This window comes from Brevundimonas naejangsanensis (genome assembly GCF_003627995.1).
GTDB lineage: Bacteria > Pseudomonadota > Alphaproteobacteria > Caulobacterales > Caulobacteraceae > Brevundimonas > Brevundimonas naejangsanensis_B.
Map to the genome: position 1 here is coordinate 851,921 of NZ_CP032707.1, position 435,580 is coordinate 1,287,500.

402 protein-coding genes, 2 tRNA genes and 4 pseudogenes (1 of these 408 only partly in view) are annotated in these 435,580 nt (G+C 70.1%); 177 read left to right on the plus strand and 231 right to left on the minus strand.

Annotated elements, in window-relative coordinates:
- On the plus strand, positions 1–1,935 hold the 3' portion of the coding sequence (locus D8I30_RS04045) for a 3-hydroxyacyl-CoA dehydrogenase NAD-binding domain-containing protein (RefSeq protein ID WP_121483379.1). 258 nt of this gene lie to the left of the window's left edge; the window shows 1,935 of its 2,193 coding nt (coding positions 259–2,193); its start codon lies off the left edge, out of view; its stop codon occupies positions 1,933–1,935.
- Between the two features lie 266 nt (positions 1,936–2,201).
- Here D8I30_RS04045 and D8I30_RS04050 read toward each other — a convergent pair whose 3' ends face one another.
- From D8I30_RS04050 to D8I30_RS15100, 5 genes and pseudogenes are all read right to left on the minus strand, one after another.
- Positions 2,202–3,017 carry a TIGR02186 family protein gene (locus tag D8I30_RS04050; protein ID WP_121481600.1) on the minus strand — a complete coding sequence of 272 codons (816 nt, stop codon included), beginning with the start codon at positions 3,015–3,017 and terminating at the stop codon, positions 2,202–2,204.
- Entirely contained in the window at positions 3,017–3,940 is a 924-nt protein-coding gene (locus D8I30_RS04055) for a sulfite exporter TauE/SafE family protein (RefSeq protein WP_121481601.1), read from the minus strand. The genes D8I30_RS04050 and D8I30_RS04055 overlap by 1 nt, the downstream gene beginning before the upstream one ends.
- 117 nt (positions 3,941–4,057) lie before the next feature.
- A complete protein-coding gene (locus D8I30_RS14555) occupies positions 4,058–4,375 on the minus strand; it encodes a tetratricopeptide repeat protein (RefSeq protein ID WP_205570744.1) in 318 nt (105 codons plus the stop codon).
- A complete protein-coding gene (locus tag D8I30_RS14560; protein WP_205570745.1) occupies positions 4,300–4,815 on the minus strand; it encodes a hypothetical protein in 516 nt (171 codons plus the stop codon). The genes D8I30_RS14555 and D8I30_RS14560 overlap by 76 nt, the downstream gene beginning before the upstream one ends.
- A 1,921-nt stretch (positions 4,816–6,736) precedes the next feature.
- Positions 6,737–6,854 (minus strand): annotated as a pseudogene (locus tag D8I30_RS15100) (hypothetical protein); the annotation flags it as partial.
- A gap of 222 nt (positions 6,855–7,076) precedes the next feature.
- Here D8I30_RS15100 and D8I30_RS04065 point away from each other — a divergent pair.
- Positions 7,077–7,295 carry a hypothetical protein gene (locus D8I30_RS04065; protein WP_121481602.1) on the plus strand — a complete coding sequence of 73 codons (219 nt, stop codon included), beginning with the start codon at positions 7,077–7,079 and terminating at the stop codon, positions 7,293–7,295.
- Positions 7,296–7,390: 95 nt separating this feature from the next.
- Here the strand turns inward: D8I30_RS04065 and argF are convergent, their stop codons facing one another.
- The 4 genes from argF to D8I30_RS04085 form a co-directional block, all read right to left on the minus strand.
- Positions 7,391–8,308 carry an ornithine carbamoyltransferase gene (gene argF / locus D8I30_RS04070; RefSeq protein WP_121481603.1) on the minus strand — a complete coding sequence of 306 codons (918 nt, stop codon included), beginning with the start codon at positions 8,306–8,308 and terminating at the stop codon, positions 7,391–7,393.
- Between the two features lie 170 nt (positions 8,309–8,478).
- A complete protein-coding gene (locus tag D8I30_RS04075) occupies positions 8,479–9,654 on the minus strand; it encodes an aspartate aminotransferase family protein (RefSeq protein WP_121483380.1) in 1,176 nt (391 codons plus the stop codon).
- Between the two features lie 135 nt (positions 9,655–9,789).
- Positions 9,790–10,698 carry a M28 family metallopeptidase gene (locus D8I30_RS04080; protein ID WP_121481604.1) on the minus strand — a complete coding sequence of 303 codons (909 nt, stop codon included), beginning with the start codon at positions 10,696–10,698 and terminating at the stop codon, positions 9,790–9,792.
- Positions 10,699–10,735: 37 nt separating this feature from the next.
- A complete protein-coding gene (locus tag D8I30_RS04085) occupies positions 10,736–11,572 on the minus strand; it encodes an ABC transporter permease (RefSeq protein ID WP_121481605.1) in 837 nt (278 codons plus the stop codon).
- A 234-nt stretch (positions 11,573–11,806) separates the two neighbouring features.
- On the opposite strand from D8I30_RS04085, the gene D8I30_RS04090 reads away from it, so the two are divergent.
- Positions 11,807–12,343, plus strand: a complete 537-nt coding sequence (locus D8I30_RS04090) for a GcrA family cell cycle regulator (protein WP_121481606.1) — start codon at positions 11,807–11,809, stop codon at positions 12,341–12,343.
- A 292-nt stretch (positions 12,344–12,635) separates the two neighbouring features.
- Here D8I30_RS04090 and apaG read toward each other — a convergent pair whose 3' ends face one another.
- Positions 12,636–13,043, minus strand: coding sequence for a Co2+/Mg2+ efflux protein ApaG (gene apaG, locus D8I30_RS04095; RefSeq protein WP_121481607.1), 408 nt, complete (start codon positions 13,041–13,043; stop codon positions 12,636–12,638).
- A gap of 105 nt (positions 13,044–13,148) precedes the next feature.
- On the opposite strand from apaG, the gene D8I30_RS04100 reads away from it, so the two are divergent.
- The gene (locus D8I30_RS04100) at positions 13,149–14,186 is read left to right on the plus strand and encodes a 2'-deoxycytidine 5'-triphosphate deaminase (protein WP_121481608.1); all 1,038 of its coding nucleotides are present in this window, start codon (positions 13,149–13,151) and stop codon (positions 14,184–14,186) included.
- A 213-nt stretch (positions 14,187–14,399) separates the two neighbouring features.
- Here the strand turns inward: D8I30_RS04100 and D8I30_RS04105 are convergent, their stop codons facing one another.
- Both D8I30_RS04105 and D8I30_RS04110 read right to left on the minus strand, forming a co-directional pair.
- A complete protein-coding gene (locus D8I30_RS04105) occupies positions 14,400–15,704 on the minus strand; it encodes an MFS transporter (RefSeq protein WP_240387320.1) in 1,305 nt (434 codons plus the stop codon).
- Complete coding sequence (locus D8I30_RS04110) at positions 15,701–16,177, minus strand: cupin domain-containing protein (RefSeq protein ID WP_121481609.1); 477 nt, start codon at positions 16,175–16,177, stop codon at positions 15,701–15,703. The genes D8I30_RS04105 and D8I30_RS04110 overlap by 4 nt, the downstream gene beginning before the upstream one ends.
- A gap of 48 nt (positions 16,178–16,225) precedes the next feature.
- Between D8I30_RS04110 and dapE the strand changes: the two genes are divergently transcribed.
- Positions 16,226–17,413, plus strand: coding sequence for a succinyl-diaminopimelate desuccinylase (gene dapE, locus D8I30_RS04115; protein ID WP_121481610.1), 1,188 nt, complete (start codon positions 16,226–16,228; stop codon positions 17,411–17,413).
- A gap of 27 nt (positions 17,414–17,440) precedes the next feature.
- On the opposite strand, the gene uraH is transcribed toward dapE, so the two are convergent.
- From uraH to D8I30_RS04130, 3 genes are all read right to left on the minus strand, one after another.
- A complete protein-coding gene (gene uraH, locus D8I30_RS04120; RefSeq protein ID WP_121481611.1) occupies positions 17,441–17,842 on the minus strand; it encodes a hydroxyisourate hydrolase in 402 nt (133 codons plus the stop codon).
- A gap of 99 nt (positions 17,843–17,941) precedes the next feature.
- A complete protein-coding gene (locus tag D8I30_RS04125) occupies positions 17,942–18,157 on the minus strand; it encodes a hypothetical protein (RefSeq protein WP_121481612.1) in 216 nt (71 codons plus the stop codon).
- Position 18,158: 1 nt separating this feature from the next.
- Entirely contained in the window at positions 18,159–18,500 is a 342-nt protein-coding gene (locus tag D8I30_RS04130) for a RidA family protein (RefSeq protein ID WP_121481613.1), read from the minus strand.
- 121 nt (positions 18,501–18,621) lie between these two features.
- Here D8I30_RS04130 and D8I30_RS04135 point away from each other — a divergent pair, with 121 nt between their 5' ends.
- Complete coding sequence (locus D8I30_RS04135) at positions 18,622–19,056, plus strand: SRPBCC domain-containing protein (RefSeq protein WP_121481614.1); 435 nt, start codon at positions 18,622–18,624, stop codon at positions 19,054–19,056.
- 43 nt (positions 19,057–19,099) lie between these two features.
- Here D8I30_RS04135 and D8I30_RS04140 read toward each other — a convergent pair whose 3' ends face one another.
- The 9 genes from D8I30_RS04140 to D8I30_RS04180 all read right to left on the minus strand — a co-directional run bounded on the left by D8I30_RS04140 (position 19,100) and on the right by D8I30_RS04180 (position 28,408).
- Positions 19,100–20,083, minus strand: a complete 984-nt coding sequence (locus D8I30_RS04140) for a type II secretion system F family protein (RefSeq protein ID WP_240387321.1) — start codon at positions 20,081–20,083, stop codon at positions 19,100–19,102.
- Positions 20,084–20,111: 28 nt separating this feature from the next.
- On the minus strand, positions 20,112–21,095 hold the full coding sequence (locus D8I30_RS04145; protein WP_121481616.1) for a type II secretion system F family protein: 984 nt from the start codon (positions 21,093–21,095) through the stop codon (positions 20,112–20,114).
- 5 nt (positions 21,096–21,100) lie between these two features.
- On the minus strand, positions 21,101–22,678 hold the full coding sequence (locus tag D8I30_RS04150; RefSeq protein ID WP_121481617.1) for a CpaF family protein: 1,578 nt from the start codon (positions 22,676–22,678) through the stop codon (positions 21,101–21,103).
- Positions 22,679–22,682: 4 nt separating this feature from the next.
- Positions 22,683–24,281, minus strand: a complete 1,599-nt coding sequence (locus D8I30_RS04155; protein ID WP_121483382.1) for an AAA family ATPase — start codon at positions 24,279–24,281, stop codon at positions 22,683–22,685.
- Positions 24,282–24,286: 5 nt separating this feature from the next.
- A complete protein-coding gene (locus D8I30_RS04160; RefSeq protein ID WP_121481618.1) occupies positions 24,287–24,967 on the minus strand; it encodes a CpaD family pilus assembly protein in 681 nt (226 codons plus the stop codon).
- 5 nt (positions 24,968–24,972) lie between these two features.
- On the minus strand, positions 24,973–26,517 hold the full coding sequence (locus D8I30_RS04165; protein ID WP_430805150.1) for a type II and III secretion system protein family protein: 1,545 nt from the start codon (positions 26,515–26,517) through the stop codon (positions 24,973–24,975).
- Positions 26,518–26,528: 11 nt separating this feature from the next.
- Positions 26,529–27,479, minus strand: a complete 951-nt coding sequence (gene cpaB, locus D8I30_RS04170) for a Flp pilus assembly protein CpaB (protein ID WP_121481620.1) — start codon at positions 27,477–27,479, stop codon at positions 26,529–26,531.
- A 120-nt stretch (positions 27,480–27,599) separates the two neighbouring features.
- Positions 27,600–28,112, minus strand: a complete 513-nt coding sequence (locus D8I30_RS04175; RefSeq protein WP_121481621.1) for an A24 family peptidase — start codon at positions 28,110–28,112, stop codon at positions 27,600–27,602.
- A 134-nt stretch (positions 28,113–28,246) separates the two neighbouring features.
- Positions 28,247–28,408, minus strand: a complete 162-nt coding sequence (locus tag D8I30_RS04180) for a Flp family type IVb pilin (RefSeq protein WP_121481622.1) — start codon at positions 28,406–28,408, stop codon at positions 28,247–28,249.
- Between the two features lie 285 nt (positions 28,409–28,693).
- Here D8I30_RS04180 and D8I30_RS04185 point away from each other — a divergent pair, with 285 nt between their 5' ends.
- From D8I30_RS04185 to D8I30_RS04195, 3 genes are read left to right on the plus strand one after another with little or no spacing between them, the layout of a single operon-like run.
- Positions 28,694–29,089 carry a pilus assembly protein N-terminal domain-containing protein gene (locus D8I30_RS04185; protein ID WP_121481623.1) on the plus strand — a complete coding sequence of 132 codons (396 nt, stop codon included), beginning with the start codon at positions 28,694–28,696 and terminating at the stop codon, positions 29,087–29,089.
- A 5-nt stretch (positions 29,090–29,094) separates the two neighbouring features.
- The gene (locus tag D8I30_RS04190; protein WP_121481624.1) at positions 29,095–29,616 is read left to right on the plus strand and encodes a TadE/TadG family type IV pilus assembly protein; all 522 of its coding nucleotides are present in this window, start codon (positions 29,095–29,097) and stop codon (positions 29,614–29,616) included.
- Complete coding sequence (locus D8I30_RS04195; RefSeq protein WP_121481625.1) at positions 29,613–30,176, plus strand: TadE/TadG family type IV pilus assembly protein; 564 nt, start codon at positions 29,613–29,615, stop codon at positions 30,174–30,176. Before D8I30_RS04190 ends, D8I30_RS04195 begins: the two co-directional genes overlap by 4 nt.
- A gap of 10 nt (positions 30,177–30,186) precedes the next feature.
- On the opposite strand, the gene D8I30_RS04200 is transcribed toward D8I30_RS04195, so the two are convergent.
- The 4 genes from D8I30_RS04200 to D8I30_RS04215 form a co-directional block, all read right to left on the minus strand.
- Positions 30,187–31,521, minus strand: a complete 1,335-nt coding sequence (locus tag D8I30_RS04200; RefSeq protein WP_121481626.1) for an anthranilate synthase component I family protein — start codon at positions 31,519–31,521, stop codon at positions 30,187–30,189.
- Positions 31,522–31,564: 43 nt separating this feature from the next.
- Positions 31,565–31,882, minus strand: coding sequence for a winged helix-turn-helix domain-containing protein (locus D8I30_RS04205; protein ID WP_121481627.1), 318 nt, complete (start codon positions 31,880–31,882; stop codon positions 31,565–31,567).
- Positions 31,883–31,884: 2 nt separating this feature from the next.
- On the minus strand, positions 31,885–32,511 hold the full coding sequence (locus D8I30_RS04210; protein ID WP_121481628.1) for a hypothetical protein: 627 nt from the start codon (positions 32,509–32,511) through the stop codon (positions 31,885–31,887).
- Between the two features lie 154 nt (positions 32,512–32,665).
- Complete coding sequence (locus tag D8I30_RS04215) at positions 32,666–34,111, minus strand: AMP nucleosidase (RefSeq protein ID WP_121481629.1); 1,446 nt, start codon at positions 34,109–34,111, stop codon at positions 32,666–32,668.
- A gap of 110 nt (positions 34,112–34,221) precedes the next feature.
- Here D8I30_RS04215 and D8I30_RS04220 point away from each other — a divergent pair, with 110 nt between their 5' ends.
- Positions 34,222–34,752, plus strand: a complete 531-nt coding sequence (locus tag D8I30_RS04220; protein WP_121481630.1) for an SRPBCC family protein — start codon at positions 34,222–34,224, stop codon at positions 34,750–34,752.
- 4 nt (positions 34,753–34,756) lie between these two features.
- On the opposite strand, the gene D8I30_RS04225 is transcribed toward D8I30_RS04220, so the two are convergent.
- Positions 34,757–35,404, minus strand: coding sequence for an alpha/beta hydrolase fold domain-containing protein (locus D8I30_RS04225; protein ID WP_121481631.1), 648 nt, complete (start codon positions 35,402–35,404; stop codon positions 34,757–34,759).
- Positions 35,405–35,602: 198 nt separating this feature from the next.
- Positions 35,603–37,732: an alpha/beta hydrolase family protein gene (locus tag D8I30_RS04230; protein ID WP_121481632.1), complete on the minus strand. Its 2,130-nt coding sequence runs from the start codon at positions 37,730–37,732 to the stop codon at positions 35,603–35,605.
- Positions 37,733–37,885: 153 nt separating this feature from the next.
- Here D8I30_RS04230 and D8I30_RS04235 point away from each other — a divergent pair, with 153 nt between their 5' ends.
- The 7 genes from D8I30_RS04235 to trxA (D8I30_RS04265) all read left to right on the plus strand — a co-directional run bounded on the left by D8I30_RS04235 (position 37,886) and on the right by trxA (D8I30_RS04265) (position 47,989).
- Positions 37,886–38,722 carry a 1-acyl-sn-glycerol-3-phosphate acyltransferase gene (locus tag D8I30_RS04235; protein WP_121483383.1) on the plus strand — a complete coding sequence of 279 codons (837 nt, stop codon included), beginning with the start codon at positions 37,886–37,888 and terminating at the stop codon, positions 38,720–38,722.
- On the plus strand, positions 38,719–39,180 hold the full coding sequence (gene tsaE, locus D8I30_RS04240) for a tRNA (adenosine(37)-N6)-threonylcarbamoyltransferase complex ATPase subunit type 1 TsaE (RefSeq protein WP_121481633.1): 462 nt from the start codon (positions 38,719–38,721) through the stop codon (positions 39,178–39,180). The genes D8I30_RS04235 and tsaE overlap by 4 nt, the downstream gene beginning before the upstream one ends.
- Positions 39,173–40,261 carry an N-acetylmuramate/N-acetylglucosamine kinase AmgK gene (gene amgK / locus D8I30_RS04245; RefSeq protein ID WP_121481634.1) on the plus strand — a complete coding sequence of 363 codons (1,089 nt, stop codon included), beginning with the start codon at positions 39,173–39,175 and terminating at the stop codon, positions 40,259–40,261. Before tsaE ends, amgK begins: the two co-directional genes overlap by 8 nt.
- The gene (gene murU, locus D8I30_RS04250) at positions 40,258–40,971 is read left to right on the plus strand and encodes an N-acetylmuramate alpha-1-phosphate uridylyltransferase MurU (RefSeq protein ID WP_162938802.1); all 714 of its coding nucleotides are present in this window, start codon (positions 40,258–40,260) and stop codon (positions 40,969–40,971) included. Before amgK ends, murU begins: the two co-directional genes overlap by 4 nt.
- Positions 40,972–40,973: 2 nt before the next feature.
- Positions 40,974–44,048 (plus strand): double-strand break repair protein AddB, encoded by a 3,075-nt coding sequence (gene addB, locus D8I30_RS04255; protein WP_121481635.1) that lies wholly within the window; start codon positions 40,974–40,976, stop codon positions 44,046–44,048.
- Positions 44,045–47,485: a double-strand break repair helicase AddA gene (gene addA, locus D8I30_RS04260; RefSeq protein ID WP_121481636.1), complete on the plus strand. Its 3,441-nt coding sequence runs from the start codon at positions 44,045–44,047 to the stop codon at positions 47,483–47,485. The genes addB and addA overlap by 4 nt, the downstream gene beginning before the upstream one ends.
- A 171-nt stretch (positions 47,486–47,656) precedes the next feature.
- The gene (gene trxA, locus D8I30_RS04265; protein WP_121481637.1) at positions 47,657–47,989 is read left to right on the plus strand and encodes a thioredoxin; all 333 of its coding nucleotides are present in this window, start codon (positions 47,657–47,659) and stop codon (positions 47,987–47,989) included.
- 282 nt (positions 47,990–48,271) lie between these two features.
- Here trxA (D8I30_RS04265) and D8I30_RS04270 read toward each other — a convergent pair whose 3' ends face one another.
- From D8I30_RS04270 to D8I30_RS04305, 8 genes are all read right to left on the minus strand, one after another.
- Positions 48,272–49,558, minus strand: a complete 1,287-nt coding sequence (locus tag D8I30_RS04270) for a bifunctional folylpolyglutamate synthase/dihydrofolate synthase (RefSeq protein ID WP_121481638.1) — start codon at positions 49,556–49,558, stop codon at positions 48,272–48,274.
- A 10-nt stretch (positions 49,559–49,568) separates the two neighbouring features.
- Complete coding sequence (locus tag D8I30_RS04275; protein WP_121481639.1) at positions 49,569–50,468, minus strand: acetyl-CoA carboxylase carboxyltransferase subunit beta; 900 nt, start codon at positions 50,466–50,468, stop codon at positions 49,569–49,571.
- Between the two features lie 10 nt (positions 50,469–50,478).
- Positions 50,479–51,321, minus strand: coding sequence for a tryptophan synthase subunit alpha (trpA, locus tag D8I30_RS04280; RefSeq protein ID WP_121481640.1), 843 nt, complete (start codon positions 51,319–51,321; stop codon positions 50,479–50,481).
- Positions 51,318–51,797: a hypothetical protein gene (locus tag D8I30_RS04285; RefSeq protein ID WP_121481641.1), complete on the minus strand. Its 480-nt coding sequence runs from the start codon at positions 51,795–51,797 to the stop codon at positions 51,318–51,320. The genes trpA and D8I30_RS04285 overlap by 4 nt, the downstream gene beginning before the upstream one ends.
- Positions 51,797–53,011: a tryptophan synthase subunit beta gene (gene trpB / locus D8I30_RS04290; RefSeq protein ID WP_162938915.1), complete on the minus strand. Its 1,215-nt coding sequence runs from the start codon at positions 53,009–53,011 to the stop codon at positions 51,797–51,799. The genes D8I30_RS04285 and trpB overlap by 1 nt, the downstream gene beginning before the upstream one ends.
- 44 nt (positions 53,012–53,055) lie before the next feature.
- The gene (locus D8I30_RS04295; protein ID WP_121481643.1) at positions 53,056–53,694 is read right to left on the minus strand and encodes a phosphoribosylanthranilate isomerase; all 639 of its coding nucleotides are present in this window, start codon (positions 53,692–53,694) and stop codon (positions 53,056–53,058) included.
- 222 nt (positions 53,695–53,916) lie between these two features.
- Positions 53,917–54,654 carry a pseudouridine synthase gene (locus D8I30_RS04300; RefSeq protein WP_240387322.1) on the minus strand — a complete coding sequence of 246 codons (738 nt, stop codon included), beginning with the start codon at positions 54,652–54,654 and terminating at the stop codon, positions 53,917–53,919.
- The gene (locus D8I30_RS04305; protein ID WP_121481644.1) at positions 54,654–55,553 is read right to left on the minus strand and encodes a class I SAM-dependent methyltransferase; all 900 of its coding nucleotides are present in this window, start codon (positions 55,551–55,553) and stop codon (positions 54,654–54,656) included. Before D8I30_RS04305 ends, D8I30_RS04300 begins: the two co-directional genes overlap by 1 nt.
- A 280-nt stretch (positions 55,554–55,833) precedes the next feature.
- Here D8I30_RS04305 and recQ point away from each other — a divergent pair, with 280 nt between their 5' ends.
- The gene (gene recQ / locus D8I30_RS04310; protein ID WP_121481645.1) at positions 55,834–57,705 is read left to right on the plus strand and encodes a DNA helicase RecQ; all 1,872 of its coding nucleotides are present in this window, start codon (positions 55,834–55,836) and stop codon (positions 57,703–57,705) included.
- On the opposite strand, the gene D8I30_RS04315 is transcribed toward recQ, so the two are convergent.
- The gene (locus D8I30_RS04315; protein ID WP_162938803.1) at positions 57,660–59,018 is read right to left on the minus strand and encodes a hypothetical protein; all 1,359 of its coding nucleotides are present in this window, start codon (positions 59,016–59,018) and stop codon (positions 57,660–57,662) included. The genes recQ and D8I30_RS04315 overlap by 46 nt on opposite strands.
- 68 nt (positions 59,019–59,086) lie before the next feature.
- Entirely contained in the window at positions 59,087–60,058 is a 972-nt protein-coding gene (locus D8I30_RS04320; protein ID WP_121481647.1) for an alpha/beta fold hydrolase, read from the minus strand.
- 113 nt (positions 60,059–60,171) lie between these two features.
- Here D8I30_RS04320 and D8I30_RS04325 point away from each other — a divergent pair, with 113 nt between their 5' ends.
- The 3 genes from D8I30_RS04325 to D8I30_RS04335 all read left to right on the plus strand — a co-directional run bounded on the left by D8I30_RS04325 (position 60,172) and on the right by D8I30_RS04335 (position 62,999).
- The gene (locus D8I30_RS04325) at positions 60,172–60,612 is read left to right on the plus strand and encodes a hypothetical protein (protein WP_121481648.1); all 441 of its coding nucleotides are present in this window, start codon (positions 60,172–60,174) and stop codon (positions 60,610–60,612) included.
- A 184-nt stretch (positions 60,613–60,796) separates the two neighbouring features.
- Positions 60,797–62,140, plus strand: coding sequence for a diguanylate cyclase (locus tag D8I30_RS04330; protein ID WP_121481649.1), 1,344 nt, complete (start codon positions 60,797–60,799; stop codon positions 62,138–62,140).
- A 211-nt stretch (positions 62,141–62,351) separates the two neighbouring features.
- Positions 62,352–62,999: a hypothetical protein gene (locus D8I30_RS04335; RefSeq protein WP_121481650.1), complete on the plus strand. Its 648-nt coding sequence runs from the start codon at positions 62,352–62,354 to the stop codon at positions 62,997–62,999.
- Here the strand turns inward: D8I30_RS04335 and D8I30_RS14345 are convergent.
- The 4 genes from D8I30_RS14345 to D8I30_RS04350 all read right to left on the minus strand — a co-directional run bounded on the left by D8I30_RS14345 (position 62,928) and on the right by D8I30_RS04350 (position 68,799).
- On the minus strand, positions 62,928–63,752 hold the full coding sequence (locus D8I30_RS14345; RefSeq protein ID WP_162938804.1) for a hypothetical protein: 825 nt from the start codon (positions 63,750–63,752) through the stop codon (positions 62,928–62,930). The genes D8I30_RS04335 and D8I30_RS14345 overlap by 72 nt on opposite strands.
- A 453-nt stretch (positions 63,753–64,205) precedes the next feature.
- Positions 64,206–66,191 (minus strand): AAA family ATPase, encoded by a 1,986-nt coding sequence (locus D8I30_RS04340; protein WP_121483386.1) that lies wholly within the window; start codon positions 66,189–66,191, stop codon positions 64,206–64,208.
- Between the two features lie 356 nt (positions 66,192–66,547).
- Positions 66,548–67,063, minus strand: a complete 516-nt coding sequence (locus D8I30_RS04345) for a Mov34/MPN/PAD-1 family protein (protein WP_121481651.1) — start codon at positions 67,061–67,063, stop codon at positions 66,548–66,550.
- Positions 67,060–68,799 (minus strand): HesA/MoeB/ThiF family protein, encoded by a 1,740-nt coding sequence (locus D8I30_RS04350; RefSeq protein ID WP_162938805.1) that lies wholly within the window; start codon positions 68,797–68,799, stop codon positions 67,060–67,062. Before D8I30_RS04350 ends, D8I30_RS04345 begins: the two co-directional genes overlap by 4 nt.
- 398 nt (positions 68,800–69,197) lie before the next feature.
- Between D8I30_RS04350 and D8I30_RS04355 the strand changes: the two genes are divergently transcribed.
- From D8I30_RS04355 to D8I30_RS04365, 3 genes are read left to right on the plus strand one after another with little or no spacing between them, the layout of a single operon-like run.
- Complete coding sequence (locus tag D8I30_RS04355; RefSeq protein WP_121481653.1) at positions 69,198–69,536, plus strand: helix-turn-helix transcriptional regulator; 339 nt, start codon at positions 69,198–69,200, stop codon at positions 69,534–69,536.
- A complete protein-coding gene (locus D8I30_RS04360; protein ID WP_121481654.1) occupies positions 69,533–70,051 on the plus strand; it encodes an ImmA/IrrE family metallo-endopeptidase in 519 nt (172 codons plus the stop codon). The genes D8I30_RS04355 and D8I30_RS04360 overlap by 4 nt, the downstream gene beginning before the upstream one ends.
- A gap of 9 nt (positions 70,052–70,060) precedes the next feature.
- Positions 70,061–71,464, plus strand: coding sequence for an exonuclease domain-containing protein (locus D8I30_RS04365; protein ID WP_121481655.1), 1,404 nt, complete (start codon positions 70,061–70,063; stop codon positions 71,462–71,464).
- A 245-nt stretch (positions 71,465–71,709) separates the two neighbouring features.
- On the opposite strand, the gene gyrB is transcribed toward D8I30_RS04365, so the two are convergent.
- From gyrB to mutM, 8 genes are all read right to left on the minus strand, one after another.
- Entirely contained in the window at positions 71,710–74,139 is a 2,430-nt protein-coding gene (gyrB, locus tag D8I30_RS04370; protein WP_121481656.1) for a DNA topoisomerase (ATP-hydrolyzing) subunit B, read from the minus strand.
- Positions 74,140–74,444: 305 nt separating this feature from the next.
- A complete protein-coding gene (recF, locus tag D8I30_RS04375) occupies positions 74,445–75,572 on the minus strand; it encodes a DNA replication/repair protein RecF (RefSeq protein WP_121481657.1) in 1,128 nt (375 codons plus the stop codon).
- Between the two features lie 184 nt (positions 75,573–75,756).
- A complete protein-coding gene (locus D8I30_RS04380) occupies positions 75,757–76,014 on the minus strand; it encodes a GIY-YIG nuclease family protein (RefSeq protein WP_430805151.1) in 258 nt (85 codons plus the stop codon).
- 69 nt (positions 76,015–76,083) lie between these two features.
- Positions 76,084–77,202 (minus strand): DNA polymerase III subunit beta, encoded by a 1,119-nt coding sequence (gene dnaN / locus D8I30_RS04385; protein WP_121481658.1) that lies wholly within the window; start codon positions 77,200–77,202, stop codon positions 76,084–76,086.
- 314 nt (positions 77,203–77,516) lie between these two features.
- Complete coding sequence (gene dnaA / locus D8I30_RS04390; protein WP_240387323.1) at positions 77,517–78,959, minus strand: chromosomal replication initiator protein DnaA; 1,443 nt, start codon at positions 78,957–78,959, stop codon at positions 77,517–77,519.
- Between the two features lie 504 nt (positions 78,960–79,463).
- Complete coding sequence (gene rpsT, locus D8I30_RS04395) at positions 79,464–79,733, minus strand: 30S ribosomal protein S20 (RefSeq protein ID WP_121481659.1); 270 nt, start codon at positions 79,731–79,733, stop codon at positions 79,464–79,466.
- Positions 79,734–79,898: 165 nt separating this feature from the next.
- On the minus strand, positions 79,899–80,684 hold the full coding sequence (locus tag D8I30_RS04400) for an enoyl-CoA hydratase (RefSeq protein WP_121481660.1): 786 nt from the start codon (positions 80,682–80,684) through the stop codon (positions 79,899–79,901).
- Positions 80,685–80,752: 68 nt separating this feature from the next.
- Positions 80,753–81,616 carry a bifunctional DNA-formamidopyrimidine glycosylase/DNA-(apurinic or apyrimidinic site) lyase gene (gene mutM / locus D8I30_RS04405; RefSeq protein ID WP_121483388.1) on the minus strand — a complete coding sequence of 288 codons (864 nt, stop codon included), beginning with the start codon at positions 81,614–81,616 and terminating at the stop codon, positions 80,753–80,755.
- Between the two features lie 1,153 nt (positions 81,617–82,769).
- Here mutM and D8I30_RS04410 point away from each other — a divergent pair.
- Positions 82,770–84,818: an OPT family oligopeptide transporter gene (locus D8I30_RS04410; protein ID WP_121481661.1), complete on the plus strand. Its 2,049-nt coding sequence runs from the start codon at positions 82,770–82,772 to the stop codon at positions 84,816–84,818.
- Between the two features lie 150 nt (positions 84,819–84,968).
- Here the strand turns inward: D8I30_RS04410 and D8I30_RS04415 are convergent, their stop codons facing one another.
- Entirely contained in the window at positions 84,969–85,841 is an 873-nt protein-coding gene (locus D8I30_RS04415; protein ID WP_121481662.1) for a LysR family transcriptional regulator, read from the minus strand.
- Positions 85,842–85,922: 81 nt separating this feature from the next.
- Between D8I30_RS04415 and D8I30_RS04420 the strand changes: the two genes are divergently transcribed.
- Complete coding sequence (locus D8I30_RS04420; RefSeq protein ID WP_121481663.1) at positions 85,923–86,969, plus strand: YeiH family protein; 1,047 nt, start codon at positions 85,923–85,925, stop codon at positions 86,967–86,969.
- A 147-nt stretch (positions 86,970–87,116) separates the two neighbouring features.
- Entirely contained in the window at positions 87,117–88,949 is a 1,833-nt protein-coding gene (gene typA, locus D8I30_RS04425; protein WP_121481664.1) for a translational GTPase TypA, read from the plus strand.
- 125 nt (positions 88,950–89,074) lie between these two features.
- Here the strand turns inward: typA and D8I30_RS04430 are convergent, their stop codons facing one another.
- Positions 89,075–90,697: a phosphatidylglycerol lysyltransferase domain-containing protein gene (locus tag D8I30_RS04430; protein WP_240387324.1), complete on the minus strand. Its 1,623-nt coding sequence runs from the start codon at positions 90,695–90,697 to the stop codon at positions 89,075–89,077.
- A 130-nt stretch (positions 90,698–90,827) separates the two neighbouring features.
- Here D8I30_RS04430 and D8I30_RS04435 point away from each other — a divergent pair, with 130 nt between their 5' ends.
- Positions 90,828–91,247 (plus strand): superoxide dismutase, encoded by a 420-nt coding sequence (locus tag D8I30_RS04435; protein WP_121481665.1) that lies wholly within the window; start codon positions 90,828–90,830, stop codon positions 91,245–91,247.
- A 68-nt stretch (positions 91,248–91,315) separates the two neighbouring features.
- Here D8I30_RS04435 and D8I30_RS04440 read toward each other — a convergent pair whose 3' ends face one another.
- Positions 91,316–91,573, minus strand: a complete 258-nt coding sequence (locus D8I30_RS04440) for a GlsB/YeaQ/YmgE family stress response membrane protein (RefSeq protein WP_121481666.1) — start codon at positions 91,571–91,573, stop codon at positions 91,316–91,318.
- Between the two features lie 177 nt (positions 91,574–91,750).
- On the opposite strand from D8I30_RS04440, the gene D8I30_RS04445 reads away from it, so the two are divergent.
- Both D8I30_RS04445 and hisN read left to right on the plus strand, forming a co-directional pair.
- Positions 91,751–92,128: a helix-turn-helix domain-containing protein gene (locus D8I30_RS04445; protein WP_121481667.1), complete on the plus strand. Its 378-nt coding sequence runs from the start codon at positions 91,751–91,753 to the stop codon at positions 92,126–92,128.
- Between the two features lie 50 nt (positions 92,129–92,178).
- Positions 92,179–92,970 (plus strand): histidinol-phosphatase, encoded by a 792-nt coding sequence (gene hisN, locus D8I30_RS04450; protein ID WP_121483389.1) that lies wholly within the window; start codon positions 92,179–92,181, stop codon positions 92,968–92,970.
- A gap of 4 nt (positions 92,971–92,974) precedes the next feature.
- Here hisN and D8I30_RS04455 read toward each other — a convergent pair whose 3' ends face one another.
- The 3 genes from D8I30_RS04455 to D8I30_RS04465 all read right to left on the minus strand — a co-directional run bounded on the left by D8I30_RS04455 (position 92,975) and on the right by D8I30_RS04465 (position 95,797).
- Complete coding sequence (locus D8I30_RS04455) at positions 92,975–94,006, minus strand: alpha/beta fold hydrolase (RefSeq protein ID WP_121481668.1); 1,032 nt, start codon at positions 94,004–94,006, stop codon at positions 92,975–92,977.
- Positions 94,003–94,908: a class I SAM-dependent methyltransferase gene (locus D8I30_RS04460; protein ID WP_121481669.1), complete on the minus strand. Its 906-nt coding sequence runs from the start codon at positions 94,906–94,908 to the stop codon at positions 94,003–94,005. Before D8I30_RS04460 ends, D8I30_RS04455 begins: the two co-directional genes overlap by 4 nt.
- An 85-nt stretch (positions 94,909–94,993) precedes the next feature.
- A complete protein-coding gene (locus D8I30_RS04465; RefSeq protein ID WP_121481670.1) occupies positions 94,994–95,797 on the minus strand; it encodes a class I SAM-dependent methyltransferase in 804 nt (267 codons plus the stop codon).
- Positions 95,798–96,058: 261 nt separating this feature from the next.
- Between D8I30_RS04465 and D8I30_RS04470 the strand changes: the two genes are divergently transcribed.
- Complete coding sequence (locus D8I30_RS04470; RefSeq protein ID WP_121481671.1) at positions 96,059–96,538, plus strand: Hsp20 family protein; 480 nt, start codon at positions 96,059–96,061, stop codon at positions 96,536–96,538.
- Positions 96,539–96,641: 103 nt separating this feature from the next.
- Here D8I30_RS04470 and D8I30_RS04475 read toward each other — a convergent pair whose 3' ends face one another.
- The 3 genes from D8I30_RS04475 to gpmA are packed head-to-tail and all read right to left on the minus strand — an operon-like array spanning position 96,642 to position 99,324.
- Positions 96,642–97,913 (minus strand): pentapeptide repeat-containing protein, encoded by a 1,272-nt coding sequence (locus tag D8I30_RS04475; protein ID WP_121481672.1) that lies wholly within the window; start codon positions 97,911–97,913, stop codon positions 96,642–96,644.
- Between the two features lie 59 nt (positions 97,914–97,972).
- A complete protein-coding gene (locus tag D8I30_RS04480) occupies positions 97,973–98,602 on the minus strand; it encodes a bifunctional diaminohydroxyphosphoribosylaminopyrimidine deaminase/5-amino-6-(5-phosphoribosylamino)uracil reductase RibD (RefSeq protein WP_121481673.1) in 630 nt (209 codons plus the stop codon).
- Positions 98,599–99,324, minus strand: coding sequence for a 2,3-diphosphoglycerate-dependent phosphoglycerate mutase (gpmA, locus tag D8I30_RS04485; RefSeq protein WP_121481674.1), 726 nt, complete (start codon positions 99,322–99,324; stop codon positions 98,599–98,601). The genes D8I30_RS04480 and gpmA overlap by 4 nt, the downstream gene beginning before the upstream one ends.
- 206 nt (positions 99,325–99,530) lie before the next feature.
- Here gpmA and D8I30_RS04490 point away from each other — a divergent pair, with 206 nt between their 5' ends.
- From D8I30_RS04490 to D8I30_RS04500, 3 genes are all read left to right on the plus strand, one after another.
- Positions 99,531–101,030: a phosphomannomutase/phosphoglucomutase gene (locus D8I30_RS04490; RefSeq protein WP_121481675.1), complete on the plus strand. Its 1,500-nt coding sequence runs from the start codon at positions 99,531–99,533 to the stop codon at positions 101,028–101,030.
- Positions 101,031–101,203: 173 nt separating this feature from the next.
- Positions 101,204–102,514: an FAD/NAD(P)-binding protein gene (locus tag D8I30_RS04495; RefSeq protein ID WP_121481676.1), complete on the plus strand. Its 1,311-nt coding sequence runs from the start codon at positions 101,204–101,206 to the stop codon at positions 102,512–102,514.
- Between the two features lie 119 nt (positions 102,515–102,633).
- Positions 102,634–103,920 (plus strand): cystathionine gamma-synthase family protein, encoded by a 1,287-nt coding sequence (locus D8I30_RS04500; protein WP_121481677.1) that lies wholly within the window; start codon positions 102,634–102,636, stop codon positions 103,918–103,920.
- Positions 103,921–103,939: 19 nt separating this feature from the next.
- On the opposite strand, the gene glmM is transcribed toward D8I30_RS04500, so the two are convergent.
- Positions 103,940–105,289, minus strand: coding sequence for a phosphoglucosamine mutase (glmM, locus tag D8I30_RS04505; protein ID WP_121481678.1), 1,350 nt, complete (start codon positions 105,287–105,289; stop codon positions 103,940–103,942).
- Between the two features lie 184 nt (positions 105,290–105,473).
- Here glmM and glmS point away from each other — a divergent pair, with 184 nt between their 5' ends.
- The 5 genes from glmS to D8I30_RS04530 all read left to right on the plus strand — a co-directional run bounded on the left by glmS (position 105,474) and on the right by D8I30_RS04530 (position 111,168).
- On the plus strand, positions 105,474–107,288 hold the full coding sequence (gene glmS / locus D8I30_RS04510; protein ID WP_121481679.1) for a glutamine--fructose-6-phosphate transaminase (isomerizing): 1,815 nt from the start codon (positions 105,474–105,476) through the stop codon (positions 107,286–107,288).
- Positions 107,289–107,536: 248 nt separating this feature from the next.
- Entirely contained in the window at positions 107,537–108,415 is an 879-nt protein-coding gene (gene galU, locus D8I30_RS04515; RefSeq protein ID WP_121481680.1) for a UTP--glucose-1-phosphate uridylyltransferase GalU, read from the plus strand.
- 169 nt (positions 108,416–108,584) lie between these two features.
- Positions 108,585–108,929 carry a UrcA family protein gene (locus D8I30_RS04520; RefSeq protein WP_121481681.1) on the plus strand — a complete coding sequence of 115 codons (345 nt, stop codon included), beginning with the start codon at positions 108,585–108,587 and terminating at the stop codon, positions 108,927–108,929.
- 107 nt (positions 108,930–109,036) lie between these two features.
- Positions 109,037–110,275 carry an NAD-dependent epimerase/dehydratase family protein gene (locus D8I30_RS04525; RefSeq protein WP_121481682.1) on the plus strand — a complete coding sequence of 413 codons (1,239 nt, stop codon included), beginning with the start codon at positions 109,037–109,039 and terminating at the stop codon, positions 110,273–110,275.
- A gap of 14 nt (positions 110,276–110,289) precedes the next feature.
- Positions 110,290–111,168 (plus strand): SDR family NAD(P)-dependent oxidoreductase, encoded by an 879-nt coding sequence (locus D8I30_RS04530; RefSeq protein WP_121481683.1) that lies wholly within the window; start codon positions 110,290–110,292, stop codon positions 111,166–111,168.
- Positions 111,169–111,302: 134 nt separating this feature from the next.
- Here D8I30_RS04530 and D8I30_RS04535 read toward each other — a convergent pair whose 3' ends face one another.
- The 11 genes from D8I30_RS04535 to D8I30_RS04585 all read right to left on the minus strand — a co-directional run bounded on the left by D8I30_RS04535 (position 111,303) and on the right by D8I30_RS04585 (position 120,065).
- The gene (locus D8I30_RS04535; protein ID WP_121481684.1) at positions 111,303–111,923 is read right to left on the minus strand and encodes a DUF1134 domain-containing protein; all 621 of its coding nucleotides are present in this window, start codon (positions 111,921–111,923) and stop codon (positions 111,303–111,305) included.
- Positions 111,924–112,133: 210 nt separating this feature from the next.
- Entirely contained in the window at positions 112,134–112,685 is a 552-nt protein-coding gene (locus D8I30_RS04540) for a TIGR00645 family protein (protein ID WP_121481685.1), read from the minus strand.
- Positions 112,686–112,687: 2 nt separating this feature from the next.
- Positions 112,688–115,081 (minus strand): phenylalanine--tRNA ligase subunit beta, encoded by a 2,394-nt coding sequence (gene pheT / locus D8I30_RS04545; RefSeq protein ID WP_121481686.1) that lies wholly within the window; start codon positions 115,079–115,081, stop codon positions 112,688–112,690.
- Positions 115,078–115,476, minus strand: a complete 399-nt coding sequence (locus D8I30_RS04550; protein ID WP_121481687.1) for a pentapeptide repeat-containing protein — start codon at positions 115,474–115,476, stop codon at positions 115,078–115,080. The genes pheT and D8I30_RS04550 overlap by 4 nt, the downstream gene beginning before the upstream one ends.
- 53 nt (positions 115,477–115,529) lie before the next feature.
- A complete protein-coding gene (locus tag D8I30_RS04555; protein WP_121481688.1) occupies positions 115,530–115,940 on the minus strand; it encodes a hypothetical protein in 411 nt (136 codons plus the stop codon).
- Between the two features lie 17 nt (positions 115,941–115,957).
- The gene (gene pheS, locus D8I30_RS04560; RefSeq protein ID WP_121481689.1) at positions 115,958–117,034 is read right to left on the minus strand and encodes a phenylalanine--tRNA ligase subunit alpha; all 1,077 of its coding nucleotides are present in this window, start codon (positions 117,032–117,034) and stop codon (positions 115,958–115,960) included.
- Between the two features lie 71 nt (positions 117,035–117,105).
- Complete coding sequence (locus D8I30_RS04565; protein WP_121481690.1) at positions 117,106–117,309, minus strand: dodecin family protein; 204 nt, start codon at positions 117,307–117,309, stop codon at positions 117,106–117,108.
- Between the two features lie 262 nt (positions 117,310–117,571).
- Positions 117,572–117,925 carry a 50S ribosomal protein L20 gene (gene rplT, locus D8I30_RS04570; RefSeq protein WP_003166434.1) on the minus strand — a complete coding sequence of 118 codons (354 nt, stop codon included), beginning with the start codon at positions 117,923–117,925 and terminating at the stop codon, positions 117,572–117,574.
- A 112-nt stretch (positions 117,926–118,037) separates the two neighbouring features.
- On the minus strand, positions 118,038–118,235 hold the full coding sequence (rpmI, locus tag D8I30_RS04575) for a 50S ribosomal protein L35 (RefSeq protein ID WP_003166435.1): 198 nt from the start codon (positions 118,233–118,235) through the stop codon (positions 118,038–118,040).
- Between the two features lie 217 nt (positions 118,236–118,452).
- Positions 118,453–118,974, minus strand: coding sequence for a translation initiation factor IF-3 (gene infC / locus D8I30_RS04580; RefSeq protein ID WP_121481691.1), 522 nt, complete (start codon positions 118,972–118,974; stop codon positions 118,453–118,455).
- A 122-nt stretch (positions 118,975–119,096) separates the two neighbouring features.
- On the minus strand, positions 119,097–120,065 hold the full coding sequence (locus tag D8I30_RS04585; protein WP_121481692.1) for a glycosyltransferase family 9 protein: 969 nt from the start codon (positions 120,063–120,065) through the stop codon (positions 119,097–119,099).
- 82 nt (positions 120,066–120,147) lie between these two features.
- Between D8I30_RS04585 and D8I30_RS04590 the strand changes: the two genes are divergently transcribed.
- Positions 120,148–120,900: an alpha/beta fold hydrolase gene (locus tag D8I30_RS04590; RefSeq protein WP_121481693.1), complete on the plus strand. Its 753-nt coding sequence runs from the start codon at positions 120,148–120,150 to the stop codon at positions 120,898–120,900.
- 38 nt (positions 120,901–120,938) lie between these two features.
- Here the strand turns inward: D8I30_RS04590 and hslU are convergent, their stop codons facing one another.
- From hslU to hslV, 3 genes are all read right to left on the minus strand, one after another.
- On the minus strand, positions 120,939–122,240 hold the full coding sequence (hslU, locus tag D8I30_RS04595; RefSeq protein ID WP_121481694.1) for an ATP-dependent protease ATPase subunit HslU: 1,302 nt from the start codon (positions 122,238–122,240) through the stop codon (positions 120,939–120,941).
- Positions 122,241–122,259: 19 nt separating this feature from the next.
- Positions 122,260–123,153, minus strand: coding sequence for a DUF4440 domain-containing protein (locus D8I30_RS04600; RefSeq protein WP_121481695.1), 894 nt, complete (start codon positions 123,151–123,153; stop codon positions 122,260–122,262).
- Positions 123,154–123,303: 150 nt separating this feature from the next.
- Positions 123,304–123,927: an ATP-dependent protease subunit HslV gene (gene hslV / locus D8I30_RS04605; RefSeq protein ID WP_430805152.1), complete on the minus strand. Its 624-nt coding sequence runs from the start codon at positions 123,925–123,927 to the stop codon at positions 123,304–123,306.
- A 97-nt stretch (positions 123,928–124,024) separates the two neighbouring features.
- On the opposite strand from hslV, the gene D8I30_RS04610 reads away from it, so the two are divergent.
- The gene (locus D8I30_RS04610; RefSeq protein ID WP_121481697.1) at positions 124,025–124,435 is read left to right on the plus strand and encodes a BLUF domain-containing protein; all 411 of its coding nucleotides are present in this window, start codon (positions 124,025–124,027) and stop codon (positions 124,433–124,435) included.
- 45 nt (positions 124,436–124,480) lie between these two features.
- A complete protein-coding gene (locus D8I30_RS04615; protein ID WP_121481698.1) occupies positions 124,481–125,263 on the plus strand; it encodes a HesA/MoeB/ThiF family protein in 783 nt (260 codons plus the stop codon).
- Here the strand turns inward: D8I30_RS04615 and D8I30_RS04620 are convergent.
- Positions 125,260–127,188, minus strand: a complete 1,929-nt coding sequence (locus D8I30_RS04620; protein ID WP_162938806.1) for an alpha/beta hydrolase family protein — start codon at positions 127,186–127,188, stop codon at positions 125,260–125,262. The two genes, D8I30_RS04615 and D8I30_RS04620, sit on opposite strands and share 4 nt — an antisense overlap.
- A gap of 168 nt (positions 127,189–127,356) precedes the next feature.
- Positions 127,357–128,343 carry a 2-hydroxyacid dehydrogenase gene (locus D8I30_RS04625; RefSeq protein ID WP_121481700.1) on the minus strand — a complete coding sequence of 329 codons (987 nt, stop codon included), beginning with the start codon at positions 128,341–128,343 and terminating at the stop codon, positions 127,357–127,359.
- Between the two features lie 52 nt (positions 128,344–128,395).
- Here D8I30_RS04625 and D8I30_RS04630 point away from each other — a divergent pair, with 52 nt between their 5' ends.
- The 3 genes from D8I30_RS04630 to fabB all read left to right on the plus strand — a co-directional run bounded on the left by D8I30_RS04630 (position 128,396) and on the right by fabB (position 130,880).
- Positions 128,396–128,968, plus strand: a complete 573-nt coding sequence (locus tag D8I30_RS04630; protein ID WP_240387325.1) for an SH3 domain-containing protein — start codon at positions 128,396–128,398, stop codon at positions 128,966–128,968.
- A gap of 79 nt (positions 128,969–129,047) precedes the next feature.
- The gene (gene fabA / locus D8I30_RS04635) at positions 129,048–129,587 is read left to right on the plus strand and encodes a 3-hydroxyacyl-[acyl-carrier-protein] dehydratase FabA (RefSeq protein WP_121481701.1); all 540 of its coding nucleotides are present in this window, start codon (positions 129,048–129,050) and stop codon (positions 129,585–129,587) included.
- A 63-nt stretch (positions 129,588–129,650) separates the two neighbouring features.
- Complete coding sequence (gene fabB, locus D8I30_RS04640; protein WP_121481702.1) at positions 129,651–130,880, plus strand: beta-ketoacyl-ACP synthase I; 1,230 nt, start codon at positions 129,651–129,653, stop codon at positions 130,878–130,880.
- A gap of 380 nt (positions 130,881–131,260) precedes the next feature.
- Here the strand turns inward: fabB and D8I30_RS04645 are convergent, their stop codons facing one another.
- The 3 genes from D8I30_RS04645 to D8I30_RS04655 all read right to left on the minus strand — a co-directional run bounded on the left by D8I30_RS04645 (position 131,261) and on the right by D8I30_RS04655 (position 135,095).
- Positions 131,261–132,589: a trypsin-like peptidase domain-containing protein gene (locus tag D8I30_RS04645; protein WP_121481703.1), complete on the minus strand. Its 1,329-nt coding sequence runs from the start codon at positions 132,587–132,589 to the stop codon at positions 131,261–131,263.
- Between the two features lie 119 nt (positions 132,590–132,708).
- A complete protein-coding gene (locus D8I30_RS04650; RefSeq protein WP_162938807.1) occupies positions 132,709–133,824 on the minus strand; it encodes a serine hydrolase domain-containing protein in 1,116 nt (371 codons plus the stop codon).
- 80 nt (positions 133,825–133,904) lie between these two features.
- Positions 133,905–135,095, minus strand: coding sequence for an acyl-CoA dehydrogenase (locus D8I30_RS04655; protein ID WP_121481705.1), 1,191 nt, complete (start codon positions 135,093–135,095; stop codon positions 133,905–133,907).
- 154 nt (positions 135,096–135,249) lie between these two features.
- Between D8I30_RS04655 and D8I30_RS04660 the strand changes: the two genes are divergently transcribed.
- Positions 135,250–135,516: a DUF6356 family protein gene (locus tag D8I30_RS04660; RefSeq protein ID WP_121481706.1), complete on the plus strand. Its 267-nt coding sequence runs from the start codon at positions 135,250–135,252 to the stop codon at positions 135,514–135,516.
- Between the two features lie 9 nt (positions 135,517–135,525).
- On the opposite strand, the gene D8I30_RS04665 is transcribed toward D8I30_RS04660, so the two are convergent.
- The 7 genes from D8I30_RS04665 to D8I30_RS04695 form a co-directional block, all read right to left on the minus strand.
- Positions 135,526–135,960: a hypothetical protein gene (locus tag D8I30_RS04665; RefSeq protein WP_121481707.1), complete on the minus strand. Its 435-nt coding sequence runs from the start codon at positions 135,958–135,960 to the stop codon at positions 135,526–135,528.
- 99 nt (positions 135,961–136,059) lie between these two features.
- A complete protein-coding gene (odhB, locus tag D8I30_RS04670; RefSeq protein ID WP_121481708.1) occupies positions 136,060–137,526 on the minus strand; it encodes a 2-oxoglutarate dehydrogenase complex dihydrolipoyllysine-residue succinyltransferase in 1,467 nt (488 codons plus the stop codon).
- A 55-nt stretch (positions 137,527–137,581) separates the two neighbouring features.
- Positions 137,582–140,602, minus strand: a complete 3,021-nt coding sequence (locus tag D8I30_RS04675; protein WP_121481709.1) for a 2-oxoglutarate dehydrogenase E1 component — start codon at positions 140,600–140,602, stop codon at positions 137,582–137,584.
- Between the two features lie 348 nt (positions 140,603–140,950).
- Entirely contained in the window at positions 140,951–141,853 is a 903-nt protein-coding gene (gene sucD / locus D8I30_RS04680) for a succinate--CoA ligase subunit alpha (RefSeq protein WP_121481710.1), read from the minus strand.
- 56 nt (positions 141,854–141,909) lie between these two features.
- Positions 141,910–143,100 (minus strand): ADP-forming succinate--CoA ligase subunit beta, encoded by a 1,191-nt coding sequence (gene sucC / locus D8I30_RS04685; protein WP_121481711.1) that lies wholly within the window; start codon positions 143,098–143,100, stop codon positions 141,910–141,912.
- A 146-nt stretch (positions 143,101–143,246) separates the two neighbouring features.
- Entirely contained in the window at positions 143,247–144,641 is a 1,395-nt protein-coding gene (locus D8I30_RS04690; protein ID WP_121481712.1) for a spinster family MFS transporter, read from the minus strand.
- A 134-nt stretch (positions 144,642–144,775) separates the two neighbouring features.
- Positions 144,776–146,989: a TonB-dependent receptor gene (locus D8I30_RS04695; RefSeq protein ID WP_121481713.1), complete on the minus strand. Its 2,214-nt coding sequence runs from the start codon at positions 146,987–146,989 to the stop codon at positions 144,776–144,778.
- 176 nt (positions 146,990–147,165) lie between these two features.
- Between D8I30_RS04695 and D8I30_RS04700 the strand changes: the two genes are divergently transcribed.
- Positions 147,166–147,906, plus strand: coding sequence for a TetR/AcrR family transcriptional regulator (locus tag D8I30_RS04700; RefSeq protein WP_121481714.1), 741 nt, complete (start codon positions 147,166–147,168; stop codon positions 147,904–147,906).
- Positions 147,906–148,673: a LytTR family DNA-binding domain-containing protein gene (locus D8I30_RS04705; protein WP_121481715.1), complete on the plus strand. Its 768-nt coding sequence runs from the start codon at positions 147,906–147,908 to the stop codon at positions 148,671–148,673. The genes D8I30_RS04700 and D8I30_RS04705 overlap by 1 nt, the downstream gene beginning before the upstream one ends.
- Positions 148,674–149,020: 347 nt before the next feature.
- On the opposite strand, the gene D8I30_RS04710 is transcribed toward D8I30_RS04705, so the two are convergent.
- Both D8I30_RS04710 and D8I30_RS04715 read right to left on the minus strand, forming a co-directional pair.
- Positions 149,021–150,472, minus strand: a complete 1,452-nt coding sequence (locus D8I30_RS04710) for a carotenoid oxygenase family protein (RefSeq protein WP_121481716.1) — start codon at positions 150,470–150,472, stop codon at positions 149,021–149,023.
- Positions 150,473–150,488: 16 nt separating this feature from the next.
- Positions 150,489–150,911 carry a DUF2141 domain-containing protein gene (locus D8I30_RS04715; RefSeq protein WP_240387326.1) on the minus strand — a complete coding sequence of 141 codons (423 nt, stop codon included), beginning with the start codon at positions 150,909–150,911 and terminating at the stop codon, positions 150,489–150,491.
- A 203-nt stretch (positions 150,912–151,114) separates the two neighbouring features.
- Here D8I30_RS04715 and rpe point away from each other — a divergent pair, with 203 nt between their 5' ends.
- Positions 151,115–151,795: a ribulose-phosphate 3-epimerase gene (gene rpe / locus D8I30_RS04720; protein ID WP_121481717.1), complete on the plus strand. Its 681-nt coding sequence runs from the start codon at positions 151,115–151,117 to the stop codon at positions 151,793–151,795.
- On the plus strand, positions 151,792–153,606 hold the full coding sequence (locus D8I30_RS04725) for a heparinase II/III family protein (RefSeq protein ID WP_121481718.1): 1,815 nt from the start codon (positions 151,792–151,794) through the stop codon (positions 153,604–153,606). The genes rpe and D8I30_RS04725 overlap by 4 nt, the downstream gene beginning before the upstream one ends.
- A 215-nt stretch (positions 153,607–153,821) precedes the next feature.
- Here D8I30_RS04725 and D8I30_RS14685 read toward each other — a convergent pair whose 3' ends face one another.
- Positions 153,822–153,986, minus strand: a complete 165-nt coding sequence (locus D8I30_RS14685) for a GIY-YIG nuclease family protein (protein WP_240387327.1) — start codon at positions 153,984–153,986, stop codon at positions 153,822–153,824.
- A gap of 232 nt (positions 153,987–154,218) precedes the next feature.
- On the opposite strand from D8I30_RS14685, the gene purH reads away from it, so the two are divergent.
- Both purH and D8I30_RS04740 read left to right on the plus strand, forming a co-directional pair.
- A complete protein-coding gene (purH, locus tag D8I30_RS04735; RefSeq protein WP_121481719.1) occupies positions 154,219–155,823 on the plus strand; it encodes a bifunctional phosphoribosylaminoimidazolecarboxamide formyltransferase/IMP cyclohydrolase in 1,605 nt (534 codons plus the stop codon).
- A 400-nt stretch (positions 155,824–156,223) separates the two neighbouring features.
- On the plus strand, positions 156,224–156,931 hold the full coding sequence (locus D8I30_RS04740; protein WP_240387328.1) for a dienelactone hydrolase family protein: 708 nt from the start codon (positions 156,224–156,226) through the stop codon (positions 156,929–156,931).
- A 15-nt stretch (positions 156,932–156,946) separates the two neighbouring features.
- On the opposite strand, the gene D8I30_RS04745 is transcribed toward D8I30_RS04740, so the two are convergent.
- The 9 genes from D8I30_RS04745 to D8I30_RS04785 all read right to left on the minus strand — a co-directional run bounded on the left by D8I30_RS04745 (position 156,947) and on the right by D8I30_RS04785 (position 169,065).
- Positions 156,947–157,411, minus strand: coding sequence for an OsmC family protein (locus D8I30_RS04745; protein WP_121481720.1), 465 nt, complete (start codon positions 157,409–157,411; stop codon positions 156,947–156,949).
- 37 nt (positions 157,412–157,448) lie between these two features.
- Positions 157,449–158,132, minus strand: a complete 684-nt coding sequence (locus D8I30_RS04750) for a GNAT family N-acetyltransferase (protein WP_240387329.1) — start codon at positions 158,130–158,132, stop codon at positions 157,449–157,451.
- Between the two features lie 72 nt (positions 158,133–158,204).
- Positions 158,205–159,242, minus strand: a complete 1,038-nt coding sequence (trpS, locus tag D8I30_RS04755; protein ID WP_121481721.1) for a tryptophan--tRNA ligase — start codon at positions 159,240–159,242, stop codon at positions 158,205–158,207.
- 173 nt (positions 159,243–159,415) lie between these two features.
- Positions 159,416–161,113, minus strand: a complete 1,698-nt coding sequence (murJ, locus tag D8I30_RS04760) for a murein biosynthesis integral membrane protein MurJ (RefSeq protein WP_121481722.1) — start codon at positions 161,111–161,113, stop codon at positions 159,416–159,418.
- Between the two features lie 30 nt (positions 161,114–161,143).
- On the minus strand, positions 161,144–163,846 hold the full coding sequence (glnD, locus tag D8I30_RS04765; RefSeq protein ID WP_240387330.1) for a [protein-PII] uridylyltransferase: 2,703 nt from the start codon (positions 163,844–163,846) through the stop codon (positions 161,144–161,146).
- Between the two features lie 169 nt (positions 163,847–164,015).
- Positions 164,016–166,709: a DNA mismatch repair protein MutS gene (gene mutS, locus D8I30_RS04770; RefSeq protein ID WP_121481723.1), complete on the minus strand. Its 2,694-nt coding sequence runs from the start codon at positions 166,707–166,709 to the stop codon at positions 164,016–164,018.
- Positions 166,710–166,815: 106 nt separating this feature from the next.
- A complete protein-coding gene (locus tag D8I30_RS04775) occupies positions 166,816–167,715 on the minus strand; it encodes an aldo/keto reductase (protein WP_240387331.1) in 900 nt (299 codons plus the stop codon).
- A gap of 67 nt (positions 167,716–167,782) precedes the next feature.
- Positions 167,783–168,415, minus strand: coding sequence for a maleylacetoacetate isomerase (gene maiA / locus D8I30_RS04780; RefSeq protein ID WP_121481725.1), 633 nt, complete (start codon positions 168,413–168,415; stop codon positions 167,783–167,785).
- Positions 168,412–169,065, minus strand: coding sequence for a fumarylacetoacetate hydrolase family protein (locus tag D8I30_RS04785; protein WP_121481726.1), 654 nt, complete (start codon positions 169,063–169,065; stop codon positions 168,412–168,414). The genes maiA and D8I30_RS04785 overlap by 4 nt, the downstream gene beginning before the upstream one ends.
- A 148-nt stretch (positions 169,066–169,213) precedes the next feature.
- Between D8I30_RS04785 and D8I30_RS04790 the strand changes: the two genes are divergently transcribed.
- The 3 genes from D8I30_RS04790 (at position 169,214) to D8I30_RS04800 (ending at position 170,241) form a co-directional block, all read left to right on the plus strand.
- Positions 169,214–169,558 (plus strand): glycine zipper domain-containing protein, encoded by a 345-nt coding sequence (locus D8I30_RS04790; RefSeq protein WP_121481727.1) that lies wholly within the window; start codon positions 169,214–169,216, stop codon positions 169,556–169,558.
- Positions 169,559–169,587: 29 nt separating this feature from the next.
- Positions 169,588–169,947 (plus strand): hypothetical protein, encoded by a 360-nt coding sequence (locus D8I30_RS04795; RefSeq protein WP_240387332.1) that lies wholly within the window; start codon positions 169,588–169,590, stop codon positions 169,945–169,947.
- A 114-nt stretch (positions 169,948–170,061) separates the two neighbouring features.
- Positions 170,062–170,241: a DUF1328 domain-containing protein gene (locus D8I30_RS04800; RefSeq protein WP_121481729.1), complete on the plus strand. Its 180-nt coding sequence runs from the start codon at positions 170,062–170,064 to the stop codon at positions 170,239–170,241.
- Positions 170,242–170,322: 81 nt separating this feature from the next.
- Here D8I30_RS04800 and D8I30_RS04805 read toward each other — a convergent pair whose 3' ends face one another.
- Positions 170,323–171,120 carry a metallophosphoesterase family protein gene (locus D8I30_RS04805; protein ID WP_121481730.1) on the minus strand — a complete coding sequence of 266 codons (798 nt, stop codon included), beginning with the start codon at positions 171,118–171,120 and terminating at the stop codon, positions 170,323–170,325.
- Positions 171,120–172,076: a diacylglycerol/lipid kinase family protein gene (locus D8I30_RS04810; RefSeq protein ID WP_121481731.1), complete on the minus strand. Its 957-nt coding sequence runs from the start codon at positions 172,074–172,076 to the stop codon at positions 171,120–171,122. Before D8I30_RS04810 ends, D8I30_RS04805 begins: the two co-directional genes overlap by 1 nt.
- Before the next feature lie 147 nt (positions 172,077–172,223).
- Here D8I30_RS04810 and D8I30_RS04815 point away from each other — a divergent pair, with 147 nt between their 5' ends.
- The 3 genes from D8I30_RS04815 (at position 172,224) to D8I30_RS04825 (ending at position 175,661) form a co-directional block, all read left to right on the plus strand.
- Positions 172,224–172,568, plus strand: coding sequence for a YMGG-like glycine zipper-containing protein (locus tag D8I30_RS04815; RefSeq protein WP_121481732.1), 345 nt, complete (start codon positions 172,224–172,226; stop codon positions 172,566–172,568).
- 381 nt (positions 172,569–172,949) lie between these two features.
- On the plus strand, positions 172,950–174,968 hold the full coding sequence (locus D8I30_RS04820) for a protein-disulfide reductase DsbD family protein (RefSeq protein ID WP_240387369.1): 2,019 nt from the start codon (positions 172,950–172,952) through the stop codon (positions 174,966–174,968).
- A 24-nt stretch (positions 174,969–174,992) separates the two neighbouring features.
- Positions 174,993–175,661: a thioredoxin family protein gene (locus tag D8I30_RS04825; RefSeq protein ID WP_121481733.1), complete on the plus strand. Its 669-nt coding sequence runs from the start codon at positions 174,993–174,995 to the stop codon at positions 175,659–175,661.
- Positions 175,662–175,871: 210 nt separating this feature from the next.
- On the opposite strand, the gene D8I30_RS04830 is transcribed toward D8I30_RS04825, so the two are convergent.
- On the minus strand, positions 175,872–176,348 hold the full coding sequence (locus D8I30_RS04830) for a hypothetical protein (protein WP_121481734.1): 477 nt from the start codon (positions 176,346–176,348) through the stop codon (positions 175,872–175,874).
- A gap of 146 nt (positions 176,349–176,494) precedes the next feature.
- Here D8I30_RS04830 and pgi point away from each other — a divergent pair, with 146 nt between their 5' ends.
- A complete protein-coding gene (gene pgi, locus D8I30_RS04835; protein WP_121481735.1) occupies positions 176,495–178,099 on the plus strand; it encodes a glucose-6-phosphate isomerase in 1,605 nt (534 codons plus the stop codon).
- Positions 178,096–178,551, plus strand: coding sequence for a DUF4260 domain-containing protein (locus D8I30_RS04840; protein ID WP_205570748.1), 456 nt, complete (start codon positions 178,096–178,098; stop codon positions 178,549–178,551). Before pgi ends, D8I30_RS04840 begins: the two co-directional genes overlap by 4 nt.
- On the opposite strand, the gene D8I30_RS04845 is transcribed toward D8I30_RS04840, so the two are convergent.
- A complete protein-coding gene (locus D8I30_RS04845) occupies positions 178,533–178,976 on the minus strand; it encodes a hypothetical protein (RefSeq protein WP_121481736.1) in 444 nt (147 codons plus the stop codon). The two genes, D8I30_RS04840 and D8I30_RS04845, sit on opposite strands and share 19 nt — an antisense overlap.
- Before the next feature lie 238 nt (positions 178,977–179,214).
- On the opposite strand from D8I30_RS04845, the gene groES reads away from it, so the two are divergent.
- Positions 179,215–179,502, plus strand: a complete 288-nt coding sequence (gene groES / locus D8I30_RS04850) for a co-chaperone GroES (RefSeq protein ID WP_003167913.1) — start codon at positions 179,215–179,217, stop codon at positions 179,500–179,502.
- Positions 179,503–179,559: 57 nt separating this feature from the next.
- Positions 179,560–181,203: a chaperonin GroEL gene (gene groL, locus D8I30_RS04855; RefSeq protein ID WP_121481737.1), complete on the plus strand. Its 1,644-nt coding sequence runs from the start codon at positions 179,560–179,562 to the stop codon at positions 181,201–181,203.
- 215 nt (positions 181,204–181,418) lie between these two features.
- On the opposite strand, the gene D8I30_RS04860 is transcribed toward groL, so the two are convergent.
- Positions 181,419–182,363, minus strand: a complete 945-nt coding sequence (locus tag D8I30_RS04860; RefSeq protein WP_121481738.1) for a LysR substrate-binding domain-containing protein — start codon at positions 182,361–182,363, stop codon at positions 181,419–181,421.
- A gap of 86 nt (positions 182,364–182,449) precedes the next feature.
- Between D8I30_RS04860 and D8I30_RS14350 the strand changes: the two genes are divergently transcribed.
- Both D8I30_RS14350 and D8I30_RS04865 read left to right on the plus strand, forming a co-directional pair.
- Positions 182,450–182,602, plus strand: a complete 153-nt coding sequence (locus D8I30_RS14350; RefSeq protein WP_162938808.1) for a hypothetical protein — start codon at positions 182,450–182,452, stop codon at positions 182,600–182,602.
- A 151-nt stretch (positions 182,603–182,753) separates the two neighbouring features.
- Positions 182,754–184,397 (plus strand): leucyl aminopeptidase, encoded by a 1,644-nt coding sequence (locus tag D8I30_RS04865; protein ID WP_121481739.1) that lies wholly within the window; start codon positions 182,754–182,756, stop codon positions 184,395–184,397.
- 57 nt (positions 184,398–184,454) lie between these two features.
- On the opposite strand, the gene greA is transcribed toward D8I30_RS04865, so the two are convergent.
- Complete coding sequence (gene greA, locus D8I30_RS04870) at positions 184,455–184,937, minus strand: transcription elongation factor GreA (RefSeq protein ID WP_121481740.1); 483 nt, start codon at positions 184,935–184,937, stop codon at positions 184,455–184,457.
- Between the two features lie 49 nt (positions 184,938–184,986).
- Here greA and D8I30_RS04875 point away from each other — a divergent pair, with 49 nt between their 5' ends.
- From D8I30_RS04875 to D8I30_RS04885, 3 genes are all read left to right on the plus strand, one after another.
- Complete coding sequence (locus D8I30_RS04875) at positions 184,987–186,201, plus strand: NAD(P)/FAD-dependent oxidoreductase (protein ID WP_121481741.1); 1,215 nt, start codon at positions 184,987–184,989, stop codon at positions 186,199–186,201.
- A gap of 69 nt (positions 186,202–186,270) precedes the next feature.
- Positions 186,271–187,932: a M28 family metallopeptidase gene (locus D8I30_RS04880; RefSeq protein ID WP_240387333.1), complete on the plus strand. Its 1,662-nt coding sequence runs from the start codon at positions 186,271–186,273 to the stop codon at positions 187,930–187,932.
- Between the two features lie 157 nt (positions 187,933–188,089).
- Positions 188,090–189,235, plus strand: a complete 1,146-nt coding sequence (locus D8I30_RS04885) for a serine hydrolase domain-containing protein (RefSeq protein ID WP_121483396.1) — start codon at positions 188,090–188,092, stop codon at positions 189,233–189,235.
- On the opposite strand, the gene D8I30_RS04890 is transcribed toward D8I30_RS04885, so the two are convergent.
- The 3 genes from D8I30_RS04890 to D8I30_RS04900 form a co-directional block, all read right to left on the minus strand.
- Positions 189,232–189,798 (minus strand): DUF4440 domain-containing protein, encoded by a 567-nt coding sequence (locus tag D8I30_RS04890; RefSeq protein WP_162938809.1) that lies wholly within the window; start codon positions 189,796–189,798, stop codon positions 189,232–189,234. The genes D8I30_RS04885 and D8I30_RS04890 overlap by 4 nt on opposite strands.
- Before the next feature lie 33 nt (positions 189,799–189,831).
- Entirely contained in the window at positions 189,832–190,836 is a 1,005-nt protein-coding gene (gene rarD / locus D8I30_RS04895; RefSeq protein WP_121481743.1) for an EamA family transporter RarD, read from the minus strand.
- A 125-nt stretch (positions 190,837–190,961) separates the two neighbouring features.
- Positions 190,962–192,008: an aspartate-semialdehyde dehydrogenase gene (locus D8I30_RS04900; protein ID WP_121481744.1), complete on the minus strand. Its 1,047-nt coding sequence runs from the start codon at positions 192,006–192,008 to the stop codon at positions 190,962–190,964.
- A gap of 149 nt (positions 192,009–192,157) precedes the next feature.
- Between D8I30_RS04900 and zapE the strand changes: the two genes are divergently transcribed.
- Positions 192,158–193,270, plus strand: coding sequence for a cell division protein ZapE (zapE, locus tag D8I30_RS04905; RefSeq protein ID WP_121481745.1), 1,113 nt, complete (start codon positions 192,158–192,160; stop codon positions 193,268–193,270).
- Positions 193,271–193,573: 303 nt separating this feature from the next.
- Here the strand turns inward: zapE and mdh are convergent, their stop codons facing one another.
- Positions 193,574–194,536, minus strand: a complete 963-nt coding sequence (gene mdh, locus D8I30_RS04910; RefSeq protein ID WP_121481746.1) for a malate dehydrogenase — start codon at positions 194,534–194,536, stop codon at positions 193,574–193,576.
- A gap of 127 nt (positions 194,537–194,663) precedes the next feature.
- On the opposite strand from mdh, the gene D8I30_RS04915 reads away from it, so the two are divergent.
- The 8 genes from D8I30_RS04915 (at position 194,664) to D8I30_RS04950 (ending at position 200,650) form a co-directional block, all read left to right on the plus strand.
- Positions 194,664–195,428: an EcsC family protein gene (locus tag D8I30_RS04915; RefSeq protein WP_240387334.1), complete on the plus strand. Its 765-nt coding sequence runs from the start codon at positions 194,664–194,666 to the stop codon at positions 195,426–195,428.
- Complete coding sequence (locus tag D8I30_RS04920) at positions 195,425–195,838, plus strand: HIT domain-containing protein (RefSeq protein ID WP_121481747.1); 414 nt, start codon at positions 195,425–195,427, stop codon at positions 195,836–195,838. The genes D8I30_RS04915 and D8I30_RS04920 overlap by 4 nt, the downstream gene beginning before the upstream one ends.
- Positions 195,839–195,967: 129 nt before the next feature.
- Complete coding sequence (gene sdhC, locus D8I30_RS04925) at positions 195,968–196,429, plus strand: succinate dehydrogenase, cytochrome b556 subunit (RefSeq protein WP_240387335.1); 462 nt, start codon at positions 195,968–195,970, stop codon at positions 196,427–196,429.
- Positions 196,426–196,821 carry a succinate dehydrogenase, hydrophobic membrane anchor protein gene (locus D8I30_RS04930; protein WP_121481749.1) on the plus strand — a complete coding sequence of 132 codons (396 nt, stop codon included), beginning with the start codon at positions 196,426–196,428 and terminating at the stop codon, positions 196,819–196,821. The genes sdhC and D8I30_RS04930 overlap by 4 nt, the downstream gene beginning before the upstream one ends.
- A 7-nt stretch (positions 196,822–196,828) precedes the next feature.
- The gene (gene sdhA / locus D8I30_RS04935; RefSeq protein WP_121481750.1) at positions 196,829–198,613 is read left to right on the plus strand and encodes a succinate dehydrogenase flavoprotein subunit; all 1,785 of its coding nucleotides are present in this window, start codon (positions 196,829–196,831) and stop codon (positions 198,611–198,613) included.
- Between the two features lie 12 nt (positions 198,614–198,625).
- The gene (locus tag D8I30_RS04940) at positions 198,626–199,423 is read left to right on the plus strand and encodes a succinate dehydrogenase iron-sulfur subunit (RefSeq protein WP_121481751.1); all 798 of its coding nucleotides are present in this window, start codon (positions 198,626–198,628) and stop codon (positions 199,421–199,423) included.
- A 113-nt stretch (positions 199,424–199,536) separates the two neighbouring features.
- Positions 199,537–199,857 carry a 2Fe-2S iron-sulfur cluster-binding protein gene (locus tag D8I30_RS04945; RefSeq protein ID WP_121481752.1) on the plus strand — a complete coding sequence of 107 codons (321 nt, stop codon included), beginning with the start codon at positions 199,537–199,539 and terminating at the stop codon, positions 199,855–199,857.
- A 1-nt stretch (position 199,858) separates the two neighbouring features.
- Positions 199,859–200,650, plus strand: coding sequence for a kinase (locus D8I30_RS04950; RefSeq protein WP_121481753.1), 792 nt, complete (start codon positions 199,859–199,861; stop codon positions 200,648–200,650).
- Positions 200,651–200,665: 15 nt separating this feature from the next.
- Here the strand turns inward: D8I30_RS04950 and D8I30_RS04955 are convergent, their stop codons facing one another.
- Together D8I30_RS04955 and D8I30_RS04960 are read right to left on the minus strand one after the other, a co-directional pair.
- Positions 200,666–201,520, minus strand: coding sequence for an HAD family hydrolase (locus D8I30_RS04955; protein WP_121481754.1), 855 nt, complete (start codon positions 201,518–201,520; stop codon positions 200,666–200,668).
- A gap of 104 nt (positions 201,521–201,624) precedes the next feature.
- The gene (locus tag D8I30_RS04960) at positions 201,625–203,961 is read right to left on the minus strand and encodes an ATP-binding protein (protein WP_121481755.1); all 2,337 of its coding nucleotides are present in this window, start codon (positions 203,959–203,961) and stop codon (positions 201,625–201,627) included.
- A 160-nt stretch (positions 203,962–204,121) separates the two neighbouring features.
- On the opposite strand from D8I30_RS04960, the gene D8I30_RS04965 reads away from it, so the two are divergent.
- Positions 204,122–204,532 (plus strand): metallopeptidase family protein, encoded by a 411-nt coding sequence (locus D8I30_RS04965; RefSeq protein ID WP_121481756.1) that lies wholly within the window; start codon positions 204,122–204,124, stop codon positions 204,530–204,532.
- 2 nt (positions 204,533–204,534) lie between these two features.
- Here D8I30_RS04965 and D8I30_RS04970 read toward each other — a convergent pair whose 3' ends face one another.
- The 6 genes from D8I30_RS04970 to D8I30_RS04995 all read right to left on the minus strand — a co-directional run bounded on the left by D8I30_RS04970 (position 204,535) and on the right by D8I30_RS04995 (position 214,534).
- A complete protein-coding gene (locus D8I30_RS04970) occupies positions 204,535–205,929 on the minus strand; it encodes an RsmB/NOP family class I SAM-dependent RNA methyltransferase (protein WP_121481757.1) in 1,395 nt (464 codons plus the stop codon).
- A complete protein-coding gene (locus tag D8I30_RS04975; protein WP_121481758.1) occupies positions 205,926–207,905 on the minus strand; it encodes a potassium transporter Kup in 1,980 nt (659 codons plus the stop codon). The genes D8I30_RS04970 and D8I30_RS04975 overlap by 4 nt, the downstream gene beginning before the upstream one ends.
- A 71-nt stretch (positions 207,906–207,976) precedes the next feature.
- Positions 207,977–208,762: a DUF1223 domain-containing protein gene (locus tag D8I30_RS04980; RefSeq protein WP_121481759.1), complete on the minus strand. Its 786-nt coding sequence runs from the start codon at positions 208,760–208,762 to the stop codon at positions 207,977–207,979.
- Positions 208,763–209,083: 321 nt separating this feature from the next.
- Positions 209,084–211,285 carry a prolyl oligopeptidase family serine peptidase gene (locus D8I30_RS04985; RefSeq protein ID WP_121481760.1) on the minus strand — a complete coding sequence of 734 codons (2,202 nt, stop codon included), beginning with the start codon at positions 211,283–211,285 and terminating at the stop codon, positions 209,084–209,086.
- Between the two features lie 132 nt (positions 211,286–211,417).
- Positions 211,418–213,586, minus strand: a complete 2,169-nt coding sequence (locus tag D8I30_RS04990) for a prolyl oligopeptidase family serine peptidase (protein WP_121481761.1) — start codon at positions 213,584–213,586, stop codon at positions 211,418–211,420.
- A gap of 129 nt (positions 213,587–213,715) precedes the next feature.
- The gene (locus D8I30_RS04995; RefSeq protein WP_240387336.1) at positions 213,716–214,534 is read right to left on the minus strand and encodes a potassium channel family protein; all 819 of its coding nucleotides are present in this window, start codon (positions 214,532–214,534) and stop codon (positions 213,716–213,718) included.
- A gap of 32 nt (positions 214,535–214,566) precedes the next feature.
- Between D8I30_RS04995 and dapF the strand changes: the two genes are divergently transcribed.
- Both dapF and D8I30_RS05005 read left to right on the plus strand, forming a co-directional pair.
- Positions 214,567–215,484, plus strand: coding sequence for a diaminopimelate epimerase (gene dapF / locus D8I30_RS05000; protein ID WP_240387337.1), 918 nt, complete (start codon positions 214,567–214,569; stop codon positions 215,482–215,484).
- Positions 215,485–215,558: 74 nt separating this feature from the next.
- Positions 215,559–217,837, plus strand: a pseudogene (locus D8I30_RS05005) (NADP-dependent malic enzyme).
- A gap of 64 nt (positions 217,838–217,901) precedes the next feature.
- On the opposite strand, the gene D8I30_RS14690 reads toward D8I30_RS05005, so the two are convergent.
- From D8I30_RS14690 to rdgB, 11 genes are all read right to left on the minus strand, one after another.
- Complete coding sequence (locus tag D8I30_RS14690) at positions 217,902–218,114, minus strand: hypothetical protein (RefSeq protein ID WP_240387338.1); 213 nt, start codon at positions 218,112–218,114, stop codon at positions 217,902–217,904.
- Positions 218,066–218,560, minus strand: a complete 495-nt coding sequence (locus D8I30_RS14695) for a hypothetical protein (RefSeq protein WP_240387339.1) — start codon at positions 218,558–218,560, stop codon at positions 218,066–218,068. Before D8I30_RS14695 ends, D8I30_RS14690 begins: the two co-directional genes overlap by 49 nt.
- Positions 218,557–219,579 (minus strand): MFS transporter, encoded by a 1,023-nt coding sequence (locus tag D8I30_RS14700; RefSeq protein WP_240387340.1) that lies wholly within the window; start codon positions 219,577–219,579, stop codon positions 218,557–218,559. The genes D8I30_RS14695 and D8I30_RS14700 overlap by 4 nt, the downstream gene beginning before the upstream one ends.
- Before the next feature lie 53 nt (positions 219,580–219,632).
- On the minus strand, positions 219,633–221,210 hold the full coding sequence (locus D8I30_RS05015) for a response regulator (protein WP_121481763.1): 1,578 nt from the start codon (positions 221,208–221,210) through the stop codon (positions 219,633–219,635).
- A 23-nt stretch (positions 221,211–221,233) separates the two neighbouring features.
- The gene (locus D8I30_RS05020) at positions 221,234–222,844 is read right to left on the minus strand and encodes a YifB family Mg chelatase-like AAA ATPase (RefSeq protein ID WP_121481764.1); all 1,611 of its coding nucleotides are present in this window, start codon (positions 222,842–222,844) and stop codon (positions 221,234–221,236) included.
- An 87-nt stretch (positions 222,845–222,931) separates the two neighbouring features.
- Positions 222,932–223,879, minus strand: a complete 948-nt coding sequence (gene gshB / locus D8I30_RS05025) for a glutathione synthase (protein ID WP_121481765.1) — start codon at positions 223,877–223,879, stop codon at positions 222,932–222,934.
- Positions 223,880–223,997: 118 nt separating this feature from the next.
- Positions 223,998–224,810 carry a SirB1 family protein gene (locus tag D8I30_RS05030; protein WP_121481766.1) on the minus strand — a complete coding sequence of 271 codons (813 nt, stop codon included), beginning with the start codon at positions 224,808–224,810 and terminating at the stop codon, positions 223,998–224,000.
- A complete protein-coding gene (locus D8I30_RS05035; protein WP_121481767.1) occupies positions 224,807–225,235 on the minus strand; it encodes a YraN family protein in 429 nt (142 codons plus the stop codon). Before D8I30_RS05035 ends, D8I30_RS05030 begins: the two co-directional genes overlap by 4 nt.
- Positions 225,232–226,104, minus strand: coding sequence for a 16S rRNA (cytidine(1402)-2'-O)-methyltransferase (rsmI, locus tag D8I30_RS05040; protein ID WP_121481768.1), 873 nt, complete (start codon positions 226,102–226,104; stop codon positions 225,232–225,234). The genes D8I30_RS05035 and rsmI overlap by 4 nt, the downstream gene beginning before the upstream one ends.
- A gap of 33 nt (positions 226,105–226,137) precedes the next feature.
- Entirely contained in the window at positions 226,138–227,280 is a 1,143-nt protein-coding gene (gene hemW / locus D8I30_RS05045) for a radical SAM family heme chaperone HemW (RefSeq protein ID WP_121483399.1), read from the minus strand.
- A gap of 118 nt (positions 227,281–227,398) precedes the next feature.
- A complete protein-coding gene (gene rdgB, locus D8I30_RS05050; RefSeq protein ID WP_121481769.1) occupies positions 227,399–228,001 on the minus strand; it encodes an RdgB/HAM1 family non-canonical purine NTP pyrophosphatase in 603 nt (200 codons plus the stop codon).
- Between the two features lie 441 nt (positions 228,002–228,442).
- On the opposite strand from rdgB, the gene D8I30_RS05055 reads away from it, so the two are divergent.
- The 3 genes from D8I30_RS05055 to D8I30_RS05065 are packed head-to-tail and all read left to right on the plus strand — an operon-like array spanning position 228,443 to position 229,964.
- Entirely contained in the window at positions 228,443–229,075 is a 633-nt protein-coding gene (locus D8I30_RS05055) for a DUF2975 domain-containing protein (RefSeq protein WP_240387342.1), read from the plus strand.
- A 23-nt stretch (positions 229,076–229,098) separates the two neighbouring features.
- A complete protein-coding gene (locus D8I30_RS05060) occupies positions 229,099–229,329 on the plus strand; it encodes a helix-turn-helix domain-containing protein (RefSeq protein WP_121481770.1) in 231 nt (76 codons plus the stop codon).
- A gap of 2 nt (positions 229,330–229,331) precedes the next feature.
- Entirely contained in the window at positions 229,332–229,964 is a 633-nt protein-coding gene (locus tag D8I30_RS05065) for a Smr/MutS family protein (RefSeq protein WP_121481771.1), read from the plus strand.
- A gap of 173 nt (positions 229,965–230,137) precedes the next feature.
- Here D8I30_RS05065 and ccmB read toward each other — a convergent pair whose 3' ends face one another.
- Together ccmB and ccmA are read right to left on the minus strand one after the other, a co-directional pair.
- Positions 230,138–230,803, minus strand: a complete 666-nt coding sequence (gene ccmB, locus D8I30_RS05070) for a heme exporter protein CcmB (protein WP_121481772.1) — start codon at positions 230,801–230,803, stop codon at positions 230,138–230,140.
- Entirely contained in the window at positions 230,800–231,420 is a 621-nt protein-coding gene (ccmA, locus tag D8I30_RS05075) for a heme ABC exporter ATP-binding protein CcmA (protein WP_121481773.1), read from the minus strand. Before ccmA ends, ccmB begins: the two co-directional genes overlap by 4 nt.
- 186 nt (positions 231,421–231,606) lie before the next feature.
- Between ccmA and acnA the strand changes: the two genes are divergently transcribed.
- Complete coding sequence (acnA, locus tag D8I30_RS05080) at positions 231,607–234,312, plus strand: aconitate hydratase AcnA (RefSeq protein WP_121481774.1); 2,706 nt, start codon at positions 231,607–231,609, stop codon at positions 234,310–234,312.
- A gap of 266 nt (positions 234,313–234,578) precedes the next feature.
- On the opposite strand, the gene D8I30_RS05085 is transcribed toward acnA, so the two are convergent.
- Complete coding sequence (locus tag D8I30_RS05085) at positions 234,579–235,472, minus strand: hydrogen peroxide-inducible genes activator (RefSeq protein WP_121481775.1); 894 nt, start codon at positions 235,470–235,472, stop codon at positions 234,579–234,581.
- 241 nt (positions 235,473–235,713) lie between these two features.
- Here D8I30_RS05085 and D8I30_RS05090 point away from each other — a divergent pair, with 241 nt between their 5' ends.
- Together D8I30_RS05090 and D8I30_RS05095 are read left to right on the plus strand one after the other, a co-directional pair.
- On the plus strand, positions 235,714–236,268 hold the full coding sequence (locus D8I30_RS05090; RefSeq protein WP_121481776.1) for a peroxiredoxin: 555 nt from the start codon (positions 235,714–235,716) through the stop codon (positions 236,266–236,268).
- 181 nt (positions 236,269–236,449) lie between these two features.
- A complete protein-coding gene (locus D8I30_RS05095; RefSeq protein ID WP_121481777.1) occupies positions 236,450–236,983 on the plus strand; it encodes a carboxymuconolactone decarboxylase family protein in 534 nt (177 codons plus the stop codon).
- An 89-nt stretch (positions 236,984–237,072) separates the two neighbouring features.
- Here the strand turns inward: D8I30_RS05095 and D8I30_RS05100 are convergent, their stop codons facing one another.
- From D8I30_RS05100 to D8I30_RS05165, 14 genes are all read right to left on the minus strand, one after another.
- The gene (locus tag D8I30_RS05100; protein WP_240387343.1) at positions 237,073–237,462 is read right to left on the minus strand and encodes a helix-turn-helix domain-containing protein; all 390 of its coding nucleotides are present in this window, start codon (positions 237,460–237,462) and stop codon (positions 237,073–237,075) included.
- A gap of 137 nt (positions 237,463–237,599) precedes the next feature.
- Positions 237,600–239,189, minus strand: coding sequence for an apolipoprotein N-acyltransferase (gene lnt / locus D8I30_RS05105; RefSeq protein ID WP_121481779.1), 1,590 nt, complete (start codon positions 239,187–239,189; stop codon positions 237,600–237,602).
- Positions 239,186–239,641, minus strand: coding sequence for an rRNA maturation RNase YbeY (gene ybeY, locus D8I30_RS05110; RefSeq protein ID WP_121481780.1), 456 nt, complete (start codon positions 239,639–239,641; stop codon positions 239,186–239,188). Before ybeY ends, lnt begins: the two co-directional genes overlap by 4 nt.
- Positions 239,638–240,648 (minus strand): PhoH family protein, encoded by a 1,011-nt coding sequence (locus D8I30_RS05115; RefSeq protein ID WP_121481781.1) that lies wholly within the window; start codon positions 240,646–240,648, stop codon positions 239,638–239,640. The genes ybeY and D8I30_RS05115 overlap by 4 nt, the downstream gene beginning before the upstream one ends.
- Positions 240,649–240,804: 156 nt before the next feature.
- A complete protein-coding gene (gene miaB / locus D8I30_RS05120; protein WP_121481782.1) occupies positions 240,805–242,208 on the minus strand; it encodes a tRNA (N6-isopentenyl adenosine(37)-C2)-methylthiotransferase MiaB in 1,404 nt (467 codons plus the stop codon).
- A gap of 64 nt (positions 242,209–242,272) precedes the next feature.
- Positions 242,273–242,743 (minus strand): Fur family transcriptional regulator, encoded by a 471-nt coding sequence (locus tag D8I30_RS05125; RefSeq protein ID WP_025976463.1) that lies wholly within the window; start codon positions 242,741–242,743, stop codon positions 242,273–242,275.
- A gap of 36 nt (positions 242,744–242,779) precedes the next feature.
- Positions 242,780–243,214: a ribosomal protein S18-alanine N-acetyltransferase gene (rimI, locus tag D8I30_RS05130; protein WP_121481783.1), complete on the minus strand. Its 435-nt coding sequence runs from the start codon at positions 243,212–243,214 to the stop codon at positions 242,780–242,782.
- A complete protein-coding gene (gene tsaB, locus D8I30_RS05135; protein ID WP_121481784.1) occupies positions 243,211–243,918 on the minus strand; it encodes a tRNA (adenosine(37)-N6)-threonylcarbamoyltransferase complex dimerization subunit type 1 TsaB in 708 nt (235 codons plus the stop codon). Before tsaB ends, rimI begins: the two co-directional genes overlap by 4 nt.
- A 61-nt stretch (positions 243,919–243,979) precedes the next feature.
- Positions 243,980–244,348 carry a helix-turn-helix domain-containing protein gene (locus tag D8I30_RS05140; protein WP_121483401.1) on the minus strand — a complete coding sequence of 123 codons (369 nt, stop codon included), beginning with the start codon at positions 244,346–244,348 and terminating at the stop codon, positions 243,980–243,982.
- A 61-nt stretch (positions 244,349–244,409) separates the two neighbouring features.
- Positions 244,410–245,000 (minus strand): helix-turn-helix transcriptional regulator, encoded by a 591-nt coding sequence (locus tag D8I30_RS05145; protein WP_240387344.1) that lies wholly within the window; start codon positions 244,998–245,000, stop codon positions 244,410–244,412.
- Positions 245,001–245,098: 98 nt separating this feature from the next.
- Complete coding sequence (locus D8I30_RS05150) at positions 245,099–245,656, minus strand: NifU family protein (RefSeq protein ID WP_121481785.1); 558 nt, start codon at positions 245,654–245,656, stop codon at positions 245,099–245,101.
- A 114-nt stretch (positions 245,657–245,770) separates the two neighbouring features.
- A complete protein-coding gene (locus D8I30_RS05155; protein ID WP_121481786.1) occupies positions 245,771–246,238 on the minus strand; it encodes a universal stress protein in 468 nt (155 codons plus the stop codon).
- 208 nt (positions 246,239–246,446) lie between these two features.
- Positions 246,447–251,309 carry an NAD-glutamate dehydrogenase gene (locus tag D8I30_RS05160; RefSeq protein WP_121481787.1) on the minus strand — a complete coding sequence of 1,621 codons (4,863 nt, stop codon included), beginning with the start codon at positions 251,307–251,309 and terminating at the stop codon, positions 246,447–246,449.
- 429 nt (positions 251,310–251,738) lie between these two features.
- On the minus strand, positions 251,739–252,884 hold the full coding sequence (locus D8I30_RS05165) for an AI-2E family transporter (protein WP_121481788.1): 1,146 nt from the start codon (positions 252,882–252,884) through the stop codon (positions 251,739–251,741).
- Between the two features lie 115 nt (positions 252,885–252,999).
- Between D8I30_RS05165 and D8I30_RS05170 the strand changes: the two genes are divergently transcribed.
- Positions 253,000–254,511, plus strand: coding sequence for a helicase HerA-like domain-containing protein (locus tag D8I30_RS05170; protein WP_121481789.1), 1,512 nt, complete (start codon positions 253,000–253,002; stop codon positions 254,509–254,511).
- Positions 254,512–254,728: 217 nt separating this feature from the next.
- On the opposite strand, the gene D8I30_RS05175 is transcribed toward D8I30_RS05170, so the two are convergent.
- Together D8I30_RS05175 and timA are read right to left on the minus strand one after the other, a co-directional pair.
- Entirely contained in the window at positions 254,729–255,874 is a 1,146-nt protein-coding gene (locus D8I30_RS05175) for an MltA domain-containing protein (RefSeq protein ID WP_121481790.1), read from the minus strand.
- Complete coding sequence (timA, locus tag D8I30_RS05180) at positions 255,874–256,488, minus strand: TIM44-related membrane protein TimA (protein ID WP_121483403.1); 615 nt, start codon at positions 256,486–256,488, stop codon at positions 255,874–255,876. The genes D8I30_RS05175 and timA overlap by 1 nt, the downstream gene beginning before the upstream one ends.
- A gap of 249 nt (positions 256,489–256,737) precedes the next feature.
- Between timA and secB the strand changes: the two genes are divergently transcribed.
- Positions 256,738–257,262, plus strand: a complete 525-nt coding sequence (gene secB / locus D8I30_RS05185; protein WP_121481791.1) for a protein-export chaperone SecB — start codon at positions 256,738–256,740, stop codon at positions 257,260–257,262.
- A gap of 107 nt (positions 257,263–257,369) precedes the next feature.
- Here the strand turns inward: secB and dnaQ are convergent, their stop codons facing one another.
- The 5 genes from dnaQ to D8I30_RS05210 are packed head-to-tail and all read right to left on the minus strand — an operon-like array spanning position 257,370 to position 261,046.
- Entirely contained in the window at positions 257,370–258,095 is a 726-nt protein-coding gene (gene dnaQ / locus D8I30_RS05190) for a DNA polymerase III subunit epsilon (RefSeq protein WP_121481792.1), read from the minus strand.
- Between the two features lie 5 nt (positions 258,096–258,100).
- On the minus strand, positions 258,101–258,742 hold the full coding sequence (gene coaE / locus D8I30_RS05195; protein WP_121481793.1) for a dephospho-CoA kinase: 642 nt from the start codon (positions 258,740–258,742) through the stop codon (positions 258,101–258,103).
- The gene (gene aroE, locus D8I30_RS05200) at positions 258,739–259,584 is read right to left on the minus strand and encodes a shikimate dehydrogenase (RefSeq protein ID WP_121481794.1); all 846 of its coding nucleotides are present in this window, start codon (positions 259,582–259,584) and stop codon (positions 258,739–258,741) included. The genes coaE and aroE overlap by 4 nt, the downstream gene beginning before the upstream one ends.
- Complete coding sequence (locus D8I30_RS05205; RefSeq protein WP_121481795.1) at positions 259,581–260,180, minus strand: Maf family protein; 600 nt, start codon at positions 260,178–260,180, stop codon at positions 259,581–259,583. The genes aroE and D8I30_RS05205 overlap by 4 nt, the downstream gene beginning before the upstream one ends.
- Complete coding sequence (locus D8I30_RS05210; RefSeq protein WP_121481796.1) at positions 260,177–261,046, minus strand: pyruvate, water dikinase regulatory protein; 870 nt, start codon at positions 261,044–261,046, stop codon at positions 260,177–260,179. Before D8I30_RS05210 ends, D8I30_RS05205 begins: the two co-directional genes overlap by 4 nt.
- 484 nt (positions 261,047–261,530) lie before the next feature.
- Between D8I30_RS05210 and hemE the strand changes: the two genes are divergently transcribed.
- From hemE to D8I30_RS05265, 11 genes are all read left to right on the plus strand, one after another.
- Positions 261,531–262,565: a uroporphyrinogen decarboxylase gene (gene hemE, locus D8I30_RS05215; RefSeq protein ID WP_121481797.1), complete on the plus strand. Its 1,035-nt coding sequence runs from the start codon at positions 261,531–261,533 to the stop codon at positions 262,563–262,565.
- The gene (gene hemH, locus D8I30_RS05220; protein WP_121481798.1) at positions 262,562–263,641 is read left to right on the plus strand and encodes a ferrochelatase; all 1,080 of its coding nucleotides are present in this window, start codon (positions 262,562–262,564) and stop codon (positions 263,639–263,641) included. Before hemE ends, hemH begins: the two co-directional genes overlap by 4 nt.
- A 10-nt stretch (positions 263,642–263,651) precedes the next feature.
- On the plus strand, positions 263,652–264,119 hold the full coding sequence (locus tag D8I30_RS05225; RefSeq protein ID WP_121481799.1) for a CopD family protein: 468 nt from the start codon (positions 263,652–263,654) through the stop codon (positions 264,117–264,119).
- A gap of 250 nt (positions 264,120–264,369) precedes the next feature.
- Entirely contained in the window at positions 264,370–265,866 is a 1,497-nt protein-coding gene (gene rho / locus D8I30_RS05230) for a transcription termination factor Rho (RefSeq protein ID WP_025976428.1), read from the plus strand.
- A gap of 126 nt (positions 265,867–265,992) precedes the next feature.
- On the plus strand, positions 265,993–266,232 hold the full coding sequence (locus D8I30_RS05235; protein WP_121481800.1) for a DUF6489 family protein: 240 nt from the start codon (positions 265,993–265,995) through the stop codon (positions 266,230–266,232).
- A 136-nt stretch (positions 266,233–266,368) separates the two neighbouring features.
- Positions 266,369–267,682, plus strand: coding sequence for a tRNA uridine-5-carboxymethylaminomethyl(34) synthesis GTPase MnmE (gene mnmE / locus D8I30_RS05240; protein ID WP_121481801.1), 1,314 nt, complete (start codon positions 266,369–266,371; stop codon positions 267,680–267,682).
- Positions 267,683–267,764: 82 nt separating this feature from the next.
- The gene (gene mnmG / locus D8I30_RS05245; protein WP_205570749.1) at positions 267,765–269,660 is read left to right on the plus strand and encodes a tRNA uridine-5-carboxymethylaminomethyl(34) synthesis enzyme MnmG; all 1,896 of its coding nucleotides are present in this window, start codon (positions 267,765–267,767) and stop codon (positions 269,658–269,660) included.
- Positions 269,660–270,280, plus strand: coding sequence for a 16S rRNA (guanine(527)-N(7))-methyltransferase RsmG (gene rsmG / locus D8I30_RS05250; protein ID WP_121481803.1), 621 nt, complete (start codon positions 269,660–269,662; stop codon positions 270,278–270,280). The genes mnmG and rsmG overlap by 1 nt, the downstream gene beginning before the upstream one ends.
- Positions 270,270–271,091: a ParA family protein gene (locus D8I30_RS05255; protein WP_121481804.1), complete on the plus strand. Its 822-nt coding sequence runs from the start codon at positions 270,270–270,272 to the stop codon at positions 271,089–271,091. The genes rsmG and D8I30_RS05255 overlap by 11 nt, the downstream gene beginning before the upstream one ends.
- A gap of 30 nt (positions 271,092–271,121) precedes the next feature.
- Positions 271,122–272,009 carry a ParB/RepB/Spo0J family partition protein gene (locus tag D8I30_RS05260; protein ID WP_121481805.1) on the plus strand — a complete coding sequence of 296 codons (888 nt, stop codon included), beginning with the start codon at positions 271,122–271,124 and terminating at the stop codon, positions 272,007–272,009.
- Positions 272,010–272,045: 36 nt separating this feature from the next.
- Positions 272,046–272,237 (plus strand): hypothetical protein, encoded by a 192-nt coding sequence (locus tag D8I30_RS05265; RefSeq protein WP_121481806.1) that lies wholly within the window; start codon positions 272,046–272,048, stop codon positions 272,235–272,237.
- Positions 272,238–272,407: 170 nt separating this feature from the next.
- On the opposite strand, the gene holA is transcribed toward D8I30_RS05265, so the two are convergent.
- The 4 genes from holA to D8I30_RS05285 all read right to left on the minus strand — a co-directional run bounded on the left by holA (position 272,408) and on the right by D8I30_RS05285 (position 277,097).
- The gene (gene holA, locus D8I30_RS05270) at positions 272,408–273,460 is read right to left on the minus strand and encodes a DNA polymerase III subunit delta (RefSeq protein ID WP_121481807.1); all 1,053 of its coding nucleotides are present in this window, start codon (positions 273,458–273,460) and stop codon (positions 272,408–272,410) included.
- Positions 273,461–273,470: 10 nt separating this feature from the next.
- A complete protein-coding gene (gene lptE / locus D8I30_RS05275; RefSeq protein ID WP_121481808.1) occupies positions 273,471–273,953 on the minus strand; it encodes an LPS assembly lipoprotein LptE in 483 nt (160 codons plus the stop codon).
- Complete coding sequence (gene leuS, locus D8I30_RS05280; RefSeq protein ID WP_121481809.1) at positions 273,953–276,532, minus strand: leucine--tRNA ligase; 2,580 nt, start codon at positions 276,530–276,532, stop codon at positions 273,953–273,955. Before leuS ends, lptE begins: the two co-directional genes overlap by 1 nt.
- 115 nt (positions 276,533–276,647) lie before the next feature.
- A complete protein-coding gene (locus tag D8I30_RS05285) occupies positions 276,648–277,097 on the minus strand; it encodes a DUF3576 domain-containing protein (RefSeq protein ID WP_121481810.1) in 450 nt (149 codons plus the stop codon).
- Positions 277,098–277,434: 337 nt separating this feature from the next.
- On the opposite strand from D8I30_RS05285, the gene D8I30_RS05290 reads away from it, so the two are divergent.
- Entirely contained in the window at positions 277,435–277,833 is a 399-nt protein-coding gene (locus D8I30_RS05290) for an NtrZ family periplasmic regulatory protein (RefSeq protein ID WP_121483404.1), read from the plus strand.
- Positions 277,834–277,991: 158 nt separating this feature from the next.
- Here the strand turns inward: D8I30_RS05290 and D8I30_RS05295 are convergent, their stop codons facing one another.
- Positions 277,992–278,654: a thiamine phosphate synthase gene (locus D8I30_RS05295; RefSeq protein WP_121481811.1), complete on the minus strand. Its 663-nt coding sequence runs from the start codon at positions 278,652–278,654 to the stop codon at positions 277,992–277,994.
- Between D8I30_RS05295 and D8I30_RS05300 the strand changes: the two genes are divergently transcribed.
- The 4 genes from D8I30_RS05300 to D8I30_RS14920 all read left to right on the plus strand — a co-directional run bounded on the left by D8I30_RS05300 (position 278,653) and on the right by D8I30_RS14920 (position 281,294).
- Positions 278,653–279,375 (plus strand): YggS family pyridoxal phosphate-dependent enzyme, encoded by a 723-nt coding sequence (locus tag D8I30_RS05300; RefSeq protein WP_121481812.1) that lies wholly within the window; start codon positions 278,653–278,655, stop codon positions 279,373–279,375. The genes D8I30_RS05295 and D8I30_RS05300 overlap by 2 nt on opposite strands.
- Before the next feature lie 63 nt (positions 279,376–279,438).
- Positions 279,439–280,125: a response regulator transcription factor gene (locus tag D8I30_RS05305; RefSeq protein ID WP_121481813.1), complete on the plus strand. Its 687-nt coding sequence runs from the start codon at positions 279,439–279,441 to the stop codon at positions 280,123–280,125.
- Between the two features lie 18 nt (positions 280,126–280,143).
- Positions 280,144–281,070 carry a transcriptional regulator GcvA gene (gene gcvA, locus D8I30_RS05310; RefSeq protein ID WP_121481814.1) on the plus strand — a complete coding sequence of 309 codons (927 nt, stop codon included), beginning with the start codon at positions 280,144–280,146 and terminating at the stop codon, positions 281,068–281,070.
- 101 nt (positions 281,071–281,171) lie between these two features.
- The gene (locus D8I30_RS14920) at positions 281,172–281,294 is read left to right on the plus strand and encodes a hypothetical protein (protein ID WP_276118871.1); all 123 of its coding nucleotides are present in this window, start codon (positions 281,172–281,174) and stop codon (positions 281,292–281,294) included.
- Between the two features lie 58 nt (positions 281,295–281,352).
- Here D8I30_RS14920 and xth read toward each other — a convergent pair whose 3' ends face one another.
- From xth to D8I30_RS05325, 3 genes are all read right to left on the minus strand, one after another.
- On the minus strand, positions 281,353–282,150 hold the full coding sequence (gene xth / locus D8I30_RS05315; protein ID WP_121481815.1) for an exodeoxyribonuclease III: 798 nt from the start codon (positions 282,148–282,150) through the stop codon (positions 281,353–281,355).
- A gap of 219 nt (positions 282,151–282,369) precedes the next feature.
- Positions 282,370–283,005: a LolA family protein gene (locus D8I30_RS05320; RefSeq protein WP_121481816.1), complete on the minus strand. Its 636-nt coding sequence runs from the start codon at positions 283,003–283,005 to the stop codon at positions 282,370–282,372.
- Between the two features lie 368 nt (positions 283,006–283,373).
- Positions 283,374–285,878 (minus strand): FtsK/SpoIIIE family DNA translocase, encoded by a 2,505-nt coding sequence (locus D8I30_RS05325; RefSeq protein ID WP_121481817.1) that lies wholly within the window; start codon positions 285,876–285,878, stop codon positions 283,374–283,376.
- A gap of 307 nt (positions 285,879–286,185) precedes the next feature.
- Between D8I30_RS05325 and D8I30_RS05330 the strand changes: the two genes are divergently transcribed.
- Entirely contained in the window at positions 286,186–287,436 is a 1,251-nt protein-coding gene (locus D8I30_RS05330) for a UbiH/UbiF/VisC/COQ6 family ubiquinone biosynthesis hydroxylase (RefSeq protein WP_121481818.1), read from the plus strand.
- A 183-nt stretch (positions 287,437–287,619) separates the two neighbouring features.
- On the opposite strand, the gene D8I30_RS05335 is transcribed toward D8I30_RS05330, so the two are convergent.
- The 6 genes from D8I30_RS05335 to D8I30_RS05355 form a co-directional block, all read right to left on the minus strand.
- Positions 287,620–287,814 carry a Trm112 family protein gene (locus tag D8I30_RS05335; RefSeq protein WP_121481819.1) on the minus strand — a complete coding sequence of 65 codons (195 nt, stop codon included), beginning with the start codon at positions 287,812–287,814 and terminating at the stop codon, positions 287,620–287,622.
- Between the two features lie 155 nt (positions 287,815–287,969).
- Positions 287,970–288,629, minus strand: coding sequence for an LON peptidase substrate-binding domain-containing protein (locus tag D8I30_RS05340; RefSeq protein WP_121481820.1), 660 nt, complete (start codon positions 288,627–288,629; stop codon positions 287,970–287,972).
- Between the two features lie 10 nt (positions 288,630–288,639).
- Complete coding sequence (trxA, locus tag D8I30_RS05345) at positions 288,640–289,539, minus strand: thioredoxin (protein WP_121481821.1); 900 nt, start codon at positions 289,537–289,539, stop codon at positions 288,640–288,642.
- A 377-nt stretch (positions 289,540–289,916) separates the two neighbouring features.
- A complete protein-coding gene (locus tag D8I30_RS05350) occupies positions 289,917–291,692 on the minus strand; it encodes a tetratricopeptide repeat protein (protein ID WP_121481822.1) in 1,776 nt (591 codons plus the stop codon).
- 199 nt (positions 291,693–291,891) lie between these two features.
- On the minus strand, positions 291,892–292,254 hold the full coding sequence (locus D8I30_RS14355) for a hypothetical protein (RefSeq protein WP_162938810.1): 363 nt from the start codon (positions 292,252–292,254) through the stop codon (positions 291,892–291,894).
- A gap of 611 nt (positions 292,255–292,865) precedes the next feature.
- Positions 292,866–293,399, minus strand: a complete 534-nt coding sequence (locus D8I30_RS05355) for a prolyl-tRNA synthetase associated domain-containing protein (RefSeq protein ID WP_121481823.1) — start codon at positions 293,397–293,399, stop codon at positions 292,866–292,868.
- Between the two features lie 93 nt (positions 293,400–293,492).
- On the opposite strand from D8I30_RS05355, the gene D8I30_RS05360 reads away from it, so the two are divergent.
- Positions 293,493–294,233 (plus strand): DUF6065 family protein, encoded by a 741-nt coding sequence (locus tag D8I30_RS05360; RefSeq protein WP_121481824.1) that lies wholly within the window; start codon positions 293,493–293,495, stop codon positions 294,231–294,233.
- Positions 294,234–294,333: 100 nt separating this feature from the next.
- Here the strand turns inward: D8I30_RS05360 and D8I30_RS05365 are convergent, their stop codons facing one another.
- The 5 genes from D8I30_RS05365 to metK all read right to left on the minus strand — a co-directional run bounded on the left by D8I30_RS05365 (position 294,334) and on the right by metK (position 298,999).
- On the minus strand, positions 294,334–294,888 hold the full coding sequence (locus D8I30_RS05365; protein ID WP_121483405.1) for a CC0125/CC1285 family lipoprotein: 555 nt from the start codon (positions 294,886–294,888) through the stop codon (positions 294,334–294,336).
- 77 nt (positions 294,889–294,965) lie between these two features.
- Positions 294,966–295,598, minus strand: coding sequence for a LysE family translocator (locus D8I30_RS05370; RefSeq protein ID WP_121481825.1), 633 nt, complete (start codon positions 295,596–295,598; stop codon positions 294,966–294,968).
- Between the two features lie 124 nt (positions 295,599–295,722).
- Complete coding sequence (locus D8I30_RS05375; RefSeq protein WP_121481826.1) at positions 295,723–296,178, minus strand: translation initiation factor IF-2; 456 nt, start codon at positions 296,176–296,178, stop codon at positions 295,723–295,725.
- A gap of 202 nt (positions 296,179–296,380) precedes the next feature.
- The gene (locus D8I30_RS05380) at positions 296,381–297,610 is read right to left on the minus strand and encodes an argininosuccinate synthase (protein ID WP_121481827.1); all 1,230 of its coding nucleotides are present in this window, start codon (positions 297,608–297,610) and stop codon (positions 296,381–296,383) included.
- A gap of 189 nt (positions 297,611–297,799) precedes the next feature.
- Positions 297,800–298,999: a methionine adenosyltransferase gene (gene metK / locus D8I30_RS05385; protein ID WP_121483406.1), complete on the minus strand. Its 1,200-nt coding sequence runs from the start codon at positions 298,997–298,999 to the stop codon at positions 297,800–297,802.
- Positions 299,000–299,243: 244 nt separating this feature from the next.
- On the opposite strand from metK, the gene D8I30_RS05390 reads away from it, so the two are divergent.
- On the plus strand, positions 299,244–300,506 hold the full coding sequence (locus tag D8I30_RS05390) for a Glu/Leu/Phe/Val family dehydrogenase (RefSeq protein WP_121481828.1): 1,263 nt from the start codon (positions 299,244–299,246) through the stop codon (positions 300,504–300,506).
- Between the two features lie 92 nt (positions 300,507–300,598).
- Complete coding sequence (locus D8I30_RS05395) at positions 300,599–300,823, plus strand: oxidoreductase (RefSeq protein WP_121481829.1); 225 nt, start codon at positions 300,599–300,601, stop codon at positions 300,821–300,823.
- A 216-nt stretch (positions 300,824–301,039) separates the two neighbouring features.
- On the opposite strand, the gene D8I30_RS05400 is transcribed toward D8I30_RS05395, so the two are convergent.
- The 3 genes from D8I30_RS05400 to hemC form a co-directional block, all read right to left on the minus strand.
- Positions 301,040–301,115: transfer RNA gene (locus D8I30_RS05400), tRNA-Thr, on the minus strand.
- A gap of 44 nt (positions 301,116–301,159) precedes the next feature.
- Positions 301,160–301,855 (minus strand): uroporphyrinogen-III synthase, encoded by a 696-nt coding sequence (locus tag D8I30_RS05405; RefSeq protein WP_121481830.1) that lies wholly within the window; start codon positions 301,853–301,855, stop codon positions 301,160–301,162.
- Between the two features lie 4 nt (positions 301,856–301,859).
- Positions 301,860–302,804, minus strand: a complete 945-nt coding sequence (gene hemC / locus D8I30_RS05410) for a hydroxymethylbilane synthase (RefSeq protein ID WP_162938812.1) — start codon at positions 302,802–302,804, stop codon at positions 301,860–301,862.
- Positions 302,805–302,850: 46 nt separating this feature from the next.
- Between hemC and tsaD the strand changes: the two genes are divergently transcribed.
- From tsaD to D8I30_RS05425, 3 genes are read left to right on the plus strand one after another with little or no spacing between them, the layout of a single operon-like run.
- On the plus strand, positions 302,851–303,987 hold the full coding sequence (tsaD, locus tag D8I30_RS05415; RefSeq protein WP_121481831.1) for a tRNA (adenosine(37)-N6)-threonylcarbamoyltransferase complex transferase subunit TsaD: 1,137 nt from the start codon (positions 302,851–302,853) through the stop codon (positions 303,985–303,987).
- Between the two features lie 40 nt (positions 303,988–304,027).
- On the plus strand, positions 304,028–305,026 hold the full coding sequence (locus tag D8I30_RS05420) for an NAD(P)H-dependent glycerol-3-phosphate dehydrogenase (RefSeq protein WP_121481832.1): 999 nt from the start codon (positions 304,028–304,030) through the stop codon (positions 305,024–305,026).
- Entirely contained in the window at positions 305,026–305,409 is a 384-nt protein-coding gene (locus D8I30_RS05425; RefSeq protein WP_121481833.1) for a Rieske (2Fe-2S) protein, read from the plus strand. The genes D8I30_RS05420 and D8I30_RS05425 overlap by 1 nt, the downstream gene beginning before the upstream one ends.
- 42 nt (positions 305,410–305,451) lie before the next feature.
- Here D8I30_RS05425 and D8I30_RS14360 read toward each other — a convergent pair whose 3' ends face one another.
- From D8I30_RS14360 to D8I30_RS05450, 6 genes are all read right to left on the minus strand, one after another.
- Entirely contained in the window at positions 305,452–305,619 is a 168-nt protein-coding gene (locus D8I30_RS14360) for a hypothetical protein (RefSeq protein WP_162938813.1), read from the minus strand.
- A gap of 76 nt (positions 305,620–305,695) precedes the next feature.
- Entirely contained in the window at positions 305,696–306,169 is a 474-nt protein-coding gene (locus D8I30_RS05430) for a phasin family protein (protein WP_121481834.1), read from the minus strand.
- Between the two features lie 20 nt (positions 306,170–306,189).
- Positions 306,190–306,969 (minus strand): creatininase family protein, encoded by a 780-nt coding sequence (locus tag D8I30_RS05435; RefSeq protein ID WP_121481835.1) that lies wholly within the window; start codon positions 306,967–306,969, stop codon positions 306,190–306,192.
- Between the two features lie 108 nt (positions 306,970–307,077).
- Positions 307,078–307,677 (minus strand): TetR/AcrR family transcriptional regulator, encoded by a 600-nt coding sequence (locus D8I30_RS05440; RefSeq protein WP_121481836.1) that lies wholly within the window; start codon positions 307,675–307,677, stop codon positions 307,078–307,080.
- Positions 307,677–309,275, minus strand: coding sequence for a DHA2 family efflux MFS transporter permease subunit (locus tag D8I30_RS05445; RefSeq protein WP_121481837.1), 1,599 nt, complete (start codon positions 309,273–309,275; stop codon positions 307,677–307,679). The genes D8I30_RS05440 and D8I30_RS05445 overlap by 1 nt, the downstream gene beginning before the upstream one ends.
- Entirely contained in the window at positions 309,272–310,378 is a 1,107-nt protein-coding gene (locus D8I30_RS05450) for an HlyD family secretion protein (RefSeq protein WP_121481838.1), read from the minus strand. The genes D8I30_RS05445 and D8I30_RS05450 overlap by 4 nt, the downstream gene beginning before the upstream one ends.
- A gap of 137 nt (positions 310,379–310,515) precedes the next feature.
- Between D8I30_RS05450 and nth the strand changes: the two genes are divergently transcribed.
- The gene (nth, locus tag D8I30_RS05455) at positions 310,516–311,280 is read left to right on the plus strand and encodes an endonuclease III (RefSeq protein ID WP_121481839.1); all 765 of its coding nucleotides are present in this window, start codon (positions 310,516–310,518) and stop codon (positions 311,278–311,280) included.
- A 187-nt stretch (positions 311,281–311,467) separates the two neighbouring features.
- Here nth and D8I30_RS05460 read toward each other — a convergent pair whose 3' ends face one another.
- Positions 311,468–312,358 carry an ATP-grasp domain-containing protein gene (locus D8I30_RS05460; protein WP_121481840.1) on the minus strand — a complete coding sequence of 297 codons (891 nt, stop codon included), beginning with the start codon at positions 312,356–312,358 and terminating at the stop codon, positions 311,468–311,470.
- Positions 312,359–312,480: 122 nt separating this feature from the next.
- Between D8I30_RS05460 and D8I30_RS05465 the strand changes: the two are divergent.
- From D8I30_RS05465 to D8I30_RS05485, 5 genes and pseudogenes are all read left to right on the plus strand, one after another.
- A pseudogene (locus tag D8I30_RS05465) lies at positions 312,481–313,502 on the plus strand (adenosine kinase).
- A 235-nt stretch (positions 313,503–313,737) separates the two neighbouring features.
- Positions 313,738–314,457, plus strand: a complete 720-nt coding sequence (locus tag D8I30_RS05470) for a heme ABC transporter permease (RefSeq protein WP_121481841.1) — start codon at positions 313,738–313,740, stop codon at positions 314,455–314,457.
- Positions 314,458–314,471: 14 nt separating this feature from the next.
- Positions 314,472–314,624 (plus strand): heme exporter protein CcmD, encoded by a 153-nt coding sequence (ccmD, locus tag D8I30_RS05475; protein WP_121481842.1) that lies wholly within the window; start codon positions 314,472–314,474, stop codon positions 314,622–314,624.
- Complete coding sequence (locus D8I30_RS05480; RefSeq protein WP_121481843.1) at positions 314,621–315,184, plus strand: DsbE family thiol:disulfide interchange protein; 564 nt, start codon at positions 314,621–314,623, stop codon at positions 315,182–315,184. Before ccmD ends, D8I30_RS05480 begins: the two co-directional genes overlap by 4 nt.
- A gap of 69 nt (positions 315,185–315,253) precedes the next feature.
- On the plus strand, positions 315,254–315,487 hold the full coding sequence (locus tag D8I30_RS05485; protein WP_121481844.1) for a hypothetical protein: 234 nt from the start codon (positions 315,254–315,256) through the stop codon (positions 315,485–315,487).
- A 60-nt stretch (positions 315,488–315,547) separates the two neighbouring features.
- Here the strand turns inward: D8I30_RS05485 and D8I30_RS05490 are convergent, their stop codons facing one another.
- The 3 genes from D8I30_RS05490 to ftsY form a co-directional block, all read right to left on the minus strand.
- On the minus strand, positions 315,548–316,222 hold the full coding sequence (locus D8I30_RS05490) for a MarR family winged helix-turn-helix transcriptional regulator (protein ID WP_121481845.1): 675 nt from the start codon (positions 316,220–316,222) through the stop codon (positions 315,548–315,550).
- Between the two features lie 348 nt (positions 316,223–316,570).
- Complete coding sequence (locus D8I30_RS05495) at positions 316,571–317,215, minus strand: inner membrane-spanning protein YciB (protein WP_121481846.1); 645 nt, start codon at positions 317,213–317,215, stop codon at positions 316,571–316,573.
- Between the two features lie 6 nt (positions 317,216–317,221).
- Complete coding sequence (gene ftsY, locus D8I30_RS05500; protein ID WP_121481847.1) at positions 317,222–318,157, minus strand: signal recognition particle-docking protein FtsY; 936 nt, start codon at positions 318,155–318,157, stop codon at positions 317,222–317,224.
- 163 nt (positions 318,158–318,320) lie between these two features.
- Between ftsY and D8I30_RS05505 the strand changes: the two genes are divergently transcribed.
- Both D8I30_RS05505 and D8I30_RS05510 read left to right on the plus strand, forming a co-directional pair.
- The gene (locus D8I30_RS05505; protein WP_121481848.1) at positions 318,321–320,366 is read left to right on the plus strand and encodes an NAD(+) synthase; all 2,046 of its coding nucleotides are present in this window, start codon (positions 318,321–318,323) and stop codon (positions 320,364–320,366) included.
- A 99-nt stretch (positions 320,367–320,465) separates the two neighbouring features.
- A complete protein-coding gene (locus D8I30_RS05510) occupies positions 320,466–320,690 on the plus strand; it encodes an alkylphosphonate utilization protein (RefSeq protein ID WP_121481849.1) in 225 nt (74 codons plus the stop codon).
- Between the two features lie 158 nt (positions 320,691–320,848).
- Here the strand turns inward: D8I30_RS05510 and D8I30_RS05515 are convergent, their stop codons facing one another.
- From D8I30_RS05515 to D8I30_RS05525, 3 genes are all read right to left on the minus strand, one after another.
- On the minus strand, positions 320,849–321,718 hold the full coding sequence (locus tag D8I30_RS05515; RefSeq protein ID WP_121481850.1) for an alpha/beta fold hydrolase: 870 nt from the start codon (positions 321,716–321,718) through the stop codon (positions 320,849–320,851).
- Positions 321,719–321,785: 67 nt separating this feature from the next.
- Positions 321,786–322,298, minus strand: a complete 513-nt coding sequence (locus D8I30_RS05520; RefSeq protein WP_121481851.1) for a D-glycero-alpha-D-manno-heptose-1,7-bisphosphate 7-phosphatase — start codon at positions 322,296–322,298, stop codon at positions 321,786–321,788.
- Positions 322,295–323,401, minus strand: coding sequence for an AGE family epimerase/isomerase (locus D8I30_RS05525; protein ID WP_121481852.1), 1,107 nt, complete (start codon positions 323,399–323,401; stop codon positions 322,295–322,297). The genes D8I30_RS05520 and D8I30_RS05525 overlap by 4 nt, the downstream gene beginning before the upstream one ends.
- A gap of 202 nt (positions 323,402–323,603) precedes the next feature.
- On the opposite strand from D8I30_RS05525, the gene D8I30_RS05530 reads away from it, so the two are divergent.
- Both D8I30_RS05530 and D8I30_RS05535 read left to right on the plus strand, forming a co-directional pair.
- On the plus strand, positions 323,604–324,764 hold the full coding sequence (locus tag D8I30_RS05530) for a DegT/DnrJ/EryC1/StrS family aminotransferase (RefSeq protein ID WP_121481853.1): 1,161 nt from the start codon (positions 323,604–323,606) through the stop codon (positions 324,762–324,764).
- 123 nt (positions 324,765–324,887) lie between these two features.
- Positions 324,888–325,817 carry a Gfo/Idh/MocA family protein gene (locus D8I30_RS05535; protein WP_121481854.1) on the plus strand — a complete coding sequence of 310 codons (930 nt, stop codon included), beginning with the start codon at positions 324,888–324,890 and terminating at the stop codon, positions 325,815–325,817.
- Between the two features lie 116 nt (positions 325,818–325,933).
- Here the strand turns inward: D8I30_RS05535 and D8I30_RS05540 are convergent, their stop codons facing one another.
- Positions 325,934–326,389, minus strand: coding sequence for a MaoC family dehydratase (locus tag D8I30_RS05540; protein ID WP_121481855.1), 456 nt, complete (start codon positions 326,387–326,389; stop codon positions 325,934–325,936).
- Between the two features lie 140 nt (positions 326,390–326,529).
- Positions 326,530–327,504, minus strand: coding sequence for a threonine ammonia-lyase (locus D8I30_RS05545; protein ID WP_121481856.1), 975 nt, complete (start codon positions 327,502–327,504; stop codon positions 326,530–326,532).
- Positions 327,505–327,549: 45 nt separating this feature from the next.
- Here D8I30_RS05545 and glpK point away from each other — a divergent pair, with 45 nt between their 5' ends.
- The 4 genes from glpK to D8I30_RS05565 all read left to right on the plus strand — a co-directional run bounded on the left by glpK (position 327,550) and on the right by D8I30_RS05565 (position 331,550).
- Positions 327,550–329,097 carry a glycerol kinase GlpK gene (glpK, locus tag D8I30_RS05550; RefSeq protein ID WP_240387345.1) on the plus strand — a complete coding sequence of 516 codons (1,548 nt, stop codon included), beginning with the start codon at positions 327,550–327,552 and terminating at the stop codon, positions 329,095–329,097.
- Positions 329,094–330,167: a phosphotransferase family protein gene (locus D8I30_RS05555; protein ID WP_121481857.1), complete on the plus strand. Its 1,074-nt coding sequence runs from the start codon at positions 329,094–329,096 to the stop codon at positions 330,165–330,167. The genes glpK and D8I30_RS05555 overlap by 4 nt, the downstream gene beginning before the upstream one ends.
- A gap of 89 nt (positions 330,168–330,256) precedes the next feature.
- A complete protein-coding gene (locus D8I30_RS05560; protein WP_121481858.1) occupies positions 330,257–330,733 on the plus strand; it encodes an Rrf2 family transcriptional regulator in 477 nt (158 codons plus the stop codon).
- A gap of 10 nt (positions 330,734–330,743) precedes the next feature.
- Complete coding sequence (locus D8I30_RS05565) at positions 330,744–331,550, plus strand: SDR family NAD(P)-dependent oxidoreductase (RefSeq protein WP_121481859.1); 807 nt, start codon at positions 330,744–330,746, stop codon at positions 331,548–331,550.
- 116 nt (positions 331,551–331,666) lie between these two features.
- Here the strand turns inward: D8I30_RS05565 and D8I30_RS05570 are convergent, their stop codons facing one another.
- Positions 331,667–332,365, minus strand: coding sequence for a MarC family protein (locus tag D8I30_RS05570; RefSeq protein WP_121481860.1), 699 nt, complete (start codon positions 332,363–332,365; stop codon positions 331,667–331,669).
- Positions 332,366–332,461: 96 nt separating this feature from the next.
- On the opposite strand from D8I30_RS05570, the gene pyrF reads away from it, so the two are divergent.
- A complete protein-coding gene (gene pyrF, locus D8I30_RS05575) occupies positions 332,462–333,196 on the plus strand; it encodes an orotidine-5'-phosphate decarboxylase (RefSeq protein ID WP_121481861.1) in 735 nt (244 codons plus the stop codon).
- A gap of 107 nt (positions 333,197–333,303) precedes the next feature.
- Here pyrF and D8I30_RS05580 read toward each other — a convergent pair whose 3' ends face one another.
- Both D8I30_RS05580 and D8I30_RS05585 read right to left on the minus strand, forming a co-directional pair.
- Positions 333,304–333,918, minus strand: coding sequence for a hypothetical protein (locus D8I30_RS05580; RefSeq protein ID WP_121481862.1), 615 nt, complete (start codon positions 333,916–333,918; stop codon positions 333,304–333,306).
- A 106-nt stretch (positions 333,919–334,024) separates the two neighbouring features.
- The gene (locus D8I30_RS05585) at positions 334,025–334,207 is read right to left on the minus strand and encodes a DUF1674 domain-containing protein (protein ID WP_121481863.1); all 183 of its coding nucleotides are present in this window, start codon (positions 334,205–334,207) and stop codon (positions 334,025–334,027) included.
- Positions 334,208–334,375: 168 nt separating this feature from the next.
- Here D8I30_RS05585 and htpX point away from each other — a divergent pair, with 168 nt between their 5' ends.
- The 12 genes from htpX to pnp all read left to right on the plus strand — a co-directional run bounded on the left by htpX (position 334,376) and on the right by pnp (position 348,102).
- Positions 334,376–335,356, plus strand: a complete 981-nt coding sequence (gene htpX / locus D8I30_RS05590) for a zinc metalloprotease HtpX (RefSeq protein ID WP_121481864.1) — start codon at positions 334,376–334,378, stop codon at positions 335,354–335,356.
- A gap of 45 nt (positions 335,357–335,401) precedes the next feature.
- Positions 335,402–336,133, plus strand: a complete 732-nt coding sequence (gene trmB, locus D8I30_RS05595) for a tRNA (guanosine(46)-N7)-methyltransferase TrmB (RefSeq protein ID WP_121481865.1) — start codon at positions 335,402–335,404, stop codon at positions 336,131–336,133.
- A gap of 149 nt (positions 336,134–336,282) precedes the next feature.
- Complete coding sequence (rimP, locus tag D8I30_RS05600; RefSeq protein ID WP_121481866.1) at positions 336,283–336,888, plus strand: ribosome maturation factor RimP; 606 nt, start codon at positions 336,283–336,285, stop codon at positions 336,886–336,888.
- Entirely contained in the window at positions 336,888–338,624 is a 1,737-nt protein-coding gene (nusA, locus tag D8I30_RS05605; RefSeq protein WP_121481867.1) for a transcription termination factor NusA, read from the plus strand. Before rimP ends, nusA begins: the two co-directional genes overlap by 1 nt.
- An 18-nt stretch (positions 338,625–338,642) precedes the next feature.
- Entirely contained in the window at positions 338,643–339,317 is a 675-nt protein-coding gene (locus D8I30_RS05610) for an RNA-binding protein (protein ID WP_121481868.1), read from the plus strand.
- Positions 339,318–339,427: 110 nt separating this feature from the next.
- Positions 339,428–342,412 (plus strand): translation initiation factor IF-2, encoded by a 2,985-nt coding sequence (gene infB, locus D8I30_RS05615; RefSeq protein WP_121481869.1) that lies wholly within the window; start codon positions 339,428–339,430, stop codon positions 342,410–342,412.
- Between the two features lie 165 nt (positions 342,413–342,577).
- Positions 342,578–343,108 carry a hypothetical protein gene (locus D8I30_RS05620; RefSeq protein ID WP_121483409.1) on the plus strand — a complete coding sequence of 177 codons (531 nt, stop codon included), beginning with the start codon at positions 342,578–342,580 and terminating at the stop codon, positions 343,106–343,108.
- Positions 343,109–343,115: 7 nt separating this feature from the next.
- A complete protein-coding gene (locus D8I30_RS05625) occupies positions 343,116–343,973 on the plus strand; it encodes a DUF2459 domain-containing protein (RefSeq protein WP_162938814.1) in 858 nt (285 codons plus the stop codon).
- Entirely contained in the window at positions 343,895–344,386 is a 492-nt protein-coding gene (rbfA, locus tag D8I30_RS05630; protein ID WP_121481871.1) for a 30S ribosome-binding factor RbfA, read from the plus strand. Before D8I30_RS05625 ends, rbfA begins: the two co-directional genes overlap by 79 nt.
- Positions 344,387–344,389: 3 nt before the next feature.
- Positions 344,390–345,322 (plus strand): tRNA pseudouridine(55) synthase TruB, encoded by a 933-nt coding sequence (gene truB / locus D8I30_RS05635; protein WP_121481872.1) that lies wholly within the window; start codon positions 344,390–344,392, stop codon positions 345,320–345,322.
- A gap of 12 nt (positions 345,323–345,334) precedes the next feature.
- Positions 345,335–345,604: a 30S ribosomal protein S15 gene (rpsO, locus tag D8I30_RS05640; RefSeq protein ID WP_121481873.1), complete on the plus strand. Its 270-nt coding sequence runs from the start codon at positions 345,335–345,337 to the stop codon at positions 345,602–345,604.
- A 263-nt stretch (positions 345,605–345,867) separates the two neighbouring features.
- Complete coding sequence (pnp, locus tag D8I30_RS05645; RefSeq protein WP_121481874.1) at positions 345,868–348,102, plus strand: polyribonucleotide nucleotidyltransferase; 2,235 nt, start codon at positions 345,868–345,870, stop codon at positions 348,100–348,102.
- Between the two features lie 234 nt (positions 348,103–348,336).
- Here the strand turns inward: pnp and D8I30_RS14570 are convergent, their stop codons facing one another.
- Positions 348,337–348,804, minus strand: a complete 468-nt coding sequence (locus D8I30_RS14570; RefSeq protein ID WP_205570751.1) for a hypothetical protein — start codon at positions 348,802–348,804, stop codon at positions 348,337–348,339.
- A 70-nt stretch (positions 348,805–348,874) separates the two neighbouring features.
- Positions 348,875–349,600 (minus strand): ribonuclease PH, encoded by a 726-nt coding sequence (gene rph / locus D8I30_RS05655; protein WP_121481875.1) that lies wholly within the window; start codon positions 349,598–349,600, stop codon positions 348,875–348,877.
- A gap of 118 nt (positions 349,601–349,718) precedes the next feature.
- On the opposite strand from rph, the gene hrcA reads away from it, so the two are divergent.
- Positions 349,719–350,801 carry a heat-inducible transcriptional repressor HrcA gene (hrcA, locus tag D8I30_RS05660; RefSeq protein ID WP_121483410.1) on the plus strand — a complete coding sequence of 361 codons (1,083 nt, stop codon included), beginning with the start codon at positions 349,719–349,721 and terminating at the stop codon, positions 350,799–350,801.
- A complete protein-coding gene (grpE, locus tag D8I30_RS05665) occupies positions 350,798–351,424 on the plus strand; it encodes a nucleotide exchange factor GrpE (RefSeq protein WP_121481876.1) in 627 nt (208 codons plus the stop codon). The genes hrcA and grpE overlap by 4 nt, the downstream gene beginning before the upstream one ends.
- 229 nt (positions 351,425–351,653) lie before the next feature.
- Here the strand turns inward: grpE and D8I30_RS05670 are convergent, their stop codons facing one another.
- Together D8I30_RS05670 and D8I30_RS05675 are read right to left on the minus strand one after the other, a co-directional pair.
- Positions 351,654–352,574 carry a dienelactone hydrolase family protein gene (locus tag D8I30_RS05670; protein WP_121481877.1) on the minus strand — a complete coding sequence of 307 codons (921 nt, stop codon included), beginning with the start codon at positions 352,572–352,574 and terminating at the stop codon, positions 351,654–351,656.
- A 75-nt stretch (positions 352,575–352,649) separates the two neighbouring features.
- A complete protein-coding gene (locus tag D8I30_RS05675) occupies positions 352,650–353,273 on the minus strand; it encodes an alpha-ketoglutarate-dependent dioxygenase AlkB (protein WP_121481878.1) in 624 nt (207 codons plus the stop codon).
- Positions 353,274–353,557: 284 nt separating this feature from the next.
- On the opposite strand from D8I30_RS05675, the gene dnaK reads away from it, so the two are divergent.
- From dnaK to dapB, 3 genes are all read left to right on the plus strand, one after another.
- A complete protein-coding gene (dnaK, locus tag D8I30_RS05680; RefSeq protein ID WP_121481879.1) occupies positions 353,558–355,462 on the plus strand; it encodes a molecular chaperone DnaK in 1,905 nt (634 codons plus the stop codon).
- Between the two features lie 179 nt (positions 355,463–355,641).
- Positions 355,642–356,847 carry a molecular chaperone DnaJ gene (gene dnaJ, locus D8I30_RS05685; protein ID WP_121481880.1) on the plus strand — a complete coding sequence of 402 codons (1,206 nt, stop codon included), beginning with the start codon at positions 355,642–355,644 and terminating at the stop codon, positions 356,845–356,847.
- A complete protein-coding gene (dapB, locus tag D8I30_RS05690) occupies positions 356,844–357,593 on the plus strand; it encodes a 4-hydroxy-tetrahydrodipicolinate reductase (protein ID WP_121481881.1) in 750 nt (249 codons plus the stop codon). The genes dnaJ and dapB overlap by 4 nt, the downstream gene beginning before the upstream one ends.
- An 87-nt stretch (positions 357,594–357,680) precedes the next feature.
- On the opposite strand, the gene dut is transcribed toward dapB, so the two are convergent.
- Positions 357,681–358,130 (minus strand): dUTP diphosphatase, encoded by a 450-nt coding sequence (dut, locus tag D8I30_RS05695; RefSeq protein WP_121481882.1) that lies wholly within the window; start codon positions 358,128–358,130, stop codon positions 357,681–357,683.
- Positions 358,131–358,141: 11 nt separating this feature from the next.
- Entirely contained in the window at positions 358,142–359,380 is a 1,239-nt protein-coding gene (gene coaBC / locus D8I30_RS05700) for a bifunctional phosphopantothenoylcysteine decarboxylase/phosphopantothenate--cysteine ligase CoaBC (protein ID WP_121481883.1), read from the minus strand.
- Between the two features lie 123 nt (positions 359,381–359,503).
- Between coaBC and D8I30_RS05705 the strand changes: the two genes are divergently transcribed.
- Positions 359,504–360,007, plus strand: a complete 504-nt coding sequence (locus D8I30_RS05705; RefSeq protein WP_121481884.1) for an S-type pyocin family protein — start codon at positions 359,504–359,506, stop codon at positions 360,005–360,007.
- Positions 360,008–360,190: 183 nt separating this feature from the next.
- Here D8I30_RS05705 and D8I30_RS05710 read toward each other — a convergent pair whose 3' ends face one another.
- Complete coding sequence (locus D8I30_RS05710; RefSeq protein WP_121481885.1) at positions 360,191–361,054, minus strand: glutamate racemase; 864 nt, start codon at positions 361,052–361,054, stop codon at positions 360,191–360,193.
- A 124-nt stretch (positions 361,055–361,178) separates the two neighbouring features.
- On the opposite strand from D8I30_RS05710, the gene D8I30_RS05715 reads away from it, so the two are divergent.
- Positions 361,179–363,350, plus strand: coding sequence for a M3 family metallopeptidase (locus D8I30_RS05715; RefSeq protein ID WP_121481886.1), 2,172 nt, complete (start codon positions 361,179–361,181; stop codon positions 363,348–363,350).
- A 195-nt stretch (positions 363,351–363,545) separates the two neighbouring features.
- Positions 363,546–364,511 carry a magnesium and cobalt transport protein CorA gene (locus tag D8I30_RS05720; RefSeq protein WP_121481887.1) on the plus strand — a complete coding sequence of 322 codons (966 nt, stop codon included), beginning with the start codon at positions 363,546–363,548 and terminating at the stop codon, positions 364,509–364,511.
- On the opposite strand, the gene ppc is transcribed toward D8I30_RS05720, so the two are convergent.
- Positions 364,512–367,217 carry a phosphoenolpyruvate carboxylase gene (ppc, locus tag D8I30_RS05725; protein WP_121481888.1) on the minus strand — a complete coding sequence of 902 codons (2,706 nt, stop codon included), beginning with the start codon at positions 367,215–367,217 and terminating at the stop codon, positions 364,512–364,514.
- A 472-nt stretch (positions 367,218–367,689) separates the two neighbouring features.
- Here ppc and ffh point away from each other — a divergent pair, with 472 nt between their 5' ends.
- The 4 genes from ffh to D8I30_RS05745 all read left to right on the plus strand — a co-directional run bounded on the left by ffh (position 367,690) and on the right by D8I30_RS05745 (position 371,184).
- The gene (gene ffh, locus D8I30_RS05730) at positions 367,690–369,222 is read left to right on the plus strand and encodes a signal recognition particle protein (protein WP_121481889.1); all 1,533 of its coding nucleotides are present in this window, start codon (positions 367,690–367,692) and stop codon (positions 369,220–369,222) included.
- 24 nt (positions 369,223–369,246) lie between these two features.
- On the plus strand, positions 369,247–369,759 hold the full coding sequence (rpsP, locus tag D8I30_RS05735; RefSeq protein WP_121481890.1) for a 30S ribosomal protein S16: 513 nt from the start codon (positions 369,247–369,249) through the stop codon (positions 369,757–369,759).
- A gap of 109 nt (positions 369,760–369,868) precedes the next feature.
- Positions 369,869–370,396, plus strand: a complete 528-nt coding sequence (gene rimM / locus D8I30_RS05740) for a ribosome maturation factor RimM (RefSeq protein ID WP_121481891.1) — start codon at positions 369,869–369,871, stop codon at positions 370,394–370,396.
- 68 nt (positions 370,397–370,464) lie between these two features.
- Positions 370,465–371,184, plus strand: coding sequence for a glutathione S-transferase N-terminal domain-containing protein (locus tag D8I30_RS05745; protein WP_121481892.1), 720 nt, complete (start codon positions 370,465–370,467; stop codon positions 371,182–371,184).
- A gap of 42 nt (positions 371,185–371,226) precedes the next feature.
- On the opposite strand, the gene D8I30_RS05750 is transcribed toward D8I30_RS05745, so the two are convergent.
- From D8I30_RS05750 to D8I30_RS05760, 3 genes are all read right to left on the minus strand, one after another.
- Entirely contained in the window at positions 371,227–371,400 is a 174-nt protein-coding gene (locus D8I30_RS05750) for a YegP family protein (RefSeq protein ID WP_121481893.1), read from the minus strand.
- A 103-nt stretch (positions 371,401–371,503) separates the two neighbouring features.
- Positions 371,504–372,676, minus strand: coding sequence for a benzoate/H(+) symporter BenE family transporter (locus D8I30_RS05755; RefSeq protein ID WP_121481894.1), 1,173 nt, complete (start codon positions 372,674–372,676; stop codon positions 371,504–371,506).
- A gap of 267 nt (positions 372,677–372,943) precedes the next feature.
- Entirely contained in the window at positions 372,944–373,741 is a 798-nt protein-coding gene (locus D8I30_RS05760; protein ID WP_162938918.1) for an enoyl-ACP reductase FabI, read from the minus strand.
- 137 nt (positions 373,742–373,878) lie between these two features.
- Here D8I30_RS05760 and D8I30_RS05765 point away from each other — a divergent pair, with 137 nt between their 5' ends.
- A complete protein-coding gene (locus D8I30_RS05765) occupies positions 373,879–374,220 on the plus strand; it encodes a DUF2794 domain-containing protein (RefSeq protein WP_121481896.1) in 342 nt (113 codons plus the stop codon).
- Positions 374,221–374,513: 293 nt separating this feature from the next.
- Here D8I30_RS05765 and D8I30_RS05770 read toward each other — a convergent pair whose 3' ends face one another.
- Positions 374,514–375,263, minus strand: coding sequence for a Bax inhibitor-1/YccA family protein (locus D8I30_RS05770; RefSeq protein WP_121481897.1), 750 nt, complete (start codon positions 375,261–375,263; stop codon positions 374,514–374,516).
- Positions 375,264–375,388: 125 nt separating this feature from the next.
- On the opposite strand from D8I30_RS05770, the gene thpR reads away from it, so the two are divergent.
- The 3 genes and pseudogenes from thpR (at position 375,389) to mmcB (ending at position 377,110) form a co-directional block, all read left to right on the plus strand.
- Complete coding sequence (thpR, locus tag D8I30_RS05775; RefSeq protein ID WP_121481898.1) at positions 375,389–375,928, plus strand: RNA 2',3'-cyclic phosphodiesterase; 540 nt, start codon at positions 375,389–375,391, stop codon at positions 375,926–375,928.
- The gene (locus D8I30_RS05780; protein ID WP_121481899.1) at positions 375,925–376,494 is read left to right on the plus strand and encodes a GNAT family N-acetyltransferase; all 570 of its coding nucleotides are present in this window, start codon (positions 375,925–375,927) and stop codon (positions 376,492–376,494) included. Before thpR ends, D8I30_RS05780 begins: the two co-directional genes overlap by 4 nt.
- A gap of 170 nt (positions 376,495–376,664) precedes the next feature.
- A pseudogene (mmcB, locus tag D8I30_RS05785) lies at positions 376,665–377,110 on the plus strand (DNA repair putative endonuclease MmcB).
- An 87-nt stretch (positions 377,111–377,197) separates the two neighbouring features.
- Here mmcB and D8I30_RS05790 read toward each other — a convergent pair.
- Complete coding sequence (locus D8I30_RS05790; protein WP_121481900.1) at positions 377,198–377,776, minus strand: ActR/PrrA/RegA family redox response regulator transcription factor; 579 nt, start codon at positions 377,774–377,776, stop codon at positions 377,198–377,200.
- A gap of 69 nt (positions 377,777–377,845) precedes the next feature.
- On the minus strand, positions 377,846–379,342 hold the full coding sequence (locus D8I30_RS05795; protein WP_240387346.1) for an ActS/PrrB/RegB family redox-sensitive histidine kinase: 1,497 nt from the start codon (positions 379,340–379,342) through the stop codon (positions 377,846–377,848).
- Between the two features lie 68 nt (positions 379,343–379,410).
- Between D8I30_RS05795 and D8I30_RS05800 the strand changes: the two genes are divergently transcribed.
- From D8I30_RS05800 to D8I30_RS05810, 3 genes are all read left to right on the plus strand, one after another.
- Complete coding sequence (locus D8I30_RS05800; RefSeq protein ID WP_121481901.1) at positions 379,411–380,043, plus strand: SCO family protein; 633 nt, start codon at positions 379,411–379,413, stop codon at positions 380,041–380,043.
- A 96-nt stretch (positions 380,044–380,139) separates the two neighbouring features.
- On the plus strand, positions 380,140–381,420 hold the full coding sequence (locus D8I30_RS05805; protein ID WP_121483412.1) for a polyhydroxyalkanoate depolymerase: 1,281 nt from the start codon (positions 380,140–380,142) through the stop codon (positions 381,418–381,420).
- Entirely contained in the window at positions 381,386–382,099 is a 714-nt protein-coding gene (locus tag D8I30_RS05810) for a M48 family metallopeptidase (RefSeq protein WP_121481902.1), read from the plus strand. The genes D8I30_RS05805 and D8I30_RS05810 overlap by 35 nt, the downstream gene beginning before the upstream one ends.
- A gap of 187 nt (positions 382,100–382,286) precedes the next feature.
- Here D8I30_RS05810 and D8I30_RS05815 read toward each other — a convergent pair whose 3' ends face one another.
- Both D8I30_RS05815 and D8I30_RS05820 read right to left on the minus strand, forming a co-directional pair.
- A complete protein-coding gene (locus D8I30_RS05815) occupies positions 382,287–384,326 on the minus strand; it encodes a transglycosylase domain-containing protein (protein WP_121481903.1) in 2,040 nt (679 codons plus the stop codon).
- A gap of 84 nt (positions 384,327–384,410) precedes the next feature.
- Positions 384,411–385,349: an alpha/beta fold hydrolase gene (locus D8I30_RS05820; protein WP_121481904.1), complete on the minus strand. Its 939-nt coding sequence runs from the start codon at positions 385,347–385,349 to the stop codon at positions 384,411–384,413.
- Positions 385,350–385,469: 120 nt separating this feature from the next.
- On the opposite strand from D8I30_RS05820, the gene D8I30_RS05825 reads away from it, so the two are divergent.
- The gene (locus D8I30_RS05825) at positions 385,470–386,612 is read left to right on the plus strand and encodes an aromatic ring-hydroxylating oxygenase subunit alpha (RefSeq protein WP_121481905.1); all 1,143 of its coding nucleotides are present in this window, start codon (positions 385,470–385,472) and stop codon (positions 386,610–386,612) included.
- Positions 386,613–386,769: 157 nt separating this feature from the next.
- On the opposite strand, the gene D8I30_RS05830 is transcribed toward D8I30_RS05825, so the two are convergent.
- Positions 386,770–387,645, minus strand: coding sequence for a Ku protein (locus tag D8I30_RS05830; RefSeq protein ID WP_121481906.1), 876 nt, complete (start codon positions 387,643–387,645; stop codon positions 386,770–386,772).
- 104 nt (positions 387,646–387,749) lie between these two features.
- On the opposite strand from D8I30_RS05830, the gene D8I30_RS05835 reads away from it, so the two are divergent.
- Entirely contained in the window at positions 387,750–388,400 is a 651-nt protein-coding gene (locus tag D8I30_RS05835) for a DUF1345 domain-containing protein (protein ID WP_121481907.1), read from the plus strand.
- Here D8I30_RS05835 and D8I30_RS14365 read toward each other — a convergent pair.
- Positions 388,387–388,539 carry a hypothetical protein gene (locus D8I30_RS14365; RefSeq protein ID WP_162938815.1) on the minus strand — a complete coding sequence of 51 codons (153 nt, stop codon included), beginning with the start codon at positions 388,537–388,539 and terminating at the stop codon, positions 388,387–388,389. The two genes, D8I30_RS05835 and D8I30_RS14365, sit on opposite strands and share 14 nt — an antisense overlap.
- A 152-nt stretch (positions 388,540–388,691) precedes the next feature.
- Between D8I30_RS14365 and D8I30_RS05840 the strand changes: the two genes are divergently transcribed.
- Entirely contained in the window at positions 388,692–390,170 is a 1,479-nt protein-coding gene (locus D8I30_RS05840) for a DEAD/DEAH box helicase (RefSeq protein ID WP_121483413.1), read from the plus strand.
- A gap of 198 nt (positions 390,171–390,368) precedes the next feature.
- On the opposite strand, the gene D8I30_RS05845 is transcribed toward D8I30_RS05840, so the two are convergent.
- Both D8I30_RS05845 and D8I30_RS05850 read right to left on the minus strand, forming a co-directional pair.
- Positions 390,369–391,655, minus strand: a complete 1,287-nt coding sequence (locus tag D8I30_RS05845) for an OmpP1/FadL family transporter (RefSeq protein ID WP_240387347.1) — start codon at positions 391,653–391,655, stop codon at positions 390,369–390,371.
- A 185-nt stretch (positions 391,656–391,840) separates the two neighbouring features.
- A complete protein-coding gene (locus tag D8I30_RS05850; RefSeq protein WP_121481909.1) occupies positions 391,841–392,638 on the minus strand; it encodes a competence/damage-inducible protein A in 798 nt (265 codons plus the stop codon).
- A gap of 150 nt (positions 392,639–392,788) precedes the next feature.
- Here D8I30_RS05850 and map point away from each other — a divergent pair, with 150 nt between their 5' ends.
- The 5 genes from map to D8I30_RS05875 all read left to right on the plus strand — a co-directional run bounded on the left by map (position 392,789) and on the right by D8I30_RS05875 (position 396,131).
- Positions 392,789–393,610 (plus strand): type I methionyl aminopeptidase, encoded by an 822-nt coding sequence (map, locus tag D8I30_RS05855; protein WP_121481910.1) that lies wholly within the window; start codon positions 392,789–392,791, stop codon positions 393,608–393,610.
- 26 nt (positions 393,611–393,636) lie between these two features.
- Positions 393,637–394,368, plus strand: coding sequence for a RadC family protein (radC, locus tag D8I30_RS05860; protein WP_121481911.1), 732 nt, complete (start codon positions 393,637–393,639; stop codon positions 394,366–394,368).
- Positions 394,365–394,883, plus strand: a complete 519-nt coding sequence (locus D8I30_RS05865) for a GNAT family N-acetyltransferase (RefSeq protein WP_121481912.1) — start codon at positions 394,365–394,367, stop codon at positions 394,881–394,883. Before radC ends, D8I30_RS05865 begins: the two co-directional genes overlap by 4 nt.
- Positions 394,884–394,979: 96 nt before the next feature.
- Positions 394,980–395,222 carry a BolA family protein gene (locus tag D8I30_RS05870; protein ID WP_121481913.1) on the plus strand — a complete coding sequence of 81 codons (243 nt, stop codon included), beginning with the start codon at positions 394,980–394,982 and terminating at the stop codon, positions 395,220–395,222.
- 3 nt (positions 395,223–395,225) lie between these two features.
- On the plus strand, positions 395,226–396,131 hold the full coding sequence (locus D8I30_RS05875) for an oxidoreductase (RefSeq protein ID WP_121481914.1): 906 nt from the start codon (positions 395,226–395,228) through the stop codon (positions 396,129–396,131).
- A gap of 10 nt (positions 396,132–396,141) precedes the next feature.
- Here the strand turns inward: D8I30_RS05875 and cysQ are convergent, their stop codons facing one another.
- Positions 396,142–396,951 (minus strand): 3'(2'),5'-bisphosphate nucleotidase CysQ, encoded by an 810-nt coding sequence (cysQ, locus tag D8I30_RS05880; protein WP_121481915.1) that lies wholly within the window; start codon positions 396,949–396,951, stop codon positions 396,142–396,144.
- An 86-nt stretch (positions 396,952–397,037) separates the two neighbouring features.
- Here cysQ and chpT point away from each other — a divergent pair, with 86 nt between their 5' ends.
- From chpT to D8I30_RS05905, 5 genes are all read left to right on the plus strand, one after another.
- Positions 397,038–397,736, plus strand: a complete 699-nt coding sequence (gene chpT, locus D8I30_RS05885) for a histidine phosphotransferase ChpT (RefSeq protein WP_121483414.1) — start codon at positions 397,038–397,040, stop codon at positions 397,734–397,736.
- Between the two features lie 62 nt (positions 397,737–397,798).
- The gene (locus tag D8I30_RS05890) at positions 397,799–398,182 is read left to right on the plus strand and encodes a response regulator (protein WP_121481916.1); all 384 of its coding nucleotides are present in this window, start codon (positions 397,799–397,801) and stop codon (positions 398,180–398,182) included.
- Positions 398,179–398,994 carry a CheR family methyltransferase gene (locus tag D8I30_RS05895; protein WP_121481917.1) on the plus strand — a complete coding sequence of 272 codons (816 nt, stop codon included), beginning with the start codon at positions 398,179–398,181 and terminating at the stop codon, positions 398,992–398,994. Before D8I30_RS05890 ends, D8I30_RS05895 begins: the two co-directional genes overlap by 4 nt.
- A gap of 61 nt (positions 398,995–399,055) precedes the next feature.
- Positions 399,056–400,942 carry a M20/M25/M40 family metallo-hydrolase gene (locus tag D8I30_RS05900; protein ID WP_121481918.1) on the plus strand — a complete coding sequence of 629 codons (1,887 nt, stop codon included), beginning with the start codon at positions 399,056–399,058 and terminating at the stop codon, positions 400,940–400,942.
- A gap of 48 nt (positions 400,943–400,990) precedes the next feature.
- Positions 400,991–402,010 carry an NAD-dependent epimerase/dehydratase family protein gene (locus D8I30_RS05905; RefSeq protein WP_121481919.1) on the plus strand — a complete coding sequence of 340 codons (1,020 nt, stop codon included), beginning with the start codon at positions 400,991–400,993 and terminating at the stop codon, positions 402,008–402,010.
- 58 nt (positions 402,011–402,068) lie between these two features.
- Here the strand turns inward: D8I30_RS05905 and D8I30_RS05910 are convergent.
- Positions 402,069–402,144: transfer RNA gene (locus D8I30_RS05910), tRNA-Ala, on the minus strand.
- 122 nt (positions 402,145–402,266) lie between these two features.
- Between D8I30_RS05910 and D8I30_RS05915 the strand changes: the two genes are divergently transcribed.
- The 5 genes from D8I30_RS05915 (at position 402,267) to hisS (ending at position 406,963) form a co-directional block, all read left to right on the plus strand.
- Positions 402,267–402,572, plus strand: coding sequence for a YggT family protein (locus tag D8I30_RS05915; protein WP_121481920.1), 306 nt, complete (start codon positions 402,267–402,269; stop codon positions 402,570–402,572).
- Between the two features lie 134 nt (positions 402,573–402,706).
- On the plus strand, positions 402,707–403,585 hold the full coding sequence (locus D8I30_RS05920) for a 3-hydroxybutyryl-CoA dehydrogenase (RefSeq protein WP_121481921.1): 879 nt from the start codon (positions 402,707–402,709) through the stop codon (positions 403,583–403,585).
- A complete protein-coding gene (locus D8I30_RS05925) occupies positions 403,585–404,151 on the plus strand; it encodes a hypothetical protein (protein WP_121481922.1) in 567 nt (188 codons plus the stop codon). The genes D8I30_RS05920 and D8I30_RS05925 overlap by 1 nt, the downstream gene beginning before the upstream one ends.
- 61 nt (positions 404,152–404,212) lie before the next feature.
- Positions 404,213–405,433, plus strand: a complete 1,221-nt coding sequence (locus tag D8I30_RS05930; protein WP_121481923.1) for a DUF418 domain-containing protein — start codon at positions 404,213–404,215, stop codon at positions 405,431–405,433.
- 57 nt (positions 405,434–405,490) lie between these two features.
- Positions 405,491–406,963: a histidine--tRNA ligase gene (gene hisS, locus D8I30_RS05935; protein ID WP_121481924.1), complete on the plus strand. Its 1,473-nt coding sequence runs from the start codon at positions 405,491–405,493 to the stop codon at positions 406,961–406,963.
- 480 nt (positions 406,964–407,443) lie between these two features.
- On the opposite strand, the gene D8I30_RS05940 is transcribed toward hisS, so the two are convergent.
- Positions 407,444–409,570, minus strand: coding sequence for a M13 family metallopeptidase (locus tag D8I30_RS05940; protein WP_121481925.1), 2,127 nt, complete (start codon positions 409,568–409,570; stop codon positions 407,444–407,446).
- 418 nt (positions 409,571–409,988) lie between these two features.
- Here D8I30_RS05940 and D8I30_RS05945 point away from each other — a divergent pair, with 418 nt between their 5' ends.
- Entirely contained in the window at positions 409,989–410,645 is a 657-nt protein-coding gene (locus D8I30_RS05945) for a TetR/AcrR family transcriptional regulator (protein WP_121481926.1), read from the plus strand.
- A gap of 56 nt (positions 410,646–410,701) precedes the next feature.
- On the opposite strand, the gene ligD is transcribed toward D8I30_RS05945, so the two are convergent.
- On the minus strand, positions 410,702–413,275 hold the full coding sequence (gene ligD, locus D8I30_RS05950) for a DNA ligase D (RefSeq protein ID WP_121481927.1): 2,574 nt from the start codon (positions 413,273–413,275) through the stop codon (positions 410,702–410,704).
- 124 nt (positions 413,276–413,399) lie between these two features.
- On the opposite strand from ligD, the gene D8I30_RS05955 reads away from it, so the two are divergent.
- Positions 413,400–415,841, plus strand: a complete 2,442-nt coding sequence (locus D8I30_RS05955; RefSeq protein WP_121481928.1) for a membrane-bound PQQ-dependent dehydrogenase, glucose/quinate/shikimate family — start codon at positions 413,400–413,402, stop codon at positions 415,839–415,841.
- Positions 415,842–416,012: 171 nt separating this feature from the next.
- Here D8I30_RS05955 and D8I30_RS05960 read toward each other — a convergent pair whose 3' ends face one another.
- The 5 genes from D8I30_RS05960 to D8I30_RS05980 form a co-directional block, all read right to left on the minus strand.
- On the minus strand, positions 416,013–417,275 hold the full coding sequence (locus tag D8I30_RS05960; RefSeq protein WP_121481929.1) for a glutamate-5-semialdehyde dehydrogenase: 1,263 nt from the start codon (positions 417,273–417,275) through the stop codon (positions 416,013–416,015).
- Positions 417,272–418,405 (minus strand): glutamate 5-kinase, encoded by a 1,134-nt coding sequence (gene proB, locus D8I30_RS05965; RefSeq protein WP_121481930.1) that lies wholly within the window; start codon positions 418,403–418,405, stop codon positions 417,272–417,274. The genes D8I30_RS05960 and proB overlap by 4 nt, the downstream gene beginning before the upstream one ends.
- A 226-nt stretch (positions 418,406–418,631) precedes the next feature.
- Entirely contained in the window at positions 418,632–420,071 is a 1,440-nt protein-coding gene (locus tag D8I30_RS05970) for an efflux transporter outer membrane subunit (RefSeq protein WP_121481931.1), read from the minus strand.
- 1 nt (position 420,072) lies between these two features.
- Positions 420,073–423,342 carry an efflux RND transporter permease subunit gene (locus D8I30_RS05975; protein WP_121481932.1) on the minus strand — a complete coding sequence of 1,090 codons (3,270 nt, stop codon included), beginning with the start codon at positions 423,340–423,342 and terminating at the stop codon, positions 420,073–420,075.
- A 30-nt stretch (positions 423,343–423,372) separates the two neighbouring features.
- A complete protein-coding gene (locus D8I30_RS05980) occupies positions 423,373–424,560 on the minus strand; it encodes an efflux RND transporter periplasmic adaptor subunit (RefSeq protein WP_121481933.1) in 1,188 nt (395 codons plus the stop codon).
- A gap of 163 nt (positions 424,561–424,723) precedes the next feature.
- On the opposite strand from D8I30_RS05980, the gene D8I30_RS05985 reads away from it, so the two are divergent.
- Entirely contained in the window at positions 424,724–425,317 is a 594-nt protein-coding gene (locus D8I30_RS05985) for a TetR/AcrR family transcriptional regulator (RefSeq protein WP_121481934.1), read from the plus strand.
- 60 nt (positions 425,318–425,377) lie between these two features.
- On the opposite strand, the gene leuB is transcribed toward D8I30_RS05985, so the two are convergent.
- The 9 genes from leuB to D8I30_RS06030 are packed head-to-tail and all read right to left on the minus strand — an operon-like array spanning position 425,378 to position 435,441.
- Complete coding sequence (leuB, locus tag D8I30_RS05990; protein ID WP_121481935.1) at positions 425,378–426,496, minus strand: 3-isopropylmalate dehydrogenase; 1,119 nt, start codon at positions 426,494–426,496, stop codon at positions 425,378–425,380.
- Positions 426,496–427,098, minus strand: a complete 603-nt coding sequence (gene leuD / locus D8I30_RS05995) for a 3-isopropylmalate dehydratase small subunit (RefSeq protein ID WP_121481936.1) — start codon at positions 427,096–427,098, stop codon at positions 426,496–426,498. The genes leuB and leuD overlap by 1 nt, the downstream gene beginning before the upstream one ends.
- Positions 427,091–428,503 carry a 3-isopropylmalate dehydratase large subunit gene (gene leuC, locus D8I30_RS06000; protein WP_121481937.1) on the minus strand — a complete coding sequence of 471 codons (1,413 nt, stop codon included), beginning with the start codon at positions 428,501–428,503 and terminating at the stop codon, positions 427,091–427,093. Before leuC ends, leuD begins: the two co-directional genes overlap by 8 nt.
- Positions 428,490–429,464, minus strand: a complete 975-nt coding sequence (locus tag D8I30_RS06005; protein ID WP_121481938.1) for a branched-chain amino acid transaminase — start codon at positions 429,462–429,464, stop codon at positions 428,490–428,492. The genes leuC and D8I30_RS06005 overlap by 14 nt, the downstream gene beginning before the upstream one ends.
- Positions 429,448–430,686 carry a 2-isopropylmalate synthase gene (locus D8I30_RS06010; RefSeq protein ID WP_121481939.1) on the minus strand — a complete coding sequence of 413 codons (1,239 nt, stop codon included), beginning with the start codon at positions 430,684–430,686 and terminating at the stop codon, positions 429,448–429,450. The genes D8I30_RS06005 and D8I30_RS06010 overlap by 17 nt, the downstream gene beginning before the upstream one ends.
- Entirely contained in the window at positions 430,686–430,937 is a 252-nt protein-coding gene (locus D8I30_RS06015) for an ACT domain-containing protein (protein WP_025976572.1), read from the minus strand. The genes D8I30_RS06010 and D8I30_RS06015 overlap by 1 nt, the downstream gene beginning before the upstream one ends.
- A 2-nt stretch (positions 430,938–430,939) precedes the next feature.
- Positions 430,940–432,646 (minus strand): acetolactate synthase 2 catalytic subunit, encoded by a 1,707-nt coding sequence (gene ilvG, locus D8I30_RS06020; RefSeq protein WP_121481940.1) that lies wholly within the window; start codon positions 432,644–432,646, stop codon positions 430,940–430,942.
- Positions 432,647–432,675: 29 nt separating this feature from the next.
- Positions 432,676–433,689, minus strand: coding sequence for a ketol-acid reductoisomerase (gene ilvC / locus D8I30_RS06025; RefSeq protein ID WP_121481941.1), 1,014 nt, complete (start codon positions 433,687–433,689; stop codon positions 432,676–432,678).
- Positions 433,690–433,692: 3 nt separating this feature from the next.
- Entirely contained in the window at positions 433,693–435,441 is a 1,749-nt protein-coding gene (locus D8I30_RS06030; protein WP_121481942.1) for a dihydroxy-acid dehydratase, read from the minus strand.
- Positions 435,442–435,580: the final 139 nt, after the last annotated feature.

A 435,580-nucleotide genomic window follows, 5' to 3' on the forward strand; every position in this document is an offset into this window, starting at 1 on the left:
GACACCGGCTGGGCGCTGAACGGCGCCTTCCGCGCGCTGGAGACCTCGGGCAAGCCGGTGGCGGCGGCCATCAACGGCCTGGCGCTGGGCGGCGGGCTGGAGTTCACCCTGGCCTGCCACTATCGCGTCGTCGAGAACGACCCGAAGATCCAGCTGGGCCTGCCCGAGATCAAGGTCGGCCTCTTCCCCGGCGGCGGCGGCACCCAGCGCCTGACGCGCCTGATCGGGGTGCAGAACGCCCTGATGCAGATGGCCGAGGGCAAGTCCTGGCGTCCGAACGACGCCAAGGGCGCCGGCGTCGTCCATGAGGTCGTCGAAAAGGGCCAGTCGGTCGAAGCCGCCAAGGCCTGGATCAAAAACGGCGGCAAGGCCGTCCAGCCGTGGGACGATCCCAAGTTCAAGATCCCCGGCGGCGGCCCCTACCACCCGGCGGGCGCACAGGTCTTCATCATGGGCAACGCCATCCTGCGCAAGCAGTCCTACGGCAACTACCCGGCCGTGCTGAACATGATGAAGGCCGTCTATGAGGGCGTGCAGGTCCCCATCGAGGCGGGCCTGCGCATCGAGACGCGCTACTTCATCAAGACCCTGATGACGCCCCAGGCCCAGGCCATGATCCGCAGCCTGTTCCTGTCCAAGCAGGAACTGGACAAGGGCGCCGTGCGCCCGGCAGGCGTGCCCAAGTCCGACCCCAAGAAAGTCAGCGTTCTTGGCGCCGGCATGATGGGCGCAGGCATCGCCTATGTTCAGGTCATGGCTGGCATCAAAACCGTGCTGATCGACCAGACGCAGGAAGCCGCCGACAAGGGCAAGGCCCACGTCGAGGAGCTGCTGAAGAAGCGCCTGTCGCGCGGTCAGATGACGCAGGAGAAGTTCGACGCCACCGTGGCCCTGGTGACGGCGACGACGGACTATGACCTGATCAAGGGCTCGGACCTGGTCATCGAGGCCGTGTTCGAGAACCGCGAGATCAAGGCCGACGTCACCAAGCGCGCCGAGGCCCAGCTGGCCGAGGGCGCCGTGTTCGGCTCCAACACCTCGACCCTGCCGATCACCGGCCTGGCCGAGGCCAGCGTGCGGCCGGAAGACTTCATCGGCATCCACTTCTTCTCGCCCGTCGACAAGATGATGCTGGTCGAGATCATCATGGGCGAAAAGACCGGCGACGCGGCCCTGGCCAAGGCGCTGGACTATGTCCTGAAGATCAGGAAGACGCCGATCGTCGTCAACGACAGCCGCGGCTTCTACACCTCGCGCTGCTTCTCCACCTTCCTGATGGAAGGCATGGCCATGCTGGAAGAGGGCTATTCGCCCGTGCTGATCGACAACGTCGGCCGCATGACCGGTATGCCGCGCGGCCCGCTGGAGATGCACGACGACGTGGCGCTCGACCTGTCGTACAAGATCGCCAAGCAGACCCGCGAGGATCTGGGCGACAAGTACGTCCCCAACGAGGGCGAGCAGATCGTCGCCACCATGGTCGAGCAGGGCCGTTTCGGCCGCAAGAACGGCAAGGGCTTCTACGACTACGACAGCAAGCCCAAGGTCATCTGGCCTGGCCTCTACGACCTGGCCCCGACCACCAAGGGCGCCGAGTTCGGCGAGACGCCTGAGGCCTTCGCCGCCATCGAGGAGATGAAGACCCGCCTGCTGTACCGCCAGGCGGTCGAGGTGGCCCGTTGCTGGGAAGAAGGCGTCATCGACGACCCGCGCGAGGGCGACCTGGGCGCCATCCTCGGCTGGGGCTTCGCACCCTGGACCGGCGGCCCCATCACCTTCATGGACCAGACCGGCCTGAAGACCTTCGTGGCCAAGGCCGACGAACTGGCCGCCAAATACGGCGACCGCTTCAAGGTCCCGCAGCTTCTGCGCGACATGGCCGCCAAGGACGAGACCTTCTACGGCCGCTTCGCGCCGCAGACGAAGGCGGCCTGAGGCTCAGCTTCAGACTGAAACGCAAAGGGCGGCCTTCGCGGGCCGCCCTTTTTGTTGGCGCTCCTCAAGCCCTCCCCCTCGATGGGGGAGGGTTGGGTGGGGGTGCAGGCAAGCCGTCCAAGGGGGGAGCCCCGGAGACGCCACCGCCTCGCGCGCCCTACCGGCGCCGTCGCGCGCGCACCCCCATCCCCACCCTTCCCCCATCGAGGGGGAAGGGAGATGCGTCGCTCAAGCAGCGAGCCGCCGCGCGGCGAGCGATAGCGACACTACCGACTCCTGAACACCCGCGACGCCGCATAACCCGTCATCGCCGCCAGCAGCACGCACAGCACGCCGTAGCTCCACGGGCGACGGTGGGCGAACTCATAGATGTCGCGCTCCAGCCCCACCTTCTCGACCGTCAGCGTCAGGTTGGACACCGACACCGGCGCCCCCTCCTGGAACAGCCAGACCTCGGCGTAATACTTTCCGGTCGGCGCCACCGCGGGCAGTTTGACCTCGGCGCGGAACAGGCCGCGATCGACGAACTCCACCCCCTTGGGATCGGTGTCGTAGAGCGCCGCCGCCTCCTTCAGGCGGATCACGGCGCGGCGCCAGTCCAGATAGTCCTCGCCCAGACGGCTGATGACCACGTCGCGCACGCCGTATCGGGTGACGGTACGCGCCTCCTCCGGCGCATCGATGCGCAGGTGATCGACCCCCACGCCCAAGCGGCGCAACTGGCCGAAGTCGGCGATATCGCTGAGCGGCCGCGTCGAGGCGGTCATGTAGAAGCCGGGCGCACCCTCGAACAGCACCGGGCGGCTGTTCAGCCAGACGCCCATGTTACGCGTCTTCTTGACCAGGCGGACCGGGGCGTCGGGCCCGCGCACCACCACCACCACATCGGCGGGCGTGTCGCTGGGATTGAACACCGCGCCGTAGAGGACGATGGACGCCCCCCGGAAGCCGGAATCGACGTCCACCCGCGCGTCGGTCAGGGCGGCGGCGACGCGCACCTCCTCGGTCGTGGCGGCCGAGCGTTCAATGACGATTTCCGGCGCGCTCTGGGGCGGCGGCTCGGGCGGCAGGACCTGGAACATCAGTCCGCCACTCCCGGCGCCAGCAGGAACAGGTCGCTGGGCCGAACGAACAGCTCCAGCCCCATCTGGATGCCGACCAACAGGACGATCAGCCCCAGGGCCGCGCGCATCTCTTCCGCCCGGAAGCGGCCCGACAGCTTGGCCCCGTATTGCGCCCCCACCACCCCGCCCAGCAGCAGGATGGTCGACAGGACGATGTCCACCGTCTGGTTGCGCCCGGCCTGCAGCACGGTGGTGATGGCCGTGGTGATGATGATCTGGAACAGGCTGGTGCCCACCACCACGCTGGCCCTCATGCGCAGCACATAGAGCATGGCCGGCACCAGGATGAAGCCGCCGCCCACCCCCATGATGGCCGACAGGACGCCCGCGAACACGCCCAGGCCGAACGGCGGAATGGCGCTGATGTAGAGGCCCGAGCGGGGGAAACGCATCCTGAACGGCAGGCCGTACAGCCACATGGGGCGACGGCGCTCCTTGCGCGGCGGAGTCTCGCCTCGGACCCGGTGCAGGATCTGCGTTAGGCTCTCGTACAGCATCATGCCGCCGATGGAGCCGAGGAAGAGCAGATAGGACAGGGCAACCACCAGGTCGGCCTGGCCCAGCAGGCGCAGGTAGCGGAACAGCTCTACCCCCGCGAAGGCGCCCAGCGCCCCGCCCACGGCCATGATGCCGCCGATGCGATAATCGACCGCCTTCATGCCCGAATAGCGGATCACGCCCGAGGTCGAGGAGGCGACGACGTGGCTGGCCTGGCTGGCCACCGCCACCGTCGGCGGAATCCCCAGGAAGACCAGGACCGGGGCCATCAGGAAGCCGCCGCCGATGCCGAACAGGCCGGACACAAAGCCGACCAGCGCCCCCAGCATGACCAGGAGCGGCCAGTTCACCGAGACTTCGGCGATGGGCAGGTAGATATCCACGGCACGCGCCTTCGGCTGGAAGGACAGGCAATCGGCGCCGGAAAGGCGACTAGGCTTCCGGTCTTAGCGAGCCCTGCGGCGAACCGCCACCCCCGGTCCGCAGGCGCGCTCGACCGATCAGGTGATCGGCTCGGCGGTGAAGGCGTCGGCGGCCTCGCGCGCCGTGCGCCGCTCGGCGGCCGACAGGCCGGGAGTCAGTCGCTGCACCGCGGCCAGGGCCTGCTGATCGCCGCGCCGCGCCGCGATCATGTACCATTTGAAGGCCTCGACCCGGTTCGGCGCCACGCCCTCGTCGCCCTTCTCCAGCAGCTGGGCCACGTTGTACTGGCTGTCCACCAGGCCCGCGCCGGCCGCCCGGGTCAGCCAGGCCAGGGCCTCGACGCGGTTCCGCGCCCCGCCGACCCCGTCATACAGCTGCATGGCGTGGAAATGCATGGCGCGCGGCTCGCCGGCCTCGGCGGCGCGGCGGGCCCAGGCGCGCGCCTCGGCGTCATCCGCCGCCTGGCCCGCCCCCCGTCCTGATACAGGACCGCCAGCCGCAGCTGCGCCGGGGCGTAGCCCAGGTTGGCCGCGCGGATCAGGGGCTCCAGCCCGCTGTCGTCGCCGTTGTCGAGCATCTGCGCCGCGCGGGCGAACAGGGCCGCCCCTTCGGTCGCCGCGACGTCGGGCGAGGGCACGGCGTCCGTCGGCGCTCCGTCCAGGGCCAGGGCGGCGATCGGGGTCCCCGCGTCGCCCGACGCCGCTTCCTCGGCCTGCGGCGCGAGGGCGAAACCGCCCGGCAGGGTCAGGCCCGCGTCGCCCGCCACCTGCAGGCTGGCGTAGCCGCCGCCGACGATCAGCGCCGCCACGGCCGAGGCGCCCAGGGCCTTGCGCATGGTCGAGCCCTGACGGCCCGCCTGCCGGTCCAGCCGCTCCTGCAGCTTGGACTTGCCGCCGCGCTTGGCCAGGCCGAAGGCCGGGCGAGACGCCGCCTCGCCCTCGGGGGCCATGGCCGCACGGGCGGCCTCCAGCACGTCGCGGGTCGAGGCGCCGCCCGCCGCCGCCTCGGCGCCGGGGGCGATGAATTCCAGTTCGGCCGAGAAGCCGTCGTCGTCTGACGCCGGCGTCGGTTCGTCGACCTCGGGCGCGGGCCCCGCGCCGGCTTCGGCCGTCGCCACCGCCGCCAGGATGTCGCTGACGTCCGCCCCCCGAACAGGTCGTCGTCCGCGTCCGACGCCGTGATCGTCGTCGTCGGCGGGGCCCAGGCCTCGGCCGCGACCCGGCCGAAGGGCGCGCCCGTCGTCGGCCCCTCGCCTTCCAGCAGTTCGGCGTCCAGAGGATCGATGAAGTCGCCTTCAGCGCGCGCCTCGGCCTGCGAAGGGAAGGGCTCGGCGGCCAAGGCGCCGGCCAGGGGGACGCCGGCCAGGGGATCGCTGGACCAGGGCTCGACCGGATCGGCGAAGGCGGCGGCGCGCCAGTCGCCGCCCGCGCCCTCGGCCGGGGTCCAGGGCGCCACGTCGAGCTCGTCGTGCGGCGGAAGGCGACGCGCGACGCGATCGCCGCGCTGCTCCATGCTGTCGCGGGCCTCGGCCAGAAGCCGCGCCGTGCGTTCCTCGCTCTGGCGCATCCGTTCGGCCAGGTCGCCCGAGGCGCGCTCGTGGCGCTGCTGAATCTTGTCGGTGCTTTCCGACAGGCGGCGGCCGATGTCGTCCAGGGCCTGGGCCGAGCGGCGCTCCGACTGGGCGATGCGTTCGCTGAGCCGGTCCGAGATGCGGGTGATCTCGCCGCCCAGCCGCTCCAGCGCCAGGGCGTGCTGGTCGTCGGCGCGGGTCAGGCGCTGATCCACCGTCTCGGCGTGACGGGCCAGGTCGCGTTCCAGCTTCTGCTCCAGCGCGACGAGGCGCGCGTCGCCGACGCCCCCGGCCTCGACCTTCTCGACCCGGCCGTTCAGATTCTGGGCGATGCGCAGGATTTCACGCCCCATGCCCTCGACCGCGGCGGCCGAGCGCTGCTCGGCGGCGCGCGCCTGGTCCCCGATGGCCGCCAGGGCCCGCTCGATGCGGTCGACGCGGCCTTCGGTCTCGACCGTGTCGAGGCGGCGCATCAGTTCGACGCGGCTGGTCTCGACCTGGCGGGTCAGGCTCTCGGCCAGTTGCTCGAACCGCGAGGCCTCGCGAGGCTGATCCTGCTGCAGGCGGCCCTCGGCGTCGCGCATGCGCTGGTCCAGGGCCGCGAAGGACCGCTCCAGCCCATGCAGGGCCTCGGACGTGCGGGCCTGGGCCTCGTCCAGCCGCTGGCCGACCTGGGCCAGGCGATCCATGCCCGCGCCCGCGCCGACGTTTTGCTCGATCGTCTCGATCCTGTCGCGCAGGTCGCTGACGCCCGCCCGCTGGCGCTCGTCCAACTCGTAAAGCCGGGTGGAGATGGCGGTCAGGGCCGCGTCCAGCTTGTCCAGTCCGTCGCGAGAGCTGGCGTCCTGTTCCAGGCGGCGCAGGCGGCGGTGCCCCTCGCGCACCTCTTCGGCGATGTCGTCGAGGCGTCGCGCCTGGGCCGCGTCGGCCTTGTCCTGCGCCTCCAGCCGGCGCACCAGGCCGGCAACGGCCTGGTCGATGCCCTGGATGGCCACGGTCGAGCGGCGTTCGGCCGCCTCCAGCCGCTCGGCGATCACCTCCAGCGAGGCGCCCCTGCGTCCCAGGTCCGGCTCGGCATAGGCGTCGTCCAGGCGGCGGGCGCGGCTGCGGCGGTCATAGGGATCGGGAATGGGCGAGCGGCGCGGCAGGGTGGCGACCCCGTCCTCGTCCTCGTCGGGCTCGTCCATGATCATGGAGTTCAGCCATTCGCCCAGGGTCATGCCCGAACGGCGCGCCAAGTCCTTGGCGATCTCGCGCGCCTTGGGATCAATGCCTTTCACGCTCCACGGCGCCGCTGCGGTCACTGATTCGCCTCCCGACCCATGACGCGAACGGTATCCTTCCAGATAGAGCGTGTAAACGTGTCGTTAACCGCAAGATGTGGCGCCTGAACCCTATCTGCGACCCGGCGCTGATGCGCCCGCCATGGTTAATGCCATGTTTAGCTTAACCGCTCAGCAAGAATTGCGACGGCGCGGACCTCGCCCGCTTGCATCGCCTCGCCGGGCGCCCCAACTGGCGCCGTCATGGACGCTGTGCTGACCCTGACCCTGCTGATCGTCTCGATCGCCGTCGTCGTCTTGTCCGGCTGGCGCGGATCGCGGCCGCCCGACCTCACGCGCGGCCCGCGCATGGTCCCGTGGCGCTTCCTCATGCTGGCGTTCGCCGCCCTGGCCTTCCTGCTGCTGATCCACCTGATGGCGGAAGTCAGCGGGCGGCCGCTGCCGTCGGCCCCGCCCTTCTAGGCAGGGCCGCCAAGGCGGCTTGAGCCGTTAGGGCGAGGACAATGGCCCTCAAGCAGCGCGAAGCGCGTTAGGGCCGCTCACAAAGCAGGCGCGTTTCACTCGCCCGCGAAGCACCAGGCCAGGACCGCCTTCTGGGCGTGCAGGCGGTTCTCGGCCTCGTCCCAGATCAGCGACTGCGGGCCGTCGATGACCGCGTCCGTCACCTCTTCGCCGCGGTGGGCCGGCAGGCAGTGCAGGAAGACCGCGTCGTCGGCCGCCTCGGCCATCAGGGCCTCGTCGACGCTGTAGGGTTCGAAGGCGGCCAGACGGGCCTCATAATCCTGATCGCCCATCGACACCCAGGTGTCGGTGACGACGACGTCGGCGCCCTTGACCGCCTCGCGCGGGTCGCTGGTCAGGGTGACGTGGGCGCCGCCCTTCTCCAGGTCGCGCAGATCGGGGTGGTATTCCGCCGGGCAGGCGACGCGCAGGTGGAAGCCGAACTTGGGCGCGGCGTGCATGAAGCTGTGGCAGACGTTGTTGCCGTCGCCGATCCAGGCGATCGTCTTGCCCTCGATGGGGCCGCGATGCTCCTCGATGGTCATCAGGTCGGCGAGGATCTGGCACGGGTGGCTGCGGTCGGTCAGGCCGTTGACGACGGGAACGGTCGAGACGCGAGCGAAGCGCTCGACGTCCTCATGGTCGTTGGCGCGGATCATCACGGCGTCGACCATGCGCGACAGGACGCGGGCCGTGTCCTCGACCGGCTCGCCCCGACCCAGCTGCATGTCCGAGGCGGTGGCGATGATGGAATCCCCGCCCAGCTGGCGGATGGCGGCGTCGAAGCTGAAGCGGGTGCGGGTCGAGTTCTTCTCGAAGATCATGGCGAGGACGCGGTCCTTGCCCGGCGCGTCGGCGTCGGGACGGCCCTGCGGCCAGCCCTTTCGCGCGCGCTTGCGGGCGTGGGCGTCGTCCAGGATGGCGCGCAGATCGGCGGCGTCCAGCCGGTGGATGTCGAGGAAGTGACGGACCATGGCAGACCCTCTCCCTCCCCTTCATGGGGAGGGTGGTCCCGCAGGGACCGGGTGGGGACGGCCTTACGGAAACCCTAGAACAAGGGAACAGCGTCCCCACCCGGCCTCGCCCCCAACTCAAGTCGATGGGGGGCTCGGCCCCCTCCCCATCAAGGGGAGGGAGAAAGCACTTACGCGGCCATCTTGGCGCGGGCGACCTCGCAGGCCGTTTCGAACTTCTCGACGGCCTCGCGGGCCTCGTCGAGGGTGATGTTCAGCGGCGGCAGGATGCGGACCAGGTTGTCGCCGCCGCCGGCGACCAGCAGCCTGGCCTCGTCGCGGGCCCAGCCCATGAAGTCGCGGTTGTTGGGGACCAGCTTGACGCCCAGCAGCAGCCCCTTGCCGCGCACCTCGACGATCACGTCAGGGAAGCGTTCGGCCAGGCCGTGCAGCTGCTGCTTCAGATAGCCGGCGATCTCGTTGACGTTGGCCAGGACCGCGTCCGACGACACCTCGTCGAAGGCGGCCTTGCCGACGGCCATGGCCAGGGGGTTGCCGCCGAAGGTCGAGCCGTGCACGCCGACCGTCATGCCCTTGGCCGCCTCGGCGGTCGCTAGGCAGGCGCCGACGGGGAAGCCGCCGCCCAGGGCCTTGGCGATGGCCATGATGTCCGGCGTCATGCCGGCCCATTCGTGGGCCCAAAGCTTGCCGGTCCGGCCCATGCCGCACTGGACCTCGTCGAAGATGATCAGCACGCCGTACTGGTCGGCCATCTCGCGCATCCAGCGCAGGTCGGCGTCCGGCGTGGCGCGGCAGCCGCCCTCGCCCTGCACCGGCTCCAGGATGATCGCCGCCGTGGTCGGGTTCTCGAAGGCCGCCGTCAGGGCCTCCTTGTCGCCCCACACCAGCTGATGGAAGCCTTCCATCTTGGGCCCGAAGCCCTCGGTGTAGCTGGGGTTGGCGGCGGCGTTGATGGCGCCGTAGGTGCGACCGTGGAAGGAGCCGTCGAAGCCGTAGATGTCGATGCGCTCGGGCTGGCCGTTGGCGACGTGGAATTTACGCGCCGTCTTCAGGGCGCACTCCACGGCCTCGGTGCCGGAGTTGGTGAAGAAGACCACGTCGGCGAAGGACTTGGCGCACAGGTCGTCGGCCAGGGCGTCCTGACCGGGAATCTTGAAGATGTTGGAGACGTGCCACAGCTTCTCGGCCTGGTCCTTGACCGCCTGCACCAGCTTGGGGTGGGCGTGGCCCAGGGCGTTGGTCGAGATGCCCGAGACGCAGTCGAGGTACTCCGTGCCATCCTTGGCCCACAGGCGGACGCCCTGGCCGCGCTCCACTTCCAGCGGCGCGCGATTATAGACACCCATCAGATGACCGGACACTTGGCAGACTCCATAAAGCGAGACGGCCCCGACGCATCCGCGACGGGACCGCTTTGGAAAAGGGCGACGAACTTGTCGGGCGCTATTCCGGCTTAGTCAACACCGCAGGCGCGGCCTTTTTCACCGCAGTCCCGCATCCAGTTTCTCGATCAGGGCGGCGTAGGTCGCGCCCGCCGCCGCGATGGTCGCGCCTTCGACCTGATCCACCGCGTCGTCCGCCGAATGGATCAGGCGGAAGACCTTGGGCGTGAAGCCTTCGGCCAGGCCGTTGTCATCGCCGCCGTTGAAGGCCAGCCACATCTGATGGGCGCCGATCTCGTCCTGGAAGCCCAGGGACACCACCGGCGCGCCCGCCGCCGAGAAGGCGCGGTCGTCCGACGGCGGATAGACGGGGAAGCCGACGCACTGCATGGCCCGCTCGGCGCACAGTTCCTGCACCGCGCGGGTGACGAAGGCCGACTGCGGCCCGTTGTTCTGGCCATACATCATCGTGTCGCCGTAGGCCGCGACGTCCGAATTCACCACGGCCGCCACATCAGCGATGCCGTGCGCCTCGATCCATTTGCGCGCGCCGACCAGGCCGAGTTCCTCCTGATCGAAGAAGATGACGCGGACGCGGTGCGTCAGCGGCCTGCCGCGGAGCGCCTTGGCCGCCTCAATCACGGCCACCACCGAACCGGCGTTGTCGACCACGCCCTGCGACAGGGTCCCGTCGCGCAAGCGCACCGCGTCGTAGTGGGCGGTCAGCAGAATCTCCTTCGCCCCGTCACCGATGGTGACGACGACGTTGGAGCCCTGCAGCGGCGTCGCGCGCCCGCCGCCCGCGAAGGTCTCGACCGAGGGCTCGAAGCCGGCGGCCCGCAACTGGCCCAGCAGGACGTTGAGCCGCTCGGCGTTGGACGGCTGGGCGTAGGCGGCGATCTGGGCCTTCAGCGCCCCCTCCGGCGAGACGGCGTCCTGCGCCGCAGCGGACGTGGACAACAGAGCGCCGACGACGACGGCGGACGCGAGAACGGATCGAAGCAGCATGCAGGACCTCCCCAGGCAGGCCTGCAGACCTAAAGGCTCAGCTCTTCAGGCGCCAGCCCGAACGGAACACCAGCCAGCAGGCCGCGCCCATAACCACGGTCAGCACGGCGCTCATCACCACGCCGACCATCAGGCTGCCCTCGGCGTGGCCGATGAAGCCCGCCCGGAAGCCGTCGATCAGGTAGAAGAAGGGGTTGAAGCGGCTGATGCCGGCGAAGGGCTGGGGCAGGCTGTCGATCAGGTAGAAGGTGCCCGACAGAAAGGTCATCGGCATGACCACGAAGTTCTGCACCGCCGACAGATGGTCGAACTTCTCGGACCACAGGCCCGCCAGCACCCCGACCATGCCCATCAGCAGCGAGGCGATCAGGCCGAACCAGACGATCAGGGCGACGTTGGCCAGGCCCAGCCTGGCGAACGGCATGACGCACAGGGCCGTCACCAGACCGACCGCCACCCCGCGCGTCGCCGCGCCCAGGGTGAAGCCGATGGTCAGCTCCAGCGGGCTGAGCGGCGGAGTCAGGAAGTCGGTCGCCGTGCCCATGATCTTGGCCTGGATCAGGCTGGAGGAGGCGTTGGCGAAGGCGTTCTGCAGGATGGCCATCATGATCAGGCCGGGCGCCACGAACTCGGCGAAGGGGGTGCCGTGCAGCGGCGGCCGCGCGCCCTTCAGCGCCACCACGAAGACCATCATGTAGAGCAGGGTCGTCACCACCGGGGCCGCGACCGTCTGGGCCCCCACCTTCCAGAAGCGGCGCACCTCCTTGAGATACAGGGTGCGCAGGCCGACCCAGTTCATCCCGTCGTAGCGACGGGGCTGGGGCAGGCCGTGAGGGCGGGACGAGGCGTCGGAACCGGCGATCGGGTGCGTCATGCCGCCTCAGATGCGACAGCCAAGCCGGTTTCGCAAGGCGTCCCCCTGTGGATGACCGCCGAGAAATTGAGTCAAATCGGGACATTAACCATACTAGATGTTGTTTCTGTGGACAGGTGAACTCCTACATATTGCGTGTTTTAAGGGGTGATTTACGATTAGAAGCGTGATTAGGGACCGAAATTCGGACTCCGGCACAAGATATTGAATCCGACTTCTCCGCAGGAGGGCGACATGAACCCAGGCTGGACCGAAGACCGCGTCGGCGCGCTCAAGAAGCTGTGGCTGGAAGGCCAGTCAGCGAGCCAGATCGCCAAGGCCCTGGGCGGCGGCGTGACGCGCAACGCCGTGATCGGCAAGGTGCACCGCCTGGGCCTGTCGGGCCGGGCAGCCCCGTCGCAGCCCGCGCGCACCACCTTCCGCCCGGCCCGTCCGCGCGCCGCCGCCCCGGCCGCGCCGGTGCAGGCCCCGTCAGCCCCGCGCCGCCTCGAGGCCGCAGCCCCGCGCCCCGTCGTCGCCGCGCCCGCGCCGCAGGCTCCGAGCCCCGCGCCGGAGCTGCCCGGCACCGCCACCGTGCTGACGCTCGGCGCCCACATGTGCAAATGGCCGATCGGCGACCCCTCGACCCGCGACTTCAGCTTCTGCGGCCGCCGCGCCTCGGAAGGCGTCTATTGCGTCGAGCACGCCCGCGTCGCCTACCAGCCCCAGGTCCGCAAGGGCGCCAAGGACGGCGCCTCCGAGCTGGCCCGCAGCCTGCGCCGGTACATCTAAGCCTGCTGACGCTCGCGACGCGGTCGCTCGCTGCCTGAGCAGACGTGACCGCTATCGCTCGCCGCGCGGCGGCTCGCTGCTTGAGCAGAAGAGCCGCCGCGTCGCCGTCCGTTGCGGCGGCCCCGCCCTCGCCCTCGCCCTCGGCGAGGGCTTTTTTGTTGGCCCTATCGCGCTTCGCGCTGCTTGAGGGCTGGAATGTCCGCCCCCTTCGTCACCCTCGGGCTTGCCCCGAGGATCGAGCGCCGGCCCCGCCACCTCCCCATGCAATGGGGAGGAAAGACTTCCACCGCCCCTAGTTCAGCACCCGCCGGGCGTTCGGCACGTCCAGGCTGAAGGCCGGGATGGCGGCCTCGAACATCCGTCCCTCGGCGTCCTGCATGAAATAGGCCCCCACCATCGAGCCGGAGGGCGTCGCCAGCGGGCAGCCCGAGGCGTAGGCGTAGCTGTCGCCGGGCTCGATCACCGGCTGTTCGCCGACCACGCCGGGGCCGCGCACCTCCTCGACCCGGCCGAACGCGTCGGTGATGGTCCAGCGCCGGGCCACCAGTTGCACCGGCCCGCCCGTCAGGTTGACGATCTCGATCTGATAGGCCCAGACCCAGCGGCTCTCGTCGGGATCCGACTGGCCCGCCAGATAGGAGGGGCGGACGCGGACGACGACGCCTTCGGTTTCGGCGGAGTAGGCAGGACCGGAGTGCATGCGCTATATGCATCCCGCCGTGCGCGGGGTTCAAGCCGCCCGTCGTCGCAACCGTCGCAATCCGACGGGAGACAGGCGGAAAAATCCGTGTGAGAACAGGACGGCATGACCAGCTTTCAGATTCCCGCCCGCTCCGGCATCCTTCCCTTCCAGGGCATCGAGACCCTGATCGCGGCGGGCGCCATAGCCGCCGACACCCCCTTCGATCCCGATCAGGTGCAACCGGCCAGCCTGGACCTGCGCCTGTCGGACCAGGCCTGGCGCGTGCGCGCCTCCTTCCTGCCCGGCCGCCGCAAGGTCGAGGAACGCATCGCCGACGTCGCCATGCACGCCATCGACCTGCCCGCGGGCGGCTATGTGATGGAGAAGGGCTGCGTCTATATCGCCCGCCTGCAGGAGCGGCTGTCCCTGCCCAAGGGGCTGAACGCCCGCGCCAACCCCAAGAGCTCGACCGGCCGCGTCGACGTCTTCGTGCGTCTGCTGACCGACCAGGGCGCCAGCTTCGACGATGTGGACGAGGGCTATGACGGCCCCCTCTACCTCGAGATCGCGCCCCAGACCTTCTCCATCCTGGTCAAGCCGGGGACCCGGCTGAACCAGCTGCGCCTCAAGGCCGGCGAGCCAGCCAAGCTGGAGACCCGCAGCGTCGGCGTCGACCTGCGCGCGGGCGAGCACGGCATCGTCGGCTATCGCGGCCGCCGCCACGCCGGGGTGGTCGACATGGACCACATCGACGGCCACGACCCGCGCGACTTCTGGGAGCCGCTGACCCTGCGTCGCGGCGAGCTGCTGCTGGACCCGGGCGAGTTTTACATCCTGGCCTCGTCGGACGATGTGGAGATTCCCGTCGACCAGGCCGCCGAGATGACCCCGATCGACCCCTCGGTCGGCGAGTTCCGCGTCCACTACGCCGGCTTCTTCGACCCGGGCTTCGGCACGGACGAGGCGCACGGCGCCGGCTCCAAGGGCGTGCTGGAGGTCCGCACCCACGACACCCCCTTCCTGCTGGAGCACGGCCAGACCGTGGCCCGCCTCGTCTATGAGCCGCTGACGGAACGCCCGGCCCGCCTCTACGGCGAGGGCGGCAGCCACTATCAGAGCCAGGGGCTGAAGCTGTCGAAACACTTCCGCCCCTGGGGCTAAGACCCTTCTCCCCTTGTGGGAGAAGGTGGGCGCCGAAGGCGCTCGGATGAGGGGTGCGAGCGCCGCGGTCGGCTGATCGCGGCGCTTCTCTTTTGCGCCTGAGCAACCCAGGCAGCGCCGTCCCCCTCATCCGTCATGCTGCGCATGGCACCTTCTCCCACAAGGGGAGAAGGATCATCGTTGTGCGCTAACGCCTTCGGCTGCTTGAACGCATCAGGTCAGCCTGCTCGCCTTCCTCAGGCTCGGGAACATCCGCGCCCAGGCGCCGGTGGCCGCCAGCGCCCCGACCCCGCCGAACACCGCCGCGCCGATCGGGCCGAGCAGGCGCACCATGACGCCCGAATAGGCCTCGCCCAGTTCATTGGAGGCGCCGATGAACAGCATGGACACCGACGACACCCGCCCGCGCATGTGGTCCGGCGTGGCCAGCTGGATCAGGGTCTGGCGGATGTTGACGCTGATCATGTCCGCCGCCCCGCCCAGGAACAGCACCAGGCCCGACAGCCAGACGCTCTTGGACAGGCCGAAGACCAGGGTGCAGATCCCGAACACGGCCACGGCCGCGAACATCCAGCGCCCGCCGTGGCGGCGGATCGGAAAGCGGCTGAGATAGAGGGCCATGGCCAGGGCCCCGACCCCGAAGGCCGCGCGCAGCAGGCCGAAGCCCTGCGGCCCGACGTGCAGGATGTCGCGTGCGAAGATGGGCGTCAGCAGCGCCACCCCGGCCAGCAACACCACCACCAGGTCCAGGGAGATGGCGCCCAGCACGATCTTGGTCTTACAGACGTAGGCCAGGCCTTCCTTGACCAGGTCCAGCGGCCCGACGCCGGTCTCGACGAACTTCGGCTTGCCCCTGGTGCGGATCAGCAGGAAGCAGGCGATGGCCACGAAGAAGAGCCCCATGGCCGAGGCGTAGGCCCAGGGCACGGCGAAACCGACGATGACGCCGCCGAGCGCCGGTCCGGCGATGGCCCCGGTCTGGAAGGCGATGGACTGGGCGGCGATGGCCGGCGGCAGGGCCTTGCGCCCCACCACCATCGGCAGGAAGGCCTGGCTGGCCGGGGCCAGGAAGGCGCGCGCCGCGCCGAACACGGCGGCCACGGCCAGCAGCCCCCACAGCGGCGGCGCCCCGTTCAGCGCCATCAGCAGGAAGGCCAGGGCGCACAGGCTCTCGACCACGATGGACAGGGTCACGGTGTGCTTGCGGTCGCGCCGGTCGGCCATGGCCCCGGCGGGCAGGGTGAAGGCCAGCAGCGGCAGGAACTGGCACAGCCCCACCAGTCCCAGATAGAGGCTGGCCTCGGCGATCGGATGATCGCGCCGGGCGATCTCATAGACCTGCCACAACAGGGCCGAGGACTGGACCTGGATGCCCAGGACCGCGGCCACCCGGCCCAGCCACAGCAGGCGGAAGTCGCGGATGGCCCAGGGGCTCGACGGCCCGCCGTCATGGGCTTCGGGCGGCGTCGGCGGCTGCGGCGCAACGGTCGGGGCGGAATCGATACTGTCGGTGGTCACGTTCGGCGGGGCGTCTTCGGATAGGGGGTTCCGTCGCGGTGGAAATAGCGGTCGGCCCCGGCGGGGAGGGTCATGTCGATATCGGGATAGTCGGCGGCGTCCTCAGACGGACGGCGCGACCCGACCTCCAGCAGCACCGCCTCGCGGCCACTGCGGTTCTCGATCTTGTGGCCGTCGGGGACGCCCGCCTTGAAGCCGGCGCAGTCGCCGGCGCGCAGGATCGTCTCGCCCTCCTCCTCGACCAGGACCACCTCGCCCTCGATCACCCAGACGAACTCGTCTTCCGCGCTGTGCCAGTGACGCTGGCTGGACCAGGCCCCGGCGGGCAGGCGCAGCAGATTGACCCCGAACTGGTCCAGGCCGCCCGCATCGCCCAGACGCCAGCGGCGACGCGGCTTGCACGGCCCGGCGAATTCCTCGGGATAGCCGGTTCCATGGCCGGTCGGGGCGGTGTCGATGTCGATCTTCGGCACGGTTTCGGGCCTTCTCGCGGGTGCGCGATATGCCTAAAGCATAGCGACATGAGCGCCGCATCACATTCCGTCATCGATCCTGTCGAACTGACCCGCGACCTGATCCGCATTCCCTCCGTCACCCCCGCCGACGAAGGGGCGATGGACGTGCTGGAACGGACGTTGACCGGCCTGGGCTTCGCCTGCCGCCGCATGGTGTTCGAGGGGCCGACCGGGGTCGGCCATGACGCCCGCATCGAGAACCTCTACGCCCGGCGCGGCACGGCCTCGCCCAACCTCTGCTTCGCCGGCCACACCGACGTGGTGCCGACCGGCGACGTGGCCGCCTGGAGCGCCGCCCCGTTCGAGGGCGAGACCCGCGACGGCGTCCTCTACGGCCGCGGCGCCGTGGACATGAAGGGCGGCATCGCCGCCTGGGTCGCCGCCGTCTCGCGCATTCTCGCGGAAGGCGACGTGCCCGGCTCCCTGTCCTTCCTGATCACCGGCGACGAGGAAGGCCCGGCCCTGCACGGGACCAAGCGGGTGGTCCAGACCCTGGCCGCCGAGGGCGAGGTCATCGACGCCTGCGTGGTCGGCGAGCCGTCTTCGGCCCATCACCTGGGCGACATGATCAAGGTCGGGCGACGCGGCTCGCTGAACACCTGGATCACGGTGCATGGGAAACAGGGCCACGTCGCCTATCCCGACCGCGCCGCCAATCCGGCCCCGGTCATCGCCAAGCTGCTGGCCCGCCTCGACGCCCATGTCCTGGACTACGGCTACCCCGAGTTTCCGCCGTCGAACCTGGAGATCACCACCATCGACGTGGGCAATCCGGCGACCAACATCATCCCGGCCGAGGCCAGGGCGCGGCTCAACATCCGCTTCAACCCGACCCACACCGGCGACGGCCTGATCGACTGGCTGAACCGTGAGGCGGGCGCCGTTCAGGCCGAAACCGGCCTGCGGATCGAGCTGGAGCATATGTGCTCGGGCGAGGCATTTCTGACCGAGCCGGGCGTCTTCGTCACGGCGGTGCAGGATGCGGTGGAGGCGACGCTGGGCCGCCGCCCTGAGGCCTCGACCACCGGCGGCACCTCGGACGCGCGGTTCATCCGCGCCCTGTGCCCGGTGCTGGAGCTGGGCCTGGTCGGCCAAACCATGCACCAGGTGGACGAGCGCGTGCCCGAAGCCGAGCTGCGCGCCCTGACCGACGCCTATCAGGCGGTCATCCGCACGGTGTTCGAACGCCTCTGACCGAGGCGTCCGAACACGGTCACGGCCTTAGTTGCCGCGATAGGTGCTGTAGCCGTAGGGGCTGACCACCACCGGCACGTGATAGTGGACGCTGGGATCGACCACCTGGAAGACCACGTCGATCTCGGGGAAGAAGGGCGGCGTCGTCGGCTCGCCGTAACGCGACATGTCGAACACCAGGCGATAGGTCGCCGCCTCGGTCCTGATCGCGTCGCCGAACGAGCGGACGCGGCCGTTCTCGTCGGTGCGGCTGGTCGCCAGATCGCGCCACTGGCCGTCGGCCGACTTGATTTGCAGGGTAACCGGGACGTCACGGCCGCCGACGCCGCGCGCCAGGTCCAGCACGTGGGTCGAGATGGTCTCGGCTGCGGCGGGGAAGGCGCAGGCGGACAGGGCGGCGGCCGCCACGGCGAGGGTGCGAAGGTTCATCGAACGATCTCCTGAAAGTGAAATGCAGTAGCGCCGCCTTATTCGCGCGAAAGACGGCCACGGATGGGGCGCGCCCCACATTTCGTCAGTCTGTGAAGATCAGGCTTCGCCCGCCGCCTCCAGCCGCGCGATGCGGCGGTCCATGTCGGCGACCTGGTCCTTGAGCCGCTGCTTCTCGGAGGCCATGTCGACGGGCGTGCCGTCCTCATAGGTCAGTTGGGCGCCCTTCTCGATCAGGTCGAGACGATACAGGGCCGTGACGCGGGTCGCCTTGAACCGCTCCAGCTCGCCTTCCTTGGAAATGACGCGGGCCATGTCAGCGCGCCGCCACGACGATGACCTCGACCCGGTAGTCGGGCGTGGCCAGCTTCGCCTCGCAGGTGGCGCGGGCGGGCGGATGGGCCGGGTCGATCCAGGCGTCCCACACGGCGTTCATGGCCTCGAATTCGGCGATGTCGGCCAGCCAGACCTGGGCCGACAGGATCTTCGACTTGTCGCTGCCGCACTCGGCCAGCAGGACCTCGATCTCGGCCAGGGCGGTGCGCGTCTGGGCGGCGACGTCCTCGCCCGGCTCGCCGACCTGGCCAGCCAGATAGATGGTCTCGCCGTGGATCACGGCCTGGCTCATGCGGCGGTCGGGCTGGATGCGGGTGATCATGGCGGCTCCTTGGACTGGCGGCGGACTTAACGCGGCGACGCGGCCGCTCCAAGGGCAAACGCCGCACGGCCGCCGCCGCGACGTCTTCCTAAACGCAAAAAGCCGTGTCACAGGAAGCGCCATGGAAACGACCCGCATCGAGAACCGCATCGGCGTGCGCGCCTCGGCCGACCGCATCTGGGAGGTGCTGGCGGACCTGGGCGGCTGGAGCCGCTGGAACCCGCACGAGACCCAGGTGGAGGGCGCCCTGTCCTTCGGCGCCGCCATCACCCTGACCGAGGCCATCCCCGACCTGGGCGAACGCCGGGTCGAGGCGCGGCTGGGCGACTGGCAGCCCCTGTCGCAACTGATCTGGACCGAGCGCCGCGGCTTCCTGTTCAACGCCGTGCGCTACTATGAGATCGAGCAGCTGGAGCCCGGCAGTTGCATCGTCGCCAACGGCATGATCTTCACCGGCCTGCGCGGCGAACTGTTCCACGACAAGCACCGCGCCCGCATCCGCCCCGCCTATGAGGCCATCAACGCCGCCCTGAAGCAGGTCGCCGAAGAGGGCTGAGCAAACCCTCGCCCGATGGGAGAGGAAGGCCCTGAGCCGGCCTTCACCCGCCCTTGGTCATGTCCTGGATGTTGATGATGGCCGGGCCCAGGATGACCACGAACAGCACCGGCAGGAAGAACAGGATCATCGGCACGGTCAGCTTGGCCGGCAGGGCGGCCGCCTTCTTCTCGGCGGCGGCCAGGCGCAGGTCGCGGTTCTCCTTGGCCATGACGCGCAGGGCGGCGCCCAGGGGGGTGCCGTAGGTCTCGGCCTGGGTCATGGCCGTGGCCACGGCCTTGATGCCGGGATGCTGGGTGCGCTTGGCCATGCCCTCATAGGCCAGCCGACGATCGGGCAGATAGCTGAGCTCGGCCGACAGCAAGGACAGTTCCTCGGCCAGTTCGATCGACTGGCCGCCGACCTCCTGACTGACCTTCTGGATCGCCGCCTCGATCGACATGCCGGATTCCACGCAGATCAGCAGCAGATCGAGCGAGTCGGGGAAGGCGGCCACGATCGACTGGCGTCGCTTGTCGATCAGGTTCTTCAGATAGATGTTCGGCGCATAGAAGCCGACCCCCGCCGCCCCCACCACCAGGGCGATCTGGGTGGTCATGGGCAGGTCGGACTTCAGGATGCCGAAGAGATAGACAGCCGTCAGCGCCATCAGGATGAAGGGCGTGGCGAAGCGGAAGAAGTAGAAGGTGTTCAGCGGCCCCGGCCCGCGGAACCCGGCCTGGGCCATGTTCTCCGCCACCTTGGGGTCTTCTAGCAGCTTCATCAGGTTCAGCCGCTCGACGACGCGGCGGCGATAGCTGTCGTCGGTGTGGCGCAGGCTGGCGCCCTCGCCGCCCGGCGCGCCCCCGCGCATGGCCTGACGCGAGCGCCGGCGCAGCTCCTCGCGGCGCTGGGCCACGGCCTTCATCCGCTTGTCCAGCCGCGCCCCGCCGCCGACGAAGGAGGACAGCAGGGTCAGGACGCTGGCGAAGACGGCCACGCCCACGCCGATGCTCAGCAGGTTCTGCGGGTCGGTGATGAAACGCATGAAGCCGTTCACGGTCGTCGGCCCTTCCTCAGAACTTGAAGGAGATCATGCGCTTCATCACGAAGACGCCGAGCGCCATCCAGACGCCCGAGACCATCAGCATGACCTGGCCGCGCATATCGGTGAACATCAGCATCATGTAGCTGGGGCTGGACAGCAAGACGAGGATCATCACCGTCGGCGGCAGGGCCGCGATGATGCCCGCCGAGGCCACGGCCTCGGACGACAGGGCCTTGATCTTCTCGACCATCATCCGCCGGGCGCGCAGCACCGAGGTCAGGTTGCCGAGGGCCTCGGCCAGGTTGCCGCCGGACTTCTGCTGGATGGCGATGACGATGGCGAAGAATTTCAGCTCCGGCGTCGGCATGCGCTCGTACATCTTCTCCAGGGCCTGGGCGAGCGTCAGCCCCACCCCCAGGCCCTCAACCAGCAGGCGGAACTCCCCGGCCAGGGGCTCGGGGCTCTCGCGGGCGATGATCTTGAAGCAGTCGTGCACCGGCAGGCCGGTCTTGATGCCGCGCACCAGGATGTCGACGGAATCGGCGAAGGCCAGGGAGAATTTCTTCATCCGCGCCTTGGCCTTGAAACTGACGATCCAGCGCGGCAGGCCCAGGCCCGCGGCCACGCCGACGCCCAGAACCAGGACGATGTTGGCCCCCAGGACGAAGGCCAGCAGCGCCCCGACCAGGCCCGAGACCGCGCTGATGATGACGAAGGTCCGCACCGACAGGCCCAGCCCCGCCTGCTTCAGGCGGGCGCTCATGGTCATGCGCGCCTTGCGCTCGCGCCGATCGACCTCCTGAAGCTGCAGCAGGATCTGCTTGCGCCGGGCCTCTGGCGTATTGGCCGCGGCCGCGCGCTTGGCCGCCGCGGCCGTTTCCGTCGCCGCACCGCCCAGGGTCTTGGCCCGCTTGACCGCCTGGCCCGAAGAGTCGTCGCCGCCGACCAGCACCCAGCCCACGCCGCCGATGGTGATGAAGGCGAGAACCGCCGCCAGGATGGGAAGCAGCATCCGCCCTACTCCGCCGCGTCCAGGGCCTCGGCCAGTTCCCGCTCCAGCCCATAGTAGCGGGCGCGGTCCCAGAAGCGCGGGCGGGCGATGCCGGTCGAACGGTGGCGGCCGGTGATCTTGCCGTGCGCGTCCTCGCCGGTGATGTCGTAGACGAACAGGTCCTGGGTGACGATGACGTCGCCCTCCAGCCCCACGACCTCGGTGATGTGTGTGATGCGGCGGCTGCCGTCGCGCAGACGGGCGGCCTGGACGATGACGTCGACCGAGCCGACGATCATCTCGCGGATGGTCTTGGACGGCAGGCCGTAGCCGCCCATGGTGATCATGGACTCCAGACGACTGATCGCCTCGCGCGGGCTGTTGGCGTGCAGCGTGCCCATCGAGCCGTCGTGGCCCGTGTTCATGGCCTGCAGCAGGTCGAAGGCCTCGGGGCCGCGCACCTCGCCGACGATGATGCGTTCGGGGCGCATCCGCAGGCAGTTCTTCACCAGGTCGCGCATGGTGATCTGGCCCTGGCCCTCCAGGTTCGGCGGGCGGGTTTCGAGCCTGACCACGTGCGGCTGCTGCAGCTGCAGCTCGGCGGCGTCCTCGCAGGTGATGACGCGCTCGGTCGGGTCGATGAAGGCGGTCAGGGTGTTCAGCAGGGTCGTCTTGCCCGAGCCGGTGCCGCCCGAGATGACGAGGTTGCAGCGCGCCGCGCCGATGACCCCCAGGACGCGCGCCCCTTCCGGACTGATGGAGTTGAACTCCACCAGGTTGCGCATCGTCAGCTTGTCCTTCTTGAACTTCCGGATCGTCAGCGTCGGGCCGTCGATGGCCAGGGGCGGGGCGATGACGTTGACGCGGCTGCCGTCGGGCAGGCGGGCGTCGCAGATGGGGCTGGCCTCGTCGACGCGGCGGCCCACCTGGGACACGATCCGCTGGCAGATGTTCATCAGCTGGCCGTTGTCGCGGAAACGGACGTTGGTCAGCTGCACCTTGCCGCCGACCTCGATGAACACCCGACCCGCGCCGTTGACCATGATGTCGGCGATGTCGTCGCGCGCCAGCAGCGGCTCCAGCGGCCCATAGCCGAGGACGTCGTTGAGGATGTCCTGAACCAGGTTCTCCTGCTCGGCCACCGACATGGAGACGTTCTTGATCGCCACCAGTTCGGAGACGATGTCGCGGATCTCCTCCGACGCCGCCTTCTGGTCCAGCTGCGCCAGCTGGGCCAGGTCGATGGTGTTCATCAGGGCGTTGAAGATGGTGGTCTTGGTCGCGTGGTAATAGTCGCTCTGCTCGCGCACGATCTCGGCGACGGCCTGGGCCTTCTTCAGTTGCTCCAGGCCGGGCGTGGCGCGCGGGCCGGCGCCCGAACCGCCCGCCGAGGGCGACGGCTCGGCCGGGCGTCCGATCAGGCCGTCCAGCGCGTCCAGCCGGTCGCTGCGCGGCGCGGCGGCGGGCGCCGCCAGAGGGTCGAGGTCTTCGGCCGAGAAGCCGTCCACCGGCTCGGGCGCGCGGCGCGCGGCCGGCTCCGGCGCCGGGGCCGGCCGGGGCGCGGCGGGGGCCAGGCCCGGTTGCGCTGTCCGCTTGCCGAACACGGCCTCAGCGCTTCTTGCTGAACAGGGAGGCGAACAGGGAGGCGCCCCCGGCGGCCTTGGCGGGCGCGGCCCTGACGCGGCCCGGGGCCGCGGGCATTTCGCGACGCGAGACGATCTGGGCCAGGGTCTCGAAGGCCTCGGCCGCCTTGGTCTTGGCCGCCGAATCCAGCACCATCTGGCCGTTGTTGGCCGCCACGCCGAACACCTTGGCGTCGAAGGGGATGCTGAGGCTGGGATGGACCCCCAGGGCCGCGCCGAAGTCCTTGGCCGGGATCTCGGGCCGTCCGGGCACGCCCACCTGGTTCAGCACCAGTCGCGGCGGGGCGTCGTTGGGGCGGCCCTGCTTGATCAGGTCGATCATGTTCTTGGCGTTGCGCAGCGAAGCCAGGTCCGGCGTCGCCACCACCACCACCTCGTCGGCCGCGATCAGCGCCCGGCGCATCCAGCCCGACCACAGGTGTGGCAGGTCCAGGACCACGAAGGGCGCGGTGGCGCGGATGCGGCTAGTGACCTCCTCGAAGGCCTCGGCGCCGATGTCCCAGTCGGTCTCGAGGCTGGCGGGGGCGGCGAACAGGCTCAGCTTGTCGGTGCAGCGGACCATCATCCGGTCCAGCAGGGTGGCGTCCAGACGGTCGGGCTGGCTCAGGGCGTCGGCCACCCCGCCCAGGGGGTCCTGGTTGAAGTCCAGCCCGGCGGTGCCGAACGGCAGGTCGTAGTCGACGATGACGGTGTTGACGCCGATCCGCTCGCTCATCGCATAGGCGGTGTTGTGGGCCACGGCCGAGGCCCCGGCCCCGCCCCGCGCGCCGACGAAGGCGATGGTGCGTCCGACGAAGGGCTGGGCCGGGTCGGCGAACAGGCCGCCGATGGCCGCGATCAGCTGCAACGGCTGGACCGGCGCCACCAGGTATTCGCTGACGCCCCGCCGCATCAGCTCACGGAAAAGCAGGATGTCATTGGTCGCGCCGATGATGACCACCTTGGTCCCCGCGTCGCAGACCTCGGCCAGCTGGTCGATCTCCCACAGGAGATGCTGCGGGTCCTTCAGGCTCTCGACGACGATCAGGGGCGGCGTCGGCTCGGACTGATAGGCCTCGATCGCGGCCTGCACCCCGCCCAGACGGATCTGGGTGGTGGCCCGGGCCATGCGCCGGTCCTGGCCGGCCCGCTCTGCGGCGGCGGCCGTGTCCTGGCGCTCGGCGAAGACATGGACGCCGATGCGCGGGATCGACACCTCCAGCGACGCCGGGCCGGCCAGGGACAGGCCGGACGGCGCCGCCGACACCGGGGCCGCGAAGGACGCCGCGACCTCGACCGGCGCCAGATCGATCACCGGCGGCGCGGCCTCGACAACCATCGGGGCGGAGCTCGGCGCGTCCAGCGGGGCGGCGTTGATCGCCGTCTCGGTCTCGGCCAGCAGGCGTCCGACCGGATCATAGGGGGCGGCCGGACGATCCTCCGTCACCTCCTCCAGGGCGGGGGGCGCCGGGTCCACGGCCGCGGGCGCGGCGGGCGCGGCGGCCGGCTGAAGGTCGAGGAACTCGTCCTCCAGGTCGAAACCGTCCAGGACGTCGAAATCCTGAGTGGAATAGGGTTTGGACATGATCGTCATTCCACGGCCCGCGAAATTCGCGTCTGCGTCAGCAGGGCCTCACGCTGGGCGGCCGTCTGCTCGCCCGATCGATAGGCGTCGAACACCACCGACCGGCGCCCCGCGTCGGCCGGAGCCAGGGCGCGCGGCGCGACGATGTCGCGCGGGTCGGCGATCTGGGCGGCCAGGTTGGCGGTGACGGCGCAGCCGAAGTTGGCGGACGACTGATTGTCGCCGGTGCGGCTCAGATTGCCCCATTGGGTCCCGCACTGGGGCACGACGGCGCGCACGGTCTCGAAGCCCGCCAGCACCGGCGCCCGGGGGGCGGGGGCCGCATAGCCGGTCATCCGGATGCGGTCGGCGGGCACGCCCGCCGCCTCCAGCGCCGCCTTGACGCCCCAGGCCGCGCGGGCGGCTGCGGGGTCGTCGCCGGCCGGCGCCTCGACCACCAGGGCCGGGGCCCCTTCCAGGGCGAAACGCGCGGCCAGGGCGTCCAGGGCCGCGCGCTGATTGGCCGACAGGCCGGTTTCGTGCACCGCCAGGGCGATGCGGTCCAGGCCGGGCTCGACCTCGAGGACGAAGCGCGACGCCGGGGTCAGCGGCGGCTCGCCGCCCAGGCTGGCCGGGCCGCCGGCGCAGGCCGACAGCGTCAGGCTCAGTCCCAGGACGGCGGCGGAGAGGGATGCGGTGCGGATCATGGCGCTCACTCGATCACATAGCCGACGGGGCCCCGCCATCCGGCGCCCGGCTGGGCGGTCGGGGCGGGCGATCCATAGACCTGGTTCAGCTGGCCGAAGAAGATGGTCTCGGCGTCCTGGGCGATGCGCAGCCCGTCGGCGGGCGTCTGCATCCGGCCCGGCGAGGTCGGGGTGACGATGTAGGGCTCGACGATGACCACCAGCTCGGTCTCGCCCATCAGATAGTCGCGCGAGCGGAACAGCTGGCCCAGCACCGGCAGATTGGTCATGCCGGGCAGGGAGTCGATCGCCTGGCGCGTCGATTCCTGCAACAGGCCGGCGATCATCATCGATCCGCCCGAGGGCAGTTCGATGGTGTTCTCGCTGCGCCGCACCGTCAGGCCGGGCAGGGAGATGGAGGCCGGGGTGCCCGCGCCGATGGTCAGGCCGCCCTGGGGCGTCAGCTCGGACACCTCGACCTTGACCTGCAGGCTGATGCGGCCCTCGGACAGGACCACCGGCCGGAACGCCAGGGCCACGCCGTAGGGCTTGTATTCGACCGAGATCTGGCCGTCGCGGTCGCGCCCCGTGGGCACGGGGAACTCGCCCCCGGCCAGGAAGCTGGCGGCCTCGCCGTTGACCGACGTCAGGTTGGGTTCGGCCAGCATCCGCACCAGGCCGACGCGCTCGAAGGCCTTGAGCAGGGCCTCGCCCTTGTTCAGCCCGTCGGAGCCGGGACCGGTGCCGGGCTGGGCCGTGTCCCAGTTGGACGGGTCGCCGGGGCGGCCGTCGACGGTGACGGGGCACAGGGCGTCCTGCGGCCAGCCGGCGCCGCACGGGACCTGCATCTGGAAATTCTTGGTGGTGTCGCGGGCGACGCCGCCGCTGATCCCGCCCAGCAGGGCGCCGTTGACGCCCCAGGTGGCGGCGTTGCCCAGCAGCCATTGGGTGTCGCCGACCCGGCCGATCACCGCCTGGGTGTCGAAGCCCAGCTGCTTGATGGCGCTGCGCTGCACCTCGACCACGCGGACCTTCAGTGTCACCTGGTCCGAGCCGGCGACGGCGATCATGTTCATGACCTTCTCGGGGGCGCTGACGAAGGCGCGGGCCACCTGGGCGGCGCGGTCGGCCTCGGCCGGGCTGGCGGCCACGCCGGTCAGGATGATGCTGTCGTTGACTGCCTCGGCGCGCACGGTCGAGCCGGGAACGACCCGGCTCAGCGTGTCCTGCAGGGCGCTGACGCCCGCGTCGACGCGGACCCGAAGCGTCAGAATGGTGCGCCCGGCGGCGTCCAGGAAGACGGCGTCCGTCTCGCCGCCCGCCATGCCGACCATGGTGATCCGCCGCGGCGAATGCAGCACGGCCTCGGCCACGGTGGGGTTGGAGATGATGACGTCGCGCGCATCGGCCGGCAGGTCGACGGCGAAGGAGGTCCCGCGCGGAAGGTTGACCATCTGGGGCGCCGCGCCCGCGGCGACGGCCGTGCGGGTCTGAGCCCGCGCCGCGTCCAGCGATGCGGAGCCGCCCAGGGCGATCAGGGCGGCGCAGGCGGCGACGACGAAACGATTCATGCCTGAAATCCTCATGGAACCGCCACCGCCTCGGCCTGACCCTCGCGATAGACGCGCACCACGCCGCCTCCGCCCGCCGCGCCCGTCGCCCCGCCGCCGCGTCGGACGGCGCCGGGCACATGGCCCGACGGTCCGGCCGTGTCGGCGTAGGAGCGCAGCACCAGGGACAGCTCGCCCTCGGACTTGGCCAGGGCCAGGACCTCGGCGTCGCGGCCGGTCAGCTCCAGGGTCGCGGTGGCGCCGACCACGGCCTTCTCGTCCTGGGCCGCGCGGGTGCTCTGGTCGATGGCCAGGACCTTGACGTTGCGCATCACGGTGGCGGCGGCGAACTTCGTTCCGCCCTCGTCGCCCGAGGCGGACTTGATCTCGCGCGTCAGCAGGACGTCGACCCGGTCGCCCGGCAGGATGAAGCCGCCGGCGGCGGTCTCGACGGTCACGCGAATGGCCATGGCCCGCATGCCGGGCTCCAGATAGGCGGCCATGTAGCCGCTGTCCCCGGCGCGCACGATCTTGCGCGCCACCAGGGGCTCCCCGGCCAGGATGGGTTCGCGCACCACGGCGCCGACGTAGTCGGCCTTGGCGCCCGGCGCATTGAGGACCGCGACGGCCTTCATGGCCCGGTCCACGGCGCCCGCCTTGGCGTCCGTGGGCTGGGCGTCGGCAGACTTGCCGCCCTCAGCGGCGGCCTCGGCCTTGGGCGGGGTCGCGCCGTCGGTGATGAAGAGGGGGTTGAGCTCGTCGACCGGCCAGTCCTTCCAGCTCAGGTCCGCGTCGGCCAGGCGACGCCCGGGCTCTAGGTCGCGCGCGGCGACCAGAACCTTGGCCATGGGGCGCGTCTCGACGGCGGCGGCCGCAGTCGCGCCGGGCTGCCCCGACGGCGAGCCCATGGCGCGCACGACCAGGGCCAGGCCGATGGCGGCGAGGGCGGCGATGCAGATGACGGCGATCTTGGCGGGCTTCATCGACGATCTCCGGCAGAGACGACCGACGCCGATCCGGCTGCCCGTCCCCTGCCGTTAAGAATTATGGGGGAGCGAGGTTAACGCGTCCCTAAGCGGGACACGGCCTTCTGCAGCGACGTTTCAGCCCGCAACGAAGACCGCCATCAGCGGGCTGGACGGGTAGGCCAGCAAGGCCCCGACGGCGATGGCGACGCCGTAGGGAATGTCGCCCTTGGGTTGCATCAGCCGCATGACCCAGCCGGGGCCGGTCTGGGCGAGGAGCGGCAGACGGCTGCGCGCGGCCATCAGCAGCAGGCAGAAGCCGCCGCCCGCCAGGGCCGTATAGAGGAGGAAGGGCAGACCGCCCGAGACGCCCATCCACAGCACCGAGGCGGCCAGAAGCTTGGCGTCGCCGCCGCCGATCCAGTTCAGGGCGAACATCCCGGCGCCCACGGCCAAGGCGGCGACCGCCAGCCCGACCGAAGCCCCGACCATGGAGAGCGGCAGGCCCAGCGCCAGAGCCGCCGGAAAGAAGCCGAGGATAAGCAGACCCGAAATCCAGTTCGGAATCTTCATCGTCGTCAGATCATGAAGCGCCGCCACGATGGCCAGCACGGGCAGGACGGCGAGCGGGACGATCGAAAGTTCGGTCATGACGCCATTGCAGGACAGACGACTTAAGATCAGGTTTCCAGTCGGCTGCGCTCAAGCTTCCGCCCTGCGCCTCAATTGAAATCGGCCGGTGCGTCGCCGCACCGGCCGATCCTCAAGCGTTACACGCCTGACTATTACATGCCTTGTTCGATGGTCTCGAAGGTGCCCTTGAGCTTGTCGCCCAGAGCGCCGACAGCGACGATGATGACGACGGCGATCAGGGCGGCGATCAGGCCGTATTCGATGGCCGTGGCGCCGGATTCGTCTTTGGCGAAGCGCGTGATGAAGTTACGCATGATGTGTCTTCCTTCTGTTGTAAGCGAGCAACTGGTCCACCATTCAGGGCCACCGGCTTTGCCCGCTTGACCCCCGTTTGCATGGGGACGATGCGGCGAAGTCCATTAAGGGCGAGTAAAGCCCAAAACGGCGGGGCAAAAAATTGATGGTTACTTCTACGTTTACTACGATGAAGACTTCCGTGGACGCGGCTCGGTGGAATTTCAGGTTTTCTTGACCTTTCGGCCTCAGGTTCGGGTTCGGCGCTCGCGCGCGCCTGTTCTGAACGCCCACGGAGGCCTCGCATGCGCCAGACCGCTCTCTTCTCCGCCGGACTCGTCGCGGCCCTGGCGCTCGGGCTCGCCGCGCCCGCCCTGGCCCAGGAGCGCCCCCTGGACGTGCAGATCGACCAGGCGACGCGGGTGCAGCTGCGCGCCCCGGCGAGTTCGGTGATCGTCGCCAATCCGCGCATCGCCGACGTCACCGTGACGGACGCCCACACCCTGTTCATCACCGGCAAGAGCTATGGCGTCACCCAGGTCATCGCCGTCGACGCCCTGGGCCGCCCCCTGTTCCAGCGCCAGGTGGTGGTCGGCCCCGGTTCGACCGGATCGGTTCGCGTCTGGCGCGGCGGAGACGCGACCGAGGTCGCCTGCGGAACCCGCTGCGCCCCCGCCGCGCGTCCCGCCACGGCGCCCTGATCGCCATGCGCGGGGGCCTGGACCTGAAGCGCCGCCGCCGCGAGGGCTCCACCGCGGTGGAGTTCGCCATGGTGGCCCTGCCCTTCTTCCTGCTGCTGTTCGGCATCCTGGAGATCGGCCTGCTGCTGCTGGTCGACGCCCTGGCCGAGACCGCCGTTTCCGACGCCGGACGCCAGGTCCGCACCGGCCAGGCCCAGGAGCTGAAGCTCAAGCCCGAGGACATCAAGGCGCGGTTGTGCGCCAATATGAGCGTCTTCGCGGCCGACTGCCCCAACCGCGCCTTCATCGACATCCGCGTGGTCGACGACTTCTCCGACCCGGTGGCGCCCGATCCCCTGGCGTCCGGCCTGTTCGATCCGTCGGTGCTTCGCTATCAGCCCGGCGGGCCCGGCGACCGGGTGCTGGTCCGCGTCTGGTACGAACAGCCCATCATCACCCCCTTCATCGCCCAGGCCCTGTCGCGCACCACCGACCATCGGGTGATGCTGACCACCACCCTGGCCTTCCGCAACGAGCCCTATCAATGAGGCGCCCCGCCCTCTTCGGTCTCCTGGGCCGGCTGGCCGGCGACCGACGCGGCGTCTCGGCGGTCGAGTTCGCCCTGCTCGCGCCGGTGATGATCCTGATCTATTTCGGCCTGGTCGAGTTCTGCCAGGGCTATATGGCCGAGCGCCGGTCCGGCCACGCCGCCTCCGTGGTGGCCGACCTGGTGGCCCAGTCGGGCGGGACCTCGCGCCTGGACCTGGACCGCACCTTCGCGGTGGGCGACACCATCATGCGCCCCTTCTCGGCCGCGCCCCTGTCCATCCGGGTGTCCAGCGTCACCGTGGACGCGCGCGGCGTGGCCACCGTCCAGTGGAGCCGCGCCAACGACCGCAACCTGACCCGCCGCGCCCCGCTCTCTGTGGTGGCCGACCTGCCCCCGGGCCTGATCTCGACGGGCGAGACCCTGATCCTGGGCGAGACCGAATACGCCTATCGATCCATCTTCGCCCAGGCCCTTCCCAGGAGCGTCACCTTCCGGCGCAGCTATTACCTGCGCCCGCGCACCACCGACCGGATCGCCTGCGCAGACTGCCCCGCCTGACCCCGACGCCCTAGCCGACCAGCGCCTCCTTCAGCGCGCGGATCTTGGCCTCGGTCTCCAGCCGCTCGGCGCGCGGATCGCTGTCGGCGACGATCCCCGCCCCGGCCAGGGCGCGCCAGCGCCAGCCGGCCGCCTCCCGCTCGAACGCCGCCGTGCGGATCAGGACCGAGGCCGTCAGCCGCGCCTCGCCGCCCAGGTCCAGTCCGAACAGTGAGCCGCACCACGGCCCGCGCGGCGGCTCGTGCCCCGCGATCACCTTCATAGCCTGATGCTTGGGCGCGCCGGTAATCGAGCCGGGCGGAAAGGCGGCCTCCAGAACCTCGGCCGGGCCCACGCCCTCGGCCGCCTGGGCCGTGATCGTCGAGACCAGGTGATGCACCGTCGGATGGCTCTCCAGTTCGAACAGCCGTTCGACCCGGACCGAGCCCGGCCGCGCCGCCCGCGCCAGGTCGTTGCGCATCAGGTCGACGATCATCAGGTTCTCGGCCCGGTCCTTGGCGCTGGCGGCCAGTTCCGCCGCCAGGGCGGCGTCGCGCGCCGGGTCGGGGTCGCGCGGACGGGTGCCCTTGATCGGCCGGGTCTCGATGCGGCCGCTGTGGCCGCCGAAAGTCAGGAACAGTTCGGGCGAGTTGGACACCAGCGCCCGCATCCCCAGCCGCCAGAAGGCGCCGTAGGCCGCGCCCCGTCCCGCGGACAGCCGCAGGAAGACCTCGAAGGGGTCACGCCCCGGATCCAGCCGCCCGGCCCAGGCCCGGGCGATGTTGGCCTGGAACAGCTCCCCCGCCCCGATGCGGGCGACCACGTCGGCCACCGCCGCCTCATAGGCCGCGCCCGAGCCCTCCTCGTCCGCGCGGACCGAGGGCGGCGAGGGACTCCCGGCCGAGACCGCCTCGTCCAGCCAGGCCGCCGCCCGCTCGGCCTGGAAGCGCGCCGCCTCGGCGTCCGCTCCCCGCCCGATCGCTCGCACGCGCCGCGCGCGATGGTCGAACGCCAGCAGGGCCGGGTAGCGGGCCAGCATCAGGTCGGGCCAGCCGCCGCCCCGCTCGCCCGTCGCCGGCCGCGCTCCGGCGTCATAGCTCATCAGGCCGACGACCCCGCCGCCCGCATAGGCCGGATCGCGCAACAGGGCGAAGGGCGCCGCGTCATCCGCCCGGCCGACGAAGACCCGATCCGGCTCGCAGGCCACGAAGGACCAGCGCCCGCCGTGCGCCGTCGGATCGCCCGCCCCGGCCAGCAGGGCCAGGGCCCCCTCGCGCCGGTTCAGCCCGGCCGCCATCGCCAGGGGCTCGCGCCAGGGATGCGTCTCGACGTGGATGACCGGAAGGGCCGAAAGGCGGTCGCTCATGACCGCCTTTCATAGACTGTTCGGCGGCTGGCGCCAGCCGCGCCTAGCGGACGGCGACGAGGGCCGACATGGCGTCCAGATAGGCGAGGAAGGCGTCGCGGCCGCCCTCGGTCATGCTGGCCCGGGTCAGGGGCTTGCGGCCCTGGAAGGTCTTGGACACGGCGACGAAGCCCGCCTCCTCCAGCTTGCGCAGATGCACCGACAGATTGCCGTCCGTGGTCTGCAGTCGGGCCTTCAGCTCGTTGAAGTCGGCGCTGTCCACCCCCGACAGATAGGCCATGATCCCCAGCCGCACCCGGCCGTGGATGACCTCGTCGATGCGGCCGATGTCGAAGGTTTCGCCTTGCGAGGTCCCGGCCATGCTCAGATCACCTCGGCCGGTTCCTGGCGCACCAGGACCAGGCCGGGAACCAGGGCGAACAGGACCAGGCCCGCCGCATAGCCCAGCCACATCAAGGGGCTCCCGGTCAGGAAGGCGATCAGCGGAGCGGCGATCCAGCTGCCAACCGCCAGGCGCCACTGCCACCTCTGGCCGCTCATGGTCGCCGAGACCGCCCAGCCCGCGCCGTAGAGGGCGAAGATCAGCGACGGGAAGATCAGGAAGACGTCGCCCCGGCGCGTCGTCCAGGCGATGACGACCATCGACAGGAACAGGACGAAGGTCGCCAGCCCCACCCCCATCCAGCCGGCCCCGCCCGCCCGGTTGACCAGGGAATGGGCGCCGGGCTTGGTCTTGTCCTTCCGGATGCAGACCATCAAGGCGGCGAAGAAGACGGCCATCGCCACGCCCCACAGGACGACGAAGCCCCAGCCGCCGATCATCACCACCCCCGCGGCGGCCGCGTAGTGAACCAGGGCGGCCAAGCCGAACACCAGGCCGGCGGCGACCAGGATGCGCCCGCCCAGCAGCGGCGCGCGCCGCCCTTCCTGGGCCAGGGCCTTCATATAGGCGATGTCGTCGTGAACGGATTGAACCTGGTCGCGGGTCATGGCGTCTCTCCCTGCCTGTTGGGGAGAAGATGATCCAAGAACTTTATGTTGTAAAGTTCTTTCTCAAAGACGCCCGCGACGCCCCTCCCTCCCCGCGACGGGGAGGGAGGGGCGTCGCGTTTGCGCTCAAGCAGCGCGCGACCGCGCCCTCTTCTTACCGGAACGGCGGCTCGTCAAAGGCGCGCAGCTTGCGCGAGTGCAACCGCGTGCCCTCGGCGCGCAGCAGCTCCACGGCCTGGATGCCGATCTGCAGGTGCTCGGAGATCGAGCCCTCGTAGAAGCGGTTGGCCTGGCCCGGCAGCTTGATCTCGCCGTGCAGCGGCTTGTCCGACACGCACAGCAGCGTCCCGTAGGGCACGCGGAAGCGATAGCCCTGGGCGGCGATGGTGGCGCTTTCCATGTCGATGGCGACGGCGCGGCTCTGGTTGAAGCGCAGGGCCGATTTGGAATAGCGCAGCTCCCAGTTGCGGTCGTCGGTGGTGACGACGGTGCCGGTGCGCAGGCGCTTCTTGACCTCTTCGCCCGGCGCGCCCGAGACCAGCTTGGTCGCATCGTAAAGGGCGCGCTGCACCTCGGCGATGTTGGGGATCGGAATGTCGGCGGGCAGGACGGCGTCCAGCACGTGGTCGTCGCGCAGATAGGCGTGGGCCAGGACGTAGTCGCCGATGGTCTGGCTGCCGCGCAGGCCGCCGCAGTGGCCGATCATCATCCAGGCGTGCGGACGCATGACCGCCAGGTGGTCGCAGATGGTCTTGGCGTTGGACGGGCCGACGCCGATGTTGACCAGGGTGATGCCCTGCCCATCCGGCCGCGTCAGGTGATAGGCGGGCATCTGATGCTTGCGCCAGGCGGCGTCCATGATGGCCGCCTCGGGGTCGTCGGTGGCGCGCGTCACCGCCACGCCCCCGGCGCAGGACAGGCTCTCATAGGGGCTGTCGGGATCGGCGATCTGGGCCGTGGCCCAGCGCACGAACTCGTCGACGTAGCGGTTGTAGTTGGTGAAGAGGATGAAGCTCTGCACGTCCTCGACCGGGGTGCCGGTGTAGTGCCGCAGCCGCGCCAGGGAGAAGTCGGTGCGCAGGGCGTCGAACTGGGCCAGGGGATGTTCCTCGCCCGGCTCCCACAGGCCGTCGGAGACCTCGTCGCCGATGTGGGCCAGTTCTGTGGTCGGGAACCAGCGGGCGATGGCCGCCGTCATGGTGCGGTCCAGCACCACGTCCGAGCCGTCCAGCACATAGGGGAAGGGGATTTCCTGGTCCGACGGCTCGACCGCGAACTCGGCGCCGTATTCGGCGGCCAGCAGGGTCAGCTGGTCCAGCAGATAGGTGCGGAACAGGTCGGGCCGGGTGATGGTCGTGGAATAGACGCCGGGCCAGGACAGGCGGCCGTAGGCGCGGGTCTCGAGGTTCTGCGGACGCTCGCCGTGCCAGGTCACCGTCAGGCGGGGATAGGCGAACAGGCCCGCCGCCCGGGCCTCGGGTTCGGCGCGCTCGCCGGTCGCCAGGAAGACCTTCACGGCCTGGCGCAGGTTGGCGACGGATTGGTTGTAGAGGGTTTCGAGGCGGTCCAGCGCCGCCTGGGGGGTCATCTTGTCTGTCATGGCTTCCTCTAGCGGAAAACCGTCACCTTGGCGAGACGGGGGAAACACGCCGATACGACAGTTGACCGGACGCCCCGCCGCGCGCTTCCTCGTCCGGCTGGAGGATTCCCATGGTTCGACATCTGTTTCCGCTCGCCGTCGCGGCCGCCCTGCTGGCCGGGATCGCGCCCGCCTCGGCCGAGGTGAAGTCGGCCGCGCCGCACGGCTTCGAGGTCGGCGGGACGGTCGCCATCGCCGCCCCGCCCGCCCGCGTCTGGGCCGTGCTGACCGCGCCCGACGCCTGGTGGAGCCGCGACCACCGCTGGTTCAAGGGCTCGACCCTGTCGCTGGACCTGTCGCCCGGCGGCTGCTGGTGCGAGCGGGCGGCGGACGGCCGCGTCTCGCGCCACCTGGAGACGGCCCTGGTCGAGCCGGGCACGAAACTGGTGTTGCAGGGCGGCCTCGGCCCGCTGCAGGGCCAGGGGGCGGCGGGCGGCCTGTCCTTCACCCTGAAGCCCGAGGGCGAGGGCGCGACCCTGACCTGGACCTATGTGGTCGGCGGCTATGCGAGCGGCGGGCTCGAGGCCTGGGCCGCCCCGGTCGACGGCGTGCTGTCGGCCCAGCTGGCCAATCTGAAGACCCGGGCCGAGGCCGGGGACTGAGGCCCTACCCCAGCGCCCCGCGCAGGAAGGCGACCGCTCCGGCCATGTCCCCCGCCGCCCCGCGCCAGGTCGCCGCCGCGTCCTTGGCCCCGCCATAGGCCGAGGGATCGGTGAAGGTCGCGTCCGGCCGTTCGGGCGCGCCCAGGGCCGCCGCCGCGCGCACGGCGCCGGGCGCTCCGGCCGCCGCCAGATAGCGCCGGTCCAGCGCCAGCATCAGGGCCGCGCGCCCGCCCTCGCCCTGGCCCAGCACGCCGATGCGCCGCGCGTCGCCGCCGAGATCCTCGGCCCGCCGCCCCGCCCAGGCGACGGCCGCCGCCGTATCGGCGATGAAGGCGGGATAGGGGCTGCCCGGCGCCGCCCGCCGGTCGGCCAGGATCACGACGAAACCGCCCTCGGCCAGGTCGCGCGCCGCCCGCTCTTCCGCCGCATCGGGCGCGCCATGAGGCAGCAGGACCAGGATCGGGAGGCGGTGCGCCCGCGCCGGGCGATGGAGGCTGAGCGACTGACGCGGATCCGCTCCATAGGCCGCGCGCGCCGTGCGCCAGCCGGGCGGCCCCAGCGGCGCGGGCGTCACCCCCGGCCCCGCCAGCGGGGCGCAGGCGGCCGCCGCCGCGGTCGCCAGCAGCGGCGCCAGAAGCCCTCGTCGCGTCATGCTCGCCCCTTCGCCCCTTGCCCTCAGTTCAAGCTCCCTTCCCCCTCGATGGGGGAAGGGCCGGGGATGGGGGTGCGCGCGAGAGATCGTCAGGCTGAAACGCAGGAGACGCGACGGCGTCTCCGCAGGCCAAAGCCGAAGCCGCCAGCCCTCACCCCCACCCAACCCTCCCCCATCGAGGGGGAGGGTTCCGGCCTTTTACCTGGCCAGATGCTTGTCCAGCCAGCCGAACACCTCATTGTGCCATTGCAGGCTGTTGGCCGGCTTCAGCACCCAGTGGTTCTCATTGGGGAAGAAGACCAGGCGGCTGTCGATGCCGCGCCGCTGCAGGGCGGTGAAGGTCGACAGGCTCTGCGCGGTGGGGATGCGGAAGTCGAGGTCGCCCTGGATCACCAGCATGGGATCGCGCCAGTTCTGCACGTGGTTGGCCGGGTTGAACTTCTGATAGCCCTCCGGGTTTTCCCACGGCGTGCCGCCGTATTCCCACTCGGTGAACCACAGCTCCTCGGTCGAATAGCCCATGCCGAAGGTGTCGAAGACGCCGTCGTGGTTGACCAGGCATTTGAACTCGCCCGTCCAGTTGCCGGCGATCCAGTTGATCATGTAGCCGCCGTAGGAGGCGCCCAGGGCGCAGGCGTTGTCGCCGTCCAGGAAGTCATACTTCGACTGGGCGAAGGCCCAGCCCTTCTGCAGGTCTTCCAGCGGGCGGTCGCCCCAGTGCTGGCTGATGGAATCGGTGAAGTCCTGGCCGTAGCCGGTCGAGCCGTGGAAATCGATCATCACCACCGCATAGCCCGCGCCCGCATAGGTCTCGGGGTTCCAGCGATAGGACCAGGAGTTGCCGAACGAGCCCTGCGGCCCGCCGTGGATCAGGAAGGCGACCGGATACTTCTGACCCTCGACATAGTTCGCCGGCTTGATGACGTAGCCGTGCACCGTCTCGTCGTTCCAGCCGGAGAAGCTGAACTGCTCGAACTGGCCGAAGGCCTTGTTCGCCAGCTGCGGGTTCACATTGGTCAGGCGACGCGGCATCTCGCGGCCGCGCCAGGTCTTGAAGTAGAGGTCGGCGGGCGAGGTCAGGGTGTCCAGGGCATAGACGAAGCCCGCGGGCGTCTGGGCGAAGGCGCCGACGTGGCCTTCGCCGGTCAGCGGCATGACCACGCCGTTGCGCGCATCGATGGCGAACAGCCTGGTCTGGCCGACGTCGCCGGCGGTGACGTACAGGGTCTTGCCGTCCTTGGACCACTGCAGGCTGTCGGCCGAGCGATCCCAGTTGGCCGCGATCTGGCGCGTCTGGCCGGTGGCTGTGTCGCGCAGGAAGATCGAATACTTGTCCGCCTCGAAGCCCGGACGGGCCATGGCGCGGTAGGCCAGGGTCTGGCCGTCGGGCGAGAAGACCGGGCCGGTGTCCCAGGCCGGGTTGGCCTCGGTCAGATTGGTCAGTTGGCCCGGCGCGTCGACCGCCACCTGATAGAGGTCGAAGTTCGTGCTCCACGGCTCGCTGTTCCCGGCCTGGCGGGCCGAGAAGACCAGCGACCGGCCATCAGGGGCGAAGGTGAACTCGCTCTCATCGCCGAACGGCTTGGAGGGGGTGTCGCCGTCAAAGCCCTTCGTCACCCAGACGGGATCGCCGCCCGCCTTGCCGTCGGCGCCGATCGCCTGGACGAAGAGGTGGTTCTGGGTGTGGTCGTTCCACGCATCCCAATGGCGCACGAACATGCGGTCATAGACCTGGCCGGTCGACTTCTTCTCGCCCTCGACCTTGCCGCGCGCCACCGAGGCGTTCAGGTCGGCGGCGTCCGGATAGACGGCCAGCGACACGGCCACCGCGTCGCCCGCGGCGTTGACGCGATAGGCGTTGACGTCGGTCGGCAGGGCCGTGACCTGCGTCGCCGTCGCGCCCTTGTCGGCCGAGACCCAGACCTGGCTCGACCCCGAACGGCTCGACAGGAAATACAGCTTGCCGTCGGCGCCCCAGCGGGCGGTGTTGGCGCCGCCTTCGGAGATGGCCAGCTTCTGCGCCTCGCCCTCGCCCTTCAGGCTCAGGAGGTAGAGGGCGCTGGAGCGACGGTTGGCCGCCACGTCGGTCTGGGTCAGGGCATAGACCACCCACTCCCCGTCCGGCGACGCCTGGGGATCGCCCAGCCGGTTGGCCGAGATCATGTCCTGATAGGTGAAGGCCGGACGCGCCGTCTGACGCGCATCCGGGCGCGCGGCCTGCGTCGCCGCCGCCGGAGCGGCGGGCGCCTCGGCCAGGGCCGGCAAGGCCGTGGCGGTCAGCAGGGCGACGGCGCTGAGGCCGGACAGGAGATGGGGCAGGCGGCGCATTCAGGCGCTCCTCGTGGGATTTCGATCAGGCCGAAGGCCTAACATCGCCGCGCGCCGCCCGCAAAGTCTCCGTTGGACGTCGCCGTGCAGTTCCGCCGCCGCCGCCTCGCCAAGCCGCTTGCCCGATCCCGCCGCCTCGGCGACAAGCAGGCGATGACTTCGTCTCCCCACATCGTGGACACGCTGATCGCCGAGCGCGCGCCCCGGCTGACGGGATCGGTCGCCTGGCCCCTGGCCCGGCCCGCTCTCTACGGCCTGCTCGACTACGCCAAGGCGCGGCGCATGGCCGACGCCATCGGCCCCATGGCCGGACGCCAGGCGCTGGACCATGTCTCCGACCTGCTGGAGCTGGCGGTGCGGACCCAGGCGCTGGAGCGGCTGCCCGTCTCGGGCCGCTGCCTGGTCATCTGCAACCACCCGACCGGCATCGCCGACGGCCTGGCGGTCCACGACGCCCTGCGCACGGTGCGCGACGACCTGATCTACTTCGCCAACGCCGACGCCCTCCGGGTCTCGCCCCGCCTGTCGGAGACCGTCATTCCCGTCGAATGGGTCACGGCCAAACGCACGCGCGAGAAGACCCGCGCCACCCTTCAGGCCGCCAAGGAGGCGTTCGAGGCCGAACGCTGCGTCGTCATGTTCCCGGCCGGACGCCTCGCCCGCGTCGGCGCCGACGGCCGGCTGACCGATCCCGAATGGGCCGCCACCGCCGCCTCCCTGGCCCGCAAATACGAAGCGCCGGTCATTCCGATCCATGTCGCCGGTCCGACCAGCCGCCTGTTCCACCTGTTCGACAAGGTGTCCCAGGAGCTGCGCGACATCACCCTCTTCCACGAACTGCTGAACAAGAAGGGCCGCGCCTTCGACCTGACCGTCGGCCGCCCCATCCCGCCGCTGGCTCTGGACGTCGACGCCCAGGCCGCCACCCTGAAACTCAAGATCTTCATCGAGCGGACCCTGGCCGCCGATCCCGACGCGACCTTCGCATGACGACCTTTTCCCTCCCCGACGCCGAGGCCACCACCCGCCTCGGCGAAGCGATCGCTCCCCTGCTGGCGCCGGGCGAAGCCGTCCTGCTCTACGGCCCCTTGGGCATGGGCAAGTCGACGCTGGCGCGCGGCCTGATCCGCGCCCTGACGCGCCCGGACGAGGACGTGCCGTCGCCGACCTTCACCCTGGTCCAGTTCTACGAGAGCGACCCGCCCATCGCCCATTTCGACCTCTATCGCCTGACCCGCCCCGAGGAAGCCTTCGAGGTCGGCCTCGACGAGGCGCTGGACGAGGGCTGCGCCCTGATCGAATGGCCCGAACGCCTGGGCGAGAATCCCAGCCATATGCTCGGGCCCGACCGGCTGACGATCACCATCGCCGAAGACGGCGAGGGCCGCCTTGCGACCGTATCTGGCGCAGGCGCGTGGGAAGCGAAACTGAAGGAACTCCATGTCTGACCGCGAAGCCCTCCGTCTCGATTTCCTGCGCTCGGCCGGTCTGGCCGAAGCCGTCCGCGCGCCCCTGCCCGGCGACGCCTCGACGCGCCGTTACGAGCGGCTGACCACGGCCTCGGGCGCCACCCTGATGCTGATGGATCAGGCCCCCGCCGCCGAGAGCCGGCCCTGCGATCCCTCGTGGACGCCGGAACAGCGCCACGCCCACGGCTGGAACGCCGTCGCCCGCCTGTCGGCCGGCCGCATCGAGGCCTTCGCCGCCGTCGCCGCCCACCTGAAATCGCTAGGCCTGTCGGCGCCAGAGATCGTCGCCGTCGACGCCCCCAACGGCCTGGCCGTGATCGAGGATTTCGGCGACACCCTGTTCGCCCGCGTCATCGAGGCCGGCGCCGATCCCGCCCCCCTCTATCGCGCCGCCGTCGAGGCTTTGGCTATCCTGCACGCCGCCCCGACGCCCGAGGTCCTGAGCGGCCCGGCGGGCGACTGGCCCCTGCTGACCTACGACCAGACCGCCCTGCAGGGCGGCGTCGACCTGTTCGTCGATTGGCTGCCCAAGCTGATCCCCGCCCTCAGCTTCGATGACGACGCCATCGCCGAATGGCGCGCGGCCTGGGCCCCGATCACGGCGGCGGGCGAGGCGGGCGCCAGCGTCATGGCCCACCGCGACTATCACGCCGAGAACCTGATCCGGCTGGACGGCCGGACCGGCGCCGCCTCGGTCGGGATGATCGACTTCCAGGACGCGGTGAAAGCCCCTCCGTCGTGGGATCTGCACTCCCTGCTGCAGGACGCCCGCCGCGACGTGGCGCCCGAACTGGAAGCGCTCGCTCTCGACCACTACTTCGCCCTCCGCCCCGAGACCGACCGCGAGGCCTTCATGGCCGCCTACGCCGGTCTGGCCGCCCTGAACGAGGCGCGCATCCTGGGGATCTTCGCCCGCCTGATCGCCCGCGACGGTAAGCCCCGCTACGCCGCCTTCATGCCGCGCATGTGGGCGCACCTGAACGCCAATCTGAAGGCGCCGGGCCTCGAAGCCGTCGCCGCCTGGATGGACCGCCACGTGCCAGAGGATCTACGTCGATGACCGCCCCCACCACCGCCATGGTTCTCGCCGCCGGGCTCGGCACGCGGATGCGCCCCCTGACCAACGACGGGCCCAAGGCGCTGGTCGAGGTCGGCGGCAAGGCGCTGATCGACCATGTTCTCGACCGGCTGGCCGAGGCGGGCGTGACCGACGCCGTGGTCAACGTCCACTGGTTCGCTGACCGGCTGGAAAGCCATCTGGCCGCCCGCACGCGCCCTTCCATCACCATCTCCGACGAGCGCGCCGAACTGCTGGAGACCGGCGGCGGGCTTAAGAAGGCCCGGCCCCTGCTCGGCGACGATCCGGTCTTCGTGGCCAATATCGACAGCGTATGGATCGACCGGGGCGACGCGCTGGGCGACCTCATCCGCCTGTGGGACCCCGCGCGCATGGACGCCGCCCTGCTGCTGGCCCGACGTGAAGGCTCCATCGGCTTCGAGGGCGGCGGCGACTTCTTCTTGGCCAATGACGGCGCCCTGACCTTCCGGGGCGAGGCGGCCAGCGCGCCCTACGCCTATATGGGCGTCCACATCACCCGCCCCGATTACGCCGACCATGGCCCCGACGGCCCCTTCTCCCTCAGCCCCCTGTGGCGCGCCTCCGCCGCCGAGGGACGACTGTTCGGCTGCGTGCTGGACGGCGACTGGATGCACGTCGGCGACCCGCAGGCGCGCGATGAAGCCGAGGCCCGGCTGAAGGCGGAGACCTGACCATGACGGGGGGGCGCTTCGATCCATTCGCCGGAAGCGGGCCGCGCTGGCGCGCCGTGCCCGCCTGGCGGCCCTTCCTCGAAGACCTCGCCGCCGGGGTGCTGGACTGGCTGGGCGACGCCCCGCCCGAGGCCCTGACCGACGCCACCATCCTGCTGCCCAACCGCCGCGCCGCCCGCGCCTTCTCCTTCGCGCTCGGCAAGCTGGCGGGCGAGCGCCCCGTCCTGCTGCCTCAGGTGCGGCCGCTCGGCGATCTGGAAGAGGACGAGTCCCCCTTCGCCCCCGGCGAACTGGGCCTCGACCTGCCGCCCGCGATCGCCCCCCTGACGCGCCGCTTCGAGATGGCGCGGATGATCGCCGAAGACTTTCAGCCGGGGATGAAGCCCCTGCGCGCGCTCGAAATGGCCGATGCGCTCGGCGCCTTCCTCGATTCCTGCCAGCTGGAGGAAGTCTCCGACCTGTCGCGCGTCGCCACCCTGGCCGAACAGGACCTGGCCGAGCACTGGCGCGAGAGCGCGCGCTTCCTCGGCCTCGCTGTCGAGGCCTGGCCCAAGCGGCTGGAGGCGCTGGGCCTGGTCGATCCGGCCTGGCGCCGCGCGACCCTGCTGCGCCGTCTGGCTGAGGCGTGGGACGCCCGCCCGCCGCAAGCCCCCGTCATCGCCGCCGGGTCCACCGGCACCGTGCCCGCCGCCGCCGATGTGCTGAAGGCCGTGGCGAAAGCGCCGCAGGGCGTGGTCGTCCTGCCCGGCCTCGACCTCGATCTGGCCGCCGACGCCTGGGACCGCATCGACGACCAGCATCCGCAGGCCGCGCTGAAGGCCCTGCTGACCCGCGCCGAGATCGCGCGCGAGGCCGTCCAGCCGTGGTTCCAACCGGCGCTCGAGCCTTCCGTCGAAGCGCGCGGCCTAGCCCGCCAACGCCTGGTCAACGAAGCCCTGCGCCCCGCAGACGCCACCGACGACTGGCGGGCCGAGATCAAGCGCCTGCGCGCCCGCTCGGCCGAAGCCGGCCGCGCCGCCGACCCCATCGCCGAGGGCCTGTCGGGCCTGACCGTCCTGTCCGCCCGCGCCGAGGAGGAGGCGGCGACCGCCGTCGCCCTGATGATGCGCGAGAGCCTGGAACAGCGCGGCCCCGACGGCCGCCCGATCACCTGCGCCCTGGTGACGCCGGACCTGCAGCTGTCGCGCCGGGTCGAGGCGCGGCTGGCGCGCTGGGGCATCGTCCCGGACTCCTCCACCGGCCAGCCGCTGTCGCGGATGACGGCGGGCGTGCTGGTCGACCTCGGCGCCCGCTTCCTGGCCGAGCCGCTGAAGCCGCAGACCCTGCTGGCCCTGCTGAAACACCCGCTGGTCCGCCTCGATCTGGGCGAGACGACGCTCACCGACGCCGCCGAGGCGCTGGAGGAGCACGCCCTGCGCGGCCCGCGCCCTCGCCGCTGGTCCCAACTTCACGAACGCCTGCTGAAGGCGGCCCAGCCCCGGCGCGGCGGCCTGCCGTTGGCCGACTGGAAGCTGGCCCGGTTGAAGGGCGCGCAGGCCCTCGCCGACCGGCTGGAGGCTCTGGCGACCGCCCGCCCCTGTCCGCCGGACGAGGCGGCCCGCACCCTGGCCGCCCTGATCGAAACCCTGGCGGGTCAGAACGCCTGGGCCGGGCCGGACGGCGAGGCGGCGGCCTCTCTGCTGTCGGCCCTGATCGAGGGCGGCGGTCCGCTGGGCCAGACCTCGCCCGCCGAGTTCGCCGACCTGATCGCCGCCTTGTTGGTCGAGACCACGGTGCGCACCGGCGGCGCCACCCATCCGTCGCTTCGCATCCTGGGCGCCATCGAGGCGCGGCTGGCGCGGGCCGACCGCATGATCCTGGCCGGGCTGGAGGAGGGCGTCTGGCCCAACGCCGCCCCGGTCGATCCCTTCCTGTCGCGGCCGATGCGCGCCGCCCTGCCCCTGCCCGCGCCCGAGCGGCGTCTGGGCCAGACGGCGCAGGACTTCGTCCAGGCCGCCTGCGCCGACGAGGCGATCCTGGTCCACTGCGAACGGCGCGGCGGCCAGCCCGCCGTGCGATCGCGCTGGCTGTGGCGGCTGGAGATGCTGACGCGCGGCGCCAACGCCTCGGACACCCCCGTCAAGCTCAGCGCCCCCGCGGGCGTCGCCAACTGGACCCGCGCCCTCGACGCCCCGCTGCCCGGCCCGGCCCGTCTGGCCCCGCGCCCCGCGCCCACGCCCCCGGTCGAGCGCCGCCCGCGCAGCCTCTATGTCACCGGCGTCGAGCGCTGGGTCCGCGACCCCTACGCCCTCTACGCCCGTCGCATCCTCAACCTCGAACCGATGGAGCGCCCCGGCGCCTCGGCCGAGGCCCTGGCGCGCGGCAACGCCGTGCACAAGGCCATCGAGCGCCTGACGGAGGACTGGCCTGACTGGCTGCCCGACGATCTCGACGCGGTGATCGAGCGCCTGCTGCTTGAGGAGCTGGGCGCCCACGGCTTCGAGGACGCCGCCATGGCCCGCGAGGCGCCGCTGGCGAAAAACGCCGCCCGCTGGCTGGCCGGGTTCGAGACCGAGCGCCGCGCGCGCGGCGTGGCCCTGTTGATCGAGCAGCAGGGCGCCCTGACCTTTGACGCGCCGGGCGGCCCCTTCACGCTCAAGGCCTACGCCGACCGCATCGAGGTCGGCGCCCTGTCGGCCGCCGTCATGGACTTCAAGACCGGCCAGGTCCCCACCGCCAAGCAGATCAAGGCGGGCTTCGCCCCCCAGCTGACCCTGACCGGCGCCATCCTGGCCGCCGGCGGCTTCGAAAAGACCAACGGCCCCGTGCCGCCGGAGGAGCTGACCTACGTCCGCGTCGTCGGCCGCAAGAAGGCGGGCGAAGTCGCCGTGCGCGCCGCCGGGCCGGAGGCGCAGATCCTGTCCGACGCCGCGCTGCAAGGCCTGATGGCCCGCGTCGCCGAGTTCGACCGGCCGGAGACGCCCTACCTCTCCTGGGCGGCGCCGCATCTGATGGGCAGCTACAGCCCCTACAACCTGCTGGCCCGCGTCTGGGAATGGCACGTCATCGGCGGCGCCGAGGAAGGAGAGGCGGAATGAACCTCCACGTCCGGCCCGAAGACGCCCTCAATCCCCAGACCCGCGCCGCCGACCCGGCCCGCTCGGTCTTCGTCACCGCCAACGCCGGATCGGGCAAGACCACCACCCTGGTCAGCCGGGTGGCGCGCCTGCTGCTGGGCGGCGCCGCGCCCTCGGCCATCCTGTGCGTGACCTACACCAAGGCCGCCGCCGCCGAGATGCAGGCCCGCCTGTTCGAGACGCTCGGCAAATGGGCCGTCATGGACGACGGCGAACTGTCGGCCGAACTGGCGAGACTGGACGACAGCGACGCCGCCGCCCTCAACCCCGCCCGCCTGTCCGAGGCGCGGCGCCTGTTCGCCCGCGCCCTCGAGACGCCCGGCGGGCTGAAGATCCAGACCATCCACGCCTTCTGCGAAAAGCTGCTGCGCCGCTTCCCCATCGAGGCAGGGGTGTCGCCGCGCTTCACCGTGCTGGAGAACGAGGCGGCGATCGCCCTGTCCCACGCCGCGCGCGAAGACCTGGCCCGCGCCGCCCTCAATGACGCCGAGGGGCCGGTCGGCCAGGCCTACAGCCACTTCGCGGTCGAGCTGGACTGGGGCCGCTTCCAGGATCTGCTGGCCTTGATCGAGAGCCGGCGCGCCGAGCTGACCGACTATGTCGCCCGCGTCGCCGACGGCCGCGCGCCTGGCCCCCATGTCCTGACCGGGGCCGATCCGCAAAAGACGCCCGAGGACATCGAGGCCGACTTCCTGCGCTGGCTCAATCCTGCCGACTGGGCCGCTTGCGCCGACGGCCTGGCGACCAGCGGCAAGAACGACCAGAAGATGGCTCAGCGCATGCGCGACGCCATGCCGCCCGACACGACCCTGGCGGCGATGAAGGACATCTTCTTCGACTCCAAGGGCGTCGCCCGCGAGAAGTTCGGGGCCAAGGCCGCGCCGGCTTCGTCCACGACCTATCTGGCGAATGTGCAGTTGAAATACCTGGCGGCGCTCGACCGCCAACGCGCAGCCAAGGTCGCCGACGACACTATCAAGCTGCTGACCCTCGCCAACGCCCACGCCGCCCTCTACGAGGCGGCCAAGACGGCGCACGGCGCGCTCGACTTCTCGGATCTGGTGGCGCGGACGGTCGAGTTGCTAACGGTCCGCTCGACCGCCGCCTGGGTGCTGTACAAGCTGGACGGCGGCGTCGACCACGTCCTGATCGACGAGGCCCAGGACACCGCCCCCGAACAGTGGGCCATCATGCGCGCCCTGACCGGCGAGTTCTTCACCGTCGAGGGCACCGACCGCACCGTCTTCGCCGTCGGCGACGAGAAGCAGTCGATCTACTCCTTCCAGGGCGCCCGGCCCGAGCGGCTGCGGCAGGAATCCCAGGTCTACAGCAGCCTGATCACCGGAGCGGGCGGGGCCTTCGAAGGCGTCGAACTGGCCAAGTCGTATCGTTCAACCGAAGCCGTCCTCAATTTCGTCGATGCGGTGTTCGACACTCCTGAACGGACCTGTGCGCTGGTCGGCGAAGACGTCGCGGGCTTCCCGCCCCATATCGCCTCCCGCACCGGCCAACCCGGCGCCGTCGAGCTGTGGCCCCTGTTCGTGGACGAGGCCCCGCCGGAGCGCGACGCCTGGACCGATCCCGTCGATCAGGAAGGAACCGCCAGCGCTCGCAAGCGCATGGCCCAGACCCTGGCGAACGAGATCATCCGCCAGGTCGTGACCGGCGCCGTCGTCTTCGACAAGGGCGGCGCCGCGCGCCCCTGCAGCTACGGCGACTTCCTGATCCTGGTCCGCCGCCGCGACGCGACGTTTGAAGAGATCATCCGCGCCCTGAAGGCGGCGGGCGCGCCGGTGGCGGGCGCCGACCGGCTGAAGCTGTCGCAGCACATCGTCTTCGACGACCTGAAGGCGCTGGCCCGTTTCGCCCTCTTCCCCGGCGACGACCTGACCCTGGCCGAGGTGCTGCGCGGCCCCTTCTGCGACGTGGACGAGGACAGCCTGTTCGACCTGGCTGGGCTCAAAGACCGCAAGGGCCTGTGGCGCGAACTAAAGCGCCGGGCGGACGAGCGGCCCGAGTGGGGCCGGGCGCTGGACCTGCTGCGCGCGGCGCGCGGCGCCCGCGACCTCGATCCCTTCGGCTTCTTCTCCAGACTGCTGAACCGGGTGGACGCGACAGGCCAGTCCGGCCGCGCCCGCATCCTGACCCGTCTGGGCCGCGAGGCCGAGGAAGCCATCGACGAGACCCTCAATCAGGTGCTGGCCGCCGAGGGGCGCGGCGGGACCGACCTGGAGACCTGTCTCGCCCTGCTCGAAGCCGCCGATGTCGAGGTGAAGCGCGAACTGGAGGGTCCGCGCGGAGAGGTCCGCGTCATGACCGTCCACGGCGCCAAGGGGCTGGAGGCGCCGGTCGTCATCCTGCCCGACACCACGATGAAGGCGAAGGCGCAGGGGCCGTCCCTGATGCCCGTGCCGCTGGAGGACGGCGCCGAGGCCTGGCTGATGTGCCCCGGCTCGTCCAAGGAGGACTGCCCCGCCTCAGCCGACGCCCGCGCGGCGCGCGAGGCGCGGGTCGGCGATGAATCCCTGCGCCTGCTCTACGTCGCCCTGACCCGCGCGCGCGACCGGGTGATCGTCATGGGACGCGGCTCGAAACGCGCGCCCGAGGCCGGGGACTGGTGGTCGGTGATCGAAGAGACCTTCGACCGGCTGGGCGATCAGGTGCGCGAGCTGGACGGCGGCGTCCGCCGCTACGGCGCCGATCCAGGCAGCCTGCCCGCCGCCGTCGCCGCCGCCGAGATGCGCGCGGAGGCCCCCGCCTGGACGCGGACCAACCCGCCGCGCGACGCCGCCGCCCGCTTCGCCTCACCGTCGCAGATGCAGGAGCAGAAGCGCATCCCCGCCCCGTCCCCGCTGGCGCGCGGCGAAGGCCCCGGCGCGGGCCTCGGCCGGTTCCGGCGCGGCGACCTGATCCACCGCCTGCTGGAGCGCCTGCCCGACCTGCCGTCTCTCGACCGCCCCGACGCCGCGCACCGGATGCTGGCGCGCGAACGCGACCTGAGCGAGGACCAGCGCGTCGAGATGATCGCCGCCGCCTTCGGCGTGCTGGACGACGCCCGCTTCGCCCCCGTCTTCGGCCCCGGCAGCCGCGCCGAGGTCGCCCTGACCGGGACCGCGCCCGACCTGCCTTCTGGCGTGTCGATCTCGGGCCGCATCGATCGGCTGGTGGTCACGCCACAACGCGTACTAGTGGTGGACTTCAAGTCCAACCGCCCGGCCCCGGACCGGGTCGAGGACGCCGATCCCGCCTATGTGCTGCAGATGGCCATCTACGCCGCCGTTCTGCGCCGCCTCTATCCCGACCGCGCGGTCGAGGCGGCCCTGGTCTGGACCGACGGGCCCAAGCTGATGGCGGTTCCGCAGGGGCTGATGGACGCCGCTCTCGAAAATGCGCGTTGATTTGTCGGGGATTCGCACCCACATCTGCGACTGAACGCCGGGGTCCCGGCGCGCAATCCATTCCGCGCTCATGCAGCAAGCCGCCGCGCGGCGAGCGATAGCGCACCAACAAGGCGCTCAAGCAGCGAGGCCCCGCGGGCCGAGCGTTAGCGCCCTTAAGGAGAGCCATTCATGGCGACCGTGAAAGTCACCGACGACAGCTTCGACGCCGACGTCCTGAAAGCCTCGACCCCCGTCCTGGTGGACTTCTGGGCCGAGTGGTGCGGCCCCTGCAAGCAGATCGGCCCGGCGCTGGAGCAGATTTCGGACGAGCTGGCCGGCAAGGTGACCATCGCCAAGGTCAACATCGACGACAGCCCCATGGTCCCGTCCAAGATGGGCGTGAAGGGCATCCCGACCCTGATGCTGTTCAAGGACGGCCAGATGACCTCGATGAAGGTCGGCGCCATGCCCAAGGGCAAGATCGTCGAATGGCTGGCCGAAGCCGGCGTGAAGGCGGACTGACACACGCACGACTTTTCCCTCCCCGTCCCGGGGAGGGTGGCTGAGCCCTCCGACTTGATCGGGGGGCGAGGCCGGGTGGGGGCGGCGCCGCTGACGGGGCGCCGCCTTTTCCATGCCCGCTCTCCCAAAGCCCTCCCCCTCGATGGGGGAGGGTTGGGCGGGGTGGAGGCAGATCGTTGCAGGTGAAGGCGCGGGAGACGCAGCGTCTCGTGCGCCCGCCTCCCCGCGTCGCGAATACACCCCCATCCCCAGCCCTTCCCCCATCGAGGGGGAAGGGAGCAATTATTGCGGCCAGGTCTCCCGGCTGGCGCCCAGCACCTCGCCCGCCAGATACAGCGAGCCGCAGATAACCACCCGGCCGGCGCCCAGGGCCAGGGCGCGGTCGAGCGCGGCGTCCACCGATCCCGCCGCCAGGGCGCCGAAGCCGCGCCCTTGCGCCACGGCCGCCAAGGCCTCCGGTTCGGCGGCGGCGCCGTCGAAGCCGACGGTGAAGACCTGGGCATCGATCCCTTTCAGCGCCTCGAAGAAGCCGCCCGCGTCCTTGTTGGCCAGCATGCCGACGATCAGGGCGACGGGGCGCGGCGCGCGCGTCTGGCGGTCGGCCAGGGCGCGGGCCAGGGCGCGCGCGGCGTGCGGGTTGTGCCCGCCGTCCAGCCACAGTTCGGCGTCCGCCTTCTGGGCCTTGTCGGCGTAGGGACCGTTGGTGAGCCGCTGCATCCGCGCGGGCCAGCGGACGGCCTTCAGCCCCTCGGCGATGGCGCTCGCGGGCAGGTCCAGCTCCAGCGCCGCGGCGACGGCCACGCCTGCGTTGTCGAATTGGTGCGCGCCGGACAGGGCGGGCGCGGGCAGGTCGAGGAAGCGCTCCTGATCCTGATAGGCCAGGCCGTCGCGCTCGGCCCAGGCGTCGAAGTCGACGCCCATGACGGTCAGGGGCGAGCCGACCTCGGCGGCGCGGCGCGCGATCACCGCCATGGCCGCCTCGGACTGACGCGCCACGACGCCGCGCGCCCCGGCCTTAAGGATGCCCGCCTTCTCGGCGGCGACCGCTTCGATCTTGGTCCCGAGGAATTCGGCGTGGTCCAGGTCGACCGGGGTGATGACGCTGAGCAGGGGCCGGGCGATGACGTTGGTGGCGTCCAGCGATCCGCCGAGGCCGACCTCGACGACAGCCAGGTCGGCGGGCGTCTCGCTCATGGCCAGGAAACCCGCCGCCGTGGTGCTCTCGAACACCGTGGCCTGGCCGCCCGTCTCGGCCATGGCCGCCTCGACCCGGTCGAGGATGGCGTTCAGCGCCTCGTCCTCGATCAGCTTGCCGGCCAGGCGGATACGCTCGTTGAACCGCACCAGATGCGGCGAGGTGTAGGCGTGGACGCGCAGGCCCGCCGCTTCCGCGATGGCCCGGATCAGGGCGACGGTCGAGCCCTTGCCGTTGGTGCCCGCGACATGGACCACCGGCGGCAGCCTGTCCTGCGGATTGCCGAGCGCGGCGCACAGCGCCCGCATCCGGTCCAGCGACAGGTCGATGCGCTGGGGATGCCGGGCGCGCAGGCGTTCCGAGATCGGGTCCATCAGGGCCGGCTTACGCCGCCTTCTGCTTCTGGGCCGCGCCGCTCATCAGCATGGACAGGATCAGGCCCAGCGTCCTCGGCAGGTCGCCGCGCGACACCACCTTGTCGACCATGCCCTTGTCCTTGAGGTATTCGGCGCGCTGGAAGCCCGGCGGCAGTTTCTCGCGGATGGTGGTCTCGATCACGCGCGGACCGGCGAAGCCGATCAGGGCGCCCGGCTCGGCCAGGTGGACATCGCCCAGCATGGCGTAGGAGGCCGTGACCCCGCCCGTGGTCGGGTCGGTCAGCACCACGACGTAGGGCAGCTTGGCCGCCTTCACTTCCTGGACGGCCAGGGTGGTGCGCGCCATCTGCATCAGGCTGAGGGCGCCTTCCTGCATCCGCGCCCCGCCGGCGGCGGTGTAGCAGACGAAGGGCACGTTGCGCTTCACCGCCTCGCGCGCGGCGGCGATGAAGGCCTCGCCCGCCGCCATGCCCAGCGACCCGCCCATGAAGGTGAAGTCCTGGACGATGACCACGGCGGGCGCGCCGCCGATGCGGCCATAGCCGATGGCCATGGTGTCCTTGCGGCCGGCCGCCTTGCGCGCCGCCGACAGACGGTCGCGATAGGGCTTGCCGTCCGAGAATTTCAGCGGATCTTCCGGCACGTCCGGCGTGTCGATGGCTTCATACAGGCCGTCGTCGAAGGTGGCCTTCAGACGCGTCGGGGCGTTGATCCGCATGTGACGACCCGACGGCGTGACCCACAGGGCCGCCTCCAGGTCCGAGCGGAACAGCATCTCGCCCGTGTCGGGATCCTTGACCCACAGATTGTCCGGGGTGTCGCGCGGGCTGACGATCTTGCGCACGCCGGGCGCGAAACGCGACAGCCAGCCGCCGCGAGCCTTGTTCTCGGGATTCTTATCGACCATGGGCGGGCCTTTAAACGGTTTCCGTCACGGAAGCACTAGTGCGGGCGCCATGAACCGCATCGGCCAGGGCCTTGACCTTGGCCAGAACGCGGGGCGCGGCCGGTTCGTTCGCCTCGAGCGCCGCCGCCACCTCGTCGACGAAAACCGAGCCGGCCACCACGGCGTCGGCGACGCGGGCGATCTCGGCGGCGCGCTCGGGCGTCCGGACGCCGAAGCCGACGGCGACGGGCAGGTTCGCGGCGCGGCGCACGCGTTCGACGGCGGGCGCCACCTCGGCGGCGACCGCCTCCTTCACCCCGGTCACCCCGGCGACCGAGACGTAATAGACGAAGCCCGAGGTGCCCTCGGCGATGACCTTCAGCCGGTCGTCGTCCGAGGTCGGCGTGGCCAGGCGGATCAGGGAGACCTCGGCCGCGTCCAGGGCGGCGGCCAGCGGCGCCGCCTCTTCCGGCGGGCAGTCGACGACGATGATGCCGTCCACCCCGGCCTCGGCCGCATCGCGGGCGAAGACCTCATAGCCGTAGGATTCCACCGGGTTCAGATAGCCCATCAGGATCAGCGGCGTGTCCTGATCGCCCTTGCGGAAGTCAGCCACCAGATCGAGCGTGCCGCGCAGGGTCATCCCCGCCTTCAGTCCGCGCAGGGCGGCGCGCTGGATCGGCGGCCCCTCGGCCATCGGGTCCGAGAAGGCCAGGCCCAGTTCGATCAGGTCGGCGCCGGCGGCAGGCAGACCCTTGAGGATCTCCAGCGCCTCAGCGCGGCTGGGATCGCCGGTCATGACATAGGGCACGAAGCCCGCCCGACCCTCGGCCTTCAGCTTGGCGAAGCGGGCGTCGATACGCGCGGTCGTCATTGCGGCTGGGTTCCCGCGGCAGGGGCCGCCGTGCAGACGTCGCCCGGAATGGCGGCGAAACCCAGATAGCCCGGGGCCGTCGCCTCGGCGGGCTTGGTCTCGTCGTAGAAGGCGACCATCTGCAGGCCGTCGCAGCCGCCGCCCTCGCGGCGGCGCACGAAGATGACGCGGTTGTCGTCGCCGTCCGCCGCCAGCCAGTTCAGCGAGGCCAGGTGTTCGCTATAGGCGTCGGCCAGGGCGCCGATCTGGTCCAGTTGCGCCGTCACGCAGAAGGCGGGGCTGCGCAGCAGGCCGCCGCAGTCGGCCGCCTCGGTCGCCGGAGGCAGGACCGGCATTCCTGTCGCCGCCGGGCCGGGCGGGACGGTCGGCGCCGTCTGCACTGGCGCCTGCTGGGCGGGCGCAGCGGTGTTCTGGGCCAGGGTCAGGGTCGGCGAGACGGCCGCCGCGATGGCGGCGATCAACAGGGTCTTCATCATCACAACTCCACGCCCAGGTGTTGAGCCACGGTGTTTATATCCTTGTCGCCGCGCCCCGACAGGACCACCACCAGATCGCCGTCCTTGCCGATCTGCCTGGCGACCTCGCCCGCGCGCGCCAGGGCGTGCGAGGACTCCAGCGCCGGGATGATGCCTTCCAGCTTGCACAGCGCCTGGAAGGCCTCCAGCGCTTCGTCGTCGGTCGCCGACAGATATTCGGCCCGGCCCAGGTCGTGCAGCCAGGCGTGCTCCGGCCCGATGCCCGGATAGTCGAGGCCCGCCGAGATGGAGTGCCCCTCCAGGATCTGACCGTCGGCGTCCTGCAGCAGATAGGTGCGGTTGCCGTGCAGCACGCCCGAGCGCCCGCCCTTCAGGCTGGCGGCGTGGTCGGGGGTGTCCAGGCCGTGGCCCGCCGCCTCGACCCCGATCAGGCGCACGCCCTCGTCGGCGACGAAGGGGTGCATGGCGCCGATGGCGTTCGATCCGCCGCCGATGCAGGCCATGACGGCGTCGGGCAGGCGGCCGATCCGCGCCTGGCTCTGGGCCTTAATCTCCCTGCCGATCACCGACTGGAAGTCGCGCACCATGGCCGGATAGGGGGCCGGGCCCGCCGCCGTGCCGATGATGTAATAGGTGTCGGCGACATTGGTGACCCAGTCGCGCATCGCCTCGTTCATGGCGTCCTTCAGCGTCGCCGCCCCCGCCGTCACCGCCGAGACCTCGGCGCCCAGCAGCTTCATGCGGAAGACGTTCGGCTGCTGCCGGGCCACGTCGACGGCGCCCATGTAGACGGTGCAGGGCAGGCCGAAGCGGGCGCACACCGTGGCCGAGGCGACCCCGTGCTGACCGGCGCCGGTCTCGGCGATGATGCGCGTCTTGCCCATGCGGCGGGCCAGCAGGATCTGGCCCATGCAGTTGTTGATCTTGTGCGCGCCGGTGTGGTTCAGATCCTCGCGCTTCAGCCAGATCTTGGCGCCGCCGAAATGCTCGGTCAGCCGCTCGGCGAAATAGAGCGGGCTGGCGCGGCCGACGTAATGCTCCAGATAGCCGTCCAGTTCGGCCTGGAAGCTCGGGTCCGCCTTCGCCGCCTTATAGGCCGCCTCCAGTTCGTGGATCAGCGGCATCAGGGTCTCGGGCACGAAGCGGCCGCCGTAGGGGCCGAAGCGCCCCTCGGCGTCGGGCCAGGCATAGGAGTTCGACAGGGAAGCGTTCACGTTATCGGGCACAACGACAGTCTTCAGGGAGGAAGGCGACGAAATCAGGACCGGGATACGGCCTCGAGGAAGGCGTGGATCAGGTCAGGGTCCTTAACACCCGGCGCGCTTTCGACGCCAGAGGAGACATCGACCATCGGTGCCCCTGAAATCCGCACCGCTTCGGTGAGATTTTCCGGCGACAGCCCGCCCGCGAGGAACCAGTTTGCCGGAAGCGCCCGGTTCTGCATCAGCCGCCAGTCGAACGAGGCCCCCACTCCGCCGGGCAGATCGGAGCCTTTCGGCGGCTTGGCGTCGAACAGCAGATGATCGGCGACGCCGGTCCAATCGGCGACGCTGGCGAAGTCCGCTTCGTCCCGGATCGGCAGGGCCTTGATGATCCCCGCTCCTGTCAGCCGCCGCGCCTGCGCCGCGCGCTGCGGCGTCTCATGACCGTGCAGTTGGATCAAGTCGGGCCGCAGGATCAGGGCGACCTCGGTCAACAGGACGTCGTCAGGATCGACCAGGACGGCGACGATCTTGGCGCGCCCTCGCGCCCGGTCGAACAGGGTGGCGGCGTGCAGCGGCGGGATGTGACGCGGGCTCTTCGGAAACACCACCGCTCCGACGAAGGCCGCCCCACCGTCGAGCGCCGCATCCAGCGTATCCGGCGTCGTCAGGCCGCAGATCTTGGTCAGGGTCATGAAAGGCAGGTGCGCGACTGCTGGCGGTAGGTCAAGCGCCGCCCTTCCCTCCTTTTCTTTCGTCATCCTCCGGCAAGCCGCGCAGCGGCGCAGACCGGGGGACCCAGCGGCGCGCGTGCGCGCGAAAGACGCGGGCGTGGCGCTTGCCGCAAAGATCGCCTTCGGCGCCGCTGGGTCCCCCGGTCGTCGCTACGCTCCGCCGGAGGATGACGAAATGAAGGTTCAGGCGAAGATCGACGCGATCTCGTCCTCGCTCAGCAGCCGCCACGCGCCCGGCGCCAGGTCGTCCGGCAACGCCAGCCCGCCCAACCGCTCGCGGTGCAGGGCCTCGACGTGGTTGCCGACCGCCGCGAACATGCGGCGCACCTGATGATAGCGCCCTTCGGTCACCGTCAGCAGGGCCTCGGTCGGCGACACCACCTCCAGCACGGCGGGCGCCAGGGGCTTGTCCTCGCCCTCCAGCACCAGTTCGCCCGAGGCGAACAGCGCCCCCTCCGTCCCGTTCAGCGGCCGCGCCAGCGTCGCGCGATAGACCTTGGCCACCTGACGCTTGGGGCTGATCACCCGGTGAAGCAGGTCGCCATCGTCGGTCAGCAGCAGCAGGCCGCTGGTCTGCTTGTCCAGCCGCCCGATGGTCGAGATCGCCGGGTCGCGCCGCCGCCAGCGGTCGGGCAGGACGTCATAGACCAGCGCCCCGTCCTCCTTGTGCGAGCAGGTCATGCCCAGCGGTTTGTTCAACAGGATGACGAGGCCAGGCACGGGATCCAGCGGCTCGCCGTCGATCTCCATGCGGCTCGGCAGGTCGGGCGTCACGGGGATGCGCTTCGACACGTCGGTCAGGTCGGCGCCGTCCAGCACGATCCCGCCCGCCTTGCCCAGGCGCGCCATCTCGGCCCGCGAGCCGTAGCCCATGGAGCCCAGCAGCTTGTCCACGCGGGACGTCGGAATCTTGCCCGCCACTATTTCACCGCCTCGAAAATCTTGTAGCCGCCCTGGTCGACGACCATCCGCACCCGCTTGAAGGCGGCGTCCAGTTCGGCCTCATAGGGCAGGTGGCGGTTGGCGACGATCCAGGCGGTCCCGCCCTTCCTCAGCATCTCGGCCGCCTTGCGGATGAAGTTCTGGCCCAGGCGCCGGTCCTCGGCGCCGCCGTCGTGGAAGGGCGGGTTGGAGACGATGAAATCCAGATCGCCCGCCCCGTCCAGCGTCCGCACGTCGGCCCAGTCGAAGCTCGCGCGCGCATCCTCGACGTTGCGCTTCGCCGCCTCCACCGCCCGCCGGTCGATGTCGATCAGCCGCAGAGCCGTCACGGCGGGCGACCGCAGCACCACCGTCGACAGCGCCCCGAAGCCGCAGCCCAGATCGGCGCCCGCCCCCTTCAGCGGCGGCAGCACCTGAGCCAGCAGCGCCGTGCCCGGATCGATCCGGTCCCAGGCGAAGACGCCCGGCTGCGACCAGGCCTCCAGCCCCGGAACCACGCGCGGCGCGCCCGCCTCGACAGCGGCGTCCAGCCCCTCGACCGCCTCGGGGCGGATGACGATGCAGCGGCGATGATGGGCCTTGGCCGTCTCGATGACCTCAAGGCCAAAGGCCTTCAGCTCCTTGCCCAGCCGCGAGCCGCCCTTGTCCTTGGGCGCCATGACGTCCAGCCGCCCGCCGGGCTTCAGCGCCTGGAGCGCCAGGGCCAATGTATAGCGCCGCTCCACCGCGCCCGGCGGGGCGTAGAGCATGACGCCGTCGACCGAACCGGGCGCGACCGTCTCCAGCGCCGTCGAGCCGGGGATCAGGGGCGAGGTCTGGGTCGCCGTCGCAGGCGGATCGAACACCGCGGGCGGGCGGCCGTAGAGAAGCGTGGTCATGAGCTGCCCATTATCCCTTCTCCCCTTGCGGGAGAAGGCGCTCAAGCAGCCGAAGGCGTTAGCGCGCCCAAACCCTTCTCCCCTTGTGGGAGAAGGTGGCTGGCGCAGCCAGACGGATGAGTGGTCTCTCGCCCCTTAAAGACAGCCGCTGCATCCTGCGTCCTGAAACCCCTCATCCGAGCGCCTTCGGCGCCCACCTTCTCCCACAAGGGCAGAAGGACGCGGTTGGAGAAGGGATCACATCGTGACACCCCCGGCCGAATGCGGCACAACGGCCGCCATGTTCGACGTCCCTCCGCCCGCAGACTTCTCGCCCACCCTGGACGAGGCGCGGACCCTGCTGGAGCGGGTGTGGGGCCATGCCGATTTTCGCGGGCTGCAGGCCTCGGTGATCCAGGAAGTCCTGGCCGGCCGCGACGTCCTGGCCGTGCTGCCGACCGGCGGCGGTAAGAGCGTCTGCTATCAGGTGCCGGCCATATTGCGCCCCGGCGTGGGCCTGGTCGTCTCGCCGCTGATCGCCCTGATGACGGACCAGGTCGAGGCGCTGAAGCAGCAGGGCGTGGCCGCCGCCCGGCTGGATTCCGGCCTGACCATGGACGAGCGTTCGGCCGTCTGGCGCGCGGCGCGCTCGGGCGAGCTGGACCTGCTCTACGTCTCGCCCGAAGGCCTGGCCTCGGGCGCCATGCTGGAGCGTCTGGCCGAACTGCCGATCAGCCTGATCGCCATCGACGAGGCGCACTGCGTCAGCCAGTGGGGCCACGACTTCCGCCCCGACTACCGCACCCTGGGCCGCCTGGCCGAGATCTTCCCCCGCGTGCCGCGCATCGCCGTCACCGCCACCGCCGACGCCCGCACGCGCGACGACATCCTCGCCTCGCTGAAGCTGGGCGAGGCCCGCGTCTTCGTCGACAGCTTCGCCCGCCCGAACCTGCAGCTGACCGCAGAGCGCAAGGTCAACGGCTCGCGCGCCCGCACCGACGCGCGCGTGGTCGAACTGGTGCGCGAGCGGCGCGGCCGGTCGGGCGTGGTCTATTGCGGCAGCCGCGACGGCTGCGAGCGGGTGGCCGACGCGCTGCGCGACGCCGGGACCAACGCCATCGCCTATCACGCCGGCTTCGACGCCCGCGAGCGCGACCGGCGGCTGGAGCGCTTTCTGGCCGAGGACGGCGCCGTCATGGTCGCCACCATCGCCTTCGGCATGGGGGTGGACAAGCCGGACGTGCGCTTCGTCATCCACGCCGACCCGCCCGGTTCGCTGGAAGCCTATTGGCAGGAAATCGGCCGCGCCGGGCGCGACGGCGAACCGGCCGAGGGCGTCACCCTGTACGGCCCCTCGGACATCGCCTGGTCCCTGCGCCGGCTCGACGGCCGGCCGATGGCCGAGGAGGTCAAGCAGGTCCAGACCCGCAAGGTGCGTCAGCTGTTCGCCATGCTGGACGGCGCGACCTGCCGGCCTCAGGCCGTGCGCCGCTATTTCGGCGAACAGGACGCACAGCCCTGCGGCGTCTGCGACGTCTGCGGCGACCCGCCCGCCACCTTCGACGCCCTGGTCCCGGCGCAGAAGGCCCTGGCGGCGGTGCAGCGCCTGGGCGAGCGCTTCGGCCGGACCCGCGTGATCGACCACCTCATGGGCCGGACCAAGGACGTCCAGCCGTGGGAGGCGGGCCTGTCCACCTGGGGCGTCGGCGCCGACCTGTCTTTGATCGGCTGGCGCGACGTGATCGACCACCTGATGTTCGAGGGCCTGCTGGTCGAGGATCCCAACGAGGGCAAGCCCCTGATCCGCCTGGGCGACCCCCAGGCCGTGCGCGCCGTCTATCGCGGCGAGCGCGAGGTGCGGGTCAAGGAGCCGCCGACGCGCGCCGTCGCCCTGGACAAGCCGCGCCGCAACGCCGGGCGCAACCTGGCGGTCGAGGGTCTGGACGCCGACGTGCGCGCCCGTTTCGAGGCCCTGCGCGCCTGGCGCCGCGACCGCGCGGTCGAGCAGCGCGTGCCGCCCTACGTCATCTTCCAGGACAAGACCCTGGTCGAGATCGCCCTGCAGGAGCCGCGCGGCCTGGACCAGCTGGCGGTCATCCCCGGTGTCGGCGCGGGCAAGCTGGAGCGCTACGGCGCGGGCGTGCTGGCGGCGCTGGAAGCGGCGTCGGGCTGAGCCGTCTGGCGCGCCAGGACGGCCGGGTCGTCGCCCAGCCCCGGCGCGACCTGCACCGGCCAGCGGCACGCCGTCGCCGGGCCCGGCCCTTGAACCACGGTGGACAGCGCCTCCAGCGCGCCGCTCAGGCGGCGCGCGACGTGATCGCGCACCATGGCCTCGGACGGCCGGTCCGTGAAATAGGTCAGGGTCGAGCGGCCGTCGCAGCGGTATTCATCGAGGAACCACGCCGTCTTCCCGTTCACGAAGCCGTCGCGCCGCGTCAGCCAGATTCCGCGCAACGCCGCCCGGTCGTCATCCGGCGCCACAAGCGCGACCATCTCGGCCTCCAGCCCCGGAAGCAGCTGGCCCTGGCGCTCAAACAGGGTCGCCGTTCCGCCCTGGACGGGGAAGGTCTCGATCAATCGGGTCTCCGGTTCGGCCCGCAGCGCGTCCAGCGAGGCGCCCACCAGCAGATCCCGTTCCCGGCGATAGGCGTACCAGTCCTCGCGCATCGCGTGGGCGGCGATGACGACCTCGCTGGCGAAGGCGCCGATCGGGGCGGGGGCCGGGCGCTCGACCGGAGCCATCACCGCCAGGGCCTGGTCAGGTTCGGCCGCGTCGAGATGCAGCTGCGCCCGCATGACGCGCGCATGCCAGGAGCGTTGTCCGTCGCCGCACAGGGCGATGACCCGTTCGCTGGCCGCCGCCGCCCCGTCGCGGTCGCCGGCCCCCATGCGGAAGGCGGCGTCGGCCCAGAGGGCTTCGGTGGCGCCGCAGTCGCTCACCGTGGCTGGATCGACGCGGACGCCGGCCGCGAGAAATCCGCGCATCATCTCTTCGCGAACGGCGGCCCCGGCGGGCAGCAGATCGATATAGGCCGCGGGCGAGCCGCAGACGGCGCCCCCCAGCGCCGGCTCGCCGAGCAGGAGCATGGCGCCGCACGCGTCCATGCGACGGGCCTCCGCGTCGCTGACGCCATAGGAACTGATCGGAACCATGGTGGTCGTGCCGGGGCTGCCCTTCGCGCCCGGCACATAGATCGGCGTCATCTGCGTGCGGGTTTCGCCGGCGCGCGCCCGCAAGGCCTCAGCGCCCAGGGCGTCGCGTTCGACCCCGCGCAACCCGCCCTGCATGAGGAAGGACAGGGCGTACTGAGCCTCCCGGTCGCCGCTGTCGCTGCGCTGGCGCAGACTCTCCACCGGCTCGGCGAAGGCCAGCTTCAGCGGCGCGTTCCGGGCGATGGGATCGACCGCCGTCGTGCAGGCGGCCAAACTCGCCCCCGCCAAGAGAACCGCCGCCAGGGCTCCCGCCGTCTTTCCGAAACCAAGCATCGTCGCCCCCACAAGATGGGAAGGCAGATGGCAAATTCAGATACCGACGTCCAGCCAGGGAAGGCCCCTCACCGCAGAAAACGCTCGACCGCCTGCTGGAACGAACGCGGCTGGTCGATCATGACCATGTGCTCGGCCCCCTCGATCCGCTCGAAGGTCGCGGGACGGGGCAGGGAGCGGTAGCCGGCGCGGAACAGCTCGTCGACCTGGCTGCGCGGGTTGCGGTCGTCGGGGCTCCAGCCATAGACGACGGTGACGGGCGCCGCGATCAGCGGCAGGCGCGCCCGCAGGTCGGTGGTCATGACCTCATACAGCCCCTGGGCCAGGACGCGTCGGTCGCCGCCCTGCCAACCCAGGCCGTCGAACAGGCTGTCGGCGGCGCCGCCCAGCTCCAGCCCCATGGACGTGGCCTGGGTCCTGAGCGCCTGGTCGCCCAGCAGCATCAAGGCCTGATAGGCGAGGCGCGCCAGGGGCTCGACGTCGGCGGCGGTCGAGCCGGGGCTGATCAGGGAGGGGAAGAAGGGCGAGGCGTCCACCACCATGACCCGCCCGACCCGGTCGCCCGCGTCGGCGGCGACCCGCAGGGCCACCTGCCCGCCCATGGAGTGGCCGATCAGCGCGGGCCGCTGCAGACCCTGCTCCTCGATGTAGCGGCGGATCTCGGCGGCGGTCGGCGCCCCGACCAGGCCTTCGGCGTTGGCCCCCGCCGCCGTGTCGCCGAAACCGCGCACCGTCACCAGATGCACCCGATAGCGGTCCTCCAGCCCCGCCGCCGCGCGCGCCCAGACCGCCGAGGTCGACGCCAGGCCGGGGATCAGCACCACGTCGGGACCCTCGCCGCGCGCCCGGCCCCGGGCCTCGACTAGGATGCGCGACGACTGGAACGGCGCAGGGGCGTAGGCCGCGGCGGCGGGGGCCTGGCCCGCGGCCAGGGCTTCGGTCCCGCCGGCCAGAACCCCGACCAGGACCCCGGCCAGGACCCCGGCCGCGACGACGGCGAAGACAACGGGCAGCGCAGCGAGGCGAGACGAAGAAGGCATGGCGCCAGCCTGCCCGCTGATCGCGGCGAAACCTCGTCCGCGCCCCCTTATGGTTCAGTCATTGAATTTTTGCCGCAAAAGGAGTGAAATCCGGCCACTCTGGGGAGGATGCGATGAAGCAAACCGTCATCACCATTGCCGCCGTTCTGAGCCTGGCCGCATCGCCGGTCCTGGCCGAGAATTGGCACGTCGTCTCGCGTAGTTCGGCCACCGTCTTCATGCTGGACGTGGATTCCATCACCGAGGCGGGCGACGCCAGGACCGCCGTCCTGGCCCGCGTTCCGTCGGCAGGCCCGTCCGCCGACCTGTCCTACTCGGCGGGCGAGATCACCATTCGCTGCGCCGCCAACCAGTCCAAGCCGGGGGTGGAGATCCTCTATGGGCCGGACGGCGCCGAACAGGAGCGCATCGACGACGGCTACGATTTCGACGCGATCGCCAAGAACTCGCTGGATGCCTATGTGAAGTCCATGCTCTGCGACGGCGACCGCGGCACGACGACCCATCCGTCCATCCGCGCCTTCATTGAGGCCGGACGACCGCAGCCGCGCTGATTTCCGCGCCGCTGTGAGCGGCGACGACGGGCTCCCCCTTGCCCGCAAAGGTCGGGCCGTCTATCGGCCGGGATCCGAGGCGCGCGCCTCGGACCCCGGCGGCCCTCGCCCCTGCCCCCGCCCAGGCGGGGCGGCGGCGCGCGAGCGGCCGGGCGAGTCTTGTGAACAGTCCAGAGTCCCCGCCTTGCCCCACCTGACCTCGGCCGTCGCCACGCCGTCCCGCGCTCCCGAGATCCAGCTCGACCCACAAGGCATGGAGCGCCTGCGCGGCCTGGTCCGTGATCACGCCGACGCCCTGGTGAAGGCCTTCTACGACGTCCTGCTCGAGGACCGCGAGGCCCAGGGCTTTCTGCATCATTCGATCGTGCAGGAGCGTCTCAGCCCGTCGCTTCGGACCTGGCTGATCGACCTGTTCGCGCCCGGCCTGGACGTCGAGGGCAAGAGCTTCATCGCCCGCCAGACCAAGATCGGCGAGGTCCACGCCCGCATCAAGATTCCCATGCACCTGGTCATGGCCGGCGCCGCCGTGCTGAAGGGGCGGATCGCCGACCTTCTGGCCGACGACGAGGCCCGCTTCGACCAGCTGCGCCTGGTCGGCGAACGCATCGACGCGGCCCTCCTGCTGATGAGCCAGTCCTATGTGAAGGGCACGATGAACCGGGCGCGGATGGACGAGGCCTACCGCCTCTTCTCCCTGGACCAGGACATCCATTTCGAGCGCGAGAGCCAGCGCGCCAGCCTGATGGAATGGAGCCAGAAGACCCTGTTCCGCATCCTGGGCGCCGGTCCGAACGAGGCGACCTCCGCCCTGGGCCGCTCGCCCTTCGGCCTGTGGATCCGCCACCGCGCCGACTTCCTGTTCGAGGCCTCGCCCCATCTGGAGCGGCTGAATCAGGCGATCGACCGCATCGACGAGGACCTTCTTCCGCGCATCGACGCAGGCGACCGCGCCGAGTCCCTCACGGCCCTGCAGGCCGGGGTCGAGGAGATCGCCTTCCTGCTCAATGAGATGTTCCAGGGCCTGGCGGGTCTGGAGGGCGGCCGCGATCCGCTGACGCGCACGCTGAACCGACGCTTCCTCTCCTCCATCCTCAGCCGCGAGATCGGCTTCGCCAACGCCAATCAGACGCCCCTGTCGGTGCTGCTGCTGGACGTCGACCACTTCAAGCGCATCAATGACGAGCACGGCCATCCGGCCGGGGACGAGGTGCTGCGCCAGGTGGCCGAAGCCGTCACCGAGAACGTGCGCCCCAGCGACTTCGTCTTCCGCTACGGCGGCGAGGAGTTCCTGATCGTCCTGGTCGAGACCACCCTGCAGCAGGCGGTGGCCGTGGCCGAGCGCACGCGCCAGGCGCTGGAAGCGCGCGACATCAAGATCGGCGGGGCCGAACGCCTGCGCGTCACCGCCTCCATCGGCGCGGCCGAGCACGGCGGACACCCCGACGAGAACTATCTGATCAAGACCGCCGACGAGGCCCTGTATCGGGCCAAGCAGGCGGGCCGCAACCGCGTCGAACAGAACGGCTGAGGCGCCCGCCCCGGGACCTGACCGGGCGAAGGCCTTTCGCGCCTTCGAAAAACAGGGTTGGAAATGCCGCCCTCGGGGGACGGCATGGCGGAATTCGACGCGCTCTTCGCATTCTACGCGCTGCTGCTGAGGCTGGCGGTGGCCAACGTCACGACGGCCTTCGCCGAGATGTATCGCGCGCGGCCGCATCACCATCGGATGGACCACGCCGATGCTCGGCGTCGTGGTCCTCTTGTCGGCCTGCCAGCAGTGGCTGTCCCTCTTCAACGCCCAGGCCGACATGAAGCTGGGGCCGAGTGAAATTCTCGCCTGTCTGGCGACGGCCCTGCCCTATATCTTCATCAGTCAGGTGCTCCGCGCCTGCCACGAAGAAGGCGTTTCGCTCGAAGCCTATTACCCCCGGCACAGGCCCGCGCTGGCCGGCGCCCTGCTGATCCCGGTGATCACCAGTTTCGGGGTCAACATCTTCTATGCGGTGACGCTGCACGAAGCGGTCGTGCCGACGGTGGTCGGCCTTCTGGCCTACCACGGCGTGCGCTTCAGCTGCATCCTGCCCATGCTGATCTGGCCGGCGGTCGCCGTTCAGCGCACCGCCCTGGCCGTTCTGATCGCGCACACAGTGCTGTTGATGTGGTCCGAGTCAGCAGACCTGAGACTGCGGACGTTGTTCCGACTCAGTTTTTCATGGCCAGGAGTCACGCAGCTTAGACTTCGGCGCCACCTAGGATGCGACTGGTTACATCTGACGTCACATCTGATGAGACTCGGCTCAGCTGTCGGGCCATGTTCAGAATGGCAAGCTGGCAGATTTAGGCTCGGGCTCCTGCTGATCCCCGCCAAAGCCCAGGATGTCGGTTAAATCCAACTCGGCTCGCCGCCACAATGCCTGGCTCGGCGCTTTGCCGGGGATAATCGGGATCGCGCCCCTTAGCTTCAGCGTCTTGAGCAGAGCATTCTCAGAGATTCCCAACTCCGAACTGAGTTTTGGAGTGTAGCCGTATTCGTCTGCAAATCGTCGGACCTCGCCAGCGTACACTGCGATGATGCTGCCCTTCGCACTCACCTGGGCCGCTGACAGCAATCCTCTTTCGATAGCAGCCCGTAGGCTGGCTGCGTTCGTGCCGAGGAAGTTGAGCGCGACACGAGTCACCACAGCCGAGCCTTCAGGTTCATTCTCGGACAGGGTCAGGTCCATGTAATCCGGCTTTGGAGCGTTGTGACGGCGGCCGTGTCGATTTCTCAAGCTGCATTCGAAATCGATCTTCTCAATGTCGATTCTTCGCCAGCAGAACTGATATCGCGCTGAGCTGTGACCTTCCAGAATGGGCGTGGCGCCGGTTGCGAGAATACGCCGGGTTATGGAAATCGCGCTGAGGCCGTAACGCCGCGAGATAGCCGTGCTGGATATATATTGTTTGTCGAAAAGTTCGGCAGACGCCCGCGATACTCCTCGCAAATGACCTGCGCCCGTCAATCCACCAGGCACCAAAAACCCCGCTCTCGCCAGCAGGCTTAGAGTGGTGCGATTGATGTGCATCGATCGCTGAAGTTGTACCAGGGAGACGTCATCGGGACCGATTGTGGGGCCGGTTCTCGTATTGATTAAACGCATCCGCCCCCCTTTCGCCGGCTGACAGAGCCGCCCGCTGGCGGAGAGCCACTGCGATGAAAAGTCCACCTCCTCGACTTCTGCTTTCAGCCAAACGGCTGAAACCTTGTCTTTGGAGCTCGAAGGTGAGAGGGGCGAAAATCCTAGCTGCTTGAGCCGGCGGCTAACTGCAGCCCCACTAAGACCCAGCGGAGCCCCGATGCGACCGGATGTCGTCAATCCTCCTTCCCACTTCTCAACATCCTCCTCTCCGACCGCTATGAGGTTTCCCCTCCGCCATTTCGCGCGAAGGCCCACTTCTCTGACGAATGTCACGAGGGTTGGGCTCGCCTCAGCAGCCGCGCACTCTTCAGAAGCAGCTTCTTCAGGTTTCCTATCAGTCCCTGAGAGAGGTAGAAAAAGCGGAACGCGATATCGTCATCTTCAATATCGAAATCGAACGGGACGGGCGAAAGGTCACGGAACTTGGCAAGCAAGCCAATGAAATTGGCTTGCCCTTCCAAGTCGTCTTGTCCGTCTTTGTCGATCCAGCGGTAACCGGACAAGCGAACGTGGCGATATTGGCTGCGAGAGGTCGGTGCAAAGCCAGCCATCCGCCAACGCCCGAAGAACGGAAGGCTCCGACGGATCTGCCTGGCTTGCGAGGATGTTTGCCAACGTCTGTGGCTCGGCGGCCAAGGCGTCCCAAAGCATCGCGGACGCTGCTCGTGAAAGCTGCGGAGAATGCTGATGCCGAAGCAGCCGATCGACGTTAGCTTTCAGCGGCTGATGCATGAGGTGCCGCTCTGTCACGACAGCGTATGTATAGCCCAGACCGGATATGGCAGACGCAATGAACGGCCATCGTGCTTCATTCTTTGGAGCACGGGCGTCTCGCTCCCATTTCACCTCAATGAATTCGGCGTGCGTTTCCCTCTCCACGAAGAGATCGGGGGTGTGGCTGCGAAGTTTCCCGTCACCGTCCGTGTAGACGATGCGAATCGGCTGCTCGCCGAGTTCCACTCCCGGCGTAATCACGCGCAACAGTCTCTTCAGCCTCGGCACCCCCAACGACCTGTTCGCGTCGATGGGATCCTTGTCCGTAAGCACCACGAACGGAATCTGGAGACCGTTCGCACCGAGCAATTTGACGTAAGGCGCGAAGTTCACACCCCCGACAGAGCAGACCGTCACGCCGAGTTCATCAAGCGACATGCCTAGGACGTCCGCGAAGGCCGGGACGAGAAAACGTTCCGCATCGCCCTCGACTAGGATAACGCCCCGAGAGAAGAAGATCTCGCCGCGGGTGACATCGATGTAGCGCTGGAGGTCAGCCACATCCTCGATGGTGAGCGGCGTCGTAGCAGCGGCGACACCGGTCGTCGCGCCAACTTCCTCATCATGTCGCAGCAACACGATCGAGCGGAGCGGCGCTACGCTCGCGATATGCGGCGAGTGGGTGGTGAGAACGGTCGATTGCGCCCTCGGTCCGTCCGCGCCACGCGGCTGGGTCCCAAGGAAATGGCGATAGATCAGGCGCTGCAGATGAGGATGGAGGTGCGCTTCGGGCTCCTCGACCGCGAAGAAGGTGTGGTCGCGTTCTCCATCGGCAACGAGACGATCGAGCTCCAAGCTCTTCAGCGCTAGGAAGATCAGATTAGCGCTGCCGACGCTGGCGTCGCTGATCCCGCGTGTCCCTCCGTCGATAAGAAGGCGGAGCCCGCGCAGAAGAGCGTCAAGCCGAGTCGGCGTGAGGCCGAGCGAAAGCGGCACCGTATGCTGGGTGCCCACCATCGCCTCCAAACGCGTGGCGATCCGGTTCGCGACCGCCTGTATTTCCGGACGGCTCGTGAGCTCCGACTGGGCGTCGTCAATCTCCGTCTGAATTTCGTCCCGATCGTCATCGCTGAGCGTCTCGGCGAGTTCCTCGATCAAGGGGCGTAGCGGAGAATGTCTCCAGGAGGCGAGTTCTTTCTCCGCATCACGGAGGGCACCCTGGACATCCAGCGGCGTCATCCGGCGCATATCTGAACCGATGTCATTTTCCGGATCGACACCCCCGAAGATCACATATTCGTAGTCGGCCATCGAGGTCGGCGGGCCTCCGAGATCGGGCTTCGGCCGGTATCGGTAGGTGACGCGCCCTACGAACGGAGGTCCAACATCGACGACGCAGTCCGCGAGGTGTCGCAACAGGCGCGCATTCTCCGCTCGCTCGGTGAACTCGAGGCTGACCTCGACGACGCTGCCGAGCTTATCGTCCCCCAGGCCGTCCCAGAAATGTTCCAGCCCCAGCCTGCGGTCACGCTCGGACAGGCTCGGATCCAGCACCAGTTGGATCGCGCGGAGGAAGTTGCTCTTGCCGACCTTGTTTTCCCCGACGATCACCATGTCTTCGCCGGTCCGGATATCGAGCGTTTGAAAGTTCGCGAAATTCCGGATCACCACTCGTGAAATGTGCATGCGCCCCGCCCGGGGCTTGAGCCGCCCCACCATTATGGCTTGGCACCCATCTCTGATCTGCGACTGCCAAGAAGAAAAAATGTTCTCTTAGAGGTAGCACGCCAAATTGCTGGCGCCGACCATGAAGACTTTTAGCAAAACCCCTTTCGCCAATGACGACGTTGGTCAGAGCCACCATTCACAGGCGCGAGCCACGTTTAACGCCCGGGCCTTGAAGGCCTGCACTTCGGCATGAAGCAAAGCATGGTCTGTTGACCGCATCTGGCTCTTCCGCGAGGCTACAAAACGCTGCGCGTTCAGCCTGCCGGAGGGCTTGCGGCAATGCGGCTGAGTTCGTCGCGCGGTGATGCGGATATCTACTCGATGTTAGAAACGCCGATCATGGGCATCCAATCAGGCGATCCTGGTGCGGGGTCGAAGATGACGAGGTCGCAGTCCTCAGCTGCGGGGCGGTCCCACCATTTCCCGCGTGGCTGCCGCCAAGCAGCTAGCGTCCAGCTCTGCTCCCCCGTCGGCGCGGCGATCGCCATGACGGCGTCCATTATCCGTCGGCCAAGCTTCTGCAGGGTCGTACGGTCCAAGGCGCTGAGCTCGGCGGCACCGTCCGGATGGGTGTGCCAATCCCCAAGATAGTCCAAGCCTCCCCCCGTACTGGCGAAGGCTTGGTCGATCTGAGTCAGTTGCCAGGCGTGGTCGGGCAGGAACATATGGCGGCCATGCAGCGCGAGGGGCCCGGGGCCGACGACGGCCGCAACGACGCGATCCGGACCTTTGCGCCAGCCGAGCAGCACGCCTCCTGTCTCCAGGGGGGCATACTGTTCCGCCAGCCTAATGATCTCCTCGAGCGCCGGGCGAGAAATCCAGAGCTTCATTGCCTATTGCACCAGCAGCGCGGATGCGGCGTCAGGTCATGAGTCGTCCAGCAAGGCGTGACGCGGCCCCCGCCCGCTTCCACTAGGTTCACGACCGCGAGCCCTAGCCGGCTCCTCGGGTAAAGACTCGGGACCAAGACGCCGAGCGCCGTCCGGACCATTTCCATCGAAACTTCCTGCAGGTCGAAGGCGCCGCCCGTGAAGGTCGGCTGATTGCAGCCGACCGGCACCAAAACTCCGGAGGGATCGACGAAAGGCTCGGGCAAGGTCTTGTCCCACCAGTGCTCGGCAAGGCAAACGCGGCAGCCGGGCCTATCGGGCGTGAATTGGGCCACCGCGCCGCCCGCAGCTCCTTCAGTAGCGTGGCCAAGGATGTAGGGCTTGCCTTGTTTGCGGCAGAAGTCTTCCAGGAACAGCTGGCATTCGTCGGAGGCCGTGGCGTCGACGACGAGATCTGCCTCACGCACTCTCTCCCGCAACCATTCGAGCGGATGGATGCCCAGCCCAATGGCATGTTCAACCGTGTTTACGGCCACGCCCACCTTGGCGAAATGGGCCACGACGTGGCTGAGGGGATAGTGACGCGCCGCAAAGTCAGCCAGGGCGTGCGCTTTGGGGCGGCCCCAGTATTCCCGCCCGAGAGCCCAGCGGACGCTGTTGCCAGGCTCGACGGTATCGCCATCGACGACGTCGAGTCGCCCAAGCCCCGCACGCACCAGTTCCAGACCGACGAAGCTGCCGACGGCGCCTGCCCCCACGAGCAGGACGCGCTTGTCTTGCAGGCCCGCAGACACCGGCGCGCGGGCCAGAAGATCGGGCGCGATGCGGCGCCCGCTCACAAGGGCGAGCTGGTTTTGAGGCGAGCGGTAGAGAAACAGGCATCCCAGCCCTTCGCGGCCGTATTCAACCTCGTCGTCGAAAAGGATGACCGTCAGCTCGGGACCCGTCTGCGCGCTCCGGGAGTCCCGTGAAGCGGATTTTCGCCCAACTCCATCCTGCGCGATGATCGCCTCGGCCTGCGCCGCCAGACGAGCGAGGTCCGAAGTCGCTTCGGGCTTCATCCGCACCCAGCGGCCCGCGACGGTTTGGATAGGCGTCCGCTCCTCCCAGGGCTTGAACGGAGCAGCCAGCCAGAGGCCCTGGGTCGGCTTCAGCGTCCGGAGGACAATTTCAACTCCGCCGGCCAGCCGGTTGCGGACGGTGAAGGTGGCGGGCCCCCAGCGCCCTGATGGCGCGCGCAGATTGGCGTCATACAGGGCGATGGAATTCGCGTCGCACAGGTGATCGAAATAGCTCGTCAGCGGATCGGCAGCGTGTTCTTCGAGGTCCGCCGCCTCATTCAACCGGCCCTCGTCGTGCGCGCGGGCAGCCTCGATGGCCTTGGGAAGCTGAGCCGCGATAAGGTCGGCGGCTTTCTCTCCGGGGCGCCATTGGCCAGCCTCCTGTGTCAGCAAACAAAGCGTGCCACTGAATGGATCCTGGTGCCTAGACAGCGTCAGATCGGACGTCCCCACGGACGGGCGTCCGTAAGGATGAGTAGGACAGTAGCCGACTCTCAAACCGAGAGGCCCGGCCTGGGTCGGCCATTGCACCTCGACAATCAGGGAGCCGTTCGTCGAAGAAACGACGACAGCCTCCGCGCCGTAAATCTTGAAGGCGTCGAGCTCGGCCTGGAGCAGGGCAGGAAAGCGATGCCACCAGTCGAGTTCGCTCCCACGCTGCGCCGAGCCGTCCATCTCAGCCCACCGGCCGATGCGAGGGCGGATGACTGGGAACCGGCGGACCGTCGGGACGCCCGGGGGTGTGGCTGGGCGGACCGGGCGGAACATCCGGATGCTGCGGGTGGTCGGGGCGACCCGGAGCGCCCGGGTTGTCGGGACGCCCAGGGTTGTCAGGACGCCCAGGATTGTCGGGGCGATCAGGCTTGTTGTTCGGCATGGCTTCCTCGTTCGGCCGATGGTGGGATCGGACTTCGCCAGAGGCTCGCATCCGAGCTCGAACTCACAGGAAGATCGAGCGTGGCCATTAATTCACGAGAATCTGAATGACGTCAATACAAACTTCATGATGTTTGTGATAATAGCATCATGTTTGCCGCATTGACACTTCTGACGACGCAACCCAAACAACAGCCATGATCCCAGATCCCCGCTACCAGCAGTTCGGCGAAGCGATGAAGGTTCGCCGGCAACAACTGGGAACAACCCAGGCCGAACTGGCTGCGCGTGTGGGGCTGTCCCGCGCCTCGATCGCCAATATCGAAAGAGGTCGGCAGAGCGTTCTTCTTCATCATGCCTGCGACATCGCCGCAGCCTTGAAGCTGGACCATGTCACGGATCTAATGCCGTCGCGCTCGTCGCTTTCGCTGGAGAACGAGGCACTCGCTCTGTCCGATGACGTGAGCGCTGCTGCCAAGGCGCAGATCTCGGGCATAATTGCCGCGGCTATGGCTGCAGCTCGGCCTCGGTCATGAAACGCGCCGACACCGCCAGGGCCCGCGCTCATGCACGGGACATACTTACCGATGCGGGTGTTCGCGCAGCCCCGGTTCCGGTCGAAAAGATCATTCGCGCTCGAGGCATAGTGGTGCAGCACGCGCCCCTCGCGGACGATCTTTCCGGCATGGCCTATATCCGCGAGGGCATCGGGATCGTCGGTGTTAATGCTCTGCACCATCCCAACCGGCAGAGGTTCACGCTCGCGCACGAGTTCGCTCACCATGAATTGCACGCTGACATTCTGAAGGCCGAGGTGCACGTCGACCGCGGCTTCAGAGTTCTCAAGCGCGACCAACTGGCCTCTGAGGGCGTCGACTGGCGTGAAATCGAAGCCAACGCCTTTGCGGCCGAGCTTTTGATGCCGCAGTTCCTTCTGGACACAATGATGGACGTCGGCGGCTTCGATTTGGAGGACGATGAACGGGTCGAGGCGCTGGCGCGGCGGTTTCGGGTGAGCGCCTCGGCGCTGCGTTTCCGCCTCCTCGCCTGAGCGTCCACGATGGGCTTCGTCTTCTACGACACCGAGACGACGGGCCTGAGGAAGGGTTTCGACCAGATCGTTCAATTCGCGGCAATCCACGTCGACGCCAATCTAAATGAGCTTGACCGGTTCGACTTGCGCTGCCGATTGCAGCCGCATGTCGTCCCGCACCCTCAGGCCCTGCTGTCGAATCGGTTGTCGATCGAGCGCCTCACCGACGCCGGCCTTCCTTCCCACTACGAGATGGTGCGGGAGATACGCTGGCGGTTGTCGCAGTGGGGGCCGTCGATCTTCATCGGCTACAATTCGATCCGGTTCGACGAGGAGATGCTCCGGCACGCCCTCTTTCAGTGCCTGTTTCCGGCATATCTCACCTCGACTCCGGGCTGCGGGCGTGCCGACGCCATGCATATCGTATTGGCCGCCTGCGCCGAGGCCGAGCCGTGCCTGGCCCTGCCCCTGGACGCCAACGGGCGCAGAACCTTCAAGCTGGACGCTGTTGCCAGAGCCAATGGGCTGGACCAGGGGCCAGCTCATGACGCCATGGCCGATACGCGGACCACGCTCGATCTCTGCCGACGCGTGGCCTCTCAAGCACAAGAGGTCTGGAGCCGGTTCGTCCGCACGAGCAACAAAGCTGCGGTCGCGGACATGGTCGCATCGGAAGCAGTGTTTATCCTCACGGAGTTCCGCCGCTTCGAGGCGTCGCATCGGCTCGTCTCATGCCTGGGCACCGAAACCGGCAATCCCAATGGCCGGCTTTGCTGGGACCTAGCGATAAATCCCGCTGAAGCGGCCGCCTTATCGGATGAAGCGCTCACAGCGCTGGTCGCTGATCCGGCCGGCCCGCTGCGTCGCCTTCGGATCAATGCGGCGCCCGCCTTGACCATGGCGTGGGACGCACCTTCGGAATGGCCTCTTGGCGAGACCGGCGAGGCCGAGGCACGAGCGGCTTGGTTGGCGAGCCATTCAAACTTCGGAGCGAGGATCGCTCAAATCCAGGCGGAACGATGGACGGATCGGGTACCGCCATCGCATGTCGAACTTCGGCTCTACGAGGACGGCTTTCCGGGAGGCGATGATGAAGCTCTGATGGCGGCCTTCCACAACGCATCCAAAAAGGATCGCCGGATTATTATCGATCGCTTCGGCGACGTTCGCTTGAAGACCTTCGCTCGCCGGCTGCTCCATATGGAACACCGTTCGGCTTTTACGGAGGCAGAACGACGTGCGGCCGATCTCGATCTGGCCGCGCGGTTGCTAGAGGATCGAAGCGGACCGTTGACGTTGCCGGGGGCCCGGATGGCGATCGACGATCTGGTCGCGTCCGGCGAACTCGACGTCGATGGCATCTTGGCTGGATACAGGGCATGGCTCGACGCGCGCATAGCGAAGGCACGAGCCTTCACGGCAGGCGTCTGATCGAGACGTCTCATTGAGCTCGTCACGGCTACGACGGCTGTGGTCGCACCATGATTAGCGAGGTGTCGTGTCTCTGGAGGGGGTCTTTGAGTCCGCTCATGGTGCCCCTTACCGGCGCTGATTTCATGGGGGAGCGTCGTCTCGGACACACGCCCAGGGAGCCAGTCCGTCCGCTGTGACTTCAGTCTCATCTATTGTGGCCCGGGTCTCATCTGCAGTGACCCGGACCAATGTTCTAGCGCCGATCAGGCGTCGACCGCGGCGTCCAGGGCGTTTTCCTGGATGAACTCGCGGCGGGGCTCGACCACATCGCCCATCAGCTTGGCGAACAGGTCGTCGGCGTCGTCGCCGTGCTCGACCTTGACCTGCAGCAGGGTGCGGGCGTTGGCGTCCAGCGTCGTCTCCCACAGCTGTTCCGGGTTCATCTCGCCCAGACCCTTGTAGCGCTGAATGGCGATGCCCTTCTTGCCCGCGTCCAGCACGGCCGCCAGCAGGTCCAGCGGGCCGCGGATGGTCGTGGTCTTGTCCTTGCGGCGATAGACGGCCGGGCTCGAGAACAGGCCGTCGAAGGCGACGGCGCGTTCGGCCAGGCGACGGGCGTCCAGCGAGCGGCCCAACACCTCGTCCAGCACGATGGTCTCGCTGACGGCGCGGCGCACGCGGCTGAAGGCCACCCCGCCTTGGGCGGCCAGCTCGCCGCTCCACGGACCGTCGCCTTCCTCCGCGTAGAGGTTCAGCCGCTCGGCCGCGCGCGCGGCGCGCTCGGCCAGCTCGCCGGCGGCCTCGCTGAACAGGCCCGCCAGGGCGCCCTGTTCGATGGCGAAGGCGGGGGCGCGGGCCGCCAGGCGGTCGACCAGGGCCTTGAAGGCCTTGGCCTCGCGGACCAGTTCCTGCAGGTCCATGCCGGCGCGCACCTCGCCCGAGGCCAGCTCCAGCGTCGCCTCGGCGCTGCCTTCCTCGATCAGATAGGCGTCCATCTCCGCCTGATCCTTGACGTAGCGGTGCTGCTTGCCCTTGGACACCTTATAGAGCGGCGGCTGGGCGATATAGACGTGGCCGCGTTCGATCAGCTCCGGCATCTGACGATAGAAGAAGGTCAGCAGCAGGGTGCGGATGTGGGCGCCGTCGACGTCGGCGTCGGCCATCAGGATGATCTTGTGATAGCGCAGCTTGTCGGCGTCGAAGTCGTCGCGGCCGATGCCGGTGCCCAGCGCCAGGATCAGGGTGCCGATGGTCTCCGACGACAGCATCCGGTCGAAGCGGGCGCGCTCGACGTTCAGGATCTTGCCGCGCAGGGGCAGGACGGCCTGGTTCTCGCGGTTGCGCGCCTGCTTGGCCGAGCCGCCGGCCGAGTCGCCCTCGACGATGAACAGTTCGGACTTGGCCGGATCGCGCTCCTGGCAGTCGGCCAGCTTGCCGGGCAGGGAGGAGATCTCCAGCGCCGACTTGCGCCGGGTCAGGTCGCGCGCCTTGCGGGCGGCCTCGCGGGCCGAGGCGGCCTCGATGATCTTGGAGACGACCAGCTTGGCCTCGACCGGATGCTCCTCGAACCAGGTCGACAGGCCTTCGGAGCACAGGCTCTCGACGGCCGGGCGCACCTCGGAGGAGACCAGCTTGTCCTTGGTCTGGCTGGAGAATTTCGGATCCGGCACCTTGACCGACAGGACGCAGGTCAGGCCCTCGCGGGCGTCCTCGCCCGAGACGGAGACCTTCTCCTTCTTGGCGAGCCCTGAGCTTTCGATATAGGCGCCCATGACGCGGGTCAGGCTGGCGCGGAAGGCCGACAGGTGGGTGCCGCCGTCCCTCTGGTTGATGTTGTTGGTGAAGCACAACATCGTCTCGTGGTAGGAATCGTTCCACCACAGGGCGAGATCCAGCTCGATCCCGTCCTTCTTGCCGCGAATGACGATGACGTCCTTGAGGATCGGCGTCTTGGACTTGTCCAGGTGGCGCACGAAGGCTTCGACCCCGCCCTCGTAGTGCAGCAGGATCTCGACCGGCTCCGGCCCGCGCTTGTCGCTCAGCTTGATGACCACGCCCGAGTTCAGGAAGGCCATCTCGCGCAGGCGGTGCTCCAGCGTCTTCAGGTCGAAGTCGATGTGGCTGAAGGTGTCGATCGACGGATAGAAGGTGACCTCGGTGCCGGTCAGCAGCCGGCCCTTGTCCTCGCGCATCGGCGCGTCGCCGATGACGGCGAGCGAGCGCACGGTCTCGCCGCGCTCGAAGCGGACGCTGTGCTTCTTGCCGTCGCGATAGATGACCAGCTCCAGCCAGTCCGACAGGGCGTTGACCACGGACACGCCCACGCCGTGCAGGCCGCCCGACACCTTGTAGGAGTTCTGGTCGAACTTACCGCCGGCGTGCAGCTGGGTCATGATGACCTCGGCGGCGGAGATGCCCTCTTCGGCATGGATGGCGGTCGGGATGCCGCGGCCGTTGTCGGTGACGGTGACCGAGCCGTCCTCGTTCAGGGTGACCGTCACCAGGTCGGCGTGGCCGGCCAGGGCCTCGTCGATGGCGTTGTCCACCACCTCATAGACCATGTGGTGCAGGCCCGAGCCGTCGTCCGTGTCGCCGATATACATGCCGGGGCGCTTGCGCACCGCGTCCAGGCCTTTGAGAACCTTGATGGAATCGGCGCCGTACTCGGGCGAGGGAGCAGTCTGTTCGGTCATGAAAACGTCGGCTCAGGGTCCGCGAAACGGACGGGGAAGAGGCGGCGGTTCGACCGCCTGTCTCGAGACGCAATTCAGCACGTCCCGACAGCTTCGATATATAGGAAATTCGACGGGAAAAGCGAGCCTTTAAGCCCCTCTCCCTCCCCGTCCCGGGGAGGGTGGTCGACGCGCAGCGGAGACCGGGTGGGGAGGGCCAGGCGATCCTGGCCTCGACGCTCGAATAGCCTTGCCGCCCCCACCCGGCTTCGGCCTGGCGGCCTCAGCCACCCTCCCCGGGACGGGGAGGGAGAAGGCGACGCGCTTCAGGAAGACAGCCCCCCGCCCTCCACGGCCACGAACTGCGCCCGTCCCTCCAGCGCCGCGAACAGCCCCCGCTCCGTCCCGGTCATGAAGGCCTGCAGACCCAGGGCCTCGATCTCGTCGAACAGGGCGGCGCGGCGGGCGGCGTCCAGGTGCGCGGGCGCCTCGTCCAGCAGCAGGACCGGCTGCGCCGGCTGATCGGCCAGGCGCGCCACCTGGGCCAGGATCAGGTTCAGCACCAGGGCCTTCTGCTCGCCCGACGAGCCCTCCGCCGCCGGACGGTTCTTCTCGCGGTGCAGCGCCGTCAGGTCCGAGCGGTGCGGGCCGAACAGGCTGCGCCCGGCCGCCGCGTCGCGGGCGCGGGCGCGCATCAGGCCTTCGCCCAGCGCCTCGACGATGTCGGCCTCGTCGGCGCCGGTCGCCGCCATCTCTTCGGCCGGACCGGTCAGACCCAGGTCGGCTTGGGGGAAGGGGCGGTCGGCGCGGGCGTCGATGCCGGCCTGGAGCTCTTTCAGCGCGGCGGCGCGGGCCACGGCCGCGCGCGCGCCGCTTTCGGCCAGCCGCGCCTCCAGGGCGTCCAGCCACAGAGGATCGGCCGGACGCGTCTCGTCGGTCAGCAGCCGCAACCGCTCGCGCAGGGCCTTCTCATAGGTGGAGACGACGGCGGCGTGGTCGGGATGGGCGGCGAAGACCAGGCGGTCGAAGAAGCGCAGCCGCTCGGCGCGGGCGTCCGAGAACAGCCGGTCCTGCTCGGGCGTGGCCCAGACGGGGCGCAGATAGTCCAGCAGCCGCCCGGGCGGCGCCGTCTCCCCGTCGATGCGCACGATGCGCCGCGCCGACGGCCCCATGGCCTGCACCCCCGTGCCCAGGCGCACCTCATCGCCGTCCGCCCCCCGCAGCGTCGCCGCCACGGCCCAGGGCCGCCCGACCGCCTCGCCCGGCTCGCGCCGCCCCATCTCGGCCGCCGTCGCCCCGCGCAGCCCCTTGCCGGGGGTCAGCAGGCTGATCGCCTCCAGCAGGTTGGTCTTCCCCGCCCCGTTCGGCCCGTGCAGCACCACGGCCCCGCCGGAGACCGGCAGGCTGGCGCTCGCATAGGAACGGAAATCAGTGAGGGCGAGGGAGGTGATCATGCGACGATCAGCCGATACACCGATTTGGCGGGCAGAGCCCCCTAACAAACCGCTCACCCCGGCGGACGCCGGGGTCCAGCAAGAGCCACGCCTTCACGCTTGAAGCCAAAGGACTGGATCCCGGCGTCCGCCGGGATGAGCGGAGTATGGGGTCAGCCCTCGTCAAAGCAATGTGGGCAACAGATCATCCCAGCCGGGGTTCATCCGCTCGATCAGGTCGAGCTTCCATTCGCGCCGCCATTCCTTGGCGTTCACGACGAAAAGCCTCGTCACGCGTCCCGTGGAGTTCGTACCAGACCAGGCAGGAAACCCCATATCTAGCCGTGAACCCGCCGCGCAGCTTCTCGCGATGCTCGACGACCCGCTTCAGCAGGTCGTCGGTCGAGCCGGTATACAGGACGCCGTTACGCCGGCCGGCCAGGATGTAGGTGTAGAAAAACATCCAACTCCCCGGCGCGGCTCTCACTGGACCCCGGCGTCCGCCGGGGTGAGCGGTCGTTTCTAAGCCGCCCTACACCCGCAACGGCATCAGCACGTACTGGACGCCCACGTCGGCCGGGTCGAGCACCAGGGTCGGGCTGGCCGGGTCGGCGAACTTGAAGCAGGCGGTCTCGCCGGTGATCTGGCCGGCGACGTCCAGCAGGTAGCGGGCGTTGAAGCCGATCTCGAACGGCTCGTCGGAATAGCCGATCTCGACCTCTTCCTCGGCCTGGCCGGCCTCCATGTTGCGGACGGTCAGCTTCACCCGGTCGTTGTCGAAGGCCAGCTTCACCGAGCGGCTCTTCTCGGCCGAGATGGTGGCCACGCGGTCGACGGCCTTGGCGAACAGGCTGTTGTCGATGTCGGCCTGCTTGTCGTTGCCGCGCGGGATGACGCGCAGATAGTCGGGGAAGGCGCCGTCGATGACCTTGGAGGTCAGGCTGGCCTGGCCGAACTCGAAGCGGATCTTCTGCGGGCTGACCTGGACCTCGACCGGGCCGTTGCCGTCGTCCAGCAGGCGACGGACCTGGTCCACCGTCTTGCGCGGCACGATGACGCCGGGGCCGCCCGCCGCGCCTTCCGGCGCCGGGGTCTCGGCCAGGGCCAGGCGGTGGCCGTCGGTGGCCACGGCGCGCAGCAGCGGAATGCCGCCCTCGGCCACGGTGTGCAGATAGAGGCCGTTCAGATAGTAGCGCGTCTCCTCGGTCGAGACGGCGAAGCGCGTCTTGTCGATCAGCCGCGCCAGGTCTTCCTTGGGCAGGGTGAAGCGCGCGCCCGTCGTGTCCGTCGACATGACCGGGAAGTCGCCCGCCGGCAGCACCGGCAGGTTGAAGCGCGAGCGGCCCGCCGCCACCACCAGGCGCGGATCATCGCCCGAATAGGTCAGGCTGACCTCGGCGCCGTCCGGCAGCTTGCGGACGATCTCGTACAGGGTGTGGGCCGGGGCGGTGATCTGGCCCTCGACGTTCACCTGGGCCTCGGCCTCGTCGACCATCTCCATGTCCAGGTCGGTGGCGGCGAACGACAGGCGGTCGCGCCCGGCGCTCAGCAGCACGTTGGACAGGATCGGAATGGTGTTGCGACGCTCGACCACGCTCTGGACGTGCCCCAAGGCCCGAAGAAGCGCGGAACGTTCGATGGTCAGCTGCATGTGGTCTCGCCCGGTCGCGACCCCGCCGAAGCGGCGTCGCCGTAAATATGGGCAGGAACACTAGCGCATTGAGCGCAAGGGGCAACGGGCAGCAGCGCTTGCCCCCCGTCTGCCCCCGATTTCCACAGGCCCCATCCTCTTCCGTCATTCTCCGGCAAGCCGCGGAGCGGCGCAGACCGGGGAACCCAGCAGCGCCTGTAGGGCGAAAGATGCACGCGCGGCGCTTGCGGCCGAGATCGCCTTTCGGCGCCGCTGGGCCCTCCGGTCAAGCCGGAGGATGACGAGGGGGAAGGGACTGAGGATGGCCGCGCGGCTTAGCCGCGCAGCTTGCGCGTCAGAGCCTCGACGTCGCGGGCGATCTGGTCGTCCTTGGGCATCAGCTCCTCGATCTTGCGGACCCCGTGAAGCACGGTGGTGTGGTCGCGCCCGCCGAAGCGGCGGCCGATGTCGGGATAGGAGCGGGTGGTGTGCTGCTTGCACAGATACATGGCGATCTGGCGCGGGCGGGCGATGGCGCGGGTGCGGCGCTCGCTCAGCAGGTCGGCCTGCTTGAGGTTGAAGTGTTCGGCCACCGTCTTCTGGATCTCGTCGACGGTGATGCGGCGCTCCGGCCCCGTGCGCAGGGCGGCGCCCAGCAGGGTCTGGACCTCGTCGACCGTCAGGGCCGACAGGCGGCTTCCGGCGACGGCGGCAAGGGTGTTCACGGCGCCTTCCAGCTCGCGCATCGAGCCGGGGGTGCGGTCGATCAGATGCTCCAGCACCTCGGCGCGCGCCTCGCCCGAGACGACGCCCAGCTGGGCCAGGGCGTTGAGGCGCGACTGGGCCACCGCGACCTTGAGACTGCGGTCCGCCGCCTCGACCGGGCAGGTCAGGCCCGCGGCCAGGTGGCTGCGCAGGCGCGGCTCGACGTCGGTCAGGGCCATGGGGGCGCGGTCAGCCGACAGGACGATGCGCTTTCCGTCCTCGATCAGGGCCGTGAGCGTGTTGAGCAGCTCTTCCTGGGTCGAGGTCTTGCCGCCGACGAACTGGACGTCGTCCAGCAGCAGCATGTCGGCCGAGCGCAGGCTCTCCTTGAAGGCGGCGGTCGAGCGGTCCTGCATGGCGCGCACGAAGGTCGACAGGAAGCGTTCGGCGGTCAGATAGACCACCTTGGCGTCCGGGCGCAGGCGCTGCGCCTCCCAGGCGATGGCGTTCAGCAGGTGGGTCTTGCCGTAGCCGTAGGGGCCGCAGAAGAAGACCGGGTTGAAATGGCCGTCGGCCCAGCTGGCGACCTGTTTGGCGATGGCCAGGGCGAAGGCGTTGCCGTGCCCCTCGACGAAGCTGTCGAAGGTCAGGCGCTCCTGCAGGCCGGCGGCGCGCACGGCGCGGGCGCCGTCGGTCGCGGGGGCGAAGGCCGGAGCGGAGAAGGCGGGGGCCGCCGCGGCGGCCGGCGCCGGGGCGCTGATCGAGGCCAGGCGCGGCGCCTCGCGCGAGGCGGCCGCCGGCGGGACCGAGCCCATCTCGGCGCGGCAGCGCACCTCCAGGCGGCGGGCCAGGCCGTCCAGGCCCAGCCACAGCTCGTTCATGCGCCGCAGGGCGTTCTTGCGCACCCAGTCGCGGGCGTAGGCCGTGGGCGTGACCAGGATCAGATTGCCCTGGGAATCCACGCGCACGGCCGAGGGGGCGATGTAGGAGCTGTAGGGCCCGTCGCCGATCTCGGTCTTCAGGCGGCCAGCCGCCTCGGTCCAGATACGGTTCGGATCCGTCATGCCCGCCATTACCGCGCCCCCGATCATCTCGAACACCCGCCTCGAATAGTTATCACCGACGAACGCCCTTCGAGCGGCCAGGTCCGGGGACGACTTCTCTCGTCTCGCGAAGCCAGGCTTCGCAAGCGGGGTCGTACTCACAGACAGACATCTCGCGCCAAGGGAAATCGTTGATTTCCCTCGTCTTCATCCTCGAGGGACGGAAGTGCGTTACCCCTTCAACTTACCCCCCGAACGGCGGAGATCAACGCTGATTCGAGTCGAGATTCGCACTTAAATTGATTGACTCCGGCAAACCCCGGCAACGCTTGAGAAAATGGCGATTTCGCCTCATTTCGGAACCGGAATCGTCAAGCTTGACTTAGCGCCGGACAGCAAGACGGCGAGGGAGCTTGCGCTTCCTCGCCGTTGAAATTCTTGCAACTTCTTACGAAACGCCCGTTACGGGCCTTTCGCAGCCGCCGAATGACGCCGTTTGACGAAACCGTGAGATTCCGTCCGAGCGCGCCTTAATCAGGCGGCCGACAGCTTCTTCAGCTGGGCGGCCAGACGGCTGACCTTGCGCGAGCCAGTGTTCTTGTGGACCACGCCCTTGGACACGGCGCGCATCAGTTCCGACTGGGCGGTGATGAAGGCGGCCTTGGCGACTTCGACGTCGCCGCCCGTCAGGGCTTCCTGGAACTTGCGCAGGTAGGTGCGCACGCGGGTGCGGCGGGCCTTGTTCACTTCGGTCCGCGCTTCGATCTTGCGGATCGCCTTGCGGGCGCCTGCATTGTTGGCCATCGGGTAAAACCTTCGAACGAAAACGCCGCAGACCCACGTCCACGGCGAGAAAATCTCAAGAGCGCGCGGCTATAGCCGATCGCCTCCGGCCGGTCAACGCGATCCGGCTGGAATTGAGTCGGGGCCGGGGTTTGCGCCCCATGTGATCCGGCCCCGACAGAGATTTCACCGGCCGGTGAAGGCGGGCTTCCGCTTCTCGACGAAGGCGGCCATGCCCTCCTTCTGGTCGTCGAAGGCGAACAGGGAGTGGAACAGGCGGCGCTCGAACACCACCCCTTGCGCCAGGGTCGTCTCGAAGGCGGCGTTGACCAGCTCCTTGTTGGCCATGACGGCCAGGATCGACTGGCCGGCGATCTTGGCGGCGGCGGCGCGCGCCTCGTCCAGCAGGGCGTCGGCCGCCACCACGCGCGACACCAGGCCCGACCGCTCGGCCTCGGCCGCGTCCATCATCCGGCCGGTCAGGCACATGTCCATCGCCTTGGCCTTGCCCACGGCGCGGGTCAGGCGCTGCGAGCCGCCGATGCCGGGCGCCACGCCCAGGTTGATCTCGGGCTGGCCGAACCTGGCCGTCTCCGAGGCGATGATGAAGTCGCACAGCATGGCCAGTTCGCAGCCGCCGCCGAGGGCATAGCCCGACACCGCCGCGATGATCGGCTTGCGGAAGTTCGCCACCCGGTCGTGGGCGCGGGCGAAGAAGTTGCCGCGATACATGTCGGCGTAGGCCTGGTCCGCCATCTCCTTGATGTCGGCGCCGGCGGCGAAGGCCTTGGCCGAGCCGGTCAGAACCACGCAGCGCACGCCGTCGTCGTCGGCCACGCTCTCCAGGAAGTCGCCCAGTTCGCCCGTCAGCGTCGTGTTCAGGGCGTTCAGCGCCTCGGGCCGGTTCAGGGTCACGACCGCATAGCCGTCGGCGTGGCGTTCGATCAGCAGGGTGGAATAGGCGTCGGCCATCGGGCGCTCCTCTCAAGCTCGTTGGCACGGCTTTACCAACCCGCTCGGCGTAGCGGAAGCCGCGCGGTCTAGCGCTTCTGGCAGACCGGACAGAAGAAGGTCGAGCGCCCGCCCTGGACGATGCGCTTGATGACCCCGCCGCAGCCCTCGGTGCGACACGGCGCGCCCTCGCGGCCATAGACGTCGAAGCGATGCTGGAAATAGCCCTGGCCGCCCTCGACGTTGGCGAAGTCCTTGAGCGTCGAGCCGCCCGCCGCGATGGCGTCGGCCAGGACGTTGCGGACCTCGACCGCCAGCCGCTCCAGCCGGGGCCGGCTGACCTTGCCCGCCGCCGTCAGGGGCGAGATGCGCGCGCGATACAGCGCCTCGCACACATAGATATTGCCCAGCCCCGCCACGATCCTCTGGTCCAGCAGGCTGACCTTGATGTTCTGCGCCTTGCCCGCGAAGGCCTCGGCCAGGTGGGCGCCCGAGAAGGCGTTGCCGAGCGGCTCCGGCCCCAGGGCGGAAAACCAGGCGTGCCCTTCCACCGCCTCGGTCGGGATCAGACCCATGAAGCCGAAGCGCCGCGCGTCGGCGTAGCCCAGCCGCGTCAGCGCCCCGCCCCGGTCGGCGGTCAGGCTCATATGCTCGTGCTTGTCGGCGACGGGGGCATCCGTCGCGAACGCGCCCGGAGCGACACCCTCCAGGGTGAAGCGGCCGGTCATGCCCAGGTGCGTCACCCAGGTCTCGCCGGTCGACAGCGGGAACAGCAGATACTTGGCCCGCCGGTCGAGCCGCAGCACCGTCGCCCCGTTCAGCCGCTCGACGAACCGCTCGGGAAAGGGAAAGCGCAGATCCGGCCGGTTCTGCCGCGCCGCGCTCAGGCGCGCGCCTTCCAGCACAGGCTCCAGGCCGCGACGGACGGTTTCGACTTCGGGCAGTTCAGGCATGACGGACATCTAGTCCTTCTCCCCCCAACCGAAAAGCGCGGCCCCATCATCCTTCTCCCCTTGCGGGAGAAGGTGGCCGAGCGGAGCGAGGTCGGATGAGGGGTCACGCTTCAGCGGCCAAAGCCATGACTTCAAGGCGAGGCAAGACCCCTCATCCGTCTGCCTTCGGCAGCCACCTTCTCCCGCAAGGGGAGAAGGAAAAGGCGCGCTCCATCGCATCAACCCACCTCAATCCCTGCCAACGCAAGGGATCGCTCCGCCGCCAGCCCCCATCAGCCCGCCGCACCCGCCGCCCATGCCACGCTTCCCCTGTCCCGTCGCAAGGGAGGGCTCGCTCGGCCGGCGAACCGAAGCGGCGGCGGGAGCGGAGAGAACGGGGGTCTTGTCGGATCGCTTCGTCCTCCCTCGCGCGCACCGGACAAGGGCGGGAGCCCAGCGGAAGGCGGCGGCGGATCGGACGAGCGGTTCTCCACGCGACGTCTCAGGACGAAGCGTGAAATGCTCTCAAGCAGCGCGAACGCGCGGTAGAGCACGAGAAGACAAGACGCCGATGGGGCCTAGCGACGGGGCGTTCGACCCGTCCGCCAGAGAGGTCCCGGCCGGGGTCGCGGGGGTTACGCGGACCGTTCCAGGACTGCACGCCGGTGCAGCCTGCCCGTCATGGGCGCCGGGAGTAGCCGCGAACAACGGCGCCTGCCCCGAGCTCATGAACAACTCTTCGCGCGGGGCGTCGGCCTTCGTCGAAACGGTAAAACTCATCTTCTCCGGGCGAAGACCCGGCGCCCCGCCTAGCTCTCTCGACCTGCCGCGCCTGCGCGGCGGGGTGAGGCCGTATGACTCGTCACCCCGGCCAACGAGCGCAGCGAGGCCGAGCCGGGGCCGCGGTCTCGCGCGGCGGGCGCCTGTGTTCCTTCTCCCCTTGCGGGTGGAGGAAGCTCGCACTGCGAGCTGACGACGGGTGGCGACCGAAGGTCGACGGATGAGGGGTCTCGCGAGGCTGGAAGAACAGAGCCCAGCCCTTCTGTTCAGCAACCCCTCATCCGGCCTCGCTGCGCTCGGCCACCTTCTCCCGCAAGGGGAGAAGGAAGCCCCGCCCCGTTGTCACGGCTCCGCTTTCAGGCTTACCTCGGCGCGACAACCGAAAGAGCCCCGCATGAGCCATACCCCCGCCGGAACCGGCAAACGCATCGAACTGACCCTGCGCGCCCTGATCCTGGGCTGTCTGCTGGCGGCGGTCTTCACGGCGGCCAACACCTATCTGGGGCTGAAGGTCGGCCTGACCTTCGCCTCGGCCATTCCGGCGGCGGTCATCTCCATGGCCCTGCTGCGGGCGTTCCGGGGCTCGACCATCTGGGAGAACATGACCGTCCAGACCGTCGCCTCGGTCGGCGGGGCCATGAGCTCGATCATCTTCGTCCTGCCCGGCCTGGTCATGATCGGCTGGTGGATGAACTTCCCCTTCTGGGAGTCGGTGATGATCTGCATCCTCGGCGGGGTGCTGGGGGTGACCTTCTCCATTCCGCTGCGCCGCACCCTGGTGGTCCAGGGCGGCCTGCCCTACCCCGAGGGCGTCGCCGCCGCCGAGGTGCTCAAGGTCGGCTCGCCCGGCGCCGAGCAGACCGAGGAGGCCGTGCGCGAGAACCGCTCCGGCCTGTTCGTGGTCATCGGCGGGGCGATCGCCTCGGCCTTCTTCGCCTTCCTGGCCGCCGCCCGCGTCTTCGCCGCCGAGACCACGGCCTTCCTGCGCCTTCCGGCCGCGCTCGGCGGCGGGGCCACCGGCGTCGGCTTCTCCATGCAGTTCGCCCTGCTGGGCGCCGGCCACCTGATCGGCCTGGCGGTCGGCCTGACCCAGCTGTTCGGCCTGGTCCTGGCCTGGCTGATCTTCGTCCCCATCCTGACCTCGCCCGAGTTCGCCGCCTGGGCCGCCGCCCACGGCGTGCCCTCCATCGCCGCGACCGTCCCGGCCGAGGCCGGGGCCGAGGGCCTGGCCATGACCGTCTGGGCCAAGGAAGTCCGCTTCATCGGCGCCGGCGTCATCGGCGTGGCCGCCCTGTGGACCCTGGCCAAGCTGGCCAGGCCCCTGGTGGCGGGCCTGGCCTCGGCCGTCGCCGCCCAGTCGCGCCGCGCCCACGGCGAGACGCTGGAGCTGACCGAACAGGACATTCCGATCAAGATCGTCGGCCTGCTGTCGGTCGCCGCCCTGGTCGGCATCGCCGTCCTGCTGGCCCTCTTCGCCCAGGGCACGGCCCTGGCCGGATCGGCCCCGCTGCTGGTGATCGGCGGCCTGGTCTATGTCGTGGTCATCGGCTTCGCCGTCGCCGCCATCTGCGGCTACATGGCCGGCCTGATCGGCTCGTCGAACAGCCCGGTGTCGGGCGTCGGCATCCTGGCCATCATCATCGCCTCCCTGCTGATGCTGGGCGTCCTGGCGATCGCGGGCGTGCCCGCCGATCCGTCGGTCGTCGCCTTCGCCCTGATCGTCACCGCCGTGGTCTTCGCCGTGGCGGTCATCGCCAACGACAACCTGCAGGACCTCAAGACCGGCCAACTGGTCGAAGCCACGCCCTGGCGCCAACAGACGGCCCTGCTGGTCGGCGTCGTCGCCGGCGCCCTGGTCATCCCCTTCGTGCTGGACATGATGAACCAGGCCTTCGGTTTCGAGGGCGGCCCGCCCGCCATCGTCCAGGGCTCCCAGACCCTGGCCGCGCCCCAGGCGACCCTGATCTCGGCCCTGGCCAAGGGGGTCATCAGCGGCGACCTGCGCTGGGACCTGATCGGCATCGGCGCCGTGGTCGGCGTCGGGGTCATCATCCTGGACGTGATCCTGCGCCGCACGACGGCCGACAAGATCAAGCTGCCGCCCCTGGCCGCGGGCATCGGCGTCTATCTGCCCGCCGCCGTCACCACCATGCTGGTGGTCGGCGCCGTCTGCGGCTGGATCTACGACCGGGCGGTCAAGTCGACCCGCTACGCCGACGTGGCCCGCCGCATGGGCGTGCTGCTGGCCTCCGGCCTGATCGTGGGCGAGAGCCTGTTCGGCGTCTTCACCGCCGCCGTCATCGTCAGCACCAAGAATGAAGCGCCCTTCGCCCTGCTGCCCGCGGACACCGTCTGGCCGGCCATGATAGCGGGCCTCGTCGCCTTCGTCGGCCTGACCTTCGCCCTCTACGCCTGGGTGCGCGGCCGCTCGGCCAAGGTCTGACGGCCGCCCCCCTTCGTCACCCTCGGGCTTGACCCGAGGGTCGGGGGTTGCGGCGCGCTCGACCTGTTGAACGACGCATCGCCGGTTGGGCTCGATCCTCGGGTCAAGCCCGAGGATGACGGAGATCGAGAGGGCGGGTGCAAAGCGGCTTTAGAGCGCCGAGGCGAAGGCCTCCGCCGCCCGGCTGGCGCTGCGTTCGCGGTGGCGCAGCCGGTAGAAGGGCCGCTCGGGCAGGTCGAGCGGCAGACGGACCAGCCGCCCCGCCTCGATCAGGGGCCGGGCGGCCAGCTCCGAGACGGCGGTGACCAGGCCGCCGGCGGCGACCGCCGTCAGGATCGCCTCGTTCGAGGGCAGGACCAGCGCCGTCCTCAGGTCTGACGCTCGCATCCCGCGCGGCAGGGCCGCCTCGAACTCGCTGCGGGTGCCCGAGCCGGCTTCGCGCAGGGCCCAGTCCAGCGCCTTCAGCTCAGCCGCGCCGAGCGCTTCGGTCCGCCTCGCCAGCGGATGGCTCGGCGCCGCCACCACGATCAGCCGGTCGGCGCCGATGCGGGTCCGCTCCAGCCGGGGCGCGTCCTCGGCCCCCTCGATCAGGCCCAGCTCCGCCTCGCCCGCCAGCACCGCCTCGACCACCTGGCGGCTGTTGCCGATCGACAGGCGCAGGTCGATCTCGGGATGGCTCTGGGCGAAGGCGGCCATGCGCGGCGGCAGCCAGTAGGCGGCGATGGTCTGGCTAGCGAACAGTCGCACCGAGCCGCGCTTCAGCCCTGCCAGCTCGTCCAGCAGCCGCTCAGCCGCCTCGGCCCGCGCCAGCACCGCCCTGGCCTCTGGCAGGAAGGCCGTCCCCGCCGCATTCAAGGCCAGGCCCCGCCCGACCCGGTCGAACAGCCGCGCCCCGTGCCGCGTCTCCAGGGCGTTGACCGCCGCGCTGACCGCCGACTGGGTCAGATGCAGCGCCTCGGCCGCGCGGGTCATGTGCAGACGCTCGGCCACGGCGACGAAGATGCGGAGTTGCTCCAGGGTCATGGGACACTGATCAATTATATCGATCGTTAAGTCCACAACTACGCGTTGGATCGATCAGAGGCCGGAGCGGATAAAGCCCGCATGACCGCCGTCCTCCACGCCGCCGCTTCTGATCGTCGCCTCTCGGGCCTGGCGCGCCTGCTGCCGGGCGTCGCCCTGTCCGCCGGCGTGGGCGCCGTCGCCTACGCCCTGCAGATCGTCGAGACCCGGCTGTTCCAGCATCCGTGGATCGAAGGTCTGGTCCTGGCCATCCTGATCGGGGCCGGGCTGCGTCTGGTCTGGACGCCGTCGTCGGTATGGGCGCCGGGGATCAAGTTCAGCGCCAAGACCCTGCTGGAGGTCGCCGTCGCGCTTCTGGGCGCCACCGTCTCGGGGGCGGCGGTCGTGGCCCTGGGCCCCTGGCTGCTGCTGGCCATCATCGGCGTGGTCGTCCTGGCCATCGTCGGCGGCTACGCCCTGGGCCGGGCCTTCGGCCTGCCGCCCGCCATGGCCCTGCTGGTCGCCTGCGGCAACGCCATCTGCGGCAACTCGGCCATCGCCGCCATCGCCCCCGTCATCGAGGCCGAGGGCGAGGACGTGGCCGCGGCCATCGGCTTCACCGCCGTCCTGGGCATCGCCGTGGTGCTGCTGGTCCCCGCCGTGGGGGCGCTGCTGGGCTATGACGCCACGCGGGTCGGGGTGTTGGCGGGCCTGACCGTCTACGCCGTGCCCCAGGTGCTGGCCGCAGCCGCCCCCGCGGGCCTGGCCGCCGTCCAGACGGGCGCCGTGGTCAAGCTGGTGCGCGTGCTGATGCTGGGCCCCGTCTGCCTGATCCTGGGCCTCCTGCGCTCGGGCAAGGCCGAGGCCGGGCGAGGGCCGAAGCTGCAGCAGATGGCCCCCTGGTTCATCCTGGTCTTCCTGGCCCTGATGGCGACGCGGTCGCTGGGCTGGCTGCCGGAATCCGTGCTGCCGACGCTTCAGACCTCGGTCTCGGCCCTGACCCTGATCGCCATGGCGGCCCTGGGGCTGATGGTCGATCCGCGTGCGGTGGTCCGGGCCGGGCCGCGCGTGGCCGCCGTCGCCGCCCTGTCGGCCCTGCTGATCGGAGCGCTGGCCCTGGGGGTGATCGCCTTCCTGCCGCTGGGCTGACTTGAGGCGGCTGAACGCCGATCACGCACCGGACTGGCGTTTTGGCCCGCATCCCTGTAAGAGGCGCGCCGAACCCTTCCCTTCTCTGCAATCTTCTTGCAGCGGCGCGGCCCATCCGTGACCGAACACAGTCCGCCCGAGCCCGACATGAACCTTCGTAACGTCGCTATCATCGCCCACGTCGACCACGGCAAGACGACCATGGTTGACGCCCTGCTGGCCCAGTCGGGCCTGTTCCGCGCCAATGAGGCCACGACCGAGCGCGTCATGGACTCCGGCGATCAGGAGCGCGAGCGCGGGATCACCATCCTGGCCAAATGCACGTCGATCCAGTGGAACGGCAAGGCGGGCGAGACGCGCATCAACATCATCGACACGCCGGGTCACGCCGACTTCGGCGGCGAGGTCGAGCGCATCCTGGGCATGGTGGACGGCTGCGTCCTGCTGGTCGACGCCGAGGAAGGCGTCATGCCGCAGACCAAGTTCGTGCTGACCAAGGCGCTGAAGATGGGCCTGCGTCCCATCCTGTGCATCAACAAGGTCGACCGCGCGCACGCCGACCCGGACCGGGTGCTGAACGAGACCTTCGACCTGTTCGCGGCCCTGGGCGCCACGGACGAGCAACTGGACTTCCCGGTCATCTACGCCTCGGGCCGTTCGGGCTGGGCGACGCTGGACCTGGCCCAGCCGAGCGACAACCTGCACCCGCTGTACGACCTGATCGTCGAGCACGTCCCGGCTCCCGAGGCCCAGGCGCGCGTCAACGAGCCGTTCAAGATCCTGAACGTCCTGATCGAAAGCGACCCCTTCCTGGGCCGCCTGCTGACCGGCCGGATCCACTCGGGCAAGGCGGTTCCCGGCATGGCCATCAAGGCCCTGTCGCGCGACGGCAAGACCATCGAACAGGGCCGCATCACCAAGGTGCTGGCCTTCCGCGGCCTGAAGCGCCAGCCGATCGACGAGGGCGTCGAGGCGGGCGACATCGTCGCCATCGCCGGCATGTCCAAGGCCACCGTGGCCGACACCCTGTGCGCGCTGGAAGTGAACGAAGCGCTGGACGCCCTGCCGATCGATCCGCCGACCATCTCCATGACCGTGGGCGTGAACGACAGCCCCCTGGCCGGTCGCGAAGGCGACAAGGTGCAGTCGCGCGTCATCCGCGACCGCCTGCTGAAGGAAGCCGAGGCCAACGTCGCCATCCGCATCACCCAGACGCCGGACTCCGACGCCTATGAAGTCGCCGGCCGCGGCGAACTGCAGCTGGGCGTGCTGATCGAGAACATGCGCCGCGAAGGCTTCGAACTGTCGATCAGCCGGCCGCGCGTGGTCTACCAGACCGGTGAGAACGGCGAGCGCATGGAGCCGATCGAAGACGTCGTCATCGACGTGGACGACGAGTTCTCGGGCGTGGTCATCGAGAAGCTGTCGGCCCGCAAGGCCGAGCTGACCGACATGGGGCCCTCGGGCGCCGGCAAGACCCGCATCCAGCTGAAGTGCCCGTCGCGCTCGCTGATCGGCTATCAGGGCGAGTTCCTGACCGACACCCGCGGCTCGGGCGTGCTGAACCGCGTCTTCTCCCACTATGAGCCGCACAAGGGCGCCATCGAAGGCCGTCTGAAGGGCGTGCTGGTGTCGAACTCGGACGGCGACACGGCGGCCTTCGCCCTGTGGAACCTGGAAGACCGCGGCGTCATGTTCGTCGGCGCCGGCGAGAAGACCTATCAGGGCATGATCATCGGCGAGAACAGCCGCTCCGACGACCTGGACGTCAACCCGATCAAGGGCAAGCAGCTGACCAACGTCCGCGCCTCGGGCAAGGACGAGGCCGTGCGCCTGACCCCGCCGCGCAAGATGAGCCTGGAGCAGGCCATCGCCTATATCGAGGAAGACGAACTGGTCGAGGTCACGCCCAAGTCGATCCGCCTGCGCAAGGAGGTGCTGAACCCCTCCTTCCGCAAGAAGCGCGTCCGCGCCGACTGATCGCGGCGCCTCGCTGAAACGAAGAAGGCGGCTCGCAAGGGCCGCCTTTTTTGCATCCCTCTCCCGATGGGAGAGGGTTTGTCTTCATCGCCTCAGCCCCAGCAGCCCCGGCCAGCCGCCGCTGGTCAGTAGGGCCACGTCCAGCAGGGCCAGGGCCAGGGGGTGCTGGCCGGGGCGGCGATGAATTTCGGCCGCCAGGCCGGGCCGAACTTGGCCTTGTAGGCGCGCAGCCCCTGGAAGCCGTAGACCGCCCCGCCCTCCTCAAACACCAGGGCCCCGACGCGGGCGAAGACGGGCGCCATGCGGCGGTCCTCCAGGCCCGACAGGGGCGCCATGCCCAGATCCAGCCGCTCCAAGCCCTGTTCGCGCGCCCACTGGGCCGTGCGGGTGAACAGATAGTCCATCGCCCCGTGCGGCCCCGCCGGATCGTGCCGCATCAGGTCGATCATCGCCTCGCGCCCGCTCGCGTCGACCAGCAGATTGGCGAAGGCGACGATGCGCCCCTCGACGCGCGCCGTCGCCAGGGGCGAGTCGTCCAGATAGGCGATGTCGAACCGCCCCAGGGAGAAGGCCTTCTCGGCCCCGTTATGGTGATCCAGCCAGGCGTCCGAGACGGACCGCAGCTCGGCCTCCAGCGGTCGGGCGGCGCCGGGCGGCAGGACCTCGAAGCGCGTCCCCTCGCGCTCGGCCCGGTTCACGGCCGTGCGCAGGCTCTGCTTGCCCTTGCCCTCGGTCGAGAAGCGGGCGGCGTCGATGACCGCCGCCTCCCCGACCTTGCGAACCGCCAGGCCCAGGGTCGCCAGCTCCGCCAGCATCCCTTCGCCGACCGAGTAGAAGACCGCCGCCCCGCCGTAGCTGTCGGCCATCTCGGCGAAGGTCCACAGCAGGGGCAGCCGTTCGGCCGCCAGTCCGGCCGGCTCGCCCATGGCAATCCAGCGGCGGCCGCGCACGCGGTAGGCGATGAAGCTCCGCCCCGAGGGGCTGAACAGCAGGGCCTTGTCGCCCAGCAGGGCCAGGCGCGCCTCGGGCGTCGCCGTCTCGGCCTCGGCCAGGGCCTGGCGCGCGCGCTCGACCTCGGTCAGCGTGGCGGGGCCGTGGCTGCGCGCGCCGGGCGCGGCCAGCAGGGAGCGGATCGCCACCGCCAGGGTCAGTATGGCCAGGATCGCCCCGGCCCTGAGGAAGCCCGAGGCCTGTTTGTCGGTCAGGAAGGTCCACCACAGCTCGTCGGCGTAGGCCGTGTCGCGATAGGTGAAGAAGCCCAGCCACAGCATGGCCGCCACCGCCGCCGCCAGCATCAGCAGCCAGCCGGGGCGCAGCGGCTCGCCCAGGCGAGAGCGGCGGTTGAAGGCGGCGCGGCAAGGGGCCAGCAGGGCCGCCGCCGCCAGCAGTTCGACCGCCACGTCCCAGGCCAGCCCCTTCAGCAGGGAGAAGACGGCCCCCATCATCAGGGCCGCCAGTGCGGCGTAATAGGCCCCCCTGCGTCGCCGCCACAGCCCAGCCGACACCAGCAGCAGCAGGAAGCCGGTGATGCTGGCGGCGAAATGCGACAGGTCGATCAGCAGGGGCGGCGAGAAGCGGCCCAGGGCCTGCAGCCGTTCGCCGAAGGCCGGGGTCGCCGCCGAGGCCAGCATCAGCCCGCCCAGGCCGGCGGTGGCGACGGCGAAGACCTGGGGCGTCAGTTCGAAGGCCAGTCCCGCCAGGCGGGTCAGGATGCGGCCCGGGCCGCGCGGTGCTGCGCCAGAGGTCATGCGTCTTTCATAGAGCGGGATTTTTCCATTTGCGGCTCAGAAAAGGTCATTTCAGGGCGAACGAAACCATGAAGGCTCACAGTGGTTCATTTTTTCGCGAGCGCCAGCCTCGCCCAACCGGAGTGTTTCCATGAACCGCAAGACCGCCCTGCTGACCGGCATCGCCGGCGCCTTCCTCATCGCCGCGCCTGCGCTCGCCCAGGACGCCACGACGCCGCAGACGCCCGAACCGGCTTCCGCTGAGGCGGCTGCGGCTCAACCCCAGAGTCTGACCCTGAGCCCCGGCGCGACCGTCAAGAGCGCCGACGGCTCCGAGATCGGCAAGCTGGTCGGCGTCCAGAACGGCGCCGGCGGCCAGGAGCTGACGGTGCGCACCGCCGATGGCCAAGTCCACCCGGCGCCCCTGGCCGGCATCCGTCAGGACGGCGCCGACATCGTCATCAACGCCACCCTGGCCGACGTTGAGGCCGCCGCCCCCATCGCCTCCCCGAACGCGGCCCAGCCGACCCCGGACGCCGAGCCCGCGCCCCCGGCCGACGCGCCGCACTGATGTATCGGCTCCGATAAGGAAGGGGCGGCCCGTCGGGCCGCCCCTTTTTCATGCGCGACGATCAGTCGTCAGGCCCGTCGCTTGACCAGGCCCAACAGGAACAGCAGCACCACGGCGCCGATGGTGGCGACGATGACGCCCACGATCCAGTTGCCCGCGGCGTCCACGCCCAGAAGATTGTTGGCCAGGAAGCCGCCGATCAGGGCGCCGGCGACGCCGACGACCAGATTGGTCAGCAGGCCGTGATCCCGCTTCATGATCTTCTCGGCCAGCCATCCGGCGACGATGCCGATGATGATCCAGGCGATGAATCCAAATCCGTCCATGTGTCGTCCTTCCTTAAACTGTCTGCCTTGGCCGTTAATGCGCGGGTCCGCCTCGGGTTGCGCCGCGCGCCCCGCTCGCGGACTTCACCTCTCAGGCGAAACCGGCACGGCGCTTGCGACGAACCGACCTGCCCGTGCCGATCCGGCACAGGCCGAGGGAGAGACAGGAGCGTCTTCATGCCCGCCGAGATCGACCTTCACCTGGGCCGCCGTCTGCGCCGCCGCCGCCGCCTGCTGGGCCTAACCCAGCAGCAGCTGGGCGACCGCGTCGGCATCCGTTTCCAGCAGATCCAGAAATACGAGTGCGGGGCCAACCGCATCTCGGCCGCCCGGCTGTGGGAGCTGGCCGAGGCTCTGCAGACGCCGGTCAGCTACTTCTACGACGGCGCCGGCGAAGGCCCTGTAGTCGCGCCGGTCGAAGGGGTCGAGGCCGGCCTGTCGGGGGCGTTGAAGGGCGAGGAGACCCTGGACCTGATCCGCACCTACAGCCGACTGGGCGAACATCCGCGCCGACGCCTGCTGGACCTGGCCCGCTCCCTGGCCGAAGCCGCCTGATCCTCGTCCCGCCTATCGCGCCGGGGGCCCGGCGGTGTATGGCCGGGGCCATGACCGAGCTGGAATCCTTCGCTGTCGAACTCTCGCGTGAGGCGGCGCGCGCCGCCCTGCCCTTTTTTCGCGGCGACTTCGCCCAAGAGGACAAGGGCGGGCCGGGGGCCTTCGACCCCGTCACCGAGGCCGACCGCGCGGCCGAGGCGGCCGTCCGCCGCCTGATCGCCGCCCGCTATCCCGAGCACGGCGTCATCGGCGAGGAATACGGCGAGGACCGCCCCGACGCCGAGCGGGTCTGGGTGCTGGACCCGATCGACGGCACCCGCGCCTTCATCGCGGGCCTGCCCCTGTGGACCACCCTGGTCGCCCTGCGCCGGGAGGGCGCGCCGGTGATCGGCGCCGTCGGCCAGCCCTATCTGGGCGAGGTCTTCCTGGGCGGTCCCTCGGGCGCGCGCCTGCTGAAGGACGGCGCCGAGACCCCGCTCAGGACCCGCGTCTGCCCCGACCTTGCCCAGGCCCTGATCGCCACCACCGATCCCGAGATTTTCGTCGGGGCGGACCGCGCCGCCTGGGACCGTCTGCGCGGCGCCGCGCGCCTGGCCCGACTGGGCTGCGACGCCTACGCCTACGCCATGGTCGCGGCCGGGCGCATCGACCTGGTGGCCGAAAGCGAGCTGAAGGTCTGGGACTGGTCGGCGCTGAAGCCTGTGGTCGAGGCGGCGGGCGGCCGTTTCACCGACTGGCGGGGCGAGGCGCCGCACGCGGGGGACGGTCGCGTCCTGGCCGTCGGCGACCCGCGCCTGACGGCCCAGGCCCTGCCCCTGCTCGCCGCCGCCGTCGCCGCCTGACGGCTCAGAGCAGCTCGACGGTCCGCGCGGCCGGGGAGGGCGAGGCCGTCCCGGCCGACGGCGCCACATAGTCAGCCAGGGCGTCGAACTCGTGCAGGAAGACGCCGCGCAGCGCGTCGACCTCCATGATCACCTCATGCCTGGCCGTCGGGACCTCGACGTAGCGGCCTCGACCCAGGCGGCGGGCGGCCCAGCGGTTGGTCTGTTTCCAGACCTTGTCGTCCTCGCCCGCCTGAACGACGCAGACGGGAATCTTCACCGCCTTCAGCGCGCGCGGCTTCAGCGCCCGCTCGCCCGCGTCGAGGCCGAAAGCCAGCCAGCCCCAGGTCGGCCCGCCGATGGCCAGGTGCGGGCAGGCGTAGAGCTGCTGACGCCACAGGTCGTAGCGCGCCCGATCCGAGGTCAGGGCGTCCTTCTCGAAGCTGTGGTCAAAGGGGTCGTCCGCGTCGTCCAGGACATAATCCCCCGCCTTGCCGTGCCGCAGGGCCCAGCGCACCGCCAGCTTGACCGACCACATCGACCGCTTGCCGGTCTTGATCCTGAGCATGGGACTGGACAGCAGGGCGCCGGAAAAGCGGCTTTCGCCGCCTTCCAGGGTCAGCAGGTTGAGGCAGCCGCCCATGGAATGGCCGACCATGATCCAGGGCTTGGGCGCGCGCGCCTCATAGGCGTCCAGCAGGCGAGCGTAGTCGTCCAGGAACTCCTCGACGGCGCGGGCGTGGCCGCGCAGCCGGTCGGGCAGCAGCCGCGCCGACAGGCCCTGGCCGCGCCAGTCGTGAGCCAGGACGCAGAAGCCGCGCGCCAGGAAGTTGCCGATGACCTCGAAATACTTCTCGATCGGCTCGGTGCGGCCGGTGCTCAGCACCACGGTGCCGCGCGGCGTCGGGGCCTGCAGGGTCGAGGGTCTCCAGAAGGCGGCGCGCAGGCGCAGGCCTCCGGCCCCGCGGAACCAGTCGCCCTCGCCCCCCGGCGGCGAGGCGGCGCCGGGAACCCCCATCAGCGGGGCATGGGCGGCGAAGGCGGCGGTACGGGTCACTCGGGCTTCCTGAACTTCAGCGTCATGCGGTCGCTTTCGCCGATCGCATCATATTTGGTCCGGTCGAACTCGGGATTGGCCGGCTCGCCGAGCGGCGCCGTCAGGCGGCGCGGCGGCAGGGTCTCGACCCCGAAGGGGTGGTCCTTGGTGTCGGCGGGGTTGGCGTTGATCTCGGACGCCTCGACGAAGACGAAGCCGGCCTCCTCGGCCAGTTGCTTGACGAAAGCCTCCTGGACGTAGCCGTTGGCCGCCGCCGGGTCCTGGTCCTCGTCGGGCTGCAGCCGGTGTTGCTCGACCCCCAGAACGCCGCCCGGGCGCAGGGCGGCGAAGGCGTCGGCGAAAGCCTTCTCCGCGATGCCCGCCGCCATCCAGGCGTGGATGTAGCGCATGAACAGCACCATGTCGGCCGTGCCCGCCGGCGCCACCGGCGGCGAGCCGGGACCGAAGGCGGTGAATTGGACCGGGCCGTACAGCTTCTTGTCGGCCAGGATGCGGGCCTTCAGCGCATTGTTGATGGCCACCTGGGCCGGATCGGCGTGCGGCCCCTCGACGAAGCCCGCCAGATAGAGGGTCCCGCCGCCCCTGTTCAGATAGGGCGCCAGGATCTCGGCGTACCAGCCGCTGCCGGGCCAGAAGTCGACCACGGTCATCCTGGGCTGCAGGCCGAGGAAACGCAGGGTCTCGACCGGATGGCGCCAGGCGTCGCGCGCCTTGTCGTCGGCGGTGCGCCAGGCCCCGGCCACGGCCCATTCCAGCGACCCCTCGGGCGGGCCCTTGGGGGCCTCCGGCTCGGCGGGGGCCGCCTTGTCCTTCCGGCGGCCGCAGGCGGACAGGCCCAGACCCGAGACGCCCAGGGCGGCCGCGCCCATCAGGACGGAACGTCGGCTCGATCGTTCTGTCATGCGCGCATCCTTTCGCCAGCCGGCATCGTCCCTCCCGTCGGGGGCTTAAGGCGCTTCTGCGCCAGCGTCAAAACCCGCGAGGCCATCAGTCGGCGGTCTCCGGCTTGCGGAAGCGCAGGGTCATGCGGTCGCTCTCGCCGACGGCGTCCAGCGCGGCGCGTTCGGCGATCGTCAAGGCGCGGCCGTCGCGTTCCGAGGTGCGGTTGGGCTTGAGCGTCCACACGCCGAACGGGTGATCGCGGTCATCCTTGGGATTCGCGTTCAGTTCGCTGCGCGCCTCCAGTTCGAAGCCGGCGCGGCGGGCGGCGTGGATCAACCAGCTTTCGGGCACATAGCCGCTGGGCGCCGTCTCGGCGACGTTCAGCCCCTCGGCGCTGCGGTGCTGTTCGACAGCCAGCACGCCGCCGGGCTTCAACGCCTTGAAGAAGGCCGCCAGATAGGGCTCGACCCGGCCGTCGCGCGCCCAGTTGTGATAGGCGCGGGCCGTCACCACCAGGTCCGCCGTCCCGTCCGCGACGCCCATGCCCTCCAGCGGTCGGCCGACTGGGACGTAGCGGCCGCCGGTCGCCGCCGCATAGGGCTCCAGGATGTTGCGCCACCAGCCGGTGCCGCCGGGCTCGACCTCCACCACCGTCAGGCCGGGCCGCAGGCCCCAGAAGGTCAGGGTCTCGAACGGATGGCGGTCGCCGTCGCGGGCGCGGTCGGCCTGCGGCCGGGCGGTCGAGGCTACGGCGGCCTGCAGGGCCTCGTCCTCGGCGAAGACGGGCATCTCCATCGACAGGCCCTGGCGATGCGGCAGGGGCGCGGCGTCCGGCGGCGGCGTCTGGGCCAGGGCGGGGGAGGCGGCGAGCAGGGACGCCGCAGCGGCGGCGAGGACGAGGGATCGCATGAAGGCTCCGGTCCTGAGACAAGGTGTAGGAAATGCATACGGCGCTTCGCGGCGACGGCAAGGCGCCGATGCGGCAAGCGACGATTTCGCGCGCCCCTTGCGCCTGGAAAACGGCCCCCTACCTCTTCTTCGAGAGCGCCGATCCTGGGCTCTCCAGACCCGGCGGGGCCGAATGCGGGCCGTCAGGTTTGAAAACCTAACGCCGACCGGGGCTCAAATCGCCGGGCGGCTCAACCTTGCTGAACGTCAGAAGGATGACCCATGCGTACCTATGATTTCTCGCCGCTGTACCGCTCCGCCGTCGGCTTCGACCGCCTGGCCCGTCAGCTGGAAAGCGCCGCGCGCTCCAGCCAGGAGAACGGCTGGCCTCCCTACAACATCGAAACGACGGGCGAGGACGCCTATCGCATCGAGATCGCCGTCGCCGGTTTCTCGGCCGATGAGCTGAACATCGAGGCGAAGGAGAACCTGCTGACCGTCACCGGCAAGAAGGCCGCCAACGACGACGGCGCCGCTCAGCGCACCTTCCTGCATCGCGGCCTGGCCGAGCGCGACTTCGAGCGCCGCTTCCAGCTGGCCGACTATGTGGTGGTGAAGGGCGCGGCCCTGGCCAACGGCCTGCTGACCCTCGACCTCAAGCGCGAACTGCCCGAGGCCCTCAAGCCGCGCCGCATCGAGATCGCGGCCGGCCCGGCCCTTATCGAAGGCAAGGCCGAGCCCAGGGCCAAGAAGGCGGCCTGAGGCTTTCAGCCTGACTGATCCCTCGAAGGGGGCGGCGTTCGCGTCGCCCCTTTTTTCGTGCGCACTATGAATTCCGCTCATCCCCGCGGAAGAGAGGTTACGCCTAGGCGGCGTTCAGGTCCGCCGGGTCCAGGCCGCGCGCCCCGGCGATCTGGGCGCCGGTGAAGTCGGCCTGCTTGATCTGAGCGCCGTGCAGCAGGGCGCGGCTGAGATCGGCCTCGGCCAGTACGGCGCGGCGCAGGTCCGCGCCCGTCAGGTCCGCCCCGCGCAGGATCGCCCCCGTCAGGTCGACCGGAAGCAGCCGGTCCGCCGCCAGCATCAGCGGCCCCATCTGGGCCTCGCGCAGGTCCGCCCCGTTCAGCCGCGCCCGGGTCAGCCGCGCCCCGCGCAGGTCCGCCCGGCGCAGATTGGCCGAGCGCAGGTCCGCGCCTTCCAGCTGGGCCCCCTGCAGTTGCACCCCCTCCATGTCCAGGCCGTAGAAGACCGCCCCCTTGGCCGACAAGGCCGTCAGGTTCAGCCCGCGAATGGAGACCAGCGGGCGCAGGTCGACCCCGTCGAACACCGAGGGCCGCCCCTCGGCGCCGCCCGTCTCGCACCACTGGGCGTGCTCGCGCAGCATTTCGGCGGCGGGCATCTGGCTGACCGGCTCGCCCGCCGGGCGGTTGTCGGTCAGGGCGCCTTCCATATTGGCCCCGTCGGTGCGCCACATGGTGGCCTTGACGCCCACCAGGATGGCGTCGGTCAGGTCGGCGCCCGACAGGTCCGCCCCCGACAGGTCCGCCCCGGCCAGGTCGGCCCCGCGGAAGCTGGCCTGCTTCAGATTGGCCCGGACCAGCTTGCAGTCCTTCATGATGGCGTCGGTGAAGTCGGCGGCCACGGCGATGACGCCGGTCAGGCGCGAGCGCTGCAGATTGGCCCCGGCCAGCACGGCGCCCTGGGCCTGGGTGTCCGCGCGCTTCCTGGCCTCGACGACGCGGAAACCCAGCTTGGAATCCTTGGCGGCGATGGTGCCTTCGCGCAGGTCGGCCTCGAACAGGTCGGCACCCGACAGGTCCGCCCCGCGCAGACAGGCGCCGCGCAGGTCCGCCCGGCGCAGGCTGGCGTCGACCAGGGTCACATCCTGCATGTCCGCGCCGAAGAAGTTGGCGTTGTCCAGCTTGGCGCCCGTCAGGTCGCAGCCTATCAGGCTGGCGGCGGCGAAATCGGCGTCGGCCAGGTTGCGCCCGCGCAGGTTCAGGCCCGACAGGTCCATCCAGGCGAAGACGGCCCGCGCCCCGCCGGGCCGCGCCTGCCACAGCCGGTCGTGCTTCAGGCAGACGGCGTCGACCTCTTCCTGGGTCAGCTTCCTGCGGACGGGGTCGGCGGCGTCGATCATGCCCTCAACATGGCTTACGCCCCTTAAGGAAGCTTTGCGGAAACAAGGCGTTCCGAACGCTATTCGGTCAGCAGACCCTGGGCGCGCAGGGCCTGGGCCAACTCGCCTTCCTGGGTCCACAGCCGGGTGTAGCCGGCCTCGCCCAGACGGTTCAGCTCGGTCGTCAGGTCGGCGCGCGGCGAGGCCGCGAACCGGCCGTCGAAGCCTTCGCCGTCCAGGCTGACGCGGACCATGGGACGGCCCGTCTCGAGCCGGTGCAGGAACCCCTCGCACAGGACCGCCGCCTCCTCGGCCAGCAGGCCGGTCTCCACCGTCAGACCGGACTGGCGCAGCCGCTCCGTGCCCCGCCCCGAGGCGAAGGGCGACGGATCCAGCGCCGCGATCACCACCCGCTCGACCCCGGCCTCGGCCAGGAAATGGGCGCAGGACTTGCGCCCCGACGAGCGGGCGCCGCAGGGCTCCAGGGTGACGTAGGCGGTCGCCCCCTTCACGGCCTCGCCCGCCTCGGGCACGGCCTGTTCCTCGGCGTGGGGACGCCCGCCGGGGGCCGTCGCCGCCTCGGCCAGCAGGGCCCCGTCCTTGACCAGGACGCAGCCGACCGCCGGATTGGGCCAGGTGTCGCCCATGCGGGCCAGGGCCAGGTCGATGGCCCGCCGCATGAAGACGGCGTCGTCGCCCGCGCCGCTCACGCGGCCGTTCCCGGCATCGCCGGCAGGGGCTGGGCCCGTCCCGCGTCCAGATAGCGGGCGGCCGTCGGCTTCAGCGCGGCGTCCAGGTCGATCTCCAGCGGATTGCCGGTCGGGATCTCGACGTCGACGATCTGGTCGTCCGGCACGGCGAACAGCAGCTTGACGATGGCCCGCAAGGAGTTGCCGTGGGCGGCGATCAGCACGTCCTCTCCGGCCTTCAGGCGCGGGGCGATCTCAGCGTCCCAATAGGGCTGCACCCGGTCCAGCGTGGTCTTCAGGCTCTCGGTGTCCGGGATCTCCTTGCCGGCGTAGCGAGGGTCGGCGCCGAAATCGAACTCCCCGCCCGGGGCCAGGGGCGGCGGCGGCACGTCATAGCTGCGGCGCCAGATCTTGACCTGATCCTCGCCGTGCTTGGCCGCGGTCTCCGCTTTGTCCAGCCCGGTCAGGCCGCCGTAGTGGCGCTCGTTCAGGCGCCAGTCCTCGATGACAGGCACGTCCTTCAGGCCCGCCGCGTCCAGGGCCAGGGCGCCGGTGCGCTTGGCCCGCGTCAGCACCGAGGTGAACATCACCGCCGGCTTGAAGCCGGCCTCGGCGATCAGCTCGCCGCCGCGCCGCGCCTGGGCCTCGCCCTCGGCCGTCAGGTCGACGTCGACCCAGCCGGTGAAGCGGTTCTCCAGGTTCCACTGGCTCTGGCCGTGGCGCAGCAGGATCAGGCGGGTCATGAGGGTCTCCGGGAGCATCCGTATCTTCGCTTCTCGCTAGGCCCCCGACGCGGGGGCGGTCAAGGTTTCGCCGCGCGAGGAAATATCCGTCGCCCTCGGCATCAATAATGCGCACGGCGCGTTGTTGGCCTCTCGCAAGCGGGGCGGCTATACGATGACGTCAAGCTGCGGCCCCGCGCCGTTTCGGACGCACTTCAGGAAGACCCATGCAAAAGCCCCGCCAGGACATCCGCCCCAATACGGCGGAGTATGAGACCCTGCCCCTGGTCAAGCCGACCGGCTTTCGCGAATACGACGCCCGCTGGATCCTGGAAAAAGAGATCAACCTGCTGGGCATCCAGGCCCTCGGCCTGGGCCTGGCCACCTATGTCCACGAGATCGGCGTGCGGCCCCGCATCGCCGTGGGCCACGACTTCCGCGCCTATTCCCTGTCGGTCAAGCAGGCGCTGATCCTGGGCCTGCTGGAAGGCGGCATGGAGGTGCTGGACATCGGCCTGGCGCTGTCGCCGATGGCCTATTACGCCCAGTTCGCCCTGGACTGCCCCTGCGTCGCCATGGTCACCGCCAGCCACAACGAAAACGGCTGGACCGGCGTCAAGATGGGCGCCCAGGCGCCGCTGACCTTCGGCCCCGACGAGATGGGCCGCCTGAAGGAGATCGTCCTGGACGGCCAGGGCGTGGCCCGCCCCGGCGGCAAGCTGGAGCGCGTCGAAGGCTTCCGCGACACCTACATCAAGGACGTGGCGTCCAAGGTGAAGCTGTCCCGCCCGCTGAAGGTCGTGGCCGCCTGCGGCAACGGCACGGCCGGCGCCTTCGCCCCCGAGGTGCTGCGTCTGATGGGCGCCGAGGTGATCGAGATGGACACCGACCTCGACTACACCTTCCCCAAATACAATCCGAACCCGGAAGACCACGCCATGCTGGTGCAGATGGCGGCCAAGGTGAAGGCGACCGGCGCCGACCTGGCCCTGGGCTTCGACGGCGACGGCGACCGCTGCGGCGTGGTCGACGACACGGGCGAGGAGATCTTCGCCGACAAGATCGGCCTGATGCTGGCGCGCGACCTGTCGGCCCTGCACCCCAATGCCACCTTCGTCGTCGATGTGAAGTCGACCGGCCTGTACAAGACCGACGAGGTGCTCAAGGCCAACGGCGCGACCACCGTCTATTGGAAGACCGGCCACTCCTACATCAAGCGCAAGACCGCCGAACTGGGGGCTCTGGCCGGGTTCGAGAAGTCGGGCCACTTCTTCCTATCGGGCGATCTGGGCCACGGCTATGACGACGGCCTGGTGGCGGCGGGCGCCGTTCTGGCCATGCTGGACCGCAACCCCGGCAAGAGCCTCAGCGAACTGAAGACCGCCCTGCCCGACGCCTGGACTTCGCTGACCATGTCGCCGCACTGCGACGACGAGCTGAAGTATGACGTGCTGGCCAAGATCGTGAAGGAGTACGAGGACCTGGCGGCCTCCGGCGGCGAAATTCTCGGCCGCAAGATCGTCGAGGCCATCACCGTCAACGGCGTGCGCGTCCACCTCGAGGACGGCTCCTGGGTGCTGGTCCGCGCCTCCTCCAACAAGCCGGAACTGGTCGTGGTGGTCGAGAGCATGCGCTCCGCCGACGACATGCGCGACCTGTTCCGCAAGGAGATCAAGCCGCGCCTGGCCGCCCACCCGGAAATCGGCGCCTTCAACCAGGAAATCTGACGCCGCTTTCTCCTCCCCACATTGTGGGGAGGGGGACCGCGAAGCGGTGAAAGGGCTTGCGACGGCAAACCACAGAGCCCCTCCGTCACGGCCGCTTCCGCGCCCGCGCCACCTCCCCACATTGTGGGGAGGAGAAGATTGACCTTCCTGCCCGCCTCTGGCGTCTTCCCCCCATGCACGACATCGCCGCCGTCCTCCCCGTGGTCATCGTCGGCGGCGGGTTTTCCGGCGCCATGCTGGCCGCGCGCCTGGCCGAGCGGGGCCAGGCCTCGGTCCTGATCGAGCGCGGCGAACAGGTCGGCCTCGGCGTCGCCTACGCCGCCGACCTGGACGAGCACCGCCTCAACGTCCGCGCCGAACGCATGAGCGCTCGACCCGACCAGCCCGCCGACTTCGTCAACTGGCTGACGGCCTGCGCCCCCGCCTTCGCCGACCCGAACGGCTTCGCCCCGCGCCGCCTCTACGGCCTCTATGTCCAGGCCCGCCTGATGGAGGCGGAAACCGCCCATCCCGGCCGGATCCGGCGCGTGAGGGGCGAAGCCGTGCGCCTGGACGGCCAGGCGGTCATCCTGGCCGACGGCGTCCGCGTCGCGGGGCGCGCCGTGGTCCTGGCCACCGGCAATCCGGCCCCGCGCCCCGTCGCGCCGGGCGAAGGCCCGCGCCGCATCGCCGATCCGTGGGCGCGCGGCGCCCTGGCCGCCGTCGGGGCCGACGACGCCGTCCTGATCCTCGGCACGGGCCTGACCATGGTCGACGTGGTTCTGGCGCTGCAGGCGCAGGGCTGGCGCGGCCGGGCGACGGCGATGTCGCGGCGCGGCCTGACGCCCCGCGCCCACCGCGCGCATCACGATGCGCCAGTCGAACTGCCGCCCGAGGCCCTGACCGGGCCCCTGTCGAACCGCCTCGCCTCGGCCCGACGCCTGGCGCGCGAGCACGGCTGGCGAGGTGTCATGGAGGGCTACCGCCCCATCACCGCCGAGCTTTGGAGCGCCGCGACGACGACCGAGCGCGCCCGCTTCCTGCGCCATCTGCGGCCGTGGTGGGACGTGCATCGCCACCGCATTGCTCCCGAGATCGCCGCGGCCCTGGACGCCCTGATCGCGGCGGGCCGCCTGAGCGTCGTCGCCGGGCGCGTGCAGGCGATCCAGACGGATGACCAAGGCGCCACCCTGACTCTGCGCGCCCATGCGGGCGATGTTCAGCGCCTAGTCGCCGACTGGCTGATCGACTGCACCGGCCCCGGCCATGACGCCGCCCGCGCGCCCCTGACCGCCGCCCTGATCGCCGAGGGCCGCGCCCGCATCGACCCCGTCGGCCTCGGCCTCGACCTCGACGCCGAAGGGCGCGTGATCCACGCCGACGGGACCGCCGACCCCGGCCTGTTCGCGTTGGGACCGCCCGCCCGCGCCGCCTTCTGGGAGACCATCGCCGTGCCGGACATCCGCCAGCGCATCGAGGCCCTGGTCCGCGTCCTGACGGCCTGACCCAGGCGACGCCTCGGCGGTCGAAACTTCCAACAAGCGGCGCCTTGCTCTGCGCGACTTAGCGTCTGGCGGGCCTTTTCCGGGTCGGCTATCACCGGCGCAGGAGAGGAAACATAATAATGAACCGCCACCGCACGCGCGTCCTCGGCGACCGCACCCTCGCGCCCGAAACCCTGATGATGGGCTACGGCTATGATCCGGCCCTGTCGGAGGGCGCGATCAAGGCGCCCCTGTTCCAGGCCTCGACCTTCGTCTTCAAATCGGCCGAGGACGGCAAGCGCTTCTTCGAGGTCGCCTATGGCCTGCGCCAGCGCGACCCGGACGAGGCGCTGGGCCTGATCTATTCGCGCATCAACAACCCGAACCTGGAGATTCTCGAGGACCGCCTGGCCGTCTGGGACAAGGCCGACAAGGCCCTGGTCTTCTCCAGCGGCATGGCCGCCATCTCGACCGCCATGCTGGCGCTGGTGCGGCCCGGCGACGTCATCGTCTATACGGCCCCGGCCTATGGCGGCACCGAATACCTGTTCGACCGCATCCTGCCCCGCTACGGCGTCAAGGCGATCAGCGTCCCCGCCGCCGAGGGCGCCGACGCCCTGGACGCCGCCATGATCGCGGCGGCCGCGCAGGCCAAGACCACCGGCGGACGCCTCGCCGCCGTCTATCTGGAGACCCCCGCCAACCCGACCAACCAGCTGGTCGACATCGCTCGCGCGGTGTCCGGCGCCAGGGCTTTGGGTCAGGCCGAACCGCCGGTCATCGCCGTCGACAACACCTTCCTCGGCCCCCTGTGGCAGAGCCCGCTGGCGCTGGGCGCCGACCTCGTCCTCTACTCCCTGACCAAATACGTCGGCGGCCACTCGGACCTGATCGCGGGCGGCTGCCTGGGCGGGGCGGAGCTCATGGCGCGCGTCGGCGAGATGCGGACCATCTGCGGCACCACCGCCGCCCCGCACACCGCCTGGCTGCTGCTGCGCAGCCTGGAGACCCTGCACATCCGCATGGAGCGGGCGCAGGAGAACGCGCTGATCCTGGCCGAGCGGCTGCGCGCCGATCCGCGCGTCAGCGCCGTCCTGACCGCCGGCGGGCCGGACGCCTCGCCCGAACAGCAGGCGATCTTCGAGGCCCAGTGCACGGGCTCCGGCTCGACCTTCGCCCTGGAGCTGCCCGGCGGCGAGGCCGAGGCCTTCCGGATGCTGAACGCCCTGCGGCTGTTCAAGCTGGCCGTCAGCCTGGGCGGCGCCGAGAGCCTGGCGTCGCACCCGTCCAGCATGACCCACTCGGACTACACGCCGGAGGCCAAGCGGCGCAGCGGCATCGGCGACAACCTGGTGCGCCTGTCGGTCGGCATCGAGAACGTCGAGGACCTGTGGGCCGACCTGGATCAGGCCCTGACCGCGATCTGAGGCTTCCAGCGGCGGGCGATCAGCCCGCCGCCTTCACCGCCTCGGCGACGTCGTTGACGACGCGCTTGACCAGGGCTTCGTCGTCGCCCTCGGCCATGACGCGTATCAGTTTCTCCGTGCCCGACGGACGCACCAGCAGGCGGCCCGACCCGTTCAGGGCCGCCTCGGCCTCGGCCATGGCGGCCTTGACCCTGGCGTCGTCCAGCGGCTTGCCCGCCGTATAGCGGACGTTCTTCAGCAGTTGCGGCACCGGCTCGAACTGGCGCGCCAGTTCGCTCATCGGCGCGCCCGCCTCGACCAGGACGGCCAGCACCTGCAGCGCCGCCATCAGACCGTCGCCGGTCGTGGCGTGGTCCTTCAGGATGATGTGGCCCGACTGTTCGCCGCCGATATTGAAGCCGCCCTCGCGCATCCGCTCCATGACGTAGCGGTCGCCGACCTTGGTGCGCTCCAGCGTCAGCCCCTCGGCCTTCAGGCGGCGCTCCAGGCCCAGGTTGGACATGACGGTGGCGACCACGCCGCCGCCGTTCAGCCGCCCCTTGCGGGCCCAGGCCAGGCCGATCAGGGCCATGATCTGGTCGCCGTCGACCACATGGCCCTTCTCGTCGCAGATGATGACCCGGTCGGCGTCGCCGTCCAGGGCGATGCCGATGTCGCAGCGATAGCGCTTGACCGCCTCGGACACCGTGGCCGGATGGGTCGAGCCGCACTCGGCGTTGATGTTCAGGCCGTTCGGCTCCACCCCGACGGGGAAGACCTCGGCGCCCAGTTCATAGAGGGTCGTCGGGGCCACGCGGTAGCCGGCGCCGTTGGCGCAGTCGATGGCGATGCGCAGCCCCTTCAGGCTCAGCCGCTTGGGGAAGGCTTGCTTGGCGATCTCGATATAGCGCGGCGGGGCGTCGTCGATGCGCTTGACCCGGCCCAGCTTGTTCGACGGCGCCAGGTCCTGGTCCAGGGCCCCGTCCATCATGGCCTCGAGCTTCAGCTCGATCTCGTCCGACAGCTTGTAGCCGTCCGGCCCGAACAGCTTGATGCCGTTGTCGGCGTAGTCGTTGTGCGAGGCCGAGATCATGATGCCCAGATCGGCGCGCATCGAGCGGGTCATCATCGCCACGCCCGGCGTCGGCAGGGGGCCGAACGTCCGCACGTCCATGCCGACGGAAGCCAGGCCCGCCACCAGCGCCGGCTCGATCATATAGCCGGACAGGCGCGTGTCCTTGCCGATCACCACCAGATGGCGCCGGTCGTCGTCGGTGCGGAACAGCCGCCCGGCGGCCAGGCCGACGCGCAGGGCCACCTCGGCCGTCATGGGATGGGTGTTGGCCCGGCCGCGGATGCCGTCGGTGCCGAAGTATTTTCTCTCGCCCAAGGGCGCGGTCCTTCGCTGACGGTCTCGGAATTGCAAAGAAACCTTCCGAAACCCATTTTTTGATGTCGCCGCCGCCGCGATTTCCTAGATGCGGTCTTCAGGAGCGAAGGCAGAACCCTTTCGCTTACCCCATTTTCGCGGTCGCGCGCAAAGCGGCCGCCGCGTCCCGATCGGAGCAGACCCCATGTGCGGCATCATCGGCGTCACCGGAACTGGCCCCGTCGTCCCCCGCCTGGTCGACAGCCTGAAGCGGCTGGAGTACCGCGGCTACGACTCGGCCGGCATCGCCGTCCAGAACGGCCAAGGCATCGAACGCCGCCGCGCCAAGGGCAAGATCCGCGAGCTCGAGGCCGTGCTGAACGCCGATCCGGTCGCCGGGACGGTCGGCATCGGCCACACCCGCTGGGCCACCCACGGCGCCCCGACCACGACCAACGCCCACCCGCACAAGGCCGGGCGCGTCTGCCTGGTCCACAACGGCATCATCGAGAATTTCGCCGAGCTGAAGGCCGAGCTGGAGGCCGAGGGCCGCGTCTTCGAAAGCCAGACCGACACCGAGGTCGTGGCCCATCTGCTGGACCACAAGCTGGCGGCGGGGATGACCCCGCTGGACGCCTTCAAGGCGACGCTGGACCGGCTGACCGGCGCCTATGCGCTCGCCGTACTGATCGAGGGCGAGGACGAGCTGATCCTCGGCGCGCGCCGGGGCAGCCCCCTGGTCGTCGGCTGGGGCGAGGGCGAGATGTATCTGGGCTCTGACGCCCTGGCCGTCGGCCCGTTCACGCAGAAGATCTCCTACCTCGAGGAAGGCGACTACGTCGCTGTGACCCGCACCGGGGCGCGCATGTTCGACGCCTCGGGCCGCCCGGCCGACCGCGCCGTGGTCCAGGTCTCCGCCTCCTCCGCCCTGGTCGAGAAGGGCGAGTACCGCCACTTCATGGAGAAGGAGATTCACGAGCAGCCCGACAGCGTCCAGCACACCCTGTCGGAATACCTCGACTTCGTCTCCGGCAAGGCCAAGGTCCAGGCCGTGGACTTCGCCGCCGTCGAGCGCATCCAGATCGTCGCCTGCGGCACCGCCTTCTACGCCGGCCAGATCGGCAAATACGCCTTCGAACGCTATGCAGGCCTGCCCTGCGACGTCGAGATCGCGTCCGAGTTCCGCTATCGCCATCCGGCCGTGGCCAAGGGGACGCTGGCCGTCGCCGTTAGCCAGTCGGGCGAGACCGCCGACACCCTGGCCAGCCTGACCTGGTGCAAGGCGCAGGGGCTGAAGACCGCCGCCGTGGTCAACGTCCACTCCTCCTCCATGGCGCGCGAGGCCGAAATCCTGTGGCCGACCCATGCCGGGCCGGAGATCGGCGTCGCCTCGACCAAGGCCTTCACCGCCCAGGTCGCCGCCCTGCTGTCGCTGGCCGTCGCGGCGGGCGTGGCGCGCGGCAAGATCGACGCCGCCCAGGAGGCCGAACTGGTCAAGGCCCTGTTCGAGTCCCCGCGCCTGATCGCCGAGGCCCTGCAGATGGACGCTGGCATCCACGCCCTGACTCTGGACCTGGCCAAGGCCCGCGACGTCCTCTTCCTGGGCCGCGGCCCGATGTTCCCCCTGGCCATGGAAGGCGCGCTGAAGCTGAAGGAGATCAGCTACATCCACGCCGAGGGCTACGCCGCCGGCGAGCTGAAGCACGGCCCCATCGCCCTGATCGACGAGGCGACGCCGACCGTGGCCCTGGCCCCGCTGGACGACCTGTTCGAGAAGACCGCCTCCAACCTGCAGGAGGTGGCCGCGCGCGGCGGCCCGGTCATCATGATCGCCCCGCAAAAGGCGCCCGACCCGCACGGCGCCGGAATCCGCCGCGTCGACGCCCCGGACTGCCCGGCCCTGATCGCCCCCCTGGTCTACGCCGTGCCGATGCAGCTGCTGGCCTATTACACCGCCGTCCAGAAGGGCACGGACGTCGACCAGCCGCGCAACCTGGCCAAGTCGGTGACGGTGGAGTGATCCCGTTCCCCTTCTCTCCTTGTGGGAGAAGGTGGGCGCCGGAGGCGCTCGGATGAGGGGCGGCGGGCGGGCATGAAAGCCGAACTCGCCGACAGCGCCTCTTCATCGGCCTCCATGTCCACACCCCTCATCCGGCCTGCTTCGCAGGCCACCTTCTCCCACAAGGGGAGAAGGGCGGGTCTGTGCGTTTGGAAGCCTCGCCAATTACGCCTATGACGGGCACGCCCCAAGGCTGTTCAGGACGATCCATGACGACCTCTCCCGCCCGCCTGCGCAAGGCGGTCCTGCCCGTGGCCGGTCTCGGCACCCGCGTGCTGCCCGGCACCAAGACGACGCCGAAGGAGCTTCTGAACGTCGTCGACCGGCCGATCCTCTCCTACATCGTGGAAGAGGCGCGCGAGGCGGGGATCGAGCACATCGTCTTCGTCACCGGCCGCGCCAAACAGGCGATCGAGGACTATTTCGACCACCAGATCGAGCTGGAGGCCCAGCTGGCGGCCAAGGGCAAGACCGAGCTCCTGGCGGCCATGAATGCCGAACTGGCCCGCGCCGGCGAGATGAGCTTCACCCGCCAGATGCAGCCCAAGGGCCTGGGCCACGCCGTCTGGTGCGCCCGCGACATCATCGGCCATGAACCCTTCGCCGTCATCCTGCCGGACGTGATCGTGGATTCGCAGCCCGGCGCTCTGAAGCAGCTGGCCGAGGTCTATGCCGAGGTCGGGGGCAACGTCATCGGCGTCGAGGCCGTGCCCGAAGCCGAGACCCACAAATACGGCATCGTCGACCCGGCCGACCGCGACGGCCGCCGCTTCGCCATGAAGGGCATGGTCGAAAAGCCCAAGCCGGGCACGGCGCCGTCCAATCTGTCGATCTCGGGCCGCTACATCCTCCAGCCGGAGATCTTCGACCTGCTGGAGACGCAGGAGCGCGGCGCCGGCGGCGAGATCCAACTGACCGACGCCATGGACCGGCTGATGCGCTCCCAGCCCTTCACCGCCTATGAATACGAAGGCGTGACCCACGACTGCGGCGACAAGATCGGCTTGCTGCGCGCCAACGTCGCCCTGGCCCTGAAGCGCCCCGACCTGGGCGAGGCCACCCGGGCCGCCATCACCGCCCTGCTCTGAACCGGTCGCCTCGGCCGGGCCGTCCGCACGCTTTTGTGTAACGGAGCCGCTGGAACGTCCGGTTTCTGGCCGGGCGCGACCGGCGCATGCGGCGTATCATCAAGTCCGGTCGGGCGCCGACCATAGCGGAAGGAGGAGGCTCGGCGAGCGGGCGATCAGGAGATGCGACATGCATACCATGATCCTCAGCGCCGCCGCGCTGATCGCGAGCGCCGCAGCCCTGCCAAGTCAGGCGCAGCACCCGGCGCGAAACCCCGCTGACGACGTCGTCGTCGTTTTCTACGCCGATCTCGACCTGACCCGTCCCGACCAGGCCCGCATTCTCGACCACCGCCTGAACGTGGCCGCGCGCCGGGTGTGTGACGACGCCCGCCTGGTCATCAGCCACTATCGGCTGCGTCATCTGTGCGTCCGCGAGGCCCTGGCCGACGCCAGAGGCCAGATCGGGTCGGCCCGCCTCTCGAAAACCGCCCAGATCGCCCCCCTGAGCGCCATCGTCAGGCGCGCTTCCTAGCCGTCGACCGTCGCCGCCGACCGCCGCGCGCATTCATCCCGGCTTTCGCCGCCTCCCGCCTTGGGCTAGGCAGGACAGGCGAAGACAAGACAGACTGGGTTCGACGAATGCGCGTGATCATCCTCGGCGGCGACGGCTTCTGCGGCTGGCCCACGGCCCTGCACCTTTCGGCGCGGGGCTGGGACGTGTTGATCGTCGACAACCTCAGCCGCCGCGACATCGACAATGAGCTGGAGGTCCAGTCCCTGACGCCGATCCGGCCGATGGGCGAACGCCTCAGGGCCTGGAAGGCGGTCTCGGGCCGCGACATCGGCTTCGTCAACATGACGGTGGGCAAGGAGTATGATCGCCTGCTGGCCCTGCTGCGCGACTTCCGGCCCGACTCCGTGGTCCATTTCGCCGAACAGCGGGCCGCCCCCTATTCGATGAAGTCGGCGCGGCACAAGCTCTACACCGTCGACAACAACATCAACGCCACCAACCACCTGCTGGCCGCCATGGTCGACAGCGGCCTGGACATCCACCTGGCCCACCTGGGCACCATGGGGGTCTATGGCTACGGCACGGCGGGGCTGCGCATCCCCGAGGGCTACCTCAGCGTCACGGTGGACACCGACCACGGCCCCGCCCGCCAGGACATCGTCTTCCCGCCCAATCCCGGCTCGGTCTATCACATGACCAAGACGCTCGACGCCCAGTTGTTCCAATTCTACGCCAAGAACGACGGCCTGCGGATCACCGACCTTCACCAGGGCATCGTCTGGGGCGCCCAGACCGAGGAAACGAGACAGGACGAGCGGCTGATCAACCGCTTCGACTACGACGGCGACTACGGCACGGTGCTCAACCGCTTCCTGATGCAGGCGGCGGTCGGCTATCCGCTGACGGTGCACGGCTCGGGCGGTCAGACGCGGGCCTTCATCCATATCCAGGACACGGTGCGCTGCGTCGAACTGGCGCTGAAACACCCGCCCAAGCGGGGCGACCGGGTCAAGATCCTCAACCAGATGACCGAAAGCCGCCGCGTGCGCGACCTCGCCGCCATGGTGGCCGAGATGACGGGCGCCGAGATCCACAACGTCGCCAATCCGCGCCAGGAGGCCGATGAGAACGAGTTGGTCGTCGCCAACGACCAGTTCCGCGAACTGGGGCTCAAGCCCATCACCCTGGCCGAGGGGTTGATGGCCGACGTGACCGAGATCGCCCGCCGTTACGCCGACCGCGCCGACCGCGCCAAGATTCCCTGCGCCTCGGCCTGGAACGCCGGCCGCGCCCAGGCGCTGCAGCAAGACGGCCAGGCGGAGGAGGCCGAGGCCGCGCCGCCCGCTCGCTCCCTCTCGGCCTGAGTTCAAGACGCGTCATGACACATCCCGCCTCCGTTCCCGCCTTGCTGGTGTTCGGCGGCGGCTACCTGGGCAGGGCCGCAGCGCTGGAGGCGATCCGGCGCGGCGGCCGGGCGGCGGCCACCTCGCGCGACGCCGATGTTCGCCGCCGATTGCAGGACGAGGGCGTCGAGGCGATCGACCCGGCCGACCCCGCCGCCCTGGGACGGGCCCTGGCCGAGGCCCGCGCGGTGCTGATCACCGCCCCGCCCGACGACCTGGGCTGCCCGGCCCTGCGGTCCCTGGGGGCCGTCGCCGGCGCGGCCTGGCCCGACTGGGTCGGCTACGTTTCCTCCACCGCCGTCTATGGCGACCGCGGCGGCGGCTGGGTGTTCGAGGACAGCCCCCTGAACGCCCCCACCCTGGAAGGGGCGCGCCGCGCCCGGGTCGAGCGCGACTGGCTGGACGCCGCCCAGGGCATGGGACTGACGCTGCAGATCTTTCGCCTGCCGGGCTTCTACGGGCCGGGACGCAGCGTGATCGACCGTCTGCGCGCGGGCACGGCGCGCTTGGTGCGCAAGCCCGGCCAGGTGTTCAACCGCATCCATGTCGACGACATCGTGTCGGGCCTGTTCGCCTCCATGGCCCGGCCCCGGCCCGGCGGCATCTACAACCTGACCGACGACGAGCCGTCTTCCGCCGACGTCGTCACCGCCTGGGCGGCCGAGCGGCTGGGCCTTCCGCGCCCGCCCGAGGTCGACTGGACCGCGCCCGAGGTCAGCGAGGCCATGCGGCGCTTCTACCTGGACTCCAAGCGCGTCTCCAACGCCCGCGCCAAGGCCGAACTGGGCTGGCGACCGCGCTACCCCTCCTACCGCGAGGGACTGGAGGCGATCCTGGCGGCCGAAGCCGGCTGACACGAAAAAGGCGCGCCGACCGAAGCCGGCGCGCCCATTGCGCTCAAGCAGCGAGCCGCCCCGCGGCGAGCGATAGCGAACCCGGATGCGCTCAAGCAGCGAGCGACCGCGTCGCGAGCGTTAGCGCTCTGAACTCAGAACGGCAGGATGTTGCGCTGGCGGCTGTAGCTCATGGTGCCGACGTTGGCGCCCAGGCGCAGGCCGACGCCCGTGCGGATGGGGGCCAGGACGATGCCGTCGGCGCGCTGATAGTTCACGCCCAGGCCGGCGACCAGATAGGCCGAGCCCTCGACGCCCGGATAGCGGCGATAGAGCATGTCGGGATGGTAGAGGCCGTACACCAGGGTGAAGACCCGGCTCGCGTTGCCGCCCCAGTCCCAGCCGATCGAGGCGCCCTGCCAGAACACCTCCTGCGAGGCCGACAGGTCCTTCATGTGCAGGGCCCCGCGGCCGTAGCGCAGGCCGGCCACCACGGCGCCGGCGCCTTCCTCGCCCGCGATATAGGCGGTCGGACGGTCGCCCTGTTCGGCGAAGATGCGCTCGATGGCGCCGCCCATGGCCTCGGCGGCGATGCCCAGCTCGCGCGAGCCGGCCGCGACCAGCTCGTCGAAGGTGTAGGCCTGGGCGTTGGTGTCCGAGGCGATGGGATAGTTGGGATCGGCCGGCGGGCGGCTGGCGCAGGCGCCCAGGCCGGCGGGCAGGGCGCCGGCGGCGGCGAGACCGAGGCTGGTGCGGATCAGTTGGCGGCGGTGCATGGTCTAGGCTCCCGGCAAAGGACGGTCCGCCCGTCGTCGCGGGCTTGGCCTACCGTCCGTGCCTTTTACGGCAGCCTTGGGGCCTCAAGGTTAACAGAACCTTGCTTGGCCATATTCAAGGCCGCTGCAGCTTCGCCCGATGGCCTCAAGTGGCGCGAAGCGCGATGTGCACGGGGAAAGTCCCCCCAGATCAAGCACCGAGGCAACGCCTCAGTGCTTGTCCGTCTTGCTCGCGATCCAGTCCATCAGGGCCAGAAGCACCCCGGAGACGACGAAGGTCAGGTGGATGACCACCGCCCACAGCAGCGCCGCCTGGTCCAGCGGATAGTCCGGCTTGCCGATGTTCATGAAGCTCTTGAGCAGATAGATGGCCGAGATCGCCACGATGGAGGCGATCAGCTTCATCTTCAGGCCCGAGAAGTCGACGGTGCCCATCCACGGCGGCCGATCCACGTGGTTCTCGTCCAGGTCCAGCTTGGAGACGAAATTCTCATAGCCGGAATAAAGGACGATCAGCAGCAGATTGCCCGCCAGCGACAGGTCCACCAGGCTGAGGATGGCCAGGATGGCGCCGTCGGACTTCATGTGGCCTTCGCCCATCACGAAGGCCTGCGGCACGTAGTAGATCAGCTCGCGCACGAAAACCACGAGCAGCATCACCAGGGCCGCGACCAGGCCGAGGTAGAAGGGGGCCATCAGCCAGCGCGCCCGGAACAGGTTCCGTTCGAACTGCGTCTCGGCCCATGGCTTCTTCTCGGCCATGGTCAGCTTCTCAGCGTGGCGCCGGCCTTGGCCGCGGCGGCGACGACCTTGGCCGTAAGGGCCTCGATCTCGGCTTCGGTCAAGGTGGCGGCGCGGGGCTGGATCTCGACCTCCACAGCGATCGACTTCTGGCCGTCCGGTACGCCCTGGCCGCGATAGACGTCGAAGACGCGGACGTCGACGATCAGGGCCTTGTCGGCGCCAGCCACGGCGCGGGCAAGATCGCCCACGGCCCTGGCCTCGTCCATCACGAAGGCGAAGTCGCGGGTCAGGGGCATCAGGTTCGGCAGGTCCGCCGAACCGCGCGCCTTGCCGCCCTTGCCGCGCGGTTCCGGCACGGAATCGAGCACGATCTCGAAGGCCAGCATCGGCCCGTCGGCGTCCAGCGCCTTCAGCACGCGCGGGTGCAGGGCGCCGAACTCGACGATGACGTTCTTGGGCCCGAGCTGCAGCCGGGCCGAACGACCGGGGTGCCACCAGTCGCGGTTCGAGCCTTGCGCCAGCTGCAGGGAGGCGACCGGCGCGCCGATCTCCTCCAGCACGGCCATCAGGTCGCCCTTCAGCGCGAACAGAGGATCCTCCCCCGTCCCGCCCCAGTGGCGGTCGGGGTGCGGCGCGACCAGGCCGGCGATGACGGTGCGCTGGCCGGTCGGCTGGTCGTCCAGATAGATGGGGCCGATCTCGAACAGGGCGACGTCGGCATGGCCGCGCGCAGCGTTGCGCGCCGCCGCCTGGATCAGGTTCGGCAGGGCCGAGGGCCGCATGCAGTCCAGGTCCGCCGCGATCGGGTTCTCCAGCACCAGACGCTCGTCCCCGCCGCCGAACAGGGCCGCGATCGACTGCTTGGTGAAGGACCAGGTGACGGCCTCGGCGTAGCCCAGGGCGGCCAGGGCGCGACGGGCGGTGCGCACGCGCGCCTGACGCGGGCTCAGCACGCCGCCCGCCTTGGGGGCCAGCGGGGGCAGGGGCGTGTCAGGCAGGGCGGCGAAGCCGTGGATGCGCGCCACCTCCTCGACCAGGTCGGCCGGGCCTTCCACGTCGCGGCGCCACGACGGCGGCGTCACCGACCAGGGCGATCCGCGCATGACGGTGAAGCCCAGGGCGAACAGGATCTCGAAGATCCGGTCCTCGCCCAGGTCCATGCCCGACAGGCGCTTCACATAGGCCGGATCGAAGGCGAAGCTCTCGGGGGCCGCCGGGGCCCGGCCCGCGACCACCACCTCAGACGGCTCGCCGCCGCACAGGTCGAGGATCAGTTGCGTCGCCAGCTCCAGCCCCGGAACCACCGAGGCCGTGTCGACGCCGCGCGCGAAACGGTACTGGGCGTCCGAGTTGACGCCCAGCGAGCGGCCGGTCTGGGCCATGGCGATGGGGTCGAACCAGGCGCTCTCGACGAAGACGTCGACCGTCTCGTCCGAACAGCCGGTCGAGACGCCGCCCATGACGCCGCCCAGGCCGACGGCGCGCTCGCCGCCGGCGTCCGCGATGACGCAGTCGCCCGCGCCGGGCGCATAGGTCTTGCCGTCCAGGGCGACCAGGCTGTCGGCCTCGCCCCGGCCGCCGCGCACGACGATCTCATGCCCTTCCAGCTTGGCCAGGTCATAGACGTGCAGCGGCCGCGCCCGATCGTAGGAAACCAGGTTGGTGATGTCGACGAGACGGTTGATCGGACGCAGGCCGATGGCCGTCAGCCGCTGCTGCAGCCATTCCGGCGACGGACCGTTGCGGACGCCTCGGATCACCCGCCCGGCGAAGACCGGGCACAGGTCGGGGCGGTCGATGCGCACCGTCGCCGGCGAGGCGAAGGCGCCGGGCGCCGGCGCGATCGGCGGCGTCGTCAGCCGGCCCAGGCCGGCGGCGGCCAGGTCGCGGGCGATGCCCGCCACGCCCAGCCAGTCGGGCCGGTTCGGCGTGACCTCGAAGTCGATCACCGGCTCGGCGCCGAAGACGCCCGCCGCCGGGGTTCCGACCTGCAGCTCGTCGGACAGCTCCAGGATGCCGTCGCTGTCGTCGGCCAGCTCCAGCTCGGCGCCCGAGCACAGCATGCCGTTCGACACCACGCCGCGCACCGGCTTCTCGACCAGGGTCACGCCCAGGCCGGGCACATAGGCGCCGATGGGGGCGTAGATGGTGGTCAGGCCTGCCCGCGCGTTCGGGGCGCCGCAGACGATCTCCTTCAGACCATCGACGGTCTCGACCTGGCAGACCTGCAGGCGGTCGGCGTTGGGATGGCGCTCGGCCGAGACGATCTTGGCCACACTGAAGGGGGCCAGGGCCGCGATGGGATCGTGGACCTCCTCGACCTCCAGCCCGGCCATGGTCATGGCCTCGGCGACCTGATCGACCTCGGCCTCGGTGGCCAGGTGGCTCTTCAGCCAGGAAAGCGTGAACTTCATTGCGTCGCCTCGACCTGAGGCTCGGCCAGGGCCTTGGCCATGTTGTCGAGGAAGTCGGCCGCGCCCGTGAAGCCGACGCCCAGGAAGCGGCAGTTGACGAACTGGCAGTTCCTGAACGGGATCGGTCCGGTGACCCGCTGCGGCCCCTGCGGCGCCAGCATCAGGTTGCGCGGATCGCCATGGGCGTCGCCCATGTTGCAGCCGTCGAAATTGCAGCCTTCCAGCGGCAGCAGGACGGCCGGCCCCTCGATCAGGCAGTTCTCGAACCGTCGGCCCTCGATGACCATGGCGCCGGCGCGGGCCGTCTCCATGAACAGCTGGGGCAGCCAGACGCTCTTGCCGACATAGGCCGGACCGGGGCCGAGGAGTTCGAGGGTGATGGCGGTGTCAGTCATATCGGTCTTTCGGATACTGGGAGGGGAAGAGGCGTCATCCTGGACGACGCGGCTCACTCCCCGGCCTGGGCGCGGGCGCTCAGCAGACCTTGTTCAAGTTGATCGAGGCTCTCAGCGGCGGCGGTGAAACCGACCTGGACGAAACGGCAGCGCTCGAAACGGCAGTTGGCCATGCCGATCACGCCGGCAATCTTTTCCCCACGCGGATCGAGCAGCAGGGTGCGCGGATCCTCGGCCATGCCCATGTTGCAGCCGTCGAACGTCGTGCCGTCCATGACCGCCATCACCGCCGGTCCCTCGATGAGGCATTCGGTAAAGGTCTTGCCGTCGATGAAGGTCTGGCCCGCGTTCATGTGATGCACCGCCAGGGACGGCAGCCAGACCGCCTCCTTCTGGAAGGCGGTGCGAGCGACGAGTTCACGGCCGAACTTCTCCTCGGCGGACATCGCGGTCTGATCGGTCATGGCGCGTCTTTCTCTATTCAGCTGAGGCCCGACGCCGGGTTCGGCGCGGCGAAGGCGGAGAAGCCGTAGTGCGCCAGCCAGCGCGTGTCGGCCTCGAACATGGGGCGCAGGTCGGGCACGCCGTATTTCAGCATGGCCAGGCGGTCGACGCCCATGCCGAAGGCGAAGCCCTGATACTCGTCCGGGTCGATGCCGCAGTTGCGCAGCACGTTCGGGTGCACCATCCCGCAGCCCAGGATCTCGAGCCAGTCCTCACCCTCGTTCAGGGTCAGCTTGCCGCCCGAGCGGTCGCAGCGGATGTCCATCTCGGCCGAGGGCTCGGTGAAGGGGAAGTGGTGCGGGCGGAAGCGGGCGTGAACGTCGTCCAGCTCGAAGAAGCGGGCGATGAAGGTCTGCAGCGTCGTCTTCAGGTGGCCCATGTGGATGTCGCGATCGATCACCAGACCTTCGATCTGGTGGAACATCGGCGTGTGGGTCGCGTCGGAATCCTTACGGAAGGTGCGGCCGGGAGCGATGATGCGGATCGGCGGCGTCTGCGACATCATGGTGCGGACCTGCACCGGGCTGGTGTGGGTGCGCAGCACCTTGCGCTCGCCCGTTTCCGGGTCAGGCTTGAGGAAGAAGGTGTCGTGCATCTCCCGCGCCGGATGCTTGGGCGGGAAGTTCAGGGCGGTGAAGTTGTGGAAGTCGTCCTCGATGTCCGGCCCCTCGGCCACGGCGAAGCCCATGTCGGCGAAGATGGCGACCATCTCGTCCATGACCTGCATGGTCGGATGCACCCCGCCCTTGCGGCGCGGACGGTTGGGCAGGGTCAGGTCGACGCGCTCGGCCAGCAGGCGGGCGTCCAGCTCGGCGGCCTCCAGCTCGGCCTTCCTTGCGGCGAGGGCGGCGGCGACGCGGTCGCGCAGGCCGTTGATCTTGGGCCCCTGCTCGCGGCGTTCGTCGGGGCTGAGCGCGCCCATGCCCTTGAGCAGGGCCGAGACGGTCCCCGTCTTGCCGAGGGCGGCGACGCGCACCTCCTCGATCGCAGCGACGCTCGAGGCCGCTCCGATGGCGTTGATCAGGTCGAGTTCTAGCTGGGCGAGATCGGTCATGGTCCGCAGCGTCTAGCCCGCCACGGCCGTCACGCAAAGCCTTTCAGCGTCGATCCGCCTCAGTCCGCCCGTCAATCCGCGAGGACGAAGGTGACCTTCATATTGACGCGGTACTCGGTGATCGCGCCGTCGCGCACGATCACCTTCTGGTCCTGAATCCAGGCGCCTTCGACATGGCGCAGGGTCTTGTCGGCGCGGGCGATGCCCTGGGTGACGGCGTCTTCGAAGCTGACGGTCGAGGACGCGGTGATCTCGGTGACGCGGGCGACGGACATGGCAAGGCCTCCTGAACCCCGGTTCGCCAGTCGAACCGGCTGTCGAACCCCAACGCTTGACCCGTCCAAAAGTCAGGCTTGGCCATAAGAATCGACTTTCTCCCTTCCCTGTCGGCGGGGGAGGGCTTCAGCCATGAAAAACGCCCGCCCCGGCGAACGGGACGGGCGTTGTTTCTTTTTGCGCTAGCGCTCGACCCGCGCGGTCTCGCTGCTTGAGCGCGGGCGCTACCGCTCGACCCGCGGGGCCGAGCGCCTTGAGCGCTTAGGCCAGGGCGGCGCGGACCTTGTCGGCGATGCCCTTGAAGCCGGCCTCGTCGGCGGCGATGGCGGCCAGGACCTTGCGGTCCAGCTCGATGCCGGCCTTGTTCAGGCCGTGCATGAACTGCGAGTAGGTGAAGCCTTCGGTGCGGGCCGCGGCGTTGATGCGCTGGATCCACAGGGCGCGGAACGAGCGCTTCTTGTTGCGACGGTCGCGGTAGGCGTACTGACCGGCGCGGTCCACCGCGGCCTTGGCGGCGCGGATGGTGTTCTTGCGGCGGCCGTAGAAGCCCTTGGCCTGCTTCAGGACCTTCTTGTGCTTGGCGTGGGACGTAACGCCCCGGGTGACGCGAGCCATTGTAATTTTCCCTTCGGGAAGCCTCTAGCGTTCGCCGCGCGGCGGCTCACTGCATGAGAGGCTTTAGTTCAAATTCGATTATGCGGAGAGGATCAGTGATGCAGCGCGCCGATCAGGCGTACGGCATGTAGGACTTGATCTTCTTGGCGTCGGCGTCGGCCATGACCGAAGTGCCGCGGTTCTGGCGGATGTACTTCGAGTTGTGGCTGATCAGGCGGTGGCGCTTGCCGGCCACGCCAGCCTTGACCTTGCCCGTCGCGGTGAATTTGAAGCGCTTCTTGGCGCCCGACTTCGTCTTCAGCTTCGGCATTTTCACTCTCTCTATCTTGAGAGGGCTACCGCCCTTTGGCTACTTGAGCCCGAGGATGGAACCCTTGATTTAAGACCGCCCAGGCATGCCTGTTCGCCCGGCGGTCCAGTACGCGAAGGCGCGGCTTGTAAGGCGCCGCCCCCCCAAAAGCAAGACGCCCGGCGCAAAGGCCGGGCGGCGAACCGTCAGATTGCACGCCAGGGGCGTGCAGCGCCGCTTAGCGCGGCGCCAGGATCATGATCATCTGGCGCCCTTCCATCTTGGGCGCGAACTCGACCTTGGCTTCTTCCTCGAAATCCGTCTGGACCTTGTTCATCAGCTTCATGCCCAGTTCCGGGTGGGCCATTTCACGGCCGCGGAAGCGGATGGTAACCTTGACCTTGTCACCGTCATCGAAGAAGCGGTGCATGGCCTTGGCCTTCACCTCATAATCGTGGGTGTCGATGTTCGGCCGAAGCTTGATTTCCTTCAGCTCGACGACCTTCTGGCGCTTGCGCGCCTCGGCCTTCTTCTTCTGCTCCTGGAAACGATGCTTGCCGTAGTCCAGGATCTTGCACACCGGCGCGTCCGGATTGGCGACGATCTGAACCAGGTCCAGGCCCGCCTCCTCGGCGGCCTCCAGCGCGGCCGACAGCGGCATGACGCCCTGCTTCTCGCCGTTCTGATCGATGAGCAGAACGCGGGTGGCGCGGATTTCCTGGTTGATGGGCGGCCCGTCCTTTACGGGCGGCGCTTGCATGGGACGGCGAATGGGCGTCGTTTCCTTATGTGATCAGAAGATAGGCGAAACAGTCTGGATCAGCGCACGATTTTGCCGCGGCGTCCCAAGCGGCTGGAATATGGCGGCGCGGGGCCGCAAATTCAAGGCTTTTCAGGCTTGGAGCCGTCGGCGGCATAGGCGTCGTGGAGCGCCAGCACCCCCTCGAACACATGATCGACGCTCAGGTCCTCGATCGGCGCGAACTGGCCCCGGGTCTCGTTGGAGGCCACCGTGCGCGTCCGCGGCCCCCAGGGGCCATACAGCCACCACTCCGTCGGCCCGAACAGGCCCAGGGTCGGCCGACCCAGCGCCGCCGAGACGTGCATCAGGCCGCTGTCGTTGCCGACGAACAGGGCCGCCCGGTCGATGGCCGCGGCCGAACACAGGATGTCGCCCTTGCCCACGCAGTCGATGCCGCGCTCGCCCGCGGCCTCCAGCGCCGGCGTCGCAGGCGGCCGGTCGCCCGGGCCGCCCACTGGCATGAAGCGCCAGCCGTCAAAGCGCGGCTCGGCCTTGAGCCGCTCGACCAGGGCGCCCCAGCGATGGGCGGGCCAGGACTTGCCCGGCTGGTGGGCGATGGGGGCGAGCGCGATGATCGGCCCGGGACCCGCGCCGCCGGCGAGTTGCGGGTCGATGATCGCGGCGGCCTCGGCCCGCGCCCGGTCGTCGAGGAAGATCTCGGGGTCCAGGGACGCCTCGGCCCCCATCATGCGCGACACCGTCTCGACCTTGCGCAGCCCGGTCTCCCAGCGGCGGCTATAGACGATGCGCCGCTTGGTCGGGATCAGCCAGGCCAGGGCCGAGCCGCGGATGTCGACGACCAGGTCCCATTGCGTCCCGACCGCCTGCGCCCACAGTTCGACCCAGTGGCCGGCGGCCGGCTTCTTGTCGAGGGGGATGACCCGGGTCACGCCCGGCGCCGAGCGGAAGAAGGGCGCGGGCGGGCGGCCCGCCGCGACGGTGATCTCCGCCCCCGGCAGGATGCGGTTGATTTCGCGGATCACCCCCGAGGAGATGATGCTGTCGCCAATACGGTTGGCGGAGACGAACAGGACTTTGGGTGCGGACAAGCGGGGGCCCCTCGCGGCCTGTGAAGAAACGCCGTCTCTGCTAAAGCCATTCCGCGCCGAATGACAGTCCGAGGAGCCTTGCATGTCCGACTTCCAGACCCTGACCCAGACCCTGGCCCGCCCCGACGGCGAGACCCTGGCCTTCAAGACGGTCGCGGGCGACGGCCCGACCGTGATCTGGATCGGCGGCTTCCGTTCGGACATGGAGGGGACCAAGGCCCTGGCGCTGGACGCCGCCGCCCGCGAGCGCGGCTGGAATTACGTCCGCTACGACCACTTCGCCCACGGCGTCTCCTCCGGCGACTGGAAGCAGGCCACCATCGGCCGCTGGCGCGAGGACGCCGTCGCCCTGATCGACAGCCTGAAGAGCCCGGTCATCCCGGTCGGTTCGTCCATGGGCGGCTGGGTGGCCCTCTTGGCAACGCTGGCGCGGCCGGAGCGGATCAAGGGCGTGGTCCTGGTCAACCCGGCCCAGGACTTCACCGAAAAGCTGATGTGGCCGGGCCTCGCCGACCATGAGCGCCAGGCCATCCTGCGCGAGGGCGAGACGATCATCACCGAAGAGGGGCTGGGGTCCTACGTCCTCACCCGGCGCCTGTTCGAGGAGGCGCGCGACTGGCTGCTGCTGGACGGGACGATCGACATCGCGGCGCCGATCCACGTGCTTCAGGGCCGCGCCGACGACGTGGTGCCGTGGCGCCACCAGGTCGACCTGGCCGAGCGCCTGACCGGCGGCGACCTGCGCCTGGACCTGATCGAAGGCGGCGACCACCGGCTGTCGAGCCCGGCCGATCTGGCGCGCCTGGTCGAAGCCGTGGAGGCGATGCGGGGCTAATTTCCTCCCCATGAAATGGGGAGGAGAGGCTCAACTCGTCACAGAATAAACCGGCTCAGGTCCACGTTCTTGGCCAGGTCCCCGACCTTTTCGCGCACCTTGTCGCCGTCGAACACCAAGGTCTGGCCCGACAGGTCCGAGGCCTTGAAGCTGGTCTCCTCCAGCACCCGCTCCATCACCGTCTGAAGCCGGCGCGCGCCGATGTTCTCGACGGTGGAGTTGGCGGCCACGGCCGCGTCGGCCATGGCCTCGACGGCGTCGTCGGTGAAGACCAGGGTCACGCTCTCCGTCTCCAGCAGGGCCTGGTTCTGACGGATCAGATTGGCCTCAGGCTCGGTCAGGATGCGCTTGAAGTCGTCGCGGGTCAGGGCCTTCAGCTCAACCCTGATCGGCAGGCGGCCCTGCAGTTCGGGCAGCAGGTCTGACGGCTTGGCGACATGGAAGGCGCCCGAGGCGATGAACAGCACATGGTCGGTCTTCACCGGCCCGTATTTGGTCGAGACCGTCGTGCCCTCGATCAGGGGCAGCAGGTCGCGCTGCACGCCCTCGCGCGACACGTCGGCGCCCGACGCGCCCTGGCGCGCCGCCACCTTGTCGATCTCGTCGAGGAAGACGATGCCCTCGTTCTCGGCCAGCAGCAGGGCCTCCTTGGTCAGGCTTTCCTGATCCAACAGCTTGTCGCTTTCCTCGGTGGTCAGGGGGGCCATGGCCTCGGCGACCGTCAGCTTGACCGTCTTGGTGCGGCCGCCGCCCATCTTGCCCAGCAGGTCCGACAGGTTCAGCAGGCCGACGTTCCCGCCGCCCGGCACGTCGAGCCCCTGGATCGGCGAGCCGGTGTCGGCCAGAGCGATCTCGATCTCCTTGTCGTCCAGCTCGCCGGCGCGAAGCTTTTTCCTGAAGGCGTCGCGCGTGGCCGGCTGCGAGCCCGGCCCGACCAGGGCGTCCAGGATGCGCTCCTCGGCCTGGCCCTCGGCGCGGGCCTTCACGCCCGCGCGGCGCTTCTCGCGCACCATGACAAGGGCGCTCTCGACCAGATCGCGCATGATCTGATCCACGTCGCGGCCGACGTAGCCGACCTCGGTGAACTTGGTCGCCTCGACCTTGAGGAAGGGCGAGCCGGCCAGCTTGGCCAGGCGCCGAGCGATCTCGGTCTTGCCCACGCCCGTCGGGCCGATCATCAGGATGTTCTTGGGCGTGACCTCGTCGCGCAGGTCCTCGGGCACGCGCTTGCGGCGCCAGCGGTTCCTCAGGGCCACGGCCACGGCGCGCTTGGCGTCGTCCTGGCCGACGATGAAGCGATCCAGTTCGGAGACGATTTCGCGGGGAGATAGGTCGGTCATGATCGCCAGATAGGGGGTCTCAGCCGCCGGCGGGAGGGGGTGCGGCGTCAGGCGCGGCGGAAACGGGCAGCGCCGCCATCAGCTGGGCGAACATCAGAGCCCATCCGTCCGTCCCCTTGCGCCACAGCCGCACATAGTGGCCGCGCCGCTCGGCCCCGTCGCGGCTCCAGAGCGCCGGTCCGTAGGTCCAGGCCAGATCGCCCGCCCGTGACGCCCCGCCGCCTTCGGTCGGGCCGAAATCGAAGGTCGAGGGCCAACCATCCAGCGCCGCCGCCATGGCCGCCCGGCCGATGGCGGGCGGACGCGGCGCGACATAGAGCCGCCCATCCTCGGCCAGCACCGCCAGATGGGCCGCCCTCTGATCCGTGCGCGCGGCCTCGGCCAGCCTCGCCTCGGCGGCCCGCACCTCGGCCATGGCTGCCTCCGGGGAAGCCGACACGCCGACGCCCGTCTTCATCAGCATGGGCTCTCTGTCGGGGCCGGGAACCTCGGCCGCGCTCGCACCGGAGCCGCCGTCATAGACCCAGCGCCAGCGGCCGTCGGGCTGGCAGGCCCAGATGGTGAAGTAGTGGCCCGTGCGCGCGCCGTTCACCGCCACCCCGCCCGTGGTGAAGCCCAGGTCGCCGGAGCGGGCGATCCCGGCCCAGTTGGGCCACCACTCCAGGCTCGGCTCGTCGGCGGGGCGCGCCGCCTCGGGCGGATAGACCTCGCGCACCGTCTGGGCCCGCCCCTGGGCGATGACCGCGGCGTCGGGCGTCGCCCACTTGTTGAAGCTGCCGCCGATCCCCAGGCCAGACGCATCGGCGGCGAAGGCCCGCTCGGCGGCGACCACCGGCGCGGGGGAGGCCGCGGGGCAAGCGCCCCCGTCGGCAGCGATCGTGGCGATGGCGAACATCAGGGCGGCGAGCGGCATGACGGCGATCCTCCGCCACGCATTGGTCGCCCGAAATCGTCGCCTGTCGCCTTAATTCGCGGAAAGCCGCGTTCTCCGGCGCACGCGCGAACGGCAGCGCCCTGCCACGCGCTCAAGCAGCGCGGCTCCGCGAGCCGCGCGATAGCGCCCTTAAAGACTCTCGATGGTGAGGTTGCCGTTGGTGTAGACGCAGATCTCGGCGGCGAGCTTCATGGCCTTGCGGGCGATCTGCTCGGCGTCCAGATCGGTCTCCTCCAGCAGGGCGCGGGCGGCCGACAGGGCGTAGTTGCCGCCCGAGCCGACGGCGGCCACGCCGTATTCCGGCTCCAGCACGTCGCCGACGCCGGTGACGGTCAGGATGGCGTCCTTGTCGGCGACCAGCAGCATGGCCTCCAGCCGCCGCAGGTAGCGGTCGGTGCGCCAGTCCTTGGCTAGGTCGACGCAGGCGCGCGCCAGCTGGTCGGGATACTGCTCCAGCTTGGCTTCCAGCCGCTCGATCAGGGTGAAGGCGTCGGCCGTGGCCCCGGCGAAGCCCGCCAGCACCTTGCCGCCCGCCAGGACGCGCACCTTGCGCGCCTTGCCCTTGACGATGGTCGCCCCCATCGAGACCTGGCCGTCGCCGGCGATGACGGTGCGGCCATTCTTGCGCACCGCCAGAATGGTGGTGCCGTGCCAGTCGGGAAAGGAGGATGCGGTCGTGTTCATGGCGCTGACATGGCGAAGCCCGTCTCGGGCCGCAAGATCAAGGCCGCTTGAGACGACCGCGCGCAACATCGTAAGGATTTGTTAACCGGATCGTGAAAAGGCAGCGCCCCGTTCCGCCCCGCCCGCCCCAGTCCGGCGGAGAGCGCCGCGTTTTCGACGAGTTCCCTTGCCTCTGCACCGCGCCATCTTCGTCAGCGACGCCGTCGGCGCTGCGGCGACCAGCCTCCTGCCCCTGGCCGAGATTCTCGGCCAGGCCGGGCGCAACAACCGTCGCTCAGGCCTAACCAGCGCCCTGATGCGCCACGACGGCCGCTTTCTGCAGGTCATCGAGGGTCGCCGGGCCGACGTCGATCGGCTGATGGACCGGCTGCGGCTCGACCCCCGCCATGAGAACGTCCGCCTGTTGTCGGACGTGGCGGTCGCCGACCGTCGGTTCGGCGACTGGCCGATGATCCTGGTCGAGCTGACGTCGGCGGCGGCCAGGGTCCTGAACGGCGAGCCCCTGGATCAGTTGAGCCCGGCCCGGGCCGAGACCTTGTTGGCGACCGCCGTCGACGCCGCAGCGGTTCCGGCCTGATCGACATGCCTGACGGGGCGGCCCGGCTGCGCTAGACAGTCGGGCGTGACCCAGCCTTCCGCCCCTCCCGTCCCGGTTCGCTTCTCCGATGAAGAAGTCGAGCGCTACGCCCGCCAGCTGGTCCTGTCCGAGATCGGCGGCCCCGGCCAGCAGGCGCTGAAGCGCGCCCGCGTGCTGATCGTCGGCATGGGCGGGGTCGGCAATCCGGCCGCCCTCTACCTGGCCGCCGCCGGGGTCGGGACCCTGGGCCTGATCGATGACGACACGGTGGCCCTATCCAATCTGCAGCGCCAGATCGCCTTCACCGCCGCCGACGCCGGCCGGTCGAAGGTCGAGACGGGCGCCGCGCGGCTGACGGCGCTGAACCCGCATGTCGCGGTCGAGACCTTCAACCAGCGCCTGACGCCCGACAGCGCCGCGGCCCTGATGCGGGATTTCGACCTGGCGCTGGACGGCACCGACGATTTCGAGACCCGCCTGGCCGTCAACGCCGCCTGCATGGCCGCGGGCAAGCCCCTGGTGTCGGGCGCCCTGGGCCGATGGTCCGGCCAGGTGGCGGTGTTCGAGGCCCGGCCCTGCTATCAGTGCCTGGTGCCCGAGATTCCGCCGGACGCCGAGACCTGCGCCCGCGTCGGCGTGGTCGGCGCCCTGGCCGGCGTCATCGGCGCCATGGCGGCCCTGGAGGCGATCAAGCTCATCACCGGCGCGGGCGAACCGCTGCGCGGCCGGCTGATGCTCTATGACGGCCTGGCGGGCGCCAGCCGCGTGGCCAGGATCGCCGCCGACCCCGCCTGTCCGACGTGCGGCAGCCGGCCCCCCTCGCCCTAGGCGAAGGCGCGTCTCAGCAGGGCGACGTAGCGCTCCATGAGGCCCTGCTCCACCTCGTCGTCCCAGTCGCTGTGGCCGGCGTCGGGCACCTCGACGTAGTCGATGCTCTTGCGCGCGCTGCGCAAAGCGCTGTTCATGATGCGGGACTGGATCACCGGCACGATTGCATCATCGACGCCATGCACAAGCAGGACGGGACAGGTGATTTCCGCGGCGCGGCGACGCGGTGAGGCCGCCTGCAGCATCGGACCGTCCGTCTCGGGATCGCCGATCCGCTTCTTCCAGAATCCGTACACCTCCTTGGTCGGGGTGTCGTCATCCCGCCGTTCCCAGGCCAGCATGTCCACAAGGTCGGTCACGCCGCAGATCGAGATCGCGGCCTTGTACAGATCCGGCCGCCGGACGGCGCCCATCAGCGCCGCATAACCGCCGTAGCTGGTTCCCATGATGGCCACGCGGTCGCCGTCCAGGCCCTTGTCGCGCACGACCTGGGCGACGGCGTCCTCGACATCCTCCTGCATCCGCTCGCCCCAGCGCCGCCAGCCCTGCTGGGCGAAGGCCTGCCCATAGCCGCCGGAGCCGCGGAAATTAGGCTGGAGCACCCACCAGCCCTGCGCCGCCAACACCTGCACCTGGCGGTCATAGCCGCGCTGATCACGGGCTTCCGGCCCGCCGTGCGGCATGACCACCAGCGGTCCGGGCGCAGCCCCTGGCGGAGCCGTCAGATAGGCCTCGATGGCGGCGCCGTCGCGCGTGCGGACCGTCAACAGGTCGCAACCGCCCAACCTCTCGAAATCCAGATCGTAGCGCGATCCCAGGTTCGACATGCTGCGGGCGGCCTTGTCGTACAGATACCACGCGCCGGGCTCCCTCGGGCCTTCGACATAGGCGATGAACCGGTTGCGGTCGTCGCTGACCTGGCTGAGATGCACGTCGCAGTCGTCATCGAAAAAGCGGTTCATCGCCCGATGGTGGACCGCCAGACCTTCCTCGGCGAAGTCATACTCGAGCCGATCGCCGTAATAGGCGGCGCCGACATAGCGTCTGCGGGCGTCCAGCAGGCCATACAGGACGTCGCGGCCGGGCCTGGGCTGCATCGGCGGGCCGAGGACCAGGGAGTGCAGGTTCATCTCGCGAATGGCCTCGACATCCTCCCCCTCGCCGCGCGCCGACACCAGGACCGTGTCGGGACGGCTTCCCCCGCCGACCCACGAGAAGTCCGGCGCGTCGACGATGCGATTGCGACGAACGAAGCGCCATTCCTTCTCACCCGGCGCGCGGGCGTGAATCGTCTCCACCGTTCCGCGCGGGTTGACGTCGCGACGCAGGACGGCGACGCCCCCGTGGGTTTGCCAGCCCCTGGTCATGGAAGTGCCCCGCTCCAATCGTTCCGCGGCGCCGTTGTTGATGTTGACCCGATGAAGCCCCATCACCCCGTCGGCTTCCCAGGCGGTCATCAGAACGTGGTCGGGATCGTTCGGCAGGATGTCGATCACCCGGCCGAGGTCCATCGAATAGCGCAACCGCTGGCGTTCGCCCTCGAACAGGACGACGGTGTCGTTGGTTTCGTGATCGATCGACACGATCCGTCGGGATGTCAGCGTCTCGCTGGGGCCGATCAGGTTCGATCCCATCGGCTTGCGTCCCGGGACGACCCGTTTGATGAGGACCCGCGCCAGAAGACGCTGGTCGTTGGCCCATTCCAGCGCCTCGACCGTCAGCTTGCCGAGTTCGATGCGTCGCCGCCGCCCTTCGGGCTGGGCGGCGTCAAGAATGTCGATCACGCCGCGCGGTTCGTCGCGGGTCCCGAGTTGCTCCAGAACGGCGATCCGGGCGCCCGAGGGCGAGAGGATCACCGCCTGCGTCCTGGGCCGGGCGAAGAAGTCGGCGGCGGCGTAGGCAGCCGCGGGGGCCGCGCTCGCCAAGCGCACGTTCAGAAGCGAAAGCGCCGCCCCGGCGCCCCCGGCCAGCAACAGACCCCGCCGCGACAGCGCGGCCCGACGTGAATGATTTGAACCCCGCATGTTTCCCCCAACGGCTTCTCGCATAGTGGTGCGGGAGAGGGGGCATCCGGTCAAGCTTGAGGAACGGCGTTACAGCATCGCCGGAATGACCCGGTCGGGCGGACGGTGGCCGTTCTGATAGGTCATGATGTTGGCGATGACGCGGTCGCCCATGTCCTGGCGGGCCTCGAGGGTGGCCGAGCCAAGGTGGGGCAGCAGGACCACGTTCGGGTGGCCCAGCAGGCCGGGGTGGACCTGCGGCTCGTGCTCGAAGACGTCCAGTCCGACGCCGGCGACGGCGCGGGCCTTCACCGCCTCGGCCAGGGCCGCCTCGTCGATCAGTTCGCCGCGCGCCGTATTGATCAGGAGGACGTGCGGCTGCAGCCGGGCCAGGCGCTCGGCCGACAGCAGGTGATAGGTTTCCTTGGTCGCCGGGCAGTTCAGCGAGATGACGTCCATCCGCGCCAGCATCTGGTCCAGATCATCCCACCAGGTGGCGCCCAGCTCCTCGGCGATCATATCCGGGACGGGTTTGCGGTTATGATAGTGGACCTGCATGCCGAAGGCCTTGGCGCGGCGCGCCAGGGCCTGGCCGATACGGCCCATGCCGACGATGCCCAGCCGCTTGCCCCACAGCTTGCGGCCGCACATCCAGGTCGGGGCCCAGCCCTTGAACTCGCCCGCCGCGACGATGTTGGCGCCCTCGACGATGCGGCGGCTGACCGCCAGGATCAGGGTCATGGCCAGGTCGGCCGTGTCCTCGGTCAGGACGCCGGGCGTGTTGGTGACGATGATCCCGCGCCCCACGGCGGCGTCGACATCGATATGGTTCACCCCGGCGCCGAAGTTGGCGATCATCTTCAGCCGTTCGCCCGCCCCGGCGATCAGGTCGGCGTCCAGCTGATCGGTGATGGTCGGGACCAGGACGTCGGCGCGCTGCAGGGCGGCCGCCAGGTCGTCGCGCGACATGGGCCGGTCGGTCAGGTTCAGCTCGGCGTCGAACAGCTCGCGCATGCGCGTCTCGACGGCGTCAGGCAGGCGCCTGGTTAATACGACCTTAAGCTTGCGGGCGGACATAGGGGGGTCTGGATTTTTCCACGGGCGTCGCCCGCTCGGAACGGGTCAATCGGTGTCTAGCAAAGCTGCGGTCAGGTTCAAAAGGGCGCGTCGCGTCGCGGCGCTCGCCGTCGTCCTTCTGACCGGCGTCATGGTTTCGGCGGGGGCGACCATGCCCGACGGCCGGCCGACGCCGACGGGGCTGGAGGTGCCGCGCTGGGTGACGCTGAAGTCGTCCCAGGTGCGGGCGCGCCAGGGGCCGGGCCTCGACTACCGCATCCTGTGGGAATACCGCGCCGCCGGCCTGCCGGTGCAGGTGATCGCCGAGACGCGCGAGTGGCGCAAGATCTGCGACCCGGACGGCTCCGTCGCCTGGATTCACCGCACCGTCGCCTCGGGCCGTCGCAGCGTCTTCAACCGCTCGGACCAGGAGATTCCGATCCGCTCGGGCCGGTCCGAGACCGCCTCGGTGCGGGCTCGGCTGTCGCCGCACGCCCTGGTGTCGCTGGACGAATGCGAGGACGGCTGGTGCCGGGTTCGCGCCCGCAAGCTGCGCGGCTGGGTGCCCGAGCGCGCCGTCTTCGGAACCCAGGACCGGGCCCTGTGCAACGCCGCCCGCCCCGCCGGAACCGGCCGCGCCTCCTGACGCCGAGCCCGACGGCAAGGTTGAGCGCGGCCTCTGGGTCGTGTAACCCGCCAGCAACACCTTTCGGAGCCGAATTCCCTTGAGCCAGTCGCAATATCCGTCGTCGTTCGATCACGAAGGCCTGCTGGCCTCGGGCCGGGGCGAGCTGTTCGGCCCGGGCAACGCCCAGCTGCCGGCGCCGCCCATGCTGATGTTCGACCGGATCAAGACCATCACCGCCGACGGCGGCGACTACGGCAAGGGTTATGTCGAGGCCGAACTCGACATCCACCCGGACCTCTGGTTCTTCCAGTGCCACTTCATCGGCGACCCCGTCATGCCCGGCTGCCTGGGCCTGGACGCCATGTGGCAGCTGGTCGGCTTCTACCTCGGCTGGATCGGCGGACCGGGCAAGGGCCGCGCCCTGGGCGTCGGCGAGGTCAAGTTCACCGGCCAGGTGACCCCCGACGTCAGGAAGGTGGTCTATAAGGTCCACCTGAAGCGCGTCATCAACCGCAAGCTGGTCATGGGCATCGCCGACGGCGTGCTCGAAGCCGACGGCGAGGTCATCTACACCTGCGCCGACATGCGCGTCGGCCTGTTCGGCGGCGCGGCTCCGGTAGCGGCGGCCGAAGGCTGACCCCACTTACCCTACAGACCGCGGCCAACGCGGCGAGTGCAGACTGAACGTTAGGAAACCACCATGCGGCGTGTCGTCGTCACCGGATTGGGCATCGTCTCCTCCATCGGCACCGGCCAGGATGAGGTCGCGGCCTCCCTGCGCGAAGCCAAGTCGGGCGTCCAGCACGCCGCCGATCACGCCAAATACGGCTTCCGCTCCCAGGTCTGGGCGCCGCCGGCCCTGGGCGTCACCGCCGAGGACTGGGCCCCGCTGGTCGACCGCCGCGCGGCCCGCTTCCTGGCCAACGGCACGGCCTGGGCCCACATCGCCTTCGAGGAGGCGCTGAAGGACAGCGGCCTGACCGCCGACGAGATCAAGGACGAGCGCATCGGCCTGATCGTCGGCGAGGGCGGCCCCTCGACCCAGGTCATCCTGCAGGCGGCCCAGACCACGATCGAGAAGGGTTCGCCCAAGCGCGTCGGCCCCTTCGCCGTGCCCAAGGCCATGGCCAGCGGCCCCTCGGCCGTCCTGGCCACCTGGTTCGAGCTCAAGGGCATCAACTATTCGATCTCCTCGGCCTGCGCGACCAGCGCCCACTGCATCGGCGCGGCCGCCGAGCAGATCGCCTGGGGCAAGCAAGACGTGGTCTTCGCTGGCGGCTGCGAGGACATCGACTGGTCGATGTCCAACCTGTTCGACGCCATGGGCGCCATGTCCTCCAACTTCAACGAGACCCCCGCCAAGGCCAGCCGCGCCTATGACAAGGACCGCGACGGCTTCGTCATCGCCGGCGGCGCCGGCATCGTCGTGCTCGAGGAATACGAGCGCGCCGTGGCGCGCGGCGCGACCATCTACGCCGAGGTCACCGGCTACGGCGCCAACTCGGACGGCTACGACATGGTGGCTCCCTCGGGCGAGGGCGCCGAGCGCTGCATGAAGATCGCGCTGGAAATGGCCGGCAATCCGAAGATCGACTACCTCAACCCGCACGGCACTTCGACCCCGGTCGGCGACAGCAAGGAGATGGGCGCGGTGCGCAACGTCTTCGGCGAGAACCTGCCGATGATCTCCTCGACCAAGTCGCTGACGGGCCACTCGCTCGGCGCGGCGGGCGCCCAGGAGGCCATCTACTGCCTGCTGATGATGAAGCACGGCTTCGCCGCCGAGAGCGCCCACATCGAGACCCTGGATCCCGAATTCGAGGGCATGCCGATCCTGCGTCAGCGCCATGACGGCGAACTGAAGCACGTCATGTCCAACAGCTTCGGCTTCGGCGGCACCAACGCCAGCCTGATCCTGTCCAAGGTCTAGCCCCTTATCGGTGCGGACTGAGCCAAGCCGAACCCGGATCAATGGTCGGAATTAAGCCCTTGAGCGAACATCTGAGCTCCCATGCGATCGCATGGGAACCGCGCTCGTTCTGAGCTTCACCGACCGGGACAATCCGAAACGACACGAAAACGCCCCCATTCGGTCCTTCGCCCGCCCGGAAGGGCGCGCACAAATACAGCATCGGCCTGTCGGAGTCTGGAGAAGTCCCGGATCCTGAACAGCCCCCCCAGCCCCCAGGATTTTTCCGCTTAGGGCTTCGGCGGGTCGATGCTTCCTCCAAGCGAGACGCCCGTGTCTGCCCTCCTCCCCCTCCCAGGCAGCGCGGGCGTTTTGCTGTCTGGAGCAGGCTCGGAAGCGCCTCAGCCGGGCAGGTCGGCCTCGATCCGCTCGCCGTCGCGCACCAGGACCAGAGCCGCCGCCTCCAGGCCGCCCAGGCGCTGCGCCAGGTCGGCCATGTCGGCCACAGGGGCGCCGTTCGCCTCCACCAGCAGATCGCCTGCCTGCACGCCCGCCGCCGCCGCGCGCGAGCCGGGCTCGACCACGGCGACCAGGACCCCGCCGTCCTCGCCGGCGTTGCGGATCGTCAGGCCCCGCACCATGGCCGACTGGAGCCCGAGGCGGACAGCCGCCGGATCGGACGGCTCGACCGTCAGCCGCCCGGCGGCCTCGCCCCCGTCGCGCAGATAGACCACGGGCATCTGCGTCCCGGGCCGGGCGATGCCGATCGTGGCCTGGACCGAGCCGGCGTTGGCCACGGGCCGATCCTGGATGCGGGTGATCACGTCGCCGGGCCTCAGCCCCGCCCGCTCGGCCGTCGAGCCGGGCTCGACGTCATAGACCACAGCCCCGCGCACGATGTTCAGCCCGACCTCGCGGGCGCGTTCCGCCGTCAGGGAGCCCAGGGCAGCGCCGATGCGGCCGCGCTTGACCTCGCCCGTGGCGCGCAGCTGGTCGACCACGAACATCATGATGCGCGTCGGCACGGCGAAGGCGATGCCGTCGTTGCCGCCGCCGAAGCCGCCCGACAGGATGGCGGTGTTGATGCCGATCAGACGCCCCCGGCTATCCAGCAGCGGCCCGCCCGAATTGCCCGAGTTCACGGCCGCGTCGGTCTGGATGTAGTCCTCGATGGCGTCGCCCATGCCCGAACGGTTCAGGCCCGAGATGACGCCCATGGTCAGGGTCTGGTCCAGGCCTAGGGGATAGCCGACCGCGAAGGCCAGGTCGCCGCTGCGCAGGGTGTCGGAGTCCACCGTCTGCACCTGCGACAGCCCCGTGGCGTTGATCTTCAGCACGGCGATGTCGGTGGCCTTGTCGGCCCCGATCAGGGTGGCGTCGAACAGGCGGCCGTCGATCAGGTCGACGGTGAACTTCTGGCCGTTCTCGATGACGTGGTGGTTGGTGACGATGATGCCTTCGCGCGCGTCGATGATGACCCCCGACCCGCCCTGCGACGGCTTGGGCTCGCGCTCGGAACTGGGGCCGCGCGACTGGCCCAGGGTGGTCACTTGCACCACGGCGGGCAGGCTCTGCTCCAGCCCGGCCGCGAAGCTGAACACCCCGCGTCGCGCGTCATAGGGCAGGGCCGCCGCGGCCCCGGGCGACGCCTGCGCGGCCGTCGCGGCCTGGGCCGCGCCGCTGAAGCTGAGGATCGCCAGAGCGGCGCCGGCCAGCAGACTGTTTCGCATGGTGTTCGGTTCCTTCGCTGGGCTACAGCCTAGCCGCAGACGGCGCGCCTGACGATGGCTTCCACGCTCGCGAAGGAGCGAAACGCGCGACGGCCGCGAAGGATCGGCCCCCGCGCGCCTCAGTCGCCGAGCACCTCGCCCGCCAGGGCGCGCAGGACCGCCCGGTTGACCGTCTCGGCCTGGGTGCCGTCGCCACTGTTGACCACCGTCAGGATGGCGCTGCGGTTGTCGAGCCGTGCCACCACCACGGCGTGCCAGTAACCGTTGGAGCCCACGTGCGTCAGATATCGGCCCGGCTTGCCGCCGAAGGCCGCCGGGGTGCCCCAGCCCAGGCCCGCGACCTTGCCGTCCCGGGCCGTATGCAGCAGGCGATAGCTCTCGACCGACAGCAGGCGGCCGCGACCGTCCTCGCCCTCCATCTGATCCAGAACGAAGCGGGCCCAGTCCTGCAGGCTCATGTGCAGCTCGCCCGCCGGCGCCAGCACGGTCGGATTGTCGGCGCGCGGCCCGGTGAGCGGCCGGCCGTCCTCATGCCCCAGGGGCTGGCCCGCGACGGTCGGGCCGAACGCCGCCGTGGTCATGCCCAGCGGCTGCAGCACCAGTTCGGCCGTCAGCTGCTCGATCGACTTGCCGGTCGCCCGTTCGGCCGCGGCGGCGGCCAGGATGTAGCCGCCGTTGCTGTAGCTCTGCGTCGTGCGCGGTTCGACGGCGGGGGCCTGGGTCACGGCCACGGCGGCGTAGGCCCGGCGCTGCTCCATCACCGGGCGCGGATCGTCATAGAAGGCCAGGGTCTCTTCCAGGCCGATGATGTCCGGCAGGCCCGACAGGTGCGACAGCAAGTCCAGCAGGGTGGCCTGCCGGTATTGCGGGCGCATGCTTGCCGCCAGTTCGGGCAGCAGGGCCTCCAGCGGCGTCTCCCACGACAGGACGCCCTGCTCCACCAGGCGAGCGATGGCCGTGGCGGTGATCGCCTTGCCGTCCGACCCCAGGTGCCAGACGTCGTCGGTCGTGGCCGGGACCCGGCTCTTCAGATCACGCACCCCCGCGACGCCCTGGCCTGCGACGACGCCGTCGCGGATGGTCAGGGTCGCCAGTCCGGGGACGTCGGTTCCCGCCAGCAGGGGCGCCAGCCGAGGCGACAGGTCGGCGGGCTCGGCCGCGCGGACCGACGACAAGGGGGCCAGGGCGAGCACGGCCGCGGCGGCGACGGCGAGAAAGGCGCGTTGGGCGAACATCGGAATCTCCATCAGATGCGCCGCCCTAGCTTTGCCCTACGCCGAAAACAAGGCGTTTGGATTTCCGTCCCGTAACCTTCCTAGAAGGCGGCCTCGCCGGTGATGGCGCGGCCCAGGATCAGAGCGTGGACGTCGTGCGCGCCCTCGTAGGTGTTGACCGTCTCCAGGTTCATGGCGTGGCGCATGACGTGCAGTTCGCCGGTGATGCCGGCGCCGCCGTGCATGTCGCGAGCGACGCGGGCGACGTCCAGCGCCTTGCCGCAGTTGTTGCGCTTCATCAGGCTGATGGCCTCGGGAACCCAGGCGCCCGTGTCCAGCAGGCGGCCCAGGGCATAGGCGCCCTCGAAGCCGAGGAAGATCTCGGTCTGCATGTCGGCCAGCTTCTTCTGCACCAGCTGGCGCGACGACAGCGGACGGCCAAACAGGGTGCGCTCGGCGACATAGTCGCGGCTGGCGTGGAAGCAGAACTCGGCGGCGCCCATGGCGCCCCAGGCGATGCCGTAGCGCGCCTTGTTCAGGCAGGAGAACGGCCCGCGCAAGCCTTGCACGCCCGGCAGGATGTTGGCCTCCGGCACGAAGACGTCGTTCAGGCCGATGTCGCCAGTGACCGAGGCGCGCAGGGACAGCTTGTCGCCGATCTTGCCCGTGGTGAAGCCGTCGAAGTCGCGCTCGACGATGAAGCCCCTGATCTTCCCGTCCAGCTTGGCCCAGACGATAGCCAGGTCGGCGATGGGCGAGTTGGTGATCCAGTATTTGCCGCCGTTCAGGCGATAGCCGCCCTGAACCGCGACCGCCGTGGTCTTCATCGAGGCCGGGTCAGAGCCGCCGTCGGCCTCCGTCAGGCCGAAGCAGCCGACCAGTTCGCCCGCCGCCATCTTGGGCAGAAACTTGGCCTTCTGCTCATCCGAGCCGAAGGCGTAGATCGGGTACATGGCCAGGGACGACTGCACGCTCATGGCCGAGCGATAACCGCTGTCGATGGCCTCGATCTCGCGCGCGATCAGGCCATAGGCGACATGGCTGGCTTCCGAACCGCCGTACTGTTCCGGCAGCATGGCGCCCAGGAAGCCCATCTCGCCCATCTCGGTCATGATCGTGCGATCGAAGACTTCGTCGCGGAAGGCGGCGACGACGCGCGGCAGCAGGGCCTCGCGCGCATAGGCTCGCGCCGCGTCCTGGACCATCCGCTCCTCGTCGGTCAGACGGCCGCGCAGGTCGAAGGGATCATCCCAACGGAAGGTCTGTTGCGAAGCGTGCGAGCCGTCGGCCATCGGTGTTTCCTGCGCATATAAATTTGCGGGGTTCTTCACGGTCGTCACGCGCGCTGATCGGGGCGTGACGATGCGACCCCTGTTCCATCGGTCAGTTTAGGCGATAAAGGATGAGCCGGGTAGAGGGACGCGCGCAGCCGCGTTAGGTAGGGTCATGTCGAGTCAATTTTCACGTCTGTTCCGCGATCATCCGCGCGAGGTCGGCGAGAGCTATCTGGAGCACATGGCCGCCTCGTCGCGGTTCGGCTTCAAGCTGATTCGCCTCGCCGCCTGTGCCTTCACCCATGCGCTGGTGCCGGGCCTGCACAAGACCACGGTTTCCGACGCCATTCGCGGCATGGCCCACGACATGGGCGGCCGGGCCGCCGAGGCGCGCGAATGCCGGATGCGCGACGCGGGCGTGTGGGACGTGGGGCTCTAGACCGTCGGTTCAGGCGTTCAGAATCCCGACCAGCCATAGGACCAGGGTCAGCAGCAGAACCGTCCCCACGACCGCCATGCCCGCCCATTGAAAGGCGCTGAAGCGGCGCGGCAGGCTCGTGCCGACAAAGCCTGCGCCGGCGGCGAAGGCGAACAGAGCCAACCCCCGCGAGGCCGTTCGCACCGTCGCGTCAGGCCGGCCCAGATCGTCCCCCTCGTCGGTCGCGAACTCGCCCGTCCCGGCGCGCGCCAGCAGGTCGCGCGCCCGCGCCGCCTGGTCGGGTCGGCCCATCAGGCGGATGCCCAGGGCGCGCTGCATCAGTGGATCGACCGTGGTCTGGAACCGCTCCGTCACCGACACCTCGATGTCGTGCGACGCCAGGAAAGCCGCCGCCAGATCGGCCTCATAAACATCGTGGTAACGGGCGATCTCGACCAGGCTCATGACCCCAGCCTAGCACGACCTTCGGCTTGCCAAACCGCGAATTGAAAACGGCGGGACCCGAAGATCCCGCCGTCGTCAGTCTTTCGCGTGATGCGGACCTTACAGGTCCAGCAGGGCGCGCGCCGGATCTTCCAGCAGTTCCTTGATGCGGACCAGGAAGGTCACGGCTTCCTTGCCGTCGACGATGCGGTGATCGTAGCTGAGGGCCAGGTACATCATCGGGCGGATCTTGACCTCGCCGTTGATGGCCATCGGACGCTGCACGATGTTGTGCATGCCCAGGATGCCCGATTGCGGCGCGTTCAGGATCGGCGTCGACATCAGCGAGCCGTAGGTGCCGCCGTTGGTGATGGTGAAGGTGCCGCCCTGCATCTGGTCCATGGTCAGGGCGCCGTCGCGGGCGGCCCGGCCCAGGGCGGCGATGCCCTTTTCGATGCCGGCCAGCGACAGGACGTCGGCGTCACGCAGCACCGGAACCACCAGGCCCTTGTCGGTGCCGACGGCGATGCCGATGTCGTAGTGGTTCTTGTAGATGATGTCCGTGCCGTCGATCTCGGCGTTGACCGCCGGGATTTCGTGCAGGGCCTGGACCACCGCCTTGGTGAAGAAGGACATGAAGCCCAGCTTCACGCCGTGGCGCTTCTCGAAGACTTCCTTGTACTGGGCGCGCAAGGCCATGACGTTGGTCATGTCCACCTCGTTGAAGGTGGTCAGCTGGGCGGCCGTGTTCTGGGATTCCTTCAGGCGGCGGGCGATGGTCTGACGCAGGCGCGTCATCTTCACCCGCTCTTCGCGCGGCTGGTCGGCGCGCGGGGCGGCCGGGGCGGCGGCGGCGGGCGCAGCCGGAGCGGCGGCGCCGATGGCGGCGATGGCGTCAGCCTTGGTGATGTTGCCCTTCGGACCCGAAGCCGACAGCGAGGCCGGGTTCAGGTTGTTTTCCGAAACGACGCGCTGGACGGCGGGCGACAGATGGGCCGAGGTCGGGGCCGCGGCCGGAGCGACGGCGGGCGCGGCGGCCGGAGCGGCAACGGCGCCCGAAGCGGCGACCGAGCCGATCACTTGGCCGGGGGTCACGGTGGCGCCGTCGGCGGCGATGATGGTCAGGACGCCGGCGGCCGGGGCCGAGACCTCGACGGCCACCTTGTCGGTCTCGATCTCGACCAGCAGCTCGTCCTTGGCGACCGTGTCGCCCGACTTCTTCAGCCAGGTCCCGATCGAGCCTTCGGCGACGCTCTCGCCCATGGTCGGCACGGCGATGTCGACCGCGGCGCCGCCCGAAGCGGCCGGAGCGGCGGCGGGCGCGGCGGCCGGAGCCGGGGCGGCGGCCGCGCCGCCTTCGGTCACGGCGCCCAGCACCGTGCCGGGAACGACGGTGTCCCCCTCGGCGGCGTTGATCGCCGACAGCACGCCGTCGGCCGGAGCCACGACTTCCAGCGAGACCTTGTCGGTTTCCAGCTCGACCAGGACTTCGTCCTTCTTCACGGCGTCGCCGACCTTCTTGGTCCACTTGGCGATGGAGGCTTCGGCGACGGATTCACCGAGGGCGGGGGTGAGGATATCGGCCATCTTCAGTGTCTTTTCGTGTCTGAACTTTGCTTGTCTTTTAGGTCAGGCGCGGCGGTCAGGCCATGGCCTCGGCGAGGAAGGTCTCGAGTTCCTTCAGGTGACGGCTCATCAGGCCCGCAGCGGTCGAGGCCGAGGCCGGACGACCGACGTAGCGCGCGCGCTTGGCCTTCACGTCCAGCTTCTCGAGCGTCAGCTCGATCCACGGATCGACGAAGGTCCAGCCGCCCATGTTCTTGGGCTCTTCCTGACACCAGACCAGATCGGCGTTGGGGAAGCGGGCCAGTTCCGCCGAGATCGACTTGATCGGCCACGGATAGAACTGCTCCAGGCGCAGGATGTAGATGTCGTCCCTGCCGGCCTTCTCGCGCGCGTCCAGCAGGTCGTAATAGACCTTGCCAGAGCAGACGATGACCTTGCGGATGTCCTTGTCGGCCTTGAGCGTGACGCCCGCCACATCCGGACGCAGCTGGGCGTCGTCGCGCAGCACGCGGTGGAAGGAGCTGCCCTCGGCCATGTCCGCCAGGGTCGAGACCGCCTTCTTGTGACGCAGCAGCGACTTGGGCGTCATCAGGATCAGCGGCTTGCGGAACGAGCGGTGCAGCTGGCGACGCAGGATGTGGAAGTAGTTGGCCGGCGTCGTGCAGTTGGCGACCTGCATGTTGTTCTCGGCGCACTGCTGCAGGAAGCGCTCCAGACGGGCCGAGGAGTGCTCGGGACCCTGGCCTTCATAGCCGTGCGGCAGAAGCATCACGAGGCCGCTCATCCGCAGCCACTTGCGCTCGCCCGAGGAGATGAACTGGTCGATCACCACCTGGGCGCCGTTCACGAAGTCGCCGAACTGGCCTTCCCACATGGTCAGGGTGTTCGGGTCGGCCAGGGAGTAGCCGTATTCGAAGCCCAGCACCGCCTCTTCCGACAGGGCCGAGTCGATGACCTCGAAGTGGGCCTGGCCGTCACGCAGGTTGTTCAGCGGGAAGTAGCGCTGCTCGGTCGTCTGGTCGGTGATGCCCGAGTGACGCTGCGAGAAGGTGCCGCGCACCGAGTCCTGGCCCGACAGGCGGATGTTGTAGCCTTCGTCCAACAGGCTGGCGAAGGCCAGGCTCTCGGCCGTGGCCCAGTCGATGTTCTGGCCGGTCGACACCGTCTCGCGACGGGTCTCGATGACGCGCTTCAGCGTCTTGTGCACGTCGACGCTGTTGGGAATCGTGGTCAGGCGGTGGCCGTAGTCGCGCAGCTTGTCGGCGGCGACGGCGGTCTGGCCCTTCTGCTGCTGGTCATCGCCGGCGTCGACGCCCAGGCCCTTCCACTCGCCGTCCAGCCAGTCGGCCTTCTTGGCCTCGAAGGTCTTGCCTGCCTCGAACTCGGCGTCGAGGTAGGCCTCGAAGCGGGCGATCTCGGCGTCGACCTCGGCCTGGGTGATGACGCCCTCGGCGATCAGGCGCTTGGCGTAGATCTCCAGCGTCGAGGGCTGGTTCTTGATCTTCGCGTACATCAGCGGCTGGGTGAAGGTCGGGTCGTCGCCTTCGTTGTGGCCGAAGCGGCGGTAGCAGAACATGTCCACCACCACGTCCTTGTGGAATTTCTGGCGGTATTCCGTGGCTACCTTGGCGGCGAAGACGACCGCTTCGGGATCGTCGCCGTTCACGTGGAAGATCGGCGCCTGGACCATCAGAGCCACGTCCGACGGATAGGGCGACGAGCGCGAGTTGCGCGGGCTGGTGGTGAAGCCGATCTGGTTGTTGATGACGAAGTGCAGGGTGCCGCCGGTGCGGTAGCCCTTCAGCCCCATCAGGGCGAAGCACTCGGCCACCACGCCCTGGCCGGCGAAGGCGGCGTCGCCGTGGATCAGCAGGGGGGCGACCTTGGAGCGGTCCAGCACCCATTCGGCGTCCGGCTTGCCGGCGTTGACCTCGGCCTCGCGGATGTCGAAGGCCTGCTTGGCGCGCGACTTGCCCAGGACGACCGGGTTGACGATCTCCAGGTGCGAGGGGTTGGCGGTCAGCGACAGGTGGACCTTGTGGCCGTCGAACTCACGGTCCGACGAGGCGCCCATGTGATACTTCACGTCGCCCGAGCCCTCGATGTCCGAGGGGACGGACGAGCCGCCCTGGAACTCGTGGAAGATGGCCTTGTAGGGCTTGCCCATGACCGCCGCGAGGACGTTCAGGCGGCCGCGGTGGGCCATGCCCAGGACGATCTCGTCGACGCCCAGGGCGCCGCCGCGCTTGATCACCTGCTCCAGCGCCGGGACCATGGCCTCGCCGCCGTCCAGGCCGAAGCGCTTGGTGCCGGGGAAGCGCTTGTGCAGGAAGCGCTCGAAGCCCTCGGCCTCGGCCAGCTTCTTGAAGATGGCCAGCTTGCCTTCCTTGGTGAAGGCGTTCTGCTCGAACTTGTCCGGCCCCTCGAAGCGCTGCTGCAGCCAGGCCTTCTCTTCGGGTTCGGCGATGTGCATGAACTGGACGCCGATATTGCCGCAGTAGGTGCGGCGCAGCAGCTCCATCACCTGACGCAGCGAGCCGGTCTCCAGGCCGAGGACGCCGTCGAGGAAGATCGGACGGTCCATGTCGGCGGCGGTGAAGCCGTAGAACTCGGGCGTCAGCTCGGGATTCTGGATCGGCTGCTCGATGCCCAGCGGGTCGAGCTTGGCCTGCAGGTGGCCGCGCACGCGATAGGCGCGGATCAGCATCAGGGCGCGGATGGAATCGTGGGCGGCGGCGCGCACGTCGGCGGCCGAGACGGCGCCCGAGGCGTCAGCGGCCGGAGCGGCCGGGCGCGGGCCGGGCTTGCCGGCGGCCTTGGCGTCGACCTTGGGCGCGGGCCAGCGGCCGTCGAACACGGCGGTCTCTTCGGTCGGCTCGGTCGCGCCCGAACGGCCCCAGGAGCCGGCGGCGGCCGACTGCTTCACCAGGTCGGCGTTGTCCTTCAGCTGATCGAAGAAGGCGCGCCACTCCCCCGGCACCGAGCCGGGGTCCGAGGCCCATTTTTCGTGCAGGTCCTCAATGAAGGCGGCGTTCGCGCCATAGAGGAAGGAGGTCTCGGCAAAGACCTGGTTCAGCCGACCTGCATCGTCCGCCATTTTTCTCTCGTATTTCCCTATCAGCCGCCCGCGCACGTCTGCGTGGGTGCGGCGCCGCTCATATAGGCCCTGTTTCCTTACCGGTCATGACCGAACGGAGGCGGACCGGGTGGAAATTGGTCGAATCGGCAAGAAAAAACGCCTCCGGACGATTCCGGAGGCGTTACAAAAGGTCACATGGCGCGAAAAACGACCCCGAAACACGGTTCGATTAGACTTTGGTCCAATCCGCCCCTCAGAGGCGACTGCGTCGCGAACGTCAGCGCCGCGCCCAAGGGGCGCTCAAGCAGCGAGCCGCCGCGCGGCGAGCGATAGCGCCCGCACGCGCAGCGTGCCCGCTGAAGGGCCTTAGCCCTTCAGCACTTCAACGAGAGTCGTGCCCAGACGGGCCGGCGACGGCGAGACGCGGATGCCGGCGGCTTCCATCGCCGCGATCTTGGATTCCGCATCGCCCTTGCCGCCCGAGACGACCGCGCCAGCGTGGCCCATGGTGCGGCCCTTCGGAGCGGTGCGGCCCGCGATGAAGCCGGCCATCGGCTTCTTGCGGCCCTTCTTGGCTTCGTCGATCAGGAACTGGGCGGCGTCTTCTTCGGCCGAACCGCCGATTTCGCCGATCATGATGATGGATTCCGTGGCGTCGTCGGCCAGGAACATCTCCAGCACGTCGATGAACTCCGTGCCCTTGACCGGGTCGCCGCCGATGCCGACGGCCGTGGTCTGGCCCAGGCCCTCGTTCGAGGTCTGGAACACGGCTTCATAGGTCAGGGTGCCCGAACGCGAGACGATGCCCACGTTGCCCTTCTTGAAGATCGAGCCCGGCATGATGCCGATCTTGCACTCTTCAGGCGTCAGGACGCCGGGGCAGTTCGGGCCCAGCAGGCGCGACTTGGACTTCTCCAGGCGCGCCTTCACGCGCACCATGTCCTGCACCGGGATGCCTTCGGTGATGCAGGTGATGAAGGGGATCTCGGCCTCGATGGCTTCGATGATGGCGTCGGCCGCGCCTGCCGGCGGGACGTAGATCACCGAGGCGTCGGCGCCGGTGCGCTCCTTGCCTTCGGCGACCGAGGCGAAGATCGGCAGGCTTTCGCCGTGCGAACCGGTCCAGGTCTGGCCGCCCTTGGCCGGGTGGATGCCGCCGACCATTTGCGTGCCGTAGTAGGCCAGGGCCTGTTCGGTGTGGAAGCTGCCGGTCTTGCCGGTCAGGCCCTGAACCAGGATCTTGGTGTTCTTGTTGACGAGGATGGACATGTGTCTGTGCTCTGAAATCTGTGTGTCTGCGAGGCGGTCGTCGTTAAGGCCGAGCCTTAGGCGATCGCCGCGACGATCTTCTGGGCGGCGTCGTCCAGGTCATCGGCGGCCGTGATGGCCAGACCCGACTCGTTCAGGATCTTCTTGCCCAGCTCGACGTTCGTGCCTTCCAGACGCACGACCAGCGGCACCTTCAGGCCCACTTCCTTCACCGCGGCGACGACGCCTTCAGCGATGACGTCGCACTTCATGATGCCGCCGAAGATGTTGACCAGGATGCCTTCGACCTTGGGGTCGGCGGTGATGATCTTGAAGGCCGCTGCGACCTTCTCCTTCGAGGCGCCGCCGCCGACGTCGCAGAAGTTGGCGGGTTCCTTGCCGTACAGCTTGATGATGTCCATCGTCGCCATGGCCAGACCCGCGCCGTTGACCATGCAACCGATGTTGCCGTCCAGCGCGACATAGGCGAGGTCCCACTTGGAGGCCTCGATCTCCTTGGCGTCTTCTTCCGTTTCATCGCGCAGGGCGCGGATGTCTTCGTGGCGGTACAGGGCGTTGCCGTCGAACGAGACCTTGGCGTCCAGAACGCGCAGGTGGCCGTTCTCCATGACGATCAGCGGGTTGATCTCGAGCATGTCCATGTCCTTCTCGACGAAGGCCTTGTACAGGATCGGGAACAGCGACTTGCCGTCCTCGGCGGCGTCGCCGGTCAGCTCCAGAGCGGCCGAGATCTTGGCCACGTCGGCGTCGGTCACGCCCGCTTCCGGGTCGATGGCGATGGTGTGGATCTTTTCAGGGGTGGCGTGAGCCACTTCTTCGATGTCCATGCCGCCTTCGGTCGAGACGACGAAGGCCACGCGGCCAACCGAGCGGTCAACCAGCAGCGAGCAGTACAGTTCGCGGGCGATGTCGGCGCCGTCCTCGATGTAGAGGCGGTTGACCTGCTTGCCGGCCTCGCCCGTCTGGGCCGTCACCAGGGTGTTGCCCAGCATTTCCTTGGCGTGGGCGACGGCTTCTTCGATCGAGAAGGCCAGACGCACGCCGCCCTTGGCGTCGGCGGGCAGCTCCTTGAACTTGCCCTTGCCGCGGCCGCCGGCGTGGATTTGCGACTTCACGACGTAGAGCGGGCCCGGCAGTTGCTTGGCGGCGGCTTCGGCCTGGTCCGCCGAGGTGATGGCGACGCCCGCCGCGACCGGGGCGCCGTAGCCCTTGAGGACCTGCTTGGCCTGATACTCGTGAATGTTCATGTCTGATCCGCGCCGTTAGGGAGGGTTGTGGAAACTTTGGTCGGGCTTATAGGCGTCGGGCCTTCGCCTGCGCAACCGTCCCTCTCCTTATGGCCTCATGAGGCTTTTCTTATGCCCCCGGCGACGCTGGCCGCCGGGGCGGCGGATCAGTCGACCCAGTCCTTCTTGAGCGTGCGCGAGGCGCCGATCAGCAGGGCCGAGGACAGCAGGTAGAAGCCCATGCCGGTGTAGATGGCCCAGCGCAGGCTTTCCTCGCCGAAGGTCGGGCGCAGCAGGTCGCTCATCCAGCCGAAGTAGTAGATGCCGACGGCGATCCCCAGCAGGTTGTTGATCAGCAGGAACAGGGCCGAGGCCGTGGTCCGCATGGCCGGGCCGGCCAGATGCTGCACCGCCGCCGTGATCGGCCCCAGCCACACCAGGTTCAGCCCGGTCGGGATCAGGAAGATCAGGAAGGCCAGGGTCAGGGCCGCCAGGCCGTTGGGGTCGGACCCGGGGATGACCGCGCCGACCAGGGCGCCGGAGTTCATCGCCAGGATGAAGCAGGGCACGGAGATCAGGAAGGCGATCGCCGGCGTCAGCGGATAGGCGCCCTTGGACTTCCGGCCCAGGCGGTCGGCCATGGAGCCGCCCAGCCAGATGCCCGCCACCCCGCCGACCAGGACGATGGCCGAATAATACCAGGCCGTCTGCGACAGGGTCAGGCCGAAGCTGCGCATGAAGAAGCTGGGCAGCCAGGCGGCGACGCCGTAGCCGCACACCGAGGACGCCGCCGCGCCGAACGACAGCAGCCAGAAGCTGGGCTTGGGCGCCAGGGTGCGCACCACCGTCATGAAGGGCGGGGCCTTGGGCGCTTCGACGACAACCGGCGCGGACGGCTCGGCGTCCAGGCCGCCGCGCTTGGGGTCCTTGACCGTCAGGCGCAGCACCGGCGCGACCAGCACGCCCAGGACACCGACCACGATGAAGGCCGTGCGCCAGCCCCAGGTCGCCGCCAGCAGGCCGCCGACCAGGGTGCCCGCCGCCATGCCCAGGGGAATGCCGAAGGCGTAGGCCGCCAGGGCCCGCGCGCGCTGCGACTTGGGGAAGTAGTCGGCGATCAGGGAATAGGCCGGGGCCACTCCGCCCGCCTCGCCGATGCCCACGCCCATGCGGCACAGGAACAGGGAGCCGAACCCGCCCGCCAGGCCGCACAGGGCGGTGAAGCCGGACCACAGCGTCAGGGCGCCGGTCATGATCCACACCCGGCTGAACCGGTCCGCCAGCCAGGCGATGGGAATGGCCAGGGTCGAATACAGCAGGGCGAAGGCCAGGCCGCCCAGCAGGCCGAACTGGCGGTCGCTCAGGTTGAACTCGGCCTTCAGCGGCGCGGCCAGGATGCCGATGATCTGCCGGTCCAGGAAGTTCAGCATGTAGATGAGGATCAGGATCCCCAGCACATAGTAGCGATAGCCCGGCGCGGCGGCGCGCGCGTCCGACGCCCCCGCGTCGGCCTTGGCGGCGTCGGCCTTGGCCGCTTCGGCGGCGGCTTCGATCTGGCTCATGGACGGTTCCCGACTGGTTTACTGGCGGCGACGGTAGCGGCCTGGCCGCCCCGCGCCACAAAAAAGAAGGGCGGCGGCTCGAACGAACCGCCGCCCGCGATCAGATGATCAGGCGTTCAGGAGAAGAGTCCCGATCAGAACTTGTACTGCAGCGACGCCGTCACGGTGCGCGGCGGGCCGTAGTAGCCGATCAGGGAGTCGTTGTAGGCGGCGCCGGCGAAGTTGTAGCCGCCCACGCGATACTCTTCGTCCGTCAGGTTCTTGCCGAAGACGCCGACGGTCCACTTCTGGCTCGGGTCGGTCCACACGACCGACAGGTCGACCAGGGCGAAGGCGTCCTGATCCAGCACTGGGTTGGGGAACTCGAACTGGCTGTAGTCGTCGCGATAGCTGACCGACGGAGTCACGGCCAGCGAACCGCCCGCCACGTCGCCGCGCCAGGTCAGACCCAGATAGCCCGTCCACTTCGGCGCGTTCTGCAGCACCACCAGGCTCGAGATGTCCTCGTACTTCTGGGTCGTCAGGTTGTAGCGCAGGAACTGCTCGAACTTGGAGTCGAGGTAGCCGACCGCGAAGTTGGCCGTCAGGCTGTCGGTCAGGATCAGCGAGCCTTCCAGTTCCGCCCCGTAGAACTTGGACGAGCCGACGTTGTCGACGAAGCTGGCGATGCCGCCCACGGCCGGGACCTGGGTGGTGACCTGCTGGTCCTCATACTTGTTGTAGAAGATGGCCGAAGCGAAGTTCAGACGACGGTCGAAGGCCGAGCCCTTCAGGCCGATTTCATAGGAGTCGACCTTCTCCGGCTGATAGCCGTTGACCGTGTTCGGCGTCAGGATGGCGTCGCCGCGCATGTCGAAGCCGCCCGACTTGAAGCCCTTCGAATAGGAGGCGTAGCCGGTCAGGCGGTCCGAGAAGTCATAGGACAGCGAGGCCTTGGGCGTGAACTGGTCGAAGCTGTTCGAGTTCGTATAGTCCGTGCGCAGCAGGATCGGATTGCGCGCCGCGCCGCCCAGCAGCGGGCTGCGGGCCGCGCCCAGGTAGTTGGCGCGGAAGACGTGGCCGGTCTTGTCGTCCATCGTGTAGCGCGCGCCCAGGCCCAGGTGCAGACGCTCCGTCAGGTCCAGGTTCACGTCCGTGAACAGGGCGATGCTGGTCGTCTCGACATAGCCGGCGGTGCCGATGACGATGCCGAAATTCTGGGCGATGGTGTCGAAGGCCCCCGAGGCGGTGCCGTCCAGATAGAAGATCCCGGCCACGCCCTGAATCCGGTCGGTGCTGAACAGCGCCTGGAATTCCTGGGTGAACTGGTGGTCGCCATAAACGGCTGGCACGTCCAGCGTCGGCGCGGGCGTGTTGTCGAAGTCGATCAGGGTGTTGGTGTCGCCGGTGCGATAGGCGGTGATCGACTTGAACGACCAGACATCGTTGAGATCGACCTGGGCGGTCAGCGACACGCCTTCGGTCGTCACCTTGTTCTTGTCGCCGAGGCCGGCGTAGGTGTCATAGACGCTGCCGGGGACGCCGGCGCCCGGGCCGACGCCGGCGACTTCGCGGTGGCCGTGGCGCGGGTTCGACCTGTCCTCGACCCGGTCATAGGCCAGGCGGAAGAAGGCGTTGTCGTAAGGCTGGAACTCGACGCTGACGCGGCCGGCCAGGACGTCCTTGTCGTAGTGCTCGGCGCCCGTGTTCAGGTTCTTGCCGTAGCCGTCACGGTTGTAGCTGGCGACGGCGCCGCCGATGCGCAGCTTGTCGGTGACCGGCATGGAGCCCTGGGCCAGCAGGTCGATCTGGTTGTAGCTGCCGTAGGCGCCGCGCAGGGTCAGCTCCGGCGAATCCGGGTCCAGACGCGAGGTGACGTATTTGATCGCGCCGCCCACCGTGTTGCGGCCATACAGCGAGCCTTGCGGGCCGCGCAGCACCTCGATGCGCTGGATGTCGAAGATGTCCAGCACCGCGCCCTGCGGACGGGCCACATAAACGTCGTCGACGTAGAGGCCGACGCCGGGCTCGAAGCCCCACAGCGGGTCCTGCTGGCCGATGCCGCGGATGAAGGAGATCAGGGTCGAGTTGGAGCCGCGCGCGACCTGGACCGTGGCGTTCGGAGTCTGCTGCTGCAGGGCGGTGATGTCGCTCGCGCCGGTTTCCTCGAGACGCTCGGCGCCCAGAGCCGACACCGAGATCGGCACGTCCTTGAGCGCTTCGTCGCGGCGGCGGGCGCTGACGATGATGTCGTCGACGTTGGAGGCCTGCTCCCCGACCGGAGCGGCCTGGACCTGGGCCTGAGCCGCCGAGGCCATCACGCCAAAGGCGGCGCCCGCCAGCAGGGCGGTCTTCACGAGTCTGTTCATTTGGATCCCAATCTTGTTTCCAGCCCGATGACGCTTTTATTCAGCGTTCAATGATTTTCAGCATTGGTGCCGATCTTTCGCCCGGCTGTCAAACGGCCAAGTCTGTTTTTCGCCATGGAAAGAGCCGGCCTGTGGCGCCGTTGCACTAAGCCCCCAAGCGCGACTAGCTTCCCGCCATGACGAAGAGCGACCCGCCGCCCCCCGCCGCGCCCCAGCTTCCGACCGGCCCCGCCGCCCCGGCGCGGCGCGGCCGGCCCAAGAAGTCCAAGACAGCCGTCGCGGGCGAGACCCGCGAGGCCATCCTGAACGCGGCCGAGGACCTGTTCTCCAAGCACGGCTTCTACGGCGTCACCATCCGCGAGGTGGCGCGCGAGGCGGGCGTGGATACGGCGCTGGTCCACTATTATTTCGGGGCCAAGAAGGAGCTGTTCGACGCCGTCTTCATCCGCCGCGCCGAGGTGTGGAACAGCGAGCGCGTCGCCGCCATCGACCGCTACGCCGAGGCCGTGGGCGACGCCATGACGCTGGAGGGGCTGTTCGAGGCCTTCCTGCGCCCGCCGTTCCAGTGGTCGCTCAAGGGCGGGCCGGGGTGGAAGCACTACGCCGCCCTGGTGGCCCAGACCAACGCCAACCCGGCCTTCGGCGGCGAGACCATGGCCCGCTATTTCGACCCGGCGATCCGGCGCCTGCTGGAGCTGGTCAAGCGCATCCTGCCCCAGGCGGACGAGGCCGACCTCTATTGGGCCTATCACAACCTGTCCGGCGCCCTGACCCTGACGCTCGGCGAGACGGGGCGCCTGGACCGCCTGTCCGGCGGCCTGTGCAAGTCCGGCGATCTGGACAGCGCCTGCGACTACATGGTGCGTTTCGCCGCCGCCGGCTTCCGCGCCGTGTGCGGCCCGAAATCGGACGGCTGATGAGGGTCGCGGGGGGCCTCGACGGACGAGCGCGCGACCTCCTGCGCGGCCTCGTCGTGGCCGCCGTCGCGGCCGTCTTCCTGACCCTGTCCGGCGCCTTCGGCACGGGCGGCGCGCCCTTCTGGCCGCGTCTGGCCTACTGGGTCGGACTGATGCTGGCGGGCAGCCTGTGGGGCCATGTCTGCGGGGCCTGGACGGCGCGGCGCATCGACGTCGACGCCCGGCCCTGGGCCGCGGCGGGCCTCGAGACCCTGATCATCAGCGGCCCGCTGACCCTGCTGGTCTGGGCCGTCACCGGCCCCGCGCTCGAAGGCGCCATGCAGCCGCTGGCCTATCTGCCCGCCTTCCTCTTCCCGGTGACGCTGGTCACCGCCCTGCTGTCCGTGCTTCACGTCTTCCTGGGCCGCGCGCGCCCGGTCGAGACCCATGCGGGCGGCCCCGGCGCCGCGCCCGCCCGCTTCCTCGAGCGCCTGCCGCCGAGGCTGCGCGGCGCGCGCCTGATCGCCGTCCAGGCCGAGGACCACTACCTGCGTCTGCACACCGACCGGGGCTCGGACCTGATCCTGATGCGCCTGTCCGACGCCCTCGGCGAACTGGAAGGCCTGGAAGGCGCCCAGACCCACCGCAGCTGGTGGGTGGCCAAGGACGCCGTCGCCTCGGTCTCGCGCGGCGACGGCCGCGCCGCCCTGACGCTGGCCGGCGGCGCCCTGGTCGCCCCCGTCAGCCGCCGCTACGCCAAGGCGCTGCGCGAGGCGGGGTGGTGGTAGCTCCCACTGGACGTCCGCTATGGGTGGGAAGCGGAAGTCAGCATCGCCTTGTCGAAGGCTTCGAATTAGATTGATGTATCGACAGGCTGGGAGACGGGTGTGCCGAAATATCGTGTGGTTTGGTCTTTCCCTGACTCCCAGAAACCTGGGCATCTTGGTGCGCTGACGTTCAACAGCGATGAGGATGCGATCCGGGAAACTGAACAGGTTCTGCGGGACCGACCCGGCGCATCGGCTGAGATATGGCGACCCGACCGAGACCTGCTCATTTCGCGCCTCGGACCTTTTGACCAACGGAAGCCCTAACGTCCGCAATGGGTCGGAAGCGGACATTGGCAGGCCGCGCTTCAGACCCAGTTCCCGTGAAACGCCGCCGGCAGGGCCACGTCGGCGCGCCAGGTGGCGACGGGGCCGTCCTCGACGTGCATCAGGTCCAGCACGTGCAGTTCGCTGACCCCGGCCTTCAGGTTGATGCTCGGGCCGACCAGCCAGGCGTCGGCCTCGTGCGTCGCGCCGGGCTTGGGCACGTAGACCATCTCGTCGGTCACATGATCGGGGCCGAAGTCGAAGGCCCGCGTTCGGCCTGACGCCCAGTCGGTGACGGCGACCGCCGAGGCCAGCGGCCGATCGGCGCGCTCGCCCGTGGTGTGCAGGCTGAAGCGGCGCGCCAGGCCGGCGCGGCGCGGGTCGCCGCGCGGAAACTCGCCGACCACGCCCGTGCGCTCCAGCCGTCCGCGCCCGTTCGGCGACAAGACAGCCATGGCCAGCTCGGCCGGCTCGCCGCCCAGAGGCACGCCGTTCAGCACCGCCCGGGCGCCGCGCGCGGCGAAGTCCATGTCCTTGTAGGCGCACAGGTCGAAGCGGATCGTGCCGTCCGCCTCCTCCCAGGCGTCGCCCACGTGGAAGACGCCAAAGGGCGGCAGCTCATAGACGCGCCGCCGCGACAGGTCGGCCTTGTCGATGACCAGCACCTGCGTCCCCGCCTCGGGCGTCCAGTCGAAGGCCGCCGACAGGGGCATGACGCCGCGCGTCCGGACCCAGGGCTGCAGCACGAGAACCAGATGGTTGGCCGTGGCGCTGAAGTCGTGGATGTAGCTGGCGCGCGGCAGGGCGATCACCTCCGCCGCCTCCAGCGCCCCGTCCGCCGCCAGCCGCCAGACCATGGCCTGCCGCCCGTTCACCCCCAGATTCCAGATGCGGCCGTCCGGCTCGACGCGCGGATGGGCCAGGAAGGGCATGCCCTTCAGATCGGGACGCAGAGTGACGAAGTCCTCCGTCTCGAGCGTCTCCGGGTCCATGGCCAGGGGCGAGCCCGCCTCCCACAAGGCCCACAGCTTGCCGCCGACCCGGTGGACGGAGGTGTTGGCCGCGCTGGCGTCGTCGGCCGAGCCGATGCGGGCGCGCGGATCGGCGACCGTGCCGAAACCCGGCATCAGCATGACGCCGGCCTCGGCCTCCTGTCGCCGCTTGGGCGTGTCGGCGAAGCGGGCGGCCAGCGTCGCCTGACCCTCCTGCACCCGCCAGCGCCGGATCAGGCCGTCGCCGTCGAACCAGTGCTGGGCCGAGCCCCCGGGCCGCCGGAACTTGGCCGGGCCGTTGCGGTAGAGGCTGCCCGACAGGCCCTCGGGCGCCCGGCCGTGGATCAAACGCAGGGGCCTCGGCGCCACGTCGCCCTCGACGTCGGCGGTGGCCAACGACCAGTCGGACGCGACAACGAGCGCCTGGGCCGCGCGGGTCACGTCGGGCGTGACGGCCAGGGCGGCGGCGCCCATGAAGAGGGCGCGTCGGGTCGAGGTCATGACGCGGGCTCCCGGCTCAACGGATGCGGATGGTCTGGGCGGTCGCGCCCGACACCTCGAAGCGGGCGCGATCCCATTTGGCCGGCCCCATGTTTCCGACGGCGTTGTTGGAGAAGGCGTAGGGCTCGGTCGGCATGCCGAACGGATTGACGTTCATCTCGCCATCGTCGTTGACGTCGTGGAAGGCCTTCATGCCGTAGGCCCCGGCGGCCAGCCTCTCGAACACGGCGGCGCGCTGGCCCGCCGCCACATCGACGCGAGCCAGCCGAGTCGGGACGTCGCCCTCATAGGCGGCCTCGCTGTCGTAGAGGGCGACCAGGACCGCGCCGGTCCGGGCGCCGGTCTCGAAGGTGAAGGTCAGGCGGCTGTCGGCGGATTGGGCGAAGGCCGGGGCGGCGAAGGCCAGACCGGCGACGGCGGCGAACACGCGGATCATCATGACGGGTCCTTTCGGGGTGATCGAGAAGCCGCTTCCTCCGACGCCCCGCTCGCCCCCCGCCAGCGACCTTGCGTCCTCGACCGCCGCGCCTTCGCCAACGACCACGCCCGACCGTTCACGAAGCGCCAATGACCGGGCTTGTCGCGGCCTGCGTCAGCGGCCCGGCTTGCCCCTCGCGCCGAGGGGCCGTAAGTCGCAGAATCATGACCCAGACGACCGCGACCGCCCCGCTGATCTGCCCCTCCATCCTGGCCAGCGACTTCTCCAAGCTGGGCGAGGAGATCCGCGCCCTCGAGGCGGCGGGCGCCGACTGGATTCACGTCGACGTCATGGACGGCCATTTCGTGCCCAACCTGACCATCGGCCCGGACGTGGTGAAGGCCCTGCGGCCGCACACCAGCCTGCCGTTCGACGTCCACCTGATGGTCGCCCCGGTCGACAACTGGCTGGAGGCCTATCGCGCGGCGGGCGCCGACATCATGAGCGTCCACCCCGAAAGCGGCCCGCACGTCCACCGCACCCTGGGTCAGATCCGCCAGCTGGGCGCCAAGGCCGGCCTGGTCTTCAACCCGGCCACGCCGCTGAACGTGCTGGAGGAGGCCGTCGACCTGGTCGACCTGGTGTTGATCATGTCGGTCAATCCGGGCTTCGGCGGTCAGAAATTCATCGAGTCCTCGCTGAAGAAGATCGAGCGCGCCCGCGCCATCCTCGACCGCGCCGGATCCAAGGCCCACCTGCAGGTCGACGGCGGGGTGGTCGCCGCCAACGCCGGGGCCTGCGTCGCCGCCGGGGGCGACGCCCTGGTCGCCGGCTCCTTCGTCTTCAAGGGCGGGCCCGACGCCTACGCCGCCAACATCCAGGCCCTGAAGGCCGCCGCCGCGTGAGCCCCCTCGGCCCCTTCGCCCCGCGCGACAGCGACGTCCCCCTGGCCGAAGGGCACATCCCCGGCCTCAGGGGCGCGCCGGTGCGGACGCCGATCCGCCCCGCCTCCAGCGCCCGGCCCGACCCGCGCCTGTGGGCCTCGGTGGCCAAGGGCCTGGCCGCGCGCCAGCTGTGGATCGAGCTGTACGGCCTGCCCGGCTACGGCCTGACCCTGGGCGGCCCCACGGCCGAGGGCTTCGCCGTCAGCCCGCGCGACTTCCGCCCCCTGCCCGAGGAGGCGCCGCGTCCCCTGCTGTCGGGCAAGCTGACCCTGGCGGGCCTCAGCCTGGACGCCGACAGCCCGCTGGACCTGTGGAACAGCCCCACCCCCAGCCGCGCCTTCGCCGTCGAGCTGCACGGCTTCGCCTGGATGCCCGCCATGATGGCGCCCGGCGATCGCGGCGCGCGCGAGGCCCTGGCCATGACCCTGGCCTGGCACGCGGTGTTCAGCCGCTGGTCGCCCTTCTCCTGGGACCCCGACATCCTGGCTCGCCGCGTCTATCGCCTGGCCTGCGCCGGACGGCGGCTGGCAGGCGTGGCGACCGAGATCGAACGGCTGCAGCTGACCGACATCCTGGCCCGCCAGGCCCGCCAGCTGCTGCGCCCGCCCGGCGGCGCCATGGGCCGGGCCGAGCGCCTGACCGCCGCCGCCGTCGCCGGCTGCGCCCTGTCGGGCAAGACGGGCGCCGCGATCCGCCACAAGGCGCTGAAGCGCCTGCCCGCCGCCCTGGCCGCCACGATCGCCCCGGACGGCGCCCACGCATCGCGCGCGCCGGAGATGGGGTTGGAGCTGCTGCTCGACCTGCTGACCCTGGACGACGCCCTGGCCCAGCTGTCGGAGGTGACGCCCGAACCGGTGGCCGAGGCCATTTCGCGCCTGACCCTGGCCCTGCGCCTCCAGACCCTGCCCGACCGACGTCTGGCCGTCTTCCAGGGCGGCGGCCCCTCCACGCCCGAGCGCGTCGCCGCCGCCCGCGCCCATGACGACGCCCCCGCCGCCCCGCCCAGCGGCGTGGTCGGCGGCGTCCTGCGCGTCTCCAGCCCGCTGCTGACCGTCATGATCGACGTCGAGGCGCCCGCGCGCGGCGCCTGGTCGGCCGCCGCCTGCGGCCAGCCCGCCGCGCTGGAGGTCGTCTGCGGCCGCGACCGCCTGTTCACCTCGGCCGGATGGACCCCGCGCGCCCTGGACCGACAGGCCCTGCGCCTGACGCCGGGCGCCTCGACCCTGACCCTGGGCGAACAGCCCCTGGGCGAGCCCCTGTCCGGCTGGAAGAGCGAGCTGCTCGGCCCGCGCCTCGTCGGCCCGCCCATCCATGTGACCCGCCAGCACCAAGAAGGCGACGGCGCCGTCTGGCTCGAGGTCGAGCACGACGGCTGGATGCCGGGCTACGGCCTGATGCATCAGCGCCGCCTCTACATCGACCAGCGGCTGGACGAGTTGCGCGCCGAGGAGCGGCTGCATCCGCCCGCCGACCGGCCCGAGGTCGTGCGCGCCCTCGCCGCCCCCTACGCCCTGCGCTTCCAGCTCGAGCCCGGCGTCCAGGCATCCTTGGCCCGCGACCGCCGCTCCATCCTGCTGCGCGGCCCTTCGGGGCGCGGCTGGTGGTTCCGCAGCGACGGCCCCGACGTGGCGATCGAACCCGCCGTCCACATCGACGACGGCCTGACGCGACGCTCGCTGCAGATCGTCGTGCGCGGCTCGGCCCGCACCGACGCCGAGACCAAGGTCCGCTGGAAACTGAGCCCCGCCGGCGCGAGCGGCGATCCGAGCTAAGCGTCATCGAGGCCTTTCAGAAAAGCCTCCACGCAACCCTCTCCGTCATCCTCGGGCTTGACCCGAGGATCGGGCGCCGATCCGAACAGGCTCGGGTAGAGGTCGGCCCACTCCGGATTGGTCTTCTCGACCAGTTCCAACTTCCACGCGCGGTTCCAGCGCTTGAGCGCCTTCTCCCGCCGGATCGCCTCGGTGACGAAGCCGTGCGCCTCGTATCAGACCAGGGTCTTGCAGCCGTAATGCAGGGCGAAGCCTTCCATCCGATCCTCGCGGTGCTGGCGGATGCGCTCGTAGAGGTTCGACGTCATGCCGACGTAAAGGACGCCGAGCGGGCGGCTGGCCAGGATGTAGGTCGCGATGAAGGGGCGGCGCTCATTCATGGAACGTCGAGTGGCGGACAACTCGATCCTCGGGTCAAGCCCGAGGATGACGAAGAGGGGGAGGGCATATGGAGAGCATGGTCGGCAGCCTGTTGATGCTCCGTCATCCTCGGGCTTGACCCGAGGATCAGGCGCCGCGCCGGACGCGACGGCCGCCAAGGGCTGACGCCGCCGCCCGTTGATGCTAGAGCGCCCGCCATCTCCCCGCCCCAGCTGTTAACGGACGCCGCCCATGCCCGCCGCTCCCGACTTTCCGCCCGCCCCGGACGCCATCAAACCCGTCCGCGCCCTGATCTCCCTGTCGGACAAGGCCGGGCTGGAAGACGCCGCGCGCACCCTGGCGGGGCTGGGCGTCGAGCTGGTCTCCACCGGCGGCACCAAGGCGGCGATCGCGGGCTTCGGCCTGCCGGTCAAGGATGTGGCCGACCTGACCGGCTTCCCGGAAATGATGGACGGCCGGGTCAAGACCCTGCACCCCGTCGTGCACGGCGGCCTGCTGGGCGTGCGCAACGCCCCGGCCCACGCCGCCGCCATGACCGAGCACGGCATCGGCCCGATCGACATCGTCTGGATCGACCTCTACCCCTTCGAGAAGACGGTCGAGGACGGCGGCGGCTTTGAAGCGGCCATCGAGAACATCGACATCGGCGGCCCGGCCATGATCCGTTCGGGCTCCAAGAACCACGGCCACGTCGCCGTCGCCGTCGACGCCGAGAGCATCGGCCTGATCATCGAGGCCCTGAAGGCCGACGGCTCGACCTCCCTGGCCCTGCGCAAGTCGCTGGCCGCCCGCGCCTTCGCCCGCACCGCCGCCTATGACGCCGCCGTGTCGTCCTGGTTCGCCGGTCAGCTGAACGACGCCGCCCCGGCGCGCAAGTCGATCGCCGGCTCGCTGGCCCAGACCCTGCGCTACGGCGAGAACCCGCACCAGACCGGCGCCTTCTACCGCACCGGCGAGAAGCGTCCGGGCGTGGCCTACGCCACCCAGATCCAGGGCAAGGAACTGGGCTACAACAACATCGCCGACGCCGACGCCGCCTATGAGCTGGTGGCCGAGTTCGAGGCCCCGGCCTGCGTCATCGTCAAACACGCCAACCCTTGCGGTGTGGCGGTCGGCCACACCCTGTCGGAGGCCTACGCCCGCGCGCTGGAATGCGACGCCGTCTCGGCCTTCGGCGGCGTCATCGCCGTCAACCGCCCGCTGACGGGCGAGGACGCCCGCGCCATCACCGGCATCTTCACCGAGGTCGTCATCGCCCCCGGCGCGGATGACGAGGCCAAGGCCGTCTTCGCCGCCAAGAAGAACCTGCGCCTGCTGATCACCGACGGCCTGCCTGACCCGCACGGTCCCGGCGAGGTGTTCCGTTCGGTCGCCGGCGGCTTCCTGGTCCAGTCGCGCGACCGCTCGCTGATCAAGCCCGAAGACCTGAAGATCGTCACGCGCCGCCAGCCGACGCCGACCGAGATCCAGGACATGCTGTTCGCCTTCACCGTGGCCAAGCACGTCAAGTCCAACGCCATCGTCTACGCCAAGGACGGCCAGACGGCCGGCATCGGCGCCGGTCAGATGAACCGCCGCGATAGCGCCCGCATCGCCGCCATCCGCGCCAAGGAAGCCGGCGAGGCCAAGGGTCTGGCCCATTCGCTGGCGCAGGGTTCGGCCTGCGCGTCCGAAGCCTTCTTCCCCTTCGCCGACGGCCTGCTGGAAGCCATCGCCGCCGGGGCCACGGCGGTGATCCAGCCGGGCGGCTCGATCCGCGACGACGAAGTCATCGCCGCCGCCGACGAACGTGGCATCGCCATGGCCTTCACCGGCGTGCGGGTGTTCAGGCACTAAGGGGCGCTAACGCGGGCGGCGCGGCCGCCCGCTGCTTGAGCGTTTTTTGCGCTAACGCGAGCCGCGCGGTGGCTCGCTGCTTGAGCGCATACGTTGGAGGAAGCGCCGCGATCCCCGGATTGCGGCGCTTTTTCTTGGCCGTCTTGTTGGTGAAGCCTCCCACAATCCCTCTTATCCCGGCGGACGCCGGGATCCAATGCTTTGGCTTCCAAGCACGGCGCTCAATAGACAGGCTTCTGACTGGCGCTCTCACTGGATCCCGGCCTCCGCTGGGATGAGCGGATGTTGAAGTCGGCCGCCCAACGCTCGACATGAGGGCGGCCTTTTTCTCGGCGGCGACCGGCGTATGCTGCCCGCCATGGAAACGATCTCCGCCCGTTGGGCTCGCCTGGAGCCGCTTGTGACCGTCGTCGGCCCCGACGACGACCGGCCGCGCCCGGCGGTGCTGCTGTTCCACGGCTGCGGCGGCCTGCGCGCCCACCTGCCGCGCTACGCCGAGGCGGCCAAGGCCGCGGGCTGGCGCGCCTTCATCGTCGATTCCTACGGCCCGCGCGGCTGGGGCCGGGGCTTCACCCTGGCCACGGTCTGCACCGGCGTGGTCTTTCGCGGCTATGAGCGGGCGGGCGACGTCCTGGCGGCGATCCACGGCGTGTCGCGGCGGCCCGACGTCGATCCCGCCCGGCTGGTCCTGGGCGGCTGGAGCCACGGCGGCTGGTCGATCATGGAGATGATGACGGAGACGCCCGCGCCCGGCCGTCTGGGCCTGGCCGATCCCGGCGCGGTCGACCTAGCGGGAGTGAAGGCGGTGTGGCTGGCCTACGCCTACGTCGGGCCCTGGGCCTTCAACCGGATGAAGCCGTGGCGGCATTGCCCGCGCGTCCTGGCCCTGACGGCGCGGCATGACCACCTGACCACCGTCCGCAACGCCGAACGGGTCAACGCCATGATCCGCCAATGCGGCGCCGAGGTGGAGAGCTGGGTCGCCGACGGCACCCACGCCTTCGACGAACCGACCAGCAACGGCCCGATGCGCCACCATCCTGAACTGACCGAAGAAGCCCTGCGCCGCTTCGCCGCCTTCCTCGAGGACGCCGTTCCCCAAGCCTAAGGCAGCGCCTGAAGGTCAGCGCGGCTCCACCCGGACGTCGCCTCGGACCGAGTTGGCGATGTAGCACATCTCATGGGCGCGATGGTGCAGGTCGGCCAGGGCCGCCGCGTCCGGCCGCCGGTCCCCGGACCAGGTCACGGCGGGGCGCAGCACCACCTGGGTCATCGACGTCTTGCCGCGCTCGTCCTGGCCCAGGGTCCCTTCCGCCTCGTCGTGATAGACGTCGACGATGAAGCCGTCCTTACGGGCGTAGGCCAGGAAGAACAGCATGTGGCAGCTGGACAGGGCCGCGACCAGGGCCTCCTCCGGGTCCACCGCCGCCTCATCCGACAGGGGCGGCGGCAGCATGGCCGAGGGCGCCGAGGAGCCGCGCACCACGGCCCCGCCGTCAAAGCGCCAGTCGTGGGCGCGCGCATACTTGTTGTCGCTGAAGGGCTGATCGCCCCGACGCCATTCGACCGTCGCCTGATGCAGGCTCATGTCCGCCTCCTTTAGCCCCCGCCCAGCAAGGTATAGGTCATGCGCGCCCGGGCCTGAAACCCCAGCCCGCGATAGAAGGCGATGGTCGCCTCATGCTCGGCGAAGGCGTGCAGGAAGGCCGCCTCCCCCGAGGCCCTGTCTCGCCGACCACGGCGCGAGACAGGGCCGCCGCATAGCCCTGGCCGCGATGGTCCGGGTGGGTGCAGACGCCGCTCAGCTCGGTGAAGCCGTCCACGCGCAGCCGCCGCCCCGCCATGGCGACCAGTTCGCCGTCGCGCTTGACGCCCACGAACGGACCCAGCTTGCGCGTCTGCGACCGGAAGGGACCGGGGCGCGTCAGGGTCGCCAGCGCCAGCATGGCCGGGGCGTCGGCCTCGTCCAGGGGCTGGATGACGTCGTCCAGCCGCGCGCCTTGCGGACCGACGGGCGTCAGCGCCGTCGCCGTCATCTGCACCAGGGCGACCCGCCCGGCGATCACGGCGCCGTCGGGCAGGACGTCGACCATCGGCCCGTCCTCGCGCTCGACCAGGCCCCCGCCGGGGTGGCGCCGGTCCAGCTCGGACAGCGCCCGGCGGCTTTGCGGCGTCGCATCGGCCGCGGCCAGGAACACCCCGATCTCGGGATCGATGCGCACCGCGGCCGACCCCGAATCCGGCGTCACGAACGGCGCCAGGCGCGTGGTCAGGGCGTTGAACACCGCCCGGTCAAGAGGATGGCTCATGGCTCGACGCTCTAGGCGCGAACACGCGGCGACGGAAGCCGCCGCCGCGACGCCGCGTCCGAAAACCGCCGATCAACCCTGCCAGAAGCCGACGATCTTCTTGACCTCGGCGATGGTCGGCTCGGCGATCTCGCGGGCCTGTTCGGCGCCGGCGGCCAGGGCGCGGTCGATCTCGGCCGGGTCGGCCATCAGGCGGCGCATCTCGGCGGTCACATTGGCCATGGACGACACGGCCAGCTCGGCCAGCCTGGGCTTGAAGGCGCCGAAGCCCTGGCCCGCGAACTCGGCCAGCACCGCCTCCCGCGTCGTATCGGCCAGGGCGGCGTAGATGGCCACCAGGTTCTTGGCCTCGGCCCGGCCTTCCAGACCCTCGACCGTATCCGGCAGCGGCTCCATGTCGGTCTTGGCCTTGCGGATCTTGTTGGCGATGGCGTCGGCGTCGTCGGTCAGATTGATGCGCGACAGGTCCGACGGGTCGGACTTGGACATCTTGGCCGAGCCGTCGCGCAGGCTCATCACCCGCGTCGCCGGGCCCTGGATCAGCGGCTCGGGCAGGGGGAAGTAACCGGGCGCGTTGAAGTCGTTGTTGAACTTCTGGGCGATGTCGCGGGTCAGCTCCAGGTGCTGCTTCTGGTCCTCCCCGACCGGCACCTCGGTCGCCTTGTAGAGCAGGATGTCCGCCGCCTGCAGCACCGGATAGGTGTAGAGGCCGACGCTGGAGCGTTCCTTGTGCTTGCCCGACTTCTCCTTGAACTGGGTCATCCGGTCCAGCCAGCCGAGGCGGCCGACGCAGTTGAAGATCCAGGCCAGCTCGGTGTGGGCGGGCACGGCCGACTGCGGAAAGATGACGGCCTTGGCCGGGTCCAGGCCCGAGGCCAGATAGGCCGCCGCGATCTCGCGCGTCTGGGCGGCCAGCTTCTCGGGCTCCTGCCATACGGTGATGGCGTGCAGGTCGGCGACGAAGACGAACAGGGGCGCGCCCGTCTCCTGCAGCTCGGTGAAGCGCTTCAGCGCGCCCAGATAGTTGCCCAGGTGCAAGGCGCCGGAGGCCTGGATGCCGGACAGGATGCGGCGCGGGCCGGTGTATTGGGCCGGGGTCTGGTCAGTCATGATAGCGGATCTCGGAAGTCGAAAGGCGGATGTCGGCGCACGGTTTCGCGTGCGAAAGCGGGGCGTGCGGAAGCCCGGGGCGGCGGATCAGCCGCGCCATCGTCCGTGAGCGAGAAATCGTCCCGAAAGCGCCATGCCCTCGCGCTTATCGGTTCGACGCGCCAAGGGCAAGCTCACCGCGACCGCCGGATCAGGCCCCTGACCTCGGCCACGGTCACGGCGCGGGTCAGGAAGGCCAGGACGACATAGGCCAAGCCGCCCGCCGCCACGACCAGCAGCAGGGTGATCTCCTTGGCGCCGTGATCGACGCCCACCATGGCCAGCAGGTCCTGAACCGGCGCCTGCAGCAGGGGCCGCGCCCAGGAGGCCGCGCCGACCACGGCGGCCAGGCCCGCGCTGGCCAGGACGATGCGCGACAGCCGCCAGACCGCACGCGCGCCCGGCCGGTAATGGCCGCGCCGCCACAAGCTCGTCCCCAGCAGCAGGACGTTGGTCCAGGCCGAGGCGCTGACCGCCGCGGCGATGCCCGAAACGCCCATGCCGAGATAGAAGAGGGCGATGGCCAGAACGGCGTTGACCGCCACCGAGGCCAGGGCGAAGGCCATGGGCCGTCGCGTGTCGCCGCGCGCGAAGAAGGCCGGGGCCAGGATGCGGATCAGGACGAAGGCGGGCACGCCCCAGCCGAAATGCAGCAGGGCCCGGGCGGTGTTGACGGCGTCGACCTGCAGGAAGGCGCCGCGCGTGAACAGGGCGTCGATCAGGAAGTAGGGCATGGCCATCAGGGCCGCCGCCGCCGGCAGGGTCAGGGCCATGGACAGGATCAGGGCCTCGTCCATCGAGGCCTGCTGCTGCCCCCTGTCCTCGGACGCCACCGCCGCCGACAGCTTGGGCAGCAGGGCGATGCCGATCGCCACCCCGACCAGACCCAGCGGCAGCTGATACAGCCGGTCCGCCGTCGCCAGCCAGGTGCGCCCGCCATCGACGAAGCTGGACAGGTTGCCGGAGATGAAGACGTTGATCTGGGTGGCGCTGTTGCCGATGGCGGCGGGAATAGCGGTGATGATGATGGCCTTCACCGCCGGGGTCATTTTCGGCAGGCTGAGGCGGATGTTCGCCCCGGCCCGGCGCGCCGCCCACCAGCACAGGCCGGCCTGGGCCACGCCCGCGACCAGCACGGCCCAGGAGGCGGCGTAGGCGGCCTCGATCTGATCGCCCTTCACCGGGATGACGGCGGCCAGCATGATCAGGTTCAGCAGGATCGGATAGGCGCCCGAGACGATGAAGCGCCCCCTCGCGTTCAGCACCCCGCTGAGCAGGGCGGCGATCGCCATGCAGGGCAGGTAGGGCATGGTGATCTGGGTCAGGATCACGGCCAGTTTGAAGCGGGCCGGATCATCCAGGAAACCGATGTTGATGACGGTCATCAGCCACGGCATGGCCAGCTGGGCGACCAGGGTCAGGGCCACGGTGACGGCGGCCACGGCGGCCAGGGCGTCGGTCGCGACCTTGTCGGCCGCCGCCTCGCCCTCGCTCTTCAGCGTCTTGGCGTAGGCGGGCACGAAGGCGGCGGCGAAGGCCCCTTCGGCGAAGATGCGCCGGAAAAGATTGGGGAAGTTCAGCGCCGTATAATAGGCGTCAGCCGCCGGTCCGGCCGAGGCGCCCAGCGCCGCCGTAATGACCAGATCGCGCGCGAACCCGGCCAGGCGGCTGAGCAAGGTCATGGCGCTGAAGATGGCGGAAGACCGCGCCACCCCGCCCGCCTTGGGCTTGGTCGTCGCAGCGGAGGCCGCCGGCTGGACCACCGGCTCGACCATGGCGTTTGCAGCCGAGATCGGCGCGGCCGGTTCGATGGGATCGGTCTTGTCGTTCACGGCTGTTCCTGCGCTCGGTCCCCAAACGCCTTAGCGCGCCTGCGGGCCGCTGGATACGGCCTTGCGGCCCATGGCGCCCTCAAGGTCCGAGACGTCGCGCATGCTGGCCCGCACAGGAACGATGCGCCGTCCCGCCGGGCCTTGGGGCGCCCGGTCCAGCACCTCCAGCAGGTCGCCCCTCAGCGCCTCCAACCGCGCCTTGTCCGTCGGCTTCCGCCCGTCGGCGTCGGTGATGTAGAAGCCGTCCACCGCCCGTTCGCCGAAGCTGGCGACGTGGGCCGAGCGGGTTGAATAGCGGTGCGCCGAGATGGTCCGCGCCAGGTCGGCCAGCAGGCCCGGCCGGTCGGCGCCGGAAACCTCGATCACCACGGCGCTGGTGCCGGTGTCGGCGTCGATGCGCACTACCGGCCGCACCTCGAACACAGCCCGCCGGGCGCTGACGCGCGGCGCCTGCATGGCCGAGGTCCGTGCGCCTTTCAACACCGCCCGCTCCATCGCCTTGACCAGAATGGCCAGCCGTCGCGGCTCGCGCCCGCCATAGGGTTCGCCCGCGCCATCCTGAATCTCGAACACGTCCAGCGCCATGTCGTCGTCGGCCGTGGCCAGACGCGCGCCCACCACGTCGGCGCCCGCCATCGACAGCGTCGCCGCCAGATCGGCGAACAGGCCGGGCCGGTCGCGCGCCGCCACGGCCACGCGGGCGGTGGATGCCAGCGGCCCCTCGGCGGGCAGGGCCTCGACCGCCGCCCCCTCTCGCCGCGCCCGTTCGACCAGCGCCGGGTGGTCGGCCAGAGGGTCTTCGCGCGTCACGGCGTCGCCCCGGAACAGAGCCTCGGCGGCCTCGAACAGGGCGCGCATCAGCTGCCCCTTCCAGCCGTTCCACACCCCCGGCCCCACGGCGCGGATGTCGGCCACGGTCAGGACCATCAGCATGCGCAGCCGCTCCGGATCGCCCACCGCCTCGGCGAAGGCGCGCACGGTCGAGGGATCGGACACGTCGCGCTTCTGGGCGTAGTCGCTCATCAGCAGATGATGGCGCACCAGCCAGACCACCAGCTCGATCCGGCGCGGATCGACGCCCAGCCGCTCGCAGGCCCGGCGCGCGGCGATGGCCCCGTCCTCCAACTGGCCCCGGTCGCCGCCCTTGCCCACGTCGTGCAGCAGCATGGCCAGCATCAGGACTTCGATATCGGCGATGCGGGGCACGATGGCGGTCGAGGCCGGGTGGTCGGCCTTCAGCTTGCCACGCGCGATGTCGTTGATGACGCCCACCGCCTGCAAGGTGTGCTCGTCCACCGTATAGGCGTGGTACATGTTGAACTGGGTCTGGCCGACGATCCGCCCCCATTCGGGCAGGAAGCGGCCCAGCAGCCCCGTCTCGTTCATGATCGACAGGACGCGATAGGGCCGCTGGCCGTGGGCCAACACCGTCAGAAACGCCTCGGCCGCGCGCGGGTCGCGGCGCAGGGCGGGCGTCACCAGCGTCAGCGAGCGGATCACGGCGGCGAAGGCGTCGGGGTGCAAGTCCAGGTCCAGCCGGTCCGCCTCGACGAACAGCATCAGCAGCCGCGCCGGATCGCGGGCGAAGACATTGGCGCCCGTCACGGTCAGCCGCCCCTCCTCCACCGCCAAGCCGTCAAAGGCGAGCTTGACCCGGCGGCGGCGGATCAGCCGCGACAGGCCGCGCGCCAGCCCTTCCGCCTTCTTCTGCTGGCGCGCCTCCAGCTGGGCCGAGACGGCGCGGGTCAGAGCGCCGACCTCGCGCGCCACCTGGAAATAGCGGCGCATGAAGCGTTCGACCGCCAGTTCGTCGCCGCGCCCGCGCCAGCCCATGCGCCGCGCGATCTCGGGCTGGAAATCGAAGGTCAGCTTCTCCTCGGCCCGCCCGGCGATCAGGTGCAGATGAATGCGCACCCGCCACAGGAAGCCGGCCGCTTCCCGGAAGCTGCGTAGTTCCCGCGCGGTCAGCAGGCCTTCCAGCGCCGCCTGCCCTCGCTCGCTGTCCGGAGCCAGCGACCGGGCGATCCAGAATAGGGTGTTGAGGTCGCGAAGTCCGCCCTTGCCGTCCTTGACGTTCGGCTCGACGCGATAGCGGACGGCGCCGGTCTTCTGCAGGCGCACGTCGCGCTCGGCCATCTTGGCGGCGATGAAGGGGCGCGGGTCGGCGCGGGCGACTTCGCTGCGGAACCGTTTCAGCAGGCTTTCGCCGAGGCCCGCATCCCCCGCCAGCACCCGCGCTTCCAGCAGGGTCGTGCGCACGGTCATGTCGTCGCGCGCCAGCGCCAGGGTCTCGCCGATGGAGCGGAAGGCCGAGCCGACCTTCAGCCCCAGATCCCACAGGACGTAATGGACGAACTCGACCACCGCCTGGGCGCGCGGACTGATCGCCTGTCCCGGCCGCAGGAACAGCAGGTCGAGGTCCGAAAAGGGCGCCAGCACCCCGCGCCCGTAGCCGCCGACGGCCAGCAAGGTCAGCCGCTCGTCCGGGGCCGGATGGGCCTGCTCGGTCGCGAACCGCCACAGGGTGGTGAGAAGGGCGTCGGCGGCCTCGGCGTAAAGGCGCGCCGCTTCGGCGCCGTCGGCGGCGCTTTCGGCGCGGCGGGCGGCGCGGGCGCGGTCGGCGTCGAAGCTTTCACGCAAGAGCGCCGTGACGGCGGCGCGCGGGTCCGGCGCCGAGGCGGCGTCGAGAACAGCGGACGGGAGCGGGGGCGAGGCGGTCACGGCGGCGAGCATAGCACCATTTCTCCCTTCCCCCTCGATGGGGGAAGGGCCGGGGATGGGGGTGCGGACGCGAGCTTGATGATAGGGCGCGGGAGACGCGTGGCGTCTCTGAAACTCAACCTCCACCCGCCTGCCAACACCCCACCCAACCCTCCCCCATCGAGGGGGAGGGCTTCCGCGCTTAACCCTTCGCCAAACCCTTCAGCCGGTACAGCGCCTCCAGCGCCTCGCGCGGGGTCAGGTCGTCGGGGTCGATGGCGGCGACGGCTTCGTCCAGCACGGACTTCACCGGCGGCGGGGGCGGTTCAGCCGCCGCGAACAGCGGCAGGTCGTCCAGCCGCGCGGTCGCCGCCTTCTCGTTTTCCAGCCGCTCCAGCACCGCGCGCGCGCGGCCGACGACCGCCGTCGGCACGCCCGCCAGCTTGGCCACCTGCACCCCGTAGGAGCGGTCCGCCGCCCCGGGCGCCGCCTCGTGCAGGAAGACCAGCTCGCCGTTCCACTCCTTGGCCTTCATCGACAGGTTGCAGACGTGGTCCAGCCGCTCCTCCAGCCGCGCCAGCTCATGATAGTGGGTGGCGAACAGGGTGCGCGCGCGGTTGGTCTCGTGCAGGGCCTCGGCCGTGGCCCAGGCGATGGCCAGGCCGTCGTAGGTGGCGGTGCCGCGCCCGATCTCGTCCAGCACGACGAAGCTGCGTTCCGTCGCCTGGGTCAGGATGGCGGCCGTCTCTACCATCTCCATCATGAAGGTGGAGCGGCCGCGCGCCAGATCGTCGCCCGCGCCGACTCTGGAGAACAGCCGGTCGACCACGCCCAGCTTCATCGACTGCGCCGGCACAAAGGCCCCGGCCTGGGCCAGCACCACCAACAGGGCGTTCTGGCGCAGGAAGGTCGACTTGCCCGCCATGTTCGGTCCGGTGACGATGGACAGGCGCGAGGCCCCGACGCCGTCGCCCGCCAGCTGGCAGTTGTTCGGGGTATAGGGCTGGCCTTGCGCCTTCACCGCCGCCTCGACCACCGGGTGGCGGCCCGCCTCGACGGCGAAGCACAGGCTGTCGTCGACGCTGGGGCGCACGGCCCCGACCTCTTCGGCCCATTCGGCCAGGGCGGCGTGGGCGTCCAGTTCGGCCAGGGCCTCGGCTGCGCCCTGCAGCGGTCCGGCCAGACGCGCCACCTCGCGGCGCCAGCCCTCGAAGGTCTCGGCCTCGATGGCCAGGGCGCGGTGCCCGGCCTGGCTGATCTTGGCGTCCAGCTCCGACAGTTCGACCGTGGTGAAGCGCACCTGATTGGCCAGGGTCTGGCGGTGGATGAAGGGGCTGTCCGGTCCCGCGCGCAACAGGGGTTCGGCCGCCTTGGCGCTGGTCTCTAGGAAGTAGCCGAGGACGGCGTTGTGGCGCACCTTGAAGGCGACGCCGCTGTCGGCGACCGCCTTGGCTTCCAGTTCGGCGATGATCTTGCGGCTGTCGTCGCGCAGGGTGCGGGCGGCGTCCAGTTCGGGCCGGTGGCCGGGGTTCACATAGCCGCCGTCGCGCGCCAGGTGCGGCGGCTCGTCCATCAGGCCGTCGGTCAGCTCGGCCAGAAGGTGCGACAGGTCGCCCTCAAGCGCCAGTCGGTCCAGGCAGGCGGTCACCCGCGCCGGCGGCCCGGCCAGCGGGTCGTTGGCGCAGGCGGCGAACAGGGCGCTGAGACCTTCAGCCGTCGTCAGGCCCGAGCGGATCGCCGCCAGATCGCGCGGTCCGCCGCGTCCCAGCGCCAGCCGCGAGGTCGCCCGCGCCACATCGGCCGAGGCGCGCAAAGACTCGCGCAGGTCGCGTCGCAGATCGCGCCGCTCCAGCAGCCACTCCACGGCGTCCAGCCCGGCGTTGATCGCCGCCGGATCGCGCAAGGGCCGCGAGATGCGTTCGGCCAGCGCCCGCGCCCCGCCCGAGGTCACGGTGCGGTCGATGGCGTGCAGCAGACTGCCGTCGCGCTCGCCCCTCTGGGTGCGGTCGATCTCTAAGCTGAGGCGCGTCGCCGGGTCGATAGCGAGAAAGCCGCTCTCGCCCGAGCGGCGCGGCGGGGTCAGGGCGGGAATCCTGCCCGCCTGCGTCGTCTCCAGATAGGCGGCGATCAGGCCCAGTGCGGAAACTTCCGCCTCTTCGAAGGCGCCGAAACCGTCCAGCGCCGAGACGCCGTAAAGCCGCTGCACCCGATCCTTCGCCCCGACCGGCTCGGCCAGGGCCTGGGGCATGGCCTGAACCACGCCGCCCGAGCCGTCCAGCGCGCCCTTCATCGTCTCGTCCGAGAACAGGCGATCGGGGACCAGCACCTCCGACGGCCGGAACGCCGCCAACGCCGCGCCCAGATCGTTGAGGTCGCAGGCGACCGAATCCACCACGCCCGCCGACAGTTCGACCACCGCCACGGCGGCCCTTCCTTTACGGATCGCCACGGCCGCCAGCCGGTTGGCGCCGCGCGCGTCCAGCAGCGTGTCCTCGGTCAGGGTGCCGGGCGTCACCACCCGCACGATGTCGCGGTGGACCACGGCCTTGGAGCCGCGCTTCTTGGCCTCGGCCGGGTCTTCCAGCTGTTCGCAGACGGCGACCTTGAAGCCCTGGCGGATCAGCCGCGCCAGATAGCCGTCCATGGCGTGGACGGGCACCCCGGCCATGGGGATGTCCTCGCCCTGGTGCTTGCCGCGTTTGGTCAGGGCGATGCCCAGCGCCGCCGCCGCCTTCTGCGCGTCCTCGAAGAACAGTTCGTAGAAGTCGCCCATACGGAAGAACAGCATGGCTTCGGGCTGTGTAGCCTTGACCGACAGGTATTGGGCCATGACCGGCGTGGTGCCAGCGTCGGGCTTGAGGTCGGTTTTCGGCGGGTGGGAAAGCGGCGCGTTCATCTGACCCGCAGGGTGGCGGATCGGGACGGCGGCCTCAAGCGCGGGCGGCGCCGCTCATGCACAGGGGCGCGGTTTCCCGCGCCCGGCCTGTGGATAGGCGTAAATTTCAGGCCGCGTGAACCAGGCGCAGGCGGGGGCGCGAGGCCAGGGCGGCGGGCGTCTCGTCCAGGGCCAGGGCGTCCCAGTCGATGTCGGGCGTCGGCGCGTGGGAGGCGGCGATGATGGCGCGCAGCTCGGCCGAGGAGGCCACGCTGGCGATGACCGAAGCCACCCCCGGCAGGGTCAGCACATAGGCCAGGGCGGCCTGCATCGGATCGACGCGCGCCTCGGCCAGGCGGCGGCGCGTGCGCGACAGGGCCATGCCGTGGGCGGCCAGCTCCGGCGGCAGGCTCTCGCGGTTGGCGAACAGCAACCCTTGCGCAAAGACCGAGGCCAGATGCACCTCGATGCCCTGCCCGGCCAGATCGGCGATGACGCCGGCACGCGCCGCGCGCTGGTCCAGGATGTTGCAGGTCAGCTGCACCACGTCGGGCTGGAAGCGGCGCGCCAGCAGGCCGGGACCGTCCTCGACCGTGGCGATGAAGCCGACCTTGCGGAAGACGCCGCGCGCCTTGAGCGCCTGCAGCCGATCCCACAGGGCGCGGCCCTCGGCCCCCGCCAGATCAGCGGCGTTCTGCACCAGGACGGCGTCGCCGCGCGGCAGGCCCATGCGCTCCAGCGAGCGGCGGGCGCGCGCCTCGACCCGGTCCAGGCCATCGGCCAGGGGCACGGTGCGCACGGTGACGCGGAAGGGCGAGGGGAAGGGCCAGGCCTGGCCCAGCATGCGCTCGACGTCGCCCTCGGGCTGGGTGGCGACCAGGCCGATCCCGGAGTCTCCGGCGGTCTGCAGCAGATGGCGCATGGCCTCCTCCCGCTGGCCGGGCGGCAGCGGGCGAGACCGTTCAGGCTCGGTCGCCACGGCGATGGCGAGCCTGTCGGCCGGAGAGGGCGGGACGGCGAATCTCACGACGCCGATCATCCGCGCGAAAGCTTAAGGGAGATTGACCGAAATCAATGCAAGCAGCGAACGGCGCCTAATCGGCGTCCGGCTGGCGGTCCGGATGGGCGGCGAGAAAGTCGGGATGGAGCTCGGCCCGGGCCTCGATTTCCAGCAGGCGCGGAAAGCCCGCCAGGTCGACGTGGAACCGGCGCGCGGAATAGAGCTGCGGGATCAGGTAGCAGTCGGCCAGGGTCGGCCGGTCGCCGAAACACCAGCCGTCGCCATGGCGCACCACCAGGGCCTCCAGGGCCTTGAAGCCGTCGACGATCCAGCGCGCCGCCCAGGCGTCGAGCCCGGCCTGATCGGCGCCCAGGGCGCGCACCGCCTTCAGGACCCGCAGATTGTTCAGCGGGTGAATGTCGCAGCCGACCACCGCCGCCATGGCCCGCACCTGGGCGCGCCCCGCCGCGTCGGGCGGCAAGAGGGCCGGCTCGGGATGGGTCTCCTCCAGCCACTCCAGGATGGCCGGGCTCTGGGTCAGGACCAGGCCGTCGCCGGTCTCCAGCGCCGGGACCAGGCCCTGCGGGTTGAGCCTGAGATAGGCTTCGGCGCCTTGCGCCTCCGTGCGCAGGTCCAGCGGCGCCGTCTCATAGGCCAGGCCCTTGAGGTTGAGGGCGATGCGGGTGCGGTAGCTCGTGCCCGAGCGCCAGTAGCCGTGCAGGATCATGCCGTCACCGTGAAGCGCAGCGGCGGCAGGCCTGCGATCGTCGCCTCGACCCGGTCGCCGGGCGTGAGCGGGCCGACGCCCTCGGGCGTGCCGGTGAAGATCAGGTCGCCGGGCTTGAGGGTCCACAGGTCGGCGGCCTTGGCCAGGACGCCCTCGACGTCCCAGATCATGTCCGACAGCCGGCCCGACTGGCGAACCTCGCCGTTGACCGTCAACTTGATGGCGGCGTCTGGCGCGGGCGCGGTCAGGCTCAGGGCGCCGCAGGGGGCCGACTGGTCGAACGCCTTGCCCGCCTCCCACGGCCGCCCTTTGGCTTTCGCCTCGGCTTGCAGGTCGCGCCGCGTCAGATCGACGCCTACGGCCCAGCCGACGGGCCGCGCGTCCGGGCCCAGGGCCACGACCAGTTCGACTTCGTAGTGCAGGTTCGCCGTCGCGGGCGGATAGGCCGGATCGGCCCCGTCCGTAACCAGGCCGTCGGCGGGCTTGGAGAAGAAGAAGGGCGCGGGCTTGTCCGGATCGGCGCCCATTTCGCGGGCGTGGGCGGCGTAGTTCTGGCCCACGCACAGCACGCGCCGCACCGGCAGGCGCCGGACGTCGCCGTCGATCGGCAGGGAAGGCGTCGGGGCGGGCGGGAACAGCCATTCGGTCATGACGACTGTTCTAGGGCCAGGCCCTCGCCCGCGCCAGAGGTCGCGGGCTCACGCTCGGCGTCACAGGAACCTTGATCGTCGGTGTGGCGTTCCGGGCTGGGCTTCTCTATTTAATCGTCAAGCTTACACAAGGAGCGGAGCGCGCATCATGGCCACGTCCAAGGCTCGGGAAGACATCAAGAACGACCTCAAGACCCTCAAGGAGGACCTGAAGGCCGGCGCCCGCGAGGAAACCCAGCGCCTGAAGGAAAAGGCCTCGGAGGCCGAAGCCCGCCTGCGCGAGCAGGGCGAGGAGCTGCGCGAGAAGGCCCGCGGCTATTACGACAGCGCCCGCCTGCGCGGCCGCGACTATTACGACGACGCCGCCGAACGGTTCGACGAGGCCCATCGCTACGTCGTCGAACGGGTGCAGGAGCGCCCGATCCAGTCCACCGCCATCGCCCTGGGCGTCGGCGTGGTGCTCGGCCTGCTGCTCGCCGGTCGTCGCCGCTGATGCTGGGGCGGGGGCTCATCAACCGCGCGGTGGCGACCTTCATCGCCGCCGGCGCGGGCTTCGTGGCCATGGTCGCCTTGGGGGCCACGGTCTATTACCTGCTGCTGCTGGTCGTGCCGCCGGTGATCGGGGCGGCCCTGACCGCCCTGCTGTTCGCCCTGGTCGCGGCCGTCGTCGCCCTGGTCTTCGTGCGCCGCGCGCACGGCGGCGAGGAGGAAGAGGAGCCGGAAGGCCTGGCCGAGCGGGCCCTGCACCTGTTCCAGCAGCGCCCGCTCCTGGGCGCCGCAGCGGCCCTGGCGGGGGGCTTCATCTTCCTGCGCAATCCGGCCCTGGCCACCATGGTGGCGGCGGCCTTCACCGAGAAGAGCCGCGTCCGCCGTCGTCGCTAAACGAGGGTTCCGGCGGAACGGTCAAGTCTCCGAGACGTTTGTTCCGGCAAGCGGCGTTGTCGACGGGAGGGGTCGAAAGCCCGCTCCCGTCAACGATTATCGGAGGGTTCGCCTATGCTTCGCTGGGCCATCATCTTCTTCATCATCGCCCTGGTCGCGGCCGTCCTCGGCTTCGGCGGCATCTCGGGCATGTCGTTCGAGATCGCCAAATTCATCGCCATCATCGCCGTCATCCTCTTCGTCATCTCCCTGCTGATCGGCGGGCTGAGGGGACGGGGCGGACCGCGCATCTAGGGCTCGCTTGAACCCCAGGAACCCAGGGCCGCGACCTCGGCGTCGCGGCCCTTTTTCGTGTCCGAATGAGCGGAAACGCAATCAGGGCGCCTCAGCCCTGCGGCGCGGCAGACGCCAGATCTGGTGGTCGGCGAAGCCCCGCCCGTCCCAGGCTACGGCCGAGACCGTCACCGCCTCGACGTCCCACTCGATGCGGTTGAAACTGGGCGGCGCCCCGCGCTCGCGGTGCGACAGCGTCCCGCAGCCGACCGCATAGGAACAGTGGTCGGCCAGGCGGATGGGCAGGGCGAAGGGCACATGGACATGGCCGCTGACCACCAGGTCGACCCCGGCCTCGGCGAAGATGCGGGCGGCGGCCTCGCCGCGCTTGACCGCGCCGGTCATGGGGGCGCCGATCATCTCGATCAAAGGATGGTGGCAGGCCAGGACGCGCAGCGCTCCGGCGGGCGCCCGGCGCAGGGCCTCGGCCGCCCGGCGCGTCTGGTCGAGATCGATCACGCCCTTGGACCAGTTGGGCCGCGCCTGCCAGCCGCGCGCCGTGGTCACGCCGCGCACCATCAGGGCGTCGTGGCGGAACTCGTGGTCGTGGGCCGGATGACCCGTCGCCCGTTCGAAGGCGCGCCAGGGCCAGAACAGCCGCGCCGCCACGTCCCAATAGGGCACGTCGTGGTTGCCCACGGTGACGAAGACCGGCGCGGGCAGGGCCTCAAGCCAGGCGGCGGCGGCGGCGAACTCGGCGGGCAGGCCGCGCTGGGTGATGTCGCCGGTGACCAGGATCAGGTCGGCCCCGGCGCCCCGGGCGTAGTCCAGCGCCGCCGCCGTCGCGTGAACATGCTCGCAGCCGAAATGCACGTCCGAGAACTGTAGGACCCGCCCCACTAGAGACTGTCCGCCCCCGCCTGAAGCCGGGGCGCCAGGGCGGTGAAGGCGCGCGGCCGAAAGGTCACCGTCGCCTCGCGGCCCAGCAGCATGGGCTCGCCGTCGATCACCGCCGGAATGCGCAGCCGCGCCTCCACGGCGATGCGGCGCGCCGGCCGGGTCGTCACCGTCGGATCGTGGCGCCAGTCGTCGAACAGGGCGTGGGCCGCCAGGCGGAAGGCCTGGACCGCGTCCGTGGTGTTCATGGCCGCCGCCTCCAGCCCGGTCGGCGCCGCCATGGCCTTGGAGATCAGCGGGCTGATCAGCACCAGGGCCTCGGCCTTTTCGCGGGGGGCGTCGTCCAGGCTGTAGCGCACCCGGCCGGTGAAGGCCTGCTTGAGCGCGCGCCGGGCATGGGTCCAGGCCGTCCTCAGCTTGCCCTCGCGAATGGCCTCGCGCGCCGGCGCCCACAAGGCGGGCGAACCCAGGATGGCGGCGCAATAGAAGGCCTCGCCCTCGACCTCCCCACCGGCGACCGGCTGGGGCGTCCCTTCTTCCAGCGCCAGCCGCAGGGCCGCCTTCCAGTCCGCCGTGCCGTACAGCGCCTTGGGCAGCATGTTCATGGTGCCGCCGGGCAGGGGGGCGATCAGCGGCCCCTCGGCCCCCGCCCGGGCGGCGACCGAGCGCGCCGTGCCGTCCCCCGCCAGGACGAAGAGGGCGTCCGGCCGCGCCGCCAGGGCCTCGCCGATCTGCTCGGGGATGCGCGGCCCCTCCAGCACCACCACCTCGGCCTCGCACGGATAGACCGCCAGGATGGCCGCCGCCTCGTCGGCCGCCTGGGCGCCGACCCCGCCCGACAGCGGATTGACCAGGATGATCACCCGTTCCAGCCGGGCCTCGCGGGTCAGGGCGCGCGTGGGCTCGACGGCGTCATGGTCCTGAGGCGGAGAACCCGGGGCGTCGGGGGCGTCGATCATGGGCGGCGAACGCCTGCGCGCGCGGCCAGTTCCTTCCACGGCGACGCTTGAAAAATATTGTGAAGCTGCCGGCCTTCGCCCCGGAACCGCCGCCTTCCGCTGGCGTTATCGAATTTCAGGGGAGCCTTAGGGATGAAGGACAGATCCATGAACAAGGCGATCATCGCCATCGCCGGCGCCGGACTTCTGGTGACCGCCTGCGCCAGCGACCCGTATTACGGCGGCACGAACGAGACCGTGCGCCAAGGCGCCATCGGCGCCGGCATCGGCGCGGTGGCCGGCGCCATCATCGGCAACAACGTCGGCGGCGGCAACGCGGCCACCGGCGCGGCCATCGGCGCCCTGGCGGGCGGCGCAGCCGGAGCCATCCGCGGCTCCCAGCAAGACCGTCGCAACCAACAGCGCTATCGCGACAGCCAAGGCCGCTACTACTACTGCTACGACAACCGCCAGACCGAGTGCTACTGGGAGAACGGCCAGCGCCGCTACTGATCCCGATCCGCTCCGCGCCCGACGACGTTCGGGACGGTCTGAAGGGCGGCCCGCCGACGCGGGCCGCCCTTTTTGCTGGAGAAAGGAGCGCGCCCGCTGCGGCGCGCCGTCGCGGGCGCTTGGCCCGGCGCGGCATCGCCGTCTAAGGTCGCCGACCTCTCGTCGTCTGCGTGGCGCCCGTCCTTGCACCATCTCTACCGCCTCCTGTCCCAACTGACCCCGGCGCTGCTATCCGCGGCCCTGCTTGTGGTTGGCGCACCCGCCGCGGCCGCCCCCTCGCCGACGACCGCGCCGTCCCTGGCCGAGGCCCTGGCCGCCGGCGCCGCGCCCCCTGCGGCCGGGCCGCGCCGCACCGAGCGGATCGAGGCCGAGCTGGTCCCCATGAGCGCCTGGGCCGCGCCCGGCTCGACCGCCGTGGTGGCGGTGCGCCAGAAGATCCAGCCCGGCTGGCACACCTATTGGCGCAATCCCGGCGATTCCGGCGGCCCGACCACCCTGGACTGGACCCTGCCCGCCGGAGTTGTGGCGGGCGACATCGTCTGGCCCCTGCCCGAGCGGCAGCGGCTGCAGAGCCTGATGAACTACGGCTACAGCGACGCCGTCTTCCTGCCCGTGCCGATCGAGGTGCCCGCCTCGACCCGCCCCGGCCAGACCCTGCGGCTGACGGCCGAGGCTCTGTTCATGGTCTGCAGCGACCAGATGTGCGTGCCCGATGAGCTGACGCTTAGCCTCGACCTCAAGGTTCAGGACGGCGCCGCCCCGCTCGATCCCCGCTACGGCACGGCGATCCAGGCCGTGGTCCAGGCCGCGCCGCGCCCCGCCGGGATCCAGGCGCGCGTCGCCCTCGCCGACGACCGCCTGAGCCTGACCGCCGGCGGCGGCCCCTTGGCGGGCGCGACGCCAAAATGGGCCTATTTCTTCCCCTTCGAGGGCGGAGTGATCGACCACGCCGCGCTCCAGACCGGCGAACGCGGGCCGCAGGGCGTCAGCCTGTCGATCCCGGCCGGGCGCGGCCTCCAGGCCAAGGGGCTGGCCGGGCCGGTCGGCGGCGTCCTGGCCACCGACCTAGGCGCCTGGGAGATCGTCGCCGAACCCGGCCCCGCCCTCATCGGCACGTCGGGTCAGGGCACGCTCGGCGACGGCGAGGCGGCAGGGAGGGCGGTCTCGACGGGCGGCGCGGGCTTCGTCCAGGCCGCCCTGTTCGCCCTGCTCGGCGGGCTGATCCTCAACCTCATGCCCTGCGTCTTCCCCATCCTGGCGATGAAGGCGGCGGCGCTGAGCCGCTCGGCGCATCATCCGGGCGAGGCGCGGCGCGACGGCCTGGCCTTCCTGGCCGGGGTGCTGGCGACCTTCCTGGTCCTGGCCGGCGCCCTGCTGGCCCTGCGCGCGGGCGGCCAGGCCATTGGCTGGGGCTTCCAGCTGCAGTCCCCGGCCGTGACGGCGGCCCTGGCCCTGCTGATGCTGGCCGTGGCGCTGAACCTGTCGGGCGTCTTCCACATCGGCGCGGGCCTGCAGGGCGCGGGCTCCGGCCCTCTGGCGCGCCTGCCCGGCGCGGCGGGCGCCTTCTTCACCGGGGTGCTGGCCGTGGTGGTGGCGGCGCCCTGCACGGCGCCCTTCATGGCCCTGGCGCTGGGCGCGGCCCTGGTCATGCCCTGGCCGATGGCGCTGGCGGTCTTCCTCATGCTGGGGCTGGGCCTGGCCCTGCCCTATGTGCTGATCAGCCTGAGCCCGCGCCTGCTGGCCCGCCTGCCGCGCCCCGGCCCATGGATGGAGACCCTGCGCAACCTGCTGGCCTTCCCCATGTACGGCGCCGCCCTGTGGCTGGCCTGGGTCTACGGCCGCCAGACCGCCGACGCCCTCGCCCTGTTGTTCGGCGCCGGCCTGACGCTGGCCCTGGCCCTGTGGCTCTATGGCCGTTCGCAAGCCGCGCCGGGACGAGGCCGCCCGGCCGCCGTCGCCGCCGCCCTGTCCCTGATCGCGGCCCTCGGCCTCGGCGTCCTGGCCGGACGCGCCGCGCCGGCTTCGGGCCAGGACGACGCCGCCGCGACGCACCTGGCGTCGCAGCCCTGGTCGGAACAGGCCGTGCGGGCGGCCCTGGCCGAGGGGCGGCCGGTGCTGGTCAACTTCACCGCCGACTGGTGCGTGACCTGCAAGATCAACGAGGGCGCGGCCCTGTCCTCGCGCCGCACGGCCGAGGCCATGGCGCGGACCAACGCCCTCTATCTGGTCGGCGACTGGACCCGCCGCGACGACGCCATCACCGCTGAACTGCAGCGCCACGGCCGCTCGGGCGTGCCGCTCTACCTCGTCTATGCACCGGGCCGGGCCGAGCCCCGCGTCCTGCCCCAGCTGCTGACCGAAGGCGTCGTCGTCGACGCCCTGAACGACGCCGCCCGCTGAGTTTCACCTGAAGGAGACCGCCCCATGTTCCGCGTGCTGACCGTCGCGGCCGCCGCCGCCCTCGTCCTGGCCGCCTGCCAGCAACAGCCCGCCGCCGCGCCCGACCAAGCCCCGGCCACCGCCGTGGTGATCGCCGCCGTCGCCGGCCCCGGCGACATGGCCCCGGCCTTCACCCTGGTCGACGCCGAGGGGGTCCCGCGCTCTCTGGCCGACTTCAAGGGCAAGACGGTGGTGCTGGAGTGGACCAACGAGGGCTGCCCCTATGTGAAGAAACACTACACCGGCGCCATGCAGGCCCTGCAGCGCGAGGCGACGGCCGACGGCGTGGTTTGGCTGACCATCATCTCCTCGGCCCCGGGCACGCAAGGCTTCGTCGAGGGCGAGGAGGCGAAGGCCTGGCAGGCCAAGCACAAGGCCGCCTTCACCCATCTGCTGCTCGACCCGACCGGCGAGGTGGGCAAGCGCTACGACGCCAAGACCACGCCCGACATGCGGATCATCGACCCCGAGGGCCGGCTGATCTACGTCGGCGGCATCGACGACAAGCCGACCAACAAGGTCGAGGACCTGCAAGGGGCGAACAACTTCGTCCGCGCCGCCCTGGCCGACGCCAAAGCCGGTCGTCCCGTCCAGACCGCCTTCGCCCAGCCCTACGGCTGTTCGATCAAATACCCGGAGACGGTGGAGGGCTGAGCCTCAAAGCCCTCCCCCTCGATGGGGGAGGGTTGGGCGGGGGTGTGGGCAGGCGGTTTCCGTTGAGGCGCGGGCGACGCAGGCGTCTCTGGCGCCCACCTTCAAACCTAGCGCGTTCACCCCCATCCCCCGCCCTTCCCCCCATCGAGGGGGAAGGGAGACCAGCACGGGCCTCAAGCAGCGCGAGCGCGATAGGCCCAGAAAAGAACGCTACGCCGCCGGGCGAGGCGGCGAGGTGATGACCTCGACGTTGTCGTTGAGCAGATAGGCCAGCTCGTCCAGGGCGAGCTTGCGCTCGGCGGCGTCGGGGGCGGCCTCCAGCGCGGCGATCTTGACCGGGATGTCCTCGGAAATGCCGCGCAGGATGCATTTCAGGTCGTTGTCCGTCCCCCGCTCCTTGAGCGCCAGATGGCCCTGCAGGTCGCGCCGGGCCAGGTCGGCCGCCTGATCCTTGAAGGCGCCGAAGGCCGCCCCGGCGAAGAAGCCCGCCCGGTCCGCCTCGCCCGAGGCGATCCAGCCGTCGACCACCGCCTTCAACGCGCCCGAGCGGGCCGCCAGGTCGGCGAACAGGGGCTCGTGCGCCACCGAGACCGGGGCGGCCGGGTCCATGGGCGGCTGGGCGGCGGCTTCGGCCACGGCGGGGTCGGCCAGCATCAGGGCGACGGCGAGGGCGAGGGCGCAGGACATGGCGGGCCTTTCACGATCGGCCGGGACGGCCGGACTTCCTGCCTTGGAAATCCTTGTTGACCCGGTCCTGGATTGAACTCTTGTCGGCCTGAGCCGTAAACGAGAGCTTGCAAGCGTCGTACCAAGACGCAGTGGGGGAGCCGTCGATGCCGCACGCCGCCTGGACCGAACTGGAAGCCGCCGCCCGCCGGGACGCCGACGCCCGCATCGTCGATCAGTTCGCGGCCGACCCCGGCCGGCTGGCGCGGATGACGGTCGAGGCCGCGGGCCTGCGCCTGGACCTGTCCAAGCAGAGCTGGACGAAGGCCGGGTTCGAGGCCGCCCTGGCCCTGGCCCGCGCCTGCGACGTCGAGGGCCGCCGCGCGGCCCTGTTCGGCGGCGAGGCCGTCAACCTGACCGAGGGGCGGGCGGTGCTGCATCCGGCCCTGCGCGCCCCCGCCGGCGCCGCCTTCCGCGCCCTGGGCGAGCCGGTCTCGGCCGAGGTCGAGGCCGTGCGCGCCGAGATGCGGGCCTACGCCGAGGCCGTGCGGTCCGGAAACGAGACAGGGGCCACGGGCCGCCCGTTCCAGGCGGTGGTCCATGTCGGCATCGGCGGCTCGGACCTAGGGCCGCGCCTGATCTGGGACGCCCTGCGCCCGCTCGATCCCGAAATCGACCTGCGCTTCGTCGCCAACATCGACCCGCGCGACATGGCGGAAGCCCTGACCGGGCTGGACCCCGAGACCACGCTGGTCGTGGTCGTGTCCAAGACCTTCACCACCCAGGAGACCCTGGCCAACGCCGAGGCGGCCAAGGCCTGGCTGGCCGCCGCCCTGCCCGCCGAGGGGATGGCCCGGCACTTCATCGGCGTCACCGCCGCGCCCGAGAAGGCGGCCGGCTTCGGCTGCGGCCGGACCTTCGCCTTCCGGGACTGGGTCGGCGGGCGCTACTCCCTGTGGTCGGCGGTCAGCCTGTCCTGCGTCATCGGCCTGGGCTGGGACGCCTTCCAGGGCTTCCTCGACGGCGCCGCCGAAATGGACCGCCACTTCCTCGAGGCGTCGCTGGAGACGAACGCGCCCGTGCTGCTGGCCCTGGCCCAGATCTACAACGTCGACGGCCTGCGCCGCCCGGCGCGCACCGTCGCCCCCTACGCCCACGCCCTGCGCCGCCTGCCGGCCTTCCTGCAGCAGCTGGAGATGGAGTCGAACGGCAAGCGGGTGCGCCGCGACGGCTCGCCCGTCGGCCGTCCGACCTGCCCCGTCGTCTTCGGCGAGCCCGGCACCAACGGCCAACACGCCTTCTTCCAGCAGATCCACCAGGGCCCGCAGGTCGTTCCGGCCGAGTTCGTCATCGTCGCCTCGACCGACGGAGAGACTTCGGAAAGCCCCCTGTGGGCCAACGCCCTGGCCCAGGCCCAGGCCCTGATGCTGGGCAAGAGCGAGATCCAGGCCCGCGCCGAACTGATCGCCTCCGGCGCGTCCGAAGACGAGGCCGACCGCCTGGCCCCGCACAAGACCTTCCCCGGCGACCGCCCCTCTACGGCCATCGTCCTGGACGCCCTGACGCCCCAGGCCCTGGGCGCCTTGATCGCCCTCTACGAACACAAAACCTTCGTCGAAGGGGTGCTATGGGACATCAACAGCTTCGATCAATGGGGGGTCGAATTGGGCAAGGCCCTGGCGAAGTCCATCCTCAGGGACGTCGCGGCCAGGGCTCCCGCGCCCGACCTCGACCCGTCGACCGCGGCCCTCCTGCAAAGGCTGATCCGATGACCGTAATCGCTCCCGCCTGGCAGCGGCTCGAGGGCCTGGCCCTGCTGGCCGTCGCCGCCCTGGCCTACGCCCGGACCGAACAGAGCTGGCTGCTGTTCGCCGTCCTCTTCCTGGCGCCGGACCTGTCCTTCGCCGGCTATCTGGCCGGGCCGCGCGTCGGGGCCTGGGCCTACAACCTGGCCCACAGCCTGATCGGCCCCTTGGCGCTGGTCGCGGCCGGCCTGCTGACCGCCGCCCCCTTGGCGACCGCCCTGGCCCTGATCTGGCTGGCCCACGTGGGTTTCGACCGCGCGCTCGGCTATGGACTGAAGTCCCCGAAGGGTTCGGGATCACCCATCTGGGCCGGATCGGCAAGGCGCGCGCGACGGCCGCCTGAGCCCACGAAAAAAGGCCCGGCCGGGCGGCCGAGCCTTCTTTCCTTCAGACGATCCGCCTACCAGCGGCGATCGTAGCGATAGTCGCGGTCGCGGCGGTTCTGATAGCTGCGCCACTCGCCGTGGTTCCGCCAGTAGCGGCCGTCGCGATAGTAGCGGCCGTCGTTGCGGTAGTAGCCGTCACGGCTGTTGATGCCGTGGTCGCGCTCCCAGTGGCCCCGGTTCCGATAGCAGCGGCCGCCGCGGTAATAGTCGCAGTTGGCCCGATCGCTATCCGAGGAGGCCACGCCCAGAGCCGCGCCCGCCAGGGCGCCCCCGGCGATGTAGCGGCCATCGCCCTGGCCGATCAGGGCCCCGGCGACGCCGCCGACCACGGCGCCGAGCACGGCGTCACGGCCGGTGTTGTCGCGATCGCGGTCGCGATAGGACTGGGCGGCGGCGGGAGTGGTCGCCAGCATCGTGAGAGCGATCGCGCCGACGCCGATCTTGGACATGGTCTTCATGGCGGGCTCCTTTCGAAAGCCGGTTGATCCGTCCTGTCCCTTGTAGCGACGCCTGTCTGAACGTCCCCGGGGAGGTCCGTTCATCTGCGCTTCATGTTGCAGCCTGCTTTCCGGGGCTCAGGCCTTGACGCCCCTCGCCCCCCTGCCTAACTCCCCGGTCGTTAGCACTCGGGGAGGGCGACTGCCAAAGTCGTGGGCTCCGAGGGCTGAAATCAACATCCTAACGGGAGTTACTCAGATGGCGTTTCGTCCGCTCGGCGACCGCGTGCTGGTCAAGCGCGTTGAAGAAGAATCCAAGACCAAGGGTGGGATCATCATCCCCGACACGGCCAAGGAAAAGCCGCAGGAAGGCGAAGTCGTCGCCGTGGGCCCCGGCGTCCGTGACGAAGACGGCAAGCACGTCGCCCTGGAACTGAAGGCCGGCGACCGCATCCTGTTCGGCAAGTGGTCGGGCACCGAGGTCAAGATCGACGGTGAAGACCTGATCATCATGAAGGAATCCGACGTCCTGGGCGTGCTGTCGTAAGACTGACCTCAGGTTTCCGGTTTTCTACGTAAAAACATCTAGATAGGAGCAGCCCGCATGGCCGCTAAAATCGTAAAGTTCAACACCGACGCCCGCGACAAGATGCTGAAGGGCGTCAACGTCCTGGCTGACGCCGTCAAGGTGACCCTGGGTCCCAAGGGCCGCAACGTCGTGATCCAGAAGTCCTTCGGCGCCCCGCGCTCGACCAAGGACGGCGTCTCGGTGGCCAAGGAAATCGAGCTGGAAGACGCCTTCGAGAACATGGGCGCCCAGATGATCCGCGAAGTCGCATCCAAGGCGAACGACAAGGCGGGCGACGGCACCACCACCGCCACCGTCCTGGCCCAGGCCATCGTCCAGGAAGGCCTGAAGGCCGTGGCCGCCGGCATGAACCCGATGGATCTGAAGCGCGGCATCGACAAGGCCGTCGACGCGGTGCTGGAAGAGGTCAAGTCGATCTCCAAGCCGGTCTCCAACAACTCGGAAATCGCCCAGGTCGGCACCATCTCGGCCAACGGCGACGCTGAAATCGGCGGCCTGATCGCCGAAGCCATGGCCAAGGTCGGCAACGAAGGCGTCATCACCGTCGAGGAAGCCAAGACCGCCGAAACCACCGTCGACATCGTCGAGGGCATGCAGTTCGACCGCGGCTACCTGTCGCCCTACTTCATCACCAACCCGGACAAGATGGAGGCCGTCCTCGAGGAGCCGCTCATCCTGCTCCACGAGAAGAAGCTGACCTCGCTGCAGCCGATGCTGCCGGTGCTGGAAGCCGTGGTTCAGTCGGGCCGCCCCCTGCTGATCATCGCCGAGGACATCGAAGGCGAAGCCCTGGCCACCCTGGTGGTCAACAAGCTGCGCGGCGGCCTGCGCGTCGCCGCCGTCAAGGCTCCGGGCTTCGGCGACCGCCGCAAGGCCATGCTGGAAGACATCGCCATCCTGACGGGCGGCCAGGTCATCTCGGAAGACCTCGGCATCAAGCTTGAGACGGTCACGCTCGACATGCTCGGCAAGGCCAAGAAGGTCCAGATCACCAAGGACGACACCACCATCGTCGAAGGCGCTGGCGAGAAGGACGGCATCGAAGCCCGCGTCGGCCAGATCAAGCGTCAGATCGAGGACACCACCTCGGACTACGACCGCGAGAAGCTGCAAGAGCGTCTGGCCAAGCTGGCCGGCGGCGTCGCCGTCCTGCGCGTCGGCGGCTCGACCGAGGTCGAGGTCAAGGAGAAGAAGGACCGCGTCGACGACGCCCTGAACGCGACCCGCGCGGCCGCCGACGAAGGCATCGTCCCGGGCGGCGGCGTGGCCCTGCTGAAGGCCTCCAAGGTGCTGGCCGACCTGAAGGTCGACAACGCCGACCAGACCGCCGGCGTCAACATCGTCCGCCGCGCCCTGCAGGCTCCGATCCGTCAGATCTCGGAGAACTCGGGCGTCGAAGGCTCGATCGTGGTCGGCAAGGTGCTGGAGTCGGACAAGGCCAACTTCGGCTTCAACGCCCAGACCGAAGAGTACGGCGACCTGGTGGAGATGGGCGTCATCGACCCGGCCAAGGTCGTGCGCTCGGCCCTGGCCTCGGCCGGCTCGGTCGCGGGCATCATGATCACGACCGAAGCCGCCATCGCCGACGCGCCCAAGAAGGCCTCGGCCGGCGCCCCCGACATGGGCGGTATGGGCGGCATGGGCGGCATGGACTTCTAAGTCCACGCTGACCAACGCTGAGACCACGGAAGGGCGGGATCGAAAGGTCCCGCCCTTTCTTTTTTCCTTCTCCCCTTGCGGGAGAAGGTGGCGGCCGAAGGCTGACGGATGAGGGGTATCTCCACAGTGGATGAAGGCGACTTGGTCAAATGGCGGCGCAACCCCTCATCCGACCTCGCTCCGCTCGGCCACCTTCTCCCGCAAGGGGAGAAGGATCAGGAGCCCGTCTCCCCCACCTCGCGCCCGGCCAGCCGCGCCCCTTCGCCCACCGCCGGGTCGGACCTCGCCGTTCCCAGAATCCAGTCGCGGAAGCGGGCGATCTTGGGGGTCAGGCGGCGGCCGGGCGGGTAGCAGAGCCAATAACCCTCGGCCAGGGCCACCGTCGCCTCGAACGGCCGCACCAGCAGGCCGCGCTCGATCTCGCGGCCGTAGAGGATGGGCGAGCCCAGGGCCACGCCCTGGTCGCCCAGCGCCGCCGCCACCTCCATCGCCTGGTTGTCGGCGGTCAGGCGCGGCGGCGGGGCGGCGTCGGCGGGCGCCACCCCGGCGGCCGCGAACCAGGCGGCCCATTCCCCCGGATCGCCCACCAGGGGGGCGCGCTTCAGGTCGGCGATCGTCTTCAGCTCCAGCCGGTCGCGCAGGGCCGGGGTGCAGACCGGGGTGAAGACGGCGGGCATCAGGAAGCGGCTCTCCAGGCCCGGCCAGCGGCCCGAGCCGAAGCGCAGCCCCACGTCCAGTCCGTCGGCCCCCAGGCTGGACAGGGCGGCGCTGGTGTCGACCCGCACAGCCAGGTCGGGATTGGCCAACTGGAACGCCCCCAGCCGCGGCGCCAGCCACTGGGTCGCCAGAGTCTGCAGGGTGGTGATGGCCAGCACCCCCTGGTCGGCCTCGACCACCTCGGCCACCGCCCGGCGCAGCAGGGTCATGGCCTCGGTCGCCGCCGTGGCCAGGCGCTCGCCCTCGGGCGTCAGGGCCACCTGCCGCGTACCGCGCGTGAACAGGGAGCGCTCCAGCCGCTGCTCCAGGTCGCGGATGCGCCAGCTGACCGCCGCCTGGCTCATGCCCAGGGCCTCGGCCGCGCGGGTGAAGCTGAGCAGGCGCGCCGCCGCCTCGAACACGCGCAGCGCGTCCACCGGGATGCGAGAGAGAATGTCAGACATAAGCCTGCCTTATGAATGAGCGCTGTTGTCTCGTTTGTGAACGCGGCCCCTGCGCGCCATCCTAACACTATCAGAAAGGAGGCCAAATGATGGAAGACATTCACCGCACTCATAAGGAACCCGCGTGGGGCTGGATCGGGGCCCTGATCGACGCCCGCCGCCTGGCGCGCCGCGAGACCGGCGTCGCCCGCCTCGGGGCCCGCCCCTGCCCGACGCCCCCGCGCCGGGCGGCCTGCTGACGGCCGCCGTCCCGCCGGGCGCGACCCCAAGCGCGACCCAAGAGCGCGACAAGGCGTCGCGCCTGGCGTCCTTCCGTCGGCGGAGCGGTTGCCCGGCGCGGGCGACGCCCCCCATAAGGGCGCCTCATCGTCACAGAGGGGGCCCTGATCGATGCGCCGCAACACCCGTATTCCGTCCTTCGCCGCCGCCGCGCTGATCGCCGCCGCCGGCCTCAGCGTCGCCGTTCCGGCCGAGGCCCAATCGCGCCGCGCCGCGCCCGCCGCCGAGCGTTCTGACTGGCCCGCCCGCGCGGCGCCGGCCCAGACGCGCGCCACAGCCTTCGCCGCCGTGGCCGCAGCGCCGTCCGGCGCCCTGGTCCTGCCGCTGTCGTCGGAGGCCGAGCTGGCCACGCGCGGCGCCGCCCTGGACGCCGGGACGCGCCAGGCGATCGCCTCGGCCCTGACCGCCGCCCGCTTCGACTACAAGCCGCGCCAGACGCTGAGCCTGCACGGCGTCGGCGGCTGGGACCGCATCCTGGTCGTCGGCCTGGGCGCGTCGCCCAAGAGCGCCGACGTGCAGACGGCGGGCGTCGTCGCCGGCCGCGCCCTGAACAGCCAGCCGGGCGAGCTGACCGCCCTGGCCGGAGGCCTGTCGGCCGAGCTGGCCTCGGAGCTGGCGACGGGCCTGGGCATCGGCCACTATCGCTCGGACCTCTATGTCACCACCGGCCGCGACCGCCCGGCGCCCGGCGCCCTGACCGTCGTCGCCGACGACGCGGCCGGCGCCCAGGCGCACTATCGTCGCGGCGCCGCCCTGGTCGAGGCCATGGCCTGGACCCGCGACGTGTCGAACGAGCCGGCCAACATCGTCTATCCCGAGAGCTTCGTGGCCCGCGCCCGCGCCGCCTTCGCCGGCGTGCCGGGGGTCGAGATCACCGAACTGGACGTGCCCGCCATGCAGCGTCTGGGCATGGGCGCCCTGCTGGGCGTCGGCCAGGGCTCCAGCCGCCCGCCGCGCCTGCTGGCCGTGCGCTATCGCGGCCAGGGCGCGCCCTCGGACGGCCCGATCGCCCTGCTGGGCAAGGGCATCACCTTCGATTCCGGCGGCCTGTCGCTGAAGCCGGGCGCCAACATGGGCAACATGAAGATGGACATGTCCGGCGCCGCCAGCGTCGTCGGCGCCGTCCTGGCCCTGGCCAAGGGCGGGGCGCCGGTCGACGTGGTCGCCGTCGCGGCCCTGGCCGAGAACATGCCCGACGGCGGCGGCATCCGGCCGGCCGACGTCCTGACCGCCATGAACGGCAAGACCATCGAGATCATCTCAACCGACGCCGAGGGCCGCCTCGTCCTGGCCGACGCCGTGGTCTGGGCCGACACGACGCTGAGCCCCGCCGCCATCGTCGACGTGGCCACCCTGACCGGCGCGGTCGGCGGGGCCCTGGGCAATGACTATGCGGGCCTGTTCAGCCGTCACGACGCCCTGGCCGACCAGCTGAAGACGGCCGGCGACGCGACCGGCGAGACCCTGTGGCGCCTGCCGCTGCACCCCTCCTATGCGCGCGCCACGGCCTCGACCACGGCCGACATCAAGAACTCGGGCGAGGGCGGCGCGGGCGCAGGCACCGGCGCCCACTTCATCGGCTATTTCGCCCGACCCGAGACGCCATGGGCCCACCTGGACATCGCCAACATGGCCTTCGGCGCCGCCAACGACGTCAAGCCGGCCGGCTCGGCGGGCTACAGCGTGCGCCTGCTGGAGCGTTTCGTGCGCGACTTCCAGCCGGTGACGAAAGAGAAGGGCACGGGCGGCTACTAAGGCCGTCTCGCCAGCGTTCTCCTCCCTTCCCCCTCGATGGGGGAAGGGCTTTCTGAACTAGCCTTCCTGGATGGCAACGATCTCGACCGACTGGCCCGCGACCGTCGCCTCCTCCCCCTCGCGCTTGCCCATCAGGGCGCGGGCCAGGGGGGAGACGTGGCTGACGCTGCCTTGCGCCGGATCGGCCTCGTCCTCGCCGACGATGCGCCAGGTCTGGGTGCGGCCGTCCTCGCGCTCGATGGTGACCGTGTCGCCGAAGCGCACCCGCCCGTCCGCGGGCGCCTCGACCAGCTGGGCCGTCGAGCGCCGCGCCGACCAATAGCGCAGGTCGCGCGTCGCCCGCGCCATGGCCGTGCGGTCGGCCTCGATGGAGCCCGCCGCCTGGGCCGCCGTATAGGCGGCACGCGCGGCCGCCAGCGCGGCCTCGATCTGGGCCAGGCCCTGGGGCGTGACCAGGTTGGGATGGGGCGAGATCGGCCGGTCCGGCAGGTCCGCCGCCGTGGCTTCCAGATCTTCTTCTCGGGTGAAGGCGACGCTCATGATGATAGAGCCTATGCCGCGCGCGATCGTTCCGGTCTAGGAAGGCGCAATGACGCGCCCCCCCTTCACAGTCGCCTTGATCGGCGCCGGCCCCGCCGGGCTGATGGCCGCCGAGCGCCTGGCCCAGGCGGGGCTGAACGTCGTCGTGCACGAGCGGATGCCCTCGGTCGCGCGCAAATTCCTCATGGCCGGACGCGGCGGGCTGAACCTGACCCATTCGGAGCCGCTCGATCCCTTCCTCAGCCGCTACGACGCCGCCGCTCGAGCCCGCGTCGAGGGCTGGCTGGACGCCTTCTCGCCCGCCGATCTGGTCGTCTGGGTCGAGGGCCTGGGCCAGCCGACCTTCGTCGGCTCCTCGGGCCGGGTGTTTCCGAAGGCGATGAAGGCCTCGCCCCTGCTGCGCGCCTGGCTGGCGCGGCTGGAGGGGCTGGGCGTCGAGCTCCGCACCCGCTCGCGCTGGACCGGCTGGACGGACGGCGCCCTGTCGTTCGACACGCCCGACGGCGAACGGATCGAGCGGCCCGACGCCGTGATCCTGGCCCTGGGCGGGGCCAGCTGGGCCAGGCTGGGGTCCGACGCCGGCTGGGTCCCAGCGCTCGAAGAGGCGGGCGTCGCCGTGGCCCCCTTCCGCCCGGCCAACGTCGGCTTCGACGTCGCCTGGTCGCCCCTGTTCCGCGAGCGTTTCGCCGGGACGCCGCTGAAGGGGATCGCCCTGACCCATGCAGGCCGCACGGTGCGCGGCGAGGCCATGATCGCCGCCTATGGCATCGAGGGCGGCGGAATCTACGCCCTGTCGGCCCAGCTGCGCGCGTCGGTGGAGCGCGACAACGCGACGAGGCTGAGCCTGGACCTGCGCCCCGACATGGCGCTTGAGGCCTTGACGCAACGCCTGTCGCAGCCGCGCGGCAAGGACAGCCTGTCCAACTGGCTGCGCAAGGCCGCCCGGCTGGACGCCGCCGCCGTCGCCCTGCTGCGCGAAGCCGGGCCCCTGCCCGCCGAACCCGCCGCCCTGGCCGCCCGCATCAAGGGCATCAACCTGACCCTGACCGGGGTGCAGAGCCTGAGTCGCGCCATCTCCGCGGCCGGAGGCGTGGCGCTGGACGCCGTGGACGACCGGCTGATGCTCAAGTCGCGGCCCGGCGTCTTCCTGGCGGGGGAGATGCTGGACTGGGAGGCGCCGACCGGCGGCTATCTGCTGCAGGCCGCCTTCGCCTCGGGCGTCGTGGCGGCCAACGGCGTCCTCGACTGGCTTGAGACCCGCTGAGGGCTCGACAGGGGCGGCGAGAGGGCGCAGCGTGCCGCCTCCCCCTCGCAATCGCTCGAGCCGCCCCCCATGCCGATGCCCCGTTCGACGCCCCGTTCCGCCGCCGCCCTCGGCCTGATCGCCGCCCTGATGTGTTCGACCTCCGCGCTGGCGCAAACCGCGCCGGGCCAGGTGGACCCGGCCCGGCTCAACGAGGCGACCCGCGTCCTGGCCTCCGACGCCTTCGAAGGCCGCGCCCCGGTCACGCCGGGCGAAGACCGCACCATCGAATGGTTGACCCAGCAGTTCCAGGCGCTCGGGCTCGAGCCCGGCGGCCCCGACGGCGCCTGGGTCCAGATCGCCCATGTCAGCCGCACCAGCCAGGACGGCCCGGCGACCATCAGCGTCGCCGCCAAGGGCCGGACCACGCCCCTGCAGCGCGCCACGGACGTCATCGTCTCCTCGGACCGGCCGGTGGACCACGTGACCCTGACCGACGCCCCTCTGGTCTTCGTCGGCTACGGCGTGGACGCGCCCGAGCGCGGCTGGGACGACTACAAGGGCGTCGACCTGACCGGAAAGATCATGCTGGTCCTGGTCAACGACCCCGACTTCGGCGCCCCCGAAGGCCATCCGGTCGCGGGCAAGTTCGACGGCCAGGCCATGACCTTCTACGGCCGCTGGACCTACAAGTTCCAGGTCGCGGCGGCGCATGGGGCGGCGGGCGTCCTGGTCATCCACGACACGCCGGGCGCGGGCTATCCCTGGTCGACGCTGCAGAACTCCTCGACCGCGCCCAAGTTCGACATCGTCCGCGCCGATCCGAACAAGGAGCGCGTCGCCGCCCAAGGCTGGATCCAGGGCGCCGTGGCCGAACAGCTGTTCCAGGACGCCGGGCTCGATTTCGAGGCGCTGAAGGCCCAGGCGCGCACGCCCGAGTTCCAGCCGGTGACGCTGGACGGCGTCACCATGTCCATCGACTTCGGCCAGACCGCCGACCGGGTGCAGACGCGCAACGTCATCGCCCGTCTGCCGGGCGCGAAATATCCGGACGAGACGGTCATGTTCGGCGCCCACTGGGACGCCTATGGCCGCGCCACGCCCAAGAACGGCGACGACATCTATAACGGCGCCGTGGACAATGCGACCGGCGTGGCGGCGGTGCTGGAGCTGGCCCGCCTGTTCGCCGAGGGGCCGCGCCCGGAACGCTCGACCGTCTTCGTCGGCTGGGCCGCCGAGGAGACGGGCCTGCTGGGCGCCGAATACTACGCCGCCAACCCGGTCTGGCCGCTGGAGACGACGGTCGCCAACATCAATATGGACAGCCTGCTGCCGGGGACCGAGATCGACCCGAACATCGTGGTCATCGGCGCGGGCAAGAACGACCTGGACGACCGGCTGGCCGCCTTTGCCGCGCGCGAAGGCCGCCGCCTGATCCCCGATCCGGCGCCCCAGGCCGGCGCCTTCTACCGCTCCGACCACTTCCCCCTGGCGCGCAAGGGCGTGCCCGCCCTGTTCGCCGCCGCCGGCTTCACCGGCCACAACGCCGCCAGCCGCGACTACGTCGCCAACCGCTATCATCAGCCGACGGACGAATGGACGCCGGACTGGAAGATGGACGCCGCCGCCGCCGACGTGCAGCTGCTGTACGAGGTCGGCGCCGCCCTGGCCAACTCGCGCGACTGGCCCGCGTGGAAGCCGGGCGACGAGTTCGAGGGCGCGCGCAACGCCTCGGCCGCCGCACGAAAATAGAACACAGTTTCAGCGTCACCCTCGGGCTTGTCCCGAGGGCCTATCCATCCGCCGCAAGCCGGATTCCGGTCGAACCGCTCGTTGTCGACCTGGGCCCTCGGGACAAGCCCGAGGGTGACGGTGTAGGAGATGGCGATCCCACCGCCTAATGGACCCCATGACCGCTCTGCCCGATCTCCACGGCGTCTGCCCGCCGCGCTTCAACGCGGTGAAGGACGCCTTCGCCGCCAACTTCACCGACGCCCCCGAGGGGCTGAACGAACTGGCCGCGCGCTTCAGCGTGACCATCGACGGGGAGGTGGTCGTGGACCTGTGGGCCGGATCGGCCGACACGGCGGGGCGGACGCCCTTCACCGACGGGACCCTGGTCCCGGTCTTCTCGACCGGCAAGGCGGTCATGGCCCTGATGATCGCGCGCTGCGTCGACAAGGGGCTGCTGTCCTATGAGGACCGCGTCGCCGACCACTGGCCGGCCTTCGGCGCGGCGGGCAAGGGCCGGCTGACCGTCGGCCAGTTGATGAGCCACCAGTCCGGCCTGCCGGGCTTCGACGGCGGCGCGGAGCCCGAGATCTGGTTCGACCGCCAGGCGGTGCTGGACCGGCTGGCGGCCCAGACGCCTCTTTGGGCGCCCGGCACGGCCTCCGGCTATCACCCCATCACCATCGGCTATCTGGCGGGCGAACTGTTCCGCCTTGTCGACGGGCGGACCATGGGCACGGCCCTGCGCGAAGACTTCGCCCTGCCCTTCGGCCTGGACCTGTGGATCGGCCTGCCGCAGAGCGAGCATGACCGCGTGGCCCAGCTGCGCAAGCCCGCCGCCCCCCCCGACCTCGGCCCCATCGACGCGATCAAGAAGGCCGCCTTCCTCGACCGCGGCTCGGCGCCGGGCGGGCGCGGCTCGACCGAATGGCGGATGGCCGAGATCCCCTCCGCCAATCTGCACGCCACGGCCAGGGACCTGGCGCGGATGATGTCGATCATCGCTGTCGGCGGGGCCCTGGATCATCTGGCCGTGCTGTCGGAGGAGACCCTGGCCGAGGCGACGCGCGAGCGCATTCACGGCCAGGACAAGGTGCTGCCCTATGTCATGAGCTGGGCGGCGGGCTTCACCCGCAACCAGGGCCTGAACATCTTCGGCCCCAATCCCGAGGCGGTCGGCCACTGCGGCTGGGGCGGCTCCATGGCCTTCGCGGACCAGGCGGCGGGCGTCTCGTCCGCCTATGTCATGACCCGGCAGTCGCCGCACCTGCTCGGCGACCCGCGCGCGATGCGGCTGGTTCAGGCGCTCTACGGGGCGCTCTAGACCTCCGGCCCCCAGGCCAGCTGGTCGTGCACGATCAGCCAGCCGTCGGCCGTGCGGCGCAGAATGCGGGTGAACAGGCCGCGTTGGGTCTTGCCGCCGCGCGTCAGCACGGCCCGGCCCGAGACCACCGCCGTGTTGACGTCGAACTGCAGGGTTTCGAACCACTCATAGGACAGGGTCCCCAGGCCGCCCGGCTCGGCCGCGCGGGCCTCCAGGGCGGCGCGCACGCTGTCCGGCCCCTTCAGCGGTACGTCGCCCAGAAAGACCAGCAGGGGCTCGTCGTGGACATAGGTGGCCATGACCGCCTCGACCTGGCCCGAGCTCCAGGCGGCGGCGGCGGCGTCCAGGGCGTCGCTGACAGCGTCGAAGGTGTCGGCCGTGGTCGGCGGGGCGGCGACGGGCGCCGGCGCCCCGGCGGCTTCGCGGCTCGTCTCGACGCGCGCCGTGCGGATGACCTCGTCTCCCCCGCCCATCGAGACGCTGTTCTGGGCGCAGGCCGACGTCCCTCCCGCGAGCAGGACGGAGGCGGCGAGGGCGGCGAGGAGGCGCGAACGGATCATCATCATCCCCTTCTTAGGCTGGGGCGACGTCGGACCTCAACGCGCGGCGGGCGGATTTTCGTCCAGCGCCGCCATGCGGTCCTCGGCCGGGTCGTCCAGCAGGCCGGGCTCGGGGGCGACGATGGTCTCGGCCGTGTTGGCGGCGCGGCGCACCTTCAGCACGGCGCCGACGGCGAACACCGCCGCCCCGCCCCAGATGAAGGCGAAGGAGGCGATGCGCAACGCGCCCAGGGCCTCGCCCTGCAGGGCGCCGATGACGAAGACGATGGTCGGGGCCAGGAACTGCAGGAAGCCCATGCTGGACAGGGGCATGCGCCGCGCCGCCCAGGCGAACAGGGCCAGCGGGATGACGGTGGCCGGACCCGCGAACAGCAGCCAGAAGGTGGCTGCGGGCGAGGCGGTGAAATGCCCCTGCCCCGTCGCCTCGATGAAGACCACCCAGGCCAGGCCGGGCAGGGCCAGCAGCAGGCATTCCATGAACAGGCCGGTCTGGGCGTCGACCGAGACCCGCTTGCGGATGATGCCGTAGCCGGCGAAGCTGAAGGCCAGCAGCAGGGAGACCCAGGGGGCATGGCCGAGCGCCAGGGTCTGCAGCACCACGCCGACGGCGGCCAGGGCGATGGCGGCGGCGCCGAAGCGGTCGATCCGTTCACGGAACAACCAGGCTCCGGCCGCCATGTTGAGCAGAGGGTTGAGATAGTAGCCGAGCGAGGCGTCCAGGGTCCGCCCGTTGTTCACCGCCACGACATAGGTAGTCCAGTTGGCGGCGATCAGCACGGCCGACAGGGCCAGCCAGCCCAGCACCCTGGGCTGGCGGAAGACAGCGACCACCTGCGTCCATTGCCGCGACAGCATGACCAGGATCAGGGCCCAGACCAGGCCCCAGACGGCGCGATGGCCCATGATCTCCCAGGCGTTCGCCCCCTGATGCGCCATCTGCTGGAAGACCAGGGGGATGAAGCCCCAGATCAGGTAGCAGACGACGCCCGCCGCCAGGGCGGCGCGGGCTTCGGACGAGTTCTGGGAGGGGGTCGCTGTCACAAAGGGACGCCTTGAAAAGCGTCATCCCGGACGATCTGAAAGACCGATCCGGGACCGCATCAAACGGCGACGTTCGCGGCGGTCCCGGCTCTTCGCTTCGCTACGGCCGGGATGACGGCAAGCAGTTACACAGTCAGGGTGCGATAGCCGCTCGACGGGGTGATGACGCCGGTCTCGTCCAGAAGCTGGGCGATCTGCACGGCGTTCAGGGCCGCGCCCTTGCGCAGGTTGTCCGACACCACCCAGAACGACAGGCCGTTCTCGACCGTCGGGTCCTTGCGGATGCGCGACACATAGACGGCGTGCTCGCCGGCGGCGTCGACCGGGGTGATGTAGCCGTCGTGCTCCTGCTTATCGACGACCAGGACGCCCGGCGCCTCGCGCAGGATCTCGCGGGCCTCGTCCGGCGCGATCGGGCGGTCGAACTCCACCGTCACGGCTTCCGAGTGGCCGACGAAGACGGGCACGCGCACGCAGGTGACGGTCAGCTTGATCGAGGGGTCGAGCATCTTGTGCGTCTCGTCCCACATCTTGGCTTCCTCGTCGGTGTAGCCGTCGTCGCGGAAGGAGCCGATGTAGGGGATGACGTTGAAAGCGATCTGCTTGGGGAATTTCTTCGGCGTGGCGTCGCCCAGGCCGTAGATGGCCTTGGTCTGGTTCCACAGCTCGTCCATGCCTTCCTTCCCGGCGCCCGAGACGGACTGGTAGGTCGAGACGACGACGCGCTTGATCTTGGCCGCGTCGTGCAGCGGCTTCAGCGCCACCACCAGTTGGGCGGTCGAGCAGTTGGGGTTGGCGACGATGTTCTTCTTGCGCGCCAGCTTGACCGCGTCGGGGTTCACCTCGGGCACGATCAGCGGCACGTCCGGGTCCTGGCGGAAGGCCGAGGAGTTGTCGATGACGATGGGGCCGGCCTTGCCGATCTTCTCGGACCATTCGCGCGACACCGCGCCGCCGGCGCTCATCAGAACCAGGTCGACGCTCGAGAAATCGAACTGCTCGATGTCCTCGCACTTGATCGTCCGGTCCCCGAAGGAGACCTCGACGCCCTTGGATTTTCGGGAGGCGATCGCGTGCATTTTCTCGACGGGGAAGTTCACTTCCTCGAGGATGGCCAGGATTTCCCGACCGACATTGCCGGTGGCGCCTACGACGGCGACGCGATAGCCCATGATGAAATCATCCTTTGTGCGGGGGCGTTTGGGAGAAACGCTTCTGCATTTGGGTCCTTCGCAGTCGCGAAGCAACCAGAATCCTCCAATCCGCCGCCGGAATCCGCGACCGCCTTCCCCCCGCCCCGTCCGAGGGCTATCTGCTGGGCATGACCTCCCGCATCCGCAACGCCTACGACATCCGCGTGGAAGAAGGCGTGATCACGCCCGAGCCCGCCCAGATCGCCCTGATCGCCGAACTGGAGCGTCTGGAAGCCGACCTGTCGAAGAAGGGGCTGTTCGGCGCCCTGCCCGAGGTCCGGGGCATCTACATCTGGGGGCCGCCTGGACGCGGCAAGTCCATGCTGATGGACCTCTTCTACTCCTCAACGCCCGAGCAGAAGAAGGTCCGCGCCCACTTCCACGCCTTCATGGCGCGCATCCACGACCTGGTGAAGCAGTGGCGCGACGGGACCCCGCGCAGCCGCAAGGCCGTGTTCGGGGCCAGCAAGGGGGACGACCCCATTCCGCCGATCGCCGCCCTGATCGCCTCGGAGGCGCGGCTGTTGTGCTTCGACGAACTGCAGGTCACGGACATCGCCGACGCCATGATCCTGGGCCGGCTGTTCGAGGCCCTGTTCGAGAAGAAGGTGGTGCTGGCCGTCACCTCGAACCGCGCGCCCGAGGACCTCTACAAGAACGGCATCAACCGCCAGCTCTTCCTGCCCTTCATCGACGTCATCCGCCGACGCTGCGCCGTGGTCGAGACGGCCGGGGCGCGCGATTTCCGCCTCGACCGCCTGGCCGGGGCGCAGGTCTGGTTCTCGCCGCTGGACGTCGAGGCGCGAGGCGGCTTCGAGACCCTGTGGGCCGACCTCAAGGGCGGCGAGCCGGAGGAGCCCATCGCCCTGCCGGTGCTGGGCCGCGAGGTGAAGCTGGAGCGCACCGTCGGCGGCATGGCGCGCGCGACCTTCAACGAGCTGTGCGGCCGTCCGCTGGGGCCGCAGGATTATCTGGCCGTCGCCCGGCGTTTCCACACCCTGTTCCTAGCCGACGTGCCCCGGCTCAGCCCGGCCAACCACCACGAGGCGCGTCGCCTGGTGACCCTGGTCGACGCCCTCTACGAGGCCAGGACCCGCCTGGTCGCCCTGGCCGAGGCCGCGCCCGAGGCGCTCTACGTCGAAGGCGTCGGCGCCTTCGAGTTCGAGCGGACGGTGTCGCGCTTCAACGAGATGCAGAGCGAGGACTGGCTGGAGCAGCGCGAAGAAGCGGAAGCGGCGTAGGCTTCCTCCCTTCCGGTCATCCCAGCCGCGTCGCAGCCCCCCATCCTCCGTCATCCTCGGGCTTGACCCGAGGATCGGGCCATCCACCTGTTCGCGGCGTCCTATAGCCCGCGCCCTGTCCGCCCTCCCGCCCGCTGAACGCTCGATCCTCGGGTCAAGCCCGAGGATGACGGCGGGGCAGGGGTCAACGCAGGTGGGCGAACACGCCCACGAAAAAGGGCCGCGCCCGAAGACGCGGCCCTTTCCAATTTAGGCGCGGGAGCGCTCAAGCAGCGCGGCTCCGCGCGGCTCGCGTTAGCGCCCTTAAGCCAAGGAAGGCTCGATGTCCTTACAGGCTTGGATCAGGCCCTGGACCGAGGCGACCGATTTGGCGAACATCGCCTTTTCGTCGTCATTGGTGGTGAACTCGACGATCTTCTCGACGCCGTTCGCGCCGATCATCGCCGGGACGCCGACGTAGAGGTCCGACAGGCCGTATTCGCCCGACAGCCACACGGCGCACGGCAGGACGCGCTTCTGGTCCAGCAGGTAGGACTTGGCCATCGCAATCGCGCTCTCGGCCGGGGCGTAGAAGGCCGAGCCGGTCTTCAGCAGGGCCACGATCTCGCCGCCGCCCTTGCGGGTGCGCTCGACGATGGCGTCCAGGTCGGCCTGGCTCAGGAAGCCCGCGGCGACCGCGTCCGGCAGCGGCAGGCCGCCGACCGTCGAGTGGCGCACCATCGGCACCATGTCGTCGCCGTGGCCGCCCAGGGTCCAGGCGTGGATGTCCTGCACCGACACGCCGGTCTTCTCAGCCAGGAAGTAGGCGAAGCGTGCCGAGTCCAGCACGCCGGCCATGCCGATGACCTTCTCCTTGGGGAGCCCGGAGAACTTCTGCAGGGCCCAGACCATGGCGTCGAGCGGGTTGGTGATGCAGATGACGAAGGCGTTGGGGGCGTGCTGCTTGATGCCCTCGCCGACGGCCTTCATCACTTTCAGATTGATGCCGATCAGGTCGTCGCGGCTCATGCCCGGCTTGCGCGGCACGCCGGCGGTGACGATGCAGACGTCGGCGCCCGAGATGTCGGCGTAGTCGTTGGCGCCCTTCAGGGCCACGTCCTGGCCGAAGACGGCCGAGGCCTCGGCGATGTCGAGGGCCTTGCCCTGCGGGGTGCCTTCGGCGATGTCGAACAGGATGACGTCGCCCAGCGCTTCGCGCGCGGCCACGTGGGCCAGGGTTCCGCCGATCATTCCGGCGCCGATGAGGGCGATCTTCGCGCGAGCCATTCAGGTCTCTCCAGGTCGATGTTGCGTGTGCGAACGATACTCGATGGGACGGCGGTCTAAACCCGCCCGGGAGCCGGGGCAAGCGTCCCGCGTTGCGCCTTTGGTCGGTTCCTGAGAGGGTTCGAGCATGGCGGCGCCTTCCCAAAGAGCGATGATGGATGAGCCGGGCTATGAGGCGCGGGCCTTCGCCGAGGCCCTGGCCTGGCGCGCTCGCCAGCTGAAACGCCCCGGCCTGTGGGACACGGCGACGCGCGCGACCCAGGACCGCATCAACCGCGCCATCCCCGAACGGGTGCACAAGATCGTGACCGCCGCCGTCCAGCAGATGACGCGCGCCATCCTGACCGGGGCGGACTGGACCACGGCCCGCCCCCTGGCCGAGGGTTCGCTGCAGGTGCGAGAAGACCAGGTCCGCGCCCGCATCGAATTCTATCGCACCACGGCCAGCGTCGAGGGCGGGGTGGCCGGGGCGGGCGGCTTCCTGCTGGCGGCGGCCGACTTTCCCGCCCTGATGGCCATCAAGGTCAAGATGCTGTTCGAGATCGCCGCCCTCTACGGCTATTCGGGCCGCGCCCCGAACGAGCGGCTGGTCATCCTGCGCCTGTTCCAGCTGGCCTACTCCAGCGCCAGACACCGCCCCGAGGCCCTGGCCGCCCTGGAGGCCGCCATGCGCGCCCCGGCGGCCCATGGCGGGATCCTGAAGACCTTCGACTGGCGCAAATTCCAGCTGGAGTATCGCGACTACATCGACGTGGCCAAGCTGGCCCAGCTGCTGCCGCTGATCGGCGCGCCGATCGGGGCCGTGGTCAGTTGGCGTCTGACCCAGCGTCTGGCCCAGGCGGCCATGAACGCCTATCGCCTGCGCCTCCTTTACGATCAGGACCCCGCATGAGCTTCGCCGCCGATCCCGCCTTCGAGGCCGCCTCCGCCTTCGCCGCCGACTGGCCCCTGTGCCAGGTGCGGGTCCAGAACGACGCCCGCTTTCCCTGGCTGATCCTGATCCCGCGCGTGCCCGGCGCGGTCGAGCTGGAGGACCTGTCGCCGCATCAGCGCGCCCTGCTGACCGAGGAGATCATCCACGCCAGCGCCGTGGTGCGCGACCTGGGCGCCCTGCGCGGCGCCCCCGTCGACAAGCTGAACATCGCCGCCCTGGGCAATGTCACGGCCCAGCTTCATGTCCATGTCGTCGGCCGACGCCGCGACGATCCCCTGTGGCCCGATCCGATCTGGGGACGGCCCGGGGCGGTTCCTTGCACGCCGTCCGCGCTGCGAACGGCGATCGCGCACGTCGCGGCCTTGTGATCGCCGGAGGGGAGGCGAAGTTCGCCTCTAATCCGCCCGCTTCGTTGACACCGGCCCGTCTGCGTCACTAAAGCCTGTTGCACTGCAATCCGGCCCTGAAATTCCTCGGGTTTTTTGAGAATCATTCGCATGTCGAACACTCCCCCGGCTGCGGGCGAAACTGGCGACCGGACGGGCCGCTACGTCCGTCACCCCAACGGGCACGTCGCACCGATGTCGCCCTTCACCGATATCTGGCGCTGGCACATGACCATGGTCGCGTCGATCCTGTTCCGCGTCACCATCGGCGCGGCCACCGCAGGCGCGATCCTGCTGCTGGGCTGGGTCGCCGTCGCCGCCTCGGGGCCGGACGCCTTCGCCTCGGTCGCCGCCGTCTCGGGATCGCCGTTCGGCCTGTTCATCTGGTTCGGCCTGACGTGGGTGCTGCTCTCCTTCCTGCTGAACGGCGCGCGCCACCTGATCAACGACACGGGCGCCGGCCTGGACCTCAAGTCCGCCAACCTGATGGCCCAGGTCGCCGTCTGGGGCCCCATCGTCCTGGCCGTCCTGTTCTGGGTCGTGCTGTTCGCCACCGGAAAGGTTTCGCTGTGAGCGCCGCGCCCAAGTTCAAGAACAATGTGAAAATCTCCGAGCGCCACGGCGCCGGCGAGTGGAAGATCGAGAAGCTGGCCCTCGCGGCCCTGATGCCGCTGGGCCTGTGGGCCCTGTCGACCGGCTTCACCCTGGCGGGCGCCGACTACGGCGCCGTGCTCGCCTGGTTCGGCAGCACCCTGAACGCCGGCCTGCTGGCCGTGACGGCGGTGGTCTTCTGCCTGTTCGCCAGCCTGGCCTGGAAGGTGATCCTCGAGGACTATGTCCCCGGCCCTTCCCGCTCGTCGCTGATCCTGGTGTCCAACCTGGTCTTCCTCGTGCTGGCGGCCGCCAGCGTCTTCTTCATCGTGCGTCTGGCGCTGGGCTCGGCCCCGCTGCCGGCCGGAGTCTGATCCCGCCATGGCTGCTTACGAGCTTATCGATCACGAATACGACGTCGTCGTCGTCGGCGCCGGCGGCTCGGGCCTGCGCGCCGCCCTCGGCGCCGCCCAGCAGGGCCTGAAGGTCGCCTGCGTCACCAAGGTCTTCCCGACCCGCTCGCATACCGTGGCGGCGCAAGGCGGCATCTCCGCCTCGCTCGGCAACATGGGCGAGGACTCCTGGCAGTGGCACATGTACGACACCGTCAAGGGGTCGGACTGGCTGGGCGACCAGGACGCCATCGAATACCTGGTCCGCAACGCGCCCCAGGCCGTCTATGAGCTGGAACACTGGGGCGTGCCCTTCAGCCGCACCGACGAAGGCAAGATTTATCAGCGCGCCTTCGGCGGCATGACCCGCAACTTCGGCGAAGGCCCGGTGCAGCGCACCTGCGCCGCCGCCGACCGCACCGGCCACGCCATCCTGCACACCCTGTACGGCCAGTCGGTCCGTCGCGAGGTGAAGTTCTTCGTCGAATACTTCGCCCTGGACCTGATCATGCAGGACGGCGCCTGCACCGGCGTCACCGCCCTGCAGCTCGACACCGGCCAGATGCACCAGTTCCGCGCCAAGATGGTGGTGCTGGCGACCGGCGGTTACGGCCGCGCCTATTTCTCGGCCACCTCGGCCCACACCTGCACCGGCGACGGCAACGCCATGGTGCTGCGCGCCGGCCTGCCGCTGCAGGACATGGAGTTCGTGCAGTTCCACCCGACCGGCATCTACGGCGCCGGCTGCCTGATCACCGAGGGCGCGCGCGGCGAGGGCGGCTACCTGACCAACTCCGAAGGCGAGCGCTTCATGGAGCGCTATGCGCCGACCGTGAAGGACCTGGCCCCGCGCGACATGGTTTCGCGCTCCATGACCATCGAGATCCGCGAAGGCCGCGGCGTGGGCCCGAACAAGGACCACATCTTCCTGCACCTGGATCACCTCGATCCGGCCGTGCTGCACGCGCGCCTGCCGGGCATCTCGGAAAGCGCCAAGATCTTCGCCGGCGTCGACGTGACCAAGGAGCCGATCCCGGTCATTCCGACCGTCCACTACAACATGGGCGGCATCCCGACGAACTATCACGGAGAGGTGCTGACGCTGCGCGACGGCAACCCCGACAGCGTGGTGCCGGGCCTGATGGCCGTGGGCGAGGCGGGCTGCGTCTCGGTGCACGGCGCCAACCGCCTGGGCTCCAACTCCCTGACCGACCTGGTGGTGTTCGGCCGCGCCGTCGGCCTGCGCTGCGGCGAGGTCGTGGACAAAAACGCCGCCGTGCCCTCGGCCTCCAAGGTCCAGACCGACGCCCACATCGCGCGCCTGGACCGCTTCCGCAATGCCTCGGGCTCGACGCCCACGGCGCACCTGCGTCTCGAGATGCAGCGCGCCATGCAGGCCGACGCCGCCGTGTTCCGCACCGGCAAGACCCTTGAAGAGGGCGTTCAGAAACTGCGCTCGATCGAGGCCGCCGGCGCCGACATCAAGACCACGGACCGCGGCCTGATCTGGAATACGGATCTGATCGAGACCCTGGAATACGACAACCTGATCGCCCAGGCCGTCGTCACCATCGAAGGCGCGCTGAACCGCACGGAATCGCGCGGCGCCCACGCCCGCGAGGACTATCCGGACCGCGACGACGAGAACTGGATGAAGCACACCCTGGCGTGGAAACGTCCGGGCGAGGGCGTCCAGATCGACTACCGCCCGGTGCACAAATACACGATGACCGACGAGGTCTCCTATATCGAGCCCAAGGCTCGGGTTTACTAAGGGAGCAGGCAGATGGTTCAACTCACCCTCCCGCGCGGCTCCAAGCCCACGACCGGCAAGGTCCACAAGGCCCCGGCCGGCGCCCAGAACGTCAAGACCTACAAGGTCTATCGCTACGACCCGGAAACGGACGCCGATCCGCGCTGGGACGTCTATGAGGTCTCGGCCGACGATCACGGCCCGATGCTTCTGGACGCCCTGATCCACATCAAGAACGAGATCGACCCGACCCTGTCGTTCCGTCGTTCGTGCCGCGAAGGCATCTGCGGCTCGTGCTCGATGAACATCGACGGGCGCAACACCCTGGCCTGCACCAAGGGCTGGGCCGAGTGCTCCTCGCACAACATCACCATCGCCCCCCTGCCCCACCAGCCGGTGGTCAAGGACCTGGTGACGGACATGTCGCTGTTCTACGCCCAGTACGACTCCATCCAGCCCTACCTCCAGTCCGACCTGCCGGACCCGGAGAAGGAGCGCCTGCAGTCGCCGGCCGACCGCGAGAAGCTGGACGGCCTGTACGAGTGCATCCTGTGCGCCTGCTGCTCGACCTCGTGCCCGAGCTACTGGTGGAACCAGGAAGAGTACCTCGGCCCGGCGGCCCTGCTTCAGGCCTACCGCTGGATCGCCGACAGCCGCGACGACGCCACCCAGAAGCGCCTCGACGACCTCGAGGACCCGTTCAAGCTGTACCGCTGCCACACCATCATGAACTGCGCCCAGGTCTGCCCCAAGGGGCTGAACCCGGCCAAGGCGATCGCCGAGACCAAGAAGCTGATGGTCTCGCCGTCGCGCAAGAAGACGCCGGCCTGACCCGGCCTGCCGATCCGACCGAACAGCCCCCGGCGCCGTCAGGCTCCGGGGGTTTTTCATGGCCGCGTCGCGCCGGGGCTTGCCAGCCGCGCAGGCGAGGCTAAGACGCCTGCATGGCCAAGATCACCTACATCGAGCACGACGGCACCGAGCACACGGTCGAGGTCAAGACCGGCCTCAGCGTCATGGAAGGCGCGATCCGCAACAATGTGCCGGGCATCGACGCCGACTGCGGCGGCGCCTGCGCCTGCGCCACCTGCCACGTCTATGTCGACGAGGACTTCGCCGCCGAGACCGGCCGCCCCTCGGCCATGGAGGAGTCCATGCTCGACTTCGCCGAGAACGTGCAGCCGAACAGCCGCCTGTCCTGCCAGATCCGCGTCAGCGACGACCTGGACGGCCTGATCGTGCGCCTGCCGGAAAGCCAGCACTGAGATGATCGACGCCCGGCTGCTGGACGCGGTCGGGTCTCTCGTCGCGGCGCATGCGCGCCCGGACCACATTCCCCTGATCGGCGTCGCCGGGGCGCAGGGCTCGGGCAAGACCACCCTGGCCCGCGCCGCCGCCGAACGTCTGGGCGCCGCCTGCCTGTCGCTGGACGACGTCTATCTGACCAGGGCCAGGCGCGAGGCGAAGAGCCGGGCGGTCCATCCCCTGTTCGCCGTGCGCGGCCCGCCCGGTACGCATGATCTGGCCCTGCTGGAAGGCACGATCACGGCCTTGCGCGCCACGGACCCCGACAGCCTCACGCCATTGCCCGCCTTCGACAAGCTGGCCGACGACCGCCGCCCCTGGGTCGACTGGCCGGTCTTCGCGGGCCGGCCGTCGGCGGTGCTGGTCGACGGCTGGTGCCTAGGCGCGACGCCCCAGCCGGAGGCCGACCTCGTCGCCCCGATCAACGCCCTGGAGGCCCAGCGGGACGGGCAGGGGATCTGGCGCCGCGCCGTCAACGCCAACCTGGCCGGCCCCTACGCCCAGGCCTTCGCCCGCTTCGACGCCGTCCTGTTCCTCAAGGCGCCGTCGTTTGACGCCGTGCTGGACTGGCGCTGCCAGCAGGAGGCGGGGCTGATGGGTCTGTCGCCCGCCGACCTGCCGCCCGCGCGCCGCGCCGCGCTCGCCGTCTTCATCCAGCATTTCGAGCGGATCACCCGCTCCATGCTGGCGGGCGGGGTGCGGGCTGATGTGACGATTGCGCTGGATGAGCACCGGCGTCCCTTCTCCCCTTGAGGGAGAAGGAAGAAATCAGTCCGCGGGCATCCGGCCGTAGTTCACCGCGATCCGCCCGATCAGGCCCTTGACGATCAGGTCGACCGGCGAGCCTTCGCGATAGTCGCCCGCCGCGACGAAATTGACCCTGTCCTCCGAAATCAAGCGGTGGATCTTATCGTGGTCGCGCGGGGTGCTGTCGGGGTCATAGACGGCGATGGAGAAACCGCCCTTGGTGTGCATCATCTTCATGGTCGGCACGTCGGTGTCGCCATCGCCCAGGAAGATCATGCGGTCGAAGGGGATGGGACGCTCCTCGTCCGGGATGAAGCGGTTGATGCGCTCATCCTCCCAGTGGTTGTGCACGCCCTTGTTGATGCGGAACAGGTACTGGGTCTTGGTGGTGTAGTTGACGCCCACGGCCGGCCACACGGCGACGTCGTTCTCGTCGTAGTCGTATTTGGACGCGAAGACGTGGGTGAAGGCCTCGGCGATGGGACAGCCCTCGATCATCTCGGTCAGGCCCGCCGAGATGATGTAGTGCTCGATCTCCAGACCGTACTGGGCGCCGAAGGCGTTCATGCGGTCGAACCAGCTGCCGTCCCGCAGCCCTTCGAACAGGGCCACGTCGCGCCCGTGGTCGCGCAGCGTCTGACGCGTCACCGGCGTGCCCTGCTCGCGCGCCGCCAGCAGCATCATCTGCATATACATCAGGATGCCGTCGCCATCGGCGGCGATGGTCCGGGGACGGACGGTCTCGTTCCAGAACTGGGCCGGCGTCATTCCGATCGAGGGGATGAAGCTGACCTCCTGCATGTTCCCCCGGGCCAGGGTGCCGTCGAAGTCGTAGATGACGGCGGTCTTGAGCAGGGGGCGGGTCATGTCGGCCATGGGACGTCCGAGTGGCGAGTGGCGAGTGGCGAGTGGCGAGGGACGTGTGGTTAGTGACTGGACCCCGGGGAGTCAAAACCAATGCCCCTCCTTTCCGCCACGCGTCACTCGTGCTCGCCGCTGAGCAAAAGCTCCGGCGCGGCGGTCGGGGCCGCAGCCTCGACCGGCAGGTGCAGGATGAAGGCCGCGCCCTTGCCCGGCTCGGACTGGACCTCGGCCCAGCCGCCGTGCAGCTCGACCAGCGCCTTGACCAGGGCCAGGGCCACGCCCGGCCCGCCGCGCTCGCGCCGCACGAAGCGGTCGAAGACGTGAGCCTGCAGGTGGTAGGGGATGCCCCGGCCGGTGTCCTCGACGCGGATGCGCACCTCGCCCGGCCCGGCTTCGGCGGTCAGGCTGACCGCGCCACCCTCGGTCACGGCCCGGCAGGCGTTCTCCAGCAGGTGATCGACGGCCTGGGCGATGCGGCGGGCGTCGGCGCGGATCGGCTTCAGCCCCGCCGGGCAAACCAGGGTCAGCGTGGCGCCGCGCCCCTCGACCTTGGCCCGGATCTTCTCGGCCGCCTCGTCCAGCAGGTCGCAGACCCGCACGTCGCCGAGCGTCAGCTCCATCTCGCCGGCGTCGATCTGGGCCATGTCCAGCACGTCGTCGATGGAACGGGCCAGGTGGCTGGCCGCCACGCGGATGGCCCCCGCGTGCTGACGGCTGCGCTCGGGCAGGTCGCCCATGGCCTCCAGCAGCTCCGAATAGCCGACGATGGTCGTCAGCGGGGTGCGCAGCTCATAGGAGACGCTGCCGACGAACTCGCGCTTCAACGCCTGGCTTTCGGCCAGGGCGGCTTCCTTGGCCGCCAGGGCCTGCTCGAGCTCGCGCCGGGCCGTCACGTCGAAGAAGGCGACCAGGGTGGCGCCGTCGGGCAGGGGACGCGTCTGCCAGGCGGCGACGCGGCCGTCCTCGGTCCGGCCTTCGCCCGAAATGGCCACCCGGCTCTCGGGATCGGGGTCGGCCACCCGCGCCTTCAGCCCCAGCCACAGGGCGGCGTCGGGCAGGACCGGGCGGCACAGGGCGGCCACGGCGTCGAAGTCGCCCGCCTCCATCAGCCGCTCGCCGCCGACGCCCCAGAAGGTCTCGAAGGCCTCGTTGTGCAGCCGCAGACGGCCGTCCGAGCCGAACACGGCCACGGCGTCGTTCAGCTTGTCCAGGGTCGCGCGCTGGACCTGAATCTGGGCGTTGTAGCGGCTGCGCAACTGCAGCTCGCCGGTGATGTCCGAGAAGATCAGCAGGATGCCGCCCAGGGGGTGCGGCTGGCGCACCACCCGCAGCGTTCGCCCGTCGGGCAGGGACCAGCTGTCGTCGGGCGAGGCCTGGGCCGCGCCGTAGAAATCCAGTTCCTCGGCCTTCCAGGCGGCGTAGTCGACGACCTCGGGCAGAAGGCGCTTCTGGCGCAGCCGGTCCAGCAGCTCGGCGTGGGTCGGCCGTTCGTCCAGCCAGGCCGGGTCGACCCCGAACAGGGACTGGAAGGCGGTGTTATGGAAGGCCAGCCGCTTGGACGGGCCGAAGATGGCCACGGCGTCGGCCAGGTGGTTCAGCGTCTCGTCATGGGCCTCGACGTGGCGGCGCAGGGTGTCGCGCGTCTCCTCGGCCTCGGTCATCTCGATGGCGAAGGCGATCACGGCGCCGCGCCCGCCGACCAGGGGCTCGGCCAGGATCTTCCACGCCCGGCGCCGCCCGCCCGCCGTGGTCCAGCGGAAGCCCTCCTGGCGCGCGTTCAGGCGCAGGGCCTCGGCCACCACGGCGTCGGCGCCCCGGTCGAAGCTCAGGCCCCGGCCGCGCGCCTCATCCAGGGTCTCAGCCCCCGCCTCGACCAGCCAGGCGCTGTTGGCCCAGATCAGATGACCGGCCCCGTCGACCACCCAGGTGGGGGCTGGCGACTGCTCGGCCAGGGCGCCCGGCCCGGCCTCGCCGCCCGCATCCGGCCGGCCCAGGCGCGACAGCCGCAGCCAGGCCCCCCCGCCGTGCGCCCGGCCCTCGACCGCCCAGGCGCCGTCCGGGGTCTCGAGCAGGGTCTCGAAGGCCTCTCCGGCCCCCACCAGGGCTTCCATCCGGCCCGTATGCGACTGGCTGAGCGAGGCGAGAATGGCCTCGCCCGCCTGGGCTGCGTCGTGATCGGGGGCCAGGGCGGCCAGGACCTCCGGCGCGCCGAAGACGGCCTGAACCCTGCCGCCCGGCGTCAGGGCCAGCCGCACATCGTCGAACACTGCCAGGGCCGCCGCGCCTGCGGCGGCCTGGGCCTGGATGCCCGCCAGCCCGTCCTCGATCTCGGTCTCGCGCGCGCCCAGCCGGGCGCGCAGGCGCCAGGTCCAGGCGCTGACCGCCAGCGCCAGCCCCGCCGCGCCCGCAGTGGCCACAAAGGCGATGTCGGCAGCGATATCCGCCTCGGCCATGCCTTCCCCAGAAACCTCGTGATCCCAGCCTCGGCCGCCCGTCCGGTGCGGCCGATTCGCCGTTTACCATACTCTGATTGGGCGAATTGCGATGCGGCCGCGTGCAGACGACGGCGCGGCCGGATTGCGGGCTTGGCCGCGCCGGGCGATATCCCCTGCCATGACCACGTCCTGGATCGACCAGTTCGCCCCCTCGCTCGACGACTTCGCCCGCCTGGCCGAGGCGGCCTTCGCCGGCTTGCCCGAGATGTTCCGCCAGGCGGCGAGCGAGGTGGTGATCCGCGTCGATGACTTCGCCGACGAGGAGACCTTGGCCGATCTGGAGATCGAGGACCCGTTCGAACTGACCGGCCTCTATTCCGGCGTCCACATCGGCGAGCGCGACGCCATGGGCCCGGCGCCCGAGCCCTCGCGCATCTTCCTCTACCGCCGTCCGATCCTCGACGAATGGTGCGAGCGCGGCGACGTCGGCCTGGACGAGATCATCGCCCACGTCCTGATCCACGAGATCGGCCACCACCTGGGCCTTGACGACGACCAGATCCACGCCATCGAAGACGACGCGGACTGAACCTAGGCGATCCGCTCCAGCTTCGCCGCGAAGAAGCCGTCCAGCCCGCCGCGTTCGGCCCACTGCGAGGGCAGGATGCGCAGCCAGCCTTCGGCCGTCAGGGCCTCATCCGGGGCGCCGACCTCGGCCGGGACGGCGGGCACGGTGCGGAAGGCGGGGTTGCGGCGCAGGAAGGCGATGATCTGGGTCTCGCCCTCCTCGCGCTCCAGCGAGCAGACGCAATAGACCAGGCGCCCGCCCGGCTTCACCTTCTCGGCCGCCACGTCCAGCAGGCGGTGCTGCACGTCGGCCAGCTTGGCCACGTCGGCGGGGCGGGTGGCGCGCAGCACCTCGGGGTTACGACGATAGGTGCCGGTGGCGGTGCACGGCGCGTCCAGCAGGACCGCGTCGAAGGCGCGGTCATCCTCCCAGTCCTCGGCTGGGACGGCGACGACTTCGGCCGTGAGCTTCATGCGCTCGAAATTCTGGCGCAGGCGCTTCAGCCGCGCCTCGGAGCGGTCCAGGGCGACGACCTCGGCCCCGGCGGCGGCCAGCTGCAGCGTCTTGCCGCCCGGCGCGGCGCACAGGTCCAGCGCCGTCTCGCCCGCCTTCACGGCCAGCAGGCGCGCGGGCACGGCGGCGGCCGCATCCTGCACCCACCAGTCGCCGGCCTCGAAGCCGGGCCAGGACGCGACGTCGCCGCGTTTGCCGGTGCGGACCGTGCCGCCGGGCAGGACTTCGCCCTCGACCAGGGCCGCCAGTTCGGCCGGATCGACGCCGGGCCTGGCCGTCAGGTCCGTGGCGGGCTCCTCGCGCGTGGCCAGCGCTAGGCCGATCAGGGCCGCCTCGCCATAGGTCGCCTTCCAGCGCTGGGCCAGCCAGTCGGGCAGGTTTGATTCAGCGGTCGTCAGGCCCGGACCGTCGCGGCCGACGCCGCGCAGCACGGCGTTGACCAGGTTCTTGTAGGGCCGCGTCTTGGGGTCGCGCTCGGCCAGCTTGACCGCTGTCGACACCGCGGCGAAGGCCGGGGTCTCCAGCACCAGGGTCTGGGCGAGGGCGATGCGCAGGATGGTCATGACCGCCAGCGGCGGCGCCTTCTGCAGGCGGCGCTCCAGGATCTGGTCGATCTCGCCCAGGCGGCGCAGGGCCGCCATGGCCACGGCGCGGGCGAAGGCGCGGTCCGGCGGAGCCAGGTCGCGCGCCGGCGCCTGCGACAGGGCCTCGTCCAGGCCGGTGCGTTTCTCCAGCGCCGCGTTCAGCAGCAGGCCGGCGACCAGGCGCGCCTCGACGCCGACGTCGGCGTGGGGATCGTCCGCAACCGGGCGCGGGGCGGGGGCGCGACGGGGCCCGCGCGCCTTCTCGGCGATGCGGCGGCCGCGCGCGGCGGAGCTGCGCCCCTTGGGCGCCCCCCCGCTCACACCGACACCTGGGTGCCGAGCTCGACCACGCGGCCGGGCGGAATGCGGAAGAAGTCGGTCGGATTGGCGGCGTTTCGCATGAGGAAGATAAACAGCTTGTCCTGCCACAGGGGCATGCCCTGGCGGGCGGAGGGAACGACGGAGCGGCGGCCCAGGAAGAAGCTGGTCGACATGATGTCGAACTTCAGCCCCTGCTTGCGGCACAGGCCCAGGGCGCGGGGCACGTTCGGCGTCTCCATGAAGCCGAAGGTCAGGGTCAGCCGCTTGAAGTCGTCGCTGATCGGCTCGACCGACACCCGCTGCTGATCCGACACGCGCGGCCGATCCGAGGTGTGCACGGTCAGGATGATGTTCTTCTCGTGCAGCACCTTGTTGTGCTTGAGGTTGTGCATCAGGGCCACCGGAGCGACGTCAGGGTCGGAGGTCAGGAAGATGGCCGTGCCCGGCGCGCGGTGCGGCGGGCGGGCGCGCAGCATCTCGATCAGGTCGGTCAGCGGCAGGCTGTCCTTGCGCGTCTTGTCGGCCAGGATCTGGGCGCCGCGCACCCAGGTCCACATCAGCATGACCAGGCCGCCGCCCAGGACCAGCGGCATCCAGGCGCCGTTGGGGATCTTGAGCAGGTTGGAGGTCAGGAAGACGGCGTCGATGAAGCCGAACGGCACCAGGGTCAGCAGCATGGCCCACACCGGCCACTTCCACTTGTGGCGCACCACGGTGAAGGACATCAGGGTGTTGACCATCATGGTGCCGGTCACCGCCACCCCATAGGCCGCCGTCAGATTGTGCGACGACTGGAAGGTCACCAGGACGAACAGCACCCCGACCATCAGCAGGCTGTTGATCGCGGGCACATAGATCTGGCCGGCCTGGGTCTCGGAAGTGTTGCGGATGTCCAGGCGTGGCAGCAGGCCCAGCTGGACCGCCTGCTGGGTCACCGAGAAGGCGCCGGTGATGACCGCCTGGCTGGCGATCACCGTCGCCGCCGTGGCCAGGATCAGCATGGGCCAGTAGACCAACTGCGGCACCATGTTCCAGAAGGGGTTGTCGGCCCCGCCGGGATTGGCCAGCAGGAAGGCCCCCTGGCCCAGGTAGTTCAGCGTCAGGCAGGGCAGGACGATGAACAGCCAGCCCTGGCGGATCGGCGCCTTTCCGAAGTGGCCCATGTCGGCATAGAGGGCCTCGGCCCCGGTCACGGCCAGGAAGACGCTGCCCAGGATGACGAAGCCCAGGAAGCCGTCCTTGAGCAGCAACTGGACGCCGTAGTGCGGCGACAGGGCGCGGATGATCGACAGGTCATCGAAGATGTGAAGGACGCCCAGCAGGCCCAGGCTCAGGAACCAGCCCAGGGTGATGGGGCCGAAGAAACGCGCCAGCCCGGCCGTGCCGCGCGACTGGACCATGAAGAGGGCGATGAGGATGCCCGCCGCCATCGGCAGGATGAAGGGATCCAACCGGCCGTTCAGGCCCGGCGCCTCCTGCAGGCCCTCGATAGCCGACAGCACCGAAATGGCCGGGGTGATGACCCCGTCGCTGTAGAAGAGGGCCGCGCCGCAGACGCCCAGGATGAACAGCCAGGCGCTGCGTCGGCCGATGGCGTGCTGGGCCAGGGCCATCAGCGACAGGGTGCCGCCCTCGCCCTTGTTGTCGGCCCGCATCAGGAACATGACGTATTTGAACGTCACCACGATCATCAGCGCCCAGAAGGCCAGGGACACCACGCCGATGACGGCCAGGTCGCCGCCGACGCCCTTCTGGGCGTGGCCGATGGCCTCGCGCAGGGCGTAGATGGGGCTGGTGCCGATGTCGCCGAAGACCACGCCGATGGCGCCCAGGATCAGGGCGCGATGCGTCGCCTTGCCGGACTTCTGGCCCTGGCCGGCGCCGTGTCCTCCGGGAGGGGGAATCTGGGCGTTCGCGGATTCGGAAGCTGTAGCGGGCGACGCAGGCGCGTCCCCGCGGGGCGTATCCCCGACCATGCATTTCCTCCGGCCGCGCGACGACGCGCCCATCAAGAGCGGCGGGGCTTTAGACCCTTTCCATCAGCGGTTCAATCGCGGGCCGGTTCCGGGCGGGCCGCCGAAGACAGGATGTGACGGTCGTCCTTGGCCTGGAGCAGCACCACCATGCCGTCGCCGTCGGCCGCGTCGGCGGGCAGGGCGAAGAGCACGGGCCGTCCCGTCCAATCGCCCAGGCGGCGCACCTCGCGCACCACATTGACGTGAGGGACGGCCTGGCCGCGGTTGTCGCCGCCCTTGACCTCGACGGTCTGAAGGCCCGGTCGATAGAGAACGGCCACCACCTCGGCCCCGCCGCGCGGCGGGCGGCCGGAGCCGACGCCGACCCGGTCGCCGGTCTCGCGGAACTCGATCTCGGGCGGCCAGCCGCGCCCGCGCGCCTCGGCCTCGACCGCCGCCCTCAGCTCGGGGGTGTGGGCGCCCGACAGCTGGCGGCGCCCACCGATCACCACCTGGGGCGTCGAGACGTTGCGCAACTGCAGGGCCTGGCGATAGGCGCGCTGGCGCGCGGCGAACTCGGGCCGGGCGAAGGTGTCGGGCCAGCCCAGATAGTCCCAGTAGTCGACGCCGTAGGTCAGGACGATGACCCCCGGCTGCTGCGCCACGCCGCCGACGGCGCGGTTGGCCTCGGGACAGCCGGCGCAGCCCTGGGCGGTGAACAGTTCGACCACCACCGGCTGGGTCGTCGCCGCCGGGACGGGGGCGTCGTCGCGGTCGCGCTGGCTCCGCGTTCCTGCGGGCGCGGCGGCGAGAGCCAGCAGGCTTGCGCCCGCGACCGCCGCCGTCATCCCGTACCTGATCAGACCCCGTGTCGTCATGGCGGCGATCCTAGCCGCTTGCCCCGCCCGCGCCGCTCATAAATGCGTGAGCGGCTTGATGCTTGGCCTATCGCCCTTCGGGCTGCTTGAGGCCTGATGCCTGGCCTATCGCCCTTCGGGCTGCTTGAGGCTTGATCCCTGGCCTGCCGCCCTTCGGGCTGCTTGAGGCCTGCCCCTCTCCCGTCATCCCGGCCGCAGCCCTCGCGCCAGCGAGAGCGGAGAGCCGGGACCGCCCAAAACGCCAGCGTCGACGTCCGCAGCGGTCCCGGATAGCCCTGCGGGCTTCCGGGATGACGCCACGGCGGGATGATACCGGAAGGATCAGTCCATCAGCTGCTGGGCCAGATAGACGTAGTGGCGCGCCCAGCGGCGGGCGTTGGCCACCGGGTCGGCGTCGTTGGAGTGACCGCCGGCCGTGTCCTCGTAATAGAGGTGGTCGTGGCCCTGGTCGCCCAGGCGCGCCGCGAACTTGCGGGCGTGGCCGGGGTGCACCCGGTCGTCCAGGGTGTTGGTCGTGATGTATACGCGCGGATACTTCGTCTCGGGCCGCAGCTGCTGATAGGCCGAGTAGCGGGCGATGAAGTCGGCGTCGCCCGGAATGCGCGGATCGCCGTACTCGCCGATCCAGGAGGCGCCGGCGGGCAACTCCTGATAGCGCAGCATGTCGATCAGCGGGCTTTCGATGACCGCCGCGTTGAACAGCTCCGGGTGCTGGGTGATCGACACCGAGGTCAGCACCCCGCCGTTCGAGCGGCCGTAGATGCCCAGGTGGCGCGGGCTGGTGATCTTGCGCTGCTCCAGGTCGCGGGCCACGGCGGCGAAGTCGTCGAAGGCGCGCTGGCGGTTCTCGCGCAGGGCCGCCTGGTGCCAGCCGGGGCCGAACTCGCCGCCGCCACGGATGTTGGCCTGGACGAAGACGCCGCCGTTCTCGAGCCACAGCTTGCCCATCTCGGGCTTGTAGGCGGGCGGGAAGCTGGCCTGGAAGCCGCCGTAGCCGAACAGGATGGTCGCCGCCGTCCCGTCCATGGCCAGGTCGCGCGGGCGAGTGACGAAGTAGGGAATCTTGGTCCCGTCGGTCGAGGTGGCCTCGAACTGTTCGACCACATGGGTCGAGGCGTCGAACTTGGCCGGGGCGGCCTTCAGCTCGGTCAGGGCGCCGGTCGCGACCTCGGCCAGGCTCAGCGTCGGCGGGGTCAGGAAGCCCTGCGAGGAGACGAAGATCCGGCCCTTGGCCTTGGAGCTGTCGCCCAGACCGACGGCGCTGTTGGCGGGCACGGCGATATCGGTCGCGGTCCAGCCCTGGGCGCCCGGGGTAAAGCGCTTCAGCGTGCCGACGACGTTGTCGGCGATCACCGCCACCACGCTGTCCTCGAACACGCGCACGCTCTGCAGCGACTGGCGCGGGCCGGGGGCGAAGATGGTCGCGGCGGCCGCATCGACGCGCACGTCCTGGCGCGTCTCGCCCAGCACGCCCAGCGGCAGGGCCAGCAGCGAACCGGCGGCGTAGGCCTGGCCGTCGAAGGTCCAGGCCTGGTCCGGCGAGAAGACCAGCTTGCCGTCCATCACCCCTTCGACGCTGACCCGCTCGGGCAGGGCCAGCTTATGTGGCTTGCCGTCGGCCCCCAGGGCCCAGGTCTCGGAGCGGAAGGTGTCCAGCGGGCGACGGAACAGCACCGCCTCAACCGCCCCGGCCTTGTCGCGCATGACCATGGCGGAGACGCCGTAGCCGCCGTCGCCCTGCTGGCCGCGATAGACCTCGGTCGCGTGCGCCAGCGGGTGGCCGCGCTTCAGCGCCTTGACGATGTAGGGATAGCCCGACTCCGTCATCGTGCCGGGACCGAAGTCGGTGGCGATCAGCAGGGTGTCGCGGTCCAGCCAGGAGATGCGGTGCTTGCCCTCGGGGATGACGAAGCCGCCGTCGACGAAGGTCTTGGTGGTCAGGTCGAACTCGCGCACCGTCACGGCGTCCTTGCCGCCGTCCGACAGGTTGACCAGGCAGCGGGTCTCGTCCGGGGCCAGGCAGTTGGCGCCCTTGAACACCCAATCGCGGCCCTCGGCCTTGGCCAGGGCGTCGACGTCGATCAGCGTCTCCCACTGCGGCTGGGCCGTGCGGTAGCTGTCCAGCGTCGTGCGGCGCCACACCCCCTTGGGATTGGCCGCGTCCTGCCAGAAGTTGCCGAGGCCCTCGCCCAGGAAGCTGGGCATGGCGATGCGGTCGGTGGCCGTCAGGATGGCTTCGGCCTGCTGGCGGAAGGGCTCGTAGCGGCGGTCGCCGGTCAGGGCGGCCAGGGCCTTGGCGTTCGAGGCGGCGACGAAGGCCCTGGCCTCGGCGCCGTCGACCTCTTCCAGCGCCAGATGGTCGTCGGCGGCCTTGACCCCCTCGGGCGTCAGGTCGCGCGGAAAGTGCGGCGGCAGGGTCGTGGCCGAGGCGGCCGCGGGATCGGCAGACACACCCTCGGCCAGGGCAGGCGCGGCGGCCAGCATCAGGGCCGGCAAGGCGACGGACAAGAACAGGTTTTTCATGAGTTCACTCCTGAAAGGCGTCACCCCGGACGGCCGTCAGGCCGATCCGGGGCCGCCGGAAACACTAAGGCCAAAGGCGGCGGGCTGGGCGGTCCCGGATAGCGGCTCACGCCGCTTCCGGGATGACGTCTGCTATTGCGAGGCCGGCTGATCCATCAGCCGTCGGGTCAGATAGGTGTATTCCAGGGCGATGCGGCGGGCCGTCTCGCGCAGGTTGGCGCCGGCCGCGTGGCCGCCGTCGGTGTTTTCATAGAAGAGCACCGGATAGCCCAGTTCCTCCATCCGCGCCGCCGCCTTGCGGGCGTGGCCGGGGTGGACGCGGTCGTCCTTGGTCGAGGTGTGGATGAAGACCTCGGGATAGGGCTGGCCCGCCGCCAGCTTCTGATAGGGCGAATACTGCTCGATCCAGGCGCGCTGCTCGGGGATGTCCGGGTCGCCGTATTCGCCGATCCAGCTGGCGCCCGCCAGCAGCTTGTGGAAGCGCAGCATGTCGAACAGGGGCACCTGGATGACCGCCGCATTGATCAGGTCCGGGCGCTGGGTCAGCATGGCGCCCATGAACAGCCCGCCCTGCGAGCCGCCCATGACGCCGAGGTGCGGCTGGCTGGTGACGCCGCGCGCGATCAGGTCTTGGGCCACGGCCTGGAAGTCCTCGTGCGCGCGCTGACGGTTCTCCTGCTGGGCCGCCTGGTGCCACTTCGGCCCGAACTCGCCGCCGCCGCGCGTGTTGGCGATGACATAGACGCCGCCGCGCTCGAGCCACAGCTTGCCGACCGTCGGCGAATAGCCGGGCAACAGCGACGACTGGAAGCCGCCGTAGCCGTAGAGCAGCGTCGGGTTCGAGCCGTCCAGGGCCATGGCCTCCTTGTGGACGACGAAATAGGGGATCATCGTGCCGTCGGCGCTGCGGGCCTCGAACTGATCCACACGCATGCCGGCGGCGTCGAACTTGGCGGGCAGAGACTTCGTCAGGGCGACGGCGCCGGTCGCCGCATCGGCCAGATAGAGGCTGGACGGGTTCAGATAACCGGCGACGCTGACGAAGATCTTGTCGTCCTGCTCCGAGGCCGAGCCGACGCCGACGGTGACGTTCTGCGGCAGGTCCAGGCGCGTGCGGCTCCAGTCGGCCGGGTCATAGACATAGACCGAGCCGCGCACGTTCTCGTACAGGGCCACGACCAGGCGGTTGCGCGTGGTGTTGATCGCCTCGACCGCCTCGCGCGCGCCAGGACGGATGACCAGCTTGGCCGGGGTCTTGGGATCGGCCAGCCAGGCCTGCAGGTCCCAGGCGATGACGTCGCCGGTCTTGAATTCCTGGCCCGAGGGCGCGGTCCAGTCCTGATCCGTCGTCACCACCATCTGGCCCGCGACCAGGGCGTTGATGTTCGACTTGAGCGGCAGGTCCAGCCTGGTCGTCGTGCCGTCGGGGTTGAGGCGCCAGGTCTCGCTCTCATAGAAGTTGATCCCGCGGTTCAGCAGCACCGCCTGCACCGCGCCGTCGGCGTCGCGCAAGGTGTAGCCCGAGACCGAGACGTCGGTCTTCTGGCCGGCGAAGACCTCGACCGCTTGGTCGACGCTCTGGCCGCGCTTCAGCAGGCGCACCGTGCGCGGATAGCCCGAGTCCGTCAGCGAGCCCTCGCCGAAGTCGCGCGCGATCAGCAGCGTATCCTTGTCGATCCAACTGGCCCCGCCCTTGGATTCCGGCAGGTTGATGCCGCCTTCCACGAAGGTTTTCGTCACGCTGTCGAACTCGCGGATGGTCACCGCGTCCTTGCCCCCGTTCGACAGGGAGATCAGGCAGTAGCGCTCTTCGGGCGGCAGGCAGCTGGCGCCCTTGTAGACCCAGTTGGCGCCCTCGGCGGCCGACAGGGCGTCGAGGTCGAGGATGGTCTCCCACTGCGGCGCCTCGGTGCGGTAGCTGTCCAGCGTGGTGCGCCGCCAAACGCCGCGCACATGGTCGGCGTCCTGCCAGAAGTTGTCGACGTGGCCGTCATGGGTGAAGCCGGGCGAGGGGATGCGGTCGCGCGACTGGACGATGTCCAGCGCCTGCTGGTGCAGGGTCGCATAGCGCGGATCGCCCTGCAGCACGCCCAGGGAGGCCTCGTTGTGGGCCTTGACCCACTCCATGGCGCGGTCGCCCTCGACCTCCTCCAGCCACAGATAGGGGTCCGTCGCGTCGCTGGTCGCGAAGCCGGCCGGCGCGGCGGAAACGGCGGGCGTGTCGGACGTATGGGCCATGGCGGGCGCGGCTCCGGCGGCGAGACAAAGGGCGGCGGCGGACGCCAGCGTGCGGAAATTCATCAATAGGCCCCCAACAGACGAATAAGCGGCCGGCACCTTGGCGGGGACCCGGCCGCGCGGCAAGCGTCCGTAATCTTACGGGACTGTAATCTTTGGCCACGCGCGCATGGACCTGGCCTCGAGGCCCCCTCAGTCGCCCTCATCGGGAATGTTCAGGATCTGGCCGCAGGCCTTGCAGTGGACGGCGTCGGGATCGTGCTTCTGCAGGCCGCAGACCGGGCAGGGGAATTTCACCTTGTGCGGCCGGATCAGGGTCTGGGCCAGGCGGATGAACAGGGTGATGCCCACCAGCATGACGACGATGGAGATGACCCGCCCCCAGTTGCCCGGCAGGGTGATGTCGCCGAACCCCGTCGTCGTCAGGGTGGCGACGGTGAAATAGAGGGCGTCCAGATAACCGTTGATGTGCTCGGCCTTGCCCCGGAAATAGGCATAGACGAAGCCCGTCACCACGAAGACGAAGGTCACCAGGGCCGCCATGGCCCGAGTGATCTCCTCGACCCGGGTGTCGTCGTAGCGCCGCCCGATGGTCCGCCAGAACAGCTCGCTGTTCAGCAGGCTCCAGAACCGCAGCAGCCGCAGGAAGCCCAGGTTGGCCAGCCAGGCCGGGAACAGCAGGGTGGCCAGGACGAACAGATCGACCCAGACGATCGGCCGCTTCAGCCAGTCGCGCACGTTGGAATAGGCATAGGCGCGGGCCGCCAGGTCCAGCGCCAGCACCGCCGCGATCAGATAGTCGACGACATAGAAGGCCCAGCCGGCCTCCTTCAGGATCGGCGCCGCCAGAAAAAAGCTGATGATGACCAGGTCGACGACGATGACCATGAGGCGGAACTTCACCGCCGCCGGGGAAGCGCCATGATAGAAGTAGCGCAGACGCGCGCGCAGGCGCAGCCGGTCGTGGCCCCTAGGGTGATCGTGCGCGGTCGCCATGCGCAAGCGATACATGAAGTCGTGAAAAATCCTATATGAAGGCGGTCATGACCGCTTCCCGCCCCCCCGAAGGCCGCCCCTATGTCCGCATGAACGGCGCCGGCAACGCCTTCATCATGGTCCAGGCCTTCGACCGCCCCTTCCACCCGAGCGCGGACCAGGTGCGCGCCCTGGCCGACCCGGCTGCGGGCCTGGGCGGCTTCGACCAATTGATCGGCGTCGAGCCCTCGGAAAGCGCCGACGCCTTCATGCGGGTGTGGAACGCCGACGGCTCCATGGTCGAGACCTGCGGCAACGCCCTGCGCTGCGTCGGCTGGCTGCTGCTGGAGGCGACGGACAAGGACGAGGTCGTCATCGACACGGCGGCCGGACCGACAACCGCCCGGCGGGCGCCCGGCCCCGTCGGGTTGGGAGACCCCGCAGAGTCGACGACCGCGGCCCACCAGCAAGTCACCGTCGACATGGGCGCGCCGCGCCTCGACTGGACCCAGGTGCCCCTGGCCGAGGAAATGGACACGCGCGGCATCGAGCTTCAGGTCGGGCCGATCGACGCCCCCGTGCTGCACACGCCGGGCGCCGTCTCCATGGGCAATCCGCACGTGGTCTTCTTCACCGACCGCCAGGACGACGCCTTCGTGCGCGGCTCGGGCTCCCTGATCGAGCACCACCCCCTGTTCCCCGAGGGGGTCAACGTCGGCTTCGCCAAGGTGCTGGACCGCGGCCATATCCGGCTGCGGGTATGGGAGCGCGGCGCGGGCCTGACCCTGGCCTGCGGCACCGGCGCCTGCGCCGCCCTGGTGGCCACGGCCCGCCGCGGCCTGACCGACCGCAGGGCGCGGGTCACGGTCGACGGCGGCGAACTGACCATCGACTGGGACGAAGCCACGAGCCATGTCTTCATGACCGGCCCGGTCGCGGTCGAAGGGACCGGTTTCCTGCCCGCCGCCCTGAGCGATTGCGGCTGACGCCGCGTCAACGGTTGTCCCCGCCGATCCCAGGTTCTAGGAACGGCGGGCGCCTGCCCCTTCCCGAGATCAAAATGCCCGAATTGACCGACAAACAGACCTTCTCCGACGACGACGCGCTGGAGTTCCACAGCGATCCGACGCCGGGCAAGATCTCCATGGCCCCCACCAAGCCGATGGCGACGCAACGCGACCTGTCGCTGGCCTATTCGCCGGGCGTGGCCGTGCCGGTCCTGGCCATCGCCGCCGATGCGGACAAGGCCTACGACTACACCTCCAAGGGCAATCTGGTCGCGGTCATCTCCAACGGCACCGCCATCCTCGGCCTGGGCAACCTGGGCCACATGGCGTCCAAGCCGGTGATGGAAGGCAAGTCGGTCCTGTTCAAACGCTTCGCCGACGTCGACAGCTTCGACGTCGAGGTGAAGACCACAGACCCGGACGAGTTCGTCACCGTGGTCAAGAACATCGGCGACACCTGGGGCGGCATCAACCTGGAGGACATCAAGTCCCCGGAATGCTTCGAGATCGAGGCCCAGCTGCAGGACCTGCTCGACATCCCGGTCTTCCATGACGACCAGCACGGCACCGCCATCATCTCGACCGCCGGCCTGATCAACGCCTGCCACGTGGTCGGCAAGAAGCTTGAAGACATCAAGGTCGTCCTGTCGGGCGCCGGGGCGGCCGGTCTGTCGTCGATCGCCCTGATGAAGGCGGCGGGCGTCAAGGCCGAGAACACAGTCATCTGCGACCGTCAGGGCGTGATCTACAAGGGCCGGGACAACGTCTCCCAATGGCAGGCGGCTCACGCCACCGACACCCCCCACCGCACCCTGGCCGAAGCCATGGTCGGCGCCGACATGGTCATCGGCCTGTCGGCCAAGGGCGCGATCACCAAGGAGATGGTCGCCTCCATGGCGCCCAATCCGATCATCTTCGCCATGGCCAACCCCGACCCCGAGATCACCCCGAGGACGTGATGTCGGTGCGTTCGGACGCCATCATAGCCACCGGCCGCTCGGACTACGTCAACCAGATCAACAACGTCCTGGCCTTCCCCTATCTGTTCCGGGGCGCGCTGGACGTGCGTGCGCGTCAGATCAACCACGAGATGAAGATCGCCTGCGCCCACGCCCTGGCGGCGCTGGCGCGCGAGGATGTGCCGGACGAGGTCGCCGCCGCCTATCGCGGACGCAAGCTGAAGTTCGGCCCGGAATACATCATCCCGACCCCGTTCGACCCGCGCCTGATCTGGTACATCCCGCCTTTCATCGCTCAGGCGGCGATGGATTCCGGCGTGGCGCGCAAGCCGATTGAGGACATGGACGCCTATCGCATCTCGCTGCGCCAGCGGGTCGATCCGTCCGCCGCCCTGATGCAGAAGATCCAGGCCAGCGTGCGCTCGGGTCCGAAGCAGCGCGTGGTCTTCGCCGAGGGCGAGGAGCAGTCGGTGATCCGCGCCGCCTGGGCCTTCAAGCAGGCCGAACTGGGCACGCCCATCCTGGTCGGCCGCGAGGAGCTGATCCGCCAGAACGCCGCCGAGGCCGGTCTGAACTTCGACGACCTGGGCATCCAGATCATGAACGCCCGCATCTCGGAGCGGAACGCCGAGTACGTCGACTGGCTCTACTCCCGACTGCAGCGCCGCGGCTATCTGCGCCGCGACGTCCAGCGCATGATCAACCAGGACCGCAACTATTTCGGCGCCGCCATGGTCGCGCGCGGCGAGGCGGACTGCATGGTCACCGGCGTGACCCGCAACTTCAACATGGCCCTGAAGGAGGTCCGCCGCGTCCTGGACGTCACGGACCGGATGATCGGCCTGTCGATCCTCCTGGCCAAGGGCCGCACCCTGTTCGTGGCCGACACCTCGATCCACGAACTGCCCAACGCCGCCGAACTGGCCGAGATCGCGGTCAAGGCCGCCGCCACGGTCCAGAAGCTGGGCCGCAAGCCGCGCGTCGCCTTTCTCAGCTACTCGACCTTCGGCGACCCGCCGGGCGACCGCGGCGAGAAGGTGCGCGAGGCCATCCGCATCCTCGACTCCATGGATGTCGATTTCGAATATGAAGGCGAGATGCCGCCGGCCCTGGCGCTGAATTCCGACGCCCGCGCCAACTATCCCTTCATGCGCCTGACCGGCGACGCCAACGTCCTGGTCATGCCGGCCATCCATTCGGCGGCCATCTCGACGCGCCTGGTCCAGTCGCTGGGCGGCGCCACGGTGATCGGCCCTCTGCTGGTCGGCCTGGAGAAGTCGGTGCAGATCGTGCCCCTGGGCGCCTCGGTCAGCGAGATCATCACCGCCGCCACCTTCGCGGCCTACGCCGACGGGGTGAAGGTCGAGGACTGACGCCGGTTCGCCGGCCCATTAGGTTGAGAGGCGGCCCTGCGGGGCCGCCTCTTTGCGTTTGGGCTCAGGCTTTCGGGTTCAGGCGGCGGCGCTCGAACGTCAGCCGCGCCCATTCGGCCGCGCAGAAGACCACGGCGATGACGCCCAGCCAGGCGGCGATGACGAACATGGCCGCATAGCCCTGACGCTCGATCAGTTCGCCCAGCGCCCCCCGCCCCAAGGTGCCGATCAGCAGGGCCAGGGAGGTGAAGACGGCGAACTGAACCGCGCCGAACATCTTGTTCGACAGGGCCGACAGATAGGCGACGAAGGCCGCCCCGCGAAGCCGCCGGCGATGTTCTCGCCGGCGATGGCCAGCATCAGGCGCGCCAGGGGCTCGCCCACGCCGAACAGGCCGAACAGCTTGTAGAGGCCCGTCGCGCTCATGACGGCGCCGATCACCGGCGCCCCGAGGGCCAGGTCCATCATCAGCAGATTGGTCGCCGCCGACAGGATCGCGCCCAGCAAGAGGCTGGCCATCCGGCCGACGACCAGCAGGGCCCAGCCGCCCAGGGCGATGCCGACGATGGTCATGACCACGCCGAAGGTCTTGGACGCCAGGGCGATCTCCGTCTTGGTGTGGCCCAGGGCCCCGCCCGTGTCGCCCATGTAGAAGGGGAAGGCGAACGGCCCCCACACCCCGTCGGTGATGCGATAGGTCAGGATCAGACCCAGGACGATCACCGCCCCCAGCCCAGGCGGCCCATCAGCTCGACCAGGGGCGCCAGGATGGCGTCATAGAGGGTGTTGGCCAGGGCGGGCGCCTCCGCCCCCTCGACCGTCGGCTTGGTCTTCCCGCCGCGCCAGACGATGATCCCGGCCAGGACGGCGGGCAGGATCACGGCCATGCCGACGATCCACGGCCCCCAGACGGCGGTGAACTCTCCGGCGCTGGGGGCCGGCTTGACGCTCAGGGCGGTGACCATGAAACGCACCAGCATGAAGGCCGCCCAGGCCCAGGCGGCCAGGGTGACGGCCAGGGCCGTCATGCGCAGGCGCGGCGAGCCGATGCGCTCGCGCGCGATGGCGGTCCGCGGCGCCGCCTTGGGCTCGGGCGCGATCAGCGTGCCGACCAGGCCCAGCCCCATCAGCCCCGCCCCGATGACGAAGGTCGCCGCCCAGCCGAGATGATCCGCCAGCACCAGAGCCCCCGCGCCGCCCACCAGCGCCGCCGTGCGGAAGCCCAGCTGATAGACGGTGGACAGCAGGTCCACGGGCGTCCTCTCGTCCGCGACCTCGATCCGCCAGGTGTCGATGACGATATCCTGGGTCGCCGAGGCGAAGGCGCCCAGGGCCGCGGCGCCCGCCAGCACCCCGATGGCGTTCGTGCCCGGGTGCGACAGGGCGATGGTCAGCAGGGCGCCCGCCAGGACGATCTGGCACAACACCAGCCAGGAGCGACGGCGGCCCATGCGCCCGATCAGGGGCGGGATCAGGCCGACCGAGGGCGACCACAGGAATTTGAAGGCCCCGAACAGCCCCACCCAGGACAGGACGCCGATCGTCGCCACCGAGACCCCGGCGTCGGACAGCCAGGCGTTCAGCGTGCCGAACAGCATGGCGAAGGGCAGGCCCGCCGAGAACCCCAGCAACAGCATGGCCAGGGTGCGCCGTTCGCGAAACGCCGCCTTGAGCACGCCCAGCCCTTTCGGGGACGGCTGAAGCGCCGCGACCTCGGAAGCGGGCGTCTTGAAATCGGTCATGCGGGGCTCCGGCGGGCGCCGCCGGGACTCATGGGCGACGGGTTACTGGCAGTCTAGGACGCCGCGACCTTGGCGCGGTTGGCGGCGTTCGTCCAGCGGGCCAGGGCGGCGCGCAGGGCGTCGGCCTCCAGCGGTTTGGCCAGGTGGTCATCCATCCCCGCCTCGAGACAGGCGAGGCGGTCCTCGGCGAAGGCGTTGGCGGTCAGTGCGACGATCGGCGTCTGGTCCCCGCGCGCCCGCAGCGCCCGCGCCGCGCTCGGTCCGTCCAGGCGCGGCATGCGCATGTCCATGAAGATCAGGTCGAAACGGGCCGCCTTGGTGGCGTCCAGCGCCTCCTGGCCGTCGGCCGCGCTCTGGACCACGCAGCCCTCGCGCCGCAGCAGGGTCTTGGCCAGAAGGGCCCCGACCGGATTGTCCTCGACCAGAAGGATCCGCACCCCCTTGAAGGCGACGTTGGCCACCCGGTCGTCCTCGCCCGGCCGCGCGTGCGGGACGGGCAGGCCGCGCCGAGCCCCCGCCGCGGCCAGCACGCGCTCGGCCAGCGACGCCGGACGCAGGGGCTTGATCAGATAGCCGCAGAAGCCCCCCGCCCGATAGCGGTCGATCAGGTCACGCTCGGACGGGCGCAGCAGGACGATGGCCTGGCCCTGGGTCGGACGGCTGGCCAACTCGCCGTCCTCGGCGCCGGCGTGGTCGACCAGGGTGATCCCGGCCTGGCGCGCCGCCCGGCCGCCCGAGGCCTCGATCTGATCAGCCGCCGCGCGGCGCACGAAGGGGTCGGGGGTGCGGATCGCCACCGTCACCCCGTCCAGCGGGCGCGGACGCGGCGCCCCGTCCGGCGCGAGCGGAAACTCGGCCTCGAAGCGGAAGCGGGCGCCGGGTCCGTCGGGCCGGTCCTCGACCACGGCGGTCCCGCCCATGGCCCGGGCCAGCCGTCGCACCACCGCCAGACCCAGGCCGGCGCCGTCGAAACGGGCGGCGTCGGAGGCGTCGGCGTGGCCGAACTCGTCGAAGATGCGGCCGCGCGCTTCCGCAGGCACGCCGGGGCCGGTGTCGTCGACGATGAAGACGAGGCGGGCGCGCGCCGCGCCGCCGCGCCGACCCTCGACCATCTGGCCCTCGACCGCCAGCCGCACGCCGCCCCGGTCGGTGAACTTCACCGCATTGCCGGCCAGGTTGAACAGGATCTGCCGCAGGCGGCCCTCGTCGGCGACCACGTCCGGGGCGTCGGCGGCGACCGACCAGACGATCTCCAGCCCCTTGTCGTGGGCGCGCGGGCTCAACAGCTCGGCCACGCCCCGCACCAGCGCCTCCAGCTCGACCGGCGCCGGATCGAACTCCAGGGCCTCGGCCTCGAGGCGGGCGTAGTCCAACAGGTCGTTGACCAGGCCCAGCAGATGCTCGGCCGACTTCTGCGCCGCCTCGGCATAGGCGCGCTGCGCCCCGTCCAGACGGGTGCGCGACAACAGACCCAGCATGCCGATCACCCCGTTCAAGGGGGTGCGCATCTCATGGCTCATCAGCCGCAGGAACTGCTGCTCGGGCGAGGCCGCGTCCGCAGGTCCCGCCGCCTGAGGGGGGACGGGGAAAAGTTCGGTTTGCGATGACGATCTGCGGCGGGTCTGTCCCATGGCCTCACGCTAGGCCCCAGGGGTTAATCACAGGCGAACGGCGTTTGCGCAGCCCCCGGCTCATAGACGGGGAACATGGCCCGGCGGCTGGCCTGGCGGTCGAAGTCGTCCTGGGCGCCGACCGTGGTGCGGCGATACATCAGGGCCTCGGCCACATGGCGACGCAGGACGCCGTCGGCTCCGTCGAGGTCGGCGATGGTGCGGGCCAGGCGCAGGGTGCGGGTCCAGCCGCGCGCCGTCAGTTCGCCCGTCTCGCCTGCCTTCATCAACAGGGCGCGGCCCGCCGCGTCGGGCGCGGCGAACCGCTCGAGGGCCTCGCCCGAGGCCCGGGCGTTCAGCGCCTGCGTCCCTTCCAGCCCCGCCTCGGCGACGCGGGCCTGCTGCATCTCCATGGCGGCGGCGACGCGTCGGGCGGCCTCGGCCGTGCCTTCGGCGGGGGCGGGCAGGATCATGTCCGCGGCGGTGACCGGCGGCGTCTCCACCGTCAGGTCGATGCGGTCGAACATCGGGCCGGAGATGCGGTTCTGATAGTCCTTCTGGCAGCGCGGGGCCTTGCCGCAGGCGCCGCGCCCCGGTCCGCCCAGGCCGCAGCGGCAGGGGTTCATCGCCGCCACCAGCTGGAACCGCGCCGGATAGCGCACATGGGCGTTGGCCCGCGCCACCACGATCTCGCCCGTCTCCAGCGGCTGGCGCAGGGAATCCAGGGCCTGGGGCGAATATTCAGGCAGCTCGTCGAGGAACAGCACGCCGTTGTGCGCCAGGGAGGCCTCGCCCGGCTTGGCCTTGAGCCCGCCCCCGGTCAGGGCGGCCATGGAGGCCGAGTGATGGGGCGCGCGGAACGGCCGGTCGCGCGTCAGGGCCCCGCGCTCGATCAGCCCCGCCACCGACCAGACCATGGAGGTCTCCAGCCGCTCCATCGGCGTCAACGGCGGCAGCAGGCCGGGCAGGCGGGCGGCCATCATCGACTTGCCCGACCCCGGCGGGCCGACGAACAGGAGGTTGTGGCCCCCGGCGGCGGCGATCTCGAGGGCCCGCTTGGCCCCCTCCTGTCCCTTGACCTCGCGCAGGTCGGGCACGGCGCGCCCCTCGACCACAGGCCCCGGCTGCGGCGGACGCAGCACCTGGATTCCACGAAAATGGTTGATCAGACCGATCAGGGAGCGCGGGGCCAGCAGGCGGACCTCGCCCGCCCAGGCCGCCTCCGGCCCGTTGGCCTCGGGACAGATCAGGCCCAGCCCCATGGCGTTCACCGCCATGGCGGCGGGCAGGGTCCCGCCCACGCCGGCGATCTGGCCGTCCAGCCCCAGCTCGCCCACCGCCGCCCAGCCGTCGAGCGCATCCGGCCCGATCACCCCCATGGAGGCCAGCAGGGCCAGGGCGATGGGCAGGTCGAAATGGCTGCCTTCCTTGGGCAGGTCGGCGGGGGCCAGGTTGGCGATGACCTTCTTGGGCGGCAGGGCCAGGCCGATGCCGGCGAAGGCGCCGCGCACCCGCTCGCGGCTCTCGGCCACCGCCTTGTCCGGCAGGCCGACGATGGCGAAGGCCCCGGCGGGCGTCGCCACCTGCTGCACCTCGACGTCGACCCGGCGCGCCTCGACCCCGTCGAAGGCCACCGTCACCACCCGCGCGACCATGAGCTCCCTCCCGCAGCCGAGAGGGAACAAATCACGAACTCACGCGCCTTGCAAGAGCGTCGTTCGATCAACCTGCGGCGTGGTGGATCAGGCCGCCGCCTTGCGGGCCTCGATCACCTCCCACATGCGCTCGGTGGCGTCGACGCCGGCGAACTTCAGCAACTGCTGGGCGCCGGTGGGGGAGGTGACGTTGATCTCGGTCAGATAGTCGCCGATCACGTCGATGCCGACGAAGATCAGGCCGCGCTCCTTCAGATAGGGGCCGATGGCGGCGCAGATCTCCAGGTCGCGCGGGGTCAGCTCGACCGGCGCCGCCGTGCCGCCGACGCGCAGGTTGGAGCGCACCTGGTTCTTGGCCGGGATGCGGTTGATGGCGCCCACGGGCTCGCCGTCGATCAGGATGATGCGCTTGTCGCCCGCCGCGACGGCCGGGATGAATTTCTGGATTACCAGAGGATCGCGCGACCCGGCGGCGTGGATCTCGATCAGGGCCTCGAGGTTCGGATCGTCCGCCTTGAGCCGCACCACGCCCGACCCGGCCGCGCCGTGCAGGGGCTTGAGCACCACGTCGCCGTGGCGGCGGTGGAAGTCGACCAGCGCCTCGGGATCGCTGGACACCAGGGTCGGCGGCTGCAGGCCGGGGAAGAGGGTGGCGATCAGCTTCTCGGGCGCCGAGCGCACCTCGGCCGGGTTGTTGACCACCAGGGTCTGGGGATGCACCCGCTCCAGCAGATAGGTGGCGGTGACATAGGCCATGTCGAAGGGCGGGTCCTGGCGCATCAGGATCACGTCGACGTCCCGCGCCAGGTCCAGGCGCTCCTCCGGGCCGAAGTCGGCGTGGTCGCCTTGCTTGCGCTGCACGCTCACCGGCCGGGCGCGGCAGAACAGCCGACCGTCCTCCAGCGCCAGGGTGCGGAAGTCATAGACCCACAGCCTGTGCCCGCGCGCCTGCCCGGTCAGGGCCATCAGGAAGGTGGTGTCCGACTCGACGTTGACCGCCTCGAGCGGGTCCATCTGGATGGCGACCTTGAGCATGGATTGTCCTTCTTTGGAGGGCGCTATCGCTCGCGCCGCGGGCGCTCGCTGCTTGAGCGCCCGGAAGCGCCGTCGCTGCCTACTTGAGGCTCAAGGCGACGCGCCGCAAGGCTGAGCTTCAGTTCAACCGCATCCGCATGCGGTCGAGGCGGGCGTCGCAGGCCTCGGCGGGCTCGCCCAGGCTGCGGGCGCGCGACAGGGCCTGGACGGCCCCGGTCAGGGCGCCCTGCCGCTCGCGCGCGGCGGCGACGTCCAGCCAGGGGCGATGGTCCTCCGGGTCCAGCAGGGCGCGGCGCAGGGCCGAGCGCTCGGCGCCCTCGTAATCCTGGACCTGCAGGGCGCGGGTGAACAGGACGTTCTGCAGCCGGATCAGGGCCTGGCGCTCGCTGACGGGCGCCATCAGCAGGTCCAGACGGTCGGCGACGTGCGGCGTCAGGCCCGCCAGAAGGGCGCGGCGCGTCAGTTCGCTGGGCAGGACCAGCCGCCCCTGGCTGAAGGGGTCCAGCGCCACCGGCCCCTCGGGAGTCTCCACCCGCAGCAGGACGTGGCCGGGAAAATCCACCGCCGCCGCCGTCAGCCCGGCCCGCCGCGCGGCGTCTAGATAGAAGATGACCAGCACCGCCGACAGGCCGCGCCGCCGCTCGGCCACGTCGATGACATCGGTGTTGGCCGGATGGTCGTAGTTGATCAGGTCGCCGTTCAGCCGCAGGTCCCCGGCCAGGGCCTCGGTCAGGGCGTCGTCGGGGCCTTCGTTGGCCGCGCGTTCCTTCAGGCGCTGGGCGGCGTGGTCGGCCAGGATGCGGACCGGCGCCGGATCGCGGAAGGGATAGTCGTGAATGGCGCAGGCGATGGCGCATTCCAGCAGGGGGAAGGCGGCCTCATCCGCCTGCCCCGCCTGGGTCAGGATCGCCTCGGCCTCCTCGCGTGTCACAGACTGTCCGCTCCTGTGGAAATAACGCCGCGAAGATGCCGTGGAAATCGCCGCGGAGCCAGCGCCACCATATCGATTCTCAATTCCAGGCCGCTCAGCCCCGGACGGCCGCGCGCCACAGCCTGGCCCGCGGAGGCCAGCCGGCGATGCTGCTCCGGCCCCAGGGCCGCGAGGGCCGCCTCCAGGGAGGCCCGCCGCTTGACCTCGACCACCGCCAGGACGCGGCCGCGCCGGGCCAGGATGTCGATCTCGCCGCCGCGCCCCTTCAGGCGGAAGGCGAGGATCTGATAGCCCTTGAGCATCAGCCACAGGGCGGCCAGCCATTCGGCGTCATGCCCCTGGCGATGCGAGCGGCCGCCCAACGCCCTGCGCCAGCCCGCCTTGGGCCGCCGAGGCGCCGCAGCGGGGCGCAGGCCCCGGCTCACCGCCCCTTGAGCTCCAGCGCCCGCTTGTAGAGGGGTTTGCGCGGCAGGTTCAGGGCCCTGGACACCTCGGCCGCCGCCTCGCCGGGGGGCAGGCGGGTCAGAGCCTCGGCCAGGGCGGCGTCGGCGTCGGCGGCGCTGGCGACTTCGGCCTCGCCGGGCCCGACCACGATGACGATCTCCCCCTTGGGGGCGTCGCAGCGGGGATCGGCGGCCAGGTCGGCCAGGGTTCCGCGCACGCACTCCTCATAGAGCTTGGTCAGTTCGCGGGCGACGGCGGCCGGGCGCGGCCCCAGCACCTGCGCCATGTCGGCCAGGCTGTCGCGCAGGCGCGGCCCGCTCTCGAAGAAGACCAGGGTCTGACGGCCCGGCCTCAGCTCCTCCAGCGCCGAGCGGCGCGCGCCCGACTTGGGCGGCAGGAAGCCGGCGAACAGCACCCGGTCGGCGGGCAGGCCGGCGATGCACAGGGCGGCCAGCAGGCTGGACGGGCCAGGCACGGGGTGGACCGGCAGGCCCTCGGCCACCGCCGCGCGCGCCACCACATAGCCGGGATCCGACACCAGGGGCGTGCCCGCGTCCGACACCAGGGCCACCACCTCGCCCGCCTTCAGCCGCTCGACGGCGATCTCGGCGGCCCGGGCCGAGGCGTGGTCGTCGCAGCGCTCCAGCTTGGCCTTCAGCCCATAGGCGGTCAGCAGCTTGGCCGTGACCCGCGTGTCCTCAGCCAGCACCAGGTCGGCCGCCGCCAGCACGTCCAGCGCCCTCAGCGTCATGTCGCGCAGGTTCCCGATCGGCGTCGCCACCAGATAAAGGCCCGGCGAAACGGGGCGCGCGGGCGGGGCGGTCGGCGGGAAAAGCGGGGCGTCGGACATCGGCCGGACCCTGCCAGTCCGACGCGGCGCGGTCTAGGTCAGCAGGGCCTTGAGCACGGCGTCCAGCAGGGGCCGCCCGCTCGCCGTGGCGGCGACGCGGCCGTCCTTCAGGCGCACGAAGCCGTCCGCCAGCAGGTCGGCCAGCCGCCCCTCGTCCGCCGACAGCCCCAGCCGCTGCAGCAGGGCCAGGGGCACGCCCTCGACGGTGCGCAGGCCCAGCAGGACCCGTTCCTCGTCGGCGTCCCGCGGGCTCAGGGTCTCGCGCTCGCCCCAGGGGTCGCCTGTGGCCACGCCCTGCACATAGTCGGCGATGCGGCGCCGGGCGACCGTGGCGACGCGGCCCTCGGCCAGGGTCAGCCGGCCGTGGGCGCCGGGGCCCAGGCCCAGATAGTCGCCGCCGCGCCAGACGTGCAGATTGTGGCTCGAACGGGCGGCGACGTCGCGCGCGTGGTTAGACACCTCATAGGCCTCGAACCCCGCAACCTCGAGCGTCGCTTGCGTGGTCTCGTAGAGTTCGGCGGCCAGGTCCTCGTCGGGCGGGGTCCAGGCGCCGCGCGCCACGGCCCGGCCAAAGGCCGTCGTCCCTTCGATGGTCAGCTGATAGGGGGAGACGTGCTCGAACCCCAGGTCGAGGGCGGTCGCCAGTTCGGCGCGCCAGTCGGCCACCGTCTGGCCCGGCCGAGCGTAGATCAGGTCGATCGACAGGCGCGGAAAGGCGCGGGCGGCCAGAGCGATGGCGCGACGCGCCTCGGCGGCGGAATGGTCGCGGCCGAGGAATTTCAGGGCCGCGTCGTCGAACGACTGCACCCCCATGGACAGACGGTTGATCCCCGCCTCGGCCAGGGCGGCGTAGCGGCCCGCCTCGGCGTCCGTGGGGTTGGCCTCCAGGCTGATCTCGATTTCGCCGCCACCGGAGCCGCCGCCGGGGAAGAGGACACGCGCCCGCTCCACCACCGCCGCCACGGCCTCGGGCGGCATCAGCGAGGGGGTGCCGCCGCCGAAGAAGATCGAGGCCAGGGCGCGCGGCCCGACCAGGGCCGCCTGGGCCTCCAGGTCGGCGAGGATGGCCTGGGCCAGCCCCGCCTGCTCCGCGACCCGCCTCCGGTCGCGCACGACGTTGAAGTCGCAATAGGGGCAGATGCGGGCGCAGTAGGGCCAGTGGACATAGAGCGCGATGGAGTCTTTCTCGCCCCTACCGCCGGTTTCGCGGAAGCCGGCTGCTTGAGGGGCCGACTGGTTCTCGCCCCTATCGCCGCCCTCGCTGAGGACGGCGGCTTGAGGGCGCGGGTCGGCCTCAGTCAATCAACGCCGCCTTGAGGCGGGCGAAGGCGCGGCCGCGGTGGCTGATGGCGTCCTTCTCGGCCGGGTCCATCTCGGCGAAGGTCAGGTCCGACCCTTCCGGCTGGAAGATGGGGTCGTAGCCGTGGCCGCGGTCGCCGCGCGGCGGGAAGACCAGCTCCCCGTCGACCCGGCCCTCGACCACGACACAGGGGCCGTCGGGCCAGGCCACGGCCAGGGCCGAGGTGAACCAGGCGCTGCGGTCGCGCGAGCCCGTCTCCTCCAGCCGCTGCTCGACCTTCCTCATGGCCAGGGCGAAGTCCTTGGTCGGCCCGGCCCAGCGCGCCGAGAAGATGCCCGGCGCCCCGTCCAGCGCCGCCACCGACAGGCCGGAATCGTCGGCCAGGGCCACCTCGCCCGAGACCTGGGCGGCGTGGCGCGCCTTCAGCATGGCGTTGCCCGCGAAGGTGCTCTCGGTCTCGTCCGGCTCGGGCAGATTCAGCTCTCCGGCCGTGACGATCCGGTAATGTCCATCCAGCAGCGCTTCGATCTCGCGCGCCTTGCCGGGATTGTGGGTGGCGGCGACGAGCCGCATCCCCTTGATGAGCTTGAGATTCATGGCCCGACCTTAGTCCCGTCCGATGCCTTGCGAAAGTTTAACATCGTTAAACGATATGTAAGTTGGCATTTTCAGGGGCACGGCCTATCTTCTTCATCAAGAACGGAGGCCGCACCGTTCAGACGAAGCGGAAATCACGCAACGTCGATCCAGCGGCACAGGAAAAACGCACAAAAATCGTGCAACGATGGAGAGATGATTATGCAAGCGATGAAAACCTCGATCTGGCTGGACCGCGTCGGTCACGGCATCATCAACGGCGCCCTGCTGATTTCCCTGCCGGCCGCCGCCGTCGCCCTGATCCTGCAAAGCCTCTGACCGTCCGTCGGAGGGGGAGGCTTTGACGATCGACATGAACGCCGCGAAGAATAGCGCCGCGCGTGGGTCGACCGGACCCCGCGCGGCGACCGCGCCTCGATCTCCGGCCTGAGACCCAAGACCATGCGATTCCCGAAACCGGACTTTCTCGGGAAATCCGCGCCGCGCAGCCCCGAAGACGCGCCGGCCTATCGCCTGAAGTCCGCCCTGCGCACCCCCAATGTCCGCACCCTGGGCCCCGGCTCGGTGTCGAGCCTGCTCAAGATCGCCCTGGACGTGGCCTATGTGCTGATGGCCCTGGTCACCGGCCTGCTGCTGCTGCTGTGGGCGGCGTCGATCTTCATCCCCCTGGACAATCTCAACGTCACCGTCACCGACGGGACGGACGGGCGCCAGATGCCCCTGACGCGGCCGCTGCTGCTGTTCGGCCTGGGCGCCCTGACCGCCTATTTCGGCGGCTTCCTGCTGATCCTGCGCTATCTGCGCAAGATCTTCCGCACCCTGACCCTGGGCGACCCCTTCCAGCCCGACAATGTGCGCCGCCTGCGCCAGATCGGCCTGATCCTGGCCGTGGTCACCGGCGGCGTCTGGGCGGCCCAGGGGATGGTGGCGGCCCGGCTCGCGCCCGGCGTCATGGAGCCGCAAGGGATCAGCGACCTGCTCACCCCCGTCTTCTCCATCCTCGTCGTCTTCGTCCTGGCGGAGGTGTTCCGCGAAGGCGCGCGCCTGCGCCGCGAATCCGAACTGACGATCTGATCCGAAAACGCTAAGCTCAATCCATGGCCATCCGCGTCCAGCTCGACCGCATCCTCGCCCAGCGCCGCATGTCGCTGACGGAACTCGCCGACCGCGTCGGCGTGACCGTCGCCAACCTGTCGATCCTCAAGACGGGCAAGGCGCGCGCCGTGCGCTTCACCACCCTGGACGCCCTGTGTCGCGAGCTGGACTGCCAGCCCGGCGACCTGCTGGCCCATGAGCCGGGCCCGCCGGCCTTCGACGACGAGGACTGAGGGTGGCCCGCTCCCCTTCGGGCAAGGGGCCGCCGAAAGCCGCATCCGCGACCAAGCCCGGAACGACCGAAGACGACAGGCGCATCTGGGGCCGCGTGACGGCCACGGTGACGCCCCCGGCGCAGCGCAAGGCCGCGCGCGTGACGCCCGGCGCCGTCCTGCCGGCGCTCGACGAGGCGCCGCCCGCCGCGCCGCCCGCCGCCCAGCGCGGCGTCGCCGGCAAGAAACGCGCCGCAGCCCTGACCCCCGCCTCGGCCGGACGCGTCGCCGCGTCCCCGCCGCCGAAGCCCCCGGCCCCGCGCCCCCGCCCGGCGCCCGAGGAGCTGGAGCCGCGCCGCCAGCGCCGCCTGTCGCGCGAGCGCGATCCGATCGAGGCGCGCATCGACCTGCACGGCTTCGGCCGCTTCGAGGCCGAGGACCAGCTGCGCGGCTTTCTGATCGGCTGCCAGGCGCGCGGCCTGCGCTCGGTCCTGGTCATCACCGGCCAGGGACGCCGGGGCGGCGGCGTCATCCGCGCCTCGGTGCACGAATGGCTGACGGGTCCCCACCTGCGCGGCGTCGTCTCGGGCTTCGCCTCGGCCCACCGCCGCCACGGCGGGGAGGGCGCGCTGTATGTGACGCTGAAGGGGCGGTGACGACCGAGAAAGAGCTTATCTCCACTCTCTTCGTCATCCTCGGGCTTGACCCGAGGATCGAGCGCGCAACGCGCTCACCTCTTCCCTTCCGTCTGGCGCCATTATTCCTGAACAGCGCGGAGCCGACAGCCCGATCCTCGGGTCAAGCCCGAGGATGACGGCGGAGGAAGGGATCACCCCTGCGCGTTCTTAACGGCGGCGGCCCCCGCCAGCGGCGCGATCACCAGGGCGAACAGGACGTAGGCGCCCAGCAGGGCCAGGGCCGAGGCGGGGCTCTGGCCGTTCGCCGCGCGGGTCAGGGCGCCGGCGCCGAACACCACCGGCGGAATGAACAGCGGCAGCACCACCACGGCGATCAGCAGCCCGCCGCGCCGCGCCCCCAGGGCCAGGGCCGCGCCCAGCGCCCCGGTGAAGGCGAACCCCAGGCCGCCCAGCGCCGCCGACAGCCCGGTCAGGCCGATGAGCTCGGCCGGCTGGCCCAGAGCCAGGGCCGCCACCGGCGCCGTGAGGGCCAGCGGCAGGCCCGTCGCCAGCCATTGCGCCAGGGCTTTGACCGTCATCGTCGCCTCCAGCGGCAGGGGTCCGGTCGCCAGCAGGTCCAGCGCCCCGTCCTCCAGGTCGCGCTCGAACATCCGCTCCAGCGACAGCAGGGAGGCCAGGGCCAGGGCCATCCAGGCCGCGCCCGAGGCCGCCGGGGCCAGGACGCGCGGATCGCCCCCCGCCGCCAGGGGCAGGATGGCCGTCAGGCACAGCAGGAAGCCGCAGGCCAGCAGCGGCCCGCCGCCGCCGCCCCAGGCCAGGGACAGTTCGCGCGCGAACAGGGCGCGGACGGCCGTCATCGCGTCGCCCCCAGGTCCAGCGGCCGCGCCGAGACGGGCAGGGGGTCGTGGACGGCGGCCAGGATCAGGCCGCCGCCCGCCAGATGCTCGGCCATCAGTTCAGCCGCGACGCCGCGCCAGGCCTCGTCCAGCGGGGCTAGGGGCTCGTCCAGCAGCCACAGGGCGCGCGGCGCGGCGACGAGGCGGGCCAGCGACAGCCGCCGCCTCTGACCGGCCGACAGCTTGCGCGTCTCCAGATCCAGCAGGGGGGCCAGCTTCAACCGCTCGACGGCGGCGGCCAGGGCGTCGGTCGAACCGCCCAGCCATTCGACCTGGAAACCCAACTCCTGCCTGGCCGTGCGCTGGGGCTTCAACCCTTCGTGATGGCCGAGCAGGTGCAGGGCCGCGCGCCGCGCCGTCTCGGCCTCGATCTCACCGTCGGCGCCGCGAAAGGCGACGCTCCCCGCGTCGGGCCGGATGAAGCCGGCCACGGCGCGCAAAAGGCTGGTCTTGCCCGCCCCGTTGGCTCCCGTCAGGGCGACCGCCTCGCCCGCCGACAGGCCGGTCGTCAGGCCGACGAACAACCGCCGTTCGCCGCGCGACAGGGTCAGGGACCGGATATCGACGCCGATCAGCACTTGCGAGTCTCTCTCAATGTCCACGTCAGGGGTGTGGATACATGGACGATGCCCCCGCGCGGGATTATATGCCCAAGCGCCGCAGCAGGCTTTCGCCGCGCGCGCCGGGGACCTGTGCGCCCCGACGTCCAGCGCGCGAAGGCGCAACCGAATTGTCGGGCGGCGTTTGCCAGAGGACTACTCTCCATGCCGTCGATCGACAGCCTCAAAACCCGCCAGGACCTCGCGGTCGGGCGCAAGAAATACGCCTATTACAGCCTTCCCGCCGCCGAGGAAGCCGGTCTGGCCGGGATTTCCCGCCTGCCGCGCTCGATGAAGGTGCTGCTGGAGAACCTGCTGCGCAACGAAGACGGCGTCTCCGTCACCGAGGACGACCTGAAGGCCGTCGCCGCCTGGATCGAAAACAAGGGCGCCGTCGAGCACGAGATCGCCTTCCGTCCGGCCCGCGTGCTGATGCAGGACTTCACCGGCGTTCCGGCTGTCGTCGACCTGGCGGCCATGCGCGACGCCATGGCCAAGCTGGGCGCCGATCCGGCCAAGATCAATCCGCTGAACCCTGTCGACCTGGTCATCGACCACTCGGTCATGGTCGACCACTTCGGCGACGCCAAGGCCTTCGGCCAGAACGTCGAGCGCGAATATGAGCGCAACATCGAACGCTACAACTTCCTGCGCTGGGGCTCGTCGGCCTTCAACAACTTCCGCGTCGTGCCGCCCGGCACCGGCATCTGCCACCAGGTCAACCTGGAGCACCTGGCCCAGACCGTCTGGACCGCCGAGGAAGGCCGCAAGACCGTCGCCTATCCCGACACCGTGGTCGGCACCGACAGCCACACCACCATGATCAACGGCCTGGCCGTCCTGGGCTGGGGCGTCGGCGGCATCGAGGCTGAGGCGGCCATGCTGGGCCAGCCGATCCCGATGCTGATCCCCGAAGTCATCGGCTTCAAACTGACCGGCAAGCTGCCGGAAGGCGCGACGGCCACCGACCTGGTGCTGACCGTCACCCAGATGCTGCGCAAGAAGGGCGTGGTCGGCAAGTTCGTGGAATTCTTCGGTCCCGCCATCGCCGGCATGACCATCGAGGACCAGGCGACCATCGCCAACATGGCCCCGGAATACGGCGCCACCTGCGGCTTCTTCCCGGTGTCGCAAGCCACCATCGACTATCTGACGGCCACCGGCCGTGAGAAGGCGCGCGTCGCCCTGGTCGAGGCCTACGCCAAGGCGCAGGGCCTGTGGATCGACGAAACCTCGGAAGACCCGATCTTCACCGACGTGCTGGAGCTGGACATCTCGACGGTCGTGCCGTCGCTGGCCGGTCCGAAGCGTCCGCAGGACCGCGTCGAGCTGACCGTCGCCGCCCCGGCCTTCGCCACCGCCCTGGCCGACGTCTTCGCGCGCCCGACCGACGCCCCGCGCGTCGCCGTCGAGGGTGAAAAGTTCGACCTGGGCGACGGCGACGTGGTCATCGCCGCCATCACCTCCTGCACCAACACCTCCAACCCGTCGGTGCTGATCGCCGCCGGCCTGGTGGCGCGCAAGGCCCACGCCCTGGGCATGAAGGTCAAGCCCTGGGTCAAGACCTCGCTGGCCCCCGGCTCGCAGGTCGTCACCGACTATCTGACCGACGCCGGCCTGCAGAAGGACCTGGACGCCCTGGGCTTCAACCTGGTCGGCTACGGCTGCACCACCTGCATCGGCAACTCCGGCCCGCTGGACCCGGCCGTGTCCAAGGCGATCAACGACAACGGCCTGGTGGCCACCTCGGTCCTGTCGGGCAACCGCAACTTCGAGGGCCGGGTGAACCCCGACGTCCAGGCCAACTACCTGGCCTCGCCGCCGCTGGTGGTGGCCTACGCCCTGGCCGGCTCGATGCGCATCGACATCACCAAGGAGCCGATCGGCCAGGACAAGAAGGGCAATGACGTCTTCCTGAAGGACGTGTGGCCGACCTCGGACGAGATCGCCGCCATCCAGAAGAAGTCGGTCACGCCCAAGATGTTCGCCAAGCGCTACGCCGACGTCTTCAAGGGCGACGAGCACTGGCAGGCCATCAAGGTCACCGGCGGCCAGACCTATGAGTGGGACGACAACTCCACCTACGTCCAGAACCCGCCCTACTTCGAGGGCCTGTCGATGGAGCCGGCCCCGGTCAGCGACATCGTCGAGGCGCGCATCCTGGGCATCTTCGGCGACTCGATCACCACCGACCACATCTCTCCGGCCGGTTCGATCAAGAAGGCCTCGCCGGCTGGTCAGTACCTGACCAACCACGGCGTCGACGCCCTGGACTTCAACAGCTACGGCGCCCGCCGCGGCAACCACGAAGTCATGATGCGCGGCACCTTCGCCAACATCCGCATCCGCAACCGCATCACCCCCGACATCGAGGGCGGCGTCACCAAGCACTTCCCCTCGGAAGACACGATGTCGATCTACGACGCGGCCATGCGCTACCAGTCGGAAGGCCGTCCGCTGGTCGTCTTCGCCGGCAAGGAATACGGCACCGGCTCCTCGCGCGACTGGGCGGCCAAGGGCACCCGCCTGCTGGGCGTCCGCGCCGTCATCGCCGAAAGCTATGAGCGCATCCACCGCTCGAACCTGGTCGGCATGGGCGTCGTCCCGCTGCAGTTCAAGGAAGACGGCTGGCAGAAGCTGGGCCTGACGGGCGAAGAGATCGTCACCATCCGCGGCCTGACCGACGCCAACGTCGGCAAGCTGAAGCCGCGTCAGGACCTGTGGGTCGAGCTGTTCCGTCCGTCGGACGGCAAGATGGCCCGCTTCCCGGTCCGCTGCCGCATCGATAACCAGACCGAGCTGGACTACTTCAAGGCCGGCGGCGTCATGCCCTACGTCCTGCGCAACCTCGCGCGCGGCGACGAGAAGTAAGAGGTCTCAAGCAGCGCGAAAGCGCGTTAGACCAAACAAGAATGAAGGCCGGCGGAGCGATCCGCCGGCCTTTTTCGTTGCCTTCCCCACCGCACCTGCCGTCATCCTCGGGCTTGACCCGAGGATCGAGTTCAGCGGCGCATTCGCCCTTGCCTACGCTGTGCAGGCGGACACCCCGATCCTCGGGTCAAGCCCGAGGATGACGGCGAGGGAGAAGAAGCGCAGAGGAAGGCTTGGCGGCCCAATCGGCCTCGCCGCTCGCCCCATCAGTCCAGCTTGAGCGCCTCGGCCAGCAGGCGCGCCTCGGCTGCGCGGCTGGAGCCGGCGCGCCAGGCGACCACGATCTCGCGGCGCGGCGCGTCGTCGGAAATGGGCCGCACGACGACGCCCGGACTGTCGGCCAGACCCGCCTTCACCGCCATCTGCGGCAGGAAGCTGACGCCCAGCCCCGAGGACACCATCTGCACCAGCGTATGCAAGGATGTGGCGGCGAAGACGTCCTCGCCGCGCGGCGCTTCGATATTGACCGCCGCCAGGGCCTGATCGCGCAGGCAGTGTCCGTCTTCCAGCAGGATCAGGTCGTCGGCCTTCAGCATTCCCTCCGGGATCGGCCCGGCGCCCGCCAGCGGATGGCCGACGGGGGCGGCGGCCAGGATCTCGTCGTCGCCGATATGGGCGTGGTCGATCCCCGGCGCGTCGTAAGGCAGGGCGATGACGGCGGCGTCCAGCTGGCCCGCCTTCAGCCCGGCGATCAGGCGCGGCGTCAGGTCTTCGCGGATGAACAGGCGCAGGCCCGGATACAGGGTCTTCAGCCCCGGCAGGGTGCGCGGCAGCAGGAAGGGCGCCACCGTCGGGATGATCCCCAGGCGGAACCGGCCCGACAGTGGCTTGCCCGCGTTCTGGGCCGCCTCGACCAGGTCCTCGGCGCGCGCCAGCACGTCCTCGGCCCGGCGCACCGCCTCGGCGCCCACGGCGGTCAGGATCACCGCCCCGCGCGTGCGCTCGACCACCGCGGTGCCCAGGACGCGCTCCAGCTCCTGCACCCCCGACGAGAGGGCGGGCTGGCTGACATGGGCGGCCTCGGCGGCGCGGCTGAAGGAGCCGTGCTCGGCCAGGAGCTTCAGATATTGCAGCTGGCGCAAGGTGGGCAGGACGGACATGGGTCACGCTGGTTGTTGAGAGGCCGCTCCAGACATAGGCGTCGCCTATGCCGAAATCAAAAGCCATCGATCGTTTCTATGAAGCCGGCGGCGGATGGCGCGCATCATAAGACAAATCTATTCGCATGAGCAAAATGATCGATTTGACTTAAGCAGCCTCAAGGCCCATCTCATGGCCTCGACGGTTCGCCCTCCCCCGGCGAGCCGACGGTCAATATCATTCGTCTCTAGGAGAAGCGCGATGCTCGGCGTCGGTCAAAAACTGCCTGATTTCAAAATTATCGGCGTGAAGCCGGGCTTCAACAGCCACGAAGAAAACGGCGAGTCGGCGTTCGAGCCGATCACCCAGGACAGCTTCGAGGGCAAGTGGAAGGTCATCTTCTTCTACCCGAAGGACTTCACCTTCGTCTGCCCGACCGAAATCGCCGCCTTCGCCAAGCTGAACAAGGACTTCGAGGACCGCGACACCGTCGTGCTCGGCGGCTCGACCGACAATGAGTTCACCAAGCTGGCCTGGCGCCGCGACCACGCCGACCTGAACAAGCTGCCGATGTGGCAGTTCGCCGACAACGGCGGCAAGCTGGCCCGCGCCCTGGGCGTGCTGGACGAAGAAGAAGGCGTGGCCCTGCGCGCGACCTTCGTCGTCGATCCGCACAACGTCGTCCAGCACGTCTACGTCACCAACCTGAACGTGGGCCGCTCGCCGGAGGACACCCTGCGCGTCGTCGATGCCCTGCAGACCGACGAGCTGTGCGCCTGCAACCGCCCGGTCGGCGGCGAGACCCTGGCCGCCTGATTACAGATCCAGGCCAGGCCCGGACCGCGTGAGTAGGGTCCGGGCCGCTGCTCGAAAGGGCGGCGGCGGGCGACTGTCGCCGCCTTTTCTCTGCCTGACGCTTCCCCCGGGCGGCGGTCGGGCGCCCCGAGGTCGGCGCGCCGAGCGCGCGACGCCTCTCACCCCCTCAAGGAGAGTTTCCATGTCCATCGACACCCTGCGCGACCTGATCCCGGCCTACGGCAAGGACATCTCGCTGAACCTGTCCTCGCTCGCCAACGAGACCGTGCTGAACGACCAGCAGAAGTGGGGCTGCTTCCTGGCCTCGGCCCACGCCATCGGCGTCGCCCCCGTGGTCAAGGCCATCGAGGCCCAGGCCGCGACCATCCTGTCGCCCGAGGCGATGACCGCCGCCAAGGCCGCCGCCGCCATCATGGGCATGAACAACATCTACTACCGGTCGCTGCACCTGATGAAGAACCAGGAGTACACGACCCTGCCGGCCAAGCTGCGCATGAACGTCATCGCCAATCCGGGCGTCGAGAAGCTGGACTTCGAACTGTGGTCGACGGCCGTCTCGGCCATCAACGGCTGCGGCGCCTGCATCGACGCCCACGAGGGCGAACTGCGCAAGCACGGCACGCCCAATGTCCAGATCCAGGCCGCCCTGCGCATCGGCGCCGTGGTCCACGCCGTCAGCCGCATCATCGCCTCGGAGACCGCGCTGGCGGCCTGAAGGCATCGACCTTGAGACGAGGAAAAGGCGCGGAGCGATCCGCGCCTTTTTGCTTCCTGCTCGTTGCCTTCGCTCTTGAGCGGCCCGGCTCAGTCAGCGCCGTCGTCTTCGCCCTGGGCGGTCAGTTCGCGCATCAGGTCCAACACCAGCTTCTGCTGGCGCGAGGACAGGCGCGGGGCCAGGCGGCCGATCTCGATCGTCTGGCGGGTGGCGGGAAAATCATGCTCGAAGGGCTGGGCCTGCAGCTCGGCCATGCCCGGCTGGGGCGCGGCGACCAGCCCCTCGAAGAAATAGCCGATGTCGACGCGAAAGAAGCGGGCGATGTCCCAAAGCTTGGACGCCGAGATGCGGTTGGCGCCCTTCTCGTACTTCTGCACCTGCTGAAAGGTGACCCCCAGCGCCCGGCCCAGTTCGGTCTGGTTGAACCCCAGGGCGATGCGCTTCTCGCACACCCGGCGCCCGACATGACGGTCCACCATATGGGGCCCCTCCGCCCCGAAATCTCCGACCATAATCCACCCTCGTCCCGTTCACTGTCCGACATGCCGCCCCCCCGCGGTTCATGTCATGTGAATTCGTGTCACAGGGGCGCCTGTAGGGGAGGGCGCCCGACTGATCAACGGCCAAGCTTGGCTTTTCCGGCGCGACGCCGTCCGGCGATGAGCATCAGGGTCAGGGCGACGGCGAACGGCAGGTCGCCCCAGCGCCCGTAAGGCGTCGGCTCCGCCGCCTGCGGCAGGCGCACGTCGATGACCCCGGCGTGACCGGGATCCAGCCGCTTGCCCTCGACGATGCGGCCCCAGGGATCGATCATGGCCGAGACGCCCGTCGGCGTCGCCCGCGCCATCGGCAGGCCGGTTTCGATGGCGCGATAGCTGGCCAGGTTGAGGTGCTGGCGCGGCCCGGACGTCGCCCCGAACCAGGCGTCGTTGGAGACATTGACGATCCAGGCCGGTCGAGAGGCCGCCGTCGCCGGAGTGAAACCGGGATAGAGGCTTTCGTAACAGATCAGCGGCTGGGCCGGGGGGGCGTTGACCAGGCTGATCGGCGCCGGCGCCGGTCCGGCGCTGAAATCCGCCGGAACGTGCACCAGGCTGCGCACCCCGATCTTGCCCATCAGATCGCCCATCGGGAGGTATTCGCCAAAGGGCACCAGCCGGTGCTTGTCATAGACGGCGCCGATGCGCAGGCCCGCCGCCCCCTCGTCGTGCAGGGCGAACAGGCTGTTGTAGTAGCGCGCGCCCGTCTCGGCGCTCGGATCGGGCTCGCCCCGGCTCAGGCCCGCCAACAGGGTCTGTCCGGTCTGCAAGGCGGCCGCCACGGCCTGGGCGTCGCGCGTCGCGAACAGGTCGTTGGCCGTGGTCGGCAGGGCGCCTTCGGGCCAGATCACCACGTCGGGCAAGGCCGCGCCCGGCTGGGCGGTCAGCTCAAGATAGCGGCCCAGAATGGCGTGGTAGGCCTCGGGGCTCCACTTGTAGTCCTGAGGGATGTCGGCCTGGACGATGCGGACCAGGGTCGGGGTCTCGCTGATCCGCGCCGAGGCCAGCCGCACGGCGCCGAAAGCGAACAGGCCGACGAGGGCCAGCACGCCCAGCCCCGCCGCGATCAGGCGCGGCCGCCGGGCGCCGGGGTCGGCCAGGGGAGCGAAGGCGGCGGCGGCCGCCACGGTGACCAGGCCCAGCCCATAGACCCCGACGACCGAGGCGAACTGCGACATGGCCGAGCCCGCCGTCCAGCCTGCCCCTGCCGGGTTCCACGGAAAGCCGGTCAGCACATGGCCGCGCGTCCACTCCAGCAGGGCGAACAGGGCCGCGAACAGCAGGACCCGGCGCACGCCGACCGGCGCGAAGCGGCGATAAAGGGCCGTCGCGGCGCCCCAGAACAGGCCCATGCCGGCGGGCAGCAGGCTGGCCGCGAAGGGGGCCATCCAGGCCTGGGCCGGGTTGACCAGAAAGGCTTCAGCCACCCACCAGCAGCCGATGAAGAAATAGGCGAAGCCGGCCAGCCAGCCGACCCAGAACGCCCCCTTGAGGCTGGCCGAGCGATCGGACAGCAGCAGCAGCAAGGGATAGCCCAGGAGACCGGGCAGGAGGTGGAACGGCGGATGGACCAGGGCCGCTCCCGCCCCGGCGGCGAGCGCCAGGCTAACGCGGCCCCAACGATACGACAGAAGCCCCTTGTAGCGGGCGGCCAGCGCCCCGCTCATGCGGCGCCCTCATGTTCGGCCGCATAGGGGTCGGCGACGCCGAGTTCGGCGAGGATCTCGCGCTCCTCGGCCTCCATCTCCTCGGCCTCGGCGTCGTCCTCGTGGTCGCGGCCCAGCAGGTGCAGCACGCCGTGGACGACCAGGTGGCTCAGATGGTCGGACAGGGTCTTGCCCTGGGCCTGCGCTTCCGCCGCGCAATAGGCGTGGCCCAGCACCACGTCGCCCAGGTGCGGAAAGGCGCTCTCGGCCGCCGGAAACGACAGGACGTTCGTCGGCCGATCCTTGTCGCGGAAGCGGGCGTTCAGATCCTGCACCGCCGCGTCGTCGGCCAGGAGCACCACCACGTCGCCCTCGACCGCGCCCAGGGCCGCCGCGGCCGCGCGCTCTGCGACCGCCGCCGCCTCGGGCAGGGCCTGGGTCCAGGCCTCGCTCTCGATCTCGACCTCGATCATCCGGCGTCCTCCTCAAGGTCGGGGAAGGGGCGGCTGCGCGCCGCGTCGGCGTCATAGGCGCGCACGATGCGCTCGACCATGGCGTGGCGCACCACGTCCTCGGACTTGAACTGCTGCACGCCGACGCCCTGCACGTCCTTGAGGATGCGCAGGGCGTGGGCCAGGCCGGAATCGCGCGGGTTCAGCAGGTCGACCTGCGACGGATCGCCCGTCACCACCATGCGCGCCCCCTCGCCCAGGCGGGTCAGCACCATCTTCATCTGCATCCGCGAAGTGTTCTGCGCCTCGTCGACGATGATGAAGGCGTGGCTCAGGGTGCGGCCGCGCATGAAGGCGATGGGGGCGGCCTCGATCTCGCCCTTCTCGCGGCGGCGGCGCACATCGTCGACGCCCAGGATGTCGTTCAGCGACTCCCAGATCGGGGCCAGATAGGGATCGACCTTCTCGTTCAGGTCGCCCGGCAGGAAGCCCAGCTTCTCGCCCGCCTCGACCGCCGGGCGGGTGATGACCAACCGGTCCACCTGCCCCCGCTTCAGCAGGGAGGCGCCGTAGGCTGCGGCGAGGAAGGTCTTGCCCGTGCCCGCCGGACCGACGCCGAAGGTCAGGTCGCAACGGCCCAGCATCTCCAGATAGCGGGCCTGGGAGGCGGTCTTGGGCGCGATGGCGCCGCGACGGCCGACCGGCAGGGCGGCGCCCTCGGGCACGCTGCGGCCCGTGCTGCGGCCCGCCGGTTCCGGACGCGGCTGGGTCACGGCGGCGCCGAGCGCGGTGCGCACGTCGGCCTCGGTGATCTCGGCCCCCGCCTCGGCCCGGTTGGCCAGGGCCTCGATGACCCGGCGCGCCTGGGCGCGGTCGCGGGTCGAGCCGTTGATCGACACCCCGCCGCCCGGCGTCTCGACCAGCACCTTGAAGGCGTCCTCGATCAGGGCCAGGTGGCGGCTCTGCGGCCCGATGACGGCGCGCAGGGCCGCATCGCTGAGGGACAGGAACTCGGACTCTCGCGCCATGAAGGCTCCTTGTTGAACCCCTGTCGCCTCGCGCGCGACGCGAGGCTGCTTGAGGGGCCTTCTTAAGTGTTCCTATCGCCTTGCGCGCGGCGCAAGGCTGCTTGAGGAACGGTAACGTCAGGGCCTCTCACGACGCGCGCGTTTGAGAGAAACCCGTCAGGTCGTCGGGATCAGGCGGCCAGTCAGGCTGTTCTGCTGGCCGCTGAGGATCTCGACCGGAACGATCCGGCCGATCAGTTGATCCGCGTCGTCGACGTGGACCGATTGCAGATAGGGCGAGCGGCCGATGGCCTGGGCGCCGTGGCGGCCCTTCTTCTCGAACAGCACCGGCAGGACGCGCCCGGCCAGCGATTGGTTGAAGGCGACCTGCTGCTCGGTCAGCAGGGTCTGAAGGGCGTGCAATCGCTCCTTGGCCACGGCGTCCGGGACCTGGGCCGCCATGGTCGCGGCGGGCGTGCCGGGGCGCGGCGAGTACATGAAGGAGAAGGCGCTGGCGTAGTTGACCCGCCGCACCAGATTCATGGTGTCCTCGAAATCGCGATCCGTCTCGCCGGGGAAGCCGACGATGAAGTCGCCCGACAGCGCCATGTCCGGCCGGGCCTCGCGGATGCGGTCGATCAGGTCGAAATATTTCTGACGCCCGTGCTTGCGGTTCATCAGGCGCAGGATGCGGTCCGAGCCCGCCTGCACCGGCAGGTGCAGATAGGGCATCAGGGCGTCCAGTTCGCCGTGCGCCGCGATCAGGTCGTCCGACATGTCATTCGGGTGGCTGGTGGTATAGCGGACGCGCTCGATGCCGGGGATCTCGGCCAGGGCGTAGGCCAGTTTCGCCAGCGTGAAAGGTTTACCGTCCGGGCCTTCGCCGTCATAGGCGTTGACGTTCTGGCCCAGCAGGGTGACTTCGCGCACGCCCCGGTCGGCCAGGGCGCGGGCCTCGTCCAGCACCGCCGCGACCGGCCGCGACCACTCGGCGCCGCGCGTATAGGGCACGACGCAGAAGGTGCAGAACTTGTCGCAGCCTTCCTGCACCGTCAGGAAGGCGGTGACGCCCTCGGTCCCGCGCGTCGCGGGCAGGGCGTCGAACTTCTCATTGGGGGCGAAGTCGGCGCCGATGCGCTCGCCGCGCGCCCGCGCCGTGCGGGTCAGCAGCTCCGGCAGCTGGTGATAGGCCTGGGGCCCGACCACCAGATCGACCGCCGGCTGGCGCTTCATGATCTCCTCGCCCTCGGCCTGGGCGACGCAGCCTGCCACGGCGATGGTCATGGCCCCTGCGCCCGCCGCCGCCTTCTCCTCCTTCATCTGCCGCAGCTTGCCGAGCTCGGAATAGACCTTCTCGGCCGCCTTCTCGCGGATGTGGCAGGTGTTCAGGATCACGAAGTCGGCGCCTTCGGGCGTATCCGTCGGCGCATAGCCCAGAGGCCGCAGCACGTCGGCCATGCGTTCCGAGTCATAGACGTTCATCTGGCACCCGTAGGTCTTGATGAACAGGCGCTTGGGCGCGGCCCCGCCTTCCGGCGCGCCGCCGTCCTCCAGGACGGGCGTTTGGAGCGTATCGGTCATGCCCGGCTTATGATCGCCGAAACCGGCGACGGCAAGCGGCGACCCCGGTCAGGCTCAGGCGGGATCAGTCTTCGACCTCGTCGCGCGGGCGGCGCTTGTAGATCAGGCCCTCGCGCTCGACCGGCTCGGCGCCGGGGATGACGTGGCCGTAGAGCTCCAGCTTGTGACCGACCAGCTCATAGCCCAGCTTGCGCGCGATCTCGGTCTTCAACCGTTCGATCTCGGCGTCGAAGAACTCGATGACCTCGCCGGTCTTGGTGTCGATCAGGTGGTCGTGGTGGTCGTCGCCAGCCTCTTCGTAGCGGCTGCGGCCGTCGCCGAAGTCGTGCTTCTCGACCACGCCCGCCTCTTCGAACAGGCGCACAGTGCGATAGACGGTGGCGATGGAGATGTGCGGGTCGATCGCCGAGGCGCGGCGATACAGTTCTTCCACATCGGGGTGGTCTTCGGCGTTCGACAGGACGCGGGCGATCACCCGACGTTGCTCGGTCATGCGCATGCCGCGCTCGGCGCAGAGTTTTTCGATCCGGTCCATGCGGCGAAGATAGGCCGGACCGTCGCCTTATGGAAGCTATCGAGGAAAGTTCAGGACCAGCGTCAGCGCGTCCTCGCGGCGACCGTCCGTATGCGAATAATAGCCGCGCCTGCGGCCCATCTCGACGAACCCGCAGCGGGCGTAAAGCGCGCGGGCGGCGGCGTTGCCTTCAGCCACCTCCAGGAACATCCGTTCGGCCCCCAGGGCGGCGGCGCGCACCACAGCCGCCTCGACCAGACGCCGGCCCAGGCCCGCCCGGCGCGACGACGGCCGCACGGCCAGGGTCAGGATCTCGGCCTCGTCGGCCACGACGCGGATCAGAATGAAGCCGTCCGCCTCGGCCACGGCGAACACGCCCGGCGAGGCCAGAAGCTCGGCCAGCGCCGCCGCGTCCCACGGCGCCGCGAACGCCTCGGCGTGGATCGCCGCCAGGCGAGCCGGGTCGGCGGGCGGGAAGAGCGGATCGCTCACGCGGCGGGCTGGCGCGGCTGGCCCGGCAGGCGGCTGGGCGGGGTGGCGTCGGGCGCGCGCAGATAAAGGGGCTGGGGCGGCGCCGTCGCCGGATCGGCGGCCAGGGCCAGGGCGGCGATCGCCTCGACCGCCGGGGCGGGCAGGGGATGCAGGATCGCATCCGCCAGCTCGGGGAAGGCCTCGGCCAGGACGGCGGCGCCGCTGCCGACCAGGGTGGGCGCGGCCTCGCCCGCCTCGGCCCGGATGCGGTCGCGCGCCGTCTCCCGCGGCAGGGCCTCGGCCTGGCCCAGGGGCGCGCCGTCGCGGAACAGGCGCGCATAGACCTGGCCCCTTCGGGCGTCGATCACGGCGGCGACCAGTCCATCCGCCGGGACCGAGGCGGCCAGGGCGTCCAGGGTCGAGATCCCGACCACGGGCCGGTCCAGCGCCGCCCCCAGGCCCAGGGCGAAGGCCAGGCCGACGCGCAGGCCGGTGAAGGAGCCCGGCCCCACCGTCACCCCGATGCGTTCGATCCCGTCGAAGCCGCCCGCCTCGGCCGCCGCGTCGCGCGCCAGGCCGCCCAGCCGCTCCTGATGCCCCTTGGCCATGACCTCGACGCGCACGCCCAAGGGCTGGGGCGGGGCAGGGGGCAGGGCGCCCGGCTCGCCCGCGAACACCCCGGCGGCGCAGGCGCCCAGCGCCGTGTCGATGACCATGATCTTCATGGCCCTGTCCCTAATGCGAAATCGGCGCGGATGCGACCGCTTCCAGCGTCGGATCGGCGGCTCAGGCCCCCGCCATGGCCTGGGCGACGCGGGTCAGGGCGCGTCGCGCCCCGGCGTCGGCGATGCGGGCGAAGGCTTCGGCCAGGCCGCGGCCCTCGGCGCTGGTCAGGACGGGATGCACCAGGTCGACCTCGGCCGCGCTGCTCGGCCGCGCCGGAAAGAAGTCGGCCACTGAACAGCCCAGGGCGGTCGCCGCCTGATGCAGGCGCGAGGCCGACACCCGGTTCGCGCCGGTCTCATACTTCTGAACCTGCTGGAAGCTGATCCCCAGCTCCCGCGCCAGGGCCGTCTGGGACAGGCCCAGAGCCGAGCGCCGGGCGGCGATGCGCAGGCCGACGGCCTGGTCGATGTGACAACTGCGACGCGACATGGAGCCCTCCATTTGCAACCGCAGCGTTTCACGCCGTCGCATCAATTGCAACTATTTTGTTTCATTCCTCGTCAAGGCGCGCAGTGATCGCCGACACGGACCGCACCTGGGCGCGCGGAATCCGCTCGCTCCGGTCCAGGCCGCCCGCGCCGCCGACCACCACCTCGACGTCGTCGGCATGGTCGTAGAGACGGACGCGAAAGGCGCCGTCGTCCAGCTGGATCACGCAGCCCTGGCCGCGCCGGGGCCAGCGTCCGACGACATATTCCAGCACCGTGCCGGCGGCGGCCCAGGGGGCCAGCTCGTCGGTCTCCAGCCGCAGCCGCCGCGTCAGGCGCGGCGCAGCCGCGAAGGCGCGGCCGCGCGCGGAAACGTCTTTGACGGCAAGGGGTTCGGACGACGCCGGCGGCGCGCCCGGCGTGTGCAGGGCCAGGGCCTCGGGCGTGGCGTCCAGGGCGCCGGTCAGGCGGCGCTGGACGTCGGGACGAAAGAGGCCCGGGCGCCTGCCGGCCTCATAGAGGCCCCAGCCCTGGCTCGTCATGCCGATCCTTTGACCGGCCTCGGCCTGGCTCAGGCCGCGCTCGCGGCGCAAGGCGGCCAGGGCCTCGCCCAGGGCCCGCGCTTGGGAGATGTCGTCCGACGAACCGCTCATGGCCGCATCATGCCCGAGGGCGAACCGCGATACGAGCGTTTCATGTGAAACAACGCGTCTCTCCTCCCCATGAAATGGGGAGGAGAGGGGCGCCGCCCTCAGACGACCTGTTCGACGCTGGTCACTTCGGGGATGTAGTGGCGCATCATCTGCTCGACCCCGGCCTTGAGCGTGGCCGAGGAGGAGGGGCAGCCCGAACAGGCGCCGCGCATGCGCAGGCGCAGCACCCCGGTCGCCTCGTCGAAATGGTCGAACAGGATGTCGCCGCCGTCCTGGGCCACGGCCGGGCGGATGCGGCTGTCGAGCAGGCCCTTGATCTCGGCGACAATCTCCGTGTCCTCGGCAGCGTCGTCCGACGCCGTCTCGCCGGCCCGCACCAGGGGGGCGCCCGAGACGAAATGATCCATGATGACCGACAGGATCGGGGCCTTCATCTCGCCCCAGCCCGGCCCGTCGGGCGCGCGCGTCACCGAGACGTAGTCGGCGCCGAAGAAGACGCCCTCGACCCCTTCCAGCTCGAACAGAGCCTCGGCCAGGGGCGAGGCGGCGGCCGCGTCGATAGAGCGGTATTCCAGCGCTCCCTGCGGCGCGACCTCGCGACCGGGCAGAAACTTCAGGGCGTTGGGGTTGGGCGTGGCTTCGGTCTGAATGAACATGGGGCTGAGATGCGCCCTGCAGCGCGCCGGTTCAAGGGGGCGTTCCGCCTCAAGGCTCGCGCTCAATCGACGCTCAGCAGCAAGCCGCCGCGCGGCCAGCGGTAGAGCCCAAAATCAAGCCAGGTCTTGAATTTCCGCCTCGGTCAGTTCGCCGGGCACGACGGTCACGGGCAGTTTGCGGCCCGCGAAGGCGCCGCCCTGCTTGATGACGGCCGAAACCAGGGGGCCGGGGCCGCGCGAGCCGATCCCGGCGGCCAGGATCAGAATCTTGATGTCGGGGTCGGCCGCCACGGCCTTGCGGATCGCATCCTGGGGGTCGCCCTCCTCTATCAGATAGACGGGCGGCGCGCCCGAGGTCTCGGCGACCCTCTCGCCCAGCCGCGTCAGCAGCGCCTCGGCCTCCTCACGCTGCTGGCGGCGGATTTCATCGCGGACGCCGGACCAGTGCTCGTCCGATCCGCCGGGCAGGGCGCGCAGCAGCACCACATGGCCTCCGGTCGAGCGCGCCCGGCGCGAGGCGTAGGCCAGGGCGGCGCCCAGCTCGGGACTGTCGTCGACGACGACAAGGAACTTCCTGGGCATGGGCCCTCCGGTTCACTGAACAGCGGGCGCCACCTAAACCGACCCCGCCTCAAACGCCAAGGCCCGCCCGCCTCGTCGAATGACGAAACGGACGGGCCCTGATTTTACCAAAGCCGCCAATAGCACTCCAGAAAAGCGCTCAAGCAGCGAGCCGCCGCGCGGCGAGCGTTAGCGCGTGACGCCGGGCGGCAGCCCGGCGTCACCTCACTTAGGAAGCCGAAGCCAGCACCTCGCGGATGGCGCCGTTGGCGATGGTCAGCTTGGCGAAGGTCCAGCCGGAGCCCGAGGTCTCGATCTCGTCGACCGAGCCGCGCAGGGCCTCCACCTGATCCATGCGGGCGCCGATCCAGGCGTCGACCGCCTGTTCCGCGCTGTCCTGGCCGGCCCCGGCCGCCTGGGCCGAGGCCTTGGCCACGGCGCGGGTCAGCTGCTGCTGCTCGGTCATCAGGTCCTGGATCAGGCGACGCACCGCCAGGCGATCGAAGTGATCAGCCGAGGGCACCGAGCCGGCCGCCACGCGCAAGCGGTCGAAGTCGAAGGCGGCGCCGACCTGGTGATAGACGCGGGCCATGGCCGGGGCGTCCCAGCCCAGCTCGTTCGCCAGGTCGCCGATGTCGGCCGTGGCCACCATCGGACGCAGCATGGCGATGTCGCGGGCCAGCTCTTCGGGCGCGCCCAGGCCGATGAAGGTCTGGACCCGGTCTTCGTAGCGAGCGTGCTCATAACGCGACAGCACCGCGGGGCCCGCCGCGCGCAGGGCGTCGGCGGCCGGCTGGTAGGCGGCGATCATGCCGCCGACCGTCGTCTCGGTGCGGGCCGCGCGGCGCGCGAGCCAGAAGGTCTGGCGGCGCAGGACCAGGGCGATCTCCTGATACAGGGCCGTCTGAGCCTCGGCCGGGATCTTCAGGTCCAGGGCCTCGACCGCCTTCCAGGCCTCATCGAGGCGGAAGACGTGACGCGCGGTCTCGAAGGCCGTGACCATGGCGGCGGTGTCGCACTCCGCCGCCGCGCGCAGGCGGTCGGGGAAGGTCGGCCCGGCCATGTTGACGATCTCGTTCGACAGGACGGTGGCGATGATGTCGCGACGCAGGCGGTGACCCTTCATGTCCTCTTCGAACTGGGCCAGCGGGGTCGGGAAGTAGTCGACCAGCATCCGCTCGAAGAAGGCGTCGTCCGGCGCCGCCGAGGCGACGATCTCGTCGAACAGCTCCAGCTTGGAATAGGCGGTCAGGACCGCCAACTCCGGCCGGGTCAGGGCCTGGCCCTGCAGCTTCATCTCGGCCATGCGCGCGTCGTCGGGCAGGTATTCGACCGCCCGGTTCAGCTTACCGATCGAGACCAGGTGCTGCATGAAGGCCTGCTGGGCGTCGAGCGCGTCGGCGCCCTCGGCCTGTTGCAGGGTCAGGGCCAGGGTCTGGTCGTAGTTGTGACGCAGGACGTTGTGCGCCACTTCGTCGGTCATCGACTTCAGCAGGGCGTTGCGGTCTTCGGCCTTCAGGTGGCCCGAGGCGATGGCGCCGCCCAGCAGGATCTTGATGTTCACCTCCTGGTCGGAGGAGTCCACGCCGGCCGAGTTGTCGATGGCGTCGGTGTTCAGACGCACGCCCGCGCGCGCCGCCTCGATGCGGCCCAGCTGGGTCATGCCCAGGTTGGCGCCTTCGCCGATGATCTGGGCGCGGATGTCGCCGCCGTTGACGCGAATGGCGTCGTTGGCCTTGTCGCCGACCTGCAGGTTGGTCTCGCCCGAACCCTTGATGTAGGTGCCGATGCCGCCGAAGTAGAGCAGTTCGGCGCGGGCCTTGAGGATGGCCTGCATCAGGGTGACCGGATCGACCGTGTCCGCCTCGATATCCAGCAGGTCCTTGATCTGCGGGGTCAGGGTGATCGACTTGGCCGAGCGCGAGAAGACGCCGCCGCCTTCCGAGATCAGGGTCTTGTCATAGTCCTGCCAGCTGGTGCGCGGGGTCTCGAACAGACGCTTGCGCTCTTCCCACGACGTGGCCGGATCCGGGTTCGGATCGATGAAGATGTCGCGGTGATCGAAGGCCGCCACCACCTTGGTCGCCTTGGACAGCAGCATGCCGTTGCCGAAGACGTCGCCGGACATGTCGCCCACACCGACCACGGTGAAGGGCTCGGTCTGGATATCCTTGCCGACTTCGCGGAAGTGGCGCTTGACCGCCTCCCAGGCGCCGCGCGCGGTGATGCCCATTTCCTTGTGGTCGTAACCGGCCGAACCACCGCTCGCGAAAGCGTCGTCCAGCCAGAAGCCGTAGGACTGGCTCACGCTGTTGGCGATGTCCGAGAAGGTCGCCGTGCCCTTGTCGGCGGCCACGACCAGATAGGGGTCGTCGCCTTCCCAGGCCACGACATTGGCCGGGCGCACCGGGGCGGCGTCGCCGACGATGTTGTCGGTGATGTCCAGCATGCCGGACAGGAAGGTCTTGTAGGCGCGGATGGCCTCGGCCTGCATTTCCTCGCGCGTGCCGCCGACCGGCAGCTGCTTGGGATAGAAGCCGCCCTTGGAGCCGACCGGGACGATGACCGAGTTCTTGACCTGCTGGGCCTTCACCAGGCCCAGGACCTCGGTGCGGAAGTCGTCGCGACGATCCGACCAGCGCAGGCCGCCGCGCGCCACCGGACCGAAGCGCAGGTGCGAACCCTCGATGTGCGGCGCCCAGACGAAGATCTCGCGGAACGGCTTGGGCAGGGGCAGGTCGGCCAGCTCCTGACCGGCGATCTTGATGGAGATGTGCGCCTTCGGATGACGCTCGGCGTCGAGCTGATAGAAGTTGGTGCGCTTGATCCCGTCGATCAGGGCCGCGATCCGGCGCAGGGCGCGGTCGTGATCCAGGCTCTTCACGTCCTGCAGCAGGGTCTCGATCTTGGCGTCGAGTTCGGCGACCGAAGCCTCGCGCTCGGCGACCGAACCGCCGTGGGCCGGATCGAACTTGGCCTTGAACAGCGACAGGATGGCGCGGGCCACGTCGGGATATTCGCGCAGGGCCGCTTCCTGCACCGCCTGCGACGGGTCCAGTCCGGTCTGCTGACGATAGCGGGCCAGGGTGCGGATCAGGGCCGCCTCGCGCCAGTCGACGCCCAGCTCCAGCACCAGACGGTTGAAGCCGTCGCTCTCGGTGCGGCCGTTCCACACGGCCTTGAAGGCCTCTTCGAACGGCGTCTTGAGGTCGGCGAACACCAGGTCGGCGCCGTGCGGGTCTTCCAGCAGGAAGTCGTGCACGAAGATCGGCTCCTGGCCGACGGCGCGGATCACATGGTCGGACTCTTCGAGGGTCTTCAGCCCCATGTCGGCCAGGATCGGCAGGACGTCGGACAGCGGCACGGCCGAGCCGCGACGATACAGTTTGAAGCGGAACTGCAGGTTGGTCTCGTCGGCGGTGCGGAAGGCGCGCACCGCTACAGGCTCGGCGTGGACGCCATCGGCGGCCGCGCCGTCGTTGAGACGGTCGAACTGCTCCAGATCGGCCACGGCCTCGGCGGCGTCATAGCGGTCGCGGTAGCCGACGCCGTAGCCCTCGGCCCAGCGGGCGCTGGTCGGGCCGACGGCGGCCTCGTCCACCCCGGCCTGGCGCAGGGCGCGCTCGAAGCGGTCGATCCAGCTGCGGCCGGCCTCGGCCACCTCGGTCTCGAGCGCCTTCAGGTCCGGCGTCGGATGCTCGCCCGGCGTCACGCCCAGGATGTAGTGGACGCGCGTCAGCGGCTGGTCCGACATCTGCGGGTAGGAGGCCGACACCCGGCCGCCCCAGGCCTTGGCCAGGATGGCGCCGATGCGCTGGCGCAGACTGGCGTCGTAGCGCTCGCGCGGCACAAAGCACAGCACCGAGACGAACCGGTCGAACGGGTCGCGGCGCGTGAACAGCCGGATGCGCGGGCGATCATACAGATGCAGGATGCCCAGCGCCGTCTCCAGCAGTTCGTCCTCGGTGATCTGGAAGAGTTCATCGCGCGGATAGTTCTCGAGGATGGTGCGCAGCCGCTTGTGGTTGTGGCTGCCCGGCGCCTTGTCGGCGCGCGCCAGGGCGTTCTCCACCTTGCGGCGGATCAGCGGCACCTCATGGGCCATGACGTCATAGGCTTCATGGGTGAACAGGCCGACGAAGCGGGTCTCACCCACGGCGCGGCCCTGGGCGTCGAACCGCTTGACCCCGACGTAGTCCATATAGGCGCGGCGGTGCACGCGAGAGCGCATGTTGCCCTTGGCCACGGTGACCGGCTCGCTCTCGTTCAGCTGGGCCTGCATGGCCGGCGTCAGCACGGCGGGCTCATTGGCGCGGCGCAGGACGCGGCGCTCGGGGTCGCTGAGGACGCCCAGGCCGTCGGTGGACTGGCTCAGCGGCGCCTCGGCCTCATAGGCCCCGTCCGCGCCGCGCGGATAGTCGTACTGGCGCGCGCCCAGGAAGACGAAGTGGTCGTCCTTGACCCAGCGCAGGAAGGCCAGGTTCTCGGCCAGCACCTCGGCGGCCACGCCGACCGGCGGATGGGCCTCCAGGCGGGCGATCTCGGCGCCCATGGCCTCCAGCATGGCGGCGTGGTCGCGCACGGCGGCGCGCACGTCGGCCAGGGCCGCGGCCAGACCCTCGCCCAGGGCGTCGCGGCGCTCCTGCGGCAGGGGATCGATGACGACGATGATCAGGGAGTCGCGGCGCCCCGCCTCGACCTCGACGATCGGGTGGAACAGGGCGCGCACGGTGACGCCCGCCTCGGCCAGTTCGCCCAGGACGCTGTCGACCAGGAAGGGGCCGTCGTCCTGCAGGATCAGGACCTGATCATAGCCGGTGTTGACGCCGGCGGCGTCGACCAGGGGGCCGACGGTGATGCGGGCGGGCTCGCCCGCCTTGCGGGCCTGGGCGCCGCGCCAGGCGCCGGCCAGCAGGACCGCCAGGTCCTCGCCGCCCAGCTCGGGTGTCTCGTCGGCGGCGTAATCGTCGAAGGCCTGGGCCAGAAGGGCCTTTTCCGCCGCGCCCGGCGGCGCCGCAATCCGCGCATAGGCCGCTTCCAGCGCCCCCAGATCGGCTGGAACGGCGGGAACGATGCGCGGAGCGGCGGACATGACTGAAGTCTCGAACGGCACGGCTTGGAAAGCCGCAGGGGAAAACGGCCGCACCTTAGCGCGGTTGGCGGGGCTGGCTAGGCCGCTCGAAGGCCGAAACGCTCGGAATTTCAGTGTGCAGCGCACCATGTTGCGCCCGAGGCCCACCAGGAGGCGGGTTATCGCCGTCTCGGCCGCCAATTGAGACACGAACGCCCCAATTCCGCCGCGATCAAAGCCGCGCCACCGGTATCGGAAACAGGCCCCTGAAAACGAACAAGGCCGTCGAACGAAGTCCGACGGCCTGCTCGGTCCGGCGCTCAGGAGGGGGAGGGGAAGCGCCGGCCTCGGACGCCGCGGCCGGGAGGGGAGGGGAGGGCCGCGTCGTGTGAGGGTGAAATAGGAGCCGATTGCGGCGGTTCAAGGACATTGAGACAAGAAATTCGACGCCTAGGCCTGCGGCGGGGCGTCGCGGCCCCGCATCAAGGCGAACCAGGCGGAACGTCCCCTCTTCTGCGCCCCCGCCCTGTCCTTGACGGCGTAGGGCTCCCCGTCGCCCGAGAGCAGGACCGCCATCCAGCGCGACCCCTTGAACTCGGCCAGGATGGCCATGGCCATCACCGCCAGCGGCGTCGACAGGAACATGCCCGCCACGCCCCACAGCTTGCCCCAGAAGGCCAGGGCCAGCAGCACCACAATGGGGTCGATGTTCTGATTGTCGCCCTGCATGCGCGGCTGGACCAGATTGCCGACTAGGAAGAGCAGGGTCTGCAGCCCGACCAGCAGCACCAGGGCCGGCCAATAGCTCTCGAACTGGACCAGGGCGAACAGGGGCGGGGCTAAGCCCGCGATGGCCCCGCCCAACACCGGAATGAAGCTGACGACGAAGATGACGAAGGTCCAGAACTCCGCATTCTGGAGCCCCACGGCCCGCATCAGGCCCCAGGCCACGGCGCAGATCATCGCCCCCGTCACAGCCTGGACCCACAGATAGCCCTCGACCCCGCTGCGCACCCGCTCGAACACCTCCAGGGCCTCCTGGCGGGCGCCGCGCTTGGGGAACAGGCCGACCATCTTTTTGCGGAACCCCGCCTGCGAGGCCAGCAGGAAACCCAGGTAGACCATGACGAAGAAGCCGCCCGTGGCGATGCCCTGCACCTGGAAGGCGGCCGCGGTCAGCCAGCCGCGCACGTCGACGCCGGCGATCATGTCGTGCAGCGTCGGCGGGTCCTTGATCCCGATCAGGGCCGAGACGTCGCGGCTGATCTGGTCGATGCGCGGCCCCATGCCCCCGGCGACGCCCGAGGCGTCGGTGAAGAAGCCCGCGGCCCCGTCGACGATGATCCAGATCGAGAGCAGGAAGCCCAGCACCACCACGATCAGGGCGGCCGCGCCTGCGAAGCGCGAGGGGATCGGCGTGCCGCGTTCGATGGCGCGTTTCACCCCGTCGATCATGATCATCAGGAAAACCGCCATGGCCAGGGGCGTCAGTATGTCCCTCAGCCAGTAGAGCGCCGCCCCCGCCGCCACCACGGCGATGACGACCACCGCATTGGCGACGCCTGAGGACGGGGTGACGGTGATGGGCAGTTTCATGGAGCGGACTGTCGTCGCGGCGAGGACAGGCGTCAATCGCTCCGGGTCGGCTAGGTTCCGCCTTGCGGACATGGGCGAGACGATTAAGCATGAAGCCGCAAGCAGGAGACCGCGCATGACCGACTCCACCGCCCTGTTCCTCGGCCAGTCCCTCGAGGGCGCGCCCGAGCGATTGCTGCTCAACCGCGCCAACCGCCACGGCGTGGTCGCCGGCGCCACCGGCACGGGCAAGACGGTCACCCTGCAGATCATGGCCCAGGGCTTCTCCGACGCCGGAGTCCCCGTCTTCTGCGCCGATGTGAAGGGCGACCTGTCGGGCATCAGCCAAGCCGGAGACGTGCAGCGGTTCGCCGAGCGCGCCGGCCAGATGGGCCTCAGCCTGACCGGCCGGGCCGCGCCGGTCGTCTTCTGGGACCTGTACGGTGAGAAGGGCCATCCGATCCGAACGACCGTATCCGAGATCGGGCCTGTGCTTCTGGCCCGGATGCTAGACCTGAATGACGTTCAGGAAGGCGTCCTAGCGGTCGCCTTCCATGTCGCCGACAAGGACGGACTGCTGCTTCTTGATTTCGACGATTTGCGCGCCCTGTTAACTCATGTGGGCGAGAACGCCGCGACCATCGGGCGCGAAGTCGGCGCAGTGGCCCCCACCTCACTCGCCGCGATCCAGCGCGCGCTACTGCAGTTTGAGCAAGAGGGGGGACGGGCCTTTCTCGGCGAACCTGCGTTGCGCCTCGACGACATGCTCAGAACGGGCCTCGATGGTCGGGGCCAGGTAAACGTGCTTGACGCCACGCGGCTGATGAACAATCCGCGCCTCTACGGCGCTTTCTTGTTGTGGTTGCTGTCCGAACTTTTCGAACAACTTCCCGAAATCGGCGACCCGGAGAAGCCGCGTCTGGTTTTCTTCTTCGACGAAGCTCACCTGTTATTCCGTGATGCGCCCAAATCTTTGCTCGAGAAAATTGAGCATTTGGTTCGGCTCATCCGCTCCAAAGGCGTAGGGGTTTATTTCGTCACCCAAAACCCGGGCGACATTCCGCCTACAGTGCTGGGGCAACTGGGCAACCGCATTCAACACGCCCTGCGCGCCTACACCCCCGCTGAACAGCGCGGGCTGAAACTGGCTGCCGAAAGTTTCCGCGCCAACCCCGCCTTCGACACGGCCGAGGCCATCCAGGCCCTGGGAGTGGGCGAGGCCCTGGTGTCGACGCTCGACGAAAAAGGTGCGCCGAACGTGGTGGCCCAGACCAAGATTCGCCCGCCGGACTCGCGCCTGGGCCCTGCCACCGACGCCGAACGCGCCCAGATCATGGCCGCCAGCCCCGTGCGCGGGACCTATGACACGCCGATCAACCGCGAGTCGGCCGAAGAGGTGCTCAAGGCCCGCCGCGCCCAGGCCGACCGCATCGCGGCCGAGACCGCCCAAGCCCAGGCTCAGGCCCAAGCCGCCGACAAGGCCGCCCGCTCGACCCCGGCGTCGCGCCCGCCCGCCGCCCCGCGCCCGCGCGCCTCCAACCGCCAGACGCCGATGGAGGCCCTGACCAAGTCGGTCCTGCGCACCGCCGGCTCGACCATCACCCGCGAACTGCTGCGCGGCGTGCTGGGCAGTCTGAAGCGGCGCTAGCGGCGCCGTCGGCCCCGAGATTGGGCGTCCTTCAGAGAAAACGCCTGCCCCGGCGAACCGGGACAGGCGAGTGAAGGGATGGAATTGACCGCGACAGCGCCCAGGAGCGGGAGGCCGGCCCCGTCTCGGCGTCGATCCACGGGGAGAGTTCCCTGATCGGACGATCCATAGGCGCAGCTATAGACAACAATGTCAACAACTCGGGCGGGCCGCGCCCTCAGCCCTTCGGCGTCAGCCGCCACATGCGCAAGGGGTGACGCACGGCGCCCGCCTCGTATCCGGCGGCGTCGCCCCGGCCGATATAGAGGTCGGCGCGCACCGGACCGCGGATGGCCGACCCGGTGTCCAACGCCATGACCCAGCCGCGATAGCTGGCCCGGGCGCCGCGAAGATTGCCGCCGTCGGCCTCGATCCAGACCGCCTCGCCATAACTCCAGCGCGAGGGGTCGACCGCCACCGAGCGGCGCGCGGGCAGGGGCACGCCGGCCGCCCCCGTCGCCTCCCTGCCGTCGTCGGGAGCCAGGGTGAAGAAGATGTAGCGCGGGTTGAGCCGCATCACCGCCCGCGCCTGTTCGCCCCGATGAGCCGCCAGCCAGGCGCGGATCGCCTCGCCCGAGGTTCCGTTCGGCGGCAGGAGGCCCTGGTCAGCCATGGGCCGGGCGATGCCGACGAAGCGGGCCCCGTTGTCGGCGGCGTAGGCGGCGCGCATCCGCGCCCCGTCGGGAAAGCTCAGCGTGCCCGAGCCCTGGATCTGCAGGAAGAAGAGGTCCTCGGCCCGCATCCAGCCCAGGACCGACGCCTGGGCCGAGCCGGCCTCGATGGCGGCGCGGTCGCCGACCTCGGCCAGATTGGCCGGACGGCTCAGGACCGGGGCGTCGAACTCGGCGTCGGGGGCGCGACGCGCCGGGTATTCGGGCGCGAAATAGGCGGTCAGCAGGCCGGTGGCGGCGTCGCCGTCGGGGCGCACCTCGGCGGCCAGGAAACGGCTTTCCAGATAGGCGCGCGCGTCGCTGGGGGAGGGGCGGCGGGCGACCAGATCGCGCGCGTCGCGACAGGTCTCGACGGCGATCCGCAAGGGGCCGCAGCCGGCGGCGTAGGCGGTCAGGGCCGCCAGATGGTCCTCCTCGGCCCAGCCGGGCAGGGCGGTCAGGCTGACGGCGCCCGCCGGCGGCGGCGACACCGGCGGCGTCGCGGGCGACGACGGCCAGGCGGAGCCCGGCCCCGGCGCGACCGGCGCGGGAGGCGAGGGCCTTGGGGGCGCAGAGGCGCAGGCCGCCGCCAGCAGGAGCAGCGACAGGGCGCCGAGAGAAGCGAGGCGTCGGGCCGCGCCCGCCGTGTCGAGGGGCACGGAACCGGCGATCATCAGGCGGTCGCCGGTTCGACGCGGGCCAGGGACCAGTTGGGGTCCGCCGCGCCCAGGCGGCGCTCGAAGGTCCAGACCTCGGCGGTGCGGCGGTCGTCGCTGGCGGACTGGCCGGCGGCCGGAGTCACGGTGCTGCGCACCTCGGCCAGGAAGCGGACCTTGGCCTGGGCGCGATCGCCCTCGGCCGTGGCCAGCTCCAGATCGGCGCGGGGCGGGTGCAGCAGTTCGACCGTCTCGGTCTCGCCGCGCGCCTCGCGCGCCGCCATGCCCGCCTCGAAGGAGGCCAGCACCTTGTCGGTCAGCAGGGGACGCAGGGCGTCGCGGTCGCCGCGGGCATAGGCGGTGACGATGGTCTCATAGGCCTGGCGCGCGCCGTCCAGGAAGCGATGCGGGTCGAAATTGGGCTCGCGCGCCTTCAGCCCGGCGATGGCGGCGGTCACGGCCGGGTCCAGCACAGGCCCGCGCTGGGCGTCGGGCGCGCTCTGGGCCGGTCCGACGGCCACCGGCGCGGGATTGTCCTCCGGCTGGCGGCCGACCTTCTTGCCCAGGACGTTGTAGAGCTGGAACAGCAGCACCGCCGCGATGACGGCGAAGATCACGATCTGAAAGGTCACCGGCACGGGCGTTCCCTGAGTTGTCGGGCCTTCATCCCCTCGGCGGGGGCCGCCGGATTCCCCCGGCGGGCGAAAAGGCGTGGCGTCTTCCGTTGATTAGGGGGCGATCCGGGCGGGCGCAAGGTGAAGGAGGCGACGAACGCGGGTCCCAGCGTTGCGGCACAGGGTCCCATCATGCTACCGCCGCCCCTTAACGTCCGCGTCCGGCCGGAGGCGGAGTCCCCTTTTCAAGACGGTTTTTCCTACGCCATGACCGACGCCACGACGCCCGCCGACACCAACGGCCAGACGCCCGACCAGACCCAGGCCCAGGGCCAGCCGCAGGGCCCCGGCTTCCGCATCCTGGCGCAATACGTCCGCGACCTGTCGTTCGAAAACCCCAAGGCGCCGGACAGCCTGCGTCTCGACGGCAAGCCCGCCATCGACATGGGCGTCGAGATGAACGCCCAGGGCCGCCCCGACGGCCTGTTCGAGGTCGACCTGAAGCTGTCGATCAAGGCGACGGCCGACGACAAGTCGCCGGTGTTTCACGTGGAACTGCTCTACGGCGGCCTGTTCGCCCTGCAGGGCGTCCAGCCCCAGGACATCGAGCCCCTGCTGCTGATCGAGTGCCCGCGCTACCTCTTCCCCTTCGCGCGCCAGATCATCGCCCAGGCGACGGCCGACGGCGGCTTCTACCCGCCCTTCATGGTCGACCCGATCGACTTCGCCGCCATCTACATCGCCCGCCAGCAGCAGATCGCGGGCGCCCCGGCGGAAACCGGCCAGGCTTGATAGAGGGTCGCTAACGCGAGGCGCGCGCCGCCTCGCTGCTTGAGCGACATGCCGTTGGAGGGGCGTCCGAAAGGGCGCCCCTTTTTCGTGGGCGCCTTTCGTGGGCGTCAGGCGGCTTCTTCAGCCTCGACCTCGACCGTCACGCCGTAGCCGGCCCACAGGCTGAAGTCCTTGAGGGTCGCCTTGAGGAAGGCCAGGTGGGCCGCCTCTTCCTCGGCCGTGACGAAGGAGGGCAGGGGCCGCGGCCGGGCGCCATGGGCCACGCGCACCGCCGTCTCCGCCGCCCCGGCGCGCGTCGAGGTCAGGTCAAGCGCCCGTTCCTTGCCGCCGCGCAGCTCCAGATAGACCTCCGCCAGCAGGCGGGCGTCGATCAGGGCGCCGTGCAGGGTGCGCTCGACCAGGCTGATCTTGAACCGCTTGCACAGGGCGTCCAGCGAGTTGGCCATGCCCGGAAACCGCTTCTGGGCCAGGGCCAGGGTGTCGATCCAGCGATCCTGCGGCGGCGGGCGGCGGCCGATGCGGCCGATCTCGAAATCGATGAAGTTGCGGTCGAAATTGGCGTTGTGCGCGATCAGGGGCGCATCGCCGAGAAACTCCATCAGGTCGTCGATCACCTCATGGAATTTGGGCGCGTCCTTGACCTTGTCGTCGGTGATGCCGTGCACCTTGATGGCGTCCGGCGGGATCAGCCGCTCGGGGTTGATGAAGCGGTGAAAGGTCCGCCCCGTCGGCAGCAGGTCCTCGATCTCGATGCAGCCCACTTCGATCAGCCGGTCGCCCGTCTTGGGGTCGAAGCCGGTGGTTTCGGTGTCGAGGACGATTTCGCGGGCCATGGCCCTTAATGCCGGGCTTCGTCCTTTTGGGAAAGGGCGCCGCGCGGCGGCGTCCACGACGGCGACAGAACCGTCCCCACGATGGCGCGCACCTGATCGCGCGCCGCCTCCAGCCCCCGGCCGGTGTCGACTAGGAAGTCGGCGCGGGCGCGCTTCTCGGCGTCCGGCGTCTGGCGCGCCAGGATGGCGTCCAGACGTTCACGGGTCATGCCCGGGCGGGCCAGGACGCGTTCGGCCTGGATGGCGGCGTCGGCCGTGACCACGACCACGGCGTCGACGAAGGCGTCGCCTCCCGTCTCGAACAGCAGGGGAATGTCGACGACCGCCAGCCTCACCCCGTCGGCCGCCGCCGCCTTCAGCGCCTCGGCCCTGTCGGCGGCGACCAGGGGATGGACCAGGGCTTCCAGCCGCCGGAAGGCGGTCTCGTCGCGCCCCAGGGCCTCGGCCAGCCGCGCGCGATCGACGGCGCCGTCGACGACGACGCCGGGGAAGGCCCGGCCCAAGGGTTCGACCGCCGCTCCGCCGGGGGCGTAGAGGCGATGGACGGCGGCGTCGGCGTCCCAGACCAGGGCGCCGGCCTCGGCGAACATGCGCGCCGTGGTCGACTTGCCCATGCCGATCGATCCGGTCAGGCCCAGGACGATCATGCGGCCTCGCCCAGATGCGCCAGCAACAGGGCGCGCAGGTCCAGCGGCGGCGGCGGAACGCCGAAGATCGCCTCGAACGAAGGCGCCGCCTGGCCGATCAGCATGGCCAGACCGTCCACCGTGGTCAGGCCGCGCGCCCGCGCCTCCGCCAGCAGCGGCGTCAGGACGGGCTTGTAGGTCATGTCCATGACCACGGCCGAGGGCTTGAGCGCCTCCAGCGCGATCTCGGGTGGGACGCTCAGGGCGTTGATGACCAGGTCGGCGCGCTCCAGCACCCCGGCGTCCTCGGCGACTGAGACCGCCGGGCCCAGGTCGGCGGCGAGGGCCTCGGCCCGCTCGCGGGTGCGGTTCAGGATCGACAGGGACGCGCCCGCCTCGATCAGGGCGCCCGCGCCCGCCCGCGCCGCGCCGCCCGCGCCGAGGATGACGACGGACGCCCCCTTCAGCGCCAGGTCCGGCGCCTGTTCGGCCAGGGCGTAGAGCACGCCGGCGCCGTCGGCGCTGTCGGCGCGCACCCGGCCGTTGTCGAAGACCAGGATGTTGGCCGAGCCGGTCAGGCGGGCCTTCGCCCCGGCCTCATCGGCCAGGGCGAAGGCCTGCTCCTTGAAGGGGGCCGTGACGTTGACCCCGGCGATCAGCCCGGCCCGCCCGGCGGCGACCAGGGTCTCGAACCCGGCCGCGTCGCGCGGGGAAAAGGCGACATAGGCGCCGTCCACCCCGCCGGCCTCCAGCCAGGCGTTGTGGATCACCGGGCTGAGCGAATGGCGAACAGGCTGGCCGACGATCCCGCCCAGCCGGGCGGCGCCGGTGATGCGGCCGAAGGTTGCAGGCGCCGGGCTCACGATGCGATCACTCCCGCGCGGCGCAACTCGGCCAGGACCGGCCACAGCGGCAGACCCAGAACGGTGAAATAGTCGCCCTCGACCGCTTCGAACAGCTGCGAGCCCAGCCCCTCGAGCCGGTAGGAGCCGACGCAGGCCAGCAGGGCCTCGCCCTCGGCCGCCAGATAGGCGTCGAGGAAGGCGTCGGAGAAGTCGCGCATCCGCATCTCGACCGTGTCGACGCCCGACCAGACCACCTGGCCGTTGCGGGCCAGGGCGGCGCCGGAATGCAGCTGGTGCGTGCGGCCGCGCATGGCGGCCAGCCGCTCGCGCGCGGCCTGAAGCGTCGGGGCCTTGGACACCAGGCCGCCCTCGAAGGCCAGGGTCTGGTCGGCGCCCAGCACCCAGGCGTCGGCGTCGTGGCGCGACACCGCCAGGGCCTTGGCCCGCGCCAGTTCGACGGCCAGTTCGGCCGGGTCGACGCCCGGCGCCTTCAGAGCGTCCTCGTCCACGTCGGCGACCTGGACGGCGAAGGGCACGCCGGCGTTGGCGAGCATGGCGCGCCGGGCGGCGCTCTTGGAGGCCAAGATCAGGCGTTCGCCGTCGGTCGTCGTCACATCGGGGCTCCCAGACGGCGGCTGCGCCGCTCGCTCAACAGATTGATGATGGCCGCCGCCGTCTCCTCGACCGAGCGCCGGGTCACGTCGATCGTCGGCCACCCCCGCCGCTCGAAGGCGCGCCGGGCCTTGATGGTCTCCTCGCGCACGGAGTCATGGTCGACATAGGCCGAGGCGTGGCCGACGTTCAGCCCTTCCAGCCGGTTGCGGCGGATCTGCACCAGACGATCGGGCGAAACCGTCAAGCCGACGACCAGCGGATGCTTGAGCCCCGTCAGCCGTTCACCGTCCTCCTGGCCCGGCACCAGAGGCACGTTGGCGGCGCGGATGCCGCGGTGGGCCAGATAGATGCAGGTCGGGGTCTTGGACGTCCGGCTGACCCCGCACAGCACCACGTCGGCCTGCTCAAGCTGCTCCAGCGTGCCCTGGCCGTCGTCATGGGCGATGGCGTAGTCGAGCGCGCTCATGCGGTTGAAATAGCCGGTGTCCAGGGCGTGCTGCGCCCCGACCCGGGCCGAGATGTCCGCCCCTAGATAGCGCGACAGGGCGCCGACCAGGGGGTCCAGCGCCCCGATCTGCGGCATCTGCAGCCGCCGACAGCCTTCCTCCAGCTGGGTGCGCAGGTCGCGGTCGACCAGGGTGTGCAGCACCACGCCCGGCGCGGCCGCCACCTCTTCCAGCACCCGCTCCATCTGCTTGGGCGACCGCACCAGGGCGTAGATGTGCTCGATGGGAATGACGCCGTCGAAGCGCGCGATCACCGCCTTGGCCATGGCGTTCAGCGTCTCGCCGGTCGAGTCCGAAACCAGGTGGACGTGGAAATAGGTGGCCAGGCGCGAGGCGCCGAACGGACGGGCGGGGCTCATGAGGACGGCGTCTCCTTCAACGATCCGGTCGGATCATCCCCGCGCCCTGTTGAAAAGCCGGGGCGCCGTTCGAGAAAGACCGGGCGCCGAATCCTCTAGCAAGGCTGGGCGCCGGTCGCGAGCGGGGATCGCGGGCGCCGTTCCGCCGATCGGCGCCGGAGTCGTCAGCCTGGGCGCCGAGGATTCATCCCATGCTGTGGGCAGGAGTCGCTGTCCAAATTCGGCGCCCGTGGATTCACCCACAACGGCGCCCAGAGGCAAACCCGAGTCTGGCGGGTGTTTCACGGCTTATCCCCATGACTCACACCCCGGTCGCAGGGGCAGCGGAATCCTCCGGCCGGCGCCGGGGACTAACGGGAGTCGAGCCGGGACGGTCCCCAGTTATCCCCGCGCTCCCCGGCCCTGCTTCCAACCTCTAATTCTTTCAATTCTTAAATCTGAATAGGGATTGAGGCTTGGGGGTGTGCATCCTAAAGCCCAAGGCATGAGCACGCCCCTTCTGATCCAGGCTCTCCAGGGCCAAACCCTTTCCCGCCCGCCCGTATGGTTCATGCGTCAAGCCGGGCGCTACCTGCCGGAATACCGCGAGTTGCGGACCAAGGCGCCGGACTTCATCTCCTTCTGCCTGAATCCGGAGATGGCGGCCGAGGCGACGCTGCAGCCGATGCGCCGGTTCGGCTTTGACGCCGCCATCGTCTTCGCCGACATCCTGCTGATCCCGGGCGCCCTGGGGCAGAAGGTGTGGTTCGAGGCGGGCGAAGGGCCGCGCCTGGGCGCCCTGCCGTCGGTGCAGTCCATGGCCGACAAGGCTCAGCAGGCTGGAGAGGCCCTCAAGGCTGTGGGCCAGACCTTGGCCCTGGTGCGCGCGGAACTGGAGCCGGAACGCGCCCTGATCGGCTTCGCCGGCGCTCCGTGGACCGTGGCCACCTATATGCTGGACGGCGAACACCGGACCATGGGCAAGGGCGAGCGCGCCGCCGCCCGCACCTACGCCTACACCCAGCCTGACATCGTCTACGGCCTGCTCGACGTGCTGGTCGAGGCCACCGCCCACTACCTGAAGATGCAGCAGGACGCCGGCGCCCAGGTGCTGAAGATCTTCGAGAGCTGGGCCGAGGGCCTGCCCGACGATCTGTTCGAGAGCCTGGTGCTGAAACCGCACCAGAAGCTGGTGGCCCGCGCCCGCGAACTGGGCGTCACCGTGCCGCTGATCGGCTTCCCGAGGGGCTCGGCGGCCCTGGCGGAACGCTATGCGCGCGAATGCGACGTGCAGGGCGTGGCCCTGGACACCGCCTGCCCGCTGGAAGTCGGCAAGCGCGTCCAGGCCATCAAGCCGATCCAGGGCGCCCTGGACCCGCTGCTGCTGCGCGCTGGGGGGCCGGCGCTGGATCGTCGCGTCGACCAGTTGATGGAGGCCTGGGGCCAGGGGCCGTGGATCTTCAACCTGGGCCACGGCATCCTCCCAGACGTGCCGATCGCGCATGTCGAGCAGGTGTTGAAGCGGATCGGCGCCCAATGACCCAGACCGCCACGACATCCGAGGGACGACCCGGCCGGCGCGTGGCGGTCGTCCTGACCAATCTGGGCGGTCCCGACCGACCCGAAGCGGTCAAACCCTTCCTGTTCAATCTGTTCAACGATCCGGCCATCATCGGTCTGCCGGGGATCGTGCGCACGCCGCTGGCGAAGCTGATCTCCAGCCGCCGGGAGGCTTCGGCCCAGGCCAACTACGCCCTGATGGGCGGGGGTTCCCCCTTGCTGCCCGAGACGCAGAAGCAGGCCGAGGCCCTGTCGCGCGCCCTGGCGGACGCCTCGCCGGGCGACGACAGCCGGGTCTTCATCGCCATGCGTTACTGGCATCCGCTGACCGAAGAGACGGCAGCGGCAGTCAAAGCCTTCCAGCCCGACCAGATCGTCCTTCTGCCCCTCTATCCGCAGTTCTCGACCACCACGACGGCCTCCTCGCTGAAGAAGTGGACCGAGTGCTACGACGGCCCCGGCGAGACCCACGTCGTCTGCTGCTACCCCGACGCCGAAGGCCTGATCGAAGCCCAGGTTCGCCTGATCCGGCAGACGTTGGACAAGGCGCAAGGCAAGCCGGTGCGGGTGCTGTTCTCGGCCCACGGCATCCCCGAGAAGCTGGTCACAGCGGGCGATCCCTATCAGGCCCAGGTCGAGGCGACCGTGGCCGCCGTGGTCGAGCGCATGGGCCTGACCGACTGGGCTATCTGCTATCAGAGCCGGGTCGGTCCGCTGAAATGGCTGGGCCCCCCCACGCCTGACGCCATCGAACAGGCGGCCAAGGACGGCGTGGGCGCGCTGGTCGTGCCGATCGCCTTCGTCTCCGAACATATCGAGACCCTGGTCGAACTGGACATGGAATACGGCGAACTGGCCCATAAGGTTGGTTGCGCCCCTTATCTGCGCGCGCCGACGGTCAGCGCCGACCCGGTTTTCATCACCGCCCTGGCCGATGCGGTCGCGCGGGCGCTGGAGACGCCGGGGACCGCGCCGCAGGGGGCTTCGCAGGGTGGACCATGCGCCGGCTTGAAAGCCTGCCCGTCCGGCTGTTCAAAGGGCTCCAGGACGGCCTGAGGGGATCGACATGGACTATTACAATCTGGCCCGCGGGCTGCACATCCTGGCGGTGATCGCCTGGATGGCCGGAATGCTCTTCCTGCCGCGTCTGTTCGCCTATGACGCCGAGCAGAACGCCAAGCCTGAACCCTTGCGCGGCGAGATGCAGGCCCTGCTGCGTATCTGGCAGACGCGGCTGCTGCGCATCATCATCAACCCGGCCATGATCCTGGCCTTCATCTTCGGCGGCTGGCTGCTGTGGCTGCGCAGCGGCGACGGCGCCGACTGGTCCTTCGCCCATCAGCCGTGGATGATGACCAAGCTGATCGGCGTCTTCCTGCTGGCCGGTTGGCACGGCTTCCTGGCGGGGCAGCGCAAGAAGATCGCGGCAGGCACGTCGAAATATTCTGGCCGTTTCTGGCGCATGACCAATGAGATTCCCTTCGTCCTGGCCATCATCATGGTGTTGTCGGTGACGATGGAATGGAGTTTCTAAGCGCCCGGACGCGAGCAACGCGGTCGTTCGCGGCCTGAAGGCTCTTGACCCGCATGGGTCTTTCGTGGTTCCGCTGCGGTGAACCGTGCGGCCGATCCGTGCAGCGCGGTCCCTCTCTTTTGCGACGCCTGCCGGTTTGAGCCTGCGGGAACCCGTCGCCCTCCCTCCCAGCCCTTGCGGCTGAAGCCATTACGACCTTTCTGCTCCTGGCCGCCTCGCCGCGTCCGGGCGCGCGAACGAGCACGCCATCATGACCGATACGCCTGAGACTCCGGACACCGAAGTCGCTGAAAATGCAACGGAAACGCCGGTCGAGCGGCCGCGTCGCACCCTCAGCCTGGGCGGCAGCCGCGCGGCGGCGCCGGTCGAGGAGGCCGAGCCCGAAGTCCCGGTTCAGCCTATCTCTGACGACGACGACCATGGCGTCGACACCACGGCCGAGGATGATGATGAGGACGACGACGGCGAGCCCATCGTCCCCAACGGCCGCATCACGCTTCAGGAACTGAACGAGAAGACGCCGGAAGACCTGGTCGCCTTCGCCGAGGGCCTGGACATCGAGAACGCCGGCAACCTGCGCAAGCAGGACCTGCTGTTCGCCATCCTGAAGACCCTGGCCGACGAAGAGGTCGAGATCATCGCCTCGGGCGTGCTGGAGATCCTGCCGGACGGCTTCGGCTTCCTGCGCAGCCCCGACGCCAACTATCTGCCGGGTCCGGATGACGTCTATGTCTCGCCGTCGCAGATCCGCCGCTTCGGCCTGCGTTCGGGCGACACGGTGCACGGCGCCGTGCGCGGCCCGCGCGAGGGCGAGCGCTATTTCGCCCTGCTCAAGGTCGACACGATCAACTTCGAAGATCCGGAGATGGTCAAGACCAAGGTCCTGTTCGACAACCTGACCCCGCTCTATCCCGAAGAGCGGCTCAACATGGAGATCCAGGATCCGACGCTGAAGGATCGCTCGGGCCGGGTCATCGACATCGTCGCGCCCCTGGGCAAGGGCCAGCGCTGCCTGATCGTCGCCCCGCCGCGCGTCGGTAAGACGATGATGCTGCAGAACATCGCCAAGTCGATCGAGCGCAACCACCCCGAAGTCTTCCTGATCGTCCTGTTGATCGACGAACGCCCCGAAGAAGTCACCGACATGCAGCGCACGGTGAAGGGGGAGGTCGTCGCCTCGACCTTCGACGAGCCGGCCACCCGCCACGTCGCCGTCGCCGAGATGGTGATCGAAAAGGCCAAGCGCCTGGTCGAGCACAAGAAGGACGTGGTGATCCTGCTGGACTCCATCACCCGCCTGGGCCGCGCCTACAACGCCACCGTCCCGTCGTCGGGCAAGGTGCTGACCGGCGGCGTCGACGCCAACGCTCTGCAACGTCCCAAGCGCTTCTTCGGCGCCGCGCGCAACGTGGAGCAGGGAGGGTCGCTGACCATCATCGCCACCGCCCTGATCGACACCGGCAGCCGCATGGATGAAGTGATCTTCGAAGAGTTCAAGGGCACCGGCAACTCGGAAATCGTCCTGGACCGCAAGGTCGCCGATAAGCGCATCTTCCCAGCCATCGACGTGCTCAAGTCCGGCACCCGCAAGGAAGACCTCATCACGCCGAAGGACCAGCTGGCCAAGACCTATGTCCTGCGCCGCATCCTCAACCCGATGGGCCCGCAGGACGCGATCGAGTTCCTGCTCGACAAGCTGCGCCAGTCCAAGAACAACGGCGACTTCTTCCAGTCCATGAACACCTGATAGCGTCCCTATCGCCTCGCACGCGGTGCGAGGCTGCTTGAAGGACGTTCTCTCAAGCAGCCGCACGCCGCGCGTGCGGCGGCAGAGAACAAAGACTGTGTTTCACGTGAAACAGGATCGGGCGTCATGAAGCTGAACATCGAGATCGACTGCACCCCGGCCGAGGCCCGCGCCTTCCTGGGCCTGCCGGACGTGACCGTGCTCAACGACCATCTGGTCGCCGAGATGCAGAAGCGCATGGACGCCAACATGGCGTCCCTACAGCCCGACGAGCTGATGAAGACCTGGACCAGTTTCGGCGTCCAGGCCCAGGACCAGTTCCGCCGCCTGATGGAAGCCGTCGTCACGGGCGCGCCCAAGCCGTGAGGCCCCTGTTCTCCTCCCTACGAAGTGGGGAGGTGGATCGGCGGCGCAGCCGACGAGACGGAGGGGCTGTTTCCTTCCGCGCTGGCCCCTCCACCACTTCGTGGTCCCCCTCCCCATGGAATGGGGAGGAGAAGCTATGACCGACACCATCTTCGCCCTCGCCACGCCGCCGGGCCGCGGCGCCGTCGCCATCCTGCGCCTGTCGGGTCCGGACACGGAAGCGGCCCTGTCAGCTCTGGGGGCAGGGGGGCTTGCCCCGCGCCTGGCCTCGGTGCGCAGCCTGCGCCATGACGGCCGTCTGATCGACGAGGCCCTGGTGCTGCGCTTCGTCGCTCCGCGCTCCTATACCGGCGAGGACTCGGCCGAGCTGCACCTGCACGGCGGCCGCGCCGTGATCGAGGCGGCCAGCACGGCCCTGATCGCGCTCGGCCTGCGTCCGGCCGAGCCGGGCGAGTTCACCCGCCGCGCCTTCCAGAACGGCCGCATGGACCTGGCCCAGGCCGAGGCCGTGGCCGACCTGATCGACGCCGAGACCGAGGCCCAGAAGGCCCAGGCCCTGGGCCAGCTCGACGGCGCCCTGTCCGCCGCCTACGGGGGCTTCCGCCGCGACCTGCTAAAGGCCCTGTCCCTGGTCGAGGCCGAGATCGACTTCCCCGACGAGGAGGTGCCGGACAACCTGGCCCGCGCCGCCGGGCCGGTTCTGGACTCCCTGGCCGCCGACCTGCGCACGGCTCTGGCCGATTCCGATCGCGGGCGGCGGGTGCGCGAGGGCTATCGCATCGTCCTGATCGGCGAGACCAACGCGGGCAAGTCGTCCCTGTTCAACGCCCTGGTCGCGCGCGAAGCGGCCATCGTCACCCCCATCGCCGGGACGACGCGCGACGTGCTGGACGCCGACGTCATGATCGGCGGCTACGCCGTCACCCTGTCGGACACGGCGGGCCTGCGCGACAGCGACGACGTGGTGGAGGCCGAGGGCATCCGCCGCGCGCGGCTGCGGGCCGAGGGCGCCGATCTGCGTCTCTGGGTCCGTTCGCCGTCGACCGAAGGCGTCGAGGACCCGGCCGCGGCCTTCATGCGGCCCTCCGATCTTCAGGTGCTGAACAAGGCCGACCTGGGCGCTGTGGCGCCGGCGCCGGACCTCGAAGCCCTGACGGTCAGCACGGCGACGGGGCAGGGGCTGGCCGAGCTGCATGACTGGATCGCGGCTCGCCTGGCGCGCGATCTGTCGGGCGCCGATTTCCCCGCCGTGACGCGCGAGCGCCACCGTCGCCGCCTGGCCGAGGCCCTGGCCGCCGTCGAGGCGGGACGCCGCGCCCTCGACCTGGCGCCCGAGATGGCCGGCGACGACCTGCGCCGCGCGGCCGACGCCCTGGCGCGCGTCACCGGCGCCATCGGGGTCGAGGACATCCTTGGCGAGGTCTTCTCCTCCTTCTGCATCGGCAAATAGGCCCAGCTATCGCCTGTTTCACGTGAAACAATGGTTCTCGAGCCGGTGGCGATTCTCGGCTGAATGGCTTATGTCGTCGCCCATGAGTTCGACCCCCGATCACACCTCCGACGTCGTCGTCATCGGCGGCGGCCACGCCGGCTGCGAGGCCGCGACGGCCGCCGCGCGCGCGGGCGCCCGCACCCTGCTTCTGACCCAGAAGCTCGAGACCATCGGCGAGATGAGCTGCAACCCGGCCATCGGCGGCCTGGGCAAGGGCCATCTGGTGCGCGAGATCGACGCCCTGGACGGCGTCATGGGCCGCCTGGCCGATGTGTCGGGAATTCAGTTCCGCCTGCTGAACCGGTCCAAGGGCGCCGCCGTGCGCGGCCCGCGCAGCCAGATCGACCGCCGTCTGTATCGCGAGGCCATGCAGGCCGAACTGGCCGGCTATCCGAATCTGAGCCTGATGGCGGGCACGGCCGAGGGGTTGATCCTCAACGGCGACCGGGTGGTCGGCGTGCGGACGGGAGCAGGGGAGGCGATCCGCGCCGGCGCCGTGGTGCTGACGACCGGCACCTTCCTCAACGGCGTCATCCATCGCGGCGAGCTGCGCATTCCGGCGGGCCGTCATGGCGAGGATCCGTCGACGGGCCTCGCCGGTGATCTGCACGCGGCCGACCTGATGATGGGTCGGCTGAAGACTGGCACGCCGGCGCGGCTGGACGGCCGCACCATCGCCTGGGATCGGCTGGAGACGCAGGCGGCCGACGACGAGCCCGTGCCCTTCAGCTTCCTGACCGACAAGATCGCGGTGCCGCAGATCGCCTGCGGCGTGACCCATACGACCGAAGAGACGCACCGGATCATCGCCGACAACCTCGGCGAAAGCGCCGTCTATGGCGGCAAGCTGTCGGGACGGGGGCCGCGCTACTGCCCCTCGATCGAGGACAAGGTGGTCCGCTTCGCCGACAAGACCAGCCACCAGGTCTTCCTCGAGCCCGAGGGGCTGGACGATCCGACCGTCTATCCCAACGGTATCTCGACCTCGGTGTCCGACGCCACCCAGATGGCGTTTCTGCGCACCATGCCGGGTCTGGAGCAGGTCGAGGTCTTCCGCTTCGGCTACGCCATCGAATACGACTATGTCGATCCGCGCGAACTGACCCCGGCGCTGGAGGTCAAGAAGCGCCCCGGCCTCTATCTGGCCGGACAGATCAACGGCACGACCGGCTATGAAGAGGCGGGGGCCCAGGGCCTGATCGCCGGGCTCAACGCCGCCCGCGCCGCGGCGGGGTCGGCCCCGCTGATCCTCGGCCGCGACCAGGCCTATATCGGCGTCATGATCGACGACCTGGTGACGCGCGGCGTGACCGAGCCCTATCGCATGTTCACCAGCCGGGCCGAATACCGTCTGACCCTGCGGGCCGACAACGCCGACCAGCGCCTGACGCCCATCGGCATCGAGGCCGGAATCGTCGGTTCGGAACGCGCGAAAGTATGGCTGGACAAGTCGGACCAGTTGGACCGGGCGAACCGTGTTTCACGCGAAACGCAGTTCACGCCCAAGGAGGCGGGCGCCCTCGGCATCGCGGTCAACGCCGACGGCCAGCGCCGCTCGATCCGCGACCTGCTCGCCTTCCCGAACGTGACCCTGGATCAGTTCGTCGCCGTCCGGCCCGAGATCGCCGACTGGTCGCCCGCCGTGCGCGAGCAGGTCGAGATCGACGCCGTCTACGCCGGCTATCTGGATCGCCAGGCTCAGGACGCCGAGGCCCTGCGTCGGGAGGACGGGCTGGCCCTGCCTTCCGACCTCGACTACGCCGCGATCGGCGCCCTGTCGAACGAGGTGCGCGAGAAGCTGGCCATGATCCGTCCCCTGACCCTGGGCCAGGCCGGGCGCATCGAGGGCATGACGCCGGGCGCCCTGACGGCGCTGCTGGCCCATGTGAAGAAGGTCAAGGGCGCGGAAGCGGATCTCGCGGCGGTCGTCGCCTGATGTCGGACGCCATTCAGACCTTCCGCGTCCAGACGGGCGCCAGCGACGCCAACATCGCCGACCTGCAGACCTTCCTCGCCATGCTGACCGAGGCGAACGCGGTGATGAATCTGGTCGGGCCAGACACGATTCCGGACTTCTGGAACCGCCACGCCTGGGACAGCGCCCAGCTGCTGAGCCTGGCGCCCGAGGCCAGGACCTGGGCCGATCTCGGAGCCGGGGCCGGCTTCCCCGGCGTGGTTCTCGCGATAATGCTGAAGGGTCGACCGGGCGCCCATGTCTGGCTGGTCGACAGCCTGGGCAAGCGCTGCCGCTTCCTTCAGACCATCGTGGATGCGCTCGAATTGCCCGCGACCGTGGTCAACGGACGCGCCGAGGAACAGGCGATCACGGTCGATGTCGTCACCGCCCGCGCCGTGGCGGCGATGGAGAAGCTATTGGGTTATGCACAGCCCTACTTCCAACGCGGTGCAAAAGGCCTGTTCCTTAAGGGCGAGAAAGCCGAGGCTGAGTTGAAAGAAGCGCGCCGGGTCTGGCAGTTTGAGGCCGAGCTTACGGTCTCGCGCAGCGATCCGCGCGGCCGCATCGTTTCATTGGGGAGCCTTCGCCGTGTCCGTTGAGTCCGTTAAGCAGCCCCGTATCCTGGCCGTCTCCAACCAGAAGGGCGGAGTCGGCAAGACCACGACCGCCATCAACCTGGGAACGGCGCTCGCCGCCATCGGCGAAAAGGTGCTGATCGTCGATATGGACCCGCAGGGCAACGCCTCCACGGGTCTGGGTGTTCCACGTGAAACACGGCGGGTCACCATCTACGACGTCATCGTCGATGGTCGACCGGTGGACGAGGCCGCCATTGAGACCGCCGTGCCCGGCCTGTTCATCATCGCGGCCGACGCGGACATGTCCGGCGTCGAAATTGAGCTGAGTCAGGCCGATCGCCGCTCCTATCGCCTGCGCGACGCCCTGGCCAGGCAGGGGGGGGCGGGTCATTCCCGGTATGACTATGTGCTGATCGACTGCCCGCCGTCGCTGAACCTGCTGACGCTGAACGCCATGGCGGCGGCGGACGCCGTCCTGGTGCCGCTGCAGTGCGAATTCTTCGCCCTAGAGGGCCTGACCCAGCTGATGCGGACCATCGACATGGTGCGCCAGAGTTTGAACCCGGCGCTGGAGATCCAGGGCCTGGTCCTGACCATGTACGACCGCCGCAACGCCCTGTCGGGCCAGGTGGCGGCCGATGTGCGCGCCCACTTCGGTGACAAGGTCTATGACAGCGTCATCCCCCGCAACGTCCGCGTGTCCGAGGCGCCGTCATTCGGCAAGCCGGCCCTCATCTATGATCTGAAATGCGCGGGCAGCCAGGCCTATCTGAAGCTGGCGCGTGAACTGGTGGCGCGCGAGCGCCAGCGTCGTCAGGCCATGGCCGCCTGATCCACTTAATAAAGCAACGGAAACAGCATCTTGTCCGAACGTCAGCGTGGTCTGGGCCGGGGTCTCTCGGCGCTTTTGGGAGAAAACGCGCAGGAGCCCGTCGCCGTCGACGCGACCGGCCCGGCGCCCGCGGGCGTTCAGCGCGCGCCGATTGAGACGCTGAAGCCCAACCCGGACCAGCCGCGCAAGATCTTCGCCAAGACCGACCTGGACGAGCTGACCGCCTCCATCCGCGACAAGGGGGTGCTGCAGCCCATCCTGGTCCGCAGCCAGCCGGGCCAGCCGGGGCAGTGGCAGATCATCGCCGGCGAGCGCCGCTGGCGCGCGGCCCAGGCCGCGCGTCTGACCCAGGTGCCGATCGTCGTGCGCGAGATGGACGACATCGAGGTGCTGGAAGTCGGCGTCATCGAGAACGTTCAGCGCGCCGACCTGAACCCGATGGAAGAGGCCAACGCCTACGCCGTGCTGATGGAGCGCTTCGGCCGCACCCAGGACGCCCTGGCGGGCGTGGTAGGCAAGAGCCGCAGCCACGTCGCCAACACCCTGCGCCTGCTGCAGCTGCCCGAGGCGGTGCGCGGGCATGTGGTGCGCGGCGACCTGTCGGCCGGCCACGCCCGCGCCCTGATCACCGCGCCGAACGCCGAGGAACTGGCGGCCGAGGTCATCGCCAAGGGCCTGAACGTGCGCCAGACCGAGGCCCTGGCCCGCCGCGCGGCCGAGGGGCCGAAGCCGGTGAAGGCCAAGGCCGTGGTGAACGGGGAGGGGGCCGCCGACATCGCCGCCCTGGAACAGGACCTGTCCGACGCCCTGGGGCTCAAGGTGTCCCTGGCCGACAAGGGCGGCAAGGGCGAGATCACCGTGAAGTACGGCACCCTGGAGCAACTCGACGACCTGTGCCGCCGCCTGATGCGGGGGTGAGGCTCTTTCCGGCGCCGTTCATGTTAGGGTGGCGTCATGACTGAGAACTCTGACAAACCCAGCGCCGCCGAAGCCCTGAAACGGGCCCTGGCGGCCAAGCAGGCGGCGAGCCGGAACGCGGGCGCCTTCGGCGGCGTAGCCGGAGCCGCCACGACCGAGAAATCCATGCAGCGCCAGTCCGTGGCGCTGAACAAGCCAGCCTTCCGGCGCGCGTCGAAGCGCGGCTGAGCTTCTCCTCCCCACTTTGTGGGGAGGTGGATCGACGCCGAAGGCGACGAGACGGAGGGGCCGCTTGGTTCTGCTGGCGTGAGCCCCTCCACCGCTACGCGGTCCCCCTCCCCAGTGCATGGGGAGGAAAGCCTAGCCCTCAAGCAGCGCGTCAGCGCGGTAGGGCCGCTTTAAAGCCCCATGCGCTTGGCGCGGGCGGCGATCTCGAGCAGCAGGCGTTCGGCGATCAGGGCCTCGGGCATGCCCGTGGTCTTGGTCATGACGTCGGCCGTGTTGACGCTATCCTGCACCTCGTCGAGCAGCTCCAGCCGCCAGCCGCGCGCCTGGCGCAACATTTCGGCCTCCTGTTTCCAGAAGACGCCGGCGGCCTTGGCGGCCTCCTTGGCCCCGGCTCCGTTGGCTTGCAGGATATTGATCCGGCGCAGCCTTCCGAGATGAAGCGAGGTCATGCGCACGGCCATGACGGCGCTTTCGCCCTCGGCTAGGGCGCGGCGCAGGCCCGCCTGCGCGGGGCCGGGGCGGCCGCCGAACGCCTGTAGGGCGGCGTCGGACAGGGAGGCGTCGGGCTCGACCCCCAGATGGGCGTCCAGCTCTTCGACGTCGATGGTGCGGCCGGAGCCGGGGCCGATGTAGAGGATCAGCCGCTCGATCTCCTGACGCATCAGGCCGCGTTCGCGGGGCAGGCGGGCGACGAAACGGTCCAGGGCGTCGCTGGTCAGGCCGACCTTGTCGGCGCCCAGGGCTTCGCGCGTCATGCGGGCGACGTCGCCGACCTCGTCCTCGTAGCAGGCGATGGCGACCGCGCCCTGGGCCTTTTCGGCGGCCTTGCGCAGGGCGGATTCGCGGCCTAGCGCCCCGGCCTCGATCACCAGCATGGCGTCGGGGTTGTAGGCGCCCTCGGCGTGGGCGCTCAGGGCGGCGGCCACGGCCTTGTCGACGCCGCCCTTGGCGTCTCCCATGCGCACCCGCACCAGACGCCGCCCGCCGATCATGCTCAGCGCCGTCAGGGCCTCTTCCAGCCGAACCGGGTCGCCGTCGATATCGGCTTCGGTCAGCAGGGTGACGTTGAAGGGGTCGTTCAGGTCCGGGGTGATCGCCTTGCACAGGGTCAGGGCGCGCTCGGTCACGCCCGAGCGGTCCTTGCCGTGGATGACGGCGGCGCGGACGCCGGCGTCCGGCGCCTTGAGGAAGCGATCGACCTCGGGCCGTTTGGACAGGATCATGCGGCGGCCTTCAGCGGCCGGCCAGGGCGCGCATCATGTCCAGGCGGATCAGCCGCGCCAGATCGGCGGCGGCGCGGTCCTCGCCGTTCTGCTGGGCGGCGATGGCGGCATAGGGCTGGTCGGCGGCGGCGTAGGTGACGGTCGTGGTCTGCACGCCCTTGATGGGCTGGCCGCCCGCCACGGGGGCCAGGGACCAGGCCGCCTTGACCGTCAGCTCATAGCGGCTGGCGGTGTCGTCGATGCGGCGGCCCAGGGGACGACGCTTCTGCTCGACCTCGGTCGTCAGGCGATAGAGGGGCGCCTGGGCGCCGTCCCAGCCGAAGGCGTCCTCCAGCTGTTCGCGCAGGCGATAGCCCAGGCGGTCGTCCGGCGCAGCCACGGCGATGCGCGACAGGCCGGCGCCGACGCCCGCCTCCCCATACATCGGCGTGAAGCCGCAGCCGGACAGCAGCGCCGCTCCGGCCAGGACCAGCAGGAGGCGCCCGCCGCGCATCAGCCAGCCACCAGATTGACGATACGATCAGGCACGACGACCACCTTGCGGATGCTGAGGTTGTTGGCGGCAAGGTAGGCCTGAACCGTCGGATTGGCGAGAGCGGCGGCCTCGACCGTCGCATTGTCCGAACCGCGCGGCAGGACGACCTCGCCGCGACGCTTGCCGCCGATCTGGACGGGCAGGGTGACCTGATCGTCGGCGGCCAGGGCCGGGTCATAGGCGGGCCAGGGCGCGTCCAGCACCATTCCGGCCTCGCCCAGCTGGGTCCAGCATTCCTCGGCCAGGTGCGGGGTGAAGGGCGCCATCAGCCGCGCCAGGGCCGACAGGGCGGTCTTCTTGGCCTCAGCCCCCGCCTTGTCGTGTTGTCGGATGGTGGCCAGGAAGGCGTAGAGCTTGGCCACGGCCGAGTTGAAGCGGAAATGCTCGACGCCCTCGCTGACGGCCTTGATGGCCTTGTGCGTCTCGCGGATCAGGGCGGCGTCGGCATCGGCGTTGGCCGGCGCGGCGGCGTCGAATGAGGCGTATTCGCCCCAGACCCGCTGCACGAAACGGGCGGCGCCCTCGACCCCGCCGGTCGACCACTGGATGTCGCGCTCGGGCGGGCTGTCGGACAGGATGAACAGGCGCCCGGCGTCCACGCCATAGGCGGCGATGATGTCTTGCGGCGCGACCACGTTCTTCTTGGACTTGGACATCTTTTCGATGTCGCCGATCGTCACTGCGGCGCCGGTGGACAGGCGTGTGGCCACGCGCTGGCCATCGACCGTCTCGATGCGCACGTCCGACGGCTCGACCCAGCGCGGTTTGCCGCTGTCTTCATGGCCGTCGAAATAGGTTTCGTGGACCACCATGCCTTGGGTGAACAGGCCGGCGAACGGCTCCTTCACGTCCATCAGGCCGGCGTCCGACAGGGCGCGGGTGATGAAGCGGGCGTAGAGCAGGTGCAGGACGGCGTGCTCGACGCCGCCGATGTACTGGTCGACCGGCAGCCATTTGGCGGCGGCGGCCTTGTTGATCGGCTCGGCCGCCTTGGGATCGGCGAAGCGGGCGAAATACCAGCTGGAGTCGACGAAGGTGTCCAGGGTGTCCGTCTCACGCCGGGCGGCGGCGCCGCACGACGGACAGTTGACGTGTTTCCAGGTCGGGTGGCGGTCCAGGGGGTTGCCCGGTACGTCGAAGGTGACGTCCTTGGGCAGTTCGACCGGCAACTGGTCGGCCGGAACCGGCACGACGCCGCAGGCCTCGCAGTGGATGATCGGGATGGGGCAGCCCCAGTAACGCTGGCGGCTGACGCCCCAGTCGCGCAGGCGATAGATGGTCGCGCCCTGGCCCGTTCCGGCGGCCTCGATGCGGCGGATGGCCTCGGCCTTGGCGGCCTCGATGTCCAGGCCGTTCAGGAAGTCGGAATGGAAGATGGCGCCGGGGCCGGTATAGGCCTCGTCAGCCACGGCGAAGTCGTCGCCCGCGCCCTCGGGGCGGACGACCGGGATCACCGGCAGGTCGTATTTGCGGGCGAAGTCCAGGTCGCGCTGGTCATGCGCCGGGCAGGCGAAGATGGCGCCCGTTCCGTAGTCGGACAGGATGAAGTTGGCGATCCACACCGAGACCTCGGCCCCGGTGAAGGGATGGACGACCTTGAGCCCCGTGTCCCAGCCGATCTTCTCGGCCTGTTCGATGTCGGCCTGGCTGGCGCCGCCCTTGCGGCATTCGGCGACGAAGGCGGCGACCTTGGGATCGGCCTCGGCCAGCTGCTTCGAGATCGGATGATCGGGGGCCAGCCCCATGAAGCTGGCGCCGAACAGGGTGTCCGGGCGGGTGGTGTAGATCTCCAGCCCGTCGTCGAAACCGGCCGGGGCGGCGCCCGACCAGGCCCATTTCATCTGCAGGCCCTTGGACCGACCGATCCAGTTTTCCTGCATGAGACGGACCTTCTCGGGCCAGCGGCCTTCCAGCTCGGAAAGGCCGTCGATCAGATCGTCCGCATACTGAGTAATTCGCAGGAACCACTGGTTCAGCTTGCGCTTCTCGACCACGGCGCCCGAACGCCAGCCGCGCCCGTCGATGACCTGTTCATTGGCCAGGACGGTGTTGTCGACCGGGTCCCAGTTGACCACGCCGTCCTTGCGATAAACCAAGCCGCGCTTGAACAGCTCCAGGAACCATTCCTGCTGCTTGCCATAGTATTCGGGGTCGCAGGTGGCGAACTCGCGCGACCAGTCCAGCGACAGGCCCAGAAGCTTGAGTTGGTCGCGCATCGTCGCGATGTTGGACCAGGTCCAGTCCCCGGGGTGGACGCCGCGCTCCATGGCCGCGTTCTCGGCGGGCATGCCGAAGGCGTCCCAGCCCATCGGGTGCAGGACGTCGAAGCCCTGCGCCCGCTTCCAGCGCGCCACCACGTCGCCCATGACGTAGTTGCGGGCATGGCCCATGTGGATGTTGCCCGACGGATAGGGGAACATCTCCAGCACATAGTATTTCGGACGGCCGGTATCGGCGTTGGACACCGAAAAGGCGTCGGCCTCGGCCCATCGGGCCTGCTGGCGGGGTTCGGCGGTCTTGGGCTCGTAACGGGCCACGGCTTATCCTGAGGTCTCGCCCCAGGCGCGAAGCTCTGAGGCGGCCCTGAGGTCTGCGTTGAACGGCGAAGGGGAGGGGAGGCGGCGCCTGGGCGGCCGGCCTTGGAGGCCCGTCTTAGCGACGGGCCGCGTTGGCGAGGTTGAGCTGGCGCGCCTTGGTGAGGATGGCGTTCTCCAGGTCGGTTTCGGTTTGGGCGGCGACCGGGGCCGAGACCCAGCCGCCCGAGGCGTCGCGGACTTCCTTGGTCACGGCAACGTTCAGGGCGTCGGCGCGCAGGCGGCGATCCAGGATGAAGACGGTGGCCTTGAAGCGCTCGTTCGGCGTCTGCGGATTGACGTACCAGTCGTAGTTGACGACCCCGCCCCACGGATCGGCGCTGGCCAGGGGCATGAAGGACAGGGTGTCCAGGGTGGCGCGCCACAGATAGGCGTTCACGCCGATGCCCAGCTGGGCTTCCATCGAGGGCGCCTTGGCCTTCGACCCGCCGAACGGCAGGCTGGAGCAGCCGCCGAGCACCAGGCCCGAGGCGATCAGGGCGACCGCAGCGCCGCGAACAAGAGCCATTCCGTGATCTCCGTAAAGGGTTTGACGTCGCATGAGGGGGCGCCGACCGAACGATGCCCACGCACGCACGCGCCAGCGACGCTCTATAACACGGCGGAAAGGGGCGATGACAAGGCGATCCGGCGCCGGGAGCGGCCGAGATGGCCCCAGTCCCGCCGTGGTGCGTGACGCGGGCGCCACAGCCGCCGTCGGAGTCGCCTGGAACCTCCACCATTGGGCCGCGTTGCGTTGACGGTGCGAATGCAGGCCATATCTTATCCCCAGTTCAGTTCAGACGTGGTCTGACGTAGTCAACGAGGGTCGGCGCCGCGAAGCGCGATCCATAGGGTGGGTGTTCATGCGTTTCGTCGCCGTCATCGCTGCAAGCGTGGGCGCCCTGGCCTTGGCCGGGACGGCGTCCGACGCCTCGGCCCAGACGCGCGGCCGCGCCCCTGTCGTCAGCCTGGCTGACGTCGCCGCCCAATCGCCCAACACGCCCTCGGCCACACAGCGTCGCGGCCTGCGCTGGAACGAGAACGGCCGCTGGGGCCTGAACTTCAACCTCAGCCAGCCCGTCGGCCGCGAAGCCGACTGGGGCGACGTCGAGGCCGGGGCCTATTACCGCCTCAGCCCGCGCCTGCGCGTCGGCGCCGCCGCCAACCTGGCCTCGCCCGAAGTCGACCCGGCCCGCGTCCCGGAAAGCAGCGACCGCCGCGCCGCCCCGCGCGTCCGCCTCGAGACCATCTTTAAATTCTGATTCGACGGCTTTCCTCCTCACTTGTGGGGAGGGGGACCGCCCCCGGGTCTCGCCTTCGGCGAGCCCGAGGACAGGCTATCGGTGGAGGGGCTTTACGACCGCGGAACCAAGCGGCCCCTCCGTCTCGTCCGCTATCGCGTCCGATCCACCTCCCCATTTTATGGGGAGGAGAAGGCCGCCTGGATCGCCTCCACCCCCGCCAGCCCGCACGCGCCCGAATCGCGCAGCGCCGCTGCGTTGCGGGCCGTGATCCCGCCTAGCGCATAGGCCGGGCAGGGGGCCTCGGCAGCCAGGGCGGCGAATCCCTCGATCCCCAGGGCCGGCCTGGCCGCCGAGGCGCCGCCCGCCGGGAAGACGGGCGACAGCACCAGGGCGTGCAGGTCGCGCGCGCCCCGCACGGCCTGACGCGAATGGGCCGCCCCGGTCAGCAGCCAGTCCGGCCGCCGTCCCGACAGGGCGTAGGCCGCCGACAGGGCCCGCTCGGGCAGGTGCACCCCGTCGGCCTCGATCCGCTCGGCCAGGGCCGCGTCCAGGCCGACCAGCAGCAGGACCCCCGCCCGGCGCGTCGCCTCGCGCAGGCGCAGGCCCGTCTCCACCGCGTCGGCGGCCCCGAAGGCGCGGAACACCACGCCGGCGCCGGCGGGCAGGCGCGCCGCCGTCTCCCACGGGCGCGGCGTGCGCGTCGGGTCGGTGAAGAAGAGCAGGGGCGGCAGGGGGCGCGGGCTGACAGGCCCCGCGCGGGGGGCTACAGATTCGGCCAGGGCCTGGGCCGTCTCCCACAGGGTGCGCGCCTCTTCGGCCAGGGTGTCAGACAGGACCATGACCGCCACTAATCCCGCTTCCCCCGCCCCGTCCATGGTTTCGTCCATCGCCGACCGCTTCGCCGAGGTGCGTCGCCGCATCGTCGAGGCCGCGCGTGCGGCGGGCCGCGACCCGGCCTCGGTGGTCCTGACCGCCGTGTCCAAGACGCAGGGCGACGCGGCCCTCGACGCCGCCCTGGCGGCCGGGCAGCGGGTGTTCGGCGAGAACCGGGTGCAGGAGGCCAAGGCCCACTGGGGCGCCCGCCGCGCCGCCCTGCCGGATCTGGAGCTGCGCCTGATCGGCCCCTTGCAGACCAATAAGGCGCTCGAGGCGGTCGAGCTGTTCGATGTCATCGAGACCCTGGACCGCGAGCGCCTGGCCGCCGCCCTGGCCGCCGCCATGACCAGGACCGGGCGCCGTCCGCGCGTCCTCGTCCAGGTCAACACCGGGGCCGAGCCGCAGAAGGCGGGGGTCCTGCCCGGCGAGGCCGACGCCCTGATCGCCGCCGCGCGTGACGTCCACGGCCTGGCGGTCGAGGGACTGATGTGCATTCCCCCGGCCGACGAGGACCCCGCGCCCCACTTCGCCCGGCTGGCCGAGACGGCCGCGCGCAACGGCCTGTCGGTCCTGTCCATGGGGATGAGCGGTGACTATGAGACCGCCATTCGCCTGGGCGCGACCCATGTTAGGGTGGGTTCGGCCCTGTTCGGGGAACGAAATCAGCCCCCTGCGACCTCTTAGGACACAATATCCTGTCCGGCGCCCTTGGCGTTCGGCCCAAGCCTCGCCATTCTTAAAGGCACTATGCGCACGCCCAAGACGATCCTGATCATCGATGACGACGACGACCTGCGCGAGGCCTTGGCCGAGCAGTTGGCGCTTCACGAGGAATTTCGCCCGGCCCAGGCCGCGACGGCGACCGACGGCGTGCGCCAGGCCAAGGAGGCCCGCGCCGACCTGATCCTGCTCGACGTCGACCTGCCCGACATGGACGGCCGCGAGGCCTGCCGCCTGATCCGCAAGGCGGGCGTCTCGACCCCGGTCATCATGCTGACGGCGCAGTCGTCGGATTCCGACGCCATCCTGGGCCTCGACTCCGGCGCCAACGACTACGTCACGAAGCCCTTCCGCTTCGCCGTCCTGCTGGCCCGCATCCGCGCCCATCTGCGCAGCCACGAGCAGTCCGAGGACGCCGTCTTCCAGGTCGGCCCCTATGAGTTCCGCCCGGCCTCCAAGCTGATGGTCGACGACAAGGGCAAGAAGGTCCGGCTGACCGAGAAGGAAACCAACATCCTCAAATACCTCTATCGCGCCGGGGCCAAGCCGGTGTCGCGCGAGGAGTTGCTGACCGAGGTGTGGGGCTACAACGCCGGGGTCACCACCCACACCCTGGAAACCCACATCTATCGCCTGCGTCAGAAGATCGAGGCCGAGCCGGGCCAGGCGCGGCTACTGCTGACCGACGCCGGCGGCTACCGCCTGCAACCGTGATCCTGGCCTGACCGCCGGATGAGCGAGCGTCGCCCGACCCCGCCGCTGGTGGCGCTTCGGGCGTTCGACGCCGCCGCCCGCCTGGGCAGCTTCCGCGAGGCGGCCGAGGAGTTGGGCGTCACCCCCGGCGCCGTCAGCCGCCACATCAAGGCGCTGGAGATGCGGCTGGGCCTGCGCCTGTTCGACCGCTTCAACCGCTCGGTGCGGCTGACCGCCGACGGCCGGCGCCTGGCCCAGGGCGTGGCCGACGCCTTCGAGCGGCTGGAGGCGGCGCTGGACGCCGTGCGCCCGGGCCGGTCGCGCCAGCTGCGCATCTCGGCCCTGCCGTCGCTGGCCGGCAAATGGCTGTCGCCGCGCCTGCATCGCTTCAGCGAGGCCAATCCCGACCTGGACCTGATCGTCTTCGCCGAGGACCGTCTGGCCGACCTGTCCAACGGCGAGGCCGACGTGGCTCTGCGCTACGGCGAAGGCCCCTATCCGGGCCAGGTGGCGCGGCGGCTGATGAGCGAGCGGCTGATCCCCGTCTGCGTCCCGTCCTTCGTCGCCGGGCGCCGGTTGAACCGGCCCGCCGACCTGCTCGACGCCGTGCTGATCCACGAGACCTGGCACGACCTGCCGTTCGCCGACCGCATGGGGTGGAAGGCCTGGTTCGAGAGCGCGGGGGTCGATGATCCGCGCGTGCGTCACCTGCGTGGTCCGCACTTCAGCCACAGCCACCTGGCGCTGGAGGCGGCCCTGTCGGGGCGCGGGGTGGCCCTGACCTCGGCGCCCCTGGCCGCCGACGACCTGCGCGAGGGGCGGCTGATCCAGCCGGTCGACCACGCCCTGACTAACAACCTGGCCTATTGGGCGGTGGTCCTGCCGGAGCGGGCGGACGAGCCCAAGCTGCGCCGGTTCCTCAACTGGATCGAGGCCGAGGCGCGCGACGATCCCGGCGTCGGGTGATCTAAGGTCAATCGACCGGGCCTAACCGTGGTTTGTCCACGGGCGGCGGGTTTCCTATCCTGACAGCGTTCGGACCTCCCCCGCCGAAAGGAACCCAAGTCATGAAACTCGTGCATCCGCGCGCTTCGGGCTTCTCGTTTGAAGCCGTCGTCGTCTTCACCGGCAGCGTCACCCTGATCCTTCTGGGCGTGCTGGCCGGCGCCAAGCTGTTGGGCGCCGCCTGAGCCGGAGACGGCGGGCGCCGACCCTCCCCCTCCCGGGCGCCCGCCGTCGCTCTTCTTCCTAGACGTCCAGGTCCATGACGACCGGCGCATGGTCGCTGGGCCGTTCCCATTCGCGCACCGCGTCCAGGATGCGGGCGCTGCCCTTGACCACGGCAGGCGTCAGGCCGGGCGAGGTCCACAGGTGATCCAGGCGCAGGCCTCGGTTCGACTTGCGGAAATCCTTGGCGCGATAGCTCCACCAGCTGGCCAGTTTGGTCGGATCGGGGATCTGGTCGCGCACCACATCGGCGAAACCGCCCGCGTCCTGAAGCCGATACAGGGTCTCGACCTCGCCGGGGGTGTGGCTGACCACCTTGGACATGAAGCGGTGGTTCCAGACGTCGTTCTCGCCCGGCGCGATGTTGAAGTCGCCGGCCAGAACCAGAGGCCGCTGGCGGTCGCGGGTCTTCATCTCGGCGGTCAGCCGCTCATAGAAGTCCATCTTGTGATCGAACTTGGGGTTCAGCGCCCGATCCGGCAGGTCTCCGCCGGCGGGGATGTAGAAGTTCTGCACCTCCACCCCTTCGACCACGGCCGAGACGCAGCGGGCGTGGCCCTCGCGGCAGACGTCCAGCTTGGGGCTGTCGACGATGGGCAGGCGGCTGGCGATGGCCACCCCGTGCCACCCCTTCTGGCCGCCGATCCGCAGGTAGGGCAGGCCCATGTCGATGAAGGCCTGACGCGGGAACTGGTCCGCGGTGCATTTGATCTCCTGCAGGCACAGGACGTCCGGGGCGTGTTCGGCGACGAAACGGGCGACCTGATCGATGCGCAGGCGGACCGAGTTGATGTTCCAGGTGACGATGCGAAGGCTCATGCGGCGGGCCTTAGCAGGTCGCCGCGCCGGGGTCTAAGCGGGGGTGAAAAAAGCGCCCGGAGAGGGCTCCGGGCGCTAAAGTTCGTCTCTCTCGCCGCCAGGCGGGGATGAATCCGTGGCGGGCGGGACGGCCGCCGCCGTCCTGTGCTTAAAGTGTCACAGCGGTCGAAAAAGGTCAAACCGTCATAATTCAGCCGCGGTCCTGCGACGCTCGCGGCCTCAGTCGCGGCGCGCGCGGCGGGTCGGATCGCGCAGCTGGAACAGGTTGGCGGCCAGGCCCGAAGCGGGCTGCAGCGTGGTCAGCTGCACCCGGGTGCGGGACCCTTGCGCGTCGGTGATGGTCCATTCCTGCAGCCGCATCGGCGAGCCGGCGAAGGCCAGGATGACCGAGCCCTCGTTGGGGCGGCGGGCGTCGCGGGCGGTGATGGCGAAGGCGCCGGAGTCCATGCGGGTGACGCGATCGATGCGCACGCCCTGGTCCAGGCGGACCTCGCGCGCCAGGAAGGTCGACAGCGGGGTCTGGCCCAGCGGCGCCTGGCGGAAGACGTTCAGGCGCGGATCCCATCGGCTGACGTTCGAGCCGTCGGCCACGACCAGCAGGCCGGCGGGGTCAGTGTATTCGAAGCGCATCTTGCCGGGACGTTGTAGCCAGAAGCGGCCGGCACGGCGCTGATTGTTCGGCCCGGTCTCGACGAAGGTGCCCTGGGCGCTAGTCAGGCCGGTCAGATAGGTCTGGGCCCGGCGCAGCACGGCCTGATCCTCGGCCGACAGCGTCGACTGGGCCAGTGCAGGGGCGGCGGCGAGCGCCAGGACGACGGCGGAGCCGAGGCCGAAGGCGCGGCGGGAAACGGTCATGTCTTTTCTTCTCCCGTTCTGAACGGTTTTCGACCCGACCACGGTGCGGGCTTCATCCGGCAGGCTGATGACGTCAGCCTGACCATATTCCGGCGCTCCGATGAAGCGGCGTTCATTTCTCCTCCCCATTTTATGGGGAGGTGGATCGGCGGCGATAGCCGCCGAGACGGAGGGGCTGCTTGGTTCCGCCGCTCTTGTTTTAGGCCGGGCGAGGTTGCTTCCGTTTCTCTTGGCGTAGGCCCCTCCACCGCTACGCGGTCCCTCTCCCCATTTCATGGGAAGGAAAAGAACGGCGCTGAAGCAGCGAGCGACCGCGTCGCGAGCGATAGCGCCCGGCAGCGCAGCTGCCGCCCTCGACGTAGCCGAGACTACATAGGCGGCGGTCCGGCCAGGACGTCGCGCTTGCCGGCGTGGTTGGCGGGGCTGACGACGCCTTCCTGCTCCATGCGTTCGATCAGGGTGGCGGCGCGGTTGTAGCCGATCTGCAGGCGGCGCTGGACGTAGGAGGTCGAAGCCTTGCGGTCGCGCGTGACCACGGCCACGGCGCGGTCGTAGAGGTCGTCGCCGGTGCCGCCGTCCTCGCCGCCCATGGCGCCGTCGCCGTCCCCGTCCGGTTCGTCGGTGATCAGGTCGAGGTATTCTGGCTCGGCCTGGGCGCGCAGGTGCTTGCAGACCTCCTCGACCTCCTGGTCGCCGACGAAGGGGCCGTGCAGGCGGGTGATGCGGCCGCCGCCCGCCATGTAGAGCATGTCGCCCTGACCCAGCAGCTGCTCGCCGCCCTGTTCGCCCAGGATGGTGCGGCTATCGATCTTCGACGTGACCTGGAAGCTGATCCGGGTCGGGAAGTTGGCCTTGATGGTGCCGGTGATGACGTCCACCGACGGACGCTGGGTGGCCATGATCAGGTGGATGCCCGCGGCGCGCGCCATCTGGGCCAGACGCTGGACCGCGCCTTCCACGTCCTTGCCCGCGACCAGCATCAGGTCGGCCATCTCGTCCATGACCACGACCAGATAGGGCATGGGCTCGGGGCGGATCTTCTCGCTCTCGTAGACCGGGCGGCCCTGTTCGTCGAAGCCGGTCTGGACGGTGCGCTCGAAATGCTCGCCCTTTTCCTGGGCCTCGCGGGCGCGCTCATTGTAGCTGGCCACGTTGCGGACGCCGAGCTTGGACATGCGGCGATAGCGGTCCTCCATCTCGCGCACGGTCCACTTCAGGGCCACGACCGCCTTCTTGGGATCGGTCACGACCGGCGCCAGCAGGTGCGGGATGCCGTCATAGACCGACAGCTCCAGCATCTTGGGGTCGATCATGATGAAACGGCACTCGGCAGGCGAGTGGCGGTAGAGGATCGACAGGATCATGGCGTTGACCCCGACCGACTTGCCCGAGCCGGTGGTGCCCGCGATCAGCAGGTGGGGCATCCGCGCCAGATCGGCGACGTAAGGCTCGCCGCCGATGGTTTCGCCCAGCGCCAGCGGCAGCAGATGGCTCTTCTTGTCGTACTCTCCCGAGGCCAGCAGGTCGCGCAGGAAGACGGTCTCGCGCTTGGCGTTGGGCAGTTCGATGCCGATGGCGTTGCGGCCCTGCACGACCGAGATGCGGCAGGCGCGGGCCGACATGGAGCGGGCGATGTCGTCGGCCAGGGCCACGACGCGGCCGTGCTTCACGCCGGGCGCGGGCACCAGTTCATACAGGGTGACGACGGGGCCGGGGCGGATCTGGTCGATCTGGCCGCGCACGCCGAACTCCTGCAGCACGCCCTCCAGCATCTTGGCGTTGGCCTTCAGCGATTCCTCGTCGACGGCGCCGCCGCGCTGGCCGGGCTTGGCCAGGATGCCCAGGGACGGCAGTTCGAACCCGCCGTCGCCGGCGAAGTCAAAGGTCTGCTGGTCGGCGTCACTGCGCACTGGCCTGGGCGCCTTGACCGCCGCCACCTTGGGCTCGACCGACTTCGGCGCGCGGGCCGAGGGCGGGGCGATGGGGGCGGGGGCCGCGTCTTCCCACGGCGGGGCGTAGGCGCCGGTCTCGTCCTCGTAGCCGTCTTCATGGGCGTCGGCGGGGGGCGCGAAGGCGGTCTGGCCTGGGGCTTGAGGCGCGATGGGCGGGCCGTCGGCCTCCATCTCGTCGCTCTCGGGCAGGCGATGGCGCGGCTTGCGGGCGGGCGGCGCGGCGGCTTCGGCGACGGCGCGCGGGGCCTTGCCGGGTTTGGCGGCCTTGGCGGGTTTCGGCCCCTTGGCGGCGCGGGCCTCGGCGCTCTTCTGGGCGGCCCAGCCGGCGGTGTCGGTGAAATCGCGCAGGCGCAGGCCCACGGTGTAGGCCAGGCTCCACAGCGCCAGCGCCAGGAACAGCAGGCCCAGAATAATGCGCGCGCCGGGGACCTTCAGGGCGCCCAGACCGTTGGCGGCCAGGCCCGTGACGGCGTCGCCCCACAGCCCGCCCATGCCCGCCGCCAGCGGCCATCTGGCGGGCGCCGCCGGGGCCGACAGGGCGGCCGACAGCAGCAACACCCCCGCCACGGCGGTGAAGGTCTTGAACGGGGTCGGCTGCAGGCGGTGCTGCAAGGCGTCGCCGATGGCCACCGCGAGCCCAAAGGCGATCAGCAACAGGACGGCGGGCCAGGCCGCCAGCCCCAGCGACTGCATCACCAGGTCGGCGAAGGCCGCGCCGGTTCCCCCCAGCCAGTTGGTCGGCGCCTGGTTGGACGCGGCGTTCAGACTGGGGTCGGCCGGGTTCCACGAGACCAGGGCCACCAGCAGGAGGGCGGCCAGCATGGCCTGCAGCACTCCCCTGAAGCGCACGGCGAAGGGCGCCGCCCAGACGATGCGGGCGGTGCTCCAGACGCGCTGGCCGAGCGCGAGGGCGGCGGACATGCAGGCGGACCTCCTAAAGCGGGACTCCGAACCCTTGTGCCGCCGATAAGGTTAAAGGCGCATTTACCAGGGCGGGTGAACAACTGCCTGGTCGGAGACGGTGAGGGCGCTTTGAGCGGGTGAGCCGCCTCGGCGCCCGGCGGCGTCTGGGCGCCCGGCTCAGGACGTTGGGAAGTCTTTTCGTCATCGCTTTTCTGAGCTTCGCGGCGTTCGCAATGCTGTTGCTTGCCGCTCTCAATCGTTGGGGCGCGTGAGTTGCGACTTCTGGCCGCTGGACGCGCGAGCCTATCGGCGCGACACAGGCGAAATGGCTGACACCGATTACGACATCATCATCGCCGGCGCGGGCCTGGTCGGGGCGACATTCGCGCTGGCGGCGGCGCAGGGCGGGCTGAAGCCCGTCATGGTGGACCCGCAGCCGTTCACCGCCCAGCTGGCGCCGACCTTCGACGGGCGGGCGACGGCCATCTCCTACGCCAATTTCCGCATGCTGAAGGCCCTGGGCCTGGGCGAGGCGCTGGAGCCGTACGCCTGCCGCATGGATCGCATCCTGGTGACGGACGGCCGTCGTCCGGGCGCCGCCAGCCGCAAGCCCTCGGCCGCCTACATCCGCTTCGACGCGGACGAGATCGGTGATCGCAACGGGGGCGAGCCCCTGGGCTATATGGTTGAGAATCGCCGCCTGCGCTCCGCCCTGGCCGAGGCCGTCAACGAACGGGGCCTGGAGGTCCGCGCCCCCGCCGCCGTGGCCGGCGTCACGGCGGGGCCGGGCCTGGCGACGGTGACGCTGAAGGACGGCTCCACCCTGTCGGCACCCCTGGTCGTCGGCGCCGAGGGCCGCAACTCCACCGTGCGCCGGGCGGCGGGCATCGACGTCTTCGGCTGGACCTATCAGCAGAGCGGCGTGGTGTGCACGGTGCGCATGGAGCGACCGCACGGCAACGTCGCCCATGAGTATTTCCTGCCGGACGGCCCCTTCGCCATCCTGCCGCTGACGGAGAACCGGGCCAATCTGGTCTGGACCGAGAGCACGCGGCGGGGCGAGGCCCTGCGCGCGGCCTCGGACGAGGCCTTCCACGCCCATCTGACGCGCCGCTTCGGCGACTTCCTGGGCGGGCTGACGATCGAGGGGCCGCGCTTCGTCTATCCCCTGTCGCTGCAACTGGCCGAGGCCCTGAGCGCGCCGCGCATGGCCATCATCGGCGACGCCGCCCACGGGGTGCACCCGGTGGCGGGGCAGGGGCTGAACCTGGGGCTGAAGGACGTGGCCGCCCTGGCCGAGGTGCTGACCGAGGCCGCGCGCCTGGGCGAGGACATCGGCTCGGAGCTGGTGCTGGAGCGCTACGCCCGCTGGCGCCGGTTCGACACGGCGGCCCTGGCGGCGGGCTTCGACGGCTTCGTGCGCCTGTTCTCCAACGACCTCGCCCCGGTGCGGTTGGCCCGCGACCTGGGCATGGCGGCGGTCAACCGCGTCGCCCCCTTGCGCCGCGCCTTCATGCACGAGGCGGGCGGGGCGACGGGGGACCTGCCGCGGCTTCTCCGAGGAGAAGCGCTCTAAGAGAGGCCCTATCGCTCGCGCCGCGGGCGCTCGCTGCTTGAGGGCTTCTCCTCCCCATGAAATGGGGAGGTGGATCGGACGCGATAGCGGCCGAGACGGAGGGGCCGCTTGGTTCCGCCGTCGCTAAGCCCCTCCACCGCTTCGCGGTCCCCCTCCCCATTTCATGGGGAGGAAAGGGCAGGCTCAATCCAGCGGGCGGGCGTCCTCGGCCAGCATGATCGGCACGCCGTCGCGGATGGGGAAGGCCAGCTTGGCGCCGGCCGAGACCAGTTCGTTGCGCTCGCGGTCATAGGTCAGGCGGCCGCGCGTGACCGGGCAGACCAGCACCTCCAGCAGGCGGGGATCGACCGAGACGGGGGTGTTGAAGGCGTCGTTCATGATCTTCTTTAGTTTCCTATCGTTCGCGCCGCGGGCGCTCACTGCTTGAGGAAGTTTGGCCCTATCGCTCGCGCCGGGGGCGCTCGCTGCTTGAGGGCGCCGGGCGCCCAGGATGAAACGGTTGCGGCGTGTTTACCGCCGGCGTTTCCTCGGCGCTACTGCATCGCTGGTCCGTGGTCGTCGTCGTCGGGGGCGGCGGCCTCGATGCGCAGCAGGGCGGTCAGGGCGGCGGCGCGGTCGTTCAGGGTCAGGGCCTCCAGCAGGGCCTGTTTCTCGGGCGGTTCGAACGGCAGGGCCATGGCCAGGCTGTTGATCAGCGCCTCCTGCGGCGCGGCGCGGGCCGTGTCCCAGTCGATGTCTAGGCCGCGCGCCGAAAGGTAGGGGCGCAGGGCGTCGAGGAAGGGATCACGGTCGAACATCTCGGACGGATCGGGCGCCTGCAGGTCCGCCTCATAGGGCAGGAAGTCCGCCCGCACCTGGCGATAGGGGGTGCGCACCGACATCTCCGCCGCCACGTCGAAGCGGCAGACCCCGGTCAGGGTGATCAGATAGCGCCCGTCCGAGGTCTCGGCGAAGCTGGTGATCCGCCCGGCGCAGCCGACCCGGGCCAAGGTCGGCTGCGGGCCGGCGCCGCCGACGGGCTGGATCATGCCGATCAGGCGGTCGCCGGCCATGGCGTCGTCGACCATGTTGAGATAGCGCGGCTCGAACACGTTCAGCGGCAGCTGGCCCCGCGCCAGGAGCACGACCCCCGGCAGGGGGAAGACCGGGATCACCTGGGGAAGTTCGCTGGCCTTGACGTAGCCCTGAGCCATGGTCGCCCCGTCAGGAGAAGAGGATGGAGGACAGGCGTCGCCGTCCGTCGCGGGCGACCTCGCTGGTCGGGCCGGCGGCCTCGAACACGGTCAGCAGCTGCTTGCGCGCCGCCTGTTCGTTCCACTCGCGGTCGGCCTGGACGATGGCCAGCAGGTGATCGACCGCCCCCTTCAGATCGCCGGCCGAGGCCAGGGCCTGGGCCAGGTCGAAGCGTGTCGCATGGTCGCCCTTGTCGGCGGCCAGCCTGGCTTCCAGCTCGGCGGTCGCGCCCGTCGGGGCGGCCGAGGCCAGGGACAGCTGGGCGCGCACGGCCTGGACCGCCGGATCGTTGGAGTCGGCCGGAGCCATGGCGATGGTCTGCATCGCCTGTTCGGCGTCGCCCTCGGCCAGATAGACGCGGGCCATGCCGGCGATGGCCTTCTGGTTGTCCGGCTCCATGGTCAGCACATGGGCGAAGGCCTGGGCCGCGCCGCCCAGGTCGTTGAGGGTCAGGGACTCCTCGCCCAGGGTCAGCAGCTGTTCGACGTCGGTGTTGACGCCCTCGCCGCCGGTCAGCTTGTCGATGAAGGCCTTGATCTGGCTTTCGGGCACGGCGCCCTGGAAGCCGTCGACCGGCTGGCCGTTGACGAAGGCGTAGACGGTCGGGATCGACTGCACCCGCAGCTGGCCCGCGTAGGCCGGGTTGGCGTCGACGTCGATCTTGACCATCTTCACCGCCCCCTTGGCGGCGCGCACGGCCTTCTCCAGCGCCGGGCCCAGGGTGCGGCACGGGCCGCACCAGGTGGCCCAGAAGTCGACGATGACCGGCTGATGCTTCGAGGCCTCGACCACGTCCTGCATGAAGGAGGCGTCCGTGCCGTCCTTGATCAGGTCAGGCGGGGTGGTCAGCGACGGGTCGGCGAAGGTCATGGTCAGGTCCGCATAGGGTCGAAGAGAGATAACGGATCAGATGGCGTCGGGATGCCTCGCCATCAAGCGGGAAGTGCGCCTAGCCGCGAGGCGGGCGGGCCGGATGAAGAAAAACAGAGTCCAATTCGTCTGAATCGTCTGAAATCCGACGGACGAGAGGGGCTGATCAGTTTGGCATAGCAGATCGGTGCGACAGAAGAGGTCGCGGCCGCCTAAGCCCTCCCCCTCGATGGGGGAGGGTTGGGTGGGGGTGGAGGCAGGAGGCGTCCAAGAAGGTACGGAGACGCCAGCGCCTCCTGCGGCCATTTCGCTGCGTAGCGCCCACACCCCCATCCCCGCCCTTCCCCCATCGAGGGGGAAGGGAGCGACAGGGGAGCCTACAGCCGGTCCATCCGCAGCCAGCGGGCGTCGCCCAGCCAGGCGGTCCTGAGAGCGCGTTCCGCCGCCGCCGCCTCGGGCGCATGGCCTTGCGCGGCCTCGGCGCGGGCCAGGCCGTAGAGGGCCCAGCCGTTGTTGGGGGTCTGGGCCAGGGCCAGGCGGAAGGCGTCGGCGGCCTGGTCCGGGCGCCCGGCCTGGTAGAGGGCCGCGCCCAGCGACTGATGCACCGGATAATACCAGTAGGGCGGCTCCGTATAGGGCAGGGCGGCTTCCAGATCGGCGGCGCGGCGATAGTGGTCCGCCGCCTCGGCGGGACGGCCGCGCGCCGTGGCCATGCGCCCGCGCGCCACGGCCTCGGCCAGGGTCAGCAGGTCGGGCGCCGGGACGCCCTGTTCGATCATGTCGACGAAGCGGTCCGACGCGCGCAGGGCCGCCAGCTGCGCCAGCTCGCGGTCGAAGCCTCTCTGGTTCCTGAGCCGGGCATAGGCGACGGCGCGGGCGTAGTGGCGCATGGCGGCGGCGTAGGGCAGGCGGGCGTCCGGCGCGGGGGCGGCGAGGATGACGCGCGGTTCGGCGAACTGGGCCAGGGCCTGATAGGGGGCGGCGTCGATCAGCTGGACCCAGGCGATGCGGGCCGAGGTTTCGGGGTCCAGCACCGTGCGCAGGCGCCGCGCCTCGTTGACGGCGGTGTCCATGTCGCCGGCCATCTGGGCCGAGGCGACGATGAAGTGGATGTTGTGCGGATAGTAGCCGTAGCGGACCAGGCTCTCGTCGCCGGCGTCGCGGATGAAGGCCTCGTCGGCGCGCGCCGCCGCCACATTGACCCGGATGGAGTCGGCGTAGCGGCCGCGCCGCATATAGACGTGGCCCGGCATGTGGACCAGGTGGCCGGCGCTGGGGGCGGCGGGAGAGGCCAGCCGGTCGGCCGCAGCCTCGGCCCGCTGCGGATCGGACGCCTCCATCAGGTGGATGTAGAGGTGGGCCGCCTGCACCTGGCCGGGGGTGCGGGCCAGCACCGCCTCGATCAGGCGGATGGCCTCGCCGATGCGGCCGATCGGGGTGCGCTGGTCCGCCTCCCAGTACTTCCATGGCGTGGTGTCCATCGCCGCCTCGGCGGCCAGGACGGCGATGTCGTCGTCCTCGGGAAAGCGGCGGGCGACGGCCAGCATGGCGTCGGCGTAGGCCGCGTCGAGCGCGGCGCGGTCGGCCGCCGGATCGCGCGAATAGCGCAGGGCCAGGGCCTCGATCAGGGCCTGCTCGCGCGGCGAGGCCCCCTGGCGCAGGGCCATGGCCCGGTCGCTGGCGGCCAGGGCGGCGGCCCGATCGCGGTCGTCCATGGGGGCGTTGATGTTGGGCCCCAGCGCCAGGGCCTCGCCCCACCAGCAGGCGGCGCAGCCGGGATCGCGGCCTTGCGCCTCGCGGAAGGAGCGCACCGCCCCGGCGTGGTTGAAGCCATAGGCGAACATCAGCCCCTGGCTGAAATAGGCCTGGGCCTGGGGATCGCCGGTGGTCGCCTGGAACGGCGAGGCCGTCAGGTCGGGATAGAGGGGGATGGGCCGGGCCCGGCTGGCCGGAGCGGCGACGGCCGAGGCGATCAGCAGCTCGCGGGCCAGGGCGGCGCCGACGGTCCTCGGCCCGCACAGGGCGGCGAACAGGTCGGTCGGGGCCAGGGTCGCCGACGACAGGGGCGCGGACGACAGGGACGGCGCGCCGCTCGAGCCCGCCAGAACCAGGCCGGCGCCGCCGACGGCGAAGGCTTTCCACGACACACTCATGCACCGTCCCCCTTTGCGGGTCCGAGGCCGCGAACGAGCGTCGGCGCGACGCGGCGCAGAGATGAAGAACGGCGATATTATTCGCTGTCGCGCCGCTTAGACAGAGCGATTCAGGGAAACGGGACTTTCCCGCGCCCGAGTCCGCCGAAGCGGACTGATGGAAGGTCCGCTAGGGGTGGAAAGCGGACTCCCGACGGATTTAGTTTGCGGGTTTCATAGGCTCCCGCCAGTCGGCGACGATCAACGGCAAGTGGGCAAAAGAAGAAACCAGCGACTCCAGAGCGGATCGGCACCCGTGGTCGAGCGAAGCGCCGCCATACAGGCCAAAGGTCACGCCCGACGGCGTAGCTTCGGACCCGCCAAAGCAGGCCATCGGTCGCTTGCCGCTGGGCGTGGGCGCTAACGATGCACGACAGCTGAGCTCAAGCTTCGTGTCGGAGATCGCCCACACGACCCGGATACGCAGATCCGGCCTGTTCTCTACAGGCGGCGGCATCTGGTCGTCGCGGCATTCACGTGTATCGAGCCAAAGCGTTGTCGTGCCCAGTCCGGGAATGTCCATATCGGACCGGATCCAGCTATCGTCCGGCGAGGCCAACCGAGGCCTGCCTGGGTCCATGAATGTGACGGTCGCCGCAAGAGGTTCGTCCACATCTCGTTGCCCGTCGGGGCCCCTGAGACTGATCCAGGCCTGATAATAGGCTGACGGAGTCCCTCGGCCCACTTCTCCGAGTCGAACATAGGAAGCGCGCGGCACGAAGTATCGCACCCCGCCCGACTCGACGACGCGAGACACCTCCCTCTCAGATGATTGCTGAAGTTCATGGATTTCTCTGCCCGTAAGCGCCGCGGCCGCTTCGGGCTCGGGCGTCTGCGCCTCGCAACCTGAAACACCCAGCGCCAGCGACAGCACACCGGCTATAAGGGCACCAAATGATGCCCGTGGACGGCATGGCCCGTCAGTCGCGCGCTCGGCGTCTCGGGTGCCACTTGGGCCGCGCGTTACAGTGAAACCCATCAACGTTCCGTCCTAGGGTGCGCGGACAAAATCTCGGGATGGTCCAAGATGAAAACCCTCAAGCATCGCGAAGGCAAACCGTGCATGTCGTGCTGAACGTCCGCAATGGGTCGAAAGAAGACGTCGGCTTCAACCCTTGAACGCGACGTTGGCGCTCAATCCAGGGCGTCGAAGTCCACCACGATCGGCTCGCGGTCCAGCAGGGCCAGCACCCTGCGGAAGGCGGCTTGATCGAGCGCGGTGGTGGCGGTGTTGGTGAGCGGGTGGAAGTTGACGACGGCCGCCTCCCACAGGCGCCGGTCGAGCACGAAGGTGACGCGGCGCTCCGTGTCGTTGATCAGGCCCAGCGCCGTGACCGAGCCGGGGCGGACGCCCAGCGTCTCCCACAGCAGGGTCTCATTGCCGAAGGACAGGCGGTCCGAGCCCATGGCGCGGTGCGCGCGCTTCAGGTCGATGACGGTGTCCTGGGCGGCCGAGATCAGCCACAGTCGGCCCTTCTTGTCCTTGAGGAACAGGTTCTTGGTGTGGACGCCGGGCAGGGCGGCCTTGAGCTCCAGCCCTTCCTCGACGCGGAAGACGGCGGGGTGGTCGTGGGTGGTCTGTTCGATGCCGTGTCCGGCCATCCAGGCCAGCAGGCGGGCGCGGTCGAAAGCGGGAACGGTCAGGTCGGCGGCGGCGATGGCGGTCATCTCGGTCTTGTCGGGCGGGCGGCGGGGACGATAGGGGAGGATAGACAGACCCTCGTCATCACCCCCCTGTTCGTCAAGTTTGGGAGCCGCGTCTTGGAACTGGAATGCTATCCGATGAACGCCCGGCCGTGCGACCTCGTGCCGGGTCGCCAGTCACGCAACTGGATGGACGCCTTCGCCAGCCGTCACCCTTACCGCTGCCTGCCGCTGACCATGGCCAACACCACGGGGTGGGAGATCCTCTGCCCCTTCGGCTTCACCGCCGAGTGGAACGGCGGGCCGCGCCAGGACGACATCAAGATCACGCCCGACCGGCCGCAGCCGGAGCTGGACCACTTCGTCACCTCCCACTTCTCGCGCGGGGTGCTGACCATGCACCCGCAGTATCTGTTCCGCACCCCGCCGGGCTGGGGCCTGATCGCGCAAGGCTCCCCCAACCACGTCAAGGACGGCATCCAGCCGCTGACGGGCCTGATCGAGACGGACTGGCTGCCCTTCCCCTTCACCATGAACTGGATCTTCACGCGGCCGGGACGGGTGAAGTTCGAGAAGGGCGAGCCCTTCTGCTTCATCCTGCCGATCGAGCACCGCAAGGTGGAGCAGTTCGAGCCGGTGATCCGCTCGCTGGACTCCAATCCGGGCATGAAGGGGCAGTTCGAGGCCTGGAACCGGGCGCGCACCGACTTCAACACCCGCCTGGCCTCGGGCGATCCGGACGCGGCCAAGGAGGCGTGGCAGCGCTTCTACTTCAAGGGCGAGGTGCCAGAGGCCCTGGGCTCCGCGCCCGCGACCCACTCCAACAAGCGCCGATTGAAGAACCCGCGCCTGGGGTGATCGATGCAGCAACGCCCGCCTCCGTCGCCGGAAGCGGGCGTTGTCGTTCTCGGCGGCGCTCAAGCAGCGTGCGACCGCGTCGCGAGCGTTAGCGCCCAACTTAAGAAGCCGGACGCATGACCCGGGGCCCGAGGTTGCGCATGACCTCGCGGGCGTCGAAGGCGTTCATGTCGCCCGTCGGCTTGGCGCCGCGGCCCATGACGATCTCGGCCGTGGCCTCGTAGCGGCTGACCTGGCGGATATCGACGTCGCGGCGCCAGTAGGGATCCCACGCGCTCCAGTAGCCGCCGCGGTAGAAGCGCCACGACGGCCCCCAGAAGGGGCTGTAGCGGTCATAATAGAAGGGGTCGGGCGTGGTGTAGTAGCGGGTGTCGCGCTCGGTGGCGCGGTTGACCGTGGCGAACCAGTCGTAGCCGTTGTCGACGGTCAGTTCGGCCGAGCGCAGCAGCAGGGACATCTCCACCTGATCGCGCGAGGTCACCGAATTGCCGGAGAAGCTGACGCGGAAGCGATTGGCCTCCAGCCGGACTTCGGAATAGCCGCCGCGCTCTCCATTGTAACCGGCGGGCTGGTAGGGCGTCGCCGTCGCGCACGCGCCCAGGGCGAGGACGCCCGCCAGGGCCACCAGCACCGGGGTCTTGCGAAGCTTTGTCATGATCAAATCTCCTTGAACGCTCACAGAACGCTCGTCGATGTGAACGAGAGGTGAAAGGCCAAGTTCCCGGCGCCGCATCACAGACGCGAGACGATGAGAACCGCGGCCAGCAGCAGAAGGCATCCCACCACAATGCCGAAGCCTTTGCGAAAGCGCGGCGCGGTCATCTGTCGCGCCAGGGCCGCCCCGCCCAGGCCGTAGGCCGACATGCCGATGACGTCCAGGCCGATGGTGCCCAGGGCGAACAGGGCCAGCTGGGCCGCCGCCGGACGGTTGACGTCGATGAAGGGCGGCAGGACGGCGGTGAAGAAGAGGATGGCCTTGGGATTGGCGATCTGGACCATGAAGCCGTCGACCACGGCGCTGCGGCCGCGCCGCACGGCGATGGGATCGGGCTGGGCCTCGGTCTTGAAGGCGCCGCGCAGGGACTTGATCCCCAGCCAGGCGACATAGAGGGCGCCCAGGACGGCGATGACGCGGAAGGCGTGGGGGAAGGTCTTGACCAGGGCGCCCAGGCCCAGGGCGGCGGCGCCGAACCAGACCAGGGTGGCCGCATTCATGCCCAGGACGGCGGTCAGGGCGGCGGCCTTGCCCTTCTCCATGCCGGTGGCGACGGCGAAGAGGTTGGCCGGGCCGGGGGTGACCGCCATCACGGCCATGACGCCGAGAAAGGCCAGATAGAGGTGAGGATCGACGGGAAGCGAGGCCATGAGGCCCCCTTTCCGGCGCGCCGGGCCTCAGGTCAAGCGCGGGTCGCGGGGACGGGGCGGTCGGGCCGAGGCGGGCAGGCCGCCTCGGCTTTGCCCAGGGCGTGACGCGCCCTGGCGGCGGCGTTTAATCCGCGGCGGGCGCGGGGGCCGCCAGGGCGGCGGCGATGGCGGCGCGCACCTGGCCCGGCACGGCGCGCAACTGGGCCGGGGCGGCGTCGGCGGCGGCCAGGATCTCGTCCTTCTGCTCGGCGTTCTCGGACTTGTCGGCCATCAGGCGCAGGAAGGCGGCGTAGTCGTCGGCGAAGGCGGCGAACTTCGGCTCATACCGGTCCAGGACGGCGTCGGTGCGGCTCTTCTTGGTCGCGGCGTCCAGGCCGGCGTCGTCCATCAGCGCCTCGAGCTCGGCGCCCATGCGCGCGGCTTCGGCCTGGAAGGCCTCGCCCTTGGCCTGGAAGGCGGCCTCTTCCGCCGAGGGGGCGGGCGCCGCGGCGGCGGGCGCGGCGGGCGCGGCCTCCTGGGCGAGCGCGGGCGCGGCGCAGACGGCGAGGGCCGCGGCGGCGGCGAGGGTCAGGCGGTTCATGGAGAAAGCTCCGGCAGGGGACGGCGAAGACCGTCGAAAGACACACGCCGGCCGGTCGACCGGAGAGAGGCGGCAAGGTGGCCTCGCCCTGGCCGGAGCGCAAGCGCCGGCTTGCGGCGAAAATGACAAGAGGCCGGGCGACCCTCGGATCGCCCGGCCCCTCGGAAGGCTTGGGATGGGAAGGGCCGATCAGCCCTTCGGCTTAGCCCTTCTGGCCGTCCCGCTTGGCCAGGACGCGCAGGCGCAGGGCGTTCAGCTTGATGAAGCCCTCGGCGTCCTTGTGGTCATAGGCCTGGACGCCTTCCTCGAAGGTCACCAGGTCCTGGTCGTACAGGCTGTTGGCGCTCTCGCGGCCGATGACGGTGACGTTGCCCTTGTAGAGCTTGACGCGGACGGTCCCCGACACCTTCTGCTGGCTGAGGTCGATGGCGGCCTGCAGCATCTCGCGCTCCGGGCTGAACCAGAAGCCGTTGTAGATGAGCGAGGCGTATTTCGGCATCAGCTCATCTTTCAGGTGCATGGCGCCGCGATCCAGGGTGATCGACTCCATGCCGCGGTGGGCGGCCAGCAGGATGGTCCCGCCCGGGGTCTCGTAGACGCCGCGCGACTTCATGCCGATGAAGCGGTTCTCGACCAGGTCCAGGCGGCCGACGCCGTTGTCGTGGCCCAGCTGGTTCAGTTTCGTCAGCAGGGCGGCGGGCGACAGGGCCTCGCCGTCGATGGCGACCGGGTCGCCCTTCTCGAAGGCGATGGTGATGACGGTGGGCGTATCCGGGGCGGCTTCCGGCGAGATGGTGCGCTGGTGCACGAACTCGGGGGCCTCGACGGCCGGGTCTTCCAGCACCTTGCCCTCGGACGAGGAGTGCAGAAGGTTGGCGTCGACCGAGAAGGGGGCCTCGCCGCGCTTGTCCTTGGAGATCGGGATCTGGTGCTTCTCGGCGAAGTCCAGCAGGGCCTCGCGGGACTTGAAGTCCCATTCGCGCCAGGGGGCGATCACGCGGATGTCGGGCTCGAGCGCATAGTAGCCCAGCTCGAAGCGGACCTGGTCGTTGCCCTTGCCGGTGGCGCCGTGACAGACGGCGTCGGCGCCGACCATGCGGGCGATCTCGATCTGGCGCTTGGAGATCAACGGACGGGCGATCGAGGTGCCGAGAAGATACTGGCCCTCATAGACGGTGTTGGCGCGGAACATGGGGAAGACGAAGTCGCGCACGAACTCTTCGCGCAGGTCGTCGATGAAGATGTTCTCGGGCTTGATGCCCAGCTTCAGCGCCTTCTCCTTGGCGGGGGCGAGCTCCTCGCCCTGGCCCAGGTCGGCCGTGAAGGTCACGACCTCGGCGCCGTATTCCTCCTGCAGCCACTTCAGGATGATCGAGGTGTCCAGCCCGCCCGAATAGGCGAGGACGACTTTCTTGGGGGCGGGCTTGCTCATCGGTCGAAGAGTCCTTTCAGGAAACGCATGCCGGAAGGCGGGGGGAGGCGAGTTTGGCGCGCTTAAAGGACCAGACGCGCCATGATGCAAGAGCAGGATTGAGGCCGCGGCCCCGGATGCCAAGAAGGCGCCCCGGCCGAAGCCGTGGCGCCCTCTGGTTTGGCGTGGGTTTTCAGACGCCTGAACGGCTCAGCCGGCCAGGGCCTTGAGCTGGTCGACCAGGTCCGTCTTCTCCCAGGAGAAGCCGCCGTCGGCGTCGGGCGTGCGGCCGAAGTGGCCGTAGGCGGCGGTGCGGCGATAGATGGGCCGGTTCAGGCCCAGGTGCTCGCGGATTGCGCGCGGCGAGGCGCCGCCGATCAGCCGGGGCAGTTCGCGCTCCAGCACGGCCTCGTCGATCTTGCCCGTGCCGTGCAGGTCGACGTGGACCGACAGGGGCTTGGACACGCCGATGGCATAGCTGATCTGGATGGTGCAGCGGTCGGCCAGGCCCGCCGCGACGACGTTCTTGGCCAGGTAGCGGCAGGCGTAGGCGGCCGAACGGTCGACCTTGGTCGGGTCCTTGCCCGAGAAGGCGCCGCCGCCGTGCGGGGCCGCGCCGCCGTAGGTGTCGACGATGATCTTGCGCCCGGTCAGGCCGGCGTCGCCGTCGGGCCCGCCGATGACGAAGGTGCCGGTCGGGTTGATGTGCCACTCGGTCTCGGCGGTGATGAAGCCCTGCGGCAGCACCTTCTCGACATAGGGCTTCACGATGGCCGCGACCTGGTCCTGGCTCAGATTGGCCTTGTGCTGGGTCGAGACGACGATGGAGGTCGCGCGCACCGGGCGGCCGTTCTCGTAATAGAGGGTGACCTGGCTCTTGGCGTCGGGCTCCAGGCCCGGCTCGGTCCCGGCGTGACGGGCGTCGGCCAGGGCCTTCAGGATGTTGTGGCTGTACTGCAGGGTGGCCGGCATCAGCTCGGGCGTCTCGTTCGAGGCGTAGCCGAACATGATGCCCTGGTCGCCCGCGCCCTCGTCCTTGTCCTCGCCGGCGTCGACGCCCTGGGCGATGTGGGCCGACTGCGGGTGCAGGTGGTTCTGGAACTCGAACGTCTTCCAGTGGAAGCCGTCCTGCTCATAGCCGATGTCGCGCACGACGCCGCGCACCGTAGCCTCGATCTCCTGCTGAACGCCCGGCGCCCAGTTGCCCTCGACGTCCATGATGCCCTGGCCGCGGATCTCGCCGGCGATCACCACCAGATTGGTTGTCGTCAGGGTTTCGCAGGCCACCCGCGCCTCGGGGTCCTTGGACAGGAACAGATCGACGATGGCGTCCGAGATCTGATCGGCGACCTTGTCGGGGTGGCCTTCCGAGACGCTCTCGGAGGTGAAGAGGAACGACGAACGGGCCAAGGCAGGCTCCTGCGTGACGAAGACGCCGCCAGACATATAAAGATATGCTTATACGTGCAAGGCGGCTTCTCGGTCTTCGGGCGGGTCGAGGCGGCGCGTGGCGGGGGTGTCCGAGGGGGCGCTCATGGGGCGGGCAGGGGGTTGCGTCATTTTATCCGGTGTGGCAGCGGATTGTCGTCCTCCCCGGATATTTGTCAGTTTCTTGCTGTGAAGCTGGCTCGCGCCAACCGCTTTTGGAATAAAAATGCCCAATCCGAATATCCTCGACTCGGCTCTGACCCGCCTCGATGAGGCCGCCCGGCATGTCCAGATCGACAGCGATGTGCTTGAAAAGCTGAAATATCCCCGCGAGACGATGAAGGTGCGCCTGCTGATCCGCATGGATGACGGCTCGCGCAAATCCTTCCTCGCCTGGCGCTGTCGCTATGACGACACCCGCGGCCCGACCAAGGGCGGCATCCGCTTCCATCCGGACGCCACGGCCGAGGAGGTCGAGACCCTGGCCTTCTGGATGACGGTGAAATGCGCCGTCACCAACCTGCCCTACGGCGGCGGCAAGGGGGCGGTGCAGGTCGATCCCAAGAGCCTGTCCAAGGCCGAGCTGGAGCGGTTGTCGCGCGCCTATGTCCAGGCCTTCGCCGGCATCATCGGCCCCGACCGCGACATTCCCGCGCCTGACGTCTACACCAACGCCATGATCATGGGCTGGATGGCCGATGAATACGCCTCCATCCAGGGCCAGTCGGCGCCGGCCGTCATCACCGGCAAGCCCATTGCGCTCGGCGGCTCTCTGGGCCGCGAGGACGCGACCGCGCGCGGCGGTTTCTATCTGACCCGCCACCTGACCGAACGGCTGGGCCTGCCGACCGAGGGGCTGCGCGTCGCTGTGCAGGGTTTCGGCAACGCCGGCCAGCACGTGGCGCGCCTGTTCCGCGACGTCGGGGCCAGGATCGTCGCCGTCTCGGATTCCGGCGGCGCCGTTTACGCCGCGGGCGGCCTGGACGTGGACGCCCTGCTGGCCGCCAAGGCGGCGGGCAAGTCGGTGACCCAGGCCGCGCACGGCGGCCAGGTGATCCCGGCCGACGACCTGATCGCCGTCGAGTGCGACGTCCTGGCGCCCTCGGCCATGGAGGACATGATCCATGGCGGCAACGCCGCCAGCGTGCGCGCCAGGGTGGTTCTGGAGCTGGCCAACGGCCCCATCACGCCCGAGGGCGACCGCATCCTGGCCGACAAGGGCGTCATCGTCCTGCCGGATATCCTGGCCAACGCCGGGGGGGTCACGGTGTCCTATTTCGAATGGGTCCAGAACCGCCAGGGCTACTACTGGACGCTGGACGAGGTGCACGCGCGCCTGCGCACCATCATCGAGACCGAGGGCGACGTGGTCTGGTCGATCGCCGAGGACAAGGGGGTGACCCTGCGCACCGCCGCCTACATCCACGCCCTGGGCCGCCTGGCCGCCGCCATCGAGGCCCACGGCACCCAGCAGTTCTTCACCAGCTAGGGCGTCGGGTTTTTCCAAAGCGTCGCACTTCCGATCGTCTGCCTGTCACCGAACTCCGGCAAGGGGCGGCGGCGTCGGTCGGGAGTGCGCGCATGGACGTCTTCTACTGTCTGATCCACACGCCGGAGGCGATCACGCCCGAGTTGTGCGTCCTGCCGGGGGGCACCGAGCTCGACGCCATGCGTGGCCTGACCGAGGTGGCGCGCGACTGGCCGCGCCTGGAGCGCATCGACCTCTATCGCGGCAATTGCGAGGTCCGCAGCTTCGTCCCGTCCGATCTGGCGACCCTTCGGTTTCCTCGCGCCCTGGCGGCCTGACGTCCACGCATGACGGCCCCGTCGCAGACATTGGCGTGATCGTGACGGGTGAAAAGAGAAGTGGTGCCGCTTAGGTGACTCGAACACGCGACCCCCTCATTACGAAGGCGAGCTCTCGTGAGGGCACTCCCCACTGCATACCCACGCAACTCCCAAGCCAAAGCGCCTTCCGGCTCATCCCGGCCGGGCGTCAAAGCTAGTGGTGCTCTGGAAAGGTGGTGCCGCTTGCGTGACTCGAACACGCGACCCCCTCATTACGAATGAGGTGCTCTACCAGCTGAGCTAAAGCGGCTCCGGCGTCGTCCGCATGAGGCGCGGGCGAGCGAGGAGGGCTCTTTATACGGGAGCGGGGGGCTTGCCAAGAGCCGATAGCATCGCCGGTTCGTCCGGGGCGGCGGCGATGCGGATTTCGGCGAAATCGAAGGGGCGCAGGGGCGCGGCGGCGGCCTCGGAGATGCAGATCGCGACGCGGCCGGATGAGGCGGGGCGGGGCAGGTCGGCGGCCAAGGCGCGGGCGGCGCGCGGGGAATGCAGCATCACCGCATCGAAGGCGCCGGGCGCGGGCGCATGCGTCTCGAAGGCGGCGTAGGTCGGCAGGCGCTGGACGGGGCGGCCGGGCAGAAGGGCGGGCAGGTCGCCGGCGGGTTCGCGGGCGCCGGGGGCCAGCAGCGGGCCGGGCGGGGCTTCGGCGGCGATCAGGCGGGCCAGGGCGTGGATGTCGCCGGCGGCGGAGCGGACGTCGGCGAAGCCCGCGGCGCGGGCGGCCTGGGCGGTGGCGTCGCCGACGGCGAAGACGGGGTGGTCGCGAAAGCGCGGGATCAGGGGAGCGAAGGCCTCGACGCCGTTGGGGCTGGTAAGGGCGAGGACGGCGACGGATTCGGGCGTCGGCGCGGCGTCGAGGGCGCCGGGCAAGGGGGCGAGGGTCAGCAGGGGGGCGACGATCGGGGTGAAGCCGAGGGCCGCCAGTCGGTCCGCCGTGCGGGCGGCGCCCGGCTCGGCGCGCGTGACCCAGACGCGGCGGATCGGCGCCACGGCCCTAGAGCGCGATCTTCTGGTCGCCGGCGACAGCCTGGACCTGGCCGCCGAGCTCGAGGCCCAGGGCACGGGCGGCGGCGTGATCGGCTTCTGCGGCGATGTCGCCCGAGCGGGTCCAGCGGCTCGAACCGTCGGGGCTGAGCATTTCCGTGGTCAGGTGAAGTCGGCCGTCCGCGATGTGGGCATAGGCGCCGATGGCGGTGCGGCAGGAGCCTTCCAGCGCAGCCATGGCCCCGCGCTCGGCGGCGACGGCCAGGGCGGTGGGGGCGTGGTTCAGGGCGCGGGTCCAGGCGGCGTCGACGTCGCCCTCGCGCGTCTGCAGGGCCAGGGCGCCCTGGCCCGGCGCGGGCAGGAAGGCGTCCAGCGGCAGGCGCTGGCGAATGACTTCGCCCAGGCCGAGGCGGTTGAGACCCGAACAGGCCAGGAGGATGGCGTCGAAGTCACCGTCGCGCAGCCGCTTGAGCCGGGTGTCGACGTTGCCGCGCAGCATCTCGATGTTGAGGTCGGGGCGCAGGGCCAGGGCCTGGGCCTGGCGCCGCAGCGAGGCGGTGCCGAAGCGGGCGCCCTGGGGCAGGTCGGCGAAGGTCGCGTAGTGCTCGCTGATGAAGGCGTCGCGGGGATCTTCGCGCTCGGGCACGGCGGCGATGGCCAGGCCGGGGGGCTGTTCGGCGGGGACGTCCTTCATCGAGTGAACGGCGACGTCGACGCGGCCGTCCAGCAGGGCTTCCTCGATCTCCTTGGTGAACAGGGCCTTGCCGCCGACTTCCAGCAGCCGGCGGTCCTGGATGCGGTCGCCGGTGGTGACGATCTCGACCAGGGGGACAAGGGTTTCGATCTCAGCCTCGGGCACGCCCAGGGCTCGGCCGATGGCGCGCTGCATCATGCCGGATTGGGCCAGAGCCAGGCGCGAACGCCGGGTGCCGATGCGCAGGAGGGGTTGAGTCACGTCGAGACGCCGTTGCGAAAGGGGGGCGGGCCGCTAACTCCGCCCGATGACAATGGACGCGGACTATAGCAGGGCGGCGGACGGGGCAACCGGACCGGACCGGGACGGTTTGACCGTGCTGGGTCTGGAGACCAGCTGCGACGAGACCGCCGCCTCGGTGGTGCGTCTGGCGGCGGCGGGCGCGCAGGTGCTGTCCAGCGTCATTCACAGCCAGATCGACGATCATGCGGCCTATGGCGGGGTGGTGCCGGAAATCGCCGCCCGCAGCCATGTGGAGATGATCGACGGCGTGACGCGCCGTGCCATGAGCGAGGCCGGGCTGAACTGGAGCGGGCTGGACGGCGTGGCGGCGACGGCGGGGCCGGGTCTGGTCGGGGGGGTCATGGTGGGCCTCAGCTACGGCAAGGCGGCCGCGCTGGCGCGGGGGCTGCCGCTGATCGCGGTCAACCATCTGGAAGGCCATGCGGTGTCGGCGCGGCTGGGGGCGGAGACGACCTATCCCTTCCTGCTGCTGCTCGTCTCGGGCGGGCATTGCCAGTTGCTGGAGGTGCGCGGCATCGGCGATATGAGCCGGCTGGGCACGACCATCGACGACGCGGCCGGCGAGGCCTTCGACAAGATCGCGAAGGCCTTGGGGCTGGGCTATCCTGGCGGGCCGGCGCTGGAGAAGCTGGCGGCGTCCGGCGACGGGTCGCGGTTCGAGTTGCCGCGCGCCCTGCTGGGGCGCAAGGACTGCGACTTCTCCTTCTCGGGGCTGAAGACGGCGGCCTCGCGTCTGGCCCAGACCTGCGAGACGGAACAGGACCGGGCCGATCTGGCCGATGCGGTCCAGAAGGCGATCGCCCGCCAGCTGGCCGAACGCTCCGAGCGGGCGATGAAGGATTACGCCGAGCAGCACGAGCACCGCTTGTTTGTGGTGGCGGGGGGCGTGGCGGCCAACAAGACGATCCGGCGCACGCTGGAGGATCTGGCGACGAAGCACGGCTTCGCCTTCCTGGCGCCGCCCATGGCCTATTGCACTGACAACGCGGCCATGATCGCCCTGGCGGGGGCCGAGCGGCTGGAGAAAGGCCTGGTCTCGGACATCGATGTGGCCGCCCGGCCGCGATGGCCTCTGGACGAGGCGCGCGCGAACGTCGATCCTGTGCACAAGAAGACGGGCCGCAAGGGCGCCAAGGCGTGAGGGCCCGGCGCCCCGGCGGGGTCGGGGGACCGGAGAGAGTATGACGTTTCAAACTGCGGGAGTGATCGGCGCGGGCGCCTGGGGCACGGCCCTGGCCCAGAGCGCGGCGGCGGCGGGCCTGAAGGTGACGCTGCAGGCGCGCGAGGCCGAGGTCATCGACAGCATCCGCGCGCGCCGAATCAACGAGGCCTTCCTGCCGGGCGTCGAGCTGGACCCCGGCATCGCCGTGACGCCGGACCTGGCCGACCTGGCCGACTGCGACCTGATCCTGGCGGTGCCGCCGGCCCAGCACATGCGTGCGACGCTTGCGGCCTTCGCGGCGCACGCCCGGCCGGGCCTGCCGATCGTCCTGTGCTCCAAGGGCATCGAGCGCGGCTCGCTGAAGCTGATGACCGACGTCCTGGCCGAGACGATTCCCTCGGCGACGGCGGCCGTGCTGTCGGGGCCGAGCTTCGCCGCCGAGGTAGCGCGCGGCCTGCCCAGCGCCGTGACCCTGGCCTGCGCCGACCTGGAGATGGCCGAGGTCCTGGCGGGCGCCCTGTCGGGCCCCGTCTTCCGGCCCTATTTCGCCGACGACCTGATCGGGGCCGAGACGGGCGGGGCGCTGAAGAACGTCCTGGCCATCGCCTGCGGCATCGTCGAGGGGCGCGAGCTGGGCCGCAGCGCCCACGCCGCCGTCATCACCCGCGGCTACGCCGAGATCGTGCGCGTGGCGACGGCCCTGGGCGGCAAGGCCGAGACGGTGGCGGGCCTGTGCGGGGTCGGCGACCTGGTGCTGACCTGCTCCAGCCCGCAGTCGCGCAACATGAGCCTGGGCCTGGCCCTGGGCCAGGGGTTGAGCGTCGAACAGGCCCTGGCCGGCAAGCGGTCGGTGGCCGAGGGCTATGAGAGCGCCCCGGCCGTGCGCGAACTGACGCGCAAGCTGGGCGTCGACACGCCGATCTGCGAGGCGACGGCGGCCGTCCTGGCCGGGGAGCTGACCGTCGATCAGGCGATCGAGAGCCTGATGAACCGCCCGCTCAAACCCGAGCGCGAATAGTGGCCGAGGAGACGCCGGCGCCGACGGAGCGCCAGCGGGTCTGGAAGACGCCGCCGAATGTGCCCCTGTGCCTGGAGGCCGACCTCGCCGACCCCGGCGCGCGCGGCTTCGTCCTGCAGATCGGCGAGGCCTATTTCCACGGCTTCGTGGTGCGCAAGGACGGCCAGGTCGCGGGCTGGATCGACCGCTGCCCGCATGCGGGCTTTCCCATCGCCGTCGAGCTGGATCGATATCTGACGCCGGACGGCGCCCTGATCCTGTGCGGCTGGCACGGGGCGGCGTTCGAGCCCCTGACCGGCGCCTGCGTGGCCGGGCCGTGCGCGGGCGGCAAGCTGACGCCCTGGCCGGTCGAGGTCCGGGACGGGCTCATCCGTACGGCGTGAGAAAAAGAGCGGGGCGAGCGGCGGCGCTCGGCGGCGTCCCGCCTACTTCTTCGGCACCAGCTTGGGGTCCTTGGTGAAGGCCTCGTCGACCTCTTTCTCGGTGATCCGCTTGGAGGGATCGCCCGGCTGGTTGAGGTTCTGCTCCTCGGTGCCGTCGCCCATCATGCCGGGATGAGGGTCCTTGGGGGCTTTCGGGTCCTTGTCGGCCATGGCCGGCTCCTTCGCATCCGATGATGCAAAAGCAATCCGGGCGGGCCGTAGGGCGTTCCATTCCGCCCGCGCGAAATTAGCGTTTCAAGCGTCGCGCATTGGCCGTGGCGGCGGCGTGGACGGGGGCCAGGGCGCGTTCCTGGGCCTGCAGCGCCGCGTCGCAGAAGGACCAGCCGTCGGTCACGGCGCGGCCCCAGGCCCCCATGGCCCAATTCGTCTGGGCGGCGGCGAAGGCGGCGGGAGTGTCGGCGCGGGCCAGTCGCGCCAGGCAGTCGGCGGCCTCGGCCCCCTCGCGCGCGGCCAGCCGCCCGGCCTGCTCGGCCAGGTCCAGGGCGTCGGCGCAGGCGGCCCCGGCCGAGGCCGCCAGGGCCTCGACCTTCTCCGTCCCCATCCGGCCCAGTTCGGCGTGATCGGCGCGCAGGGGATCGGCCAGGGCCTCGCCCAGGATCTCGAGCCGCCGGGCGATGACGGCGGCCGAGGCCTCGGCCAGCTCCTGGCCGGCCTGGGCGTTGCGCAGGGCGTGGCGGGCCGTCTTCTGAATGGGGCTCATGCCACGACCCTGGGCTGGTTTCAGGCGACCGGCAAGACTTCCTGCGCGAACTCCGTCAGGTCCTGGATCAGGGCCGGGACGGCGGCGTCGATGATGCGCTGGCCCTTCTCGGGCGTCGCCTGGGCCGGGTCCGAGCCGATGCGGCCGTCGGGGAAGCGGGCGCGATAGTCGTTGGCGTCGCGGATCGGGCCGAAGGGGGCGATCTTCGGCTCATAGGCGGCGGTCTTGATCCGGTCGGGATAGCCGGCCTGGGTCACGGCGATCTCGGACGGGGTGGCGTGGCTGCCGTGGCCGGTCGGGAAGATCTCCTCGCACAGCTTGTGCACGCCCGGCAGGTCCCACCAGTTGCGCAGCTTGAGCACGAAGGGCGGGCGCTCGGCCCAGGGCTCGGGCGTGAAGGACCAGTCGGCGTAGATCTCGGCGAAGGCGGCCTCGATGGTGGCGACGTTGCCGCCGTGGCCGTTGAGGAAATAGATGCGCTCGAAGCCGTGGCGCGTCAGCGACGACACCCAGTCGGCGATCGCCGCCATGAAGGTCGACGGGCGCAGGGTGATGGTGCCGGGGAAGGCCAGGTGGTGCTGGGCCATGCCGATGTTGAAGGTCGGGGTGATGACCAGGCTGTCGTCGCCCTTCTCGGCGGCGTGGGCGATGATCTCGGGGCACAGCCAGTCGGTGCCCAGAAGGCCGGTCGGGCCGTGCTGCTCGTTCGAGCCGATCGGCACGATCACCGTCTTGGACAACAGGGCGCCCGACTTCAGGCGTTCGTCGATCTCGGGCCAGGACGACAGGTGGATCAGCATGGGCAGGGGCTCCGGCGGGCGGAAAAAAAGGGACGGGGGCGGCTTTACGCTGATCCGCCGCCCTGGCCAATGCGGGGCCAATCCGGGGCCAGACGGCGCTTCTCCGGCTCAGTCGGGGGCGAAGGCGCGCACGAAGCGGCGGGCGACCTCGCGGGCGCGGGCGGGAACGTCGTCGACGGCCGGATGCGGCAGGCCCAGCACCGAACGCAGGTGGCCGTGGCCCAGGGCCATGCCCGCGAACATCTCGGCGGCGGCCCGGGGGTCGGGCACGGTCAGGCGGCCCAGGCGGTCCTGCTCGGCCAGCCAGACGCCGATGCGGCGCACGCTCTCGCCCGGTCCGGCCTCATAGATGATGCGCGCCAGGTCGGGCGCCTCGGGCGAGACCAGGGCCACGCCGCGCAGGGAGGCGCCCTTGTCGTCCAGGCAGATGCGGCGGATCAGGGTCTCGGCGATGGCGGCCAGGACGTCCTCGGCCGCGGCGCCGGACTGCAGCGGGGCGGTCACGGCGTCCGAGCGCTGGGCCGCCAGGGCCCGGCCGATGTCGAGCTTGGTGGGATAGCGGTTGTAGAGGGTCTGTTTCGACACCCCGGCGCGGCGGGCGATCTCGGCCATGGAGGTCCGGGCGCCCTTCTCCCTGAACAGCTCGGCCGCGGCGCGCAGGATGGCGCGGCTCTTCTGCTCGTCGACCTGGCCGAGGGCGCGCGGCATCAGTGGACCTCCGAGGCGGCCGAGGCGGCGGGCTTCACCGGCTGCGACAGCAGGGTCAGGAAGGCGGCGCAGGCGCAGCCGACCGCCAGCAGGGCGAAGGCGTCGCCGAAGGCCAGGGTCGTGGCCTGACGCTGCAGCAGGCCGTAGATCGCCTTCATCGCCGCGGCGTGCGGGTCGATCGAGCCCGAGAAGCGTTCGGCCAGGCCGGCGATCATCCCTTTCACCCCGGCGTTGGTCTGGTCGATGGCGCTGGTCAGCTCGACCATGTGCAGGGCGGTGTTCTGGGTCAGGGAGGTGTTGAGGATGGCCAGGCCGAAGGCGCCGCCGACGTTGCGCGCCAGGTTCACCAGGCCCGAGGCGTTCTTGACCATGTGCGGCGGCAGGGTGGCCATGGTCACCTGCTGCGAGGCGATCATGGCGATCATGACGCCGACCCCGCGCATGGCCTGGATGCCGGCGAACTCCCAGAAGCCCCACTGGTCGGTCACGGCGTGGGCGTCCCACATGCCCCAGGCCGCCAGCATGAAGCCGACGAACATGAGGATGCGGGCGTCGACCTTGCGCACCAGCCGCCCGGCGAGAGGGCCGGTGGCGAACATGGCGAGCCCCGAGACCACCATGGTGGTGCCGACCTCGGCCGCCGAATACTCGCGCACCCGGCCCAGGAACAGCGGGAGCAGGAAGGTGCCGCCGAACAGGGCCGCTCCGACGATGAAGGTCATCAGCACCCCGACCACGAAGTTGCGGTTGCCGAAGGCGCGCAGCTCGACGATCGGATTGCGGTAGCGCAGCGAGCGCCAGACGAAGGCCGGGCCGCAGACGGCGGCGACGACGCCGAGCAGCAGGATCTTGTCGTCGGCGAACCAGTCCTCCTTGGCCCCTTCCTCGAGGACGAACTGCAGGCTCATCAGGAAGGCGGCCATCAGGCCCAGGCCCCACCAGTCGAACCCCTTGGCCAGGCGCGGGTCGCCCTTGTCGAAATGGGCGTAGCGCCCGACCAGGAACAGGACGACGACGCCCGGAAACACGTTGATGAAGAACAGCCAGCGCCAGCTGAGCCATTCCGTCAGGTGGCCGCCCAGGGTCGGGCCGACCGTCGGGGCCAGGGTCACGATCAGCCCCATGATGACGCTGGCCGTCACCCGCCGCTCGGGCGGGAAGGCGGTGAAGGCGACGGCGAAGACCGTCGGGATCATGGCCCCGCCGACGAAGCCCTGCAGGGCGCGGAAGAAGATCATCATCTCGATCGACGACGACAGGCCGACCAGGACGCTCATCACCAGGAAGCCGAGGCAGGAGGCCAGGAAGACCTTCTGCGTGCCCCACAGCCGCGACAGGTATCCCGACAGGGGGATCATCACGACCTCGGGGATCAGATAGGCGGTCTGGATCCAGCTGATCTCGTCGGCCGAGGCGCCGATCCCGGCCTGGATCTGCGGCAGGGAGGCGGCGACGATCTGGATGTCGAGGATGGCCATGAACTGGCCGATCACCATGCCGGCGAAGCCGAGCAGCAGGACGGCCCAGTTGATCTCGGGCGGGGCGGGTGGAGCGCCCTCCGCCGCCGTTGGCGTCGTCGGGGCCGCGGCCTCGGTCACCGGGCCGCCTCGGCCAGGGCGGTCTCGCCCACATGGGCCTCGGCGAAGGCGGCGCCGCCGCGGCTCTTCAGGTCGACCTTGACCTCGACCGACAGGCCGGGCCGCAGGACGATGGGCCGACCCGAGGCGTCGCGCTCGACGACGATGCGGACGGGCACGCGCTGGGTGATCTTGGTGAAGTTGCCGGTGGCGTTCTCGACCGGGATCAGGGCGAACTCCGAGCCGGTGGCCGGGGCGAAGCTGTCGACGCGGCCGTGCAGCGACCGGCCGGGGAAGGCGTCGGCCTTGATCTCGACCTCCTGGCCCAGGCGCATGCGCCCGACCTGGGTCTCCTTGAAGTTGGCCACGACATAGGCGTCCTGCAGCGGCACGACCGACATCAGCTGGCCGCCGGCCTGCACCACCTGGCCGACGCGCACGCCGCGCGCCCCGACCACGCCCGAGACGGGAGCGCGGATGACGGTGCGGTCCAGGGTCAGCTTCGCCTGCTCGACCAGGGCGCGCGCCTGCTCCACGGCGGCCACGCTCTGCTGGCGCGACGAGCCCAGGACGGCGACGGCGCGCTGTTCGGCGGTCAGGGCGGCCTGGGCCTGGGCGACCGAGGCGCGGGCGGTCTCGGCCGTGGCGCGCTGGGTCTCGATGCGCTGCTGCGACACCCAGCCCTGGGCGGCCAGCTTGGCGTAGCGGTCGACCTCGGCGTGGGCCAGGTTGGCCTGGGCCTCGGCCTGGGTCACGGCGGCCGCGCGGGCGGCGACGGTGGCCCGTTCCTGCTCGGCGCGGGCGTCGACATTGGCCACGGCGGCGCTCAGGGCCGCCAGATTGGCCTCGGCCTGGGCCAGGGCGGCGCGGGCGTCGGCGTCGTCGAGCCGGACCAGCACCTGACCGGCCTCGACGCGCTGGTTGTCCTTGACCAGGACCTTGACCACCTCGCCGCCGATGCGGGGGCTGACGGCCACGGTGTCGGCCTGGACGAAGGCGTTGTCGGTGCCTTCCCACCTCTGCTTGCCCTGCCACCAGACGACGCCCCCGGCGATCAGGCCGAGGCCGATGACGCCGGCGACGAGGAGGGGCAGACGCTTCTTGAGCGGGGCGGGGAGGGCCATGGGCGGACAGCTCGTTTCGATTGCGGCGCGTAAAATGGACAGGAGCGTCCAGAATACAACCCTGAGCCGCGCCTTTTTGTCGCAACGTGTCGCGCGGGCGACGTTGACGCCGCGCGCCGGGAAGGCGAAGCGGGGACATGGCTCCGTTGAAATCCGCCTCCCGCCAGAAAAAGATCGTTCAGAAGGCGGGCCTCGCCCCGCCGCCCGGCAAGCGCTCGCGCCAGCCGAAGACGGCCCCCGTCGGCGCGATCATCGCCTGGCCGCCGGACGAGGATCGGGTCGAGGCGATCTTCACCCGCCTGGCCGGGGTCATGCCGGACCCCAAGACCGAGCTGGAATTCGTCAATCCCTACACCCTGGTGGTGGCCGTCGCCCTGTCGGCCCAGGCGACCGACGTGGGGGTCAACAAGGCCACGCGCGCCCTGTTCGCCGTCGCCGACACGCCGCAGAAGATGCTGGCCCTGGGCGAGGAGGGGCTGATCCCGCTGATCTCCTCGATCGGCCTCTATCGCACCAAGGCGAAGAACGTCATCGCCGCCGCGCGGATGCTGGTCGAGAAGCACGGCGGCGAGGTGCCGCTGAACCGCGCCGACCTGCAGGCCCTGCCGGGCGTCGGGCGCAAGACCGCCAGCGTGGTGCTGAACGAACTGGGCATTGAGCCGGCGATCGCAGTGGACACCCACGTCTTCCGCGTCTCGCACCGGTTGGGGCTGGCCAATGCGGCGACGCCGGACAAGGTCGAGGCCCAGCTGCACCAGGTGGTGCCGGAGGCCTGGCTGCCCAAGGCGCACCATTGGCTGATCCTGCACGGCCGCTACACCTGCCTGGCCCAGCGGCCGAAGTGCGCGGGCTGCGTCATCTCCGACCTGTGCCCGTCGCGGGCCAGCTTCATGGGGGTTTAGGGCCTGCTTCTCTTTCGTCATCCTCCGGCAAGCGGCGCAGCCGCGCAGACCGGGGGACCCAGCGGCGCCGAAGGCGATCTTCTCGCAAGCGCCGCCTCCGCGTCTTTCGCGCTCACGCGCGCCGCTAGGTCCCCCGGCCTCCCCCACTTTCGCGGGGGGCGCCGGAGGATGACGAAAGAAGAGGGGGCTAGCGCTCCAGCCGCGCCCGCACCGCCTGGCCGAAACGGGCGCCCGCCTGGGGCGCGGCGGCCAGGTAGAAGTCCGGCTCGATCAGTTCGGCCTCCATCAGCACCCAGTCGCCCTTGTCGTCGCGGGTCATGTCGATGCGGGCGTAGAGCAGGTCCTCGTCGATGGCGGCCAGGGTCCGTTCGGCCAGGTCCAGCGCGCCCTGGGGCGCCGTGTCCAGCGCCTGATAGCGGCCGCCGAACTGGGTCTGGATGCGGAACTCGCCCGCCGGGCCGGGGCGCTTGTTGACGACGTGGCTGAGCTCGCCGCCGAAGAAGAGCAGGGAGGTCTCGCCCTCGGTCTCGATGGCCTTGAGGTAGGGCTGGATCATCGTCCCGCCGACCGGGGCGTCCGCCAGCGCCTCGTCCAGCAGGTCGCCCGCCGCCACGCGCAGGGTGCGCCAGGCGCCGCCCGAGACGGTCGGCTTGACGATCAGGGCCTCGGCCCCCGTGGCGGCGAAGGCGGCCTCGACCACCCCGGCGTCGACGTGGTCGGCGAAGATCGTCGGCGGGATCGCCACCCCCTTCTCGGCCAGGCGGGCCAGGTAGCGCTTGTCGGAGTTCCAGCGCAGGGTCTCGGCCGGATTGGCCAGCGGCGCCTCGGCCTCGGCCCAGGTGGCGCAGGCCTGCAGCCAGCGGTCGTGGTCGCGGTGGTAGCCCCAGGCCAGCAGCGGCAGGACCAGGGGAAAGTGCGCCAGGGCGCGGGCGTTCTCGACATGGTCGGTCCAGGGGGTGGGCCGGGCCGTGACGCCCGCCGTGGCCAGGGCCTCGGACAGCTTGTCCAGCACGCCGGGCCACAGGGTCGAATAGGTGGGATCGGCCGGATCGGGGGTCAGGACGGCGACGTCGGTCAAGGCGTATCTCCGCAAGGCCCGGCATGGACCGTGTGCAACAGGTCGGACTGCTTAGGCTGCTTTTGCGTGCGGGCGAAGCCTGGACGCTGGCGCACGCACGCGTCGCCCGCTATGGGGCGCGCATGACCCAGACCCTGCCTGCCTTCGCCCGTAACGCCCGCTTCGACGTCTGCGCCGTGGGCAACGCCATCGTCGACGTCCTGGCCCCGTGCGAGCCGGCCTTCCTGGAGGCCAAGGGCCTGGTCCCCGGCTCGATGCAACTGGTCGACGAGGCGCAGAGCGCGGCCCTGTATGAGGCCATGGCGGCGGGGGTCGAGGCCTCGGGCGGTTCGGCCGGCAACACGGTGGCGGGCGTCGGCTCCTTCGGCGGCCGCGCGGCCTATGTCGGCAAGGTGGCCAAGGACACCCTGGGCGAGGTGTTCAGCCACGACATCCGCGCCGTCGGCGTCCACTTCGCCACCCGGGCGCTGGAGGACGGCGCGGGCACCGGCCGCTGCCTGATCAACGTCACCCCGACGGCCAGCGCACCATGTGCACCTTCCTGGGCGCCGCCAACCAACTGACCGTGGCCGACGTCGACGCCGAACTGATCGGCGACAGCGCCGTGGTCTATCTGGAAGGCTATCTGTTCGACCCGGCCCCGGCCCGAGCCGCCTTCGAGGCCGCCGCCGCCGCCGCCCACGCGGCGGGCCGCAAGGTCGCCATCACCTTGTCGGACGCCTTCGTGGTGCACCGCTGGCGCGCCGAGCTGCTGGACTTCATCAAGACCTCGGCCGACATCGTCCTGGCCAATGAGGCCGAACTGCACGCCCTGTTCGAGACCGAGAGCTTCGACTACGGCGCCGCCCACCTGGGCCGCATCGTCGAGGTCGCCGCCGTCACGCGCGGGGCCGCCGGATCGGTCCTGTTCCGCGGCGACGAGCGGGTCGAGGTCGCCGCCTATCCGGTCGAGAAGGTGGTCGACACCACGGGCGCCGGCGACCAGTACGCCGCGGGCGTCCTTTTGGGCCTGTCGCGCGGCCTGTCGCTGGCCGAGGCCGGGGCCCTGGGCTCGCTGGCCGCGTCGGAAGTGATCGCCCACTGGGGGCCGCGCCCGATGGTCAGCCTGGAGGCGTTGGCCGCCGAGCACGGGCTGAGCCTGTAGGTCGAGCCTCGTCCCGGGGGCATTGTCATCCGTCATCCTCGGGCTTGACCCGAGGATCGAGGGAAGCGGCGCGCTCCTCCGCGCCAATGTCGCGCAGGCGGACAGCCCGATCCTCGGGTCAAGCCCGAGGATGACGGCGTAAGAAGAGAGGATGGCGGCGTAAGAAGAGCTGCGACAAGGAGTCGGACGTCGCGCCCGCTTGCCGTCGGGCGCGGGGCCGCGTAATCGGCGGCCCATGTTCGGCCTCGCCAATCCCGACCGCTTCATGCGCTTCACCGGCCCGGTGGTCCCGGCGCTGTGGGCGCTGGCGCTCGGCCTGCTGCTGCTGGGGACGTGGTTCAGCTTCACCGCGCCCGCCGACTATCAGCAGGGCGACACGGTGCGGATCATGTTCATCCACGTGCCGGCGGCGTCGCTGGGGCTGATGGCCTATGCTGCCCTGGGCGTGTCCAGCTTCTTCGCCCTGGTGTTCCGTCATCCGCTGGCCGATGCGGCGGCGCGGGCGGCCGCCCTGCCCGGCGCGGCCTTCACGGCCCTGGCCCTGATCACCGGCGCCCTGTGGGGCCAACCCATGTGGGGGACGTGGTGGGTGTGGGACGCGCGCCTGACCTCGGTTCTGGTGCTGTTCCTCTTCTACCTCGGCTACATGGCCCTGCGCGCCTCGATCGACGACGAGCAGAAGGCCGCGCGCGCCGCCGCCGTCCTCGGTCTGGTTGGCCTGATCAACCTGCCGATCGTGAAGTTCTCGGTCGACTGGTGGAACACCCTGCATCAGCCGGCCTCCCTGCTGCGCTCGGGCGGGACCAGCGTCGATCCCGCCTTCCTGCCCGCCCTGCTGACCATGATGGCGGCCTATGGGTTCCTGTTCGGGGCCATCTGGCTGACCTCGATCCGCACCGAGATCCGCCGTCGCCGCGTCCTGACCCTGCGCGCCCGCGCCGCCCTGGAAGCCTGACAAGGAGACCCGCCGTGCTCGACCTCGACATGGGCCGCTACGCCGCCTTCGTCTGGCCCGCCTGGGGGATCAGCGCCGTGGTCCTGGCCGCCCTGTCGGCGCGCGCCCTGATCGCCGCCCGCCGCTGGAAGCGCGAGCTGGCCCGGCTTGAGGAGGCGCGCAAATGAAGCGCTGGCTGGCCCTTCTGCCCATTCTGGCCCTGGTCGTCCTGGCCGTCTTCCTGATGACCCAGATGGACCGGATGGCGGGCGACCCCGCCGCGGGCCCGACCTACAAGCCCGACGCCCTGGTCGGCCAGCCGATCCCGGAGACGACGGTCCTGCCGATCCTGGCCGACGGCCGCGAGACCGACGACCTGCTGGACCTGAAGACGGCGGGCGTGGGCAAGCCCATGATCGTCAACCTGTTCGCCAGCTGGTGCGCCCCGTGCCGTCTGGAGCATCCGCAGCTGATGAAGCTGAAGGAACAGGGCGTCGCCGTGGTCGGCGTGGCCTACAAGGACGACCCCGTCGCCACCGCCGCCTTCCTGGAGGAGCTGGGCGATCCCTATCGCCTGGTGCTGGTCGACCGCGAGGGCCGGGCAGGGCTGGACCTGGGCGTGTCGGGCGTGCCGGAAAGCTTCGTCGTCGACGCCTATGGGACCATCGTCGCCAAGTCGTCCGGCCCGGTGCTGACCGACGCCGACCTGCAGAAGCTGATCGACGCCCTGAAGGCCCCGGCGCGCTGAGCCGCTCGCCCGAAACAGGGTGAATTATGCATTAACCATATCTAGACGAAGCCGGGGCATGGTGGGGCCATGTCCGCGATTTCATCCGAGCGGCCGGCCTTTCCGCCTCCGGCGGGCGGCGCGGCCCACGCCCTGAGAACGGCCCAGTCGGCCTTTTTCCGCCAGGCCATGGGTCTGGCGGCGCCGATGGCGGTTGAAGACGCCGACGTGCAGGAGGCGGCGGCTGCGTCGGCCGCCGTGGAGCAGCGGGCTCCGATCTCGCGATTCCAGCGCCCCGGCTCCCTGCTCGATATTCGGGTCTGAGGCAGGCGGTCCAAAATCCGCTCATCCCGGCGTCCGCCGGGATGAGCGGGAAGAGGGCGTTCAGCCCTTCGCGGCGTCCTTGAGCGGGACCACGACGGCGCCGGCCTGATCCTCGGTCTGAGGCTGGTCCGTCGCCACGACGTCAACCGCACCCTTTTTCTTCTTCTTGCCCCGGCCGTCGCCCTTGGCGTCCGTGTCCTTGCGAGCGGCCTTCTCCGCCTTCTTGGCCTCCTTGGCGGCCTTCTTCGCCGCCTTGACCTCGGCGCGGGCCTGTTCCGGGGCGGCGTCGGCGGCGTCGGACAGGTGGGTCAGCAGATCGAGGAAGCCCTCGCGCTTGGACTTGGGCAGCAGGGCCATGATGCGCCTGTCCGCGGCCTCGACGCGGGGGCGGGCGGCGATCAGGGCGGCCTCGCCCTGGGGCGACAGGCGCACCGCCTTGGCGCGCGCGTCCAGAGCCGAGCGCTCGCGCTCCAGCAGGCCCTTGGACGTCATCCGCGCCACCAGGTCGGCCAGGGTCGAGCGGTCGATGCCGGTCGCCTTGACGAGGTCGGTCTGGGTCAGGCCCGAGCGGGCGGCCACGGCCTCCAGCACGGCGAACTGGCGCTGGGTCAGGCCGTCGGGGCCGGTCTCCTCGGCGTAGATGTCCAGCGCCAGCTGCAGCGCCCGGTGCATCAGGTGGCTGGGCGAGTCCGCCAGCCCGCCCTTGATCTTCGCCTGCTTGCCCGACTTGATCATCGTCCTCGTTTCCGAACCCGCCCAACGCCGGCCGAGGCCGGATCATGCTGCGAGTGCTAACAGTCAGGCTTAACGCTTTGACGACGCAAACGCTGACGGTTTGAAGACATTTAGTGGGCCTACCGCGCTTCGCGCTGCTTGAGGCCGTTATTAAGCGGGCCTGCCGCGCGTTCGCGCTGCTTGAGGCCCGGATTGGGTGATCGAATCCTTCTACAGCTCCGTCATCCTCGGGCTTGACCCGAGGATCGGATTGTCCGCCTGCGCGTGGGAGGAAAGCATAAGTGCGCTGCTAGGCTCGATCCTCGGGTCAAGCCCGAGGATGACGGCTGATGGAAGCTCGCCCCAGCCCTAAAGCCCCGTGTCAGGGGAGATGGGGCCGGGCTCCTCGTCCTTGATCATGTTCTTCATGATCAGCGGCACCTGGCACAGGCCGAAGATGGAGGCGGCGATCCACAGCACGCCGCGAAAAGCCGTCCAGACGGCGTTGGCGTCGGGCGTGCCCAGGTTCAGCATCGACCACAGGGCGGCGACGGCGGCGGGGCTGCGGAACACCTCATTGGCGACGGCGACGGCCAGGAAATAGAGACCGTAGCGGAAGGTCAGGGTGCGCCAGGCCTGATCCGTCACCTTGATGGCCGAGCCCAGCAGGGCCTTGAACGGATATTTCTTGAGCGGCAGGGAGCCGAGCAGGACGACGGCCAGCAGGCCGTTCTGCACTGTCAGCTTCAGCTTCACGAACAGGTCGTCGTCGGTGACGATGGTCAGAACCCCGAAGATCATGGCGAAGCCGCCGGTGATCAGGGGCAGGGGCGCCAGACGGCGCTCAACCAGGAAGCCGACGGCCAGGGCGATCATCGAGGCGATGACCAGGACCCAGGTGGCCTTGATCATGTCGCGGGTGATGAAATAGGCGGCCATGAAGGCCGCCAACGCGCCGAAGTCGACGGCCTGACGGATCCACTGCGGGCGCTTGGTCTCGGTCGCTTCACTCATACGCTTCTAGTCCTCAAGCCCGACCAGAGACCGGGAAAACGCGCGCGCGTCGAAGGGTTGCAGGTCGTCGACGCCTTCGCCGACGCCGATCAGCTTGATCGGGGCGTCCGAGGCCTGGGCCACAGGCACCAGGACGCCGCCGCGCGCGGTGCCGTCCAGCTTGGTCATCACCACGCCCGAGACATAGGCGGTGCGGCCGAAGATCTTTTCCTGCTCCAGGGCGTTGCGGCCCACGGTGGCGTCCAGCACCAGAAGGGTTTCGTGCGGGGCGTCGGGGTCGACCTTCTTGAGCACGCGGACGATCTTCAGCAGTTCGTCCATCAGGGTCGACTTGTTCTGCAGCCGCCCGGCGGTGTCGATCAGGACCACGTCGTAGCCCTCGGCCTTGGCTTTCGTATAGGCGTCGAAGGCCAGGCCGGCGGCGTCGGCGCCGTCGCGGCGGCTCTCGAAATGGGCCCCGGCGCGGTCGGCCCAGACCTTCAGCTGTTCGCGGGCGGCGGCGCGGAAGGTGTCGCCGGCGACGATCATCACCCTGGCGCCCCTGGCCGTCAGGTCCGAGGCGATCTTGCCCAGGGTCGTGGTCTTGCCCGAGCCGTTCACGCCGACGAACAGGACGACATAGGGCTTGGGTCCCGACAGCGGGTCGAACGTCGCCTGGCGCGGCAGCAGCTCGGCGGCCACGGCCTCGGCCAGGGCTTCCTTGACCTCGCGCTCGTCGGAGCTCTTGCCGAAGCGCAGGGCGCGGAAGCGTTCGACGATGCGGGCCGAGGCGGCGGGGCCGAGATCGCTCTCGATCAGGTGCTCCTCCAGACGCTCCAGCGCCTCCTCGGACAGGGGCTCCTTCACGAAGGTGGAGACGACCTGGTCGGTCATCTGCTTGGAGGATCGGGACAGACCCGCGCTCAGCCGCTGGAACCAGCCTTTTTTGGGCGTATCGCTCATGGGCAGAGCCTTAGCCGACGGCGGTTCTCAGGTCACTATAAACCGCTCAGGGCTTTGGCGTGGCGGCGCGAGCCTATATGGATCGAACGGTCTTAGAGATCGGACGCCGCGCCTCGCGGCTCTCACTGGATCCCGGCGTCCGCCGGGATGAGCGGAAAGATTGATGGCGAAGACGCACTCCTTCCACGCCCCGCGCCGCCACGGCTTCGTGCGCGTCGCCGCCGCCACCCCGGTGGTCCATGTCGCCGATCCGGCCGCCAACGCGGACGAACACGAACGACTGATCCGCCAGGCGGGCGAGAAGGGCGTGGACCTGCTGGTCTTCCCCGAGCTGTCGCTGAGCGCCTACGCCATCGACGACCTGCACCTGCAGGCGGCCCTGCTCGAAGAGGTCGAGCACCAGATCGCGCGCCTGGCCGAGGTCGCGGGCGAGGCCGGGGTGATCGTCGCCGTGGGCGCGGCGCTGCGCAACGGCGACGCCCTGTTCAACTGCGCCGTGGTGCTGGGCGGCGGCGAGGTTCTGGGCGTGGTCCCCAAGACCTATCTGCCCAACTACCGCGAATACTATGAGAAGCGCTGGTTCGCGCCGGCCGCCAGCCGCAGCGAGGACGCCATCCTGCTCAATGGCGAGAGCGTCGATTTCGCCCCGGGCCTGGTGTTCGAGGCGACCAACCGGCCCGGCTTCGTCTTCGCGGTCGAGATCTGCGAGGACTTCTGGGCGCCGTTGCCGCCGTCGACGCGGGCGGCGCTGGCCGGGGCGCGCATCCTGTGCAACCTGTCGGCCTCCAACATCGTCATCGGCAAGGCCGACGAGCGCGCCCTGCTGTGCGCCAGCCAGTCGGCCCGCACCCTGTCGGCCTATGTCTTCACCGCCTCGGGCTGGGGCGAAAGCACCACGGACCTGGCCTGGGATGGCCAGGCGACCATCCACGAGTTGGGCGCGTGTCTCGCCTCGGGCCAGCGGTTTGCGCTGGAGAGCCATCTGACCGTCGCCGACGTCGACGTGGACCGCATCGGCCTGGACCGTCTGCGCAACGGCACCTTCTCCGACTGCGCCCGGATCGAGGGCGAGGCCGCGACCGTGGTCCCGTTCGAGGCGGGGGAGGGGCCAGACGGCGCGTTGATCCGCCCTCTGGACCGCTTCCCCTTCGTGCCGGACGACGCCGCGCGGCTGGATCAGGACTGCTTCGAGGCCTTCAACATCCAGGTCCAGGGGCTGATGCGGCGGATGACGGCGACCGGGTCGAAGACCCTGGTCATCGGCGTCTCGGGCGGGCTGGATTCGACCCAGGCCCTGCTGGTCGCCTGCCGCGCCTTCGACCGGCTGGAACTGCCGCGCACGGGCATCCTGGCCTACACGATGCCGGGCTTCGCGACGTCCGAAGGGACGAAGTCGAACGCCTGGGCGCTGATGCAGGCCCTGGGCGTGACCGGGGCCGAGATCGACATTCGCCCCGCGGCCGAACAGATGCTGCGCGACATCGGCCATGCCTTCGCGAACGGCGAGCCCGTGCACGACATCACGTTCGAGAACGTCCAGGCGGGCCTGCGCAGCGACTATCTGTTCCGCCTGGCCAACCAGAACCACGGCTTCGTCCTGGGCACCGGCGACCTGTCGGAGCTGGCGCTGGGCTGGTGCACCTACGGCGTCGGCGACCACATGAGCCACTACAACGTCAACGGCGGGGTGGCGAAGACCCTGATCCAGCACCTGATCCGCTGGGTGGCCGAGCGCGGCCTGGTGGGGGAGGCGGCGACGCCGACCCTTCACGCCATCCTGGCCACCGAGATTTCGCCCGAGCTGGTGCCGGCGGGCGCCGACGGGGCGATCCAGTCGACGCAGTCGATCGTCGGCCCCTATGCGCTGAACGACTTCTTCCTGTTCTACGTCAGCCGCTTCGGCTTCAAGCCGTCCAAGGTCGCCTGGCTGGCGCATCAGGCCTGGGGCGACGCGACGACGGGGACCTGGCCGGTCGGCCTGCCGGAAGCGGAGCGGGTCGCCTATGACCTGCCGACGATCAAGGCCTGGCTGCGGAAGTTCCTGATCCGCTTCTTCCAGACCAGCCAGTTCAAGCGCTCGGCCGTGCCGAACGGGCCCAAGGTGGTGACGGGCGGGTCGCTGTCGCCGCGCGGCGACTGGCGGGCGCCGTCGGACAGCAGCGCGCGCCTCTGGCTCGACGAACTGGATAACAATGTTCCCGACGCCTGACGGCGTCGGATTTGAGGCCTATCGCGCTTCGCGCTACTTGAGGCCGATTCCTTCCCAGCGGGTTCGCCGTCGCGCGCGCCCGCCTTCTGCGAGACGACCATGACCGATGACGTGACCAAGGACTCCAACGGCAACATCCTGTCGGACGGCGACAGCGTGACCCTGATCAAGGACCTGAAGGTCAAGGGCTCGGGCGGGGTGACGCTGAAGCGCGGCACCCTGGTCAAGAACATCCGCCTGACCGGCGACCCCGACGAGATCGAGGCCAATGTCGAGAAGGTGCGCGGCCTGGTGCTGCGGACCGAGTTCGTAAAGAAGGCTTGATGCTGGGCCTACCGCGCTTTGCGCTGCTTGAGGCCGCATAGCCGTCCTCCCGGAAGCGGCGTCAGCCGCTATCCGGGACCGCGACAGGCGCGACCGTCAAACCATCGTGTTTTCGGCGGTCCCGGCCCTTCGCTGCGCTTCGGCCGGGATGACGGGGGTCAGCCGACCCGCGCCAGGAACTCGAAGATCGCCGCGCGAGCCTCGGGCTCGTCGAGCATGGGGGCGTGGCCGATCCCGGGAACCTCGACATAGGCCATATCGGGCGCCGCCTCGCGCATTCGGCCGGCGATGTCCGCGCTGAGCAGATCCGAGATTCCGCCGCGCACCAGCAGGCTGGGCCGTCCGCCGGCCAGGGCTGTGAAGGCCGGCCACAGGTCGGGGACCAGGGCCGCGGCGCCCGCCGCCTTGATCGGGACCGAGATGTCGGGGTCGTAGTTCAGCACCGGCCGACCGTCCTCGCCTTCGCGGAAGATGCGGCGGGCGAAGGCGTCCCAGTCGGCGTCGCCATGGAGCGGGAAGGCGACGGCGTTGATGTCGCGGGCATAGGCGGCGGCGTCCGCCCAGTCGCGGATCTCGATCTTGCGGCCGGTGTATTCGGCGATGCGGGCCAGGCCCTCGGGCGCCACCTCGGGGCCGATGTCGTTGATGACGGCGGCGGCGACGGCCTGGGGCTGGATCGCCGCCAGGGCCATGGTGATCAGTCCGCCCATGGAGGTGCCGATGAAGGCCGCCTTCTCGATCCCCGTCTGCTCCATCAGGGCGAGGACGTCACGGGCGTAGACGTCGGGCCGGTAGGTCATGGGGTCGGAGGCGCGGTCCGACAGGCCGCGCCCGCGCACGTCCACGGCCAGGACGCGGCGGCCGCTCGCGGCGATCAGGCCGGCGATGGCGGCGAAGTCGGCGCTGTTGCGGGTCAGGCCGTGGATGGCGATGACCGGCAGGCGCGCCGGGCCGTCGGCGGGGGCGTAGTCGCGGGCGTAGAGGCTCAAGCCATCGGGCGAGGTCCAGCGGCGGTCGGCGTAGGTCATCAGGCGTTTCTCCCGGCTGTGTCTCCAGCGTTGCGGGCAGGGTAATTCACCAGATGAAGAATTGCGATCAGCGCGTGAGGATCGCCGCGACGAATTGATCGAGGTCGCCGCCTTCGGGGAAGCGATGCCCGACGACGCCCGCGCGCCGCGCCGCCTCCATGTCCGAGGGCTGGTCGCCGATCATCAGCGAGCGGGCCGGGTCCAGATCGTGCTCGGCGATGGCCTTCAGCAGCATGCCCGGATTGGGCTTGCGGTCGGGGTGGTCGGGGTGGCGGTAGCGCTCGTCCACGGCCTCGGCGTGGCAGGGGGCGGCGTAGACGGCGTCGATACGCGCGCCCGCCTCGGCCAGGCGCGCGATCAGCATCCGGTTGAAGCCGTGCATGGTCTCTTCGCTGAACAGGCCGCGCGCCACGCCCGACTGGTTGGTGACGATGACCGTGACGTAGCCCGCGTCGTTCAGCCGCTTCACCGCCTCGGCGGCGCCGGGGATCAGCACCAGCTGGTCGGGGCGGTGCGGATAGCCGCTGTCGACGATCAGGACGCCGTCGCGGTCGAGGAAGGCGGCCGGTCGCTGGCTCATGCGGGCTCCGTCAGCAGGGCCGAGAAGGCCGTCATCAGGTGATAGAGGGTCGAGGCGGGGACCGAGGCGTCCTGCGGGCGGCCCTGCGCGTCGTAGGAGTCGATCCACAGGCCGGGCGTCGCCGTCGCCAGATGGGTGGCGAAGACGGCGTCGAGCAGGGTCAGGGCGCGGTCGGTTCGACCGCGCAGCAGAAGGGTGCGGAGGGCCTCGGTCTGGCCCCACAGACGGCGGCCGCCGTCGCGGACCACGCCGATGCGGTCGACTTCGCGGATCATCAGGCCCTGGGCGTCGACGCCGTTGGTCAGGGCCGAGGCGAAGAGCGCCTCGGCTTGCCGGTCGTGCCCCTCGAGGCCGAGGCGGCGGGCCTGGTCCAGCAGCCAGATCCACTCCATGTGATGGCCGGGCTCGATGACCTGGCCGGCGCCGCCGGGAGCGATCGCCCAGTCGGCGGCGAAATATTCGCCCAGAACGGCGGCGCTCGGGTCGAAGAAACGAGTCGCGAACAGGTCCAGCACGCGTCGCGCCGCCGTCGCGAAAGCCGGATCGGGGGCGAGGGCCTGCCAGGCCAGCAAGGCCTCCAACATGTGCATGTGCGGGTTCTGGCGGCGCGGCAGGACGGGGGGCAGGGCCTCCTGCCAGCCGCCGTGGAGCGGATCGGCCATGCGCGCCTCGATGGCCGCCAGCGTCTCCAGCGCCAGCGGCCGGGCGCGGTCGTCTTTCAGGGTCCGATGGGCGGCGGCCAGGGCGAAGAGGACGAAGGCCAGGTCGTAAAGGTCGGGCGTGGAGTCGATGACCACCCCCGCATCGTCCGTGGCGCGCACCCACAGACCGTCGTCCCGCCGGTTGTCGCGGACCAGAACCTCAAACCCGCGCCGCGCGACGGCTTCGCCCTCGGTCCAGCCGAGCGACGCCGCCTCGGCGAAGACATAGACCTGGCGCGCCTGCACCCGGGTGCGGCGCGGCAGGCCCGTGATCGGGCGGCCGTCGAAGTCCAGCCTCTCGACGAAGCGGCCCCCGGCGTCGATCCCGGCCTCGGCCCACAGCGGCAGGGCCTGGCGGAACAGCCAGTCGCGGATCCGGGTCTGTGCGCTCGACAAGATCATGGTCGCTTGGGCTTAGGCGGGGGGCGCCGCTTTGCCAAGCGCCCCTTTCGTTGCAACCGGCAACGCGAAGTGACCCCGGCGGGTTTGTTCAGGACGCCCCGGCTTTGGTAGGACGCGCCCGAGACAGATGACCGCCTTCGCGTCCACGCGCCCGGAGCCCGCCGTTCCGCCCGCGTCGGCCCCATCGAGAGAGCGACTTCCCATGACCATCCCCTTCATCGACCTTCAGGCCCAGCGCCTTCGCCTCGCCGGCAAGATCGAGGCCGCCGTCCAGGAGGCCGTCGTCGGCGGCGCCTGGGTCATGGGCCCGCAGGTGCGCCAGTTCGAGGCCGACCTGGCCGCCTTCGGCCGGGCCAAGCACGCCCTGGGCTGCGCCAACGGCACCGACGCCCTGGCCCTGCCCCTGATGGCCTGGGGGATCGGGCGCGGCGACGCCGTCTTCGTGCCCAGCTTCACCTTCGCGGCCACCGCCGAGGTCGTGCCCTGGTTCGACGCCGAGCCGGTCTTCGTCGACGTGGACGCGGACACCTACAACATGGACCCGGCGGCGCTGGAACGCGCCATCGAGGGCATCAAGGCCGAGGGCCGCCTGACCCCGCGCGTGGTCATCGCCGTCGACCTGTTCGGCCAGCCCGCCGACTATCCGACCATCAAGGCCATCTGCGACAGGCACGGCCTCAAGCTGATCTCCGACTCGGCCCAGGGCTTCGGCTGCACCATCGACGGCGACCACCCGCTGAAATGGGCCGACGTGACCACCACCAGCTTCTTCCCGGCCAAGCCTCTGGGCTGCTACGGCGACGGCGGGGCGGTGCTGACCAACGATGACGAACTGGCCCAGCTGATGGATTCCATCCGCGTCCACGGCAAGGCGGTCGCGGTGGACCTGAAGGACCGCACCTTCGACCACGACCCCAAATATCTGAACATGCGCATCGGCCTGAACAGCCGTCTGGACACCATCCAGGCCGCCGTCCTGATCGAGAAGCTGAAGGTCTTCGGCCAGGAGATCGAATGGCGCAACGCCGCCGCCGCCCGCTACAACGAAGCCTTGCGCCCCCACGTCGCCAAGGTGCCGGACGTGCCGGCGGGCAATGTCTCCAACTGGGCGCAATACACGATCGAGCACCCGGACCGCGACGCCCTGGCCGCGCACCTGAAGGAGCAGGGCGTGCCGACGGCGGTCTATTATCCGATCCCGCTGCACCTGCAGCCGGCCTATGAGCACTATCCGCGCGGCGCGGGTGGCCTGCCCGTCACCGAGCGACTGAAGGACGTGGTGATCAGCCTGCCGATGCACGCCGACCTGGACGCGGCGACGCAAGCCCGCATCATCGCCGCCGTGGCCGGCTTCAAGGCCTGATCGACCCCGTCATCCCGGAAGCGGCGCGAGCCGCTGTCCGGGACCGCGACAAGCGCCGGTGTTTCCGGTGGTCCCGGCTCTCCGCTAGGCTGCGGCCGGGATGACGAAGAAAGAAGAGATCGCATGATCCAGCAGACCCCCCTCAAGATCGGCGTCGCCGGCGCCGGCGTCATGGGCCGCAACCACGCCCGCGTCCTCGCCGAACTGCGCGACGTCGAGCTGACGACCGTGTTCGACCCCGACGCCGTGACGGCCGAGGGCGTGGCCGCCGCCTATGGGGCGACCGCCGTGACGACCGCCGAGGCCTTCGTCGCCGCCGGCCTGGACGCCGCCGTCATCGCCACGCCGAACCGCTACCACGCCGAACTGGGCGTCGCCCTGCTGAAGGCCGGGGTCCATGTGCTGGTCGAAAAGCCCATCGCGGCCACGACCGCCGACGCCCAGGCCATGATCGACGCGGCCAAGGCTGCCGACCGCGTCCTGATGGTCGGCCACGTCGAGCGCTTCAACCCGGCGGTCGAGACGGTCAAGCGCGCCATCGACGGCGACGAGATCATCTCCATCCAGATCACCCGCGTCGGCCCCTTCCCGCCGCGCATGGGCGAGGTCGGGGTGGTCATCGACCTGGCGGTGCACGACATCGACATCATCCGCCATCTGACGGGGTCCGAGGTCGTCGAGGTCCAGTCGCTGCTGGGCCACGCCCACGCCTCGCGCGAGGACTCGGCCCTGCTGCAGTTCCGCATGGCCAATGACGTGATCGCCCACATCACCACCAACTGGGTCACGCCCTACAAGACCCGCACCCTGCAGGTGGCGACCAAGACCCGCTTCATCGTCGCCGACCTGATCACCCGCCAGGTGACCGAGTATTTCGGCCAGCAGCCGGACGGCTCCTATTCGACGCGGATGCTGAACGCCTGGCCCGCCGAGCCGCTCAAGAAGGAGCACGAGGCCTTCATCCACGCCATCCGCACCGGCGAGACGGCGGCGGTCTCGGGCGAGGACGGCCTGCGCAATCTGGAAGTGGCGCTGAGGTGCCTGGGGGAATAAGCGCCCATGCGGTTCCGCTCACCCCGGCGGACGCCGGGGCCCAGTGAGAACCGCACGCGCGGCGTCCGGGGCCAAAGCACTGGATCCCGGCGTCCGCCGGGATGAGCGGGGAGAGTTTAGGCCTTCACCACCTGCATCGTCAGCCATTCGGCGATCAGGGCGGGCTTGTCGCCGCCTTCGATCTCGACGGTCAGTTCGTGCTTGAGCAGCCACCGGCCGCCGCCCTTGTCCTCGGCCGACAGCAGTTTGAATCGGCCGCGCACGCGCGACCCTGACGGCGCCGGGGCGAGGAAGCGCAGGCGGTCGAAGCCGTAGTTGACCCCCATGACCACCCCGTCCAGCGGGGCGACCGCGTCCTCGCTCATGGCCGAGGCGAGGCTGAGGGTCAGGAAACCATGAGCAATGGTCCCGCCGAAGGGCGTGGCCTGGGCGCGCTCGGGATCGACGTGGATGAACTGCTCGTCCTCGGTCAGGGCGGCGAAGGCGTCGATGCGGGCCTGATCCAGGGCGAACCAGCGGCTGACGCCGACCTCCTGGCCGATCAGGGACGGCAGGTCGCTGGGCTTGGTCATGAGGCTCCCCTTGGTGATAGGGCGCAGCCTAGCCGTTATCCCGGACGGCGCGCCAGCGACGATCCGGGACCGCCCAGGGGCGCGGCGTGGGCAGCGGTCCCGGATAGCGGCTGCGCCGCTTCCGGGATGACGGGGAAGGCTCAGCCCGCGAACCGCCCCTCGATGATGGCGCTGAACAGACCGGGGTCGACGTTGCCGCCCGACAGGACGAGGCCGGTGGTCAGGCCCTTGGCCGCGACCTTGCCCGACAGAAGGGCCGCCAGGGACACCGCCCCGCCCGGTTCGATCACCAGCTTCAGCCAGCGGAAGGCGAAGCGCATGGCCTCGGCCACCTCGGCGTCGGTGACGGTCGCCGCGCCTGCCAGGCGTTGGTTGATAGGGAAGGTCAGTTCGCCCGGCAGGGGCGACATCAGGGCGTCGCAGATCGACGGCGCGCCGTCGGGATGGCCGACGCGCATTCCCGCTTCCAGCGAGCGGCGGGTGTCGTCGAAGGCCTCGGGCTCGACCACGATGACGCGGGTCGCGGGGCTCTGCTCGGCCATGACCAGGTTGATCCCGGCGATCAGGCCGCCGCCCGAGGCGCCGCACAGCAGCTGGTCCAGCTCGATCCCGGCCTGCTCCAGCATCTCCAGCCCGACGGTGCCCTGGCCCTCGATGACGAAGGGGTCGTCGAAGGGCGGGACCAGGACCGAGCCGCGCTCGGCCGCGATCTCGGCGCCGATGGCCTCGCGGCTCTCGCTCCAGCGGTCATAGGTCCGCACCTCGCCGCCGAAGGCGCGCACGCCCTCGACCTTCACCGCCGGACTGTCCGACGGCATGACGATCAGGGCGCGGGTTCCGACCGCCTGGGCCGCCGCCGCCACCCCTTGCGCGTGGTTGCCCGAGGAATAGGCCACGACGCCGCGCGTCTTTTCCGCCTCGGTCAGGCGGCTGATGCGGTTGTAGGCGCCGCGGAACTTGAAGGCGCCCGCGACCTGCAGCGTTTCGGCCTTCAGCAGCACCCGGCCGCCGACGGCGGCGTTCAGGGCCGGATGCTCAATCAGCGGCGTGCGGACGGCGGCGGGGGCGATCTGGCGGGCGGCGTCGACGACGCCTTCGAAGCTGGGCGTATGCATGAGTTTCCTCTTACGCGCGGCGGCGTCCTCTGCATAACTCGCATCATGCACGCGAACATGATCCTCGCCATCGACCAGGGCACGACCTCGACGCGGGCCATCGCCTTTGAGGTGTCGCAGCCTCAAGCAGGGCGAAGCCCGGTAGGCGACAAGAATGGCGGGGCGTTCAGCGCCGTCGCTGTCAGTCAGATCGAGCTGGCGCAGCACTTTCCGCACTCCGGCTGGGTCGAGCATGACGCCGCCGAGATCTGGCGCGCGACCCTGCAGACCTGTCGCGAGGTGGTGAGGAAGGCGGGCGGGGTCGGCCGCTTCGCCGCCGTGGGCATCACCAACCAGCGCGAGACCTCGGTGCTGTGGGACGCCGCGACCGGCGAACCCTTGCATCGGGCCATCGTCTGGCAGGACCGGCGCACCGCCGAGGCGACCGGACGGCTGGCGGCGGCGGGGCATGAGCCGATGGTTCAGGCGGCGACGGGCCTGATCCTCGACCCCTATTTCTCGGCCTCGAAATACGCCTGGCTGCTGGACGCCGTGCCCGGCGCGCGCGAGCGGGCGGAAAGGGGGGAGGTCCTGCTGGGCACCATCGACGCCTGGCTGATCTGGAAGCTGACGGGCGGGAAAAGCCATGTCACCGACGCCACCAACGCCAGCCGCACCAGCCTGATGGACCTGACGACCCGCGCCTGGCGGCTGGACCTGTGCGCCTTGTTCGGCGTGCCGATCGAGGCCCTGCCCGAGATCCGGGACTGCGACGCCCTGCTGGGCGAGACGGACCCGGCCCTGTTCGGCCGCGCCCTGCCGATCCACGGCGCGGCGGGGGACCAGCAGGCGGCCCTGGTCGGCCATGGGGCGCTGCAGCCGGGCGACGCCAAGATCACCTACGGCACCGGGGCCTTCCTGGTGGCCAATGTCGGGGCCGCGCCGGTGGCCTCGACCTCGCGGCTGCTGGGGACGCTGGGCTACGCCGCCGACGGCGGGGCGGCCTATGCGCTGGAGGGGTCGATCTTCTCGGCCGGGTCGGCGATCCAGTGGCTGCGCGACGGGCTGAAGGTGATCTCGGATTCGCGCCAGTCCGAGGCCATGGCCCAGACGCTGACGGACAACGGCGGGGTCTATCTGGTGCCCGGCTTCACCGGCCTGGGCGCGCCGTGGTGGGAGCCGGAGGCGCGCGGGACGGTCGTCGGCCTGACCCGCGACAGCGGCCCGGTCCACTTCGTGCGGGCGGCGCTGGAGAGCCTGGCCTATCAGACGCGCGACCTGCTGGACGCCCTGAAGGCCGACGGGGCGCCGCCGCTGACGCGGCTCAAGGTCGACGGCGGCGTCACCGCCAACGCCTTCGCCATGCAGTTCGTCGCTGACATCTGCGAGGTCGAGGTCGAGCGCCCCGCCTTCCAGGAGATGACCGCCCTGGGGGCGGCGCGGCTGGCGGCCTTCGGCGTGGGCCTGACCGAGGCCCTGTGGACCGCCCCGGCCGAGGCACCCGCGGTCTGGCGCCCGCGCATGGACGAGGCGGAGCGGGCGCGCCTGCTCAAGGGCTGGCGCGGGGCGGTGCGGGCGGCCATCGTCGCCGCCCGGCCGGAGGAAGGGGAATGAGCGAGATCATGGACGCCCAGGCGGCCTTCTCCGGCACCCGCGAGGTGGACGAGCGCCATCGGCTGGACGCGGCGGCGCTGGGCGCCTGGCTGACGGCCAACGTCGAGGGCTACGCCGGGCCGCTGACGATCCGCCAGTTCAAGGGCGGCCAGTCCAATCCGACCTATGAGCTGACCACGCCGGGCCGGAGCTATGTGCTGCGCCGCAAGCCGCCGGGCGTCCTCCTGGCCAGCGCCCACGCCGTGGACCGCGAGTTCGCCGTGATCTCGGCTCTGCACGCGCAAGGGTTTCCGGTGGCGCGGCCCTATGCTCTGTGCGCGGATGAAAGCGTCGTCGGCTCCGTCTTCTACGTCATGGAGAAGGTCGAGGGCCGCATCTTCTGGGACCTGAAGCTGCCCGGCCTGACGCCACCCGAGCGCCGCGCGATCTATGAGGCCCAGGTGGATACGCTGGCGGCTCTGCACCGGCTGGACCCGGACGCCGTCGGCCTGGGCGACTACGGCAAGGCAGGCAACTATTTCGCGCGCCAGGTCGGGCGCTGGACCAAGCAGTATCGGGCCAGCGAGATCGAACCGATCGCGGCCATGGACCGGCTGATCGCCTTCCTGCCCGACAGCCTGCCGCCCGAGGGGCCGACGCGGATCGTCCATGGCGACTTCCGCCTGGACAATCTGATCCTCGATCCGGTCGAGGCCAGGGTGCGGGCGGTGCTGGACTGGGAGCTGTCGACCCTGGGCGACCCCATGGCCGACCTGTCCTATCTGCTGATCGCCTGGGTCATTCCGGCGTCCTTGCGCAACGGCCTGGCGGGGGCGGACCTCGAGGCCCTGGGCATTCCTTCGGTCGAGGAGACGGTCGCGCGCTATGCCGAAAAGACCGGGACGGCGGCGCCGATGAACCTGGACTGGCTGTTCGCCTACAACCTGTTCCGCCTGGCGGCCATCTGCCAGGGCATCGCCGGGCGGGTGCGCGACGGGACCGCCGCCAGCGCCCACGCCCGGGCCATGGCGGCCCAGGTCGGCCCCTTGTCGGACGCCGCCTGGGCGTTCGCCCGCAAGGCCGGCGCCTGAAGCGGAACCATAAATAGAACAGTTTTTGTTGCGGATTGATTTGTGAAACGGGCGTGGAAGCCCTACCTTCTGGGCTGGAGCATGATCTGATGTCTGACAGCCAACGTTTTCCCGTCGCCGCCCACGCCTTGGCCTATCTGGCCCACAAGGGCGCCTATGCGGCGACCGAAGCCGAGCCGAGCGCCGTCCTGGCCGCCTCGGTGCCGACCAATCCGGTGGTGATCCGCCGGGTGACGGCCCTGCTGGCTAAGGCGGGGCTGATCGCCACCCGTCCGGGCGCCTCGGGCGGATCCTGGCTGCTGCGGCGGCCCGAGACCATCTGTCTGGACGAAGTGTTGCGGGCGGTGAACGGCTGCGCCCATCTGGGCTCGCCGCCGGCGGGGGCCAAGGGCTGCCCGGTCGGCCAGCACATCCCGCGCCAGGTGGCCAAGGCCCTGACGGCGGCCGATCAGGCGGCGGGCGCAGCCCTGTCCAAGATCACCATCGCCGACCTGTTGGAAGAAGACCCCGAGGTGCTGCGCGCCTTCGCCCCGCATCCGGCCTGTCCCAAAGCCGACGCGGCCTGACGAGGCGACCTTGGGGGAGGGACGCCGCACCATCCTGGTCACCGGGGCCTCGGCCGGCATCGGCGCGGCGCTGGCCCGCGTCTGCGCGGCGCGCGGCTGTGACCTGATCCTGACCGCCCGGCGCGAAGGGCCGCTGACCGCCCTAGCCGAGGAGCTGACGGCCGCGCACGGCGTCGCCGCGGCCGTCGTCGTCGCCGACCTGGCCGAGCCGGAGGCGCCCGCGCGCCTGGTCGAGGCCATCGCGGCGCGGGGCCTGAGCGTCGACGGCCTGGTCAACAACGCGGGCTTCAGCCGCACCACGGGCTTCCTGACGACCGAACCGGCCGACCACGCTGCTATGATCCGCGTCATGCTGACGGCGCCGGTCGAACTGTCGCGCTTGCTGCTGCCCGGCATGGTCGAGCGCGGCTGGGGGCGGGTGCTCAACGTGGCCTCCCTGGCGGGACAGATGCCGGCGACCGGCGGCGACACCCTGTACGGCCCGATCAAGAGCTTCCTGATCAAGGCCTCGCAAGGCCTGTGGCTGGAGACGCAAGGGACGGGCGTCCACGTCACCGCCCTGTGCCCCGGCTACACCTACACCGAGTTCCACGACGTCAACGGCTCGCGCGCGCAGGTCTCGGCCGCCTATCCCAGGTGGATGTGGATGGATGCGGAGCGCGTGGCCCGCATCGGCTGGGCGGCGGTCGAGGCCAACCGACCGCGCGTGACGCCGGGCCTGGCCAACAACGTCCTGGCCGCCCTGGGCGGGCTGCTGCCCGACGCCCTGGCGCTGAAGATGGTCGGCGGCCACGCCAGGCGGCTGGACCGGCTCTAAGCCGTCGTCATCTCGGAAGGCCCGAACGGCTATCCGGGCCGCCAGAGACGCTGACCTGGGGGCCTTGGGCGGTCCTGGCTCGTCGCTGCGGCCGGGATGACGCCTGAGGTGGCGTTCTACTGGCCGCCGGCGGGGTAGGGCGCGGTGACGCCGGCGCTGAACATCCCCGGCAGGGCCTCGCCCAGGCCCATGAGGATGAACTGGATCGCCAGGGCGCACAGGATCAGGCCCAGCACCCGCACCACGATGGCCATGCCGACGTCGCCGAGGATGCGGCTGATCGGCCCCGTGGCCGAGAAGCACAGGAAGGTGACGACGCAGGCGGCGATCATGGCGACCAGGGAGGCCAAGGTCCCGGTGAGGCCGAGCTTGGCCGCCTCCCCGGCGTTGATGATCACGGCCGAGATGGCGCCCGGCCCGATCATCAGGGGGATGGCGAAGGGCACGATCAGCCGCTTGAAGCGGCGCTTGGCGTAGCCGCGCACGTCCTTGGCGTCGGTCGCGGCGTCGGCGTCGGCGAAGATGGCGAGGAAGTCCTCGCGCGCCATGTCCAGACCGAGCAACAGCAGCAGAATGCCGCCTGCGATGCGGAAGGCGGCCAGGGAGATGCCGAAGAACTGCAGCAAGCCCAGGCCGGTGAAGAAGAAGAAGCCGAGGAAGACCACGGCGAACAGGCAGATCATGGCCGAGACGCTGATCCGCTGGCGCAGGGAAGCGCCCGCCGTGGCCGCCGCGAAGATCGGCACATTGCCGATGGGGTCCAGCAAGGCGAACAGCGCCACGAACAGGTTGACCCCCAGATCGACCGCGTTCATTGCTGCGCCTCGCCCTTACAACCCGCCGCGCGACTGCGACGCCTGCCCTCCCTATCGGGGCATCCGCGCGCGCCTGCAAGCCGCCGAGAGCCGGAAATGTCCGAAGCCCGCCCCGTCGACCGTCCCAACCGTCCCTTCGACCCGCGCGTCATCTGCGCCCTCGACGTGCCGACGACCGACGAGGCCCGCGCCCTGGTCGAGCGGATCGGCGACGCGGTCGGTTTCTACAAGGTGGGGCTGCAACTGTTCGCCTCGGACGGCATGGGCCTGGCGCGCGAGCTGAAGGCGGCGGGCGCCCAGGTGTTCCTGGACTGGAAGCTGCACGACATCGGCGCGACGGTGGAGAAGGCGACGGCGGTGCTGGCTGGCGCGGGCTGCGACCTGCTGACCGTCCACGCCCGGCCCCAGGTCATGGCGGCGGCGGCGCGCGCCGCGGCGGGCTCTGACCTGAAGATTCTCGGCGTGACCGTCCTGACCAGCCTGACCGACGACGACCTGAAGGCGGACGACCACAGCCTGTCGGCGGCCGACCTGGTCGAGCTGCGGGTGCGCCAGGCGCTGGAGGCCGGAATCCACGGCGTCGTCTCCAGCCCGCACGAGGCGGCGCGCGTGCGCGAGATCGCGCTTGCGGCGGGCCGCGACGACTTCCTGATCGTCACGCCGGGCGTGCGGCCCGCGGGCGCGGCCCTGGACGATCAGGCGCGGGCGGCGACGCCGGCCAGCGCCCTCGAGGCCGGCGCGACCCACCTGGTGATCGGCCGTCCGATCACCGCCGTGGCCGATCCGCGCGCGGCGGCCCAAGCGATCTCGGAAGAGATCGCGCTGATCTAGGGCAGATGTCGGAAGAGACCGCGCTAATCCAGGAAGGGCTGATCTCGGACGCGGCGTGATCCACGTGAAACAGGCCGACGCCGGGATGAGCGGATGATGATGTCTCGTCAGCCGCGCTCGCCGGGCTCCTGGAGGTAGGGGCGTTCGGTCGGCGACCGGTGATGTGGCGGGGGCGGAGGCGGCGGGGGCGCGTCGGGGACGGCGTAGTAGCCCTGTTCGAAATTCACTATCGGCGGGGCGACGTGGACTTCGGGCGGGGCGACGTAGACGGGCGCCGGCTGCACATAGATCGGCGGCGGTTGCACATAGATCGGCTCGGGCCGGTGGTGCGCCGGCTGCGGCGGGCCGCAGCGCCCGCAGTCGTAGGCGTAGCCGCCCCAGCGCGACCAGGGATAGCGGCCGTAGCCGTCGACCGGATAGCCGAAGGGCATGGAGCGGGTGGCGCCGAGATGGCCGCCGTGGCGGATCGGCTCCTGCGGGGAGACGACGACGGGCGGCCGCACGCCGGCGCCGCCGTAGCCGTAACCATAGCCGTAGGCCTCGGCGGGGCCGTAGCCGCCCTGCCAACCGGTGTCGCTGTACCAGGTCTGGGCCCGGCTCTGCACCATGACGGGGCCGCGATGGCCGGCGGCGGCGTTGAACCGGGCGCCGGTCTGACGGGCCTCGGCCGCGCCGGCGATCAGGATCGCCGCGCCGACGGCGACGGAGAATAGGGCCTTCATGGCTGCGCTCCCTGTTTTGGCCGCAAAGGTTAATGCGGAGGCCGCCGGAGCGTTCACTATTCTCCCGTCAAGGGAACCGCCGCGCGGCGAACGGCAGCGCCCTAGCCTAGAAATCTATGGCCAGGCCCTTCTTCTCCCAGTCGCCGAAGCGGGTGGGCTCGGGGCCCTTGCGGCCGCCGACCTCGTTGGGCAGTGCGGCGGCGTCTTCGGCGGCGCGGCGCGCGGCGGCCTCCAGCAGGGCGCGGCGGGCGGGTTCGCTCAGCGGACGCTCGGGCGTGGCGTGCGGCACGTCGGCGTTGAAGGCGGGGCGGGGGGCCTCGTCTTCGGTGAGTTCGGTCGGGGGGTGGGCTGTTCGGTCACAGGTCGCCTGCCTTGAGAGCGGGGATACGGAGGCTCAAATAGACCTTCAGGCCGAACACGCCACCCCTGACGCTCGAAACACCGCCCGACGCCTCGCATGAACCATCTGAAGACCTTCGCCCTGCTGGCCGTGATGACCGCCCTGTTCATGGGGATCGGCTATCTGATCGGCGGCGCGACCGGCATGATGATCGCCCTGGCCGCGGCGGCGGCGATGAATCTGTTTTCCTACTGGAACGCGGACAAGATCGTCCTGAAGATGTACCGCGCCCAGCTGGTGGACGAGACCCATCCCAACGTCGTGGTGCGCGCCTATGTCGCCGACGTGAAGCAGATGGCCCAGGACGCAGGGCTCCCCCGGCCCAACATCACCATCATTCCCAACGATCAGCCCAACGCCTTCGCCACGGGCCGCAATCCCCAGAACGCGGCGGTCGCGGCCACGACGGGCCTGCTGGACATGCTGACGCGCGAGGAGATCCGCGGGGTGATGGCGCACGAACTGGCCCATGTGAAGAACCGCGACACCTTGACCATGACGGTGACGGCCACGGTGGCCGGCGCCATCGCCATGCTGGCCAACTTCGCCATGTTCTTCGGCGGCGGCGACGACCGCGAGCGGCCCGGCGGCATGATCGGGACCATCGCCCTGATGCTGCTGGCCCCCATGGCGGCGGGTCTGGTGCAGATGGCCATCAGCCGCACCCGCGAATACGAGGCCGACCGCGTCGGCGCCGAGATCGCCAACGATCCCCAGGCCCTGGCCTCGGCCCTGCAGAAGATCGAGGCCTATGCGCGCGGGGCCGTGAACGCTCCGGCCGAGCGCAATCCGGCCACGGCCCACATGTTCATCATCAATCCGTTGAACGGGAAGGGGGCGGACAATCTGTTCTCGACCCACCCGGCCACCGGCAACCGCGTGCGCGCCCTGACGGAGCTGGGGGCGAAGATGGGCATAGGCGGCCGTCCAGCGCCGGCCGTCGTCGCGCCTGTGCAGCCCGCCGCGCCGATCCGCGGGACAAGCGTGCCGACGACCGACGACGGCCCCGCCGCGCCCCCGCGCGGCCCCTGGGGCTGACCTCGCCCTTTGCGCAGGCGGCCTTAAGCCGCTAGAGCGCGCGCCATGACCGACGAGACCGACCCCAAACCGTCCGACGCCGACCGTCCCGAGTGGGCCAGGGCGCATGGCCCGCTGCGCTCCTTCGGGCGCATCAAGTCGCGGCCGATCAAGGCGAAGCAGGCGGCCCTGTTCGACACCCTGATGCCGCGCATCGCCGTGCCGGACCCGGCCAAGGGGCCGATCGACCCCCTGGCCCTGATGCCGGGCGCCAAGGCGGCCTGGCTGGAGATCGGCTTCGGCGGCGGCGAGCACCTGGCGGCCCAGGCGGCGCGTCATCCCGAGGCGGTGATGATCGGCTGCGAACCCTTCCTGAACGGCGTCGCCTCGGCCCTGAGGCATGTCGAGGAGGGCGGACTTGAGAATGTGCGCCTGCACGCCGACGACGCCCGCGCGGTGATGGCGGCCCTGCCCGATGCGTCGCTGGACCAGGTGATGATCCTGTTTCCCGATCCCTGGCACAAGGCGCGCCACAACAAGCGCCGCTTCCTGCAGGACGAGACGGCGGTGGAGATCGCCCGCCTGCTGAAGCCGGGCGGCAAGGTGCGCTTTGTCACCGACTGGCTGGACTACGCCGACTGGGCGCTGGAGCGGCTGGCGCGCACGCCGGGCCTGACGCGAATCGAAACGGGCGCCGACTGGTTCGCCGCGCCCGAAGACCACGTCGTCACCCGCTATGAGGAAAAGAAGCTGGGCGACACCGACCCGATCTTCCTCGAGTTCGAAAAACGGGGCTGAAGGGCGGCGCTGAGCGGATCGAGACGGCGGGGGCTGACACGGGCCCCGCTTTCGCCTATATGGGCCTCACATCGTTAGACCGGCGTCCAACGGCGTCGTTTCAAGCGGCGGCCCGGACGGACCGTCGCTTTTGTTTTTGGAGTAGCCGCTTGCGGGCCAAGACCGCCGAAGACCGCGCTCTGCTGGAGCTGATCGACCCCGTGGCCGAAAGCCTGGGGCTGGCGGTCGTGCGCGTGCGCCTGATGGGCGGGACGCTGCGCCGTCGCCTGCAGATCATGGCCGAGCGCCAGGTCGACCACGACATCTCGGTCGAGGAGTGCGCCCGCCTGTCGCGCGCCGTGTCCGAGGTGCTGGACGCCGCCGATCCGATCTCGGGCGAATACCTGCTGGAGGTCTCGTCGCCCGGCATCGACCGGCCGCTGACGCGCCTGATCGATTTCGACCTGTTCGAGGGCTATGAGGCCCGGCTCGAGACCGACCGCATGGTCGAGGGGCGCAAGCGCTTCAAGGGAATCCTGGCCGGGACCGAGGGCGAGGACGTCGCCATCGACCTGGAAGGCGAGGACGAGACCGCCCTGATCCCCTTCGCCTGGCTGGCCGACGCCAAGCTGGTGCTGACCGACGAATTGCTGAAGCGCGGCGCGGCCCTGCGCGCGGCGCGCGGCGAACCCGAAGATGACGGCCTGCCCGAGGGCGCGCCGGACGCCGATTCCACCCAAGATTCCATCCAAGACTCCACCAAGGACGACGCCTGATGGCCGCGACCGGAATTTCCGCCAACCGCCTCGAACTGCTCTCCATCGCCGACGCCGTCGCGCGCGAGAAGAACATCGACCGGGAGATCGTCATCGAGGCGATCGAGGAAGCGATCCAGAAGGGCGCCAAGTCGCGCTATGGCGCGCACCACGACATCCGCGCCAAGATCGACCACAAGACCGGCGAGCTGAGCCTGACGCGCCACGTCACCATCGTCGGCGACGACTGGCAGCCGGAAGACGAGCTGGAAGAGTTCAACGACAGCGCCATGGTGCGTCTGCGCGACGCCCTGAAGCGCGACCCGGAAGCCGAGGTCGGCAAGGAATACGTCGAGGTCCTGCCGCCGTTCGAGTTCGGTCGCGTCCAGACCCAGATGGCCCGCCAGGTCGTGACCGGAAAGGTCCGCGAGGCCGAGCGCGCCAACCAGTACGAAGAGTTCAAGGATCGCGTCGGCGAGATCGTCAACGGCACGGTCAAGCGCGTCGAATACGGCAACACCATCGTCGACCTGGGCCGTGGCGAAGGCATCATGCGTCGCGATCAGTCGATCCCGCGCGAGGTGTTCAACATCGGCGACCGCGTCCGCACCTACATCTACGACGTGCGTCCGGAGGCCAAGGGTCCGCAGGTCATGCTGTCGCGCGCCCATCCGGGCTTCATGGCCAAGCTGTTCGCCCAGGAAGTGCCGGAAGTCTATGACGGCGTGATCGAGATCCGCGCCGCCGCCCGCGACGCCGGCTCGCGCGCCAAGATGGCCGTGCTGTCGAACGACAGCTCGATCGATCCCGTCGGCGCCTGCGTCGGCATGCGCGGCTCGCGCGTGCAGGCCGTGGTGGCCGAACTGCAGGGCGAGAAGATCGACATCATCCAGTGGAACGACGACGAGCCGACCTTCATCGTCAACGCCCTGGCCCCGGCCGAGGTCTCCAAGGTGGTGCTGGACGAAGAGGCCGACCGCGTCGAGGTGGTGGTGCCGGACGAGCAGCTGTCGCTGGCCATCGGCCGTCGCGGCCAGAACGTGCGCCTGGCCTCCCAGCTGACCGGCTGGCAGATCGACATCATCACCGAGACCCAGGATTCGGAGCGTCGCCAGCGCGAGTTCGCCGAGCGCACCGCGCTGTTCCAGGAAGCCCTGGACGTGGACGAGACCATCGCCCAGCTGCTGGTCACCGAAGGCTTCGCCACGGTCGAGGACCTGGCCTTCGTCGAGCCCTATGAGATCTCCGAGATCGAAGGCTTCGACGAGGACACCGCCGAGGAGCTGCAGACCCGCGCCCGCGAGCACCTGGAGCGCCAGGCCGCCGAGCTGGACGCCAAGCGCGTCGCCCTGGGCGTCGAGGACGGCGTGCTCGAGGTTCCGGGCGTGACCGCAGCCATGGCCGTCGCCCTGGGCGAAGGCGGGGTGAAGACGGTCGAGGACCTGGCCGACCTGGCCACCGACGAGATCCGCGGCGGCTACGAAGTGCGCGGCGGCGAGCGGGTCAAGGTCGCCGGCGTGCTGGAAAGCTTCAACCTGAGCCAGGAAGACGCCGAAATGCTGATCCTGCAGGCGCGCGTGGCCGCCGGCTGGATCGACGCCTCGGAGCTGCCCCAGCCGGAATACGTCGAGGAAGAGGCGTATGAGGAGGAAGGCGAAGCCGAGTTCGAGGCCGAGGGCGTCGACGCGGCCGAGCTCGACGGCGATCCTGCCGAGGTCTTCGCTGACGAAGACCCCGACCAGTCGCGCGACTCGTGATGGGAGCCGCAGCCGTCCATGAAGCCGTCCGAGACGCTGATCGATAGAGGCCGTCAGGACCTGGCAAGCCGCCAGGTTCTCGATGAATCTCGCCTGATCCGTTTCGTGGCGGCGCCGGACGGCGCGGTGGTTCCCGACTTGGCGCGCAAGCTGCCGGGCCGCGGCCTGTGGGTCGAGGCCGCGCGCGACGCCGTCGACGCGGCGGTTAAGAAAAACCTCTTCGCCCGCTCGGCCAAGGCGCCGTTGAAGCCGGCCGCCGACCTGTCGGACCTGGTCGAGCGGCTGCTGGTCCGGCGCTGCCTGGACCAGCTGGGTCTTGCCCGGCGCGAAGGCGTGCTTATCTCTGGCTTTGAAAAATCCGCGGCGGCGATCCGCAGCGGACGCGCCGCGTGGCTGATCGAGGCCGCCGACGGCTCGGCCGACGGGCGCGGCAAGCTCCTGGCCCTGGCGCGGCACGCCGCGCCGAGACCGGAAATATGCGGGGCTTTCAGCGCGGACGATTTGAGTTTGGCCCTTGGGCTGGAAAATGCGATACACGCCGTCCTGCTGCAAGGCGGGCGGGCCGATCGCTGGACCCAGGAGGTTCGGCGGCTGGCGGGATTTCGACCTCTCTGTCCCCAGAGCTGGAACCGGGCGGGGCCCGAAGACGGCGCAGAGGACGACCGGGGCCGCGCCCCGGAAGGAGAGCCTTAGGGTTTCAGCGGGTGCGGGCCTGTTTCCGAACACGGAGGCGGGGCCGCATCCTGCTATGGGTGATTGAGAGAGACGAAGGCGGAATTCTCCGCCCTGAGTAAAGCGACCGGATGAGCGACGAAAACAACAATTCCAACGACGGCAAGACTCCTGCCAACGCGCCTTCGCAGACGGGGCCGCGCGCTCCGCTGAGCCTGAAGCCGCGCGCGACGGGTTCGGTCTCGACCGGCACGGTGAAGCAGAGCTTCAGCCACGGTCGATCCAAGACCGTCGTCGTCGAGACCAAGCGCCGCGCCGGCGCCCAGGGCGGGCATCAGCGCCCGCAGGGCTTCGACGTCGCCCGTCCGCGTCCGGAAGGCGGAGCCCCGCGCTCGGCCGCGCCGCGCCAGCCGGCCGGAGGCGGCCTGTCGCCCGAGGAGCAGGAAGCGCGTCGCCGCGCCATCGCCCTGGCCACCCAGCAGGCGGCTGAACGCGAACGCCGCCAGGCCGCCGAGAAGGCCGCCGCCGAGGCCGCCCAGCGCGAACAGGCCGTCGCCGCCGAACGCGCCGCAGAGGCCGCTCGCGCCGAAGCCGCCGCCGCCCAGGCCGCGGCCGAGGCCGCTCGCGCCGAGGCCGCCAAGCTGACCTCCGCCGCCCCGGCGCCGACGCCGGCCCCGGCCAAGCCTGTCGCGCCCAAGGTCGAGGCCCCCAAGACGGAAGCGCCCAAGGTCGAGGCTGCCAAGGCGGAGCCCAAGCCCGAGCCGGCCAAGCCGGCCGCGCCCAAGCGTCCGGCCGTCAACTTCGGCCAGCGCGCGCCCAAGATCCCGACGGGCCGCGCCCCGCTGGAGCGCCCGGCCTTCGGCGGCCGCTCGGCTCGCGAGCAGGCCCTGAGCGGCGGCGAGGGGCCCAAGCCGCGTGAAGCCGAACAGGGCGGCCGCGAGGAGCGTCCCGCCCGTCCGGCCCAGACCGTCCGCTATTCGGCGCTGAACCCGCGTCCGGCTCCGGGCGCGGCCCGCACCGGCGCCGCCGGCGCCGCCCGTCCGGGCGGCCGCCCGGCTCCGAACCAGCCCCCGGCCCAACCCGAGGTCGCCCGTCCCAGCCGGGCCGGCGTCGGCTTCACCCGCCCGGGCCGCGAGGACGACCGCGAGAAGCGCTTCGGCGACAACGCGCCCGGCAAGGCCGTCAGCCGCACGCGCGGCGAGCCCAAGCGCCGCGAGGGCCGCCTGACCATCCATTCGGTGGCGGGGGGCGACGAGGACGCCGTCGAGCGCATGCGCTCCCTGGCCTCGGTGCGCCGGGCCCGCGAACGCGAGAAGGAAAAGCGCCGCGGCGGCTCGACCGAGACGCCCAACCGTCCGCGTGAAGTCGTCATCCCCGACGTCATCACCGTGGGCGAGCTGGCCAACCGCATGGCCGTTCGCGGGGTCGACGTCATCAAGTTCCTGATGCGTCAGGGCCTGATGATGAAGATCAACGACGTGATCGATTCCGACACCGCCGAACTGGTGGCCGAGGAATACGGCATGGCCGTCAAGCGGGTGTCGGAATCCGACGTCGAGGAAGGCTTCATCACCGAGGCCGACGACGACGGCGCCACCGAGGTGCGCGCCCCGGTCGTGGCCATCATGGGCCACGTCGACCACGGCAAGACCAGCCTGCTGGACGCCCTGCGCACCACGGACGTGGCGGCGGGCGAAGCCGGCGGCATCACCCAGCACATCGGCGCCTATCAGGTGCGTCTGGCCGACGGCCACCGCATCACCTTCCTGGACACGCCGGGCCACGCGGCCTTCTCGGCGATGCGGGCGCGCGGCGCCAACGTCACCGACATCGTCGTCCTGGTGGTGGCCGCCGACGACGGCGTCATGCCGCAGACGGTCGAGGCCATCCAGCACGCCAAGGCGGCCGGTTCGCCGATCATCGTGGCGGTCAACAAGGTCGACAAGCCCGACGCCAATCCGCAGAAGGTCGTCAACGAGCTGCTGCAGTACGAGGTGATCTCGGAATCCCTGGGCGGCGACACCCAGATCATCGAGCTGTCGGCCAAGGAGAAGATCAACCTGACCGGCTTGACCGACGCCATCCTGCTGCAGGCGGAAGTCATGGACCTGCGGGCCAATCCGGACCGTTCGGCCGAAGGCGTGGTCATCGAGGCCAAGCTGGACAAGGGCCGCGGCCCCGTGGCGACGGTGCTGGTCAAGCGCGGCACCCTGCGTCGCGGCGACATCGTCGTGGCCGGTTCGGCCTGGGGCAAGGCGCGCGCCTTGCTGAACGAGCGCAACGAGCAACTGCCGGAAGCCGGCCCCTCGGTCCCGGTCGAAATCCTCGGCCTGGACGAGGCGCCGTCGCCGGGCGACGTCTTCGCCGTGGTGGAATCCGAGGCCCGCGCCCGCGAACTGACGGAATACCGTCAGCGCGTGAAGCGCGAGAAGACCCAGGTCTCGGGCGGCTCGCTGTCGCTGGTCGACATGATGTCCAAGCTGCAGTCCAAGAAGGTCTCGGAACTGCCGGTCCTCATCAAGGCCGACGTGCAGGGCACGGCGGAAGCCATCGTCGGTTCGCTGGACAAGATGGGCAACGACGAGGTTCGCGCCCGCACCGTCTATTCCGGCGCCGGCGGCATCACCGAGAGCGACGTCAACCTGGCCAAGTCGGCCGGGGCGCCGATCCTCGGCTTCAACGTCCGCGCCTCCAAGCAGGCGCGCGACCTGGCCGAGCGCGAAGGCGTCGAGATCCGCTATTACTCGATCATCTACGACCTGCTGGACGACATTAAGGGCGTGCTCTCGGGCATGCTGGCGCCGCTCCAGCGCGAAACCTTCCTGGGCAACGCCAAGGTGCTGCAGACCTTCGACATCACCAAGGTCGGCCGGGTCGCGGGCTGCCGCGTCACCGAGGGCGTGGTCCGCAAGGGCGCGCGCGTCCGTATCATCCGCGACGACGTGGTGGTTCTGGAGCTGGGCGTGCTCAACACGCTCAAGCGCTTCAAGGACGAGGTCAACGAAGTGCCTTCGGGCCAGGAGTGCGGCATGCAGTTCGCCGGCTTCCAGGACATCAAGGAAGGCGACTACATCGAGTGCTTCACCGTCGAAGAGGTCAAGCGCACCCTCGACTAAGGGGCGCGATCGACACGACGAAGCCATTATGGGGGCGCGGTCTTGCAAGAGGCCGCGCCCTCGGTCCTTTCCGGGCCCGCCTCGCGCCGAAGGGGGTTCACCCGACGGCCGCCTGGCCCTAGGGTTCGGCCCGCGCCGGGGGGCGTGCTCAACGACGGGATCGCCATGCGCCGCTTCATCCTGACCCTCTCGCTCGCGGCCTCGGCCCTGGGCGCGACGGCGCTTCCGGCCGCGGCCGAGGTGCGCTTCCTGGCCTTCGACGCCGCCGACCGCACCACCCAGGCCCTCACGCGCGGGGTGACGCTGGAGGTCGAGCGCGGCTGGTTCGGCGCCACGACGGTGAAGAACCTCTTCTCATCGACTTCACGCGGTTCGGCCCGCTTCGTCTCCGGCGGTCCCGACCAGGTTCGACGGGTCCTGCCGAAGGACGCCGCCGAGGGCGGCATCTACGCCATCGCGCCCGAGGGCGACGGCCGGGCCCTGGGACGCGCCCTGTGCCCCGGCTCGGACGAGAGCTGGATCGTCGTCGGGCGGGTGAGGGCGGGGCGCCCCCTGACCCTCCAGGCGGTCGGCCGCTGGGCGGACGGCCAGTTCCGCCGCTGCGTCGCGCTGAACTACGTCTATCGCGGCGAATGGTCGACCCAGCCGGGCGCGGGCCCCGCCCGCGACGCGCCCGCCGCCTACGGCCCGAACTGAGGCGGGCGTGGCGATCCGCCTGCTGGTCGCCGCCCTGATCGGCCTCCTCGGGGGGCTGTGGACGGCGACGTGGGCGGGCGATCCGGCCCTGTTTCCCGCCGCCCCGGGCGACGACGCCGTCGTGGTCCACCTGCTAGACAACGGTTATCACACCGAGCTGGTCGTCCCGCGCGCGGCCCTGGCCCGAGGCGCCGACGCCCTGGCCGGGGCGGTTCGCGGCCTGCCGCCCGGCGACTGGGTGGCCGTCGGCTGGGGCGACGCCGTCTTCTATGTCGCGGAGGGGCCGGTCCGGGACCGCCTCGGCGACGGGGCGCGGGCCCTGTTCCGGCCCGGCGGCAATCCTTCGATCCTGATGCTGGCTCCGATCGACTTCGATCCGACGGCGACGCCGTCGGCGCGACGGGTGTCGCTGAGGCTGTCGAAGGCTGGGTTCGCGGCCCTGCGCGCCCGGGTGGCGGCCAGCCTGGCGCTCGACGCCGCGGGCCGGGCGGTCCCGGCGGCCGGACGACCGGGCGCGGCGGCGGGCTTCTTCCGAAGCGGCGAGACCTTCTGGATCGGCCATGTGTGCAACCACTGGACCGCCCAGGCGCTGAACGCGGCGGGCCTGCCCATGCCGATCGCCCCCAGCGTGTGGTCGGGCGTGGTCCTGGAGGCGGCGCGGCGAGCGGCAGAAGGCGGCGTCGGGGCGGGGGCCGCTGGACTTGGGCGCGCCGGGCGACTAGACCCCGCCCCTTCGCGTTCGAGAGCCGGCGTCCGATCCCCGGCGGCGCGAGATGGAGGAGCCCCATGGCCCGCAAGCAACACACCCGCAACGCCAGCGGTCCCCTGGGGCCGTCGCAGCGCCAGCTCCGCGCCGGCGAGCTGATCCGCCACGCCCTGGTCGACGTCCTGCGCGAGAACGAGATCCATGACGAGGCCCTGGTGGGCGTCTCCGTCACCGTGACCGAGGTGCGGATGAGCCCCGACCTGCGCCACGCCACCTGCTTCGTCGAGCCCCTGGGCGCCGGCGTCGAGGCGGCCGAGACCGCCGGACAGGAGAGCGCCATCATCAAGGCGCTGAACGAGCACGCCAAATTCCTGCGCGGCCAACTGGGTCGGCGCATCGACATGAAGTTCACGCCCGACCTGAAGTTCCGCCACGACGAGAGCTTCGACGCCGCCAGCCACATGGACCGGCTGTTCAACGACCCGCGGGTGCGCGCCGATATCGAACACGCTGACGATGAGGATGACGGGCCTCAAGTAGCGCAAGGCGCGGTAGGCCTAGAGAAAGACTGAGTTATGGCGCGCAAGAAGCGGGGCGACGTCGTCAACGGCTGGGTCTGCCTGGACAAGCCCTATGAGATGGGCTCGACCGAGGCGGTGACGAAGGTCCGCCGCCTGTTCAACGCCCAGAAGGCGGGCCATGCGGGGACGCTGGACCCCCTGGCCTCGGGCATCCTGCCCATCGCCCTGGGCGAGGCGACCAAGACCGTGCCCTTCATGATGGAGGCGCAGAAGGTCTATCGCTTCACCATCCACTGGGGCATCTCCACCGACAGCGTCGACCGCGAAGGCGAGATCATCGCCCGCTCCGACGTGCGCCCCTCGGTCGAGGCGGTGAAGGCGGCCCTGCCGGCCTTCGTCGGCGAGATCGACCAGACGCCGCCGGCCTTCTCGGCCGTGCGCGTCAACGGCGAGCGCGCCTATGACCTGGCCCGCGCCGGCGTGGAGGTCGAACTTCAGTCCCGCCGCGTGACCATCCACGAGGCGGCGGTGACGGCCGCGCCCGACGCCGATCACGTCGAGATCACGATGCGGACGGGCAAGGGCGTCTATGTCCGATCGTTGGCGCGCGACCTGGCCCGGATGCTGGGAGCCGAGGGCCATGTCTCGGACCTGCGGCGCGAGCGGGTGGGGCCGTTCTCGACCGAGAACGCCGTCACTCTGGATTTTCTCGAGGATCTGGCGCATAAGGGCGCCGCCTTGGAGGGCTTGCTGCCCGTTGCGACCGCTCTGGACGACATCCCGGAGTTGGCCGTCACGGATCAGGACGCCCTCTCTCTGAGGCAGGGACGGCCGATCGTTCTGCTCCCCCGACAGATTGAAACCCTCAAGGCCCGGCTTCCCGCCGGTTCGCGGCTGGTTTCGGTCTTCGAGGGCGGGACCCTGGTCGCGCTCGGCAATCTCAGGGCCGGTCGGCTTGAACCCGATCGTGTTTTCAACCTCCCATAATGGAGACTCTCGATGTCGATTACGGCTCAACGTAAAGCTGAAGTCATCGCCGACAACGCTCGCTCGACGGGCGACACCGGTTCGGCGGAAGTGCAGGTCGCGATCCTGTCGGAACGCATTGCCAACCTGACCGAGCACTTCAAGACCCACAAGAAGGACAACCACTCGCGTCGCGGCCTGCTCAAGCTGGTCTCGCAGCGTCGTCGCCTTCTGGACCACCTGAACAAGACCGACGGCGCCCGCTATCAGGCGCTGATCGCCAAGCTGGGTCTGCGTCGCTAAGGCGCGCCCGGTTGCGGATCGGATGACATTCCACGAGGCGCGGGCGGCCACGTCCGCGCCTCGTTCCGCTCATAAGTCAGTTTTCCCGCGCGCCGCGGGTCTTTCCATCGGCGCAACCGACGCGAGGGCCATGAAGCGGTCCTCACTCCACCCGCCCGGCCGCGACGTCGCGGTCAGGTCAACGGGGACCGTTAAGGACTGAACGGCCTGACGCTCCGCACACCCCCGACGGGAATACGCCCGCGGGAGACGAAAGACGAAAAATGTTCGACATCAAACGCAAGACGATCGAGTGGGCCGGACGCCCGCTGACCCTGGAGACGGGCCGCATCGCCCGTCAGGCCGACGGCGCCGTGCTGGCGACCTACGGCGAGACCGTGGTCCTGGCCACCGTCGTCTACGGCCGCCAGCCCAAGCCGGGCCTGGATTTCTTCCCCCTGACGGTCAACTACCAGGAAAAGACCTTCGCGGCCGGCAAGATCCCGGGCGGCTACTTCAAGCGTGAAGGCCGTCCGACCGAGAAGGAGACCCTGGTCTCCCGTCTGATCGACCGGCCGATCCGCCCCCTGTTCGTCAAGGGCTTCAAGAACGAGACCCAGGTCATCGTCACCGTGCTGCAGCACGACCTTGAGAACGATCCCGACATCCTGGGCATGGTCGCCGCCTCGGCCGCCCTGACCATCTCGGGCGTGCCCTTCATGGGCCCGATCGGCGCCGCGCGCGTCGGCATGATCGACGGCGAACTGGTGCTGAACCCGGCCATCGACCAGATGGGCGAGAGCGCCCTGGACCTGGTCGTCGCGGGCACGCAAGACGCCCTGATGATGGTCGAATCCGAAGCCAAGGAGCTGTCGGAAGAGAAGATGCTCGAGGCCCTGATGTTCGCGCACGCGGGCATGCAGCCGGTCATCGACGCCATCATCGACCTGGCCGAGCACGCCGCCAAGGAGCCGTTCGACTTCCAGGCCGAGGACCACTCGGACGTGGTCGCCTCGATCAAGGCGCTGGTCGGCGAGGACATCAAGGCCGCCTACGCCCACCCGGGCAAGTATGAGCGCCGCTCGGGCGTCGACGCCGCCAAGAAGAAGGCCGCCGAGGCCCTGGTGAAGACCGACGAGAAGCCGGACGGCGTCGACTCGTCCAAGTTCTCGGCCGCGTTCAAGGAATGCGAAGCCGACGTCCTGCGTCGCGACATCATCGAGAACAGCCACCGCGTCGACGGCCGCGCTCTGGACAAGGTCCGCGCCATCGTCTCGGAAGTCGGCGTCCTGCCGCGCACCCACGGTTCGGCCCTGTTCACGCGCGGCGAAACCCAGGCCCTGGTCGTCGCCACGCTCGGCACCGGCGAGGACGAGCAGTACATCGACAGCCTGACCGGGACCTACAAAGAGTCCTTCCTGCTGCACTACAACTTCCCGCCCTATTCGGTCGGTGAAGCGGGCCGCATGGGCTCGCCGGGCCGTCGCGAGATCGGCCACGGCAAGCTGGCCTGGCGCGCCATCCGCCCGATGCTGCCGTCGAAGGAAGACTTCCCCTACACCATCCGTCTGGTGTCGGAGATCACCGAGTCGAACGGCTCGTCCTCGATGGCCACGGTCTGCGGTTCGTCGCTGGCCCTGATGGACGCCGGCGTGCCGCTGGCCCGCCCGGTCTCGGGCATCGCCATGGGTCTGATCCTGGAGCCGTCGGGCGAGTTCGCCATCCTGTCGGACATCCTGGGTGACGAAGACCACCTGGGCGACATGGACTTCAAGGTCGCGGGCACCTCGGAAGGCATCACCAGCCTTCAGATGGACATCAAGGTCGCCGGCATCACCAAGGAGATCATGCAGCAGGCCCTGACGCAGGCGTCGGCCGGCCGCCTGCACATCCTGGACGAAATGGCCAAGGCCATGGAAGCGCCGCGCGCCGAGCTGGGCGAGTTCGCGCCCAAGATCGAATCCATCAAGATCGCGGTCGACAAGATCCGCGAAGTGATCGGTTCGGGCGGCAAGGTCATCCGCGAAATCGTCGAGAAGACCGGCGCCAAGGTCGACATCCAGGACGACGGCACCATCAAGATCGCCGCCAACGAGCAGGAGAAGATCGAGGCCGCCAAGGCCTGGATCCAATCGATCGCCTCGGAGCCGGAAGTCGGCACGATCTACACCGGCAAGGTCGTGAAGGTCGTCGACTTCGGCGCCTTCGTGAACTTCTTCGGCGCCAAGGACGGTCTGGTTCACGTGTCCCAGATCGCTCTGGAGCGCGTCGCCAACCCGGCCGACGTCCTGTCGGAAGGCCAGGAGGTCAAGGTCAAGTTCCTGGGCTTCGACGATCGCGGCAAGACCAAGCTGTCGATGAAGGTCGTCGATCAGGAAACCGGCGAGGACATCACCGACAAGATCAACGCCGAGCGCGCTGAACGCGGCGAGGCCCCGCTGTCGGAAGACACCGGCGGCCGTCCCAAGCGGGACGGCGACCGCAACGGCGGCGACCGCGGCCGTCGCCGTCGCGACTAAGCCTTACGGCTGAAATGAAGAGGCCCCGCTGGCGACAGCGGGGCCTTTTTTGTGCCTGAGCGCGATTTCTCCCTCCCCGGGACGGGGAGGGTGGCTGAGCCGCAGGCGAAGCCGGGTGGAGGCGGCCAGGCAAATCAAACGCCGAGGCTAGATCGCCTGGCCCTCCCCACCCGGTCTCCGCTTCGCGTCGACCACCCTCCCCATGAAGGGGAGGGAGAGGCGCGGCGCCGAGGGTCAGGCGGCGCATTCCTTCGGCAGGGGCTGGTCGGTTTCCGTCCACATGGCGCAGCCCCGGTCGATCTCCTCCTGGATCATGGCGCAGGGGTTGTCGGCGTGGCAGGGCGGATGGGTGGCGGGGCTGACGCGGATGCAGCGCCGCACCAGGCGGGCGGAGGCGGCCTCGCCGATCTCGGCGCGACAACTGCCCGGCTCGAGCGGAACGCGGCGGGGGGCCATGTCCGGCCCCTCGGGCAGGCGGGCCTCGGGGACGCGGGTCTTGGGCGCGGGGGCCTGGACCTGAGGCGCGCTTGTCGAGGCGGGGATCATCGCCGGCGCCGAGACGGCGGCGGATGCGTTGAAGGGGGTCTGGGCGGCGGCGGTGTTTGCGGCGGGCGCTTCGGGCGCGGGCGGCGCCTCGGCGCGCGGGTGGCAGGCCGCCAGGACGAGGGCGGCCGCGCAGGCGGCGTGACGGAAGCGGATCATGGGCGGACTCCGTGTCGGGGGCGCTGCATGGAACGCCGCTCCCCCGATCCGGTTCGTTGCCGGGCGCGGCCTAGCGCTTCACGGCCTCCAGGGCGGCCTTCTGCAGGGCGAACAGTTCGCCGCAGCCGATCTCGGCCAGCTGGAACAGGCGGTCGAATTCGGGGCGCGAGAAGCCGCGCTTCTCGCCGGTGGCCTGGATCTCGACGATCTGGCCGGCGCCGGTCAGGACGAAGTTGGAATCGGCCTCGGCGGTGGAGTCCTCCTCATAGTCGAGGTCCAGCACCGGCAAGTCGTTGAACACGCCGCACGACACGGCCGCCACCTGGTCGACGATCGGATTGGTCGCCAGCACGCCCTCCTCGCGCAGGTAGTCGAAGGCCGAGGCCATGGCCACCCAGGCGCCGGTGATGGCGGCGGTGCGGGTGCCGCCGTCGGCCTGGATCACGTCGCAGTCGATCAGCACCTGACGCTCGCCCAGGGCCTTGAGGTCGACCACGGCGCGCAGGGAGCGGCCGATCAGGCGCTGGATCTCCTGGGTGCGGCCCGACTGCTTGCCGGCGGCGGCTTCGCGGCGGCCGCGGGTGTGGGTGGCGCGCGGCAGCATGCCGTATTCGGCCGTGACCCAGCCCTGGCCGGTGTTGCGCATCCAGCCCGGCACCTTCTCCTCGACCGAGGCCGTGACCAGCACCTTGGTGTGGCCGAAGGAGACCAGGCACGAGCCCTCGGCGTAGCGGTTGACGCCGGTCTCCAGCGTGACGGTGCGGAGTTGTTCGGGGGTGCGTTCGGACGGGCGCATGGGAATTCCTTGGAAGCGGGATGGCGGGTGCTTATCCTGAAACCATGAGCCTGTCCCGCGCCTCGAACCCTGCCCCGCGCTTTCGGCCCGTCATGACGGGGCGGAGGGCGTCGGCATGATGTCCCTGCTGCATCCCTCGCCGGGGCTGGCGACGCTGGACGCGCGGGCGCGCGACATCTTCCGCCGGGTGGTCGAGAACTATCTGGAGACGGGCGAGCCGGTCGGCTCGCGCACCCTGTCGCGCGGCGGGGTGGCCCTGTCGCCGGCCTCGATCCGCAACACCATGCAGGACCTGACCCTGGCGGGGCTGCTGGCCTCGTCCCACGCCTCGGCCGGGCGGGCGCCGACCCATGCGGGCCTGCGCCTGTTCGTCGACGGCCTGCTGGAGGTCGGGGACATCGGCGAGGAGGAGCGGCGCGAGATCGACGCGCGCCTCGCCGTCCTGGGCGGCCAGGGGCCGGGCCGCAACGTCGAGGAGGCCCTGGACGCCGCCTCCTCCCTGCTGTCGGGCCTGGCGGGCGGGGCGGGTATCGTCGCCAGCCCGGTGCGCGAGGCGGGGGTGCGCCACGTCGAGTTCGTCGCCCTGGGCGGGGGCCAGGCCCTGGCGGTGCTGGTGGCCGACGACGGCACGGTGGAGAACCGGCTGATGGGGCTGGCGCCGGGGGTGACGGCCTCGACCCTGCAGGAGGCGTCGAACTTCCTCAACGCGCGGCTGAAGGGGCGGGCCCTGGCCGAGGCCCGCCACGAGATGAAGGGCGAGATGGAGGTCGCGCGGCGCGAGCTCGACGCCGCCGCCGCCCGGCTGGTCGAGGAAGGCCTGGCCGCCTGGAGCGGCGGCGAGCGCGACCGCAACCTGATCGTGCGCGGCCGCGCCAACCTGCTGCAGGACGCCCAGGCGGCCGAGGACCTGGAGCGGGTCCGGGTGCTGTTCGACGATCTGGAGCAGAAGGAACAGCTGATCGGCCTGCTCGACGACGTCGGCGCCGCCCAGGGGGTGCGCATCTTTATCGGCGCGGAAACGCGACTCTTTTCGCTTTCGGGTTCCGCCGTGATCGCGGCGCCCTATATGTCGGGCCGGCAGCGGGTGCTGGGCGCCATCGGCGTCATCGGGCCCGCGCGGTTGAACTACGCCCGTGTCATCCCGTTGGTGGACTACACCGCCCGGGTGCTGGGGCGGATTCTGGACGGACAGGAAACGTGACGGACATCAACGACGAGACCCGGGACCAACTCGAGCAGGACATCAAGGAGTCCGAGGCGGACGCCGCCGCGGAAGGCGCCGACGGCGACATGGCCGTGGTCGACGCCCTGATCGCCGAGCGCGACCAGTGGAAGGACCGCGCCCTGCGCGCCGTGGCCGAGGCCGAGAACACCAAGCGCCGCGCCGAGACGCAGCAGAACGACGCCCGCGCCTACGCCATCCAGCGCTTCGCCAAGGACCTGCTGGGCGTGGCCGACACGCTGGAGCGCGGCCTGGCGTCGGCGCCCAAGGACGCCGAGGGCCCCGCCGCCGCCATGATCACGGGGCTGGAGCTGACGCAGAAGTCCCTGCTGTCGGCCTTCGAGGCCAATGGCCTGACGCGCGTCGAGCCGGGCCCGGGCGAGGCCTTCGACCCGCACCTGCACCAGGCCATGATGGAGCAGCCCTCGGACACGGTGCCCGGCGGCACGGTGATCCAGACGCTGCAGCCCGGCTACGCCCTGTTCGGCCGTACGGTGCGCGCCGCCATGGTGGTGGTGGCGGCCAAGGGCTCGGGCCCGGCCGCAGGCGGCGCCTACGCCGACCCGAAGGCGACCGGCGAGAATTTCGACGGCAAGGCCTGAGGCTTCCGGCATGAATGACGAACGGCCCGGCGCAGACCCGTCGGGCCGTTTTGCATTCGTCTCCCTTCCCCCTCGATGGGGTAAGGGCGGGGATGGGGGTTAGGGCGCAAGGTTTGCCGGAACGTGCGCAGGAGACGCGCCCGCGTCTCCGCGGTCCTATTGGATGCGTCCCGCCTGCACCCCCGCCCTTACCCCATCGAGGGGGAGGGCGTGTGAGCCGGGTCTGGACTCACGCCTTCAGTCGCTCTCCGAACAGCGCCAGCATCCGCCGCCAGCCGTCCTTGGCGTCGGCCTCGCGGTAGGAGGCGCGGTAGTCGGCGTGGAAGCCGTGGGGGGCGTCGCCATAGACCACGATCTCGCTGGCGGCGGCGCCGTGGCTGGACGGGGCGGCGCGGGTCAGAGCGGCGCGCATGGCCTCGACGCTGTCCAGCGGGATGCCCGCGTCCTGGCCGCCGTAGAGGCCCAGCACCGGACACTTCAGATCGTCGGCCAGGTCGACGGGCCAGGGCCGGCCCGCCGTCTTCTGGGCTTCGGTGGCGTCTGCCGGGGGGGCCAGGCGGCCGTACCAGGCGGCCCCGGCGTCCAGCGCGGGGAAGCGGGCGCAAGCCTGCCACACCACCTTGCCGCCCCAGCAGAAGCCGGTGATCGCGGCCTTGCGCCCGTCGGCCCAGGGCTGGCGGCCGATCCAGTCGAGGGCGCCGGAAACGTCGCCCATGACCTGCTCATATCCGGCGGCGGCGACGATGCGCATGATGGCCTGCATGTCGCTGAGCGGCGCGGGGTCCTGGACGCGGACGAAGAAGGCCGGCGCCACGGCGGCGTAGCCTGCCTTGGCCAGGCGGCGGCAGACGTCGCGGATGTATTCGTGCACGCCGAAGATCTCGGACACGACGATGACCACGGGGAAGGGGCCGGCGCCCTGGGGCCGGGCGACATAGGCGGGCAGGTCGAAGCCGTCGGGCGCCCGCCAGCTCGCGGTCTCGGCGACCAGGCCCGCGCTGTCGGTGGTGATCGGCTGCGCCGCCTGGCTGAGGGCGGCGGGGGCGTAGGCGGCGAAGGCGACGCCCCCGAGGGCGGCCACGCCCAGGCTCCGGCGGCTGGGGGCGATCTGGTCGGCGCTCAGGCCCTCGGGCCGGGTGATCAGGGTCATCGCGGGTCTCCGGTTCGGCGCTGTGAAGCGGCGAGAGTGACTCGGATGTCGCCGTTCCGTCGAGTCTTTCCGTCGTCAGCCCGCGACCCGCAGGGTCAGGTTGACCCGGCCGCCGCCGGGCAGCAGCCGCGACGAGCCCGCCAGCAGCCGGTCGACCCCGTGCCGCGCCAGCCTTGCAGGCCCGGTCAGGGCGCAGGCGTCGCCCGAGGCCAGGCGCACGGTGCGGGTAGGCCCACCCTCGGCCGGGCCGATGCGGAAGACGGCCGTGTCGCCCAGTGACACCGATAGCACCGGCGCCGTCAGGTCGCGCTCGTCGCGATCCTGGTGCAGGCCCATCCGGGCCTCGCCCTGGTAGAGGTTGACCAGGCAGGCGTCGGGCGGGCTCGGCCAGCCGGTCAGGGCGTCCCACAGCGCCAGCAGGCGCGGCGGGATCGGCGGCCAGGGCGCGCCCGTCTCGGGATGGGCGGGCTGATAGCGATAGCCGCCACGGTCCGAGACCCAGCCCAGCGGGCCGAAATTGCTCATCCGCACCGAGAAGGGCCGCCCGCCCGGCGTGACCGGCCGATAGAGGGGCGCGGCCTCCAGCCCCGACCGGACCTCGGCGAGGAGCGCCACCTGGGCGGCAGAGTCCAGCGCCTGGGGCCACAGGCGAAATCCAGGCACGGCGGTCGGCGCTTCGCGAGGCAGGACAGGGCTCATCAGGCGATTTTAAGGGGTCAACGACGCCCCTGTCTGCAATATGCCGTCGAATCTAGCGCTAAGCCGACAGAAGGCCTTGCGGCCCCTGCGGTCTTTCCCATATCCGAGCCAACCCGATGATAACCCCGCTTTCGCTAGGGGCATGTCGTCGATCCCCTTCACCGCCAAGCCGGGCGTCGTCCGGCGCGGCATTTCTTCAGAAGCCCGTCAGGGGGCGGTCACGCGCGGCGCTTGTTTCCAAGGCCGCCGCACCGCCCGCCGCAAGGAGTGAAAAAGACAAGCCCATGGCCAAGATCATCGGCATCGACCTCGGCACGACCAACTCGTGCGTCGCCGTCATGGACGGCAAGAACCCCAAGGTCATTGAGAACGCCGAAGGCGCCCGCACCACCCCGTCGGTGGTCGCGATTCAGGACGGCGGCGAGATTCTCGTCGGCCAGCCGGCGCGCCGTCAGGCGGTGACCAACCCCGCCAACACCTTCTTCGCCATCAAGCGCCTGATCGGCCGCAACTATGACGACCCGGTGGTGGCCAAGGACAAGGGCATGGTGCCCTTCGACATCGTCAAGGGTCCGAACGGCGACGCCTGGGTCCGCGCCCACGGCAAGGATTATTCGCCCCAGCAAGTCTCGGCCTTCACCCTGGGCAAGATGAAGGAGGCCGCCGAGGCCTATCTAGGCGAGAAGGTCACCCAGGCCGTCATCACCGTTCCCGCCTATTTCAACGACGCCCAGCGTCAGGCGACCAAGGACGCCGGCAAGATCGCCGGTCTGGAAGTCCTGCGCATCATCAACGAGCCGACCGCGGCGGCCCTGGCCTATGGTCTTGAGAAGAACGATGGTCAGAAGATCGCCGTCTATGACCTGGGCGGCGGCACCTTCGACGTCTCGATCCTGGAGATCGGCGACGGCGTGTTCGAGGTGAAGTCGACCAACGGCGACACCTTCCTGGGCGGTGAAGACTTCGACATGCGTCTGGTCGACTACCTGGCCGACGAGTTCAAGAAGGAGCAGGGCGTCGACCTGCGCTCGGACAAGCTGGCCCTGCAGCGCCTGAAGGAAGAGGCTGAAAAGGCCAAGAAGGAGCTGTCCTCGACGACCCAGTACGAGGTCAACCTGCCGTTCATCACCATGAACCAGTCGGGCCCGCTGCACCTGAACATCAAGCTGTCGCGCGCCAAGCTGGAAGCCCTGGTCGACGACCTGGTCGCCCGCACCATCGAGCCGTGCAAGAAGGCCCTGGCCGACGCCGGCCTGAAGGCCTCGGACATCGATGAAGTGGTGCTGGTCGGCGGCATGACCCGCATGCCCAAGGTGCAGGAGGCCGTGAAGGCCTTCTTCGGCAAGGAGCCGCACAAGGGCGTGAACCCGGACGAGGTCGTGGCCCTGGGCGCCGCGGTTCAGGCGGGCGTGCTGCAAGGCGACGTCAAGGACGTGCTGCTGCTGGACGTGACCCCGCTGACCCTGGGCATCGAGACCCTGGGCGGCGTGTTCACCCCGCTGATCGAGCGCAACACGACCATCCCGACCAAGAAGGCCCAGACCTTCTCGACCGCTGACGACAATCAGTCGGCCGTGACGATCCGCGTCTTCCAGGGCGAGCGCCCGATGGCCGCCGACAACAAGATCCTGGGTCAGTTCGACCTGATGGGGATCCCGCCGGCGCCGCGCGGCATGCCGCAGATCGAGGTCGCCTTCGACATCGACGCCAACGGCATCGTCCACGTCACCGCCAAGGACAAGGCGACCAACAAGGAGCAGTCGATCCGCATCCAGGCCAACGGCGGCCTGTCGGACGCCGACATCGACCAGATGGTCAAGGAAGCCGAGGCCAACGCCGCGGCCGACAAGGCCCGCAAGGAACTGGTCGAGGCCCAGAACGGCGCCGACAGCCTGATCCACTCGACCGAGAAGGCCCTGTCGGAGCACGGCGACAAGATCGACGACGCGACCAAGGCGACCATCCAGTCGGCTCTGGACGATCTGAAGTCGGCCAAGGACGGCACGGACCCCGAGGCCATCCGTGAGAAGACCAATGCGCTGGCCCAGGCTTCGATGAAGCTGGGCGAGGCCATGTACGCCGCCCAGCAGGGCGGGGCTGACGGCGCCGAAGGCCAGCCGGCCGACGACGGCGTGGTCGACGCCGAGTTCGAGGAAGTCTCGGACACGGACGAGAAGAAGGACGCCTGATCCGGCGTCTTCATGACAGGCGGCCCCGTTTGCCCGACGGCAGGCGGGGCCGTTTCATGAAACTTGCATCATGCGACCGGGCGCCCATGTCAGTCAGGGTCTGTCGGTCATCCGCGAACGGAACGCCTCCGCTTCAGAGAGGTCCAACGCGGCGGGAACGGTAAGAGGACGAACGCCTGATGGCGCAACGTGACTATTACGAAATCCTGGGCGTCGAACGGACGGTCGATGCGGCCGCGCTGAAGAGCGCCTATCGCAAGCTGGCGATGGAGCACCACCCGGACCGCAATGGCGGCTCCGAAGAGTCCGTGGCCCGCTTCAAGGAAATCTCCGAGGCCTACACCGTCCTGTCGGACGAGCAGAAGCGCGCCGCCTATGACCGCTTCGGCCACGCGGGCGTGAACGGCGGCGGCGCGGGCGGGGGCAACCCCTTCGGCCAGGGCGGTGCGGGCTTCCACGACATCAACGACATCTTCTCCCAGGTGTTCGGCGACGCCTTCGGGGACGCCTTCGGCGGCCGGGGCGGCGGGCGGCAGAACCACGGGCCGCGTCGCGGCTCGGACCTGCGCTACGACCTGGAGATCACGCTGGAGCAGGCCTATCAGGGCGCCGAGGTCGAGATCGCCATCCCGACCCTGATGGCTTGCGAGGTCTGCGACGGCTCGGGCGCCAAGGCGGGCACCAAGCCGACCATCTGCAACACCTGCGGCGGCGCCGGGCGCGTGCGCCAGGCCAACGGCTTCTTCCAGGTTGAGCGCACCTGTCCCCGCTGCGGCGGTTCGGGCGAGATGATCGCCGACCCCTGCACCACCTGCCGGGGCCACGGCCAGGTCCGCAAGACCCGCAAGCTCAGCCTCAAGGTCCCGGCGGGCGTGGACGACGGCTCGCGCATCCGCCTGTCGGGCGAGGGCGAGGCGGGCCAGCGCGGCGGCCCGCGCGGCGACCTCTATGTCTTCCTGTCGGTGACGCCGCACGAACTGTTCGAGCGCGACAACCTGGACCTGCTGGTCACGGTTCCGGTGCCGATGACGGTGGCGGCCCTGGGCGGCGTCGTGGACGCCCCGTGCCTGATCTCGGACGCCTGCGACGGCAAGTGCAAGGCCCCGGTCGAGGTGCCCGCGGGCGCCCAGACCGGCAAGACCGTCCGCATCAAGGGCAAGGGCATGCCGCACCTGAACGGGCGCGGCCGCGGCGACCTGGTGGTCGAGCTGTTCGTCGAGACGCCGACCGATCTGAACGCGCGCCAGAAGGAGCTTCTGGCCGAACTGGCCGCGTCGCTGGGCGAGAGCCAGACCCCGCGCAACACCAGCTTCGCCGGCAAGGCCAAGCGCTTCTGGGCCGACATCCTGGGCGGCGACGCCGACAATCCGAAAGAGACCGCGTGAGCGACATCTTCCACGCCGGCATCTCCGGCGCCCGGGGCCGCATGGGCCGCGCCGTTTCTCAGGTTCTGGACGCCCGCGAGGACGTGGTGGTCGCCGCCCGTTTCGATCGCGGCGAGACCGTCGACCTGAAGCTGTGCGACGTCATCATCGACTTCTCGACGCCCGAGGCCTCGGTCGCCCTGGCGCGCGCCTGCGCCGAGGCGGGCGCGCCCGCCCTGGTCATCGGCTCCACCGGCCTGACGCCCGAGCAGGAGGCCGAGATCGAGGCCGCCGCCGAGAAGATCGCCATCGTCATGAGCGGCAACTTCTCGCTCGGCGTGAACATCCTGATCGGCCTGGTCGAACACGCGGCCCTGCGGCTCGACGCGCGCGACTGGGACATCGAGGTGCTGGAGACCCATCACCGGCGCAAGGTCGACGCCCCCTCGGGCACGGCCCTGATGCTGGGCGAAGCGGCCGCCAACGGTCGGGGCCATGACCTGGAGGCGCTGCGCAGCGCCCCCTACGACGGCATCACCGGCCCGCGCGAGCCGGGCAAGATCGGCTTCGCCTCCCTGAGGGCGGGGGGCGTGATCGGCGAGCACACTGTCATGTTCGCCTCCGAAGACGAGATGCTGACCCTGTCGCACTCGGCCATGGACCGCAGCCTGTTCGCCAAGGGCGCGGTGGCCGCCGCCGCCTGGGTGCGCAACCGCCGCCCCGGCCTCTACGACATGCAGGATGTCCTGGGCTTCCGCCAGGCGTGATGCCGGGGGCGCTGGCGCGCCCTGCGCTATCGCTCGCCGCGCGGCGGCGCGCTGCTTGAGCGCCGTCACATGGCTTGCGTCTCGGCCCTATTTGCCCGTGGAGCCGAAGCCGCCGGCGCCGCGCGCGGTCTCGTCCAGGGCCTCGACCTCGGCCATGACGGCCTGGGTGTAGGGCGCAACGACCAGCTGGGCGATGCGCTCGCCGCGCCGGATCTCGAACGGCAGCTCGCCGTGGTTGATCAGGATGACCCCGACCTCGCCGCGATAGTCGCTGTCGATGGTGCCGGGGGCGTTCAGGCAGGTGACGCCATGCTTCAGCGCCAGGCCCGAGCGCGGCCGCACCTGGGCCTCATAGCCCGGCTCCAGGGCGATCTTCAGCCCGGTGGGAATCAGGCGGCGCTGGCCCGGCTCCAGGACGAGGGTCTCGACCTCGGCCACGGCCGCGCGCAGGTCCATGCCGGCCGAACCGGTCGTCTCATAGGCGGGCAGGGGCAGGCCTTCGGCATGGGGCAGGCGTTCGACGCGGACGGTGGTCATGCAGGGTCTCTTTAGGCCTTGAAGTGATCGGCGATGCGCAGGGCGAGCTTGCGCGCCACCTCGGTCTTGGACTGGCGCGGCCAGGGTTCGGCGCCGTCCCGGGTGAACAGGGTCACGGCGTTGCCGTCCGAGCCGAAGACCTCGCCCGAGACGTCGTTGCCGACGATCCAGTCGCAGCCCTTCTTGGACAGCTTGGCGCGGGCGTTGGCCTCCAGGTCGCTGGTCTCGGCGGCGAAGCCGACCACCAGTTTCGGCCGCTTCGGGCCGGGCGCGGACACGCCCGCCAGGATGTCGGGGTTCTCGATCAGGGCCAGGGACGGCGGGCCGCCCGGCTTCTTCTTGATCTTGCCGGTGGAGACGCCGTCGATGCGCCAGTCGGCCACGGCGGCGCTCATCACCGCGATGTCGGCAGGGCGATCAGAAGCGTTCAGGGCCGCTTCCACGGCGGCCTTCATCTCGGTCGCGGCCTCCACCCAGACGCGGGTCACGCCGACCGGGGCGTCCAGGGCCACGGGCCCGGAGATCAGGGTCACCTCGGCGCCCAGGTCGGCCAGGGCGGCGGCGACGGCGTAGCCCTGCTTGCCGCTGGAGCGGTTGGTCAGGCCGCGCACCGGGTCGATCGGCTCGAAGGTCGGTCCGGCGGTGACGACCGCCTTGCGTCCCGCCAGGGGCCGCCCGTCCGGCCCGGCCAGCAGGCGGGCGATGGCGTCCAGGATGACGGGCGGCTCGGCCATGCGGCCGGGGCCGAACTCGCCGCAGGCCATCTCGCCCTCGTCGGGGCCGACCACGGCTGCGCCGTGGAAGCCGTCGAAGCCCATGAGCCGTTGGACATTGGCCTGGACCGCCGGGTGCTGCCACATGCGCACGTTCATGGCCGGGGCCAGCAGCGTCTTCTTGTCGGTGGCCAGAAGCGTGGTCGAGGCCAGGTCGTCGGCCAGGCCGTTGGCCGCCTTGGCGATCAGCCCGGCCGTCGCCGGCGCCACGACCACCAGGTCGGCCCAGCGCGACAGTTCGATGTGGCCCATGGCCGTCTCGTCGTCGGGCATGAACAGGTCCTGGCGCACCGGATGGCCGGTCAGGGCGGCCAGGGACATGGGGGTGACGAACTCGGCCCCGGCCTTGGTCAGGACGCTCATCACCTCGGCTCCGGCCTTCCTCAGCAGGCGGATCAGCTCCAGCGCCTTATAGGCGGCGATGCCGCCGCCGACGATCAGCAGGACCTTGCGGCCGGAAAGCGAGGATGCGGTCATGAGGGAATCTCTAGCGGCGCCGCATGACGCCGTCGAGACAAAGCGGTTCGCAACTGGAACATTGCGGGAACAAGAAACTTATGCCTAACTGCGTTCGGCGGGGTGTTCAGGGAGGCATGACCCATGCGGATGCGAATGGCGGCGGGGCTGGCCGCGACGGCGGCTTTGATGCTGGCGGGATGCGACAATGGCGGCTCGGCGGTCGAGACGCGGGAGCGAGGCGCGGCCGAGCCGGTCGGCCTGATTGCGGCGACGGCGGCGGAGGAGGCGGCCTTGCCCGAGGCCAAGCCCTCGGTCACCGCCAACCGGCGCGAGACCGCCGACGCCAAGATTCAGCGCCTGTATGAACGCAACGGCGCCGCCTTCGGGGCCAATTCGGCGGACGACTATCTGCGGAAGGTGAAGGCCTTCACCGAAAACGTTCCGCCGGGGACGGAGACGGTCAAGCGGGCCAACGGCGACACCCTCTTCTATCAGGCCTCGACCAACACCTTCGCCGTGACCGACCGCAAGGGCGTGCCGCGCACCATGTTCAAGCCCGACGACGGCCCGACCTATTGGGTGCAGCAGAAGGAACGGGCACCGACCTTCGGCCAGCGGCGCGAGACCGCGCGGGCGGAGGAGTAGGGCTCGACCCCTACGCCGTCATCCTCGGGCTTGACCCGAGAATCCAGCCGTCGGCTCCGCCTTGGCGTCGGATGGCCCGCGACCGACACGTCTGCGTCCGGCGTCGTGCACGCTCCTCGCTCGATCCTCGGGTCAAGCCCGAGGATGACGGCGAACAGGACGCGGCGCGGGCGGCGCTCCGTCTCAGGCCTTGTCGAAGGTCAGGGGCTCGCCCCAGAACTGGGCCACCAGATCCGACTGCGGGCCGGGCGTTCCGGTGGTCAGGAAGTCGCGGCGGCCGGACGAACCCAGGTCGTATTCCGGGTGGCGCTCGAAATAGCGCTCCAGCGAGTCGGCCACGGCCGTCGGCTGGCTGATGACCTGGACGCCGACGGGCAGGGCCTGGGCGAACAGGTCGGCGACGATCTCATAGTGGGTGCAGCCCAGGATGGCCTTGTCCGGGTGGCGGCCGATGCGGCGGCGCAGGGCGTCGACGTGGTCGTCGACCACCACCTTCAGCTCCTCCGGCGGGGCGCCCAGCTCGATCAGCCCCGCCAGGCCGGGACAGGCCTCGGTGAAGACGGCCAGATCGTCGCGGCGCTTGTCGATCTCGATCTCATAGACCCGGCTCATGGCCGTGGCGGCGGTGCAGAAGACGCCGGTGACGTCGATCGCCTGCTTCTTCTGGCCTTCCAGCCGCCCGTCGCGCTCGGCCTCATAGGACCAGGGCAGGCCGGTGGCCGCTTCGATGGTCGGGACGATGATGCCCAGGACGTTGACCGGACGGCCCAGTTTTTCGCGCAGCCCCGGGATCCACGTCTGCTGCAGACGGCGCAGGGCGATGGCCGAGGCCGTGTTGCAGGCCAGCACGACCAGGGAGGCGCCCGCCTCGAACAGACGCTCGCATCCGGCGCGCGTCAGCTCGACGATCTCCTCGCCGTTCCGCCCGCCATAGGGGGCGTGGGCCTGGTCGCCCAGGTAGATGAAGTCCCGCGTGGGAAAGCGGGTGGTGAGTTCGCGGTGGACCGTCAGGCCCCCCACGCCGGAGTCGAAAACGCCTATGGCCATGTCGCGGCGTTTAGCCCCCTGGGGTTCCGTCGTCCAATGGTTAGCATTACAGCGAATGCACGTGTCGGCTCGTGCCACCGGGTCCAGGGTCGCGCGACAACGTTTAAAAGGTTGGGAGTACCGGATGCACAGACGCCATCTTCTCATCGGGGGCGCGAGCCTCTTCGCCCTGTCGGGCTGCGCTTCGGCCGGCGCTCTGGCGGCCGGAACGAGCGGCGCCGCACCGACCGCGGACGAGGCCCGCATCGCGCGCGCCGTCCTGCCGACGACCGCGCCGCGCGCCGAACTTCTGCAGGCCTGGACCGGCCCCTACGAGGGCGTGCCGCCGTGGGACAAGGTGACCGCCGCCAAGCTGCGCGAAGCCATCCTCGAAGGCATTGAGCTGCGCCGCGCCGAGATCAACGCCATCGCCGACAACCCCGAGCCGGCGACCTTCGCCAACACCCTGGTCGCCATGCAGATGGCCGGCGAGCCGCAGAGCCGGGCCATGGCGATCTTCGGCGTCATGACCTCCAACATCGGCTCGGCCGAGTATCAGAACCTGGCCCGTGAAGTGTCGCCGATCCTGTCGGCCGCCAGCGACGAGACGACCTTCAACACCCGCCTGTTCGCCCGCATCAAGTCGGTGGCCGACAACGCCGCCGCCATGGGCCTCACGGCCGAACAGACGCGCCTGGCCGAGCGCAGCCGCGACAGCTTCATCCGCAACGGCGCCGCCCTGGACGCCGCCGGCAAGGCCGAGCTGGGCCGCATCAACACCGCCCTGTCCAACGCCTTCACCAGCTTCGGCCAGAAGGTGGTCGAGGACGAGAAGACCTGGACCCATATCCCGAACGAGGCCGGGGTCGCCGGCCTGCCGGCCTCCAACAAGGCCGCCGCCGCGGCCGCAGCCCAGGCCCACGGCCTCAGCGGCTGGGCCATCAACAACACCCGCTCCAGCGTCGACCCCTTCCTGTCGTTCGCCGACGACCGCGCCCTGCGCGAGCAGGTGTGGAAGAAGTTCGTCAACCGCGGCGACAACGGCGACGCCAATGACACCAATGCGACGATCGCCCAGATCGTCGACCTGCGTCAGCAGCGCGCCAAGCTGCTCGGCTTCGCCAACCACGCCGAATGGCGCATGCAGGACACCATGGCCAAGACCCCCGCGGCGGCCATGGAGCTGATGGAGCGCGTCTGGGCCCCGGCCAAGGCCCGCGTCGCCGAGGAAGTCGCCGACATGAAGGCGATCGCCGGCCACGACATCGAGCCGTGGGACTACCTCTACTACGCCGAGAAGGTCCGCAAGGCGAAGTACGACCTCGATCAGAACGAGATGAAGCCGTACCTCGAGCTGAACAACGTCAAGCGCGGCGCCTTCTACATGGCCGAGCGCCTGTACGGCTTCACCTTCCACAAGGTGACCGACGGCTCGGTGCCGGTCTTCCACCCGGACGTCGAGGTGTTCGAGGTCAAGAACAAGGCGGACGGCTCGCACGTCGGCCTGTTCTACTCCGACGACTTCGCCCGCTCGGGCAAGCGGTCGGGCGCCTGGGCCACGACCTACCGGTCGTACTCGACCTATGACGGCGTGAAGAACGTCCTGGCCTCGAACAACAACAACTTCATCAAGGCCGCCAGCGGTCCGCTGCTGATCTCCCTGGACGACGCCGAGACCCTGTTCCACGAGTTCGGCCACGCCCTGCACTCGCTGTCGTCGCAGGTGCGCTACCCGGCCCTGGCCGGCACGCCGCGCGACTACGTCGAATATCCGTCGCAGGTGCACGAGCACTGGGTGCTGTCGCGTCCGATCATCGACGGCTTCCTGAAGCACGTAGAAACCGGCCAGCCCATGCCCCAGGCCCTGGTCGAGAAGATCGAGGCCGCGGCCACCTTCAACCAGGGCTATACGACGGTGTCCTACCTGTCGTCGGCCCTGGTCGACATGGACCTGCACACCCAGGCCACGCCGCCGACCGACATCGACGCCTTCGAGCGCGACAGCCTGAAGCGTCTGGGCATGCCCAAGGAGATCGTGATGCGGCACCGCCTGCCGCAGTTCAATCACCTGTTCACCTCGGACGCCTATTCGGCCGGCTACTACTCCTACCTGTGGTCGGAAGTGATGGACGCCGACACCTGGGCCTATTTCGAGGAGTCCGGCGATGTCTTCAACCCGGACATCGGCGCCCGCTACAAGGCCATCATCCTGGCCGAGGGCAACACCACGGACCGCGCCGAGGCCTATCGCCGCTTCCGCGGCCGCAACCCCGACGTGACGGCCCTGCTGAAGGTGCGGGGCTTCCCGGTCTCTTAAGGGGGCCTATCGGCCTTCGGCCTGCTTGAGGCCCGTTAGGCGCTGAGACTGGAAAGGCCCGGTGGAGCGATCCGCCGGGCCTTTTCTTTTCCGCTCATCCCGGCGTCCGCCGGGATGAGCGGGTGTCAGGATTGAGGACCCAGGGCGGGCCGCTGTGCTAAGCCTTGGCCGTGTAGTCCAGCCAAAGGAAAACGCATGAGCGTCGTCGCCTCCTACGTCTACAAGGACGGCAAGCGGGTGCGCGCGGCGCCGCTGACCGACCAGGGCCTGGCCCTGGCCGAGGGCGAATACCTCTGGATCGGCCTGCACGAGCCGACGGACGAGGAGTTCGACGTCCTGGTGCGGCGTTTCCACCTGCACCCCCTGGCGGTCGAGGACGCCCTGACGGCGCACCAGATCCCCAAGCTGGAGGTCTATGGCTCGGAACTCTTCATCGTCGCCCGCACGGCCCAGGCCAAGGGCGACCGCATCCTCTACGGCGAGACCCACGTATTCGTCGGCCCCAGCTACGTCATCACCATCCGCCACGGCTCAGCCCGCGCCCATACCCAACTGCGCGCCCAGCTGGAGGCCTCGCCGCACCAGCTGCGCCACGGGGCGGACTTCATCCTGCACGCGGTGCTGGACTTCATCGTCGACGGCTACGTCCCCATCGTCGACGCCATCGAGGACAGCGTGCTGGAGATGGAGCAGGTGGCGCTGGACCGTTTCCTGTCGCGCGCCGACATCACCCGCCTGTTCCACCTGCGTCGCGAACTGGTGAAGTTCAGCCGGGTGCTGGGGCCGATGGAGGAGGTGGCGAACAAGCTGCAGTCGCTGGACCTGCCCTGTATCGACCGCGAGGTGCGGCCCTATTTCCGCGACGTGGCCGACCATGTGCGGCGCGTCGCCAGCCGGGCGGCGGCCCTGCGCGACATCCTGGCCTCGGTGTTCGAAGTGTCCAACCTGTTGGAGCAGCAGCGCCAGGGCGTCATCACCCGCAAGCTGGCCGCCTGGGCCGCCATTCTGGCCACCCCGACGGCGGTGGCCGGCATCTACGGCATGAATTTCGACCACATGCCCGAGCTGCGCTGGACCTACGGCTATCCGGCGGCGATGGGGCTGATCGCAGTCATCTGCCTGGGCCTCTACGTCACCTTCAAGCGCACCAAATGGCTGTGATCAGCCGCTGTTCCGGAGGCCCGCCGCCACCCCGTTGATGGCCAGAAGGATGCCGTTGCGCACGCGCGGGTCGTCGTCGCCCGCCCGGCGGCGGCGGATCAGCTCGACCTGGACGTGGTTCAGCGGCTCGACATAGGGCATGCGCTGGCGGATCAGGCGGCTGAGCTCGGGCTGGCCGCCCAGCAGCCGGTCCTGGCCGGTGATCGACAGGACGGCGGCGACCGTCCGATCCCATTCGGCGAGGATGGCGGCGTGGAGGCGCTCGGCCAGGGCGGCGTCGGGGACCAGGCTCGCATAGCGGCGGGCGATGGCCATGTCGGCCTTGGCCATGACCATCTCCATGTTCTGCACCACGGTGCGGAAGAAGGGCCAGGCCTCGGCCATGGCGCGCAGTTCGACCGGGTCCTCGCCTCGGACCGCCGAGCCGAAGCCGAACCAGCCGGGCAGCATGACCCGCGACTGCGACCAGCTGAATACCCAGGGGATGGCGCGCAGGTCCTCGATGGCGGGGGAGGCCGTGCGGCTGGCGGGACGCGAGCCGATCTTCAGGTCGGCGATCTCGGCGATGGGGGTGGCGGCGCGGAAATAGTCGACGAAGCCGGGCGTGTCATAGACCAGGGCGCGATAGGCCGTCATCGAGGCGGCCGACAGCCGCGCCGCCGTCTCGCCGTAGCGGGCGCTGTGGCCCGCGTCGGACTGCGGCCCCAGCGAGGCCAGCAAAGTCCCGCAGGTCAGGGCGTCGAGGTTGCGCCGCGCCACCTCCGGCTCGCCGTATTTGTTGGCGATGACCTCGCCCTGTTCGGTGACGCGGATGCGGCCCGCGACGGTCCCGCCGGGCTGGCCCAGCACGGCCGAGAAGGCGGAGCCGCCGCCGCGCCCGACGGCGCCGCCCCGGCCGTGGAACAGTTGCAGCCGCACCCCCGCCGCGCGGGCGACTTCCAGCAGGGCGCGCGAGGCCTCGTGCAGCTCCCAGCCCGAGGTCAGGTAGGAGCCGTCCTTGTTGCTGTCGGAATAGCCGATCATCACCTCCTGCACCCCGCGCGCCTCGGCCACGGCGCGGGCAGACGGCTCGGCGAGGACGCGCTCGAGCGTGGCGCGGGCGGCCCGCAGGTCGTCGATGGTCTCGAACAGGGGGACGGCCTGGATCGGGCAGGCGGAAGGCTTGGCCGGATCGTAGAGGCCGACTTCCTTGAGCAGCAGATAGACCTCCAGCATGTCTGAGGCGGCGTCGGTCTTGGACACGATGTGGGTGCGGATCGCCTGCGGGCCGAAGGTCGCCAGGGCCTCGGCGGCGGCCTCAAGGATGGCGCGCTCCTTCCGCGTCTCGGGCGCATAGTCCGCAAACGGAGAGAAGAGGGGGCGGGGGCTGGTCAGTTCACGCGCGAGCACCGCCAGGCGCTCCGTCTCATCCAGGGCGGCGTAGTTGGCGCAGACGCCGGCAACCTTCAGCAGGTCGGCGACCACGCGCTGATGCACGTCCGAGTTCTGGCGCAGGTCCAGCGTCGCCATGTGGAAGCCGAATATATCCGCCGCCGTGATCAGCCGCGCCAGCCGGTCGTCGGCGAAGACGGCGCCGTGAGTCCGCACCAGGCTGTCGTGCAGCACGGCCAGGTCGGCGCGGAAGGCGTCGGGGCCGTCGTAGGGGGGCGCGGCGAAGCGGGCGGGGCGCGGCGTCGGCTCGCCGGTCAGGACCGGATAGGCCGCCGACAGGCGGGCGTAGATCTGGCTGAGCGCCCGGCGATAGGGCTCGTCCGCCCGCTGGATGGAGGCGTCGCCCGACGCTTGCGAAAGGGCCAGCAGCTCGGGCGTGACGCGGGTCAGGTCGATCGACAGGCTGAGCTCGGCGCCCAGGGCGTGCACCTCGTCCAGATAGAAGCCGAGCGCGGCGCGGGCCTGACTGCGGAAAGCGGCGCGCAGGGTGTCGGCGTCGACGTTCGGGTTGCCGTCGCGGTCGCCGCCGACCCAGGAGCCGATGCGCACGAAGGGCGCCAGGTCGGGCGCCTCCAGCAGGCGCCGCCACTCGGCCAGCTGGGCCGGGGCGACATGCAGGAAGATGCGCTGCAGCCAGTCGACCACGGTGTCGATCTCGTCCTGCACCACCAGGGCCGAGGCCCGGGTCAGCCGCGTGGCCCACAGGATGACGATCTGGCGGCGCAGGGCCGCCTTCAACGTTTCGGGATCGCAGGCGACGCCGTCACGGTCGCAGCCGTCCAGAAGGTCGCCGACGGCGGCGATGCGGTCGATCACGCTCTTGCGCCGCACCTCGGACGGGTGGGCGGTCAGGACTGGCGAGATCAGGGCCCGCCCCAGCAGGTCGCGCACCTGATCGGCGCCCGCGCCCGCCTCGGCCAGGCGCTTCAGCGCGCCTTCGGGGGTGTCGGCCCGCTCGCCCGCCTCGGCCTGGGCCTGGGCGCGGCGCTTGCCCGCCCGATCCTCGGCGACATTGGCCAGCAGGGAGAAGGCGGCGAAGCCGTGCACCAGGCCGACGGCCTGATCCAGCGACAGCTGGCCCAGCAGCCGCTCCAGCTCGGCCGCGTCGTGCGAGGCCGGGTCGCGGTGATAGGCCACCGAGGCGCGGCGCACCGCCTCGATGCGGTCGTAGAGGGCCTGTCCGCCCTCGTCGCGGATCACCTCGCCGAGCAGGGCGCCCAGCAGCCGGACCTCCTCGCGGAGGCGATCGTGGGGAAACTCCGAGGCTTGGGTCATGCTAGGCGTCTCTCAGCGGGGAGGCCGGACAGGGACCGTATCAATGAAATCCGAGCGCGCCAGTCCATGCGGCAACGCAGAAACCCTTTGTGTGGCGGCGCCGTCCTGTTCCCTCCCGTCATCCCCGGGCTTTGTCCCGGGGATCCAGAAACTCAGGTCTTCGCTCGTCCCGCGCCGCGCCTTGATATAGCGCGTCGTGTTTATGGATTCTCGGGACAAGCTCGAGAATGACGACTGGCGAGACGTTCTGCGTGCGTCCTCAAGGCGACAAGCCTATCGACTCCGCCTTGCTTTTCCGCCATAAGCCGCGACTTCCGGCGCAATTGAACCTGCGCCTCCACCGTCACGACCCCTGATTTTTCTTCAGGACGAGGACGGAGAGGGCCTCTGTCGACGTGATCGTTCGCAGAGGTCGCCCGCCTATGGGCGTTTCTCTAGGAGGCCCACGGCCCAGGCGCATGAAAGGGTTTGAATGTTCGAGGCTCTGAACGAGCGGCTGACAGGCGTCTTCGACCGGATCACCGGGCGCGGCGCCCTGTCCGAAAAGGATGTCGAGGAGGCCCTGCGCGAGGTCCGCGTCGCCCTGCTCGAGGCCGACGTCGCCCTGCCGGTGGTCAAGGACTTCATCGCCCGCGCCAAGACGGCCGCGACCGGCGAGGAAGTCATCCGTGCGGTCAAGCCCGCGGATCAGGTCATCAAGATCGTCTATGACGGCCTGGTCGACATGCTGGGCGGCGAAGAGCCGGTTCCGCTGAACACCAACGCCACCCCGCCCGCCGTCGTCCTGATGGCCGGTCTGCAGGGCTCGGGCAAGACCACGACCTCGGCCAAGCTGGCGCTGCGCCTGTCGAAGTTCGACCGCAAGAAGGTCATGATGGCCTCGCTGGACACGCGTCGTCCGGCGGCCATGGAGCAGCTGGCGACCCTGGGCCAGCAGATCGAGGTCGCGACCCTGCCCATCGTGGCGGGCGAGAGCGCGGTCCAGATCACCCGCCGCGCCTTGCAATCGGCCAAGCTTCAGGGCTTCGACGTCCTGATCCTCGACACCGCCGGCCGCATCACCCTGGACGAAGGGCTGATGAACGAGGTGGCCGAGGTCGCCGAGATCGCCAAGCCGGTCGAGACCCTGCTGGTCGCCGACAGCCTGACCGGCCAGGACGCGGTGCGCACCGCCGCCGCCTTCCATGAGCGTCTGCCCCTGACGGGTCTGGTGCTGACCCGCGCCGACGGCGACGGGCGCGGCGGCGCCATGCTGTCGATGCGCGCCGTCACCGGCCTGCCGATCAAATATCTGGGCGCGGGCGAAAAGGTCGACGCCCTCGACGTCTTCGACGCCCGCCGCGTCGCCGGCCGCATCCTGGGCCAGGGGGACATCGTCGCCCTGGTCGAGAAGGCCGCGGGCGAGCTGGACCAGGCCAAGGCCGAGAAGATGGCCCGCAAGCTGGCCAAGGGCCAGTTCGACCTGGACGACCTGGCCGGTCAGCTGAACCAGATGAAGAAGATGGGCGGTCTGCAGGGCATCATGGGCCTGCTGCCCGGCGTGGCCAAGCTGAAGAACCAGATGGCCGAGAACAACGTCTCGGACAAGATGATCGACCGCCAGCTGGCCGTCATCAACTCCATGACCAAGGCCGAGCGCAAGAAGCCGGACCTGCTGAACGCCAGCCGCAAGAAACGCGTGGCCAAGGGCGCCGGGGTCGAGGTCCAGGACATCAACCGCCTGCTGAAGCAGCACCGGCAGATGGCCGACATGGTGAAGTCCCTGTCCAAGGGCGGCGGCAAGAACCTGCAGAAGATGGCCGCCATGATGGGCGGTCTGCCCGGCATGGGCGGCGGCATGGGCGGGGGCCCCGACATGGCCCGCCTCAAGGCCCTGGGCGGCGGCAAGATGCCCGAGCCCTCGGCCGATGAAATGAAAGCCATTCAGGACCGCCTGGCGGGTCTGGGCGGCGGACAACTTCCGGGGGGCCTTCCGGGCCTGCCGGGCTTCCCCAAAAAGAACTAACGACTTCCTAGAAAGAGACTGAAAATGCTGAAGATTCGTCTGGCCCGCGGCGGCGCCAAGAAGCGCCCCTACTACCACATCGTCATCGCCGACTCGCACGCTCCGCGCGACGGTAAGTTCATCGAGCGCGTCGGCAGCTACAACCCGATGCTGCCGAAGGACAGCGCCACCCCGCGCATCGTCCTGAAGGCCGACCGCATCGCCGAGTGGCTGGGCAAGGGCGCCCAGCCGACCGACCGCGTCGCTCGCTTCATCAGCCAGAGCCAGGACGAAGCGCTGGCCGGCAAGGTCCAGTGGGCCCAGGGCAACAACCCGAAGAAGGCCGAGCCGGGCAAGAAGGCCCAAGAACGCGCCGCCGAGCGCGCCCAGCGTGAAGCCGACCGCCTGGAAGCCGAAGCCGCCGCCAAGGCCGAGGCCGCTGAAGCCGCCGCCGCCGCTGCCGCCGCTCCGGCCGTGGAAGAAGCTCCGGCTGAAGAAGCCCCTGCGGCTGAAGCGCCTGCCGAAGCCGCCGCTGAGGCGACCGAAGAACAGGCCTAAGCCTTACTTTTCATCCGGCTGCGGCCGGTTGAAACGGGAAAGCAGCGTCCTTCCGGGGCGCTGCTTTTCTGCTATCTGGACCCCATCGCATCGGTAAACGGAGCCCGGTATGAGCAACGAAGACAGACTGATCCTGGTGGGCCAGATCGGCGGCGCCTTCGGCGTGAAGGGCGAGGTGCGCATCAGCGCCTATACCGCCGACCCCATGGCCCTGGTCGGCTATTCGCCGCTTCTGGGCGCTGACGGCAGGCCGGTGCTGACCCTGCTTTCGGCGCGCCCGGACAAGGCGGGGGTGGTGGCCCGGGTCAAGGAGATCGCCTCCAAGGAGGAGGCCGACGCCCGGCGCGGCCAGAAGCTGTTCGTGACCCGCGACGCCCTGCCCGAGCCGGAGGAGGACGAGTTCTACCTGACCGACCTGGTCGGCCTTCAGGCGCGCGATCCGTCCAACGCTGTGGTCGGCAAGGTGAAGTCGGTGCAGAATTTCGGCGCCTCGGACATGCTCGAGATCGCCCCCGCCGAGGGCGGCCCGACCTGGTACCTGCCCTTCACCCGCGAGGCGGCGCCGGAGCTGCACATCGGCGAAGGCTGGCTGCGCATCGTTCGTCCGACCGAGGTCAGCGACCGCGACGAGGACTGACGCCGCGACGGTTGCGGATGGCGGCGCCGCTTCCGACATAGGAGCCCTGTCCCCAGCCGGAGCGTCCCATGGCCGACCTGTCCGCCTTCCCCGTCACCCGCCGGTTTCCGCCGCAGCATCCCGACCGGCTGCAGCTCTATTCCTTGCCGACGCCCAACGGGGTCAAGGTCTCCATCCTGCTGGAGGAGCTGGGCCTGCCCTATGAGGCGCACCTGGTCGACATCGGCAAGGACGAGACCTGGACGCCGGAGTTCCTGTCGCTGAATCCCAACGGCAAGATCCCCGCCCTCATCGACCCCGACGGCCCGGGCGGTCGGCCCCTGCCTCTGTTCGAATCCGGGGCCATCCTGGTCTATCTGGCCGAGAAGACCGGGCGCTTCCTGCCCGCTGATCCGGCCGCGCGCTACGAGACCCTGCAGTGGGTCTTCTTCCAGATGGCGGCGATCGGGCCGATGTTCGGCCAAGTCGGCTTCTTCCATAAATTCGCCGGGCGCGACTACGAGGACAAGCGGCCGCGCGACCGCTACGTCGCCGAGTCCCGACGTCTGCTGGGCGTTCTGGAAGGGCGTTTGGCCAATGACGGGGGCGAGGCCCGCGACTGGATCATGGGCGACGACTACACCATCGCCGACATCGCCATGCTGGGCTGGGTGCGCAACCTGATCGGCTTCTATGAGGCGGGCGACCTGGTCGGGTTCGCCGACTTCCCGCGCGTCGCCGCCTGGCTGGAGCGCGGCCTGGCGCGCCCGGCCGTGCAGCGAGGGCTGACCATTCCGGCGCGGCCGTGAAGGGAGGCGGGGGCGGGCGGTGCGCCGCGCCCCCGCGCGATCTCAGACTTCCTCGATCGGGGCGTCGCCGACGTGCTTCTTGATCGACTCGATCGCGCGCTTGGCGCCCGACTTGTCGGAATAGCCCTCGGTCGAGAAGATGATCTCGGAGTTGTACTTGAACCGGACCCGGAACTCGCCGGCCTTGTCCTGATAGACTTCGAACTTGTGCGCCATGGTCGCCTCGCTCTGACGGCCGTAAGTCGGCCGAGGGCCAAAGGCTGCCACGGCTCCGCTCCGGGCGTAAAGGGCGTGAACTGTAAAACGGGGTAAGGGCGGATCAGGCCCGGGCCGGAATCCAGCGCCGCGCCGCCAGGGCGATGAAGCCGACCGCCAGCCCCCAGAAGGCCGAGCCGACTCCGAACAGGGCCACGCCCGAGGCCGTGGCGGCGAAGGTCAGCACCGCCGCCTCGCGGTCCCTGGCCTCACCCATCATGGCCGCCAGCGATCCCGTCAGCGGCGCGATCAGGGCCAGGCCGGTGATGGCGGCCAGCGCCCCCGTCGGCATGGCGATGAACAGGCCGGCCAGTGGCGCGGCGAACAGGGCGACGACCAGGTAGAAGAGGCCGTAGATCACCCCCACGGTCCAACGCCGCGCGGGGTCAGGATGGGCGTCCGGCCCCGTGCAGATGGCGGCGGTGATGGCGGCCAGGTTGACCCCATGCGCGCCGAAGGGGGCGAGAAGCGTGCTGGTCAGGCCGCCCCAGAAGATCAGTTTTCCGGCGGGCGGGGCGTAGCCGGCGGCCCTCAGCACCACCAGGCCCGGCAGGTTCTGCGACGCCAGCGTCACCCGATACAGGGGCAGGGCCAGGCTGACCGCCGCCTTCCAGTCGAAGGCGGGCAGGACTGGGGCCAGGCTGCCGAACAGGCCGGTCCCGGCGGGCAGGGCGACCTGGCCGCGAACCGCCAGCACGGCGACGGCGGCGACGAGAACGGCGGGCAGGGCCCAGGCGGGCGCCAGCCGCCGCATGACCAGGAAGACCAGCAGCAGGCCCGCCGCCAGGGTCAGATCGGTCGGGAACACGAGGAACAGCTTGAGGCAGAAGGGCAGCAGCACCCCCGCCAGCATGGCCGAGGCGACGGCGGCCGGAATGCGCTCGGCCAGCCGTCCCAGGGCCGGGACCAGTCCCGTCAGCACCATCATCAGCCCGGCGATGACGAAGGCGCCCACGGCGGTCGACCACCCCAGACCCAGGGTCGAGGCCGCCAGCAGGGCCGCGCCCGGCGTCGACCAGGCCAGCACCACGGGCATCTTCAGCCGCCAGCTCAGCACTGCGCCGGGCAGGCCGATGCCCAGGCACAGGGCCGTGACCATGGAGATGATCTGGGCGGGCGCAGCGCCCATGGCCTGGCCCGCCTGCACCACCAGGGCCACGGTCCCGCCGAAGCCGACGACGGTCGCCACGGCGGCGGCCGAGACGCTGGCGGGGGGAGGCAGGCGCGATGGGCTCATGCGTCCAAGCTAGGCCGGGCGGCGGCGCGTCGAAAGAAGAAAGCGCTCAAAAGCCCTCCCCCTCGATGGGGGAGGGTGGGGTGGGGGTGCGAGCAGGCGGCGTCTTGGTGAGTTCGGGAGACGTCGAGGCGTCTCAGGCGCCACTGCTTCAGCGTTGTGCCTTCACCCCCATCCCCGGCCCTTCCCCCATCGAGGGGGAAGGGAGATTTGAAAAAGGGCCGCCGGTTCGCCCGACGGCCCTCTGTCTTTGCCGAAGCCCGGTCGGGATCAGCCCTCCATGTCGTCCGGCAGGCCGACGGCGTGGAAGCCGGCGTCGACGTGAACGACTTCGCCCGTGGTCGAGCGGCCCAGGTCCGAGCACAGCCACAGGGCGGCGCCGGCGACGCCTTCCATCGAGGTCTCTTCCTTGATCAGGGAGAACTGGGCCGACTTGGAGTGCAGGCCGCGCCCGCCCGAGATGCCGGCCAGCGACAGGGTGCGCATGGCGCCCGCCGAGATGGCGTTGACGCGGATGCCCTTCGGACCGAGATCGCGCGCGATATAGCGGGTCGCGGCCTCAAGGGCGGCCTTGGCCACGCCCATGGTGTTGTAGTTGGGGATGACCCGCTCGGACCCGAGGTAGGTCAGGGTGATCATCGAGCCGCCGTTGGGCATCAGCTTGGCCGAGCGCTTGGCCACGTCGACGAAGCTGAAGGCCGAGATGTTCATGGCCAGCAGGAAGCTGTCGCGCGAGGTGTTGTCGACGAAGGAGCCCTTGAGCTCGTCCTTGTTGGCGAAGGCGATGGCGTGGACGACGAAGTCGATCGTGCCGAATTCCTTCTCCAGCTCCTCGAAGGCCTTGTCCATCGAGGCGTCGTCGGTGACGTCGGCCTGGATCAGCAGCTTGGCGCCGACGCTTTCGGCCAGCGGGCGCACGCGCCGCTCAAGGCCCTCGCCCAGATAGGTGAAGGCCAGCTCGGCACCCTGGGCGGCCAGCTGGGAGGCGATGCCCCAGGCGATGGAACTGGAGTTGGCCACCCCCATGATCAGGCCCTTCTTGCCCTTCATCAGGTCGCCGGTGGGCATGTCCCAGCCTTCGCTCGTCGCCATGGGTTCGTCTCCGTCAAATCAGATCGTTGACGCGCCTTTTGGACGCCCGCGCGGCGGGTGACAAGTGGAGCGCTGACGCTGGCGTTTGGCGATCGGGGGCCTAAGTTGGAGCCATGAGCTTCGACGTCGACAGTCCGAACGCGCAGCCGCAAGCCGTGCCGATCTTTTTCGACCGGCGCGAACTGGACCAGATGCTGCGGGTCTATGGACGGATGGTGGCCGCGGGCGAGTGGCGCGACTACGCCATGGCCGGGGCGAGGGACCACGCCGAGTTCGCCGTCTTCCGACGCCACGGCGACGCCCCCGCCTATCGCATCGAGAAACGTCCCGCCCTGCGGCTGAAGCAGGGCCAGTGGGCCGTGATCGGCGAGGGCGGCCATGTGCTGAAGCGCGGCCGGGACCTGGTCCAGGTGCTGCGGGTGTTCGACAGCCGCAAGTTCAGCGTGGTGGAGTAGGGCGGGCGGGGTCCGTCGCCCTTGGCCTCTCTGTCGTCATCCTCGGGCTTGACCCGAGGAACGAGCGACGATGCGTCCTCGACGGTTGGCGCCGCGCGCGCGGACAACCCGATCCTCGGGTCAAGCCCGAGGATGACGGCGTGGCGGGGAGGGCAGTGACGCCAAAAAGAAAAAGGCCCCGACGTCGCCGTCGGAGCCTCGTTCTTTGTGGGCCTATCGCCCTTCGGGCTGCTTGAGGCCGACGCTCAAGTCGGCCGTGACCGCGTCACGGCCATAGCGCGCTTATCAAGCCTCTACTCCCGGCTGCCGCCCATGAAGGCCAGCAGGAACTGGAACAGGTTGATGAAGTTGATGAACAGGCTCAGGGCGCCGAAGCCCGTGGCCACGCCCATGGCGTTCTGGTCGCCGCCCAGGGCGTAGTAGGTCATCTTCAGCCGCTGGGTGTCATAGGCGATCAGGCCCGAGAAGATCAGCACGCCCAGACCCGAGATGACCAGGTACATCACGCCCGACTGCAGGAACATGTTGACCAGCATGGCGATGATCAGGCCGATCACGCCCATGATCAGGAAGGTGCCCATGCCGCTCAGGTCCTTCTTGGTCGTGTAGCCGACCAGGCTGAGACCGCCGAAGGCCGCCGCCGTGACGAAGAAGGTCGAGGCCAGCGAACCGCCCGTATAGCGCAGGAACAGCACGCCCAGACCGGCGCCGATGGTGGCGACCACGGCCCAGTAGAGCATGTTCACGCCCTTGGCCGTCGGGTTCTTCATGAAGAACATGGAACCGAACAGCATGACCAGCGGCGAGAACTGGATGATCATGCCCAGCAGGGTCAGGCCGATGCGGCCGTCGGGCATGCGGGCGAACAGCAGCTGCTGCACCGCCGGGACGTTGCCGGTGACGTAGGCCAGGGCGCCCGCGACGACCAGGCCGATCGCCAGCTTGTTGTAGACGCCCAGCATGAAGGCGCGCAGGCCGGCGTCGACGGACATGTCCGCCGACTGCGGAAGCGGGCGCGCATAACCGTTGTTGAAATCGCTCATCGCGAAACAAGTCTCCCAATCGGCCGGGAAATCCCGACCTTTGGCGGAAATATCGGGACGGCGCGGCGTCCTTGCAAGAAAAACCCGTCTTCCGAAGGGGCGTTCCGCCCGCTACCAAGGGTCGCATGCTGCGCCTGTTCACCGCCATCGCCATCCCCGAGGACGTCGCCGAGACCCTGGCGCGCCGCCAGTCCGGCCTGCCCGGCGCGCGCTGGCGGCCGCTGGAGGCCCTGCACGTCACCCTGGCCTTCTATGGCGAGGCGTCCGAGCGGACGGCCGACGACCTGGCCTCGGAGCTGAGCCGGGCCGAGGGCGGGGGCGCCTTCGAGATCGTCCTGAACGGCGTCGGGGCCTTCGGCGACGCCCACCGCACCCATACGCTGTGGGCCGGGGTGGAGCGCTCGGAGCCGCTGAACGTCCTGGCCGGGCGCTGCCGCGCGGCGGGCGAGCGGGCGGGCGTCCCGCCGGAGAAGCGCGAATACCGGCCGCACGTCACCCTGGCCTACCTCAAGCCCCAGGCGAACCCGGACCGCATAGGCGCCTGGATCGCCGGGCACAACCTGTTGAAGTCGCCGCCGATCCGGGTCGACCGCTTCGGCCTCTATTCCAGCGTCCTGACCGGCGACGGCAGCGTCTATACGCTGGAGCGGGAGTATCGGCTGTGATCGAGCGTCCGACCTCGCCCTTGGGGCCCACGCTGGAGACGGAACGCCTGTTCCTTCGCCCGCCGACGCTGGAGGACTTCCCCCGTTGGGCCGAGTTCCAGGCTGACCCTGAAACGACCCGCTTCATCGGCGGGGCGCAGTCCAGGCATCAGGTGTGGCGGACCATCGCCTCGGTCGCGGGCATGTGGGCCCTGCAGGGCGAGGGCATGTTCTCGGTGATCGAGAAGACGACCGGCGACTGGATGGGCCGCATCGGCCCCTTGCACCCCTACGACTGGCCGGGCCGCGAGGTGGGCTGGAGCCTGCACCGCGACGCCATGGGCAAGGGCTATGCGGTCGAGGCGGCGGCGGCGACCATGGACTACGCCTTCGACGAGCTGGACTGGCCCGACGTCATCCACTGCATCGACCCGGACAACCGCGCCTCGGAGAAGGTGGCCGAACGGCTGGGCTCGACCAACCGCGGGCCGGGCCGGGCGCCGCCGCCCTTCCACGAAATGCCGCTCAACCTGTGGGGCCAGACGCGGGACGAGTGGCGGGTGAACCGTCTGAAACTGAGGCGGTGATCTCTCCTCCCCATGACATGGAGAGGTGGCGCGGCGGCGTAGCCGACGTGACGGAGGGGCCGCCTGGTTCCGCCGAGATAGCCCCTCCACCACTTCGTGGTCCCCCCCCCCATTGCATGGGGAGGAAAGGCGGCGCTTGCGGTTGGAACATAGGCAGAACATAAAGACCCATGGCCGCCGCCGCCCTTCATCTCGAACTGGTCTTCAGCCGTCCTGAGACGACCCTGTCCGTCACGCGCGGGGCCGCGCGGCTGATGCTGGACCTGGGCTATGCCCCCTGCTGGAGGTCGGGCTGCCCAACGGGCGACGCGCCGACGTCATGGCTTTGGGGCCCAAGGGCGACATCGTCATCTGCGAGGTGAAGTCGGGGATCGACGACTATCGCGTCGACCGCAAATGGCACGAGTACGGGCCGTTCTGCGACGCCTTCTACTTCGCCGTGGCGCCGGAGTTTCCGCAAGAAATCCTGCCGGACGAGCCGGGTCTGATCGTCGCCGACGGCTTCGGCGGGGCGGTGGTGCGCGACGCCCCCGCCACGCCCTTGGCTCCGGCGCGGCGCAAGGCGTTGACCCTGGCCTTCGCCCGGCTGGGCGCGCTCAGGACGATGCGGGACTGATCGCGAGATCGTCAGGCGCAGTCGCGCTCAAGCCGCGAGCGACCGCGTCGCGAGCATAGCGCCCCAAAATGAAGCGATAGGCGCAGCCTATCGCGGCGCGCGTTTGGCCAGGATGCGTTGCAGGGTGCGGCGGTGCATGCCCAGGCGGCGGGCGGTTTCCGAGACGTTGTGGTCGCACAGTTCATAGACGCGCTGGATATGCTCCCAGCGCACGCGGTCGGCCGACATCGGGTTTTCCGGCGGCTCGGGCGCCTCGCCGGTCGAGAGCAGGGCCTTGACCACGTCGTCGGCGTCGGCGGGCTTCTGCAGATAGTCGACGGCGCCGGCCTTGACCGCCGCGACCGCCGTGGCGATGGCGCCGTAGCCGGTCAGCATGACGATGCGGGCGTCCTCGCGCCGCTCGCGGATCATTTCGACCACCTTCAGCCCGTTGCCGTCCTCCAGCCGCATGTCCAGCACGGCGAAGGCCGGGACCGACTGGCGCAGGGCGTCGTTGGCCTCGGCCACCGAACCGGCCAGGGCGACGACGAAGCCGCGCGATTCCAGCGCACGGCCCAGGCGGGTGCGCAGGGCCTGATCGTCGTCCAGCAGCAGCAGGGACTTGTCGGTCAGGGCGGCGACTTGGGCCGCGACTTGGGCGGCAGTCTGGGTCTCGAGGTCGGACATGCGGTTCTCCTGCGGTTCAGGTCGTGCGTCGAAGACGCAGGGTCAAGAGCGAAGCCGACGACTGCGACATCAGGTTCCACCGACCTCCATCGCGGAAACCGGCGCTTCGAGGGCCTGGCGGGGCCAGCGGATGGAGACGCGCGCCCCCTTGGGCTGGCCCTTCTCGCCGTCCCCGGCGCCGACCGAGACCTTGGCCCCGCTGCGCTCCAGCAGGGTGCGGGCGATGAAGAAGCCCAGGCCCATGCCGCCCTGGCTGGGGGCGATGGGGGCGGTGACCGGCGGCGGCGGGCTGCGGCGGCCGCGCCGGGCCGGGCGCGAGGCGGCGGCGATCTGGGCCGCCAGGGCGCGGCGGGCCTTGGCCTGGGGGCGGCTGGTCACATAGGGCTCGCCCAGGCGCGGCAGGATTTCGGACGAGAAGCCGGGGCCGTCGTCGACGATGTCGATCTCGATCCAGCCGGCGTCGACGATGGCCGTCAGCCGCACCCGCTGGGCGGCGAAGTCGGCGGCGTTCTCGACCAGGGTGGACAGGCCGTGGACGATCTCGGGCAGGCGGTGGACGCGCGGCACGGGCTGGCCCGGCGGGGCCTTGACGGCGATCTCGAAGGCCAGGTCGAAGCCCCGGTGCGGATCGGTGACTTCTTCGAGCAGGGCCTTCAGGTCGATGTCGGCGAACAGGGCGTCGCCGTCCTGGGGCTGGGTCGACAGTTGCTTGAGGATGCCCCGGCAGCGCTCGGCCTGCTGCAGGATCAGGGCGGCGTCCTCGGCCGCCGGGCTGTCGGGCGCGGCGTCGCGCAGCATCTCCTTGGCCACGACCTGGATGGTGGCCAGGGGCGTGCCCAGCTCATGGGCGGCCGCCGCGGCCAGCCCGCCCAGGGCCGCCAGCCTCTGTTCGCGCTGCAGCACGTCCTGGGTGGTGGCCAGGGCCAGCTCCAGCTTGTCGGCGTCGGCCGCCACCTTCCAGGCGTAGCCCGAGGTGAACAGCACCCCCGTCACCAGGGCCAGGCCCAAGCCCAGGCGATAGAGGCCCGGCAGCTCCAGATGCTCGTGCAGGCGCCACGGCAGGGGCAGGGACCAGTAGAAGAGGAAGCCCACGGCGATCAGGGCCATGACGCCCAGGATCACCGCCTGACGCGCGGGCAGGGCCGCCGCCGCGATGGTCACGGGGGCCACCAGCAGCAGGCAGAAGGGGTTGGCCAGCCCCCCGGTCAGGGCCAGCAGGGTGGCCAGCTGCAGGATGTCGAAGCCCAGCTGGGCCGCCGTCCTCGGCCCGTCTGGCAGGCTGCCGTCGACCCGCCGCGCCCGCGCCATGGTGGCCAGGTTCATGGCGACGCTGGCCCCGATGGCGGCCAGGCAGGGGCCGAGCGGCAGGGGGAAGTGCAGGGCCAGATAGGCGGTCAGCACGGCCGAGGTCTGGCCGAGGATGGCCAGCCAGCGCAGCACGATCAGGGTGCGCAGCGACAGGCCGCGCCCGCGCCGGGGCAGGTCGGGCAGGCCGGCCAGTTCGCCGGCGGCCCCGGCGACAAGGGCTGCGGCCTGCGACAGGGAGGGGGCTTCTGTAGGGGTCACGCGTCTTCTATAGACCGGGCGACTTCCGGCTGCACGGCGTTCCGGCGCGGCCGGGCAAAGGAGACGCCATGCCCCGCCGCCCCGTGATCCTGTTCGCCGCCGCCTGCGCCGTCATCGCCCTGGCGCTGGGCCTCATCACCATGGTGGTGGTCGGGGGCCGCCAGCAGGCGGCGCAGACGGTCGACAGCGCCACCGGCCAGCCCCTGGTCGGCGGCCCCTTCACCCTGACCAACCAGGACGGCCAGGTCGTCGACGAGAAGATCTTGGAGGGCAAGTGGAGCCTGGTCTTCTTCGGCTTCACCTACTGCCCCGACTACTGCCCGACCACGCTCGGGGTGCTGAACGCGGTGCAGCAGCGCCTGGAGACCGACCTGGGCGACAAGGCCAAGGCCGTGCAGATCGTCTTCATCAGCATCGACCCCGAGCGCGATACGCCGCAGATGCTGAAGGACTACCTGTCGTCGGACGGCTTTCCCAAGGGCGTCATCGGCCTGACCGGCACGCCCGAACAGGTGGCGAAGGTCGCCAGGGAATACCGCGCCTTCTATCAGAAGGTCGGGGAGGGCGAGGGCTACACCATGAACCACGGCCTGACCGTCTATCTGATGGGGCCGGACGGCAAGTTCCGCAACGCCGTGGCCCACGACCTGGGGCCGAGCCGCACCGCCACCCTGATCGAGAACGCCATGGAGAAGGGTTGATCACCTTTCCCTGAACGGCGTGCGCGCGGTCTTTTTTGCGGCGCGGCGCCCTGTATGATCGGGGTCCGCATCGGCGGGGGCCGCAGTCGGGGTTTCATGCTCTACGCTTTCCACGAGCTCGCCTATCATTCGGCGACGCCGTTCCGGATCGGGGCGCAGATGGCGCGCCGGTTCTGGACCTCTCCGCTCAATCCGGCGTCGGACACGGCGATCGGCCGCACCGCCTATGCGACGGCCGAGGTGTTCGAGAGCCTGACGCGCCGTTACGGCAAGCCCGACTGGGGGCTGGAGACGATCACGATCGACGGCCAGCCCGTCCGCACGACCGAGCAGGTGGTCTGGTCCTCGCCCTGGTGCTGCCTGGTGCGTTTCGCCCGCCACGTCGGCGACCTGAAGCGCGCGGGCAAGCCCGCGGCGGCGCCCGCCGTGGTGATCGTGGCGCCCCTGTCGGGCCACTACGCCACCCTGCTGCGGGGCACGGTCGAGACCTTCCTGCAGGACCACGACGTCTATGTCGCGGACTGGACCAACGCGCGTCAGGTGCCGATGCTGGAGGGGCGCTTCGACTTCCACGACTACATCGACCACGTGCGCGCCATGCTGGCGGCGGTCGGGCCGCGCGCCCACGTCGTCGGAGTCTGCCAGCCCGGACCGCCGGTGCTGGCCGCCTGCGCCGTGATGGCGGCCGAGGACGATCCGAACCGCCCCGCCTCCATGACCTTCATGGGCTCGCCCATCGACGCGCGCCTGTCGCCGACGGTGACCAATCAGCTGGCCGAGGCCAAGCCCTTCACCTGGTTCCGGTCGAACATGATCCACACCGTGCCCTGGCCCTATCCGGGCGTGGGGCGGCGGGTCTATCCGGGCTTCGTCCAGCTCTACAGCTTCATGTCGATGAACGAGGACAAGCACGTCGACGCCCACCGCCGCTATTTCGAAAGCCTGGTCGAGGGCGACGGCGACGGGGTCGAGAAGCACGAGCAGTTCTACGACGAATATCTGTCGGTGCTGGACCTGACCGAGGAGTTCTATCTCCAGACCATCGACATCGTCTTCCAGCAGCATCTCTTGCCGCGCGGCCTGCTGGAGCATCGCGGCCAGACGGTCGATCTGACGGCGATCACGGACATCGGCCTGGCCACGGTCGAGGGCGAGATGGACGACATCTCCGGGGTCGGCCAGACCCAGGCGGCGCACGGCCTGACGCCCAACATCCCCGACGAGCGGCGCCTGCTCCACGTCCAGTCCAAGGTCGGCCACTACGGCGTCTTCAACGGCCGCCGCTTCCGCGAGGAGATCTATCCTCGCGTGCGCGACTTCATCGCCCAGAACGAGAGCCTGAGTGTCGTATCGGAACGGTCAACGGCTGCCGCTTGAGGGCGGGGGCGCCCTGAGGCTGTCGGTCAATCCGCGCGCGCGAAGGCTGTCGATCCGCATCGACGCCCGCGCGGGCGAGGCCGTGGCCGTGGCTCCCAGCGAGCGGCGTCTGCACGAGGTGGTGGCCTTCGCCCGCACCAAGACGGAGTGGATCGCCGACCGGCTGGCGGCGCGCGCCGAGACCCTGGCGCTCGAACCCGGCGCGGTGGTGACCTGGCTGGGCCGCCCGCTGCGGCTCGAAGCGACAGGCGGCGCCGGGGCGGCGCGCCTGGTCGAGACGGCCGAGGGGCCGGTGCTGCGCTCGGGCGGCGAGGGCGAGGCCTTCTCGCGCCGCATCGAGAACTGGTTCCGCCGCGCCGCGCGCGACTTCCTGACCGAGCGGACCGAAGTCCACCTGAAGACCCTGGGGCAGAAGCCGGTGAAGGTGTCCATCGTCGACACCCGTTCGCGCTGGGGCTCGTGCAGCCCGCACAACCGCTCGATCCGCTATTCCTGGCGGGTGATCATGGCCCCGCCCGCCGTGGCCGACTACCTGGCCGCCCACGAGGTCGCCCACCTGGTCCACGCCGACCACAGCCCGGCCTATTGGGCGGTGGTGGCGCACCTGGTCGGGGACCATCGCCCGCACCGCCGCTGGCTGCGCGAGCAAGGCGCGGCGCTGCACGCGGTGGGCGGATAGGGCGCTCAAGCAGTCGAAGGCGTTAGCGCACCCAAATCCTTCTCCCCTTGCGGGAGAAGGTGGCAGGCGAAGCCTGACGGATGAGGGGTCTCGCGATCTCAACCCGGCCCGCTGTCTCCAGCGCGGAGAAACCCCTCATCCGGCCCTGACGGGCCACCTTCTCCCGCAAGGGGAGAAGCAAGACGGCTCAGAAGAACAGGGCGTCCGGGCGGCGTTCCTGCTGGGGCGCGGGCGGCGGGGCCGGACGACCCTGCGGCGCCTGGCCGTCGATGACCACCGGCGGCGGGGCGCCGTCGTAGGGGGGGCTCTCGGCGTAGGGGTCCTGGACCTGGCCCATCAGGTCGCCGACCGGGTCCGGCGGAATCCAGCCCTCGGGCAGGGGCGGGCCGTTGGGGATGGGCTGGACGGCCAACCTGGGCAGGGCCGCCTCCATGAAGCCGCGCCAGATGGCGGCGGGCGCCGCGCCGCCGGTGACGCGGGCCATCGGCTTGTTGTCGTCCTTGCCGACCCAGACGGCGGCGACGAAGCCGCCCGTGTAGCCGACGAACCAGGCGTCCTTGTAATCCGAGGTCGTGCCGGTCTTGCCGGCGATGTCGCGCCCGCCGATCGCCGCCGCGCGGCCGCTGCCCGAGGTGATCACCCCGCGCAGCATCTGGTTCATGTAGTAGAGCGGCGGGTTGTTGATCGCCTGGCCGCCGTCGGAGGGGCCGTGCGAATAGATGACCCGGCCGGACGGGGTGCGGATGCGGCTGATGCCCCAGGCTTCGACGCGGCGGCCGCCGTTGGCGAAGGCGTCATAGGCCTGGGCCATCTCCAGCGGGCTGACCTCGACGGCGCCCAGGGCCATTGACGGCTGCAGGCCAATCTCGCTGGTGATGCCCAGGCGCCGGGCTGCGCGGGCCACGGCGTCGCGGCCGACCTGGTCGGCGACATAGGCGGCGACGGTGTTGGTCGACTGGGCCACGGCCTGGGCCAGGGTCATCTCGCCGACGAAATTGCCCGAGTAGTTGCGCGGCGACCAGCCGCCGATCGTCACGGGCTGGTCCACCACCGGGGTTTCGGGCGTGTAGCCGGCCTCGACCGCCGCCAGATAGACGAAGGGCTTCCAGGCCGAGCCGGCCTGACGGCGCGCGTCCACGGCGCGGTTGAACTGGCTGTCGCCGTAGGAGCCGCCGCCGATCATGGCGCGCACCCGGCCCTCGCCGTCCAGGGCGACCAGGGCGGCCTGCTCGACGCCCTTGCCCTTGTCGCGGTCCAGGATGCGGCGCACCGCGCGTTCGGCGTCGGTCTGCAGCGTCAGGTCCAGGGTGGTCTCGACCACCATGTCCTCGGTCGGTTCGCCGACAAGGCCGCGGATCTGCTTGTCCAGCCAGTCGATGAAGTATTGGGCGTGCTGGCTGGCCAGGGTCTTGGACACCCGCACCGGTTCGGCCACGGCGGCGTCGCGCTGGGCCGGGGTGATGGCGCCGACCTCGACCATTTCGTTCAGCACGACATTGGCGCGGGCAGCGGCGCGCTGGCTCTCGGACACCGGGGAATAGCGCGAGGGCGCCTTCAGCAGGCCGGCCAGCAGGGCGGCCTCGCCGACGGTCAGCTTGTCCGCGCTCTTGTCGAAATAGCGCTGCGAGGCGGCCTCGATGCCGTAGGCGCCGGCGCCGAAATAGACGCGGTTCAGATAGAGGGCCAGGATCTCCTTCTTGGAGAACTTCATCTCCAGCCACACGGCCAGCATCAGCTCCTGGACCTTGCGCTTCATGTTCTGATCGGGCGTCAGGAACAGGTTTTTGGCCAGCTGCTGGGTGATGGTCGAGCCGCCCTGGACCACGCGCCCGGCCTTCAGGTTGGAGGCCATGGCCCGGCTCATGCCGATCGGGTCGAAACCGGGGTGATGGTAGAAGCGGCGGTCCTCGATGGCCACGAAGGCGGCGGGGACGTAGTCGGGCAGGGCGTCGAGGTCGACCGGCGGCGCCATCTGGGTGCCGCGCACTGCGATCAGGGCGCCGGAGCGGTCCAGATAGGTGATCGAGGGCTGGCGCTCGACCTTGTACAGGCTGGAGGTGTCGGGCAGGTCGCGCGCGAAGACGGCGAAGAAGACGACGGCGAAGATCAGGCCCCAGACGGCCAGCACCGCGCCCCAGTAGAAGAGGCGCCCCATGAGGGAACGGCGCGGTTTTCCTCCGCCCTGATCGTTTCGGTCGGGTCCGCGGTCGTTGCGCGCCATGAACATCCCTTCAGCATCAGCGGCGCGAACCCTAGCCGTTCACGCCGCCGACGAAAACGCCCCCGTTTTCAGTAACGGAAGCGTGTGGACTCATTTCGCCGAAAGAAAGGCGTCCAAGGCGCCGTGGAAGGCCGTCGGCTGGTCCAGCATGATGAAGTGGGCGCTGTCGTCGATCCGCTTCAGCCTGGCGCCGGGCAGGGTCGAGAACGACATCCGATAGACGGTGTCGGTGAGGGCGTCGGTCATGCGCGCGTCGTTGAACTTGACGTAGAGGACCTCGACCGGGGCGGTGATCTTCGACAGTTCGGGGCGCAGGTCGGTGGCGATCAGTTCGCGGAAGGCGGCGGCCGAGACCTGCTGGTCGCTGGTTTCGACGTCGCGCAGGGGGCCGGCGCGCGCGGCTTCGGTGTTGATCATGCCGGTGACCGAGGCCTTGGCCTGGGCCAGGTATTGGTCGCGGGGCGCGGTCGCCTGGGCGGCATGGACCTGATCGGCGACCGGGGCGACGCTCTCGGCGGTGGTTCCGGGAGGGCCGAACATGGCCCCCATGAAGGGGATCATGTCGACGACCATCAGCTTGCCGACCAGGTCGGGATGACGCGCGGCCAGCATCATGCCCATGGTCCCGCCCATGGAGTGGCCGACGACGGCGGGCTTGTTCAGTCCCTGTTCGCGAATGTAGCGGGCGATCTCCTCGGCCACGGGGGCGGCGACGGGGCCCGTCGCATTGCCCTGGGCGGGAGCGCCCGCGAAGCCCTGAACATGGATGCGGTGGACGCGGTAGCGCCCGGCCAGGTGGTCGACCGTGCCCTGCCAGATGGCGGGCGAGGATGACAGGCCGGGGATCAGGATCAGGTCGGGCGCGCCCTCGGGCCCGTCGACGCAGACGTGCAGCCGGTCCGAGGCGAAGGCGGCGTGCTGGTGGCCGTCGGCGGCGTGGGCGGGGGTCGCGCGCCCGTCCTGGGCCTGGGCCGCCATCGGCGAAGCCAGGACGAGAAGGGCGGCGGCGAGGGCAGTGCGGTGGTTCATGTCGTGGCTCCCCGAATGACGTTTGCTGAACTAGGTGATTAACTTTAGAATGTAAAGTTCTTTTTGTGGCTCATCATCGACCCCGACGACACGCGCGACGTCTCTTGATAGAGAGGCGGAATGAAGCCAGTCGCCGCCGATCCCGTCCAGTCTCCCGTTGCCGACGCTCCCGAGGCCCAGGCCCGAGCCTCCACCGTCGGGGCGACGGCCTTCGGCAAGGGCTTCGTCACCGACGCCTGGTATTTCGTCGCCCTGGCGCGCGACGTGCCGGTCGCCAGCCTGAAGCGCCATGAGATCATGGGCGAGCCGGTGCTGATCGGCCGCACGCGCGCGGGCGAGGTCTATGGCATGCGCGACATCTGCCCCCACCGCGCTGCGCCCCTGTCGGCCGGGCGGCTGGTCGAGAAGCCGGGCGAGGGCGAGACGATCGAATGCCCCTATCACGGCTGGCGTTTCCGCCCCGACGGCGTCTGCGCGGCCATTCCGTCCCTGGTCGAGGATCAGGCCTTCGAGGCCAACCGCATCAAGGTGCGGTCCTATCCGGTGCGCGAGAGCCAGGGCATGGTCTTCGTCTGGATGGCGGCCGACGCCCGCAACCCGTCCGAGCCGGACCAGGAGCCGCCGCTGTTTCCAGGCGCGGTCGGCCAGCCGCGCCTGGTCGAGGCCATGTATTTCGACAGCCACATCGACCACGCCGTGGTCGGCCTGATGGACCCGGCCCACGGCCCCTTCGTCCACCAGCAGTGGTGGTGGCGCTCCGAACATTCGATGCATGAGAAGGCCAAGGCCTTCGCGCCCCGCGACTTCGGCTGGGCCATGGTGCGCCACGCCCCGTCGTCGAACAGCCGCCTCTACAAGATCCTGGGTGGGGCGCCGGCGACCGAGATCACCTTCCGCCTGCCCGGCTACCGCTGGGAGCACATCCAGGTCGGCGCCAAGCAGGTGCTGGCCCTGACCTGCCTGACGCCGGTGAGCGAGACTAAGACCCGCATCACCCAGATCTTCTGGTCCGACCACTGGGTGTTCGGCGTCGCCAAGCCCTTCCTGCGCATGGGCGTGGTCGCCTTCCTGAAGCAGGACGGCGGCATGGTGAACTTGCAGAACGAGGGGCTGAAATACGATCCGGCCCTGCTCTGGATCGACGACGCCGACAAACAGGCCAAATGGTATCAGCAGCTGAAGCGCGAGTGGCTGAAGAGCCGCGCCGAGGGCCGCGCCTTCGTCAATCCGATCAAGGAGACGGTGCTGCGCTGGAAGAGCTGAGTCTGAAAGACTCCTATTCCATCCGTCATTCTCGGCCTTGTGCCGAAAATCCAGAACCGCGACGGTCGGTTTAGGGCGCGGCGCTCACGCGGCCCGCCTTTGAGTGTCTGGGTCCCCGGACAAGCCCGGGGATGACGAATTGAAGCATCGGAGGCGCCTACCCCGCCTTGCGGCGCGGGGGCTTCTTCGGCGCGGCGGCCTTGGCCTTGGTCGCGCCGCCGGTGGTCTTCTTGGCGGTCGGCCGCCGGGGCGCGGCGGCCTGGCCCGTCAGGCTGGCCTTCAGCGCCGCCATCAGGTCGATGACGTTGGTGTCGTCGGGCTCGGGCGCGGCCACCAGACCCTTGCCGCCCTTCGCCTTGGCCCGGACCATCTCGCGCAGAGCCTCGTCGTAGCGGTCGTGGAAGTCGGCCGGGTCGAACGCGGCCTCCTTCTGGCCGATGATGCGGGCGGCGATGTCGACCATGTCCGGGTCGGCCGCCACGGCGGGGATGTCGTCGAAGAAGTCGCTGGCCTTCTTGACCTCGTCCTTGGCGCGCAGGGTGTAGGCCACCAGTCCCTTGCCGTGCACCTCCAGCGCCAGCTGGCGCTCCTTGCCGCGCAGGACCAACTGGCCCAGGGCGACCTTGCCGGCCGACCGCATGGCCTCGCGGATCACGGCGAAGGCCTCGACCCCCACGCCCTTCTCCGGCACGACGAAGAAGGGGGCGTCCCAGTACAGGCGGTCGATGTCGGCCTCGTCGACGAATTTGTCGATGGCGATGGTCTTGGTGCTTTCCAGCCGGACCTTCTCGAAGTCCGCCTCGTCGAACAGGACGTATTCGTCCTTGGACACCTCATAGCCCTTGACCAGGTCGGAGCGTTCGACCGGGCCGGTGTCGGGGTCGGTGGCCACCATGCGGATGCGGTTGTGGGTCTTGGGGTTGATCAGGTGGAAGCGCACGTCGCTGGCGGTCGTCGTGGCGGTGTAGAGGGCGACCGGACAGGTCACCAGCGACAGCTTCAGATGCCCCTGCCAGGTCGGTCGCGCAGCCATGATCCGCCTCCTTTCGCGGAGTCGAACGGCGAGCGCGGCGAATCGTTCAGGCGGGCCGTCTTCTGCCGACTGGCCTTGGCCGGCGAACGGCGTAACATCGGCCCATGAGCCGCATCGCCCGCATCTTCCGCCTGCATCTGGCCCTGTGGCTGGGGCTGGCGGTCATGGCGGCGGTCGCGCTGCTGACGCCCGGCGGCTGGGGCTGGCCGATGCGGCTGGCCGTCGCCTGGGACGCGGGCGTGGCGGCCTTCCTGCTGCCGACCTTCGTGCGGCTGACCCGCGCCCGGTCGATCGCGGCCATCCGCGCCAGGGCGGCCGCGCTGGACCAGGCGGGCGAGGCGGTACTGCCGCTCAGCCTGCTGGCGGCGGCGGCCAGCGTCTTCGTCATCGTCTTCCTGGCGGCCTCGGGCGGCAAGCCGACGGCGGGGGCGGCGGTGCTGACGGTGACGACCATCGCCCTGTCCTGGCTGTTCGTGCAGATGATCTTCGCCCTGCACTACGCCCATGAGTTCTACGCCCCGGCCGCGAAGGGAAAGGGCGACCGCCAGGGGCTGATGTTTCCGGGCGAGGCCGACGCCGACTACTGGGACTTCCTGCACTTCGCCCTGATCATCGGCGTCGCCAACCAGACCGCCGACGTGCAGATCTCCAGCCAGCGCCTGCGCCGCATCGCCACCGTGCACAGCATCGTCGCCTGGCTGTTCAACACGGTCATCCTGGCCCTGGCGGTCAATCTGGCGGTCAATCTGCTGTAGCGGCGATTTCGCCTTCCGCCTTGACTTGGCCGTTATTGAGGCCCATCTGCGCTGCATCGCACAATGCGGTGACCGGCGCGTTCCAGCGCGTGTTGGGCTTCCCTTCCCGGAAGACCTGTCTGTCGAGCGGCCGGATCATTCGATTTCATACGTCGTCCATACACGCGGGGCGGCGCCCGTTCCCCGCCCGATATCGGGCAGGCGACGTGCGCCCTCTGAAGGTCCGGCTTGTCCGGCTGCGCCCGTCGCCATTCGTGAAAGACAGACGTGAGCGACATCACCTTTGAATCCATGGGCCTGAACAAGGCTCTCCTGACCGCCCTGGCCGCGACCGGCTATGAGAAGCCGACGCCGATCCAGGCCAAGTCCATTCCCGACGTCATGAAGGGCAAGGACCTTCTGGGCATCGCCCAGACCGGCACCGGCAAGACGGCGGCCTTCGCCCTGCCGATCCTGCACCGCCTGGCCGAGAACCGCGTGGCGCCCAAGCCGCGCACCACCCGGGCCCTGATCCTGAGCCCCACGCGCGAGCTGGCGACCCAGATCGCCGACAGCTTCAAGCAGTACGGCGCCCACCTGGGCTTCCGCGTCGCCGTCATCTTCGGCGGCGTGAAGTACGGCCCGCAGGAGCGCGCCCTGCAACAGGGCCTGGACGTCCTGGTCGCCGCCCCCGGCCGCCTGCTGGACCACATCCAGCAGAAGACCCTGGACCTGTCGACCTGCGAAATCTTCGTCCTGGACGAGGCCGACCAGATGCTGGACCTGGGCTTCATCAAGCCGATCCGCCAGATCGTCAGCCGCATCCCGGCCAAGCGTCAGAACCTGTTCTTCTCGGCCACCATGCCGTCGGAGATCGGCAAGCTGGCGGGCGAACTGCTGAAGGATCCGGTCAAGGTCCAGGTCGCGCCGCAGTCGACCACGGTCGAGCGCATCAAGCAGTCGGTGATCTGGGTCGAACAGGGCCGCAAGCGCGCCCTGCTGACCGAACTGTTCTCGGATCCCGCCTATACGCGCTGCCTGGTCTTCACCAAGACCAAGCACGGCGCCGACAAGGTCGCGGCCTATCTGGAAGCGGGCGGCGTCGAGGCCGGGGCCATCCACGGCAACAAGAGCCAGCCGCAGCGCGAACGTGCGCTGGAGGCCTTCAAGAACGGCAAGCTGCGCGTCCTGGTCGCCACCGACATCGCCGCGCGCGGCATCGACGTGGACAAGGTCACCCATGTGGTGAATTTCGAGCTGCCCTATGTGCCCGAAGCCTATGTGCACCGCATCGGCCGGACGGCCCGCGCCGGTTCGGACGGCACCGCCATCAGCTTCGTCGCCGGCGACGAGATGAAGCTGCTCAAGGACATCGAGAAGGTCACCCGCCAGAAGATCCCTTCGGTCGACCGCCGCAACGACAAGGCCCTGGGCCAGCTGGACGCCTCCATCATGGCGGCGGGCGTGGCCAAGAAGGCGACCCTGCCCGAGCGTGAAGGCCGCTCGGACGGCGAGGGTCGCGGCGGTCGCGGCGGCCGCAACCCGCGCCGCGAGGGCGTCAAGAGCGAGGGCGGCGGCCAGCCGCACCGTCAGCGCAAGGGAGCTCCCCGCGACCGCACCCACCACGCCGAGCGTCCGGCGGCCGCCTATGACCCCATGGCGGGCGACCGCGCCCGTTCGGCCGTCCGCGCGACGCCCGTCGCCGAGCCCAAGCCGGTCGGCGAGCTGAAGCGCCGCCCGCGCCGCCGCCGCCCCTCGAACGGCGGCAAGGGCCACAGCGCCCAGGGGTGAGGCGTCTTTTCCTCCCCATGAAATGGGGAGGGGGACCACTCAGTGGTGGAGGGGCCGGAGCGATGCGCCCGGCTCAACCGAGCCCCTCCGTCTCGTCCGCTATCGCGGGCGATCCACCTCCCCATTGCATGGGGAGGAAATGAAAAACGGCGGCTCCCTTGCGGGAGCCGCCGTTTCCATGTCCGCCCTCTGGTCGGATCAGAAGGCCCAGCGGGCGCCGATGGAGGCCACCACGGCCGAGCCTTCGGCCTCGCCGCGCAGGTGGGTGGTCACGGCCGCCGGGGTGCCGGCGTAGAGGGTCCGGTCGTCGCGGAGCGTCGAGTCGCTGAAGGCGATGTAGGTCAGGCCGGCGTCGAGGGTGACGCCCGGGGTCATCTCGGTCGAGCCGCCGACCGAGAACAGCCAGCGGTCGGCGTCGGGGATGCGGGCGGTGCGCAGGCGGTCGCGGGTCGGGGTCGGATCATAGCCGACGCCCGCGCGCAGGGTGGTCTTGTCGCTGAGGGCGTAGTCCAGGCCGATCGCGCCGGTGGTCACGTCCTTGTAGTCCTGACGGATCACGTCGCCGCCGTTGGGAAACTCGACCCGGATGGCGTCGAACTCGGACCAGCCGATGCGGTCGACCTGGGCGTTCAGGGTCAGGCTGTCGGTGACGGCGTAGCGCACCGAGGCCGAGGCGAACCACGGGGTGTTGAAGCGGGCCGCGCCGGCGGTCGAGACGCTGTTCGGCGCCAGGGGGCCGGTCAGGACGATGCTCACGTCGCCGTCCAGCTCATGCTCGATGGCCGAGCGGTAGCTGAGGCCGACGTCCCACGGCCCCTTGTGGATCTGGGCGCCGACGTTCCAGCCGAAATTCCAGCCGTCGCCTTCCAGCGAGGACGAGCCGTCGGGCAGCAGGGGCGAAACCGACGGCATGGCCGAGGTCAACTTGGCCTTCACGTACTGGGCGTCCAGGCCGGCGCCGACGTCCAGCCAGTCGTTGACCTGCCAGGCCAGGATCAGGCTGGCGTTGCCCGAACGCAGCTCGGAGGTCAGGGCGTCGTAGCGGGCGAAGGAGCCCGGTTCGTATTTGGTGGTGAAGTTGTAGGGGGCGGCCACGGAAAAGCCGACGGCGAAGCGGTCGCCGATCGGCGCGGCGAAGGCGAAGTTGGGCACCAGGCCGCTTTCGATCGGGTCGACCTCGGTGTTGCGCGGATTGACCACCGGCGCGTCGATCCCGCCCGGATAGGTGACGAAGGCGCCGGCGTTCCTCACCTCCGAGTCGATCTTGATGGCGTGCAGGCCGAGGCTGACTTCGCGGCCGCTGCGGGCGATGGCGGCAGGGTTCCACCACAGGGAGCCGACGCCGCGGTCGGCGGTTTCGCCGGAATAGGCGCGACCCACGCCGCGCACCGACTGTTCCTGCAGATAGTAGGAGCCGGCGAAGGCCGGAGCGGCGACGCCCGTCATCAGGGCGGTGGTCAGGGCGAGGCCGCCGAGGCGGGCCATGTTCCTGGGAGTCATTACGCTTCACCCATGTCATGGGCCGGCCATTGAGACAGGCGGACGGCCCTGGTTCCGAAGTGCCGCTACGCTTGGTCACAGCGCTTGTGGCGCGAAAGCGTTGCGTCAGCGGCCCCTGTCGGACGACATCTCGGCGAAAGCGTGGCGCGAAGAGTGCGCAATTTCACACCTCAGTGAGGTGACGTAACGGCAATTTCAACGCCTCCAGAACGCAGAGTTTCAGAAAGATCGTGTTCCGCTGCGTCAACTTCGGTCAAGTCTCGTCCCCTGATCACCAGCTGGGTTCCGACCTCGCCAGAGCCCTGGCCAGCGGCCTGTCCGGCGCCGAAGCCGAAGGGGTAGGAGCCGAAGGACAGGTGCGGCCGCGCCTCGGCGGCGGCGCGCAGGATGTCGGCCACCGCGCCCTCGCCGACGCCGCTCACGCGCAGGGTGCGGCTGTGAACCGGGGCGCCCGTTCTCAGCCGCGGGGCCACATCGTCCAGCATGGCCTCCATGATCTTGGGCACGCCGGCCATGACGAAGACGTTTTCGACCTGGAAGCCGGGCGCGTCGCTGACCGGGTTGGCGATCAGCAGGCCGCCTTGGGGCACGCGGGCCATGCGGCGGCGGGCGGCGTTGAACTCGCCGGGGGCGTAGCGACGCTCGAGGAGAGCCAGGGCCTCGGGATGCTCGCGCACCGCCACGCCGAAGGCGGCGCCGACCGCGTCGGCGGTGATATCGTCATGGGTCGGGCCGATGCCGCCGGTGGTGAAGACATAGTCATGGGCCGCGCGCAGGGCGTTCAACGCCGCGACGATCTGATCCTGGCGGTCGCCGACCACCCGGGCCTCCATCAGGTCGATCCCCAAGGGCGCCAGGAAGCGGGCCAGGGTGTGCAGATTGATGTCGCGGGTGCGGCCGGACAGGATCTCGTCGCCGATGATCAGGACGGCGGCGGTGGGAGCGGTTTCAGCGGCGGTCTGGGACATGGGCTTCAGATAGGGCGGCGCGGGGCCTGCGTCAGCGGCGAACCCTGACGGGCTTGAGGTTTTGTGCTAGTCTGACCATCTGAAGTCCTGAAAGCAGCCTCTTCGCCCGATCCGCGCCTCGCGGAGCGCGCGCCTCCCCGAAAGCCGATCATGTACGAGACCCCCGACCTGGAAACCGACGTCTTCGTCCGCAGCCACGAGATCCGCATCCACGACGCGGAAGGGTTCGAGGGCATGCGCAAGGCCGGCCGCCTGGTCGCCGAGGCGCTGGACATGATTACCGAGCACGTCAAGCCGGGCGTCACCACGGGCGAACTGGACGATCTGGTGCGCGAGTTCACCCTGGACAACGGCGGCACCCCCGCCTGCCTGGGCTACAAGGGCTACACCAAGACGATCTGCACCTCGATCAACCACGTCGTCTGCCACGGCATTCCCGGCGACAAGGTCCTGAAGGAAGGCGATATCGTCAACATCGACCACACGGTCATCGTCGACGGTTGGCACGGGGACTCCAGCCGCATGTATCCGGTGGGCGAGATCAACGCCCGCGCCAAGCGTCTGATCGACGTCACCTATGAAGCCCTGGAGCTGGGCCTGGCCCAGGTGAAGCCGGGGAACACCTTCGGCGACATCGGCTACGCCATCCAGAAATTCGTCGAGGCCCAGCGCATGAGCGTGGTGCGCGACTTCTGCGGCCACGGCATCGGCCGCGTCTTCCACGACAGCCCCAACGTCCTGCACTACGGCCGTCGCGGCGAGGGCGCGGTGCTCAAGCCCGGCATGTTCTTCACCATCGAGCCGATGGTGAACCTGGGCAAGCCGGCGGTGAAGGTGCTGTCCGACGGCTGGACCGCCGTGACCCGCGACAAGTCGCTGTCAGCCCAGTGCGAGCACACCATCGGGGTGACCGAGGACGGGCTGGAAATCTTCTCGGCCTCGCCCAAGGGCCTGTTCCGCCCGAAATTCTGAGCTAGTCTCCCCTTCGGGGGAGGCTGATGCTCGATCAACCGCCGGAAAAGTCGAAGGCCAAGCCGCATCACGCCGGTCATCGCGAGCGGCTGCGCGAGCGTGCGCGCGGCGCGGGCATCCACCACCTGCCCGACTATGAGCTGCTGGAGCTGTTCCTGTTCCGCAGCCAGCCGCAGGGCGACGTCAAGCCGATCGCCAAGGCTCTGCTGACCCGGTTCGGCTCGCTGGCGGCGGTGCTGGCGGCTTCGGTCGAGGACCTGATGACCGTCCGGGCCGAGGACGCGCGCGGCCGCGCCAAGGGCGTCGGCGCCGAGACCGCCCTGGACCTGACGGCCCTGCACGAGGTGTCGCGCCGGGTGGCCAAGGAGGAGGCGAACAAGCGCACCGTCATCTCGTCGTGGACGGCGCTGCTGGCCTATGTTCGCCTGTCGCTGCAGCACGAGCCGCGCGAGCAGTTCCGCGTCCTCTACCTCGACAAGAAGAACCAACTGATCCTCGACGAAATCCAGAACCGGGGCACGGTCGACCACGCCCCGGTCTATCCGCGCGAGGTGGTGCGCCGGGCGCTGGAGCTGGCTGCCAGCGCCATGATCATCGTCCACAACCACCCCTCGGGCGACCCGACCCCCAGCCGCGCCGACATCGACATGACCCGGCAGGTGATCGAGGCGGCCCGCTCGCTGAGCCTTCAGGTTCACGACCACCTCATCGTCGGCCGCGAGGGCGTGGCCAGCTTCAAGCAACTGGGTTTGATGTGACTGTTCTGACCACCGCCCGCCTGACCCTGACGCCTGTCGCCGTCGGCGACATGGACGACCTGACCGGCCTGTGGGCCGACGCCGGCTTCACGCGTCACATCATGGGCCGCGGCCTGTCGGAGGAGGAGGTCTGGTTCCGGCTGCTGCGCGACATCGGCCACTGGCAGGCCAAGGGCTACGGCAACTGGTCGATCCGCGAGACGGCGACGGGGGCCTATGTCGGCAGCGTCGGGGTGCTGGACTATCGCCGCGAGATCGACCCGCCCTTCGACGCGCCCGAGCTGGGCTGGGGCGTGGCCCCCGCCTTTCAGGGGCAGGGCCTGGCGCACGAGGCGTTGCAGGCGGCCCTGGCCTGGACCGACGCCTATCGGCTGGAGCCGCGCACCGTCTGCATGATCTCGCCCGAAAACGCGCCGTCGATTCGCCTGGCCGAACGGGTCGGCTATGCGCCCTACGCCCGAGCCCACTACAAGGGGGCGGCTGTCGACCTCTACGCACGCCCCAGAGGCGGGTGAGGGCGGGCGACGGGGCGGCTGACAGGATCGCCTCGCCTCGATAAGCTTTACAATTCAGGCCCCGAGCCGGGCCCTTGCGTTTCAGGAGTTTCGTTCATGCCCATGTCCGCCGATGACCTTCGCGCCCATCTGGTCGAGGCCTTTCCGGATGCGGACATCGCCATCGAGGATCTGGCCGGGGACGGCGACCATTATCGTGCCCGCATCGTGTCCGAGGCCTTCCGCGGCCTGAACCGGGTGCGTCAGCATCAGTTGGTCTATGCCGCGCTGAAGGGGAAGATGGGCGGCGAACTGCACGCCCTGGCGCTGGAGACGTCGGCGCCGGCTGAGGCGGGCTGATCCATGCGCTATCGCCCGTTCGGCGGTTCGGGGGCCGCCGTCTCCAACCTGACTTTAAGCCTGGGCGCTGAGGCGATGGCGCGCGGCGCGCGCCACGTCCGCGACCTGGTGTTCGCGGCGCTGGAGGCGGGGGTGAACGCCTATCATTTTGAGCGCCTGGACCCGATCCTGCTGCAGGCGGCGGGCGAGGCCCTCGGCCATGTCGATCGCGGGCTGGTCTGCGCCAGCGCGACCCTGGGCGCGGACCGGGACTTCACGGCCATGGGCCTGGGCCGGTCCATTGAACAGGGGCTGAGCGCCTCCGGCCTGGGCTGGTTCGACATGGCGGTGCTGGATCGCCCCGCCGAGAACGAGCTGCCCCAGGCCTCCCTGACCACGCTGAAGGCGTTGAGGAAGGCCGAGCATGTGCGGATGCTGGGGGTGTCCGGCAATGAGGCGGTGACCGACCTCTATGTCTCGACGGGCGCCTTCGACGTCCTCTTCACCCCGTTCCACGCCAATGTGGAGTGGCGGGTGCGGTCGCGCATGCGGGCGGCGCGCGAGCGGGACATGAGCCTGTTCGTCTATGACTACTTCCCCGAGAGCCTGTCGACCGAACGGCGGGCGGCGGCCGCCGCCGAGGCTGGGACGCCGAAGAAGCGCGGCCTGCTCGGGGCCATGGGCTGGAGCGGGGGACGCGCCGCCGACCTGGAGCGGCCGGGGTCCTTCGCCTTCCTGCACCGCACCCCCGGCTGGACCGGGGAGGCCATCTGCCTGGCCTACGCCCTGACCGACCCGGCGGTGTCCAGCGTCCTGGTCCGGCCCCGGGATCGGGCGCATCTGGAGGAGTTGGCGGCCGTGCCCGAGCGCGACCTGCCGTCCGGCCTCTCGGCCCAGATCGAGATGGCCCGGGTGGACGCCTCGGTCTAGCGAAATCGGTTCAGGCGCCGATGGCCGAGAAGGGGCCGTTGAGGAAGCTCGGCTTGCCGTAGGCCAGGGGGCGGCCGTCCTCGGCTAGGACGCGGCCCCCGGCGGCCTCCAGAACCGCCTGGCCAGCCGCGGTGTCCCATTCGCAGGTCGGGCCGGTGCGCGGATAGGCGTCGAAGCGGCCCTCGGCGATCAGGCAGAATTTCAGCGAGGAATCCATGCCCTGCCACCGGCCGCAGCCGTTGCGCGCGGCCAGGCGCTGCGCCTCCTCCTCGCTGATGCTGTGGCTGACCAGGGCCACGGCGTCGGCCGGGCGTTCGCGCACCCGGATCGGCCGCCAGGGCTCGCCGAAGGCGCGGCGCAGAGCGCCCTGGCCCGGCGCGGCCGAGCGCCAGCTGAGGCCCAGGGCGGGCGCCGTCACCGCCCCGGCGACCGGGGCGTCGCCCCGGATCAGGGCGATATTGACCGAATAGGTCTCGCGCCCCTGGACGAAGCCGCGCGTGCCGTCCAGCGGGTCGATCAGCCAGAACCATTCGCCGACGGACGCGGGGGCCCCGTCGGCGGCGACCGCTTCCTCGGCCACGGCCTCGACGTCGGGCCAATGCTCGGCCAGCCGGGCCAGGATCAGGGCCTCGGCGGCGCGGTCGGCCTCGGTCACGGGGCTGGCGTCGGCCTTGGTCTCCACGACGGCCTCGGCCCGCCAATAGGGCAGGATCAGGCGCGCGGCCTCCTCGGCGATGTCGCCGATGATCTCGGCCAGCCGGCCGGAAGCGAGGTCGGATTCGAGATCGGCGGCGGGCTGGTTGGCGTCGGGGGCGGTCATGGCCGATCCGATAGCCCATGCGGCCGGTTTCACGAACCGGCAAATCAGGCCACCTTGGCCTTAACCTTTCATCAACCTTGCGCGCCATGACCGTTTCCGACGCCTTCCTCGATCTCTTCGTCGCCGACCTGCCCGTCGACGGCGCCGAACTGGCCGCCTTCATCGCCGCCAAGCTGTGCCACGACTTCATCAGCCCGGCCGGCGCGGTGATGTCGGGTCTCGACCTGCTGGACGACCCGAGCGCCCAGGACATGCGCGACGACGCCCTGGGCCTGATCCGGCAGAGTGCGGCCAAGATGGTCGCCCTGGTGCATTTCGCCCGCGTCGCCTTTGGGGCGGCGACCAGCAGCGAGCAGTTCTCCGGCGCCGAGTTGCACGGCCTGGTCGCGGGCCTGACCGACGGCGGCCGCGCCAGCCTGGACTGGCGCGTGGGCGAGGAGACCTTCACCAAGATCCAGGCGCGGGCCCTGATCAACCTGGCCTATCTGACGGTCTCGGCCCTGCCCATGGGCGGTGCGGCGGTGGTCACCGCGCGGCGCGAGGGCGGGCAGTTGTTCCTGATCGGCTCGGCCGAGGGCGCGCGGGCCCGGCTCAAGCCCGAGGCCGTCGTCGGCCTGAGGGGCGAGCGGCTGACGGAGGGTCTGGCCGGCCAGTGGATCCAGCCCTACTGGCTGTGGCTGACGGCGCGCGACGCCGGCGGGCGGCTGGACCTGGCGGCGGAAGAGGGGCGGGTGGCCCTGATGGCGCGCCTGCCGGACGCGGGCGGCGGGCCAACCCTCGGTTAACCCCCGTGGACGACCATGACGAGAGCGGGGGCTCGACCTCGCGTCAAACGGGAGGCGACCCAGTGGATTCCAGGACCTGCCTGATCGTCGACGACAGCCGCATCATCCGCAAGGTGGCGCGTCGGATCCTGGAAGACCTGTCCTTCGACGTGGCCGAGGCCGCCGACGGCGCCGAGGCGCTGGATCACTGCCTGGCCGCCATGCCCCAGGTCGTGCTGCTGGACTGGCAGATGCCGGTGATGGACGGCCTGACCTTCCTGCGCCGTCTGCGCGACCTGCCGGGCGGCCGGGCGCCCAAGGTGGTGTTCTGCTCGGTCGAGACCCGGGCCGAGCGAATCGCCGAAGCCCTGTCCGCAGGCGCCGACGAATATGTTATGAAGCCGTTCGACGGCGAGATCCTGTTGGCCAAGCTCGCCGAGGTGGGAGTGGTGCAGTCGCCGTCATGACGCCGGAGGATTTCGATCGTCTTCAGTCCCTGCTGGCGTCCCGCGCCGGCTTTCGGCTGACCCGCGACCGGATGCAGCTGGCCGAGCATCGGCTGGGCCCGGTGGCGCGTCGCGAGGGCTATCACAACGTCGAGGCCATGCTGGCCAGCCTTTGGAGCCGACCGGTCGCCTCCCTGGGCTGGAGCGTGATCGAAGCCCTGCTGAACGGCGAGACCTGGTTCCGCCGCGACCGCGCGGCCTTCGAGGTGATGGAGCGTGAACTCCTGCCCGCCCTGACGGCGGCGCGGCCGGGCGGCCGGGTGCGCATCTGGTGCGCGGGCGCCTCGACCGGGCAGGAGGCCTATTCCCTGGCCATCGCCGCGCTTGAGGCGGGCGCCCAGGTCGAGATCGAGGCGACCGACCTGTCGCGCCAGGCGATCGAGAAGGCGGCCTCGGGCCTCTACACCGCCTTCGAGATCCAGCGCGGCCTGGCGGCGCGGACCATGCTGCGCTGGTTCGAACAGGTCGATGACCAGTGGCGAGCTCGGCCCGAACTGCGCGCCGCGGTCAAATTCCGGCGCGCCAATCTGCTGGACGAACCGGTGGACGAGGGCCGCTTCGACGTCGTCTTCTGCCGTCATGTCCTGACCGACCTGGCGCCCGAGCGCCGCGCGCGGGTCCTGGACGGGCTTGAGCGGCGGCTGGTGGACGACGGCTGCCTGTTTCTGGGCCGCGACGAACGCCCCGAGGGCGACAGCGTCGCCTTCCGCCCGGTGGCCGGGCGCAGGGGCCTCTATGTGAAGACCTCGGCGGCGATCCGCCGCGCGGCCTGATTCTCTTGCCAATTCGGCCGGGCTTGATCCTACTGTCGGGGCGGATCGGGGAGGGGTGCATATGCGGCTGGTCTGGTTGTTCGGAGCGCTGACGCTCGCCGTCCTGCTGGCCGTCTGGACGACCCAGGCGCCGCCGCCGCGTCCGGCCGACGCTCCCGCCACGGCCTTCTCGGCGGCGCGGGCCATGGTTGACGTCGAGCGCATCGCGCGTGCGCCGCACCCCGTCGGCTCGCCTGAACATGCGCGCGTTCGCGCCTATCTGACCGAGCGGCTGACGCATCTGGGACTGGAGGCCAGCGAGCAGGCGGGGCCGCTGTCGCCCGCCTCGGTCAAGCGGCTGGCGCGCGCCGGCGGCGACCCGGCGGCGGCGGGCAATAAGGCGATCAACTTGATCGGCGTCCTGCCCGGGAAAGACGGCAGCCAGCCCGCCGTCATGCTGATGGCCCATTACGACACCGTGGTCGGCTCGCCGGGCGCGGCCGATGATTCCGCCGGGGTGGCCGCCATCCTGGAGGCGGTGCGGGCGATCCGGGCGCGCGGTCCGGCCGAGCGCGACCTGGTCGTCCTGCTGACCGACGCGGAGGAGCTGGGCCTGGACGGGGCGCGGATCTTCTTCGGCGGCCATCCCTGGCGCGACCGCATCGGCGCCGTAGTCAATCTGGAGGCGCGCGGCGGCGGCGGCCGCGCCGCCATGTTCGAGACCGGGCGCGAAGCCGGGCCGACGGTCCAGCTGTTCCGTCAGGCGGCGGCGCGCGCCGACGGCGGGACCACGGCCACCTCGCTCGCCGCCTTCATGTACGAGCGCATGCCCAACGGCACCGACTTCACCGTGCCCAAGGACCGAGGGATCGGCGGGCTGAACCTGGCCTTCATCGGCCGCCCGGACCAGTACCATTCCGCCGAGGCCACGCCCGCCAACCTGGACCGGGGCGCGGTCCAGCATCTGGGCGCCCAGGCGCTGGAGGCGGCCGACGCCTTGCTGCGCGCGCCCAGTCTGCCGGCCAGGGGCGAGAACCTGGTCTATTCCGACGTCTTCGGCCGCTGGCTGATCGTCCATGCGCAAGGGGCGGGTTGGGTGCTGCTGGCCCTGGCGGCGGCGCTGGGGGGCTTTGCGGCCTGGCGGGCGCGGCGCCGGGCGGGGCTGACGGCGGGGCAGGTCGGCCTGGGTCTGCTGGACGGGCTGTGGTTCCTGACGGGCGGCGTCATCCTGCTGCAGGCGGCGCGCCTTCTGGCCGGGCCGATGTCTAGCCGCGTCGCCTCGCCCGACGTCTATTACACCCTGCTGCGCCGCCTGCCGTGGATGGAGGCGGGGGCGGTTCTGGTCATCGTCGCCCTGGCCTTGGTCGTGCTGACCGGGGCGCGCCGGGCGCGGCCGCGCCTGACGGGCGGGGCGTTCGCCGTACTGACGGCGGCCGTCCTGTTGGTCGGGGGCTTCAGCCCGGTGCTGCTGGCCTTGGGCGTCGTCGCCGTCGGACTGTCGCTGTGGCCGGGACGGGCCGAGCGGACGGCCTGGGGCGGATGGCTGGGGCTGATCGCCCTGGTCTTCGTCGTCGGCTGCGCGCTGCAGGCGGCGGCGCCCGAGGCGGCCCTGCTGTTCGTCTGGCCCGCGCTGCTGGCGACGACGGCGGCGGCGCTGGCGGCCTCGCTCGATCCGACCCTGACGCGCCCGATCGGCCTGGCGCCCGCCGCCGTCGCCACGGTGCTGGGCGGGGCCTGGCTGCTGGGGATCGGTCATGTCGTCTTCCTGGGCGTGGGCATGGACATGCCGGGCGCCCTGGCGCTGATCGCGCTGCTGGTCGTGCTGTTCGCGCGGCCCCTGGCGCCGGACGCGACGGCGAGGCGTCTGGTGCTGTTCGCGGCGGCGGCCTGCCTGATCGCGGGCGTCGGTCTGAACCTCTCGGCCCATATGCTGGCGCCCGCGCCCGCCGTGGCCGCAGCCCTGCCCTAGGAAGCGGACTCTGGCGTCCCGCAGCGCGACCGTTTATCGCAGCCCATCATGAGCGATCCCGTCCTCGTCACCGGCTCGGCCGGTTTCATCGGCTTCCACACCGCCCGGCGCCTGCTGGAGCGGGGCGAGGTCGTCATCGGCCTGGACAATCTCAACGCCTATTACGATCCGGCGCTGAAGGCGGCGCGGCTGGCCCTGCTTCAGGCCTACCCGAACTACCGCCACCACACGCTCGACCTGGCGGACCGCGCGGGCGTCGCCGCCCTGTTCGCCGCCGAGCGGCCGCGCCGCGTCGTCCACCTCGCCGCCCAGGCGGGCGTCCGCTACAGCCTGGAAGCGCCCGAGACCTACGTCGATTCCAACGTCGTCGGCTTCCTCAGCATCCTGGAGGGCTGCCGCGCCGTCGGGGCCGCCAACCTGGTCTTCGCCTCGACCAGTTCGGTGTTCGGCGCCAACCGCGCCCTGCCGTTCTCGGTGCGCCAGCCGGCCGACCATCCGCTGACCGTCTATGCGGCGACCAAGCTGGCCAATGAGGCCATGGCCCACTCCTACGCCCACCTGTTCGGCTTCCCGGCGACGGGCCTGCGCTTCTTCACCGTCTATGGACCGTGGGGCCGGCCGGACATGGCCCTGTTCAAATTCACCCGCGCCATTCTCAAGGGCGAACCGATCGACGTGTACGGCGAAGGGCGGATGAGCCGCGACTTCACCTATGTCGACGACATCGTCACCGGCGTGGTCGCCGCCCTCGACCGTCCCGCCGGGATCGATCCGACGTGGGACGCCACGGCCCCCAACCCCGCCACCAGCGGCGTCGCCCCCTGGCGCATCCTCAACCTGGGCGCGGGCCGCCCCGTGCCGCTGATGCGCTACATCGAGGTGCTGGAGGACAAGCTGGGCCGCAAGGCGACGCTGAACCTCATGCCCATGCAGGACGGCGACGTGGCCGACACCGAGGCCGACGTGACCGACACCCTGGCCGCCCTGGACTACGCCCCTTCGACCCCGGTCGAGGAGGGCGTCGCCCGCTTCGTCGACTGGTACTGCAACTTCTACCGCGAGAACTGAGGCGCGCGTCGGCGCGCCGCCAAAAGGCGAAGGGTCTTCAGCGATTGGCTGGAATGCCTGGTGGAGCCGAGGGGAGTCGAACCCCTGACCTCGTCATTGCGAACGACGCGCTCTACCAACTGAGCTACGGCCCCGACCGACAGGCAGGGGCGGGACATAGAAGCGTCCAGGGGGGCGTGTCAACGGGCCGCGCACGAATCCTTGGCGATCGGCGGCCGGATCGTTAGAAGCGGCGTGAACGAAGCAGGAGTTTCTCATGGGTTTCGCCCTTGTCTGGCTGGTGAACGCCGTCGTCACCCTGATGATCTGGTGCATCATCGCCTCGGCGATCCTGAGCTGGCTGTTCGCCTTCGACGTGGTCAATCCGCGCAACCGGTTCGTCGGCCAGGCGGCCTATGTGCTGGATACGGTGACGCGGCCGATCCTGGGGCCGATCCAGCGCGTGGTGCCGTCGCTGGGCGGCATCGACATCACCCCGATCATCGCCCTTCTGGCGCTGCAGTTCCTGAGCGTGCTGTTCAACCGGACGGTCGCGCCCATGCTGATCCTGTCCCTGGGCTGAAGCAGGGCGGGCCGGCGGGCCACGGCGCCGCGGGATTCCGCACGCGGCGCCCATTTCCGCCTTTGCGCGGCGCGAGCGGGCTCCTAAGGTGCCCGCGACGGGTCCCCTCGGGGGCTGCATTCCATGCGTAATTCATGACCACGATCAGGACAGTCGCCATCATCGGCGCCGGGCAAATGGGTTCGGGCATCGCCCAGGTGGTGGCCGCCGGCGGCTATGAGGTGAAGCTGTACGACATCGCGTCGGAGCGCGTGACCCTGGCATTGGGCGAGATCGCCGCCAGCCTGGCGCGCCGCGCGGCGCGCGGGCTGACCACCGAGGCGGAAGGCCAGGCGGCGCTGCAGCGCATCGTCCCGGCCGCGACCCTGGCCGAGGCGGCCAAGGCCGATCTGGTGATCGAGGCGGCGTCCGAGGACGAGGCCGTCAAGAAGGCCGTCTTCGCCGAGCTGACGCCGCTGCTGGGGCCGGACGCGCTGCTGGCGTCCAACACCTCCTCGATCTCGATCACCCGCCTGGCCTCGGCCACGGACCGGCCCGAGCGCTTCATCGGCCTGCACTTCATGAAGCCGGCGCCGACGATGAAGCTGGTCGAACTGGTGCGCGGCATCGCCACCTCGGCCTCGACCTTCGAGACGGCGGTCGCCTTCGCCGAGAGCCTGGGCAAGACCACCACGGAGTCCGAGGATTTCCCGGCCTTCATCGTCAACCGCATCCTGGTGCCGATGATGAACGAGGCCGTCTATGTCCTGTATGAGGGCGTCGGCGACGTGGCCTCGATCGACAAGGCGCTGAAGCTGGGGGCCAACCACCCGATGGGGCCGCTGGAGCTGGCGGACTTCATGGGGCTGGACGTGGCCCTGGCCATCATGAACGTGCTGTACGACGGCCTGGCCGACAGCAAATACCGGCCCTGTCCGTTGCTGGTGAAATATGTCGAGGCCGGCTGGCTGGGCAAGAAGAGCGGCCGCGGCTTCTACGACTATTCCGGCCCGACGCCGGTGCCGACGCGCTGATGCTGGGCCGTTTCGCAACCCTGCCCGGGCTGAAGCGCGTGACGCCGCGACGTGGGGCGGGCGCCCTGATTCCGGCCGCCCTGGCGGCGGCCGCCTGGCCGCCGGCGATCCTGACCCTGTTCATCTGGCCGCCCGAGAACTGGTGGTCGGGCGTGGACACCGACTGGCGGCTGGTGCTGCTGGCGGTCGGCCTGGTCGCGGCGCCGGTCGGCCTTTGGCTGCTGATCAACAGCCACGCCAGGACGGGCCGGCCGTCGACCCGCTTGGGCGTGGTGTGCCGCTTCACCGTCTTCGGCGGCCTGCTGGCGGCGGTGATGCAGACGGTCATGGCCGTGGTCATGGCCGCCCTGGCCGGCTTCGCCTCGCAGAGCTTCGTCCAGGGCCTGGGCGCGATCGAGACCGCCTTGCTGATCTTCGGCGTCGCCGGCCTGCCGCTCGCCATCATGGTGGGGGCCAGCTACGCCCTGTGGGGCGGGCTGTGCGTGGCCTATCTGGCCTTCGTCCCGGCCCCGGCGGTCAAGAACCGCATGGGCGTTCTGGCCGAACGGGACGTTACCGGGATTTAACGTGAACCCGGACGGCGGTCCCGCCTAAGCCTGAGGCCTTGTCAGCAGCCAGGGGGCGAGCATGAGGGATCAGGTCGAGACGGCTCAACCGAAGCCGGTGGCGGCGGATCAGCGGATCGTGACGCTGGACGTGCTGCGCGGCGCGGCGGTGCTCGGAATCCTGGCGGTCAATGCGGCGGCCTTCGCCTTGCCGATGATGGCGATCGAGATGACGAGCGGCCAGTCGCCCTTTCCCGCGGGGCCCAACGCGTCGGGCGTGGCGCAATGGGTCGTGGCCGTCTTCTTCCAGCAGAAGTTCGTGACCCTGTTCTCCATGCTGTTCGGCGTGTCGGTCTTCCTGGTCGGCGGCGAGCGGGGTGATGAGGCCAAGGGGCGCGTCCTGCGTCGCCGTCTGCTGTTCCTGGCCCTGTTCGGCCTGATCCACGGCGCGGCCTTCTGGTACGGCGACATCCTGCTGCTCTACGCCTGGTCCGGCCTGTTCGTCATGCTGATGCGGTCGATGCCGGCCAGGCCCCTGATCTGGATCGGCGCCGGGGCGACGGTCCTTCTCGCGACGCTTCAGGCCGGGCTGATGCTGCTGACGGCGCGCTTCCCCGAGGCCATGAGCAGCGGCGGCGCCTCGGATGGGGCGGTCGCCGCCTCGATCGCCGCCTATCAGAGCGGCTGGGCGGGCGCGGCGCTGGAAAATCTGAAGGCCTGGGCCATCGCCCAGGGCATGAGCCTGCTCATGTACGTCTTCTCGACCGTGCCCCTGATGATGCTGGGCCTGGGCCTGTTCAAGGCGGGCTTCTTCCACGGCCGGGTTCCGACGCGCGTCTATGGGATGCTGATGGTGGGCGGGGCGGCGGTTCTGGCCCTGCTGGGCGTGTTGGAATGGCTCGAGATCCAGGCAGGGGCTGGGGGCGAGGCGACCGGCGGCTGGGCCATGGCGGTCGCTTCCTATCCGCTGATCATCACCCTGGCCTACGCCTCGGCGCTGATCCTGCTGACGACGCGCGGCGTGGGCTGGCTGCGCCGGGCGCTGGCGCCGGTGGGGCGGATGGCCTTCACCAACTACCTGACCCAGACCCTGATCATGACGACCATCTTCTACATGCCGTGGGGGCCGCGCCTGTTCGGTCAGGTCGACTATCCGATGCAGTGGGCCATCGTCGTCGGCGTCTGGGCGCTGCAGCTGATCTGGTCGCCGCTGTGGCTGTCGAAGTTCACCATGGGGCCGTTCGAATGGCTGTGGCGGCGCCTGAGCTATGGGCGCGACCTGCCGCTGCGCCGCACGGCCTGAGGGCGTCGGGCGGACGGCGAGTTGCGGCGGCTTCTTTGATGGCTTAATCGCCGCCTCATGACCGACGAAGCCCCCATCCGCCCCGAAGCCCGTGCGCCGCGCGGCTTCGCCGACCGTCGCGGCCGCGACCTGATCGCCGAGCGCCGCATCGTCGCGCGCGTGTCAGAGGTCTATGAGCGCTGGGGCTTCGAGGCGCTGGAGACGCCGGCGTTCGAATACGCCGACGCCCTGGGCAAGTTCCTGCCCGACGCGGACCGCCCCAACGAGGGCGTCTTCGCGCTCCAGGACGACGACGACCAGTGGATGGCCCTGCGCTACGACCACACGGCGCCGCTGGCCCGCTTCGCCGCCCAGACTTGGGAGACCCTGCCCAAGCCGTTCCGCCGCTACGCCTATGGGCCGGTGTGGCGCAACGAGAAGCCGGGGCCGGGCCGCTTCCGCGAGTTCTGGCAGTGCGACGCCGACACCGTCGGCTCGGACCGGCCCGAGGCCGACGCCGAGATCATCGCCATGGGCTGCGAGGGTCTGCGCGCCGCGGGCCTGGCGGCGGGGCAGGCGGTGATCCGCGTCTCCAACCGCAAGCTGTTCGACGGCCTGTTCGACGCGGGCGGGATCACGGATCCGATCCAGCGGCTGACGGCCCTGCGCGCCGTGGACAAATACGACCGCCTGGGCGTCGAGGGCGTGCGCCTGCTGCTGGGCGAGGGCCGTCTGGACGAGTCCGGCGACTACACCAAGGGCGCCAATCTGCCCGCCTCGGTCATCGGCGCCATCGAAGCCTTCCTGGCCTCGGCCGAGACGCCGGGCCTGAGCCGCGCGGGCGTGCTGGACGCCGTGTCGGGCGCGGCCCTGGGCGAAGCGGGGGAGGCGGCGCTGAAGGAGCTGGCCGCCATCGACCGCGCCCTGACGGCCATGGGCGTGTCGCAGGACGACGTGCGCTTCGATCCGACCATCGTGCGCGGGCTGGAATACTACACCGGCGCGGTGTTCGAGGCCGAGCTGCTGCTCGACACCAAGGACGAGAAGGGCCGGGCCGTGCGCTTCGGCTCGATCGGCGGCGGCGGGCGCTATGACGACCTGGTGGCGCGCTTCACCAGCCAGGCGACGCCGGCGACGGGCTTCTCCTTCGGCGTGTCGCGTCTGGCTTCGGCCCTGCGCGCGGCCGGACGCGGCGACGAGGACGCCGCGCGCGGGCCGGTGGTGGCCATCGTCTTCTCGGAAGACGACATGCAGCACTATCTCGACGCCGTGTCCGAACTGCGCGCGGCGGGCATCGCCGCCGAACTCTATCTGGGCCGGGCGGGCATGAAGGCGCAGATGAAATACGCCGACCGCCGCGGGGCCCCGGCAGCCGTCATCCTGGGCGGGGACGAGATCGCCGCTGGTCAGGTGACGATTAAGGATCTGGACGCCGGACGCGCCCGTGCGGCCGCCATCGCGGACAACGACGCCTGGAAGGCGGAACGTCCCGGACAGCAGACGGTGGCGCGCGATCAGCTGGTGGCCGTGGTGCGCTCCATTATCGAATAGGCTTCGATAACGATCATGACGAGGACGTGAGTTATCGACGTTTAGTTACGAAAGACGGCTCTTTCGATGGGCGGCTGATTGACTTGCCCCCCTCGATGGCGTCATTTGGTCTCACTCGAGAGGCGCAGCGGCGAGCCGCAGCGACATCTTGAAGGCGTTTCGGGGAGGAAACGTCCGCTCCTTAGAGAGCGAGAAGGCCCGCTGCGATGTATCCCCCGCAGCGGGCTTTTTCATGCCTGGAAGCCAGGCGCTTTATCGAAGGCTATTCGAGTGATGGCGGCGGGGCCTCAAACTCCGTCATCCTCGGGCTTGGCCCGAGGATCGGCTGACCGCGGGCGACCGATTGGACTTCGGAGGGCGAGGCCTCCCTCGATCCTCGGGCCAAGCCCGAGGATGACGACGCGCCAAGAGGGCATGCGGCCATGAAAAAGGGCCGGAGCGTCGCCGCTCCGGCCCTCTTCGTTCGGCAGGCGTCGCGCCTTACCAGATGCGGACGCGGTCTTCCGGCGCCAGGTAGTATTTGGTCCCCGGCTTGATGCCGAAGGCCTCGTACCAGGCGTCGATGTTGCGCACAGGGCCGATCACGCGGAACTCGGCCGGGCTGTGCGGGTCGGTGGCGATCTGGTTCTTCAGCGCGTCCTCGCGGTACTTGGACTGCCAAACCTGGGCCCAGCCGTAGAAGAAGCGCTGGTCGCCGGTCGTGCCGTCGATCACCGGAGCCGGCTGGCCCTTCAGCGACAGGTGATAGGCTTCCAGGCCCACCGCCGTGCCGGCCGCGTCGCCGATGTTCTCGCCCATGGTCAGGCCGCCCTGGACGTGGAAGCCGGGTAGGGGCTCGAACTGGTCGTACTGGGCGCCCAGGCGCTTGGTCAGGCCCTCGAAATTGGCCTTGTCCTCGTCCGTCCACCAGTTGCGCAGCACGCCGTCGCCGTCGGACTTGGAGCCCTGGTCGTCGAAGCCGTGGCCGATCTCGTGGCCGATCACGCCGCCGATGCCGCCGTAGTTGACGGCCGGGTCCGCATCCGGGTCGAAGAAGGGCGGCTGCAGGATGGCGGCCGGGAAGACGATCTCGTTATTGGCCGAGTTGTAATAGGCGTTCACCGTCTGGGGCGTCATGCCCCACTCGTCCTTGTCGACCGGCTGGTCCAGGCGCGACAGGCGGTAGTTCCACTGGAACTGGCCCATGCGCTGGCTGTTGCCGAAGGCGTCGTCGGCGCGGATCTCCAGGGCCGAATAGTCGCGCCACTTGTTCGGATAGCCGATCTTGACCGTGAACTTGCGCAGCTTCTCCTGGGCGGCCGTCTTGGTCTCGGCGCCCATCCAGGTCAGGTTGTCGATGCGGTGCGACAGGGCGGTGCGCAGGTTGGCGACCAGCTCTTCCATCTTGGCCTTGGATTCGGCCGGGAAGTATTCCGCCACATAGAGGCGGCCCGCCGCCTCGCCCAGGGCGCTTTCGGCGACGCTGATGGCGCGCTTTTCGCGGCTGCGCTGTTCGGGCTGGCCGGCCAGATCGCGCGAATGGAATTCCCACTGGGCGTCCGAGAAGCGCTGCGACAGCATGGGCGCCGCGTCGTCCACCGTGTGGAAGGCCTGCCAGGCCTGCAGGGTGGCCACCGGCGTTTCGGCGAAGATGGCGGCCATCTTGGGCATGGCGGTGTTCTGGCGCACGATCACGCGGTCGACCGCGCCCAGGCCAGCGGCGTTGAAATAGCCGGCCCAGTCAAAGCCCGGGGCCTCGGCGGCCAGGGTCTGGATCGAGTAGGGGTTGTAGGTCTTGTCGCGGTTGCGGTTCTCGATCGGGGTCCAGTGGGCCTCGGCGATCTTGTCTTCCAGCGCGACGATCGCCGCCGCCGAACCGGCCGGATCGGTCCAGCCGATGTTGGTCAGCATCCGCTCGACATAGGCCTGATACTTCTGCTTCTTGTCGGCGAAGCGGGCGTCCAGATAGTAGTCGCGGTTGGGCATGCCCAGGCCGCCCTGGCCGGTCGTCACGGCGTAGCGGGTCGGGTTCTTCTGGTCGATGGTGATGCCGGTGCCGAAGAAGGAGCCGCCCGCGCGGCCCTGGGTCTGACCCATGTAGGCGGCGATCTTCTCATGGGTGTCGGCGGCGCGGATGGCGGCCAGGTAGGGGGCCAGCGGCTGGGCGTCCAACTGGTCGATGCGCGCCTGGTCGATGAAGGCGCGGTAGGCGTCGGCGATCTTCTGCTCGTCCGAGCCGGCGACCAGGTCGGTGCGCGCGGCCAGGCCCGTGACCATTTGCTTCATGCGGTTGTCCGACAGCTCGCGCAGCAGGGCGAAGGAGCCGTAGGAGGTGCGGTCGGACGGGATGGTCAGTTGGTCCAGCGCCGCGCCGTTGGCGTAGCGGAAGAAGCTGTCGCCGGGGTTCACCGAGGTGTCGCGGCCCGACAGGTCGAAGCCCCAGGTCCCGTACTTGGGCGCGTCCGTGCCCTGCCAGCCCGAGGCGCCGCCTTGGGCGGCCGGGGTCTGGAACAGCTCGAAAACGCTGCAGGCATCATCGACGCAGGCGTGGTCGTGACCATCGTGGGCCAGGGCTGCGGCCGGCGCCAGAAGGGCGGCCGCAGCGACCCCCGCGAACAGTTTCTTCATCTTCGAAATCCTCAATGTCGCCCCCCGGGGCGCGGGGCGCCGAGCCTAGTGGCGGCGGGCGCTTTCAGCGTCTTAAAAAATTTTAACGTGAAGGGCGAGCGCGGACTGAATTCGGTCATGACGACGACGTCGGCCGCCCGCGGGCGACCGCCGAAGATGGTCGCACTGATATGGCCAAGCTTTAGTTCGCCCGGCCCTGTTTAAGGCTCAGCTCATGAGTATAAATCCGTAGTTGTGTTGAAATCGGACGTATCCTGCGGCAAGGTTTTATGCCGTTCGTGACCCATTTTGGTCACCGTTCGGTGATGAAAGTTCGCAACTTCCTCCCGGAGCGCCCGTCGACTTCCGTTAGTGGTCCATGTCATCCGATGTGGACCCGATGGGACGAGCGCCGCACATAAAGTCAGAGCCGTCGCCGATGCGTGAGTCCTCCCCGTCCGCCCCCGAAATCGTTGAAACTGAAGGCCAGCCCCGGTTGAACCGTCGCCAGGCGGCCAAGGTGCGGACGCGGCAGAAGGTTCTCGACGCGGCGCGCGCCCTGTTCGCCGAGCGCGGCTATGACGCGGCCACCATCCGCGACATCGCCAAGGGCGCGGGCATGTCCACCGGCGCCGTCTTCGCCAACTTCCAGGACAAGGCCGAGCTGTTCGAGGCCGTCTTCGCCGAAGAGATGGAGGGCCTTCTGGCCGACATCCGCGGCGCCGCGACCGAGGGCCGCGTGCTGGATCGCCTGGCGAACGGCCTGACCGCCGGCTATCACCGCTCGCTCGATCATCTGCCGCTGATGCAGGCCATGGTGGCGCGCTCCTGGTTCCAGCCGGAAGACGCCGACCAGCGCTCGCGCGCCTTCGTCCGCCCCCTGGTCGAGGCGGTGGCTGAGGCGCTGCAAGCGGGCGTGCGTGAAGGCGAACTGCGTCAGGACGTGGACGTGGCCCTGGTGGCCCGCATGATCTGGGACGTCTTCATCTCCAACTACCGCTTCGCCGCCTACGACAACTGGGGCATCGAGGAGCTGACGCCGCACATCCGCAAGCAGCTGGACCTGATCCTGTCCAGCCAGCTGGCGCGCCAGTAAGGCTTCAGACCGGACCGTTTCGAGGGCCGCGCGCCGGACAGGCGCGCGGCCTTTTTCTATGGCGCAAGCCCGCGCAGGGCCGGGCGCAGCGACGCGGCCGCCCGACGGAAGTCGGCCCAGGGATCGGCCGCGGCGAGTAGCTCTGTCGCGCGGCCCAGATGGAAGTCGGCGGGCTTGAGCCCCGGCGTCACCGCGCTCCAGTCCAGCGGCAGGGCGAGGGGCGCGCCGGGCCGGGCGCGTGGCGACCAGGGCGCCACGGCGGTCGCCATGCGGCCGTTGCGCAGCCAGTCGATGAAGATCTTCCCGCCGCGCGCCTTCTTGGACAGGGTGGTGGTGAAGCGGTCGGGGTGATCGGCCTTGGCGGCTTCGGACGCCGCCTTGGCGAAGGCCCTGGCCTCGTCCCAGCCGACCCGGCTGCGGCCGTCGGCGCGGATCGGCGTGACCACGTGCAGCCCCTTGCCTCCGGTCGTCTTGACGAAGGGCGTCAGGCCCAGGGCCTCCAGCCGGGGCTTGAGCAGCCAGGCGGCGGCGACGACGTCGTCGAAGTCCAGCCCCTCGTCGGGGTCGAGGTCGAAGGTGATCTGTTCGGGAGTCTCGGGATCACCGGCCTTGCAGCCCCAGGGATGCAGCTCCAGCCCGCCCGCCTGGGCCAGGGCGACCAGGCCGCCGACGTCCGACACGGCCACATAGGGTTTGCGCTCCTTGACGTCGATCAGCTTCAGCCTCGGGTTGTGGCCGGGCATGGCGTGACGCTGGAAGAAGCGCTCGCCCTCGATGCCGTCGGGCGCGCGGACGATGGAGAGCGGGCGGTCGGCGACATGGGCCAGCAGGCGCTCGGCCGCGTTTTCATAATAGAGGGCGAGGTCGGCCTTGGTGACCGGGGGCCGCCCGTCGTGGGCGGGCCACAGGGGCTTGTCGGGATGGGACAGGGTCACGCCCGCCACGATCGTCTTGCCTCCGCCCGAACGAGAGGCGGGAGCGCCCGCGGCGGCCGGGCTGGAGGCCGGCGGCTGGGGCTCGGCGGTCACTTCGGCGGCGGGCTTGTCGTCGCGCAGGGCCTTGAAGGCGGCCTGTCGCACCGCGCCGCCGTCGGTCAGGCCGGCGTGTTCGATCTCAGCCACCAGGACGGGCTTCAGCCAGTGGATGTCGCGGCCGCCCTCGGGCGCGTTGTCGCCGACGAAGGGCGAGGCCTTGGCCGCCGCCGCCTTGAGGGCGGGCAGCAGGACCTCGGCCGCCGCCGCCGAAAAGCCCGTGCCGACGCGCCCCATGTAGCGCAGGCCGCCCCGGCCCTGGACGCCGACCAGCAGGGAGCGCAGGCGCGATCCGCCCTCGGTCGACCAGCCGCCGATGACCACCTCGTCGCGGCCCCGGCATTTGGACTTGAGCCAGAACGTGCTCCGCCCCGCGCGATAGGGGGCGTCCAGCCGCTTGGAGATGACGCCCTCCAGGTTCATGCGGCAGGCGCTGAGCAGGACGGCCTCGCCGGAGGCGGCGAAATGATCGACGTAGCGCAGGTTCGGTCCCCTGGCGCCGACGCGGTCGCAATAGGCCTGGAGCCGCGCCTTGCGGTGCGACAGGGGCAGGGGGCGCAGGTCCTCGGCCCCCTCGCGCAGCAGGTCGAAGGCGAAATAGACCAGGCCGTCCGCCGCCCCCGTGGCGATGGCGGCCTGCAGGGCGGAGAAGTCGGGCGCCACCTCGGCGTTCAGCGCGCACAGTTCGCCGTCGAGCACGGCGTCGGGCCAGGCGGCCGCCTGGCGCGCCAGGGCGGGAAATTTTTCCGTCCAGTCCAGGCCGTTGCGGGTGCGCAGGGTCGCCTGGCCCCCGCCGACGGCGATCTGGATGCGATAGCCGTCGAACTTGATCTCATGCACCCAGCCTCCGCCCGGCGGCGGCCGATCGACCACCTTGGCGAACTGGAGAGGCAGGAAGGCGGGCGGCTTGCGCGCCGTCGAGGTCTCGACCTTGCTCGGTCGGGGCCGGGCCGGGCCCTTGCGGGCGACGGGGCGCGACGAGGTCCACTGGGCGTCGCCCGCGGCGATCTCGGCCAGGCTGCGGCCGGTGGTGACCGAGGCGTCGATCTCCGTCAGGGCGTCGCCCTCGCCGTCGACGGCGTAGGCGTCCCGCTCCTTGAGCAGCAGCCAGTTGGGACGCTTGGACGGCTTGCCGCGATCGCTCTTGAGCCGGACCAGGGCCCAGCCGCCCTTCAGCCGCTGGCCGTCCAGATCGAGCTTGATCACGCCCTTTTCGAAGGCGGCGTCCAGGTCCGTGTCCTGGGGCGTCCAGGTTCCGGCGTCCCACAGCTGCACCGTGCCCGCGCCGTAGTTGCCGGACGGAATGGTGCCTTCGAAGTCGCCGTAGTCCAGGGGGTGGTCCTCGACCTCGACGGCCAGCCGCTTGACGGCGGGATCGCGTGAGGGGGCCTTGGTCACGGCCCAGGACTTCAGCACGCCGTCATGTTCGATGCGGAAGTCGTAGTGCAGGCGGGTCGCGGCGTGGCGCTGGATCAGATAGCGCAGACCTGCGCTGCCCGGCCCCGCGCGCCGAGCCGGGGCCTTGCGCCCCTTCGGCTCCGGCGTCGCGCCGAAACGCCGCTTGGCCTGATAGGTGTCGAGTTCGCCGTGCGCCGCCATGACGGCTGAAACGCGGCAGGGCGGCGAAGGCTGCGCCGGGACGCTTTACCGGAACCGTGATGGAACGGCGGTCTTGCTGGCGTGTTGCTGCCCCAAAGGCCAAGCCGAACGATGGGAGGGCGCGATGGCGTCCATTGAGCGCGGGCGTGGATTCGGAAGCGTCCTGGTCAGGCTTCTGGGCCTCGTCATCGGCCTGATCGGCCTGACGCTGACGATCGGCGGGGCGCAGTTGATCATGCTGGGCGGCTCGCCCTATTACCTGATCGTCGGCCTGCTGATGATCCTGTCGGGCGGCCTGCTGGCCCTGCTCAGACCTCTGGGCGCCTGGCTCTATGTCGCCATCTTCCTCGGCAGCGTTCTCTGGGCGCTGTGGGAGGTGGGGCTGAACGGCTGGGCCCTGGTCCCGCGGGTGGTGGCGCCTCTGGTCCTGCTGGTGCTGGTGGTCCTCAGCTTCCCGGCGCTCAGGCGCGAGGGGGGCGGAGGCGGGCTGGCCCTGGGCGGGCTGGCGGCCATCGTCGTCCTGGGCCTGGTTTCGGGCGTGGTGGTGGCCCAGGCCAACAAGGCCAGGGTGCTGAGCCCGGTGCCGACGGCCGGACACGGCGGCGTGGGCGATCCGGCGACGCAGACGGTCGGCGCCGACTGGCCGGCCTGGGGCGGCTCGGACAGCGCCCAGCGCTATTCGCCCCTGACCCAGATCACCAAGGCCAATGTGAAGGGGCTGAAGCGCGCCTGGACCTTCCGCACCGGCGACCTGCCGGGCGAGCGGTGGGGCGCCGAGACCACGCCGCTGAAGATCGGCGACACCCTCTACCTGTGCTCGGCGCGCAACCGTCTGTTCGCGCTGGACGCGACGACGGGCCAACAGAAGTGGTCCTATGATCCCAAGGTCGCCGACGACCAAATCCCCTATACCGCCGCCTGTCGGGGCGTGACCTATTACGCCGCGCCCAACGTCGATGCGGCCCAACCCTGCGCCGCGCGTGTCATCGAGGGCACGCTGGACGGGCGGCTGGTGGCGGTGGACGCGCGCACGGGCGTGCCCTGTCCCGGCTTCGGAACCAATGGCGAGGTCAGCATCAAGACCGGCATGGGCGACCCCTATCCGGGCATGGTGTCGATCACCTCGGCCCCGGTCATCGTGCGCGGGGTGGTGGTCACCGGCCATCAGGTCCTGGACGGCCAGAAACGGTGGAACGCCTCGGGCGTGATCCAGGGCTTCGACGCCGTGACGGGCGAACTGCGCTTCGCCTGGGACATGATGCGGCCCGACATCACCAAGCTGCCGCCCGAGGGCGAGACCTATACCTTAGGCACGCCGAACATGTGGACCACGGCTACGGCGGACGAAGCCCTGGGTCTGGTCTTCCTGCCGATGGGCAACTCTTCGGCCGACTATTATTCCGGCCTGCGCCGTCCGGCCGAGAACGCCTACTCGACCTCCCTGGTGGCGCTGGACGTCACCACGGGCAAGCCGCGCTGGCGTTTTCAGACGGTCAGGAAGGACGTCTGGGACTATGATCTGGGCTCCCAGGCGACCCTGGTCGACCTGCCGATCAACGGCGTGACCGTCCCGGCCGTGATCCTGCCGTCCAAGCAGGGCGACATCTACATCCTGGATCGTCGCACCGGCCAGCCGCTGCACAGGGTCGAGGAGCGGCGCGTGCCCCAGGGCGGCGTCGAGCCCTCGCAGCGCAGCCCGACCCAGCCCTTCTCCCTGTTCCACACGCTGCGCAAGCCCGACCTGACCGAGCGCGACATGTGGGGCATGTCGCCGATCGACCAGATGATCTGCCGCATCCAGTTTCATCAGGCGGCCTATGAAGGCTACTTCACGCCGCCGACGACGGACCGCCACTACATCCAGTATCCCGGCTACAACGGCGGCTCGGACTGGGGCGGGGTGGCGGTCGATCCGGCGCGTGGCGTGATCGTGGCCAACTACAACGACATACCCAACCACAATCGCCTGGTGCCTCGCGCCGAGGCCGATCGCCTGGGCTGGTTCCCGCGCGACGATCCCCGCTACATCGAACGCGAGAAGGAGGCGGCCAACCGCGGCGGCAACCTGTCGAAATCGAAGGCCGAGGGGGCGGGCGATCCGCAGATGGGCGTGCCCTACGCCATCGACGTCAACGCGGGCTGGCGGGTGAAATTCACCGGCCTGCTGTGCAAGCAGCCGCCCTATGGCGGGATGCGCGCCATCGACCTGAAGAGCGGCCGCACCCTGTGGGATCGCCCGTTCGGCACGGCGCGCAAGAACGGCCCCTTCGGCATTCCCTCCATGCTGCCGTTGGAGATCGGCACGCCCAACAACGGCGGCTCGGCGGTCACGGCGGGCGGGCTGATCTTCATCGCCGCCGCGACCGACGACCTGATCCGCGCCATCGACATCGAGACCGGCAAGACGGTGTGGTCGGACGTGCTTCCGGCGGGCGGTCAGGCCAATCCGATGATCTATGAGCAGAACGGGCGGCAGTATCTGGTCATCGTCGCGGCGGGCCATCACTTCATGGAGACGCCGGAGGGGGATTACGTCATCGCCTATGCATTGCCGGAGAAGAAGTAGGGCGCGGCATCTCTCCCTCCCCGTCCCGGGGAGGGTGGTCCCGTAGGGACCGGGTGGGGAGGGCCAGGCGATCTAGCCTCAGCGCTTGAATAGCCTTGCCGCCCCCACCCGGCCTCGCCTGCGGCTCAGCCACCCTCTCCGGGACGGGGAGGGAGAGGCGTTGCGCGGGTTCTAGGGCCGCGTCTGCCCTTCGCCGCGCACGACATATTTGTAGGTGGTCAGCTGCTCCGCCCCGACCGGCCCGCGCGCGTGCAGCTTGGAGGTCGAGATGCCGATCTCGCCGCCGAAGCCGAACTCGCCGCCGTCGGCGAACTGGGTCGAGGCGTTGATCAGGACGATGGCGCTGTCGACGCCTTCTGCGAAGCGTTCGGCGGCCGTCTCGTCGGCAGTGACGATGGCCTCGGTGTGGCCCGAGCCGTAGCGGCGGATGTGGTCGACCGCGCCGCCTACGCCGTCCACCACGCGCACCGACAGGATGGGCGCCAGGTATTCGGCGGTCCAGTCGGCCTCGCTCGCTGCGGTCATGGCGGGGACCAGGGCGCGGGCCTCGGCGTCGCCGCGCAGTTCGCATCCCGCGGCGGTCAGGTCGGCGGCGACGGCGGGCAACAGGCGATCCGCCGCCGCGCGATCCACCAGCAGGGTCTCGGTCGCCCCGCACACCGAGACGCGGCGCATCTTGGCGTTCAGGGTCACGCGCCGGGCGACGTCCAGATCGGCGGCGGCGTCCAGATAGGTGTGGCACAGCCCTTCGAGGTGGCCCAGCACGGGCGCCTTCGCCTCGGCCTGGACGCGGGCGACCAGGCTCTTGCCGCCGCGCGGGATGATCAGGTCGATGGCGCCGTTCAGCCCCGACAGAAGGGCGCCGACGGCCTCGCGGTCGGGGACGGGGACCAGTTGGATCGCGTCGGCGGGCAGGCCGGCCTCGGCCGTGGCGCGGGCGACGACGGCGGCGATGGTCCGCGAGGAGTCCAGGCAGTCGGAGCCGCAGCGCAGGATGGCCGCATTGCCCGAGCGCAGGCACAGGGCGGCGGCGTCGGCGGTGACGTTGGGGCGGCTCTCATAGATGACGGCCAGCACGCCGATGGGGGTGCGGATGCGGGCGATGTCGAGGCCGTTGGCGGGGGTCCAGCGGGCCATCTCGGCGCCGATCGGATCGGGCTGGGCGGCGATGGCCGCGACCGCGGCGGCCATGCCCTCGACGCGGGCCGGCGTCAGGGCGAGGCGGTCGATCAGGGCCTCGGACAGGCCGCCGTCGCGGGCGCGGGCCACGTCGCGGGCGTTGGCGGCCAGGATGTCGGTCTCGGCGGCGCGCAGGCCCTCGGCGAGTCGGCGCAGCGCCTCGGTTCGGGCGTCCGGCGTCGTGGCGCGCAGGGCGTCGGCGGCGGCGCGGGCGCGGCGGCCCATGTCCTGCATCATCGGGTAGAGGTCGCTCATCGGTCCTCCAGAACCAGGTCGTCGCGGTGGATGACGACCGAGGGGCCGCGATAGCCCAGCAGGCCCTCGATGGCGTCGGACCGGCGGCCGCGGATCAGGGCGATCTCCTCGGCGGCGTAGGACGACAGGCCCACGCCGATCCGCGCGCCGTCGGGGCCGGTCAGGCGCACGCTGTCGCCCTTGCCGAAGTCGCCGCTGACGGCGACGACGCCGGACGGCAGCAGGCTCTTGCCGGCGTTGAGGGCGGCGACCGCGCCCGCGTCCAGCGTCAGGGCCCCGCCGGGCGCCACGCTGCCGGCGATCCACTGCTTCCAGGCGGCCAGGGGGGTGGCGGGCGCCAGGATCAGGCTGGCGCGGGCGCCCTCGGCGACGGCCTTGAGCGGATGGTCGGTCAGGCCGGAGGCGATGACGGTGGCGCATCCGGCCGAGGCGGCGATCTGGGCCGCCGCCAGCTTGGTCGCCATGCCGCCGGTGCCGACCCCGGCTTGCGCATTGGCGCCCGAGGCCATGGCCAGGACGTCGGGGGTCAGCCGCTCGATCAGGGGCAGGTGGCGCGCGTCCGGGGCGCGGCGCGGGTCGGCGGTGTAGAGGCCGTCCACGTCGGACAGCAGGATCAGCAGGTCGGCGCGCGCCAGTTGGGCCGCGCGGGCGGCCAGGCGGTCGTTGTCGCCGTAGCGGATCTCTTCGGTGGCGACGGTGTCGTTCTCATTGACCACGGGGACGACGCCGTGGCCCAGCAGGGCCTCCAGGGTGGCGCGGCCGTTCAGCCAGCGGCGGCGGCGCTCGGTGTCGTCGCGGGTCAGCAGCACCTGGCCGGCCATCAGGCCGTATGGGGCCAGGGCCTCCTCCCAGGCGTGCATCAAGAGGGTCTGGCCGACGGCGGCGGCGGCCTGCTTGTCCTGCAGGCGGCCGTTCGACAGGTTCAGCCGACCGCGCCCCAGGGCCACGGCGCCGGAGGAGACGACCACGACCTCGCGCCCCTGCCGACGCAGTTCGGCGATGTCAGCGGCCAGGCTCGTCAGCCAGTCGGCGGCGACAGCGCGATGATCAGCGTCGAACAGCAGGGACGAACCGATCTTGACCACCACCCGGCGCGCCTGGGCCAGGGCGGCGGCAGGCGAGGCGGCGATCTCGAAGGCTCCAGAGGGGGGGCGGAGGAGGCGATCACAGAGCCTCCCTATCGCAAGATCATCGTTCCAGCCAACCCGGCGACGATGATTATTCAGAAAGGAAGCTCAAAGGAGCGCTGAGTTTGAAAAATATTCGCCTTTCTGTTTCTGCGACGGGAGAATGCTCAAAGAAAACGCCCGGCGGGCGAACCGGCCGGGCGTCTCCGTTTCAGCTTGAGGTTGACGATCAGGCTTCGGGATCGGGGGCCTGGTCCCAGCCGCCCGCCAGGGCCTTGAACAGGCCGATCTGGTAGGTGACGACCTGGGCTTCCGAGGCGGCCAGGGCGGCGTCGGCGCCGGCCAGGGTCCGCTCGGCGTCCAGCACCGTCAGGAAGCTGTCGGCGCCGGCGTCGAAGCGCAGGCGCGACAGGCGCGCCGCCGTGGCCGCCTGATCCCGCGCGGTGCGCAGGGCCGTGCGGCGGTCCAGTTCGTTGGCGTAGGCGCTGAGCGCCGTCTCGGTCTCCTGCAGGGCCGTCAGCACGGTCTGGTCGAAGGTCGCCAGGGCCGCGTCCGACTGGGCACCCGCCTGTTTGATCCGCGCCCGGGCCGCCCAGACGTTGGGGAAGGACCAGGAGATCAACGGGCCGACGCTGAAGCGCATATTGGCGCTGTCGCCCAGGTCCGAGGCGTCGAGCGCCGTCGAGCCCAGCGACCCGCCCAGACGGATGCTGGGATAAAGGCCGGCGGTGGCGACGTTGACGCGGGCGGCGGCGGCCGACAAGCGGGCTTCCGCCTGACGCACGTCGGGACGACGCGCCAGAAGGGCGGCGCCGTCTCCGCCCGGGATCGGCTGCGACAGTTGCGGCGGCGACTGGCAGGCGCGGGCCGCCTCGCTGGCCTCGGCGGGGGTGCGGCCGGTCAGCGTCGCCAGACGGAACAGGGCGCCGTCGCGCGCCGCCCGCAGGGGCGGCAGGCTGGCGCGGGTCTGTTCCAGAGCGGCGCGGGCGCGGGCCACGTCCAGACCGTTGCCGGCGCCCCCGTCCAGCAGGCGCTGGGTCAGATCGACGGTCTGGGCCTGCAGGTCGATGGTCCGCTCGGCGACGGCGATCTGGGCGTTGGCCGAGCAGGTGTCGGCGTAGGCCCGGGCCGTTTCGGCGGCGACGGTCACCCGCACGACTTCCAGCGCGGCGGCGGCGGCGGCCACATCCCCCCGCGCGGCGCGGATGGAGGACGCCACCCGACCGAACAGGTCGATCTCATAGGCCACGTCCAGGCCGACGTCATAGGTGTCGACTTCCGGCAGCTTGGCCCCGCCGGCCGTCGGCACGGTGTCGGTCGAGGCCCGGCTGCGGTTGTAAGCGGCCGAGGTCGTGGTGGTCGGGAACCGGCCCGAGCGGGCTTCGGACAGCGAGGCGCGGACGGCGCGCAGATTGGCCGCGGCCGCCTCCAGCTCGTTGTTCTCGGTCAGAGCCTGCTGGATCAGGCCGTCCAGCGTGGGGTCTTGATACAGCCGCCACCAGTCGTCGCGGGCCGCCTCGGTCGAAACCGAGGCGGATTGCGAGCCGATGAAGGCGCCCTGGCCTCCGGCGGGGATCGTCGGGAGCGGCGCCTTGGGACCCACCGCGCAGGCGGCGAGCAGGGCGGCCGACCCCGCGGCGGTCAGCAGAGTGCGGAGTTTGCCGTTCATTTTACGCATCTCCCTGGCGCGGAGCGGCGGGGGCCGGTTCCGGGCCGTCGGGGTCAAAGGGGTCGTGCGGCGTGGAGCCGAAGCTGGTCGGCAGCTCGCGCTGCTTGCCCGGCGCCTTGGGCAGCTTGCCCGCCATCCAGCGACAGATGACGTAGAAGACCGGGGTGAAGATTAGACCGAAGAAGGTCACCCCCAGCATGCCGTAAACCACCGCGATGCCGAGCGCGTTCTGCATCTCCGAGCCGGGGCCCGAGGCGATGGCCAGAGGCAGCACGCCGAAGATGAAGGCGAACGAGGTCATCAGGATCGGACGCAGGCGCTGACGGGCGGCCTGAACGGCGGCCTGCCAGCGGTCGAGGCCTTCGTTGTCCTCGGCCTGTTTGGCGAACTCCACGATCAGGATGGCGTTCTTGGCCGCCAGGGCGATCAGGACCACCAGACCGACCTGGGTCAGGATGTTGTTGTCCAGACCATGCAGGTTCACCCCCAGGATGGCCGCCAGAATACACATGGGCACGATCAGGATGACCGCCAGCGGCAGGGTGAAGGCCTCATAGTTGGCGGCCAGCACCAGGAAGACGAACACCACCGCCATCAGGAAGATGATGGTCGAGCCGCCGGCCGCCGCCTTCTCCTGCAGGGCCAGTTCGGTCCATTCGTAGCCGAAGCCCTCGGGCAGGGTCTTGGCGGCCAGTTCCTCCATCGCGGCGATGGCGTCGCCGGTGGACACGCCCGGCGCCGCTTCACCCTGCAGTTCCGAAGCCGGGAACAGGTTGTAGCGGACCACGCGCGAGGGGCCGGAATCATCGGCCAGGGTGGCCACCGAACCGATCGGCACCATGCCGCCAGAGGCCGAACGGACCTTCAGGTTGGCGATGTCGGCCAGTTCGTCGCGATAGGCGGGCTCGGCCTGGGCGGTGACGCGGAAGGTGCGGCCCAGGAAGTTGAAGTCGTTGACGTAGGTCGAGCCGAGGTAGGTGCCCAGGGTGCTGAACACGGTCGACGGCTGGACTCCCATCAGAAGGGCCTTGTCGCGATCGACGCTGGCGGCGATGCGCGGCGAGCCGGTGTTGTAGAGGCTGAACACCTGCTGGACCTCATCCGGCATCTGGGCGGCGGCGCCCATCATGGCGAAGGTTGCGCCCTCGAGGGCCTTGAAGCCCGAACCCGAACGGTCCTGGATCATCATCTTGAAGCCCGAGCCGGTGCCCAGACCCTGAACGGGCGGGGGCGACAGCATGAAGATGCTGGCTTCCTCGATGACGCCGGTCGCGCCGCTGAGCGCGCCGGCCAGGGCCGAGGCCTCCAGAGCGGGGGTGGTGCGCTGGTCATAGTCGTTCAGCTTGATGAACATGGTCGCGGCGTTGGACGACATGGAGAAGCTGGAGCCGTCCAGACCGGCGAAGGCGGTGACCTCCTGAACGCCGTCGGCCTTGCGGACGATGTCGACCGCCTTGTTCATGGCCGCCTTGGTGCGTTCCAGCGAGGCGCCCGGCGGCAGTTGCACGACGCCGATCAGAATGCCCTGATCCTGCGCCGGGATGAAGCCGGTAGGCGTATCGGCCATGCGCCAGCCGGTCAGGGCCAGCAGGGCGGCGTAGATGACCAGCATGACCGTGACCATGCGGATCAGCCGGGCCGTCAGGCGGCCGTAGCGGTCCGACACCCAGTCGAAGCCTTCGTTGAACTTGGCCCCGGCCCAGCCGAGGTAATAGGCGATCGTGCCGATCAGGCCCGGCTTGCGGCTCTCGTCGTGGTCCTTGTGCGGCTTGAGCAGCAGGGCCGACAGGGCGGGCGACAGCGTCAGCGACACCAGCAGGGAGATCAGCGTCGCCGAGGCGATGGTGACGGCGAACTGGCGGAAGAAGATGCCGGGGATGCCGGGCACGAAGGCGGTCGGCACGAACACCGAGGTCAGCACCAGGGAGATGGCGACCAGGGCGCCCGACACTTCCTGCATCGACCGATAGGCGGCTTCCTTGGGGGTCAGGCCCTCGCGGATGTAGCGCTCGACGTTCTCGACCACGATGATGGCGTCGTCGACGACGATGCCGACGGCCAGAACCAGGGCGAACAGCGACAGGGAGTTGATCGAATAGCCCAGCGCCAGCTGCACCGCGAAGGTGCCGACCAGGGCGACCGGGATGGCCAGGATCGGGATGATGGCCGCGCGCCAGGTCTGCAGGAAGACCAGGATGACGATCATCACCAGGAAGACGGCTTCGATCAGCACGTGTTCCACGGCCGAGACCGAGGCGGCGACGTATTCCGTCGGGTTATAGGGGATGGCGTATTTTACGCCCGGCGGGAAGTCGGCCTTGATCGCGTCCAGCTCGGCGATGACCTTGTTGGCCGTCGACAGGGCGTTGGAGCCGGGCTGCTGGATGATGGCGACGCCGACGCCGCGCTGGCCGTTGAAATAGCCTTCGACGCCGTAGATTTCCGAGCCGAGTTCGACGCGGGCGATGTCGCTGACGCGGGTCACGCGGCCTTGGGCGTCGGTCTTGAGCACCACCTTGCCGAACTCTTCGGGGGCGGCCAGACGGCCCTCGACCTGAACCGGCAGCTCGAAGGCGGCGGCGTTGGTCGGGAAGGGGGGCTGGCCGATCGACCCGCCCGCGGCCTGGACGTTCTGGGCCTGCAGGGCGGCGATGATCTCGGGCGCGGTCAGGTCGCGCGCGGCCGCCTTGGCCGGATCGATCCAGATGCGCATGGCGTAGTTGCCGCCGCCGAAGACCTGGACGCCGCCGACGCCGTCGATGCGCAGCAGGCGGTCGCGGATGGTCGACTGGGCCATATTGCCCAGATAGTCGCTGTCGATGCCGGGGTCGTCGGACGTCAGCGAGGCCAGCATCAGGAAGCCGGTCGACTCCTTGTTGACGATGACGCCGACCTGACGGACCTGCGCCGGCAGGCGCGGCTCGGCCAGGGCGACCCGGTTCTGAACCAGCACCTGGGCGGTGTCGAGGTCGGTGCCCGGCTGGAAGGTGACGGTGACCTGGACCCGGCCGTCGGAGGTCGACGACGAGGTCATGTAGAGCATGTTTTCGACGCCGTTGATCTCCTGCTCCAGCGGCGCGGCGACCGTCTCGGACAGGGTTTCAGCCGAGGCGCCGGCGTAGGAGGCGGTCACGCTGATGGTCGGCGGGGCGATGTCCGGATACTGCGCCAAAGGCAGCATCGGCATGGCGAAGGCGCCGATCAGGGTGATGAAGACCGAGATCACGATCGCGAAGATCGGTCGGTCGATGAAGAAGCGGGAAATATTCATGGATCAGGTTCCGGCTCGTGAGCCTCCTCCTCAGCCGGCGCTGGCGACGAAGGTGGCGGACGAGGCGACGGGCGCGGTGGTTACGGGCGCCTGGGCCTTGACGTCCTCGGCCTTGATGGCCCCGTTCTGGGCGGTGACCTTCTGGCCCGGACGGGCGCGCTGAAGGCCGTTGATGATGACGCGGTCGTCGGGCGTCAGGCCCGTGCGCACGACGCGCAGGCCGTTGGCGATCGGCCCCAGCTGGACCGGCTTGGCGCCGACCGTGCCGTCCTTGGCCACGACATAGACGACCTTGCGCGGGCCGTCGGTGACGATGGCGGCGTCCGGCACCAGCATGGCCGCATAGCCGCCCGCGCCGGCCAGCTGGGCGTGGCCGAACATGCCGGGCTTCAGGAAGCCGTCGGCGTTTTGCACCACGGCGCGCAGGCGGATGGTGCCCGAGGAGGCGTCGATGGCGTTGTCGGTGAAGTCCAGCGTTCCGGTGCGGTCATAGCTGGTCTCGTCCTGCAGGCGGATGCGGATCGGGGCGGCGCCGTTGCGGGCCTCGCGCTGATACTTGAGCGCCACGGCCTCGGAGCCGTCGAAGACGAAGTAGATCGGCGAGGAGGAGACGATGGTCGTCAGCACGTCACCGGCCGAGGAGCCGCCGCCGATCAGGTTGCCCGGATCGACCCGGCGATCCGACACGCGGCCCGAGATGGGGGCGGTGACGCGGGTGAACTCGACATCCAGCTGACGGGCGCGGATGGCGGCCTCGGCGGCCGCCACGGCGGCTTGGGCGGTCTGGACGGCGGCGCGCTTGGCGTCGACCTCGGCCTGGGACACGGCCTGGGAAGCCAGCAGGCCCTCGGCGCGGGTCAGTTCGGTGCGGGCGAGCGTCAGCTGGGCCTGGCCCTGGGCCAGCTGGGCGCGGGCGGCGGCCAGGGCGGCCTGGGCCGGGCGCGGGTCCAGGGTGAAGAGCAGCTGGCCCTGGCGCACGATGTCGCCGTCCTTAAAGTGAACCGCCTGGATGTAGCCTCCGACGCGCGCGCGCACGTCGACCGAGCGCGGGGCCTCGAAGCGGCCGGTGAACTCATCCCAATCGACGACCTGTTGCGACAGGGGCGTCGCCACGGTCACCGGCGGCGCGCCCTGGGCCGGGGCCTCCTGTCCCTTGGAACAGCCATAGAGGGCGGCCGCCATCAAAGCGGACGCGGCCGCGATCTTCACCGTGCGCATTGGCGCAATCTCCTTGGGAGGTAGCTTGTTTGTACGGGACCGCCGCGAAAGGGGAGGGTGCGGCCAGTCAACGGTGGGTGACTTAAAGCGGACGACGGCCGCTCTTGTCAACGTCTGATGACAAAGCCATATAGGCCGTAAGGTTTATCCGGAGTGCGATTAATTGGTCATCTGCGACGTCCCTCGACCGCGTAACGCCAACGCCACCCGTCAAGCGATCCTGCAAGCGGCGCGCGAGCGTTTTTGTTCCGAGAGCTATGACGACGTGGGCATGCGCGACATCGCCCGCGACGTCGGCGTCGATGCGGCGCTGATCAGCCGCTACTTCGGCTCCAAGGAAGACCTGTTCGTCGCCGTGCTGGACAGTTGCAAGAACGGCCGCGACCTGATGGACGGCCCGCGCGAGGATTTCGGCCAGCGTCTGGCGCGCGAGATCGTCTATGGCGAGGCCGCGGCCTGCGCGCCGGACGACGGCAGCGGCCGCATGCGCGGCCTCTTGATTTTGCTGCGCTCCATCGGGTCGTCCAAGGCGATGGACGTAGTGCAGCACACCACCAACAGCCGCTTCTTCGAGCCCCTGACCCAGTGGATCGGCGGTGAGGACGCCCCGGTCCGGGCGCGTCTGGCGGCGGGGCTGATCATGGGCATGGCCATCAGCCGGGAGCTGTCGGACGGCTTCTCCAACCTGGACGAGGCGCAGAAGGCTTCCCTGGCGGGGCGCATGGCCGACGCCTTGCAGGGTCTGGTCGACGGCTGACGCCGGAAAGGCGGACCGAGGCCCGCCTTTCATCACTTCAGCAGGAAGGCGGTCGCCGCCTCAGGCCCAGTGCATCGGCACGTGGCGAGCCGCGGCCCAGTGGATGGCGCGGATGGCGTCGACGATGGCGCGCGTGGCGGCGACCGTCCCCAACTCCCCGCCCAGGTCGGCCGTGACCGCGCCCGAGGCCAGGACGGCCGCGACCGCCGCCTCGATGGAGTCGGCCTCGTCCTCCAGCTTGAAGCTGTGGCGCAGCATCATGGCCGCCGACAGCACCATGCCGACCGGATTGGCCAGATCCTGGCCGGCGATGTCGGGCGCCGAGCCGTGGATCGGCTCGAACAGGCCCGGCCCGTCCGCGCCCAGGGAGGCCGAGGGCAGCAGGCCGATGGAGCCGCCCAGCACCGAGATTTCGTCCGACAGGATGTCGCCGAACATGTTCTCGGTCAGGATGACGTCGTATTCGCGCGGTTTGCGGATCAGGTGCATGGCCATGGAGTCGACCAGGGCGTGCTCCAGGGTGATCTGCGGATATTCCTCGGCGTGGATGCGGGTCACGACCTCGCGCCACAGGCGGCTGGTCTCCATGACGTTGGCCTTGTCGACCGAGGTGACCTTGCCGCGGCGCTGCTCGGCGGCCTGGAAGGCGGCGCGGGCGACGCGCTCGATCTCCTCGACCGTATAGACGCACAGGTCCGAGGCTTGGGTCTTGCTGCGGGTGCGCTCGCCGAAATAAACGCCGCTGGTCAGCTCGCGGAAGACGATCAGGTCGACGCCTTCGACGATCTCCTTCTTCAGCGGCGAGCGGTGGGCCAGCACCGGCGAGACCTGCAGCGGGCGCAGGTTGGCATACAGGCCCATGGCCTTGCGGATGGCCAGCAGGCCCTGTTCCGGGCGAACCGGGGCGCCGTCCCACTTGGGCCCGCCGACCGCGCCCAGCAGGACGGCGTCGGCGGCCAGGCAGGCGGCCTTGGTGTCTTCGGGCAGGGACTCTCCGACAGCGTCGATGGCGGCGCCGCCGATCAGGTGTTCGGCGAAGTCGAACCTGTGGCCGTAGATGTCGCCGATGCAGGTCAGGACGCGCTGGGCGGCCAGGGCGACTTCCGGACCGACTCCGTCGCCGGGCAGGACGACGATATTGAAGGCGCGGGGGGCGGGATGGGCTTCACGGGGGGGCATCAGGCGGTCTCCGGCTGATAGGAGTCTTGGCGCAGGCGTTCATAGGTTTCGACGTCGGGCAGCTTGGCCTGAAGCCAGCCGAGGGCGTCGACGCCGTCCAGCAGGCACTGGCGGGCGAAGGATTCGACCGTGAACGGCACGGCCGGGGCGTTGCCGCGACGGATCTCGCCGGCTTCCAGATCGATGGTCACGGGCTGCTCCGGATGAGCGGCCAGATCGTCCCAGACGGCCTGATCGACGACGATGGGCAAAAAGCCGTTCTTCAGAGCGTTCGAGGTGAAGATGTCGGCGATCTCGGTCGAGATCACCGCCCGGAAGCCGTAGTCCAGCAGGGCCCACGGGGCGTGCTCGCGCGACGAGCCGCAGGCGAAGTTCGGCCCCGCCAGCAGGATGCGATGCTCGGCCGGGTCGATGCGGTTCAGCACGGATTCCGGCTTGGGCGAACCGTCGGCCTCATAGCGCCAGTCATAGAAGGCCTGGGCGCCCAGACCCTCGCGCGTCGTGGTGGTCAGGAAGCGCGCGGGGATGATCTGGTCGGTGTCGATGTTGGCCTGACTCAAGGTCAGGGTCTTGGAGGTCAGGGTCTTGAAGGGCTCAGACATGGGCGGCCTCCGACAGATAGACGCGCGGGTCGGTCAGCACGCCCGCCACGGCGCTGGCGGCGGCGGTGGCGGGGCTGGCCAGGATGGTGCGGGCTCCCTTGCCCTGACGGCCCTCGAAATTGCGGTTGGAGGTCGAGACGGCCAGTTGGCCGGCGGCGACGAAGTCTCCGTTCATGGCGATGCACATGGAGCAGCCGGGGATGCGCCATTCGGCGCCCGCCTCGGTGAAGACCTTGTCCAGACCTTCGGCTTCGGCGTCGCGGCGGACGGCTTCCGAACCCGGCACTACCAGCATCCGCACGCCCGGCTGGACCTTGCGGCCGCGCAGGACGTCGGCGGCGGCGCGCAGGTCGGGCAGGCGGCCGTTGGTGCAGCTGCCGATGAAGACGACATCGACCTTGTGGCCGGTGGTCGCCTCTCCGGCGGTGAAGCCCATGTAGTCGATGGCCTTCTGGTCCGAAGCCGAGCGCGGCTGCGGCACGGGCGCGCCGACGGGTGCGCCGGCGTCGGGCGTGGTGCCCCAGGTGGCCATCGGGCGGATGGCGGCGCCGTCCAGCACGACCTCCTTGTCGAAGATCGCGCCGGGATCGGAGGCCAGGCTCAGCCAGGCGGCGGCGGCGGCTTCATAGTCGGCGGGGACATGCCTGCGGCCGCGCAGCCAGTCGATGGTGGTCTGGTCGGGCGCGATCATGCCCGCCCGCGCGCCTGCCTCGATGGACATGTTGCACAGGGTCATGCGCCCTTCCATGTCCAGCGACCGCACGGCCTCGCCCGCATATTCGATGACGTAGCCGGTGCCGCCGCCGAAGCCGATGGCGGCGATGACGGCCAGCGCCACGTCCTTGCCGGACACGCCGGGGCGCAGGCACCCGTCGACCGTCACCCGCATGGATTTGGCGCGGCGCTGCAGCAGACACTGGGTCGCCAGCACATGGCCGACCTCCGAGGTGCCAATGCCGAAGGCCAGGGCGCCGAAGGCCCCGTGCGTCGCGGTATGGCTGTCGCCGCAGACGACCGTCATGCCCGGCTGGGTCAGGCCCAGCTCCGGCCCCATGACGTGGACCACGCCGCGCTGGTCCGAGCCCCAGCCGGCCAGTTCGATCCCGTGCCGGGCGCAGTTGACCTCCAGCGTCTCGACCTGGATGCGGGCCTGATCGGTGACGTAGGGGCGTTGGCCGTCCGGCCCGGCGGGCAGGGTCGGGGTCGAGTGGTCCAGGGTGGCGAAGGTGCGGTCGGGGCGGCGGACCTTCAGCCCGCGCGCCTCGATTTCGGAAAAGGCCTGAGGCGAGGTGACTTCGTGGACCAGATGCAGGTCCACATACATGACGCCCGGAGTCTCGGCGGTTTCCGGCACGACGACGTGTCGGTCCCAGACCTTCTCATACATCGTCTTAGGCTGGCTCATGCGCGCGCTCCCTGGCCGGTGCGGCGGGGGCCGCCTCGCCGATGGGCTCCAGCCAGCCGTAGCGGTCGGGGGTGGTGCCGTCGAACAGGCCGCGGAAGGCCTTGTTGACCGCCTTGGTGATGGGGCCGGGGCCGGCGGCGCGCGTCGGGATGCCGTCAACCGAGCGCACCGGGGTGATCTCGGCGGCGGTGCCGGTCATGAACACCTCGTCGGCGACATACAGGGCCTCGCGCGGCAGGATCTGTTCGCGCGCCTCATAGCCCAGGCCGCGCGCCAGCTTCATGACGCTGTCGCGGGTGATGCCCTGCAGGATGGAGGCGGCGGCGGGCGGCGTCATCAGCACCCCGTCCTTGGCGATGAACAGGTTCTCGCCGGCCCCTTCGGACAGCAGGCCGTCCTTGCCCAGGGCGATGCCTTCGCCGAAACCGCGCACGCGGGCTTCGCGGCCGATCAGATAGGACGACAGATAGTTGCCGCCCGCCTTGGCACCCGCCGGGATGGTGTTGGGGGCCATGCGGTTCCAGCTGGAGACGCAGGCGTCGACGCCCTTCTCCAGGGCTTCCTCGCCCAGGTAGGCGCCCCAGGGGAAGGCCGAGACCATGACGTCGGTGCGGATGGCGTCCGGCCCCGGCGTCACGCCCATGCCGCAGGCGCCCAGATAGGCCAGGGGGCGCAGGTAAGCCGAGCGCAGGCCCTCGGCGCGCACCACGTCCTTGCAGGCCTGGATCAGCTCGTCCTCATTATAAGGCATGGGGAAGTGGTAGATGCGCGCGCTGTCGAACAGGCGGCGGATATGGTCGGTCAGGCGGAAGCCGCACGGGCCGTTCGGCGTGTCATAGACGCGGATGCCCTCGAACACCGAGGTGCCGTAGTGCAGGGCGTGGCTCATCACGTGGACGGTGGCGTTCTCCCACGCCGTCAGTTCGCCGTTGATCCAGATGTTCTTAGCCAGCGGCTGCATAGGTCTTGTCCTGTTGGGGGGCGGTGGCGGCGATGATGGCGGTCAGTTCGGCGTCGTTGATCTCGCCGATCTCGTCGGCGCGGCGCTTGAAGCCGGCGAAGACCTCGGCCAGGCGTTGGCCTTCCAGGGCGTGGCCCAGAGCCTCGGCGCGCTTGCCGACGGCGTGGCGGCCGGAGTGTTTGCCCAGCACGAAATAGCTGCCTTCGAACCCGACATCCTCGGGGCGCATGATCTCGTAGGTGCGGCTGTCGGCCATCATGCCATGCTGGTGGATGCCGGCCTCGTGGGCGAAGGCGTTCAGGCCCACGATGGCCTTGTTGCGGGCGATGACGCTCTCGGTCACTTCGCGCAGGGTCTGCGAAGAGCGGACCAGATGGCGGCTCTCGGCGGCGACGGTCACGCCATAGCGGTCGGCGCGGGTGCGCAGGGCCATGATGACCTCCTCGATCGAGGCGTTGCCGGCCCGTTCGCCGATGCCGTTGACGGCGCCCTCGATCTGACGGGCGCCGCCTTCGACGGCGGCCAGGGAGTTGGCGACGGCCAGACCCAGGTCGTTGTGGGCGTGGGACGAGAAGATGATGTCCGCGTGGCGCGGGCGGATGATCCCGTCCAGATAGGCGAAGCGCTGGCGCGATTCCTCGGGCGTGGCGTAGCCGACGGTGTCGGGGACGTTCAGCGTCTGGGCGCCCGCGTCGGCGGCGGCCACCAGGGCCTCGGCCAGGAACTCCGGCTCGGTGCGGAAGGCGTCCTCGGCCGAAAACTCCACGTCGTCGAACAGGGAGGCGGCGTATTCCACCGTGCGCGAGATGGTGGACAGCACCTCATTGGTGCTCATGCGCAGCTTGGCCGAGCGGTGGATCGGGCTGGTGGCCAGAAAGACGTGGCAGCGACGATGCGATTTCGGCGCCGGGGCCAGGGCGCGGAAGGAGGCGTCGATGTCTTTCTCGTTGGCGCGCGACAGGGAGGCGAAGACCGGCCCCTCGACCTCGCCCGACACGCGACGGATGCATTCCTCATCGCCCGGCGAGGCGGCGGCGAAGCCGGCCTCGATCACGTCCACGCCCAGGTCGCGCAGGACATGGGCCATCTTCAGCTTGGACTCGGCCGACATGGAGAAGCCCGGCGCCTGTTCGCCGTCGCGCAGGGTGGTGTCGAAGATGATGACCCGGTTGGGATCGGCCGCAATCTCGGCGGTTCTGGATACTCGGTCTACTCGGGACATTACGCGGCCTCGGACTGGAAGGTTTGGGCCTGGATGCGCGCGACGCCGATCAGGCGGTCGATCTGGCGGCCCAGGGTGTCGATGGAACGGGCGGCGTCGCGCCCGCGAACGGTCAGGGCGATGCGGCGCATCGCGCCTTCATCGGCCATGTTGATGCCGTCGATGTGGAAGCCGCGGCGCTCCACCAGGCCGATGAGACGCTGAAGCGAGCCGTCGGCCCGGTCGATCTGGATGTGAATGGTGTCGCTCATGCTCATGCGCCTTCCATCATTTCAGCGTTGCTCTTGCCCGGCGGCACCAGCGGCCAGACGTTTTCCTTGGGGTCGATGACGACGTGGGCCAGACAGGCGCCCTTGGCGGCCAGCAGGCGGGCCAGACCAGCCTCGACCTGATCGCGGCGGTCGATGCGGAAGGCCTCGACGCCGAAGGCTTCAGCCACCTTCACGAAGTCCGGATTGTCGGACAGGTCGATCTCGGAATAGTTCTCGGCGAAGAACAGCTCCTGCCACTGGCGCACCAGGCCCAGGGAGGAGTTGTCCAGCAGGACGATCTTCAGCGGCACGCCATACCGGCGCAGCGTGGCCAGTTCCTGGACGTTCATCATGAAGCCGCCGTCGCCGGCGATGGTGACGACGACCGCCTCGGGGTCCGCCAACTGAGCGCCCAGGCCGGCGGGCAGGCCGAAGCCCATCGCGCCCAGACCGCCCGAGGTGATGTGGGCTTCGGGCCGGGCGAAGCGGCAGTGCTGGGCGGCCCACATCTGATGCTGGCCGACGTCGCATGCGGCGACGAAGCGGTCGCCGGCCATCTCCGACAGGGTCTTCAGCAGGGCAGGGGCGTAGACGCCCTCGCCCGGCGCATCATAGCGGGCGGCGTGACGCTCGGCGGCCGAGGCGCAGCGGATGACCCACGGGTCGATGGCCAGCGGCGCCGTCTTCATGCGCGCCGTCAGGGCTTCGATGGCCGGGCGGATCTCGCCGCCGACGGCGACGTGGGTCTCGCGCAGTTTGCCGATCTCCGAGGCGTCGACGTCGAAGTGGACGACGCGGGCGTGCGGCGCGAACTCGGCCAGCTTGCCGGTGGCGCGGTCGTCGAAACGGGCGCCCATGACGATCAGCAGGTCGGAGGCCTGAACCGCCTCATTGGCCGCGCGCGTGCCGTGCATGCCCAGCATGCCCAGGAAGCCCGGCGCATCGGTCGGCACCGTGCCCAGGGCGTTCAAGGTGGCGACGCTGGGGATGCCGGTGGTCTCGGCGAAGGCGCGCAGGGCCTCGGTCGCGCGGCCGATCTTCACCCCGCCGCCGATGTAGATCAGCGGGCGCTCGGCGGCGCGGATGAAGCGTTCGGCCTCGGCGATGGCGTCGGGATCGGTCTCGGCCGCCTCATTGGGGATGTTGAAGCCGAACGGGGCGACGGCCTCGGCGAACTGGACGTCCTTGGGCAGGTCGACCAGCACCGGGCCGGGGCGGCCCGAGGCGGCGATGTGAAAGGCCTGTTCGATGGCGGCCGGGATCTCGGCCGCATCGCGCACCAGGATGGAGTGTTTCACGATCGGCAGGGTGACGCCCAGGATGTCGATCTCCTGGAAGGCGTCGGTGCCCATGACCCCCTGGGGGACGTTGCCGGTGATGCAGACCATCGGCGCCGAATCCATCATGGCGTTGGCGATGCCGGTGATCAGATTGGTGGCGCCGGGGCCGGAGGTGGCCATGCAGACCCCGACCTTGCCGCTCAGCCGGGCATAGGCGTCGGCGGCGAAGGCGGCGGCCTGTTCGTGGCGGACCAGGACATGCTTCAGCGACGAGCCGGTCAGGGCGTCGTAGATCGGCATGATGGCGCCGCCGGGGTAGCCGAAGACCACCTCCACGCCCATCCGCTCCAGGCTGGAGACGAGCAGGCGCGCGCCGGTCATGACGGCCGGGGCGGGGGTGGTTTTCAGGGCGGGCGCGGCGGCGCTCATCGGGTCAACTCTCTTTATATATATGCGGGTCAGGCGGCGGCCGGTTTGGCCGCCTGCAGCCAGGCCATGCGCTCGCGCAGACGCTCGCCGACCTGTTCGATCTGGGTTTCGCGGTCGGCGTTCAGCAGGGCGTCGTATTTGGGCTTGCCGGCCTCGTTCTCGGCGATCCATTCGCGGGCGAAGGTGCCATCCTGGATCTCGGTCAGGACGGTCTTCATGCGGGCGCGGGTCTCGTCGGTGATGACGCGCGGGCCCGAGGCGACGGCGCCCCACTTGGCGGTTTCCGAGATGAAGTGGTGCATCTTGGAGATGCCGCCTTCGTAGAAAAGGTCCACGATCAGCTTCAGCTCGTGCAGGCATTCGAAATAGGCGATCTCGGGCTGGTAGCCGGCCTCGACTAGGGTGTTGAAGCCCGCGATCACCAGCTCCTTGGCGCCGCCGCACAGGACGGCCTGTTCGCCGAACAGGTCGGTCTCGGTCTCTTCGCGGAACGAGGTCTCCAGCAGGCCTCCGGTCGCCCCGCCGATGCCCTTGGCGTAGCCCATGGCGCGGTCGCGCGCCTTGCCGGTCGCGTCCTTCTCGATGGCGAACAGCGAGGGGACGCCCCGGCCGCGCGCGAACTCGCGGCGAACCAGATCGCCCGGACCCTTGGGGGCGACCAGGATGACGTCCATGTCCTCGCGCGGGGTGATGCGGTCGTAGATGATCGAGAAGCCATGGGCGAACAGCAGGGCGGCGCCCGGCTTGGCGTTCGGCTCGATGATGTCGCGATAGACCTCGTTCTGGATCATGTCCGGGGTCAGGATGGCGATGATGTCGGCGCCGCGAACGGCCTCGGCCGGCTCGGCGGTCGGCACGCCGTCCTCGGTCGCATGCTTCCAGCCCGTGCCGCCTTGGCGGACGCCGACGACCACGTCATGACCCGAGTCCTTCAGGTTCTGGGCGTGGGCGCGGCCCTGCGAGCCGTACCCGATCACGGCGATGCGCTGGCCGGCGATGGCGCCCGGCTTGATGTCGTCGTTGGTGTAGATGGTGATGGCCATGGGTCAGGCGTCCTCAGAAATCGGGGCGTTTGGGGTCGGGGAATAGGTCGCCGCAGTCTGGGCCGGCGGCGGATAGGGGATGGTGACGGCCCCTTGCGAGGCGGAGGCGACGGCGGCGCGGTATTTCGCGAAAACGCCTTGCGCCGGGCGGATACGGTTGGGGGCGAAATCCGCCCGGCGCGCCTCCAGATCGACGAGCACGTCGATCCTTCGGTTGGTGACGTCGATGACGATCGGATCGCCATCGCGAATGAGTGCAATCGGGCCGCCCGCCGCCGCTTCGGGCGAGACGTGGCCGGCGACGAAGCCGTAGGAGGCGCCCGAGAAACGACCGTCGGTCAGCAGGGCGACGTTCTCGACCTTGCGGCCCTTCAGGGCGGCGGTGACCTGAAGCATCTCGCGCATGCCCGGCCCGCCCTTGGGCCCTTCGTAGCGGATGATGATGACGTCGCCTTCGCCGACCGAGCCGTCCTGAACCGCGTGGAAGGCGTCCTCCTCACAGTCGAACACGGCGGCGGGGCCTTCGAAGCGGTCGACCTTGTGGCCGGTCAGCTTGATCACGGCGCCCTCGGGGGCGACGTCGCCATAGATGACGGCGTAGGAGCCGCGCGCCATGACCGGGGCGTCCATGCTGGTGACGACCTGCTGGCCCGGCGTCTCCTCGGCCTCGGCGGCTTCGGCGAACAGGCTGCGGCCGGTGACGGTCGGGGTGTTGGCGATCTTGCCCGCCTCGGCCAGACGCTGGGCGACCAGGCGCGTGCCGCCCGCCGCGAACAGGTGCGAGGCCAGAAAGCGGCCGCCCGGCTTCAGGTCGCAGATGACCGGGGCCTCGACGCAGGCCTGGTGGCAGTCCTCGATGCCGAAGTCGACGCCGGCCTCGGCCGCGATGGCGGTCAGGTGCATGACCGCGTTGGTCGACCCGCCCGAGGCCGAGACGGCGACGGCGGCGTTCTTCAGGCTGGCCTTGGTGATGTATTTGCGGGCTGTGTCGCCGGCGAAGACGCGCTCGACGATCAGGCGGCCGCAGCGCTCGCCCTCGTAGGCCTTGCCGGGATCGACGGCGGGGACGTCGTTGGCGCCCATGGGGCTGATGCCCATCATCGACAGGGCCATGGCCATGGTGTTGGCGGTGAACTGACCGCCGCAGGCGCCGGCGCTGGGGCAGACCGCGCTCTCGACCGCCTTCAGGCCCTCGTCGGACAGGGCCCCGGCGCCGTGGGCGCCGATGGCCTCGAACACCTCCTGGACCGAGACCTCCTTCTCGCCGATCCGGCCGGGCAGGATGGTGCCGCCGTAATAGACCAGGCCGGGGATATCCATCCGGGCCAGGGCCATGGCCGCCGCCGGAATGGTCTTGTCGCAGCCGACGATGCAGACGACGCCGTCCAGCTGATGCCCCTCGACCGCCAGTTCGATGGAGTCGGCGACGACCTCGCGGCTGATCAGCGAGGCCTTCATGCCCGCCGTGCCCATGGAGATACCGTCGGTGACGACGATGGTGTTGAAGTCGACCGGATAGCCGCCGGCCGCGATGATGCCGGCGCGCACGTCCCTGGCCAGACGATCCAGGTGCATGTTGCAGGGGGTGACCGTCGACCAGGTGTTGACGATGGCGATCATCGGCTTGTCGAAGTCGGCGTCCTGCATCCCCGCGGCCCGCAGATAGGACCGCGCCGCCGCCCGGTTCGGGCCTTCGGTGACAGCCGCAGAGCGGTTGTTGGGTCGTTTCGTGCTGTCGGAAGGCTGCGTCATCGTAATCTTGGAAGTTCTTGCCTGTCGGTGATGGGGCGGGCACATGAAAAACCCCGCGTCCGGAGCCGGAGCGGGGTGAATGGGCGAAACTGGCTGGGTTCAGGTCAGGTCGCAGGCATCCACGCCGCTTGGCTAAGCG

Bases quoted from the DNA above. Each gene is read 5' to 3' on its own strand.
- glnD (WP_240387330.1), bottom strand. From the start codon at position 163,846: ATGCTCGCCGCCGTGACCGCCTCGCCCCCGCTCCCGTCCGCTGTTCTC.
- D8I30_RS05515 (WP_121481850.1), bottom strand. From the start codon at position 321,718: ATGACCTACGCCGACCGCCGCTGGACCTCGCCCGATGGCTTGAGCCTC.
- D8I30_RS04365 (WP_121481655.1), top strand. From the start codon at position 70,061: ATGGGCTTCGTCTTCTACGACACCGAGACGACGGGCCTGAGGAAGGGT.
- tsaB (WP_121481784.1), bottom strand. From the start codon at position 243,918: ATGAAGATCATGGTCATCGACACGGCGCTGGGCGCCTGCGCCGCCGGG.
- D8I30_RS05235 (WP_121481800.1), top strand. From the start codon at position 265,993: ATGAAGCTGAACATCGAGATCGACTGCACCCCGGCCGAGGCCCGCGCC.
- D8I30_RS04460 (WP_121481669.1), bottom strand. From the start codon at position 94,908: ATGACAGAACGATCGAGCCGACGTTCCGTCCTGATGGGCGCGGCCGCC.
- fabB (WP_121481702.1), top strand. From the start codon at position 129,651: ATGCGGCGTGTCGTCGTCACCGGATTGGGCATCGTCTCCTCCATCGGC.
- pnp (WP_121481874.1), top strand. From the start codon at position 345,868: ATGTTCGACATCAAACGCAAGACGATCGAGTGGGCCGGACGCCCGCTG.
- D8I30_RS05830 (WP_121481906.1), bottom strand. From the start codon at position 387,645: ATGGCTGCGCGACCGACCTGGCAGGGGCATCTGAAGCTGTCGCTGGTG.
- D8I30_RS04205 (WP_121481627.1), bottom strand. From the start codon at position 31,882: ATGGCCGGGACCTCGCAAGGCGAAACCTTCGACATCGGCCGCATCGAC.
- D8I30_RS05435 (WP_121481835.1), bottom strand. From the start codon at position 306,969: ATGCTGATCCACCTGTCGTCCTGGCCCGAGATCGACGAACGCCTGAAG.
- D8I30_RS05580 (WP_121481862.1), bottom strand. From the start codon at position 333,918: ATGAAGGCCCTATTCTCCGTCGCCGTCGGCGCGGCGATCCTGATCGCC.
- D8I30_RS04415 (WP_121481662.1), bottom strand. From the start codon at position 85,841: ATGACCCTGGAGCAACTCCGCATCTTCGTCGCCGTGGCCGAGCGTCTG.
- D8I30_RS04140 (WP_240387321.1), bottom strand. From the start codon at position 20,083: ATGCGTTTCATCACCGACCCGCAGAACCTGCTGAGCATCGGCGTGGGC.
- D8I30_RS04655 (WP_121481705.1), bottom strand. From the start codon at position 135,095: ATGGCCGACGGCTCGCACGCTTCGCAACAGACCTTCCGTTGGGATGAT.
- D8I30_RS05850 (WP_121481909.1), bottom strand. From the start codon at position 392,638: ATGTCCCAGACCGCCGCTGAAACCGCTCCCACCGCCGCCGTCCTGATC.
- D8I30_RS04320 (WP_121481647.1), bottom strand. From the start codon at position 60,058: ATGCCTTCTTCGTCTCGCCTCGCTGCGCTGCCCGTTGTCTTCGCCGTC.
- D8I30_RS05675 (WP_121481878.1), bottom strand. From the start codon at position 353,273: ATGAGCCCTGTCCTGCCTCGCGAAGCGCCGACCGCCGTGCCTGGATTT.
- D8I30_RS04920 (WP_121481747.1), top strand. From the start codon at position 195,425: ATGAGCTTCGCCGCCGATCCCGCCTTCGAGGCCGCCTCCGCCTTCGCC.
- D8I30_RS05800 (WP_121481901.1), top strand. From the start codon at position 379,411: ATGCCCCGCCGCCCCGTGATCCTGTTCGCCGCCGCCTGCGCCGTCATC.
- rimM (WP_121481891.1), top strand. From the start codon at position 369,869: ATGAGCAACGAAGACAGACTGATCCTGGTGGGCCAGATCGGCGGCGCC.
- D8I30_RS04145 (WP_121481616.1), bottom strand. From the start codon at position 21,095: ATGCTGCTTCCCATCCTGGCGGCGGTTCTCGCCTTCATCACCATCGGC.
- D8I30_RS05975 (WP_121481932.1), bottom strand. From the start codon at position 423,342: ATGAATATTTCCCGCTTCTTCATCGACCGACCGATCTTCGCGATCGTG.
- thpR (WP_121481898.1), top strand. From the start codon at position 375,389: ATGCTGCGCCTGTTCACCGCCATCGCCATCCCCGAGGACGTCGCCGAG.
- D8I30_RS04465 (WP_121481670.1), bottom strand. From the start codon at position 95,797: ATGCGATCCCTCGTCCTCGCCGCCGCTGCGGCGTCCCTGCTCGCCGCC.
- D8I30_RS04750 (WP_240387329.1), bottom strand. From the start codon at position 158,132: ATGAGCCATCCTCTTGACCGGGCGGTGTTCAACGCCCTGACCACGCGC.
- D8I30_RS04555 (WP_121481688.1), bottom strand. From the start codon at position 115,940: ATGACCGATCAGACCGCGATGTCCGCCGAGGAGAAGTTCGGCCGTGAA.
- D8I30_RS04470 (WP_121481671.1), top strand. From the start codon at position 96,059: ATGCGTACCTATGATTTCTCGCCGCTGTACCGCTCCGCCGTCGGCTTC.
- D8I30_RS04660 (WP_121481706.1), top strand. From the start codon at position 135,250: ATGTCGAGTCAATTTTCACGTCTGTTCCGCGATCATCCGCGCGAGGTC.
- D8I30_RS05770 (WP_121481897.1), bottom strand. From the start codon at position 375,263: ATGAGCGATTTCAACAACGGTTATGCGCGCCCGCTTCCGCAGTCGGCG.
- D8I30_RS04335 (WP_121481650.1), top strand. From the start codon at position 62,352: ATGCTCGGCGTCGTGGTCCTCTTGTCGGCCTGCCAGCAGTGGCTGTCC.
- ilvG (WP_121481940.1), bottom strand. From the start codon at position 432,646: ATGAGCGCCGCCGCGCCCGCCCTGAAAACCACCCCCGCCCCGGCCGTC.
- cysQ (WP_121481915.1), bottom strand. From the start codon at position 396,951: ATGACCGCCCCCGACGCCAACCAGCCCGCCGCCGATCTCGAATCCGAC.
- D8I30_RS04875 (WP_121481741.1), top strand. From the start codon at position 184,987: ATGACGCGCCCCCCCTTCACAGTCGCCTTGATCGGCGCCGGCCCCGCC.
- D8I30_RS05295 (WP_121481811.1), bottom strand. From the start codon at position 278,654: ATGGTCCTGTCTGACACCCTGGCCGAAGAGGCGCGCACCCTGTGGGAG.
- D8I30_RS04065 (WP_121481602.1), top strand. From the start codon at position 7,077: ATGGACGCTGTGCTGACCCTGACCCTGCTGATCGTCTCGATCGCCGTC.
- D8I30_RS05165 (WP_121481788.1), bottom strand. From the start codon at position 252,884: ATGAAACTGCCCATCACCGTCACCCCGTCCTCAGGCGTCGCCAATGCG.
- D8I30_RS04995 (WP_240387336.1), bottom strand. From the start codon at position 214,534: ATGTATCGCTTGCGCATGGCGACCGCGCACGATCACCCTAGGGGCCAC.
- D8I30_RS05825 (WP_121481905.1), top strand. From the start codon at position 385,470: ATGAAGCCAGTCGCCGCCGATCCCGTCCAGTCTCCCGTTGCCGACGCT.
- D8I30_RS04705 (WP_121481715.1), top strand. From the start codon at position 147,906: ATGAGGGTCGCGGGGGGCCTCGACGGACGAGCGCGCGACCTCCTGCGC.
- D8I30_RS05060 (WP_121481770.1), top strand. From the start codon at position 229,099: ATGGCCATCCGCGTCCAGCTCGACCGCATCCTCGCCCAGCGCCGCATG.
- D8I30_RS05370 (WP_121481825.1), bottom strand. From the start codon at position 295,598: ATGGCCTCGCTTCCCGTCGATCCTCACCTCTATCTGGCCTTTCTCGGC.
- pheS (WP_121481689.1), bottom strand. From the start codon at position 117,034: ATGACCGATCTCGCCCAGCTAGAACTCGACCTGATCAACGCCATCGGA.
- dnaQ (WP_121481792.1), bottom strand. From the start codon at position 258,095: ATGGCCCGCGAAATCGTCCTCGACACCGAAACCACCGGCTTCGACCCC.
- D8I30_RS04360 (WP_121481654.1), top strand. From the start codon at position 69,533: ATGAAACGCGCCGACACCGCCAGGGCCCGCGCTCATGCACGGGACATA.
- D8I30_RS05545 (WP_121481856.1), bottom strand. From the start codon at position 327,504: ATGCATACGCCCAGCTTCGAAGGCGTCGTCGACGCCGCCCGCCAGATC.
- D8I30_RS06015 (WP_025976572.1), bottom strand. From the start codon at position 430,937: ATGAGCGACACCATTCACATCCAGATCGACCGGGCCGACGGCTCGCTT.
- hslV (WP_430805152.1), bottom strand. From the start codon at position 123,927: ATGTTGCGCGCGGTCGTCTCAAGCGGCCTTGATCTTGCGGCCCGAGAC.
- D8I30_RS04445 (WP_121481667.1), top strand. From the start codon at position 91,751: ATGCCCGCCGAGATCGACCTTCACCTGGGCCGCCGTCTGCGCCGCCGC.
- D8I30_RS04600 (WP_121481695.1), bottom strand. From the start codon at position 123,153: ATGCCGCTCGCCGCCCTGATGTTCGCCATCGCCACGATCGCTGCCGAC.
- D8I30_RS04830 (WP_121481734.1), bottom strand. From the start codon at position 176,348: ATGTCCTGCGCCCTCGCCCTCGCCGTCGCCCTGATGCTGGCCGACCCC.
- dapE (WP_121481610.1), top strand. From the start codon at position 16,226: ATGAGCGCCGCATCACATTCCGTCATCGATCCTGTCGAACTGACCCGC.
- D8I30_RS05340 (WP_121481820.1), bottom strand. From the start codon at position 288,629: ATGGCTCAGGGCTACGTCAAGGCCAGCGAACTTCCCCAGGTGATCCCG.
- glpK (WP_240387345.1), top strand. From the start codon at position 327,550: ATGCACGCGAACATGATCCTCGCCATCGACCAGGGCACGACCTCGACG.
- rplT (WP_003166434.1), bottom strand. From the start codon at position 117,925: ATGGCTCGCGTCACCCGGGGCGTTACGTCCCACGCCAAGCACAAGAAG.
- trxA (WP_121481637.1), top strand. From the start codon at position 47,657: ATGGCGACCGTGAAAGTCACCGACGACAGCTTCGACGCCGACGTCCTG.
- nusA (WP_121481867.1), top strand. From the start codon at position 336,888: ATGGCCGCGACCGGAATTTCCGCCAACCGCCTCGAACTGCTCTCCATC.
- D8I30_RS04345 (WP_121481651.1), bottom strand. From the start codon at position 67,063: ATGAAGCTCTGGATTTCTCGCCCGGCGCTCGAGGAGATCATTAGGCTG.
- D8I30_RS05750 (WP_121481893.1), bottom strand. From the start codon at position 371,400: ATGGCGCACAAGTTCGAAGTCTATCAGGACAAGGCCGGCGAGTTCCGG.
- D8I30_RS05765 (WP_121481896.1), top strand. From the start codon at position 373,879: ATGAGCTTCGACGTCGACAGTCCGAACGCGCAGCCGCAAGCCGTGCCG.
- D8I30_RS04165 (WP_430805150.1), bottom strand. From the start codon at position 26,517: ATGAATCGTTTCGTCGTCGCCGCCTGCGCCGCCCTGATCGCCCTGGGC.
- D8I30_RS05335 (WP_121481819.1), bottom strand. From the start codon at position 287,814: ATGAACGACGCCTTCAACACCCCCGTCTCGGTCGATCCCCGCCTGCTG.
- D8I30_RS05140 (WP_121483401.1), bottom strand. From the start codon at position 244,348: ATGTCGCGTCGCAGTTGTCACATCGACCAGGCCGTCGGCCTGCGCATC.
- D8I30_RS05925 (WP_121481922.1), top strand. From the start codon at position 403,585: ATGCTGGGCCGTTTCGCAACCCTGCCCGGGCTGAAGCGCGTGACGCCG.
- D8I30_RS04950 (WP_121481753.1), top strand. From the start codon at position 199,859: ATGATCGACGCCCGGCTGCTGGACGCGGTCGGGTCTCTCGTCGCGGCG.
- mnmE (WP_121481801.1), top strand. From the start codon at position 266,369: ATGACCGACACCATCTTCGCCCTCGCCACGCCGCCGGGCCGCGGCGCC.
- ppc (WP_121481888.1), bottom strand. From the start codon at position 367,217: ATGACCCAAGCCTCGGAGTTTCCCCACGATCGCCTCCGCGAGGAGGTC.
- amgK (WP_121481634.1), top strand. From the start codon at position 39,173: ATGTCTGACCGCGAAGCCCTCCGTCTCGATTTCCTGCGCTCGGCCGGT.
- D8I30_RS04340 (WP_121483386.1), bottom strand. From the start codon at position 66,191: ATGCACATTTCACGAGTGGTGATCCGGAATTTCGCGAACTTTCAAACG.
- gyrB (WP_121481656.1), bottom strand. From the start codon at position 74,139: ATGACCGAACAGACTGCTCCCTCGCCCGAGTACGGCGCCGATTCCATC.
- D8I30_RS04665 (WP_121481707.1), bottom strand. From the start codon at position 135,960: ATGAGCCTGGTCGAGATCGCCCGTTACCACGATGTTTATGAGGCCGAT.
- hemH (WP_121481798.1), top strand. From the start codon at position 262,562: ATGACCCAGACCGCCACGACATCCGAGGGACGACCCGGCCGGCGCGTG.
- sucD (WP_121481710.1), bottom strand. From the start codon at position 141,853: ATGTCCATCCTCGTCAACAAGAACACCAAGATCCTGGTTCAGGGCCTG.
- D8I30_RS06030 (WP_121481942.1), bottom strand. From the start codon at position 435,441: ATGACGCAGCCTTCCGACAGCACGAAACGACCCAACAACCGCTCTGCG.
- lnt (WP_121481779.1), bottom strand. From the start codon at position 239,189: ATGAGCGGGGCGCTGGCCGCCCGCTACAAGGGGCTTCTGTCGTATCGT.
- ftsY (WP_121481847.1), bottom strand. From the start codon at position 318,157: ATGAGCGATACGCCCAAAAAAGGCTGGTTCCAGCGGCTGAGCGCGGGT.
- truB (WP_121481872.1), top strand. From the start codon at position 344,390: ATGGCGCGCAAGAAGCGGGGCGACGTCGTCAACGGCTGGGTCTGCCTG.
- D8I30_RS05960 (WP_121481929.1), bottom strand. From the start codon at position 417,275: ATGAGCGACCTCTACCCGATGATGCAGGACATGGGCCGCCGCGCCCGC.
- nth (WP_121481839.1), top strand. From the start codon at position 310,516: ATGGCTCCGTTGAAATCCGCCTCCCGCCAGAAAAAGATCGTTCAGAAG.
- D8I30_RS14365 (WP_162938815.1), bottom strand. From the start codon at position 388,539: ATGATCCGGCCGCTCGACAGACAGGTCTTCCGGGAAGGGAAGCCCAAC.
- D8I30_RS14355 (WP_162938810.1), bottom strand. From the start codon at position 292,254: ATGGACATTCCCGGACTGGGCACGACAACGCTTTGGCTCGATACACGT.
- D8I30_RS04520 (WP_121481681.1), top strand. From the start codon at position 108,585: ATGCATACCATGATCCTCAGCGCCGCCGCGCTGATCGCGAGCGCCGCA.
- D8I30_RS04865 (WP_121481739.1), top strand. From the start codon at position 182,754: ATGCGCCGCAACACCCGTATTCCGTCCTTCGCCGCCGCCGCGCTGATC.
- trmB (WP_121481865.1), top strand. From the start codon at position 335,402: ATGACCGACGAGACCGACCCCAAACCGTCCGACGCCGACCGTCCCGAG.
- D8I30_RS04955 (WP_121481754.1), bottom strand. From the start codon at position 201,520: ATGGCCGACATGACCCGCCCCCTGCTCAAGACCGCCGTCATCTACGAC.
- D8I30_RS05350 (WP_121481822.1), bottom strand. From the start codon at position 291,692: ATGAGTGTGTCGTGGAAAGCCTTCGCCGTCGGCGGCGCCGGCCTGGTT.
- D8I30_RS05495 (WP_121481846.1), bottom strand. From the start codon at position 317,215: ATGAGTGAAGCGACCGAGACCAAGCGCCCGCAGTGGATCCGTCAGGCC.
- D8I30_RS05390 (WP_121481828.1), top strand. From the start codon at position 299,244: ATGCCCAATCCGAATATCCTCGACTCGGCTCTGACCCGCCTCGATGAG.
- D8I30_RS05325 (WP_121481817.1), bottom strand. From the start codon at position 285,878: ATGTCCGCCGCCCTCGCGCTCGGCCAGCGCGTCTGGAGCACCGCCCGC.
- D8I30_RS04100 (WP_121481608.1), top strand. From the start codon at position 13,149: ATGACCAGCTTTCAGATTCCCGCCCGCTCCGGCATCCTTCCCTTCCAG.
- D8I30_RS04590 (WP_121481693.1), top strand. From the start codon at position 120,148: ATGTCCGACTTCCAGACCCTGACCCAGACCCTGGCCCGCCCCGACGGC.
- dut (WP_121481882.1), bottom strand. From the start codon at position 358,130: ATGACCACCGTCCGCGTCGAACGCCTGCCCCATGCCGAAGGCCTGCCC.
- hisS (WP_121481924.1), top strand. From the start codon at position 405,491: ATGACCGACGAAGCCCCCATCCGCCCCGAAGCCCGTGCGCCGCGCGGC.
- D8I30_RS04270 (WP_121481638.1), bottom strand. From the start codon at position 49,558: ATGGACCCGATCTCGGAACGCCTGCGCGCCCGGCATCCCCAGCGCATC.
- D8I30_RS04745 (WP_121481720.1), bottom strand. From the start codon at position 157,411: ATGAGCCTGCATCAGGCGACGGTCGAATGGCGTCGGGGCGATCAGCCC.
- D8I30_RS04945 (WP_121481752.1), top strand. From the start codon at position 199,537: ATGGCCAAGATCACCTACATCGAGCACGACGGCACCGAGCACACGGTC.
- D8I30_RS04430 (WP_240387324.1), bottom strand. From the start codon at position 90,697: ATGACCTCTGGCGCAGCACCGCGCGGCCCGGGCCGCATCCTGACCCGC.
- D8I30_RS05375 (WP_121481826.1), bottom strand. From the start codon at position 296,178: ATGAACCGCCTGACCCTCGCCGCCGCCGCGGCCCTCGCCGTCTGCGCC.
- D8I30_RS05520 (WP_121481851.1), bottom strand. From the start codon at position 322,298: ATGAGCCAGCGACCGGCCGCCTTCCTCGACCGCGACGGCGTCCTGATC.
- mnmG (WP_205570749.1), top strand. From the start codon at position 267,765: ATGAGTTCGACCCCCGATCACACCTCCGACGTCGTCGTCATCGGCGGC.
- glmS (WP_121481679.1), top strand. From the start codon at position 105,474: ATGTGCGGCATCATCGGCGTCACCGGAACTGGCCCCGTCGTCCCCCGC.
- D8I30_RS05055 (WP_240387342.1), top strand. From the start codon at position 228,443: ATGCGATTCCCGAAACCGGACTTTCTCGGGAAATCCGCGCCGCGCAGC.
- D8I30_RS04080 (WP_121481604.1), bottom strand. From the start codon at position 10,698: ATGCTGCTTCGATCCGTTCTCGCGTCCGCCGTCGTCGTCGGCGCTCTG.
- D8I30_RS04900 (WP_121481744.1), bottom strand. From the start codon at position 192,008: ATGGGCTATCGCGTCGCCGTCGTAGGCGCCACCGGCAATGTCGGTCGG.
- D8I30_RS05755 (WP_121481894.1), bottom strand. From the start codon at position 372,676: ATGAGCCCATCGCGCCTGCCTCCCCCCGCCAGCGTCTCGGCCGCCGCC.
- D8I30_RS04985 (WP_121481760.1), bottom strand. From the start codon at position 211,285: ATGAAAAACCTGTTCTTGTCCGTCGCCTTGCCGGCCCTGATGCTGGCC.
- hrcA (WP_121483410.1), top strand. From the start codon at position 349,719: ATGTCCCTGCTGCATCCCTCGCCGGGGCTGGCGACGCTGGACGCGCGG.
- D8I30_RS05705 (WP_121481884.1), top strand. From the start codon at position 359,504: ATGCGGATGCGAATGGCGGCGGGGCTGGCCGCGACGGCGGCTTTGATG.
- D8I30_RS05170 (WP_121481789.1), top strand. From the start codon at position 253,000: ATGACCGACTCCACCGCCCTGTTCCTCGGCCAGTCCCTCGAGGGCGCG.
- D8I30_RS05125 (WP_025976463.1), bottom strand. From the start codon at position 242,743: ATGGACCGGATCGAAAAACTCTGCGCCGAGCGCGGCATGCGCATGACC.
- D8I30_RS05395 (WP_121481829.1), top strand. From the start codon at position 300,599: ATGGACGTCTTCTACTGTCTGATCCACACGCCGGAGGCGATCACGCCC.
- D8I30_RS05155 (WP_121481786.1), bottom strand. From the start codon at position 246,238: ATGCCCAGGAAGTTCCTTGTCGTCGTCGACGACAGTCCCGAGCTGGGC.
- D8I30_RS05355 (WP_121481823.1), bottom strand. From the start codon at position 293,399: ATGACCGCCATCGCCGCCGCCGACCTGACCGTTCCCGCTTTCGACCGC.
- radC (WP_121481911.1), top strand. From the start codon at position 393,637: ATGCTCGATCAACCGCCGGAAAAGTCGAAGGCCAAGCCGCATCACGCC.
- dnaA (WP_240387323.1), bottom strand. From the start codon at position 78,959: ATGGCGGGCATGACGGATCCGAACCGTATCTGGACCGAGGCGGCTGGC.
- coaE (WP_121481793.1), bottom strand. From the start codon at position 258,742: ATGATCGTCCTGGGCCTGACCGGATCGATCGGCATGGGCAAGTCGACC.
- map (WP_121481910.1), top strand. From the start codon at position 392,789: ATGTACGAGACCCCCGACCTGGAAACCGACGTCTTCGTCCGCAGCCAC.
- dapF (WP_240387337.1), top strand. From the start codon at position 214,567: ATGACCGCTTCCCGCCCCCCCGAAGGCCGCCCCTATGTCCGCATGAAC.
- D8I30_RS04180 (WP_121481622.1), bottom strand. From the start codon at position 28,408: ATGCGTAACTTCATCACGCGCTTCGCCAAAGACGAATCCGGCGCCACG.
- pgi (WP_121481735.1), top strand. From the start codon at position 176,495: ATGCCGCACGCCGCCTGGACCGAACTGGAAGCCGCCGCCCGCCGGGAC.
- D8I30_RS05720 (WP_121481887.1), top strand. From the start codon at position 363,546: ATGAGCGTCGTCGCCTCCTACGTCTACAAGGACGGCAAGCGGGTGCGC.
- D8I30_RS04400 (WP_121481660.1), bottom strand. From the start codon at position 80,684: ATGGCCGACGCCTATTCCACCCTGCTGATCGAACGCCACGCCGACGGC.
- addA (WP_121481636.1), top strand. From the start codon at position 44,045: ATGAACCTCCACGTCCGGCCCGAAGACGCCCTCAATCCCCAGACCCGC.
- D8I30_RS04845 (WP_121481736.1), bottom strand. From the start codon at position 178,976: ATGAAGACCATGTCCAAGATCGGCGTCGGCGCGATCGCTCTCACGATG.
- D8I30_RS04215 (WP_121481629.1), bottom strand. From the start codon at position 34,111: ATGACAGACAAGATGACCCCCCAGGCGGCGCTGGACCGCCTCGAAACC.
- mdh (WP_121481746.1), bottom strand. From the start codon at position 194,536: ATGGCTCGCGCGAAGATCGCCCTCATCGGCGCCGGAATGATCGGCGGA.
- D8I30_RS05090 (WP_121481776.1), top strand. From the start codon at position 235,714: ATGCTCGGCGTCGGTCAAAAACTGCCTGATTTCAAAATTATCGGCGTG.
- D8I30_RS04050 (WP_121481600.1), bottom strand. From the start codon at position 3,017: ATGTTCCAGGTCCTGCCGCCCGAGCCGCCGCCCCAGAGCGCGCCGGAA.
- D8I30_RS04475 (WP_121481672.1), bottom strand. From the start codon at position 97,913: ATGATCGACGCCGCCGACCCCGTCCGCAGGAAGCTGACCCAGGAAGAG.
- sucC (WP_121481711.1), bottom strand. From the start codon at position 143,100: ATGAACATTCACGAGTATCAGGCCAAGCAGGTCCTCAAGGGCTACGGC.
- D8I30_RS04625 (WP_121481700.1), bottom strand. From the start codon at position 128,343: ATGTCCGCCCGCAAGCTTAAGGTCGTATTAACCAGGCGCCTGCCTGAC.
- D8I30_RS05365 (WP_121483405.1), bottom strand. From the start codon at position 294,888: ATGACAAAGCTTCGCAAGACCCCGGTGCTGGTGGCCCTGGCGGGCGTC.
- D8I30_RS05300 (WP_121481812.1), top strand. From the start codon at position 278,653: ATGACCGCCACTAATCCCGCTTCCCCCGCCCCGTCCATGGTTTCGTCC.
- D8I30_RS04275 (WP_121481639.1), bottom strand. From the start codon at position 50,468: ATGGTCGATAAGAATCCCGAGAACAAGGCTCGCGGCGGCTGGCTGTCG.
- D8I30_RS05380 (WP_121481827.1), bottom strand. From the start codon at position 297,610: ATGAGCAAGCCCGCCCCCAAGAAAGTCGTCCTCGCCTATTCGGGCGGG.
- typA (WP_121481664.1), top strand. From the start codon at position 87,117: ATGAACCTTCGTAACGTCGCTATCATCGCCCACGTCGACCACGGCAAG.
- D8I30_RS05875 (WP_121481914.1), top strand. From the start codon at position 395,226: ATGCGCTATCGCCCGTTCGGCGGTTCGGGGGCCGCCGTCTCCAACCTG.
- D8I30_RS05555 (WP_121481857.1), top strand. From the start codon at position 329,094: ATGAGCGAGATCATGGACGCCCAGGCGGCCTTCTCCGGCACCCGCGAG.
- groL (WP_121481737.1), top strand. From the start codon at position 179,560: ATGGCCGCTAAAATCGTAAAGTTCAACACCGACGCCCGCGACAAGATG.
- D8I30_RS04160 (WP_121481618.1), bottom strand. From the start codon at position 24,967: ATGATCCGCACCGCATCCCTCTCCGCCGCCGTCCTGGGACTGAGCCTG.
- sdhC (WP_240387335.1), top strand. From the start codon at position 195,968: ATGTCGAACACTCCCCCGGCTGCGGGCGAAACTGGCGACCGGACGGGC.
- trxA (WP_121481821.1), bottom strand. From the start codon at position 289,539: ATGACCTTCGCCGACCCGTCGCTGACCACCCCGCCTGACCTGATCAAG.
- D8I30_RS04420 (WP_121481663.1), top strand. From the start codon at position 85,923: ATGACCGCCGTCCTCCACGCCGCCGCTTCTGATCGTCGCCTCTCGGGC.
- D8I30_RS04980 (WP_121481759.1), bottom strand. From the start codon at position 208,762: ATGACGACACGGGGTCTGATCAGGTACGGGATGACGGCGGCGGTCGCG.
- D8I30_RS05305 (WP_121481813.1), top strand. From the start codon at position 279,439: ATGCGCACGCCCAAGACGATCCTGATCATCGATGACGACGACGACCTG.
- D8I30_RS05870 (WP_121481913.1), top strand. From the start codon at position 394,980: ATGCCCATGTCCGCCGATGACCTTCGCGCCCATCTGGTCGAGGCCTTT.
- ccmB (WP_121481772.1), bottom strand. From the start codon at position 230,803: ATGACGGCCGTCCGCGCCCTGTTCGCGCGCGAACTGTCCCTGGCCTGG.
- gcvA (WP_121481814.1), top strand. From the start codon at position 280,144: ATGAGCGAGCGTCGCCCGACCCCGCCGCTGGTGGCGCTTCGGGCGTTC.
- leuD (WP_121481936.1), bottom strand. From the start codon at position 427,098: ATGTCTGAGCCCTTCAAGACCCTGACCTCCAAGACCCTGACCTTGAGT.
- D8I30_RS05895 (WP_121481917.1), top strand. From the start codon at position 398,179: ATGACGCCGGAGGATTTCGATCGTCTTCAGTCCCTGCTGGCGTCCCGC.
- D8I30_RS04550 (WP_121481687.1), bottom strand. From the start codon at position 115,476: ATGACTGACACCGCCATCACCCTCGAACTCCTCGGCCCCGGTCCGGCC.
- D8I30_RS05745 (WP_121481892.1), top strand. From the start codon at position 370,465: ATGGCCGACCTGTCCGCCTTCCCCGTCACCCGCCGGTTTCCGCCGCAG.
- D8I30_RS04075 (WP_121483380.1), bottom strand. From the start codon at position 9,654: ATGGGTGTCTATAATCGCGCGCCGCTGGAAGTGGAGCGCGGCCAGGGC.
- D8I30_RS04295 (WP_121481643.1), bottom strand. From the start codon at position 53,694: ATGACCCTGACCAAGATCTGCGGCCTGACGACGCCGGATACGCTGGAT.
- hisN (WP_121483389.1), top strand. From the start codon at position 92,179: ATGACCGAGCTGGAATCCTTCGCTGTCGAACTCTCGCGTGAGGCGGCG.
- D8I30_RS05940 (WP_121481925.1), bottom strand. From the start codon at position 409,570: ATGAAGAAACTGTTCGCGGGGGTCGCTGCGGCCGCCCTTCTGGCGCCG.
- rpsT (WP_121481659.1), bottom strand. From the start codon at position 79,733: ATGGCCAACAATGCAGGCGCCCGCAAGGCGATCCGCAAGATCGAAGCG.
- D8I30_RS04860 (WP_121481738.1), bottom strand. From the start codon at position 182,363: ATGTCTGACATTCTCTCTCGCATCCCGGTGGACGCGCTGCGCGTGTTC.
- D8I30_RS05945 (WP_121481926.1), top strand. From the start codon at position 409,989: ATGCGTGAGTCCTCCCCGTCCGCCCCCGAAATCGTTGAAACTGAAGGC.
- D8I30_RS04130 (WP_121481613.1), bottom strand. From the start codon at position 18,500: ATGATCACCCGCATCCAGCCCGACCGCCGCATGAGCCAGGCCGTGATC.
- pheT (WP_121481686.1), bottom strand. From the start codon at position 115,081: ATGAAGTTCACGCTTTCCTGGCTGAAGAGCCACCTGGCCACCGAGGCC.
- D8I30_RS05970 (WP_121481931.1), bottom strand. From the start codon at position 420,071: ATGAACGGCAAACTCCGCACTCTGCTGACCGCCGCGGGGTCGGCCGCC.
- D8I30_RS04975 (WP_121481758.1), bottom strand. From the start codon at position 207,905: ATGGTCGGGGATACGCCCCGCGGGGACGCGCCTGCGTCGCCCGCTACA.
- D8I30_RS05485 (WP_121481844.1), top strand. From the start codon at position 315,254: ATGTCCGCGATTTCATCCGAGCGGCCGGCCTTTCCGCCTCCGGCGGGC.
- murU (WP_162938802.1), top strand. From the start codon at position 40,258: ATGACCGCCCCCACCACCGCCATGGTTCTCGCCGCCGGGCTCGGCACG.
- D8I30_RS04200 (WP_121481626.1), bottom strand. From the start codon at position 31,521: ATGAGCGACCGCCTTTCGGCCCTTCCGGTCATCCACGTCGAGACGCAT.
- sdhA (WP_121481750.1), top strand. From the start codon at position 196,829: ATGGCTGCTTACGAGCTTATCGATCACGAATACGACGTCGTCGTCGTC.
- rpe (WP_121481717.1), top strand. From the start codon at position 151,115: ATGACCCAGACGACCGCGACCGCCCCGCTGATCTGCCCCTCCATCCTG.
- D8I30_RS05610 (WP_121481868.1), top strand. From the start codon at position 338,643: ATGAAGCCGTCCGAGACGCTGATCGATAGAGGCCGTCAGGACCTGGCA.
- D8I30_RS14690 (WP_240387338.1), bottom strand. From the start codon at position 218,114: ATGTTCGGCGCGGTTCAGTTCGCCGTCTTCACCTCCCTGGCCCTGCTG.
- pyrF (WP_121481861.1), top strand. From the start codon at position 332,462: ATGTCCGAAGCCCGCCCCGTCGACCGTCCCAACCGTCCCTTCGACCCG.
- D8I30_RS05905 (WP_121481919.1), top strand. From the start codon at position 400,991: ATGAGCGATCCCGTCCTCGTCACCGGCTCGGCCGGTTTCATCGGCTTC.
- D8I30_RS05535 (WP_121481854.1), top strand. From the start codon at position 324,888: ATGATCCAGCAGACCCCCCTCAAGATCGGCGTCGCCGGCGCCGGCGTC.
- D8I30_RS04890 (WP_162938809.1), bottom strand. From the start codon at position 189,798: ATGATGATCCGTTCGCGCCTCCTCGCCGCCCTCGCCGCCTCCGTCCTG.
- D8I30_RS05820 (WP_121481904.1), bottom strand. From the start codon at position 385,349: ATGAACCACCGCACTGCCCTCGCCGCCGCCCTTCTCGTCCTGGCTTCG.
- D8I30_RS05470 (WP_121481841.1), top strand. From the start codon at position 313,738: ATGTTCGGCCTCGCCAATCCCGACCGCTTCATGCGCTTCACCGGCCCG.
- D8I30_RS05290 (WP_121483404.1), top strand. From the start codon at position 277,435: ATGCGTTTCGTCGCCGTCATCGCTGCAAGCGTGGGCGCCCTGGCCTTG.
- coaBC (WP_121481883.1), bottom strand. From the start codon at position 359,380: ATGACCGCATCCTCGCTTTCCGGCCGCAAGGTCCTGCTGATCGTCGGC.
- D8I30_RS04090 (WP_121481606.1), top strand. From the start codon at position 11,807: ATGAACCCAGGCTGGACCGAAGACCGCGTCGGCGCGCTCAAGAAGCTG.
- D8I30_RS14345 (WP_162938804.1), bottom strand. From the start codon at position 63,752: ATGCGTTTAATCAATACGAGAACCGGCCCCACAATCGGTCCCGATGAC.
- D8I30_RS04800 (WP_121481729.1), top strand. From the start codon at position 170,062: ATGCTTCGCTGGGCCATCATCTTCTTCATCATCGCCCTGGTCGCGGCC.
- D8I30_RS14350 (WP_162938808.1), top strand. From the start codon at position 182,450: ATGATGGAAGACATTCACCGCACTCATAAGGAACCCGCGTGGGGCTGG.
- D8I30_RS05420 (WP_121481832.1), top strand. From the start codon at position 304,028: ATGACGTTTCAAACTGCGGGAGTGATCGGCGCGGGCGCCTGGGGCACG.
- D8I30_RS05790 (WP_121481900.1), bottom strand. From the start codon at position 377,776: ATGTCCGACCTCGAGACCCAGACTGCCGCCCAAGTCGCGGCCCAAGTC.
- D8I30_RS04960 (WP_121481755.1), bottom strand. From the start codon at position 203,961: ATGGCCGAGGCGGATATCGCTGCCGACATCGCCTTTGTGGCCACTGCG.
- D8I30_RS04380 (WP_430805151.1), bottom strand. From the start codon at position 76,014: ATGTTTTTCTACACCTACATCCTGGCCGGCCGGCGTAACGGCGTCCTG.
- D8I30_RS04880 (WP_240387333.1), top strand. From the start codon at position 186,271: ATGCCGATGCCCCGTTCGACGCCCCGTTCCGCCGCCGCCCTCGGCCTG.
- D8I30_RS14560 (WP_205570745.1), bottom strand. From the start codon at position 4,815: ATGCGCAAGGCCCTGGGCGCCTCGGCCGTGGCGGCGCTGATCGTCGGC.
- galU (WP_121481680.1), top strand. From the start codon at position 107,537: ATGACGACCTCTCCCGCCCGCCTGCGCAAGGCGGTCCTGCCCGTGGCC.
- trpA (WP_121481640.1), bottom strand. From the start codon at position 51,321: ATGACGACCGCGCGTATCGACGCCCGCTTCGCCAAGCTGAAGGCCGAG.
- D8I30_RS04315 (WP_162938803.1), bottom strand. From the start codon at position 59,018: ATGCTTGGTTTCGGAAAGACGGCGGGAGCCCTGGCGGCGGTTCTCTTG.
- rho (WP_025976428.1), top strand. From the start codon at position 264,370: ATGACCGATACGCCTGAGACTCCGGACACCGAAGTCGCTGAAAATGCA.
- leuB (WP_121481935.1), bottom strand. From the start codon at position 426,496: ATGCCCCCCCGTGAAGCCCATCCCGCCCCCCGCGCCTTCAATATCGTC.
- D8I30_RS05845 (WP_240387347.1), bottom strand. From the start codon at position 391,655: ATGGCCCGCCTCGGCGGCCTCGCCCTGACCACCGCCCTGATGACGGGC.
- D8I30_RS04530 (WP_121481683.1), top strand. From the start codon at position 110,290: ATGACACATCCCGCCTCCGTTCCCGCCTTGCTGGTGTTCGGCGGCGGC.
- apaG (WP_121481607.1), bottom strand. From the start codon at position 13,043: ATGCACTCCGGTCCTGCCTACTCCGCCGAAACCGAAGGCGTCGTCGTC.
- D8I30_RS04840 (WP_205570748.1), top strand. From the start codon at position 178,096: ATGACCGTAATCGCTCCCGCCTGGCAGCGGCTCGAGGGCCTGGCCCTG.
- D8I30_RS04535 (WP_121481684.1), bottom strand. From the start codon at position 111,923: ATGCACCGCCGCCAACTGATCCGCACCAGCCTCGGTCTCGCCGCCGCC.
- D8I30_RS05980 (WP_121481933.1), bottom strand. From the start codon at position 424,560: ATGCGCACGGTGAAGATCGCGGCCGCGTCCGCTTTGATGGCGGCCGCC.
- D8I30_RS04355 (WP_121481653.1), top strand. From the start codon at position 69,198: ATGATCCCAGATCCCCGCTACCAGCAGTTCGGCGAAGCGATGAAGGTT.
- D8I30_RS14570 (WP_205570751.1), bottom strand. From the start codon at position 348,804: ATGATCCGCTTCCGTCACGCCGCCTGCGCGGCCGCCCTCGTCCTGGCG.
- purH (WP_121481719.1), top strand. From the start codon at position 154,219: ATGCCCGCCGCTCCCGACTTTCCGCCCGCCCCGGACGCCATCAAACCC.
- htpX (WP_121481864.1), top strand. From the start codon at position 334,376: ATGAACCATCTGAAGACCTTCGCCCTGCTGGCCGTGATGACCGCCCTG.
- hemE (WP_121481797.1), top strand. From the start codon at position 261,531: ATGAGCACGCCCCTTCTGATCCAGGCTCTCCAGGGCCAAACCCTTTCC.
- mutM (WP_121483388.1), bottom strand. From the start codon at position 81,616: ATGCCTGAACTGCCCGAAGTCGAAACCGTCCGTCGCGGCCTGGAGCCT.
- gpmA (WP_121481674.1), bottom strand. From the start codon at position 99,324: ATGACCCGCCTGATCCTGCTGCGCCACGGCCAGAGCCAGTGGAACCTG.
- D8I30_RS04785 (WP_121481726.1), bottom strand. From the start codon at position 169,065: ATGACCGAATGGCTGTTCCCGCCCGCCCCGACGCCTTCCCTGCCGATC.
- uraH (WP_121481611.1), bottom strand. From the start codon at position 17,842: ATGAACCTTCGCACCCTCGCCGTGGCGGCCGCCGCCCTGTCCGCCTGC.
- D8I30_RS04690 (WP_121481712.1), bottom strand. From the start codon at position 144,641: ATGAGCCAGATCGAAGCCGCCGCCGAAGCGGCCAAGGCCGACGCCGCC.
- rbfA (WP_121481871.1), top strand. From the start codon at position 343,895: ATGGCCCGCAAGCAACACACCCGCAACGCCAGCGGTCCCCTGGGGCCG.
- D8I30_RS05330 (WP_121481818.1), top strand. From the start codon at position 286,186: ATGGCTGACACCGATTACGACATCATCATCGCCGGCGCGGGCCTGGTC.
- miaB (WP_121481782.1), bottom strand. From the start codon at position 242,208: ATGACCGATACGCTCCAAACGCCCGTCCTGGAGGACGGCGGCGCGCCG.
- infC (WP_121481691.1), bottom strand. From the start codon at position 118,974: ATGCAAGCGCCGCCCGTAAAGGACGGGCCGCCCATCAACCAGGAAATC.
- D8I30_RS04675 (WP_121481709.1), bottom strand. From the start codon at position 140,602: ATGGCGGACGATGCAGGTCGGCTGAACCAGGTCTTTGCCGAGACCTCC.
- infB (WP_121481869.1), top strand. From the start codon at position 339,428: ATGAGCGACGAAAACAACAATTCCAACGACGGCAAGACTCCTGCCAAC.
- D8I30_RS04305 (WP_121481644.1), bottom strand. From the start codon at position 55,553: ATGACCACGCTTCTCTACGGCCGCCCGCCCGCGGTGTTCGATCCGCCT.
- D8I30_RS05540 (WP_121481855.1), bottom strand. From the start codon at position 326,389: ATGACCAAGCCCAGCGACCTGCCGTCCCTGATCGGCCAGGAGGTCGGC.
- D8I30_RS04990 (WP_121481761.1), bottom strand. From the start codon at position 213,586: ATGAATTTCCGCACGCTGGCGTCCGCCGCCGCCCTTTGTCTCGCCGCC.
- rpsP (WP_121481890.1), top strand. From the start codon at position 369,247: ATGCTGAAGATTCGTCTGGCCCGCGGCGGCGCCAAGAAGCGCCCCTAC.
- D8I30_RS04820 (WP_240387369.1), top strand. From the start codon at position 172,950: ATGAGCGCCTGGGCCGCGCCCGGCTCGACCGCCGTGGTGGCGGTGCGC.
- recF (WP_121481657.1), bottom strand. From the start codon at position 75,572: ATGATCACCTCCCTCGCCCTCACTGATTTCCGTTCCTATGCGAGCGCC.
- groES (WP_003167913.1), top strand. From the start codon at position 179,215: ATGGCGTTTCGTCCGCTCGGCGACCGCGTGCTGGTCAAGCGCGTTGAA.
- chpT (WP_121483414.1), top strand. From the start codon at position 397,038: ATGACCGTTTCCGACGCCTTCCTCGATCTCTTCGTCGCCGACCTGCCC.
- D8I30_RS04565 (WP_121481690.1), bottom strand. From the start codon at position 117,309: ATGTCCGTCGCCCGCGTCACCGAGATCACCGCGTCCTCGACCGTCAGC.
- rsmG (WP_121481803.1), top strand. From the start codon at position 269,660: ATGTCGGACGCCATTCAGACCTTCCGCGTCCAGACGGGCGCCAGCGAC.
- greA (WP_121481740.1), bottom strand. From the start codon at position 184,937: ATGAGCGTCGCCTTCACCCGAGAAGAAGATCTGGAAGCCACGGCGGCG.
- D8I30_RS04700 (WP_121481714.1), top strand. From the start codon at position 147,166: ATGACGAAGAGCGACCCGCCGCCCCCCGCCGCGCCCCAGCTTCCGACC.
- tsaD (WP_121481831.1), top strand. From the start codon at position 302,851: ATGACAATGGACGCGGACTATAGCAGGGCGGCGGACGGGGCAACCGGA.
- D8I30_RS05490 (WP_121481845.1), bottom strand. From the start codon at position 316,222: ATGATCAAGTCGGGCAAGCAGGCGAAGATCAAGGGCGGGCTGGCGGAC.
- dnaN (WP_121481658.1), bottom strand. From the start codon at position 77,202: ATGCAGCTGACCATCGAACGTTCCGCGCTTCTTCGGGCCTTGGGGCAC.
- gshB (WP_121481765.1), bottom strand. From the start codon at position 223,879: ATGCTCAAGGTCGCCATCCAGATGGACCCGCTCGAGGCGGTCAACGTC.
- D8I30_RS06005 (WP_121481938.1), bottom strand. From the start codon at position 429,464: ATGCAGCCGCTGGCTAAGAACATCTGGATCAACGGCGAACTGACGGCG.
- addB (WP_121481635.1), top strand. From the start codon at position 40,974: ATGACGGGGGGGCGCTTCGATCCATTCGCCGGAAGCGGGCCGCGCTGG.
- D8I30_RS05085 (WP_121481775.1), bottom strand. From the start codon at position 235,472: ATGTCCGTCCTGCCCACCTTGCGCCAGCTGCAATATCTGAAGCTCCTG.
- D8I30_RS05210 (WP_121481796.1), bottom strand. From the start codon at position 261,046: ATGAGCCCCGCCCGTCCGTTCGGCGCCTCGCGCCTGGCCACCTATTTC.
- D8I30_RS04525 (WP_121481682.1), top strand. From the start codon at position 109,037: ATGCGCGTGATCATCCTCGGCGGCGACGGCTTCTGCGGCTGGCCCACG.
- D8I30_RS04435 (WP_121481665.1), top strand. From the start codon at position 90,828: ATGAACCGCAAGACCGCCCTGCTGACCGGCATCGCCGGCGCCTTCCTC.
- ilvC (WP_121481941.1), bottom strand. From the start codon at position 433,689: ATGGCCATCACCATCTACACCAACGACGACATCAAGCCGGGCGCCATC.
- rdgB (WP_121481769.1), bottom strand. From the start codon at position 228,001: ATGAATCTCAAGCTCATCAAGGGGATGCGGCTCGTCGCCGCCACCCAC.
- D8I30_RS14685 (WP_240387327.1), bottom strand. From the start codon at position 153,986: ATGAATGAGCGCCGCCCCTTCATCGCGACCTACATCCTGGCCAGCCGC.
- D8I30_RS05440 (WP_121481836.1), bottom strand. From the start codon at position 307,677: ATGCCGCGCGCCCTCGGCCAGGTCGACGAGCAGAAGAGCCGCGCCATC.
- D8I30_RS04155 (WP_121483382.1), bottom strand. From the start codon at position 24,281: ATGTCCAAACCCTATTCCACTCAGGATTTCGACGTCCTGGACGGTTTC.
- D8I30_RS04695 (WP_121481713.1), bottom strand. From the start codon at position 146,989: ATGAACAGACTCGTGAAGACCGCCCTGCTGGCGGGCGCCGCCTTTGGC.
- mutS (WP_121481723.1), bottom strand. From the start codon at position 166,709: ATGAACGCGCCGCTTTCCCACCCGCCGAAAACCGACCTCAAGCCCGAC.
- D8I30_RS05620 (WP_121483409.1), top strand. From the start codon at position 342,578: ATGCGCCGCTTCATCCTGACCCTCTCGCTCGCGGCCTCGGCCCTGGGC.
- D8I30_RS04195 (WP_121481625.1), top strand. From the start codon at position 29,613: ATGAGGCGCCCCGCCCTCTTCGGTCTCCTGGGCCGGCTGGCCGGCGAC.
- D8I30_RS04710 (WP_121481716.1), bottom strand. From the start codon at position 150,472: ATGACCTCGACCCGACGCGCCCTCTTCATGGGCGCCGCCGCCCTGGCC.
- acnA (WP_121481774.1), top strand. From the start codon at position 231,607: ATGCCGTCGATCGACAGCCTCAAAACCCGCCAGGACCTCGCGGTCGGG.
- ligD (WP_121481927.1), bottom strand. From the start codon at position 413,275: ATGGCGGCGCACGGCGAACTCGACACCTATCAGGCCAAGCGGCGTTTC.
- D8I30_RS04285 (WP_121481641.1), bottom strand. From the start codon at position 51,797: ATGATGAAGACCCTGTTGATCGCCGCCATCGCGGCGGCCGTCTCGCCG.
- D8I30_RS05095 (WP_121481777.1), top strand. From the start codon at position 236,450: ATGTCCATCGACACCCTGCGCGACCTGATCCCGGCCTACGGCAAGGAC.
- D8I30_RS05430 (WP_121481834.1), bottom strand. From the start codon at position 306,169: ATGAGCCCCATTCAGAAGACGGCCCGCCACGCCCTGCGCAACGCCCAG.
- D8I30_RS04440 (WP_121481666.1), bottom strand. From the start codon at position 91,573: ATGGACGGATTTGGATTCATCGCCTGGATCATCATCGGCATCGTCGCC.
- dnaJ (WP_121481880.1), top strand. From the start codon at position 355,642: ATGGCGCAACGTGACTATTACGAAATCCTGGGCGTCGAACGGACGGTC.
- D8I30_RS05510 (WP_121481849.1), top strand. From the start codon at position 320,466: ATGACCGATGACGTGACCAAGGACTCCAACGGCAACATCCTGTCGGAC.
- leuC (WP_121481937.1), bottom strand. From the start codon at position 428,503: ATGAGCCAGCCTAAGACGATGTATGAGAAGGTCTGGGACCGACACGTC.
- D8I30_RS05955 (WP_121481928.1), top strand. From the start codon at position 413,400: ATGGCGTCCATTGAGCGCGGGCGTGGATTCGGAAGCGTCCTGGTCAGG.
- D8I30_RS04915 (WP_240387334.1), top strand. From the start codon at position 194,664: ATGGCGGCGCCTTCCCAAAGAGCGATGATGGATGAGCCGGGCTATGAG.
- D8I30_RS05160 (WP_121481787.1), bottom strand. From the start codon at position 251,309: ATGTCCGCCGCTCCGCGCATCGTTCCCGCCGTTCCAGCCGATCTGGGG.
- D8I30_RS05175 (WP_121481790.1), bottom strand. From the start codon at position 255,874: ATGATCGCCGGTTCCGTGCCCCTCGACACGGCGGGCGCGGCCCGACGC.
- D8I30_RS04225 (WP_121481631.1), bottom strand. From the start codon at position 35,404: ATGACGCGACGAGGGCTTCTGGCGCCGCTGCTGGCGACCGCGGCGGCG.
- D8I30_RS05715 (WP_121481886.1), top strand. From the start codon at position 361,179: ATGCACAGACGCCATCTTCTCATCGGGGGCGCGAGCCTCTTCGCCCTG.
- trpS (WP_121481721.1), bottom strand. From the start codon at position 159,242: ATGACTGACCAGACCCCGGCCCAATACACCGGCCCGCGCCGCATCCTG.
- rpmI (WP_003166435.1), bottom strand. From the start codon at position 118,235: ATGCCGAAGCTGAAGACGAAGTCGGGCGCCAAGAAGCGCTTCAAATTC.
- D8I30_RS04220 (WP_121481630.1), top strand. From the start codon at position 34,222: ATGGTTCGACATCTGTTTCCGCTCGCCGTCGCGGCCGCCCTGCTGGCC.
- D8I30_RS04235 (WP_121483383.1), top strand. From the start codon at position 37,886: ATGACTTCGTCTCCCCACATCGTGGACACGCTGATCGCCGAGCGCGCG.
- D8I30_RS04085 (WP_121481605.1), bottom strand. From the start codon at position 11,572: ATGACGCACCCGATCGCCGGTTCCGACGCCTCGTCCCGCCCTCACGGC.
- odhB (WP_121481708.1), bottom strand. From the start codon at position 137,526: ATGGCCGATATCCTCACCCCCGCCCTCGGTGAATCCGTCGCCGAAGCC.
- D8I30_RS05710 (WP_121481885.1), bottom strand. From the start codon at position 361,054: ATGGCCATAGGCGTTTTCGACTCCGGCGTGGGGGGCCTGACGGTCCAC.
- D8I30_RS05900 (WP_121481918.1), top strand. From the start codon at position 399,056: ATGCGGCTGGTCTGGTTGTTCGGAGCGCTGACGCTCGCCGTCCTGCTG.
- D8I30_RS04190 (WP_121481624.1), top strand. From the start codon at position 29,095: ATGCGCGGGGGCCTGGACCTGAAGCGCCGCCGCCGCGAGGGCTCCACC.
- D8I30_RS14360 (WP_162938813.1), bottom strand. From the start codon at position 305,619: ATGGCCGACAAGGACCCGAAAGCCCCCAAGGACCCTCATCCCGGCATG.
- D8I30_RS05560 (WP_121481858.1), top strand. From the start codon at position 330,257: ATGTCTGACAGCCAACGTTTTCCCGTCGCCGCCCACGCCTTGGCCTAT.
- D8I30_RS04540 (WP_121481685.1), bottom strand. From the start codon at position 112,685: ATGGCCGAGAAGAAGCCATGGGCCGAGACGCAGTTCGAACGGAACCTG.
- D8I30_RS05920 (WP_121481921.1), top strand. From the start codon at position 402,707: ATGACCACGATCAGGACAGTCGCCATCATCGGCGCCGGGCAAATGGGT.
- ybeY (WP_121481780.1), bottom strand. From the start codon at position 239,641: ATGATCGAGGTCGAGATCGAGAGCGAGGCCTGGACCCAGGCCCTGCCC.
- D8I30_RS05930 (WP_121481923.1), top strand. From the start codon at position 404,213: ATGAGGGATCAGGTCGAGACGGCTCAACCGAAGCCGGTGGCGGCGGAT.
- D8I30_RS05835 (WP_121481907.1), top strand. From the start codon at position 387,750: ATGAGCCGCATCGCCCGCATCTTCCGCCTGCATCTGGCCCTGTGGCTG.
- rpsO (WP_121481873.1), top strand. From the start codon at position 345,335: ATGTCGATTACGGCTCAACGTAAAGCTGAAGTCATCGCCGACAACGCT.
- cpaB (WP_121481620.1), bottom strand. From the start codon at position 27,479: ATGAAGCCCGCCAAGATCGCCGTCATCTGCATCGCCGCCCTCGCCGCC.
- D8I30_RS05570 (WP_121481860.1), bottom strand. From the start codon at position 332,365: ATGAACGCGGTCGATCTGGGGGTCAACCTGTTCGTGGCGCTGTTCGCC.
- D8I30_RS04790 (WP_121481727.1), top strand. From the start codon at position 169,214: ATGGCCACGTCCAAGGCTCGGGAAGACATCAAGAACGACCTCAAGACC.
- recQ (WP_121481645.1), top strand. From the start codon at position 55,834: ATGTTCGACGTCCCTCCGCCCGCAGACTTCTCGCCCACCCTGGACGAG.
- D8I30_RS05760 (WP_162938918.1), bottom strand. From the start codon at position 373,741: ATGCCCACCGGCGACCTGATGAAGGGCAAGAAGGGCCTGATCATGGGG.
- D8I30_RS05525 (WP_121481852.1), bottom strand. From the start codon at position 323,401: ATGATCTTGTCGAGCGCACAGACCCGGATCCGCGACTGGCTGTTCCGC.
- D8I30_RS04810 (WP_121481731.1), bottom strand. From the start codon at position 172,076: ATGATCGACGCCCCCGACGCCCCGGGTTCTCCGCCTCAGGACCATGAC.
- holA (WP_121481807.1), bottom strand. From the start codon at position 273,460: ATGATCCTGTCCAAACGGCCCGAGGTCGATCGCTTCCTCAAGGCGCCG.
- D8I30_RS04645 (WP_121481703.1), bottom strand. From the start codon at position 132,589: ATGCGAAACAGTCTGCTGGCCGGCGCCGCTCTGGCGATCCTCAGCTTC.
- argF (WP_121481603.1), bottom strand. From the start codon at position 8,308: ATGGTCCGTCACTTCCTCGACATCCACCGGCTGGACGCCGCCGATCTG.
- D8I30_RS04175 (WP_121481621.1), bottom strand. From the start codon at position 28,112: ATGACCGAACTTTCGATCGTCCCGCTCGCCGTCCTGCCCGTGCTGGCC.
- D8I30_RS05815 (WP_121481903.1), bottom strand. From the start codon at position 384,326: ATGTTCATGGCGCGCAACGACCGCGGACCCGACCGAAACGATCAGGGC.
- tsaE (WP_121481633.1), top strand. From the start codon at position 38,719: ATGACGACCTTTTCCCTCCCCGACGCCGAGGCCACCACCCGCCTCGGC.
- D8I30_RS05150 (WP_121481785.1), bottom strand. From the start codon at position 245,656: ATGTTCATTCAGACCGAAGCCACGCCCAACCCCAACGCCCTGAAGTTT.
- dnaK (WP_121481879.1), top strand. From the start codon at position 353,558: ATGGCCAAGATCATCGGCATCGACCTCGGCACGACCAACTCGTGCGTC.
- D8I30_RS06010 (WP_121481939.1), bottom strand. From the start codon at position 430,686: ATGTCCCGAGTAGACCGAGTATCCAGAACCGCCGAGATTGCGGCCGAT.
- D8I30_RS05285 (WP_121481810.1), bottom strand. From the start codon at position 277,097: ATGGCTCTTGTTCGCGGCGCTGCGGTCGCCCTGATCGCCTCGGGCCTG.
- ffh (WP_121481889.1), top strand. From the start codon at position 367,690: ATGTTCGAGGCTCTGAACGAGCGGCTGACAGGCGTCTTCGACCGGATC.
- D8I30_RS05115 (WP_121481781.1), bottom strand. From the start codon at position 240,648: ATGGCGCGAGAGTCCGAGTTCCTGTCCCTCAGCGATGCGGCCCTGCGC.
- D8I30_RS04410 (WP_121481661.1), top strand. From the start codon at position 82,770: ATGAGCCATACCCCCGCCGGAACCGGCAAACGCATCGAACTGACCCTG.
- D8I30_RS04715 (WP_240387326.1), bottom strand. From the start codon at position 150,911: ATGATGATCCGCGTGTTCGCCGCCGTCGCCGGTCTGGCCTTCGCCGCC.
- rph (WP_121481875.1), bottom strand. From the start codon at position 349,600: ATGCGCCCGTCCGAACGCACCCCCGAACAACTCCGCACCGTCACGCTG.
- maiA (WP_121481725.1), bottom strand. From the start codon at position 168,415: ATGATCCTGCACGGCTACTGGCGCTCGGGCACGAGCTACCGCACCCGC.
- D8I30_RS05480 (WP_121481843.1), top strand. From the start codon at position 314,621: ATGAAGCGCTGGCTGGCCCTTCTGCCCATTCTGGCCCTGGTCGTCCTG.
- D8I30_RS04230 (WP_121481632.1), bottom strand. From the start codon at position 37,732: ATGCGCCGCCTGCCCCATCTCCTGTCCGGCCTCAGCGCCGTCGCCCTG.
- D8I30_RS05670 (WP_121481877.1), bottom strand. From the start codon at position 352,574: ATGACCCTGATCACCCGGCCCGAGGGCCTGAGCGCCGACCAGATCGCC.
- hslU (WP_121481694.1), bottom strand. From the start codon at position 122,240: ATGACCGACCTATCTCCCCGCGAAATCGTCTCCGAACTGGATCGCTTC.
- D8I30_RS04495 (WP_121481676.1), top strand. From the start codon at position 101,204: ATGCACGACATCGCCGCCGTCCTCCCCGTGGTCATCGTCGGCGGCGGG.
- D8I30_RS14555 (WP_205570744.1), bottom strand. From the start codon at position 4,375: ATGCATTTCCACGCCATGCAGCTGTATGACGGGGTCGGCGGGGCGCGG.
- D8I30_RS04350 (WP_162938805.1), bottom strand. From the start codon at position 68,799: ATGGACGGCTCGGCGCAGCGTGGGAGCGAACTCGACTGGTGGCATCGC.
- D8I30_RS05100 (WP_240387343.1), bottom strand. From the start codon at position 237,462: ATGGTGGACCGTCATGTCGGGCGCCGGGTGTGCGAGAAGCGCATCGCC.
- D8I30_RS04125 (WP_121481612.1), bottom strand. From the start codon at position 18,157: ATGGCCCGCGTCATTTCCAAGGAAGGCGAGCTGGAGCGGTTCAAGGCG.
- D8I30_RS04185 (WP_121481623.1), top strand. From the start codon at position 28,694: ATGCGCCAGACCGCTCTCTTCTCCGCCGGACTCGTCGCGGCCCTGGCG.
- D8I30_RS05320 (WP_121481816.1), bottom strand. From the start codon at position 283,005: ATGACCGTTTCCCGCCGCGCCTTCGGCCTCGGCTCCGCCGTCGTCCTG.
- D8I30_RS04135 (WP_121481614.1), top strand. From the start codon at position 18,622: ATGGAAACGACCCGCATCGAGAACCGCATCGGCGTGCGCGCCTCGGCC.
- D8I30_RS05145 (WP_240387344.1), bottom strand. From the start codon at position 245,000: ATGAGCGGTTCGTCGGACGACATCTCCCAAGCGCGGGCCCTGGGCGAG.
- D8I30_RS04825 (WP_121481733.1), top strand. From the start codon at position 174,993: ATGTTCCGCGTGCTGACCGTCGCGGCCGCCGCCGCCCTCGTCCTGGCC.
- D8I30_RS04490 (WP_121481675.1), top strand. From the start codon at position 99,531: ATGCAAAAGCCCCGCCAGGACATCCGCCCCAATACGGCGGAGTATGAG.
- xth (WP_121481815.1), bottom strand. From the start codon at position 282,150: ATGAGCCTTCGCATCGTCACCTGGAACATCAACTCGGTCCGCCTGCGC.
- D8I30_RS04500 (WP_121481677.1), top strand. From the start codon at position 102,634: ATGAACCGCCACCGCACGCGCGTCCTCGGCGACCGCACCCTCGCGCCC.
- D8I30_RS04815 (WP_121481732.1), top strand. From the start codon at position 172,224: ATGAACAAGGCGATCATCGCCATCGCCGGCGCCGGACTTCTGGTGACC.
- D8I30_RS05840 (WP_121483413.1), top strand. From the start codon at position 388,692: ATGGGCCTGAACAAGGCTCTCCTGACCGCCCTGGCCGCGACCGGCTAT.
- D8I30_RS14700 (WP_240387340.1), bottom strand. From the start codon at position 219,579: ATGACCGATTTCAAGACGCCCGCTTCCGAGGTCGCGGCGCTTCAGCCG.
- D8I30_RS04885 (WP_121483396.1), top strand. From the start codon at position 188,090: ATGACCGCTCTGCCCGATCTCCACGGCGTCTGCCCGCCGCGCTTCAAC.
- secB (WP_121481791.1), top strand. From the start codon at position 256,738: ATGACCGACGCCACGACGCCCGCCGACACCAACGGCCAGACGCCCGAC.
- D8I30_RS05915 (WP_121481920.1), top strand. From the start codon at position 402,267: ATGGGTTTCGCCCTTGTCTGGCTGGTGAACGCCGTCGTCACCCTGATG.
- rsmI (WP_121481768.1), bottom strand. From the start codon at position 226,104: ATGTCCGACGCCCCGCTTTTCCCGCCGACCGCCCCGCCCGCGCGCCCC.
- D8I30_RS05265 (WP_121481806.1), top strand. From the start codon at position 272,046: ATGACTGAGAACTCTGACAAACCCAGCGCCGCCGAAGCCCTGAAACGG.
- D8I30_RS14920 (WP_276118871.1), top strand. From the start codon at position 281,172: ATGAAACTCGTGCATCCGCGCGCTTCGGGCTTCTCGTTTGAAGCCGTC.
- D8I30_RS05805 (WP_121483412.1), top strand. From the start codon at position 380,140: ATGCTCTACGCTTTCCACGAGCTCGCCTATCATTCGGCGACGCCGTTC.
- D8I30_RS05225 (WP_121481799.1), top strand. From the start codon at position 263,652: ATGGACTATTACAATCTGGCCCGCGGGCTGCACATCCTGGCGGTGATC.
- D8I30_RS05015 (WP_121481763.1), bottom strand. From the start codon at position 221,210: ATGGGACAGACCCGCCGCAGATCGTCATCGCAAACCGAACTTTTCCCC.
- lptE (WP_121481808.1), bottom strand. From the start codon at position 273,953: ATGCGCGGCGGGCGCCTCCTGCTGGTCCTGGCCGGAGCGGCGCTGCTG.
- D8I30_RS04965 (WP_121481756.1), top strand. From the start codon at position 204,122: ATGACCACGTCCTGGATCGACCAGTTCGCCCCCTCGCTCGACGACTTC.
- D8I30_RS05505 (WP_121481848.1), top strand. From the start codon at position 318,321: ATGGCGAAGACGCACTCCTTCCACGCCCCGCGCCGCCACGGCTTCGTG.
- D8I30_RS04325 (WP_121481648.1), top strand. From the start codon at position 60,172: ATGAAGCAAACCGTCATCACCATTGCCGCCGTTCTGAGCCTGGCCGCA.
- D8I30_RS04940 (WP_121481751.1), top strand. From the start codon at position 198,626: ATGGTTCAACTCACCCTCCCGCGCGGCTCCAAGCCCACGACCGGCAAG.
- D8I30_RS05530 (WP_121481853.1), top strand. From the start codon at position 323,604: ATGACCATCCCCTTCATCGACCTTCAGGCCCAGCGCCTTCGCCTCGCC.
- D8I30_RS05450 (WP_121481838.1), bottom strand. From the start codon at position 310,378: ATGGCCCTCCCCGCCCCGCTCAAGAAGCGTCTGCCCCTCCTCGTCGCC.
- D8I30_RS04650 (WP_162938807.1), bottom strand. From the start codon at position 133,824: ATGTTCGCCCAACGCGCCTTTCTCGCCGTCGCCGCCGCGGCCGTGCTC.
- D8I30_RS05020 (WP_121481764.1), bottom strand. From the start codon at position 222,844: ATGGTCGCGCGGGTGGTGACGGTGGCCTTCGACGGGGTCGAGGCGCGC.
- zapE (WP_121481745.1), top strand. From the start codon at position 192,158: ATGACCTCCCGCATCCGCAACGCCTACGACATCCGCGTGGAAGAAGGC.
- D8I30_RS04210 (WP_121481628.1), bottom strand. From the start codon at position 32,511: ATGACCCGCGACCAGGTTCAATCCGTTCACGACGACATCGCCTATATG.